The 325,244-nt window shown below is 37.8% G+C and carries 288 protein-coding genes, 1 pseudogene and 3 riboswitches (1 of these 292 cut by a window edge); of the genes and pseudogenes, 147 read left to right on the forward strand and 142 right to left on the reverse strand.

The genetic code is table 11. The annotated features are described in order from the left end of the window. Nucleotides 1-1,463: the 3' portion of a glycosyl hydrolase family 18 protein gene (locus H4J73_RS11780; protein WP_182182191.1), read on the forward strand. 1,153 nt of this gene lie to the left of the window's left edge; only the last 1,463 of its 2,616 coding nucleotides appear in the window; its start codon lies beyond the left edge, outside the window; its stop codon occupies nt 1,461-1,463. Between the two features lie 198 nt (nt 1,464-1,661). On the opposite strand, the gene H4J73_RS11785 is transcribed toward H4J73_RS11780, so the two are convergent. The 5 genes from H4J73_RS11785 to H4J73_RS11805 form a co-directional block, all read right to left on the reverse strand. After that, a complete protein-coding gene (locus tag H4J73_RS11785) occupies nt 1,662-2,795 on the reverse strand; it encodes a succinylglutamate desuccinylase/aspartoacylase family protein (RefSeq protein WP_182182192.1) in 1,134 nt (377 codons plus the stop codon). 42 nt (nt 2,796-2,837) lie between these two features. Further along, nucleotides 2,838-4,082 (reverse strand): PLP-dependent decarboxylase, encoded by a 1,245-nt coding sequence (locus tag H4J73_RS11790; RefSeq protein WP_182182193.1) that lies wholly within the window; start codon nt 4,080-4,082, stop codon nt 2,838-2,840. 26 nt (nt 4,083-4,108) lie between these two features. After that, nucleotides 4,109-4,858, reverse strand: coding sequence for a 2,3,4,5-tetrahydropyridine-2,6-dicarboxylate N-succinyltransferase (locus H4J73_RS11795; protein ID WP_182182194.1), 750 nt, complete (start codon nt 4,856-4,858; stop codon nt 4,109-4,111). 78 nt (nt 4,859-4,936) lie between these two features. Further along, nucleotides 4,937-5,290 (reverse strand): hypothetical protein, encoded by a 354-nt coding sequence (locus H4J73_RS11800; RefSeq protein ID WP_182223728.1) that lies wholly within the window; start codon nt 5,288-5,290, stop codon nt 4,937-4,939. Nucleotides 5,291-5,379: 89 nt separating this feature from the next. Beyond that, nucleotides 5,380-5,551: riboswitch (Lysine riboswitch) on the reverse strand. A 132-nt stretch (nt 5,552-5,683) separates the two neighbouring features. Next, complete coding sequence (locus H4J73_RS11805; RefSeq protein WP_182182196.1) at nt 5,684-6,925, reverse strand: DsbA family protein; 1,242 nt, start codon at nt 6,923-6,925, stop codon at nt 5,684-5,686. Nucleotides 6,926-7,146: 221 nt separating this feature from the next. On the opposite strand from H4J73_RS11805, the gene H4J73_RS11810 reads away from it, so the two are divergent. From H4J73_RS11810 to arcA, 3 genes are all read left to right on the forward strand, one after another. After that, the gene (locus H4J73_RS11810; RefSeq protein WP_259366667.1) at nt 7,147-8,181 is read left to right on the forward strand and encodes a methyltransferase; all 1,035 of its coding nucleotides are present in this window, start codon (nt 7,147-7,149) and stop codon (nt 8,179-8,181) included. A 76-nt stretch (nt 8,182-8,257) separates the two neighbouring features. Then, nucleotides 8,258-9,832, forward strand: a complete 1,575-nt coding sequence (locus H4J73_RS11815; RefSeq protein ID WP_259366666.1) for a sensor histidine kinase — start codon at nt 8,258-8,260, stop codon at nt 9,830-9,832. A gap of 209 nt (nt 9,833-10,041) precedes the next feature. Next, nucleotides 10,042-10,743, forward strand: a complete 702-nt coding sequence (gene arcA, locus H4J73_RS11820; protein WP_182182198.1) for a two-component system response regulator ArcA — start codon at nt 10,042-10,044, stop codon at nt 10,741-10,743. A gap of 73 nt (nt 10,744-10,816) precedes the next feature. On the opposite strand, the gene H4J73_RS11825 is transcribed toward arcA, so the two are convergent. Further along, complete coding sequence (locus tag H4J73_RS11825) at nt 10,817-11,164, reverse strand: Hpt domain-containing protein (protein WP_182182199.1); 348 nt, start codon at nt 11,162-11,164, stop codon at nt 10,817-10,819. A 295-nt stretch (nt 11,165-11,459) separates the two neighbouring features. On the opposite strand from H4J73_RS11825, the gene folE2 reads away from it, so the two are divergent. The 21 genes from folE2 to H4J73_RS11930 all read left to right on the forward strand — a co-directional run bounded on the left by folE2 (nt 11,460) and on the right by H4J73_RS11930 (nt 36,742). Further along, entirely contained in the window at nt 11,460-12,383 is a 924-nt protein-coding gene (folE2, locus tag H4J73_RS11830) for a GTP cyclohydrolase FolE2 (protein WP_182182200.1), read from the forward strand. A gap of 484 nt (nt 12,384-12,867) precedes the next feature. After that, a complete protein-coding gene (gene gltB / locus H4J73_RS11835; RefSeq protein ID WP_182182358.1) occupies nt 12,868-17,328 on the forward strand; it encodes a glutamate synthase large subunit in 4,461 nt (1,486 codons plus the stop codon). A 33-nt stretch (nt 17,329-17,361) separates the two neighbouring features. Beyond that, nucleotides 17,362-18,777, forward strand: a complete 1,416-nt coding sequence (locus tag H4J73_RS11840; RefSeq protein WP_182182201.1) for an FAD-dependent oxidoreductase — start codon at nt 17,362-17,364, stop codon at nt 18,775-18,777. A 233-nt stretch (nt 18,778-19,010) separates the two neighbouring features. Beyond that, nucleotides 19,011-19,766: an ABC transporter substrate-binding protein gene (locus tag H4J73_RS11845; protein ID WP_182223729.1), complete on the forward strand. Its 756-nt coding sequence runs from the start codon at nt 19,011-19,013 to the stop codon at nt 19,764-19,766. 118 nt (nt 19,767-19,884) lie between these two features. Next, the gene (locus H4J73_RS11850; protein ID WP_182182203.1) at nt 19,885-20,748 is read left to right on the forward strand and encodes a YicC/YloC family endoribonuclease; all 864 of its coding nucleotides are present in this window, start codon (nt 19,885-19,887) and stop codon (nt 20,746-20,748) included. A gap of 184 nt (nt 20,749-20,932) precedes the next feature. After that, nucleotides 20,933-22,144 (forward strand): site-specific integrase, encoded by a 1,212-nt coding sequence (locus H4J73_RS11855; protein ID WP_182223730.1) that lies wholly within the window; start codon nt 20,933-20,935, stop codon nt 22,142-22,144. Between the two features lie 158 nt (nt 22,145-22,302). Continuing rightward, on the forward strand, nt 22,303-23,046 hold the full coding sequence (locus H4J73_RS11860) for a hypothetical protein (protein ID WP_182223731.1): 744 nt from the start codon (nt 22,303-22,305) through the stop codon (nt 23,044-23,046). A gap of 99 nt (nt 23,047-23,145) precedes the next feature. Then, entirely contained in the window at nt 23,146-23,418 is a 273-nt protein-coding gene (locus H4J73_RS11865; RefSeq protein ID WP_182223732.1) for an AlpA family transcriptional regulator, read from the forward strand. Between the two features lie 2 nt (nt 23,419-23,420). Then, a complete protein-coding gene (locus H4J73_RS11870; RefSeq protein ID WP_182223733.1) occupies nt 23,421-24,368 on the forward strand; it encodes a toprim domain-containing protein in 948 nt (315 codons plus the stop codon). Next, nucleotides 24,356-25,867 carry a YfjI family protein gene (locus tag H4J73_RS11875; RefSeq protein WP_182223734.1) on the forward strand — a complete coding sequence of 504 codons (1,512 nt, stop codon included), beginning with the start codon at nt 24,356-24,358 and terminating at the stop codon, nt 25,865-25,867. Before H4J73_RS11870 ends, H4J73_RS11875 begins: the two co-directional genes overlap by 13 nt. Then, nucleotides 25,867-26,271: a hypothetical protein gene (locus tag H4J73_RS11880; RefSeq protein ID WP_182223735.1), complete on the forward strand. Its 405-nt coding sequence runs from the start codon at nt 25,867-25,869 to the stop codon at nt 26,269-26,271. The genes H4J73_RS11875 and H4J73_RS11880 overlap by 1 nt, the downstream gene beginning before the upstream one ends. 19 nt (nt 26,272-26,290) lie before the next feature. Beyond that, nucleotides 26,291-26,758 (forward strand): terminase small subunit, encoded by a 468-nt coding sequence (locus H4J73_RS11885; RefSeq protein ID WP_182223736.1) that lies wholly within the window; start codon nt 26,291-26,293, stop codon nt 26,756-26,758. A gap of 196 nt (nt 26,759-26,954) precedes the next feature. Next, on the forward strand, nt 26,955-27,704 hold the full coding sequence (locus tag H4J73_RS20570) for a PEP-CTERM sorting domain-containing protein (protein ID WP_259367940.1): 750 nt from the start codon (nt 26,955-26,957) through the stop codon (nt 27,702-27,704). Nucleotides 27,705-27,796: 92 nt separating this feature from the next. Next, nucleotides 27,797-28,222 (forward strand): hypothetical protein, encoded by a 426-nt coding sequence (locus tag H4J73_RS11895; protein WP_182223737.1) that lies wholly within the window; start codon nt 27,797-27,799, stop codon nt 28,220-28,222. A 223-nt stretch (nt 28,223-28,445) separates the two neighbouring features. Then, a complete protein-coding gene (hsdR, locus tag H4J73_RS11900; protein WP_220460675.1) occupies nt 28,446-30,890 on the forward strand; it encodes an EcoAI/FtnUII family type I restriction enzme subunit R in 2,445 nt (814 codons plus the stop codon). Between the two features lie 79 nt (nt 30,891-30,969). Further along, the gene (locus H4J73_RS11905) at nt 30,970-32,478 is read left to right on the forward strand and encodes a type I restriction-modification system subunit M (protein ID WP_182223739.1); all 1,509 of its coding nucleotides are present in this window, start codon (nt 30,970-30,972) and stop codon (nt 32,476-32,478) included. Between the two features lie 2 nt (nt 32,479-32,480). Then, complete coding sequence (locus tag H4J73_RS11910; protein WP_182223740.1) at nt 32,481-34,232, forward strand: restriction endonuclease subunit S; 1,752 nt, start codon at nt 32,481-32,483, stop codon at nt 34,230-34,232. An 81-nt stretch (nt 34,233-34,313) separates the two neighbouring features. After that, on the forward strand, nt 34,314-34,754 hold the full coding sequence (locus H4J73_RS11915) for a hypothetical protein (RefSeq protein ID WP_182223741.1): 441 nt from the start codon (nt 34,314-34,316) through the stop codon (nt 34,752-34,754). Between the two features lie 2 nt (nt 34,755-34,756). Then, on the forward strand, nt 34,757-35,308 hold the full coding sequence (locus tag H4J73_RS11920; protein ID WP_182223742.1) for a type II toxin-antitoxin system MqsA family antitoxin: 552 nt from the start codon (nt 34,757-34,759) through the stop codon (nt 35,306-35,308). Continuing rightward, a complete protein-coding gene (locus H4J73_RS11925; protein ID WP_182223743.1) occupies nt 35,305-35,799 on the forward strand; it encodes a preprotein translocase subunit SecB in 495 nt (164 codons plus the stop codon). Before H4J73_RS11920 ends, H4J73_RS11925 begins: the two co-directional genes overlap by 4 nt. 277 nt (nt 35,800-36,076) lie before the next feature. Further along, nucleotides 36,077-36,742: a YceH family protein gene (locus tag H4J73_RS11930; RefSeq protein WP_182182228.1), complete on the forward strand. Its 666-nt coding sequence runs from the start codon at nt 36,077-36,079 to the stop codon at nt 36,740-36,742. A gap of 52 nt (nt 36,743-36,794) precedes the next feature. Here the strand turns inward: H4J73_RS11930 and H4J73_RS11935 are convergent, their stop codons facing one another. The 4 genes from H4J73_RS11935 to H4J73_RS11950 form a co-directional block, all read right to left on the reverse strand. Further along, nucleotides 36,795-37,400, reverse strand: a complete 606-nt coding sequence (locus H4J73_RS11935) for an HAD family hydrolase (RefSeq protein ID WP_259366529.1) — start codon at nt 37,398-37,400, stop codon at nt 36,795-36,797. Nucleotides 37,401-37,616: 216 nt separating this feature from the next. Then, nucleotides 37,617-39,326, reverse strand: a complete 1,710-nt coding sequence (locus tag H4J73_RS11940) for a GMC family oxidoreductase (RefSeq protein ID WP_182182229.1) — start codon at nt 39,324-39,326, stop codon at nt 37,617-37,619. Then, the gene (locus H4J73_RS11945; protein WP_182182230.1) at nt 39,323-40,042 is read right to left on the reverse strand and encodes a gluconate 2-dehydrogenase subunit 3 family protein; all 720 of its coding nucleotides are present in this window, start codon (nt 40,040-40,042) and stop codon (nt 39,323-39,325) included. Before H4J73_RS11945 ends, H4J73_RS11940 begins: the two co-directional genes overlap by 4 nt. Further along, nucleotides 40,043-40,543 carry a thioredoxin family protein gene (locus H4J73_RS11950; RefSeq protein ID WP_182182231.1) on the reverse strand — a complete coding sequence of 167 codons (501 nt, stop codon included), beginning with the start codon at nt 40,541-40,543 and terminating at the stop codon, nt 40,043-40,045. Between the two features lie 153 nt (nt 40,544-40,696). Between H4J73_RS11950 and rph the strand changes: the two genes are divergently transcribed. Both rph and pyrE read left to right on the forward strand, forming a co-directional pair. Next, a complete protein-coding gene (gene rph / locus H4J73_RS11955) occupies nt 40,697-41,410 on the forward strand; it encodes a ribonuclease PH (protein WP_182182232.1) in 714 nt (237 codons plus the stop codon). A 27-nt stretch (nt 41,411-41,437) separates the two neighbouring features. Continuing rightward, nucleotides 41,438-42,091: an orotate phosphoribosyltransferase gene (gene pyrE, locus H4J73_RS11960; protein ID WP_182182233.1), complete on the forward strand. Its 654-nt coding sequence runs from the start codon at nt 41,438-41,440 to the stop codon at nt 42,089-42,091. A gap of 84 nt (nt 42,092-42,175) precedes the next feature. Here pyrE and H4J73_RS11965 read toward each other — a convergent pair whose 3' ends face one another. From H4J73_RS11965 to bioH, 3 genes are all read right to left on the reverse strand, one after another. After that, nucleotides 42,176-43,171 (reverse strand): putative metalloprotease CJM1_0395 family protein, encoded by a 996-nt coding sequence (locus H4J73_RS11965; RefSeq protein WP_182182234.1) that lies wholly within the window; start codon nt 43,169-43,171, stop codon nt 42,176-42,178. 3 nt (nt 43,172-43,174) lie between these two features. Next, the gene (locus tag H4J73_RS11970; RefSeq protein ID WP_182182235.1) at nt 43,175-43,489 is read right to left on the reverse strand and encodes a hypothetical protein; all 315 of its coding nucleotides are present in this window, start codon (nt 43,487-43,489) and stop codon (nt 43,175-43,177) included. A gap of 140 nt (nt 43,490-43,629) precedes the next feature. Further along, nucleotides 43,630-44,412, reverse strand: a complete 783-nt coding sequence (gene bioH / locus H4J73_RS11975; protein WP_182182236.1) for a pimeloyl-ACP methyl ester esterase BioH — start codon at nt 44,410-44,412, stop codon at nt 43,630-43,632. 103 nt (nt 44,413-44,515) lie between these two features. Between bioH and H4J73_RS11980 the strand changes: the two genes are divergently transcribed. After that, nucleotides 44,516-45,325 carry a ComF family protein gene (locus H4J73_RS11980; RefSeq protein ID WP_182182237.1) on the forward strand — a complete coding sequence of 270 codons (810 nt, stop codon included), beginning with the start codon at nt 44,516-44,518 and terminating at the stop codon, nt 45,323-45,325. A 7-nt stretch (nt 45,326-45,332) separates the two neighbouring features. Here the strand turns inward: H4J73_RS11980 and H4J73_RS11985 are convergent, their stop codons facing one another. Further along, nucleotides 45,333-47,909, reverse strand: coding sequence for a M14 family zinc carboxypeptidase (locus tag H4J73_RS11985; RefSeq protein WP_182223744.1), 2,577 nt, complete (start codon nt 47,907-47,909; stop codon nt 45,333-45,335). A 244-nt stretch (nt 47,910-48,153) separates the two neighbouring features. On the opposite strand from H4J73_RS11985, the gene nfuA reads away from it, so the two are divergent. Together nfuA and H4J73_RS11995 are read left to right on the forward strand one after the other, a co-directional pair. Beyond that, nucleotides 48,154-48,732, forward strand: a complete 579-nt coding sequence (gene nfuA, locus H4J73_RS11990; protein ID WP_070375496.1) for a Fe-S biogenesis protein NfuA — start codon at nt 48,154-48,156, stop codon at nt 48,730-48,732. A gap of 58 nt (nt 48,733-48,790) precedes the next feature. Continuing rightward, a complete protein-coding gene (locus tag H4J73_RS11995) occupies nt 48,791-49,084 on the forward strand; it encodes a hypothetical protein (protein WP_182182239.1) in 294 nt (97 codons plus the stop codon). Here the strand turns inward: H4J73_RS11995 and H4J73_RS12000 are convergent. Further along, the gene (locus tag H4J73_RS12000) at nt 49,034-50,401 is read right to left on the reverse strand and encodes an MATE family efflux transporter (RefSeq protein WP_259366528.1); all 1,368 of its coding nucleotides are present in this window, start codon (nt 50,399-50,401) and stop codon (nt 49,034-49,036) included. The genes H4J73_RS11995 and H4J73_RS12000 overlap by 51 nt on opposite strands. Before the next feature lie 93 nt (nt 50,402-50,494). Here H4J73_RS12000 and H4J73_RS12005 point away from each other — a divergent pair, with 93 nt between their 5' ends. Then, nucleotides 50,495-51,544, forward strand: a complete 1,050-nt coding sequence (locus H4J73_RS12005; protein ID WP_182182240.1) for a polysaccharide deacetylase family protein — start codon at nt 50,495-50,497, stop codon at nt 51,542-51,544. 62 nt (nt 51,545-51,606) lie between these two features. Here H4J73_RS12005 and H4J73_RS12010 read toward each other — a convergent pair whose 3' ends face one another. The 5 genes from H4J73_RS12010 to H4J73_RS12030 are packed head-to-tail and all read right to left on the reverse strand — an operon-like array spanning nt 51,607 to nt 55,536. After that, nucleotides 51,607-52,239 (reverse strand): SCO family protein, encoded by a 633-nt coding sequence (locus tag H4J73_RS12010; RefSeq protein ID WP_182182241.1) that lies wholly within the window; start codon nt 52,237-52,239, stop codon nt 51,607-51,609. 21 nt (nt 52,240-52,260) lie between these two features. Further along, the gene (cyoE, locus tag H4J73_RS12015; RefSeq protein ID WP_182182242.1) at nt 52,261-53,199 is read right to left on the reverse strand and encodes a heme o synthase; all 939 of its coding nucleotides are present in this window, start codon (nt 53,197-53,199) and stop codon (nt 52,261-52,263) included. A 9-nt stretch (nt 53,200-53,208) separates the two neighbouring features. Further along, entirely contained in the window at nt 53,209-54,216 is a 1,008-nt protein-coding gene (locus tag H4J73_RS12020; protein WP_182182243.1) for a heme A synthase, read from the reverse strand. 1 nt (nt 54,217) lies between these two features. Next, the gene (locus H4J73_RS12025; protein WP_182182244.1) at nt 54,218-54,778 is read right to left on the reverse strand and encodes a hypothetical protein; all 561 of its coding nucleotides are present in this window, start codon (nt 54,776-54,778) and stop codon (nt 54,218-54,220) included. Nucleotides 54,779-54,819: 41 nt separating this feature from the next. Then, nucleotides 54,820-55,536 carry an SURF1 family protein gene (locus H4J73_RS12030; RefSeq protein WP_182182245.1) on the reverse strand — a complete coding sequence of 239 codons (717 nt, stop codon included), beginning with the start codon at nt 55,534-55,536 and terminating at the stop codon, nt 54,820-54,822. Nucleotides 55,537-55,592: 56 nt separating this feature from the next. Between H4J73_RS12030 and H4J73_RS12035 the strand changes: the two genes are divergently transcribed. Beyond that, entirely contained in the window at nt 55,593-55,808 is a 216-nt protein-coding gene (locus H4J73_RS12035) for a DUF2909 domain-containing protein (RefSeq protein WP_070375487.1), read from the forward strand. Nucleotides 55,809-55,886: 78 nt separating this feature from the next. Here H4J73_RS12035 and H4J73_RS12040 read toward each other — a convergent pair whose 3' ends face one another. From H4J73_RS12040 to H4J73_RS12080, 10 genes are all read right to left on the reverse strand, one after another. Next, nucleotides 55,887-56,771, reverse strand: a complete 885-nt coding sequence (locus tag H4J73_RS12040; protein WP_182182246.1) for a cytochrome c oxidase subunit 3 — start codon at nt 56,769-56,771, stop codon at nt 55,887-55,889. Between the two features lie 52 nt (nt 56,772-56,823). Then, nucleotides 56,824-57,405, reverse strand: a complete 582-nt coding sequence (locus tag H4J73_RS12045; RefSeq protein WP_182182247.1) for a cytochrome c oxidase assembly protein — start codon at nt 57,403-57,405, stop codon at nt 56,824-56,826. A gap of 11 nt (nt 57,406-57,416) precedes the next feature. Then, nucleotides 57,417-59,009: a cytochrome c oxidase subunit I gene (gene ctaD / locus H4J73_RS12050; RefSeq protein WP_182182248.1), complete on the reverse strand. Its 1,593-nt coding sequence runs from the start codon at nt 59,007-59,009 to the stop codon at nt 57,417-57,419. 11 nt (nt 59,010-59,020) lie between these two features. Continuing rightward, on the reverse strand, nt 59,021-60,577 hold the full coding sequence (coxB, locus tag H4J73_RS12055; RefSeq protein ID WP_404851869.1) for a cytochrome c oxidase subunit II: 1,557 nt from the start codon (nt 60,575-60,577) through the stop codon (nt 59,021-59,023). Between the two features lie 570 nt (nt 60,578-61,147). Then, on the reverse strand, nt 61,148-61,783 hold the full coding sequence (lexA, locus tag H4J73_RS12060; protein ID WP_182175283.1) for a transcriptional repressor LexA: 636 nt from the start codon (nt 61,781-61,783) through the stop codon (nt 61,148-61,150). Between the two features lie 76 nt (nt 61,784-61,859). Then, entirely contained in the window at nt 61,860-62,678 is an 819-nt protein-coding gene (locus tag H4J73_RS12065; RefSeq protein WP_310649605.1) for an alpha/beta fold hydrolase, read from the reverse strand. Nucleotides 62,679-62,879: 201 nt separating this feature from the next. Further along, nucleotides 62,880-63,005 (reverse strand): hypothetical protein, encoded by a 126-nt coding sequence (locus H4J73_RS20575; RefSeq protein WP_259366527.1) that lies wholly within the window; start codon nt 63,003-63,005, stop codon nt 62,880-62,882. 31 nt (nt 63,006-63,036) lie between these two features. After that, a complete protein-coding gene (locus tag H4J73_RS12070) occupies nt 63,037-68,259 on the reverse strand; it encodes a DNA repair ATPase (RefSeq protein ID WP_182182249.1) in 5,223 nt (1,740 codons plus the stop codon). 73 nt (nt 68,260-68,332) lie between these two features. After that, nucleotides 68,333-70,315 (reverse strand): flotillin family protein, encoded by a 1,983-nt coding sequence (locus H4J73_RS12075; protein ID WP_220460676.1) that lies wholly within the window; start codon nt 70,313-70,315, stop codon nt 68,333-68,335. Nucleotides 70,316-70,386: 71 nt separating this feature from the next. Then, nucleotides 70,387-71,025, reverse strand: coding sequence for an OB-fold-containig protein (locus H4J73_RS12080; protein WP_182182250.1), 639 nt, complete (start codon nt 71,023-71,025; stop codon nt 70,387-70,389). Nucleotides 71,026-71,295: 270 nt separating this feature from the next. Between H4J73_RS12080 and H4J73_RS12085 the strand changes: the two genes are divergently transcribed. From H4J73_RS12085 to H4J73_RS12100, 4 genes are all read left to right on the forward strand, one after another. After that, nucleotides 71,296-71,844: a zf-TFIIB domain-containing protein gene (locus tag H4J73_RS12085; RefSeq protein WP_182182251.1), complete on the forward strand. Its 549-nt coding sequence runs from the start codon at nt 71,296-71,298 to the stop codon at nt 71,842-71,844. A gap of 21 nt (nt 71,845-71,865) precedes the next feature. Continuing rightward, nucleotides 71,866-72,288 carry a hypothetical protein gene (locus H4J73_RS12090; protein ID WP_182182252.1) on the forward strand — a complete coding sequence of 141 codons (423 nt, stop codon included), beginning with the start codon at nt 71,866-71,868 and terminating at the stop codon, nt 72,286-72,288. A 21-nt stretch (nt 72,289-72,309) separates the two neighbouring features. Then, a complete protein-coding gene (locus H4J73_RS12095; protein WP_182182253.1) occupies nt 72,310-72,840 on the forward strand; it encodes a DUF6942 family protein in 531 nt (176 codons plus the stop codon). Between the two features lie 120 nt (nt 72,841-72,960). Next, complete coding sequence (locus H4J73_RS12100; protein WP_220460677.1) at nt 72,961-75,960, forward strand: ATP-binding protein; 3,000 nt, start codon at nt 72,961-72,963, stop codon at nt 75,958-75,960. Nucleotides 75,961-75,977: 17 nt separating this feature from the next. Here H4J73_RS12100 and H4J73_RS12105 read toward each other — a convergent pair whose 3' ends face one another. The 3 genes from H4J73_RS12105 to H4J73_RS12115 all read right to left on the reverse strand — a co-directional run bounded on the left by H4J73_RS12105 (nt 75,978) and on the right by H4J73_RS12115 (nt 83,138). Continuing rightward, entirely contained in the window at nt 75,978-79,157 is a 3,180-nt protein-coding gene (locus H4J73_RS12105) for a two-component regulator propeller domain-containing protein (protein WP_182182254.1), read from the reverse strand. 100 nt (nt 79,158-79,257) lie between these two features. Next, entirely contained in the window at nt 79,258-80,994 is a 1,737-nt protein-coding gene (locus tag H4J73_RS12110) for a S8 family peptidase (protein WP_220460678.1), read from the reverse strand. Between the two features lie 293 nt (nt 80,995-81,287). After that, nucleotides 81,288-83,138, reverse strand: coding sequence for a S8 family serine peptidase (locus tag H4J73_RS12115; RefSeq protein WP_182182255.1), 1,851 nt, complete (start codon nt 83,136-83,138; stop codon nt 81,288-81,290). A 440-nt stretch (nt 83,139-83,578) separates the two neighbouring features. Here H4J73_RS12115 and H4J73_RS12120 point away from each other — a divergent pair, with 440 nt between their 5' ends. Beyond that, nucleotides 83,579-85,954 (forward strand): S8 family serine peptidase, encoded by a 2,376-nt coding sequence (locus H4J73_RS12120; protein WP_182223745.1) that lies wholly within the window; start codon nt 83,579-83,581, stop codon nt 85,952-85,954. 327 nt (nt 85,955-86,281) lie between these two features. Here H4J73_RS12120 and H4J73_RS12125 read toward each other — a convergent pair whose 3' ends face one another. Then, entirely contained in the window at nt 86,282-87,004 is a 723-nt protein-coding gene (locus H4J73_RS12125; protein ID WP_182223746.1) for a formyl transferase, read from the reverse strand. A gap of 40 nt (nt 87,005-87,044) precedes the next feature. Continuing rightward, the gene (locus H4J73_RS12130; protein WP_182223747.1) at nt 87,045-88,982 is read right to left on the reverse strand and encodes a S9 family peptidase; all 1,938 of its coding nucleotides are present in this window, start codon (nt 88,980-88,982) and stop codon (nt 87,045-87,047) included. Nucleotides 88,983-89,441: 459 nt separating this feature from the next. On the opposite strand from H4J73_RS12130, the gene H4J73_RS12135 reads away from it, so the two are divergent. Next, a complete protein-coding gene (locus tag H4J73_RS12135) occupies nt 89,442-89,630 on the forward strand; it encodes a DUF2892 domain-containing protein (protein ID WP_182182259.1) in 189 nt (62 codons plus the stop codon). Between the two features lie 251 nt (nt 89,631-89,881). On the opposite strand, the gene H4J73_RS12140 is transcribed toward H4J73_RS12135, so the two are convergent. Then, nucleotides 89,882-90,145 carry a hypothetical protein gene (locus tag H4J73_RS12140; RefSeq protein WP_182223748.1) on the reverse strand — a complete coding sequence of 88 codons (264 nt, stop codon included), beginning with the start codon at nt 90,143-90,145 and terminating at the stop codon, nt 89,882-89,884. A 372-nt stretch (nt 90,146-90,517) separates the two neighbouring features. Here H4J73_RS12140 and H4J73_RS12145 point away from each other — a divergent pair, with 372 nt between their 5' ends. From H4J73_RS12145 to H4J73_RS12165, 5 genes are all read left to right on the forward strand, one after another. After that, nucleotides 90,518-90,859, forward strand: a complete 342-nt coding sequence (locus tag H4J73_RS12145) for a hypothetical protein (protein WP_182182261.1) — start codon at nt 90,518-90,520, stop codon at nt 90,857-90,859. Nucleotides 90,860-90,879: 20 nt separating this feature from the next. After that, a complete protein-coding gene (locus H4J73_RS12150; protein ID WP_182182262.1) occupies nt 90,880-91,032 on the forward strand; it encodes a hypothetical protein in 153 nt (50 codons plus the stop codon). Between the two features lie 279 nt (nt 91,033-91,311). Continuing rightward, the gene (locus tag H4J73_RS12155; protein WP_182182263.1) at nt 91,312-91,683 is read left to right on the forward strand and encodes a VOC family protein; all 372 of its coding nucleotides are present in this window, start codon (nt 91,312-91,314) and stop codon (nt 91,681-91,683) included. A gap of 85 nt (nt 91,684-91,768) precedes the next feature. Beyond that, nucleotides 91,769-91,966 carry a CPXCG motif-containing cysteine-rich protein gene (locus tag H4J73_RS12160; RefSeq protein WP_182182264.1) on the forward strand — a complete coding sequence of 66 codons (198 nt, stop codon included), beginning with the start codon at nt 91,769-91,771 and terminating at the stop codon, nt 91,964-91,966. Between the two features lie 270 nt (nt 91,967-92,236). Further along, on the forward strand, nt 92,237-93,118 hold the full coding sequence (locus H4J73_RS12165; protein ID WP_182182265.1) for an MYG1 family protein: 882 nt from the start codon (nt 92,237-92,239) through the stop codon (nt 93,116-93,118). Nucleotides 93,119-93,200: 82 nt separating this feature from the next. Here the strand turns inward: H4J73_RS12165 and H4J73_RS12170 are convergent, their stop codons facing one another. Both H4J73_RS12170 and H4J73_RS12175 read right to left on the reverse strand, forming a co-directional pair. Beyond that, a complete protein-coding gene (locus H4J73_RS12170; RefSeq protein WP_182223749.1) occupies nt 93,201-94,382 on the reverse strand; it encodes a multidrug effflux MFS transporter in 1,182 nt (393 codons plus the stop codon). A gap of 282 nt (nt 94,383-94,664) precedes the next feature. After that, complete coding sequence (locus H4J73_RS12175; RefSeq protein ID WP_182223750.1) at nt 94,665-95,471, reverse strand: class I SAM-dependent methyltransferase; 807 nt, start codon at nt 95,469-95,471, stop codon at nt 94,665-94,667. Nucleotides 95,472-95,949: 478 nt separating this feature from the next. Here H4J73_RS12175 and H4J73_RS12180 point away from each other — a divergent pair, with 478 nt between their 5' ends. Both H4J73_RS12180 and H4J73_RS12185 read left to right on the forward strand, forming a co-directional pair. Further along, nucleotides 95,950-96,729: an ABC transporter substrate-binding protein gene (locus tag H4J73_RS12180; RefSeq protein WP_182223751.1), complete on the forward strand. Its 780-nt coding sequence runs from the start codon at nt 95,950-95,952 to the stop codon at nt 96,727-96,729. A gap of 355 nt (nt 96,730-97,084) precedes the next feature. Beyond that, nucleotides 97,085-98,101 carry a reverse transcriptase/maturase family protein gene (locus tag H4J73_RS12185; RefSeq protein WP_182178092.1) on the forward strand — a complete coding sequence of 339 codons (1,017 nt, stop codon included), beginning with the start codon at nt 97,085-97,087 and terminating at the stop codon, nt 98,099-98,101. On the opposite strand, the gene H4J73_RS12190 is transcribed toward H4J73_RS12185, so the two are convergent. Then, nucleotides 98,069-98,773: a PEP-CTERM sorting domain-containing protein gene (locus tag H4J73_RS12190; RefSeq protein ID WP_182178094.1), complete on the reverse strand. Its 705-nt coding sequence runs from the start codon at nt 98,771-98,773 to the stop codon at nt 98,069-98,071. The genes H4J73_RS12185 and H4J73_RS12190 overlap by 33 nt on opposite strands. 978 nt (nt 98,774-99,751) lie before the next feature. Between H4J73_RS12190 and H4J73_RS12195 the strand changes: the two genes are divergently transcribed. Further along, on the forward strand, nt 99,752-101,467 hold the full coding sequence (locus H4J73_RS12195; protein ID WP_182178096.1) for a DUF4153 domain-containing protein: 1,716 nt from the start codon (nt 99,752-99,754) through the stop codon (nt 101,465-101,467). Nucleotides 101,468-102,117: 650 nt separating this feature from the next. Here the strand turns inward: H4J73_RS12195 and H4J73_RS12200 are convergent. Next, a complete protein-coding gene (locus H4J73_RS12200; RefSeq protein ID WP_182223752.1) occupies nt 102,118-102,966 on the reverse strand; it encodes a LytTR family DNA-binding domain-containing protein in 849 nt (282 codons plus the stop codon). A 156-nt stretch (nt 102,967-103,122) separates the two neighbouring features. Between H4J73_RS12200 and H4J73_RS12205 the strand changes: the two genes are divergently transcribed. From H4J73_RS12205 to H4J73_RS12225, 5 genes are all read left to right on the forward strand, one after another. Beyond that, nucleotides 103,123-104,388, forward strand: a complete 1,266-nt coding sequence (locus H4J73_RS12205) for an acyltransferase family protein (protein WP_182223753.1) — start codon at nt 103,123-103,125, stop codon at nt 104,386-104,388. Between the two features lie 62 nt (nt 104,389-104,450). Further along, complete coding sequence (locus tag H4J73_RS12210) at nt 104,451-104,951, forward strand: RNA polymerase sigma factor (protein WP_182223754.1); 501 nt, start codon at nt 104,451-104,453, stop codon at nt 104,949-104,951. Further along, nucleotides 104,941-105,492 carry a hypothetical protein gene (locus H4J73_RS12215; protein WP_182182272.1) on the forward strand — a complete coding sequence of 184 codons (552 nt, stop codon included), beginning with the start codon at nt 104,941-104,943 and terminating at the stop codon, nt 105,490-105,492. The genes H4J73_RS12210 and H4J73_RS12215 overlap by 11 nt, the downstream gene beginning before the upstream one ends. Next, nucleotides 105,489-106,031 carry a DUF4252 domain-containing protein gene (locus H4J73_RS12220; RefSeq protein WP_182182273.1) on the forward strand — a complete coding sequence of 181 codons (543 nt, stop codon included), beginning with the start codon at nt 105,489-105,491 and terminating at the stop codon, nt 106,029-106,031. The genes H4J73_RS12215 and H4J73_RS12220 overlap by 4 nt, the downstream gene beginning before the upstream one ends. A gap of 10 nt (nt 106,032-106,041) precedes the next feature. Then, nucleotides 106,042-106,632 carry a DUF4252 domain-containing protein gene (locus tag H4J73_RS12225; protein ID WP_182182274.1) on the forward strand — a complete coding sequence of 197 codons (591 nt, stop codon included), beginning with the start codon at nt 106,042-106,044 and terminating at the stop codon, nt 106,630-106,632. Between the two features lie 71 nt (nt 106,633-106,703). Here H4J73_RS12225 and H4J73_RS12230 read toward each other — a convergent pair whose 3' ends face one another. From H4J73_RS12230 to H4J73_RS12250, 5 genes are all read right to left on the reverse strand, one after another. Next, nucleotides 106,704-108,209, reverse strand: coding sequence for a S10 family peptidase (locus tag H4J73_RS12230; RefSeq protein WP_404851872.1), 1,506 nt, complete (start codon nt 108,207-108,209; stop codon nt 106,704-106,706). A gap of 163 nt (nt 108,210-108,372) precedes the next feature. Next, a complete protein-coding gene (locus H4J73_RS12235; RefSeq protein WP_182223755.1) occupies nt 108,373-108,945 on the reverse strand; it encodes a HutD family protein in 573 nt (190 codons plus the stop codon). Further along, nucleotides 108,942-109,793 (reverse strand): S-formylglutathione hydrolase, encoded by an 852-nt coding sequence (fghA, locus tag H4J73_RS12240; RefSeq protein WP_310649607.1) that lies wholly within the window; start codon nt 109,791-109,793, stop codon nt 108,942-108,944. The genes H4J73_RS12235 and fghA overlap by 4 nt, the downstream gene beginning before the upstream one ends. A gap of 18 nt (nt 109,794-109,811) precedes the next feature. Next, entirely contained in the window at nt 109,812-110,960 is a 1,149-nt protein-coding gene (locus H4J73_RS12245) for an S-(hydroxymethyl)glutathione dehydrogenase/class III alcohol dehydrogenase (RefSeq protein ID WP_220460153.1), read from the reverse strand. A gap of 343 nt (nt 110,961-111,303) precedes the next feature. Beyond that, a complete protein-coding gene (locus H4J73_RS12250) occupies nt 111,304-112,245 on the reverse strand; it encodes a tetratricopeptide repeat protein (protein ID WP_182182278.1) in 942 nt (313 codons plus the stop codon). 154 nt (nt 112,246-112,399) lie between these two features. On the opposite strand from H4J73_RS12250, the gene H4J73_RS12255 reads away from it, so the two are divergent. Continuing rightward, entirely contained in the window at nt 112,400-112,960 is a 561-nt protein-coding gene (locus H4J73_RS12255) for an outer membrane beta-barrel protein (RefSeq protein WP_182182279.1), read from the forward strand. A gap of 82 nt (nt 112,961-113,042) precedes the next feature. Here the strand turns inward: H4J73_RS12255 and H4J73_RS12260 are convergent, their stop codons facing one another. Beyond that, the gene (locus H4J73_RS12260) at nt 113,043-114,719 is read right to left on the reverse strand and encodes a M1 family metallopeptidase (protein ID WP_220460154.1); all 1,677 of its coding nucleotides are present in this window, start codon (nt 114,717-114,719) and stop codon (nt 113,043-113,045) included. Between the two features lie 174 nt (nt 114,720-114,893). Beyond that, a riboswitch (TPP riboswitch) is annotated at nt 114,894-115,016 on the forward strand. A 105-nt stretch (nt 115,017-115,121) separates the two neighbouring features. Here H4J73_RS12260 and thiC point away from each other — a divergent pair. Genes thiC through thiE form a run of 5 tightly spaced genes read left to right on the forward strand, consistent with a single transcriptional unit; the run spans nt 115,122 to nt 120,860 of the window. Further along, complete coding sequence (gene thiC / locus H4J73_RS12265) at nt 115,122-117,083, forward strand: phosphomethylpyrimidine synthase ThiC (RefSeq protein WP_220460155.1); 1,962 nt, start codon at nt 115,122-115,124, stop codon at nt 117,081-117,083. A 6-nt stretch (nt 117,084-117,089) separates the two neighbouring features. Next, on the forward strand, nt 117,090-118,280 hold the full coding sequence (thiO, locus tag H4J73_RS12270) for a glycine oxidase ThiO (protein WP_182182280.1): 1,191 nt from the start codon (nt 117,090-117,092) through the stop codon (nt 118,278-118,280). Between the two features lie 21 nt (nt 118,281-118,301). Continuing rightward, nucleotides 118,302-118,514 (forward strand): sulfur carrier protein ThiS, encoded by a 213-nt coding sequence (gene thiS / locus H4J73_RS12275; RefSeq protein WP_182182281.1) that lies wholly within the window; start codon nt 118,302-118,304, stop codon nt 118,512-118,514. Between the two features lie 2 nt (nt 118,515-118,516). After that, nucleotides 118,517-119,326 (forward strand): thiazole synthase, encoded by an 810-nt coding sequence (locus tag H4J73_RS12280; RefSeq protein ID WP_182182368.1) that lies wholly within the window; start codon nt 118,517-118,519, stop codon nt 119,324-119,326. 4 nt (nt 119,327-119,330) lie between these two features. Then, nucleotides 119,331-120,860, forward strand: a complete 1,530-nt coding sequence (gene thiE, locus H4J73_RS12285) for a thiamine phosphate synthase (protein ID WP_259366526.1) — start codon at nt 119,331-119,333, stop codon at nt 120,858-120,860. 11 nt (nt 120,861-120,871) lie between these two features. Here thiE and H4J73_RS12290 read toward each other — a convergent pair whose 3' ends face one another. From H4J73_RS12290 to H4J73_RS12305, 4 genes are all read right to left on the reverse strand, one after another. Then, nucleotides 120,872-122,407 carry a DUF418 domain-containing protein gene (locus tag H4J73_RS12290; RefSeq protein WP_182182282.1) on the reverse strand — a complete coding sequence of 512 codons (1,536 nt, stop codon included), beginning with the start codon at nt 122,405-122,407 and terminating at the stop codon, nt 120,872-120,874. A gap of 217 nt (nt 122,408-122,624) precedes the next feature. Then, the gene (locus H4J73_RS12295) at nt 122,625-122,903 is read right to left on the reverse strand and encodes a paraquat-inducible protein A (RefSeq protein ID WP_182182283.1); all 279 of its coding nucleotides are present in this window, start codon (nt 122,901-122,903) and stop codon (nt 122,625-122,627) included. Nucleotides 122,904-123,248: 345 nt separating this feature from the next. Further along, nucleotides 123,249-123,872: a cytochrome c gene (locus H4J73_RS12300; protein WP_182182284.1), complete on the reverse strand. Its 624-nt coding sequence runs from the start codon at nt 123,870-123,872 to the stop codon at nt 123,249-123,251. A gap of 181 nt (nt 123,873-124,053) precedes the next feature. Next, nucleotides 124,054-125,289 (reverse strand): cytochrome c, encoded by a 1,236-nt coding sequence (locus H4J73_RS12305; RefSeq protein WP_182182285.1) that lies wholly within the window; start codon nt 125,287-125,289, stop codon nt 124,054-124,056. A 201-nt stretch (nt 125,290-125,490) separates the two neighbouring features. On the opposite strand from H4J73_RS12305, the gene yihA reads away from it, so the two are divergent. Together yihA and H4J73_RS12315 are read left to right on the forward strand one after the other, a co-directional pair. Further along, complete coding sequence (gene yihA, locus H4J73_RS12310; protein WP_182182286.1) at nt 125,491-126,132, forward strand: ribosome biogenesis GTP-binding protein YihA/YsxC; 642 nt, start codon at nt 125,491-125,493, stop codon at nt 126,130-126,132. A gap of 191 nt (nt 126,133-126,323) precedes the next feature. Continuing rightward, nucleotides 126,324-128,672, forward strand: coding sequence for a Tex family protein (locus H4J73_RS12315; RefSeq protein ID WP_182182287.1), 2,349 nt, complete (start codon nt 126,324-126,326; stop codon nt 128,670-128,672). Between the two features lie 344 nt (nt 128,673-129,016). Here the strand turns inward: H4J73_RS12315 and H4J73_RS12320 are convergent, their stop codons facing one another. Then, on the reverse strand, nt 129,017-130,063 hold the full coding sequence (locus H4J73_RS12320) for a DcaP family trimeric outer membrane transporter (RefSeq protein WP_182182288.1): 1,047 nt from the start codon (nt 130,061-130,063) through the stop codon (nt 129,017-129,019). Nucleotides 130,064-130,361: 298 nt separating this feature from the next. Here H4J73_RS12320 and H4J73_RS12325 point away from each other — a divergent pair, with 298 nt between their 5' ends. From H4J73_RS12325 to H4J73_RS12340, 4 genes are all read left to right on the forward strand, one after another. Then, on the forward strand, nt 130,362-132,653 hold the full coding sequence (locus tag H4J73_RS12325; RefSeq protein WP_182182289.1) for a DPP IV N-terminal domain-containing protein: 2,292 nt from the start codon (nt 130,362-130,364) through the stop codon (nt 132,651-132,653). A gap of 170 nt (nt 132,654-132,823) precedes the next feature. Beyond that, a complete protein-coding gene (locus H4J73_RS12330; RefSeq protein ID WP_182182290.1) occupies nt 132,824-133,138 on the forward strand; it encodes a TraR/DksA C4-type zinc finger protein in 315 nt (104 codons plus the stop codon). A 9-nt stretch (nt 133,139-133,147) separates the two neighbouring features. After that, entirely contained in the window at nt 133,148-133,399 is a 252-nt protein-coding gene (locus H4J73_RS12335) for a YdcH family protein (protein ID WP_182182291.1), read from the forward strand. Between the two features lie 116 nt (nt 133,400-133,515). After that, the gene (locus H4J73_RS12340) at nt 133,516-133,809 is read left to right on the forward strand and encodes a hypothetical protein (protein ID WP_182182292.1); all 294 of its coding nucleotides are present in this window, start codon (nt 133,516-133,518) and stop codon (nt 133,807-133,809) included. 143 nt (nt 133,810-133,952) lie between these two features. On the opposite strand, the gene H4J73_RS12345 is transcribed toward H4J73_RS12340, so the two are convergent. Together H4J73_RS12345 and H4J73_RS12350 are read right to left on the reverse strand one after the other, a co-directional pair. Further along, on the reverse strand, nt 133,953-134,654 hold the full coding sequence (locus tag H4J73_RS12345) for an exonuclease domain-containing protein (RefSeq protein ID WP_182182293.1): 702 nt from the start codon (nt 134,652-134,654) through the stop codon (nt 133,953-133,955). Between the two features lie 16 nt (nt 134,655-134,670). Then, nucleotides 134,671-136,548 carry a putative nucleotidyltransferase substrate binding domain-containing protein gene (locus H4J73_RS12350; protein WP_182182294.1) on the reverse strand — a complete coding sequence of 626 codons (1,878 nt, stop codon included), beginning with the start codon at nt 136,546-136,548 and terminating at the stop codon, nt 134,671-134,673. Between the two features lie 315 nt (nt 136,549-136,863). Here H4J73_RS12350 and H4J73_RS12355 point away from each other — a divergent pair, with 315 nt between their 5' ends. From H4J73_RS12355 to H4J73_RS12370, 4 genes are all read left to right on the forward strand, one after another. After that, on the forward strand, nt 136,864-137,115 hold the full coding sequence (locus H4J73_RS12355; protein ID WP_182182295.1) for a DUF4212 domain-containing protein: 252 nt from the start codon (nt 136,864-136,866) through the stop codon (nt 137,113-137,115). After that, on the forward strand, nt 137,115-138,854 hold the full coding sequence (locus tag H4J73_RS12360) for a sodium:solute symporter family protein (protein ID WP_182182296.1): 1,740 nt from the start codon (nt 137,115-137,117) through the stop codon (nt 138,852-138,854). The genes H4J73_RS12355 and H4J73_RS12360 overlap by 1 nt, the downstream gene beginning before the upstream one ends. Nucleotides 138,855-139,090: 236 nt before the next feature. Next, a complete protein-coding gene (locus H4J73_RS12365; protein ID WP_182182297.1) occupies nt 139,091-139,531 on the forward strand; it encodes a hypothetical protein in 441 nt (146 codons plus the stop codon). A 489-nt stretch (nt 139,532-140,020) separates the two neighbouring features. Further along, nucleotides 140,021-141,886, forward strand: a complete 1,866-nt coding sequence (locus tag H4J73_RS12370; protein WP_182182298.1) for an ATP-dependent endonuclease — start codon at nt 140,021-140,023, stop codon at nt 141,884-141,886. Nucleotides 141,887-142,210: 324 nt separating this feature from the next. Here H4J73_RS12370 and H4J73_RS12375 read toward each other — a convergent pair whose 3' ends face one another. After that, nucleotides 142,211-143,083 (reverse strand): carboxylate/amino acid/amine transporter, encoded by an 873-nt coding sequence (locus H4J73_RS12375; protein ID WP_182182299.1) that lies wholly within the window; start codon nt 143,081-143,083, stop codon nt 142,211-142,213. 265 nt (nt 143,084-143,348) lie between these two features. On the opposite strand from H4J73_RS12375, the gene H4J73_RS12380 reads away from it, so the two are divergent. Next, nucleotides 143,349-143,771 (forward strand): VOC family protein, encoded by a 423-nt coding sequence (locus H4J73_RS12380; RefSeq protein WP_182182300.1) that lies wholly within the window; start codon nt 143,349-143,351, stop codon nt 143,769-143,771. 96 nt (nt 143,772-143,867) lie between these two features. Here H4J73_RS12380 and H4J73_RS12385 read toward each other — a convergent pair whose 3' ends face one another. From H4J73_RS12385 to H4J73_RS12395, 3 genes are read right to left on the reverse strand one after another with little or no spacing between them, the layout of a single operon-like run. Then, the gene (locus H4J73_RS12385; protein WP_404851871.1) at nt 143,868-146,966 is read right to left on the reverse strand and encodes an efflux RND transporter permease subunit; all 3,099 of its coding nucleotides are present in this window, start codon (nt 146,964-146,966) and stop codon (nt 143,868-143,870) included. Continuing rightward, a complete protein-coding gene (locus tag H4J73_RS12390; RefSeq protein ID WP_182182301.1) occupies nt 146,966-148,072 on the reverse strand; it encodes an efflux RND transporter periplasmic adaptor subunit in 1,107 nt (368 codons plus the stop codon). The genes H4J73_RS12385 and H4J73_RS12390 overlap by 1 nt, the downstream gene beginning before the upstream one ends. Before the next feature lie 28 nt (nt 148,073-148,100). Next, the gene (locus H4J73_RS12395) at nt 148,101-148,823 is read right to left on the reverse strand and encodes a TetR/AcrR family transcriptional regulator (protein ID WP_182182302.1); all 723 of its coding nucleotides are present in this window, start codon (nt 148,821-148,823) and stop codon (nt 148,101-148,103) included. A gap of 186 nt (nt 148,824-149,009) precedes the next feature. On the opposite strand from H4J73_RS12395, the gene H4J73_RS12400 reads away from it, so the two are divergent. After that, nucleotides 149,010-152,447, forward strand: a complete 3,438-nt coding sequence (locus tag H4J73_RS12400) for a PAS-domain containing protein (protein WP_182182303.1) — start codon at nt 149,010-149,012, stop codon at nt 152,445-152,447. Between the two features lie 23 nt (nt 152,448-152,470). Here H4J73_RS12400 and H4J73_RS12405 read toward each other — a convergent pair whose 3' ends face one another. The 4 genes from H4J73_RS12405 to coaBC all read right to left on the reverse strand — a co-directional run bounded on the left by H4J73_RS12405 (nt 152,471) and on the right by coaBC (nt 156,708). Further along, a complete protein-coding gene (locus tag H4J73_RS12405; RefSeq protein WP_404851873.1) occupies nt 152,471-153,130 on the reverse strand; it encodes a response regulator in 660 nt (219 codons plus the stop codon). Nucleotides 153,131-153,323: 193 nt separating this feature from the next. Beyond that, nucleotides 153,324-154,796, reverse strand: a complete 1,473-nt coding sequence (locus H4J73_RS12410) for an aminoacyl-histidine dipeptidase (protein WP_182182305.1) — start codon at nt 154,794-154,796, stop codon at nt 153,324-153,326. Nucleotides 154,797-154,891: 95 nt separating this feature from the next. Further along, a complete protein-coding gene (slmA, locus tag H4J73_RS12415; protein ID WP_182182306.1) occupies nt 154,892-155,476 on the reverse strand; it encodes a nucleoid occlusion factor SlmA in 585 nt (194 codons plus the stop codon). 11 nt (nt 155,477-155,487) lie between these two features. Next, a complete protein-coding gene (gene coaBC / locus H4J73_RS12420) occupies nt 155,488-156,708 on the reverse strand; it encodes a bifunctional phosphopantothenoylcysteine decarboxylase/phosphopantothenate--cysteine ligase CoaBC (protein ID WP_182182307.1) in 1,221 nt (406 codons plus the stop codon). 84 nt (nt 156,709-156,792) lie between these two features. On the opposite strand from coaBC, the gene radC reads away from it, so the two are divergent. The 9 genes from radC (at nt 156,793) to mutM (ending at nt 161,941) form a co-directional block, all read left to right on the forward strand. Further along, entirely contained in the window at nt 156,793-157,464 is a 672-nt protein-coding gene (radC, locus tag H4J73_RS12425) for a DNA repair protein RadC (protein ID WP_182182308.1), read from the forward strand. Between the two features lie 26 nt (nt 157,465-157,490). Next, entirely contained in the window at nt 157,491-157,823 is a 333-nt protein-coding gene (locus tag H4J73_RS12430) for a PilZ domain-containing protein (protein WP_182182309.1), read from the forward strand. A gap of 65 nt (nt 157,824-157,888) precedes the next feature. Next, on the forward strand, nt 157,889-158,557 hold the full coding sequence (locus H4J73_RS12435; protein ID WP_182182310.1) for an AAA family ATPase: 669 nt from the start codon (nt 157,889-157,891) through the stop codon (nt 158,555-158,557). After that, nucleotides 158,544-158,924 (forward strand): hypothetical protein, encoded by a 381-nt coding sequence (locus H4J73_RS12440; protein WP_182182311.1) that lies wholly within the window; start codon nt 158,544-158,546, stop codon nt 158,922-158,924. The genes H4J73_RS12435 and H4J73_RS12440 overlap by 14 nt, the downstream gene beginning before the upstream one ends. Before the next feature lie 233 nt (nt 158,925-159,157). After that, nucleotides 159,158-159,394 (forward strand): 50S ribosomal protein L28, encoded by a 237-nt coding sequence (gene rpmB / locus H4J73_RS12445; protein ID WP_070375416.1) that lies wholly within the window; start codon nt 159,158-159,160, stop codon nt 159,392-159,394. Nucleotides 159,395-159,418: 24 nt separating this feature from the next. Next, a complete protein-coding gene (gene rpmG / locus H4J73_RS12450) occupies nt 159,419-159,574 on the forward strand; it encodes a 50S ribosomal protein L33 (protein WP_070375415.1) in 156 nt (51 codons plus the stop codon). 97 nt (nt 159,575-159,671) lie between these two features. Beyond that, entirely contained in the window at nt 159,672-160,154 is a 483-nt protein-coding gene (locus tag H4J73_RS12455) for a hypothetical protein (protein ID WP_182182312.1), read from the forward strand. A 35-nt stretch (nt 160,155-160,189) separates the two neighbouring features. Next, nucleotides 160,190-161,095: a RimK family alpha-L-glutamate ligase gene (locus tag H4J73_RS12460; RefSeq protein WP_259366525.1), complete on the forward strand. Its 906-nt coding sequence runs from the start codon at nt 160,190-160,192 to the stop codon at nt 161,093-161,095. 30 nt (nt 161,096-161,125) lie between these two features. Next, entirely contained in the window at nt 161,126-161,941 is an 816-nt protein-coding gene (mutM, locus tag H4J73_RS12465; RefSeq protein ID WP_182182313.1) for a bifunctional DNA-formamidopyrimidine glycosylase/DNA-(apurinic or apyrimidinic site) lyase, read from the forward strand. Between the two features lie 19 nt (nt 161,942-161,960). Here mutM and coaD read toward each other — a convergent pair whose 3' ends face one another. After that, nucleotides 161,961-162,434, reverse strand: a complete 474-nt coding sequence (gene coaD, locus H4J73_RS12470; protein ID WP_182182314.1) for a pantetheine-phosphate adenylyltransferase — start codon at nt 162,432-162,434, stop codon at nt 161,961-161,963. A 170-nt stretch (nt 162,435-162,604) separates the two neighbouring features. On the opposite strand from coaD, the gene H4J73_RS12475 reads away from it, so the two are divergent. Further along, nucleotides 162,605-163,261 (forward strand): TetR/AcrR family transcriptional regulator, encoded by a 657-nt coding sequence (locus H4J73_RS12475; RefSeq protein WP_182182315.1) that lies wholly within the window; start codon nt 162,605-162,607, stop codon nt 163,259-163,261. Nucleotides 163,262-163,334: 73 nt separating this feature from the next. Here the strand turns inward: H4J73_RS12475 and H4J73_RS12480 are convergent, their stop codons facing one another. Further along, on the reverse strand, nt 163,335-163,994 hold the full coding sequence (locus H4J73_RS12480; protein WP_182182316.1) for an AMP-binding protein: 660 nt from the start codon (nt 163,992-163,994) through the stop codon (nt 163,335-163,337). 766 nt (nt 163,995-164,760) lie between these two features. On the opposite strand from H4J73_RS12480, the gene H4J73_RS12485 reads away from it, so the two are divergent. Next, the gene (locus tag H4J73_RS12485; RefSeq protein WP_182182317.1) at nt 164,761-165,003 is read left to right on the forward strand and encodes a hypothetical protein; all 243 of its coding nucleotides are present in this window, start codon (nt 164,761-164,763) and stop codon (nt 165,001-165,003) included. A gap of 26 nt (nt 165,004-165,029) precedes the next feature. After that, nucleotides 165,030-169,208 carry a two-component regulator propeller domain-containing protein gene (locus H4J73_RS12490; RefSeq protein ID WP_182182318.1) on the forward strand — a complete coding sequence of 1,393 codons (4,179 nt, stop codon included), beginning with the start codon at nt 165,030-165,032 and terminating at the stop codon, nt 169,206-169,208. Between the two features lie 25 nt (nt 169,209-169,233). Here H4J73_RS12490 and H4J73_RS12495 read toward each other — a convergent pair whose 3' ends face one another. Next, nucleotides 169,234-170,004, reverse strand: a complete 771-nt coding sequence (locus tag H4J73_RS12495; RefSeq protein ID WP_220460156.1) for a 3-deoxy-D-manno-octulosonic acid kinase — start codon at nt 170,002-170,004, stop codon at nt 169,234-169,236. 52 nt (nt 170,005-170,056) lie between these two features. Here H4J73_RS12495 and H4J73_RS12500 point away from each other — a divergent pair, with 52 nt between their 5' ends. The 5 genes from H4J73_RS12500 to H4J73_RS12520 all read left to right on the forward strand — a co-directional run bounded on the left by H4J73_RS12500 (nt 170,057) and on the right by H4J73_RS12520 (nt 175,571). Further along, nucleotides 170,057-171,130 carry a glycosyltransferase family 9 protein gene (locus H4J73_RS12500; RefSeq protein ID WP_182182319.1) on the forward strand — a complete coding sequence of 358 codons (1,074 nt, stop codon included), beginning with the start codon at nt 170,057-170,059 and terminating at the stop codon, nt 171,128-171,130. 247 nt (nt 171,131-171,377) lie between these two features. Beyond that, nucleotides 171,378-173,471 (forward strand): TonB-dependent siderophore receptor, encoded by a 2,094-nt coding sequence (locus H4J73_RS12505; protein WP_182182320.1) that lies wholly within the window; start codon nt 171,378-171,380, stop codon nt 173,469-173,471. Between the two features lie 70 nt (nt 173,472-173,541). Then, a complete protein-coding gene (locus H4J73_RS12510) occupies nt 173,542-174,132 on the forward strand; it encodes a PepSY-associated TM helix domain-containing protein (protein WP_182182321.1) in 591 nt (196 codons plus the stop codon). A 54-nt stretch (nt 174,133-174,186) separates the two neighbouring features. After that, nucleotides 174,187-174,705 (forward strand): DUF2271 domain-containing protein, encoded by a 519-nt coding sequence (locus H4J73_RS12515; RefSeq protein ID WP_182182322.1) that lies wholly within the window; start codon nt 174,187-174,189, stop codon nt 174,703-174,705. A gap of 59 nt (nt 174,706-174,764) precedes the next feature. Next, on the forward strand, nt 174,765-175,571 hold the full coding sequence (locus H4J73_RS12520; RefSeq protein WP_182182323.1) for a DUF4198 domain-containing protein: 807 nt from the start codon (nt 174,765-174,767) through the stop codon (nt 175,569-175,571). A gap of 67 nt (nt 175,572-175,638) precedes the next feature. On the opposite strand, the gene waaA is transcribed toward H4J73_RS12520, so the two are convergent. Continuing rightward, on the reverse strand, nt 175,639-176,940 hold the full coding sequence (gene waaA, locus H4J73_RS12525) for a lipid IV(A) 3-deoxy-D-manno-octulosonic acid transferase (protein ID WP_182182324.1): 1,302 nt from the start codon (nt 176,938-176,940) through the stop codon (nt 175,639-175,641). 122 nt (nt 176,941-177,062) lie between these two features. Here waaA and H4J73_RS12530 point away from each other — a divergent pair, with 122 nt between their 5' ends. After that, a complete protein-coding gene (locus tag H4J73_RS12530) occupies nt 177,063-177,902 on the forward strand; it encodes a hypothetical protein (protein WP_182182325.1) in 840 nt (279 codons plus the stop codon). Between the two features lie 14 nt (nt 177,903-177,916). On the opposite strand, the gene H4J73_RS12535 is transcribed toward H4J73_RS12530, so the two are convergent. Beyond that, nucleotides 177,917-178,345 (reverse strand): Lrp/AsnC family transcriptional regulator, encoded by a 429-nt coding sequence (locus H4J73_RS12535; protein WP_182182326.1) that lies wholly within the window; start codon nt 178,343-178,345, stop codon nt 177,917-177,919. Between the two features lie 178 nt (nt 178,346-178,523). Between H4J73_RS12535 and H4J73_RS12540 the strand changes: the two genes are divergently transcribed. The 8 genes from H4J73_RS12540 to recG all read left to right on the forward strand — a co-directional run bounded on the left by H4J73_RS12540 (nt 178,524) and on the right by recG (nt 187,733). Further along, the gene (locus H4J73_RS12540; protein WP_182182327.1) at nt 178,524-179,735 is read left to right on the forward strand and encodes a glycine C-acetyltransferase; all 1,212 of its coding nucleotides are present in this window, start codon (nt 178,524-178,526) and stop codon (nt 179,733-179,735) included. Nucleotides 179,736-179,757: 22 nt separating this feature from the next. After that, the gene (gene tdh, locus H4J73_RS12545) at nt 179,758-180,786 is read left to right on the forward strand and encodes an L-threonine 3-dehydrogenase (protein ID WP_182182328.1); all 1,029 of its coding nucleotides are present in this window, start codon (nt 179,758-179,760) and stop codon (nt 180,784-180,786) included. A 177-nt stretch (nt 180,787-180,963) separates the two neighbouring features. Beyond that, on the forward strand, nt 180,964-181,593 hold the full coding sequence (gene gmk, locus H4J73_RS12550) for a guanylate kinase (RefSeq protein WP_310649609.1): 630 nt from the start codon (nt 180,964-180,966) through the stop codon (nt 181,591-181,593). A 107-nt stretch (nt 181,594-181,700) separates the two neighbouring features. Further along, nucleotides 181,701-181,985, forward strand: coding sequence for a DNA-directed RNA polymerase subunit omega (gene rpoZ, locus H4J73_RS12555; RefSeq protein ID WP_182182330.1), 285 nt, complete (start codon nt 181,701-181,703; stop codon nt 181,983-181,985). Between the two features lie 170 nt (nt 181,986-182,155). Beyond that, complete coding sequence (spoT, locus tag H4J73_RS12560) at nt 182,156-184,273, forward strand: bifunctional GTP diphosphokinase/guanosine-3',5'-bis pyrophosphate 3'-pyrophosphohydrolase (protein WP_182182331.1); 2,118 nt, start codon at nt 182,156-182,158, stop codon at nt 184,271-184,273. A 34-nt stretch (nt 184,274-184,307) separates the two neighbouring features. Continuing rightward, complete coding sequence (locus H4J73_RS12565) at nt 184,308-184,700, forward strand: RidA family protein (RefSeq protein WP_182182373.1); 393 nt, start codon at nt 184,308-184,310, stop codon at nt 184,698-184,700. A 170-nt stretch (nt 184,701-184,870) separates the two neighbouring features. After that, nucleotides 184,871-185,578, forward strand: coding sequence for a tRNA (guanosine(18)-2'-O)-methyltransferase TrmH (trmH, locus tag H4J73_RS12570; protein ID WP_182182332.1), 708 nt, complete (start codon nt 184,871-184,873; stop codon nt 185,576-185,578). Nucleotides 185,579-185,642: 64 nt separating this feature from the next. Beyond that, on the forward strand, nt 185,643-187,733 hold the full coding sequence (recG, locus tag H4J73_RS12575) for an ATP-dependent DNA helicase RecG (protein WP_182182333.1): 2,091 nt from the start codon (nt 185,643-185,645) through the stop codon (nt 187,731-187,733). 61 nt (nt 187,734-187,794) lie between these two features. Here recG and H4J73_RS12580 read toward each other — a convergent pair whose 3' ends face one another. Together H4J73_RS12580 and H4J73_RS12585 are read right to left on the reverse strand one after the other, a co-directional pair. Then, the gene (locus H4J73_RS12580) at nt 187,795-190,413 is read right to left on the reverse strand and encodes an immune inhibitor A domain-containing protein (protein WP_182223756.1); all 2,619 of its coding nucleotides are present in this window, start codon (nt 190,411-190,413) and stop codon (nt 187,795-187,797) included. Between the two features lie 22 nt (nt 190,414-190,435). Next, a complete protein-coding gene (locus tag H4J73_RS12585; protein WP_182182335.1) occupies nt 190,436-190,711 on the reverse strand; it encodes a hypothetical protein in 276 nt (91 codons plus the stop codon). Nucleotides 190,712-190,884: 173 nt separating this feature from the next. On the opposite strand from H4J73_RS12585, the gene ubiE reads away from it, so the two are divergent. From ubiE to ubiB, 3 genes are read left to right on the forward strand one after another with little or no spacing between them, the layout of a single operon-like run. Then, nucleotides 190,885-191,676 (forward strand): bifunctional demethylmenaquinone methyltransferase/2-methoxy-6-polyprenyl-1,4-benzoquinol methylase UbiE, encoded by a 792-nt coding sequence (gene ubiE / locus H4J73_RS12590; RefSeq protein WP_182182336.1) that lies wholly within the window; start codon nt 190,885-190,887, stop codon nt 191,674-191,676. A 2-nt stretch (nt 191,677-191,678) separates the two neighbouring features. After that, nucleotides 191,679-192,317: an SCP2 domain-containing protein gene (locus tag H4J73_RS12595; protein WP_182223757.1), complete on the forward strand. Its 639-nt coding sequence runs from the start codon at nt 191,679-191,681 to the stop codon at nt 192,315-192,317. A gap of 15 nt (nt 192,318-192,332) precedes the next feature. Next, nucleotides 192,333-193,898 carry a ubiquinone biosynthesis regulatory protein kinase UbiB gene (gene ubiB, locus H4J73_RS12600; protein WP_182182338.1) on the forward strand — a complete coding sequence of 522 codons (1,566 nt, stop codon included), beginning with the start codon at nt 192,333-192,335 and terminating at the stop codon, nt 193,896-193,898. 72 nt (nt 193,899-193,970) lie between these two features. Here ubiB and rep read toward each other — a convergent pair whose 3' ends face one another. After that, on the reverse strand, nt 193,971-195,989 hold the full coding sequence (gene rep / locus H4J73_RS12605) for a DNA helicase Rep (protein WP_182223758.1): 2,019 nt from the start codon (nt 195,987-195,989) through the stop codon (nt 193,971-193,973). A 137-nt stretch (nt 195,990-196,126) separates the two neighbouring features. Between rep and H4J73_RS12610 the strand changes: the two genes are divergently transcribed. Continuing rightward, on the forward strand, nt 196,127-196,375 hold the full coding sequence (locus tag H4J73_RS12610) for a ubiquinone biosynthesis accessory factor UbiK (RefSeq protein ID WP_182182340.1): 249 nt from the start codon (nt 196,127-196,129) through the stop codon (nt 196,373-196,375). 53 nt (nt 196,376-196,428) lie between these two features. Here H4J73_RS12610 and H4J73_RS12615 read toward each other — a convergent pair whose 3' ends face one another. The 7 genes from H4J73_RS12615 to ilvG all read right to left on the reverse strand — a co-directional run bounded on the left by H4J73_RS12615 (nt 196,429) and on the right by ilvG (nt 205,609). Continuing rightward, the gene (locus H4J73_RS12615; RefSeq protein ID WP_182182341.1) at nt 196,429-197,151 is read right to left on the reverse strand and encodes a helix-turn-helix domain-containing protein; all 723 of its coding nucleotides are present in this window, start codon (nt 197,149-197,151) and stop codon (nt 196,429-196,431) included. 224 nt (nt 197,152-197,375) lie between these two features. Beyond that, entirely contained in the window at nt 197,376-198,818 is a 1,443-nt protein-coding gene (locus H4J73_RS20580; RefSeq protein ID WP_259367942.1) for a DUF418 domain-containing protein, read from the reverse strand. Between the two features lie 137 nt (nt 198,819-198,955). Then, on the reverse strand, nt 198,956-200,527 hold the full coding sequence (ilvA, locus tag H4J73_RS12625) for a threonine ammonia-lyase, biosynthetic (RefSeq protein ID WP_182182342.1): 1,572 nt from the start codon (nt 200,525-200,527) through the stop codon (nt 198,956-198,958). Nucleotides 200,528-200,562: 35 nt separating this feature from the next. Beyond that, nucleotides 200,563-202,425 (reverse strand): dihydroxy-acid dehydratase, encoded by a 1,863-nt coding sequence (gene ilvD / locus H4J73_RS12630; RefSeq protein WP_182223759.1) that lies wholly within the window; start codon nt 202,423-202,425, stop codon nt 200,563-200,565. A gap of 230 nt (nt 202,426-202,655) precedes the next feature. Further along, nucleotides 202,656-203,582 (reverse strand): branched-chain amino acid transaminase, encoded by a 927-nt coding sequence (locus H4J73_RS12635; protein ID WP_182182344.1) that lies wholly within the window; start codon nt 203,580-203,582, stop codon nt 202,656-202,658. A 115-nt stretch (nt 203,583-203,697) separates the two neighbouring features. Next, a complete protein-coding gene (gene ilvM, locus H4J73_RS12640) occupies nt 203,698-203,943 on the reverse strand; it encodes an acetolactate synthase 2 small subunit (RefSeq protein ID WP_182182345.1) in 246 nt (81 codons plus the stop codon). A gap of 1 nt (nt 203,944) precedes the next feature. Next, nucleotides 203,945-205,609, reverse strand: a complete 1,665-nt coding sequence (gene ilvG / locus H4J73_RS12645) for an acetolactate synthase 2 catalytic subunit (protein WP_182223760.1) — start codon at nt 205,607-205,609, stop codon at nt 203,945-203,947. 501 nt (nt 205,610-206,110) lie between these two features. Here ilvG and H4J73_RS12650 point away from each other — a divergent pair. After that, the gene (locus H4J73_RS12650; RefSeq protein ID WP_182182347.1) at nt 206,111-207,634 is read left to right on the forward strand and encodes a YifB family Mg chelatase-like AAA ATPase; all 1,524 of its coding nucleotides are present in this window, start codon (nt 206,111-206,113) and stop codon (nt 207,632-207,634) included. Between the two features lie 399 nt (nt 207,635-208,033). Here the strand turns inward: H4J73_RS12650 and H4J73_RS12655 are convergent, their stop codons facing one another. Beyond that, nucleotides 208,034-208,231, reverse strand: a complete 198-nt coding sequence (locus H4J73_RS12655; protein ID WP_182182348.1) for a hypothetical protein — start codon at nt 208,229-208,231, stop codon at nt 208,034-208,036. Further along, nucleotides 208,222-208,449: a hypothetical protein gene (locus H4J73_RS12660; RefSeq protein ID WP_182182349.1), complete on the reverse strand. Its 228-nt coding sequence runs from the start codon at nt 208,447-208,449 to the stop codon at nt 208,222-208,224. The genes H4J73_RS12655 and H4J73_RS12660 overlap by 10 nt, the downstream gene beginning before the upstream one ends. A 340-nt stretch (nt 208,450-208,789) precedes the next feature. Between H4J73_RS12660 and H4J73_RS12665 the strand changes: the two genes are divergently transcribed. Beyond that, nucleotides 208,790-209,665 (forward strand): hypothetical protein, encoded by an 876-nt coding sequence (locus H4J73_RS12665; RefSeq protein WP_182178586.1) that lies wholly within the window; start codon nt 208,790-208,792, stop codon nt 209,663-209,665. Nucleotides 209,666-210,338: 673 nt separating this feature from the next. On the opposite strand, the gene ilvY is transcribed toward H4J73_RS12665, so the two are convergent. Then, entirely contained in the window at nt 210,339-211,220 is an 882-nt protein-coding gene (gene ilvY / locus H4J73_RS12670; RefSeq protein ID WP_182178588.1) for an HTH-type transcriptional activator IlvY, read from the reverse strand. A 203-nt stretch (nt 211,221-211,423) separates the two neighbouring features. Here ilvY and ilvC point away from each other — a divergent pair, with 203 nt between their 5' ends. Both ilvC and H4J73_RS12680 read left to right on the forward strand, forming a co-directional pair. Further along, nucleotides 211,424-212,908: a ketol-acid reductoisomerase gene (ilvC, locus tag H4J73_RS12675; protein ID WP_182223249.1), complete on the forward strand. Its 1,485-nt coding sequence runs from the start codon at nt 211,424-211,426 to the stop codon at nt 212,906-212,908. A gap of 125 nt (nt 212,909-213,033) precedes the next feature. Then, complete coding sequence (locus tag H4J73_RS12680; RefSeq protein WP_182178592.1) at nt 213,034-213,351, forward strand: pyrimidine/purine nucleoside phosphorylase; 318 nt, start codon at nt 213,034-213,036, stop codon at nt 213,349-213,351. Between the two features lie 116 nt (nt 213,352-213,467). On the opposite strand, the gene H4J73_RS12685 is transcribed toward H4J73_RS12680, so the two are convergent. Further along, complete coding sequence (locus tag H4J73_RS12685; RefSeq protein ID WP_182178594.1) at nt 213,468-213,926, reverse strand: hypothetical protein; 459 nt, start codon at nt 213,924-213,926, stop codon at nt 213,468-213,470. Between the two features lie 204 nt (nt 213,927-214,130). Between H4J73_RS12685 and H4J73_RS12690 the strand changes: the two genes are divergently transcribed. Next, nucleotides 214,131-214,526: a Fis family transcriptional regulator gene (locus H4J73_RS12690; protein WP_182178595.1), complete on the forward strand. Its 396-nt coding sequence runs from the start codon at nt 214,131-214,133 to the stop codon at nt 214,524-214,526. 104 nt (nt 214,527-214,630) lie between these two features. Here H4J73_RS12690 and proB read toward each other — a convergent pair whose 3' ends face one another. Next, nucleotides 214,631-215,728 (reverse strand): glutamate 5-kinase, encoded by a 1,098-nt coding sequence (proB, locus tag H4J73_RS12695; protein WP_182178597.1) that lies wholly within the window; start codon nt 215,726-215,728, stop codon nt 214,631-214,633. A 420-nt stretch (nt 215,729-216,148) separates the two neighbouring features. Between proB and H4J73_RS12700 the strand changes: the two genes are divergently transcribed. Then, complete coding sequence (locus H4J73_RS12700; protein WP_182178599.1) at nt 216,149-217,051, forward strand: acyltransferase; 903 nt, start codon at nt 216,149-216,151, stop codon at nt 217,049-217,051. Between the two features lie 26 nt (nt 217,052-217,077). Further along, nucleotides 217,078-218,322, forward strand: coding sequence for a mechanosensitive ion channel family protein (locus H4J73_RS12705; protein WP_182178601.1), 1,245 nt, complete (start codon nt 217,078-217,080; stop codon nt 218,320-218,322). 2 nt (nt 218,323-218,324) lie between these two features. Here the strand turns inward: H4J73_RS12705 and tesB are convergent, their stop codons facing one another. After that, complete coding sequence (gene tesB / locus H4J73_RS12710; protein ID WP_182178603.1) at nt 218,325-219,182, reverse strand: acyl-CoA thioesterase II; 858 nt, start codon at nt 219,180-219,182, stop codon at nt 218,325-218,327. 151 nt (nt 219,183-219,333) lie between these two features. Here tesB and H4J73_RS12715 point away from each other — a divergent pair, with 151 nt between their 5' ends. Further along, nucleotides 219,334-219,588, forward strand: a complete 255-nt coding sequence (locus tag H4J73_RS12715) for a hypothetical protein (protein ID WP_182178605.1) — start codon at nt 219,334-219,336, stop codon at nt 219,586-219,588. A 327-nt stretch (nt 219,589-219,915) separates the two neighbouring features. Here the strand turns inward: H4J73_RS12715 and H4J73_RS12720 are convergent, their stop codons facing one another. Further along, entirely contained in the window at nt 219,916-221,748 is a 1,833-nt protein-coding gene (locus H4J73_RS12720) for a lipopolysaccharide assembly protein LapB (RefSeq protein ID WP_182223250.1), read from the reverse strand. Between the two features lie 146 nt (nt 221,749-221,894). Further along, nucleotides 221,895-221,977, forward strand: a riboswitch (cyclic di-GMP riboswitch). Between the two features lie 191 nt (nt 221,978-222,168). Here H4J73_RS12720 and H4J73_RS12725 point away from each other — a divergent pair. Further along, nucleotides 222,169-223,170, forward strand: coding sequence for a GGDEF domain-containing protein (locus H4J73_RS12725; protein WP_182178609.1), 1,002 nt, complete (start codon nt 222,169-222,171; stop codon nt 223,168-223,170). A gap of 173 nt (nt 223,171-223,343) precedes the next feature. Beyond that, nucleotides 223,344-223,643, forward strand: a complete 300-nt coding sequence (locus tag H4J73_RS12730) for a cytochrome c (RefSeq protein WP_182178612.1) — start codon at nt 223,344-223,346, stop codon at nt 223,641-223,643. Between the two features lie 73 nt (nt 223,644-223,716). Here H4J73_RS12730 and recQ read toward each other — a convergent pair whose 3' ends face one another. After that, nucleotides 223,717-225,528: a DNA helicase RecQ gene (recQ, locus tag H4J73_RS12735; protein WP_182178614.1), complete on the reverse strand. Its 1,812-nt coding sequence runs from the start codon at nt 225,526-225,528 to the stop codon at nt 223,717-223,719. Nucleotides 225,529-225,692: 164 nt separating this feature from the next. Between recQ and H4J73_RS12740 the strand changes: the two genes are divergently transcribed. Both H4J73_RS12740 and rarD read left to right on the forward strand, forming a co-directional pair. After that, nucleotides 225,693-226,160, forward strand: a complete 468-nt coding sequence (locus H4J73_RS12740; protein ID WP_182178616.1) for a thioesterase family protein — start codon at nt 225,693-225,695, stop codon at nt 226,158-226,160. A gap of 157 nt (nt 226,161-226,317) precedes the next feature. Next, the gene (rarD, locus tag H4J73_RS12745; RefSeq protein ID WP_182178618.1) at nt 226,318-227,241 is read left to right on the forward strand and encodes an EamA family transporter RarD; all 924 of its coding nucleotides are present in this window, start codon (nt 226,318-226,320) and stop codon (nt 227,239-227,241) included. A gap of 424 nt (nt 227,242-227,665) precedes the next feature. Here the strand turns inward: rarD and H4J73_RS12750 are convergent, their stop codons facing one another. The 8 genes from H4J73_RS12750 to H4J73_RS12785 form a co-directional block, all read right to left on the reverse strand. Continuing rightward, entirely contained in the window at nt 227,666-229,570 is a 1,905-nt protein-coding gene (locus tag H4J73_RS12750) for a YfiR/HmsC family protein (protein WP_182178626.1), read from the reverse strand. 114 nt (nt 229,571-229,684) lie between these two features. Beyond that, nucleotides 229,685-230,938 carry a diguanylate cyclase gene (locus H4J73_RS12755; protein ID WP_182178628.1) on the reverse strand — a complete coding sequence of 418 codons (1,254 nt, stop codon included), beginning with the start codon at nt 230,936-230,938 and terminating at the stop codon, nt 229,685-229,687. A gap of 60 nt (nt 230,939-230,998) precedes the next feature. Next, complete coding sequence (uvrD, locus tag H4J73_RS12760) at nt 230,999-233,173, reverse strand: DNA helicase II (RefSeq protein ID WP_182223251.1); 2,175 nt, start codon at nt 233,171-233,173, stop codon at nt 230,999-231,001. A gap of 63 nt (nt 233,174-233,236) precedes the next feature. Then, nucleotides 233,237-233,995: an HAD-IA family hydrolase gene (locus H4J73_RS12765; protein ID WP_182178632.1), complete on the reverse strand. Its 759-nt coding sequence runs from the start codon at nt 233,993-233,995 to the stop codon at nt 233,237-233,239. An 8-nt stretch (nt 233,996-234,003) separates the two neighbouring features. Next, the gene (locus tag H4J73_RS12770; RefSeq protein WP_182178634.1) at nt 234,004-234,687 is read right to left on the reverse strand and encodes a DUF484 family protein; all 684 of its coding nucleotides are present in this window, start codon (nt 234,685-234,687) and stop codon (nt 234,004-234,006) included. A gap of 51 nt (nt 234,688-234,738) precedes the next feature. Then, nucleotides 234,739-235,569 (reverse strand): diaminopimelate epimerase, encoded by an 831-nt coding sequence (gene dapF / locus H4J73_RS12775; RefSeq protein WP_182178636.1) that lies wholly within the window; start codon nt 235,567-235,569, stop codon nt 234,739-234,741. Between the two features lie 26 nt (nt 235,570-235,595). Next, on the reverse strand, nt 235,596-236,846 hold the full coding sequence (lysA, locus tag H4J73_RS12780; protein WP_182223252.1) for a diaminopimelate decarboxylase: 1,251 nt from the start codon (nt 236,844-236,846) through the stop codon (nt 235,596-235,598). A gap of 2 nt (nt 236,847-236,848) precedes the next feature. After that, complete coding sequence (locus H4J73_RS12785; protein ID WP_182178639.1) at nt 236,849-237,043, reverse strand: LPS translocon maturation chaperone LptM; 195 nt, start codon at nt 237,041-237,043, stop codon at nt 236,849-236,851. An 81-nt stretch (nt 237,044-237,124) separates the two neighbouring features. Between H4J73_RS12785 and cyaY the strand changes: the two genes are divergently transcribed. From cyaY to H4J73_RS12815, 6 genes are read left to right on the forward strand one after another with little or no spacing between them, the layout of a single operon-like run. Continuing rightward, nucleotides 237,125-237,454, forward strand: a complete 330-nt coding sequence (gene cyaY / locus H4J73_RS12790) for an iron donor protein CyaY (RefSeq protein ID WP_182178641.1) — start codon at nt 237,125-237,127, stop codon at nt 237,452-237,454. Beyond that, nucleotides 237,451-238,389, forward strand: coding sequence for a hydroxymethylbilane synthase (hemC, locus tag H4J73_RS12795; RefSeq protein WP_182223253.1), 939 nt, complete (start codon nt 237,451-237,453; stop codon nt 238,387-238,389). Before cyaY ends, hemC begins: the two co-directional genes overlap by 4 nt. A gap of 10 nt (nt 238,390-238,399) precedes the next feature. Continuing rightward, nucleotides 238,400-239,134 (forward strand): uroporphyrinogen-III synthase, encoded by a 735-nt coding sequence (locus H4J73_RS12800; protein ID WP_182178645.1) that lies wholly within the window; start codon nt 238,400-238,402, stop codon nt 239,132-239,134. Further along, on the forward strand, nt 239,127-240,506 hold the full coding sequence (locus H4J73_RS12805) for a uroporphyrinogen-III C-methyltransferase (protein ID WP_182178647.1): 1,380 nt from the start codon (nt 239,127-239,129) through the stop codon (nt 240,504-240,506). Before H4J73_RS12800 ends, H4J73_RS12805 begins: the two co-directional genes overlap by 8 nt. Continuing rightward, nucleotides 240,506-241,756: a heme biosynthesis HemY N-terminal domain-containing protein gene (locus tag H4J73_RS12810; RefSeq protein WP_182178649.1), complete on the forward strand. Its 1,251-nt coding sequence runs from the start codon at nt 240,506-240,508 to the stop codon at nt 241,754-241,756. The genes H4J73_RS12805 and H4J73_RS12810 overlap by 1 nt, the downstream gene beginning before the upstream one ends. Further along, nucleotides 241,753-242,391, forward strand: coding sequence for a hypothetical protein (locus tag H4J73_RS12815; RefSeq protein WP_182178651.1), 639 nt, complete (start codon nt 241,753-241,755; stop codon nt 242,389-242,391). The genes H4J73_RS12810 and H4J73_RS12815 overlap by 4 nt, the downstream gene beginning before the upstream one ends. A 570-nt stretch (nt 242,392-242,961) precedes the next feature. On the opposite strand, the gene arfA is transcribed toward H4J73_RS12815, so the two are convergent. The 5 genes from arfA to trxA form a co-directional block, all read right to left on the reverse strand. After that, the gene (gene arfA, locus H4J73_RS12820; RefSeq protein ID WP_182178653.1) at nt 242,962-243,162 is read right to left on the reverse strand and encodes an alternative ribosome rescue factor ArfA; all 201 of its coding nucleotides are present in this window, start codon (nt 243,160-243,162) and stop codon (nt 242,962-242,964) included. Nucleotides 243,163-243,240: 78 nt separating this feature from the next. Further along, nucleotides 243,241-243,936 carry an NAD(P)H-flavin reductase gene (fre, locus tag H4J73_RS12825; protein WP_182178655.1) on the reverse strand — a complete coding sequence of 232 codons (696 nt, stop codon included), beginning with the start codon at nt 243,934-243,936 and terminating at the stop codon, nt 243,241-243,243. A 53-nt stretch (nt 243,937-243,989) separates the two neighbouring features. Further along, on the reverse strand, nt 243,990-245,492 hold the full coding sequence (gene ubiD / locus H4J73_RS12830; RefSeq protein WP_182178657.1) for a 4-hydroxy-3-polyprenylbenzoate decarboxylase: 1,503 nt from the start codon (nt 245,490-245,492) through the stop codon (nt 243,990-243,992). Between the two features lie 140 nt (nt 245,493-245,632). Then, nucleotides 245,633-246,892 carry a transcription termination factor Rho gene (gene rho, locus H4J73_RS12835; RefSeq protein ID WP_182178659.1) on the reverse strand — a complete coding sequence of 420 codons (1,260 nt, stop codon included), beginning with the start codon at nt 246,890-246,892 and terminating at the stop codon, nt 245,633-245,635. Nucleotides 246,893-247,103: 211 nt separating this feature from the next. Then, a complete protein-coding gene (gene trxA, locus H4J73_RS12840) occupies nt 247,104-247,430 on the reverse strand; it encodes a thioredoxin TrxA (RefSeq protein WP_182178661.1) in 327 nt (108 codons plus the stop codon). A 177-nt stretch (nt 247,431-247,607) separates the two neighbouring features. On the opposite strand from trxA, the gene rhlB reads away from it, so the two are divergent. Both rhlB and H4J73_RS12850 read left to right on the forward strand, forming a co-directional pair. After that, complete coding sequence (gene rhlB / locus H4J73_RS12845) at nt 247,608-248,870, forward strand: ATP-dependent RNA helicase RhlB (RefSeq protein WP_182178663.1); 1,263 nt, start codon at nt 247,608-247,610, stop codon at nt 248,868-248,870. Between the two features lie 6 nt (nt 248,871-248,876). After that, the gene (locus tag H4J73_RS12850) at nt 248,877-250,412 is read left to right on the forward strand and encodes a guanosine-5'-triphosphate,3'-diphosphate pyrophosphatase (protein ID WP_182178665.1); all 1,536 of its coding nucleotides are present in this window, start codon (nt 248,877-248,879) and stop codon (nt 250,410-250,412) included. Here H4J73_RS12850 and H4J73_RS12855 read toward each other — a convergent pair. The 7 genes from H4J73_RS12855 to tatA all read right to left on the reverse strand — a co-directional run bounded on the left by H4J73_RS12855 (nt 250,409) and on the right by tatA (nt 255,497). Continuing rightward, complete coding sequence (locus H4J73_RS12855; RefSeq protein ID WP_182178666.1) at nt 250,409-251,260, reverse strand: DMT family transporter; 852 nt, start codon at nt 251,258-251,260, stop codon at nt 250,409-250,411. The two genes, H4J73_RS12850 and H4J73_RS12855, sit on opposite strands and share 4 nt — an antisense overlap. Nucleotides 251,261-251,358: 98 nt before the next feature. Further along, entirely contained in the window at nt 251,359-252,378 is a 1,020-nt protein-coding gene (gene hemB / locus H4J73_RS12860) for a porphobilinogen synthase (protein ID WP_182223254.1), read from the reverse strand. A gap of 46 nt (nt 252,379-252,424) precedes the next feature. Beyond that, complete coding sequence (locus H4J73_RS12865) at nt 252,425-253,252, reverse strand: GGDEF domain-containing protein (RefSeq protein WP_182178670.1); 828 nt, start codon at nt 253,250-253,252, stop codon at nt 252,425-252,427. After that, nucleotides 253,249-254,040 carry a TatD family hydrolase gene (locus H4J73_RS12870; protein ID WP_182178672.1) on the reverse strand — a complete coding sequence of 264 codons (792 nt, stop codon included), beginning with the start codon at nt 254,038-254,040 and terminating at the stop codon, nt 253,249-253,251. The genes H4J73_RS12865 and H4J73_RS12870 overlap by 4 nt, the downstream gene beginning before the upstream one ends. Nucleotides 254,041-254,061: 21 nt before the next feature. Continuing rightward, nucleotides 254,062-254,802 (reverse strand): twin-arginine translocase subunit TatC, encoded by a 741-nt coding sequence (gene tatC, locus H4J73_RS12875; RefSeq protein ID WP_182178674.1) that lies wholly within the window; start codon nt 254,800-254,802, stop codon nt 254,062-254,064. A 5-nt stretch (nt 254,803-254,807) separates the two neighbouring features. After that, nucleotides 254,808-255,239, reverse strand: a complete 432-nt coding sequence (tatB, locus tag H4J73_RS12880; protein ID WP_182223255.1) for a Sec-independent protein translocase protein TatB — start codon at nt 255,237-255,239, stop codon at nt 254,808-254,810. Nucleotides 255,240-255,242: 3 nt separating this feature from the next. After that, nucleotides 255,243-255,497 carry a Sec-independent protein translocase subunit TatA gene (gene tatA / locus H4J73_RS12885; RefSeq protein ID WP_182178679.1) on the reverse strand — a complete coding sequence of 85 codons (255 nt, stop codon included), beginning with the start codon at nt 255,495-255,497 and terminating at the stop codon, nt 255,243-255,245. Between the two features lie 92 nt (nt 255,498-255,589). On the opposite strand from tatA, the gene H4J73_RS12890 reads away from it, so the two are divergent. After that, nucleotides 255,590-256,606, forward strand: coding sequence for a hypothetical protein (locus H4J73_RS12890; protein WP_182178681.1), 1,017 nt, complete (start codon nt 255,590-255,592; stop codon nt 256,604-256,606). An 18-nt stretch (nt 256,607-256,624) separates the two neighbouring features. Here H4J73_RS12890 and H4J73_RS12895 read toward each other — a convergent pair whose 3' ends face one another. Both H4J73_RS12895 and rpoH read right to left on the reverse strand, forming a co-directional pair. After that, nucleotides 256,625-259,255: an EAL domain-containing protein gene (locus H4J73_RS12895; RefSeq protein ID WP_182178682.1), complete on the reverse strand. Its 2,631-nt coding sequence runs from the start codon at nt 259,253-259,255 to the stop codon at nt 256,625-256,627. Between the two features lie 293 nt (nt 259,256-259,548). Then, a complete protein-coding gene (rpoH, locus tag H4J73_RS12900; protein WP_182178684.1) occupies nt 259,549-260,412 on the reverse strand; it encodes an RNA polymerase sigma factor RpoH in 864 nt (287 codons plus the stop codon). 300 nt (nt 260,413-260,712) lie between these two features. On the opposite strand from rpoH, the gene H4J73_RS12905 reads away from it, so the two are divergent. Then, nucleotides 260,713-261,930, forward strand: a complete 1,218-nt coding sequence (locus H4J73_RS12905; protein ID WP_259366754.1) for an EAL and HDOD domain-containing protein — start codon at nt 260,713-260,715, stop codon at nt 261,928-261,930. 19 nt (nt 261,931-261,949) lie between these two features. On the opposite strand, the gene ftsX is transcribed toward H4J73_RS12905, so the two are convergent. The 3 genes and pseudogenes from ftsX to ftsY form a co-directional block, all read right to left on the reverse strand. Continuing rightward, a complete protein-coding gene (gene ftsX, locus H4J73_RS12910) occupies nt 261,950-262,930 on the reverse strand; it encodes a permease-like cell division protein FtsX (RefSeq protein ID WP_310649606.1) in 981 nt (326 codons plus the stop codon). Then, a complete protein-coding gene (ftsE, locus tag H4J73_RS12915) occupies nt 262,920-263,618 on the reverse strand; it encodes a cell division ATP-binding protein FtsE (protein ID WP_182178685.1) in 699 nt (232 codons plus the stop codon). The genes ftsX and ftsE overlap by 11 nt, the downstream gene beginning before the upstream one ends. 72 nt (nt 263,619-263,690) lie before the next feature. Next, nucleotides 263,691-264,641, reverse strand: a pseudogene (ftsY, locus tag H4J73_RS12920) (signal recognition particle-docking protein FtsY); the annotation flags it as partial. Between the two features lie 289 nt (nt 264,642-264,930). Between ftsY and rsmD the strand changes: the two are divergent. Continuing rightward, nucleotides 264,931-265,515, forward strand: a complete 585-nt coding sequence (gene rsmD, locus H4J73_RS12925; RefSeq protein ID WP_182178687.1) for a 16S rRNA (guanine(966)-N(2))-methyltransferase RsmD — start codon at nt 264,931-264,933, stop codon at nt 265,513-265,515. Between the two features lie 61 nt (nt 265,516-265,576). Here rsmD and H4J73_RS12930 read toward each other — a convergent pair whose 3' ends face one another. From H4J73_RS12930 to H4J73_RS12940, 3 genes are all read right to left on the reverse strand, one after another. Then, complete coding sequence (locus H4J73_RS12930; RefSeq protein WP_259366755.1) at nt 265,577-267,145, reverse strand: serine hydrolase; 1,569 nt, start codon at nt 267,143-267,145, stop codon at nt 265,577-265,579. 135 nt (nt 267,146-267,280) lie between these two features. Continuing rightward, nucleotides 267,281-267,880, reverse strand: coding sequence for a YjaG family protein (locus H4J73_RS12935; protein ID WP_182178689.1), 600 nt, complete (start codon nt 267,878-267,880; stop codon nt 267,281-267,283). A gap of 114 nt (nt 267,881-267,994) precedes the next feature. Beyond that, nucleotides 267,995-268,759 (reverse strand): SapC family protein, encoded by a 765-nt coding sequence (locus H4J73_RS12940; RefSeq protein ID WP_182223257.1) that lies wholly within the window; start codon nt 268,757-268,759, stop codon nt 267,995-267,997. A gap of 238 nt (nt 268,760-268,997) precedes the next feature. Between H4J73_RS12940 and H4J73_RS12945 the strand changes: the two genes are divergently transcribed. Beyond that, nucleotides 268,998-269,318 carry a hypothetical protein gene (locus tag H4J73_RS12945; protein ID WP_182178693.1) on the forward strand — a complete coding sequence of 107 codons (321 nt, stop codon included), beginning with the start codon at nt 268,998-269,000 and terminating at the stop codon, nt 269,316-269,318. Between the two features lie 104 nt (nt 269,319-269,422). On the opposite strand, the gene glmS is transcribed toward H4J73_RS12945, so the two are convergent. From glmS to glmU, 3 genes are all read right to left on the reverse strand, one after another. Next, on the reverse strand, nt 269,423-271,255 hold the full coding sequence (gene glmS / locus H4J73_RS12950; RefSeq protein WP_182178695.1) for a glutamine--fructose-6-phosphate transaminase (isomerizing): 1,833 nt from the start codon (nt 271,253-271,255) through the stop codon (nt 269,423-269,425). 11 nt (nt 271,256-271,266) lie between these two features. Then, on the reverse strand, nt 271,267-272,028 hold the full coding sequence (locus H4J73_RS12955; RefSeq protein ID WP_182178697.1) for a DeoR/GlpR family DNA-binding transcription regulator: 762 nt from the start codon (nt 272,026-272,028) through the stop codon (nt 271,267-271,269). Between the two features lie 300 nt (nt 272,029-272,328). Further along, the gene (gene glmU, locus H4J73_RS12960) at nt 272,329-273,702 is read right to left on the reverse strand and encodes a bifunctional UDP-N-acetylglucosamine diphosphorylase/glucosamine-1-phosphate N-acetyltransferase GlmU (protein ID WP_182178699.1); all 1,374 of its coding nucleotides are present in this window, start codon (nt 273,700-273,702) and stop codon (nt 272,329-272,331) included. Nucleotides 273,703-274,068: 366 nt separating this feature from the next. On the opposite strand from glmU, the gene H4J73_RS12965 reads away from it, so the two are divergent. Further along, nucleotides 274,069-274,296: a hypothetical protein gene (locus H4J73_RS12965; protein ID WP_182178700.1), complete on the forward strand. Its 228-nt coding sequence runs from the start codon at nt 274,069-274,071 to the stop codon at nt 274,294-274,296. 77 nt (nt 274,297-274,373) lie between these two features. Here H4J73_RS12965 and H4J73_RS12970 read toward each other — a convergent pair whose 3' ends face one another. From H4J73_RS12970 to rpmH, 19 genes are all read right to left on the reverse strand, one after another. Further along, the gene (locus H4J73_RS12970) at nt 274,374-274,796 is read right to left on the reverse strand and encodes a F0F1 ATP synthase subunit epsilon (RefSeq protein WP_070375313.1); all 423 of its coding nucleotides are present in this window, start codon (nt 274,794-274,796) and stop codon (nt 274,374-274,376) included. 74 nt (nt 274,797-274,870) lie between these two features. After that, nucleotides 274,871-276,256, reverse strand: coding sequence for a F0F1 ATP synthase subunit beta (gene atpD, locus H4J73_RS12975; protein WP_182178702.1), 1,386 nt, complete (start codon nt 276,254-276,256; stop codon nt 274,871-274,873). Nucleotides 276,257-276,314: 58 nt separating this feature from the next. Then, nucleotides 276,315-277,175: a F0F1 ATP synthase subunit gamma gene (atpG, locus tag H4J73_RS12980; RefSeq protein ID WP_182175912.1), complete on the reverse strand. Its 861-nt coding sequence runs from the start codon at nt 277,173-277,175 to the stop codon at nt 276,315-276,317. A gap of 27 nt (nt 277,176-277,202) precedes the next feature. Beyond that, nucleotides 277,203-278,744 carry a F0F1 ATP synthase subunit alpha gene (gene atpA, locus H4J73_RS12985; protein WP_182178704.1) on the reverse strand — a complete coding sequence of 514 codons (1,542 nt, stop codon included), beginning with the start codon at nt 278,742-278,744 and terminating at the stop codon, nt 277,203-277,205. A 16-nt stretch (nt 278,745-278,760) separates the two neighbouring features. Continuing rightward, a complete protein-coding gene (gene atpH, locus H4J73_RS12990; protein WP_182178706.1) occupies nt 278,761-279,294 on the reverse strand; it encodes a F0F1 ATP synthase subunit delta in 534 nt (177 codons plus the stop codon). Between the two features lie 14 nt (nt 279,295-279,308). Further along, nucleotides 279,309-279,779: a F0F1 ATP synthase subunit B gene (gene atpF, locus H4J73_RS12995; protein ID WP_070375308.1), complete on the reverse strand. Its 471-nt coding sequence runs from the start codon at nt 279,777-279,779 to the stop codon at nt 279,309-279,311. Nucleotides 279,780-279,819: 40 nt separating this feature from the next. Continuing rightward, the gene (gene atpE, locus H4J73_RS13000) at nt 279,820-280,047 is read right to left on the reverse strand and encodes a F0F1 ATP synthase subunit C (protein WP_086745850.1); all 228 of its coding nucleotides are present in this window, start codon (nt 280,045-280,047) and stop codon (nt 279,820-279,822) included. Nucleotides 280,048-280,125: 78 nt separating this feature from the next. Then, nucleotides 280,126-280,980 (reverse strand): F0F1 ATP synthase subunit A, encoded by an 855-nt coding sequence (atpB, locus tag H4J73_RS13005; protein WP_182178708.1) that lies wholly within the window; start codon nt 280,978-280,980, stop codon nt 280,126-280,128. A gap of 47 nt (nt 280,981-281,027) precedes the next feature. After that, nucleotides 281,028-281,435 (reverse strand): ATP synthase subunit I, encoded by a 408-nt coding sequence (locus H4J73_RS13010; protein ID WP_259367839.1) that lies wholly within the window; start codon nt 281,433-281,435, stop codon nt 281,028-281,030. Between the two features lie 300 nt (nt 281,436-281,735). Then, a complete protein-coding gene (locus H4J73_RS13015) occupies nt 281,736-282,620 on the reverse strand; it encodes a ParB/RepB/Spo0J family partition protein (RefSeq protein WP_182178710.1) in 885 nt (294 codons plus the stop codon). Nucleotides 282,621-282,647: 27 nt separating this feature from the next. After that, nucleotides 282,648-283,445 (reverse strand): ParA family protein, encoded by a 798-nt coding sequence (locus tag H4J73_RS13020; protein WP_182178712.1) that lies wholly within the window; start codon nt 283,443-283,445, stop codon nt 282,648-282,650. A 21-nt stretch (nt 283,446-283,466) separates the two neighbouring features. Next, nucleotides 283,467-284,099 (reverse strand): 16S rRNA (guanine(527)-N(7))-methyltransferase RsmG, encoded by a 633-nt coding sequence (gene rsmG, locus H4J73_RS13025; protein ID WP_182178714.1) that lies wholly within the window; start codon nt 284,097-284,099, stop codon nt 283,467-283,469. 26 nt (nt 284,100-284,125) lie between these two features. Then, the gene (gene mnmG, locus H4J73_RS13030) at nt 284,126-286,015 is read right to left on the reverse strand and encodes a tRNA uridine-5-carboxymethylaminomethyl(34) synthesis enzyme MnmG (protein WP_182178716.1); all 1,890 of its coding nucleotides are present in this window, start codon (nt 286,013-286,015) and stop codon (nt 284,126-284,128) included. Nucleotides 286,016-286,451: 436 nt separating this feature from the next. Next, on the reverse strand, nt 286,452-286,895 hold the full coding sequence (locus H4J73_RS13035) for a flavodoxin domain-containing protein (RefSeq protein ID WP_182178718.1): 444 nt from the start codon (nt 286,893-286,895) through the stop codon (nt 286,452-286,454). 29 nt (nt 286,896-286,924) lie between these two features. Continuing rightward, nucleotides 286,925-288,301 (reverse strand): tRNA uridine-5-carboxymethylaminomethyl(34) synthesis GTPase MnmE, encoded by a 1,377-nt coding sequence (gene mnmE / locus H4J73_RS13040; protein WP_182178720.1) that lies wholly within the window; start codon nt 288,299-288,301, stop codon nt 286,925-286,927. A 104-nt stretch (nt 288,302-288,405) separates the two neighbouring features. Continuing rightward, a complete protein-coding gene (gene yidC, locus H4J73_RS13045; protein WP_182178722.1) occupies nt 288,406-290,052 on the reverse strand; it encodes a membrane protein insertase YidC in 1,647 nt (548 codons plus the stop codon). Between the two features lie 6 nt (nt 290,053-290,058). After that, nucleotides 290,059-290,307 (reverse strand): membrane protein insertion efficiency factor YidD, encoded by a 249-nt coding sequence (gene yidD / locus H4J73_RS13050; RefSeq protein WP_182178724.1) that lies wholly within the window; start codon nt 290,305-290,307, stop codon nt 290,059-290,061. Further along, nucleotides 290,274-290,630: a ribonuclease P protein component gene (rnpA, locus tag H4J73_RS13055; protein WP_182178726.1), complete on the reverse strand. Its 357-nt coding sequence runs from the start codon at nt 290,628-290,630 to the stop codon at nt 290,274-290,276. Before rnpA ends, yidD begins: the two co-directional genes overlap by 34 nt. Before the next feature lie 40 nt (nt 290,631-290,670). Then, nucleotides 290,671-290,805 (reverse strand): 50S ribosomal protein L34, encoded by a 135-nt coding sequence (gene rpmH, locus H4J73_RS13060; protein ID WP_070375296.1) that lies wholly within the window; start codon nt 290,803-290,805, stop codon nt 290,671-290,673. 478 nt (nt 290,806-291,283) lie between these two features. Between rpmH and dnaA the strand changes: the two genes are divergently transcribed. From dnaA to glyS, 6 genes are all read left to right on the forward strand, one after another. Next, entirely contained in the window at nt 291,284-292,639 is a 1,356-nt protein-coding gene (dnaA, locus tag H4J73_RS13065) for a chromosomal replication initiator protein DnaA (protein ID WP_182178728.1), read from the forward strand. Between the two features lie 43 nt (nt 292,640-292,682). Continuing rightward, nucleotides 292,683-293,786, forward strand: coding sequence for a DNA polymerase III subunit beta (gene dnaN, locus H4J73_RS13070; RefSeq protein ID WP_182178729.1), 1,104 nt, complete (start codon nt 292,683-292,685; stop codon nt 293,784-293,786). Next, the gene (gene recF / locus H4J73_RS13075) at nt 293,786-294,874 is read left to right on the forward strand and encodes a DNA replication/repair protein RecF (RefSeq protein WP_182178731.1); all 1,089 of its coding nucleotides are present in this window, start codon (nt 293,786-293,788) and stop codon (nt 294,872-294,874) included. Before dnaN ends, recF begins: the two co-directional genes overlap by 1 nt. Nucleotides 294,875-294,884: 10 nt before the next feature. Then, entirely contained in the window at nt 294,885-297,329 is a 2,445-nt protein-coding gene (gene gyrB, locus H4J73_RS13080) for a DNA topoisomerase (ATP-hydrolyzing) subunit B (RefSeq protein WP_182178733.1), read from the forward strand. A 209-nt stretch (nt 297,330-297,538) separates the two neighbouring features. After that, nucleotides 297,539-298,462, forward strand: coding sequence for a glycine--tRNA ligase subunit alpha (gene glyQ, locus H4J73_RS13085; protein ID WP_182178735.1), 924 nt, complete (start codon nt 297,539-297,541; stop codon nt 298,460-298,462). Further along, nucleotides 298,462-300,528 (forward strand): glycine--tRNA ligase subunit beta, encoded by a 2,067-nt coding sequence (gene glyS / locus H4J73_RS13090; RefSeq protein ID WP_182223258.1) that lies wholly within the window; start codon nt 298,462-298,464, stop codon nt 300,526-300,528. Before glyQ ends, glyS begins: the two co-directional genes overlap by 1 nt. A 62-nt stretch (nt 300,529-300,590) precedes the next feature. Here glyS and tusA read toward each other — a convergent pair whose 3' ends face one another. Continuing rightward, nucleotides 300,591-300,851, reverse strand: coding sequence for a sulfurtransferase TusA (tusA, locus tag H4J73_RS13095; RefSeq protein WP_182188787.1), 261 nt, complete (start codon nt 300,849-300,851; stop codon nt 300,591-300,593). Nucleotides 300,852-300,918: 67 nt separating this feature from the next. After that, nucleotides 300,919-301,758 (reverse strand): outer membrane beta-barrel protein, encoded by an 840-nt coding sequence (locus H4J73_RS13100; protein ID WP_182179714.1) that lies wholly within the window; start codon nt 301,756-301,758, stop codon nt 300,919-300,921. Between the two features lie 212 nt (nt 301,759-301,970). On the opposite strand from H4J73_RS13100, the gene H4J73_RS13105 reads away from it, so the two are divergent. The 5 genes from H4J73_RS13105 (at nt 301,971) to H4J73_RS13125 (ending at nt 307,844) form a co-directional block, all read left to right on the forward strand. Then, entirely contained in the window at nt 301,971-303,890 is a 1,920-nt protein-coding gene (locus tag H4J73_RS13105) for a transglycosylase SLT domain-containing protein (protein ID WP_182179712.1), read from the forward strand. 56 nt (nt 303,891-303,946) lie between these two features. Continuing rightward, entirely contained in the window at nt 303,947-305,266 is a 1,320-nt protein-coding gene (gene pepQ, locus H4J73_RS13110) for a Xaa-Pro dipeptidase (protein ID WP_182179710.1), read from the forward strand. A 12-nt stretch (nt 305,267-305,278) separates the two neighbouring features. Next, the gene (locus tag H4J73_RS13115) at nt 305,279-305,899 is read left to right on the forward strand and encodes a YigZ family protein (protein ID WP_220460038.1); all 621 of its coding nucleotides are present in this window, start codon (nt 305,279-305,281) and stop codon (nt 305,897-305,899) included. A 30-nt stretch (nt 305,900-305,929) separates the two neighbouring features. Then, the gene (locus tag H4J73_RS13120; RefSeq protein ID WP_182179708.1) at nt 305,930-306,286 is read left to right on the forward strand and encodes a 5-carboxymethyl-2-hydroxymuconate Delta-isomerase; all 357 of its coding nucleotides are present in this window, start codon (nt 305,930-305,932) and stop codon (nt 306,284-306,286) included. A 106-nt stretch (nt 306,287-306,392) separates the two neighbouring features. Beyond that, nucleotides 306,393-307,844, forward strand: a complete 1,452-nt coding sequence (locus H4J73_RS13125) for a TrkH family potassium uptake protein (protein WP_182179706.1) — start codon at nt 306,393-306,395, stop codon at nt 307,842-307,844. 76 nt (nt 307,845-307,920) lie between these two features. On the opposite strand, the gene trkA is transcribed toward H4J73_RS13125, so the two are convergent. Genes trkA through def form a run of 4 tightly spaced genes read right to left on the reverse strand, consistent with a single transcriptional unit; the run spans nt 307,921 to nt 312,193 of the window. Further along, on the reverse strand, nt 307,921-309,300 hold the full coding sequence (gene trkA, locus H4J73_RS13130) for a Trk system potassium transporter TrkA (protein WP_182179704.1): 1,380 nt from the start codon (nt 309,298-309,300) through the stop codon (nt 307,921-307,923). 23 nt (nt 309,301-309,323) lie between these two features. Further along, the gene (gene rsmB / locus H4J73_RS13135; RefSeq protein WP_182223259.1) at nt 309,324-310,655 is read right to left on the reverse strand and encodes a 16S rRNA (cytosine(967)-C(5))-methyltransferase RsmB; all 1,332 of its coding nucleotides are present in this window, start codon (nt 310,653-310,655) and stop codon (nt 309,324-309,326) included. Beyond that, complete coding sequence (gene fmt / locus H4J73_RS13140; protein WP_182179701.1) at nt 310,655-311,647, reverse strand: methionyl-tRNA formyltransferase; 993 nt, start codon at nt 311,645-311,647, stop codon at nt 310,655-310,657. The genes rsmB and fmt overlap by 1 nt, the downstream gene beginning before the upstream one ends. Before the next feature lie 36 nt (nt 311,648-311,683). Continuing rightward, a complete protein-coding gene (gene def / locus H4J73_RS13145) occupies nt 311,684-312,193 on the reverse strand; it encodes a peptide deformylase (protein ID WP_182179699.1) in 510 nt (169 codons plus the stop codon). Nucleotides 312,194-312,317: 124 nt separating this feature from the next. Between def and H4J73_RS13150 the strand changes: the two genes are divergently transcribed. The 9 genes from H4J73_RS13150 (at nt 312,318) to H4J73_RS13190 (ending at nt 320,128) form a co-directional block, all read left to right on the forward strand. Beyond that, nucleotides 312,318-313,415 carry a LysM peptidoglycan-binding domain-containing protein gene (locus H4J73_RS13150; protein ID WP_182179697.1) on the forward strand — a complete coding sequence of 366 codons (1,098 nt, stop codon included), beginning with the start codon at nt 312,318-312,320 and terminating at the stop codon, nt 313,413-313,415. 58 nt (nt 313,416-313,473) lie between these two features. Then, complete coding sequence (gene dprA, locus H4J73_RS13155; protein ID WP_310649612.1) at nt 313,474-314,631, forward strand: DNA-processing protein DprA; 1,158 nt, start codon at nt 313,474-313,476, stop codon at nt 314,629-314,631. 9 nt (nt 314,632-314,640) lie between these two features. Then, nucleotides 314,641-315,114 (forward strand): DUF494 family protein, encoded by a 474-nt coding sequence (locus H4J73_RS13160; RefSeq protein ID WP_182179695.1) that lies wholly within the window; start codon nt 314,641-314,643, stop codon nt 315,112-315,114. A 75-nt stretch (nt 315,115-315,189) separates the two neighbouring features. Continuing rightward, complete coding sequence (locus tag H4J73_RS13165; RefSeq protein WP_182179693.1) at nt 315,190-315,765, forward strand: topoisomerase DNA-binding C4 zinc finger domain-containing protein; 576 nt, start codon at nt 315,190-315,192, stop codon at nt 315,763-315,765. A gap of 38 nt (nt 315,766-315,803) precedes the next feature. After that, nucleotides 315,804-316,307, forward strand: coding sequence for a 5-(carboxyamino)imidazole ribonucleotide mutase (gene purE / locus H4J73_RS13170; protein WP_182179691.1), 504 nt, complete (start codon nt 315,804-315,806; stop codon nt 316,305-316,307). Between the two features lie 243 nt (nt 316,308-316,550). Then, the gene (locus H4J73_RS13175) at nt 316,551-318,176 is read left to right on the forward strand and encodes an acyl-CoA synthetase (protein ID WP_182179689.1); all 1,626 of its coding nucleotides are present in this window, start codon (nt 316,551-316,553) and stop codon (nt 318,174-318,176) included. Nucleotides 318,177-318,294: 118 nt separating this feature from the next. Then, nucleotides 318,295-318,843, forward strand: a complete 549-nt coding sequence (locus H4J73_RS13180; protein ID WP_182179687.1) for a Sua5/YciO/YrdC/YwlC family protein — start codon at nt 318,295-318,297, stop codon at nt 318,841-318,843. Beyond that, nucleotides 318,840-319,754 (forward strand): oxygen-dependent coproporphyrinogen oxidase, encoded by a 915-nt coding sequence (gene hemF, locus H4J73_RS13185; protein WP_182179685.1) that lies wholly within the window; start codon nt 318,840-318,842, stop codon nt 319,752-319,754. Before H4J73_RS13180 ends, hemF begins: the two co-directional genes overlap by 4 nt. A 2-nt stretch (nt 319,755-319,756) precedes the next feature. Next, complete coding sequence (locus tag H4J73_RS13190; protein WP_182179683.1) at nt 319,757-320,128, forward strand: diacylglycerol kinase; 372 nt, start codon at nt 319,757-319,759, stop codon at nt 320,126-320,128. 121 nt (nt 320,129-320,249) lie between these two features. Here the strand turns inward: H4J73_RS13190 and H4J73_RS13195 are convergent, their stop codons facing one another. After that, on the reverse strand, nt 320,250-322,097 hold the full coding sequence (locus H4J73_RS13195; RefSeq protein WP_182179681.1) for a DUF3413 domain-containing protein: 1,848 nt from the start codon (nt 322,095-322,097) through the stop codon (nt 320,250-320,252). Between the two features lie 178 nt (nt 322,098-322,275). On the opposite strand from H4J73_RS13195, the gene H4J73_RS13200 reads away from it, so the two are divergent. From H4J73_RS13200 to H4J73_RS13210, 3 genes are all read left to right on the forward strand, one after another. Next, complete coding sequence (locus tag H4J73_RS13200; protein WP_182179679.1) at nt 322,276-322,974, forward strand: OmpW family protein; 699 nt, start codon at nt 322,276-322,278, stop codon at nt 322,972-322,974. 133 nt (nt 322,975-323,107) lie between these two features. Then, nucleotides 323,108-323,914 carry a shikimate dehydrogenase gene (aroE, locus tag H4J73_RS13205; RefSeq protein ID WP_182223260.1) on the forward strand — a complete coding sequence of 269 codons (807 nt, stop codon included), beginning with the start codon at nt 323,108-323,110 and terminating at the stop codon, nt 323,912-323,914. Between the two features lie 2 nt (nt 323,915-323,916). Further along, a complete protein-coding gene (locus H4J73_RS13210) occupies nt 323,917-324,144 on the forward strand; it encodes a hypothetical protein (protein WP_182179675.1) in 228 nt (75 codons plus the stop codon). A 15-nt stretch (nt 324,145-324,159) separates the two neighbouring features. Here the strand turns inward: H4J73_RS13210 and H4J73_RS13215 are convergent, their stop codons facing one another. Continuing rightward, entirely contained in the window at nt 324,160-324,699 is a 540-nt protein-coding gene (locus tag H4J73_RS13215) for a gamma carbonic anhydrase family protein (protein ID WP_182223261.1), read from the reverse strand. Nucleotides 324,700-325,244: the final 545 nt, after the last annotated feature.

The following is a 325,244-nucleotide window of genomic DNA, read 5'->3' on the forward strand; positions in this document are numbered from 1 at the left end:
TCTTTGCAATGAGTTATGACTTTTTTGGTGGCTGGAGTAATGTAACGGGCCATCAAACCGGCATTTATTGTGGCGAGCATTTATCTGCAGGAGCATGTGACGGTTCAGGTGTAGACGATGCAGGCGAACCACGTAAAGGCCCTGCCTACACTACTGACCATGGTATTCAGCAATTATTAGCTCAAGGTGTGCCAGCCTCACAACTTGTTGTGGGTACGGCAATGTATGGTCGTGGCTGGGAAGGCGTTAAAGAAACGAATACCCAAGGTGGTAATCCCATGACGGCAGAAGGAACCGGCAAACTAACGGGAACTACAGCCAATGGAGTTTGGGAACCTGGCATCCAAGATTATAAAGGACTTAAAAAGGTGATGATTGGCGCATCTGGCGAAGGCATTAATGGTTTTGAAACCTTTTATGATGAACAAGCTGAGGCTGCTTATGTTTGGAATAAAACATCAGGTACGTTAGTCACTTATGACAGCCCTCGTTCTGTGAATGCTAAAGGACAATATGTACGGAGTTTAGGCTTAGCTGGACTATTTGCGTGGGAAATAGATGCCGATAATGGTGACATTCTTAACGCGATGCATGAGGGTTTAGCCGGAGGAACTCTGCCAAATAACAAACCTATTGTAAATCTAACGCCAACATATGCGATTAATGCTGGCGATGCGTTAGCCATTGAAGCAACAGCAACCGATAGTGATAACGACCCTTTATCGTACAGTTGGATTATTCCCCCTGTTTTAGCTGCTTCGGGTAGCAATACAAATACGGTAACTATTACCGCACCTAACGTTACGCAAAACACTGAGTATGTACTATCTCTCAGTGTTTCTGATGGTAAAGCAACTGTTACAAAATCAACGACAGTGACCGTACTAGCTGATGATATTCCTAATAATCCTCCTGTTATTGAAGCATTAGCTGATATTACCCTTGATGAAAACAAAAGCGCAGCGGTAAATGTTATTGCAACTGATGCTGATAACGACAATTTGACCTACAGCTGGTCTGTACCTGCGGGACTAACACAACAAGGCAATGGTGCTAATGTCACGCTTTTAGCCAATGATGTTACTCAGGATACTCAATATACCGTCACGGTTGACGTTTCTGATAGCAAATCAATAGCGAATAAAAGTTTCAAAGTAACCGTAAAAAACACCGACAGTGGCGGTGTTACAACATGGGATTCTAATACCATTTACAACACGGGTGACAAAGTTAAATACAACGGTGTCGAATACCGAGCTAAGTGGTGGACCAGAAATGACCAGCCTGATGATGTTGGACCATGGGAAGAAGTCATTCCTGATAACGGTCAAGTTCGTGATTGGAAAGCAACGACTATTTATAACGCAGGAGACCAAGTTATTTATAACAATAACAAATATCAAGCTCAATGGTGGACAAAAGGAAACACACCTGGTGCGGCCAATGTTTGGACAAAACTATAAAAAATAAAGTTTACGTTAAATGATAAAGCACTAATAGTTACACCTGTATAACGTAACTATTAGTGCCTACTGTTAGAAACTAGGCTGATCTTTCGATAAGTATATTGGTTCGACTAAGAGTACTGACATAGCAATTATAAAAATGAGATCTAGGTTCAAAGTACTTAATTCGTTATCAAATTCTACCAGCCATTATTTTTAAACTGTTAATTTAAAATACTCACTAAAAACTTTATATAACTCTGTGCCTTGGTTCACACTCGCTGAGGCAAAATGTAAGATTGGAATCACTTCTTTATCAAGTGAAATATAATGCAGCGGGTCTCCATCACCATAATTATCCATACGAAGAATTCTCGCAAGCGGCTCACCAGCAGCTAAAGGCTCGCCAAATTCAGCTAAATAATCGACCATTCCGCCCATTGGCGAATAAAAAGCGTTGTAGTCTTTTAAATAGCAGCCGTAACGCGTCATCGTTTTGGGCTGATATTCTGTCGTAATAATCACCCCTTTATACTGTAAATAATTCATGATGCTTTTGGCATCTTCTAACGCAACATCAAGATCTATCTGTTCTTGAGAGCCTAATTCAACGGTAAAGCTTTCTTTATTAATAGACGCTGAACTAATCGAAAATTCGATACCTAATTCAGCAAAAGCATCTTGTAATGACCACCATGGGCAGAATGTTGCTTCATCTAAGGCACCATCAAAGTCATTAGGAATTAATAATGTATGTGGAATATCAAAGTATTTGGCACTGTCTTGTGCATATTCAGGGCAGTATAAATGTTTACTTGAAATAGGGCCGGTATGTAAGTCTAAAACGTAGTCAGCTTGATGTGCTAAACGCTGTAATTGATAAGCAATGCGTTGTCCGGTCGTTAGCCCATAAATATTATGGTTAAGTTTTTCTTCAATACTTTCGATCATCAATTTTTTGAAATTAGCTTCAATAACTTGGTTTGATTTACCGATACACTCACGCACGAATGGTTTAATAATACTTTCATCAAAATGATACATTCTATTCCAATTCACACCCGTGATGGGATCAAACCTACCTAGTGTGTATTCGCCATTTTTATGGTTACACGCAACAGGGTTCGCATATGGTACTAACGTAATATCGCCGTTAATTTGAGTGTTATGTAATAATTCTAATAATTGAAAAATAACCGCATTGCCTTGCACTTCTGCGCCGTGCATATTCGCTTGAATATAGACACTGGGTGCATCACAATGCCCTTTTATGCGATAAACTGGAACGGTGAGCGCAGCGCCACTGGCCATTTCACCGACATGCATAACTTCTTTTTTTATTTCGTTCATAATTTTCACTTTATCTTAAGTCTTAAACTCATTGGTTTAACGCTACCGTAAATACCAATCAGCAGGTTGTGACGCTCTTATTTCAATTAACTTCCCTTGACTAAAAACATATTCCGCCGCGATATGATGACAAAGAAAGAACGGCATGCTTTCAGTAAAACCGTATGCTCCACAATAACCAAAAATAAGTGGATCGTGAACAGAGACGTCAGCAGGTAAAGCGTGTTTGCCCAGTTTGTCCATGCTCGTACATAACGGACCATGAATGTCGAACAACTGCTTTTCATGTGAAGACGTTCGGAGTAAATCTACCGGAAAAGGCTGTTCAGTAATTGCTGGGCGCAATAAATGATTAATGCCTGCCGCCAATACTAATTGCTCTTGGCCATAATTTACCTTTCTATCAACAACCGGTGCTACGTAATAACCACATTCAGCTACCGCAAAGCGTCCCAACTCTAACCATAACTCTTCAACACCTGCTTGTTGTTTTATTATAGCGAGATCAATCAATATTTGCGGCCAAGACAGCGTAGCGCCTTGCTGCAAATAATCGATGCCTAAACCTCCCCCTAAATCTAATATTTTCAGTGCCATACCAATATCATCAGCTAATTGCTTTAATGGCGGTACCATTTGTGACCACAATGAAAACATTTTTTCATTGCTGAGCATATTGCCCCATTGAAAAATATGAAGACCACAAATTTCAATATCAGGAAAATCAGTCACGCGAATACTTTGCCATTGCGCTACCGATAAACCGAAAGGCGTTAGGCTATTCCCCCCTAAAGGATTTTTGTCACCCTCTGGCCATTGCAACTGCACGCGCAGTAAAACTTGTGGCTTAACCTTACTTTCAATGGCCGCTTCATTTAACCAAATTAATTGATTCAAACTTTCAGCCACAAAAACATTAACACCTTGATCAATAAATGACGTTATTTGAGCTTTAGATTTTGCGGGGCCGGTATTTAAGATACGTTCAGGTGCAACTCCCTGTTTTAACACTTGGCTTAATTCGCCAGTGCTCGCCACATCAAAATTAAAACCAGCACCGTCTAAGGTTTGAATGATGGTAGATAACGGGTTCGCTTTTACCGCAAACCATAGTTTGATCACATCTTGGCGTTGCAGTTCTGCCAAATGAGCTTTTAGCGCATCCAGATGATAAACAAAGTAACCAGCCTGTTCGGCACTTTCAGGGTGTTGTTCTTTTAACGCAGCAATTAATTCAATCGCTGCGGGAGAATCAAAACAATGGGCACTATTCACTAATTCAGCCATGATATTCCTATTTTATCTGCTATTGCTTAACGTAAAATTGATTCAAGTTCTAACGATGCATTACTTTTTTCATCACGGTATTTAACGATTAATGCACAAGCCATATTCAACCCCTGTGATTTAGCCCATTCGCCGGAAACTGGTCGCGTACCCGGAACGACAACAGCTCGCTCAGGAATGTCAGCACCTTTTTCAAGCATGACCTGATTGACACAATCGTAAACAGGCACTGACGCTGAAAGTGAAACACCTGGCGCTAAAACTGCCCCTTTTTTCACGACTAGGCCTTCAACAATTACCACACCAGCACTTAAAAAAGCGCCGTCTTCAATGATCACAGGGCTAGCTCCGACAGGCTCTAAAACACCGCCAATTTGAACCGCAGCTGACACGTGTACATTTTTACCAATTTGAGCACACGAACCAATTAATGCATGGCTGTCAATCATAGTTCCGGTATCAACAAAAGCCCCCACATTAATATAAGCTGGTGGCATAATAATCACACCAGCTGCAACATGAGCACCCCGGCGAACTGATGAACCACCGGGCACTAATCGTACTTTATCATCAGTAGTAAATTCACGTGCAGGCAAGTTATGTTTATCAACAAAGCCTTTATAAACACCTTCAAAAGCAATATTTTCTCCCGCTTTAAATGCTGATAATATCGCTTCTTTTACCGCGACATTAGCCTGCCAGTGACCATGCTCGTCTTGATTTGCTGCTCGTACCGTACCTGCTTCTAACTGTATTAACGTTTCTTGCCAATTCATTTTGAATTACTCTTAATTAAATTTTTAAAGGGAATATTTAGCTTGATGCTTATGTTGTTGATTAATAATTTTTTAACGCTAACAGCGCATTAAGATCATTATCTTTGGTGGTATACCTTTTTTAATTGAGGTTGCCCTTGCGACTTGAAAAAGCTTGGCAAGTAAGTTTTTCTGATGTTGAAGTAACCCGTGGCTATTGCCAGCAAGTAAAGGTTGGAGGTATTCAAGCCTTGTATGTTGCCAAACGTTACATGCAAGTAGCAAAATGCTATTAGCAACATCAGACGGGCTAATGGCTATTTTTTTTAGGCGAGTAGGGGCGATTTCAACGCCATCAAGTAATGGCGTCATTAAAGCGGTCCATAACATAGAATGATGGAGTGTTGGGGTAGCGTTTAAGCTAATATTTTTTGAATGTTTTATTTGATTCATTTCTCTCGAACTCTGTTCGTTCGGAGAACTTTTAGGCGTTTGTAGCAGCCAAAATAATAATCACTTCATTGGTGAGCATTGGCTTTACAAAGGCCAGAAGCTCTCCACCAAATTGGTGACAATTGCTAGGATTCAACCCAAACAACCGATAAATAAATTATCAAAAATTCATTTACCTCGGCATTAATCCCCCTCATTATCAATCGTCAGAGTTTGATCTCTTTATGATAACTACCTGGTTAATGCTCCTCTTCTGACCCTTTATCATTCAGCCTTGCTTGTGTAAAAAACCAAGCAACGACGTTATTGAATTCAGGACAACAACATTAGAACATTTATTCTAATGTTGAGTCAACAGGCGTATAAATAGGTGTCATACTGATATATTATATCTTATGAGGCAATAATCGCTTGCTCTATTTGTGCCAAACGGTCCTGCCCCCAACAAGTCACATTTTGAAAACGAAAACATGGAGCGCCCCATAATCCCATACTGTCTATTGTGCTTTGGTTAAAGTCAGACCATTGTTGCCAATCATGTGCATTATTGTATGCTAATGCTTCATCATAATTTAATGCATGCTGTTGACACAAAGATTCGATCACCGATTTATGCGATAAGTCTAAGCCGTTAACATATATAGCGTTAAACGCAGACTTAATGAAAGCGAGATCTTTATTTTGTTGCTCTGCATAGGAAAAAATTTGAAAAGCATTAAAAATACCTTGCCCTAAAGGATCGGTGATTCCTGTAAAAGGAATATTAAGCTTCTTGGCTTCACGACTGGCGTCAAAAACAGCATAACGCTCTTTGTTTTCTGTAATCGTTAATCCGCGCATAACCAACGGTAATAAAGGCTTTATTTTTAACGGTATATTATAATGCTGACTTAACTTCTCTGCTTGTAATAACCCAATATAAGAATAAGGGCTTCGCAATGAAATAAAAACCTCTAGCGTATGGTTGCCAGCGTTATCTGTAATAATTTCTTTCGTTGACTGCTCGGCAAATACGAGTTTGTTTTTTTGATAAACAGCAGTACTGTTATCTTTTGCTAAGCCAAAATCAGCCAAACGTTTTTCTAAATGCTCAAGTCTATCGATACCAACAAACCATTGGCCTGCAATGAAAATCGAAGAAGGTAAATAATGACCTTTTTTAACCAAACGCATTAAATTTTTAATTTGATAATTAATTACCGGCGTAGAAGCGTGATAATAATAATCAAATTCATTAAACCACGTTTCCTGGAAAAGCTGCCATGCATTATCTAATGTTTTAGGTCGCAATTGCCACATTTGCTGACCAGTAAAGAGTGATTCTTGTGTAGGTTTTTGCGTTATTTTTTTGAGTTGATATTGATCAGCAATAAAGTTAGCGTCTTTAATCGCCCAAGTACGCATTAATTTTGGATCTATTGTCACCCCTGGCACACTTTCGTAAACTAAAAACAGTTTAAATTGAATATTAAAGCGTTGTTCTAACTCAGGCAGCACTTGAATAAGCATAAAGCTATAAGGGTCGTTAAGTGCTAAATAAACTTCGGCAACAGGCGTTTTTCTAAACCAGTTAGGTACAGTAAAATAACGAAGTTTTAACACCCATGCTCGCTTGTCACTGCGTATCAATCTCACTTTAAACCAAGTAAAAATTTTAGTAAAAATACTCCTCTCCCTCAATATTATATGGTGTTTTTCAAATTTATTATTGCCGTTTCTGACATGATTATAATATTCACGTAGAATGGCGACATTATAAACATATCTTGTCGTTAAGCGTATAAAATACCGTTAATTAATTTATCATTTAAACCGTATTATTATTAACGTCATAATCAAATCATTTGAGAATCACTTTGTTAGATAACATCAATCAATTACTGCTACGTAATACCGACTTACTGCCGGCAAAAGCCCCTTTATTTATTAATTTACCTGTTGACGATTTTTTTGAAGAATACCACTCACTTCACCCCAACGCGTTGATGACATGTTACAACACTAATTATCAATTTCATTTACAAGCTAAACAGCTGCAACTATCTCAAATGAACGCTGTATTTAGTGCCTGTTATCAAAGTGATATTGAACACGATTTAGTTATTGTTCAATTCCCTAAAAGTAAGGCGGAGTTAACCTTTACCCTAGCGATGATTGCAAGTGTCGTATCGAAAGATTGCTTAATATTAGTTATCGGCGAAAATAAAAGTGGCATTAAATCTTTAGAAAAACTAACTCGCGAACAGCTTGGAGATTGTGCAAAAATTGATGCTGCTCGCCATTGCTTATTATTTGCGGCCAATTTACTGGCGACACAAGAAACGTTTATTTTAGAAAACTGGTTAAAACCATACTCATTTACGATTAAAAATACCCTTATAGACGTGGTCGCATTACCGGGTGTATTCAGTCAAAACGGTCTTGATATCGGAACACAAGTTTTATTAGAAAATATACCTAAAAAGGTAACAGGTAAACTGCTCGATTTTGGATGTGGTGCCGGTGTTATCGCAAGTTACTTTGGCAAACTATTCCCCGGTATCGATTTACATTTACTTGATGTTAATGCGTTAGCTTTATATTCAGCCCAGGCAACCTTAAAATTAAATAATTTAACGGGTCACATTTTTCCATCAAACAGTCTATCTGAAGTTAAAGACAAGTACGACTTCGTTATTTCAAATCCTCCCTTTCATCAAGGGCTAAAAACAAATTATCAAGCAACTGAAACATTTCTATCAAAAATAAAACCTCATTTAAAGCCCAAAGGACAAGTAATTGTTGTTGCTAATAGTTTTTTACGTTATCAACCAATAATGGAAGAAGCGATTGGCAGAACACAAATTTTAGCTAAGCAAAAAGGTTTCTCGCTTTATCATTGTTCAATTTAATTGCTCAATATAAAATTTAAGTTACTATAAAAGTATGGAAAAAATGAAACACATTCACTCATTAAAGAGAAAACTGATGATTATGAACATCGGTTTCATTGTATTGTTTGTTACTCTTTCTTCTTTTATCATCGCTAATTTATTTATTGAAGATACAAAAAAAGACGCGGCAACTAACACAAAATATTGGGCTGAGCTTATCGCAAATGCTAACAGTACCAATCTTGTTAATAATGAAACCCAATTGATTAATCATTATTTGTCAATGCTCAAATCTGTCCCTTATATTAGCCACATTCATATTTATAAACTATCCCCTGAGCCTGAAGGCATAGTTTTTTTTGCGAACTATAATAAAAGTATGAGCTCTCCTATACTCAAAAAAACAGATAAAATAGTGGAGTTATCTTCCGCAAAGATAAGTGCTCATATTATAGAGCTTATGGTCCCGGTCACCCAGCAAGATAAAAAAGTTGGCTACGTTTATATACAAGTCAGTACTGACTATATTAAACGCATAAAAAACAATATGTTCTTACGCTATAGCGTCATTATTTTCATGCTTATTATCGTGACACTTTTATTGACAATAATACTTAACCGCTTTATCACTATTCCTATGTCAGATATGGCAAATAAGATACAAGATATTTCAAAACATAAAAGATTCAATTTACGTATTGGGCAAATGCCTTTTAAAGAACTTGATATTCTTGCACTCAATATAAACATTTTACTTAACAGAGCTGAGACACAATTAGCGAATTTATCAGATGCCAAACAGCTTACTTATCAACAAAATAAAGATCTTGAAGATAAAGTAAACAAACGCACCCAAGCCTTAAAAGATTCAAACCATGAATTGCTGTCTACATTAGAAAAACTGCACCAGTTTCAAGGGCAACTTGTTGAAAGTGAAAAAATGGCTTCATTAGGAGATATGGTTGCGGGTGTAGCGCATGAAGTAAATACCCCAATAGGTTTAGGTGTTACCGCTTCAACATTATTATCGGATCGCCTATTAGAAATCAAAAAAGCTTTTGATGATAAAACCTTAAAATCTAGTCAATTGAAAAAGTTTCTCATTGAGGGAGAAGAGAATACTGCCATTATTTATCGCAATTTAAAACGTGCAGCAACATTAATATCTAGTTTCAAAAAAGTTGCGGTTGACCAATCAAGTGAAGAAGCTCGTTCGTTTAACATCAAAAATTTGCTTGACGAAATTTTATTGACTTTAGCTCCACAAATTAAAAAATTACCTTTTATTATAAATGTCGACTGTCCAAGCGAACTTATGATTAAAAGTAAACCTGGTCCAATTAATCAAATTATTATTAATTTAATACAAAATTCTATTACCCATGGATTTGATCAACGAAAATATGGTTCGATATATATACAAGTCAGTATTGATAGCAATATGCTAACAATTAACTACCAAGATGACGGCAGAGGTATTGAGCCTTCTATAATGAATAAAATTTTTGAGCCCTTCACCACAACAAAACGGGGTTCTGGTGGCAGTGGTTTAGGTTTACACCTGGTTTATAATTTAGTGACACAGGCTTTAGGTGGAAAGATATCCTTTATTAGTGATGTTGAAAGTGGTGTCAATTTCAAAATAATTATCCCAATACAAGTCATGTAAAAAGACTAAAGGTAGTCATATAAATTATTGTTGAAAATGAAGAAACTCATAATCTTGATTGTTTTTTAGTTAGTGGTTCTATACCATACAATTAATTGTATAAATAATTAACAAAATCAGCATTAGTAACATAGCGTTAATATAATTCTCAGCTATAACTAACATACAGTAAACATTATTGCCAAATACATAAAGAGTGGAAAAAAAACATGCAAAAACCTCACATACTTATCGTAGAAGACGAAGATGTTACACGCTTTAACCTACGTAACTTATTTGAAGCCGAAGGCTATCAAGTCTCTGAGGCTACCGACGGTGAGAGCATGGATACTCAGCTACAAAAAAACACAATTAATCTAGTCATTATGGATATTAATCTTCCAGGTAAAAATGGTTTGTTATTGGCGAGGGAACTCACCAGCAACAATGAACTAGGTTTAATATTCCTAACTGGTCGTGACAGTGATATAGATAAGATACTGGGGTTAGAAATTGGTGCTGATGACTATTTAACGAAACCGTTTAATCCCCGTGAACTAACGATACGCGCGCGAAATATTCTTAATCGTATTGGTCAAACAAAGAATGAAGTTGAAAAAGCAGTGATCACTTTTAACGAATGGTCACTTGATGGCAATTCAAGAAAAATGACCGCTCCTGACGGACAGGTTTTAGCGATACCGCGTGGCGAGTATCGTGCATTACGCTTGTTAATTGAAAATACAGGCCAGATTGTCACTCGCCAGCAACTCATTAAAGAAATGACAGGTCGTGACCTTCGTTCAAATGATCGCACTGTTGATGTAACGATTAGACGCCTACGCAAACATTTTGAGTCAGTACCTGATGCGCCTGAATTAATTAACACCATTCACGGTGAAGGATATCGCTTTATTGGCTCTGTAGATTAAGCAATTAAATAATAAACAACTAAAAAGGGGAAGCAATAATTGCTTCCCCTTTTTAGTTGTTTAAGACAATAATTTACTTTGATGCTAACCATGTTTTAAAAGCGGTAATCGCTTGTTTATTAAGGTCAATTAACTCAGAAATATGTATTGACTTTTCTGACCATTGCCCTGAAATTTTTTCTACCGCAACAAGCTTCGCATGAGTGGCCAACAAACCAACACTGCCTGTAGCACCCTTCATTTTATGACATCGTGCTTGCCATAAATCTTGTGACTTTTTTTCAAAAGCATCAGTTATTTCTTCAATATAGGTCTTTGATTGCTGGATATATAAATCCAACATTTGTTGAAGGATATCTTGGCCTAAACTATCTAAATATCCCTCTAATAAATTAACATCTAACGGTTCGATATTATTCACAAATCCTACCTTTAATTATATTTATAGCGGCGTAATATCATTCATTGTAACAAGATGAACAGCGATGTCATTAAACAAATGTCTTTCATTTACATTGATTTAAAAATTCTTAACAAACAGAAAACCTCATGAATACACAGTCTTTCAGTAACTTATGTACCTAAGGTACTTAAAAAAGAACTGCCGCTATATCTGCAACCAAATATACGTTAGAATACGCGCCCTTAATAAGTTTGTTATGTACTGAAGTTTCAAAAAGCCCTTTACATAGCGTGTTAGAAACTCTGGAGTAGAAATGTCCACATTAATGCCTGATATCGCCAACCACACCACCGCTCAAACCGAAGGAACGCTCGATTGGGTTGGAATGAGTAATATAGAAATGCCCATAATGGTTGCTTCGCAAGGTGAGAATGAGCGGATGGTTTCTGCTTTTGTTGACGCGTTTGTAAACTTAAAAGAACCACAAGCAAAAGGCATTCATATGTCTCGTTTGTATTTGTTACTTGACGAACTTTCTACCAGTAATACTTTAGACTTTCAAAGCTTAGTTACTTTACTTGACGCTTTCATCAGCAGTCATAATGACCTGAGTGATAATGCAAAAGTACAGTTTCGTTTCGATTATCACCTAAGAAGAAAATCACTAATAAGTGGTAAACAAGGCTGGAAAGCATACCCTGTTACATTAACGGGCCGCTTAAATAAAGGAAAGCTTGATATTGAGCTTGCTGTTGATGTTAGATATTCGTCTACTTGTCCTTGCTCTGCAGCTCTTGCTCGACAATTAATTCAAAAAGCTTTTAAAGAAAAGTTTAACGATCAACAAGCTGATTTAGATGCTATTCACGAGTGGCTTGGAACGACCGAAGGGATTGTTGCCACACCTCATAGCCAACGTTCAGTGGCTGAATTAAAAGTTAAGCTAAATACCAATACTAATGAATTTCCGATTACCGCTTTAGTCGATATCATTGAAGACTGCTTAAAAACGCCTGTTCAAGCGGCAGTTAAACGAGAAGATGAGCAAGAATTTGCCCGTTTGAATGGTCAAAATTTAATGTTTTGTGAGGACGCCGCTCGCCGTTTACAGCACGCAATGAATAACACGCCTGAATATGACGACTTTTGGCTTCGCATTAATCACCTTGAATCTTTACATGCCCACGACGCGGTAAGTATTACGACAAAAGGTGTTGAAGGTGGCTACCAACCATAAGCCATTGTTTTTGAAAAAAATTGCAATATAACTTTAAAGCCAGTAATTAATGCTGGCTTTTTTATGTCTGATATTTAATCCTGTCGTTACGCCCCACACACACTACTGAATAAAAAATGAATAATATTCACCACGTAGTTTGCTCATATTTATTATTAACAAAAACAAAAATGTAATTAAATTACAACAAAGTAAACATAAATCATTCTCAACTCGCTTATAACAATTGAGATTAGCGCTTAAAATTCTACAAAAAGTCAATAAATTTAACATAATCACATAATATTGATTTAAAACATAGGTCTAGAGTCATGTAAAAAAACTACGAGCAAATACTCTATTTTGATTGACCTTTTAGCGATAAGTGTTTAATGTGAAAGGTTCCACTTAAGTGAAAACAGAGTATTTATGCAATTTTTGTATAACTTTATTCTTTCTTTATATTCTCTGTGCTTAAGTGGTTATTTCTTGAGGAGAAAATAACATCATGCTTTACGATCACAGCGTTCAGAAAGACAACTGCGGATTTGGCTTAATTGCTCACCAACAAGGTGAGGCCAGCCATAAACTTGTAAAAACGGCCATTCATGCCCTTGACCGTATGCAACATCGTGGTGGTATTGCTGCCGATGGTAAAACGGGCGACGGTTGTGGTTTGTTAATGCAAAAACCCGATACTTTCTTTCGAGCTATTGCTGAAGAGAACAACTGGAAGCTTGGCAGAAAATACGCTGTAGGAATGATTTTCCTCAATCCTGATCCGATTCAAGCGGCTTTAAGTAAAAAAATTCTTGAAGAAGAGTTAGCGCGTGAAACGCTGACCTTAATTGGTTGGCGCATAGTGCCAACTGATACCTCAATATTAGGTGAAACGGCAGTAAATAATATGCCACAAATAGAGCAGGTCTTTGTTGACGCTCCTCCTGGTTGGAGAAATCGAGATTTAGAGCGCCGTTTATATATGGCACGTCGTCGAGCAGAAAAACGTATTGATGATAGCGTTTTTTATGTGGCAAGTTTATCGTGTTTGGTCACTATCTATAAAGGCTTAATGATGCCTGTAGATTTACCGAATTTTTATTTAGATCTTGCTGATATCCGCATGCAAACCGCAATTTGTGTATTTCATCAACGCTTTTCAACCAACACATCACCCCAATGGTACTTAGCGCAACCTTTTCGTTACCTAGCACATAATGGTGAAATTAACACAATTAAAGGTAATCGCCAGTGGAGTCGAGCACGTACACACATATTCAAATCACCTTTATTACCTGACTTACAAGACGCTGCCCCGTTTGTTAACGAAAGTGGCTCTGATTCATCATCCTTAGATAACATGTTGGAATTATTCATTGCTGGTGGCATGGACTTATACCGTGGTATGCGTTTATTAATGCCCCCAGCTTGGCAAAATAGCCCGTTAATGGATGAAAATTTAAAAGCATTTTACGAATTTAACTCTATGCATATGGAACCATGGGATGGCCCTGCAGGTGTTGTGGTGACCAATGGTCGCCATGTTGCCTGTAATTTAGATAGAAATGGCTTACGCCCTGCTCGTTATGTTATTACTCGTGATGGCTTCATTACCTTAGCCTCTGAAGTTGGTATTTGGGATTACGGTGAAGATGAAGTGGTTGAAAAAGGGCGTGTTGGCCCCGGCGAAATGCTTGCTATTGATACTTACACTGGAAAAATATTTACCTCTAGCGATATTGATGAAGAATTAAAAGTTCGTCATCCTTACCGTGAATGGTTAGATAAAAACACACAACGCTTGATACCTTTTCATCAACTAGATGCTGAGCTCATTGGTAAGCGTGTTTTTGACGATCAAGCTATTTCGCAATACCATAAAATGTTCAATTACAGCTATGAAGAGATCCATCAGATTGTTAAAACATTAGCTGAAAATGGCATGGAAGCAACAGGTTCTATGGGTGACGATACTCCAATGGCTGTACTTTCAAGCCAGCCTCGCACAATTTTTGACTATTTCCGTCAACAGTTTGCACAGGTAACAAACCCGCCTATTGACCCATTACGTGAACGCTACGTTATGTCACTGGGTACCTGTATCGGCCGCGAGCATAATGTTTTTAACGAAACCACCGGTCATGCTAACCGCATCTTATTTGAAACCCCTATACTTATGTATACAGGTTTAAAGCAACTACGAAACCTTGACCCTGAACATTATCGCAGCGACACGCTGACATTAAATTACGATAAAGAAGAAGGTTTAGAAGCGGCAATTATTCGATTATGTGATGAAGCGGAGACATTGGTTCGTGATATGAACACCGTTATTTTGGTACTTTCAGATCGTCAAATTCATAAGGGTATGTTACCTATACCCGCCGCTATGGCAGTGGGTGCCGTGCAACAACGTTTAGTTGAAACACAACTGCGTTGTGACTCTAATATTATTGTTGAAACAGCAGCAGCAAGGGACTCTCATCATTTTGCAGTGCTGCTGGGACTTGGCGCAACTGCTGTTTACCCTTACCTTGCTTTTGAAACCATTGAACAATTAGTTGACCAAGGACAAATTGAGTTAACCGCTCGCCAAGCCGTAATGAACTATCGCGATGGCATCAATAAAGGCTTATTAAAAATATTATCTAAAATGGGCATTTCAACTATTGCCAGCTATCGTTGTGCGGGTTTATTTGAAGTGATTGGTTTGCATCAAAATATTATGCAGTTGTGTTTCCCTGATTTACCAAGTCGTATTCAGGGTGCTGATTTTTCAGATATAGAACAAGACAACATCAACCTTTCGCGCAAAGCCTTTTTAGCGCATCAGAAAGTCAATCACGGCGGGTTACTCAAATATGTACACGGGGGTGAATATCACGCTTTTAATCCTGATGTTGTGACCTACTTACAAAAAGCAGTTAAGTCAGGCGATTACGCTGATTATCGCCTGTTTGCTGATCACGTAAATAACCGCCCAGTAGCCACGTTACGTGACTTATTGGGTTTTAAAGAAGATGCCCAGTCAATTGATATCAGTAAGGTAGAACCTGAAACTGAAATGTTCAAACGCTTCGACAGTGCAGCTATGTCAATTGGTGCATTGAGCCCCGAAGCTCATGAAGCCTTGGCTATCGCCATGAACCGTTTAGGCGGTTATTCAAATTCTGGTGAAGGGGGTGAAGATGAACGTCGTTTTGGTACAGTAAAAAATTCACGTATTAAACAAATCGCTTCTGGTCGCTTTGGCGTCACACCACACTATTTAGTGAATGCTGATGTACTACAAATTAAAGTTGCACAAGGCGCAAAACCCGGTGAAGGTGGTCAATTACCCGGTGATAAAGTGTCACCCTTAATTGCTAAGTTACGCTTTTCAGTACCGGGTGTTACGCTAATTTCTCCACCTCCACATCACGACATCTATTCAATTGAAGATTTAGCTCAGCTTATTTTCGATTTGAAACAAGTAAACCCTAAAGCGGTTATTTCAGTGAAGCTCGTTTCAGGACCAGGTGTTGGAACAATTGCTTCTGGTGTTGCTAAAGCTTACGCTGATTTTATTACCATTTCAGGTTACGACGGTGGTACAGCTGCTAGCCCACTAAGTTCAGTAAAATATGCGGGTTGTCCTTGGGAGTTAGGTTTAGCTGAAGCCCATCAGTCATTAGTGACTAACGGTTTACGCCATAAAGTACGTTTACAGGTTGATGGCGGATTAAAAACCGGTATCGATATTGTTAAAGCAGCCATTTTAGGCGCAGAAAGCTTTGGCTTTGGTACTGCACCAATGGTGACACTGGGTTGTAAATTCCTCCGTATCTGCCATTTAAACAATTGTGCGACAGGTGTTGCGACGCAAGACGATGTATTGCGTGAAAAATTCTTCAAAGGTCTCCCTGAGCAAGTCATGAACTACTTTAAGTTTATTGCTCATGATGTTCGTGAAATTTTAGCGCGATTAGGGGTTGAAAGCTTAACCGCAGTAATTGGTCGAACCGACTTATTAGTGCAGCTTACGGGCTTAACAGCTAAGCAACAAAAATTAGACTTGTCACCCATTATTGCCCCGGTTGTTGCGGGTGCTGATACGGCTCTTTATCAAACAGAAAATAATAACCCGTTTGATAAGGGCGTTTTGAATAAAGAGATTCTGGCCACGTGTACTGATGCTGTATCACATCGTAAAGGTGGCGAATTCCGTTTTTCAATACAAAATACCGATCGCTCTGTGGGTGCTTCATTATCAGGTGAAATTGCTCGTCATCATGGCGACCAAGGTATGGCGTCTTCTCCAATTAAAATCCATCTTAATGGCACGGCAGGCCAAAGCTTTGGTGTCTGGAATGCTGGTGGCTTAGAAATGACCCTCACAGGTGATGCTAATGATTATGTTGGTAAAGGGATGACTGGCGGCAAGTTGACAATTAAACCACCAAAAGGTGTTGAGTATTTAAGTCATCAAACGATGATCATGGGTAATACTTGTTTATATGGCGCAACTGGCGGCAGACTTTATGGTTGTGGGCGTGCAGGTGAACGCTTTGCAGTGCGTAACTCAGGGGCTCATGCGGTAATTGAAGGTACTGGTGATCACGCTTGTGAATACATGACCGGCGGCATAGTAACTATTCTAGGTCAAGTTGGGGTAAACTTTGGTGCAGGAATGACCGGTGGTTTTGCTTATGTATTTGATGAGTCTGGCGATTTAGATGTTCGTTTAAATGGTGAGTCAATCGAGTTATTACCGATAAGCAACCTGACAATTCATCAAGAACATTTACGCGGTATTATTAACCAACATTTTGATGAAACCGGCAGTGCGCGTGCTCAAGAAATCTTAGCTGACTTTGATGCCTACGCACCGCGATTTAAATTAGTTAAACCTACGGCAACTGATGTTAAAACCTTATTAGGTCATCGTAGCCGTTCATCTGCTGAACTTCGCGTTCAAGCACAGTAGTCGTGTCGAGAATGCGAATTAAGGGAAAACAGTATGAGTAAAAATGTTTATCAATTTATCGATGTTAAGCGCATCGATCCGCCTAAAAAAGCAATTGAACAGCGTAAAATAAATTTTGTTGAAATATATCAGCCATTAAGTACTGACCAAAGTGCTGGCCAAGCAGACCGATGTTTAGATTGTGGTAACCCTTATTGTGAGTGGCAATGCCCTGTTCACAATTATATTCCACAATGGTTAGAGTTGGTTACCGAGGGGAAGATTTTTGAAGCTGCTGACTTGTGCCATCAAACGAATAGCTTACCCGAAATGTGTGGCCGTGTTTGCCCACAAGACAGACTCTGTGAATCGGCCTGTACGTTAGACGAAGATTTTGGCGCTGTTACTATCGGTAATATTGAAAAGTACATTACCGACACTGCATTTGCACAAGGGTGGAAACCTGATTTATCGAACGTAGTAAAAGTGAACAAACGTGTCGCAGTTATTGGTGCAGGCCCTGCTGGTTTATCTTGTGCTGACGTACTAACACGTAATGGTATCGACGCGGTTGTTTACGACAAACATGCCCAAATAGGTGGCTTGCTCACTTTTGGTATTCCCTCGTTCAAATTAGAAAAAGATGTTATTCAAACACGTCGTGAAATTTTTGAAGGTATGGGCATTGAATTTCGTTTAAATATCAACGTAGGTGTTGATGTAACCATTGAGTCATTGAGCGAAGACTACGACGCTGTATTTTTAGCACTTGGCACTTACACCGATATGACAGGTGGTTTCGAGCAAGAAGGTGCGGCAGGTGTTTACACTGCACTTGATTTCTTAGTTGGTAACACGCAAAACTTGATGAAAATTACTGAAAATGCCAAGCCATATGTCAGTTTTGAAAACAAAAAAGTGATTGTTCTCGGTGGGGGCGATACGGCAATGGATTGTGTACGTACCTCTATTCGTCAAAATGCTACCGAAGTCACGTGTGCCTATCGTCGTGACGAAGCCAACATGCCAGGTTCACCCCGTGAAGTTCAAAATGCGAAAGAAGAAGGCGTAAACTTTCAATTCAACTTACAACCTCTTGATATTGCTGTTGATAAAGATGGTAACGCTTGTGGTGTTAAATTTGTAAAAACTCAACTAGGTGCTGCAGATGCAAAAGGCAGAAGAAGCCCTGAACCGATAGCGGGTAGTGAATTTATAATGGAAGCTGACGCGGTAGTGATTGCTTTTGGTTTTTTACCCAGTCCACCACAGTGGATGAAAGATGCAGGGGTTGAAATAGATAAACGCGGACTCGTTTTAGCTGCAGATAATAGTGAATTTGCTTTACAAACCACTAAACAAAATATTTTTGCCGGTGGCGATATGGTACTAGGCTCAGATCTTGTGGTTACGGCTGTTGATCAAGGTCGAAAAGCAGCCATTGGTATTTTAGACTTCGTCCTCAGTTAAAAAATAGCTTAATTTCTTTTAAAAGCAGCTTAGGCTGCTTTTTTTATGTCTACATTTACACAAAATAATCACTCATTGAAATAAAGTGCGCTATTATTTAAAGGTAAAATAAAATATTATTCATTGTAGAGTGTTAACTTTTTTCAAAGATCTCCTTGATTATTTTGTGGTTAACCGTCTATAAAAAATGGAGTGTTGTTACCCAGTAAGGTCGCGATACTAAAAAATATATGATGCAATTTTATAAAAAATTTTTAACGATGATTACCGTCCTCCTTATCGCTTTATTAGTCACATTCGATGCTAAAGCCCAAGAAATCGATGTGGTTACTGAACTGCTAGAGCCTTATCAAATTGAAAAAGCAGATGGCAGCTTAGGTGGTTTTTCTACAGAGGTAGTTGAAGCTTTATTTAAAATAACAAAAGACCAGGCTAGCATTCAAATAATGCCTTGGGCTAGAGCATACGAAGTTGCGCTTTATCAACCAAATACTTTAATTTACTCTATTGCTCATACGCAAATGAGAAATAAAAAATTTCATTGGATCGGGGCACTAAAAAAAGAGCGATTATACTTTTGGGGATTAAAAAAGCATTACACAAAAACCGATTACCAAGTATCTGCCTTAAAGAACTTAAAGATCGCTGCCTCAAGAAATTCAAACTCCGCACAATATTTAATTGCTCAAGGTTTTTCAAATATATACCTGCTTGCTAACGAACGACAAAATATGGATATGTTGTTTATTGACCGAGTAGACCTAATTCTGGCGACAAAAATAACCATAGAAACCAGAGCTAAAAATCTTGGCTATAACTTTAATGAACTACAAAGGTTGAACGAAGTGGCTGCTTTAAATAACAGACTCAGTATTGCCTTTAGTCTTAATACCTCACCCGTATTGATAAAAAAATATAAAGCGGCATTTAAACAATTAGTCACCAGTGGCCAACTTGCAAAAATTAAAAAAAAGTGGAAGTTATATTAACTCTTTCACTTTGAGATAAATAAACCTCAATTATTATCCCTTTGAAAATAAAGTAGCTACCTGATCACGCGTTTGGCATAATTACTTTAATTTCTACATTAAGCAAACGGACAACAATATGATCCATAGTATGACGGCTTTTTCTCGCTTTGAAGTAAAGGGTGATTGGGGTAATGCAGTTTGGGAGATCCGCTCTGTAAACCAACGATTTTTGGAAACTTACTTCCGTTTACCCGAGCAATTTCGCAGTATTGAACCCACATTGCGTGAACGTTTTCGCAAACAGTTGAACCGTGGAAAGGTAGAGTGTAGCTTGCGCTTCAGTGCTAACCCGTCAGCAAAAAACAATTTATCACTTAATAAAGGCTTAGCTGAACAACTGCTTCAGCACGCAAGTTGGATCAACGAACAGACACTTAATAGTCAGTTAAACCCTTTAGAAATAATGCGCTGGCCCGGAGTTATGGAAGCTGAAGAAGCGGACATGACTATTATTCAAAAAGAGATTTTGGTGGGTTTTGAACAAGCGCTGAAAGACTTTATAGATGCACGCGCAAGTGAAGGAGAAAACTTAAAAGTACTAATAGAACAACGCCTTGAAGGTATTGTTGAGCAATCTGAAAAAGTTAAAGCGTTTATGCCAGAAATTATTGCATGGCAACGTAAGCGGATCACCGATAAGTTCACCGATGCGAAAATTGAGCTTGATTCAAGCAGAGTTGAGCAAGAACTCGTCTTACTTGCGCAAAAGATGGATGTTGATGAAGAAATTGATCGCCTCTTTAGTCATGTAAAAGAAACAAAGAGTATTCTTAAAAAAGGTGGCGCTCAAGGTCGTCGTCTAGATTTCATGATGCAAGAATTTAATCGTGAAGCTAATACTTTAGGATCTAAATCGATTAATGTTGATATCACCAACTCAGCCGTAGAATTAAAAGTACTTATTGAACAGATGCGTGAACAGATCGCGAATATAGAATAAGACCTAAGCAAGTCTAGTTAAAATCAAAACCCTTTACTTTTAAAGGGTTTTTTTATATCTTAAATCTGAGAAAGGCTGACTACTCCTAACTAAATCTGGTGGGTAAAGGTGGGTAATTCGGCGAGCTTTATCATTACACAAATAAACCAAGCATAAATACCCACCACTAAAGATAGAGATACTAATGGGTAAATTAACAGTAAAGGCGGTTGAAGCAAAAATTAAAGGCGTTCCTGGCAGATTTGCTGATGGTGATGGGTTATATCTTGTTGTGCCAAAATCAGGGAAACCATATTGGATGTTACGTTATACCGCCAACAGTAAGCGTAAAGAAATGACTTTAAGTAGGTGTGCTGATCTGTCACTAGCTGACGCTCGCGCTAAAGCTGCCGAAACAAGTTTTCAGCATCGTAATGGCTTAGATCCATTACTTGCTCGTAAGCGCGAAGCACAGATTTCCATAAAAACAGTTGATGACTTATTTGCTGATTGGTATCCAACTTTAGTTAAAAAATTAAAGTTCCCAACAATTCCTGAGCGAGTTTACCGTAAAGATATTGCTCCGCACATTGGGCAAGCATCGTTAAAGCAGATTTCTGCGAGAGACATAAGAACGGTCTTACAGGCCATAGTAAAATCTAATCGGCCTACTATTGCTAACGATGCTTTAATTTATTGTAAGCAACTGTTTAACCATGGTATTAAACTAGATGTTATTGACAATAATCCCGCGAGTGCTTTTTCTTATTCCGATGCCGGTGGAGAAGAAAAAAGTAAGAATAGATTTCTATCAAAAGACGAGTTGGTAAAATTCTTTCGAATTTGTAGAGAAAATAGTGATAGCTTTAGTAGAGAAAATTACCTAGCGTGTGCACTGCTGGTTACTTTGGGCGTAAGAAAAAGTGAATTAGCACAAGCACCGTGGCAAGAATTTGATTTAAGCGAAGCGACGTGGAAGCTGCCTAAAGAAAGAAGTAAGTCAGGTGTACCAATAACAATACCTTTGCCGACAGTTGCGGTTAAATGGCTTAAAGAGCTACAAGTAAGAGCGTTCGACTCAAAATATGTTTTTCCAAACAGAAGAAATAGTCAACACCCTTACATGGGTGCAGATACGCTTAACCGTGCTATTAGTAAATTATTTGGTCGCGAGCCGGGGAAGAAGAAGAAACCGCCAAATAAAATGGGTGATATGCCACATTTTACTGTCCACGACCTACGTAGAACATGCAGGAGCCTTTTAGCCGCCAATGGAGTATCAAGCCATGTTGCAGAGCGATGCTTAAACCACAAGTTAAAAGGTGTTGAAGGTGTTTACAATCAATATGACTATCTTGATGAGAGGCGTGAGGCGTTAGAAAATCTTTCATCAATAATCTCCCCTCTTGTTGATTAACACAATAGAATTATAGGTTTCACCACCTTTCAAATATGACTCTTGACATTTTATGTCTGAAGACGTATTTTAAAATTCTCGTTGTAGTTTCAACTAATTTTCATTTTAAAGGGTTTATGGCATTTGCTTAAACCTTTCGCCATAAATAATAAATTATTATGGTAATAGAAAAAGAATGGCACACTATAAATGAGTTATCTGAAAAATGGCTTTGCTCTGTTGATGATATACTCTACCTTGGGATTTCTGGTAAATTAAAGCTTAATTTCGACTGGGTAGTTTGTAAAATAGAGTCTGATACTCTTAACCTAAGTAATATATCAATCTTTGAATTTGTGACTGTTGATGATATTTATTATTGTCCCGGACGAAAAGCAAGCTTTGAGTCATTAATCCCCATACCGGAACCAGAGCATAAAAACGCCCCTCTATTACGCTTAGCAACATTAACAGAAGATCAGCTAGCTTTAATTAATAAAAATGGTAAAGCCTCTATTACTAGAGCCATGCTATCTATTCACGATTGCATAGACATTAATTTACCTCAAGGCGTTGAAACAATGATATATCCGAAAGTAAGTACAAAGGATATTGTTGTTAAATTAAGCGATATAATTGAGTTTGAAAATATCACGGTACGTAAAGTACCAGTAGAAGCATCAAAACCAGAGTCGTCTAAAGAGATAGAAAACCTAAGAAAGTTACTTGGCCTTGTACTTTTTGAACTAGCAAATAAAAGTGGTAATAGTTTAAAGCATATGGGAAAGCCTAGCGCTAAAGCCATTGCAGACCGTCTTGAATTAATTATACCAGAAGGGATGGACACTTCTGGTATAGGGAATGAGTCAAATCGAAAAAAAATATCCGCATGTTTAAAAATGCTTGAACCTGATAATTTCTAAGTGGCAATTACCACCTTTCTTTTGGCACTTACCCCACAAAATATCCCTTCCGTTTAACCTTCGTATCGTATCCAACAAAAGCTAAAAGGAGCCGATACGATGCAAACGAACATTCAACAAAAATCAATAACAATTCTCAGACTAATTGATGTAATGATCAGAACTGGTCTACCTAAATCATCCGTTTACGAGAAAGTAAAGAATCAAGAAATCACACCACCTATTGCCATTGGATTGCGAAGAGTCGGTTGGCCATCATTCGAAATCGATGCAATCAACAGAGCACTTATTGCCGGTTTAGATTCTACCGAAATAAAAAAATTAGTCGCTAAATTGACCGAACAACGCAAAAAAATTACGGGAGCATGTTAGTCATGGGCTACCTAAGCAGAGTTTCTAACAATGAAATTAAAGGCGTAGTGCTTGAATTCGCTAACGACTTTGGCCTAGATGTAGATCACATCATTCAAGATGGCACTTTACATCGTGTAAAAACCTATACACAACCAAAAAAGCGTAATGGCTGGTATATCTGCGATCCTATAGGTGACTTTTTAGTCATTGGTGATTGGCAGACGGGTTTGAAAAAAGTGTGGCAATACGAGCAACACAGTAAGAGATATAAAAATAAAATTCAGCTAGAGCAAGAAAGGCATGAACGTAGAATAGCTAAAGTTAAAATGTTAGCCAATGAACAGCAAGAGCAACGTGTCACTGCCCAAAAAGCTGCCAAGTTATATAACTCAAGCAAAGCAACCACATCCCACCCATATTTAAAGGCAAAAAGGGTAAATTCAATTGCAGGAATAAAGATAAAAAATGGCAGGCTTCTTATTCCGCTTTTAAATATACAAAGCATCAGTAACGATATTGAAAATATTCAATCAATTTACCCTAATGGTGAAAAACGGTTTATGAGAGGAGGCCGTGTAAAAGGGTTATGTTTTCCGGTAGGCGAACTAGATCCCGATTTAACAACACTATACATAGCTGAAGGTTTTTCTACGGCGGCAACTGTACATTGTATTACAAGTGATTTGGTTTTAGCGGCTATGAATGCGGGAAATCTGAAAGCCGTCGCTTTATTAGCAAGAAAGCGCTGGCCGTTAGCCAAGATTATTATCGCTGGTGATGATGATTGGTGCACACAAATGAAAACGGGCATTAATGTTGGTACTGATAAAGCAAAAGAAGCCGCTAGTTCTGTTGGGGGATTTACCTGCATCCCTCCTTTTACAGATAAACAACGTGAAGCGAACTTAACTGATTGGAACGATTATTTACTATCGAATGAGGGAGGGATGAAGCAATGGAAAATATAATAACTGCAAGTACTGTATCGCCAATAAAAACAATTCCATTACCTAATGGAAAACCTTATGTAATACCATTTGATTACAGCTTGTTACCTCTAGAACTTAAATCTTTTGTTCGTGATACCGCTGAAAGGCATCAATCGCCACCTGACTTCCTCGCTGTTGCTGCATTGGGCGCTTTGGCCGCAGTTTTAGGTAATAAAGTACATATTTGTCCTAAGCAGCATGATAATTGGAAGGTTACACCTAATCTTTGGGCTTTAATTATCGGCCCACCAAGCGCAATGAAAACGCCTTCGATCAAAGAGGCAGTAAAACCGTTAACCAACATTGAAAAAGGCTACCAAGAATTACATGCTGAGGAGCAATTAAAATTCAAAGTCGACTCCTCTGTTGCCAAAATATCGATAAAAGCCGCAGAAGCCCGAGCTTTTAACTTATTAAAAGGAAAAGAAGAAGATAAAAAAAGCCAAGCTGAAGAAATAATTGCTGAAGCCAATACAGACGAAGTAGAACCACCTACTTTAAAACGTATTGTAATTAATGATACGACTATTGAAAAACTAGGCGATTTACTTGCTCAAAACCGAAATGGTTTGTTGTTGGTACGCGATGAGATTTCTGGTTTGCTGTCTAAATTAGCAAAAGAAGAATATCAAACTGACCGTGCTTTTTACTTGGAATGCTTCGACGGCGATGCCACTTACAAAGTTGATAGGATTATGAGAGGCACGATCATAATAGAGAATTGTACGCTAAGTCTCATTGGTGGTATTCAACCATCAAAACTAGCTCCTCTTATACGTGGAGCAGCCAACGGAACGAGTGATGATGGTTTAATTCAACGACTTCAATTAGCTGTTTGGCCTGATCAAATAAAAAATTGGCAGTGGCGTGATAAAAAACCTGATGAGTCTGCATGGCAAGCGTATAAAGCATCCTTTACCAGTTTACATAACTACAATCCAGTAATTAAGGCACACCATTTTAGTGATGAAGCACAGCAATTATTTATTACTTGGATGGAAGAAATTCAGCGGAAAGCTCGTAACGATGAGACTTCAGCAATTATGTCTAGTTATTTAATGAAGCTACCTAAATCAATAACTGCTATCGCATTAATATTTCATATTATTAAAACAAATAAAGACAGTTCAACGGCCCAACCGAGCAATCAAGTTAGTGTTGAAGCAATAGCTATGGCACTTGACTGGGCCGACTACTTAATTAGTCATGCGAATCGAATTTATTCATGGGCTAATAATTTTTCCATTGAGATCGCAAAGCTCATTTATAAACGGCGTAAGAAATTACCTGTCCCATTTAAAGCTCGTGATATTACGAATACAGGCTGGAGCGGAGTTGGTAGCACTAAAGACATTTATGAAGCTCTTGAGTTGCTTGTTGACCACAACTATTTAACTGAGCAACAGTCTGTCATTGGGGCGAGTGGCGGCCGCCCTTCTAGGGTGTTTTATTGGAGTTCGGCAGTAGAAGATATGTAATGGGAAGGTGGCAAAATAAAGTAGAAAAGGTTCGCTTGTCACCACCACAAAACCTACTAAACACAGATGCACGCAGTTCTGTAGGTTTTGTGGTTACTTCAGATGAGCATTCTGTAAATTTTACAAACAACAGTGTAGAAGCAGAACATCACTACTTAGTAGATAGTATTGGTCTACCACTTCACCACTGTAACGAAGAGCCTCATGGTGATTCTACTTGGATAAAGCGTCGATTAAAAAGAGTTGCACAACATAGACAAGTATTACTAGCCGATGAATATGCCCGCCTGTATTTACTTACCTACACAGAAGAAGCTAACAACATAAAAAAAGAAAATAAGGCGAGAGCAACCGCCAACCTTTGGTTGCTTCAAGTCACAAAGCACATCAGCCAATATGATTAACACAAAAAAGAGGTAAACCATGCATGAACTAACCACTAAGCAAGATCGTTTTATTGAAGAGTATGTAACTGATTTCAATGCGAGCAGAGCAGCAATTAGCGCTGGTTATTCTGAAAAGACATCTCGTTCTATAGCTAGCGAACTATTAACCAAACCTGACATCCGTAACGCTATTAAAATGCATTTAGATAAACTATCCGCCGAAACTTTCATTAACCGTGAAATGATATTAACCGGTTTATTGAAAGAAGCGATGGACAGAGGCGAACGTAGCACTTCAGCCGCGCGTGTTAACGCATGGGACAAACTCGCGAAGGTTTCTGGGCTTTATCTTGATGTTCAGGTGACAACGACTGTTGATGATATTATCCGCGACATCACCGCTAATAATGCGGCGAACCGTAATGGCCTTTTGCCGAAGGATAATTGTTGGATGCCGCCGTTAGAAGTTGGCGAACAAGAAGAGTATTATACTCGGAGAAAATAAAAGTAATATTAGCCCCCCCATGGACCAAATTCAAAAACATGGCGGGGGGCATTTATATGATGGATGGCTACTTCGAACAATATATATGGCGCCCTTTTTCGTTAAATTTATATTATATATCAGGTGAGTATAGGTGGCCCGTGGTCAAGTTTTGTTATATTCTTCCTCTTCAACGAACAGGTTAAAGGAATAACAAATGATTTTTAAATACCTATGTATAGTGTTCAAGGTACTAATTCTAACAATTTGTAGTGTGGTAAGTATTGCAAATGCTGGTTTAATAACTCAAACAAGAGATTATGAGTTTAGAGATAGTTTTAGCACTATTCATAATGGAACTTCTAATTCACAAGTATTTTACTTTGATAGCTTTGATGAGAGTTTAGGCAATTTAATGTCTGTTAACCTCAGGATATTTTCCAGTTTTGAGCTGCAATTTGTTCTTTCAGTAGAAATGGAAAAAGCTGGTGGTGATGCGGTTTTAGCATACGATTATGATACGAATGTGGACTATGTTGGCAGTCAGTTATTGAATGCCCCAATGTACTCAGTGCACGATGCTCCATTTTGTTATACGGATTCCAATTTACTCTGTTTTACTAGTAGCGAATATTATGACAGCAAAAGACAGACCTGGGTTGAGCCTTCAATACCATTTGCAGAAGTAACTAATATTACACCGTTTGAAGTGTCTCTCTCATCACATATGACTTTTTACGATGCCCAAATTCAAGATGGACCGAATTGGCAAACAGACCGCATATCAAGTCTTAGCTATAACCATGAAAAATTAGTTGATTCTTACGCTACAGCAATAACTAAAGGCACAATAGGGTTAGAGTATCATTATGAGGCGACACTCACTACAGTATCAGAACCATCAACACTAGCCATCTTCGCATTAGGCATTATGGGCTTAGCTTCGCGACGCTTTAAAAAACAGTAATATATAGAGATTTAAACTGACGTTCATCATTAGTCATACATTTTGATTTGATAAATGTACGAACACTCGTTCTACTTAAGGATCATTCATTTATGGCCATCACCTACAATAATACAGACTTATTTAAGTTTGTTGGATTCCCTCTTGTAAACTTAAACTGGAGTTGGGGGGCTGTTAATCATGAGAAAAAGCAAGTTTTACTCAGGTGTTGGGATATCGAAATACAAAAAAAATCCGTATATATATTCGAAGAAACAGATGGTGACGAAAGGTTGGGGCAAAATGAACGAAGGAAGCAACTTAACTTTGTATTAAATGATGGTTATGAGTTGTTTATAGCGATAATTGATAAAGATAAGGTAAAAAGTACTGAAGCTAAGTGGGTGATAAAAAACACGCGGCAGTTTGTTATGTCTACTGATAAAATATGTATCGAAAACGGAAAGTTTTATACAAATATTATTGATAGAATTTCGTTAAGGGACTTTAAGAAGCAAACTGAAAGCCAATATGCCTAATCTTAGTTCTTATATTAAATAAACTATTCTGTAGCGCCATTGTGGTTAATATCCAAAATTTTTGATCTTAGCGTGCCATGGCGTTAACTGTTTTTACTTTATTTATCTTCTTACTCAAACACTTGATTTAACGCAGCTTTCATCTATTTCTATTGACAATAAGTTACAATTATCGCACCTTGTATACTGCATAATGGACAAGCAGTATCACCAAGGCATAATCATGGACAAAAAGAAGCTCACCGAAACCGACATAATCACCAAATATATCATGCCCGCAGTGCAAAGCGCTGGTTGGAATTTGATGAAACAAATACGCCAAGAAGTTAAATTACGCGATGGTAAAGTTATCGTTCGTGGTCAACTCGGTGTACGTAAAACCGTTAAGTCTGCTGACATTGTGCTTTACCATAAACCTAATATGCCTCTGGCTGTTATTGAAGCTAAAGCCAATAAACATGAAATAGGCAAGGGCATGCAGCAAGGGCTTGATTACGCTCGCCTGCTTGAAGTGCCCTTTATCTTTGCCTCAAACGGCGATGGCTTTATCTTCCATGATAAAACTAATCCTGCTCAACTTGAAACACGCATAGAGCTTTCAGACTTTCCAACACCTGAGCAACTTTGGCAGAAGTATTGCGCTTATCGCCGCTTTACAGCAGCACAGCTACCGCTAATTACACCAGACTATCACGATGATGGTAGTGGCAAAGCGCCGCGTTATTATCAGTTACAAGCCATTAATAAAACCATTGAAGCCGTATCTAACGGACAAAACCGTATCATACTAGTTATGGCTACAGGCACAGGTAAAACTTATACCGCCTTTCAAATTATTTGGCGCTTATGGAAGTCTCGCCAGAAAAAGCGCATTCTCTTTTTAGCCGACCGTAATATATTAGTCGATCAATCAAAAAATAATGACTTCTTACCCTTTGGCTCAGCTATGACCAAAGTGACCAAGCGAACAGTCGACCCAGCTTTTGAAATACACCTTGCACTTTACCAAGCATTAACTGGCCCAGAAGAAAGCCAAAAGGCTTACAAACAAGTCGATAAAGACTTCTTTGACCTTATCATTATTGACGAGTGCCATCGTGGCAGCGCAAGTGAAGACAGCGCATGGCGTGAAATACTAGAATACTTTAGCGCAGCGACTCAAGTTGGCTTAACCGCAACACCCAAAGAAACCGAAGAAGTATCGAACATCGACTACTTTGGCGAGCCGGTATACACCTATTCTCTCAAAGAAGGTATTGAAGATGGCTTCTTAGCCCCCTATAAAGTAGTCCGAGTTGATATTGATGTTGACTTACAAGGTTGGCGACCCACTAAAGGGCAAATTGATAAACAAGGTGAACTCATTGATGACCGTATTTATAACCAAAAAGATTTTGATCGCACCTTAGTCATCGACGAACGCACAACGCTGGTGGCACAAACCATTACCAGTTATTTAGAACGTACAGACCCTATGGCGAAAACCATCGTCTTTTGTAACGATATAGATCACGCTGACCGTATGCGCCGCGCCTTGGTTAACTTAAACCCTAAACAAGTGGCTAAAAACGAAAAGTACGTGATGAAAATCACCGGTGATGATGAAATAGGCAAAGCACAGTTAGACAATTTTATTAACCCCAAAAAAGCTTATCCGGTTATTGCCACTACCTCTGAATTAATGAGCACAGGTGTTGATGCTAAAACCTGTAAGCTCGTTGTGCTTGACCAAAACATTCAATCGATGACCAAGTTCAAGCAAATCATTGGGCGCGGCACTCGTATTGACGACAGATACAATAAACTTTGGTTTACCATTCTCGACTTCAAAAAAGCAACTGAACTGTTCGCCGATGAGAAGTTTGATGGCGAAGCCGTTAAAGTCATGGTGTCGAAACCAGAAGATATTATTGACGATGAAAACGACTCATTTATTGATGAACTTACAGGTGATGAGCAAGTAGACACAAGTGAAGGTGCTAATAATACAGTTACCGAACCAGAGCAAGACTACGATACTGGTGCTAACCAAGATGATGGAGAAATTGATGCAGACTGGGGCGAAGATGAAGACGAAAAACGCTTTATCAAATTCCAAGTATCAGGTGTTAAGGTTAAAAAGATGGCAGAGCGTGTCCAGTATTACGACACCGACGGCAAACTAGTGACCGAATCATTCAAAGACTACACCCGTAAAACCATACAAAAGCAATTTACCTCACTTGATGACTTTACCCGCAAGTGGAATGCAGCTGAGCGTAAACAAACCATTATTGACGAATTAGCCAATGAAGGCGTTATTTGGCAAGCACTAGAGGACGATATAAGCAAAGAACTCGACCCGTTTGACCTGATATGTCATATCGCTTTTGACCAGCCGCCATTAACGCGACAAGAGCGTGCTAACAATGTTAAAAAGCGTAACTACTTCACTAAATACTCAGAACAAGCACAAACAGTGCTTAATGCCTTACTCGATAAGTACGCTGACTCAGGTGTCACCGAGATAGAAAGTATACATGTGCTTAAAGTTCAACCGTTCGATCAAATGGGCAAGCCAATGGAGATAGCAAAGCAAGCCTTTGGCAACAGAAAAGGGTATGATCAAGCCATAACCGATTTAGAAACAGCGCTTTATCAACATAGTAAAATCGATAAAGCCAGTTAACCTTAAACAAACAATTTTTAATGCACCATGAGCCAATCATAGGTGCATTTTATTATCCGAAGTATAAGTCGAGTCCAATATGTCAGTCAGTTCAGTGATCAAGTCCATACAAGATATTATGCGTAAAGATGCCGGTGTAGACGGTGATGCCCAACGATTAGGGCAAATGTCTTGGTTACTTTTCCTTAAAATATTTGATGCCCAAGAAGAAGCATTAGAGTTTGAGCTTGAAGATTATCAAGAGCCCATACCAACGCAGTATTTATGGCGTAACTGGGCACAAGACAATGAAGGCATAACGGGTGACGAATTATTAGAATTTGTTAACGACCAACTCTTTACCGACCTTAAAAACTTAACCGCACCCATAAAGCTTAACCCACGTGGTTATGTTGTACGTGAAGCCTTTAGCGATGCTTTTAATTACATGAAAAACGGCACACTATTGCGCCAAGTGATCAACAAGCTTAATGAAATTGATTTTACCGACTCACAAGAGCGTCACCTGTTTGGTGATTTATACGAGCAAATATTAAAAGACTTACAAAGCGCCGGCAATGCTGGCGAGTTTTATACGCCACGCGCCGTTACCCGTTTTATGGTTAACCGTATTGATCCAAAGTTGGGCGAAAGCATAATGGACCCTGCCTGCGGTACGGGTGGCTTTTTAGCGTGTTCGTTTGACCATGTTAAGGACAACTATGTAAAAACTGCCGCTGATCACCAAATATTACAAAAGCAAATTCACGGCGTTGAGAAAAAACAATTACCGCACTTACTCTGTACTACCAATATGCTACTACACGGCATTGAAGTACCGGTACAAGTTAAACATGGCAATACGCTAAACAAACCGCTTTCAAGCTGGGATGAAGAATTAGACGTTATTGTTACCAATCCACCGTTTGGCGGCACGGAAGAAGACGGTATTGAAAAGAACTTCCCTACGGAAACCCGTACCCGAGAAACTGCAGATTTGTTTTTACAGTTAATTATTGAAGTGCTGGCGTCGCCAACTACAGCAAAACAGGGTGGCCGTGCGGCGGTAGTATTGCCCGACGGCACTTTATTTGGTGAAGGCGTTAAAACCAAGATTAAAAAGCTATTAACCGAAGAATGTAATTTACACACTATTGTACGTTTACCTAATGGCGTATTCGCTCCGTATACCAGCATTAAAACCAACATATTGTTCTTCACCAAAGGCAAGCCAACGACAAAAGTTTGGTACTACGAGCACCCATACCCAGCAGGCGTTAAAAACTACAACAAAACCAAACCTATGAAGTTTGAAGAGTTCCAAACCGAAATTGACTGGTGGGGTAACGAGGCCGACGGCTTTGCTTCGCGTGTTGAGAACGAACAAGTATGGCAGGTAAGCATTGAAGACATTATCGCCCGTAACTTCAATCTTGATATTAAAAACCCCCATGTTGGAGAAGTGATCAGTCATGATCAGCAAGAGTTGTTAAGCGACTACGCCAAGCAGCAGGATGATATTCAAGCATTGCGTGATCACCTTAAAGGTATTTTGTCTGCGGCACTTTCTGATCAAGAGCCTAATGAAAAATCTAGTGATGGTAAGTAATCATGACTGATGTTAATAAGCTAATTACAAATAATATTGATGTTTGGACTAGCGCGATTAAAAAGCGCAATGCCACTGGGCGTGGTAGCTCTAAAAAAATTGAATTAACTGGCGTTAAGAAACTGCGTGAATTGATTCTAGAATTGGCGGTGCGTGGTAAATTAGTGTCGCAAGATGCTAATGATGAACCTGCTAACATTTTACTTGAAAAAATCACCGAAGAAAAAGCCCAACTCATCGTTGATAAAAAGATCAAAAAACAAAAGCCACTACCAGCAATCACCGATGCAGAAAAACCGTTTGAACTACCGAATGGTTGGGAGTGGGCACGATTACCTAACACAGCATATTATTCACCAGGTAAAACACCCTCAACAAAAAACTCAGAATATTGGGGAGATGATGTTAATAATGATATTTCTTGGGTAAGTATTGCAGATATGCATCATTATCGTGTAGTTGAAAGTACAGCTAAGAGGGTTACTAAAAAGGCTGTTGAAGAAGCATTTAAAAGAGAACCTGTCAAAGCTGGTACTATTATCATGAGCTTTAAATTAACCGTCGGTAAAATATCGATGTTAGGCTTAGATGCTTATCATAATGAAGCGATAATTTCTGTTGTTCCATACTCTGGAGTGTCTAAAGAATATATTTATCGTTTTTTACCTAGTAGGGCTTTATCGGGTAATACTAAAAAAGCGATAATGGGTAATACCTTAAATTCAGAGTCATTAGCTTTAATTACTATTCCTATTCCACCACTAGCCGAACAACACCGCATCGTTGCCAAAGTTGATGAACTGATGGCCTTGTGTGATCAGTTAGAGCAGCAAACCGAGGAAAGCTTTAGTGCGCACCAAACCTTGGTGGAAGTGCTGCTAGCGGGGTTAACAAATTGTGACAGTGCAGATGACTTCCTAACAAGCTGGCAACGTATCGCCGAGCACTTCGACGTACTATTCACCACCGAACATAGCATAGAGCAACTTAAACAAACCATCTTACAGCTAGCGGTCATGGGCAAACTCGTGCCACAAAACCCAAGTGACGAACCAGCAAGCGTACTACTTGAAAAAATCGCAGAAGAAAAAGCCCAACTTATCGCTGATAAAAAGATCAAAAAACAAAAGCCATTACCAGCGATTACTGATGAAGAAAAGCCGTTTGAACTGCCGAGAGGTTGGGAGCTGTGTCGTTTGGGTCATTTGATTAACTTAGTTTCCGGTCAACATCTTAAGCCAAGCGAATATAGCGAAATAGAGTTAGAAAAGGGTGTGCCGTACATAACAGGACCTGCTGAATTTGGTGAAAAACACCCTCAATACTCAAAATATACTACCGAGCGTAGAGCACTCGCTAAAAGTGGCGATATATTAATTACATGTAAAGGTGCAGGCTTAGGTAAATTAAATAGAGCAAATAAAACAATCGCTATTAGCCGCCAGTTAATGGCAATTCAGCCAATTTTTGTAGAGATTGATTACATACATTTGCTTGTAAATTCTTCATATGATTACTTTCAGGATAGAGGCGTAGGAATTGCAATACCAGGAATGTCTCGAGAAGATGTTACAGAGCTTATTCTTCAACTTCCACCACTAGCCGAACAACACCGCATCGTCGCTAAAGTCGATGAACTGATGGCCTTGTGTGAACAACTCAAAACCCGCCTAAGCGATGCCCAAACCATACAGCTAAACCTCGCCGATGCGGTTGTTGAAAATGCACTAGATAATGAGATAAGCAATAAATGATAGTTGCGATTATTGTAATCTCTGTTGTTGACAAAAAAAGGATTGATAGTATGATGCAAAACAAAAAAGAAACTTACCATAATGGTAAGTAATCTAAATTTAAGTCTATACTCAGGTAGTCCACCACAAAATAGTGATGACGATTTAAAAATAAGTGATGGCCCTTTGTATTGCAAAGAGTCAATTATGAAAATACTTAATGACCTTGGTGCTGATTCCATTAATGTAGTGACTAGAAGAGCAAACAGTCATATTAGAAAGTACGACTTAGATATTGACGACGGTGTGCTTAAACTATTAAAACTTGCTCTTAATAGCGGCGACTATCTAAATTCTCAATGGTGCGAACATGGTAAAGGTAATACGTGGTCGGCTTGTGATGCATATTCTGTTATAGAAAGTAAATGGAATGAATACATGTATGACTACCTTGAAACAAAATGGTATATCAAGTTCGCAATTGGCAAAGCTGGTAAGTTAATTTTGATTGTGTCTTGTCATTCATCTGATGAGCAGGAGTAATTATGAAAAATATAAATCAATGTCCTTTATGTGAAGAAGGCACACTGCACGAGCAGGTTGAACAAGAAACTACGCTGTATAAAGGTAAAGAGATTACATCACCTTTGTTTTTCAATGAATGTGACTTTTGTGGTACTGAACAGGCTGATAAAGTTATTTCGCGTAAAAACAAACGTGCGCATATTGCAGCAAAAAAAGTAGCCGATGGTTTGCTGTGCGGCGAACAGGTGCGTGATTTAAGAGATCAATGGGGAGTCAACCAAAACGAAGCTGCAAGAATGTTTGGTGGCGGACCGGTAGCATTTTCTAAATATGAGAGTAATGATGTGGCTCAGGCTGAATCAATGGACAAATTACTCAGACTAGCTAAAGAGATGCCACAGGTACTTATGTCATTAGCTAAAAAGGCTAACGTTACACTAAGTAACCGTAACCCTAGTATTCTATGGGAAACAACGACAAATATAGTCGCAGCTAACAGCAGAACAGTTAAACATTTAAGAGCAGTAACTCCATTACCTGATCTTAACGATCAAGAAAGGAAATACGCATGACAAACAAAAATTTGCGAGAGGCTATCGATAACTTAGAAATAAGAGATGTCTACGTTAAAAGCTTAATAGCGAATAGTGCGGATGATTTTGAGCCTAAGTACTTTGAAAATTTTGACAGCTTGACTCAACAAAATAAACATCTAGTTTCAAAATCATCAATAATGGTCATTGATGGTTCAGAAACTGAGCCAGACAAAGTTTTTCGAGTTCATGTTGAATATGGTATGCGCTGGACTGAAGCTACCGAACAAGAAGGAGGAGGTGAACAAAAGGCAATTATTGAGGCTGAATTTGTCGTTGAGTACCTTATGAAGAAGGAATTACACAGTGATTGTTTAAACGCATTTGCCCTGAAGAATGCTAGCTTCCACGTTTGGCCTTATTGGCGAGAGCTCGTTAGTTCTCAGTGTGAGAGAATGCAAATGCCACGCATCATCATGCCGACGCTGCAATTAGCCAGCAATAGAAATGATCAGCACAAAGAAAAATAGAACCTGTGATTTTATTAACTAACCCCTAATTGGTGGGTAAATCGGTGGGTTAAACATCCACACCGACAAAAAAAAACACCAACCCTTTTATTTTCATGGCTTTTATTGAAAACAAACAATAAGCAGATCGCGAACATTGAATAGCCTTTAAAGCAACTTCATCATTTCAAAAGCCACTTAACGATGGCTTTTTTATCGGCAGTTAAATAGCTTAATATGGTAAAAGCAGAGCTTGCTTGATATAACTTCAGTAGAAACTTAATCAGAGAGCTTTAAAATGATCACTCTATCCGCCGACCAATGCCGTGTTATTGGCGTAATGCTTGAAAAAGAAACAACAACACCTGAGCAGTATCCACTCTCTTTAAACGCTATAACCATAGGCTGTAATCAAAAAAGTAACCGTGAACCAGTAACATCATTTTCTGAAAGTGATGTGCAAAACTTAGTCGATGAACTGGTTGAAATGAATCTATTAATGTTAGATCACAAAGCTTCTGCGCGAGTAAATAAATATTTTCATCGTTTCTGTGATACTGAGTTTGGTAATTTAAAGTTTACACCACAGCAAAGAGCCATTATTTGCGTGTTATTGCTAAGAGGCCCTCAAACCCCTGGAGAGTTAAGAACCCGTACAAATCGCTTGGCTGAATTTACAGATGTTAGTGAAATTGAAACGGCTTTACAGCAGTTACAAGACTTCAGTAATCAAACCTTAATTAAAAAGTTAGGACGAGAACCAGGGAAGCGAGAAGCCCGCTATGTTCATTTATTCTCAGGCACCAGTGAATTCGATTTAATGACTGTTAATACGGTGCAAACTGGTGAGTCTTCGCCTAATAACAAGTCATCACTTGCGCAAAGAGTTGTAACATTAGAAAAACAAGTGGCTGTGTTGAGCGAACAACTATCCCACTTAACAGATTTACTTGAAAATAAGTAATTATCGATTTAATACCCAAGCAGTACTAAAATATACAGGGCAGATAATTCCACTATACACGTTCAACCATAGATACATGCTTAATTGTCGCGCTTAATTCATTGAGATCACGCACAACAACATCTGCTAACTTCTGATAACTCGCTGTTTTACCATAATTGATAAGACAAGACATGGTGTTAGCATTTTTTGCTGCTTGCAGATCATATAAATAATCACCAACGTATAATAAGTTTTCAGGGGCTAACTGCCACAACTCGGCTAAATGTAATAATGCATCAGGTGCAGGTTTAGCTTTGTGATCTTCTCGGGTTAATAATATCTCAATATCAATATTATTATTTTCAATTTTTATAGTCGCTGCTTGACGACAATTTCGCGTAACAATAGCACATGGCAAAGACAATTCAGCCAATAAGGTTAAAATTTGCTCGGTGCCCGCCAGCTTTTTTGCCCCCACCGCATCGTTGATTTCATACTCAACTAATAGTTCATTAGCATCAACTTGTTGACTTCCGGGTAAGGCAGCAACAAAATCTAATAAATCAATATTTTTTGGACAACCTAAAGATGCTCTTATGCTGTCAAAATCTAAAGATGAAGATACCAAGGTATTGTCGAGATCAAATATAACCCCCATAAGTTTATGTGCTAACAATACTGTATTACTCCTATTTATCTGACACACTAATAAAGTAAAATTATAAGATTCACTGTGATTAGCAATTTATTATACCTGACAACTAATACGTGAAAATAGCGCATTCAGATCAAATTCATCGATTAGAAGTTGAAAAGCTCCTTACTAGTTAGCATCAAAAAACACACACGGTTATGGGCTAATGCCGGCCATATTTTTTCACTGCGCGTATCATTAAGTAACAGATGCTTGCCAACGTTCTTTAATATGCTCGGCTACGCGAAAGGCATTGGCATAAATAGTAAACGTATAGGGTACGCTACCGCCTGTTGGCATAAATGAACCATCCGTTACATATAAATTATCAACTTCATGAGCTTGACAGTATTTATTCAATACAGATGTCTTAGGGTCATGACCGAACCGGCAACCTCCAGCCATTAAGTTTGTTGGTGGGTAGCTGCTTACTGAGCTAGTCACATTTTTTGCCCCCATACTTGCAAGTAACTTCTCGCCCTTATCGGCTAAGTATTCTCCAACCACCATGTCATGTTGATGCGCGCCGATCCTTACCTTAGCAACCGCTTGCCCCCATTTATCGGTGACTTCCGTGTCTAAACTGACAAAACAATCGTCGGTAGGTAACCAGTCATTAAACACTTCAAAACGTAACGTTTTATAGGTGGTAAATTCTTCTTTTAAATTTTTCTGTAATTGTTCGCCCCACACTAACTCACTTTCGTCATTGAATTGTTGCCCTTGTGCACGGGCAATAGGGTTTTGATAGAAGAGAAAATCAATAGTGCCGCCTTTCGCTTTACCTTGCGAGTTCGCTCCAGAAAAACTTTTATCGTCAATTTGATACCAGTCTTGCAAGGCACGATTGATAAAAGGGCCTACTTGCTTTAATTGTGCTTGCTTTTCAGTTGTTAAATCAGCGAACAAAAAGTCTCCCTTCCCTGTACCTCCGCCACTAAACACTAAGTTCTTACCAACTTGTCCGCTATTGTTCGCTAAACCTTGTGGAAATTTCTTCCCTGTAGAAGCCAGTAATAAACGTGACGTTTCTACCGCTTGGCAAGCAACAACATAAATTTTTGCCGTTGCTTTTTTCTCGCGACCTTGTGAGTCGTAGTAATGAATAGCAGAAATTTCACCTTTGTCATCACTCGCTATATGATAAACCTTAGCATTCGCTTTAATAGTCAAGTTTCCAGTGGTCACTGCATGGTTTAGCAAAGCCGCTCGACCACTGCCTTTTGCGCCTGTTGAGCAGCCATAACTACTGCAATAACCTGAATATTCACAGCTTTTGCGGCCCATCGCAGGTGTTGATAATATTGCACGAGGTACGGGCATCGAATGATAGCCAATATTTTTTGCCGCTTTGTCTATCCACCCTGACACTTGATGGTCAACTAATGGCGGGTAAGGAAATACCGTTGAGCGTGGTTCTTGGTGAGGATGTGCAACAGTCCTCCCAGAAACGCCAACTTCCCGCTCTACTTGAGCATAAAAAGGTTCCAAATCATCATAACTAATAGGCCAGTCAACAATGTTAGCACCTTCAATTTCACCAAAAGTAGATTTTAATTTAAAATCTACTGGTTTTAAACGATGAAAATAGCCACTCATAAAGTTAGATGAACCACCCACAACATTTCCGTTCCAGAAGCTCCAACCCGATTCACTTGTTGGCTCGCCCTGCCAGTAACTTTCTCCGCTATCAGTTTCGTATTCTTCTTCGATAACGTGCTGTTCATCGATAAGTTTCGGATTATATGAATCACGTAAACTGATCGCTAATTCATCTTTGAAAAATTCTTTCTCTGTTAACCATGGCCCTTTTTCCAGTATTAATACCTTAGCGCCTGCTTTGGCTAATGTATAAGCAACAGGCGAAGCTCCGGCCCCACTACCAACTATGCAAATATCAAAACTCATGCCTTGTTACTTCCTTTAACTGTCGGCAACTTTTTATTTGCTAACAGATCTTTTGATTGAATAATGTTGCTATCACTGTTGTCGCTAACGACTGAACGTTTAGGTAATTCAAAGTAACGACCGCCTGCATTAGGTAATGGGAAGCCCGCTTGGTGTTCTAACCATTGCCAACCGATCCCTTTTGGATTGCCGCCATAAGTAGGTGGCGATAACATTGCTTCAAAAATATAACCCAGTAAGTTATTGAGCCAGTTTTCTCCCGCTCTCGAGCCGCTAATACCTCGTAACATAGTTTCTTTTTCGGCTTTGCCTAATTCAGTAAACGTTTTTTGTAATTGGTTTTGCGTGTAGCCATTTAACCAACCGACACCTTTAAAAATAAAGTCAATTTCATTTTTTTCAGTCGGTTGCTGATAGACAACATTATATAAATAAATAACGACTTGTAACTCTTTCGCACTTGGACCATTACTCGATTCTGGCAAGAGATGATCAAGCACAGCATTTAAGGTTAACCAAGGTTCTGCCTGCAAAGTTTCAAACAATTTTTCTTTTTCATTTTGACTAAATGCTAAAGCAGGAAGCGCAGATATTGCGGTGGCTCCAGCCGCTGATTTCAATAATTTACGGCGGGAAAACTTATGTGACAACCAAGTAGGTGTTTGATAGTTTTTATCAAAAAAACTGCTCACTTTATTTAATGCTGACTCTGACATTTATTTATCCTTTATCGCATTGCTTTGCCATTTATTCAGAAATGCTAACCACTGTTCTTTAGAATACTGTTCGCCATCGAGTAACTCAGCGGTATCTTTTGACAAGATCATTTTACCGCTACTCGTTGAAACATACATATGAGGATAACCTAAAACTGGGGGAAGAGACTTCATAAACCCTTCATTTTCATTACTATCGCTAACACTTACTTTTAATAGTACAAATTCACGATGAAGTTTTTGGTAAACATCCGGATTATTCTCTAAAAAATCATCCATCTTTTTACACCAGCCACACCAGTTGCCACCAATTTCAATCAGCACATTGCGTTGAGTTTCTTTAGCTAATGTTATTGCAGCATTCGCGTCTTTAAAAGGGTCACTTTTTTCATCATAGACTTTACTGTACTTAGGTAAGTCATTGGTACTGATGGCTGAAGCCGTTGTTATTAGTAAAAAAGAGAGACAAAAGCTCATGAGTAAACGAGAAGAAAATTTCATAAATAGACTCAATAAAAATAGGATCGTGTAAAACTCTTCTAATTAGACCTTAGTTAGATTAACTATATTTCAAATTGTTTTCACGTCATTATGTCAAATTTGGTGCTGAACGATTATAATACGCAACAATTATTTTATCACAGGTATATTAACATGCGTCCAAGCGGAAGAACTCCAGGTCAAATACGTCCTGTAACTATTACTCGTCAATTTACGACTCACGCTGAAGGTTCAGTATTGATTGAATTTGGCGACACAAAAGTTATTTGTACTGCCTCAGTAGAAGTCGGGGTACCGCGCTTTTTAAAAGGACAAGGTAAAGGTTGGATCACTGCAGAATACGGCATGTTACCTCGCTCTACTCATACTCGTATGCGCAGAGAAGCAGCTAACGGCAAGCAAAGTGGTCGTACCTTAGAAATTTCGCGTTTAATCGCTCGTGCATTGCGCGCTGCTGTTGATTTAAAAGCCCTAGGTGAAAATACTATTAGCGTTGATTGTGATGTTATACAAGCTGATGGCGGTACACGTACTGCTTCAATTACGGGTGCTTGTATCGCATTAGTTGATGCTTTGAACTATATGCGTGCTAAAGATATTATAAAAACTAATCCGTTAAAACATATGATAGCCGCTGTTTCTGTTGGTATTTATAAAGGTGAACCCGTTTCTGATCTTGATTACCCTGAAGATTCTGCCGCTGATACTGATATGAATGTCGTCATGACAGACACTGGCAAATTGATAGAAATTCAAGGAACGGCAGAGGAAGCCCCCTTTAGCTTCGATGAAATGCACAGCATGCTGGCATTAGCAAAAGACAGCATTAATGAGTTGTTTGACTTACAAAAGTTAGCACTTAACTAAATACTCTTATTTTAGGTGGGAATAAAGATGAAAAACTATCAACGTGAATTTATTGAATTTGCTCTAGCGAAACAAGTATTACGCTTTGGTGAATTCACTTTAAAGTCAGGCCGTACCAGCCCCTATTTTTTTAATGCCGGTTTATTTAACACGGGGAGAGATTTAGCACGCTTAGGTCGTTTCTACGCACAAGCACTTGCTGATTCAAACATCGCCTTTGATTTACTTTTTGGCCCCGCTTATAAAGGTATTCCCATTGCAACCACTACTGCCGTAGCATTAGCTGATCATCACGATATGGATATACCTTATTGCTTTAACCGTAAAGAGGCTAAAACTCATGGTGAAGGTGGTAGCCTTGTCGGTTCGCCCCTGCAAGGTAAAATAATGTTGGTTGACGACGTTATTACTGCAGGTACAGCGATTCGTGAATCAATGGAAATCATTAAAGCGCATGGTGCTGAATTATCCGGTGTATTGATCGCTCTTGACCGCCAAGAAAAAGGTCAAGGTGAATTATCTGCGATTCAAGAAGTCGAACGTGATTTTGACACACAAGTTATTGCAATTGTTACCTTAGCTGATGTTGTAACCTACCTTGAAGAGAACATTGCTTCGCAACCAGAGTTAGTGACAAGTTTAGCGAATATTAATCAATACCGTGAAAGTTACGGTATTTAGTTTTACAGATACAGATGAACAAAAAACGCCTCATTATTTAATTATAATGAGGCGTTTTTATTTGTATGTTAATAACTTAAAACGTTATGCAGTTAACTGGAAATGAAAGCTTGGTGCTTTTTCATAAGCTTGATTGATACCCAAATAAAAACTTTCGATCCGCAATGACCTTTCATCAACAGCAACATCGCGACTAGGTACTATTTGTTCTTGAGCGTCTAATGTGCGATTAACGAGTGTATCGAAATCAATGTCTTCTGATTTTTTATTTTCTTCTTTAGCAAAAACATCCTTTGTTTTAATTAATACATTTAAGTCTTTAGCTTTTGCGGGATCATCTAAACTAACTGCGGCAAGTTCTGACTGTGCTTGTAATATTATTTTTGATGCTGATGCGGCCACACGATTATCTTGAGTTGAAGGATTAGCTGGTGCTAAAGCCGCCGCATGTACTTTTTGCATTTTGGCAATAGTTGCACGGGGGTTACCATCTATTCTAGAAAGATCGACGGAAACTTCACCACCAACAGCATATTTTTTGCCATCAGGACCGGTTTCAAAACTGTATGAAGGAACGCCTGTTGATGCTCCACCAACAGAAGCATGCGCTAATTCATGAGAACGCACTTCTTGATCACGTAATTGAAGCTCATTTATCACTTTCTGCTCTGCAAGAGCTTCAGAACTATTAAGAGCGGGAGAGCCATTAACGTCAGGAGATTTTTCTGTTGATTGATTATCTTCGTTTTCTGTTTCAGCCACTAACTCGTTGGTTAAATACTTTTGCGCTGCTGATTGCTCGTCAGAAGAATCATTTTGACGTTCACCACCACTATTAATCGTTTTGGCTTTTAGTTCCGCTTGCTTACGGATGTTTTCAAAATTAACCGTTTCATTATTTTGTGCAGACGATCTGCCTCTTTCTTTATCAGATGCCACACCTTTCTCAGCGGCTGACTGATTTGAAGCCGCTGGCTTTGCAATAACTTCACGTATGTTATTTTCACGACGCAAGTTATCCGTTTGCAGATTGACTGCAGTAGGGATAGACAATGTATGTGTTTGCGGCGTGATATTCATAATTTAAACTCGAACGTCTAATAACGTACCTAACGTTTCATCGGCAGTCTGTATAACATTAGCAGATGCTTTAGCTTGAAACTCAGCAATTTTTAAATCGACACTCGCTTTGTTAAGGTCAGGTGCTTCTGCTGAACTGGCTTTTTTTTCTGTTGTATTAGCGTTTTCACTGCTATCAGTGTTATTTTCTTGCCCAATACCAAAGTCTTCAGGACTAACCGCTAAATTAGCCGCAATATCGGCAGAAGCTTGAGTTGCATCGCCTTGCGCTTTTTGAAAACCTTGTACACCACTTGTAAATGCTGATTGTATTTCCATAACAGACTCCTCTATATCAATAAACAGAATACCAATGAACAGATAATGAATAACTAAATTTCACTGTTGAATCTTGATATGCATTTGTTTAATTATCATACAAAACGACTAAAAAGTAAAGGAAGAAATTCTCTGTAAAATCAATCAAACAAAGGGTATAGCCAAGAAATTAATGTTTGATGAAATTCTTCAGGGTGCGAAATAAAAGGAGCATGCGACGCTTTTTCAAAAATAACAACATCACTTTTAGGTGCTAATGTGCTAATGAGTTCAATTGCTTTTCGTGGCACTAAACCATCAAGTTTGCCGTATAAACGCAGAAATGGCATTGATATTTTAATAAGTTCGTCGCGATGATCTACTGTTTTAAGTAATTTTAATGACTCATCTAACGTTATTTTTGTTGGCAGTGGAAATTGCATTACAAGCGTGCGTAGTAACTTAATATCATCGCGCAAATGTGGGCTGCCCATTGATTGAATTTTTAGAAAATTATTAATAGTCTTGGCTGTATCTTCCGCCAATTGGCTATGAAATAACGTTAGTACGTTAGGTTTAATTCCCAACCAGTTTTCTTGTTCAACAAAACACGGTGAGCTTGCAACAGTCACTAGCGCCTTCACTTTAGCCGGAAAATTTAATGCTATTTCACTTGCAACTAAGCCACCTAATGACCAACCGATATAGATGGCAGGTTTTGCAACAGCTTGCTGAATCAATGTAGCGGCTTGCGCTAATGTGTAAGGTGATAATGAATGCTCTACATTCATGCCAAAACCAGGTAAATCAACAGTGATCACTTCAAATTTTTTTTTTAATATTTCAACACTGGGTTGCCAGACCCCTGAGTTTACTCCCCAACCATGAATAAAAACGAGTGGGAGCCCACTTCCTTGGCTCGATATTTTTAAAGTTTCTGCCATGCTCATAGTCAATGGAGTTACCGTTAATTTTTAGTAAACAAAAGTTAGCGACAGTTTACTCAATGGATTTAATAAATGGAATTTAATAAATGGAATTTAATAAATGGAATTTAACCAAGAAAAATTTTTACGCGCAATAAAACAAAAATCACTGTGTTTTATTGCGAGATTTAAATCGATTAAAACACAATTAAGTTGTTGTGACTTATGTGGTGGAGAGTGCCAAAGCCAAGCGATTATTTGTGATTTTTGTTTAGCTGATTTACCACTGTTTGACTTAAAAAAATTACATGGAGATTTATTAACATGGCCAGAGGTCAATCGTTTATTGCCCAAAAGAATGTTCAATCAATTAATTACTGTTTCACCTTATCAATGGCCTATTGATTTATGGGTAAGACAGCTGAAATATCACGGGCGTTTTGAATTGGTTAATTTACTAGGCTCTTTGTTATTTAAACAATGGAAAAGTATGCTGGAGGATAAAAATGAAGTCGCTGAAGGTTTCATTCCTCCAACTGTATTATTATCTGTGCCCATTCATATTAAAAAGTGGCAAGACCGTGGTTTTAATCAAGCACATTTACTCGCGGAAAATTTTGCTCGTAAAGCTAAGATGGCATATTTTCCAAATGCCTTGAAACGGATAAATAATAACATAAGCCAAGCGGGCCAAACAGGCGTTACAAGGCGTAAAAATCTACGCCTTGCCTTCGAGCTTTCAAGCGATTATTTAGTCAATAATAATAAACGTCGCCATCTGCCTGAACACATTTTACTGCTTGATGATGTGGTAACAACGGGCTCTACCTGTAATGAAATTTGCCGTTTACTTAAAGCTCATGGTGTTCAAAAAATTACTGTGATAAGCCTTTGTCTATCATTACCTGCAAATAAAATTCAACCTCAATAAATTCTTATTAATAGGAAACGGGAGTACTAAATGCTTTTGCAAAAAATAAACTGTTCGCTATGATTTTTGCACTACCTAACCAATAGCCACGAAATGCCAGATTATCGGTACTGGCAATTACCCGTCCTTTTCCATAATTATGGGCAACAATAGCAGAAGTGTTGGCTACCCGATTCACCATATTTTTATCGGCATAACCACTGATTAAAGGCCGTGCACTATAATTAGCAACGGCAATAAAAGGTTTTGAACTATGCTGCATGATTAACGTACTATTGCGAAATAATGGCAAACGGCTGTCAGTATAACCATAAGCCAGCGGATGAGACGTATCGAGCCCTGATTCAAAAATAGCACCGGCGATGCGTTTGCGTCCAGCCAGTATTTCTTTATCTTGGTATTGTAAATTATCCATATCAAACAACTGATTAATTTCATCTTTAGCTACAAATTTCATCGTGAGTAATTCATATTCTGACAAAAATTTTGCGCCACGCTTCTGCGCATAAATAACGCCACCGTTCTTTATCCATGCACCTATTTTATCTGCATCATTTTCACTTAATGCATCATATTTTCCATCGACCATAATAATATGGCTATAAACACTTAAATCGATTTTTGATAATCGTTGTTGTTCAACCACAGTGACAGGTATTGATAACGTATCGTCAAGATAAAATAAGATTTCTGCACTTTCGTACTGTGAGACGCCCTTACCGCCAACCATTAAAAGTTTTACCGGTTCTAACAATTGAAACGAACCACTGCCTATATCTATCCCTTTAACCGTTAACCCCGTATGCAAACTATCAAGAGGAATATCTATTTTTTGACTACTTTGCTTAACAATATCACGCCAGTTTTTTTGTACTTGTATGCCAGCAGGAATAATAATACTGCCACGAGCATAATCTTTATTAGTTACCTTGGCGTTAATTTTTAATCTTGATGAAAAAGATTTTGTCGCAACTTTTGCCTTAATACCTTTATTAAGTAGTTCATTAAGTAATTTAGGTGCTAAAAAATGATGCCATTCAAATGCATAAGCATACGCCTTAGGTGCAACCGTACTTTTTTCGGCAATTTTTGCAGGGCTGTCCCAAGCATTATCTGCTAGTTTTAGTCCCCATGTACGGCCAACCCGATAGAAATCTATGTCCATTGCTAACGGCATTGTCCAGCCTGAAACATCATAAAAAGTATTATCTTCAAACTGGGTCTGTTGAGAAAAAAGGGCTTTAATGACTCGGTATTGGCGTTGCTCTAAGGGCAGATAAAAACTATGCTCTTTTGTATAAATAACGCCCGCCAAACGGAAATCTTCGGTGAGTGGATAGACCTTGATTTGATGTTGTTTTAATTTATCAAGCAATACATTTAAACGATAAGAGTCATGCGCCTCGTGTAATAAATAGCCACTGAAGTTTTCTTTATCTGCGAGCTCTTCTGACTCTTTATAAAAATTTTCACGATAATTAAATAATTTATCTTTATTTTTCCATGCTCCCTCAATAGTAGAAAGAGACGTTAACACGTGATTTTGAATACCAAACTCAAACGTTAACAAACCATTATCACTATTTTGTTGCATACCTCGACTACTTGCTTGTTCAAACAAAATACCTATACCACCGTTAATGTCAGGGTAAGTAGAACCTTTACCGTAATAAAAATCATCAAAGTTCTCTTGGCTATAATAAAGTCGGTTATCATTGTCTAGGGCTGCGGCATGGTAAGTCGCCAAAAGTTGTGTCAATTCAGTATTAGCGGTTGATGTTAACGGGTGAGTTCGCGTTGGAATACCTGGCTGAAAAAAATAACTGCCATTGGCGCCCATCTCATGAAAGTCACCTAATACATTTGGCTGATATTGATGAAAGTACGCTAATCTATTTTGACTTTCTTTTTGTGCCAACAGTAACCAGTCACGATTAAGATCAAAACCAAAGTGATTAGTACGGCCTGTGAGCCAACCTTGATGGTGTTCAATATGGTTTTGATCTGCATTGGGTGTACTACCACGGTGCATATTCACCCATTGTACAAATCTGTCCATGCCATCAGGATTAATACTAGGTTCAAGCACGATTAAGGTATTCTCTAACATGTTAATTATGTCGGTATTTTCACTCGCGGCTAAATGATACGCCACCACCATAGCGGCATTGGCTCCACTAATTTCGTCACCGTGCACACTGTACCCAAGCCAGATAACCAAAGGTAGTGTGGGATCTTCAGCGTCATTATCTTGTGATCTTTTCGCTAATATCTCATTCAAATTAGCTAAATTATTTTTAGAAGAAATCGTCAGTAATACTTGTTGGCGCAACTCTTGAGTTTGGCCAATACCTGTTAATTTTATCCGCTGTGAACTACTTGCTAATGCTTTCATATAGTTTAACAGTTGATCATGACGGGCATGTCGCTCACCAATACCGAAGCCTAATGTGCTTTCAGGTTTAGGAATCGCTTGGTTGTATGGGTGACCAGTGGGCAAGTAATCAGTGACTTTTGCCGCCTGACTCGATGAAGATAAAGCAAAAAAGCCAACCAAAACGGCTAAAAACAATCGTGGTAACATAAGTGATATCCTTGAATTCAATAGCGATAAAATACCAAAGTCTATAGAAACACACCAGAATAACTGTCTTTTTTTCTCACATTCTTACTTTAATTAACTGTAATTTCACTAGCGTATGAGTAGATAACAGCGTAAAATATTAATACCTGACTAAATTAGTCAGGTATTAATATTTTCAATCTCTACGGTCCGTGAGAAACTTTAGAGAAATTTTGGTAACAAGTGTAAGAGAGTAATAACCGTGATGATCAATATTTCCGAAACAGCACAATCGCATTTCGCTAAATTATTAGAACAACAAGCAGAGGGCACAAGTATCCGTGTATTTGTTGTTAATCCAGGTACTGCTAGTGCAGAGTGTGGCGTGTCTTACTGCCCAGCTGACGCGATAGAACCTGAAGATATTGAAATGAAATTCGAACACTTCTCTGCTTATATTGACGGTGACAGTAAGCTGTACTTAGAAGATGCTGAAATAGATTTCACCACAGATCAAATGGGTTCACAACTAACCTTAAAAGCGCCAAATGCTAAATTAAGAAAAGTAAATGACGATGCGCCATTATTCGAACGTGTTGACTACTTCTTAAAAGCAGAAGTTAATCCACAGTTAGCTGGCCATGGTGGTGAGTGTACGTTAATGGAAATTACTGACGACGGTTTCGCTATTCTACAATTTGGTGGTGGCTGTAATGGTTGTAGTCAAATTGATGTCACTGTAAAAGATGGTATCGAAAAACAACTTCTCGAAACAATGGCAGGTGAGATAAAAGGTGTTCGTGATATGACTGAACACGAACGTGGTGATCATTCTTACTATTAAGTTATTGGTTCGTTAACCCGACCACTATACTGACTGCTGAGTTATTCATTAATTTAAAATGATAACAATACTTGAAAAATTAGGCCAAGACCCGCAAAGAAGCTTAGTGCTTTTTACTCGCGGACTTGGTCTTTTTACTATTGGCGTTTGCTTAATTTTTATCGGTTACTATTACCATTATTATTGGCAAATCGCCGGCATTGTTTTTTTAGCTATTGGTCTGTTAACCTCTGCTTGGGGTTACAGTGGGATCTTTGCTAATCGTTTACTCAATATTTTTGATCGTCAGACAAATAAAAAATTAAAGGCTAATGGGTTGTTTTTCTATAACGCGATAATAGTGCCAAGCTAAACTTAATCCTCGAACTAGCAAAAACACACTAAATGCAGCCCATAACCCATGATTACCAAATCCTTGTAATAGCCACCACATTGGAAAAAAGCAACCAAAGGTCGCAATTATCATGCTATTTCGCATCACTTTGGCTCTCATTAGACCAACAAAAACACCATCAAATAAATAACACCAACAACCTAATACAGGTAAGATAATCATCCAATGTACATATTGTTCGGTCGAGAAAACAACCTCTGGAATATCGGTTAGTAAACCAATCAAGAAATCACCTGCTATGGCAAAGAGTGCACTATAAGTGAGCGCAAAGAGTCCCGTCCAAAATAAAGCGATTTTAACGACAAAATTACGCTGTTTAAGATTCTTTTGCCCTTGTGCTTTACCCACTAACACTTCTGCTGCATTGGCAATGCCGTCTAATCCAAATGAGATTAACAAAACAAAGTTCATTAAAATGGCATTAGTTGCAATAACATCATCCCCTAACCTAGCCCCTTGAAAAGTAATAAAGACAAAACAAATCTCTAAGCACAGTGTTCGAATAAGAATATCTCGATTAAGTTGAAAGTAATTGATCAGCGCTGACTTCTCAAATAAATGATCTCTGATATCTGTAAATTTTCCCACCATTTCTATTAATATACTTTTTAGGGGTTGTAGATTACCTGTTTGTTTCGCAAAAATAATATAAGCCAACCCTATAATAACACCTGAATATTCAGCGATTAACGTTGCTGACGCCACCCCTTGCACTTGCCAATCAAACACTAAGACAAACAATAGATCTAGCGACAAGTTAATTAAGTTAGTGACGATCAATATCCACATTACAGCCTTAGCTTTATGATTGCCCAACAACCATCCTAATATAACAAGATTTGATAACGCAGCAGGTAAACCCCAAATACGGATATCACAATATTGCTTAGCATAAAATTGTATTTGTTCAGATCCTCCGGCTAAACCCAAGCTTAGATCAAGATAAAAAGACTGTAACAAAATCAGTGCACCACCAATTAAGCAAGCCACTAACAAACCTCGTAGCAGAACCAATAAACTTTTTTGTGCGTTTTCTTCACCTAATGCCTGAGCGGTAAGACCTGTAGTCGACATACGTAAAAAACCACACAACCAAGTAACAAAGGTAATAATCATTGCCCCGACTGTACTGCCACCTAGGTAATAGGCTTGGTCTAAATGTCCTAAAACAGCAGTATCAACTAAGCCTAGAAGAGGTATGGTGATATTTGAAAAGATCATCGGTAAGGCGATGAGGAATAGCTGTTTATGGTGGTTGATAGTATTAACGTTCAAAAAAGTATTCCATATAAAAATTACCTGAAAATTTACTATAAAAAGAAAGCAAAACGCGCTATTTTTATGACTGACTAAACAAGGGCTTCACTCATGAAATTTTTATTACCTGCACTATTGCTATCTTGCTTACACTTTTCTAGCTTTGCTGCTGTAATTTTACAGTATCATCATGTTAGTGACAAAACACCGTCAAGTACCAGTATTTCCCCCCAACAATTTGAAATACATATGCAGTATTTAGCTGATAATAACTTCAACGTTATCGCGCTTTCAGATTTAATGAATTCTATCAAGAAACAGCAACCTATTACTGACAAAACAGTGGCAATAACATTTGATGATGCTTATCTTGATATTCTACTCAATGGTAAGCCCATTCTCGACAAATTTAATTATCCTTTTACTATTTTTATTAACCCAGCAATCGTTGAACGTGGTTCGAATAACTACCTTAGTTGGGCACAACTTAAGTTGATGGCTGACCAAGGGGTTATTATTGCCAACCATGGTATGGAACATGATTCTATGGCACGTATTAGTGCTGGGTTAACTGAACAACAGTGGTTACTTAAGCATACCGATCTTTTATTAACGGCTGAAAGTATTATTAAAGAGAAAACCGGCCAGAGCTGGCGTTATTATGCTTATCCCTACGGTGAATATACCCCCGCAGTACAAAAGTGGATAACGCAGAACAATTTTATTGCCTTTTCACAGCAGTCTGGGGCGGTTGGCCTAGCAACAGACTTAACCAGCGTACCCCGTTTTCCTGCATCAAAACCTTATGATAAAATTACCAGCCTACGTGATAAATTAAAATCTTTACCATTCACAATGACGTTAAGTGATGAAAATGCAAAAACAATTGTAGAATATAACCAATCAAAATCAGTGACGTTTGATGTTATTGTTGATGATTTTCTTCCAGCCCAGTTAAACTGTTATATTTCTGGTTTAGGCCGACAAGAAATAGAATGGCGAGAAGAAAACAGCTTCACCATTAATTATAGTGCCCCGCTACCCATAGGCCGTGTACGCTGTAATTGCACTGCACCAAGCATTAGTGAGCCAGGGCGTTATTATTGGTATTCAAAGCCTTGGTTTGTCTTAAAAGAAGGTATGGAGTGGTATCCGCTGTAACGAATACAATATCGTTAAGTAAGCTTGTCACACTGAAGTATGGTTATGGTGACAAGCTGCATTTATTCCGCTAACTTTACAATTTTTGCAAAATCACTGACTAATTTTTCACCATCAATCGTAGGTAATACGCCTAAAGCCTGTCTTGGCTTGAAAATAGCCGCTATATCTCCCTTTGGATTAATTAACACTAAAGAAGCACTGTGATCGACCAAGTAACCATTATTGTTGGCTTTAGGCTCGTTAATCGCGTACATCATGCCAAGGTTACGAGCAAACGGAAATAACACACCATGGTCAGCCGTAAGCGCAATAAACTCCTCATTAAAGTAAGCGATATACTGAGCTAATTTTTCTGGCGTATCTCGACTAGGATCAACCGAAACCAATAAAATTTGTGTATCTTCACTGATCGCTTTTAAATCGTCATAAACAAAGTTTAGTTCTTGTAATGTAGTCGGACAAACATCAGGGCAAGAAGTATACCCCAGAAATACCCAAGACCATTTATTGGCTAATTGTTCTTTGGTAAAGGCTTGGTTATGGTGATCGGTTAATTGAAACGGCTTAACTTCCCGAACCTGCTGATAATATAAAGCATGTTCGGGCTGTGGTAATACTGTCGCTTTTTGAAAGACAAAAAAACCTACCGCACCCGCGGCAATCGCAACAATGACATACAACAACTTGTTCATAAATAAGAGTATCCGTAAGTATTAGCTTATTGGTAATAAATAATGGTCAAGTAATAAAATAATAAACAACCCCATCAAATGAACAATTGAAAACTTAAACGTGTCCATGGCAGTATTTTCATTAGCATTAAACTTAAGTTTCCAAGCGTAAGCAAAAAACATCAGATTCAATGTTACCGCGCCAATTAAATATAACCAATTACTCATTCCCACTAAATAAGGTAACAAGCCAACAACAAAAAGTAATACGGTATAGAGTAAAATTTGTGTCTTAGTAAAGTTTACTCCGTGGGTCACCGGTAGCATTGGGATATTAACTTTTGCATATTCGTCTTTACGGTGTATTGCTAATGCCCAAAAATGAGGAGGTGTCCAAGTAAAAATCAATAACACTAATAGTAAAGCATTAGGGTGTATTTCGTTCGTCATTGCTGTCCAACCCAAAAGTGGAGGAATTGCACCTGCTAAGCCACCAATCGTGATATTTTGAGGTGTAGCACGTTTCAAATACATAGTATAAACAAAACTGTAACCCACCAAACCTGCAAAAGTAAGCCATGCCGTTAAGGGATTAACTAAGCTATACAAAATGGCAAAACCACTGACCGCTAAAAACATAGCAAACAAAGTCGCTTTTCTTGGCGTTAAACGTCCAGTAGCGACGGGGCGGTTATAAGTTCGCCCCATAATACTGTCAATTCGTTCATCAACGATGTGATTTATTGCCGCGGCGGCTGATGATAAAAATCCAATACCCACCATTGAAGGAATAAGCACTTGCCATGGAATGGTACCCGGTACAGAAAGACACATACCCACCAAAGCGGTTAACACTAAGAGTGCCACTACACGAGGTTTAGTGATTTCATAATAATCTCGCCAAATAGCGGTTTTAGTCTCTATAACTTCAGGTGTAGTCACTGGCCCGTTGGGACTTTGTGTTGATACTGATTCACTCATAAGTATTCCTTATAATTTCCGTCGTAAACTGTAGGTTAACGTGATCAAAGACAACATTAGACATGCTGCTACCACGTTATGACTCACCGCAACTGCTAACGGTAATGAGAACCAGATATTGCTAATACCCAATAATATTTGGCAAGTAAGAATAAACGCTAAGCTAATAGCTGCATTCTTAAAAAATGCAGATTGAGATTTTCGAAACACCATTAACGCTAACCAAAAAAGATAAAGCCCAACTACAATGGCTCCCAATCGATGAACAACATGAATCGTTACACGTGAAGCATGAGATAAATGACCAAATTCGTAACTGTCTTTTTCTGGTGGGATCAAATCAAATGAATCTTCGAAGGTCAGTTGCTCTTGCCAGCCTGACTGACAAATTGGTAATTCAGTACAAACCAAGGCAGCATAGTTTGACGATGTCCACCCACCTAGACCTATTTGAACGGTAAGTAAGACAATACCAATTAAGCCATATCTTCCATATTTTTTAATCGCAAAATCGCCCCCCTGCACTCGAAAGTCAGACAAACGTAAATATAATAAAAACAGTAAACTCAGCGTCGTAAAACCACCCAACAAATGCCCCATAACGACTATAGGCATAAGTTTCATGGTAACTGTCCACATACCTAAAGCCGCCTGAAAAATAACTACCACCAGTATTAATATCGGCAGTCTTAAGGGCGTACCTTGCTCACGTCTTTTATAAGACATAAACGCAATGGCTAAAATTAATAAACCTAGTGCCCCTGCAAAATAGCGATGGATCATTTCATTCCATGCTTTTTGCGCTTCAACTTTTCTTTCTGGGAATGCTTGCTCTGCTTTAATAATTTGTTCTGCGGTTGCTGGTACATCAATTAATCCATAACAACCTGGCCAATCTGGACAGCCTAAACCCGCATGCGTTAAGCGTGTATAAGCACCTAAGCTAACCACGATTAGTGCTAATAGAATACTAATTAAGACTAAAGTACGAACACGATGATTTACACGATTTTTCATCTTAACCCACCCTTGAATACTTAAGTAATTTCTTCATATCTGCTAAAATTTCTTTACCAAACATTGCTTGAGCATCATCATTTGTCGGTGGTTTATGAGATAAAACCACATTACCTAAAGGGTCAACAACTAAGACTTTTGTATCTGATAAAAAGTCATCAACTAGGCTTGGAGTAGGAATAATCACCCAACTGTTTTCAGTTAACCTTTGCGTTTGCTGAGGTGAGAGTGGATTAGGAGAAAGTGCGACGCGCTTTACTCTGGGCATTTCTCTACCCAAGGCTATGTAAGAGTTATTAACACTGAGTAACGTTTGTTCACAGTGATCATCACAATGCTGTGGCAAGCTATAAATAATTGACCAAGTTTTTTGTAAAGCGGTTTGACTCAAGCCTAACTTTTCCAAAGTCAGTTCATTCTCAACTAAAGTGCCCTTGTTCGTTACACCATAATCAAGCCAATTTTGAGTTAAGGCGAGTTTTGCTAACACAATAGGGAGGATAAAAGCGCCCAGCACCATGACCATACTACGACGAGATTTTTTCTGTGATACATCATTCATACACTTACACCTTATTATTTTTTTTATTAGTGATTTAACGCTTATTCACTATTTCTACCCAATTTAATTGACGCCCATATCATCAACAATAACCATGCTATCGCTAAACTAAACCATTGAAAGGCATAAGCACGATGTTTTTCAGGCGGCATAACAATTGGTTGCCAATTTTTTTCATAACCCACACTCTCTGTTTTATCTAAGTAGACGACAAAGGGCAAGAGTTGACGTGAAATTAATGTTGAAAATTTATCTAATTCTATCTGCTGAACACGCAATGGCCACTTACCTTTGACCAAGACTTGTTCCATTAACATTATGCCTTGCTCGATTTTGCGTACGTGACCTGATAATTGATACTTTCCAATAATAGCCTGAACATCGGGAATTTCTTGACGATTTATAGAACCTACTACCCAACCTAAATTAACTAAGACCGCCTGCTCGTCACTCTTAAACACTTGATAAACACGATAACCTAATTGTCCTTTATTCGTTTGGTTGTCTAATAAAAAAATAGTATTATTATCAAACTCCCCAAACATAGTGATCGGTAGATCATTAATTTCATTTTTTTCTGAAAGTACTTGAGAAAGAGACAAAGCTTGTGTTTGACTCAATTGTGTAATGGTTTCGATGCGTTGCTCTTTTTGTAAAGCACGATCACTTTGCCATAATCCGAGTTTTACTAATCCGGAAAAAACAAGTAGGGTAAATATCAACCAAGGTAGGCGAATGTTTGATATAAAATTTTTCAAACAATTAATTCCTTAAATATGCTTAAAGCGAACATAACAACATAGGAAATTTTTAAATGGCATTTGCGATAAAAATAATTATTATTGGCTGCTTAGTCTTCATGGTATTTAGCCTGTTTCAGGCACTTTTTGTCTTAAACAAAAATGACCCGAGTAAACCGTCAATGTCAAAATTTATTGGCCGACGCGTGATGATTTCAGCCTTCATTATTATACTTATGTTAGTCGCTATTTTAACAGGCGTTATTACGCCACACCCACGACCGTTCTAATCGACTCGCTTAAAAATAAAAGGTAGGTGAAGCTAGCTCCACCTACACTATTTTTTAAACTTTTATATAAGTAATTGTTTATACAATATAAACAAAAACAAACAGTATCACCCAAACCACATCAACAAAATGCCAATACCAGCTTGTCGCTTCAAAAGCAAAAGCATTGGTTGGGGTAAAGTGGCCTTTCAACACTCTTAAAAACACCACAATTAGCATGATGGTACCTAAGGTAACGTGCATACCATGAAAGCCGGTCAGTAAGTAGAAAGTTGAACCATAGATACCACTGGTTAAGTACAATTTCATTTCTTCTGAATAGCCGTGCATGTACTCGACAACTTGCAAGAATAAAAAGACAACACCTAACAATATGGTAAAACCTAACCATATTTTCAGCATTTTACGATTATCTTTTTCTAAGGCTGAGTGTGCTAAATGTGCAGTAATTGAAGAAGTTAATAACAAAATAGTATTAATTAATGGTAGGCCATACCAGCCCATTTGCGTTGTTTCGGTTCCATCTGGTGTGACTAATAACGGCCAACTTGCGACAAACTCAGGCCATAAAACAGCACCGGTCATGGCATTATTATCTGCACCGCCCAACCAAGGTACCGATAACGTGCGGGCATAAAATAAGGCACCAAAGAATGCTGCAAAAAACATCACTTCAGAAAAGATAAACCAGCTCATCCCTTGACGAAATGAGTTATCCATTTGATGGCTATACTTACCCGCCATCGATTCGTTTATAACATTACTGAACCAACCATAGAGCATGTATATAACTAAACAAACGCCGGCAAGCAATATATAACCGCCAATGCCACCTTCACCACTCTTTAACGTAGAAACATAGTTTCCGGCGCCAATAGCAATTAAAAACAGTGCCACTGCGCCAACAATTGGCCAATGACTTTGTGATGGTACGTAATAACTTTCATATTCTTTTGTTGTCATTATTATTCCCCTAAACAAATACTGTTACACGCTAAGTGAACAGTATAAATTGCTACGATTCCACTTTTCCGGTCACGTCATACAAAGTGTACGACAACGTTAGCGTTGAAATATCTTCAGGTAATTCTGGGTCAACATAAAACTGTAACGCCATCTCTACCTCTTCATTCGCTTGTAGCGGTTGCTGCGTAAAACAAAAACATTCAATTTTTTGAAAATACGCCGCCGCTAAACCGGGCGATACTGACGGAACTGCTTGGCCAATAATATCGCGGGTGGATTCATTTTTTGCATAAAATTTAACAAGTTTCATTTCACCGGGATGAACTTTTATTTCACGGACCATAGGTTCAAACTGCCAAGGTATACCTTGGGCGGTTCGACTAATAAACTGCACCGTTACAATTCTTTTTGTGTCAATCTGATCAACATTATAGACAGCGGCGGCAGTGGTTGACGTTTTTCCATTCAAACCAGTAATATCACAAAACACATCATATAAAGGGACAAGTGCAAAACCAAAAGCAAACATACCAAAAACAATCATAACCAGCTTTTTTATCACTTGATTGTTTTTTGTTATAGCAGCGCTATCTTTGTTATTTAAATTTTGCAATTCGTCACCTTTATTCATATTTTATTAACTTAATCAATTTTTGGTGGTGTTGAAAATGTATGGTACGGAGCAGGACTTGCAACAGTCCACTCTAAACCTTCAGCGCCATCCCAAGGCTTAGCCGCTGCTTTCTCTCCACCTCTAATACACTTAATGACTACCGCTAAGAATATTAGTTGCGAAAGGCCAAAGGCAAAACCACCAATACTGACCCACTTATTGAAATCAGCAAACTGCAACGCATAATCTGGGATACGACGAGGCATGCCCGCTAATCCTAAAAAGTGCATAGGGAAGAATAGTAAATTAACTGAAATCAGCGAACACCAAAAATGCCATTTAGCTAACGACTCGTTATACATATGACCTGTCCATTTTGGCAACCAGAAGTATGCACCCGCATAAATCGAGAATAATGAACCTGTGACCAACACATAATGAAAATGGGCAACAACAAAGTAGGTATCATGGTATTGGAAATCAACAGGTGTTAATGCCAACATCAAACCAGAGAATCCGCCTATAGTAAATAAGATGACAAATGCGATAGAAAATAGCATCGGTGTTTCAAAGCTCATTGAACCACGCCACATAGTTGCGACCCAGTTGAACACTTTAACACCCGTAGGTACGGCAATTAACATGGTGCAATACATGAAGAACAGTTCACCAAATAACGGCATACCTGTTGTGAACATATGATGTGCCCAGACAAGAAATGACAATAAGGCGATGGATGCCGTTGCATAAACCATTGAGCTGTAGCCGAATAATTTCTTACGAGCAAAAGCTGGAATAATAGTAGAGACAATACCAAAAGCTGGCAATATCATGATGTAAACTTCAGGATGCCCGAAGAACCAGAAAAGGTGCTGGAATAATACCGGGTCACCGCCACCTGCGGCATCAAAGAAACTTGTGCCAAAATACGTATCAGTTAACAACATGGTTACCACACCCGCGAGGACAGGCATTACGGCGATTAATAAATAGGCGGTAATAAAAAATGTCCAAACAAACAATGGCATTTTCATGTAAGTCATACCCGGCGCACGCATGTTCATAATGGTAACAACGATATTAATCGCGCCCATTATTGATGAGATACCCATAATATGAACAGCAAAAACAAAAAATGCCGTACTACCATTTGAATAGGTTGTAGAAAGTGGTGCGTAGAATGTCCAACCAAAGTTAGGCGCACCTGACTCCATAAAGAATGTAGACAAAAGAATCCCAAAAGCAAAAGGTAGAATCCAGAAGCTCCAATTATTCATACGTGGTAAAGCCATATCTGGAGCACCAATCATCATAGGTATCATCCAGTTTGCAAACCCCGTAAAGGCCGGCATAATTGCACCAAACACCATGATCAAACCATGTACAGTAGTTAGCTGATTGAAAAAATCAGGCTCCACTATTTGCAAACCGGGTTGGAATAACTCGGCTCGAATAACCATGGCTAAAGCACCGCCGGTTAATAGCATAATAAAAGCAAACCATAGATATAACGTACCTATATCTTTATGATTTGTCGTGTACAACCAACGTTTGATGCCTTTCATTTTATGGTCATCATGATGATCGTCGTGCGATTCTTGTTCTATAACGTCTGTAGTCATTTTATATCCCCCTACTTCGCACTAGCAGCATCAACGGCTGCAGGTTGTACTAAATCACCGGTGTTATTGCCCCAAGCATTACGCTCATAAGTAACAACAGCCGCTATTTCGGTTTTAGTTAACTGGCTACCAAAAGCAGCCATAGCAGGGTTTTTCTTACTGCCATTAATAACCATGTCTATATGCACAGCAATGTCACCCAGTGCAATTACACTATCTTTTAGTGCAGGAAATGCCGGAGGTAAACCCGCACCAGAAACTTGATGACAAGCAGCACAAGCTTTCATGTAAACTTGCTCACCCATAACCATCAATTCATCTTCGCTATACACTCTAGTGAGATCTTCTGCTGGGGCTTCTTCAACAACCACTTCAGCGACTTTTACCGGTGTTTCTGTGTCATTGCCTGAATCATTAGCAAAACTTTTAACATCAGCGGCTTGTACGGCATCGCCGGTATTGTTACCCCAAGCATTACGCTCATAGGTCACAACTGCAGCAATTTGCTTCATACTTAACTGCTTATCATAAGCTTGCATACCTGAACCCGCTTTACCATTGAGTACAATATCAATATGCGCAGCAATACTACCCGTAGCAACAGAGCTTCCTTTAAGTGCAGGAAATGCTGGAGGTAGACCAGCACCAGAAACTTGATGACAGGCAGCACAGTAGGCAACATAGGTAGTTTCACCCAAAGTCATCAGTTCATCCATTGATGCGGAAGCGTTAAGAGACGCTTTCTCAGCAGCAGCAGCTTGCGCATTAATTTCGTGTTGCTCATCGAGCCAAAGAGCATAATCAGCTTCAGACTTTACTTCGACAACAATAGGCATAAAACCGTGATCTTTACCACAAAGCTCAGCACACTGACCTCGGTATATCCCAGGCTCGTCAACTTTTGTCCATGCTTCATTAATAAATCCTGGGTTAGCATCTTGCTTTACTGCAAAAGCAGGTACCCACCAAGCATGAATAACATCGTCAGAAGTGATTAAAAATCGTACTTTCTTATTAACTGGAATGACAAGGTGTTTATCAACCTCGAGTAAATAATTTTCACCTTTGACTTTGTCGCCGGCATCAACACTAAGGTGTTTACCTTCTTGTGTTTCATACTGTGGTCTTGGCGTAGATAAAACGGAGTAGAACTCAATATCTTGATCAAAATATTTATAATGCCACTTCCACTGAGAACCTGTGATCTGAATGGTAACGTCAGAATCGTCGTTATTTTCCATTTCGATCAGTGTTTTCGTTGCTGGTACAGCCATAGCGATAAGAATGACAATGGGAATTGCTGTCCAGAGAATCTCTACTTTTGTACTTTCATGAAAATCTGCTGATTTAGCCCCTTTGGATTTTCGGTGGAAAACCATTGACCAAAACATAGCACCAAAAACAACCACACCGATTGCTACACATATATACATTGCGAGCATATGTAGATCGTAAACATCTCTACTTACTTCTGTTACACCCTTGGTCAGATTTAATTGCATATCTGCCCAAGCTGAACTGGAAAGAACACTCCCCAACAACAGCCAACCTAGGTTACGTCTTTTCACACGACATCTCCTTCACCCTATAAAAGTTTAAAACTTGATACCTAGGACAAAACACATCCTTTAGTACGGATTTTTATTATTTTCTTAGCAATTTTGTTATCAACCAGTTAGCGTCAACAACATCGTCTTATATTTATATTTGTACACATTCCAAACTAGAATTACTTAAAAGTTGATCTGGGTCAATTTAAAAATCGAGCTATTTTAAAATAAAAACCAATAAAAACAATAGAGTATCAACTCTAATACAGATAAAAGCCTAATAACAAAGGGCTGTAGCCGTAGTATTAAAAATAAACAGCTGAGTATAAATACGCATATTGCAAAAATTGATCTTGGTTGTTTTTTAATCAGAGAAAGATAAAGTTGTTTGAATGGGCTTTAGAATGAAAATTATTCTTAGTAAAGAGAAAGGTTTGCATGAAAAGAATACGAAAGGTTAGAAAAGCAAACTTTAGCCTATTTTATACACTAAAGTTTGCCGAGCAGTTTGACGTAATTAATACTATATTTGTTAGATAAATTGACTTAGTTACCACCAAGTTTATTGGATAGGATAGGTTAACTTAATTACATCCAGTCTGCCGAGCGAATAACGCCAACAGCCAACCCTTCAATATTAAACTCTTGATCAGACAAATCGACTTTTATAGGAGAGAAGTCATCATTTTCAGCATGTAAGTAAACGATGTTACCTTCTCGTTTATAACGTTTAACCGTAACATTTTCTTCGACACGAGCAACAATTACTTGGCCATTCTGTACATCGGTCGTTTGATGAACAGCTAACAAGTCACCATCAAGTATGCCGATATTTTTCATGCTTTCGCCATTAACTCTCAATAAGTAATCAGCGGCTGGGTGGAACAAATTACCATCAACTTTGTAATGATCTTCAACATGCTCTGCAGCTAAAATAGGTTCACCTGCAGCCACTCTGCCGATTAAAGGTAAACCGGCTTCTTCCATTAACTTCTCAGTCAAACGAATGCCGCGAGAAGTACCTGGCAACATTTCTATATAGCCTTTTTTAGCCAAAGCTTTTAAATGTTCCTCTGCTGCATTTGCTGATTTAAAGCCAAAAAACTTGGCTATTTCAGCACGTGTTGGTGGCATACCCGTATCGCTTATTTTGTCTTTGATCAGATCAAAAACTTGTTGTTGTCGGTTCGTTAGAGGGCGTAATTCGCTGATTTCATTTAGCATAGGGAGCCTGTAAATTTACACAGTTGTTACTGTGAGTATATACAGGTCGTTATTAAAGGCAAGCTTTCTGGGATAATTATTTTTGAAAACTACCTGATTTTAAATAATGAATAACTTGCTCAATCACTTTTTCATTTTTCATCATAAACGGATGGGTTGTTTCCATTTCAATGTGATCATTCATACCATCAAGTTTGGTACTAGCAACCGAAACTTTACCATCATCTTTATCAGGAATAAGTGTTGATAATATCCAATTAATACTTTGATTACCGGCAATAACACCCAAATCAAAATTAGCATTGCCAAGATTACTAGGGATACTAAATTCGCCGGTACCTAATTGCATACCCGCATCACCATTGATGAAACTAAAACCAGGTGTATTTTTTAGTTTATCAACAACTTCACTGCCTTTGTTTGGTGGACCCAGCATCACGACTTTATTTAAATTAGGTATTTTGTGCATACTTAAATATTGGCGAACTAATATACCGCCCATTGAATGGGTAACAAAGTTAACTTGACGACTTTCACAAATTAATAGCGCTTTAGAAATCACTTTTTCAGCCAACTCTTCTATCGAATAATCTCTAGAAGGGTAGTTGATATTTATCACAAAATAACCTTCTGTCAATAGTCGTTTTTCAATAGCTTTCATGGAGTTAGCCGAACGTGCAAGCCCATGCAGTAAAATTACACATTCACCATTAGCTAAAGAATCTGCTGGCTCTTCAAAAGAAGCTTGAATTTTATAGCCACGTTCAACCGAAGTATCTAGGCTGTCTTGTTCAATCATATTTTTTAAACGAATTTCTGCATCAGTAATTTTTTTACTAAATTGTTCTTTAAGTAGCGCTAGGTCTGACTTAAGTGCTGCAATTTTTTCATTCATAGCTGCGCTCCATCATTTTTTATGTTGAACGTTAATTATTGACGCTTTATTCATTTCTGAAAAGAAGCGAGATAATATTTTTTAAAACACAATTTTAGTATCATATTAAAAGGGCTAATAACTTTAAACATCTTCCATTAGCATGCAGTTATACGTTTATAGGGAGTATAACGTTATGTGTTCTCGGTTTGGCAATAAATATTAATTTCTGCGCAGTGCTTTACACTGAGGTAACTCCCAAAGACGCATCGCTAACAACAAACCAATATGTTGTGGTTTGTCTAAAGGTAACAAGGCATCTTCCTGGTTTATCTTTACTACTGGCAACTATTTTCTCGTTTAGCATAGCCGATGTTAGCTAGTACTCGTCCGCAGAAAGCTCATCGCTATTTTGTTTTCCTGAAGCGAGTTCTCGACTAATTTTTTGAATATGGGTCTCAGAACTTTTTACTGATTTTTCAGTAGTCAGGTTCAATGTTTTTAAAGTATCGATCATCGCCAAATCGACATTTTTATTACTTTGTAACGCGTTAACCAGCGGCGTTAAAAAAGACGCCATATTTTCACTAAATAACGCCAAAGTTTCAGCTAATGCTGAATCATCTGGTTTTTCAATATTCACTTGCAGTTTAAGACTGGCAAGCGTTTCATTCAAGCTATCTAACGCTGCAGATTTAGGCTCTAACAAAGCTTCTCCTATTTGATTGAGCCCTTTTTGCAATAACGATATTTGGCTAGCAACAGCCGCAATCGGGTTATCACTATCACCCAAGCTTTGATAACGAACAAAATCTGCCTTAATTTGTTGCCAACGCACTTTTTCTTCACTGGTTTGATTGTTGCGCAGCTCGGCTAATTTAAGTAAATTTTCTTCAGCGCCTATGGTGAGTGTTTGCGCTTCACCACGATAATGATCGGCGATAAGCTGCTCGACTTCCTCTTCGGTCATAACCGGTACTACTTTTTCCGCCATCTTATTCATATTGCGATAGCTTCCTTGTAACTTGAACGAAGGCTCAGTGCGGTACTTATCGTCTTGGGCGGCAGAGGCAATGTACTGTTGATTGGCTTTTAATACCGTCGCTTGAATTTTACGAATACGTTTAATAACCGCAACTATTTCATTGACCTCTGCTTGCGAGTAATTATGCTTTAGCTCAGTTGTGGCAACTTGTTGGCCATCGGCAATTTTAACCAAGTTATAGAGGTCGTCCATATCTCGGGTCGCTAGTGGTGCGATATAGCGATTACTGGTTAAGCTATTTTCAATAAAGCTTAAAGAGAACTCTTCTTCTCGACCACTTAAGGTATCACCTAAGTTATAAATATCGGCTCGGTTAGCCAACATATCAGGAATGCTAAATGCTTCTCCTGATTCGGTATAAGGATTACCAGCCATGACAACTGCAAATTTTTTGCCGCGCATATCATAGGTTTTACTGTCACCATTCCAAACACCCTCCACTTTTCTTGAGCCATCACATAAGGAAATAAACTTTTGTAAAAACTCAGGATTAGTATGCTGAATATCATCAAGGTACAACATAACATTGTTACCCATTTCGAAGGCTAAGTTAATCTTTTCAACTTCATTTTTAGCTGTTGAGTTGTTTGCCTGAGCGGGATCTAGTGACAACTGTTCGTGTCCTATCGACGGACAGTTTATTTTAACAAAGGTCATACCTAGCTTACTGGCAACGTATTCAATAAGCGTTGTTTTACCATAACCTGGGGGAGAAATAAGCAGTAATAATCCCATTAAATCAGAACGTTTATTATTACCAGCTGCGCCAATTTGTTTAGCTAAATTAATACCAATAATCGGGAAATAAACATCATTAATTAATTTATTACGTACAAACGAAGACAGCGCTCTTGGTTTAAACTCTTCTAAGCGTAAGCGTTTACGTTGTGCCGCTAATACCTTTTGCTTTTGAATATGAAAACCTTTGAATGCCGGTTCATGTTCATTTTTAAATTGGCGAAGTCGAGTGATAAATTCTTGATAATTTATCGCAATTTTTCTGTCCGATATTTGCCCATGCTGCCCCAATAAACCATCAACAACACCTTCGGTGTCAGCCAATGAAGTATAGAATTCACATTGCTCTTGCATCAGCATAAAAATTGCGGCTTCATCAATAATATCTTGATGGATATTCATACTCTGGTGCGAAGAAAAAGCCTGCAACCACGCCCAGTAAAGTTGATATTTTTGCTCTAGTGTCGAACAACCCAATAATGCGCCATTGAGTTGTTTTTCTAAGCTCTTATGCTTTAACTGACTCTCCAGTTGATTAGCTAACTCAACGCTACTTTCTTTAATAACAAATTTCTGTTCGGCTAAAGCTAACTCTTTTAATAGGTAGGTTGCTGACAATAACGTGTCACATTTCAGCCAAGGCTGACTTTCAATATAGCTATCTAATAGCGTAGCCAATTCTTTAATAAGCTGATGACGTAATTGACTATCACCAAAAGTTTCTTCCATGATATAGAGATTATGACTGCGCTGTAATAAATCTTTTCTACTGTTATCAGCTAATTCTGTGGTGAAAAAAAGTAGCGCGAGTCTTCTTTCCAAGACCGGATAAGCTAACAAGCCAATAGATTCTCTTAAAGCAAGTAATTGCTTTAGAATTAATGCCGCATCGGCATCATGCACGCCCTTATCATAACCTTCTTGATAACGTGGCTCAGCCGCTTTTCTAACCACCTCACCTAATTCATTGTTTTTTACCGCCGCTTTTAAACACTCAAGTTGCGCTTGGCCAGCAAATTCAGCCTCAAATAATAGTGTTGCCGCTAAATACTCTCCTCGGTAGACCTTGTCAGATTCAGAGACCAGCGCTTGCTGCCAGAGGTATTTAGTACCAACAAATAATTCAGCGGGTAGCGTTTCAAAGTATTCACTACCACTGATATGCAAGACCATGTCACCATCACGAGGTAATAAGGTCAGTTCTAATTTTTGACGATTCACTGAAAATTGGTGGTCGCCTATTTTAACTAAACTACCGTCAGCAGAGTAAATATCCGTTTTATCTCTCAGTGCTCTTATGCCTTGCTCTTTAGCATTTTTTAATTGAGCGTCAATGTCATCAGCTCTAACATTGTCATCAAGCTCTCTAAGCTGTGAAATTAGTTGCCTAAGCTTGGCAACCATAGGATCGCCAGCAAAATAGCTGTTTAATTTGTCTTGCTCACTAAACGATTGACTCCGTCTGATCACACCTTCAATAATGCGCTCGGCTGCCGTCATCAAATTCAAACAACGACGCTGCTGTGCATCCATCAGCTGCTGTTTATGTTGTTCAAAGTTATCGTATATTTCATCTCTTTTAGTGATGATTTCATTATAAAATTCATCATAATCACTAAACTGACTTTCTAAGTCTTCTAACTGAATTAGAATTTGAGAAAGTTGCTCATCACATGCTTGCGGTGAATCACTCGCATTTAAAGCACTGGTAACACTTTGGCTTAACAGTTTAAATCGAGCACCAAATTCTGCTCGTGCCTCTTCACTACCGACACTTTTAGCCACCAAATCAGCATTAGCTTTAACGCGGTTTATTTGACTAAAAACTGCTGAAATATCTTCCAGAATACGTGTTCTTTGTCGGCTATCTTCAATGTTTAGTGACAACATTGTGCGGTTAAGTAATTCTAATCCTTGCACAAGCTCTTCAATTTCGGTGCGAATCGGCTTTAATGAGCTAACCGATTCACTTTTTTCTATCGCCTTTTCTAATGCAACTATGGTCTTTTGATAAGGCGTTAAAGCATCGTCTTGTTGGAGAAAGTCAGCGGTTGCTTGGCTAAGTTCTTTCGTTAACGTATCTAAGTGAGCTTCCATGGCATTAATTGCGTCAACATCGATATAACGTAAGTCTTTATGAGAAATCAATTCACCTTTAAATTGAGCTAACGCCGATAAGCAATCAACGAATTGTGAGGCCTGCTCAAAACCCGAAATTTGAACTTGTGTTACTAGCTCGGCTAGCTTTTCTTTTGCTTGAATTAAGGCCCGATCAGAGTTTTCTTTAATGCTGGTGACTTTTTCAAATTCATCTATAACCAATTCAGAAGTGATCGCGATTTGCTTGATAAGATCATGCAGCAACCCCAGCTCTTTATCATTGAGCCAATGATATTTATCAAAAATTTGCTTAGACTCTTTCACTAAGTCATTAAAATGCTGCGCACTTGGTGTTTGCACCGAGATCAATTTAGCGACACTGTATAAATCAGAAATACCGCGGACCAGTTCAGGATTACCTATTTTGCCAAAGAAGCTATTATCAACCGGTTGATTACTAGCAAACTCTTCACTACAAAAAGGCGTTTGCCATATTTGCATGGCATGAACACGTGATGGCTCGGACTCGGCATTAAAAACCACGGCTCTGCCGTTGTTGTATAAACTTTGCCCATGACCATAAATAGGGTTTTGCAATGTTCTCGTAATTAAATTATAACCAAACAAAGCGTACTGCCCTTCATTTGGTTCATAAAATATATAGAGAAAGTCTTCACCGTTTGGCGACTTTACCACTCGGTGCAACTGTAAATCTTCGGCATTATCTTCAAAGCTTTTGTGTTCACCATTTTGCAAATAGTATCCACCAGGAAAAATAATACCGTGGTCTTCTGGTAACTGAATACAAGCATGAGCAATAGCATCTTGCCTGATCACTTGCTGAGTTTTAGCATTAAAAATCAAATGGCGAGTGTCAGTTTCACGATACGGCTTTATTTTCAATAAAATAAGCTCACCAACTCTGGCATAATGGATTTCAGCGTCATCTATAGACTGATGTTCATCTTCGACTGGCTCAGAATATATACCTTGACCTGCGGTGGTATTATTCTCAACTTTTAAAGTAATTGAGCCACCAATAGCTTCGACAAACAAAATGTCATATAAATTATAATGTGGGTGTTTACCTTGCTCTTGTTGCTCTCGAGATACTTTATGCCATTCAAAGTCAAAATTTTCTGGCTGCTTTATATCTCTTTCACCACGATTATCGATATAGCTAACTTGGTGATCGGCGTCGATACCCCAACGAAAGACTCTAATATCATCAAGGCGTTCACCAATTCGAAAGATGGCAAATACTTTACTGCCTTGTCGATAAACATGAGCTAGAAATGTTTTTTTGTAATAGGTGTATAACTCATCAAAATCACGGACAAACTCAGCATCGTCAAGAAAACTATCTTGTACCGGAAGATCAATAATCTCAATGTCATCTTTATCACCTTTTATTTGATGCAAACTAAAAACATCTGAGACGGTAATATTGCGCTTTAAACCGAGAAAGACGTTGTAGCCAAAAAGTAAGGTATCTCCGATGGCGGCAATATCTCTAGCAACACAATTATGCTCAGTTCTAACCCGCACACGAGCATCAACTTTCATCTCGGTGGAGCCAAACGTAACAATGCGCTTGTCATTTAGCTGCTTAATTTGTGCATTAAGATCACTGCCTAAGGCTGACAATCTGCGCTGAATAAGTTCATATGACCCCCCTTCCGCAACAGCCTGATTAGTGACGCTATCCTTATCTGACATATGAGACTCCATGAGCTAATGCACAGTTATCCTTGAATGAAACACTGTGCATTGCTTAATTAATACTTGATGACTATTTTTCGTCTGACGAGTTTTTGTTTGCTAAGTTTAACAAACTAGCCAATGCGCCTTTTTGAGTGTCGTCGGCATTATTTAATGTTGATAATAACTTAGACATATTGAAATTTTTCATGGTTTCACTCGTTTGTGCAGCACCAGCGAGCACCCCACCTAAATCGTCCATAATATTACGGTCGCCATTTAAGTGATCTTTAAACAAGGTTTTTACTGTTTCACTTTCATTAACTAAGCCATCGATAGACTTACCAACCGTGATAGAGTTCATAAACTGACGCAAGAACTCGCCATCGCCGCCCATAATATTAATATTGGCTTCACTTAATGCCGTTGCTAATACACCCGCTTGCTTCTCAGCTAACGCAACACTATTTTCTAGTTTCGCTAAGGTTAATTCACGCTCTTGATTTAAACGTAAACCAAAGGTTTCAAACTCTCTGGCTTGTTCAGACATAGCGTTAAGTACATCTTGTTTTTCACGTAAACCCGTCGCTTCTGCTAAGGCTTTTTCTTGTATACCTTTAGCTTCAGCGGTCAATTTAAGTTCGAGTGTTTTAGCTTCAGCCTCGCCTTGTCTTTCGTGTGCATCAGCTTGCGCCAAGGTGATTTGAGCCTCAGCAAGCCCTTGCGATGCAGCTTCTGCTTGATTACCCTCAGCCAATATCTTCTTCGACTCTGCCTGTTTACTCGCCGCTTTCAATTCAGCATCGGCAATGGTTTGCATTTTTCTTGCGATATGCTCAGCCGCTTGTTCTTGCGCTTTAGCTGATTCAATATCTTTAACCAATGCTTGCTCAGCCTCACCTTTGGCTTTGATAACCAATTCATCTTTTTGGCGGTTCGCTTCTGAAACCACACGTAAATCTTTAATAAGCTCTTCTTCTTCAGCGACGCCTTTTTCAACCATGATGCGTTCACGCTGCACTTCAGCAATATTTTTACGCTCTATTTCTAGGGCTTTTTCTTTATCGATTCGTAGTGTTTCAACTTCTTTTTCACGATCTATTTCTTCGACTTGACGGGCACGTTTCACTTTTTCTTCTTCGATAGCCACGGCTCTAAAACGATTTTGTTGCGCGATATCAGCTTCACGCTGCTTATTTTCTTCAGCTACAGCGACTGTCTGTTCAGTCGCTATTCTTGCCTGTTCAGACTTACAAAACTCTTCTTGCACAATTTTAGCTGTTTCCGCTTCTTCTCGAGCTTCTACAGTAGAAATTTCTCGCGTCTGTTTAGCTTGGGCATCGGCTAATTGGCGATCAAGTTCTAAACCTTTTTCTTTAGCATCAATATCTTGTCGTTTAATGCGTATTTCTTCTTGGCGTTTCAAGTCATTGGTTTCAACACTTTGTTGGGCGGTTAACTCGGTAATGCGCCTAATACCTTCAGCATCCATAATATTATTAGGATCTAAATCGTTAATCGATGTTTGTTCAAGAAAATCAATCGCGACATCTTCAAGTACGTAACCTGATAAATCTTGGCCAATAACTTCTTTAATCTTGTCACGAAAAATATCTCGTTGAGTAAAAAGATCAGTAAAGTTTAATTGTTTACCAACAGTTTTAAGTGCTTCAGAAAACTTCGCTTCAAAAAGTTCTTGTAGGGTTTCAGGGAAAGAAGAGCGCTCACAACCAACTTGTTTTGCCACACGTAGAATATCTTCTTTGGTTTCATTAACCCGGATATAAAAGGTAATAGTAATATCAGCACGAATGTTATCTTGGCAAATAAGCCCAGATTGCCCTTTTCGTTCTAACATCATTCGCTTAGTAGAAATATCCATAATTTCTTTTTTATGGATAATAGGAATAACCATACCGCCATTAGTACTTATTTCTGGTTCAGCGCCGAGCTTATTAATGATTAATGCCTGGCCCTGCTCTACTTTATGATAAAATTTAGCCATCATAATTAATAGTGAAAAGACTAAAAGTACGCCAATGCCAATCGCTAGATAAAGTGGTTCCATTACCATGTTTTTTTTCCTTTTATGTAAATGCAATGGTCACAACTGCTTGACCAAGTCTCTTATAATGTGATTATGATTTATTCGTCATACGGCGCGACAATATAGATATGCTTTTCTTTTAAATATTCTATCAGTAGCACATTGTCACCCTTTTTTAAGCGGTGTTCTGGGTCACAGCGTACATCAAGTAAAATTTCTGCGCCCTTATTATATATTCGTACTTGACCAAAGGTTTCACTAACCGTTTGCGTTGCAATCGTCGCACTTTTACCGACCAGCTGAATACTCTTAGAGGTTTCAACACTTTTAAACATTCCTTTTAAGGGGCGAATAACAATTGCAGTTAATGGCAGGGAAATTAGAAAGACAATAAAGCTACTAACAACGCCAAACAGATAATATAACCAACCATCAGGTAGCCAAGCTAGAATATATAATTGCAGGTAAAAGCTGATTAGCCAGCAAATAAGGATAATAATGCTAAAAACTAAGGTGAACGGCACCCCCGTTAAACCAAAAGTCAGCATAAAACCGGTCAGGCCGCCAACAGAAGTATCAAGTTCGGTGTCTACCTCTACGTCAAGGTCTGCATCTCCAGCTAATCCTAAATCGACCAGACCTAACATGCCAATAAGCCAATAAACAACCACGACACCTAGCAGTGTCGAATGTATTACGGTGGGAAATTTTGAAGCGACTTCTAGTAGCTGTTCCATTGTTTATCCTTAAAGCACATAGCGAACACCGGCTAATCATTGTGGTATTTATTCTTTATATGTACCATACACCCGTGACATAATATGTCAATAAATACAGTTTTATAAAATTCAAATAAAACAAATTAGCATATTGTTTACATAAAATCATAAAAATAAAAGCCTACAGTATCCTGATTTTATTCATTTTACTCGTGACTTATATCAATCAATGATTATATGATGGTTTACGTAAATTTTACAAAGATAACATTTAACAGGGACATAATAATGAAATGTACTAGTTGTAAGCAGGGTGAGTTAACCCCTAGTTTTATCGAAGGGCTTTTTAGAGCACATACTTGTTCGAATTGTGGTGGGCATTGGATCTTAATTGAAGATTATGTCGCTTGGAAAGAACGTAATCCACAGTTTTCTTTTGATAACAATATTCAATGTGAAGTTGTTGAAACGAAACAAGCCATGTTATGCCCAGTAACAGGCACTATTATGCGTAAATTTCGACTATCTGCCTCAACAAATCACCGTATTGACTACAGTGTCAATGTCGGTGGTGTTTGGTTAGATAAAGGTGAATGGGAATTACTCAAAAAAGAAAATTTAGCGGGCTCCTTAAATACGGTACTAACCGCACATTGGCAACGCAACATTCGTATTAATAGTACGAAAGAAAACTTTGCAGAAATATACCAAGATAAATTTGGTGAAGAAAATTATGCGAAAGTTAAAGCCCTCAGAGAGTGGCTATATCAGCAACCAAACAAAGCCGATTTAAGAGCTTATCTTCTTGCTGAAGAGCCCTACTCAGCTGAGAAATAACAAAGATAATAAGGAATACCCATGAAAGGAGCAGGTGGAACTTCGGGTGGCTTAAGTCACTTTTTTATTGGCATCATTATGATGTGTAGTGGTTTTTATATGCTACTAAATTCGATCACAGTAACATCTACTTTTGGCATGGGCGTTCGCCTGTATGCTTTTTCAACTATGGGTGGCAACTATAATGTAACTAGTGGCATGATAATGATCCCTTTCATATTTGGTGTTGGGCTTATTTTTTATAACAGTAAAAATATTTTAGGTTGGGTGTTAGCTATTGGCTCGATATCAGGATTAATCTTTGGGGTCATATCTTCAATAAGGTTTACCTTTAAGACCATGAGTTCTTTTGATTTAATCGTAATACTTATATTAGCCATCGGTGGGCTAGGTTTATTTTTACGTTCTTTAAAAACCTTAGATAATGCCTTACCTGATGAATAGACAGCAGTACTGTAATATCACGTGAGCAATATTGGTTTAGGTTGCTCAAACTTTAGCATCGCCGTTTATATTGGCAATAAACCGAGTATGCTTGAATATGAGCAATTATCTTGTCTATCGCCGCTAACCTTGGGCGAAATAGAGATGGTTAATCAAGCTTGCGGCAATGGTTGGCGGAAAGTTTTCAATGTTTATGCGAAGTTGCTTTACGCACTCGATAAAGAAAAATTCGCTTACTCAACGCTTGCGCCAACTTGGCAAAAATATCGAGAGCGATTTTTGCTGCAGCAAGGCTCTCAAACGGCTTTATTATTTTCTCCGCCTCAGTTATCAACCACTAAGCAAACTCTGCATATTATTTGTGGAAAAACTTACGCCAAACATTTGTTAGCGACAAATCAACTAAACGCCAGTTTCACTTGGCTAGATGAGCAATTTGCTATTGATAAAGCTAAAAATTTAATTGTCTGTCCCTATTTTGATTATCGGCAATTGTCGAATGCTAATATTAAAAAATTAGCCTATTTACTCAGCGATATAAATAGCCAGTGAAAGTTTTTCATTCATTTATATGGTGTTAAATTAATGTATACTATAGTAGTTAAAGGAGAAAATAATAAGCCTCATGATTAGGCAACATAACAAACATCACTTTAATATTGGATCACATCATTGCTATATTTTAATAAAAAAACACTTTTATTTATTACTATAATTTTAACCTTATTACCCTATACAACGATCACCAGCACGCTTGATATTTCCTCTGCTCTTTTGCTATCGCTTCCTACTATATTATTACAGGCTACCGCAGTATTCTTTGTTTTTTATAGCTATTTACAGACCAGATCACGTTCATTAAAATTGTTCTGGCAGTTTTTCTCTCTCGCTATTATCGTTGATTTTATTTCGGGTGTTATCTTTGCCGGTGACTACATAAACACCCCCCCGATCCTGCAAGATTTCTTCTCTTTGTTCAGTTACTTTTTTATCTTACTGGCTATAGAAACCAACCCGCATCTCAGCGAAACGCCACTCAACAAATACATTGCGGGTCGAGTGCCAGCACTATTTTTTACAGTCACTTGTTTTTGTTATTTCGTATTACTGCCAGAAGAGTTTTCAAAAGCGTTAGATCACAGGTTATTACCGTCATTATTATTTCATATCACTATTTCTGGCCTCATTTTTATCAGGCTAATGAGCTGTGTTATTTTTTGTCGTGAAAAGTTTTGGCACGCTATTTATTGGCCACTCGCCATTGCCTCATTAGCTTTGTTCGCTGATAACACTAATAGTTATTTTCTTCTTCAAGAGCAAGCCCTCTATAAAGACAATTATACGAACAACTTAATAGCGTTAATCCCTTACTGTGGTCTTATTTTTGCCGCAAGTGCATCATTAAACAATCAAAGACCGACTAAACCTATTTCAAAAGATACCTTTCCCGAATTTTACATTTTATTGCTGGTGAGTATTATTTTTAGCATTCATATCGTTGGTTTAGAAATTGGGGCGTACTACATTACAAATTCTTTCTGGCAGTCTTTTGTTATTGGTATTTGGGGCGTTATTGCTTTTATTTTAGTCATTCTTATTGCTTACAATAAAAGAAAAAACACGCTTGAATTCAAGGAAAACGCTTTCACTCAACAACAAGAACAAAAAGCCTTAATACAGACAAACCATAAATTACTCAGCTCAATTCTTAATAGTGAAGACAAAGCTATTGTCCGAGCCTCTAATAATGCTATTTTGACTACATCAACGGGCGGCGAAATATTATCGTCAAACCCTGCCGCGGTTCAATTGTTCCAAAGTTTAGAACATGAATTGAAAGGCAAGAATGTTAGTGCACTTTTTTCTGCAGAAGATACTATGCATTACTTTTTTGGCTTCAAAAGTAATGTATACGCCTTACAACGTAAAGATATTGGTATTTCAGTAGAGTGTGCAGCTCGACGTGCCGATGGTACTGAATTCCCAGTTCAGGTTGAATTGCAGTGGGCAGACCGCGAAGAACAACCCCTTATTGTTATTACCTTTATTAATTTAACTTCACGAAAGTTAGCTGAAAAGCAGATGTTAGATTTAAAAGATAAGTTTATTGCGAACATTTCCCATGAGTTTAGGACACCATTGACAATTATTAATGGCATTTTAGACCAATATCTACTCAAAGCTCACAGTAAAGAAGAGGGGCTGGAACTTACTACCGCCAAGCGTAATGGTTTGCGTTTAGTTCGTATGGTTGAACAACTATTAGAACTTTCACGCCTTACTGACAACCCTAAGCTTTCATTGTCTACTTATCGATTAAGCCAGTTAATGGCTATGCCAATTGATTCATTTTCACGCTTAGCTAAACAAAATGATTTACGCTTTGATACTGATATATCTGATGATCTTTGGCTAGAATGTGACGCTCAGGGTTTTGAAAAAATCATCTTCAACTTACTTGCTAATGCGATTAAATATACCCCTGCTGGCGGTAGCATCAAGATCAGTGCTTATGTTGATCAAGATAATGTTATTTTAGAGATTACAGATACCGGCATAGGTATTAATCAAGCATCACAAAGTAAAATCTTTGAACGCTTTCAAAGAGCTGATGATGAAAAAAACCATGCTGTTTTTGGTGTAGGTATTGGTTTATCTTTAGTTAATGAATTGGTAAAAGCGCATAACTGGCGTATCAATTTAGTCAGTGAATACAATAAAGGCAGTAAGTTTTCTCTATCTATCCCTTTAGCTACCGCTGTCGAAATAGAAACTCAAGTGCCAATGAGTGTATCTCAAAGTGAGGTATCATCATTGCTGTTAGAACAAAATAATAATAAAACTAAAACAAAAAATCATTTACATAATGTCGTGTTAGTTATTGAAGATAATCTCGATATGCAAAATCACATAAAACGTGTGGTTGAACAGCAACATCATTGTTTATTAGCAATGAGCGGCGAACAAGGACTGCTTATTGCCGAGGAATATATACCAGACCTTATCGTATGCGATATAATGCTAACGGGCATTGATGGCTTCGAAGTACTTAAACAATTAAAAGAAAATGAACTTACTTCTCATATTCCCGTTATTTTGCTTACCGCCCGTTCAGACTTAGATAGTCGCCTTCACGGCCTAAATTTACAAGCAGATGAGTATTTAAGTAAACCTTTCAACCAGCAGGAATTATTAATACGTATTGAAAATTTGATTGAAAATCGTAAATTACTCCAGCAGAACTATTTACATAAATTTCGTGACCATCAAAAAGAACAACAAAAAGAAAGTAGCGTAAAAAAAGTGTCGCAGTTAACTCCAAGCGAAAGTGCTATCTTATCCGTTGATGAAAAGTTTATAGAAAAGCTAGAAACCATTGTTGCTAAGATGTACTTGGAAACTGATTTAGGTATTCAAGATCTAGCCAGTAATATGGCGATGAGTGAACGCCAACTGCAGCGAAAAATGAAAGTAACACTGGGCACAACACCTAATAACTTCATTAAAGAGTTCCGTCTAGCAAAAGCACAGATATTGCTACAAAATGGTTCTAAAATTGGCAGAATAGCCTTAGATGTTGGTTTTTCTTCACAAACATATTTTGGTCGATGCTTTAAAGAGTCGTTTAACTGCACCCCAAAACAATATCAACAACAATTTATTAAAAGCTAACCAAAAAGCTACTCAGGCTAACCTTGCTTAACTTGGATGTTATGCTTAAGTGTCGCTAGATCAGCGCCTTGAATCACTGCTAAGTAGCTAAAGGGTTGTATCTTAGGTTCACATAAGCCAAGCCAAGCAATCGCTGGCTCTTCGCTTGTTAATGTTAAGCCAAGTTCAATCATCACGCTGACTTGATCCCACGATATTTCCATAGCTTGCTCTCTATTAAATGGATAAAAAGAATAAGCAATATTCATGGAAATTTTATCGTCGAATTGTTTTTCAAATTTACTTGCTAACCGCGCTGCTAACTCACCAGCATTGTTGTCTTTTTCATAACCAATAACAGCAAAGGTATCATCGGACCAACGAACAACTAGGTCATCGGTATTTCTGCTAAAGAGTAATAAATCAGTAATGTTAATCAGTTGGCTATTGCTAACATTATTCAGCTCATTGACCTGAACCATTAAGACGTATAAACGGGGTAAGGTGCCTCGATGTACTGGTAGAATATTCTGATGAATTTGATTCATCAACTGGCTAGTTTGCTCAATATAAATATCAAGATAGCGGCGACTTCGTACACCAGTGACCTTATCTACCGTTGCCGACTTTTCAAGTAGTATATTAGCATGTTCAAGTTCGCTATTTTGCGATTGTAATTTTTGCGTTTTCTCTTTGACCTGCTCTTTAAGGTAAGATTTTTGTTGTTGTTCAATCAATAGTTTGCGATTCAAAAAGCGCGAGTAGACTAATAACGTTGTCGCAATGGCTATTGCATATAACAAGTAAGCCCACCAAGTATTCCAAGGTGCTGGTTTAACTAAAATATCAAGTGATATCCCAGGTTTACTCCATACGTTGTCGTTATTTCCAGCAATAATTTGCAGTGTATAACTGCCTGCAGGTAAATTGGTATAAGTGGCTCGACGTGACTTCCCTGCAGCTATCCACTCCTCATCAAAGCCTAACAAGCGATACTTATAAAGGGTTGACTCGGGGTTTGCATAGTTTAAACCGACATATTCAAAGGAAATTAGCTGATCACTGTAATCAAATTCCAATTGGCTTAAGTTAGATAAATTACTGCCGAGAGGCATAGGTTCATTCAGCTTTAATATACTGGTTAATCGTACTTCTGGAACGGACAAGCTAGTATTAATTTTTTCTGGGTTAATAGTGCTCATGCCTTTGCCTGAACCAAAATACAATGTATTGTTTGCCCCTAAAAAAACAGCACTGTGATTATATTCAAGGTCTATTAAGCCATGAGTCAGGTCAAAGTGCTTAAACTCCGAATTATCTGGAGAGTATCGAGAAATGCCCTCACTTGTACTTAACCAGATATCTTCATGAATATCCTCAACTATTCCATAAACAGTAAGGCTTTTCATCCCATCTTTTGAACCTAAATGATTAAATGAGAAGTTCTCATTTTTCATGTCTTCGTAACTCAAAATATCGAGGCCTGTTCCCTGAGTTCCCACCCAAAGATTTTTATACTTGTCTAATAACATAAACAGAGTAATATCGTTTGAAAGACTTTTTGATACATGTTTGTCGTGCATAATATGAATGAAGGTTTCAGATTTAGGATCAAAACGATTTAAACCACCTCCATAGGTAGCAATCCATAAATACCCATTATGATCCTCTAAAATATGCAAAATATGGTTACTACTAATACTTTGCTTAGATGCACTGTCGTTTTTCGTAAACCGAGTAAAACCACCATCAGCATTTAACTTATTCAGCCCTTGTTGAAAAGTAGATACCCATATATTACCCTGCTGATCTTTAATAATATCGGTAATACTATTAGCGGAGATGGAACGAAAATCATTCACTTCATGTTGATATTTAATAATATTTTTTGACTTTAAATCGATTTTGAATAAACCAGATCCACGCGTGCCCACCCAAAGAGTATCACTGTCAGGGTCAGCTAATAAGGTCATAATCCTCAGGTCAGAAAAGTATTCATTTAAATCTAGCCTAGAAATTTCAATATTATTCACTGAGAATTGGTAGATTCCCCCACTATATGTACTAAAAAGAACCATACCGTTTTTAAACTGCGCAAAACTAGTTACGTTACTATTAATTATATTCTCGTTAGTCTGCGCACTATGTTGACTGAATGTCGCCATACGAGGATCCCAGCTATTGACGCCTGTTAGAGTACCTATCCAAATCATATTATTTTTGTCTTCAAACACTGATAATATAAAGTTACTGCTTAAGCTTCGCTGATTATTTCCTTCATGTGTATACCGTTTGAAATCATTTGTTAATTCGTTGTAAATCAACAGGCCTTTATCGGTTGCTATCCATAACTGATGATGGGAATCCTGATAAATCGTTTTAATTGTATTACTAGCGATAGTCGAAACGTCATTTTCATCATAAACATAATGAGTATATTGCCCGTTTTTCGTATCATATTTTATTAAGCCATTCTCAGCGGTTCCAATCCAAACATTTCCTAACGCATCTTGATGTAAGGAATTAACAAATTTACTAATATAAACACTTGTTCCTTTATCGCCAATCTTTACCGTTTGAATAAAATCGCCTTGTAAATTAAAGACAGATATACCGCCGCCATTCGTCGCTACCCAAACTTTATTATCTTTGGTTTCAATGATTTCGTGCACTGTATTGTGAGTTAAACTATTCGGATTACCGAGCTCTTGGAGTATGTGCTTTACTTCCCATTTCCCTTGGTGTTTCGACAAAATATTAATGCCACTTTCAGTGCCTATCCATAGCTTTCCTTCAGAATCTTCAAATAAGGTATTAATCACGTCATTGCTTAATGCAATATCTTTGGTTTCAGTCGTAATATGAAAAAAATCTTCAGACTGTTCTCGATATAAATTGAGTCCGCCGCCTGTGGTTCCAATCCAAAACTGTTGTTTTGAATCGATAAAAATTCGACTGATAGCGTCTGAGCTCAACGAATTAGCCCTATCATCATTATGATGAAAACTTAAAAATTGATAACCATCAAACCGATGCAATCCTTCATGGGATCCAAACCACATAAAACCATTATCATCTTGCGCAATAGTTCTAACAAACTGGTAGGACATCGGATTGTCGACACCAAAATTTTTAAATAATTTGACTTCTTTGGCAAAAATAGAAGAGCTAACGAAGAAAATGAAGAAAATGAAGAAGAAGATTAAGTAGTTTTTCATAAAGTTATTCACTTTAGGGGAGCTAGGCATTGCACTATAAAGTTAATAATAGAACAAAAGAACAAGCCACTGAATGATTACAGTGGCTGCTGTCAAAGAGCTATTGTTGTTCTACCCACTGATTTACACCGATGGTGGCGTGGTCAATTCCATCCAGGTTTACTTTCCAAAGCACTGCATCAGTTTCAAAATTGACTTTCCAAAGCACTGCATCTGACTCAAGGTTGACTTTCCAAAGCACAGCATCTGTTTCGAAATCAACTTTCCAAAGTACTGCATCAGTTGATGCTGTATTTTTCCAATATTGATTATCTGAGCCATAATTTACCTTCCACAATACCGCACTACCGTCTACTGTACCTTCATTGAGTTTCCAAACATAATCCTCTCCCAATCCTTCGATATAAAAATTACCGTCTGAGTTTATGTTGGCAGGCCCTGAATAGTGTTCATTACCCGCGATGTCTTGTGCAATATCTAATGCTTGATTCGCACATGCTGAAGCATTACTCGCTAATGCATCCGCCACATTAACCACGCCTGAACCTTGTTGAAACACGCTATAAGCAAGTTCACCGTTATTATCGAATGCGGTATGCGCACTGTCCATTAAGCGACACTTCACTTCGTCAGGAGTTAACGTTGGATCTTGTGTCAACATCAAAGCCACTACACCAGACACTACGCCAGCAGCTTGCGATGTGCCTGACATTTCAAAATATCGTCCGCCGTCATGAAATTCTGGATGTTCCTGAACTATTTGCGTATCAAAAGCCATTAAACCAGATAAATGACCGCCTGGCGCGACAATTTCTGGTTTAACAAATCCTTCGACTGTCGGGCCTGCCGCACTAAAACTAGCTACTTTGTCGTCAGCTGCATAATCAGCAGTGTAATTATCAGTCATTGCACCAACGGTAATTATATAAGGTACATTACCTGGAACGCCAATTGTCATAGGGTCAGGGCCACTGTTGCCGGCAGAAGCAACAACAACAATACCTGCTTGCCATGCTTTCATTACTGCTTGGTTTAACGGGTCTTCCCAATAGAATGAACGAACAGGACCACTGAACGACATGTTCAATACTCTTAAATTAATTTGGTCTTTAACTTGTAGGGCCCAATCAATGCCTCGAATAACATCGGCATAGGTTGCCTTGCCTTCGGCATCAAACGCTTTAATTCCAACTAAGGCAGCATTCGGCGCAACACCATAAACTTTACCGTAAACGTCATAGTCTGCATTGCCAGCAATACTGGCGACATGCGTACCGTGGCCACTTTCTTCATTACTATAATTGCTGATGTTGTTATTAATCGCATCATAAGTGCCCCAGAACTTATCTTTGCCGAATAAATCAGTCGATAAACCTAAACCAGAAGATGTTCCTTGTAACTGATCTAGGCCGGTATCTAAAAAGCCAATAGTTACACCATCACCAAAGTTGTAGGCCGAATGAGCAGCAGAGGCTTCAATCAAATCATTCACAACAGATTTTGGCTGCCACTTTCGCTTCCCCCAGGCTTTACCACCTGAGATTTCTACTTTATAATTTTCAGTAACCTGAATGTCTAACTGTGCATGCAACTGAGCTAACTGTTTAATATTAAGGGACACAGCAACAGCATTGATAATAGCTAATTGATGCGTTGGTTGAACGTTTAGCGTTGCTAATTCTGTTTGCAATAATTGATAGTTATTTGAAGAAATAATGTACGATTGCTTTTGTGCATCTACATTTTTATTAATTGTTGTATGGATCAGCCAAACAGTTACGCTGATAAGACCTAAAAGTGAGAGTGGTTTTATAATGTTTTTTACAGAAATATTCAAAATGTTTATCCCCTTTTCCCGTTACATCTTTTAAAAACGTCAGGGTAATTTAACTTTATGTTTGTAATTTATATTTAAACAATTGTACATTTAAACAATTTTTAATCATCAGTTACAAAATACACATTGACTGTGAACATAAACTAAACAAGACCCAACCTATAATAACTTGTGAGTATATCAATATAACTAAAAGCTATTAATAATTGCTAAAATAAAAATATCCAGCTCAAATAATGAACTGGATATCAACTAGTTAATGAGACTACTTCCTTGTACTAAAACGTATAAATCTAAAAATTAACGGTGGTTTCCGTAGAACAATTACTAGTTCCTTGATCACATACTTTATATGTAAACGAACCAGAAGTTCTAAAGCTGTCGGTATAAGCACCATCATTGGCCGTTGTTATTCTTAAAGAACCATTACGGATAATATCGACACTTGAAGTAACTGCACCTGACCAAGTTACGTCAACTTTATTTTTACCTTTAGCCTTGTATGCTGATGCGTCAGCAATAATATCGCCACCTTCTACTGGAGGAGGGGTAACAACGCCACCACCACAACCATTAGCAGTTAAGTAATCAGTAGCCGCTTTTGCTTTAACGATACCGTGACCAAAGTAGTCATCGTGACCTGCTGTGCCGTTATCTTCAGCTGTTGATTTTAGTGCATCACGAATTTCTGTACCCGTACAGCCGTTATGATTAGACCATACTAAAGCAGCCATACCAGATACTGCTGGTGTTGCCATTGAAGTACCACTCATGAAACCGTAATCGCTAGCTCCAATGTTAATCTCAGCAGAAGAAGCGGCTAATAATGCCAAACGGTCTTCATAAGCTGCGCCAATTGCAGGAATAGTTGTCGCGTTTGCATCACCTAATGTAGCGTATAACATGCCCGCTTCATTGTTAATGATCATTGCACCAACACCACCTGAGTTTTGACAGTTTTGTACTTTGTCGTGGAAAGAAATTACACCACGGTCAATTAGACAGATATTGCCATTTGCGCCTGAATTTGTTGATTCTGCAGTGCCCATGTAAAAAGTATTGCCAGAAGCTGAACCCGCGTTCTCCATAGAAGATGAAGCAAAAGCTACCCCATCAGCACTCATTGAAGCACTGGTCGCCATGCCTGCAGGGTAAGTCGATAATGTATCAACGCCGCCAGCGGTTACTTCAACACAAATAGTCTCGTCTGTTGTTGTTGTTGTTGTGCGATTTTTACCTTTACCTGTTGTCGTTGTCGACGTACAGCTCGGAAATTGCGAGAAATCAGCAATAGCATTATTGTTGTCATTAGCACCAATCATCATTACTGAAGAGTAACCTGCTGGGAATGAACGAACATTGTTACCATCGTTACCTGCAGCCGCTACAACTAAACCACCAGATTCTGTAAATGCTTTAAAGGCGTTTTCTTCAGTGCTGTTTGCACCACCGCCACCCAAACTCATGCTGATAATATTCGCGCCAGCGCCAGAACAAATGTTTGCTGCATAAGCTAAGTCAGAAGAATATCCCCAACCTGCTTCGTTAAATACTTTAACAATGTGCATATCAACGCCAGGTGCCATACCAACAACACCAAAACCGTTGTCTGCAGCACCAATGGTCCCAGCTACGTGAGTCCCGTGCGGGCCACCGTTTTCATCCCAGTTACCTGTGCCTGAATCATTAGTACCTGTAATGTTGTTCCAAATGAAATCTTGGTTAGAGCGATCTAAGCCTGAATCGATGACACATACCTTCATACCTGCGCCAGCATTAAAGTTAACTTGGTCAGCTTGAGATTGAACAACCGCATAAGGGGTAAGTTGAGTTGTCGCAGGGTTGCCTACGGTATCACTATATACAGAAAGTGGCACACGACGTTGATCTTCTTCGATCATTTGAATATGTGGGTTATTTAATAAACCTTTAACTTGGTTTAGGTCCTTACCGGCGAATGAAGCTGCGATAAAACCTTTGCCGTCAACTTTTAATTCGCCGCCTAATTTTTTAGCGAGTGCTTTAACAAGGCCTTTTTTACTGTCGTCTACTTTAATAATATATCGATCATCGGCAGCTTGTGCTGAAAATGCTGCGGTAACGGCTAAGGCAATAATTGATGTCGTAAATTTAGAAGCTTTCATATGTTCCACTCTCTCTTATCTATAGGGACGTTGTTTATATTATTTTTATGATCAACGTTATGTTTTATTTTATTGAGCAGTCCTTACTATCTTGATGATGACTTATTTATCTTTGTTAAATCAGTATCGTGCATCTTGCATAATTCGATAATATCAAGTCAGAAAATATTCCCTAGCAAAATAACGACAGCTTTTCGAACACGCACGACAAAATAAAAATAAAACGTATTATTTCATGCAGATAATGACAAAAACAAAAACAAACCTGTCGCTTTATTATGAAAAAAAGTCTGTGATTTGCTAGTTAAAATAGTGCAAACAAGCCATTATTTTTGCAGTGGGTTTTCACCTATTAAAGCAATACATAATAAAATACGTTGAAGGTAGCCTAGGCAAACGTTCAAATTAAACGTAAAAATAAACGATGGAGTTTATATCAGATGAGAAATAACAAACGCCTTGCACTCAGTGCAGTAGCCTTATCTATTCTAACCGTAACTAGTGCGGCAAGTTATGCGAGCCAAGCTAAAATTAATAAAGTAAATAAAAGCGGAATGGAATCTGCCCAATCAACAACATTAAGTTTTGCTGATTGGCGTGCACAACAAATGCTCGAAAAGCAGGATTTTACTGATCGTTTAATTGTTAAATATAAAAACAAGAAGAACGGAAAAGCAATTCCTCCAGGATTAGCCAAAAAAGCAGGCTTATCGTTAAAGCACGAAAAGATTTTGAAAAATGGTCATCACATTATTTCTTTTGGTAAAGAAAAGAACATTAAAGATGTGAAAACCATGATCAACCGCATGAAAAAAGATTCGTCAATTGAGTTCATTGAACCTGATTACAAACGCTTTTTAATGGCGCAAAATCAACCTTGGGGTATAGCACAAACACAATCAGACCAATTAACTGATAACGACGGCGCAAATATGACCGTGTGTATTATTGATTCTGGTTATGAACAGGCAAACCCTGATTTAAATGCTAACAATGCTTCAGGTACCAATAACTCAGGGACAGGGAATTGGTATCAAAACGGGGGGTCTCACGGCACTCATGTAGCCGGTACTATTGCTGGTGTTAATAACAGTGAAGGTGTTGTTGGTATTATGCCAAACACCAATGTAAATCTTCATATTGTTAAAGTATTTAATGAAGCTGGCTGGGGTTATGTTGGCGAGTTAAGTGATGCAGTTGATACTTGTGTAAATAATGGCGCAAAAGTTATTAACATGAGTTTAGGTGGTGCAGGTTCAAGTGTTACTGAGAAAAACGCATTACAATCTGCTGCGGATTCTGGCGTATTATTAGTTGCCGCTTCAGGTAACGATGGCAATACCACATTATCTTACCCTGCTTCTTATAATGCTGTTATGGCTGTTGGCGCACTTGATAGCAACAATCAACATGCTGAGTTTTCTCAATACACTAGCCAAGTTGAAATATCTGCGCCAGGTGAAGCTGTTTTATCAACCGTTGCTGGCGATGGTCGCTTAGGCTTTATTAACTTAGGTTCAACAACTTATGCTAATGATATTGTGCCACAAACTCATTACATTGAAAGTGGTGGTAGCTTCATCGTAAGTAATGTTGATAGCAGTGCAAACGGTGTATTAGCAAGTTGTACACTTTCAGGCAGTAGCTATAGCTGTAGTAATGTTGCTGGCAATATTTGTTTAGCAGAACGTAATGGCAACCAAAAAGGCAGTAATTACCCCGAAATAAACCCAGCTAAAGCTTGTGCTGATGCAGGTGCCTCTGGCGTTATTGTTTATAGTGACAGTACTCGTCCTGGCTTACAAAATCCATTCTTAGTTGATTCTACTAACGCTGTTTCAGTGCCTAGTGTTTCGGTTAGTCGTGCTCTAGGTCAACAGTTATTAACGCAGTTAGGTAGTGCAGCCACGTTAACGGTTAACGGCTCGCAAAACTATGCTTATTATAATGGTACTTCAATGGCAACACCTCATGTTGCCGGTGTTGCCGCAATAGTTTGGAGTAACAACATTGATTGTAACGCTGATGAAGTACGAAGCGCTTTAAAATCAACGGCTATTGATCTTGATGTTGCGGGTCGCGATGACAAGACAGGTTTTGGCTTAGTACAAGCTAAAGCAGCGTCTGATGCATTAGCCGCAACTTGTGGTGGAAGTGTAACACCACCACCGCCACCAACTGGTGATGATGTATTAAGTAATGGCACGACCAAAACTGGCTTAGCTTCAAGTGCTGAACTTAGCTTTACGATGGAAGTTCCAGCGGGTGCAACAGACCTAAACTTTACGATGGCTGGTGGAACTGGTGATGCTGATTTATACGTTAAATTTGGCTCGGCACCCACAAGTTCTAGCTATGATTGTCGTCCTTATGCAGGTGGTAACTCAGAAAGTTGTCCTATTAGTACAGCACAAGCGGGCACTTATTATGTGAAAATTGTTGCCTACTCAGCCTTCACTGATGTTAACTTAACCGGTAGCTTTACCGAACCAGCAACAGGTGGTGGAGCCACAGGTGGCAGTGCATCTTTAACGGATATTAGTGTCGCTCGTCAAGCATGGACTTATTACACCATTGACGTACCAGCTGGCATGGCAACAGTAGACTTCACGATGAGTGGTGGTTCTGGTGATGCTGATTTATATATTCGACGTGGCGCACAGCCAACGTCATCAACTTATGATTGTCGCCCTTACAAAGGTGGCAATAATGAAGCCTGTTCATTTACCAGCCCTGTAGCAGACACTTGGCATATCGGTATTTACGGCTATTCAGCTGCTAGTGGTGTAAGCTTGGATGTTGTTTATAATCCTTAGAACCTCATAAATTAGCGATTATATTAATGGTAAAAATTAAAGGGGGGGCATTATTATAATGCTCACCCCTTTTTATTTACAACAACAACCCAGTATAAAGTTGGTATATAACTCATAAACAACCAGCAATAATGAAGATGAAATTAATCGTTGGGTTTAATGGGTTCAACGGTTCAACGGTTCAACGGTTCAACGGTTCAACGGTTCAACGGTTCAACAATATATTAGTCAAACTAAAATTTATACTTACAGATAATATTGTTGTATAAATTCAATATACTCTTGCTCATCAATGATTTTAAAACCACTTTGTTCAAAGTCTAGACATTAATTTTTATTTGGAAAGGTAAAATAGCTAGCACTCTTTTCTTGTGGCTGAGAACAAAGTAACTCGTCATTTTCAAGTGTTTCAATAGCCGCTAATATATCGGTTGCACCTTGCTTATAAAGCTCAAGCACATGCCATAAATAAGCTTTCTCTCTATTAACTCGTGCGTTAGAAGTCTTGATTATTTGTCCTGCATCTATCGAACCATCGTCAATGGTGTGCAGTGTAGTACCTATTTTATTGTCGTTATTTTTCATTGCCCAAAACGTCGCCATCACGCCTTTATACTTAGGTAATATGCCAGAATGCAGATTAATAATGCCTTTGGTAGGAATATTAATAACCTTTTCTTTTAGAATGCCACCAAAGCGTATCGAAACAATAAGTGCGGGCGCCAACTCGTTCAAACCATTAATCATCTCAGGCGAATTAATTTGCTTGACATCTCGAATCGCTGAATTTAAAAAGACGCTAAAGCCATCAAAAGTTTTATAGGTATTGTTAGTACTTTTAATCTTAGGAATTAGCGGACTTAGCAGTTGGTTAAACAAGTCTTGCTCGAAAAACTTTAGCGTCTTTAATGGCGTTGGTATCACATTGCTTTTGCCTACTTTAGCTGATAACCACAGATGAACCTCATGGTGTTTACAGGCCTCTGGTAGCAGTTTATTCAGTGCAAAATTACTCGCTAAATCTTTATTAGCCAAAAATAAAATTTTCATAATTAAGCTCTTTTGCCTATTTTATATTAAGAATACATCATCACTTTGGGCTGACTAAATGTTGTTTCAAAAATTCGTCAATGGCTGTAAAAGCTTTGTGTCGATTACGCTGAATAGACAAATAGTGGTCGCCGTCTGCCAATTCAATATATTCAACTGGCTTATTTAAGTCTAATAGCTTCTGGTAAAATCTTTGGCTTTGACGAACATTAACCACGGTATCGCTGGCACCATGGAGTAATAACATAGGTATATTAATTCGCTTTGCCTGATAAAAGGGTGAACGGGCGATCAAGTTGTCAACATCTTTACCCATTTGGTGTTCTACAAATTTCTTATTCGTGTAGTAACGACTCTTAAAAACAATATTTCGAAGGTCGCTCACTCCGGCAAAACTGACGGCGCACCGAAATAAGTCAGGTGTTTTTACCGCTGCCATGGCCGCCGCATAACCACCATAACTTCCACCAACAATACAGATACGCTTTGGATCAGCAATTTTTTCTGTAACCAACCAGTTTGTGGCATCAGTTAAATCATCTTGCATAATCAAGCCCCAGTTTTTCATTTGGCTTTGAGAAAATTCATAACCGTAACCAGATGACCCACGAAAGTTAGGTCGAAATACTGCATATCCCCTATTAACAAAAAATGAGCTCCAATAATCAAAACCATTACTATCACGAGCTCCTGGACCACCGTGTGGAAATAATATAGTTGCGATTGGCCCTTCACTGCCAGTTGGTAAGCTAAGAAAACCCTCTATCGTTGTTCCATCCGCAGCTGTGTATTTAACAAGTTTATGCGCGGTTAAATTAGCACCTTTAAGTGCCGGATATTGAGTCATCAAACGATTTACTTTACCGGTTTTTCTATTGGCTAAATAATAAATACCTGGCGTGTAATCATTCTCAACATAGAAAATATAAACATATTCATCTTCACTAAAGTCAACAAGATAATTTGTTGTTTTAGGTCGCGCTGTATCTAACCTTTGTTGAAGGCTCTTACGACTTTCATCCCAATAAATATTACCACTTATATGGTGAATACCAATTACACTACGAGTTTTTTTTGAATAAATAAGTGCGCCATCAACATCATAATCTTTATCAGCAAAAACTAATTGATGAATATCAGTACTTAGGTCAACCTTATAAAGCGCTTTTTTATCATTATTGTATTGAGTGTAATAAAGAATATTAGGGTTTTTATCAAAACCAAGCGCAGTTACCGGGGCATCTTCCAAGCTGTTATATTGAAATAAAATCTGCCAGTTTTGGTTATCACCCTTACGGACAAATATTTTGGCTGCTCCTGTTTTATAGTTTAAAGCACGGCCTAACCTAACAAAGCCCTGCTGATCGGTCATCCATTGTCTAATTTTTAATTTATGGTTTTCTACTTTATTAGCCTTAGCAGTATTTATATTGAGTTTAAATACGCTAAGTAAATTTGCATTTTCAGCATCGAGAGCAATAAGTATATGCGTGGGGTCATCGCGTAATAAATCAATCACCTTATCTTCATGTTGAGAATAGTGTCGCCTACTATAAATCGTTGATGCATTGATTAATCTTCGTTGTTTTGTTTGTTCAGCGCCAACATCAATCGCTAACAACTGAGTATGATCAACTTTTTCTGTATTCATGTGTCTAGAGAATTTTGCCGCCAGTAATACGGTTTCATTATTGGCCCATTTGAACCACCTTATTTGATTAATCAGATTATCTGTCTGAAGTAAGGTCTTAAACTCACCGCTCTTTAAATCAATATAAATAAGGAGTGTTAAATCTGGATTTTCTACATTTTTCAGATAAGCAATTTTACTTCCATCTGGAGATAACGCTGGTGATTTAATACTTGGCAATCGACTAAATGCTTCAACGGGTAACTCTACCGCAACAACATTACTGATAAAAAATATAACCAAACAAAAAAAGAAAGTACTAGAACGATAAATGGCTTTAATATTCATTTATTATTGCCCAACAATTTGTTTTAAAGAAACTATTGGTAACGCTAAAGAAGGTAATGCCATTTTGTTCAGTGGGTAAAAGGTGAGTACCTGAAATTTTATATTTGCCATTTTTACATACAATCCTTTGGTTAAATTCCTGTCAATTACTGCACCCGTTATCGAAAAAACGAGACTTTATATTACGGGTGTGACTCAAATTAGCAGTGACATAAAAAGTCACTCACTGTGATTAATTGTTTCTCAATAAACTTGGTTATACATTTATCAAAATCATAGCAAGTTAAGCTTATTATTAGAGTATCTGTGTACTCTATATTTAAGAACTATCGATATCGTTTAATATAAATGTTAAATCACTATTAATAGAAGACCTGTCAATAAGCAATATTAGTATTTGCTAATTTAACAAAATCTAATATAACACTAATTTAACCATGCCAATCTCACGGAGTTACCATGACTAAGAACGATGCATTAAGACTAATAGCAGGCACAATGATACTTATTTCACTTATTTTAACCGTAACATTATCAATAAACTGGTTATGGTTTACTGCTTTTATTGCGGTCAACTTAATACAGTCATCATTTACTAAATGGTGCCCTATGATGGTTTTATTAGCAAAAATTGGCCTAAAAGATTAACCAAAGATTTTATTCTAGCAACAAAATCAGCGAATATTTTGAATATCCATATGAAGAAGTATTAAATGCAATGACTCCCTTTGGGCTTACTCATTAATGGTTTAGTTTAGTATACCAACAGCCAGAAATTTGTATCCTTCTATGGCGATTAGCTGATCGCCTATTTTATCTGCTGGTCAGTCTGTCTTAACCGTTAATATATCAATATTTTATACGATTAATGTTGTAGACAAAATTAATCGTATTACTATTTATAATCGAGTTATTTTTTCGTTTAGGTTGTAGTTTTTATCGGTAACGATAGCTTCCAATACCTCTATTCGACTTAATTGGTCACCCAGTGTTTTATTAACCGCTGCCGCGACTTCTGTCTCTAAATTAGCTTTTTCTAATGTCAACGCTTCGACTTCTAATGCTTTTATCTTCTTTTTATTGGTACTTAACACCAAAATAATTAAAAAACTCACTAAAAAAATCACAGCGATACTTAAAAATACCCACAGGTTTATATTCATGGCTAGGTTGTCTCATTATTTATTAAATAAAAAGCCTATCTTGCAAAGTTTATTCCTTATATATTTTATCATTATTTCAAGTACTTAAAAAATGATAATTTGAAAGTATGGCTATATTAGCTAAGCTTTAGCGAAGATTACTATTATTTCGCAGTATCCCTTTAGCGAAGATTACTATTATTTCGCAGTATCCCTTTGGCGATACATTTTAATCAGTTCACCTTATAACGATTAAGCTGTCTGCCATAGCACCACTAACTTAGCAGGATTAAAGCCCATTAAATATTTATAATTTCACCATGAGATTTATTCCCTCGACTAGCTATATTCTGCTATGTTTATTGTAAGATCACCGATTGAAAAGAAAGTAAAATGACTATAACTTGTAAAATAAAGTTATGCTTTGTTAATATCCTTCTTACCACATCATCGCCACTCATCGCTAATACCTACAAGGTAATTTCTTACGATCCTGCCAATCCTCCACACAATATCTCTACAGTAGGTCAACAAGGCAAGGCTACAATATCAGGCATATTTGCCGACATATTTCATCAAATAGGAGAAGTTACCGGCGATACTTTTATAATGGTTATAATACCTGCCGCTAGAGCTATGCTTGAATTTGACCTTGCCCGTGTTTATATTGAACCTGGAATTAACTCTACTTCGCGCAGTAATTCAAAAAATAGGTTTGTATTCCATTGCCTATGAAAATGTTGAGGAAGTGATTGTTGGCTAAACGCATTGACCAAATTTTTACCAGTAAATCCTTGATAGGATATATGAAAAGACATGTTCAAGCTTTAAGAGATATTGTTGTTGGAGACGTAGTAAGCTCTGTAGAAGTTATGATACGTCAACACCAAACAAAAGAGAACATTTAACAAGGTTAAATAAAGCGTTGTTACAAACGATAAACGTATTGAAAACATTATTGCTAAGTACAAATAAATATACTTACTTACGATGACCACACCAGTATGAGACTGACCTTAGGTGTAATAAAAGTTTCGCCTAAACGAGAATAGTAGTATATTTTTAGAATAATTAGCTTATGCTAGTTTAAAAATTAAAGACTTAAATCGCAACATCTACTAGTGGTTTACGAGCCTATTAAGGCCAACGCTGTACTTTACATAAATCAAAATAAAAGAGGAATATCTATGCTTAGCTATGCAACCATCGGTGTAACCGATTTAGACAAATCAGAAGCCTTTTATAATGAACTATTAGCCCCTATGGGTGCAAAAACACTAATAAAAATGGAGCGTATTATATTTATTGGTAAAAGTATGAAAGAACCCATGCTTGCTATTTGTACTCCCTATAACGAAGCACCTCAAAACTGTGGAAACGGTAATATGCTCGCTATTGCTCCCGGTTCTAAAGAACAATGTAATGAAATGTACCATAAAGCCATCGCTTTAGGTGCAACCTGCGACGGTGAACCAGGACAGCGTATTCCTGACGTGTTTTATGGCGCTTATTTTCGTGATTTAGATGGTAATAAAATCGTTTTTAATCACTTTGGTTAATCGTCACGACTCAAGCATAGCCTAGTGCGGTGCTTGAGTATGGCTTTGCATCGACATGCTTTATAAAAATAGGAAAACCTAAAAATTGCATCAATTAACAAAAAAACACATTGGGTGCCCTTACTGTGGCGAAACAATTAAAGTGCTCATCGATTCAGCCGACATAAATCAACAGTACATTGAAGATTGCCAAGTATGCTGTAAACCCATTAATTTTTTAGTTTCTGAAAGTATGGATGGTGACCTTGATGTTAACGTTTATAGTGAAGATGAAGCGTTTTAATAAATCCCTAGGCAGTCAATATAGCTAACGTATAGCTGTTAATTACATTATTTTTCGCCCTTCATCTTACCCCATTATATTATTACCCTTTACTGAGCTTTACGTCTTGATATTGTCGTTATTAAAAACCCGCTGTTGTTGTTCACTATCTTCGTATAGAATCCGCAGTATAATTTCTACTTATTAACGTCTTCCCTTATTGGCAAGTCTAAAAGAGTAAAATTAACTAGCTACACCTTCTTATTCCTTTCTAAAATGATATAAAAAAACATGAATGATATAACTATAGCAACTCACAACGGTAATTTTCATGCAGATGACGTCTTCAGCATCGCTGCACTAAAAAACATCTTTCCTTCTTTTAAACTCATACGCACCCGTAATTTAGAGCTTATCGGCCAGGCAGATATTGTGATTGATGTAGGTGGCGAATATAACGCAGATGACGGCCGTTTTGACCATCATCAACGTGGTGGAGCCGGTGAAAGAGAAAATGGTATTCCTTATTCTTCATTTGGTTTGATTTGGCAAAAATATGGTCTTGAAATATGCCAAGGTAATCAAGAAGTCGCTAACTCTGTTGATGCAGGTTTAGTATCAACAATTGATGCTATTGATTGTGGTTATGCTGAAGGTGTGACTAAAGGCATAAACCAAGGTATTAGCCTGAGCCAAACTATTTCAATGTTTAACCCTACTTGGCAAGAAGAAAGTCACTTTGACACTTGTTTTAATGAAGCTGTTGATTTTGCAGCACGTGTTCTAACACGATTTATAGCCTCTGCAAATGGCGGAATTAGTGCAAAAGAAATTGTCGCTAAAGCTATTGATGATGCAAAAGATCCAAGAGTGATTGTGTTAGAGAAATATACGCCATGGAAAAGAACAGTTCACGCTTTATCTGATCAAGCTTTATATATGATTTACCCTTCTCAATCTGGCCAATGGAGAATTCAAACTGTGCCTGTTGAACCGGGGTCATTTGAAGATAGAAAACCATTGCCTAAAGAATGGGCGGGCTTATCTGATGATGCACTTAAAGCAGTAACGGGCATTGATGATGCAATGTTTTGTCATAATGGTTTATTTATTGCGGGCGCAGAATCATTTGAAAGCACAATGGAAATGGCATCAATAGCACTTCAAGCATAATTAAATATCTATAAAACGTGAATATTCGAATATTCACATTTTCATTAATCCTGGTATTTTATCACCTAAAAAAATAATAAGTTTAATAATTATCTAGCATAATATGTCGTTTCACTTGTGGTAATTTCCATATCACATAGACCGGAATGATAGTTAGCATCAGTAAAGCCAACTGCTCAGCTTCATTTAGTGGCAACAATTGTAAGCAGTAAACAATAACCGCCGAACCACTCATTTGTATAAATCCTAATAGGGCTGAAGCTGAACCCGCTTTTTTACCAAAAGGCGCAAGCGCTTGTCCTGCACAAGCTCCCATAAGCAACGAAAAACCAAGTGAACTAATCATTATGGGTAGCATAAAAGCGACAGGCGTTTGCCAAGCTAACAAGGCTAACATTAACAAGCCAGCAAAGATCAGTAAAACCATACCAAAGCCTATTGTCACCCTTGCACCAAACTTTACTAGAATCTGAGGAGCCTGAAAACAAGCAACAATGTTAATCGCTGCGTTTACGCTAAACCAATACACAAAGCTCTGCTGATCTAAACCTAATGTCACCATTAACCATGCAGGAGAGCTACTCACATATGCAATAATAATTGCCATAGCTAACATAACAACCAAAGCATTAAACAAAAATACCGGGTGTTTCAATACAGGCATAAAGTGATCAATAGAAATAAGATTCTTATATTTTTCTGTGTGCTCAGGTCTTGTTTCTTTAAGGGTAAAGAATAAAATTAAACCTGCAAAAATAGCGTATCCCGCCATAAATTCAAAATTACTACGCCAACCAAAATACTCTGTTAATACATTGCCTAATAAGGGTGCAAGTGCTGGAATACAACATATAGCGCTATTTAAATAAGAGTACATAACACCACTCTCAATCGCATTATATTTATCACGCACACTGGCAAAAGCCGCCACAACGATTGCACAGGCACCAAAGCCTTGTATTAAACGACTCATAAGAAAAAGCGTTAAACTATCGGAATAAGCAGACATGATAGAAGCTAAGCCATAAATGATTACCCCGCCAATCGCGATAGGTCGACGCCCATACCGATCAGCCAGTGGACCACTGATTAGCTGGCCAAATCCCATGCTTAAAATAAATATCGTTATACTCCACTGCATTTGTGTCATAGGCACAAAAAATTCTTTCGCCATCATGGGCAAAGCGGGTAAAAATATATCTATCGCTAATGGGCTAAAAATAACCATTAAAATCAGTAGGGGTAAAAGTTGTTTATTTGTCATTTAAGCCTCAACAATGATGACTACGTATTATAGGATATTGGTCTTAGGAGCAGAAGCGAAGTATCAATTTATGTGAGATTATTTTCTGAGTGTGTCAAAAGCTTAGAGTTAATTCTTGAAAAGTTGTTGTTAGCTCGTATTATCGGGTAAAACACCATCATTGCTTCGAATTGATGTTAAACCGATGAGGTCAATAGCGAGCTAATTTTTTATCCGAATATTGAAGAACGAACAAACGCCAACGCTATATCGTTAACGTCTTAGATGCCGTTTAACCTTACCCTATTTTAGGTTTTTAAAACGTAATACAAACCTACTGGTATTACTATTAGGGATATCCCAGATTTTCTTAGATTTATCGTCACGGGTATTTTTTAAAATATCTAATTCACCATCGAAGACAAACCCAGCATCAGACATTTCACTTTTAACAATTTGAGGATCAATGCGGTGCAAAGTATTGCCAACATTGCTAGGTGCACCTTTTACTGCTTCATGATCTATTATACCTATAATACCGTTTGGCTTTAAAAACCTTCTAAAGTTAGATAATACTTTTTCAACGGCTATTTTTTCAGCTCCATCCATCACATAATAAAAGTCATGGTACCCCAAAATTAATAGTATTGTATCAATGCTATTTTCTTCTAACTCTAAGTTATTCAGAGAGATATCTATTCGTTTAGTATTCGCTAAACGCTCCCCGTTACCTAAACGTTCAGATAAACTTTTACCATAATATTTTAAAAAATGTTTATCATTATGGATAATAACTTTACCTTTAGAACCCACAACCCCAGAGAGTATTTCTGAGTAATAACCGCTACCTGCCAATACATCAAGAACAACAGTTTCAGGGGTAACATTAAAAAAAGTTAATATTTCTGTAGGCTTCCTATGCTCGTCTTTAAGATAATCAGGCTTCGTTCTTTTATCATCATTAAGTACAGCTTCAATTGTCTGCATAGACAGAATATTCGCCTTTGTTTCTGCTTTAATTCCTACGTTTAGATCAGTGTTATTTTCAAGAGCACTTGTATTCAAGCTAACAAACAGTAGATAAATAGATATCAGCATCCAATTCTTCATTATAATTAATCCCTTTATTTTTAATTGATTGATTTTTAGTCTACTAATTCTTTCGTATACTGTAAAGGCGTGATTATTTCAATGAAATAAGAGACCTGTAACATTATATTTTATATAGCAAAGTCTTAAAAGCACGTTTAAAATTATGATGATTTAAAGCGCTTCTCCACCGTTAATAATCGACTGTTAAATGGCAAGTGCTCTAACATTAAAGCCATTAGGATAAATGGCTTTAATGATTACTTAGTGGGCTAAGAAGATAAAGAAGAGCGTTTATTCGAGCTATTACTTAATAATGATTGTAGATAACTCTTCGCACTTACACTGAACAAACCGCCAAAAAAGATTAAGATTAATCTTTCTAAAGTAGCAGATAAAAGTGAGATAAAATATTTTTTGGTTTATCTGTTAATAAATAAATTTAAACCTATTATAGTGTGTATATCATATGAGGCGTAACTTCAGGATGTAGCAACTATTGATAGTTAATCTAAAAAAAATCATTAGCCCTTTAATATTATTACTCTCTTTTGTATGTTCATTATCTGAAGCGCAATATAATGACAACTCCCCTCATGTAAATATTGTGACAGAGCACTTACCTCCTTTTCAAATATCCACACCGACTGAAATACAGGGTTTCGCAACACAAATTATTGTTACAGCATTCTCAAATACGCCGTATTCGTATGATATTAAAGTCTTCCCATGGTCTCGCTCTTACAATATGGCACTTAAAAAAGAAAACACGTGTATATATTCAATGGCTAGAACCTCTGAGAGAGAAGATAAGTTTATTTGGGTACATACGATTGCTAAACGAAATGCTTCCCTTATTGCTTTAAAAAGTCAGAATTTGACTATCACTTCGCTAGATGATGCGAAAAAATATAATACAGCAGTGATTCGTGATGATGTAACACACCAATTTTTATTGAGTGAAGGGTTTCAAGAAGGAGTTAATTTATATGTACTTAATGATACTTTTTCTTTGTTTAAATTGTTATCTCTGCGCAAAGGTATACATTTTATCTTAGTGGATGCTAATACCGTTGAACCTCGCTCACAATATGACAAACTTGATCCTCATTCATTTGAAAACGTTTTCCAGATAAATGAACAACCATTAGATTATTATTTAGCATGTAATAAAAAAACATCGCCTGAAATAATTAAAACAATACGACAATCAATTACTGACATGAAAAAAAATGGGCAAATAGACAAAATAATAAACAAATGGCAATACTCACAATAAAAGTCAGTTATTAGGAAGCTACTCGTGTAATGTTGTTCTACAGCCATGTCCGCTCTAGATCAAAACATTCAAAAAAAATTCAGAATAAATCTCTAAATGCCAACTTCCGCATTGTGCGCAAACAGGAAGTTAGCAACTCGTTAACCCGTATGTCCGCTTCAAGCTCATTGCGGACGGTGGCGACTCGTATCTGAACATTCACTTTTGCCACAATCGAGACATTAAATTTAATACTAACAGGCATGTTTAAATGACTTCTTTCTACTTCAAAGTAGACCTTATCTAAAAAGAGAATTTACTCATAGAGGTAACAAGGGATTGCAAATTCTATAATGTTGGTTTATTACTATTTCTTATGATAAATGAGCTAACAAACGCCAAGCTATTGGATGAATCATTTAGTGGGTTATGTAAACAACGAAAACATTTTCCTGTGAATAGTGATGTGTGGCATTGTCGATTTCATTGGAAAAGTATTAAACCCAAATTAATACGTGATTTATCAACTAACCGTTTCACTTTTCAACCACTACAAAAGGTAACTAAAGCTTCAGGTGAAGTTATTCACTTGTGGACATCAATCGATAGTGTGGTATTGAAATTGTTATCATTGGTGTTATTACATTATTTACCGTCATCTAAGCTGTGTACACACTTAAAAGGGCATGGTGGTAGTAAACAAACAGTAACTTCAATACAAGCTGAAATACCGAATAATACCTTTGTATTTAGAACGGATGTTAAATCGTATTACGAATCGATAAATCACGAAATATTGTTAGACAAGTTATCGGTTTACATCAAAAATAAAATGGTAATGAACCTACTAGCGCAGTATCTAAAACGAAGTGTTGAATCTGGAGGTTTATTTAAAGATATCAAACAAGGTATTTCATCAGGGTGTCCGTTAAGCCCTCTGATATCGAGTTTTTACCTTTATGAGTTAGATAAAGAAATGGAAGGTAAACCCGTTTATTACCGACGATACATGGATGACATCATCGTATTATCACCATCAAGGTGGAAATTACGCAAAGCGATAAGAACAGTTAATCAACATTTTGAAAAACTAAAGTTAAAACAACATCCTGACAAAACAGACATAGGTAGGATTAGTAATGGATTTGACTTTTTAGGATATCAGTTTGGACAAGAAAAAATAACCGTGTCAAAAAGAACAGTACAAAATCACATTCGTCGAATATCGTGGCTTTATGAGCAAAAAAAGCACCTGCCGAATTGGCAGATGCTTCTTGATGATTATCGACAACATTGGGTTACATGGGCTTTATCCGGCATACCGTCGTCAATAATTAACTTAGATTCTGAATACGTAAATTTAAGATTGTTTCTTATATCGACGAGATGCTAAACCAATCATTCCTAATGCAAAAATAGCTAGTGTGGCAGGTTCATTTACCTCAACTACCGCGTTATCATATGTTAATGTTATCCTCTGGTTACTGACTGCGGTATCAAAACAACTCGCTCTTCGCGAATAGCCGGCACCACACCACACCTGATCTGTACCACCCGTTAATCCTATCTCCCAACTACCTAAAATTTCGATGGATCTACTTTCATAGAACTGTATACCCGCGCCGGATAGATCGCCGAATATCGTCTCATTGCTTGTTCTATAATTCCACACGTTGCTGTCTAAGTCTAACGCTCCTTTGCTGTGTATCTCGAAATCATTTGCGACATCCTGAAATGGGGTTCCGTCGTAATCGCCAACTGCATCTACACTAATAGCTCGTGACGCTGTTTTGTATCTGGCGCAAACATCCAGTGGCCCGCAATCTAATGTGTATCCGTCATATTCGTCGTTGAACGTGCTAAATGTAATGCTAACATCAAATGAATACTTCACCTCCACTAGTTTACCCAACGTGTCATCGAACATAACTGTGTTCGTCCCTGAACCCAAGTTTGTTTCGATTATGATTAATTCTGCGTGCGCCGTACTAGTAGTAACGACAATAATGCATGTAATCATGGCCGCGGCCCATCGTGACAAAATACTGTGTATTTTTAATTTCATCTAATATTCCTTTTTAACCCATTCCAAAAAATTTTGGAATGAGAAATGATAAAAGTGCTACAGTATCATTTTAAAATCAATGGAAGCACAGAACATACCAATATTAAAAAACCAGCTATTTCAGCATATTAATGAAAACACACACAACAACCATACCTTAACTGTAAAATATCCTGACACAACATAGCTCAATAACTAATTAAATTTATTGTATAACATTAACCCGTTTATATTTTGTTGGTTTTACCATAAAAATTGCATTAGATAACCGAATTGCACATAAAACCACGGACGATTCTTCGCAATACCCATACTTAACCTATGTAAAACAACCATTTCAGTAGGGTTCTTTATTAATAATCTAGTGGTACCCATTATTGTAATTCAACAGTACAACACCACTACAGACCAGTATATTCACACATTTAACCACCAAGCAACTGACTTGCAATCAGTTTGTCTGATTTATCATCAGTTGATATCATTATGAACTCAATTCATTGATTTTATAATGTAAGTTATCTATTTCTATATTCATGAAATTAGTTTAAAACAAGATGGTAAAATTCAATATATGCATACTAACGGAGTTTTATCCGTTGCTAGTGAATTCGAATGTTGATAACGCTAACTTTGATTTCTTATTCGATCAACGATTGCTTTTGTATCATAGTTAACATCGAAAGGTTGAACTCCACAGTCGGCTTTGAAGTTTGAAGCAGACCTTAGTAACTTCGACTTTGGTACTTCTGCAATGCGCACAAAGTGATCATTGCCAGCTTAACCGTGAACGACTGCTATGGTGGCGGAGTTGCCAGTCATGGAATAAATTATTGGTTAGGGGAATCTATGCCCTCTGAAATGCTCATAGTTGACCTAACCACTTGAAAAGCTTAATGTCTGCTATACAACTATCAGAAATTGAATACTAAAAACGACTAAAGCAAATAACTAACAATATTAAATAAGAATAAAAATATGGATAATCAATTACCAAAACCTTTAATCATCACTATATCCCTCATTCAAGGGATCTTATTAACTCTGTTGTACCAAAGTGTCGAACATAAAATATGGCCTTCTACAGAGCCTATTTGGTTAATATCGTTAGTTACTGTTTCAATTAGCTTCCCTTTACTCACACTATTATCAATTACAAAAACTAATAGCAAAGCGACAGTAAAATATTTATTACCTTTTACTTTATTATTATCTGTTTTAGGTGCTTATGTTGGCTATCAACAAGAACCAATAGAATTTGTTAACAATGGCAGTGTTATCGGTATATTTTGTTTTACTGCTCTTATAGCTGCTTTTAAAGCGTTAATGTATATCCAACAATATCTAAGTCATGAAGAAATTAGTTACAGCTCACTTTTTAAATTATCATGGCGAAATTTTATTATATTCGGTGAATGTTGGTTATTCGTTTTAATTTTTTGGGGAATCTTACATTTAGGGGCTGGATTATTTTCTGTTTTAGAAATTGAGTTCTTTAAAGAGTTATTAAGAAAAGATTGGTTTGTTATACCCGTATTAAATCTTGCTTTCGGTTTTGCCATTATAGTTTTTAGAAATATTATTTTCACGGTTGATAATATTTCTACAATTCTGCAAACATTAATTAAATTTCTTTTACCTGCATTAACCATCGTTTCATTAGGTTTTCTAGCAACATTACCTTTTACTGGTCTAGATACACTCTGGAAGACGGGTACAGGAAGCTTGTTGGTAATGTGGTTACAAGCATTAACATTGTTTTTCGTGAATGCCGTTTATCAAGATGCTTCCCATGAACGTCCATATCATAATATTTTACACAGACTAATTTTTATTGGAGTAGGTGTATTACCCATTTATAGCCTTATTTCATTTTATGGCCTCTGGCTTCGTATTGACCAATATGGATTAACAGTTGATCGTTGTTGGGCTGTTTTAATTTGTGTTTTACTTGCATGTTTTTCTTTCGGTTATTTAATTGGCATTATTAAAAAGCGGGATGCATGGTTAGAAACACTCAGTAAAGTTAATATATCTATGGGAATTGTTGTCCTTGTTTCTATGTTATTGGTTAATTCTCCACTATTAAACTTTCAAAGTATTTCAGCTTCAAGTCAATTATCACGATTGCATGATAGTGAGATAACATATGATGAATTTGATTATCAATATTTTGATAGATCTTTAGGACGACAAGGTTATATAGAGTTGCAAAAACTTAAGACCGAATTAAAAGATTCAGCTCCTGAAAAGATAGCTATTATTGATAGAATGTATGTAAACCATCAGAATATTGCTAAAGATGAATTAAGTCTTGAAGATTTTCTGCAATTTGTTAATTATTGGCCTAGTAAAAATGAGTTTCCAGAAAATTTAATTGAAGCTGTTTATAGCGAAGAAACTAAGAATGAATGGACTACATATCGCGGAAACAATTATTATTTCATTGCTAAAGATTTAAACGAAGATGGTGAGTTAGATTATATAGTTATTGAAGAAAATAATCATTCTACATCCGCTGACCTGTGGTTTTTGAAAGATGAGCAGTGGAAATCTAAATATATGCAAACGAGTAACCCTAATGATAATAGACTTATAAAAGATTATCTTTTAAATAATGAAGTTGAAGCCGTTAAGCCTAAATGGAAAAATTTAAAAGTAGGTGATCTAACGTTTAGAACCTCACTAGATTGAAAATAAATAGCCGTCATATGACGGTTTTCCCTTTATGCTGCATTTAAATTTATACATGTTTTAATGTCTTAAATTCACAAGTATGGAGGTGCATTGCACGGACTAACTTAAATTTCGGCTTAAATACTTCCGTTACTTATGTTTCGAAAGTGGCATTAATTAAAGTTAGTGACTGCTTGCTCTACTTTAGCTTTTGGTACTTTGAAGTCATGACGTGAACGACCGCTGTGGTGGCTAAGCGGACTATTTATGGTGATTAATTCACGACTAAATTAGGTCGGGTTTGTGGCAATAGTGAATATTGCATAAAACGTTTCAATCTCATTCAATGTTCAATAATCTCACTAGTGATGTCTATTCACAATATATTAAGTTTTCTCATGACCTGACGCGTTTCTCATTATTTGTGACGATCCACAAATAACCAACAATTGACCAATAATAATCTGAAAATACAAAAGTTGAGTAATTACTTTATTATTTACTTTACATTTATAGAGTCGTTACTCTATAATGTTTTTGTTCCCTTTTAGCGAACACCTGTTGTAATAATTTTATATTTTAGCTTCCCCAAGCTATCCGGCCGATGAACTAGTTTTCATCGGTTTTTTTATGCCTATAATTTGAGGGAAAATAAAGTGAGTTCTTTTTTACAATAATTTCGATTTAAATGCGTCTTTGTATCGCCTCGATAAATTCAATATTTTTCCATTATTTAGTTTTACTTCACTATCTCCACTACTCAGCGGTGTAATTGAATCAATATTATTTAAGTTAACGGCATATGAACGATGAATACGGCAAAATCCTTGCTCTTCAATTTGAGATATTAATTGAGTCAATGTTGTTCTTGTTGGGTATATTCTTCCTTTACTGTGTAAATTAACGTAATTTCCTGATGATTCTAGCCACTCAATATCTTCCACTTTAACGATGAATTCTTTACCTAGCTTTTTAACCAATAAACGGTCAAAACGTTGAGTGATATTTTCTTCTTCACCTACAGAAATTGGGCATGCTTCACCTTGAAGACGACTGAGAATAAATCCATAGCCCTTAATAACGATTAGAATGGAAATAAATCCCCATATGTCTTTACGGAGTTCATAAATAAACTCAATTAATATATTGCCAAAATCATAATTAAGCGATTGAGTCCAATATATTACCTCTCGTATCGTAACCATCACACTGACATGAACAATAGAAAATATAATGGAACTAATAAAATACATGCCCAGTGAAAATGTTACTTTCGACCAATTGAAAGGATGTTTTTTAAGGAGCCACACACACGCAGGCAACAATAAAATAGTCGCTATCGCACTGCTGAATTCCCAAACGAAAGGTTCCCATAATTGAAAACTTGGCACACCAGAACGATTAGCTTCCATGATCACTGAAGTTGCCAAAATAACACTATTAATAAAAAGGTAGCCAAAGATGCCTAATACTTCATAGCAAAATTTGTATTTTTGAAAGTGGTGTAATTTATTCATCTTTATAAAGTAGCACAACAAGCATTAAAGCAAAAACATTTCAGCCCTCTCAGCCACCGCTTATCCCTATGCATTGTTTATTAAGCCTTTTTGTCTTTTTATAAATAAAATCTCTGTCATTATCCCAATAACTTCTTCATTTATAAAGGTCAGAAAATGACGGTTCAATCGAATGATTTCTTAATAAAATATTTTATTCCTGTCCAACAAGGAATGCCTGAAAGACGTTACGATTTAGACTGGTTACGCATTCTTATTTTTGGCTTACTTATTTTTTATCACATTGGAATGTTGTATGTGGCGGATTGGGGCTTTCATTTCAAAAGTGTCTATCAGTCAGAAACACTAGCAAATTTTATGCTTATAGTTGAGCCTTGGCGCATGGCGTCTTTATGGATAATTTCGGGTATTGCCATTCGGTTTATTTTAGTCAAAGTGTCTTTGCTTCGTTATACCTTTGTTAGAAGCTTACGATTACTTTTACCCTTATTGTTTGGCGTTCTAGTGATTGTTCCACCACAACTCTATGTTGAAATGACGACAAATGGTGCGTTAGATATGTCGTATTGGCAATTCTATTTAGCTATGTTTACTGATAACAATACGCTTTTCGTAAATTATCAGCCAGGTATTTGGCCGCACTGGGACGTTAATCACTTATGGTATTTACGCTCATTGTGGGAATACTCGTTGGCGATAATATTGCTACTGCCGTTGTTAAATTCTTCACTTATCACAAATACTAGCAACTGGCTGTTTAAGCAACATCTTGGCGTTATCTTATTAATATTAAGCGTGCCGATATTTATAATTCAAATAACGTGGGAGCAAGACACTAATCGTTACCCATTGGGTTTCACTTTTTTACTTTATGGCTATTTAATTGGTTGGCATGCTCATTTTTGGCAACAGTTAACAATTAATTTAAAACCGTTACTGCTTACTTTTGCGTTTTTAATAATTGTCTTTATCAGTTTCTATAATACCGTTTGGTTAACGTTAAACGATTCGACTCCATCGTGGTTAATTATAATGGGCATGCTTATTTACAGTGTCGTGCGTGTTGCAGGAGTATTAACCGTATTGGCACTCGCTTATAGATATTTGAATAAAAAGTCACCCTCATTAAGCTATTTTAATGAGGCTGTGTATCCTTTTTATATTGTGCATCAAACCATTATTATTGTGCTTGCTTATAATTTAGCGCCTTTGGAGTTAGGGCCGATAATAGAGCCTTTAAGCGTTATTCTCCTTACCATTTTATTATGTTTTATTTGCTTTGAGATTATTCGGCGTTCCGATATTTTAAAACCACTATTTGGCGTTCGCATTAAGAAAAACCACAGTAAAACGATAAAAAATATGGGTTACATATTTGGATGTTTGCTTATTATTCCAATTGGATTAGAGATCATTTTTTAAACTAAATTAAAAATAAGATAATTAAATTGTAACCTTTCGCAAAGTCGTGCGTAATTATAACTATGAAAGGAAATAAATTTAATAAAATACTCGAACAGCATCAGCAGCGAATTTATTCGTTAGCTCTTTATATTTTACGCGACAAACACGAAGCGGAAGATATAACACAAGATGTTTTTACGCGTTTATGGAATAGCTTCGAACAAGTAGATATTGAAAAAATGTCGCCTTGGCTTTCAGCGGTAACTCGCAACGCTTGTATTGATAGATTACGTAAGCGTAAAGAATTCAGCCAAGTTGAAGAAGAGTATCAAGTCACTAAAACTCATGAAGAACCCGCAGGGAATTTACAACACCAACAATTAAGTCGTTGGTTAAGCCACGCAATTTCTTGTTTAAAAGAACCTTATAGCTCGTTGATTATGTTATGTGATGTACAGCAAAACAGCCAAAGTATTGCGGCTCAGTCACTTAACTTAACCACCAGCCAAGTAAAAGTCTATTTGCATCGTGCACGACGTGAATTGCGAAATAACTTAAAGGGGTATACCCATGAACAATAAAGAATCATGGCAGAAACCATTAGATAACTTTTTAGCGAACAATGACATTTCAGCTGACACTCGCGTGCTAGCAAGAGCATTGTCCGAGCACAGCGAATTAAATAGCGAACAACTCAGTAATCAACACATTGCTGAGTTAGAAAAAGCCTTACATATTGAACAACACTTAAATGACATAGGTTTACAGCCTTTATCAACAGATCTTAAAAACAAGTTACAAGGCATTGGCAAAACGAGAACAACCAGTAACGTTGTGTTTGGTTACTTTACACCTAGCTGGAAAAAACTCAGTGCACTAGCCGCAACCGTTACCGCTGTTGCTTTACTTAACACCAATATGCTAAGTGAGCCTAAAAATGAACAACCTTCACTCGCAGAAATACAGCATGCTCAGCAAGAGTTAGCCATCGCTTTAGAATATATTTCGTTTGCTAAAGAGGTATCAACAGAGCAAATAAAACAGGCATTAGACGAAAATATACAACAACCATTGAATCAGGGGTTATTTAAACCACTTAATCATTTTAAGGAAACATCATGAAAAAAATATTATCCGCCGTCATTTTCTTTAGTTCGTCATTGTTTATTAGCAGCTTAGCTTTTGCTAATGATATTACCCAAGAGCGTGGTTATGTCGATTTCGCCAGCCTCGATTCTGCTTATGGCGAACCTAAGGTGATGGTTAATTTAAATAAAACCATGCTGGGCTTTATTAGCAAAATTAATATGTCTGACCCAGAAGCGTCTGAGTTAATCAAGAAATTGAAAGCCGTGCGTGTACAAATCTACAATATGACAGACAACGACCAACCCGCATTAGACTTAATCGCTAAAGTCAGTAAAGACATTCAAAACAAAAATTGGCTCCCCATTGTTTCAGTGAACGAAAAAGGTGAAAAAGTACGAATATTCACTAAAATTACTGATGATATTATGGACGGCTTAATGGTGATGGTTGTGAATAACAGTGATTCACGAGAAGCAAGAGAAGCGGTATTTATTAATATTGTTGGCGAAATAGACCCGGCGCAAATTAATAAAGTAACCCAATCACTTAACATCGATATTGACTTAAAATAGCGAGTACCCCATGAAACTATCTACTATTTTATTAAGAAAGGTTACATTAATATTAGCCATTACCACCAGCTTATTATTAACGGGCTGTGGCATTACAGCAGGAAGCCTACATAGCCATGCGGGCTATGCAGATATTGAATCACCTTATTGGTGGCAAGCCGACAGCGAATTAAATTTGTCTTTAGGCCCCTTAGCTATCGGTACCGCTCGTTGGGTTATTGATGCCGATAAAGATCCTGAAATTGATGCTTTGCTCAATGACGTAGACGGTGTTCGTATTAGTGTTTATAAAGTTGAAGAAAATAGTCAGCTCTTTATAGAAAATTTTGATGAAACACAAGCCAATTTACGTGCAGATGGTTGGCAACCTATTGCTCGCGTTAAAGGCGATGAGCAAGGTGATTATTCACTTATGTTTATTAAGTCAAATGGGGAAGTGATTGATGGTTTAGTTGTACTGTTACTTTCAGAAGATGAAGCTCTTTTTGTCAATATTATTGGTAATATTCATCCGAACTCTTTTGAACCGATTATGGAGCAAGTTTATAAAAAAACCAACTCCACAGAGCCCTCTGAAGAAGTCGCAGTAGAAAAAATATAATAATAACGCTGCCGATTAGGTCATAGATTAAAACTTAATCGGCAGATATTACTACTTCACTGATTTACGATTTACTTTGGCGCAGCCGCATTATATTTAGCCGCTTGTTTAGTTTGAGGTAACGACGCTTTAATGAACTGACGAATATCATCATTAGACGCTTTTAAATCTTCATAGCGAAGGTACATCATGTGACCACTGCGGTAGCCTTTAAAAGATAAACGATCTTTCATTTTTCCACTTTGATCTAACTGCCACATCGTATACTTAGCATCAAAATAATTAGTCGCACCATCGTAGTAGCCTGATTGGATCATGACATTTAAATAAGGGTTCTGTGCCATCGCTAAACGCAAGTTCTTACCAGTATTATTATTGCTGCGATCCCAAGGATGTACATCACCAAACATATTATATTTAATGTCTGTTTTATAGTTTAATTCTTCACGTAAATAGTAATTAATGGCTGGCGTGAAACTGTGTAACCATGATGTTAGCTCTGCATTATAATCAGGTCGTGAACCCGTTACTTTTTCATCAATACCTAAATAGCGAGAATCTAAACGTCCTATTGTTTGCTCACGGTCACGTAATAATTCTTTCCAAAAATATGAAGCGCTAATATCTAAATTACTGCGTAATACTTCAGTGACCGAAAGCCCTGAGTAGTATGCCACTTTTTCTGCAATCGCCTGTTTTTCTTGTTGGCTAATAAAGCCACCTTTAGCAAGTGCGGGTATGTATTGATCGATAGTGAACTTTTCAACTTCTGGTAGAATATCCAGTAAATCTTTTTGTTGTAATTCACTCTTTAACGCTTTGTGATACCAAGCCGCCGCCGCAAAATAAGGTAGGCGATTTGCCGCTTTTACTGGACCGTCACGCTTAATACCAATATCAGTAGGTGACACCAAAATAACGCCATTTAAATACATCCACTGTCGTGATTGTAGCTCTAATGCTAAACCTGAGACCCGCGTTGTGCCATAACTTTCTCCGATTAAATATTTTGGTGAACGCCAGCGATCGTTTCGGGTCACAAAAGTATTTACCCAATCAGCTAAGTATTTAATGTCGGCATTAACACCAAAAAACATCGACTTTTGCTGGTCTTTTGAAGGCATCTTACCCTCTTTGTCAGGTAAAACTCTTGAATAGCCAGTATTTACCGGATTAACAAAAACAATGTCGGCAACATCTAAAATTGAATAGTCATTGGTCTTAACACCGTAAGGCTGCAATGGATATCCTTCGTTATCAACATTTAAAACACGTGGTCCGGTGTAGGCAACATGCATCCAAACTGATGCTGAACCTGGGCCACCGTTAAAAGAAATGAGTAAAGGTCGTGCGCTTTTATTCTTAATATCGCTGCGTTGGTAATAGGTATAGAATAAACTAGCGGTTGGGTTACCTTCACTGTCCCAAACAGGTTGAGTACCGGTAGTGGCGGTGTAGTCGAATTTTTTACCATTAACCTTGGTACTATGTTTTGTGGTTGAGCTTTCGTCGATAGCTAATTTTCGTGTATTGTCGCTCGTACTATCAGCATTAACTAACGGTGACAATATCAGCAATAAGGCCAATACGTTGACTAAATAGAGTGCTTTCACTTTAAGGTCCTGTGTAGTAGATTTTTATTAAGATACCTATACTGTAAAACAGAAAAGATGTTACCGCTGAAATAAAAGTTTAAATAGCCTTTTTCAGCGATAAACACCTGTTGTCACTAAATTTACCCTAGGTATTTAATGTTAAGTAAACCACGATCAGCTTTTGTCCTGTAATCGTCATTTCCCCTGTTTTAAGGGTATTCAATTTCAATAAATGCCCTGCCTTTATTATTGGGTGCTTTTGGTATGACGTTAACTGAAATGCACCCGACAAACTGTAAACAAAGCATAAATCTGCAGCTTTAAGTTCAACAGTTTGTTGAGCTAGCAAGGTTTCCACAACGGCCGAGCACTTTTCTTTATCTGTAATAATATTAAAGTCGGTAATTTCGCCTGCTGGTAAATTTCCAACGGTTCGACAACCCCCATCAAAATTGGCGATATCGAGGATATTATTCAGCTGATCAATTTTACGGTTATCGTGCTGTAAATTAATGCCATGACCTTCAATCAGAATAAGGTTACGCTGATAACCTGAAAAATCTGAAAAAACACCGTCTTCAACAACCGTTGCCATACTTAAGCGCCAGATGAAATCATCTAATTTACCCCCAGCGTTAATGGCTAATTCAATCGTTTCTCCTTGACCGTTTTTCCATGGAATAGTCTTGAATTGTTGTGGAGAAAGCACCGTGATCATTGCGAATCTTCCAGATGTTGTGCATGAAAACATAAGTGGTTTTCAATAAAGCTCGCAATAAAAAAGTAGCTATGGTCATAACCTTGATGCTGGTTAAGTATCAGTGGGTAGTTATTACTTAGCGCCGCTGAAATTAATGATTTGGGATGAAGTTGTTCTTTCAAAAAATCATCGTCTAAACCTTGGTCAACCAAGGCCGGTATATGGTGCGTACTTGCTTTCATTAAAAGACTAGCATCGTGTTGCTGCCATAACGTTTGATCACTGCCCAAATAAGCACTAAACGCTTTTTGTCCCCAAGCGCAATTTACTGGATTGGCAATAGGGCTAAAAGCGGATACTGAACAATATAAATCTGGGTTTTTAAGAGCGATGGTTAGTGCGCCATGCCCCCCCATTGAATGACCACTGATTGATTTTTTACTCGATACAGGGAAGTTTGCTTCAATTAATTTTGGTAATTCATCAACAATATAATCATACATTTGATAATGGCTAGACCACGGTTTTTCTGTTGCGTTGATATAAAACCCCGCACCTAGCCCTAAATCGTAAGCTTGATTTTCATCATCGGCAACATCATCGCCGCGCGGGCTGGTATCAGGACAAACAATGGCAATACCCAGTATTGATGCCATACGCTGGCCACCTGCTTTTTGTACAAAATTTTCATCTGTACAAGTGAGTCCTGAAAGCCAATACAAAACTGGCACCGGTGAACTCTTGCTCGCACATTCAGGTAAATAAATAGCAAAACGCATTTTACACTTCAAGCTTTCGGCATCATGTTGAAAGTGTGCTTGTACGCCAGCAAACATTTTATTACTGCTAATTTCTTCTAACATGATTTTCAACCTTTTAGGTGCTTATGAATGATTAAAATGAATAACACTACGAATACTCTTACCTTTGTGCATTAATTCAAAGGCTTCATTAATCTTTTCTAATGACATGGTATGGGTAATAAAATCGTTTAAAGCGAATTCACCTGCGAGATAACGTTCAACATACTCGGGTAACTCACTGCGACCTTTTACACCACCAAAGGCAGTACCACGCCATACCCGGCCGGTAACCAACTGAAATGGTCGAGTTGAAATTTCTTGTCCTGCGCCAGCAACACCAATAATAATAGATTCGCCCCAACCTTTATGACAACACTCTAAGGCTGAGCGCATAATATTAACATTACCGATACATTCAAAAGAATAGTCAACGCCGCCATCGGTTAATTCAACAATAACGTCTTGAATGGGTTTATCGTAATCTTTTGGGTTAATGCAATCAGTTGCGCCTAATTTTTTGGCTAATTCAAATTTACTTTCATTAATATCAATTGCAATAATACGGCTCGCTTTCGCCATAGTAGCGCCAATAACCGCTGAAAGCCCAATACCGCCTAAACCAAAAATAGCAACCGTATCGCCTACTTCTACTTTTGCAGTATTCATTACCGCGCCCATGCCTGTTGTAACGCCACAGCCTAATAAACACACTTCTTCAAGTGGCGCTTTGGGGTTAACTTTTGCTAAAGATATTTCAGGTAAAACGGTATATTCAGAAAACGTTGAGCACCCCATATAGTGAAAAATAACAGTGCCGTTTAATGAAAATCGAGAAGTACCGTCAGGCATTAAACCTTTACCTTGGGTCTCGCGAATTTTTTGACAAAGGTTTGTTTTACCTGATTTACAAAACTTACATTCGCCACATTCTGGCGTGTATAAAGGAATGACATGATCCCCAACCGCAACGCTAGTTACTCCCTCGCCTATTTGTTCAACAATTCCGCCACCTTCATGACCTAAAATTACGGGAAATATTCCTTCCGGGTCTTCGCCTGAAAGTGTAAAAGCATCGGTATGACAAACACCTGAAGCGATAATTTTAACCAGTACTTCACCTTTTTTAGGTAGCTCTACGTCGACTTCTTCAATGGTTAATGGCTGATTTGGCCCCCAAGCTATGGCGGCTTTAGATTTGATCGTGTTAGGTTTTTGCTTCGGTGCTGACATGTAAGTTGTCCTGACTGCTTTCTTTGCAACAATGATAATGGATAAATATCTGGAATAATAGCTTATTGAAATGTATAAAAGTCATTTTTTAAGCCTATTGATAGCTTGCCTTACAACCATGAAAAATTTAGCCATTACCAATAGTCGTTTATTCACCTTTTTGGCAAAAAAAAGTGGCCTCGCGTTCACATTTAAAGGGAAGTATGCGTCGTATTCAAGAAAGGAAAGGGGAATAAAAACGCGGGCGTTGACATACGATATCCGGGGATTTTATCCAGATGATGGTAACAATCTTTATTGTTCGGTCATTAACGTATAAAAATAGTGTTATCGGCTAAAGCATTTACAGTTGGCTTTTAAGCCCATTGAGCTTTAAAAGATAACGTGAGACGAGAAGCTTTTCATTAATAGCTAATAATAACTCTTCTGCTTGTTCTTTCTTCCCCATAATTAACTTTACTTCAGCTAAATATAATTGAGCATGAGCAGCCTTTATTACATCAATAGCTATTTCTGCATACTTGATAGCCGAGGCATAATTTGTTTCAGCTAGTGAATACTGCTGAGCTTCTTGCTGCACTTGTGCTAAATTAAAGTGTACAACCGCTATTTGCTGTTCATTACCATATTTATAGCTCCAAGGAACGGCGCTATTCCAGTGTTCTAAGGCTTCATCATTATACTCAAGTTTTTTCGCAACGTGCCCTAAATGACCGTATAGCTCCATCATAAAATATGGGTTATGACTATGTTGATATTTATCTTTCAAGGCGTTAAGTGACACGTAAGCTTCAGGTAATTCACCAATAAACATTTGTAAGTTAGCTATTTCTATTAACTTTATAGGAGAGGGGTATGCCCCATTCATTATCGCTAACTGTGCTTTCGCTTTATAAATATAGCGCTTACCTTCTTTTAGATCTCCGCGACCAAGAAGAGATTTTGCATAATACATATAAAGAGTAACCTGAAAAGGAGTAGGTAAATCTTCATCGTTTATTAGGCGTTTGGTTTCTTTATATAGCTCGTCACTGTGTTGTAAAATAAATAGCGATGTGAGTTTAAACTGCATTAAGCGAAGCCAAAGTCGACTTTTCTGTTGTACACTTTTTAATTCAAAATCAACTTGTTCAAGACATTCTGTGGGAGAGCGCTGACATAGCTTGTCCATGCTTTCACTTTTAATCGCATAAACCTTAGTGACGGGTAAGCTCAGTACCAACAATAATATTGCCGTACGTTTTATTAAATAGCGCTTATGGGGAATAGAAAATTGTTTTTTCATTGTTAAATATTGCCACGGATATTGTTAATTTCCAAGTACCTTAAGTGTTTATTAAAGATTATTGAACAAAAAATATCTTGGTGTTAAGCTCCACGCGAAAATTTAACTCTAGCTTAATCTAAGGTTAACCCAAATAAAAAATAAAGGATTTATAATGTTTAAATGCACAGCTCTTGCCCTCATCTTGTTATCCCTTTCTTTAACGGCTTCCGCTAATTGGCAAACAGGGGCAGGTTTTGCTAATTTTTCTGATAGCACTGACGGTGACGACCTTTCATTAAATATTATTTATGGTTCAGTTGCTTATAAAATTGAAAATTCAAGAAAAGATTACTTCTTTATGCCTGAATTTCGAATCGGGACCGGTCTTGGTGATGACACGCTAACAGAAACTTGGCGTTATCAAGATGGGTACACAGGACATTCTAGAGTGATCAGTAGTGATATAAAAGTCGAAATAGAACGTTTTATTGCGTTATCTCTTCGTGGTCAATACGGCTTCAGTAACGGAGCATACGTTTATGTTGCGCCTTCTTATGCAAATTTAAAAAGTAAAATAAGTTACGCTGGCGAATCAGATTCTGATGATTCATGGGAATTTGGTGTTGGCGCTGGTGTTGGTTATAACCTTAATAAAAAAATCAGTGTTGAAGCCTCATATGAAAATTATGATGAGACTGACTTACTTTCTGTTGGTTTCAAATACGCATTTTAATTAAGTTTACTCTTTAACACTGAAAAAGGAGAACTCAGCGTTCTCCTTTTTCAGTGTAAATATTAGATTAAAAATTATAAAACTAATTACCTAGAACATTGAGTGTCGAAATATAGAAATTAGCATCAACGGTAATACTTGGATTTTCCTCATCTATCTCAACAGCAGTCCAACGTGTTGTTGGCGACAACCAACGTGCTTTACCTGCAATAGTAACTCGAACTGGCATGTCAAAATCTTTAATAACATTACCCCAACGAATTTTCATCACTTTATCTTTAACAAAATACTCCAAGGTTGGAATACGAATATCACGTAAATATTGGTCAAAAACCTGACTAAAGTCTATGCCAGATTGCGTGCTGATGTAGCTTTCAATATCTTGAGTGGTCACTGTTTGATGATAAAAAACGTTGCCTAAACCACGTAATATTTCACGCCATTTTTTATCATCGTTGATTACTTGGCGAATGGTATGCAACATGTTGCCACCTTTATCATACATATCACCAGAGCCACCACGATTAGCATTATATTCACCGATAATTGGTGATTGATTACCAATGTTCAGCCGTTGACCACGAATATATTCAAAGGCTTGCGTTTGAGTAAAATGATATTCTAAAAAGAGGCTCTCTGAATAACTCGTAAAGCTCTCATGGATCCACATATCCGCCACATCTTTATTGGTAATATTATTGGCAAACCACTCGTGCCCTGATTCGTGCACAATAATAAAATCGAATAACAAGCCAGGGCCTGCACTGGAGCGATCACGCCCTAGATAGCCATTTTGATAACCATTGCCATAAGTCACTGAACTTTGGTGTTCCATACCTAAATAAGGGGCTTCTACCAATTTATAGCTGTCTTCATAAAATGGGTAAGGGCCGAACCAATGCTCAAAAGCTTCAATAGTGCGCTTGGCTTCTTTAAATTGCTTTTTAGCTTTGGCTAAATTTTCACGTAAAACATAATAGTCCATATCAAGCTGACCTTTTTCACCTTGATGCTTTTCACCAAAATGAACATAATCGCCAATATTAATATTTACGCCATAGTTATTTATTGGGTTAACAACCTGCCAATGATATATTTTTGTTTTCGCTGCTTTATTATGTTCTGTTTTGATTAACCGCCCGTTAGAAACATCCATTAAATGTTCAGGTACTTCAACACTGATTAGCACTCCATTATCAGGTTCGTCGCTAGGATGATCTTTATTTGGCCACCAAATGCTAGAGCCAATACCTTGATTCGATGTAGCAATAAAATCAAGGCCATTACTGTCTTTTTCCCAAGTAATACCGCCATCCCATGGGGCACGTTTTGCAGTAACGGGCTGTCCAGAGAAGTAAAGAGTTATCTTCTGCTCTGAGCCTATTTCTTGCTTACTGGCTGGGGTGATAAAATAAGAATAGCCATCTTGCTCTACTTCAAGCGCCTTACCATTTTGGTGCACTTTCTCAAGCTTCATTGGCGCTTGTAGCTCTATTTGTAAACGTTCACCTTGAGCTAACACCATATAAGTCATGGTGTTTTTACCTGAAAAAAGCTTAGTTTTAGGGTCAACTTTTACATTAAGATGATAATGCGTTAGATCCCACCAGATTCTTTCTGGTGTTATTGAACCACGTAATTGTTCTTGATGCGTTATCTTGCCACTTTCTTGTTGCCAATTACTCGCACTAACATGCCCAGCAAAAACCATAGCGCAAACTAAGCTGGCAAGTGAAGTCGTTATCCGTTTTTTTATCATTATTATTGTCCCAACTCTCTCTTGTATACAACATACTAGCATTGTGTAATATAAATGGTGAACCCTAAAAAGGGTAAGAACTATTAGCGGCTCACATCGTTATCTAAAAATTAATTATAACCAAATACAACATTAAGATTGCGTATTTTGAAACTAATACGATAGAATCACCACAATTACTTGTCGGAGTGCTGAGATTATTTCTAAAAGAAATATTCAAAGCTGAGATCGCGAAAGCGGGATCCGTAGAACCTGATCAGATTAATATCTGCGTAAGGGAACAAGGTAAAATATAGCGGTTAAAGCATTAATACCTAAACCGTTTTATTTTTTCCTCACTCTACACTTCGTCTTTTTTTTACTGCATTTATAACAAAATGTAACTTATTAAAAGGCAGCATAATGACCAAACCAGCTAACAAAATCACTCGCAGAGAACGTCGCGAGCAAGCTGAAGCTTTTTTAAAAAACGTTTCAGATCAGTCATTCCCTAATTCTAAAAAAGTCTATGTAAAAGGTAAAATTCACGATATCAAGGTGGGTATGCGTGAAATCACCTTGTCTGATACTTTATTGGCCGGTAATAAAGACCAGCCAACTTATGAAAAGAATGAACCACTTTGTGTATATGACACCTCTGGATTTTATACCGATGAAAACGTTGAGGTAAATGTTCACAAAGGTATTCCTCGCCTGCGTGAAAGCTGGATTGATAATCGTGGTGATGTTGAATTATTAACCGCAAACAGTTCTACCTATGCACAGCAACGTTTAACTGATGATGGTGTTGACGCTATTCGTTTTGAACATTTACCTAAAATGCGTGTAGCGAAAAAAGGTAAAAATGTTACTCAAATGCACTATGCTCGCCAAGGAATTATCACGCCAGAAATGGAATATATTGCAATACGTGAAAACTTGAAACGAGAAGAGGTAAAAGACAAAACATTGTTGTTACAGCATAAAGGTCAGTCTTTTGGTGCCAGTATTCCTGAACAAATCACCCCTGAATTTGTCCGCGAAGAAGTCGCGCGTGGCCGGGCAATTATCCCGGTAAACATCAACCATCCAGAATGTGAACCCATGATTATTGGCCGTAATTTTTTAATTAAAGTTAACGCGAATATCGGTAATTCTGCGGTCACCTCTTCTATTGAAGAAGAAGTAGAAAAATTGGTTTGGTCAACAAAATGGGGCGCAGACACCGTAATGGACTTATCAACGGGTAGAAATATTCATGAAACCCGTGAATGGATCATGCGTAACTCGCCCGTACCGATTGGCACTGTGCCTATTTATCAAGCGCTAGAAAAAGTAAGTGGTGTCGCTGAAGACTTAACTTGGGAAATCTTCCGCGATACCCTTATCGAACAGGCTGAGCAAGGTGTTGATTACTTTACTATTCATGCTGGCGTATTATTACGTTATGTACCCATGACGGCTAAACGCGTGACAGGTATTGTCTCGCGTGGTGGCTCAATTATGGCGAAATGGTGTTTAGCACACCACAAAGAAAATTTTCTCTATACCCATTTTGAAGATATCTGTGAAATTTTAAAGCAGTACGATGTTTCGTTTTCATTAGGTGATGGTTTACGCCCGGGTTCAGTCGCTGATGCTAACGATGAAGCACAATTTGCAGAATTACATACCTTAGGCGAATTAACCAAAATTGCTTGGCAGCACGATGTTCAAACCATTATTGAAGGCCCAGGTCATGTCCCTCTTCATCTGATTAAAGCGAACATGGAAGAACAACTTAAGCATTGTGGTGAAGCGCCTTTCTATACATTAGGACCATTAACCACTGATATTGCTCCCGGTTATGACCATATTACCTCAGGTATTGGCGCTGCTAATATTGGTTGGTACGGCTGCGCTATGCTTTGTTATGTAACGCCCAAAGAACATTTAGGCTTACCCAATAAAGAAGACGTAAAAGAAGGGTTAATGACCTATAAAATTGCTGCCCATGCCGGTGATTTAGCAAAAGGGCATCCGGGTGCACAAATACGTGATAACGCGATGAGCAAAGCACGCTTTGAGTTTCGCTGGTATGATCAATTCAACATTGGTTTAGACCCAGAAAGAGCTAAAGCTTACCATGATGAAACTTTGCCACAAGAGTCTGGCAAAGTGGCTCATTTTTGCTCAATGTGTGGCCCAAAATTCTGTTCAATGAAAATTTCTCAAGAAGTACGCGATTATGCCGCGGGTCTTGAAGCCAGCAATAAAATAGAAATACAGCTGCTTGACGAAGTCATTGTCTTAGATGCCACGCCAGAGAATATAGAACAAGGTATGGCAGAAAAGTCTGCTGAGTTTAAAGCCACCGGTAGTGAAATTTACCATCAGGCGAAGTAGTGAACGATGACTCTTTTTGATAAAAAAGTGCCGCCTCTTCAAACCTCCACCAATATTGTCGTTATTGGCGCGGGGTTAGTGGGTCGCTTAATCGCATTATCTTTGGTTAATAAAGGGCATGATGTGACCTTGATTGATAAAGATAACAAAGCTGGTCGCCAAAGTGCCGCTTATGCGGCAGCAGGCTTATTAACCCCCTTGGGTGAAGCCATGCATAGCGAGCCTAATATTGTTGAAATGGGTTTTGAGTCGTTAAAGCTTTGGCCTGAAATTTTGGCTGAATTAGACGCTTATACCTATTTTCAACAAGCGGGGGCGTTAATGGTTAGCCATGAGCAAGACCAAGGTGACTACCTTCGTTTTGTGCGTTATATCAAAAATAATTATCCACAACATCCACTACTACAGCTTAATCGCCAGCAGATAATTGAGCTTGAGCCAGAACTAGGACGTAGTTTTAATCAAGGCGTATTTTTACCTGAAGAAGGACAAATTGGTAATCGTAAATTGCTGATTGCCCTCCAACAACAGTTAGATAAAAGTCAGCTTACTTGGTTAGAAAATGCTCCTGTGGTTAAAGTTGATCAGGAAGCTTCTCACTGCTTAGTAACCTACCTTGATAGCGGTCAAGGGAGTGGAACAAAAAAGGTATTGGCTTGTGATTTGGCGATTGACTGCCGTGGTATTGGTGCTCGTAGTAACGAAAGCAATGCAGAGGCGGCACCCTTAAGAGATTTACGGGGTGTACGTGGTGAATTATTTCAGCTATTTGCGCCAGACGTTCACTTAACAAGACCTATTCGGTTGATGCACCCTCGATATCAATTATATATTGCCCCTAAAACCAAGGGGTTCTATGTGGTGGGGGCAACCGAAGTTGAAAGTGAAAACTGTGGACCTATGACCGTACGTTCTTCAATGGAACTGCTTAGCGCTGCTTACAGCGTTCATCCTGGTTTTGCCGAAGCGAGTATTCGTCAACAACTAAGCCAGCTAAGGCCTGCATTTAGTGATAACCAACCTAAAATATCTGTGCATCAACGCCTTATTCAAGTTAATGGCTTATTTCGTCACGGCTTCCTTATCGCACCCGTCGTGTTAAAACAGTTAATATTTGCGGTTGATCATGTTCTAGCAAAAAACAACATACAACAATCTCCTTATAATAAATGGTTACCCATAACTGAAGAACAATAAATAAAGAGTAAAGCGGCTAAAATGAAATTTTTTATAAACGGACAAGCGATTACGATAGCAACCGAAAGCGCTAATATAATAATCGCATTACAGCACTATTTAACGCCTGAGCAACACCAACAAAGCTTCGCGGTTGCGCTTAATGGTAACTTTATTGGCAAAACAGATTATCAGCATACTGATGTTAATCAGGGAGATAGTATTGATTTACTCTTTCCTATTCAGGGAGGTTAATGATGAAACTTTCACAAGAACTCATTATATACGGACAACCTGTTCAGAGCAGGTTATTGATCGGTAGTGCACTTTACCCTTCACCTGAGATCATGAAACAAGCCATTTTAGCCAGCGAGTCAAAGATTGTGACCCTTTCATTAAAACGGCAGAACCCCGCGGAACAATCGGGTGCAAAAATTTGGCAATATATTCAAGACATCGTAAAAGAAAGCCAAGGTTTTTTATTACCGAATACCGCGGGCTGTAAAACCGCAAAAGAAGCGGTAACATTAGCAAAAATGAGTCGAGAAATTTTTCAAACCGATTGGATTAAATTAGAGGTCATCGGTGACGACTATAATTTACAGCCAGATCCCATAGAGCTACTAACCGCAACTGAACAGCTCTTAAATGACGGATTTAAAGTGCTCCCTTATTGCACCGATGATTTAGTTATTTGCCAGCGATTATATGATTTAGGTTGTCAGGTGATCATGCCTTGGGCATCGCCAATAGGTACCGGTAAAGGCTTGATGAACCCGTATAATTTGGAAACAATCCGCTTGCGTTTACCCAACGCTACGCTCATTTTAGATGCCGGTATTGGTAAACCTTCTGATGCTTGTTTAGCCATGGAAATGGGCTACGACGGTGTATTGTTAAACTCTGCAGTCGCGTTAGCTGATAACCCTGTACTCATGGCAAAAGCCTTCGCACAAGCGGTTACTGCTGGTGAGCAAGGTTATATTGCGGGCATGATGCAGCAACGACAAACTGCTCATCCGAGTACGCCAACATTAGAAACGCCTTTTTGGCATCAACAAGGGTAATTTTATGTCGACAAGTATGAGCAAAAAACCAATCATCTGGACAATTTCAGGCAGCGATTGCTCAGGTGGCGCAGGTATTGCCGCCGATATAAAAACAGGTCATGCTTTAGGGGTTGAAGTTTGTCATTTGATCACCGCTAATACCGTACAAAACGCTGAACAATTATTATCAGTAAACCCCACTGAAATAAATATTCTTCAACAACAGGTTAATATACTCATTGATGACAAACCGCCCAGCGTTATTAAAATAGGTTTAATAGCCAATAGTGCACAAGTTAAGTGGCTTACAACTACCCTAGCTTTGATTAAAACTAAAGTGCCAACCTTACAAGTGGTATTTGACCCCGTTGGACAAGCCACTGTTGGCGGTGCTTTATCTACATTACAGCGTGAAGACTTAACCGATTTACTCATGCTTGTTGATGTGATCACCCCTAATATAAACGAAGCTCAACAATTGACAAATCAGACATCTTTTACCCCTGATATATTGACGAAAAAAATCGCTGAATTAGGTGTAAATAGCGTAATAATAAAGGGCGGACATACTGAGTCTTTAACCGGAATTAACCCAGAAATTAGTCGCGATTATTGCTTACATCATATTGAAGAGGTTCCAATACGTTATCAACTCACGTCAGCCAAAATAAATACCCATTACAGCCATGGCGGTGGCTGCTCTTTTGCCAGCGCCTTAGCGGCTTTTCTAGCACAAGGCTATTTGTTACGTGATGCTTTTACGTTAACCAAAGCTTTTATCAATCAAGGTTTTGCTCAATCAGTGATCAATGAAATCAATAAGCCAAATTATTATGGCGCATTTGAGCAAACGCATTGGCCAGATAACGCAATTAATTTCCCAACGGTTACTTCTGATTTAGCGCAAGTACATCAAGCGTTACCAGCTTTTCTTTCATTAAAACTACAAGAAAAAAACCTTGGACTTTATCCGGTTGTTAATTCTATTTATTGGCTAAAACGATTATTACCTTTGGGTTTAGAAATTATACAGCTGCGCTTAAAAGATAAAACGGGGCAAGAACTTGAACAGATTATTATTGAAGCGTTAGCACTGAGTAAACAATATAAAACACGTTTGTTTATCAATGATTACTGGCAACTAGCCATCAAGCATGGTGCTTACGGTGTACATATTGGGCAAGAAGACTTGCAAAACGCTGATTTAAAAGCCATTCAAAAAGCAGGCTTGCGTTTAGGTATTAGTACTCATGGTTGTTACGAGTTTTTATTAGCGCAACAGCTTAAACCGTCCTATTTGGCGATTGGTGCTATATTTTCAACAAAAACCAAGAATATGACCGGACAAATACAAGGGGTCGAAAACTTAAAGTATATACTACAATTAGCCACTAATATTCCCGTGGTGGCGATTGGTGGTATTAATCATCAACACGCAGAACAAGTTTGGCAAACAGGCGTTGGCGGTATTGCTGTCGTTACCGCAATTACTGAAAGTGAAAATGCTGAAATTGCAGTTAAACAATTTCAGCATTTTATGCCGTTTCGTTAATCCGTTTAAAGCTAAACAGATACCGATGTAGGTAGCGGTTTTTCTAATAATAACGGTTGACGCTTCATATAAGTAATAGAGCGCCATAGCCATTCTAGTGGGCCAAATCTAAAGAACTTCAACCAAAAGTGACAAAAGAGAACTTGAGCGAAAATAACTACAACAACAATCAACATTTGCTGTCCGCGCGCTATTTGGCCAAACATACCGCCGGCATAGCCATAAAAGATGCTGGTTAAAATAATGGAATGCGTGATGTAATTGGTTAATGCCATTTTTCCTAGTGGCGCTAACCAAGAAAAGCACTTTATAAACCAAGCTTTACTAGCGAGTTTTACAAACATGCCAATATAGCCTGCACATAAAACAAATTGCCCGTAGTAAAAAATCGTTTGTCCTCCCGCTTGAATTTCAATCGCTGTTTTTGTTACAGGGTGTATGCTAATAAAAGTTCCCACAATACTTAATAAAAGCCCAATACTTAAGCCACCCCAGCACATAACACTAAAGAAACTTTCATGTTGCTCAGGATTTTTCATTCTACCACTGGCCACTAACCAATAGCCGACCATAAAAAGGGGTAAGCAGACAAAAAAGGCAAACATAGGCGTGTTACCTAAAGCTTTGAGGGCGCTTTGTACTCGATATTTAGTGGCTTCAATGTAACTAGCTTCAGTAAAGGCAATGGTTTCTTTGGCTAAGCGTTTTTCACGTTTAAGCTTACTTTCGACGCGTTGCTGAGCTTTATAAGCAATAAGCTCTTCATCACTCATACTGTCTTCATCTACTTCTTTTTCTTCGATAACATCTTCTTTAATACTTTCTTCATTGACAATTTCTTCCGACGAGATAGCGTCCTCTTCAACAAGATTTTTATCATCTACCGTTATATCATTAGGTTTATCTTTTTCTTGTTGCATCAATAAATCGACCTGTTGATTAATCGATATTTTTTGTTGCCACTCTTCAGTAATTACCGTGTTGTCTCGTGTCACACCAAAGTAAAGAGCACCAAACATTGAAACCACTAGCGGCAGAAGCAATAGGGAGAAACCCACTTTTGCAAATGTTTCTGGTTTATTAAATCGCGCTAACTTTTTGGTGCGTAAAAGTAAAACAAACCCTAATAAAAACAAACCTCCTACTGCGTAGTCGTGAATAATATCCCCCCCCCATAGGAAGATGAGATGCGCTAATCCAAAGACGAATAATGCTAGCATTCTTCGAGTAAACCATACGCCAAACTTACGTTCTGCTGCTTGTGCTCTGATAAGCATAATGGCAAACCCCATCCCAAACAGTATAGAAAAAAGCTTGTAGAATTTACCTTCAACGAACACTTTAACTAACCAACTTGCCGCCCAATCAAATCCCGTTAAACTGTAATCGAAACTCATTAAGGCGCTAACGGGGCGATTAAACCATTCAATATTCATCATAATAATACCAATTAAGGCAAAACCACGAAGTAGGTCCATCACTTGAATGCGATCAGAGTTTATTAAAGGGGATAGCTGCTTATTTACAGGGGCGAGGTCATTTTCCATTGTGTTTTCACTTAATTATTATTATCAGTTAACATATTCAATTAATAGCATGAGTTATGCCAATTCGTTACCTATTGATCTGTAACGAATTGTGTGTGTCTTATGCAAATAATGATTAATAATTCTATAAAAATCATGCTTTAAGACCACATTTAGCGGATTCTCAAAAATAGAGAGCTGCTTCCTCCATTTATTGAGATAATTTAATTTTAGGCTGTCATGTCTGCCAATTTTCATCAACATTTGGAGCTAATTTGAATAATTGTCCTTGCTCTGCTGACTGAAAGATTTTGTTTACGCCGACCTCTGGTGTCGCAACAGTAATCATAAAAACAGCAAAAGCGAGCACATAATTTCGACTATTTATTAAAAAGGTAATGCAGTCGAGTAAAGAGGCATCTTTATAAAGGCCAGCAGCACCGAGACCAATAATAGGTAATAAAGTCGCAGGGAAAAAAGTAGCTACCGCAGCTGTACGATTAATCGTATAACGCATTTTGTCCTTCTAATAATAAAGGCATCGGCAATAATGAATCGCATTGATGACAGGCAATCATGTTGTTCACTACTGAATGATTTTTCACAAGAGAACTTGTTCCATTAAAAGACTTCTCCTTGCTTTAGAATCAATATATTACGACTAGCAGGGTCCATTTCAGTGTACGACATCAGTGAATTTTAGCCAATAAAAAAGCAGCTCAAGTTAGCTGCTTTATGTTCAGAATGAACGGTATGTCATGATTACATGGATGTGAAAGAGTGACAATGTTCAGGGTGAACGGTATGTCATGATCACGTAGATGTGAAAGAGTGACGATGTTCAGGATATTATTTTGATAAATTACTTTATCGTCGACATGTACTGCACTAAAGCGTCAATATCACTATCTTCTAATTTAACAGCAACATTACGCATCATAGCATTCCTGTCATTATGACGAGCACCAGAACGAAAGTTGTCAAGCTGAGATTTCAAGTACATAGCATGTTGCCCAGCAAGCGCAGGAAAACCAGCTTGTGACATGCCTTTTCCATCGGCGCCATGACAAGCGATACAAGCAGTAATGCCGCGTTCAGCATCACCACCAAAATATAATGCTTTACCCACTTCGCTTGTTTCACCGCCAGCAGACTTTAACGTTTGAGCACCATAATATGCACCTAAATCAAGCATGTCTTCGTTGCTCAACGCCATACTCATACCGCCCATAATAGCGTTAGCACGACCCTTTTTACCACCCGAGGTCATTCCTTCTTTAAACTCAGCTAATTGTTTGGCTAGATAGCTGGCGCTTTGCCCTGCAAGACTTGGGTACATTGGTACCATGCTATTACCATCGACACCGTGGCATGCTGCACACATTGCCGATTTTGCTTTACCCGCTTCAATATTGCCTTGAGCAGCATGGGAGATATTTAGTACACCTGTTCCTAATAAAACCAAGCTTAATAGTATTCTTTTCATCGATGAACTCTCTGTATGTGGCTAATTAACTGCAACTACAAATGTATGAATAAGGTGTTAACCTTAAGCATTGTAGTTTTAATATAAAGTAGTTTACACGAATTTTCTCATTGTTAAATGTTACAGGCATAAAAAAGCAGCTTATTAAGCTGCTTTTTTTCAATATTACCTTAGCACGACTTTATTTCAAAGAAGACATAAATTGCGCTAGTGCATCAATATCTTTTTGCTTCAAGCGTTTAGCTATGTTGCGCATCATACCATTACGGTCATTGTAACGTTCACCGGCTTTAAAACTGGTTAACTGAGCCGTTAAATATTCAACACTTTGGTTAGCAACCACTGGAAAACCGGCTTTTGCGATACCTTTACCAGAGACACCATGGCAAGCGATACAGGCGGTAATACCGCGTTCAGCATCACCACCAAAGTATAGTTTTCGCCCAAAAGCAGATTCCTTGCCATTACCTGGCGTAGGTTTTTGACTCGCAAAATAAGCACCTAGTTCAGCCATGTCTTGTTCAGAAAGCGCTGCAGCCATACCAGCCATAACCGCATTTTCTCGAGCACCTGATTTAAATTCTTTAAGTTGTTTTGCCGTGTACTCAGCATGTTGCCCCGCTAACTTAGGGTACATTGGCACGATACTGTTACCACCTACACCGTGACAAGCAGAACAAACCGCTGATTTTGCCTTACCCGCAATCGCTTCTTCAGTAATAACAGCAACCGTAGCAACACGTTTCGCTACAACATGAGCAACGGCTTTTGTATCAGCAAAATATGCCCCCATATCGGCGATATCTTCATCAGTCATTGCACCCGCAAATTGATTCATTGCATAATTAATACGAGTTTTGTCTTTAAAAGCATGTAACTGTGTTTCAATGTACTGCGCATGTTGGTTTGCTAAATTTGGGTTAATTAATACTTTACTATTACCCTCTTTACCATGACAACCAATACAGCTAGCAATGTTACGCGACGGGTCACCTAGTTCGTAAAGGCTTTTACCTGCGATCGCATTAGCAATATAAGCAACTGGGGCCACTTCGGCAACAGCAACAACTGAATTTGTTTCAGCGCCATCTGTTGAAGCGGTTGCACCACCTCTATCTAAACTTGAGAAATAAGCCGCTAAGTCGTCCATGTCTTGTTCAGATAAACCGGCAGACATCGACGCCATTGTAGCGTTAACACGTGCCCCACTTTTAAAAGCTTGTAGTTGAGTGGCAATATAATCAGCCTGTTGACCGGCTAAATTAGGATATGTTTCAACTATACTAATTCCATCAGCACCATGACAAGCTGCACACATAGCGGCTTTACTTTTACCTGCATCAGCGTTTCCGACTGCTGCGAATGCGACATTAATACTCGTTACGGCAAGAATTAACGAAAAAATAATTTTATTCATTGAATGGCTCTCTGCTCTGCTACTTTTATTAAGTATTCACTAAAAAACAAAAGGGTGGATATAAAAACTATTAATATTTTACACTAATATTGCCCCTGTGTAATAAGCACAGTAAAAATTAAGCTTAAAAAATGACACTTTTTACTGTTTCACGAGAAAAAAAAGATATAATGCTTTTTTTATTATCTATTGGACGCTATTTTGTCATCACCTGTTATTCATTTAAGTAAAGCCACTTTCACATTAAGTGCGCCGGATATTCGTCGCTTGCCTGAAGACAGCGGTATCGAAGTGGCCTTTGCCGGACGTTCAAACGCAGGTAAATCAAGCGCATTAAACACCTTAACAAATCAACGAGGTTTAGCTCGTGTCAGTAAAACTCCGGGTCGTACGCAGTTAATAAACATTTTTGAAGTCGCACCTAACAGACGCTTAGTTGATTTACCTGGGTATGGCTTCGCTAAAGTGCCGATTGAAATGAAAAAGAAATGGCAAAAGGCGTTAGGGGAATACCTAGAAAAACGTGATTGCTTAAAAGGTCTTGTTATTTTAATGGATATACGCCATCCATTAAAAGATTTGGATATGGATCTTATTCAATGGGCTGCTGACAGCGATTTGCCAATATTAGCGTTATTAACAAAATGCGATAAGCTTTCACAGGGCAAAAGAAGCTCGGAAGTGTTACAGGTAAAGAAAACGTTAGCACCATTAAATGCTGATATTACTGTACAAGCTTTTTCATCTTTAAAATATACCGGTTTAGAATCAGCAAACGACCTGATTTGTCAGTGGTTATCGACTGATTTATCCACCGACGTCTCCGAAAACGAAGTATTATAATATCCCATTTAAAGCCAAGTGAGCTCATTGAAGTTAACTTGGCTTAACGTCTTCATTAAAATAAAAAACAACAAGACACATTCGTTTTTCAAACACTCGTCTACACCAACTAAACATGCAAATTGATGCCAGTATCGAACCATGGCAATATAATGCTTTAAATTTACTCTTTCAAAAAGGCTCGTCAATTAATGGCTACCATTGCTGAACTCATCGCAACAGAACTTAACGTTAAAACCGCTCAAATAACTTCAGCAATTAGTTTGCTTGATGATGGTGCAACTGTACCTTTTATTGCCCGTTACCGAAAAGAGGTTACCCAAGGGTTAGACGATAATCATCTGCGCCATATTGACCAGCGTTTAAGCTATTTACGTGAACTTGAAGACCGTCGAAAAGTTATTATTACCAGCATTACGCAACAAGATAAATTAACGCCATCATTAGAAAAAGAATTACAACAAGCTGACAACAAAACCCGTTTAGAAGATTTATATTTACCCTTCAAACCCAAACGTCGCACTAAAGGTCACATAGCGATAGAGGGCGGTTTAGAACCCCTTGCCAATAATCTTTATAACAACTGGACATTAACACCAGAAGTTGAAGCAAAGGCTTTTATCAATGATAATGCTGGGTTTAGCGATGAAAAATCAGTACTTGAGGGCGCAATTTACATCCTCATCGAACGTTTTGCTCAAGATGCCAATTTATTACAGAAATTGCGTAAACATTTATTAAAACAAGCGCATTTATCAAGCGTTGTTGCCAAAGGAAAACAGCAAGAAGGGGCAAAGTATCGCGACTATTTCGAGCACTCAGAATTATTAAAAAATGTTCCTTCACATCGCGCTTTGGCGATGCTTCGTGGTCGTAATGAAAAAATTCTACAACTCAGCATTAATGTAGACCCAACTCAAGAAGATAGTCATTACTCAAGTGCAGAACAAATTATTTGTGAACACTATAATTTGCGCTTAACCGGACAAGCTGCCGCTGAATTTATGACTAAGGTCGTTCGTTGGGCATGGAAAATCAAATTAAGCCTGAGTTTAGAGACAGAGTTGCTGGGTAACTTGCGTGAACAAGCAGAAACTGGCGCAATAAAAGTTTTTGCCACTAATCTAAGTGATTTGTTAATGGCCGCTCCAGCTGGCGCGAAAACAACCTTAGGTTTAGACCCCGGTATGCGCACAGGTTGTAAAATTGCGATTGTTGATGCGACAGGTAAGTTATTACAAACCGCTACTATTTTCCCCCATGCACCACAAAATCATTGGGAGAAGTCATTACGAACGTTAGTAAGTTTATGTCAGCAGCACAAAGTACAATTACTGGCCATTGGTAATGGTACCGGCTCGCGTGAAAGTGACAAACTTGCGGCAGAGGTTATTCAAGCTTTAGAAAAAAATAAACCACAAAAAGTGATGGTCAGTGAAGCAGGTGCTTCTGTGTATTCTGCCTCAGAATTTGCAGCGAAAGAGTTTCCTGATTTAGATGTTTCTATTCGTGGCGCTGTTTCTATCGCACGACGATTACAAGACCCCTTAGCTGAATTAGTAAAAATTGACCCTAAAGCGATTGGGGTTGGTCAATATCAACATGACGTTAGTCAAAGCCAACTCAGTAAAACCCTCGACAATGTTATAGAAGATTGTGTAAATAATGTTGGCGTTGATTTAAACAGTGCTTCAGCGGCATTGTTAACTCGAGTTTCCGGTTTAAATAAAACCATGGCTGATAACGTAGTGGCCTACCGAGACGAGCATGGTCGCTTTAATGATCGAAAAGAACTCAAAAAAGTCGCGCGTTTGGGGCCGAAAGCCTTTGAACAAGCGGCAGGTTTTTTACGTATTGCGGGGGGTAAAAACCCACTCGACAATTCAGGGGTTCACCCTGAAAGCTATCCCGTGATTGAAAAAATCATCGCTCAACTTAAGAGTAATATTACTGATTTAATAGGCAACAGTGAGCAATTAAATCAAATTAATATCACAGATCTCAAAGATATCAATATTGGTGAGTTAACGTTTAAAGATATTGTTAGTGAACTAGAAAAACCCGGCCGTGACCCTCGCCCTGAGTTTAAAGCAGCACAATTTAAGGAAGGGGTGAATACGATTAACGACTTAACTGTCGGTATGATACTCGAAGGCGTGATTTCAAACGTTGCCAACTTTGGTGCTTTTGTCGATTTAGGTGTTCATCAAGATGGCTTAGTACATATCTCCTCACTCACTGATAAGTTTGTTAGCGACCCACGTGAAGTGGTTAAAGCAGGCGATATTGTTAAGGTAAAAGTGATGGAGGTTGATGCGGCAAGAAAACGTATTAGCTTATCAATGCGTTTAGATGAAACAGTTACCTCGAAGTCAGAGCAAAAAACTTCTGCCAATAAGCCTCATGACCGTTCACAGAATACCGTTGCAAAAAATACCAAACCCAATCAGCAACGAAGTGCAAAACCACAACCGAAGACGAATGACAATGCGGCAATGGGTAATGCCTTTGCCGATGCTTTTGCTAAGTTAAAAAAGTAAAAACAGTCTTGGCACTACGACATTGACTACATCGACGTAGGTACTAATGATTTATCTGAAACAAAATCATCACCGTTGACGTGCAAGGATGCACTAATGCCTTGAAATACAGGATATCTGAGAAAGGCCATCCTGAACATTCGTCGCTACTTGCCATCCATGGCACCACGACATACCGTTCATCCTGAACATTCGTCGCTACTTGCCATCCATGGCACCACGACATACCGTTCATCCTGAACATAAAAAAGGGGAAGCAAAAGCTTCCCCAAACAACCTCAGAATAGGAGGTCAACTAACGCAAGAACGTGTGAATTTCTTTTGTCTGTATGTCGATTTATGACCTATAAAACATATTTTGCTGAAAATTGTAGGTAATCGGAGTCAACATTTTTATCTTCCATTTCAAAGTTACCCACTTCAACACCAAATGATAATTGCTTGGTCACATTTTTGAATAAATTTACGCCCCAATGGGTACGGTCATAATCAGCGACATCTGTGGTTGTATTGCCATAAAATGCTGTGCTTCGTAACCCTTCAGACCAAAAGTGACGATAGGCAACACTAATTGACGTTGTTTCTTCAACTTCTTCACCAATTAAATCTTTTGAAGCCGTAACACCGACATAACGACCAACTTCACCACCATGAAATTGGAAGCGAAAATCATCTTTGCCAAAGGTATTTATACGGCCAGAAATACCATAGCCCAATGCTGACTCTTCGTTACCACCAACGGTTTGTAATTGCTTAGCTACTGCAGCAATAGCCACGTTACCCCAATCACCTTTGAAATTATAACGACCAATAATATCCGGCATTGAGTCGTTACCACTTACACCACCGTATGATTCTGGATTTTCAACAGAAACTTGAAAATTACCCATGGTGTAACGTACTTGTCCCTGACGAATAAATGCTGCTGCTACTAATGGTCCACCAAAATCAGCCGCTTCAGCGAGCGCGCTGGTATTGACAAAAGTTGACCATGTTTCACCAATTAATAGATTTTTGTATTTAATAAAAGCGTGACGAATACGTGGGTTTGATGAATTAGAAATAATTTCGTTGCCCCCCCCTCTAACCGCCTCACCGTAGAAATCCATTTCAATAAAACCGGTTAAATCACCATGTTGATATTTGGTATTAATACGCGATTCATTAACCGCAATACCAAAGTTCGAAATACTTTCGGTTAAGGCAGTACCACTACCATACCAATAATCTGTTGCTGCAACGGTGCCATCGGTGTAGCGTGCATCAGCTTTTATATAACCACCGAAAGTAATGGTATCGTTATTGTCTAATTTAATTTCGTAAGCCGCATTTGCACTGCCCGCCAACGCTAATAATCCTGTTGCTAATAGAAGCTTTTTCTTATTGAACATTTTGCTATCCCCGTTTATTGTGTATTAGCCTAGGAAAACTGCAGATACGATCCGTTGGCTACTTTTTATCGTTTTATTATTATTTTATTTTCATAACTTAAAACGTTAATGGGTATTTAGAAATTAGACATAAGTCTAAAGCGGATGTTTTTTATTGCTAATTTTGATTAATTCACCTTATAAAGTCGTATATTTAACGATAATCACACTCGAAACCATAAGGAAATGTTAGGCTGGCAATAGCATTACTTGTATTATTATCAGGTGAATAACTCATAATGAAAAAAGGTAAATTTAGATGAGAAAATCTCTTATTCTTGCCAGTGGCGTTGCGCTTATCTCTGCTCTGACGCCAACCGTTTTGTCAGCAAAACAGCTCAGCGTTAACGACTACAAAAAGGCAGAACAGCAACTAGCAAGCCATACCAGTAAGTTAGTAACCGGTACTGTTGATTATCCTTTATGGTCAGACAATGGTACGTTGGTTTACCGCAGTCATACAAAAGACGGTGACCAGTTTTTTAAAGTTAATACTAACAGCCAAAAAAAATCGCTTGCTTTCGATCATAAAAAGCTAGCTGACTCACTGGCCCGTGTTACAGAAACCGAAATAAATCACGATGAACTCCCTTTTTATCAAGTAGAATTCACCTCAGCAAGCAACATTAAACTCTCAGTAAAAGCGAAAAGTTACCAGTGTGATTTAGAGACTTACTTATGTAATCTTGATGAATTAGCACAAAAAAGTGATGAGAATGTATCGCCTGACGGCAAACAAGCGGTATTTATTCGTGCACATAATTTATGGTTGCGTGACTTAACAACAGATAAAGAAAGCCAGCTAACCACAGACGGCGTTAAAGATTTTGGTTACGCGACCAATAACGCAGGTTGGGTGCGTCGTGACTCACCCGTAGTGATTTGGGCACCTAATTCAAAAAAATTAACTACCTTTAAGCATGATGGTCGTAAAGTTGGCGACATGGGCATTGTTTCAACCGCTGTGGGTCATCCTGACATTGACGTATGGAAATACCCGCTCCCGGGTGACGAACATATTTTTGCTATTCATCGAGTCGTTATCGACATTGAGACTCAAAAAGTGACACCACTTGATATGGAACCCGATGCTCATCGCTCAACAATTACTGACCATGTCGCAGGACGTAATGGCGAGTTATTAGATATAGATTGGGCTGATGACAGCAACACGTTTGCTTTTGTTTCTTCAACGCGCGATCACAAAACTGCCACGTTAAAAATTGCTGATGCTAATACGGGTAAAATAAAAGTTGTTATGTCTGAAACGCAAAATAGCTTTTTTGAGTCAGGTGTTGACGGTATTAGTTGGAAATACCTAGAGAAAAGCAATGAAGCCATTTGGTTTTCACAGCGAAGTAATTGGGGACATTTATACCTTGTTGATTTAGCGACAGGTAAAATTAAACAACCGATTACCCAAGGCGATTGGACCGTTATTGAATTACTGCATGTTGACCAAAACACAGGTAAGCTAATTTTCACTGGCGCAGGTAAAGAAGGTGGCGATCCCTATTACCATTACCTCTATAGCGTAAACAAAGATGGTTCTGATTTAACCTTATTAACACCAGAGAAAAAACATCACCGTATTACGTTAAACAAAGCAGGAACACACTTCTTAGATCGCACCGCGACACCAACAATTGCTGAAACGAGTAGGGTTCGCGCAATTGATAATAAAAAAGAATTCACCATTGAAACTATGGATATCAGTAAGTTAAAAGATTCTGGTTGGAAAGCTCCCGTTGAATTTATTGTAAAAGACAGAAACGGTGAAAATGACATTTACGGTTTACTGTACAAACCAACAAATTTTGACGCGAGTAAGTCTTACCCTGTCGTTAACTATTTATATCCGGGTCCACAGGTAGGAAGTATCCGAGGTCGTCATTTCCGCAGTTCTCGTGGAGACAATCAATCAATTGCTGAATTAGGCTTTATTGTGATTGAAATTGACGCGTTAGGCACGCCGAGTCGCTCGAAAGCGTTTCATGACTTTTATTACGGCAACATGGGTGACAGTGGTATTCCTGATCAAGTGTCAGCTATTCAGCAGTTAGCTAAAAAACATAGCTGGATTGATGCAACGCGCGTGGGTATTTGGGGGCATTCAGGTGGTGGTTTTGCATCAACTCGTGCTTTATTAACTTTCCCAGATTTCTACAAAGTGGCGGTATCACAAGCCGGTAATCATGATAACCGTAACTATGCTGACGAATGGGGCGAGAAATACCATGGTCTTGAAGTAAAAAATGAAGATGGCACCAGCAACTACGATAGCCAAGCAAACCAGTTATCGGTTGAAAGCTTAAAGGGCAAGTTATTGATTGCTCACGGCACAACCGATACTAATGTTCCGCCTTACAATACCTTGATTGTGGTTGAAGCTTTGATCAAGGCTAACAAAGATTTCGATATGTTAATGCTGCCAAACCGTGGTCACGGTTTTGCGCGCGAACCTTATATGATGCGTAAACGTTGGGATTATTTCGTAGAACACTTAATGGGTGCAACGCCACCAAAAGAATTTGTTTTCTCTAAAAAATAAAAAAAGTTCGTAAATAATTCTTAAAAAAGACGCTTCAAGCGTCTTTTTTATTGCTTCGAAATATATTTATAATCATTTGCTTGTTCACGTTTGCATGAGCTAGATCAAGGAAATTAGCTAACATTTGCATAAAATGAAGTTATGGCCGTTAACATAAAAAGGAAAATGATATGAAAAATCAAGAAATACTCGCCTCTTTAACGGAGAAAAAATCTCAGTTGGAACATCGTATTAGTGCTATCGAAGCCGACTTTCACAAAGGCCGCTCGCCAGACTTTGCTGAACAAGCTACCGAAACAGAAAATGATGAAGTACTCGATAAAATTCATCACGAAGCGAAAGCTGAATTAAAGCATGTTATTGCCGCGTTAGATCGTTTAAAAAATGATAAATATGGTTTTTGTGCCAGCTGTGATACCGCGATTAACACGAAAAGGTTACACGTTTTACCTTACACAATCACTTGTATCAACTGCGCACAATAAGGAAGAAAAATGATAATAGAAAAACATGATTTACACCATGAATTCCCAGAGTTTACGGATGAAATACATAACCTTAAAATGAATGACGCACATTTTGATCGCTTATTCAAAGCCTACCATGAGCTAAATCAAGAGGTACGCCATATAGAACAAGGTGTTGAAAATACTTCTGACGAATATCTAGACCAACAAAAAAAGCAGCGCTTACATTTAAAAGATGAATTATTTGCAATCATCAAAAAAGAAAAAACCAGCACCTAACGAATAACACTAGACAAAGTTTAAAATCTATTTATTGTAGTTAATGCCTCTGGGTGCTTTTATTTTTCAAAAATAAACACCACGAGGCCTCTAACAACAAAAAAATAGGTGGTTTCATGGCTAGACTAAAACAGGCAAAAGTAGCATTACAAGAGTCATACGATTGTTTTAACCAAGCAGTAGAAAAGCAACTCCCCGCATTAGCACTGTCAAATACCGACTCTATTAAAAATTTACTCGATATCGTTATTCGCCGTGAATCGCTTTCTGTCGCTAAGAAAAGTAGCTTCCCTAATAAGCTTTCTGCCGATTTACGAAAAAAATTAGCTGACGTATTATTACTCATCGATAAAGTTGATATTGAAATAATCAAAGCGAATGCTAAATCGCCCTCAATCGATAAAGCATAAGCGGACACAAAATCTCATTTCAAATAAAAATAGGTCCATTTACACAGTGGTATTTTTTCAAATTTAATTTTTCGCTTAAAAATACCACTGCCACTTTGCACGAATGACTTACGCATCATTTTAACCAGCAAACTCAACAACAATTACAGCAATAAATCGTTGAGTTTAAGTGTACTATTAGGCATATTGCTCACTTGTACCATTAATAACTCAGCCGTTGCTATTGCGTCATTTAAAGCATTATGAGCAAAATGATTAGGCAAGCCATGCTGATAACGTAAAGCTGACAATCTTAAGTCTGAAGGGTCGTAAGCGACATCTTTTTTATCTAATTGCCGTTTCGCTATCATTAAGGTGTCTATCATAGGAAAAACCGGCGCTACGCCATAAAGTTCAAGGCATGCTTGTTGCAAAAACTGCCTTTCAATTCGTGCAAAATGCACTAACATCACTTTTCCAGCTAATGCGTTGAGCAACACTTCAACTACTTCTTTTAATGGCGCACCTTGTTCTTTTTGCTGATCGGTTATCTGATGAATAATCACGTTATCTGCTGAAAGCTCATCTTTGGTCTTTATTATTTGGTGATAACTGTCTTTTAACGATATCTGCTGCTGTTTTATCCCGATAAAGCCCACACTTAGTAATTTATCATTAATGGCGTGAAGGCCTGTGGTTTCAAAATCAACTGACAAGATATCAATATCACTTAAAGGTGTATTGGGGTCAGGAAATTCTATTGAAAGAAAGTCTTTTAATGCTCCTTTGGGGGCACGTGCCCAAGCACGTTTACGCTGCGCTTCATAGCCGAGTAACCTATAAAAAAAGGGGTGATTGCTGATCATACTTATACCCTTCTCTTTAAGACGTTGACTGACGACTGTCTTGCAATGCTTTAATCACTTTAAAAGCATCTTTTAAATGCTCACGTTCGAGTTTAGATAATTTCTTAGGAGACAAATAATTATTAGCCTCTTTGTTTACTTGCAATAAATTAGCTTGGTGCTCTAAACGTAAAATCCCCAAAAATTCATAAGCATCAATTAAATTAGCGGCTGACTCTCTAGAGATAGAAGGAGTTCCCGCTGCTTTTTGTAAGCGTTCAATGGTATTTACTGATGCAATGCCTTCGGCCAACGCGTAAATTCTTGCTAGATCAACAATCGGCGCAATACCGTTATGTTTAATGTCTAAGCTTGATTTATGGTCGCCATCCGAAATAAGAACAAAATCACGAAAAAAGCCCAGTGGAGGTCTTAACATCAAAGCATTTCTTGACATGTGTGCGAGAAACAAACTATTGCCACTCGTTTTTTTCAATAGCTTAACGCGTACGTCATTAAGCAAAGATTCATCACCGTGTACTGTTGTTAAATCAAAAAAAACACACCCGTTTAGCAACGCTTGTGGACGTGGCGTATTTACCCATTGTTCAAAGTATTTGTGCCATTTTTTTTGAGGCTGTCGCCATTTAGGGTTAGTTGCCATAATATCGCCAGGACATAACACAAAACCACACGCGGCAAGACCATCACAAACAAAAGAGGCTAAATTTTCAAACCATGCCTCATGTTCAGGCCTTAAATCGTCAGAAATAATCAAGGCATTATCTTGATCAGAATGAGCAAGTTGCTCTTGTCTCCCTTGAGAACCACAGGCTAACCACGCATAAGGCACGGGCGCTTTACCATTGATTTTTTCTGACATTTCAATAATTCGAATGGTAAATGCCATAGTTATCGCGCTAATGCTTTTACCAACATGATCAGCACTTGTACCAAGTTTAGCCATACGGATCTGTAATTTTGGCAACAACTTACTAATACGAATCAAATCATTAATAGTACCCGCTTTACGGATAATGCTGGTGATATTCACAGCATTATGACCTTCATTATTCATTAAGTCAGTGATAGTAACCATTGCCACTAATTCACCGTATTCTCCAGATTGGCTAAAACCAGTAATGGGTAAATGGTGAATGCGCTTACTGGTCATCAACATGAGCGCGTCATAGGCGCTACTTTGCTCGGGTAACGTTGCCATATCTATTGTCATGATTTCACTTACGGGGCGAGTAAAAGGTAAACCTTCCGCTACGCACCGTCGACGAATATCTTTGTCAGTAACTATGCCAACAGGTACACTTGCTGTATCTTTTTCAGGATTAATCACCACTAAACAAGAAACATCTTTTGCTGTCATTTCTATCGCCGCTTGTTGAATACTTTGTTCGCTATTAATGGTTAATACTGGCTTATGATAAAATTGGCTAATCGGGTTATTAATCAACGAAGAATTGATAATCGCCTCTTCATTTACCTTACTCATTTTGCCTTTTAAACGCTCTGCGGCTGTTTGCATAAAAAAGGCGTCTATTTGCGGATAATCAGTCACTAAAGATAACAATTTTTGATAGTTAAGACTGTACAGTAAAGTGTCTTCTTCGGTGTTTACATTCACTTCATTACGTTGCGCGGGGCGACAAAATACACTGCAAATTTCCCCTTCAGTATATTTCCCGACTAACTGGCCATTATGATCGGTATAAACCAATGCGCCTTTGCGTAATATATAAAGACGCGCCTCTTCAATACCTTTGGGTGGCAAGGGCTGTTTAGCCCTTACGTAACAAATATTAATTTCTTTGACCAGCTGTAAGGTCACCGTTGCTGGTAAGGTGTCGAAGGGTGGAATAGCTTGAATAAAAGCACTAATTTCGGCGAGTTCACTGTCCATATTGTTGCTGCCTTTAACGAAGAAAAACTTAGTAGATAGCTATTTTTAGTGCATTTAACCCTCTCGCGTCAACCATAAAACACAAGATCTAGACTAAAGTGTAATACCTCAACGCTAAAAACCTTGTTAGTGTCAATACTAGTTAAATTTCACTATGAATTTTGATCTGGGTTTTATCATTGGTCCGAATTAATAGTAAATCTAACGACTACCTTAATTGGTAAAACAGGTGATAAATCAAGCGTAAAAAAATAATAAACGCTTTACATAATAACTGGGTTAAACCCAGATAAGTTAAGTTGCTAGGAGAGGATAATGGAAGAGAAACAGTCATATTGGTCAGAAAATCTGCGCCTAATATTTATATGTCTTGTTATCTGGTTCGTGGTTTCATTTGGTTTCGGTTTGCTATTAGTTGAACCCTTAAATGAAATTCGTCTCGGTGGGTACAAACTTGGTTTCTGGTTTGCACAACAAGGTTCAATTTACACATTTGTCGGTTTAGTTTTTTGGTATACCAAAAAAATGAACGATCTTGATAAAAAATATAACGTCGAGGAATCATAATGGATGAGTTAAAACTCTATACATACATTGCGGTATTTGGTTCTTTCGCCGTTTACTTTGCTATTGCCTGGTGGGCACGTGCAGGTTCAACCAGTGACTTTTATGTTGCCGGTGGTGGTGTTACACCTCTGCAAAATGGTATGGCGATTGGTGCCGATTGGATGAGTGCAGCGTCATTTATTTCAATGGCGGGCATGATTTCTTTCCTAGGTTACGGTGGCTCAGTTTTCTTAATGGGTTGGACTGGTGGTTATGTACTACTGGCCATGTTACTTGCACCTTACATGCGTAAACACGGTAAATTCACCGTACCTGAATTCATTTTTGACCGTTACTACTCAAAAACCGCACGTGTTGTTGCCGTTGTTTGTTTAATCATCGCGTCTTTAACTTACATCATCGGTCAAATGAAAGGTGTTGGTGTTGCTTTCTCTCGCTTTTTAGAAGTTGAGTATGACAATGGTCTTTACATCGGTATGTTCGTTGTTTGGGTTTATGCCGTACTCGGTGGTATGAAAGGTATTACTTACACGCAAATCGCTCAGTACATAGTATTAATTTTTGCTTATACAATTCCAGCAGTCTTCATATCACTTCAGTTAACAGGTAACCCTATTCCACAGTTAGGTTTAGGTTCTACATTAGCCGACGGTAGTGGTGTTTACTTACTCGATAAGTTAGATCTTGTAGTGACTGAACTCGGCTTTAAAGAGTACACCACTGACAACATGGGTGGCACAGTAAATATGTTCGCTTATACCTTGTCACTGATGATAGGTACTGCAGGTTTGCCTCACGTTATTATGCGCTTTTTCACGGTACCATCAGTAAAAGCGGCACGTCAGTCAGCAGGCTACGCGTTAGTTTTCATCGCATTGTTGTACACAGTTGCTCCTGCAGTTGGCGCAATGGCACGTTTAAACCTAATGAATACTATAGAACCAGTAGCGGGTCAAAATTTAGATTATGCTGAGCGTCCTCAGTGGTTTAAAGATTGGGAAAAAACTGGCCTATTAAAGTATGAAGAAAAAAATGGCGATGGTAAAATTCAGTACACTGCAGATAAAGCAACCAATGAAATGGTTAAAGTTGACCGCGACATTATGGTATTGGCTAATCCTGCAATCGCTAACTTACCAAACTGGGTCATTGCTTTAGTTGCCGCAGGTGGTTTAGCTGCCGCGTTATCTACCGCAGCTGGCTTATTATTAGCGATATCGTCCTCTATTTCTCATGATTTAATGAAAGGTATATTAACACCTGACTTATCAGAGAAAAATGAGCTACTGGCCGGTCGTGTGGTGATGACAATATCAGTACTCGTTGCTGGCTGGCTGGGTTTAAATCCGCCTGGCTTTGCCGCAGGAACGGTGGCGCTAGCCTTTGGTTTGGCCGCATCGTCAATATTCCCAGCGTTAATGATGGGTATATTCGCTAAAAAAATGAGCGGTAAAGCAGCGGTTGCTGGTATGATTTCAGGTATCGGTGTCACTATGTTGTACGTATTCCAACATAAAGGCATTATGTTTATTCCTGGCACTTCATTCCTTGGTGATATGGGTCCAAACTGGTTCTTCGGAATTTCACCCAATGCTTTTGGTTCAGTAGGGGCAGCTGTTAACTTTGCAGTAGCTTTCGCTATGTTAAAAGTAACAGGTCCAGCGCCCGCTCATATCCAACAGATGGTTGAAAACTTCCGTACGCCACATGGTGGTGTTTCAGAAGCACATGATCACTAATTAGTCTAACAACGACTTATTGATTGATTAAACTAAAGCCCTATTTAACGTTTATAAATAGGGCTTTTTATTTTCTAATTACGATATACTCAATCAATCTAATCTGCCAAAGCAGACGTAATTCTTACCTCCGAACTGGCTAAGTAGCCGTCATCCTAAATTTATTTCAGGATCTCGATTTAAGATACTAAAATAAATTCAGCATGACGAAGTAACATACACTCATAGGAAATTTTATGAACAAACACACCAAAACAGCTATTATTGTTGCCCCTATTCTGACTATTTTAGGTTTTGCATTAGCTGATTTATGGGAAGAAAATAGCGCTAGCCAAGCGCGAGCCTTCGAATTAGTACCGTTTGGACATTGCGATGTGAGTAATCAAAAATGTATATTAAAAACTGGAGAATTTGAAGTTAATGTTATGGATGAGAAAGGAATAACAACGGTAAACTCTACATTTCCTATCGACACCGCGACTTTATTCCTGGTCGATAAAGCCAACCAAGCGACCCCTTTTCAGCTGGGAATGAAAGACTCTCCTTATTACTGGAAGCGCGAAACACCTCTCGGCAGTTTGATTGCCAATAAAGGCGAAAGCTACAAATTACGCTTAATCATTGAGATTAAGGGGGGTAAATATTTTTCTGAGTTTTATACCCAAACGATTAATTAAACCTCAAACATAGACAGCCTTCGTTCATTTATCAGTTAACGCTAACAAAGTGGTATTAGTGATCATAAGTACTTAATCACCTATTAGTGATTTGAGCCGCAGATGAATGTCTGTGACTACGTATAATGATTGATACTAGTCTCATTTACGGTTAATTATTTTTAAAGGGATACATCAAAGTTCGCTTTTCTGAAAAGACGATGTTTCAGTCATAATACTTGATATTCAATCAGCAATATTTAGGATCATTTTGTGCGCTAAGCGGAAGATAGCAACTCCTTAGCCCCAACTTCCCCTTCAAGACTCAAAGCTGCAGTTGGTAAGTTATCCCTAGACGCTAACTTTACCATTTTAAAGACTAAACTTATTAATTACTCTGTTGAACTATTGAAGTTAAGAAGACTTAAACTTTAATACAATATAGCTCAAGAGTAATAATTAGTTTAGTATAGGTAAAACAATAATTTACGCACAATACTGGAATTACGGATGATAATTGGGTTGCAAGTAAGGCATTTCAAAGCGTATAAGAATATTAAATACATTCCTATTGGTCATGAGCATAACTTCGTTGCTTATTCTGGTGAAAATGGAGCAGGTAAAAGTTCTATTCTTGAAGCTTTAGACACTTTTTTAAATAATAAAACGTGGCTTCTTACAAAAAACACTAATGCCACGGATTCGTATATTTGTCCTCTCTTTTTAATACCTAAAGATAAAGCACCTCGATTAACAAGTAATTTCGAAACCATAAGTAACTATTTTTGGGAATTGGAGCAGAAAGATAAAAGAGATCAGTTTTTTGAAATCCGAGACAAGCTAATTGAAAGTCATAGAGATACACATTTTTTAATTTTTGCTGGGGAAACAATAGAACACAAAATTTTATTTCCTTTTGGTGATTCCATTCAAAAAAGCCTATTGAAAGAATTAGAACCTAATTTCTCAGAAAAAAACTTTCTGAAAGAATTAAAAGACATTTATTCCTATGTATATATTCCAGTTGAGATAAATTCAGAAGACTTCACTAAAATTGAGACTGTAGAAATGCAGAAAATATTCAATAAAGAAGTTGTGAATGAAATTAAGAAATCGCTACGACCTAAAGATATCGAAAACATTAATACTCGACTTGATTCATTTGTAAATGAATTAGAAGGGAAGATGGAGGGTAATTATTATTATGATACTGGTGATACAGGTACTAAAAAACTAACTCAAACCTCACTAGTCGATACGATCCTTGAGATGTATTTCAAGAAAAGAGTATTGATGAAAGGTAGCAGGGATAAAGTTAAATTATCTAAAAAAATGAGTGAATTAAGTGCAGGAGAGAAAAGAGAATCTTTAATAAACTTGGTCTATGTTTTTTTAAAAGAAGAAAAAGAAAGAGATAAAATAATCATAATAGGTATAGATGAACCTGAAAATTCACTACATACAGCGATTTGTTATGAACAATTTGAAAAATTAAAAAAAGTATCAAAATTTGCACAGGTTTTATTAACTACACATTGGTATGGTTTCTTACCAATTGTTGATAGAGGGTTGGTGCATTTTATTAAAACAGAAATAAAAGAGAAAGATTCTGGTTCTGATGAAATTGTAGTTTTTGATCAGACAGTCGATTTATACAGATATCCCTATCAAACAAAAAAACTACCAAAAGATTTTTCTTTAAAAAGTACCAACGATTTGGTTCAATCAATTTTCCACTCATTAACGACAAGTAATCCATATAACTGGTTGATATGTGAAGGTTCAAGTGATCAGATATATCTAGATTATTTTTTGAGAAATATAAAAGAGGAATTAAATTTACAGATAATTCCTGTCGGTGGAGTTGAGCTAGTTAAAAAGTTCCATACGTATATATCTTTACCAATACATGAAATTATTGGCGCTAAAAACAACGGTCGAGTGTTTTGTTTAACTGATACAGATGCTAACTTAAGAAAAAATGGTGTAGTCCAATATAAAGATTTAAAACCCCACATAATATTAAAAAGACTTTCTGTTGGTGATAATCACGTTACTGAATTAATTAATTTTGAAGTCGAAGAAAGACAACAACCAATTGATATCGAAAAATCACTTAATCCTGAAGTTTTTTTAGAAACACTAATACAGCTTGAAGTTGATGGTAAATACTTAATAGATACAGACGGAATACAAAATATTAAAGGAAATACTACAACTGGTAATTTAAGAAATTGGGAAATAGAAAATTTCTTTTCTGATGAAAAAATGAAAGATGATTTTGCATTAAAATACATTTCAGTTATGGCAGAACGTTTTGATGATAAATATACTCCAACTTGGGTGAAAGAGATTATAGATTTTTTTTCCAAATAACCATCAAGATTCGTGCTAATGCAATTTTAGAGTGACCGCAATGGTTGGCTAAGCGGACTATTTATTAAGATAAATCCGTGTCTAAATTAGGACGGCTATGTGGCAAAAGTTAGCGTTCTGAGGTGGACTCAACAGGATCCTGTGCCACCATTTAGTTCATTCATTTACTTGTATTGCCATAACTTAAAAGTACTAAAATACCTATCGGCCATTGAATATCACTCGCTACAATCAATTGCTCTGACCCTTTGATTTTCTTACCTTTGCTGTCTGGTTAACATTGCCAACAGAAAATTGGTTTTTGTCATCCTTTAATATTGTAGGTTAGTCAACAGACAAGACTTTGTCCTTCGAAGGTATAGTGCTTATCTGATTAAGTAATAAAGCGGCCAAAATAATTCCACCACCAATACTTAACCTCAGTATGTCCGCCTCCCGGTTCCAAATCAGTACATTAACAACAATACCTGCTGGAATAAGTACATTATTCATTGCGGCTAACGCACCTACATTGACTAACGTCGCGCCTTTATTCCACCCAAAGTAGCCTAAGCCCGAAGCAACGATGCCTAAGTAAATGAGCACTCCCCATTGAATTGGTGTACTGGGTAACTTATCTGTATTGCCAAATAAAACATAACACACAGTAGCGACTAATAATGCGCCAATAAAAAACCACCCAAATACAGTTTTATGATCCACCTTACTGTTGCTCATTAAACGTTTGTAAGTCACTTGCCCTGTGGCAAAACACATATTGGCCGCTTGCACTAATAACAAGCCCATCAAAAAGTTACTATTAATACTTTCATAGCGAATAGCTAACGCACCACATACGGCAATAAGGGCTATAACAAAAAAACGAGGGTTAAAATGCTTTTCAAGCGCATCGTTTAGTAGCGTAATATAAATGGGGGTCATTACCGTAAATAATAATACTTCAGGCACAGATAAATATAAAAAGGAGTGATAGTAAAAACTATACATGGCGCCAAGTTGTATCGCGCCAATAAACATGAGCTTTATAGCTAAGGGCTTTGGTGTTTTTTTAAAACTTAAAAACGGTAAAAAAACTAAAGTAGCCAGCGCAATGCGCATCAAAACGCTAAACCACGCATCAACTTGACCGGCTAAATAAACCCCAATTAAACTAAATGAAAATGCCCAAAGCAGGGTCACTGCAAATAAATAGCCCATAAATATCATCGTTAATTAATTAATGGCGACAGTCTATCTCTTATAAAAAATAAAATCTCTCCATTGGGTTTTTATAATAATGACTTTATGCCATAACGCTAGCTAACTTACCTATCGTTAAATTAGCAGCTAGCAGCGTTACCATATTTCACTTTCCTTGAGATTCTCGACAGTAAGGGTAATAATATAAATGTATTACAAACAGCTTCCCTCAAGTTAACTTAAGGTTTTATAGTGCCGTCACTTTTAATAACCAAGGATCTTTATGCTACACATTGAACATATAAACTTAGTCGTACATGATATTCCAGAAACTCTTACTTTCTACCAAGCCGCCTTTCCTCATTGGAAAGTGAGAGCTAAAGGCACCGCTGAGTGGCACGGCGTGGCGCGCAATTGGCTACACTTTGGTGACGATTATCAATACCTAACGTTCAATGATGATGGCATAGAAGAAAATCGTGATTTAACGGGTCACCAAGTAGGTTTAGCGCATTTTGCCTTTGTAACCCCTAACTTGTCTGCAATGAAAAGTAGATTGGCTGAAGCAGGCTTTGCAGTGCATAAACAAGGGGCTGAAAATCCATATCGGGCTAACTTGTATTTTCTAGACCCTAATGGCTTTGAAGTAGAATTTGTCGAATATTCTAGCGATTTACCCGAACAGCGTAATAGTAGCGATGAGTAACTTAATACGCTAAAAGCGAAAGGGCATCACTTAACCATAAGTGATGCCCTTTTCTTTTGAAGTAAACGTTTAAAACAAAAGTCTTAACCGTTAAATTCAGATTACGGCGGTTGTGATGTCTTGTTTATGTTCCGCTAAAGCCTCTCTGCGCTCTGCAAATAACAGGTAAAAACTGGGTAGCACAAACAGTGTAAATATTGTACCTATAAACATACCAGCCACAAGAATAATACCAATACTATTTCGAGCTTCTGCTCCGGCTCCAGTCACCAACACTAGCGGAAAGTGACCTAAAATAGTCGCCGCAGTAGTCATGAGTATTGGACGCAAACGTGTCGTTGCCGCCTCGGTAACGGCCGCTAATTTATTAGCACCCGCTTCCTGCGCATGATTAGCAAATTCAACAATCAAAATACCATTTTTAGCAATCAAACCAATTAAGGTGATCAAGCCAATTTGTGAGTAAATATTAATGGTTGTTAGCTCCATATAAGGTATTACCAATGCTCCTGACAAGGCTAATGGCACACAACCTAACAACACCACAAGGGGATCCCTGAAGCTGTTAAATTGTACCGCTAAGACTAAAAACACGATCAGTAATGACACACCTAGCACCATCATTAAAGTACTACCTTCTTTGCGAAGCTGACGTGATTCACCTGCATAGTCGATACTGTAACCTGTAGGTAACATGTTTCTTGCGGCATTTTCTAATGTTGCTAGTGCTTGTTCTTTGTTAACACCTGGCGCAACGCCACCATAAACTTTAAATGAAGCTTGTTGAGCGAACGTTGATAATTCTCGTGGTACTGTTTTCCACTTTAAATCAGCAACGGCTGAAACAGGTATTAATTCCCCTGAAGGTATTTTAATGTTCAATGCTAGAATTTCTTCTGTTTTTCCGCGCACGTTATTATCGACCATAGGAATAACGCGATATGCTTTGCCGTTAGCATCAAAACGGTTAACGAAGTTACTTGATAGCAAAATACTCATTTGCTCACTAATATCAGCAACACTCATCCCAAGGTCAGCAATTTTTTGACGATCAAGTTGTAATTCAACTTGTGGTAAATCTATTTTTAAATCCGTGTCTGCAAAAAGAAAATTGCCACTCGCAAAGGCAGCACCTACTAATTGATCCGCATAGCTTTTCATTTCGGCATATGAAGCCGAAGATTTAACCACCATTTCAATCTCAAACTGTCCTGCCGTTGGCAGTGAACCTGGTAATATGGGTAACATATTTAAACCCGGAATTTGTGCCAATTTGCCATACATTTGAGGAACAAGTTCCTGTGATGAATAATCACGGTCGTCAGCACCCACTAGTTCTAAACCACCAAACCCACCTGAAGTAAACAGTAGTTGCCAAACTTTTAAACCGCCTTCAATGTCTTGCAGTGTTTCCACCACTGGATCCATTTGAGCAACGTTATAGGTCAATGAAGAATCAGGAGGTGACATAACAACAAACATGACCATTGCTTGATCTTCAACAGGCGCTAGCTCTTTCTTTGATTGCAAATAAAAAGGCACCGAGAGTAAAGACACTACCGCTGCAATCAAAAAAACTTGTCCCTGCCATTTGAAAATACGCTGTAATAATTCTCCATAGGCTAGCTGAATATTCTCAAAGAGTTGGTTCACTTTTTGCGTTAACCAACCTTCTTCCCCGCCTTTAGGCAGTATATGTGCGCTCATTACCGATGATAAAGTAATCGCGACAATACCTGAAATAATCACCGCAATTGCCAGTGTAAAAGCAAACTCTTTAAATAAAACACCCGTTAAGCCTGATAAAAAACCAATCGGAGCATATACCGCAGCCAAGGTTAAGGTCATTGAAATAATAGGAACGAGCAGCTGTCGTGAACTTTCTAAAGCCGCGTCAAATTTTGAATAGCCCTTGCGCATTAATCGGGCAACGTTTTCAACGACCACAATCGCATCATCAACAACTAAGCCAACCGATAGTACAATCGCTAATACCGTTAATAAGTTCAGTGAAAAACCCATAAATGACATTGCAGCTACCGCGCCAAGAATAGAAATAGGTATGGTTATTAAAGGTACCATTGCACTTCTAAATGACCCCATTAACAAGAGAACGACCAAACCCACTAAGACGACAGTTTCCATTAAGGTGATAAAAATTTCACTTAATGCATCACGCATATAAAGTGTGCCGTCAAAGGCAAAATCAATTGTCATACCTAAGGGTAGTGTCTGATTTAACTCAGCAATTTTTTTATATAGGTTGTCACCGATATCAATTTCATTGGCACCCGGTAATGGCCAAATTGAAATATAAACGGTGTCTTTATCATTGAGTCTTGCCGTGATGCTGGCATCTTCTGCGGCTATTTCTATACGAGCAATATCTGTTAAATGAATCGTTGCACCGTCACGATTTGCTACCACTAATTCTTCAAATTCACTTACTGATGTTAATTGGCTATTCGCAACAATATCAATACGCTGCCGACTATTTTCAGCATAGCCCATCGTTGCAATACTGTTATTGGTAGCTAAAGCTTGATACACATCTTTTGAACTTAAGTTAAAGGCCGTAAGCGCTTGTGTATTCAACCAAATGCGCATCGCTGGTGTTCTAGCACCTTCAATACCAACACGTTGTACACCTTCTATCGCGTTGAGCACCGGATTCACTTGTCGCGTTAAGTAATCGGTAACTTTAGATAAGTCATTGCCATTAGCATTAACATTTAAATAGAACACGGCAAAAGGACGATCGGCTCGGCTCACCGACACGATAGGGTCTTGCGAACCTGCGGGTAATTCATAACGAATTTGACTCAGTCGCGCGGTTAATTCAGCTAAAGCCAATGTACTGTTTTCATTTAAGTTAAGCCATGCTGTGACTTTACTGCTACCGGAAGTCGTTTTAGACTCAACATACTCAACCCCCGGAACTGTTGCGGCAGCGCGCTCTATAGGTTCAGTGACAAACCCTTGTACCACTTCAGCAGAGGCGCCAATATAATAGGTATCGATGACTAACGAAGCGCTTTCTATTTTTGGAAACTGTAAAACAGGTATTTTACTAATAGACCAAAGACCGGCTAAACAAATGATAATAGACAAAACTAAAGCGACCACAGGACGGCGGACAAAGATGTCCATGACTGAAGCTTTGCTACTCGACATTGGGCTTGAAGTTTTTTTCATTATAGCGCCCTAATTTTATCAGCCGTATTAGCCGACAAAGACTCAGCAACATACACTCTCATTTGTGGAAATAATTTGAAGGCACCTTTTGTGGCAATGAGTTGTCCTTCTTTAATACCTGATAGCACGAATACACGGTCATCATTTCGGTCTCCTAATATAACGCTCACTTTTTTAGCGCGGTAAGCTCCTTCGCCTTCAGCCTCTAGAATAAAGACATAACTGCCTAGAGGATCACGCGTAATAGCGACATCAGGAACTGAAATAACCAGGGCCTTCGCGGCAATGGGCGAGTAAACACTGACTAGGGTATTAGGTTTTAAGGCTAATAATGACGATTTCACTTGTGCTCGATATTTCAAGCTACGTGATACACGTTTAAGTTGTGGGTCGATAGCAATAATTGTGGCATCAAAAGATTTCAGCTGGTTCATGGGGTTGATTTTAACAACCGAGCCAACCACAAGCTCTTTGTAGACTTGTGGTAAGTAGAAATCAACCCAAGTAAATTCATTCACACCAATCAAAGTAAGTACCTGACTATTTTTATCTAAATATTGTCCTACTTCCAGATTATGAATAGCCACATTTGCATCAAAAGGAGCTCTCAGCTTTTTCTTATAGATAGTGCTTTCTAATATCGCTACATCTGACTTAGCCACTTCAAACGCGGCTTCAGCTTGATCGACAAGCTCGGCACTAATTTCGTTATTTTTCTTCAACTCAATATAGCGACGATAGGTTTTTTTAGTAAATGTTAGCTGTGCTTGTGCGGCGATTAACCGAGCGTCTTCATCACGGTGGTCAATTTCAACAAGTACTTGGCCTTTTTTAACTAAATGTCCTGACTTCGCATTGATTTTGGTAATTTGACCAGCAAATTCATTATTTAATGACAATGCTTTAAACGCTTGTACTTCGCCACTGACTTTCAGCATTTTTTGATAATCAACAAGCACAGCTTTAGTCGCATTTACTGTTGCTGAAGACTCTGGCATTTGCGCCCCTGAAGAAGATGCCTCTTGTAAAAATGTTTTATAAAAATACAAACCACTAATCACCGCGGCTAAAATTATAATAGTCATAATCCATTGACGGATTTTCATATACTTTCCTTTATTATTTATCATTTTGTTATCTAAGCTCTGATATAACGAGTTGCTGAGCTACTTTTTCAATATCTTGTTTACTGACTTTTTTTTGCCAATCGAAGGTATTAATAAAACGCTGTAAGTTAAGAATATGTACATTATCGGTTGATAAAGAAGCGATACTCTCTTGGATTTCATTTTCTTGGTTGGTGTTTCTACCATGATGAATCCTTACTGTTTGAAAATACCCTACATTTAAAGACCATGCTCCAATGCTTATTTGTTCCATAGCATTGATGCCAGATTGCAATTCTTTAGTATCTACTGCCGTTTGTAACAGTACCTGAAAAGAATCCTCACAGACTTTGCTACAGTTGATCATATAATCAAGCCAACGTTGCGAACATCGTTTCATAATGGCACGAGTGTTGACGATACTTTCTAGTTGATCATCAAAACTAAACATTTGTACTTTTGAAAAATCGAGTAAGCTCAAAGCAATAATTCGTTCAGGTGTCGTAAGCGAGAGTGCAAGCACTTGACTAAAAACCCGATACTTTTCTTGATACATTTTTGTTGCCAGAGCAATCAGTAAATCTTCTTTACATTGCACAAACTTATACACTGAGCCCATAGATAGGCCCGCAGATTTAGCAATTGATGACATAGAAAAGTCTAACAATGTACTTTTTTCTATCGCAGTAACTGCGGCAAACAAAATTAACTTTTCTTGTTCTTCAAGACTAAACCTTGGTGCTGGTGCCATGACAACCTCTTTTAACCCATCAATTCGAATGAAATTCGAATGCAATTATATAGTATTGATATTGAAGTGCAATACTCGACAATTAATCCGTTAAAAGTGTTTTATTCATTAACCACTAACTGTAGTATAAATAAGCGTAGAGGCTTGGTATTGTAGAGCGTATAAAAATAAAAATTGAGATGTATTATGTTCCCCAACTGGCAATTGTCTGTATTGAGTATTGGTTATATTGGCCTGCTTTTTCTTATTGCCTATTTAGGCAATAAATACCGACATAAAATCGTTCGAAAAAGTCAGGGCATTATTTATGCATTAACGTTAGGTGTGTACTGTACGTCATGGAGTTTCTTAGGGACCACCGGACAAGCGTCGACAAACTTTCTTTCCCATATTCCTATTTATTTAGGCCCTATATTATTATTTGCTTTTGCTTGGCCTTTTATTCAACGTATTGTTCGTGTCAGTTTAAAATTAAACTTAACCTCTCTTGCCGACTTACTCGCTTCTCGTTACGGAAAATCGCATAACTTAGCAATTATGGTCACAATTGTTGCTTTAGTCGGCACCATGCCCTATATCGCACTACAGTTAAAGGCGATTGTCTATTCTTTTCAACAACTTCAAGCAGAACAAACGTTAGTCACTTGGCGCTTTGGACTTATTTCAAGCTTAGTACTTGCCGGCTTCACCGTTATATTTGGTATTCGTCATATCGATGTTACAGAACGCCACCCTGGCGTTATGCTCGCCATTGCTTTTGAATCTTTAGTAAAACTTTTTGCCTTTCTTGCTGTGGGTATATTTGTCACTTTTTTCGTTTTCGACTCGCCCATGGATATTTGGTACAAATCAGGGGCAAATTTACAACTTGAACAACAGCTTAACTTCCCCAACATGATGTCAATGTTGGCAATGTTAGTGATTGTAATGGCGGCATTCTTGTCTTTACCTCGACAGTTTCAAGTGATGGTCGTTGAACTTAAAAACCCTAAAGATACCAAGCTTAGTCGAAAAGTATTCCCGCTCTATTTATTAGTTTTTGCTATTTTTGCTGCGCCACTTGGCATCGCAGGCCAAATGATCTTGGGTGATACTGTGCCCTCTGATGCCTATGTTTTGTTCTTACCTTGGCATCATCAACAAACCTGGCTAACCCTGTTTGCTTTTCTTGGCGCGATTTCTGCCGCGAGCTCTATGGTTATTATTTCTTCTATTGCGCTGAGTACCATGCTTAGTAATGAAATCGTTTTTCCCTATATTTTTCGTGCAAGCGAAACTAAAAACACCGACTTTGATGAGTTTCGAATTCGCTTACTCAACATTCGTAAAGCACTTGTTTTACTTGTTATTTTACTCGGTTATGGTGTTTTCTTAATGACCTCACCAGACACCCTTAGTTCGTTAGGTGAGATTGCTTTTGGTGCTTTTGCTCAATTAACGCCGGCACTGGTTGCTGCATTTTATTGGCGAAGAGCCAGTTTAACTGGCGTATATGCCGGTATCTTAATTGGCTTTTCGCTTTGGCTAATACTGAATTTTCTTCCACAGTTTGGTTTATATGAACAACCCTTTACTGGCGGATTATTGTCAGCCAATACCACCGCAAGCTTGCTCAGTTTGACCGTAAATATTATTGTAATGTGGGCATTGTCACAAATAAGTCGGCAAAGCGTACAAGAGCGTGTACAAGCGTCGCTATTTTTAGAGTGGCAAGTACCTAAATTGCTCAGTTCCCAGAAAAAACGTCATGTTGATGAACGCGATTTAGAAGTATTAGTTTCACGTTTTGTTGGTGAAGGAAAAGCAAAAATAAGCTTTAAGCAATTTCAACAAAGCATTGTCAAAAAAGAGGTTACACAAAGCGATTATAACCAACAGTTATTACTACATACTGAAAATACACTCGCCAGTGTTATGGGCGCGTCTTCAGCTTGCTTAGTCTTGTCTTCAGCCTTAGACGGTCGTGATATTGCCCTCGATGAAATTGCGGTATTAGTTGAAGATGCCTCAAGTCAGCAACGAACATTTAGTCAAAACTTATTACAAAGTGCAATTGAAAATGCGAGTGAAGGCATTTCCATTGTCGATAATGAACTTAAACTCGTCGCGTGGAACAATAAATATATTGACATGTTTTCTTACCCTAAGGAGTTGATTTATAAAGGGTGTCCAATAAAGCATCTTATTCGATACAATGCCTCACGCGGTTTGTGTGGTGAAGGCGAAATTAGTCGACAAGTGGAAAAACGTTTAGAGTATTTAAGAAACGGAAGCCCTCATAGCTCTGAACGCCAAAATCCAAATGGGCAAGTCATTAGAATTCAAGGTAACCCTTTACCTGGTGGTGGCTTCGTCATGTTATTTTCTGATGTTACCGCCTATAAAGATGCTGAACGAGTATTAAAAGATACTAATATTGATTTAGAAGCCATTATTGCCGAGCGCACCCAAAAATTAGAAAAAACCAATGAAGACTTAGATATTGCCAGAACAAAAGCTGAACAGGCACATATTAAGAAAAGTTTATATTTGAAAGCCTGTAGTCATGATTTAATGCAACCATTAGAGGCCGCTAGGTTGTTTACTTCAGCGCTGAGTAGCCAAGGGAGTTTAAGTGAAAATCAATTAAGACAAGTCAAAAACATCGATCATTCTTTAAAAGTTGCCAACGATTTACTGTCTGATTTAGGTGAAATAGCACGTATTGAAAGTGGTAATATTACCGCCCATTATACAATTTTTTCTGTGAATGATTTATTCAAAGATTTAGCACAAGAATTCTCAGCTTCCGCCGCTGAATATCACGTTGAATTTAGAGTCGCTTCTTGTAAAGCATGGATTACGTCTGATCGAAATTTATTACGTCGTATTTTACAAAACTTAATTGGTAATGCCTTTCGTTACGCCAGCCCAGGTAAAATTTTATTAGGGGCACGCATTGTGGGCAAGGACGTTAACATTCAAGTAGTAGATAGTGGTCCAGGTATTCCTCTTGAAAAACAAAAAATTGTTTTCGAGCAGTTTACCCAACTAGAAAATAGTACCCGTCATACGAGCAGAGGCTTGGGGCTTGGCCTTAACATTACCCAAAGTTTAGCCCAGTTATTAGAACACCCACTGTCGTTAAAATCTAAAGATCAGCAAGGTTGTAAATTCTCACTCGCTATTCCCAAAGCTCAGCGACAAGTTAAAATTAACATTGAACAGCCCATCGCTAAAATAGGGTTAAAAGATGTTACCGTTATGTGTATTGATAATGATCTTGATGTACTTAACGGTATGACTGAGCTATTAAGTGCTTGGCAGTGTAATGTGCTGTCAGCTAACTCTTTTGAGCAAGCAAAAAAAATATTTTCACTGCACGAAAATGAAGTTGAAATTTTATTAGTCGACTACCAACTCAATAATAACCAAGATGGCTTAATCTTGATAAAAGCCTTACGCGCCAGCAGTAATCATTATATTCCTGCGATATTAATTACAGCGACCACCGATAGTGATATTGAAGAAAAGACTCAGAAAGCTGACGTTGGTTTTATGAGGAAGCTTGTTAAGCCAGCAGCACTTCGCGCTATGATGAGCGCGATGTTGGCGAAGAAGTTAAAAGATAATTATGCTGAGTAGTGTCAATTAAAAACAAGCCAATTTTAATTATTGATATTCGGTTCAGAGACATTAAGTGGTGCAATAGCGATAACGGCTTGCGTTCTATTACGAACATTGAGTTTACGAAAAATAGCGGTTGCGTGAGCTTTTATTGTCGCTTCTGATACATTAAGGTCATATGCAATTTGCTTATTTAATAGACCTTGTGCGAACATCATTAAAATTCGATATTGTTGTTGGGTCAAACTTGCAACACGTTCAGCAATATTACTTTCACCATCACCTTTACTGGCCTGTTCAAAACTTTCTGGCACCCATACTTCACCCGCTAAAATCTGTTGAATAGCATAAATAATAGTGTCTACGGGCGTAGATTTTGGTACAAAACCTGCTGCACCATACTCCATAGCTTTACAAATGGTGTCATTATCTTCATGCGCAGAAATCATGACTACAGGTATTTGTGGAAAGTGATTACGTACGTGAATCAAAGTATTAAAACCATGCGCACCTGGAATATTCAAATCTAACAGCACTAAATCACTGTCAGTATTGGCTAACAATTGCTGATCAAGTTGTTCTATTGTTTGTGCTTCTAGCCACTGCGTTTTATTAAACTTAACATCGAGAGCCGCTAATAACGCCTGTCTAAATAAAGGGTGGTCGTCAGCAACTATTATTTTTTCTGGCTGGAACATAATGTTATACCTTAAAAGTTATTATTTTTAGTGTAACGGAACTCAAAAAAAATGTTACTAGACTTTAGGCTAACAAGTGATACCTTACGCGATAGTTCTGAGCTTTATTTAACAACGCTGTTGAATATCTTTAGGCACGATTAACATTATGCCCCTTAATAGATTCAACAACGTATCTAACTGCTCAAACGATAAACTACGCTTTTTTGGGAATATTCTTCAATACCGCAACCAGTAACTGCCAATAAAGCGCAACCGCAGCGACATTCACTTTTTCATCGGGTGAATGAGGAAACTTAATGGTCGGTCCAAACGAGACCATATCCCAGTTTGGATAAGCGGTTTTAAATAAGCCACACTCTAAACCGGCATGAATCACCATAATTTCAGGGACTTTATTAAACAGTGCTTGGTAGGTATCACGGACCGTTTTCATAATACGGGAACTCGTATCAGGCTTCCACCCGGGATAAGCGCCAGCAAACTCAACCTTTGCTCCTGCCAATGTAAAGACTGAATTCACCATAGACTCTGCCATTAAACGGCCATCGTCATGTAAACTACGAATGAGAGACATTGCCACAAATTTATGCCCTTTACAGCGAACAACGCCTAAATTAAGCGACGTTTCTACAATACCTTCAATATCATCACTCATGCGAACAACACCATTTGGACAGGCGTTAAGCGCATTTAAAATTAACGATTGTGTTTTACTATTCCAACACTGGTCGAAAATCTCTGGTGAAATAAGTAACATATCGATATCAGTTTCAATGCTACCTAATGTCGTACGCAATGTGGCTAAATAAGTGGCTACGCTTACTTTAAATGCTGCAACGTCCTTTGTTGTAATAACGAAACTGGCATCAGCTTCACGAGGAATAGCATTGCGTAAGCTACCACCGTTTAAATCAACTAAGCGCAGGTCGAACTTTTGGCTCGCTTCAAGTAAAAAGCGCACTAAAAGTTTATTTGCGTTAGCGCGACCTGTATCAATGTCGACCCCTGAATGCCCGCCTTTTAAACCAGAAAGAGACAAGGTAAATGAAGTAAAATCTTGTGCAACATCTTCAAAAACTAGTGTAAAGGTAGCTTCAGCGTCAATGCCACCCGCGCAACCCATATATATTTCGCCTTCTTGTTCAGAATCGGTATTAATTAAAATATCACCGTCTAACCAGCCCGCCTCTAAGCCAAAAGCACCGCTCATGCCAGCTTCTTCATCTATGGTCACTAAAACTTCTAAAGGCCCATGAACAATATCGTTACTTGCTAAAACCGCTAAAGCTGAGCATAAGCCAATGCCATTATCAGCACCTAATGTGGTGCCTTCTGCCGTTACCCATTGTCCGTCAGCTTCTTCAACGATATAAGGCTTTATAGCATCCGTTAAAAAGTCATGATCGGAATCCGCATTCTTTTGCGGTACCATATCCATATGTGCTTGAAGAATAACACCTTGGCAATTTTCCATGCCTAATGTTGCTGGCTTCTTAATGAAAATATTACCTACGGCATCTTCTTTTACCGCTAAACCTTGCTCTTTTGCCCAAGATTGGATCCAAGCTGATATCTTTTGCTCATGCTTTGAAGGGTGCGGAATGCTGCATACTTTTTCAAATAACTGCCATAAATTCGTTGGTTGAAGTTGTGATAAATTACTCACATTGTTTCCTTAATTTTATTTTAATACTTGTTAGTTTATCTACTTGCTGAAATCGGTATTGCTAAGAATCGCCTTATAGCCTTTTTGCGCGAATTTTATTTACCCGCCATTAAAAATTGCCATTGGTCATTGAAGTCTTCACTGGGTTTCTTGGTAAAACCTGAACGCACATACTGGCTAATTTTCCCTTCAACAAAGGCGCCTAATATATTGGCTAATGCTTGCTCTGAAATACTAAAGCCTTTACCTTCACGTAATTTTCGTTCACGTAAAACTTGTTTAAATTGTGTTTCTAACTTTTCAAAATATTGATTAACCCGTGCACGTAACCTTTCGTTTTCGCCCATTAGCGCATCCCCTGCTAGAATACGGCACATACCTGGGTTACGCTCAGAAAAAACCAACAAAACATGCAAAATATGATGACAACGCACCAACGCTTCTTTGTGATCACTGAGAATTAAATTTACCCTTGAAAAAGTTGATTCTTCAATAAAATCAATTAAGCCTTCGAACATACGTGCCTTAGAAGGGAAGTGACGATAAAGCGCAGCTTCTGATACGCCAACTTCTGCGGCAAGTTTCGCGGTCGTTATTCTCTGACCAGGACAAGTCTCTAGCATTTTGGCTAAACACTCTAAAATTTGTTGTTTGCGATTAGTTTTTTGCGCTACGGTCATAAATCGTTCTCTTATTTTTTTTCAATATAATGTTGCGAAATTAGTTGTACTAATTGCTCGGCAAGTATTTTTTTTGAAGCTAACGGTAACTCCGTTTTATTTTTACTGGAAAAAATCGTTAACGCATTATCATCACTGTTAAAACCTTGGCCTAAAAGTGCAACATTATTGGCGGCAATCATATCAAGATTTTTTCTTTTTAATTTATCTAACGCATAGTGTTCAACATCTTGTGTTTCTGCCGCAAAACCCACGGTAAAAGGTTTTGATGACAAAGCAGCGACATTCGCAATAATATCTGGATTTTTCACTAAATTAAGTTGCATTGCATCGGCTGATTTTTTAATTTTCTGTATAGCTACCTCACTAACACGGTAGTCAGCAACAGCCGCACAAGCGACAAAAACATCTGCTTTCTTTGCAAATTCAAGCGCTTGCTCGTGCATTTGCAACGCACTTTCTACAGCTATTTTCTCACAACCGTTTGGTACGGAAATATTTACTGGGCCTGAAATAATATGTACTTTTGCGCCAGCCAACTGAGCCGCTTGTGCGATCGCATAACCCATTTTTCCTGAACTGTGATTAGAGATATAACGCACAGGATCAATAGCTTCACGCGTTGGCCCTGCGGTAACGACCCATGTTTGACCTAATAGCTTTACCTGGGAAGCAATCAAAGGCTGCTGAAAAAATTCACACATATGTGTTACTAATTTATCAACGTCTAACATCCGCCCTAAACCAACATCACCACAAGCTTGTTCTCCAGCGCCTGGGCCGAAGACAACCACTTTTCGAGCAATAAGTTTACTCATATTTTCTTGGGTAACTTCAGCATGCCACATTTGTTGATTCATCGCGGGAGCAATCGCTATTGGGGCAGTCGTTGCTAAACATATTGTCGTTAATAAATCATTTGCCATGCCACAAGTAATACGCGCGATGGCGTCGGCAGTCGCTGGTGCGATTAAAACAAAATCGGCCCACTTTGCTAGTTCAATATGTCCCATGGCTAATTCAGCTTGGGTATCAAGTAGGCTATCTGAAACAGCATTTGCCGAAACAGCTTGAAGTGTTAATGGCGTAATAAAGGCTTTCGCCGCTGTGGTCATTACGACACGAACATCCGCGCCACGTTCTTTTAAACGGCGCACTAATTCTGGTGTTTTATAAGCAGCAATACCGCCAGTAATACCCAGAACTATTTTTTTCCCCTGTAAAATTTGCATAAACTGCTAGTCTTAATAACGATAAGTGGCGATAAGATACCATTAATTTGTTCATTTACAAATTGGCTTTGCAAGGATGCGGCGATGTTAAAAGATTGGTTAGAAAATGAAAAACCGAGGGAGAAGTTACTCTACAGAGGCCCCAGCAGTTTAAGTGACGCTGAATTATTAGCAATATTTTTACGTACGGGGGTAAAAGGTTGCCATGTTGTTGAGCTGGCTCAGCAGCTTTTAAAAAACTTTGGCAGTATTGCGGCCATTTATCGCGCGACAGAAAAAGAATTTTGTCAGCACCATGGTTTAGGTGTGGCTAAATACGTGCAGTTACAAGCTTGTTTAGAAATGTCGAAGCGATACCTTAGCGAGCAATTACAGCAAGGGACAGCATTAACCTCGTCACAAGCAACGCGAGATTATTTAACCAGTGAATTACGGGGAGAAAGCAGAGAGATTTTTGCGGTGATGTTTCTCAACAACCAACATCAGGTATTAACTTTTGAACGCTTGTTTTTTGGTACGATTGATGCGGCAGCTGTTTACCCCCGAATAGTGGTTGAACACGCCTTAAAGCAACAGGCCGCCGCTGTTATATTAGCGCACAATCATCCTTCTGGTATCGCCGAAGCAAGTATTGCTGATAAAAAAATTACCAAAAGGTTAGAGCAAGCGCTAAGCTTAATTGACATTCGAGTGCTCGACCACATCATTGTTGCTGGTAACCAATGTTACTCATTTGCTGAGCATGGTGAATTATAATAAACACGATAGGTTAGGAGAGTGAAATGAATGACGCTGAATTAGATCAAAGTATTGTAGACGATAGCGAACGACGACAAACTTTTCGTTTAGACATGGAAAAAGAGTTAGTTGATATTCTCTGGATAAATGACCAACAAAAATCGGTGCAACGAAAAATCACTTGTTTAGACTTTTCTCGTGGTGGTTTAAAGCTTGATTGCGACCATATTATTCCACTTCATACTAAAGTTACGGTGGTTTTTAAAGTGGCCAACCCCGATAGCCAGAATTTATATGGCACAGTGATCAGGTGTATCAAACAACCTAATGGTTATTTCGAGTTAGCGTTGCGCTTAGAAAATCAAACAGCAAAATAAAATAGTTGCACTATAATTAATTCTTGATGCTGATGTTACAACAAGAGGTAAGGACATTTTATATTATGATGATTCTAGTAGGTGGCGAAAAGGGGGGAAGTGGTAAAAGCTGTTTAGCACAGAATTTAGCTGTTTATTTTGCCCGTGATAAAAAAGCAATTGTACTGATGGTTGACTGTGATCCACAAAGAACAACGTCTGACTGGATACAAGCAAGAAACTCTGACCCTTCATTGCCAGCGATAAATTGTATTCAGCTCTACGGAAAGATCCGCAACGATTTGCTCAGTTTGGTACAGCATTATGATTACGTGATTGTTGATTGTGGTGGCCAAGATAACTTAGCACTACGTGCAGCAATGTCGGTTGCTGACCATGTCATTATTCCACTTCGCCCTAAACGCCGAGATTTAAAAACAGTGCCACACATGGAAGATATGCTCAGTACTTGTAAAATGGTTAATCCAAAAATGATCGCCTCTTTTGTCATCACTCAATGTCCATCACTACCCAATCAAGGCAAACGAATTTTAGAAGCCAAAGAGGTCTGTCATTCATATGGTATTAACGTATTAAACGCAGTAACCTTTAGCCGTAATGTCTATGATGATAGCGAAGAACAAGGATCGTCAGTACTAGAAATAGAGCCTCAGGGTAAAGCAGCAATAGAAATGACTGCAATAGCTGAAGAATTATTAGCAATGAAGCCGGACAACTCACATGAGTTTAACTGACCTAAAAAAAACCACAAAAGCAAAGGAAAAGAAAAGGGAGTTTACTGTTGATGAATTTATTGCTGACGCAGAAAATTATGCGTTAGGTCATCCCGAAATTCTGAACAACGACAACACCCAAAATGTTTCTATTGAGCAAGCCATTATTGCGGCAAAACAGCAATTGGCCAGTAAGAATACGAAACGTGAGAAACCATTTCGTCATGCGACTTTCACCCTTAGCGAACAGGCTATTCATCAACTACAAAATCTAGCAAAAGAAACCAAATTAGCTAAATCACATATTATTCGCATTCTAATTAACGAATTGTGTAATGAAGAACAACACAACAAACTCAAAAAATTGCTCGACTCTGGGATAAATTAACAACAATCTTTTATTTATCTGTTCAATTACTCCCCAATCTTCACATCATATTACTGGAATACCCTCATAAACTCTTGTAAAGCCACATAATATCAGGTTAACATAGTTTTTTTTTATAAAAGCTGGCTTTCATTTTTCAGTTTCACTATAATATGCCACCTTTTTCAGGATCTCGAGGCGACGGTCTTGGGGAATAATAGTTCGACCTGGAATTAATTTTTGGAGTACTCAGAATGTCTAAAGTTTGCCAAGTAACAGGCAAAGTGCCAATGGTTGGAAACAACCGTTCACATGCAAGAAACGCGACTCGTCGTCGTTTTTTACCAAACCTTCAATCTCACCGTTTTTGGGTTGAGAGTGAAAATCGTTTCGTTAAATTACGTTTAACTCCGAAAGGAATGCGTATTATCGATAAGAAAGGTATTGATGTAGTATTAACTGACATCCGTGCCCGTGGCGGAAAAGTTTAACAACTACTTTTAGAGGAAATTATTATGCGCGATAAAATTCGTTTAGTTTCTAGTGCCGGTACTGGTCATTTTTATACTACAGATAAGAATAAAAAGACTATGCCTGAAAAGATGGAGATCAAGAAATTTGATCCACGTATCCGTCAGCACGTTATGTACAAAGAAGCTAAAATTAAGTAATTTTAATTTAGTTTTGAAAAACCCAGCAATTGCTGGGTTTTTTATTGCCTAAAATTTAGTATCATCGTTACTCTTTTACTTACTGATGAATATTTTCATGAAACTTTCTCGTACTGGTTGGAATAACGTTATCATTTTTTCAGTGATGATTTTTATTCTTGTGATTAACGTAACCAATAAAAAATTATATCCATCAGATAACAAGCAAAGCAATGAACAAACATTGTTTGCCAAGCATACTGTCATTTTATCGTTAGCGATTAATCAGCAAGTAACCATTGAACGTATCGGACGAACTTGGCGAGCCACTCCCGTAAAGATTTCAGGACAAGCATTGGATCAAATGATGCTCTCCTGGCATGAAACACAGGGCATTGTTGTGACTGAACCACCCGCACTTGACCACCAAATGGCGTTAGTTGTTTCGGTTGAATTAGCCGGTGAGGCACACTCTCAATTACTTAACCTCTTTATTACTAATAATGAATTACTCGTTTTTAATCAGCAACAAAAAAAGTGGCTATCTTTTCCTCTGGCAATATTTTCTCAACTCATTCCCAATGAAATATTAGCAAGTTAAACGTTACGTCCTTCACTCTAACTATTAAGAAGACCATGCCAATGACTCATGATAAAATACAGCACTGCGCGATACTGACCATGAACAACCTTGACGATTTTGAGGCATACGACAACTTACTAGAGCAGCCACTCCTTGTCTTAGGCTGGCAAATGCACATGGTATCGTGGCATGATAAAAGCGTTAATTGGAATGATTATGCGGCCGTTATCATTCGCTCGCCATGGGATTACCAAGATGACGCTCCTGCTTTTTTAAACGTACTAAATAGTATTGAACAATCGAGTGCTCACCTTGAGAATAGCTTAATTACAGTTGCATGGAATATTGATAAAATATATTTACGTGAATTAGCCCGTAACGGTATCAATATTGTAAAAACATTATGGCGAAAAAACCTAACTCAACAACAGGTTGCCGAATACTTTACTGAACTCAATGTTGATCAATTAGTGATAAAGCCACGTATTAGTGCCAATGCAGATAATACTTTTTGGTTAACGAAAGACAATCACACCAAATTTTATTCACAACTTGAGAAAGCGTTTTCAGCAAGCGAATTTTTAGTACAACCTTTTATGGAAAGTGTTATTGATGAAGGTGAATTTTCACTGTTTTATTTTAATGGTCAGTACAGCCATGCTATTTTGAAAACACCAAAAGACCATGATTTTCGTGTTCAAGAAGAACATGGCGGACGTTTAGCTTCAATAACACCCGAAAAAAGTTTGATAAACCATGCTGAGCAATCCCTGAATGTCATAAAAGCACAAATAGGCATGCCACTCTACGCTCGTATGGATTTTGTTCGAAGCGAACAAGGCTTTGGGCTTATGGAAGCTGAGCTAATTGAGCCTTCATTATATTTTAATATGGATGAACATTCCGCAAACCGCTTTGCTCAAGCTTTTGTTAATCGTATGCAGTCTTTAACGCTGTAATTTTTAAATTAAACCCGATCCAGAGTTACTATGCCTGAATTACCTGAAGTAGAAGTTTGCCGACAAGGCATTAGTCCCCATATTTTAAAACAAACCGTCTCTAAGGTCGTGGTACGTAATGCTAAGTTACGTTGGCCTATCCCTGAAACGGTACAAACCATGATTGGTTATCGTGTACATGCGGTAGAACGACGTTCAAAATATTTGTTAATAAAATTTTCGCATGGCACTTTAGTTTTACATTTAGGCATGTCGGGAACCATTAGAGTTATTGATGACAATATGCCTGTCGCAAAGCATGATCACTTTGATTTAGTCTTCACGCACGGCAAAGCGTTACGGCTGAATGACCCTCGCCGCTTTGGCGCAGTACTCTGGTTTAAAGACAATATAGACGAACGAGGCTTATTAAGTAAATTAGGCCCTGAACCACTCACTGACGATTTTTGTTATGGTTATTTATTTAATAAAGCTAAAAATAGAAAAATGCCAATAAAAACCTTCTTAATGTCAAACCCTGTTGTCGTCGGTGTTGGCAATATTTATGCAAACGAAGCCTTGTTTAAAGCTGGGATTTTGCCAACCGCACTAGCAGGTACCATTTGTGAGTCACGTTTTGACCAACTCACTGATATCATCAAAACAGTGTTAACCGCCGCGATTGCTCAGGGGGGCACAACCTTAAAAGACTTTACCCAAGCCGATGGGCGTCCAGGGTATTTTGCGCAAGAACTATTAGTTTATGGTCGAGCAGGCAAGCAATGTAAAACTTGCCAAACAACATTAGAAGAGGTTAGACAGTCAAATCGCAGTTCAGTTTTTTGTCCAAACTGCCAAACTGATTAGTCATTGATTAAAATGGCGGTTAGCTCTTGTCTAAGGCCGCTTTTACAATAGGATGAACAAATTGGCTGACATCGCCATTATGCAAGGACACTTCTTTAACTAACGTTGAGGAAATAAAAGAATTTCCTTCTGAGGGGGTTAAAAAAACACTTTCCAATTCAGGGGCTAAACGTCTATTCATATTCGCTAATTGAAATTCATAATCAAAGTCAGATACTGCCCTCAAGCCACGGATCAGTACTTTGGCTTGCTTCTTCTGAGCAAAATCCACTAATAAACCACTAAAGCCAACGACAGTGATATTGGGTAGGTGACGGCTGACCTCCTCAATCATCGCAACGCGTTGGGCTAGGTCAAAACGAGGTTTTTTGCTTGGGCTTGCAGCAACCCCCACAATAACTTCAGAAAATAGCGCGCTCGCACGCTCAATTAAATCAGTATGACCGTTAGTCACGGGATCAAAGGTTCCTGGATAAATCGCTTTTATTGTCATGAGTTGTATCTTCTTTATAAACTTGAAAACATTGTAAAGGCTATTTTTAGTGAATGGAAACTAACAAAGGTGAATTTGTTAAAGTATTTACTCGAAAAGCCTTTCCGTCAGTTCAATTTTGATAGTATGATGGAAAATAATACAATGGCACATAAACAGAAGTAACTGACATGAAAACCCGTGATAAAATTATTCAAGCTAGCATTGAGCTTTTCAATGACCAAGGCGAGCGCAACGTTACAACGAACCACATTGCTGCGCATTTAAGTATTAGCCCAGGTAACTTGTATTATCACTTTCGTAATAAAGAAGACATTATTCTTTCTATCTACGAAGAATATGCGCGTAACCTACTGCTAGAAACCGTTCCTTTTGTTTCCCCTGATGTAAAACCACTCGATACCATTATTTTATACATGGACGCTGTTTTTCAAGCACTGATGAAATTTCGTTTCTTCTACAGTAATCTTCCTGTCTTGTTAGCCAAAAATCCTTTATTACATGAGAAGTATGTTGAGGTTCAATCATCAATCGCTTCGCGTGTCAGTGAAATGCTTTTGTCATTACGCACGACTAAAATGATGAAGTTCGCTGACGAAGACTTACCTGATATTGTCAGTATATTACGTTTAGTAAATACCTTTTGGTTAAGTTTTTATCAAACACAAAATAAGAACATTGAAATTACTGATGCCGTTTTTTACGAAGGTGTACTGAAGATACTTGTGATTATTCAACCCTACATCACAGAGTCTGCGATGCCTGAGTTTTTAGAAGCTCGTACCATGTACCGTAAACGTTGTTTAGAAGTCGCTGACGTTGCTTAACTAGGCTATAACGTTATAAAAGATATGACCCTTAGGCCATATCTTGATTTAAAAGTCGTATTACATTCTACTACTATGACCCAAGTGCTATTAGGTCCATCTCACTAAAGAAAGGTAGCCACCCGACAAAAACATCATCTGAACTTTCCGGCGACTTTATTGGTAACCGCTTCAAATTTTCGATAATATCACGGTGAGTTATAGTAACGTCTTCATTTATATTATTTGAATCAGAAAAATAGTTTAAAAAAGCAGGTGTCCTTGGTGCTATTTCAACAATGGCTTCAAGAGCCCCCAAAAGAGACACTGAATTTTCTGAGGTAAAAATACTGATTGATTTTAATATCCCTGTCTGTTCTTGACAGAAACTTCTAATCTGAGACACTTCTTTTAACGTTGTAAGCATCAAAACAGGTTGGCATTTATTGACAATCTCAAGTGTTTGTTTCGAATTATTTTGCGGTAAGGGTGCCGGTACGGCAATAACACCCGCCAAAAGACAACCATAAAATGCAACGACATAGTCAATATTTGGAGGGTAAAGCAATAAAACCTTATCACCCGTTTGTGTTTTACTTTTTAAAAAGTTAGCAACCGACAATGCTTCAGACCAAAACTCTCTGAAGGTTAATTCAGTCAGTGGCTCTGTTTTAGAAGGTAAAAAGCTAAAAGCAACTTCATCAGGTTTAGCGGCAACGTGGTGGTGTAAATATTCAATAATTGTATTTGGCATAGTGTAATCACTCTTTATAGGTTTACGTATTTACGTAAAAAAACATCGCTCATTTATTACTTAAAATATAATTACATTGTCTGTAAATGGCTACTATGACCCTGCCAATATTTTGCTGAATACTGCCAAACTTCATTATTCACTGACCACCTATAACACCGACACTTTAGAAAAAATTGGCGAACAAACACAAATAATAGGCTTAATATTGATAGCTCATTATTATAAATCTCATTATAGTTTTATCGTTTACATATTTTATTGTTAATAAATAGATAAATTATTGTGGCCCTCTCCAGAGGTTTTGGTAGAAATATTAAGTTTATATTTTATAACGCGATCCCTTAATCAACGTTATAAAATAACGCATGACTTAATATTTCTACCAATTTTTATTTGTCATCGACTTCTAGTCATTAGCTTGCTTATCGAATGCCTCTACAACACTGAGTATTTGATAGTAATGAGAAATATTAACATCATAAGACAGTAACGTTTACAGGTACCTTACTCACCTATCTAAAGATTTAGTCGTTACACGAGTGTTGATATTGATTTATTGTGTCAATCTTTACGCGATGCTAATATCTTTGCTAACCGATGATTAAATTATGGAATGTTAATAATAAGAATGTAGAGTGTTAACTATTACCTTTAACATAAGACGCTTATATTTAATATTTTGGGATCAGCCTGATCAAAAATCAGAAGTAACTTAACCCGGCACCTTATACAAAGACACGCCAATCACATTAGGATAATTACCATGAAAATAACTAAATGTTTATTAATCTCAACTTTTTTTATTAGCTCTGCAAGCTTTGCAAATACATCTACACAAGAGCAAGTGACACTACCCAGTATAATTGACGTTATTAGCTTTTGTAGTAGTGATAAAACGTGTACCAGCATACTTCCTGTTATTGAAGAACAGGAAGTAAATTATGATGTAAAATATGAAACGGAATCTCTGAATACTGACCCTACAGAAATCGATATCGATGAATAACAGACTATTTGGGTAGATCTAATATCATGTTAAAACGTTGTCTGATCTTGTTTATTATTTTGCAGTTTCACTGCGCTACTATATTAGCCAGTACATTACAAAAGACTTACAACGTCATTAATTTTACTACATCTAAAATTCGAGACCAACAAGACGTTAAAGCCATCACACAAGATTCAAATGGCTTTATTTGGTTTGCCTCTAATTCAGGTCTCTTTCGCTTCGATGGCTTAAATGTTAAAAAACACTCACTTCAAACTATTAATGATAAGGATCCACTCGAAGTAAAATCCTTATTGATCGATAGTAATAACAAGCTTTGGGTAGGCACGAATAAACGTTTATTGAAATACAATGAAAAGAGTGAAACATTCCATAAAGTCGAGTTAAATAGCGACGGTTATTCATTTTCCATACTTGTATTACTTGAAGACAATAAAAATAACATTTGGGTGGGTACAAGAGATAATGGCTTATTCAAAATAGAACAAAGTCCAACTAGTAATACTGTTTCTCATTTTCATAAAACAGCAAAAAATTCCTTGAAAATATCGAGCAATCAAATTCGAAGTTTGTATCAAGCTAACGATAATGAATTATGGTTTGGCACAAAAAATGGCCTAAGTAGTTATTCATTTGCAAACAAGCGAATAACTGACCATAAGATTAATATGCCGTCGAATCTTCAAAAAAAACTAACTGTATATAGCATAATCAAGCTAAAAGAGAATTTATTGCTTGGCAGTAATATTGGTTTGATTGAGTTCAATAGATACACTTCTACTGGTTCTTTATATTCAACTGATAAGTTACTTGCATCACTTGTTTTTACCGTGAAATACTCTCAAGACAATCATTTAATAGTCGGGAGTAAGATTAATGGATTAATGATAATTAATCCAAAAACAAAAGAAATAATAAAGCTCAACAATAGCCAAAATGAAAACTCTGAATTGAATTCAAATAGAGTTTATACCACTTTTTCTGACAGTACAGGGAATATTTGGCTAGGCACAAAAGTCGGTATTAATAAATTAACTTATAGTGATAGCTCCATTGATTTATATCGCGTTAAAGATAATAGCTCACAGTGTATTACGAGTAATGAAAATCATGCCGTATTTTTAGATTCACAGAATAATATGTGGTTAGGGGCAAAAGGAAAAGGCTTAAATTTAATTAATCAAACCAATAATACTTGCAAATTTTTTAATAAAGATAATATCAATTTACCCAATATAACTTTCCAACTGATTATGGATATAAAAGAAGATCTAGAAGGAAATATTTGGATTGCTAGCTTCAACGAAGGATTAATAAAATATAACCCACAAACAGAAAAATTCAGCCAATTAAGCTTTTCTGATACAAAAAAAACACAAATAATCCAACACGGGGAAATTCTAGATATTTTTATTGATAGAGACAATAACTTGTTACTCGGAATGATTGATCATGGCTTAGTAAAGTACAATCAATCACTTAACACTTTGGAATTACTTGGGGAAAGCATGGCTAAAAAGCTCCAACGTAATAAATTAACCGTAAAAAGTATCAAGCAAATAAATGATACTCTTTGGCTAGGAACCGCCTTTGCTGGATTGATTTCTTATAATGAAGCAACAGGTCAGATAAAATCATATTTATTAGACAATAAAAATTTACGCATCGTTACAACCGCTCTCGATAACCAACAAAATATTTGGCTAGGTACTAGAGATAATGGAATAATCAAATTTACACCAACAACAGGTGAGTATATTAATTATCAAGCCAAAGATAGCTTAGCTAATAATAATATATTTGATATCCAAGTTGATAATAACAATAATCTTTGGATAGGTACCTATAACGGCTTATCTATATTTAATCAAAACACATCATCCTTTACTAATTATTATGAAAAAGACGGTATGCAATCGAATGACTCTTCACTAGGGAGTTTCTTTGATGCAAAAACCGGTGATCTATGGCTAGGAGGAATGAACGGTATTAACCGTATTCATACGAATACATTACGTAAAAAGGACGATAGTTCGTCTTTATACTTAACAAGTTTAAAGATTAATGGAGAGAAAGTTTCCGTAAGTGACGATAAAAAAACAAGCCCATTAAAAGAAAATATTATAAGCGCACAGCAATTAACGTTAACCCATAAAGAAAACAATTTTGCCTTTAATTTTGCAAATATTAATTACCAAAATACTGACAAGCTCAGTTATCAATACCAGCTAGCAGGATATGACCATTGGAGTGAGGTTGCCCGTGAAAATCTCACCGCAAATTATACCAATATTCCTGCCGGTGAATACCAATTTCAAGTGCGTGTAACGAATAACAATGGACAATGGAATGGTGCCGAGACAAGTATTTCTATTCTTATTTTACCCCCTTGGTGGTTAACGACATTGGCATTAATCATTTACTCACTACTGATCATTATCTCTATCTATTTAGTTATTCATTTTCGCACCCGAGTGCTTAGAAATAAGACCAATGAATTAGAGCGCTCCGTTCAACGCCGTACCATAGAACTTGCTCAAGAAAAAGATAAAGTAGAGCGACTGCTTGAACAAAAAAATGAAGAGTTTGCCAACCTGTCTCATGAGTTTAGAACACCACTAACCCTTATTTTAGGAACAAGTTCACAGTTACTCACTGCCCGCATGGCTGATAATCAGCTCAATCGAATTGAAGTTATTAAAAGAAATGGGTATCGACTCCTTCGAATGGTTGATCAGCTTCTGAATATAGAAACTTTTCGCGTGAAAGCTATCTCACAAAAATCGCTACAAAATACCGGTAATATCATCAAGCAACTTGTTGATGCTTTTACAGATCTTGCTTTAGAAAAAGGCATTAAATTACAAATAATTAATATCGAGGATATTGACTTTGAATTGGTGGATGATGCACTTGAGAAAATCGTCGTAAATTTACTTTCAAATGCAATAAAATACACCCATAACGGTGGCAGTATTACTTTAGAAACCAAACGCACTCTAAATAATGAACTCTATATTCAAATTGTTGATACGGGTATCGGTATACCCCGCGATCAGCTCGACAGTGTTTTCGAAAAATATAACCGAGTACTCAGTAAAGAAAGTGAGCAAATAACAGGAGCTGGCATTGGGTTGGCTTTAATCAAAGAACTTATCATTAGCCACAGCGGAAGCATTACCTTAGCCAGCGAATTAGGAAGTGGCACTACAATAACAGTATTACTGCCAATAATTAACGAAGGTAAAGAAAAGCAGCAGAGCAATGCCATACTGAAAAATGTACAAATAGATAATATTGTTGCCATGGAATTAATGAGTTTAACCCAACAGACCGCACTTTCACCTATAAAAAACAGTGCTAACTTTTCTTCTACTGCGCAAGAGGAAAAAATAAAAATATTAATCATCGAAGATAACCATGATATGAATCAATATATAGTTGATTGTCTGGCTGATGATTATATTGTACTCAGTGCCTATGACGGTTTAGAAGGTGTAAATCTCGCCATTCAAGAAGTCCCTGACTTAATTATTAGCGATATTATGATGCCAAAACTTGATGGTTATCAAGCGACTCAGAAAATTAGAGCAAACCCCATAACTGATCACATTCCCATTATTTTACTTACGTCTCGACATGATTTAGAGAGTAAACTTAAAGGGTGGCATCATCAAGTGGATGAATATCTGACTAAACCTTTCAATCTCGAAGAATTAAGACTACGTATTGAAAGTTTACTGGCAATTAGGAATATACTTAAAAACAAAAAAAATCAAAAGGCAGCAAAGTCGCCTCATATAGAACAAAGCCTGTTAGATAAACTTATCGATGCTGCTTCGATTGAACAGATTAGTAAACAAGATATTTTTATAGAAAAATTGAATGAAGTATTAGAAAAAAAATACCCTGACACATCAACAACAGTTAACAGTGTAGCTAAAGCAATGGCGATGAGCGAGAGACAATTATTTAGGAAGCTTAAAAGTATTTTAGGTGCGACACCTACTGATTATTTAAGACGTTTTCGTTTAGAGAAAGCATGCTTATTATTAGCACAAGGACAAAGCGCAATAAATACTACTTTTGATACCGGTTTTTCATCTCAAAGTTATTTTAGTAAGTGTTTTAAAAGTGAATATGGTTGCACACCAAGCGATTTTCAAAAAAAATTATTCGTGAAAAACGAAGAAGGTTTATAGCTTCGACCCTAAGCTCACACCACCATTAACTGACGAGTAAATACCCATCGAGTAACATATTCCAATCTTCTTTTGTCCAATGAAAAGTAAGCAGTTTATTTTTTTCTTTTTCAAAAGAACGTAGTAATCTGGCGATATTTGCTTGTTGCCAAGCTGATGAAACAGCGCGTTGATCACCACGATCAAAATCAATCAGCCAAACTTCTTTATTTGCATCCAGTAAAATATTATGACTATTTAAATCATGATGATAAATTCCGGCATCATGAAAACGACGAATAACCTTACCGATTTCTCGCCAAACCTCTTCGGCTAATGCTTCTTTTGATAATATTGCGACTAAATCCTGGGCATGTTCAATACGTGACGATAATAAGTCAGCCTGATAAAAAAGCCCTTTTTTAGTCACTCGAAACGCAATCGGTTTTGGCGCCGGTAATGCCAACGACTGTAAAATATCTAAAAGTTGGTATTCCTGTGCAGCACGTGTATTTTTTTGTCCTATAAATAAATACTTATCGTTAATAATTTTACCGATTAAGCCACCACGATAATAATGACGTAGAACCCACTGTTGTTTTTCGGATAACTTTGAGCCTAACGAATTATATTCAATAAACCAAGTCGTACCACGGCCTTGAGCACTTCCCGTTATAGCCTTTTTATCTTGCCAATATTGACTATTTAACATTTCGGGAGAAAAATCATCTATCGCATTCGCGTTATAACGACAATAAACATTACCTTCTTGATAAGTTTTTTCTTGGTAGGGTTTTACAATTGCTGGCTTGTTCAAGATAATAGGCTCAATTCAAATACTTTATATGCTCTATTGTGGTGATTCCTTTATGCTGGGTCAATTAACAGCGCCAAAAAATTTATGTTTATTACGTTTATCCGCTATTGGAGACGTTTGTCATGCCGTAGCTATGGTGCAACAAATTCAACATTATTACCCAAAAACTAAAATCACTTGGGTAATAGGAAAAGTTGAAGCTAATTTATTGCAAGGGTTACCCAACGTGGAATTTGTCATTTTTGATAAAAAAGCGGGTTTTAAGGGATATCAAAATTTACGAGCCGAACTTGCGCATCAAAAGTTTGATGTGTTATTGCATATGCAAGTTGCTTTGCGTGCTAGCTTAGCCAGCTGGTGTATCAAAGCAAAAGTAAAAATAGGTTTCGACAGTAAACGTGCGAAAGAAGGTCAATGGCTGTTCACGAATCACCAGATAGCACCTCAACACCAGCCGCATGTACTTGATGGTTTTATGGGGTTTGCAAAAGCTATTGGTGTGCCTACCGAGAGTCCTCGTTGGGAAATGCCTATCGGTGACGAAAACGAACGTTGGGCAAGTGAGCTATTGTCTGTAGAGTCTAATAAACCCATTGCCGTTATTTCACCTGCTGCCAGTAAAGCAGAAAGAAACTGGCATGCAGAAGGCTATGCACAAACAGCTGACTATTTAACCCAGCTAGGTTTTCATGTGGTAATTTGTGGTGGGCCAACCACATTAGAACAATTATTAGCCACTGAAATTATCAGCTTCAGTAAATGCGATATTGTTAATTTAGTGGGCAAAACTAATTTAAAACAACTGCTTGCTGTTCTTAAACTTTCTCATTTAGTCATTGCACCTGATACTGGCCCAGCACATATGGCGGTGACTGTTGACACGCCTGTTATTGGCTTATATGCACACAGTAATCCTAATCGTACTGGCCCCTATTTATATCAAAACTATGTCGTCAGCTGCTATCAACATACGGTACAAGAGCAATACAAACAAAAACTTGAACATCTACCTTGGGGCATTCGCGCAAAGGGCAGTGACTTAATGAACAGTATTACTTTTACGCAGGTGAAAGAAAAGTTATTACTTCTCATTAACGATTATTACCCAGAATTTATCATTAAATAAATTCCCCTCCGAATCTACTCCAAATAAATAAAAATCCGACCTAAGGCCTACGTTATCTAAACGAGGCCTATCTTCGCTTGCTTCCATTTTTCACTCATGGCAAACGCTCATCAGACTAAGTTAACTCACTGGCATGACCATTATTAAAAAGAACAATAAAACCAACTTACTTATTGCAAATGATAATCATTACCATTAGTATTCGCACCAAGTAATTTATCTCTCTCTTTTTCTCTTAGGAATAACAATGAAGTATTCACCTGTGTGCTTAGCAATTATCGTTGGCTTAATGCCTTACTCATCCAATGCCAATGGAGTCTCTGGCAATAATACCGCCGTTGAGGTTATTGAAGTAAAAGGTAGTTATTTTAATAACTATAAAGTTGATGAAGCACATGGCGCAATGCGTACCAATATCTCCTTATTAGAAACATCTCAATCAGTCACTGTTATTCCAAACTCAGTGATAACAGAGCAACTCGCAACGACTTTAGGCGAAGTATTAACTAACGACGCAAGCTTAACCGCAGGCTCTAAGCAGCGTAATCGTGAAGTTTTTAATTTACGTGGTTTTGAACTAAGTTCATCAAATGGTTACCTTAGAGATGGTCACCAACATTGGTCACATTACCAACAACCCATTGAAATATTAGAAAACATTGAAGTAATAAAAGGCCCTTCGAGTATATTGTATGGTCAGTCTGGCCCTGGAGGCTTAGTTAATATGGTGACCAAAAAACCAACAGCAAAAACGTTGTTTAATCTGGGTATAGATGTTGACCAAGAGGGGGCTACTCGATTTTCACTAGATGCTGGGGGTTCATTAACTGATGATAAATCCTTACGCTACAGAGGTGTACTCGTTAAGCAAGAGGCTAAATATCAACGTAACTATCAAAATAATGAACAGCGCCAGCGCGATCGTTTTTTAGGCGCTTTAGTGATCGATTATGATATTTCAGACAATGCTATGGTACGCGTCCATTATGACCGAACAGATGATGAAGCTGGATTAGATACTGGTGCTTGGTTAGACGAAAAGGGTAATATCATCGGGAATGAAAAAACCATTCGTGATATGTCTTGGGCATTTACTGATATTACCGTCGAAAATATTGGTGTTGATTTCAACTATGCATTGTCTGATCAATGGCAGGTTAACTTAGGTTACAACGAACAAAATTTTGAACGCCAACGTTTTGAATCATCTCCGAAGAAGCCATCAATTTTCACAGAAGTTGATACGTATACTTCAAAGCCCTATGACCGATTTGACGATTGGCAATTTAAAACTGCTTTTATTGATTTTACCAGTGAATTCACTCTTTCAGATGTTAAACATCAATTATTAATTGGCGCTAATTCTTTAGACTATTACTACGGACAACTAAAAGTAAATGGCGAATCGATTAACTACTCGGCCAACCAAGTAGAACCTGCTCGACCTGATATCAGCTACAAAACTGACGACTCGTTATACTCTAGTGCATATGATTATTACGGTGTTTATATACAAGACTTAATCACTTTAAATGACCAGTGGCAAGTATCGGTAGGAGGGCGTTACGACAAGCAAAGTAAAAAGAATGCTAACAATGAATCATTATTACCTAAAGCAGGGTTTTTATTTCATCCCGATGAAAAAACAACGTTTTACGCCAGTTACTCAGAAGGATTTGAACCGCAAAGAAGCGAAAAATTAGAAAATGATCGTGATATCAACAATGGTATGAAGCTCGATGCGATGACCTCTAAGCAAATGGAAATAGGTGCAAAATGGCAACTTTTTAATGAACGATTACTGTTAACAGCAGCCCTTTTTGATATAACCAAAACAGGAAAATTAATCACTGAAGCAATCAACGACAATCGAAATTTTGATACTCGAACAGAACAAGCGGGCGAGCAACGCCATAAAGGTTTTGAAGTGGCTGCACAGGGTGCAGTAAACGATAAAATTTTTGTGATGGCATCGGTGATGAAGTTAGACGCACAATACGATAAAGATGAAAATTATCAAGGAAAAACCCCTGTTGATGCTCCTCAGTGGTCAGCTTCAATCTGGTCTCGTTATGAATTTAATGACCAGCTTGCTGTAAATATTGGCGCCTTTTACGAAGGTGAACGTTTTGCAGATAGCAATAACACGATAACAAAAGACGCTTATACACGCATTGATGTCGGTGCAACTTATAAAACGGTTATTAGTAATAAAGCCGTTAACTTCCGCCTGAATATCCAAAACTTACTTGATACTGACTATCTTGGTGGTGGTGGCGTATCGAATGTAACCGCTGGAGACGGCACAAGTTTTCGTTTAGCGACACAAATTTCATTCTAAACTAACGAAGGCAGGAGTAACAAAAATCAATTTGTTGCTTCTGCAAAGACAAAATAAGCTATTGTTATTTATGCAAATCAATAAAAATACTTTACGTTTTTCTCGCCTTATACATATTTATGTTTCGATGGCATTACTGACTTTACTGCTCTTTTTTTCAGTGACGGGGATTACCTTAAATCATCCCGAGTGGTTTAGTGAAAATAAAGCAAGTATTGAAGAAAAAGAAATCATGATTGATTTAGCCCTTATTGAAAATCCTCCTTTATCCCTTCAGCAAATTGTCAATATTTCTGAAGTGATAGAACAAAAGTTATCAATATCGTTAAGTCATTCTGTTATCGAAAGTAGCAAAAACGAACTATTTTACAGCATTAAAAAAGCAGGGAAAAATACAGCGATTTCTCTCGACTTAGTCAGCGGCGAATTATTTTTTGAATATACCAACTATGGTTGGTGGGCGCTGATGAATGATTTACATAAAGGAAGAAACACCACTGTTTTTTGGGGATGGATCATTGATATAACCAGTGTGCTGTGCATTTTTTTTGCACTAAGCGGTTTTATTTTAGCCATGCCTCAAAAACGGTTTAATCGAACATTATCAGTGAGTTTAGCTGTTACCGTAGCGATAATTTTTACTTCTGTATTGTGGGCTTAACCCCTTAAAAACAATCTACGTCACCCTCTTTGGTGACTACACAAAGGAACTTACATGAATATAAAAACTGTTAGATTATTACTTATTGTCTTAACCTTTATAAATTTTACCGTTTTTGCAAACCCGAGTAACTCAACGCCAGCAGAATTAAACATTGAGCTTAATTTAAAGCAGCAGCTTGGTGAATATCACCCTCCCTATGTCGCTAGCTGGATTGAAAATTCACAAGGAAATCCGGTACGTACATTATTGCTTTGGCGAGAAAAAGCTAAATGGTTAAAAGATATTCGTCGGTGGTGGCGAAAAGTCGGTAAGAAAGATGCTGAATTTGTTGACGGCATAACCTCTGCTACTCGCGCCGCAGGAAAGTACCCTCTCAATTTTCTTGCACAAGATGATAGAAATACAACACTCAAAAAAGGACAGTACACTTTATTCATTGAGGTGGTTAGAGAAAACGGCGGCCGCTCTATTATCCGCCAGCCCTTTACCTTAAATGGAGAAAAAGAAACCTTTACGTTAGCGGCCACCCATGAAACGGATGAAATGTCATTTTCAGTGTCGCCTCGATAATTTAACTGGCTTTATATTAGTCAGCCCTCTACCACACACAGATTTAGGAATATTAAAAAATGAATTTAAAAAAAATTATCGCGCTAACAATTGCTTGTGCAATCAGTACGCAAACGTTCGCTCATTCTCGTTGGGTTTTACCGACACATTTTAATTTGTCTGCCGAGCAAGGCGAATGGATCATGGTAGACATTACTGCATCAAATGAAACCTTTAATGTTGATAAAGCTATGGGCGCAGATTTAGTAAGAATTATCACACCTGATGGAAAATCATCAAGACCCTCATCAACATATAAGGGCCATCGTAAAAGTGTTGCTGATTACTTTCTAGCAGAGTCTGGTACATATAAAATCACCAATAATAGTCATCCATCTTACATGACTTCTTACACGATGAATGGCGACCGTAAAAGGTTATCCGCTAATAAAGCAGAGTTAAGCGGGCAATTGCCTAACGAAGCGAAGGAGATAAAAACCACTTACCGTTACTCGAGAATTGAAAGCTATGTCACGATGAACACCCCAAGTGATAACTTTAAAACAGATGGTCAATTATTAGAATTGATCCCCGTAACTCATCCGTCAGACATTGCTGAAAATGAAAAGGTAACCTTTAAGTTTTTGTTTAATGGTAAAGCGCAGAAAGATGTTTCTGTAGAAATTACTGCCGACGGTGCCCGTTACCGCAATAACCCGCAAACATTAACATTGGTGTCTAATGAAAAAGGTGAAATTAACTTCATGCCAAAAGCAGCTGGGCGATATTTATTAATTGCTGAGCACCAAGAAAATACACCAAAATCGCCTTTAGCAGACCAACAAATGGGCAGTGTGTTTTTAACGTTTGAAGCTCAACTTAATTAAAGATGATTTATACCGATTCACCCTCAAAACATCGGTTTTAGTACCTATAAGTAGAATCGGTAATTCACTAAAGTAACGTCAATAATTGTTTCAAGGTGCGAGCACTTGCACCTTGGTTCTGTGTTACCACGCGGTAGGCATTATCCCCTAGTGTTTGCTGCGTTTTTTCTGACGACAAAATAGCGGCTACCTCTTTAGACAAATCATGCGCGACCGTTACAGTTGTTGCATCATCTTGCCTAGCCAGTTGAATAATACCTTGCTCCACAGCGAGTTGATGCATAACCTCAACAAAATTACTCATATTAGCGCCAACCACAATCGGCTTTTTAAATAACGCCGGCTCAAGTGGATTATGTCCGCCAACGTCTGAAAAGCTCCCACCCATAGTAACAACACTCGCTAATGCACACGTCGGTAACAACTCTCCTAGCGTATCAAGTAGCCAAATTTGTTTATCGCTTGTAACCTTGTCTTTGCTACTTCTTCGCACTAAAGCATAACCTTGCTCTTGGCATAATGTTGCCACGTCATTAGAGCGCTCTGGATGACGAGGAACAAGAATTAAGAGGAGTTGTGGAAAGTTTTTTACTAGCAATGCGAAAGCATTTAATGCAATAGTTTCATCGCCTTTATGCGTACTAGCAACCACCCAAATCAATCGGTCGTCTTCAACAAAGCCAGCTAGCTCTTGCTGTTTATCTTTTACCGTTTGGTTAACACTAATATCGAATTTTACATTGCCTGATACCTTACAGCGGGAGACGTCAGCTCCTAATGCGATAAAATTGTCATAGTTTACTTGGCTTTGACACAGAACTTTATCAAAACGATTAATCGTCGGTGTGATTAACCAAGCAAGCTTACAATAACTGTTCATTGACTTTTGCGATAAACGACCATTAATCAGTAAGAGCTTGATACCTTGTTCGCGACTTTGCGCAATTAAATTGGGCCACAGTTCAGTTTCCATAAAAACCATAGCCTGTGGTTTCAATTTATTCAAAAATGCCGCAACACAGAAAGTACTATCAAGGGGTAAATAACAATGTTGCACACGATCACCAAAAAGCTTTATAACTTGTTCAGAGCCGGTTGGGGTAAAGGTAGTTAAGGTTATGACACTTTTAGGTTTTTTTTCAAGTAACTGAGTAATGAAACTCTTCAGCGCCATAACTTCACCGACACTCGCCGCATGAACAATAATTCCTCCAGCCTTGAATTCCCGAGGTAAAAAACCAAAACGTTCACTTATTCTCTGTCGGTAAGCTTTCTGTTTGATTGAACGCAATAACAACAACACCCAAATAACGGGTAGTAAACAAAGAAAAACAACTCGGTATAACATTAAGGAAATTTGATAACGCACAGAAAAAGCTCTTTAGTAGTTTATGAATTCAGTATAGCGATTAAAGCAAACAATAAAAATACCCAAAACCGATGGAGTTTGTTATCGTCTGTATTCTATAAGATAAAGGGAATAAAATAGTCGTGTTTAAAATGGATGGTATTTTCTACAACAAGTTGTTATGCAGTCGTTTAATCACTGTTGTTAGTCTTTTATTTGTTGTGCCCTTTTTATCTGCGCAAGAGTCCTCTCAGCCCACAAATAATCTTTCTACTTCAACGTCCACAACAAAAAAAACGGCGGCACAACAAATAAAATTCACTGCTGATGACGATTTTCTATTATCGGGGGATTATTATCTTGGTGATATGCTTGGTCCTGGTGTATTGCTACTCCATGACTGTTCCCACAGCAGTAAAAGCTATGTAACACTCGGTGAGTTATTAGCAAAAAAAGGAGTAAACGCCCTTGCTATTGACTTTAGAGGCTATGGTGATAGTGAATCAACGGCGTTTTCTCACAAGACGATAAAACACCAAGTAAAAAATATTGTTAGTTATCAAGCTGAAGTTGCAATGCTCACCTCGTATTGGGAAAAAGATGTACTTTTTGCCTATAACTATTTGCGCAGTCAAATAGGCAACGACCAACCTATCTCAATTGTAGCAAGTGGTTGTTCAGTAAGTGAAGCCGTTCGGTTAGCTGAAAAAATGCGTATCCACAGCTTTGTTATTCTTTCACCAATAATGAGCCATATGGAAAAGGAGCATTATAAAAATTTAATTGATATTCCTGCTTACTTCGTTAGCTCAGCACATCATGCCGATAGTTTTTTAACCGCCCAGGAATTATTTTCGTGGAATGGTGACAGCAGCTCTACAACGCAAGTTTTTAAAGGCGTTAACCAAGGACACAATTTATTACGGCGTAATAAATTTTTACCACAAAACCTTGCTGCATGGCTTAACGAAACAATGAAATAAGTTATTCATAGGTTTTATTTTTCAAAAACAGTATCGAGAATAATCGAAGAATTTGTCCGTTCAATCCCTTCTAAAGAACAAACCATATTAAGAATTTCATTTAATTTCTCTAATGTTTGTGCCTGAATAGTCGCTAATAAATCATACTCACCGCTAATAGAATATATGTGGCTGATATTATGAATTTTTCTTAATGCGATACAAATATTACGTCTTAGATTAGGATTTACTTTTAGTGAGACATTAGCCGAAATTAATTTATTACTATACTCACTCCCCAAGACAATACTATACGCTTTAATAACACCACTATTTTCTAGCTTGGTTAAGCGGTTTTGTATCGCTGTACGTGAAACGCCTGTCGCTCTCGCAATGTCGGAAACACTTGCTCGGGCATTACATCTTAATATAGAAAGCAGTTCTTCATCTTTTTCTGTGATCATGTTAAATACTCAACAACATCGTTAAAAACCAATTAGACACCAATAATAGTCAATTTAACAGCATGACATGTCATTTTATCTAATGAAATAAGCATTAATTTAACTAGTGTCACTTTCTTAAAAGTTGGTCTAGGATAATAATACTATTATTATTCAAACCTATTAATAAGGAATTTTTGTGAGCGACTCTTCAAACAACGTAAGTTTTTACGCGCATTTAAATGATCAAATTGAACAAGTTAAAGAAGACGGCCTATATAAAGCCGAGCGTGTTATTACTACCGCACAACAACCCAACATTGCCGTGACAACTGGTGAAGCTGTTGTAAACTTCTGTGCTAATAATTACTTAGGTTTAGCCAATCACCCTGAGCTCATTGCTGCCGCAAAAGCAGGCTTAGACGAGCATGGTTTTGGTATGGCATCAGTACGCTTTATTTGTGGTACCCAAGATATTCACAAAACACTAGAAGCAAAATTAAGTACCTTTTTAGGTATGGAAGATACCATTCTTTATTCTTCGTGTTTTGATGCTAATGCCGGTTTATTTGAAACCTTATTAAGTGCTGAAGATGCCATTATCAGTGATTCATTAAACCATGCCTCAATTATTGATGGTGTGCGTTTATGTAAAGCCAAACGTTATCGTTATGCCAATAATGATGCGAGCGATTTAGAGCAACAACTCATTGCTGCTGATGCTGCTGGCGCACGTTTTAAATTAATTGCCACCGATGGCGTGTTTTCTATGGACGGTGTTATCGCTAACCTAAAAGCGGTTTGTGATTTAGCTGATAAGTACAACGCTTTAGTGATGGTTGATGATTCACACGCGGTAGGTTTTGTCGGCGAAGAAGGTCGCGGTAGCCACGAATACTGTGAAGTCATGGGCCGTGTTGATATTATTACCGGTACATTAGGCAAAGCGATGGGCGGCGCATCAGGCGGCTACACTTCAGGTAAAAAAGAAACGATTGAATGGTTGCGACAACGTTCACGCCCTTACTTATTCTCTAACTCGTTAGCCCCCGCCATTGTTAATGCTTCAATTACCGTGATTGACTTGTTAGCTAAGGGTGGCAAGTTACGCAAAACATTAAAAGATAACGCCCATTATTTCCGTACGAATATGGAAGCGGCAGGCTTTACCTGTGCCGGTGCCGATCACGCAATCATCCCCGTGATGTTAGGCGATGCAAAAGTAGCCAGCGAAATGGCGAGTCGCCTATTAGCAGAGGGTATTTATGTCATTGGCTTTTCATTCCCGGTAGTACCCAAAGGCCAGGCACGTATTCGTACTCAAATTTCAGCAGCTCATACCAAAGAACAACTTGATAAAGCCATTTCAGCCTTTATTCGTATCGGCAAAGCAATGAACATTATTGGCTAAGGTTACTCTTTAAGGAAACACGATGAAAGCATTAGCAAAGTTAAAAGCGGAACCCGGCATTTGGATGACTGACAGTGAAAAACCACAATTGGGTCACAATGATTTATTAATTAAAATTAAAAAAACCGCTATTTGTGGCACCGATATTCATATTTACAACTGGGACGAATGGGCACAAAAAACCATTCCCGTTCCCATGGTTGTTGGGCATGAATATGCGGGCGAAGTCGTGGGTATTGGTCAAGAAGTTAAAGGTTTTACTTTAGGTGACCGGGTGTCTGGTGAAGGGCATATTACTTGTGGCCATTGTCGAAACTGTCGTGGTGGTCGTACGCATTTATGCCGCAATACTGTTGGCGTAGGTGTTAACCGGACAGGTTCGTTTGCTGAGTATTTAGTGATACCCGCTTACAATGCGTTTAAGTTACCTGATGAAATTTCTGATGATTTAGCCGCAATATTTGACCCCTTTGGCAATGCTGTTCATACCGCTTTATCTTTTGACTTAGTGGGTGAGGACGTTCTTATTACTGGCGCAGGTCCTATTGGTATTATGGCCGCAGCAGTCGCTAAGCATGTGGGTGCGCGCCATGTTGTTATTACCGACATTAATGAATATCGCTTAGACTTAGCCCGTAAAATGGGCGCTACGCGTGCTGTAAATGTAAGTACAGAAAACTTAACAGATGTGATGACCGAATTGGGTATGAGTGAAGGTTTTGATGTCGGTATGGAAATGTCAGGGGTCCCTATGGCCTTTACTGCAATGTTAGAAAACATGAATAACGGTGGCAAAATAGCCATGCTCGGTATTCCAGGTCAAGATATGGCTATTGATTGGAGTCAGGTCATTTTTAAAGGTTTGACGATTAAGGGTATTTATGGCCGTGAAATGTTTGAAACGTGGTACAAAATGGCGAGTTTAATTCAATCAGGTTTAGACTTATCACCTATTATCACTCACCATTTTGATATTGATGATTTTCAAAATGGCTTTGATACCATGCGTTCAGGCCTTTCTGGTAAAGTTATCTTAAACTGGGAAAGCTAGTTTTTCTGATAAAAATCAATAGGTAAACCCCGACGTTAAGCCAGCTCAATAAAGCTGGCTTTTTTAATTCTCATATCCTATATATCCCCCCAGAACACTGCAACTTTAGGGGTGAAATACCTTATCAATTCGTTATAATGTACATTATTTATGTGTTTACCTCTTTTAAAAGGCAATATTGTGACAACTCCCGGTAATTTATTTATTCTTTCTGCACCTAGTGGCGCAGGAAAATCTAGTTTAATTAAAGCCTTATTATCTCAAGAATCGGCCAGACCGATGCAAGTGTCGGTTTCTCACACCACACGAGCGCCTCGTCCGGGTGAAAATAATGGCGAACATTACCATTTTATTAGTGTTGACCAATTTCAAAAGCAGATTAAACAAAATGAATTTTATGAGTATGCTGAAGTTTTTGGTAACTATTACGGTACCTCAGCATCTGCGATAGATAAGCAACTTGCTCAAGGTATTGATGTTTTTCTTGATATCGACTGGCAAGGTGCCAAGCAAGTACGGATAAAACAACCCAGTGTTACCACGATTTTTATTAGCCCGCCCTCAAAAGTAGAGCTTGAAAATCGCCTTAAGAATCGTGGTCAAGACAGCGATGCCACCATTAAGTCTCGAATGGCACAAGCAAAAGCAGAGTGCTCACACTATACTGAGTTCGACTACATTATTGTTAATAACGACTTCACTCAAGCATTGAGTGAATTAACCACCATCGTTAACAACCAACGTCTAAGGTGTCAGCAACAAGCAATAACGCATCAATCGATGTTTGAAGAATTATTAAAGGACTAACATTACTGTGTCATTATTGCCCCTAAAATAGAACTATATCTTGCTTAATCGGCTGTAGCCCAGTAAACTACGGCACTATTTTATAAATTTTAAGTTGGAGTAACCAAATGGCTCGCGTAACTGTTGAAGGTGCTGTAGAAAAAGTAGGCAATCGTTTTGATTTGGTGTTAATCGCATCTCGTCGTGCTCGTCAAATTGCCACAGGCGGTAAAGAGCCTTTAGTGGATCCAGAAAATGACAAGCCAACCGTTATCGCTTTACGTGAAATTGAAGCCGGTTTAATCACAACTGAAGTAATGAACAGTAGCGATCGTCATGAACAAGTTCAGCAAGATTCTGCAGAGCTAGCCGCTGTAGCAGCCATTGTTGGTGGCGCTCAACCACAGCTATAAAATCTTTTGTCGCCTTATAGCGACAAGATGTAAACTAAACGCGTAATCATGACTAATGATACGCGTTTTTTATTGTCAGTATTTAACGAATAACGTATTGTGTAATGCTGACTCAAAGCATTGACTGGCGGTAATATTTCCGTTCAGCTTAATTATCAAGGATTTAATGCGTGTACCTTTTTGAACCATTAAAAGAACTTGTTTCAAGCTATCTTTCTAAAGTACAAATTGACTTATTAAAACAAGCTTACCTCGTTGCGCGTGAAGCGCATGAAGGGCAAATGCGTTCAAGCGGTGAACCTTATATCACTCATCCGGTAGCGGTTGCTTTGAATTTAGCAAGAATGCACTTGGACCACGAAACCTTAATGGCAGCATTACTCCATGATGTTATTGAAGATACGCCAGTAACTAAAGACGAGTTAGCCGAATTATTTGGCTATACCGTTGCGGAATTAGTTGAAGGCGTGAGTAAGCTTGATAAATTAAAGTTTGATAATAAAGAAGAAATGCAAGCAGAAAACTTCCGTAAAATGATACTTGCCATGGTGCAAGACATTCGCGTAATTCTTATTAAGCTTGCCGACCGCACACATAACATGCGTACACTTGAATCTTTACGCCCAGATAAACGTCGACGTATTGCCCGTGAAACATTAGAAATTTATGCACCTATTGCCAACCGCTTGGGTATTCACGATATTAAAAGTGAATTAGAAGTTTTAGGTTTTGAGGCCCTTTACCCGATGCGTGCACGTGCGTTAAAGTCGGCGGTAAAAAAAGCCCGTGGTAATCGCAAAGAAATTATTAATAACATTCAACAAGAAATCACTGCTCGCCTTAAAGAAAGTGGTATTGATGCGCAAGTTATTGGTCGAGAAAAACACCTTTACTCCATCTACAGAAAGATGCTCAACAAAGAATTAATGTTTAACGAAGTCATGGACATATACGCTTTTCGTGTCATCGTAGAAAATAAAATTGATAATTGTTACCGAACACTTGGCGCCGTGCACAACTTATTTAAACCGATTGAAAGCCGCTTTAAAGATTATATCGCTATTCCAAAAACCAACGGTTATCAATCGCTGCACACTTCGCTGATTGGCCCACATGGTATCCCTGTTGAAATTCAAATTCGTACGCAAGATATGGATCAAATGGCAGACAAAGGGGTTGCAGCTCACTGGTTGTATAAACAAGACGGCGATAAGAGTGGCACCACAGCTCAAATGAAAGCGCGTCGTTGGATGCAAAGTTTATTAGAACTACAACAAAGTGCCGGTAGTTCCTTTGAATTTATTGAAAATGTAAAGTCAGACTTATTTCCTGAAGAAATTTATGTCTTTACGCCAGACGGACGCATCATTGAATTACCCATGGGCGCAACTGCAGTCGATTTTGCTTATGCCGTTCATACTGATGTCGGTAATTCATGTGTCGGTGTTAAGGTTGATCGTAAGCCTTATCCATTAAGTAGAGCTATTGATTCAGGGCAAACCATTGAGGTTATTACTTCTTCTGCCGCTCGACCTAATGCAACGTGGTTAAATTTTGTTGTAACAGCTAAAGCACGCTTACAAATTCGTACTTATCTGCGTTCACAAGAACAAACAGAATCTTATGGTTTAGGGCGTCGTTTGTTGAGTCATGCTTTAGGTAAAGTTAAGATTGAAGATATTGATCAAACAAAAATTGATCAAGTTGTGAAGGAAACAGGTAATACCAATCTTGATGGCCTACTCGTCAATATAGGCTTAGGTAATGCGTTAAGCATCGGTATTGCAAGGCGATTAACCGATGAGTTTACTATAGACAGTGCTGAAAGTGGCTTCGCCGATCCGAACAGCAAAACAAAAATGCCAATAAAAGGCACTGAAGGTATGTTGGTAAGCTATGGTAAATGTTGCCGTCCTATTCCTGGGGATACCATTCTTGCTTACTTAAGCCCTGGCAAAGGTTTGATGGTCCATCAGCAAGGCTGTAGAAACATTAAAGGTCATGAACAAGGTAGCTTATTTCCAGTGAAGTGGGACAGCGACATTAACCGAGACTTCATTGCAAAATTACGTATTGAAATAATGAATCATCAAGGTGCATTAGCGGCTTTAACCAATGTTGTCGCTAAGTGTGAATCAAACGTTCATACATTAAATTCTGGTGAAAAAGACTCAGGTCTCTATGCCATTGACATGGAAATAACCTGTCGTAACCGAGTGCATCTAGCCGATATTATTCGAAAAATAAAAGTAATGATTGATGTTCAGCGTGTAGTTCGTAACAAATAGTCAATCATATTTAACAAATTACCTAGTAGGAAGTATTATGAAAACAATTATCAGTACAGATAACGCACCCAGTGCAATCGGCACATACAGCCAAGCAGTAAAAGTTAATAATACTGTTTATCTTTCCGGTCAAATCCCACTCGTTCCTGCAACAATGGCGGTTGTGTCTGATGACTTTACCGAGCAAACTCACCAAGTATTCAAAAACCTTGTGGCCGTATGTGAAGCCACTGGTGGTAATATTAACGATATGGTTAAAGTGAATATTTTCATGATGGACTTAGCTAACTTTGCAACCGTTAACGAGGTAATGAGTCAGTACTTTCAAAAACCTTACCCTGCCCGTGCTGCGGTGCAAGTTTCTCGTTTGCCAAAAGACGTATTAATTGAAATTGATGGCGTGATGGAATTACCTAACGTAGGTTAATTCAAGCGTTAAACGTTAAAGTATATTACCCCTTAAATATAAGTGTTACACATAACAGTTAAATTTTAGGGGAAGCCGTCAAATAAATTTAAACAATGAGCTTATGTTTTATAAGTGACTTGTTTAAATTTATTTAGACAATGAACCATAAAGTTTAAATGTGAAGTGTAATGACACCTGAAAGATTAGAAAGAATAAATAAGATGCTCGATAAACGCCAACCAGATTTAACGGTTTGCATGGAAGGAGTACATAAATCACATAACCTTGCCGCCGTTGTTCGCACCGCTGACGCCATTGGCGTTAGTGATGTGCATGCGATATGGAAAAGTGATGAAATGGAAGTCCGTGGTGGCAGTGCGGCGGGTAGTCAAAACTGGATAGATGTTCACAACTACAGTAAAACGAGCGACGCAATTGACGCATTAAAAAAGCAAGGCATGCAAGTTTTAGTCACCAACCTTTCTGATAACGCTGTTGATTTTCGTGAAATCGATTACACCAAGCCAACGGCTATTATTTTAGGCCAAGAAAAATTTGGTGCTTCAGATATTGCGCTTGAAATGGCAGACCAACATATTGTCATACCGATGGTAGGCATGGTGCAGTCGTTAAATGTTTCCGTCGCCTGTTCTGTTGTATTATATGAAGCACAACGCCAGCGTCAATTAGCCGGAATGTATAACGCTCCCCGTATAGATGAAAGCCGTCGTCAACGTTTCTTATTCGAAGGTGGACATCCTATTTTCGCCGAAGCCTGTAAACGCAAGGGATTATCTTACCCAATAATTGATGAAGAAGGACAAATCATTGCCTCTGAACGATGGTGGGAACAGATGCAAATGACCCAAGCGGCATGGAAAGCACTCGATAACTAACCCTAGTGTTGCTGAACTTTTAAACCTAAATTTTTAGGTCAATGATAGAAAAGGACTAAAATCCGTGTCAACAGGGCTAGCAAAGCTTGCACAAATAGCCATCACCAGTTTAAAGGGTGTTGGACCAAGCATGGCTGAAAAGCTTGAAAAAGTCGGCTTGCATTCGCTTCAAGATTTACTTTTTCATTTACCCAATCGTTATGAAGACCGGACGCGTGTTACCGCAATACGAGACTGTTTTCCTGGTGTTTTCACTAATATTATTGGTGAAATCACCGGTAGCCAAATCATTAATGGCAAGGGACGTATGTTACTGGTTACCGTTCAAGATGCTTCAGGAACCGTAAACTTACGTTTTTTTCGCTTTAGCGCTGCACAAAAAAATAGCTTAGCATTGGGGCTGAACATTCGCTGTTATGGTGAAATTAAACGTGGCGCTCGTGGTTTTGAAATAATTCATCCTGAGTATAAATCCCTTGATGAGGACCAAGCTTTAACCGAGGTAGAAGAAACACTAACCCCCGTTTACCCAACGACTGAAGGCTTACGGCAAATAACTTTACGTAACTTAACCGAGCAAGCGTTAATTAAATTAGAACGAGGCCAAGTTGAAGAGTTATTACCCGATGAGTTTAATTTGCAAAATTATTCTCTCGCGCAAGCTTTGGCGCTTATTCATCGTCCGCCCCCTGAAACTTCAGTAATACAGTTGGAAGAGGGTAAGCATCCCGCACAGTTACGATTAATAAAAGAAGAATTATTGGCGCATAATTTAAGTATGCTGAAATTACGCCAGTCTAGTGATGCTCATCGATCAATCTCTTTAATCGATGATAAAGTACTCAGTGATAAGTTTTTAGCCTCATTACCTTTTTCACCCACCAATGCTCAAGTAAGAGTGGTACAAGAAATTCGTCAGGACCTGATAAAAACTCAGCCAATGATGCGCTTAGTACAAGGTGATGTAGGTTCAGGAAAAACCTTAGTCGCGGCACTTGCGGCACTCACCGCTATCAGTAAAGGCTTTCAGGTTGCTTTAATGGCGCCAACAGAAATATTAGCAGAACAACATGCCCTTAATTTTAAAAACTGGTTTGAACCGCTTGATATCAGCGTCGGCTGGCTAGCTGGAAAAACGAAGGCAAAAGCAAGACGTAGCGCACTAGAGCATATCGAAAATGGTAATATGCAGATGATTGTTGGTACCCATGCTTTATTTCAAGATAAAGTTATCTTTCATAATTTAACACTGATTATTATTGATGAACAACATCGCTTTGGTGTACATCAGCGTTTATCACTGCGCGAGAAAGGCGCGTTTGACGGTAATTATCCGCATCAATTGATTATGACAGCAACGCCAATCCCTCGCACATTAGCCATGACTGCCTATGCCGATTTAGACACCTCTATTATTGATGAACTTCCCCCAGGAAGAACCCCGATAAATACCATCGCCTTACCTGACACACGCCGTGAAGATGTCGTTGAACGCATTCGAAAAGGCTGTGTAGAAGACAATCGACAAGCTTATTGGGTGTGTACGTTAATTGAAGAGTCTGAAGTATTACAATGCCAAGCAGCAGAAGATACGGCGGTGTATTTACAAGAGCAACTGACAGAATTAAAAATTGGTTTGATACACGGAAGAATGAAAGCCGCTGAAAAACAGTCAGTAATGGAAACGTTTAAAAAAGGTGAACTAGACTTATTGGTGGCAACAACCGTTATTGAGGTCGGTGTTGATGTCCCCAATTCCAGCTTAATGGTCATTGAGAACCCTGAGCGCTTAGGTTTAGCGCAACTCCATCAGCTAAGAGGCCGGGTTGGTCGAGGCAAAGTCGCTTCACATTGTGTCTTAATGTATAAAAGCCCGCTTTCAAAAACAGCAACCAAACGCTTAGCGGTATTGCGTGAAAGTAATGATGGCTTTGTTATTGCACAAAAAGACTTAGAAATACGAGGTCCAGGTGAATTTTTAGGGACCAAGCAAACGGGTCTCGCTGATTTGAAAATAGCAGATTTGCTCAGAGATGCGCATTTAATTCCAGAAGTACAGCAACATGCTTATCTTATTTGGAAGAAGCACCCACAAAATGCCCAAGCAATTATTCAGCGTTGGATGGGCGATCGCGAATACTTTACCAATGCTTAGGCTTCCTTATATAACATTCAGATTTGAAGCTTAAGCAAAGGCTAAGATTGAGCTCAGCGTATTACTTTCTAACGATTCTTAAAAAACATAAAGCCAATAATAAACCAACCCCCATTGAGCCACCGCCACCTGAACTCTTCACTTTTGACGGAGCCACTACCACTGGCGCAGCACTCACAGTAACACTACGTGCGGCTTTAATACTAAGCCCCGTACTATCTGTTAGTGTTAATTCAACATTATAATTTCCAGCCTGAGTATAAAGGTGACTTGGGTTTTGTATATTACTACTACTGCTATCACCAAAATCCCAAGCATAGGTATATTGTGAATTGCCGCCTACTGGGGTTGAGGTAAAGTTCACCGCTAAATCATTCGCTGAATGAGTGAATGATACGCTTAAATCAGAAGGCTCGGTGGAACTTGAAAGTGTTACCGTTGCAGAGGTACTATCAGAGCTTTGCAAATCGACCTGCATACTAAAATCAAGTTTGGGTAAAATCAAACCAGACTCAGGTTGTTCCGGTGAAGAATAATCATCGGAGTCTTTAAATAAACTTGTCGCTACACTGTGGCTGTCACCGCTAAATGGCTGTTGATCATACAAGCTAAAAGCAGCATCATGGAGCTGATACGCTGAATTTCGGACACTACCATTTACAGCTTTAACAAGATTTTGGTCGGCATCAACAACGCCTATAAATAACTTGCCCGCATGTTCATCAACTTTGTTATCAGCAATATTATCATTACGATACCAAAGTAAAACACCCGCATCATAACCGATGTTTTTTAAACGACTATCAACGCTCGTATGGCTGCGTAATTGAATATAATAATGATGAGGTAAACCAGCAACTTTATCAGATAATCGCCTAAAGCCATTCAATGTTGCTTGGTTTTCAGTTTCGCCATCAATGATAATAAGCTCACTTCCCCCATTGGTTACTTTTATTTCATCGGTCACAAAACCATAACCACCTTCTGCTTGGTCAGTCACATAATTCATTTTAATCGTGACACGTTGACCTACAAAGCTAGAGAGGTCAAAAGTTAAGCCGACCCATTTTAAGTCGCCTTCTGCACCAACAATACTGGCAGATTCTCCACTGAGATACTCTCCTAGCAAGGGGTAGTAAGGATTGCTGTCTTTAGTATGATTTCCTTTTATCGCTGTATTGTTGACGAGCACCTGCACGTAGTCATAATCTTGTTCAATTTCCCAACGAGCTTTCATCGATAATGTCGAAGTACCGGCAGGTAAATCGACAGAAAATGACAGACTGTTTTCTAACATATTGCCTTTATCAGAATAAAATTGGTATGCACCGGCATAAGCCACCGGAAAGTCTAATGCTAAAGGAGGTAAATTCACCTTGATTTGGTTAATTGCGTTATGATCAACCGTGCTCACCAAGGAGATACTTTCATTATTTAACGTAGCGAAATTGACTTCACGTTGGTTAATCCAATTACCTTGATAGCGCTCTTGTAAATAATCTCTCGCTAAAGGGCTAAAAGCAGAGGGACGAGTTCCTGCAGGAGTACCTAACCAAGTACCTGAAGCCATGACTGACCACTCTGAAACAGGTGCGCCGATATCACTACTGTCAATATCGTATTCATCAAGCAAACCTAAATCATGTCCAAATTCATGAACAACAACACCGGGAGCGGCATCAATAGGGTTAATTGTATAACCAAAAGCTTTAATATCTGAACCGAGAATAGTTGCCGGTTGTGTTCCTGCTTCATTGAGCACAAAACTACGATGTGACCAAATAGCATCTTCTGCTAAATCTCCGCCACCTGCCTCTTCACCAATACTGGCATGAAAAAGCATAATATGATCAATAATACCATCAGGCTCATTAACATTGCCGTCACCATCAAAATCAAACAAATCCGTTTTATCGTAATCCGACAAGTCAACCCCATTAGCAACAAGCTGCGTTACCGCTTCAACAACAAGTTCCTTAACATTTTGATCATTGTCGGTTTCTTCATCATTGCCACCATAGTAGCTGGCATCGTTTACCGCGGTTACCCAGCCGTTAACGCCACCGGTAAAGAAGAATTTTTGACCTGATTCATGTTGGTAATATTGGAAAGCTGATTCAATATTTTGCCCTGAAGGACCATCAAAACCTGTTGTAGAGAACAAAAGCTCATTGTAATGTGCAGCAGAATAATTTGAATAAAACATATCAGTATCATTAGGAGTTAAGCCATTTTCATCATGTTTGAGATCATTGAAGTCGATCAGTATTGCTAAAATATTAACGGTCGTTTCAATGTCAGCATCCGCCGTTCTTTGTAATAAATGATGTGCTAATTGAGTTTTTTTCAACTCGTTATTAAAACTCATACTTTCGCGAAATTCACGACTATTAAAACTTTCCGCCGCAGAGACTTTCTTTGATAATGCCAACGGCAATACGTTAGGCTTGAATGACTTTTTAGTCAGATAGTCAGTCAATGCTTGTTTTTTCTGCTCATCCGTTGCATTAATCGACAACTCACCTCTTTTTTCTAACCAATAAAGAATGCGCTCTTTATTGATAACGCCTGCATCTGCTGGCGCACTTTTAGAAAAAGCTTTAACTTTATCAACACTTTCTGCTTGTAAAGGTAAATGATTGATTAGCAAAAACAAACCTAATACGTATGCTATTTTCATGAGTTTTCCTACGTGTGAGTTCTTATTTCTGACAGTTTTTAAAGGCCGCATTTTTCTTACGAATATACGCATTGACTTGGCGCTGTATTTCTTCTTTAGATAATGAAGCGTCAATGATGCCATTGCTAACTAACATTTCCTTTAGCTTTTGGACATTCTTAAGTGGCGGAGTCGTTGATTGCTGACAAATGATTTTACGGTTAACGACTTTTTCACTGCTGTTTTCAGCGACTAATGTTACTGCGGTTTGCTGGCACCCCTGTAGTAAAACAATAACTACCAATAAATAAAACTTCATAACATCGCTACCTGTAACAATAATGTTAACTATAATACCGCATATTAATTAACGGATAAAGTTTAACCAGCACAGTCGATTTAATAAAAAACACCGCCACTTGATTTCAAGTGTTAATAATTGCTAAAAAATGCGGTAAACTATCGATAATTTTAGTGATAAGTGAATGTTAGATGACTGCTCAACAAGATAATCATCAGGAAAATAGTTCAGATTCTTCAAGTGACAACACCACACATTTTGGCTTTCAAACGGTAGATAAAAACGAGAAAGAGTCAAAAGTTGCCAGTGTATTTCATTCTGTTGCCGCACAATATGATGTAATGAATGATTTAATGTCTTTTGGCATTCATCGTTTATGGAAGCGCTTCACTATTGATGCAAGTGGTGTACGTCCAGGCAACAAAGTGCTTGATTTAGCTGGCGGTACTGGCGATTTGACCGCAAAATTTTCACAACTTGTTGGCCGCGAAGGTAAGGTAATTCTTGCTGATATTAATAGCTCGATGCTAAATGTTGGTCGAGATAAGTTACGCGATAAAGGTTTAGTACAAAATATTGAATATGTACAAGCTAACGCACAATACTTACCCTTTGAAGATAATACCTTTGATATTGTCACTATCGCCTTCGGTTTACGTAACGTTACTGATAAAGACATGGCTCTGCGCTCTATTTACCGTGTATTAAAACCAGGTGGGCGCTTATTAGTGCTAGAGTTTTCCAAGCCAGAGCACGAATTAATCAGTAAAGCTTACGACTTTTATTCTTTTAACATTCTTCCTAAAATGGGTGAGTTAGTCGCTAAAGATGGTGACAGCTATCAATATTTAGCAGAATCGATTCGTATGCACCCTGACCAAGATACATTAAAAGATATGATGGATTCGGCGGGTTTTGAACAAACCAGTTTCAAAAACCTAACGGGTGGCGTTGTTGCTCTGCACAAAGGTTATAAATTTTAATTGTGATAAAAATTAGCCCTCAGTTAATGCCTCAGCAAATACTCTGTTCAGCACTAGAGTTTGCAATTAACCAAACACTGTTACTCAGTGTTAAGGGGGCGAGTGTCTTACAACCTTTAGAACAAAAAACATTAACCCTTTCATTAAAAGAATTAGGTTTCCCTTTAAGTTTTTCTATTAATGACAATAAGGTTCTAGTAACCCGCTTAATCGAGCGCAGCAACTGTACAATAAAAACCAGTATAAAAACCTTACTTGAACTCAAAAAAGAACAACAGATTACCGAACTGATCAAACAAGAGAAACTCGATGTTCATGGAGACATCAAAGTTGCTCAGGTGTTTGCGAGTATCGCACAATCACTCGAAATTGATTGGCAAACAGAAATAGCCAAACATATCGGTGATATTCCAACATATAAGCTCTCTCAGATAAGTAAAAATTTAACGAAAAAATTTAATTTTGCCACTCAACAAATACAAGCTGACGCTAGCGAATGGTTAGTGCATGAAAAGCGCTTAGTGGTTACTTCAAGTCAAATACAGTCTTTTAGCCAAAAAGTTGCCGATGTATCTAAACAAGCAGATACTTTATCTGAACGTATTCAGCGACTTGCTAAAAAAGCCAGTACGCCAACCTAATTTTCAAGGAACATTGTGAGCAGTTTACGACTTTATCGCATCATTAAAACATTTCTTCAATTTGGTCTTGATGAACTTATCCCCAGCCATATGCTACCTTGGTATGCGAAACTTATGCGTTTTAGCTTGTTTTGGTTACGTAATAAACACAAAAATAAGCCTTCGGCCTTGCGTCTTCGCTTAGCGATTGAATCTTTAGGCCCGGTATTTGTAAAGTTTGGTCAGATGCTTTCAACCCGTCGGGATTTGCTCCCCGATGACTTTGCGAAGGAACTTGCCTTACTACAGGACCAAGTACCCGCCTTTGATGGCGAGTTAGCCAAAGCGATTGTTCTAGACGCGATTGGTGAAGAGACCTTTAATCAACATTTTAGCCATTTTGATACCCAACCACTCGCTTCAGCGTCAATTGCACAAGTACATACGGCAACATTAATACAAGACGGACAGCCTATTGAAGTCGTGCTTAAGGTGTTGCGCCCAAATATTACCGAAACAATTGTAGCTGACGTAAAAGTGATGTCTCTCTTTGCAGGTATTGTTGCCAAATTTTTACCCGATGGTAAACGCCTGCGTCCAAAAGAAGTCGTTAAAGAATACCGTAAAACGATTATTGACGAGCTTGACCTGAACCGTGAAGCGGCTAATGCCACTTTACTCAACCATAACTTCTCTCAAGGTCATGCTAGCGATAGCGTATTATATGTGCCCAAGGTTTATAGTGAGTTCAGTCATATTAACGTAATGGTGATGGAACGTATTTATGGTGTTGGCGTAGGAGAGATAGAAACATTACAACAGCTTGGCGTAGATATGAAATTACTTGCTGAACGTGGTGTTGAAGTGTTTTTTACGCAAGTATTTCGTGACAGTTTTTTTCATGCAGATATGCATCCTGGAAATGTCTTCGTTGATGCGACGAACCCGGGAGATCCGACATGGATAGCCATAGACTTTGGAATTTGTGGAACATTAAATCGTGAAGACAAACGCTATTTAGCTGAAAATTTTGTCGCCTTTTTTAATAGAGATTACCGTAAAGTAGCAGAACTACATGTCGATTCTGGCTGGGTACCCAGCAGTACCAGTGTTGATGAATTCGAATTTGCTATTCGCACCGTTTGTGAACCAATATTTAATAAGCCATTAGCTGAAATATCTTTCGGACAAGTATTAGTGAGTTTATTTAACACCGCACGACGATTCAATATGGAAGTGCAACCTCAATTGGTTTTATTACAGAAAACCTTACTCTATATTGAAGGCTTAGGCCGACAACTATACCCTCAGCTCGATTTATGGCAAACCGCCAAACCTTTCTTAGAAAATTGGGTAAAAGAGCAAATGGGTGTGAAAGCAGTGTTCAAAAAAATAAAAGACAACTTGCCTTTTTGGAATGAAAAGCTGCCTGAGATGCCCGACCTGCTTTATGATTATTTGAAAACAACGCAAGTAACACGTGAAAAGCAAATGCACTTATTTACTGAATTAAAAACTCAACAACACAAAAACCATAAAGTCGTTATTGGTACGTTACTCTTTAGTACCTTGTGTATTTGTGCGGCCATTATATTTCATTAAGACTAAAAGACGGCTTTTAGTCTTACGCTAGCTAAATTCATTAGTATATTTAGCTAGCGTAAAAAAAAACATTTACTTATTTTTCTTCAGCATATCCCGCAAATTCGCTACACCCATTTTGGTGATTTTGTCTTTGTGTTCTTGGCTCTTTTTAGTTTCTGTTAGCTCCCAGCTTAAATCGTCTTGCGGGAGTTCATGCAAGAATCGACTCGCTTCAGTGCGAGAAACTTCACCATATTGTCGACGTTCACGGGCATAAGTGAATATTAATTCTCGTTGTGCTCGCGTAATACCCACATAAGCTAAGCGGCGCTCTTCTTCAACGTTTCCTTCATCCATACTGGTTTGATGAGGTAATAAACCTTCTTCCATACCAATCAAAAATACGTAGGGAAATTCTAGCCCTTTCGAAGCATGCAGTGTCATCAGTTGTACTTGGTCGGCATCATCTTCATCTTCGCCACGCTCCATCATTTCGCGTAACGTTAAACGAATAACAATCTCAGGTAACAACATCGGGTCATTTTCATCATCACCTTCTAGCATTTGGGTCACCCAGCTAAAAAGTGTTGTGACGTTTTTCATGCGCATTTCTGCGGCTTTGGGGCTAGGGGATGTATCGTACAACCAATCTTCATAATTTATTTCACGGATCATCGCGCGCAAAACCGCAGGGGTGTCGCCTCGTTCAGCGTGATCACCCGTTTCAACTAACCAGCGAGTAAAGCGTTGTACGTGCACTAAACCTCGGCCCGTTAAATGCTGCTCAAGCCCTAATTCAAAGCTAGCGGCAAACATGCTTATTTGCCGCATATTGGCGTAATTACCCAGTTTTTCTAACGTAGTTGGTCCAATTTCTCTGCGTGGTACGTTTACTATTCTTAAAAAAGCATTATCGTCATCTGGGTTCACAAGTACGCGTAAGAACGCCATCATGTCTTTAATTTCACTGCGAGAAAAAAAAGACGTTCCGCCACTAATCTTATATGGAATACGATTGAGCATCAGTGACTTTTCTAATAAGCGTGACTGATGATTACCCCGATATAAAATCGCATAGTTTTTGAATTTACTTTTATTTAAGAACTTATGGCCAATAAGCTCTCCAACAACACGCTCAATTTCATGCTCTTCATTTTTAGCCTGAATAACACGTAGCTCTACACCGTAAGCGAGCTGACTAAATAATGCCTTGTCATAAACATGAGGATTGTTGGCTATTAAGGTATTAGCACATTTTAAAATGCGGCCACTAGAGCGATAATTTTGCTCTAATTTAATGAGTTTAAGTTGTGGAAAGTCTTCTCCGAGTAACACTAAGTTTTGCGGCTTAGCGCCACGCCAAGAATATATAGATTGGTCATCGTCACCAACCACTGTTAAGAGGCCTTGTTCTCCGGCAATTAATTTAACTAATTCATATTGGCTAGCGTTGGTATCTTGATATTCATCGACCAACAGATATTTAATTTTTTTCTGCCAGCGGGCACGCACTTCTGGAAAGTTTTTTAATAAGAGGGTTGGCGCTAAAATCAAGTCGTCAAAATCAAGCGCATTATAAGCTTTCATGTGTTTTTGATAGAGCTGGTAGAATTCAGCAAACATCGTGGTGTCTGCATCACCAGCCATTTTTAGTGCCGCGTCAGGCAATAACAAATCATTTTTCCAATTGGAAATCATACTTTGTAATTTGCTGAGTAAGTCTTTGTCGCCATCAAGCTGTTCGTTAGTGAGTTCTTTCAATAAAGACAATGAGTCTTGATCATCAAATAAAGTAAAACCTGGTTTATAACCTAAAGTTTTAATTTCTTTACGAATGATATCAAGGCCCATGGAATGAAAAGTAGAAACCGTGAGACCACGCGTTAAGCTTTTATCCATCATCTTTACCACACGCTCTTTCATTTCTCGGGCGGCTTTGTTGGTAAACGTTACCGCAGCAATGTTACGTGCTTTGTAATCACATTTTTGAATAAGATAAGCAATTTTCTGACAAATAACCCCTGTTTTACCGCTACCCGCACCCGCAAGTACTAAGCACGGGCCAGTAACATATTTTACCGCTTCATTTTGTCCGGGGTTAAGTTTCATCGTATTTCTACTTTAGTTTGTCTGTTTTCTGGGCGCTGATTTTACCCTGTTTGCTCTAAACCGTATAGTGAAATAGCCCTTGGTAAAATCATTAAATGTATTACAATAAGCGCATTGATGAACTATGGATAAAAATAATGTTTAACGCTAAAAAGATTGAAGAAATCGCCCAACAAGTTGCTGATGCTATTCCACCTAAATTCAAAGACATTGCTAACGATATAGAAGAGAAAACCAAAGTAGTTTTACAACGTAAATTATCACAGCTTGACGTAGTGTCGCGTGAAGAGTTTGATGTGCAAACACAAGTATTATTAAAAACGCGTCAGAAACTGGCTGAATTAGAAAATAAGCTTGCTGAAATTGAAGCTAAATTAGCTGAATAACTCGGTTGATTACGATAAGTTATTGTCACAATAACTTATCGCTTAATTCAATATTACAAAGAAGCTGTTTTATATAAGCGCCTTTCTATAATAAAGCCCATAATGCCCATTATAAAGAAAAACACGCCCACGATTCTCAACCTTGCATTTACGGGGTTAGCAATCAATTGACTACTTCTGCGACTATATAGTCGTAAACCTTGGGGTAAGTTCTCTACAAATTCTTCTCCTAAAAATTGAGTAGAAAATATATACTTTACATCCCGACGTTGAGTCATCTCAATCTTCTTTTGGTTATGGATATTAATACTGGCTTTTCGTGGAATTAACTTTTCCCAGTCATCAAATATATCTTTTGGCTCACCTGCCAACACAATCCCTTCTGAGTAGTATTTAAACTGTAACTCAGGAAACAGTATTTTACTTTGCCCTGCGTAAAATAAAGTAATAGCAAATACAATCAGCGCACTACATATATAAAGATACCGTCGTTGATTTAATATTTTTGATTGTTGTTGCTGCTTTAACCAATGTTCAATATCAGGGATTTGACTTAATTGAGTCACTAAGTCGTTTTTGTCAAAATCAGCGATAAACTGAGATAATGATAACTCAAAAGCGGCTAACAACTTTCTAAAGGTATCGTTGGAGGGTATTGATTTATCATTTTCTAACTTGGATAAATATGATTGTTCTATCCCAGCGATACTGGCTAAATCAGGTTGACTCATTGCTTTTGCATTTCTTAATTTTTTTAATTGTTCACCAAGCGTCATTTGCTTTTCCTTTTTAAATAATTATATTGAAATGCCGTCGACAGCAGAACTATTCTTGGTTATTCCTGCAATAATATAAAGGTGAATATTTAAGAATACCGTTGAATATAGTGGTGTTTTTTAAGTTTACTTAATAAGTATAACAATTTTTACCTTTAAAAATAAAAAAGCAGCCAACGGCTGCTTGTTATTTTTACGCATAAACGCGGGTAAATTTACAGCACTTATAACTTCATTGTCTGCATTCTTTTATAAGTTAAACTACGCCATAACCATTCCATTGGCCCGAAACGGTAGCGATTTAACCACCATTTAGACAAGAATATTTGAGCAACAATAATCGCTAAAACAATCAGCATTTGTGGTGCTCTTGATATTTCTCCATATTGACCGCCTGCATAACCATAAAAGATACTGGTTAAAATAACAGAGTGCATCAAGTAATTGGTCAGTGCCATTTGACCCATAGGTGAAAATGCTAAAAAGAATTTTTGCCACTTTTGTTTGTTTAACGCACAAATAACCAAACCTAAATATCCAGCCGACAACAAGTATTGACCCATATAAAAAAGTATTTGCCCTACCCCCTGCAGTATCCCCGAGATCCCTGCCGCAGGGTGCTGTATAATTAAAATACTCGCAATATTTAGTGGAATACCTATACCAAGACCGACACGAGCCAACAGTTTAAAAAAGGTATGGTGCTCTTGGTGTTTGGTTATTTTTTCTGTCACCACCAGCCAAAAACCTAAAATAAATATTGGCATTAAAACAACCAACGACATAATAGGTGTGAACATCAACATAAAGCCAGCAAAACTAAAGCGATATTTTGTTGCCTCCCAGTAAGTGCCTTTCATGAAGGCTGCGTCTTCTTCAGCGATATCGGCGAGTAACTCTTTACGCTGCTCTAACGTATCTGCAATCGTTATTTCTCTTATTTCTTCATCTGAAGGCATAACAAATAAAGTTTCTGCTGATATAGAGTCTAGATCATCAGTGATCTTATTCGTTGGTGTAATAACCTCAACATTGTTTTCTAGTTGTTGCTCAACAACTGTAAAAATATCAAGTTCGTTTTGCCACATTTCTTGATACTTAGGCTCACTAAAAACCATCCCAAAGATAGAGGCGCCGACACTGACAATAAAAATAGGTATCGCGAACCACATTAGTGCTAATTTAAGATAAGCTTTTGGGTCTTCTGTTTTCTTGTAAGAAACCCATGCTAATAAAAGTAAGCCTGCAATAGCGTAGTCATGTAAAATATCGCCACCCCATACGAAAATCATATGAGCTAGTCCGATAATTAACAGCACAACCATACGACGAATAAACCAAGCACCAAAAGGCCTACCGACTTCTTTGGCACGTAAGAGCATAACCGCAAAGCCCATTCCAAAGATAAGGGCAAATAATTTATAAAATTTACCTTCAACAAAACAACGGATTAACCAACCAACCGCATGGTCAATACCCGTTAATGTTGTGTCGTGGGCACCTAAAGAAATAATTGCACGGTTAAACCATTCAATATTCATCAATAAAATACCGACCAGGGCTAGCCCGCGTAAAATATCTAAGGCATCGACACGTTTATGTTTATCTAAGGGTTGCAACTGAGGAGTGGGTATTACTGATTCATCTTCTTGGCTTACTTGCATCATGAATTGTCCATATAATTTTTATGGAGATAGAATAAACTAATTTTTATGCAATTGAAAAGTATAAAATGTAAAAGGCCACTTCAATTAAAGTGGCTTTAGTACTTGATCAGTAAAGGTTATTTAAATAATTTGTCGACTTAACTTAAAAACGCTTGATAAGCTTTATTTTCGGTTTCTTCTTGCCATTCATAACCTAAATCTTTGAGATGATTAAAAAAGGCGAGCTGATCATCATTTTTGACTTCAAAACCGGCTAATACTTGACCAAAAGCCGCACCATGATTACGGTAATGAAATAAAGTAATATTCCAATGCTCACCTAAGGTATCTAAAAATTTTTCCAATGCGCCTGGGTATTCAGGAAACTGAAAACGAAAAATACGCTCTGGGATTGGTGAAGAATTTTGGCCGCCAATCATATAACGGACATGAAGTTTAGCTAATTCGTTATCAGTAAGGTCTGTTGCTCGATAATTTTTTTCAGTTAACTGTGAAAGTAAGTGCTCTCTGTCTTCTTCGCCACTGGTTCTAACACCAACGAAAATATTAGCATTTTTATGACTACCATCAGCTTTTGTTGCATAACGGTAATTAAATTCAGTGATCACTCGTCCGTCTAGTGCATGACAGAATGTTCTAAAACTACCTTTCTTTTCTGGAATTTTTACGGCAAGCACCGCTTCTTTTTGCTCACCTAATTCACATCGCTCTGAGATATATCGTAACGTATGAAAGTTCATATTAGCGCCAGACAGAATGGCAGCTAATGCTTCATTTCCAACACTCGTCTTACAATACTTCTGTAAACCTGCCAATGAAAGTGCGCCGGCAGGTTCAGAAATCACCCGCGTTTGTTCAAATATATCTTTGATAGAGCTACAAATTTCATCCGTTGTAACAGTGATCACATCATCACAATAATGCTTAATGACATTAAAGGTGTTCTCTCCAATTCTCTTTACGGCAACCCCGTCAGCAAAAAGTCCCACTTGTTCTAAGTCGACAGGTTTACCCGCTGCCATAGCGGCTTTTAAGCAAGCAGAATCTTCTGCTTCAACACCGATCACTTTTATATTGGGTCGTAGCTGCTTTAAATAAACCGACATACCTGCCAGTAAACCACCGCCACCGACTGGAATAAAAACAACGTCAACTTTTGGGTGCTGCTGTAAAATTTCTTTGGCAACCGTGCCTTGTCCAGCGATAATATCAACATCGTCAAAAGGAGGAACTATTGTTTTATTTTCATCACGAGCAAAAGCGAACGAGGCTACTTGCGCTTCATTAAAGCTTTTACCCACTAAACGTACTTCGGCGCCAAAACGTCGAACATTATCAACTTTGATATCGGGTGTTGTTATCGGCATAACAATCGTGGCTTTAATACCGAGCTTATTTGCAGCAAGTGCCAAGCCCTGAGCATGATTACCAGCAGAAGCAGCAATAACCCCATGAATACACTGCTCTTCTGTTAAATTAACAAGTTTATTATAAGCACCGCGTATCTTAAAAGAATGAACAGGTTGCTGGTCTTCACGTTTAAGAAAAATTTGATTACCTAAACGTGATGACAACTTAGTGAGCGGCGTTAACTCACTTTCAATCGCAACATCATAGACAGGCGCCAAGAGGATTCTTCGCAAATAATCGAGTGCTTGTTCTTGCGTTGCTTTTGCAAGCACTAAAGCTTGCTGTTCAGCTTCAGTCATTATATATTTTCCAAAAGGTCATCAAGAAATTCACCTTACGCTCCAACTAAGCCATCAAGTAAGTCACGATTACGTACGGCGCCTTTATCGGCACTTGTAGCCAACATCGCATAGTTTTTCAGCGCATAGCTAATTGGGCGTACACGGTTAAATGGTTTCCAAGCATCTTTACCTTTGGCGTCCATATTAGCGCGACGCTCAGCTAATATTGCTTCGCTGACATTTACTGTAATCTCACGATTAGGGATATCAATATGAATAATGTCACCTTGCTCTACTAAGGCAATCGTACCGCCACTGCCCGCTTCAGGAGAAACATGACCAATAGATAACCCAGAAGTACCACCAGAGAAACGGCCATCGGTTAACAACGCACATTCTTTACCTAAACCCATTGATTTTAAGTAAGTGGTTGGGTAAAGCATTTCTTGCATGCCTGGACCGCCTTTAGGGCCCTCGTAACGAATGACAACCACTTCACCAGCAACAACCTTGCCCGCCAAGATACCAGAAACCGCATCATCTTGGCTTTCAAAAACATGAGCTGGGCCCGTAAAGACTAAATTATCATCGGATACACCAGCCGTTTTAACAACACAACCATCAGGGGCAATATTACCGGCTAATACCGCTAAACCGCCTTCCAATGAATACGCGTGCTCAAGTGAACGTATACAACCGTTTTCACGATCGTCATCAACACTATCCCAACGACAATCTTGGCTAAATGCTTTAACCGTGCGGATACCCGCTGGTCCCGCACGGAAAAAGTCAATAACACTTTGGTCTTTCGTTAACGTGATGTCATATTTTTCTAACATTTCATCAAGTGTTAAACCGAGCACGTTTTTGATATTCATGGTTAATAAGTTGGCGCGTGCTAACTCACCTAAAATAGCAATGACACCACCAGCGCGATGCACATCTTCCATATGGTATTTAGGGGTAGAAGGCGCAACTTTACATAACTGCGGCACAATTCTAGATAAGCGGTCCATGTCTTTCATAGTAAAATCGATATTAGCTTCTTGCGCTGCGGCGATTAAATGCAGCACCGTATTCGTTGAACCACCCATCGCAATATCTAAACAGGTGGCATTTTCGAACGCCGCTTTGTTAGCGATATTACGTGGTAAGGCTGATTCGTCGTTTTCTTGATAATAGCGCTTGGTTAATTTTACAATTTCTTTACCTGCATTTAAAAATAATTGCTCACGGTCAGCATGGGTTGCAAGCATTGAACCGTTACCCGGTTGTGCTAAACCTAACGCTTCTGCTAAACAATTCATTGAATTAGCGGTAAACATACCTGAACATGAACCACAAGTAGGACAAGCGGAACGTTCAACTTGATCACTTTGTGCATCAGAGACTTTGGGATCAGCGCCTTGTATCATTGCGTCAACAAGATCAAGTTTGATAATTTGGTTTGATAATTTAGTTTTTCCAGCTTCCATTGGGCCACCGGAAACAAAAATCACAGGAATATTTAAGCGCATAGCGGCCATTAACATACCCGGTGTGATTTTGTCACAGTTAGAAATACAAACCATGGCATCAGCACAATGTGCATTGACCATGTATTCAACTGAGTCGGCTATTAAGTCGCGTGATGGCAAACTGTAAAGCATGCCGCTGTGTCCCATAGCAATACCGTCATCAACCGCAATAGTATTAAATTCTTTAGCAACGCCACCTGCCTCTTCGATAGCGCCAGCAACAAGTTGCCCCATATCTTTTAAATGCACATGACCTGGTACAAATTGGGTAAATGAATTAACAACGGCAATAATCGGTTTACCAAAATCATTATCCGTCATTCCTGTCGCGCGCCACAAAGCACGAGCACCAGCCATATTACGGCCTTGAGTAGAAGTTGCAGATCTTAATTTAGGCATGATAGTTACATTCCAATGAATAATATTGATGAATATTTGTGAAAGTTTTATTTTGAAAGCGACTTAATCAGTAAGCTTTTAAAATAAAACCTCAGAGGTTTTATTTATAGTTTTCTGTGGTAACTCAACTCTGCGTCATTTAGCACTTTAACAAGAAAAGAACACGGAGCTTATAAGTGAGTATTAAGATGCCGATAAAGTCTATATAACAAAGAGTTAAGTTATTGCAACTATTTAACAGGATCTAACCAGTTGTCAGGTACTTCTGTAGTTCCGTTAAAAATACCAAAAAATGCTTCTTGAATAGCTTTAGTAATAGGTCCACGAGAACCATTACCTACCAGCATACCGTCCACTGATTTTACCGGTACAACTTCCGTTGCTGTGCCACACATAAAGAACTCATCAACTAAGTACAATGACTCACGAGAAATAGGCTCTTCACGAACTTCATAGCCAAGCTGCTCGGCAAGAAAAAACACGGTATCGCGCGTTAGACCTTGTAAAATAGAAGCTGTTCCAGGAGGGGTATAAAGAATACCTTTGCGGATCAAAAATAAATTTTGTCCTGCTCCTTCACTAACCATATTATTGATATCAAGTGCGACGCCTTCAGCATAACCATGACGAGCAGCTTCGGCTGAAATCAATTGTGATGAAAGGTAATTACCACCAGCCTTTGCTGCTGTTGGCATCGTATTCGGTGCTAATCGATTCCAACTTGACACCCCAACTTCTACGCCATTTTCAATAGCGTCAGCGCCTAAATAAGCTTCCCAACTAAATGCAGCAATCATAACATCCGCTTTTGCATCAATAGGTGGACGTAAACCCATACCAATATCGCCTAAAAAGGCCAATGGACGTAAATAAGCTGAAGCTAAACCATTTTTAGCGACAGCATCTTTACAAGCTTGAACAATTTCTTCTTGGGTAAAAGGGATATTCATGCGATAAATTTTAGCTGAATCGAATAAACGTTTAATATGTTCTTCTAGACGAAAAATACACGTACCTTTGTGAGTATCGTATGCGCGAATACCTTCAAATACTGAAGAACCGTAATGCAACGCGTGACTCATTACATGTACGGTAGCGTTTTGCCACGGCATGAGTTCACCATTAAACCAAATGAGTTCTGCATTTACTTTAGCCATTTTTTTTCCTAATTTATAATACTTTTAACGAGTTAGCTGTAGTTTAATCACCCAACTAACTCTGAATTTTTATGGGTGCTTGTCGCGCAATGATTATAACTGGTTATGAACAATATTACTGCGTGGTATTTTTGTCTACCTTAACGTCTTTGATATCAATCAGTTTATTAATTTGATCAACCAAAAGTGAAATAGGTCGCTCACTGCGTACCATCAATTCTATCGTACCAATATTAGTCCCTGTATTAACTTTCGCTTTAATACCTTCGATTAGAAAACCGCGGTAGCGAGCAACTTGTAAAATACGTTCTAAAACCACTTGCTTATCATCAGCCTTTATACGTAATTGATAATGATTCATCTTAAGTACTCTCCATCATTTTATCATTGGCTGTATTAGGGGGTACTAGCGGCCAAACATTGTCTGCTGCATCTATTTTAACTTGTAAAAGGTAAGGGCCGTCATGTTCAAGCATCTCTTCTATTGCTGCAGAAACCTCTTCTTTACGACTCACCTGTTTAGCTTTGATATCAAAAGCATTAGCGAGCATGACAAAGTCTGGGTTGTCAGAAAGATCGGTTTCACTTAAGCGCCCTTGAAAAAATAAATCTTGCCATTGGCGGACCATACCTAGCTTGGCATTATCTATTAGCACAATTTTTACTGGTAACTGAAAACGCTTAATTGTCGCTAATTCCTGAATATTCATCATGATGGAACCATCACCAGAAACAGTAATAATGCAATCTGTTGGACGACTCACTTGTGCACCGATCGCTGCTGGTAAACCAAAGCCCATAGTGCCCATACCAGCACTGGTTAGAAAGTTACTCGGATGATCAAATGACATATGCTGTGCCGCCCACATTTGATGTTGACCAACATCAGTGGTAACGCAGGTATTTTGGGGCATTTTTTCACTGATTTCTTTAAGGACGGCTGGCGCAAAAATAGTCTGACCAGGATGATTGTAATCCCAACCAAAATCAGCTTTCATTTGTTGACATTTTTGTTGCCAACTTTTGATTTCTAAAGGAATAGCTAAGGCGGGCAAATTTGTTTTTAAATCACCTAAAATAGCAGAGTCAGCCGCTCGGCGTTTATTAATTTCAGCGGTATCAATATCAAAATGAATAACTTTTGCATTGGGCGCAAATTCACTTAACTTCCCCGTAACCCGGTCATCAAAACGTGCGCCAACAACCACTAATAAATCACTTCCTTGAACCGCTAAATTTGCCGCTTTTGTGCCGTGCATGCCGAGCATGCCTAAGTAGTTTTCGTTGTCTGGTGAAATAGAACCTAAGCCTTTTAATGTTGAAACGCTCGGTATATGAGTAATATCAATAAAACCGCGCAATTCATCAACAGCATTTGCCATGCCGACGCCACCACCCACATATAAAACAGGTTGTTTAGCATGACAAAGCATAGCAATTGCAGAACCAACATTAGCAGGTGGTAAGTTAACTTTATTTTTCAACGTTGATACAACACTGCCTTGGCTAACTACATGTGCCATCTGAATATCTTTAGGAATATCAACAAGAACAGGTCCCTGCCTGCCTTCAAGTGCTATAGCAAAAGCTTGGTGCAATACTTTTTCGAGATCATTAATATCTGTCACCTGAAAGGAATGCTTGGTACAGGCTAATGACAAACCAAAAATATCAATTTCTTGAAAAGCATCAGAGCCCATCACCGAGGTAGCAACTTGTCCGGTTATGGCAACAATCGGAATAGAATCAGCAAGCGCATCAGCAAGGCCGGTAATGAGGTTAGTCGCACCAGGACCAGAAGTCGCAAAACAAACCCCTACTTTGCCGGCGGCTCTTGCATAACCTACCGCTGAGAATGCGGCACCTTGTTCATGACGACACAAAAAGTGTTGGATATCACTATCGGTAAGTGCATCATAAATTGGCATTATAGCGCCACCAGGATAACCAAAAACATGCTCAACACCATGCTGCTGAAGTACGTCAAAAAGTAAAGAACCGCCTGTTTGTTTCTTTTCACTTGTCATCTTTTTTTTAACCCCACCCAACTGAATATATTTTGCATAACTGTTAGTTTGAGCTTTCTCCCTTATGCTAAATTTTTATGATTTATTGATACAAAATATTGATTTAAACGCTGCACGCTATTATTCAAATATTTATCTATAAAAAAACCCCCGTTCCTTTCGGAGCGAGGGTTTGTTTTTTGCTTAAATTTTTCTTAGCTCAACAAACAACCCCGCGATGATTTAATAATCACCACGACGAGAATGCTAATAATCACTGAGCTAAATATTTGCATGTTTATTCAATTACCTTGATTTTTTATAAAAAAAAATGAAAATTTTTTAAATGTGTTGGCTGTTTCACTGCCTATTTAAATTAGTACCATAGCTCTAATATCAAGTGCAAGTTTTTTTATTAGCCTTTTTAAATTTAAATAAAAAATTTAGTTATATGCTCTGTTGGCGCTTTGAATAAAGTCTGCCTAAACTAACGTTATAGGATTGTTAATAAAATGGAATTTTATGAGTCTCGCTTGTATTTACAGTAGAGCCCGAGTTGGCCTTGAATCTCCCCTTGTTAGCGTTGAAGTACATTTAGCGAATGGACTGCCTGCTTTTAATATTGTTGGTTTACCAGAAACTTCAGTACGTGAATCAAAAGATCGCGTTCGCAGTGCAATCATCAATTGTGGTTATGAGTTTCCAGCGAAGCGTATTACCATAAACCTTGCGCCAGCTGACTTACCAAAAGAAGGTGGCCGCTTCGACTTACCCATTGCCCTAGGTATTTTAGTCGCTAGTGATCAATTACCTAAGGCAAATTTAAACCAATATGAATTTGCTGGTGAACTTGCACTTTCTGGTGAGCTACGCGAAATTTTGGGTGAAATTCCTATGGCAATGGCTTGTGCTGAAAGTAAAAGAACCTTAGTTATTCCTAAGCAAAATGCTGAACAAGCCAGCTGGGTTAAACAAGCCAATATTTTATCTATAGAGCATTTAAACCAGTTATATCCACACTTTTTAAAGCAAAGCCCTCTACCTTTGGTTACCACAAAAGAAGTCGAACATTATCATCTGCCAACCAGTAAAGACATTGCTGATGTTATTGGACAGCCTTTAGCAAAAAGAGCCTTAGAAATTGCTGCTTGTGGTGCCCACAATCTTCTGTTTATTGGTCCACCCGGTACAGGAAAAACCATGCTAGCGTGTCGTCTACCTGGAATTTTACCCCCCATGAGTGAAAGTGAAGCATTAGAAGCCGCTGCTATTGCCTCCATTAGCCATCAAAAAATAAACCATAAATCTTGGTTAACTCGACCTTTTCGTGCCCCACACCATACCGCATCGTCAGCAGCACTTGTTGGCGGAGGCAGTCAACCGCAGGCAGGAGAGATTTCTTTAGCACATAACGGCGTTTTATTTCTTGATGAGTTACCAGAGTTTGAACGTAAAGTGCTCGATGTTTTACGTGAACCGATGGAGTCAGGCGAGGTCACTATTTCACGTGCGATGTACAAGCAAACTTTTCCAGCCAAGTTTCAGTTAGTGGCCGCGATGAATCCTAGCCCTACCGGATTTTACAATGATAATCGTAGTACTCCCGAGCAAGTTTTACGTTATTTAAATCGTTTATCCGGCCCTTTTCTTGACCGCATTGATATTCAAATTGAAGTCACCCGTTTACCAAAAGGTATGTGGGCAAAAAATGACCATCACAATGAAAGTTCTGCACAAATTCAAGAAAGGGTTGCGCTCTGCAGAGAATTACAATTACACCGACAGGGAAAAGCGAATGCTCATTTAAGCAGTGCTGAAACACGTGTATTTTGTAAACTTAGTGCTATTGAACATGAACTCTTAGAGCTCGCCGTTGAAAAACTAGGTTTGTCTACCCGCGCCCACCACAAAATATTGAAGATAGCGCGCACCTTGGCAGACATGAATGGCATTGAGGATATACAGCATGAACATATCATCGAAGCTTTGTCTTATCGAGCCATGGACCGACTGCTGAGGCACTTAACCGATGCTGTTTCTCTTTAATCAAACATTACACTCAATAATTTTCAAGCACTCTTCTGATAATTACTCAGCAATAGACCGACTACTGAGACAACTTCCGATACTGATGCGACTTGTCTTTAACTAAACATTACACTCAATAATTTTCAAGCACTCTTCTGATAATTACTCAGTGATAGAGCGACTACTGAGACAACTTTCAATACCGATGCTATTTCTCTTTAACTAAACATTACACTCAATAATTTTCAAGCATTCTTCTGATAATTACTCAGTGATGGAGCAACTACTGAGACAACTTTCAATACCGATACTGTTTCTCTTTAACCAAACATCCACTCAATAATATTCAAGCATTGTTCTGATAATTACTCAGCAATGGACCGACTACTGATACAACTTTTGATACTGATGCTACCGTTATTTAATCGCTTCAAAAAAGGCTTTCACTAAGGTTTTTTCTCTACTTTGGTTTAAACAACAAATCACCAAATCAAAAGGCGCTATGTCACCAATGTCTTTTAAATATTGAACACGATCTTTTACAGAGCTATTCGCAACAACCACTTTAAGGGCAATACCCATCCCACAGCCTAAAGCAACCATACTCACCAACACATCATGCCCTGAAACTGTGGCATAAATGTTTGATTTTCCTTATTGCTTTTTTCGATACCAATATTCCAAGCGCGTACGTGCTGCATCGAGTTCGGGTAAATGATTGGAATTTTAGACCAAACAATAATGTCTTCTTGAAGTTGTTGATGAACCCTACAGGCCATGTTTGGCGCTATCGCAGCTAAAGGTACATTAGCAATGTACTGAAAATAAAACATACATGACAGACTTTATGGTTTTATACCCATGACAAAATCAACTGCTTGCTGTTGAACTTGATCAAAAGCATGAGCCGCATTCCCAGTTATTAATACTATTTCAACTAAAGGATGTTGATTTCGAAAACTTTACAACAATGAGGCAAATGGCTGTAAGCCGCTGTAACAGAGCAATAGAGCAATAGAGCAATAAATGTAAAGTTTACCTTGTAATTCCGCTCACCGCTAACTTATTTAACAAAAAATATACATCTCATTGACAAGATTTAAAAAGTCTACCAGAATGATTCGTGTTCAAAAAAGCACTAAAGTTAATCAATACATACTAAGGAAATAATAAATGTATAAAAAAGCACTAACCGTATTAACATCCGCGCTTGTCATATCAAGTTCACTATCTTTTGAGGTCAAAGCAATCGACAACAGTTTTGAACCACCAACAAGCTGTTCCTATGGAAGAGACAGAACAAGTTGGACTCTCGGAGAAACTCGTGTTGAATTTGATTTCAGGTACAACGAAAGTGACGAGCAAGAGCAAGATAGAGAAGCCGAAGAAAAAGAGGAGCTATTGAGGAAAATAGTGAAGATACTCGAAGTTTCTATCGACTCACTAGACTACATAAGAATTGAATCACCTAACTATGTTCTCCAAGGACGCGAGTTCAGGGCTAAGGGCAACCTTTTTGACAGATTTGCATACACTAGATTTCACAATTCGGAGGAAGGATATGTAGGCAAAGATAAATCAAACTGGGACGGTAATTCATATTTAAATATGAAATTCACCGACACGCACGGCTTGGGGGTAGTTTGGATCACTCGGGGAGATCAGTCGGAATGCTCTATGGAGCCAGTTTACGTTCAAAAAGTACCTACAATTAGAACAGCTAGCGCAGATGCGGGATATGGGCGTATAGACGTTGATTTATCTTACTTTGTAGATCACTACTCAAAAGCAAGTATAGAGTCAAATACTGACGTGAGAATTATGGTTACTACAAGGAGCGATGGATTTGGCACAACTGAATCTAAATCTTTTGATTTTTCACAACTTGATGGAAATGCTTCAGTATCTGTTTATCCCTCAACTGGCGGTGGCCCATACTCGGTCAGAGTTCAAGTATTTGATGGTACTTACGCAAAAAGTGAACAATTGGGTTCAGTGTTTGTGCCCGGTAAATCGACGCCGCCTTGTCCAAACTGTAACTTATTGTAAAAACTTAGTTCTATAAATATTAATATAATGGAGTCAGAGTACACTATCACTTAAAAAGTACTCTGACCCTTTTCTATTATGCCACAAAGGCAATATCATCACGCTTTGTATGGACAACCGACAATATTGGCTTGCACCATAAAACGGGCTGTTTTATGAAGTCCTATTACATGACCAAGCCGATTGAGTTCAGCTTATATCCAACGCTTTCCATAACTATTACGAAATTTATATGAGATGCTTGTAATCATCGTGAGCAAATTTATATCGGTTAAATTTGGTGGAACTAACTTCGAGTAATAACTACTCACACTCAAGTTAAAAGCTTCACATAACTCGGTCACACTATATTTTATATGTACTTTCTTTATATCTTTTATTAATTCACGTTTTGATTGTCGCGAATGAAGAAAGCGGTGGCCTTTTTTAATATTTCGTTATCCCTTTGTGCTCGTTTTAGTTGTTTTTCCAGGGATTGAATACGTTGCTGATCTGGTGTTAATGCCACTATATCTTCAGGCGTATGACCTGACTATTCTAATTATATTTCTTCTTCAACCATTAATTTTACATATTCAAGTTTCTGCGAAGGACTGATTGTTATTTTTTGCTTACTAGTCATTTTGATACCTTAAGTTTTACTTATTTTAAGCTATCAACCTATACAGTTTCATTAGACCATTACAGCTTCAAAAAAGGCTTTCACTAAGGTTTGTTCTCGACTTTGATTTAAACAACAAATGCCTAGGTCGAACGGTTCAATCTCACCCACATTTTGTAAATATTGCACCCGATCTTTTACTGGGCTATTTTCAACCACAACTTTTGGTGCCATGCCGACACCACAACCTAAAGCAACCATGCTAACAAGCGCTTCATGACCTGAAACGGTTGCATAAATATTGGGTTTACCTTGTTGTTTTTTCCGATACCAAAGCTCAAAACGCTTACGCGCTGCTCCATGTTCAGCTAAAATGATCGGTACTTCTGACCAAGTGATAGTCTCATCTTGTAATTGTTGTTGAACCCGACAAGCCATTGTTGGTGCAATAACAGCGAGTGGTACATTAGCAATATGCTGAAAATAAAACATTCTTGATAAAACCTCTGGTTTGACCCCAAAAGCAAAATCAACTGCTTGTTGCTGTACTTGGTCAAAGGCATCAGCCGCATCACCAGTCGTTAATACTATTTCAACTAACGGATGCTGCTGACGAAAACGCTCCAGTAAAGGCGGTAAATGGCTATAAGCCGCGGTAACAGAACAATAGATATGGAGTTTGCCCTGTAATTCAGCCTGCTTTTGATCAAGCGATAATTGCAATAGTTGCCATTGTTCAAGTTGCTGTTCAGCATATTTATGAAACAATACACCCGCCTCTGTTAGTGCTACAGAGCGATTATCACGATGTAACAGCAAACAACCCAACTGATCTTCGAACCTCTGAATAATTCGACTTAACGTAGAAGTACTGACATGGTGCGCTTCAGCGGTTTTCCCAAAGTGGAGGCTATGGGTTAAATGCACAAACATTTTTAACGATTTAAGATCCATTATTTACTCTTATTATTCAATAGCGACTTATTTTCCCAACCAATTATTGCAATTTACGCAACACAACCTTGCGAATATATCATTTTAAGCAACATTAATCTTGCGCTATGATGATTCCATTGTCGAAATAATCGATAACCCTATTTAATTTATCACATCGCCAGCATAACGCTGAGTCGATTTGAGACAGAGAGGACAACCCTATGAGCAATTATTTTAACACTTTAAGTTTACGCGAAAAATTAGGCCAATTAGGCAAATGTCGTTTTATGCAGCGTGAAGAATTCAGCGATGGCTGTAATTTTATTAAAGACTGGAATATTGTCATTGTCGGTTGTGGTGCTCAAGGGTTAAACCAAGGGTTAAATATGCGTGATTCAGGGTTAAATATCTCTTACGCATTACGTGAAGCCGCTATTTCGTCAAAACGTCAATCTTGGCAGTGGGCGACCGAAAACGGCTTTACCGTGGGTACTTACGCTGAATTGATTCCACAAGCTGATTTAGTCTTGAATTTAACACCTGATAAACAACATACTTCTGCTGTTACAGCTGTTATGCCACACATGAAGCAAGGTTCAACTTTAGCTTACTCTCATGGTTTCAACATTGTTGAAGAAGGTATGCAAATTCGTTCAGACATTACTGTAGTCATGGTTGCACCTAAATGTCCCGGTACTGAAGTACGTGAAGAATACAAACGTGGTTTTGGTGTGCCTACTTTGATTGCGGTTCATCCTGAAAACGACCCCCAAGGTAACGGTCTAGCGATTGCTAAGGCTTATGCATCAGCTACTGGTGGCGATCGTGCCGGTGTACTTGAGTCGTCATTTATTGCTGAAGTTAAGTCTGATTTAATGGGTGAACAAACAATTTTATGTGGCATGTTACAAACGGCAGCGGTACTTGGTCATAAGCAGTTAGTTGCCCAAGGTATAGATGCTGCATATGCACGTAAGTTATTACAATACGGCATTGAAACAACGACTGAAGGTTTAAAGCATGGCGGCATCACCAATATGATGGACCGCTTATCAAACCCAGCAAAAATAAAAGCGTTTGATATGTCCGAAGAGTTAAAAGTCATCTTGCGTCCGTTATTTGAAAAACATATGGACGACATTATTGAAGGTCGCTTCTCTACCACTATGATGGAAGATTGGGCGAACGATGATGAAAATTTATTAAAATGGCGTGAAGAAACCGCAGAGTCATCTTTTGAAAAATCAGCTGATTGCGACATTGAAATTACCGAACAAGAATACTACGACAAAGGCATATTTGTGGTTGCTATGGTAAAAGCCGGTGTTGAACTAGCCTTTGAAGCGATGGTTGCTGCGGGTATCATTGCGGAGTCAGCGTATTACGAGTCATTACACGAAACACCGTTAATTGCTAACTGTATTGCCCGTAACAAATTGTACGAAATGAACGTAGTTATTTCAGATACCGCTGAATACGGTAATTACTTATTTACCCATGCTGCACAACCTTTACTTAGGGATTTCGCCAGCAAATTGTCACTTGAAGAATTGGGTGAAGGCTTAAAAGAAACCTCAAATGGCGTTGATAACGTGCGCTTAATTGAAGTTAACGAAGCGATTCGCAGCCATGTTGTTGAAAGCGTAGGTAAAAAATTACGTGGTTATATGACAGATATGAAGCGCATTGTAGAATCAAATCAATAAGTAAGATAATAATAGCTTTGTAGTACACTAAAGGTAAACACTTAGGCCAGATAATCTGTTGATATTATCTGGCCGATAAGTGCTAAGCTGCAACGCTTTATTTTATACTAAAGAGGAAAATCATCATGACAGAATTAAAGAATGTGACACTCACCAAGGCCGCTAATGTTTATTTTGACGGCAATGTAACCAGCAGAAAAGTAACGCTCGAAGATGGCTCAGTGGTAACCTTAGGCATTATGATGCCCGGTGAGTATACCTTTGCTACCGCAGAAAAAGAATTAATGGAAATTATCGCTGGCGAAGTTGAAATATTATTGCCTAATAAAACCCAGTGGCAAAGTATTTCTGCAGGTGGGCATTTTTATGTTGACGCTGATGCTAAATTTGACATTAAAGTAAAAAGTTTAGCTGATTACTGCTGTTCTTATATCGCACAATAAATACATTTCAGCACTCTTTGCTATCCATAGCACTGTGACATACCATTCGTCCTGAATATAAAAGACATACATCGAGTATGTCTTCTTATATTATATGTGCTGTTGGTTAGGCCTCGTTAATCAGAAATGCGGGCTTTCTGTAATTTTTGTGATGCCTCTAGTGCTGATAAATCTTCTTTTTTAACAATCGTTACTTCACCAATTTTAAAATCAACATTAGGTAAGAATCGTCCTAAATAAACGGTATTCCCGGGTAAAACAACAAATTCTAGCATGTCATGCTTTGACTGTTTTTGTCCACTTACATACTTTCTCACAACACCTTTAACGGCATTACTTTCATTATTATTGGTTAAATAATGAAAACGATATGATTTCTCTATATCTGAAAACTTTTTATTTTTATAAACATTTTCCATTTTATCAGTCGAGGTCCACCTCTGTGTAGGTTGATAATACTGAGTCGATGACTCAATTGGACTGAGTTTTTTTGATAATGCTAACTGACTAACTACATCTCCTGCAAAAGCTCCCTGACTCATCGCAAGGCAAGCTAATAGAATATATTTTTTCATAAATCCCTCTATACTGTTAATTTAATGAAACATAATAAAGAAAATAGATTAAAATTTGACCTTTGTCAAAAACATAATATTGCTCGTTCACTTGTTTACAACACGTGAGAAGTATTTCTTACCATTAATAACGTTCTGATTTACTATCAATATTCACCGTTTAATGAAAAAATTACAGATAATAATCATGGCTGAAATATAAAAATGAAACTTAATAAAACCACGCAAAAGATTGACAATAATGTTTGTAAAGCACTCACCATAGCCTGCGAAGAATTCACTACTGAGGTTGACGGATTTTGTTGGTTAACACACCGCGCTAATTACACTAATTTTCCAGCGAGTTTAATCGTGACCTGTGTTTTTGATATCGATGCAGAAGTGATCACAGCCAAAGCGCAAAAAGTTGATGACCGCTTGCGAGATGTTATTCAGCAACAGCTACTCAAAGTCGGTATTGTCTTAAAGAACGTTCGTCACAATGTACATTTAGATAGTGAAGAGTCTTGCTTACGCGAACATAGCGGCCAATGGCCTGAACGGCTAAAACTGAGAGTAGATAAACAAAAACCGACAAAAAGTAGTCATTTTCGTCGATAAATGATTTATTCGTTGATACCTTATCGGGTGTTCACCCTGCTTATATTTGCCCATACCTAACATTGTAAGCGTATCGACTAAGAGCAGTAAAGGTGGTGAGCGGCTTATAAAATAACTAAATCATCACGATGAATTATCACTTTACTGGGGCAACACCCCAGTAGCGCTATTATCTCGTCACTATTACTGCCCATAATACGGAGTAAATCTTGTTTACTGTATTGGCATATACCTTTAGCAATGACTTGTTGTGTATTCGCATTGATAATATCAACGGATTCACCTGCGACAAAATTTCCAACCACCTGATTAACGCCTGACGGTAATACAGACGCCCCCTTATTAATAACCGCATTTACCGCACCAGCATCAAGCTTTACTTGCCCACTGCTTTTTAAAATGTACTTTAACCAGTGTTTGCGTGCTTTGTTTGCCGCTTGTTTAGCCTTAAAGTACGTGCCAGGATTTTCACCTTTAAGTAATTTTTCAAAGATGTCACTACGACTACCGTTTAAAATATAAGTATCGATACCATTTTCAACTGCTTTTTCAGCCGCTTGTATTTTTGTTTTCATACCACCCGTCGCAATAACATTTTGGGTTGTCCCAGCCATTGCATAAATCTCAGCAGTAATTTCGTTAATTTCAGGGATCAATTTTGCCTTGGGGTTATCACGAGGATCTTGATCATAAACACCATCGATATCACTTAAGATAAATAAGCAATCGGCCTCGCTCACTAATGCCACTAAAGCAGCTAAATTATCGTTATCCCCTACTTTTAATTCATCTGTTGCGACGGTGTCATTTTCATTAACAATAGGTATGACACCATTCTCTAATAAGATACGCAGGGTATTTTTAATATTGATGTAGCGTTGGCGGTCTTTTAAATCACCGTGCGTAATGAGTAACTGGCTACAAGGTACATCAAAAAAACGCTGCCAGTTGGCCATCATTTTCATTTGACCGACAGATGCCATCGCTTGTTTTGTGGGAATAGAGGGGATAGGAGAGCCATGCTTAATCAGCTGCCTTCCGGCAGCAACACTGCCTGATGAGACAAGAATAATTTCTTTACCTGCCTGTTGGCACTCTGTTATAAAGCGTGCAATAGCGAGTAAATACTTACCACTACAACCTTTATTCTCTGGTGAAACTAAAGCACTACCTACTTTAATTACCGCACGATTAAAATTCATTGTTTTGCCCCTAGAATCCAACCACTAGCATGCCTTGATATACGCCTAATTTGCAATCAACTTTTTGCCATAATATAGAAGAGTTTGTTCATTTCAGGCTATTGCCTTGTGATATTGAATTAATTCGCTGTTTATCTCCTTTAAAGCTTACAATATGGCGAGTTACTTATCTTGAAATAAAAAAATGGTGCTTTTTACCTCATTTTAAAATGTCACCAATATACACCTATAATGGCATTCTCTAGTGATTGAGTAGATGAGTTTCTCTTAAGTTTTACTCGTTTCAACAACTTGATGATTAATTGTTTTCAAACAGTCATTAGTCACTATTAATTTATTTCACTGTTTTTGCTGAAAATAACTTCAATTCAGCTTATGATCGGTTATATATTAAATTTTGGTTTATTGGGCAAATATTCTATGTTGAATTTTTTACCTCGACTGCTTATTCACATTCTTTCACTCACTCTTTACACCATAAATACGATTTGTTGGTTAATTCCCATTATTGTATTTTCATTTTGTAAGGCAGTTATTCCCCTAAAATTTGCTCAAAAAGCATTCAGTTATTTATTAGATCAAATGGCAAGTAATTGGGTCGCCGTAAATACGTTAATTCAAAAGCTGTTTAATAAAACAGAAATCAAGGTAACTGGTTTAGAAAAGCTCACCATGAAAGAATGGTATTTAGTGATTTGTAATCATCAAAGTTGGGTTGATATTGTTATTTTGCAGCGAATAATGCATAAAAAAATTCCTTTTTTAAAGTTTTTCTTAAAAAAAGAACTTATCTTTGTACCTTTTTTAGGTTTGGCTTGGTGGGCACTCGACTTTCCATTTATGAAACGCTATAGCCAATCATTTATTAAAAAAAATCCGCATTTAAAAGGTAAAGACGTTGAAACTACTCGTAAAGCTTGTGCTAAGTTCAAGCATAAGCCAGTAAGTATCATGAACTTTATTGAAGGGACACGCTTCACTAATGAAAAGCACGATAAGCAGAATTCTCCTTTTCAAAACTTACTAAAACCTAAAGCGGGTGGTATCGGTTTTGTGTTGGAAGCCATGGGTGGCAACCTCCATAAAATAGTTAATATTACGATTCATTACCCTGAGGGCATCCCTACATTTAGTGACTTTTTAGCGGGTAGAATTAGACAGGTCAATGTTAATGTTGAAGTTTCTAAAATTGGTGATGAACTAATTGGCGACTATGTTTGCGATCGTGCTTTTAAAATTAAATTTCAAAAGTGGGTTAATCAGCTCTGGCTTGATAAGGATAAAAAACTTATCGAGTTTAATCGCAGCAACCATTCTAAATAACATTAACCGGTAGAAAGGAAGTTAAAATGAGTGAGCACATTAATATATGGTTAAATAACCAAGGTATTGAACAAGCCTATTTAACAATGAGCACAATAATTGTTGGATGCTTGCTGATTTTTATCATATCAGCATTAGGGTATTATCTCGCCAAACATCAAGTACTTGTACTTGTGCACAAAATTGTCAGTAGAACAAAAAACACATGGGATGATCTTTTATTAGAGCATAATGTATTTTCTCGCTTCGCTTTTTTAATTCCTTTGTTATTACTACTATTTTTAACGCCTATCTTTCTTCCTAAACATGCATTGCTTGGCACCGTTGTAGTGGTTTTTGTAAAAATAGCCTTAAGCTTTCAAATTGCCCGTTCTATTAGTGCTGTTTTAAACGTCATTAGAAGCCTATATCAAAATACCGCACGTGACCGTTACTTGCCATTAAGCTCAACGATTCAAGTAATAAAATTACTTGTTTATTTAGTTGCCACTATTTTAGCCGTTTCATTTGTATTAGATAAGTCACCTCTTTATTTACTCAGTGGCTTAGGAGCATTAACGGCTGTTTTATTATTAGTGTTTCAAGACACCATTAAAGGTTTAGTCGCTAGTATTCAAATTTCAGCTAACAAAATGGTTGCTCCTGGTGATTGGATTGAAATTCCTAATTATGGGGCTGATGGCGATGTCATTGATATTGGTTTAAATACGGTTAAAGTGAAAAATTTTGATAATACGGTCACAACTGTTCCTACGTACGCCTTAATAAACGGCTCGTTTAAGAATTGGCGAGGCATGCTCAATTCAGGCGGTAGAAGAATTAAGCGTAGCATTATTATAGATATCAATAGTGTTTTGTTCTATCAAAATGAACAACTTGAAAAGCTTAAAACAATTAGTTTATTAAAAGATTATTTGCAGCAAAAGTCTGATGATATAGCGATAAGTTTAAAAACAGAAAATTTATCTGGTGATAATGTTAATAGCCGACAATTAACCAATGTTGGTACATTTCGCGCTTATATTACCGCCTACTTATCTGCACATGACAAAATACATCATGAAATGACATGTATGGTCCGACAGTTAGCGGCGACAGAGTCAGGCTTACCGCTGGAAATTTATTGTTTCAGTAATGATCAAAATTGGATAAATTATGAAGCTATACAAGCCGATATTTTTGATCATTTATTTGCCATGGCACCGATATTCAGCTTACGTGTATTTCAACATCCTACCGGTTATGACTGGCAAAAAAATAAGATCTGTTAACTCTAGCGCTGGCGAACTACACCTTCTTGCATCGTCGAGGCAACAAGCTGTCCTTGGCGATTAAATATTTGTCCTTTCACCAAACCACGCCCCCCACTTGCCGACGGACTGTCCATGACATAAAGCAACCAATCATCAAAACGAAATGGGCGATGAAACCACATGGCATGATCAATAGTGGCAATTTGTAAATTTGGCTGCCAATGACTCAAGCCGTGTGGGAATAAGGATGTAGGTAAAAAAAGGAAATCAGAAGTATAAGCCAACATATAAGTGTGGATACGTAAATCATCAGACAGTTTACCGTTTGCTTTTATCCACATTTCAGATTTCGCTTCAGTTTTTTCTGGTTTAAGCCAGTTATAAGACTTAACTGGACGCATTTCTATTGGTTTTTCAGCTAAAAATTTGCCTCTGATTTCTTCTGGTATTTTATCTTGGTTATCAAAAATAAAATCAGTATAGGAAGGTAACTCTTCAGGTGAGGGTACATCTGGCATAAGATCTTGATGTTCAATACCTTCTTCATGTTGTTGAAAAGAGGCGGTCATGTAAAAAATATCTTTACCGTTTTGAATAGCCTTAACGCGGCGGGTGCTAAAGCTTTTACCATCACGGATATTCTCTACCTCATAAACAACCGGTTTACTCGCATCACCAGGACGTAAAAAATAAGAATGAAGTGAATGGACATTACGCGCAGAATCTACTGTTTCTTGTGCGGCTGAGACGGCTTGACCCATGACTTGTCCGCCAAATAGCACTCGAAAACCTAAATCTTGACTTTGACCACGATAAATTCCTTCTTCGATCACCTCTAATTGTAGTAACGAAGATAGATCATCCAACACTTGACTCATAATATTTAGCACTCACTGATAGAAAATTTCGACTATAACATATTTGTAATTGATATCTTTAGCGGCATTTTAAAATTGTTGAAAATTCATACGCTGCAAGGTAGTATCTATTTATATTGATATAACCGTCTAAAAATACGAAGAGATTGTAATGGAAGCGTTATTAGAAAGAGAAGTGTTATTAGAGAGAAGACAATATACTCCTGAAGAAGCATCTTTATGGGACAGACTATCACTCGCACAGAAATTTGCCGCAAGTAGCATGACACAGTTTGGTTACGACTTATCTTTTATCAGAAATAGTCATAGCGGTAGTTTGGCTATATTACAATGCAATGATAAAACAGCCACAATTAATGGTGAAGGTGAAGTAAATTCAACACCAAGCATTACTATTCGTCCTTAAAAATAAGCGATCGTATTTTCGATTATTTTCAAAAGTTAGGTGTTTGAGATAAATGCCTTAATTAAAATTTTTCCTTTATATTACCAAGTAATCGGGCTTCAATTAAAGAAATAAAGCTACAAAATGATTACTTGATCACATATGCTTGATGCTCGCATCTTGTTTAGACATATAAAAGACTCATTTATTAAAGCTTTCATCGCCGCCACTTTCATAACACTTTTTAACGATAGGTTGCAGCTTATCCTTTCCTTTTAAACACTCAAAGCACTGTAATAGATAATACAAATATCATATAAAACCTATAAATATAGCAACAATATTCTCTTACGCTTTAGTGGTTTCACTTAAACGTGACAAAAAGATATAAGGATCAATATCTTGAGCTGTTGGCAAGCCGTAAGCGTAACCAATTTTCACTGAATAATCTCCCAAATTGGCGAAGAATCTCATCTTAATTGCCTCAGCTAGACCATGTAATTTAGCGGCTATTTCACTTTCTGTTTGATGGGGCCCTAAGAGTAAATATTCGCCGTCGTTAATAATGCCCGCCTCATCAAACTCACCTTTTGACTCATTAAGTAAAGTCGCTAATGTTTTCGAAACCTCAAGCATAATTTTGTCATTAAAGTGAAAGGATAACTCTTGCCAATTGATCACTGACAAATAACCAACTGCGAGTGGGTAATCATATTTTCTCGCCATCTTGTAGTTTAGCTGATAGCTTCTTTTGGTTTGAGAGGGAGTGACTAAATAAAATATTGGTTGTTCAACTTCATCATAGACCTGTTTCAAGCGTAATGTTCTTTGTCTTAACCAAAAAGAAGCAAACGTAATTAGCAAGAGTAAAACCATAAAAATTAACAGATATATTATCTCTTTTTGGGCGATATACTTGGCACTGAACTCATTGTGTAAGTTACTTTCTTCAGTCAAATTGAGAATTAATTTTAGACTTTTTTCATTGGCACTCAACATGTGAGGAGCATTAAGCACTAATGATGGCTCAGCCTTTTTTTGAAACTGTTGAAGAAGCTCAAGATAATTTTTGTGCAGTTCTAAGGCACTTTTATAATCGCCATTTTGCTGGTACATATCACTGAGTAAAAGTAACAATTTACTCTGTTTTACTGATAACTTTACATTTTTAGCCATTAATTCAGCTAATTGAAGATAATGTTGATATAAAGCATTGTTGCCTAAATAATTTGCGGTCTCAGCCAATAAAATTAGTGAAGTTAAATAAGGTTTATTTAAACTTTTTTCATTAAATGTGGTGCTTGCCGATAACAGCCAGCTGTGTGAATCTTGAAACTCTCTTTGCTTAAGTAATACCTCTGCCAAGCCTAATTCAGCATAGGCAACCAGAATTGGGGCATTTTTATTTTCACTATTTTTTTGCGCTTCCCAATATGCATTATAGGCATCATCAAGTAAATTTAACTGAAAATAAGCACGCGCTAAATGTAGGTAAGTTTGATCAATATTTGCTAGTTTATCTAAATCAAATTTTAGCGTTAATAATTTATTTTGCATAGTAAGTGAAGTTTGATAATCCCCTAAATAATAATGCGCTGTTGCCAATATTTCTAACAAGTAAAGATGATCCCTATATTGAGGATTCGCTGATATTAACACCTCTACTTGTTTAAGATCATTCGTCGCTAAATCATTTTGACTTTGCAAAGCATAGCTAACCGCTCGATAACTGAGTGCAACCAATCGATATTTCAAAACATCAGAGGACTCTGCCATTAAAATTACACGTGTTGCGAAATCTTGTGTTTGTGCATAGTTTTCCTGTAAATAATAACCATGCGCAACTTTAAGGAGTAAATTGAATTTTATCGAATTATTAAGTCCTTGCAAAGAGAGCCCGTCTTGCGCAAATTGCAAAGCATCAGCATCTTCGCCTTTATTATTAGCAACATCGGCCAGTAAAATAAAGATTTTACCACGGGTTTGCGTCGTATAATTCTCTCGGGATTCAAGAATATTGATTGATAGGGTAATTATTTCTTCATACGGAAGATTGTCAGATTCTTGTAAAAAATACCGTTCGGTATCTTTAATGTTTTGTTCAATATTGAGAGTATCACTAGCAAAGCAAAATGAATTAACCATAAAACAGCAAAGAATCACCAGCAATTTATAAAACATTATTAGCTAAAATCCTTTATTTAATTAGTAGTTATCTACTGTAAATTTATATTTTATTTATAAGTTTAAGTGAAAGTTCAACGAATATTCATAATAAAGGTTTACAAGCATAGTTCAACGCTTATAATGAAATACGAGTTTCTAAAACTCGAAAAGGGCAAATCTAGTGAAAGCTAGAGACGCAAAGTTACCGGTCTAAGGGGAAACCTAAGATAGCGGAACTGCCAAATTTAGATATAGTGGGGGCTTGTCTATTCTTTGAACAGTTTGCTTTCGGTATACTTTGCGTGCCTTCCTACCCTTTTCTCCCACTAGACACTTAATAACAAGTGTTAATAAAAAATATATGGCACTTTACTTGTTTTTATTAGAAAATAGACTAACGAAATTTTACTTGGGTGCTTATATTGAGATGGAACGATGAAATATCATGATTCCATAATACAAGCTGAACAAAAAATGAATATGGCCGTAAAAGAATTACAGCGGTGGTGTTTACCTGTCAGCCCAATTAATTACGCAGTAAGCTACGAGTATATTAATAAAAAAAATATTCCACTTAATAAAACCATCGAAAATCAACTTACCTTAGGTAAGAAACTCGATAATTTCTTTATTGAAGAAAACTACCGTCAATACATTTTAGGTCAGAGTAACTTCAGAGACGAAATTATTGATGAACTTGAAGAAGTTGTTACTCATGTCGAGAAAAATAACCAAAAATCATCTTTAAATATTGATACACTTATTACCAACCTAGATAATAATATAGATCACTTACAATCTTCTGATAAAGAAACAGCAATTTCTGCAGCAAATAGCATACGCCATGCATCTCAAGCATTTAAACTAAATCAACAAAAATTTGCTGAGCATATTTCATTGACCTGTGAAAAGACACGGGCATTACAAGTTGAATTGAAAAAAGCACGTAAAGAGATTTATATGGATCCCCTGACAGGACTTTATAATCGTAAAGCTATGTCTAAACATTTAGATTTATGGTTAACACAAGATCCAAACCGACAGGTTGCGGCGATTTTAGTCAATGTGAATCAACTATCGGAAATTAATACACAATTTGGTCATTTAATTAGCGATGTTCTCCTATCAAAAATAGCCAGTAAAGTTAATAGCTATGTTGATGACAGCGGTTTACCTATTCGTTCTGGCGGAGATGAGTTTTTAATACTCTTACCTGACGTTGATAAAGCAAGCGCAAGAGAAATTGCTGATAAAATATCACAAGGTGTTGAGAAGCTTCGCTTTGTTAGCAGCAAATCTGGCGTTAGATTACCTAAAATGACTTTATCGATTGGCGTGGAAATATTTAATATCGCTGAAAATGCAAACAATATTTTAAAAAAAGCTCGACGCTTGCTCCCTGATTATCCCCTAGACAATAACGTATTAAGTTTTTAATAATTTACGAATAAGTCGATTCAGACTTTAGCTAATAAAAGTTTATTCTGGTTTATAAATCAAAGAATTATACTTTGCGATTACTTAGCTTAAGAAAGTCAACGACAGCCAACCTCTTTTCTCATATACTCAAGCAAGTATAAAAATCCTAACGACTAAGAGAGAAATAAGTTATGAAAAAAATTACTTTAGCTGTTGCCGCTACTTTAATGATGGCATCTCCTGTTTTTGCTGGTGATGTTGCTGCTGGTAAAGCAAAAACTGGTATGTGTGCCGCTTGTCATGGCGTTGCAGGTATCTCTGCAGTTCCAATGTACCCAAATCTTGCTGGACAAAAAGAAGCTTATACGGCGAGCCAATTAAAGGCCTTTAAAGCTGGCACACGTAAAAATGCCATAATGGGACCTATGGCTATGGGTTTAAGTGATGAAGATATCGCAAATATTGCGGCTTATTACGCTAGTTTAAAGTAAACTCCCTAATTATTGTTGAACTTCGTTCATCAATAATTCATATTAAAAAACGCTCAATTGAGCGTTTTTTGTTTTAAGCACTATGCTGTTGAATAACTTGTAAAAACTCATGGCCATAACGGGCAAGTTTAGTATCACCAATACCATTAATATTTAGCATTTGCTGTGATGTTTTTGGCTTTTCACGCGCAAGCTCTGATAACGTTGCATCGTTAAAGACAATGAATGGCGCAATATCCTCGGCATCTGCAATCGTTTTACGCAAACTTCTTAATTTAACAAATAACACACGGTCATAACGTTTATCAGTTTTATCTTGTTGCCAGTAGCTCGCTTTTTGTAACCTCGGCGAAGCTAACATTAAGGGTTCCTCACCTTTTAACACCGAACGCGATGCTTGTGTTAAAAATAATGCAGATTGTTGGGATATATCTTGTTGTAAAAACCCTAAATGAATCAATTGCCTAATAATTGCAAACCAATACCCAGGTGTTTTGCTTTTACCAATCGCAAAAGTTGATACTTTTTCATGTTCTAGCTGTCTAACCTTTTCGGTTAATTCTCCTCTGAGTACTTGTACAACGTGTTCAATGTCACCCTGTTGCTGAATACGAAAAACACAAGACAGTACTTTTTGCGCGGCTTCCGTGGCGTCAAATTGAGTCGGAGGATCTAAGCAAATATCACAATTACCACATTTTTTTGTGGTGAATTCTGCAAAGTAATTGAGTACAACTTGTCGACGACAGGTTTGCGCTTCGATAAAGCCTTTCAACGCTTGAAAACGCTGCTGCTCGACATTGACCCTTTCTTCATTATCACCATCGGCTATATACTTAGTAATGCGTTCAACATCTTTTTCATCATACAAAAATAACGCTTCTGCCGCTAAACCATCTCGCCCAGCACGGCCAATTTCTTGATAATATGACTCTAATGTTCTCGGTGGTTCAAAGTGGATCACAAAGCGAATGTTTGATTTATTGATACCTAATCCAAAAGCTACGGTGGCAATAACCACTTGAATATTATCTTTGGCAAAACCATCTTGGACAATATTGCGCATGTCTGTTTCCATGCCAGCATGATAAGCAGAACAATTTATACCTGCACTTGCTAACATTTTAGATAACTTTTCTACTTGCCAACGGCTACTACAATAAACAATACCGCAATCATCGCCGCGCTTTTGAATGTAACGTAAGACCTGATGATCTCCTTTATATTTATCGGCCAGCGTAAAACGAATGTTAGGCCTGTCGAAGCTATCAAGGTGAATGTAAGGGTCATTTAATGCAAGCTGGAGTAAGATATCTCTGCGGGTAGTAACATCAGCAGTCGCTGTTAATGCCATAACAGGTACCGATGGAAAACGTTGTTTTATTGTATGGAGTTGCGTGTACGCTGGGCGAAAGTCATGTCCCCATTGCGAAATACAATGCGCTTCATCAATCGCGAACAAGCTTATCTGCATATTCGCTAAGCCTTGCATAAAATAATAATTTTTTAACCGTTCCGGTGCAATGTATAACAGCTTAATTTCACCAAGAGATAAGCGCTGTAAAATATCATTTATTGTTTCTTGATCTAAACTCGAGTTCACAAAAGCAGCTGAAATACCTTGTCGAGTTAAACCATCAACTTGGTCTTTCATTAAAGCAATTAGGGGTGAAACGACAATCGTTATTCCTGGTAATAAAACAGCAGGCAGCTGATAACACATTGATTTTCCACCACCTGTTGGCATAAGCACTAAACTATCTCGCCCCTGAAATAGTTGCTGAATAATTTCTAATTGCCCGCTTCGAAACGTTTGATATCCGAAATTATGCTTTAACGCATCTTCAAGCTGAGATTGTGAAACTGTAGGGAGAGCTTTTTGCAACGGAATAAGCTTTATTTAAATATAATTATTGTTATTTTACCCCAGCCACAAAAAAGTCGAGAGCACTATTTTAGTATTTCTTGAATGCTTAGAAAGATAAGTGCTAAGCTCAAATAAAGTCATCAGACCAGTTACACTAAACAACTGATTTAATTAGGATCATTATGACGAATAATTTACAACAAAAACAATTAATTAAACAACTTACACATTTTTGGTCAAACAATCTTCCCTTCAATACACTATTGGGGCTTCAGATCAGTAAGTTTGATTGTAATACTTCGGAAATTCGTTTTTTATGGCAAGATAAATTAATGGGTAACCCATTACAAAAAACGCTACATGGCGGTGTAACTGCATCAGCCCTAGATTTTGCTGGTGGTGTTGTCGTTGCCGCAAATATGATTGAGCAGCTTGAGCACAAAACACCCGCAGCTATCCAGCAAAGTTTAAGTTGCTTAGGCACAATAGATCTTCGAACCGACTATTTGCGACCCGGGCGCGGTGAGGCGTTTATTGCAACAGCTCATATCATTCGAAGTGGGAATAAAGTCGCCGTTGCTCGAATGGAATTACATAATGAAAAAGGTGACCACATTGCTTTTGGTACAGGAACTTACTTAGTGGGTTAAATCTCTCCCAAATCAAAGTTCAAGGGACTTGAGGTAGTTTTTATTAACCATGTTCTTAATAAAAGTGGCTTGAGTATAGTGCAAGTAAACAGCTGAATTTAAAATCATTGTGCTATAATTTGACTCCTTATTTTTAATGCTAAAATTTACTTAAACAATGACTGTAACCGATAACAAAGACCGTAATGGTGTGATTAACGCGATTAGTGCTTATCTGCTTTGGGGTTTAGCACCCATTTATTTCAAATTAATTTCTATGATTAGCTCTGATGAAATTATGGTTCATCGTATTATTTGGTCAAGCCTGCTGTTATTTTTAATTGTTATCATCAGTAAGAGATCTCGCGTACTACTCGACACGCTCAAACAACCAAAGTTATTGATGAAACTTGCCTTATCGGCTTCTTTTTTATTAGTAAATTGGTTTTTATTTATTTGGGCAATAAATAATGATCATCTACTTGATGCCAGTTTAGGTTATTTTATTAACCCTTTATTTAATGTTGCTCTCGGCGTGATATTTTTAGGGGAGCGTTTACGAAAAATGCAAAAGTTTGCCGTTATGCTTGCGTTATGTGGGGTCTTAATTCAACTGGTTGCGTTAGGTTCATTACCCGTTATTTCATTAGCACTGGCGGGAACATTTGGTATTTACGGTTTGTTGCGTAAAAAAATGCACCTGGATTCTTTTGTTGGTTTATTAATTGAATCAAGCCTGATGTTGCCACTAGCACTTATTTATTGGTGGCTGTTTGTTGATAGTAGCACGGCTAATATGCTTGAAAACAGCCTGAATTTAAACATGTTATTAATCGCTGCGGGTATTGTTACCACAGCCCCTTTACTGTGCTTTACCGCGGCTGCAAAAAGATTAACATTATCAACACTGGGATTTTTTCAATACATCGGCCCCAGTATTATGTTTTTTTTAGCGACTTTTTATTATCAAGAAGCATTACAACCCGCTAAATTATTTACCTTTGCAGCCATTTGGTTAGCGCTCGTTATTTATAGTTTTGACTCGTTAAGATCAAGAAATGAAAAACGTCAATTAGCGTTAAATGACCAGCTAAAAAACTAACTATGTGTAGGGTGATAACAACTGTACTGTAGAAAATATTCAAAGGTGATAGTGCTGCCTTCAAAGATATCGTCTATGGTCAACTCAGAGCTAAGCCTTCAGTTTCATTGGCAGGGTAATGTGAAAATTTGAACCGTGTTCAAGTTTACTGTCTATTTTTATGTTGCCTTGAAGTTTTTGACAAACAATAATAATAAAAACAATATTCAAAGGTGCTAGTGCTGCCTTCAAAGATATCGTCTATGGTCAACTCAGAGCTAAGCCTTCAGTTTCATTGGCAGGGTAATATGAAAATTTGAACCGTGTTCAAGTTTACTGTCTATTTTTATGTTGCCTTGAAGTTTTTGACAAACAATAATAATATAAACACTATTCAAAGGTGCTAGTGCTGCCTTCAAAGATATCGCCTATGGTCAACTCAGAGCTAAGCCTTCAGTTTCATTGGCAGGGTAATATGAAAATTTGAACCGTGTTCAAGTTTACTGTCTATTTTTATGTTACCTTGAAGTTTTTGACAAACAATATTATAAACAATATTCATACCTAAACCCGTACCACCTGAATTTCTTTTAGTGGTGAAAAAAGGTTCGAAAATATTATCTAAAACATGTTGGTTCATACCATGACCATTATCTTTAAATAGAACCACGACCTTATTATCTTCTGTTTTTGATAGGTTAATCGCAATATTTCCCAATTCCTTGCTTTCAAAAGCATGCTTTAATGCATTGGTCACTAAATTGGTGAGTACCTGTGCTAAAGCACCAGGGATAGTGGTGATTATCAATTCACTTTCACCGCTGTACTGATAACTCACCCTAAAGCGTTTCATCTCTGCTGATAACGTCGACATAACTTCTTCAATGTAACTCACTAAATCTATCTCTCGTTCTTCGCCAACCATTTGATCGGCTGCCACTTGCTTAAAATTATTCAATAATTCAATAACGCGCTCTAAAGCATTAGTATTTAAGTTTGAAGATTTTTCCATACCATTGAAGTAACTTTCCATTGCGGTACGTGTTAAATTGCCAGTTTCAAAATTTGCTCGTATTTTTTGAGTACTTTCTAAAGCAGAACTTGTCGATGTTACTGCGATACCAAGCGGGGTATTTATTTCATGCGCTACTCCAGCCGTTAACGTGCCCAACGACGCCATCTTTTCAGATTGAACTAATTGCTGCTGCATATTCTGTAAGTTTTCGAGCGTGCGACTTAACGTGCGTGTTGTCTGTCTGTTTTTAACAAAAAGTAAAACGACTAGACCTGAAATCAACACCAATAATGTTATAAAAAACGCCATTAAAATAAGATAAAACCGTTGTTTGTCTATACGTTCTTCGCGTTCTACCAACTCTTCATTTTTCTGACTTAACTGTACACTTTGGTCGCTTATTTGTTGCTGCTGCTGCTGTAATATATTTCTATTAGTAGCTATTTTTTCAGCCATAATAACATTCTCTTGCTCCTTACTATGCACAGAGCTTTGTTGATTTTCTAAATTAGCTTTAGCTACTTTTAATTGTGTTGCGACTTGTTTAAGCTGCAACTCTTTACTTTTTATAGATCCTTGCTGTTGTTCAATATCTTTTTTTAAGACGTTAAGTTCTTGTTGACGCTGACCGGCAACTTTTTCTTGCAACGTTAAGTTCTTATTTAAAGTTTTTAATTTTATTTTTACTGAAGATATTTGATTTCGCTGGTCAGTAAGCTTCTCGTTCAGCTTAATTTCTCGTCTTCTAATTACTTGTAATGCCAATTCTGTTTCGCGATACAAGGTTGCAACGTCAAGTTCAGTTCCCCCTAGCAGTAGTAATTCTGCTGACATAACCAAACCTTCAAAAACAATATTGGATTTATTGACTTCAAAGCTGATGGCCGAATTTTCAGGATTATCCACCAAGTTAATCATGACACTATGTTTATCAGTACTATTATCAGTGATCAATAGTGTATTACTGCTTCTAAGGATTGAAGCGATGCTGGCAATTTCTGTATTTTGATTTGCAGCAGAAAAAAACAAATCTGTTTTTTTCCCTTCTTGAATATTTTTAATGGTAATGACTTTGATGGTTTTATTTTTTATTACCCGTTTAGAAAGGGTTTTATTAAGCTGTTCAGCAAAGTTATCATCACCATAGATGCCGATTATAAATTGATCTTTTTCGTTTTCATTTAGCCAAGTTACATTTTTAACAAAATTATAAATGTAAACGGCTTTTACTTGTTCGCTATCAAGTTGTTGAGCAAAAATTGAAGTCGAGGTACAAATAAAAAAACAAAATAACACCGGCAAATATTTGCTCATGAGTATTATTTTCTTCTTCATTTAATGCACCTTATTGTTGATTTAATGAGTTACCTTACTTTTTTTGTAAAAAAAACCCCTAAAATTCATTAGGGCTTTGAGGTTATTTAACAAACAATAACCTCATGGAATTAACTAGTCATCAACACCAAAAATGCTAAGTTGATTACGGCCATTTTCTTTAGCATTATAAAGAGCACTTTCCGCTTGATTAAGTTGTTTAGCAAACGTCTCTGTACTATTACAAACTAAGCCTATACTGATGTTAAAGGCAATATGGTGCTCTTCAAAAGTTAGCTGGGAAACAGAAATATCTCGACGAAGATCGTCTAATTTAGTATAAAAGTGATCCTCATCGGCACCGTACATTAAGACAGCAAACTCTTCACCACCTAAGCGGGCCAGCAAACCTGATCCCAGATGTTTACGCATATATAATGCCAGTACTTTTAAAACATGATCGCCAGCATCATTTCCGTAGTTATCATTGATTTTTTTGAAAAAATCAATGTCGAGCATAGCAACACAATAAGGCATATCTCTTTTAATATATTGAGGCACCAGTTGTTCTGCTTTAGAGAAAAAAGCCCGTCTGTTAGGTAAGTCGGTCAAATAGTCTACATTTGCTGCTTTTTGGATTTGTTCAATATTGTTTAAATTTTCAATATTTTGGGTTATTCGACAGTAAAATTCTTCTGGGCAAAAAGGTTTACGTAAAAAGTCATCAGCACCATTTTTAATAAAGCGTGCCGAATGCATACCGTTGTCTGCTCCAGAGATACCGATAATAGCGAGTTGATCACGACTATAAATTTTACGGATTTCATTGGTTAATTCGATACCGTCCATTATAGGCATTTCCAGATCGGTGATCACCAATTTAATGTCTTTGTGCTGCTTTAAGCGTTCTAGCGCTTGTACACCATCATTGGCTAAATAAACATTAAAGTTGCGGCGTTTTAAGAGCTGAGAAACATAATTTCGTGCCGCTAAAGAATCATCAACAACAAGAATACCTGTGCTGCTGTTCGTTATTTGCCAATGTAAAATACGTTTTAAATAAAGGAAAGCTTGGCTATTCTCTTTAGGGATATAGTCAACAACGGGCTGAGCAAGTATTTGCTGTCGAGTAGTTTCATCCATTTTTCCTGTCATCACCACACTGGGAATACCATGTGAGAGTACACATGCTATTGCCTCGCCATTAGGAGCATCAGGTAAAGCGTAATCAATTGTTGCAGCAAAAAAATCATTATTACCTTGTAAAATATTTTCCACTTCGGCAAGCGTGGTCGCAACAGTGACTTGGTAATTTAATGCCTCGCCAATTTGCCTAATAACACGAGCAATAGGCTTACTGTCTTCTACTACGAGTAATTGCATTGACATATATTTTTTAACCTTCTTATTATAATGACATCAACTGAAAATAATCACTTTCATCTGACATCAAACGGTAGCTTGTAAATTAGCATAAGCGACAACGAGCCATTTACTGCCTAAATCAGTAAAATTAACTTGAATACGGCTTTGGGCTCCTGAACCTTCATAATTCAAGACCACACCCTCACCAAATTTAGCATGAACAACAGATTGTCCTAGGCTAAAGCCTGTATTTTCAAATGTTTCCAGTGTAAATGTAGATGAAAACTTCCCTTTAGTTGAAGGGCGAGTTACTTGATTTTGTAACCTTATTTCCTCTGTGCATTCAGGGGGTAATTCGCGTAAAAAACGACTGGCTTTATGAAACTTTTCTTGTCCATAGAGTCGACGACTTTCAGCATGACACAAGTATAGCTTATTCATCGCACGTGTCATGCCTACATAGCATAAACGGCGCTCTTCTTCTAAGCGTCCTATTTCTTCTACTGATTTTTGTGAAGGAAACATACCCTCCTCCAAACCAGCAATAAACACTAATGGAAATTCTAGCCCTTTCGCTGAATGCATAGTCATCAATTGCACAGCAGGTTCATAGTCATCAGCTTGCGACTCGCCAGCTTCGAGAGCTGCATGTGTTAAAAATGATGTTAACTTGGTTTGTTCTTCTATTAATTCAGGATCAGCTTCAAACGTTTGGCAAGCGGTAACGAGCTCATTTAAGTTTTCTATTCTTGCTTCAGCACGTTCACCTTTTTCAGCTTGGTACATCGCTTTCAAACCACTGTGTTGAATAACGTAGTTGGCTTGCTGGTCGAGATCTAAATGACTAGAGTCATCTTCAAGCTGGTCAATAACACTGATAAAATTCTGAATTACTTTAGCGCTGCGACCTTTTAATTCATCATTTTTGAGCATGAATTGACAGGCTTCCCATAGAGTCATTTCTAGGCTGCGCGCTGCATCACGAATTAATGAAAGGCTGGTGTTGCCTATACCACGGGTTGGTGTATTAATAATACGCTCAAAAGCAGCATCGTCATCACGGTTATTCAGTAAACGTAAATAAGCAAGGGCATCTTTAATTTCTAAGCGTTCAAAGAAGCGTTGCCCACCATAAATTCGATAAGGTAAACGACTCTGTAACAGCGCTTCCTCGAGTAAGCGAGACTGTGCATTACTACGATATAAAATCGCAACATCATCTAAGCTGCCTTCCTGACGCCAGTCAGTAATACGGCCGGCAATAAAGCGGGCTTCATCAATTTCATTGAATGCGGTGTAAATTGATATTTTTTCACCAGCCTCATCTTCTGTCCACAATTTTTTCCCTAAACGGTTATTATTATTAGCAATAAGTTTATTGGCCGCATTTAGAATATTCGCTGTGGAACGGTAGTTCTGCTCTAAACGTATTGTTTGTGTATTATCGAATTCATTGAGAAAGCGCTGAATATTTTCAATTTTAGCTCCACGCCAGCCGTAGATTGATTGGTCGTCATCGCCAACAATCATCACCTTGCTTGACGCATTGCCTAAAATATTTAACCACGCGTATTGAATCGCATTGGTATCTTGAAACTCGTCAACTAAGATATGCTTAAAGCGTTGCTGATAATGGGCAAGCAGTACGGGATTATTTAGCCAAAGTTCATGCGCACGAAGTAATAATTCAGCAAAATCAACTAAACCCGCACGGTCACACGCTTCTTGATATCCTTGATAAACTTTTACAAACGTTTGTTCGGTCGGATCGTCATACACTTCAATGTGTTGTGGGCGAATACCTTCATCTTTTTTTCCGTTGATATACCACTGCATTTGCTTAGGCGGCCAACGTTTTTCGTCAATCCCTAACGAGCGCACGATACGTTTGACTAAACGCAATTGATCATCAGAATCGAGTACTTGAAAATTTTGTGGTAATTTAGCTTCCTGAAAATGCATACGAAGTAAACGGTGTGCTAAGCCATGGAACGTACCTACCCACATGCCATGAACATTGCCTTCAACGGTTTTTTCAACCCGTACCCGCATTTCTGCAGCCGCTTTATTCGTAAAGGTAACCGCTAAAATACTATGAGAAGAAGCATTTTCAACTTGCATTAACCAAGCAATACGCTGGACTAAAACTCGAGTTTTACCACTACCTGCGCCGGCTAATACCAACATATTTTGTAGTGGCGCGGCAACAACATCGCGTTGTTTTTCATTGAGTGACTCAAGTAGTTCAGAAACGTCCATAACGGAAAAATAACCTTAGAAAAGTGGAAAATTTATATTGAAAGCAAAGTATAGGCAAAATTATCACAAGTGGCGTAGTTCGCTAATATCAGCTAGCTCAATATTAGGTAAAACCGTCAGTGGTTGTCCAACATCATAGCAAGAAATCCATGCTGTTTGGCAACCCGCATTGATCGCACCTTGAATATCAGAGCGACCACAATCACCGACATGTAATAATTGTGCTGGTTTAATTAATAGTTTTTCACAAGCCTCATCAAACATATCAGCGTAAGGTTTTTGTCGAAGTTGTTTATTTTTATTTAAAGACGTCGTTGATAAATCCCCCGCATGAAAACGATATTGAAAGTAATGCGAAATACCTATTTTATCCATATCAACGTTGCCATTACTGATCGCCACCAAAGGATACTTTTTCTGTAAACCTGTTAATAATTGATGAACGCCACTAGGAACAACAAAATCACTGCGTTGTAGCACAAAATAATCTAATGCTTTTTGTGCTGCCTGTTTAGCGGCATCTTCAGTCAACCCTAGCGCTTTCATACCCAGTATATAAGTAACAAAGCGCATATCACCGACATGATGAACTAATTGAGGATTCTCTTTGAGTGCTTGTTGACGAAAAGGAGACCAAAAAAGATAATCAAACACAGTGTTTTGTGCACAATATATATTTGCTTTCGCTGACAAAAAAAATGTCGAAAAATAAGCAACCATTTTTGCATCGGTTGCCATCATGACTGGATAATTACTATACAAGGTATCATCAAGGTCAAAACTGATGGCTTGAAAAGGCGCTAAGCGACGATAAAATTTCATCTACTGTGTTATTTATACAGTTGTTGAAAAAGAAGTTTTGCCACAAGTTTTCTAAATTGGCTGAGTAATAATGTGTCCATACGCGGATCAAAATGGTCTGCATCAGCACTGCTTATCGCTATAAATCCAAGACTATCATTGAGGTGATTTAACTTAATTAAGACAACAGAACCTTCTTGGTGTTGTGAAAAAATAAGTTCTTGCTCACTTTTTTGTAAGCGGCCAAAATAATAGTCATCTTTGGATAAGCGGTTATGCATCACCCCAGCACAATCATTTTTAGCAATACTGGCATGGTCAACAACCGTATTTTCTTTTAACCATACTTTTAAACCTGATAACGATAATAATTCTGTTGTTGCTTGATACAAACAATCCAGTAATTCGTTTGCCGAACTGCAATCTAATAAACGTAAATACAAATCACTGTATAAGGCAAAAAGCTGTTCATTTTGATTAGCAATCGCCATTAATTGGGTAATTTCTTCTTCTAGACTATGAATTTTTTGACGCTGCTGGCTTTGCTGTCTTTGCACTAATGAAACTGTACCGCGGTTAATGTCAGATAAGCGTAAGCTGTTGATCAGCTCAGGATTACGATTAAAGAATTCAGGGTTGTCGTGTAAGTAATCAACAATGAGATCATCTGTTAAGCTTACTTCATCTAACTGTATTGGGTTTGAGTCGTTCAAATTAATTCTCTACTTCTTGGGTTGTTGTCACGTAAGCTAATTTTATGCTAATTACAAATTTAATTGTCCATCAAAAACATGTACCGCAGGACCCGTCATTTTCACCGAATTCCCAGGGCCTTTCCAATAGACTTTTAACTTGCCACCCGGTAATTCTACCGTAACATCTCGACCTAATTTATTTTGTGTTTGGCCAATAACTACCGCTGCACAAGCACCACTACCACAGGCTAACGTTTCAGCCGTGCCTCGCTCATAAACGCGTAGTTTAATATAATCAGGGGAAACAATTTCCATAAAGCCAACATTAACTTGTTGAGGGAATCGTTCATGGTTTGATAACGCTTTACCCAATGTAGTCACAGGTGCCTCAACAACAGAATCAACCGTCAATACACAATGCGGGTTACCTAAAGAAACAACGCCACATAAAACTGTTTCTTCGTCGCTACGCAAAATATAAGTTCCTTCTACTTTTTGAGCAGTAAAAGGAATTTGGCTGGGTTCAAATTTAGGGGTTGGCATGTTTACTGAAACATTACCGTCGCGCTCAACAAATAGGGTCATTTTACCTGATTGTGTTGATACCTTAATTTTATTTTTATTCGTTAATCCTTTTAAACGCACAAATTTAGCAAAACAACGTGCACCATTACCACACTGGCCAACTTCACTACCATCCGCATTAAAAATACGATAATGAAAATCTAAATCGGGGTCGTATGGCGGCTCAACCACTAAGACTTGGTCAAAGCCAACACCAAAATTTCGGTCGGCTAAATGCTTTATTTGTTCATTCGACAAATAAACATTTTGTGTAACATTGTCTAGTACTAAAAAGTCATTACCTAAACCATGCATTTTTGAAAAATTAACTAACATTTACTACCCATATTAAATTTTTATACTTATTGTGGCAACAAAGACTCGCCTTGCCACAATTGCTCTGTTGTTTCACGAGCACGGATCAAATGATTTTCTTCGCCATCGACCATAATCTCTGCCGCTTTTGGTCGACTATTATAGTTTGAGCTCATCGAAAAACCATAAGCACCTGATGAACGAATCGCTAATAAATCGCCTGCCACAATACTTAATTCACGAGCTTTACCAAGAAAATCACCGGTTTCACAAATAGGACCAACAATATCGTATGTTTGTTTTTCAACAATGTTGTTTTGCTCAACCTCAATAATAGCTTGCCAGGCCTGATAAAGTGATGGACGAATTAAATCATTCATCGCAGCATCAACAATAGCAAAATATCGGTCCTGATTAGTTTTTAGCAATTCAACTTCAGTGACCAATATGCCTGCATTAGCCATAATGGCACGACCGGGTTCATAAATCAGCGTAATATCACGATCGGCTAATTTCTCTGCAATCGCTTTCGCATATTCGTTTGGGTGTGGTGGCGTTTCGTCGTTATAACAAACCCCTAAACCTCCACCTACATCAATATGCGATAAAATAATATTTTTTTCTACAAGGCGATCAACAAGCGCTAAAACACGGTCAAGCGCATCTAAAAAAGGTTGTACTTCAGTTAACTGCGAACCAATGTGGCAATCAATTCCCTTTACAGCAATATTTGATAATCCGCTAGCGTGTTGATACAACTCAAAAGCGTCATCAATACTAATACCAAATTTATTTTCTTTTAGGCCTGTCGATATATAGGGATGGGTACCTGCATCAACATCAGGGTTAACTCTTAAAGAAATGGGAGCAATGAGCTTCATTCGCTCTGCTACCTGCTGAATACGCGAGAGCTCTGCGGCTGACTCAACATTGAAGCAGTAAATGCCCTTTTCTAAAGCAAAAGCAATCTCATTTGATTTTTTACCAACACCTGAAAATACAACTTTACCGGCATCGCCCCCCGCTTGTAGCACTCGAGCAAGTTCACCTTGGGATACAATATCAAAACCGCTGCCTAAACGTGCCATTACATTCAACACAGCAATATTGCTATTGGCTTTCACTGCATAGCAAACTATGTGGGGTTTATCACCAGCGGCTTGGTCAAAGGCATGCCAATGACGTTCAATCGTCGCACGCGAATATATATATAACGGCGTACCATGTTGTTTAGCAAGCTTAGTTACGGCACAATCTTCAGCATAAAGTGAAGTGTTTTTGTAATTGAAAAAATCCACGGTTAGTTTTCCTGCAATAATCCTGCTGATGAATTTTGTTTCTGCTCAGTTTTAGCGTTGTTAGTTTTTTCTTGCACAGATTTTTGCGTTAGTGGACCTTTAATTCCACATCCACTTAAAAGCACTGATATAATAAAAAACGCTAAAATAATTGAATTTTGTTTACGCATACTTGATTTATTCGATTTTTTTCTCATGATAGACGTTTTATAATCTCATGACCAACAAATAGCTAGCAAAGATGAATAAATTTCATTGCGCTAGAAAAGGAAGCATTAATGAACGACAGCCAATACAATTTACTTGCCGATGAAATTATTCTTCTAATAGAGGAGGCCGTTGAAGATTGTGGTACCGACATTGATTATGAAGGGGTTGGCGGCATGCTAACGCTTACCTTTAAAAATAACAGTAAAGTCATCATTAACAAACAAGCACCCTTGCATGAAATATGGGTGGCAACTAAATTTAATGGCCATCATTTTCAGTTTGAGAATAGCCAATGGACAGATAAACGTGGTGGTGGCGAGCTTTGGCAATTTTTATCAAAAGCCATTAGCATTCAGGCTGATACCGAAATAACCATTAGCGCAGGATACTTTGAATGAGCACTACAACTGTACGCATTGCCACACGTAAGAGCGCACTCGCTTTATGGCAAGCAGAATATGTAAAAACACAATTAGAGCATTTTCATCCCGGTATTACTGTTGAACTTGTTCCTATGACCACCAAAGGTGATATTATTTTAGATACCCCTTTAGCTAAAGTAGGTGGCAAAGGACTGTTTGTTAAGGAACTTGAAGTTGCCATATTAGAAGGTCGCGCCGACATCGCGGTGCACTCGATGAAAGATGTACCCGTAGAATTCCCAGAAGGCTTAGGGTTAGAAGTTATTTGTCCGCGTGAAGATCCCCGTGATGCATTTGTATCGAACACTATAAAAAGCTTAGCTGAACTGCCACAAGGTGCTGTTGTGGGTACCTCAAGTTTACGTCGTCAATGTCAAATTAAAGCCCTGCGCCCAGATTTAGACATTCGCGATTTGCGCGGTAACGTAAATACCCGTTTGAAAAAACTGGATAGCGGTGAGTATGACGCAATTATTCTTGCGGCTGCTGGCTTAATACGTTTAGAGATGCCTGAGCGAATTCAAGAGTTCATTGCACCCGAAGTTATGCTTCCTGCCAATGGACAAGGCGCTGTTGGCATTGAGTGTAGAACGAACGATTCAACACTTAAAGCTTTGCTCGCACCATTAGGTTGTGAAACCACCCGTATTCGGGTGTTAGCCGAACGCGCAATGAACCGCGCTTTAGAAGGTGGTTGTCAGGTGCCAATTGGTAGTTACGCGATTATTAAGGAAAATGGCGAAATATATTTACGTGGCTTAGTTGGCGCAACCGACGGTAGTGAAATATTAACCAGTGAAATTAGTGGCTCAATTGATAATGCAGAAAAAATAGGCAATACACTAGCTGATCAATTACTTGAAAAAGGCGCTGATAAAATATTGCGTCAGGTATATGCTGAACAGAAGTAATATACAGGTTTTGATTACACGCCCTGAAAAATCAGGGCGTGCTTTAGCACAACAGCTAAAAAGTATCGGCATAAAAAGTTGGTGCCAACCATTTTTTGATTATCAAACGCTTGCTAGCAAAACGACTATTCAAAAACTCATTGAACAATATCCACATGCCACGCTTATTTTCGTGAGCGTAGCTGCAGTAGAGTTTGCGCATCGCACTTTTGACTTATCTTATTGGCAACAAAAAACTATTATTGCGGTAGGTAATGCGACAAAGGCAGCCTTAAAACGCTTTGGTGTTAACGCTATATCTCCTGATTATCATACCAGTGAGGGTTTGTTAACGCTTGATGAACTCGATAAAAAAAACATCAATGGTCAAAATGTTATTATTATTCGTGGTGACGGTGGACGAGAACATCTCGCCCAGGAACTGAGTATGCGCGGAGCAAACGTTCATTATTTAGAAAGTTATAAAAAAATTTGGCTTGCGTTAACACAAGACCCCGTTGAACAATGGAAAAACCAGCAGATTAATTGTATTGTGATTACCAGTAACGCTTTACTAGAAAGCATAATACACTTAATAAACAATTCAGACAGTGACTGGAAGAACAGCTGTTTATGGATTGTAGCGAGTGTACGTATTGCAGAACGAGCAAAGCAATTAGGCTTACTCAACATTGTTAATGCAAATGGTGCTAATGACCAAGCTATTCTTAGCGCTATCAATTTACATGGAAAAAATAATGACTGATAAAAAACAAGATGAGTCAAAAACGTCAGAAGAAAAAAAGTCTGAGCAAGGTTTTTCAACCTCTATTTCACTCCCCCCTACACCTGAAAAATCTCCGAGTGATGAGAAGCAACAATCTGTAACGAATAAAAATAAAGCGCCAGCCAACGAGAAAAAATCAACAATGAAATCGCCTGAAAAAGTGTCTACTCCTTTACCAAAGAAAAATTCTACTACAAATATACAAAAATTATCTAAGACCGCTGTGCTTTCCTTAATCATAGCATTAGCGGCAAGTGCTGGTGTCGGTGGTTTATATTATTGGGGTATGCAAAAACAAGCGGGTATCAAAGAAAATGTGTTGAAACAAACCCAGCAAATCTTGGCCAATAGCGAGCAAAAAACACAGCAAAACTTAGCCGGTATTGAACAGAAATTTAAGCAATTACTCGATCAACAACAAGCAGAATTCTCCAATCGCTTCACCAAGGATATCGCAAAAATAAGTGCCGACAGCCAAGTTAAAATGACTCAACTTGAAAAGACTGTTGAACGGTTATCACAAAATCAGCCGAGTGATTGGTTGTTACACGAAGCAGAATACCTTATTCGTATTGCCACGCGCACTATCTGGCTTCAGCATGATACAAGCGCAGCGATTGGTTTGTTGCAAGATGCGGATATGCGTTTAAAAGAACTCGACGACCCTTCTTTATTACCTATTCGTCAATTGATTCGTGAAGACATTGCACAATTAAAATTAATGCCGACTATAGATAACGAAGATACCGTTTTGACCTTAATGGCGATGAATAAGCAGCTTAAAAACTTACCGGTTAAATCTGAACGCATACCAAAAGATTTTGTAACACGAGTCGAATTGAATTTGTCAGAAGATATCGTGGACTGGAAAGTAAATTTAGATAAAACATGGCAATATTTTGCAGATAGTTTTTTCAAGATAAGCGATAGAAGTGGGACAAAGGAAGCCATTTTGTCACCGCAATTCCAACAAAATTTGCGTGAAAACCTGAGCCTAAAGTTACAATTAGTACAATGGTCAGCCAGTGAAGGCAAACAAAAAATATATAATCAAACCTTAAACGATGTAAAGCTCTGGTTGGAGCAATATTTTGACATGGATGAGATAGAAAATATAAATTTCTCTAAAGGTATTGAACAGCTAAAAAGTGAAATCGTAACTTTCGACTTCCCATCAACTCTTTCATCTCTCAAGGCACTTCGACAAGTGATGGCTGATAAACCTTTAAAGCCTATTATTGATAAATTGAACCAAGAAAATAATATTTTAGAACCTGAAGATAGAACACCTGAAGTCAAACTTGATCCTAAGCTAAAAGATCAGCGTAAAAGTTCAAGTGAGGCCGTATAATGAAACGAATAATATTATGGATCTTCTTAATGTTAACTTTTTTTGTTGTTATGGCTTTAAGCCCGGCAATAAGCGAAAAAGGTTACATTTTAATTTCTATGGGCGATAAAATTATAGAATTAACGATTGTTAGTGCTTGTATTATGTTAACGCTCTTATTTATTTCTCTCATCTTTCTACTCAAAATATTTGGTACTATTTCTCGTTTTAGTTTTAACACCTGGAACAAAATTGCTTTTGCTAATCGTCGCCGTGCCTTAAAAGATTTCAATCGCGGTATTGCTGCTTTTATTCTTGATGATCACCAGCAAGCTGAACATTTGTTAGCTAAAGCTGCTGAACCATCGATGTTTACTCGTACTGCTTATTTAATGGCGGCCGCGGCGTCATCAAAACAATCATTACGCTCGAACACTACTCATTATTTAAGCTTATTAGCACAAGAAGATCACACGGTTAAAACCTCAGGCTTAGAATCAATATTAGTGACGATTAAATTGTTGATGCTACAAGAAGATTTTACACAAGCACGCACCATTATTGATGAGCACCATAAACACATTGGGCATGACGCACGTTTATTAAGTTTAGAAATTGAATTAAGTTTGCATGAACAACGTTTTAATTATGTTATTGAGCAGTTGGTTTCAGCCCGAAAACAAAAAACCATTACTGATGAAAAAATAGCACAATGGGAAGTTATTGCCTTTTATGGTGCTTTTAGTGACACAATACGCCAAGAAAGCAACGACTCGCTTGCACAAATGTGGCAAAAGCTCGCACGTAAATTAAAACAACGTGAGTCAATACTATTGGCTTATTGCCAAGTATTAGCTGAGCATAAAATAACTGAACCACTCAACAAAATATTATTACCGGTTATTAAAAAGGGCGTAGATGATGCGTTTTTACAAAAAATTCGTCAGTTACCTATTTCTGCTACTGATGAGTTAATGAGTGCCGTACAAAAACACTTACACCATGATCCCCATAGTGGAAAATGGTTGAGCTGCTTAGCCAATTTAGCGGCTAAAGCTCAGCAACTTCCCATGGCAGAAAAAGCCTTTAATAGCTTAGTGAATCTGGAAGATAAGCAATACGACAGCATTGATTTACTGACTTTTTCTCACGTATTAGAACTACAGGGTGAATATAAAAAAGCCAACCAAGTATTGAACAAGATAGTCGCTCAAGCAGACAACCTCAACAATAATGCCCTAGCTATAAATAATGGAAATCAAGAAAAATGAATTTAACAATCGACTTTAAAAAACCTGAGATTGCAGGTGCTTTTGATTGGCAGCTTTGCCAAGAAATTAATGTAAAAAATGACAATGGCGACATTATCGCTAAAGCTGAAATTGAACTGATAACAATCAATAAGCACCGTGACGCTTTAGGCACTTATACGTTATTAGCGAATGAAGATACTGATTGGGAAATTCCATTAAACCTTTATTTTAAAGGCCAAAACCTTACACAAGATTTATGTGACCAACTCAGCATTATTTATGACACTAAAAAAGCTAAAACACATATATTACTTGAAGCGATCAGTGTTCTTCCCCAATACCGAAAACAAGCAGTAGGCCAATACTTACTTAAAGAGATTGTTAAGCACCATGAGAAAGCGCAATCTATTACGGTATTAAGCATGCCAATGCACCAATTTCTTGATGCGGATGAATGTGAAGATGAAATCATTAAAAATTATTATCAAGCTGTTGATTTACCAAATATAAAAGTATCATCAGATGAACTAGTCAACTTTTTTACGCATAGCGGTTTTATTGAATTTGATGTCGACGAAAGCCTACTAGAAGAGCCGTTGCCCTATAAAATATTTGTCGCTAGTCCAAAGAGTATATTAAACACTCTTAATTAAAGGTTTTTTATATTAATCATTCTATATTAAAGCATAAGAGAGGTACGTTATATTTCATATACACGGTGAATGGAAAATTGAAGTTCATGAAAACATTGTTGTCCAGTGGTTTTCTAGTTGCTGGAATGAAGAAGCTGCAATTGCATATGTTAAAGAATTTCAAGCTAAGACGACCCCTTTAAAAGGACATAACTGGGCTATTATTTCTTTATTTGAAGACTGGGAACTAGGTGTTCCTGAAATAGATAAACATATTGAAGCACATTGTAAATGGTTTAAGGCTAATGGTTGTATCAAAGATTGTCATATTTATACCCCAAGTGCCGCCAAAGAAATGCAACTGGAAAGGCTAATACCTCACACCGACGCATTTTATGAACGGCAAGTGTTTACTCATACTGAAGACGCAGTCAGTTGGTTGGCGAGTCACGGTTTTTTTATTGACCCTTTAGATGTAAAAAAAATAGCGAAGAAATAATCGTTATTTCTTCGCTATTGTTCGTCTCAGGTTTACCCTTTAGCTGAACTGCCAGTAAATTTTAAAAGCCTTATTTAATCAATGCTAACGTACTAAGCATTGATTAAATAAGGTTCTCTACCTTGATGTTTGCTGCTACGTTTGAATGACCCTTTACCTTTTTTAGCCTGCACCACCTGCAGTTTATAAACTTTAGAGGTAACAATAGCAGCAAAGAAGTTATCTTTAATCTGACCTCGCCCTATATCTGTCGCCATATTTTTCAATACTTGACCTTCGGTATTTTTACTCATTAATTTTACTCTTAAATAATAAAAGCCATCATAGTGATAGCTTTTTTGGGTTTATTTACGTGAACATGTTATTTTACATTAAATGTAGGCGAAAGCATCAGCAAACATATGTTCAACTAAAGCGCCTTTCGCTAAAAAGTCAGTGCGAACCGCTCCCACCATGTCAAAACGACCTGCTAGGTAAATATCATAATCGCCTAAATTATGAATATCCTGCATCACAACGTGGTGAACCATACCAACTTGCCCTTGCCAATTGTCATCTGGATTCTCTACAACCGGATGAAAAGCACCATTTTCTAAACTTGAAATGATTTTAGCTGTTTTTTCAAGCTCATAACAAGCACTTTGATCACGTAAGCCCCAATATACCACAACTTTTCGTGATGACTTTTGCGCAGCTAAAAGTTCATACATTGATTTTATATAAGAGAACCCTGTGCCTCCGGCCAATAATAATAGCGGACGTTCACTTTCGCTGCGAAGTTGTGCATTACCTAGAGGCATTTCAATGGTTACTGTATTGTTTGCTTTGATATGCTCAATAACTTGCATTGGATAACTGTCAGCGCCAGAAGCACCGATTTGTAATTCAATTAATGCGGCATCAGGCGCACTAGCAATAGAGAACGGACGTTTATCATCGTCACTCAACACAAAATTCAAATATTGTCCTGCTTGAAAATCGACTTGCTCACTTGGCTTTAATAGCGCCTTATAAACAAACTCTGTCAGTGATGTTAATGACTCTACCTGACACGTAATTTTATTCATTTATTTAAACCTTTCATTTTTTAGTTCTTGAAACTTGTTCAAGATAGCCATTATTAATTTTTTTCATTGGAGGTTGGAAAAATATTGAGTTCATCCCAAATATTATCAACGTCAGTTTTAATTTTTTCAGTCATCACAATAGGCTCACCCCATTCCCGATTTGTTTCACCAGGCCATTTGTTTGTTGCATCCAGTCCCATTTTTGAGCCTAAGCCAGAAACTGGAGATGCAAAATCTAGGTAGTCGATTGGCGTGTTTTCAATTAATACCGTATCACGACTTGGATCCATTCGTGTAGTCATTGCCCAAATTACATCTTTCCAATCACGCGCATTAATATCATCATCACAAACAATAACAAACTTAGTATACATAAATTGACGTAAGAATGACCAAACGCCCATCATTACCCGTTTTGCATGACCCGCATATTGCTTTTTAATCGTGACAATGGCTAAGCGATATGAGCAACCCTCTGGTGGTAAATAAAAATCTTGAATTTCAGGAAATTGTTTTTGCAAAATAGGAACAAAAACTTCGTTCAATGCCACGCCTAGAATTGCAGGTTCATCAGGCGGACGTCCCGTGTAAGTACTGTGATAAATAGGATCTTTGCGATGTGTAATATGCGTTACCGTCATTACTGGGAAGTTATCAACTTCGTTATAATAGCCAGTGTGATCCCCATATGGTCCTTCTGGAGCCACTTCTGTGGGGTCTAAATAGCCCTCTAAAATAATCTCAGCCGTCGCTGGTACTTCTAAATCGTTGCTAATACATTTGGCTACTTCGGTTTTTGCACCACGTAATAAACCCGCAAAAGCATACTCTGACAAGGTATCAGGCACAGGCGTTACCGCGCCTAATATAGTGGCGGGATCAGCCCCTAAAGCAACAGATATAGGATATTTTTCACCGGGGTTTGTTTGTTTAAATTCTTGAAAATCTAATGCACCACCACGATGTGATAACCAACGCATAATGATTTTATTTTTACTGATTAATTGCTGACGATAAATACCTAAATTTTGACGTTCTTTATGAGGACCACGTGTAACCGTTAAACCCCAAGTAATTAATGGTGCCACATCTCCTGGCCAACATTTTTGAATAGGTAATTTTGTTAAATCTACGTCATCACCCGAAATGACCTCTTGTTGGCACAACGGTTTTTTAATCATTTTTACCGGCATGTTAAGGACTTGCTTATAGACCGGAATTTTACTAATTGCATCACGAAAACCTTTAGGGGGCTCAGGCTCTTTTAACATCGCAAGTAGTTTACCCACGTCACGCAGCGCATGCACATCTGGCTGCCCCATGGCAAGTGCGACACGATCAGGTGTACCGAACAAATTAGTTAAAACAGGCATACCATGTGGTACACCGTTTTTATCAACAGGATTTTCAAATAATAATGCTGGACCTTCAGCACGTAGAGTACGATCGCTAATTTCGGTCATGGTTAAATCAGTAGAAATAGGTTGAGAAATACGTTTGAGCTGGCCTACTTTTTCTAGCTGTTTTATAAAGTCTCTTAAGTCACTATATTTCATAAACTTTAATCACTTACCCGCTTAATAATTTGGCTTGATTTTCTAATAAAAAACGCCAGAAGTTATTGCTAACGCTGGCGTTTATGTACAAGATGTACGATATATCGCCATCACACGTATGTGAATGAGCGACCAATAAACTATTTACGTTTCATAGAATCAAAAAATTCGTTATTGGTTTTAGTCATTGCTAATTTATCGATAAGAAACTCAATAGCACCAACTTCATCCATTTCATGAACAATTTTACGTAAAATCCACATTTTCTGTAATTCTGCAGGCTTAGTGATCAATTCTTCGCGACGCGTACCACTGCGGTTAATGTTGATAGCAGGGAAAACACGTTTTTCAGACACTTTACGAGAAAGGTGTAATTCCATGTTACCGGTACCTTTAAATTCTTCGTAAATAACTTCGTCCATCTTAGAACCTGTTTCTACTAGCGCGGTTGCGATAATCGTTAAGCTGCCACCGTGTTCAATATTACGTGCTGCACCAAAAAAACGTTTTGGACGATGTAAAGCATTAGCATCAACACCACCCGTTAGGATCTTACCTGATGATGGAATAACAGTATTATAAGCTCGAGCTAAACGTGTAATTGAATCAAGTAAAATAACAACATCTTTTTTATGTTCTACTAAACGTTTCGCCTTCTCAATAACCATTTCAGCTACTTGTACATGACGATTAGCGGGTTCGTCAAAGGTTGATGCAATAACTTCACCTTTTACCAAGCGCTGCATCTCTGTTACTTCTTCAGGACGCTCATCAATAAGTAATACCATTAACTCGGCATCAGGATGGTTATGAGCAATACTTTGCGCAATATTTTGTAATAATAACGTTTTACCTGCCTTTGGTGGAGCAACAATTAAACCACGTTGCCCTTTACCAATGGGAGAAGCTAAATCTAAAACACGTGCGGTAATATCTTCAGTTGAACCATTACCACGTTCCATGATCAAACGCTCATCAGGATGAATAGGGGTTAAATTTTCAAATAATATTTTATTGCGAACATTTTCAGGCTTGTCAAAATTAACTTCAGCAACTTTTAATAAGGCAAAGTAACGCTCACCTTTTTTAGGTGGGCGGATTTTTCCATGAATAGTATCACCGGTACGCATACTAAAACGGCGAATTTGACTCGGTGAAACATAGATATCATCAGGCCCTGCCAAATACGAAGAATCTGAAGAACGTAAAAAACCAAAGCCGTCTTGTAAAATTTCTAAAACACCGCCACCGAAAATGTCATTATCACCTTCTGCATGGGCATTTAATATAGCAAAAATAATGTCTTGTTTACGGTTTCGGCCTAAATTATCAAGCTTCATGGATGTGGCAAGCTCAACAAGTTCGCTTATTGGTTTTTCTTTAAGTTCGATCAGGTTCATAGTGGGGTTCTTTAACTATTTATGTTGAAGTGAGTTTGCCTGTTGGCATCATTGAAATTGGAGTTTGGTTTGAAATGTAGTTCATTAGAAAGCTAAATTTAGCACTAAATTTTAATCAGGTAAAGGATCAAAATTTGATCTGTTAGCTTTCTTCTTAATTATTAACGTAAATATACAAAAAAGGTTCGTAAATACGAACCTTTTATCTAAATTATAAATTGTTATCAATAAACTCTTTTAATTGAGTTTTAGATAATGCGCCAACTTTAGTATCAGCAACAACACCATCTTTAAATAATAACAACGTAGGAATACCACGAATACCGTATTTAGGTGGTGTTGCAGAGTTTTGGTCAATATTTAATTTACCAACCGTTACTTGACCAGCATATTCTTCTGCTATGTCATTCAATAAAGGTGCAATCATTTTACAAGGACCACACCACTCAGCCCAAAAGTCTACTAATATAAGGCCTGAGGCGGTAATTACGTCAGTATCGAAACTGTCATCTGTTAACTGAACAATTTTATCGCTCATGTGTATCTCCGTTAAAGTGTGGCATTTTGCCAATTGCTGACGATTATAACGCCATCATAATGAATTACCAACTTTGATCTTATAACTGTTAGCTATTTATAACATTAATTTATTATTTATGAATACATTTGCTCGATACCGTTTTTTATTAACTATATAACCTGTTAAGCTGTGCGCATGAATAAAACACACTTAACTGAAACTAAGTTCTCAGAACTTAACCTCGACACAAAAGTTGTCGCCGGTCTTGACGCCATGGGCTTTGAGTATTGCACTTCGATACAAGAGCAATCGTTGCCCATTTTATTGAAAGGTACTGATATTGCAGGCCAAGCACAAACAGGCGAAGGTAAAACAATCGCCTTTTTAGCTGCAACCTTTCATCACTTATTACAAAAACCAGATCCTAAGCATAATCAACCCCGTGCTTTGATCATGGCACCAACGCGTGAATTAGCTGTACAAATTCATCGTGATGCGAAAGAGATGGCAAAAAGCACCGGATTACGTTTAGGCGTAGTTTATGGTGGTGAAGGCTATGAAAGCCAACGTTTAGAGCTTGAAGCTGGCGTTGACATTCTAATTGGTACCTGTGGTCGTTTACTTGATTACATGAAGCAAGGCATTTATAACCTTAATAACATTGAAGTTGTTGTGCTTGATGAAGCCGATCGTATGTTTGATTTAGGTTTTATTAAAGACATACGATATATGTTTAATCGCATGCCTGCTGCAACAGCACGTTTAAGTATGTTGTTCTCAGCGACTTTATCTTTTCGTGTTAAAGAACTCGCATTTGAACACATGAATGAGCCAGAAAGTGTTGAAATTGCACCAGAACAAAAAACAAACACCCGTATTTCTGAAGAATTATTTTATCCTTCCAATGAAGATAAAATGGCATTATTGCAAACATTAATTGAAGAAGAATGGCCTGAAAAAGCAATCATCTTTGCCAATACCAAACATGTTTGTGAAAAGGTCTATTCACATTTAGAAATAGACAAAATCCGTGTTGGTTTATTAACTGGCGATGTGCCACAAAAGAAACGTTTAAAAATTCTTGAGCAATTCAGTGCTGGAGAATTAGACATTCTTGTTGCCACTGATGTTGCTGCTCGTGGTTTACATATTCCTAGTGTTAGTCATGTCTTTAATTATGATTTACCTGATGATTGTGAAGATTATGTACACCGTATAGGCCGAACTGGCCGCGCAGGCGCAACTGGACACGCTATTAGTTTTGCGTGTGAAGGTTATGTTTTTAACTTGCCTCCTATCGAAACTTATATTGAACATGCCTTACCAGTAAGTAAATATAATCCAGATGCTTTATTAACTGACTTTCCTACCCCTAAGCCTCGTCCTCGTCGCCATAAGCCTCAAAATGGTGGGCAAAATCGTGGCAGATCCGGTGGTAACAACCAGCGTCGGTACTAGCATAAAATGACGGTCACCCATACTGAGATTTCAACGCCTCTTTATGCGGTGATCGACTTAGGTTCAAACAGCTTTCATATGCTGATCACCCGACAACTGGCCAACAGTATTCAGGTAGTCGACAAAGTTAAGCGGAAAGTACGTTTAGCCTCCGGTTTAAATTCACATAATCAACTTAGCGAAACCGCTATTGCCCGTGGGCTTGAATGCTTAAGTTTCTTTGCTGAACGCCTACAAGATATTCCCCAAGAAAATATTCGTATCGTTGCTACAGCAACATTACGTCTTGCTGCAAATCGCGATAATTTTTTATCACAAGCGAATAAAATCTTAGGCCATAAAATAAACTTACTCAGTGGCAAACAAGAAGCTGAGAATATTTATTTAGGTGTCGCACATACCAGCTTTGGTGCTAAACAACGCTTTGTTATTGATATTGGTGGAGCAAGCACTGAACTTATTTTAGGTGACGGTTTTATTACCAAACAAGTTGAAAGCTTAAATATCGGTTGTGTCACCTTTAATAACCGCTACTTCTCTGATGATAGGTTATCTACTAAAAATTTTTCACACGCTATTTCTGCTGCAAAAAAAACGATTGCACCTTTCATTGCACGTTTTAAAAACACGGGCTGGAAGTTAGTATTAAGTGGCTCAGGTACGATGCAAGCGCTTACTGAAATTCAACAGCACAGCCATAAAACAACCGGAATTGACTTACTTTTTTTACAAACGATTCAACAACAATTAATTGAATGTAAAACGATGAGTAAGATTAAAATTGATGGGCTTACCCGGGATCGCTCCCCTGTAATAGCCAGTGGTGTCGCTATATTAATAGCACTTGTTGAAAGTTTTTCCATTGAAAAAATTCAACTATCAAGTGGCGCGCTTCGTGAAGGTCTTCTTTATAGCATGCTCCCTGAAAATACTGACGTTGATATCAGGCAAAACACCATTAATTCTCTTACTGAGAAATTTCATATTGATAGCCAACACGCCAAACGCATAAACAAACTAGCGACAAGCTTGTTTCACACCTATAAAGTTTTTTGGGAATTAGACGAGAATAACAGTTTAGCTATATTAAATGCAGCAGGTGACTTGCATGAGATTGGGTTGTTATTAGCCTTTAAACAGCACCAACAACATGGTGCCTATATATTAAAAAATGCTGATTTACCCGGTTTTGATCAAGTTGAACGGCAGTTATTAGTCGCCTTAGTCTTGTTGCATAAAGGTGAGATTGATCTTGAACTGCTGAGGAGTCAAACAGGGGGGAGCTTTCAACAAGCGAGCTATCTTTTGGTGATATTACGCTTAGCCATTATTCTTTGTCGACGCCGTAAAGATGATGCATTACCCGAGTATCAGACAACTATTATTAAAAATAAAGAGGGTGAAATTATTAATTTATGTTTGCCAACAACATGGCTTGCACAACATCCACTTATTGCTGACGAACTTCTACAAGAAAGCGTTCATTTAAAACAGGTGAACGTATCACTGAATATATTTTGTGAAACACTCGATAAGTCTTAACGATTAGTTCTAGTTGCCCAAACATTAGTAAGAATTACTATTCCTCCGCCAATGACCATCATTAACGTTATTTTTTCTTCTAAAAGATAATACGCTGCTATTGAACCATATATAGGCTCTAAACTTACCGCAATACTTGCTGTTTGCGCTTTAACAACTTTTAATGAATGATTAAATAATGTGTGAGCAACAGCGGTAAAAACGACGCCTAAAATAATTAAAACAGATAACTGCTGAAAGGATATAGTGATCGGATACAAAAACATTAAGGGTAATAAGCAGATTGTTGCCGAGCCATTCTGATAAAACGCAACTTTTTTAGCCGATATTTTAGCAACAAATTTTCGGTTCAATAATGTTAGCAGTGCAAAGCTAAGTGCGGATGCCATTCCCCATATAACGCCATTAATATCGCCAACACTTAAGTGACCCAATGGTAAAATAAATAAGATACCGACAATAGTCAATAAGGCTTGTATTAGCGCCTGATAATGGAATTTTTCCTTGAAAAACAACGGTTCTAAAAAACTAACAAAAACAGGGAAGCTTGCAAAAGTGATCAGACCTATTGCAACACTTGAGACTTGAATAGCATAAAAAAAACTCCCCCAATGAAAAGCGAGCACTAAACCGGTAAAGGCGAGCGGAAGCAATAGTGAGTTTTCTACTTTTAATGACTGCTTTTTAATGAATAAAACAAAAAGGGCAATAGCCGCTGCAGCAAAGACCGCACGACCGAAAACAATATGACTGGCAGGCATATTAAGCCATTTGGCAAAAAGACCCGATATAGCAAAAAGAAAGACCGCGCTATGAAGTGAAAATAATGACTGTTTGTAGCTGGGCATTAATACTCGATTTTATAAAAATAAGTCGACTTATTCTATCAGCTAAAGGACTTAGCCATTAGAACAAGTCGTTTGCCTATATATTTTTACTCAAAAATTTATTGCTCTTTCAACCAGTAAGCCACTTTCTTGGCAAAATAAGTTAAAATACCATCCGCACCTGCGCGTTTAAAGGCTAATAATCCTTCCATGACACAAGGTTTTTCAGCTAACCAGCCATTTTGAATAGCGGCCATATGCATGGCATATTCACCACTGACTTGATAAGCATATGTTGGTACTTGAAAGGTATCTTTTACACGGCGGACAATATCCAAATAAGGCATGCCCGGTTTTACCATGACCATATCAGCACCTTCGGCAATATCTTGAGCCACTCCATGTAAAGCTTCGTCGCTGTTTGCAGGGTCCATTTGATATGAATACTTGTTGCCCCCTTGAATATTACTGGCAGAGCCAACAGCATCACGAAAAGGACCATAATAGTTAGAGGCATATTTCGCTGAATAAGCCAAAATACGCGTATTTACAAAACCTTTATTTTCTAACTCTTCACGAATAGCACCTACACGGCCGTCCATCATATCTGAAGGAGCAACAACATCTGCACCCGCTTGTGCATGTGATAATGCCTGTTTCACTAAAATTTCTTTAGTCATGTCATTTAATACATAACCTTCATCTTTACCCTTTTTACCAAGAATACCGTCTTGGCCATGAGTCGTGAATGGGTCAAGAGCAACATCGGTTATTACCCCTAATTCAGGAAAATTAGCTTTTAAAGCACGAACAGTGCGTTGAGCTAATCCCTCAGGGTTATAAGATTCTTCAGCCATCAATGACTTTTTATTAGCAGGGGTGACAGGGAAAATAGCAATAGCTGGTATACCTAAATCAACGAGCTCTTGTGCCTCTTCCAATAATAAATCAATGCTTTTACGTTCAACGCCTGGCATAGAGTCAATGGTTTCTCGCTGATTTTCACCCTCAAGTACAAAAACTGGATAAATAAGATCGTTAACCGTTAATTGGTTTTCTGACATTAAACGACGCGAAAAGTCATCGCGGCGCATTCGACGCATTCGACGGGCGGGAAATTGTCCAAAGGCATTACTCATAGCCATATTCCTAAATAGTTAAATAAGTGTGTAGGTTAGCAAAAATTTACGTTGTACTTATTTCTGCAAAATCTTGTTGCTTTACTTGATTGCGACCATTATTTTTAGCTTGATACAAGGCCTTATCAGCCGCTGTAAATAAGTGCTCTAGTTGTACATTTTTTTGTTGTAAATAGGTGCTAATACCACAACTAATGGTTAACTTTATGATGGTGTTATTGTAGTTGATTTGACAATTAGCAATACTTTCTCTTAATTCCTCAGCAAACGCTAGCGCACCTTTACTATCGGTTTCGGGTAATATTAAGCAAAACTCTTCACCACCATAACGACAGCTAATATCTGCACTGCGTCGTAAACATTGTTTAATACAAGTAGAAACAGCTACTAAACATTCATCACCCGCTAAATGACCATATTTATCATTTACTTTTTTGAAATGATCTACATCAATAACGACTAAACTTAACGGGGTTAAATTACGGCGACTTCGTCGATATTCAGCAAGAATTTTTTGATCGTAAAAGCGGCGATTATATAAACCCGTTAGGTCATCTAGGGTATTTTTTTCTTGAAGTTCTTTATTCATTTCTTCAAGCTCTTGCAACGCTATATTGAGTTCTAACGTACGTTCTTGTACTTTACTTTCTAATTCGTGATGTTCTTCCGCAGGCTGATTTTCAGTACTGTCGATATCATGATTTGTAACTTGCTTGTGCTGTTGGAGGTTTAGCGACAACGTGATAAATGTCAGTATAAATATCGATAAGGCTATCCATGAGAATTGCAACACGACGTTTATCAAAGCTAACACAGCAGATAAAAAGGGGATAATAAAAAGAGGTGTTATTAAGCGATTCAGTCGTATAGTCATTTTGGCTCGCCTAAGTTGAAAACTTTTCGAGCATTTTCACTGCTGGCCTTAATAACCTCGTCGATACTGCATTGGTACAATTGAGCAACTTTTTCTATGACATGAGGTAAGTAACTTGGTTCATTTCGGCTACTTTTTGGTTTAGGTCTAATGGTTCTAGGCGTCAAATATGGCGCATCTGTTTCAATCATTAAACGACTGAGAGGGATCGATGGAATAAGCGCTTGTAATGACTTTCCACGACGTTCGTCACATACCCAACCAGTAATGCCTATATACATACCTGCCGATAAACATCGATTTAATTCATCACCATTGCCAGTAAAACAATGAGAGACCATGGCAGGAACAGAGTCTAGATAAGGTGAGAGTAATTGAAACCATGCAGAAAAAGCATCGCGCTGATGAAGAAAAAGCGGAAGTTGAAGCTCTGCTGCTAAAGCAACTTGCTCAGCAAATACTTTTTCTTGTTGCTTGGGAGCAGAAAAATTACGGTTAAAGTCTAAGCCACATTCACCAATCGCTTTTACGGCTTTATTTTTCGCTAAGGCCCTAATTTCTTCTAGGTAGGTGTCACTAACATTGTCAGCATCGTGTGGGTGAACGCCGGCTGTAGAATAAAGATAATCAGGATACTGTTCAGATAATAACGCCGCTTTATGGCTTTCAAAAATATTTGTTCCTGTTACCAACATAGCCTTAATTCCCGCAGACTTAGCGCGCACAATTAAGGCATCACGGTCTTTGTCAAAACGCGCATTTGTTAAATTAACGCCAATATCTATCATTAGCTATCCAATTTCATCAAACTAAGTTTCTTCTGAGTCGTTTTTTTTCTGATATATCGCAGCTATGAATACGCCTAATTCAAACAATAACAACATAGGTACTGCTAACAAAGTTTGCGAAATAATATCGGGTGGTGTTAATAACATACCGACCACAAAAGCACCAACAACCACATAGGGTCTTTTTGCCCTTAGGCTGTCAGGATCCGTAAAACCCGTCCAACACAATAGAATAATAACAATGGGTATTTCAAAAACAATGCCAAAAGCAAAAAATAATTTTAGAACAAAATCTAGATAACTGGTAATGTCGGTAGCAATATTTACCCCTTCTGGTGCTACAGAGGTAAAAAATGCAAATATTATCGGAAAAACAACATAATACACAAAAGCAATTCCACCATAAAATAATAAAGTACTGCCAAACATCAGCGGGATAACTAAGCGTTTTTCATTCTTATATAGTCCGGGGGCAATGAAAGCCCAAATTTGATAAAGAATAAAAGGCATAGCAATAAAAATAGACAGTACCATGGTCAATTTAAAAGGCGCGAAGAACGATGAAGCAACATCTGTTGCAATCATTTGCCCACCTTCTGGTAAAGTTTCCATTAAGGGTTTGGAAACATATTCATAAATTTCATTAGCGAAATAGAACAAACCTAAAAAAACAACCAATACTCCCACTACAACGTTCAATAATCGGCTGCGTAATTCGAGTAAATGATCAAATAAAGTGTAGCTACTTGCTGAAGAGTTCATGCGTATTACTTTTTATTTGCTAATGAAGATAAAGATGAAAGGTTAGCAGTGACTTCTGTCTCTTTTGTCACCTGATCATTCTTTTCGATGTTTTCTGGCACAGTATTTTCTGGAGAACTATTTTCAGATTCTTTATTTTTATCAAGTTGATAAGGACGATTAACCATTTCAGCGGCTTCTTGTAACGTTTTTAAAGACTCTGCAATTTCAGGCGATAAGTTTTTCATATCTGCTTGTTCTGCTTTTTTTAAATTAGCATGCAGCTCTTGAATACGTAATTCTTCAGTAAGCTCAGTTTTTACGCTTTCACTGAACTTACGTACACCACTTATCCAACCTCGTACGGTTCTAATAGCAACGGGTAAACGTTCCGGCCCTAAAACGATTAAACCAATTATCACTATCAATGAAAGTTCCCAAAAACCAATATCAAACATAAATTACGCCTGATCTTTTTCTTTTGTCGTCATTTTCTCATCAGCTTTTTTAATGTTCTCGTCAGCCATGGTAGACTTATCAACAATGTTTTCTGCGGTTTCTTCTTCTTTTTTAGCGGTACTATCAGTCATCGCATTTTTAAAACCTTTCACGGCTGAACCTAAGTCACCACCCAAATTACGTAATTTTTTTGTGCCGAATAACAAAACAATAATAACCGCAACAATTAATAATTGCCAAATACCCATATTTCCCATGATAAACCCCTATTATTTATAATGGATTCATTATAAAGTTTTAATATGAAAAATCATCCTTTGATAGATAAAATAATGCGATAGGACAAACTTTGCAGAAAAAGCACCTTGTTTACCTGAGTTGCTTCTTGTTGATCAGCGTTACATTCATTACTTTTCAGAGTAATGCTGCACAAGATCAAAACATGGACAGTGAAAGACAAATAGAAAAACCTTCCAGACAGCCAAAAAGGCCTGTTATAAAAACACTTGAGCAAGAACATTGGAGTCAAGAAGTACACGACACTATCGCTAACTCAGTTTATCAATCAGCGACTTGGTTCGATAGTTTTTTTACCGATATTGATAGCCAACAAATTGAACCTAAAGCAACAGCGAAAATACGTTTTGGTTGGATACCCAAAGCACGTAATTTAGCTGAATTCGATTCTCGCTTTAGATTAAAAGTAAAATTACCACATTTTAAAGACAAGATGAGTTTGATCCTTTCAGATGAAGATGATGTTGAAGAGAGTCAACTACCACTAGATGGAATAGGTACTCGTCCTGAAATCAATGATGAAAGCTTCGCTGCAGCACTGCGTTATGTTGTTGAAAAAGAGAGTGACAGCTTAATAGACACTCGGATCGGTATTTCTGGTGGAGATATTTTTGCAAAAGTACGCCAACGCCACTTATATACATTCAATGAAAAGCATGGTGTTAAAGTCGAGCCTTCAACCTATTATTTCTTAGATGATGGTCTAGGCGCAAAATTATTTCTTGAATATAATTACCAGCATGATGAAAAGTCTCAGTATAGAATAAATTACACTATTCGTGGTTCTCAATCGTTTAGCGGTATTCGTTGGAAGCATGGCTTTTATTATTTAAATCAATTAGATAAAAATACAGCTTCAGTCACTGGCTTGCAAGTTGAAGGGGAGCGCAATGGTGAATATGGATTTTTCACTGATAAATATACGTTAAGTTATCGCTATCGATTTAATGCTTTACAAAAATGGTTATATTTCGAAGTCGAACCATTTTTAGAGTGGTCAAAAGATGACAGCTACACCACAACAACAGGTATAGCACTTCGCATAGAAGGTTTTTTCAGTAAAAAATAACTCATCATTGACAAAAAGCTAAGCACTGGCTTTAACTATAACTTCACTTTCATTGATTATTCGTGGCATTTTTATTGGGCGACTTATATGATAGCCTTGACCAAACTCACAACCAACGTTCTGCAATTTTTTCAACATTTCTTCTGACTCTATACCTTCTGCGACTAAGTGATAACCAAAGTTGCTACCTAAATCATGCAGCGCCTTCACCAAAGACAAATTTTTATCGTTGGTATTAAGTGTGCGAACAAAACTTCGGTCTAATTTGATAAACTCAAAAGGATAGTTATGTAAGAAGTTTAACGACGACGCCCCTGCACCGTAATCATCTAGCGCGAGTTTCACACCAAAATCTTTTAACCGACGTAAATTTTTCAGCGCTAGTTCACTCTGCTGAGCAAAAGCTGATTCATTAAATTCGAGAATTAATCGATGAGGTTCAATGTTAGTGTCTTTAATTTGATTGATCAATTTATTAAGCTGGTTAGCTTGTATCAAATGACGTCCAGACAAATTAATACCGATAAAAGCATTATAATAGTCTTTACTTTGTTGCCAACTTTTCAATTGCTCACTGACTTCTTTAATTACCCAAGCATCAATATCTAATATCATGCCTGTTTCTTCAGCCATGTATAAAAAATCACTTGGCGTTAATATCCCTTTAGTAGGGTGCTGCCAACGTAATAACGCTTCAAAACCAATCGTATTAGTCAGTGATAAATTTGAAATTTGTTGGTAGTGAAGTTCAAACTGACCTTTGGTAATAGCAACACGTAATTCTTGTTCTAACGTCATACTCGCAATAAGTTGTTCTCGCATGCTTTCATCAAAAAAGACATAACGACCACGTCCTAAATTTTTAGCTTGATACATGGCAGCATCAGCATCACGTAAAATCTCATGAGAATCTTTATAATGACTACTACATTGTGCAATACCTATACTCGCGTTAGAGTAAAGTGTATGGCCACCTAAACTAAAAGGTTTAGCTATTGCTGTGATAATACGAGAAGCAACTTCTTCAATATCTTCTTGTAACTGCAAAGAGTCAAGTAAGATAACAAACTCATCGCCACCTAAACGCGCTAAAATATCATTATCTCTTACACAATCCTGTAACCGAAGCGCAATTTCGATAAGGAATTTATCTCCTGCATGATGTCCGAGTGTATCGTTGATCATTTTAAAACGATCTAAATCAATAAATAATACGGCAAAACGTTGATCAGGGTGACGTTTTAAATGTCGGAGTGAATAGCTCAACCTGTCTGAAAACATAGCTCTATTTGGTAGTTTAGTAAGCCCATCATGATGGGCCTCATAATAGAGTTGCGCTTCTGCTTTTCTTCTTTCGTCGATTTGCATGCGTAAATTTAGATTACTTGCCTGTAGTTCTTGTGTGCGTTGATTAACTGTTTTTTCTAATACTTCATTATTTATTTTAATTTCAGCTTGAGAGCGTTTACGTAAAATGGCTGTATCTACATGTTGGCTAATAAAACGCATTAGCTTTAAATCACTCCGTTGATAAGCTTGCGAGTCGTGATAATGCTGAATAGCTAAAATACCAAAGATTTTTCCATCAGCCATTAAAGGTGCGGCAAGCCATGCTTGTGGCATTTTATTTTTAGGATAATCTAGTGTCAGGAGCTCGCTCCTTATTTCACCTTGTTCGGATAAATAGAAGACTTCGCCTTCTGAAATTAACGTTGGAGAAACCGCCTTTATCGCTAATTCTGTCAAACCAAAACCTAACATTCTAGGGAGAGGGGAAGACACTCTTTCATCATCATAGTATGGAAAAGTAACGATTGAATGCTCTTCATTGTCGCTATCATCTAACAGGGCAATATATAAATTTTTTGCAGGAAGTAATGTATTGATTTCTTTATGTATTGCGCGATAAAAGCAGTCTATATCTTGTGAGTTAGCCGTTATTTCTGAAATTGATAACAATGCTTTGTGCATTTTTACTACTTTTTTACGTTCTGTAATTTCAAGTTGTAACTGCTTGTTGGCTTCTGTTAATTTATGTGTTCTTTGGATAATACTTTCTTCTAATAGTTCACGACTACGGACACGATCAATAGCGGTAACCAAGTGAATCGCAATAAATTCAAGTAACTGACAATCGCGTACATCAAAATAAAGTTTGTCATCATAACTTTGCAAAGCAAGAACACCAATAACCTGATTACCCCGTCTAAGTGGTACTCCTAACCAATCGACACACGATGAACCATACAAAAAAATATCACCTGACTTCTCCAGTGCTATACGTTCTTTGGCAGAACAATGCATTGACTTTTCATTATTAAAAACGATACCTGTTAAGCACTTTCGCCAATCAGTCACTTTTAAATGATCAAGTAAGCGCATTTCTTCAGGCTTATGGCAATGCGCAAGTTCTAGATTATGATCTGTATTAAGGAGGGTAATATGAAAACTATCAGTCGTTAGTAAAGTTTTAATGACCGATTTAAGCTCAGCGTAAAAGGCTGCCATATCGGTAACGGTGCTTGCCAATTCAGACAATTGCAACAAACCCGACTGCATAACTTTAACCTGACGATACTTTTTAAGTAAGGACCTTAATTTAGGAAGCTGACGTAATGCCAGAACATCTGCCTTTGCCTTCGATTCCATCTAGGCGATTCCATATCTAGTTATTAGTATTATTTTTAGGCTGTTAGTCTACCAAATTAATATCACTTGGCTAGTAACTTTATTTGAATTATTAATATCAATTTGGTATGTGCATGTTTTTTATACACATTAAGTCATAATTAAGACTATTATTATCAATGATAATATAGTTAAAACAGTCATATTGACCAGTACAAGCCATATATAACTTCTTAATAAATAAGGTTATTGAAAATTCAGCCATAAAAAAACCGACTTTCGTCGGTCTTTTATGCAATGTTGTATAACAAAGACTAAGCGGCCATAGACCCTTTAAGCTTGTTAAGGGCATTTTTTTCTAATTGTCTTACACGCTCTGCTGAAATATGGTATTTATTTGCTAAATCTTGCAAAGTGGTTTTATCTTCAGTTAACCAGCGAGTTCTTATAATATCTTGGCTACGCTCATCCAGAATGACTAAAGCATTAGATAAACGCTTGTTAGCATGAGCCGAGTGATTTTCGTCTTCAACCTGAACAGCGAGGTCTGACTGATGATCTTCAAGGTACAATGCTGGCGAATAACCACCACCCGCTGAGTTATCGACATCGTCAGATGACAACTCAAAAGCCTGATCTTGGTTACTCATTCTAGATTCCATCTCTAAAACATCTTTAGGTGTAACACCGAGTGTTTCTGCAACATTATTAATTTCGTCATTACTAAACCAACCTAAACGTTTTTTATTTTTACGAAGATTAAAAAACAGCTTACGTTGTGCCTTAGTCGTTGCTACTTTGACAATGCGCCAATTGCGTAGAACAAATTCATGAATTTCGGCTTTTATCCAGTGAACAGCAAACGATACTAAACGAACACCAACCTCTGGGTTAAAACGTTTGACCGCTTTCATCAAGCCAACATTACCTTCTTGTATCAAATCAGCTTGAGGTAAACCATAACCTGCGTAACCTTTAGCAACATGAATAACAAAACGCAAATGCGACATAATAAGCTCTTGTGCCGCTTGCAAATCATTTTCTGAATATAAACGAGTGGCGAGTTCATTCTCACGCTGCGCAGTAAGCATTGGTATGCTATAAGCAGACTGCATGTAAGATTCAATACTACCGCTACGTGGAACCGTTAGCGCCATTGATTGTATCGGTTTACTCATTTTAAAAACCTCTCTTTATCGCTCTTTAATTACTCTTAAAAAATTCTTAACTTTCTAGCTCGCTATAATAGCATACATCGACCGTGTAGGCGAGCAACGCACCACACATTACCTTACAACACAAGACGAAACAACTCAGTCAAACAAATTTATCTGCTTTTTTTGTGTATATTTGTTAATATAAAAGACAATACAAACATTAACAGTTACAAAACAGTAACTTAACCTATAGTTAACAAGAGTATGAACATTACGTTAAGTATTTAATTAGCTTCAAAACAAACTTAAGAAGGTTATAATTTGTACTCCTATGTCGCTCGTCAGCCAATCTTGGATCTTGCACAGAATATCGTTGCGTATGAGTTGCTGTTTCGCGACGGAAAAAGTAACAGTTTTCCTGATATCGATCCAAATCAGGCAACATCTAATATACTAACCAACAACCATTTAGCTTTAGGTTTAGAGCAAGTAACCGCTAACCTACCTGCTTATATTAACTTTCATGCAGATACATTAATTTTTAATTTCCCAAGCTTTCTCGATCCCAAAAATGTTGTATTAGAGATTTTAGAAGATGTGCCCATTACCCCTGAGCTTTTATCCGCCTGTAAATTACTTTATGAAAAAGGCTATAAATTAGCTTTAGACGATTTTGATTTTGATGAAAAGTGGGAGGCCTTTTACCCTTTTATTGATATAATTAAAATTGATGTACTACAGTTTTCTATTTTAGAGATTAATAAACTTGTTAGAAAAATCAGTGAACTAGACGTAACGTTATTAGCTGAAAAAGTAGAAACATCACAACAATTTGAAAAATTAAAAATGCTTGGTTTTACGCTTTTTCAAGGTTACTTTTTTGCCAAGCCAGAAATGCTAAAACAACGAAAAATAACCACTGCAAAACAAAACATTCTTGAGCTAATTAGCCAAGCAAGCCAAATTGATTTAAATATTAACAAAATAAGTGAAATTTTTGCTGTTGACCCCGGCTTAACCTATAAACTCTTACGTTTTATCAATAGTCCTACCTACGGAAGTAGCCAAGAAATAACATCGTTAAAACATGCTCTCGCTTATATTGGTCAAGTGGAGTTGAAAAAGTTTATTGCCTTGTTGGCTTTATCTGACTTGAGTTCAGATAAAAACCCAGAAATTATGCGTCTATCTTTAGCAAGAGCTAAGTTCTGTGAAAAAATCGCACTTTGTCGCTTTGAAAGTGAAAACCCACCTAAAGCTTTTTTAACCGGTATATTATCGTTAATTGATAGTATTTTAGATCATGAATTAGAGTATGTACTAGGTGTTTTACCTATCCATGAAGGTATAAAAGCAGCATTAAGAAACGAGCAAGGTGATCTCGGTAATTATCTGTCACTCGTTAAGCATATTGAGCAAGGTTTGTGGCAAGAAAGTGAAAAAATTGCCAATAAACTAGAAGTAGACTCTAACATTTGTTTTGAAGCCTATATTAAATCACTTTGTTGGGCAGACGAAATGTTAGCTTGTGCCACTTAAAAATCGTGGTTAGCTTTTATTAATCTGCTGTCGGTTCTATTGCTCGAATGTGTTTGCGCACTGAAATATAACTTCCTGATAAGCCAAGGACAACGGCAAAAGATATCAGTGTTATCGCCTCTGAAAAATTTAAACCACTAATAATAAAGTTACTGTGATATAAGTCAGTTAACTCAGAGAGTGCACCTGATAAATATCGCGCTAATACAGCAACACAAAACCATGTAACCACACCGCCTAAAATTCCATACCAGGCACCGGCATATAGAAAAGGTCGCTGGATAAAGCTATCTGTTGCGCCTACAAGCTTCATAACTGCAATAGCATCTTTTTGACTTAAAATAGCTAAACGTATGGTATTACCAATAATAAGAACTACTGATAAACACAGTAATGCGCCAATACCCACAACAATATCTTCAATTAATTTTGCGATAGCCTCTAGTCGAGAGAGCCATTCAAGATCTAATTTACCTTGCTGAACTTCTCGCTCTTTTTCTAATTTTAATAACAACTCACCTGCAGCTTGGGTTTGACTTGCTCGATTTGTTGGTGTGACGAGGAGTGTAGCCGGGAGAGGGTTTTTATCTAAATATTCTAACGCCTGCCCAAAGCCAGAGAGTGCTTTAAACTCTTTTAACGCTTGTTTGGCAGAGATATAGGTTACCTTAGAAACCTCAGGGTAAAGTTCAATTCGATGTATTAAGTTTTGTGCTGATTTATCTGTCACTGATAACTTTAAAAATAAGCTGATTTCTGAAGCGGTATCCCACTGTTCACTAATCGCTTTAGCATTTTTAACAAATAAATGTAATGTGGCAGGCAAAGTCAAACTTATACCTAAAACTAAAACAGTCATTATCGAAGTGAAGGGAGTGCGCCATAAATCACCTAAACTACCTACCGCTTGTTGTATGTGCCGAATGAATCGTGCTGTTATCTTTGCTGATAAAGGCTGTTTCTGTGAAGGCTGACCAAAGCGAGAAGGTTCATTCATCATTTTCATTCCTAACTTGTAAACCTTCTATAATACCATCGGTGATCATGGAGCCTTGTTTAAGTGTTAGCGTTCGGTACTTCATTCGAGCAATAAGCCCAAGATCATGCGTAGCAATAAGCACCGTAACGCCAAAATCATTAAACTCTTCAAATAAGCGAATAATATCTAATGAAAGTTTAGGATCTAAATTCCCAGTAGGTTCATCGGCAAGAAGAATTAAAGGTTTATTCACTAAAGCTCGTGCAATTCCAACCCTTTGCTGCTCTCCACCTGAAAGCATATTAGGAAAACAACGTAATTTGTCACTCAAATGTACTTTGTCTAAAGCAGCTTCAACTCTTTTTCGCGTTTCTTTATGACTGTAGCCTTCAATAACTAAAGGTAAAGCTACATTATCAAAAATAGTTCTATCCATTAACAGATTATGATTTTGAAAAATCATTCCTATTTTACGTCGTGCATAGGGGATATCTTTATACTTGATATTCGATATTTCACTACCATTAATTTGGATTTTACCGTTTGTTGGTTTTTCCATTAAGCTCATAAGCTTTAAAAGCGTGCTTTTTCCTGCACCTGAGTGTCCTGTTAAAAATGCCATCTCACCCGAAGACAATTCAAAGCTGACATTTTTAAGAGCTAAAAATCCACCTGGGTAGGTTTTACTGACATTGTTAAAGCGGATCATAAAATAGTTACACTCTTACTTTTGTTATTATTCTTAATAGTTTGATCGGACATCAAAACCATACCGTAAATGTTATGTTTCTTGAGTGAACAAGGCGTCAATAAAATCATTACCATTAAACGGACGTAAATCATCAATACCTTCACCGACACCTAAATAGCGAATAGGTATGGCATTTTTATCCGCAACAGCAAAAACAACACCACCTTTAGCTGTTCCATCAAGCTTGGTTATTGTTAAACCCGTTAAACCAACCGCTTCATTAAATAATTTAGTTTGACTCAATGCGTTTTGCCCTGTGCCTGCATCAAGAGTCAACATCACTTCATGGGGGGCTTTATCATCAATTTTTTTCATGACACGCACCACTTTCTTTAATTCGTCCATTAAGTGACTCTTGTTCTGTAATCTACCGGCAGTATCAGCAATCAGTACATCGACACCACGAGCCTTAGCTGCACTAATAGCATCAAAGATAACAGAAGCGCTGTCTGCACCCGTATGCTGAGCAATGACTGGAATATCATTACGCTCTCCCCATACTTGCAATTGTTCAACAGCTGCCGCTCTAAAAGTGTCGCCTGCCGCTAGCATTACTGATTTACCTTCAGCTTGAAATTTTTTCGCTAGCTTACCAATAGTCGTCGTTTTACCCACACCATTGACACCAACCATTAAAATAACATAAGGACCAGCATCATTATCAAGCACTAACGGCACACTAACGGGTTCAATAATTTTCTTCAATTCTTCTTTTAGTAAGTCGTATAACGCTTCAGCATTTTTAAGCTGTTTACGTGATGCACTTTCTGTTAACGATTTAATAATTTTGGTGGTGGTTTCAATGCCAACATCCGCCAGTAACAAGTGAGTTTCGAGTTCTTCAAATAACTCGTCATCAATCTTTTTACCACTGAATAAGCTAAATATTCCACCACCGATATTTTGTCGGGTTTTAGTGAGACCTTGTTTTAAACGAGTGAAAAAACCCGTTTTAACTGGCTCTGGCTCTGGCTCTGGCTCTGCAAGTATATTTTCAGGACCAACCTCACCGATAGCAAGACTTTCATCTTGATTTTTATCAATTATTTTTTCAGAAATATCACGTATTTCTTCTGAATTTTTAATTGCATCAGTAACTTCTTCTTGCTGACGCCCCAAACCTAACCAGGAAAACATACCTTTTTTCTTCGACATAACAATAAATTCTTCTCTGACCATCATTTTGATGGCAATAGTTCACTAAACAAGGATAAAATCATCGCTATAGTAGCACCTAAAAACAATACAAAAAACAAAAGCTGAGTAAGATATGAACAAACAACGTAAACAATCAGCAAAACCAAACAATAAGGGCAGTATTCGCATTATTGCCGGTTTACATCGAGGTAGAAAGCTTCCTGTTTTAGTGGCTAAAGGTTTAAGACCAACGACTGATAGAGTAAAAGAAACTGTATTTAATTGGTTGATGCCCTTTATTCAAGACAGCACCTGTTTAGATTGCTTCGCAGGATCTGGTGGTCTAGGTTTTGAGGCATTATCTAGGGGAGCGAGCCATGTTAACTTTGTCGAATTGAACAAATTTGCCGTTCAACAATTAAAAGAAAATCAGCAGTTACTAAAAGCAAATAATATTTCAGTTATGCAAAGTGACGCCTTAAGTTTTATTCGGCACAATACGCAAAAATTTGATGTGGTTTTTTTAGATCCTCCTTTTCGAAAAAACTTTATTGAGCAAACAGCTACTTTACTCAACGAAAAAAGTTTGGCTGCCAATGCATTGATTTATATAGAAATGGAGAGTGAACATAATAATCAAAAACTGCCATTAAATTGGAAATTATTGAAAGAGAAAATAGCAGGACAAGTTATTTATCGCTTATATCAAAAAATGTAAGATCACATCCGCAGGTGAGAGTTTATGGGTAACAATAACTCTCATCTGTGGATGTCCTATGTTACTTTTTAGGTCTAAGCGTTAAATCATGAAAATCAAAGCTAAAATCAGTGGCACGAGATACCGCTTTCATCGTTACATAATTAATTGAACCGTCGGTATTCAAATTAAAATTAACAAAAGCATCTGCTTCTAATGTTCTATCCCCCCAACGTACAATAAAAGTATTATGTTGATAATGCTCTAACGTTCCCTGTAATGCGGGTGTATTACCGAACTGCATTGTTAAAGCGTTATTGGCATAGTTAATGACTATGTCGCCATACCAGTTATCCGTATAAGTTTGCGCATAGGCTTTTAAAGGTAGGGAGTGTCGTGAATTTTTATCAATATTGCTCGCTGCTTCAACTAAACGATTTACCTCTGCTGTTTTACGTTTCTGATTCATATCATCATAGAATTTCACCCAGTCTTTTGCTGGCAATTCTAAATATTCATTTAAAATTTGATGGTAAATAGCGTTAAAAGCGTATCCTGATTGTTGATTAGTTAGAATAACCATTGCTAAATTTTCTTCTGGTACTAGTACAACTTTAGACACCATGCCTAAGATGCCACCACTATGATGAACAAGTTTCACGCCGTGGTAGTCATTTAAAAACCAGCCTAAACCATAACCAGAAAAATGTGTTTTATCATTTTCTGTGGCGGCTTTAGATACTGGTAAGATTGTGTGCATTTGCCACATATTGTGACTTTGACGCTCACTAAAAATATTTTCATCCTCGCCATAAGCCCCTTCATTTAACTGAGCTTTAAGCCATAAAGACATATCGTTAACACTTGAAGCAACAGAGCCCGCAGAAGAGAATTGCTCTAAGAAATCGCCACCAACAACGTTTAACTTATCATCTAACGGTACGTGTGCACGTGCTACGTTATTATTTTCTTTTGAAATCAATGAAAATTTTGCTTTGGTATTTTTCATACCAAGTGGTTGAAAAATAGTATCTTTGATGTTTTCTTGCCAACTTTTCCTGGTAATTTTGGCAATGATTTCACCTGCTATAACATACATTAAATTATCGTAGGCAAATTCGCTTCGGAAACTTGAAACCTCAGGTAAATGTTTTAAACCTTTAATAATGTCTTTATTCGTTAACGTGGTGCCCGGCCAAATCATAAGATCGCCCGCACCTAAACCTAAACCACTATTGTGTGACAACAAATCCAAAATAGTGAATTGACGTGTAACATAAGCGTCTGGCATTTGGAATTCAGGAATAATATCAATAACTTTTGATTGCCATGTCAATTTACCTTGATCAACCAAGTTTGCGAGTAAGGCTGCTGTCATCGCTTTTGTATTTGATGCAATACCAAACAAGGTATCACCATTCACCTTGTTATTCGTACCGTATTCGGTTAAACCAAACCCTTTACTCATAACAACTTTATTATTTTTGACAATAGCAACCGCTATACCAGGTACTTGAAAAGTCTCCATCGCTTTGTTGATTGATTTTTCAATGTTTTGTTTTTTTTGTTCAAGCATGCTCGATGAAGTAGCAAAAGCTAACGAGACAAATAAATAGGCTGTTGCCATTAAACCAACGTGGAGTACTTTCATATTTTCATCCTTATTTTATTATATTAATGATATCCAGCAAATTAACTAAATATAGATGTTCGGGCTCGTATTTACTAAAATCTACTTTTAGCACGATAGCTAACTAATAAAGAAAATACTTCTGCCCTGACAGGGCTAACTAATTTCCAGTCCTAAATTTGACAAACCTTCTTCAAGTACCATCGTTTTAATTTTAATACATGTTTCTTTATTTTCTGGGGAATCTTTTAAGGCGTAATAAAGCTCATTTTGAGTATCGAACTCCCACTCCATTAATGGGTGTTGCTCAATTTCTTTGTCCGTAATCTCACTGTCATCCTTTTGATCTCGTTGGTCAGCAATAATCAACTCAACATAATAATTCACACTATTTTCGGATAATCGTGAAACAATTTCGGCTCCTTGAACATCTTTATCTTGCATAGCCTGTAAAAGTGACATGGTCGCCATAGTCGCATCAATAGCAGGAAATACACCAAAAAAATCAAATTCCTCGGGGTCCGGTATTTGCGGTTCAAGCTTACTTATTTGTGCATCATAATTAATTTTACAACGATTATTTTTATCAAGCCATTGCCAGATAAGCGCTAATTGATTACGTAATACAGAGAATTCACCAAACTCTGCATGTTCAGCAAACATTTGGTAATTAGGGATCATTCGTTCTAATAAGGCAGCAGAAAAGGCAATTTGTTGCCATTGACTTAAATGAGAAAAAGGAAGTTGAATAGCCACATGTACTCTCAATAGTGAAATTTAAAAAGATATTATATACGAGAATATAACATTCAGTTTATTTAGATATAAAAAAAGAGCCTTCCGGCTCTCTTTTCTAAAACAACAAAGTAATTATGCTTCAGCAGTTTCTTTAGCAAAATGTACTTGGATACCCGCTACTTTTTGCTCATTATCAGACAAGTTACGTAATTGTGCTAATTTATTAATTTGACCAATAGAACCTAGCATTGCATGAATAGGAATGAATATTCCGCGTTTATGAAAGTCTAAAACTTTATCATCGCTAAGATCTTGAAGTTTTTTCTCATCAATACCAAATAAACCAACAAGTTTTTTGTTTTCACCCGTACTGAAATTAACATGAAGTTCTAATTCTTGTAATAAGTCATTTTCAGCTAACTCTTCCATGAATTTTTCAGTCATTGTTTCGTTTTCATATAAACGACCTAGCGAATTCTGAACACTTTTATAAAACTCAGTGTCATTGCCTTCAGCATCAAATAAAGCATTTTCTTTATCTTCGCCTACATATTCATTCTCTACATCGATATACGTTGTTAATGTTTTTTCTTTATCTGGGTCAACACCTAAACCAAATGGCATCATTGAAACACCTTGAGGTAAATAAGTTCCATTCCAGCGTTCATCTTTATAATATAAATTTTCACCCGCTTCTAGACCTAGCATTACGATGCTGCGGTAACGAGCCGCTTCTGGTTGCTTAACTAAAAAAATAGGAAAACTATTAGCTGCTTTTGAATATTCTCTAGCGGTAATAGGCGCAATATGTTGATTTGCTATATGTTCTAAGCCACGTTTAGTAGCAACTTTTAAATTTTTATGTAGATCTTTTCTTACAGGAACGACGTTAGCCATAATAATATAATTCTCTTTAATACATGCGCTTTTCATTTAAAAAAATTAGCGCTTTTATAATGTTATAAATAGTTATGGTGACGCTGAAGCGAGCTTTCAATGGTAACTAAAAAAATAATGCTAATTTTGTCAAATTTCTTAATAGCTTATTAATCTACATGATATATCAGCTATACTTTTACAAATAATATCAATTAGCTAATACTTCCCTTATATTTTAATGAAAATAATGAAAATAATGAAAAATTTACTCATCAGCCTGTTTCTAAGTCTATTTATATTGTTAGTCACGAATATTGTCCAAGCAAAACCGAAAACAAAAACTTTTTATGGTCGTAGTTTAGACGGCTTTGCCCAAGTAAAAATAAAAAACAACACCACTGAAAGTCTTGCATGTTATGTTGCTATTGACGGCTTTAAAATAAAATTTCGCTTACTCGCTCTTCGGGAATCACAATGGTACGCCACCAATGATAAACGTTTTGAATATCGTAATTTCAGTACTTGGTGTGATTACTTAACTTTGTACCCTGAATATTTGAGATATAAAACTTTTTAGTTTTATTGATAACTATTTATTAAGACTAAATATAAAAAACGCCACTAAGGGTAGTGGCGTTCATAAATATCAGACTGTGTAAAAATTGTTTACGTTAAACCTAACTATTCAACCGTAACTGATTTTGCTAGATTACGCGGCTGATCAACATCAGTACCTTTTATAATGGCAACATAATATGAAAGTAATTGTAGTGGTAAGGTATACACAATAGGGGCAATTAAATCATCACATACTGGCACATTAATCACTTTCATTGTTTCATCACTAGCAAAATTTGCTTCACTATCGGCAAATACATACATTAAGCCACCGCGCGCACGAACTTCTTCTACATTTGATTTAAGTTTTTCGATTAAATCATTTTTTGGTGCAACCACTATCACCGGCATATCAGCATCGATTAGCGCTAATGGTCCATGTTTTAGTTCACCTGCGGCATAGGCTTCAGCATGAATGTACGAGATTTCTTTTAACTTCAGTGCACCTTCCATTGCAATAGGGTATTGATCCCCTCGGCCTAAGAATAGGGCGTTGTGTTTATCAGCAAAATCTTCTGCTAACTCTTCAATTGAGCTTGCAAGTGCTAAGACTTCTTCTAACTTGCTCGGTAGAGACATTAGCGATTGTGCTATTTCGTTTTGAAGTTGCTCACTCATACCATGATGCTTACCGATAGCTAAGGTCATCATCAATAAGCCAACTAATTGTGTGGTAAAGGCTTTGGTTGAAGCAACACCGATTTCAACACCTGCTTTGGTCATGAAGGCTAAGTCAGATTCACGCACCAGAGATGAACCCGCAACATTACAAATCACTAAGCTTGCTTTATAACCTAACTCTTTCGCTAAACGTAAAGCCGCTAATGTATCTGCAGTTTCACCTGATTGAGAAATAGTTACAATCATGGCATTCTTTGGCACATGTGATTTACGGTATCGAAATTCACTGGCAATTTCGATATTACAAGAAACACCCGCTAATGACTCTAACCAATATCGTGCCACCATGCCTGAATGATAACTGGTACCACAAGCAATAATTTGTACATGTTCGATACTTTTAAATATCTCATCAGCGCCTTCACCGAAAGTGTTCATATCAAGCACATTGCCTGATAAGCGACCTTCTAAAGTATTACGAATAGCGGTGGGTTGTTCGTACGTTTCTTTTAACATGTAGTGACGGTATTCACCTTTATCACCACTTTCTTGACTGATATCTTGTTCTTTTGCTTCTCGCTCTACTGGAGCACCATTGAGATCGAATACATTGACTTCAAAACGTGTTACTTCAGCAACATCACCTTCTTCAAGAAACGAGAATTTACGAGTCACCGGTAAAAGAGCCATCATATCTGAAGCAATAAAATTTTCACCAACACCATAGCCAATAACCAAAGGACTACCAGAGCGAGCAACAATTACGCGGCTTTTATCTGCTGTATCAAGCACAACGGTTCCATAAGCGCCATCAAGTTGTTTCACTGTTTTTTGTACGGCTTCAAGCAAGGTTGCAGATGTTTTAAGTTCGAGATGCACTAAATGAGCAATAACTTCGGTATCTGTTTCTGAAACAAATTCGTAGCCCATTCCTTGCAGTCGAGCTCTAAGTTCTTGATGATTTTCAATGATACCATTATGTACCACTGCAATATTATCACTAGAAATATGTGGGTGAGCGTTTACTTCGCTTGGTGCGCCATGAGTAGCCCAGCGAGTATGAGCGATGCCTGTTCCACCAGATAAAGGAGATAACGCTAAAGCGTCAGCTAACTCTTGTACCTTTCCTAAGCGACGTACTCTATTTAATTGATTATTATCATCAATAATAGCAACACCTGCAGAGTCATAACCGCGATATTCTAAGCGTTTTAACCCTTCTACTAATATATCTGCTACATCACGTTGTGCTACAGCACCTACGATCCCACACATAAGTTCTTCCTTTATTTTGCAATAAGTAAATTAACGTCTTGTTCTAATAATTTGGCTTTTAATTCATCAGACAAATCTGCATCAGTGATCAGTATGTCTATATTTTTCCATGGAATTTCGACGTTAGGTATTTTTCGATTAATTTTTTCTGATTCTACAAGTACGATAACTTCACGAGAAACATCGGCCATAACTCGGCTTAGTCCTAGTAGCTCATTAAAGGTGGTAGTACCACGTTCTATATCAATGCCATCAGCACCGATAAAGAGTTGATCAAAGTCATATGATCTAAGAACACTCTCTGCTACCTGTCCTTGAAAAGATTCTGAGTGTGTATCCCAAGTACCACCGGTCATCAATAATGTCGGTTCATTTTCAAGTGCATGCAGATCAGAAGCTATTGCTAAAGAGTTGGTCATAACAATCAACCCTTGTTTGCTATTAAGTTCTTTAACTAAGGCTGAAGTTGTACTACCGCTGTCGATAATTATACGGTTATGATCCCGAATCAATGTCGCCGCTTTGCTCGCAATTGAAACCTTTCGTTTCGAAACTTTTTCTGATTTATGCTCAATAATATCTCGAGGTAAAGGCACAGCTCCACCGTAACGTCTAAGCAATAAACCGCTATTTTCTAGGGCTGCTAAATCCTTTCTAATAGTAACTTCTGAAGTTGCAAATTTTTTTGCAAGGCTATCAACACTTACTTCTCCATGCTCATTAAGCTCAGAGATAATACTGTGGCGACGCTGTTGGGTATTTCTTTTTGACATACGATTAGGGTTATCTTTTGTTTCGACACTTATCTTACATAATAAGTTTCGTTTAGTAACTTAAGCTATTAGAACAAAAGTATACATTTATGGCAATAATTATTTATTTTTGTGGTAAAAATGAAGTTTTTGCTATCTTTTTATTCAGTCAATATAACTGCTGATCGTTTTTGCTATATTCCATGACAACTTTAATTTACTTATTTATTTGATTACAACGAAGATTCATATTCAATTTATAATAGATAAAAAGCAAAAAGAGGCACGATAAGCGCCTCTTTCTTTTGATAACGTAAGAGTCTACGTTTGTTTTGTTGGTCTTTTCCACGTTGGTATATTGCGTTGTTTACCTCTAGCTACCGCTAATTCGTCAGCTTCTACATCTTTGGCAATAACCGAACCTGCGCCAACTGTCGCGTTAACCCCAATAAATACAGGAGCGACTAAGGAGCTATTTGAGCCGATAAAGGCACCATCATCAATTTGGGTTTGAAACTTATTAACACCATCGTAATTACAAGTAATGGTTCCAGCGCCAATATTAACATTTTGGCCTATTGTGGTATCACCTAAGTAAGTTAAGTGACCCGCTTTACTGCCTTCTCCTAATGTTGTTTTTTTCATTTCAACAAAATTACCCACGTGTGAATTTCGATCCATTGTCGTCCCAGGACGAAGTCTAGCAAACGGTCCTACTGAGCAATCATCGCCAACAACAGCTTTTTCTATAATACTATTAGGTTTAACAATGGTATTTTCACCAATTGTGCAGTCTTTTAAAATACAGTTTGCACCTACTTGAACACCATTAGCTAAAATAACCTCTCCTTCAAAAATACAATTAATATCTATGTGCACTTCTTGACCGATAACAATTTTTCCACGAATATCAATGCGGTTTGGGTCTCGTAAACTTGCACCCGCTATCATTAACGCTTCAGCTTCACGTAACTGAAAGGCTCTTTCTAAAGAGGCTAACTGTACACGATTATTAGCGCCTTCTACTTCAACTTCTGTTTCAGGGTGAGCGGTCGCGATAGGTTTTCCTTCTTTATGACAAGCGGCAATAATATCAGTTAGGTAATACTCACCTTGTGCATTATCACTTGACAGGTTTGCAAGCCAGCGTTTTAAATCACCACCATTGGCTAAGAGAATCCCCGTATTAGCCTCTGTAATTAATAACTGTTCTGGCGACGCATCCTTTTGTTCAATAATACCTACGACAGAGTTTTCTTTACGAACAATGCGGCCATATCCATTTGGATTAGCTAAGTTCACCGTTAACAGCCCCATACCACTCTCTGGCTTAGCCGCTAATAGGTTTTGTAACGTGCTCACTTTGGTTAGTGGCACATCACCATATAGTACCAATACATTTTCATCATCCTTAATAAAAGGAGAGGCCATATCTACAGCATGCCCGGTACCTAACTGCTCTTTTTGCTCAATAAAAGTTAAATCATCACTTTTACTATTATCAGTTATTGTTGCTTTTAATACTTCACCACCGAAACCATAAACAATATAAATATTTTCAGCATTAAGCTGGCGTGCTGCATCAATGACATGGCTAACCATTGGCTTATCAGCAATTGCGTGAAGTACTTTAGGGAGTGATGACCGCATGCGAGTACCTTTACCCGCGGCAAGAACGACAACTGAAAGAGACATAGTATATCCGTTATATATGGTTTTTCTTAGTTAAGTGTAAATATTGTAACCTTGTTTTATCACATTAACTATAGGTATTGACCTAAATACCTTTTTGTTTAAGTCGCCTAACACACTGATAATTTTTCTTTTTAAAGTTAGCGCCTATAGCGATAATGAGCTAAAAACGAATAATCGTGACTTGTAAATTAACATATTGTATTTATCGCCATCTTACATAATAAATAAATTTACACTTTATTTACAAAAAGATATATTTATATTTACATAACGAATAAATATATATAAGTTAAGTAAGCGTTAACTCAGGCAAATAAATTATTTATATTTGTCTTTTTTACATTAACTTATAAGAAAGGAATTAAAATGAAAGTATCTAAATTGATTATAGCAGCCGCGGCTACAATTTTTACAGCAACAACCTTTGCAGCTTATTCGCCTAGTCATTATGTTGAACGTGTTTATTTTCAATCAGCGAATAGTAATTCAATAGTAGGCGAGTCAACCCGATTTTGTAGTGGCACTTATTACAATACTGGTTCTACTACTCTTTATTTTTCTGAATTAAGAATTGCTTGTGATAATAAATTTTAATTGTAATTTTTAGTCATAAAAAAAGCGACCAATGGTCGCTTTTTTAATCACTAAAACTTAGTGTTATGCCTATTACATTAGACTTTCTTATTAGACGCTTGTATTACGCGTAATTGCGCAGTTACTCGCGCTAATTCAGCCGCGACTTCAGCAAAGCCAACATCTCCGCCATGGGCGTTCATGTGTTTTTCTGCACGTTGCTTAGCTTCTAATACTTCTTTTTCATCCAAATCGTCTGCACGTATCGCTATATCAGCTAATACGGTTACGTTATTTGGTTGAACTTCTAACATGCCGCCAGAAAGATATATAACATCTACTGAACCACCATATTTAACAATACGAGCCATACCAGGTTTTAGCGAGGTCAATAAAGGTGCGTGACCAGGCATAATACCTAGTTCACCTTCTGAACCTGTGATCTGTAATGATTCAATACGTCCAGAGAATAGATTCTCTTCTGCACTTACTACATTTAGATTTACCGTCATTGCTGACATTTTGACCTCCTAAAGTAGGCGGTTAGATCGTTAATAAGTCGATGACTTACGTTAACCTAACACGCCCAAACAAATTACATGTTTTTAGCTTTTTCAATTGCTTCATCAATAGAACCAACCATATAAAAAGCTTGCTCAGGTAAATCATCGTATTCACCTGCAAGTAAGCCTTTAAAACCACTAATCGTGTTTTTAAGTGATACATACTTACCAGGAGAACCGGTGAATACTTCAGCAACAAAGAACGGTTGAGATAAAAAGCGTTGAATCTTACGTGCACGATTCACAGCTAATTTGTCTTCTTCAGATAATTCATCCATACCTAAGATGGCGATAATATCTTTAAGTTCTTTGTAACGTTGTAATGTTGATTGAACACCACGGGCTGTTTCATAATGCTCAGCGCCAACAACTAATGGATCAAGTTGACGAGAAGTAGAATCTAGTGGGTCAATTGCAGGATAAATACCTTGCGAAGCGATATCACGACTCAATACAACCGTTGCATCTAAGTGAGCAAAAGTAGTAGCTGGAGAGGGATCAGTCAAATCATCTGCTGGTACGTATACCGCTTGGATTGAAGTGATTGAACCTTTCTTAGTTGAAGTAATGCGCTCTTGAAGTACACCCATTTCTTCAGCAAGTGTTGGTTGATAACCAACTGCTGATGGCATACGACCAAGAAGTGCAGATACTTCAGTACCGGCCAAAGTATAACGGTAAATGTTATCAACAAAGAATAATACGTCACGACCTTCGTCACGGAATTTCTCAGCCATTGTTAAACCTGTAAAGGCAACACGTAGACGGTTTCCTGGAGGCTCGTTCATTTGACCGTAAACAAGTGATACTTTATCAAGTACATTTGAATCGTTCATTTCATGATAGAAATCGTTCCCTTCACGAGTACGCTCACCTACACCAGCAAATACTGAGTAGCCGCTATGCTCAATCGCGATGTTACGAATAAGTTCCATCATGTTAACGGTTTTACCAACACCAGCGCCACCGAACAATCCTACTTTACCACCCTTGGCGAATGGGCAAACTAAATCGATTACTTTTATGCCAGTTTCAAGTAGTTCATTTGACATCGCTTGGTCAGCATAAGCTGGCGCTTGACGGTGAATCGACCACTTTTCTTCTTCGCCGATTGGGCCAGCTTCATCGATAGGCTCACCCAATACGTTCATGATGCGACCCAAAGTTGCAGTACCTACTGGAACTTGGATATTCTCACCTGTGTTTTCTACATTCAGACCACGACGTAAACCGTCAGATGAACCCATGGCGATAGTACGAACTACGCCACCACCAAGTTGCTGTTGTACTTCAAGTACTAAGCCACTAAGGTTACCTTCAGTTATTTTTAACGCGTCATATACCTGAGGTACAGCATTTTGTGGAAATTCTACATCCACAACTGCGCCAATGATTTGGACGACTTTACCTGTACTCATGTTTAATCCTCTAATCTTGTGCTCTTATTTACTAATAAAATAAACAAAGAACTTTTGTTTATACCGCTGCTGCACCAGCACAGATCTCACCCAATTCTTGAGTAATACTTGCTTGACGCGCTTTGTTATATACCAATTGTAAATCATCAATTAAGTCACCCGCATTATCTGTTGCAGCTTTCATTGCAACCATACGAGCAGCTTGTTCACAGGCGAGATTTTCAACCACACCTTGATATACTTGCGATTCCGTATAACGAACGAGCAGTTTTTCAAGTAAAACTTGAGCATCAGGTTCGTATAAATAATCCCAGCTATGCTTAAATGCGTCATCATCTGACTTAGGCAAAGGTAAAAGTTGATCGATTGTTGGATTTTGCGTCATAGTATTAACAAATTTGTTATATACAATGAACAATCTATCTATCTCACCACTATCATAGGCATTCAACATGACCTTAACACTACCAATTAAATCAGTTAGTGAAGGATTGTCACCTAATCCAGACTTCTGTGACACTATTTTAGCACCAATATTGTTAAAAAATGACGTAGCTTTAGAACCCACTATGGCAAATTCAACATCGGCGCCCGCTGTTTGGTGTGTACCCGCATCGACAAGTACTTTTTTAAATAAATTGATATTTAAACCACCACACAAACCACGGTCTGTTGAGACAACGATATAACCTACACGCTTGACTTCACGTTCAACCATATATGGATGACGAAATTCTAAATTACCAAGTGCGACGCGACCGATCACATCTCGCATATTTTCAGCGTATGGACGAGATGCAGCCATGTTATCTTGCGCTTTGCGCATTTTACTAGCTGCAACCATTTCCATTGCGCTGGTGATCTTCTGTGTGTTTTTTACACTTCCAATCTTTGATTTAATCTCTTTACCACCAGCCATGACTATTCTCCAAAAAGGTTAACTAGATTACCAAGTTTGAGTAGCTTTAAAAGCTTCAATTGCTTTAGCTAAAGCAGACTCGATATCTTTGTTATAGTCGCCTTTTTCATTGATAGTAGCCATCAACTTAGCGTGATCATTGTTTACATAAGTGCGTAATGCATCTTCAAAATCAACCACTTTAGCGATTTCAACATCGTTCAAGTAACCTTTTTCTGCGGCAAATAACGATACGGCTGTTTCAGCAACTGACAATGGACTGTATTGCTTTTGCTTCATCAATTCAGTAACACGTTGTCCATGCTCTAATTGAGCACGAGTCGCGTCATCTAAATCTGATGCAAATTGAGCAAATGCAGCTAATTCAGCATATTGTGCTAAGGCTAAACGTATACCACCACCTAATTTCTTGATGATCTTAGTTTGCGCAGCACCACCAACACGAGAAACAGAAATACCGGCGTTAACAGCAGGACGAATACCTGAGTTAAATAGGTTAGACTCTAAGAAAATCTGACCATCAGTAATTGATATTACGTTAGTTGGTACGAAAGCCGATACATCACCCGCTTGCGTTTCAATGATAGGTAAAGCTGTTAATGAACCCGTTTTACCTTTAACTGCACCGTTGGTGAACTTTTCTACGTATGCTTCATTTACACGAGCAGCACGTTCAAGTAAACGACTATGAAGATAGAAAACGTCACCTGGGTAAGCTTCACGACCTGGTGGACGACGTAAAAGTAATGAAATTTGACGGTAAGCAACAGCTTGCTTAGACAAATCATCATATACGATTAATGCATCTTCACCACGATCTCGGAAGTATTCACCCATAGTACAGCCAGAATATGCTGACAAGTACTGTAGTGCAGCAGCTTCAGAAGCACCCGCAACAACAACGATAGTATTGTCTAACGCGCCGTGTTCTTCTAAAGAACGTACTAAGTTAGCAACTGTAGAAGCCTTTTGGCCTATTGCTACGTATACACACTTAATACCAGTATCTTTTTGGTTAATAATGGCATCTAAAGCGATGGCAGACTTACCAATTTGACGGTCACCAATGATAAGTTCACGTTGGCCACGGCCAATTGGAATCATTGAATCAATTGATTTGATACCTGTTTGTACAGGTTGATCAACAGATTTACGTTCGATAACACCTGGTGCTAAAACTTCAACAGGAGAAAAACCATCATTTTCAATAGGTCCTTTACCGTCAATAGGCTCACCCAAGGTGTTAACCACTCGACCTAATAAACCACGACCTACTGGTACTTCTAAAATACGACCAGTACTTTTAACTTTTACGCCTTCAGCTAAGTCAGCGTATGGACCCATAACTACCGCACCGACCGAATCACGGTCAAGGTTTAACGCGATAGCAAAACGGCTACCAGGAAGTTCGATCATTTCACCTTGCATTACATCAGCAAGGCCATGTATACGAATAATACCATCAGTTACAGAAACGATAGTACCTTCGTTGCGAGCTTCGCTGACAACGTCAAACTGTTCAATACGATTTTTGATCAGTTCGGCGATTTCAGTGGAATTCAGTTGCATGCTCTTTTCCCTTATTCTAGGATTGTAAAATTGTTGCTAAACGGCTCAATTTACCTTGTATAGAGCCATCAATTACCATGTCATCAGCTTTAATAATTAAACCTGAAATAATAGTCGCATCGACAATACAATTAAGCTTTACTTTTCGAGCCAAACGCTTTACAAGCGCGGCGCTAAGTGTTGTTTTTTGCTCTGCTGTAATTTCTACAGCTGAGGTTACATCCACAGTAACTTCTTGCTCAAATTCAGCTTTAAGTGCTAAAAATTGCGTCAAAACATGTGGTAGCACCAACAAGCGTTCGTTTTCTGCCATTATTTTCAAGAAATTTTGGCCTTGACTGTCTATTTGCTCGCCACAAACACTTAAAAAAAGTGCTTGTGCCTGCTCGACTGAAGCACCACCAGAAAGAACCCCTTTAATGGTTTCATCTTTGGCAACTTCAGCAGCAAAGGTTAGCTGTAATAACCAGCTATCAATAGCCTTTGCTTCAACAGCAAAATCGAACGCTGCTTTAGCGTAAGGACGAGCGACAGTTGTCAATTCAGACATAGCTCTATTCCCTCTTAAAGTTCAGCGACGAATTTATCTAAGATGTCACTATGTGTGGCGGCATCAATAGAACGTTCAAGAATCTTCTCGGCACCGGCGACAGCAAGAATAGCAAATTGTTTGCGCAATTCTTCTTTAACACGGTTACGTTCAGTTTCGATTTCTGTGTGACCTGTAGCTAAGATTTTTTCTTTCTCAGCTTGAGCTTTTACTGCAGCTTCTTCAACTATTTGCGTTTCACGTTTTTTCGCTGCTTCAATAATTTCGGCAGCTTGTGACTTAGCTTCTCTAAGTTGAGCAGTAGCTTTTTCTTGAGCAAGCTCAAGATCATTTGCAGCACGGTCTGAAGCAGCAAGTCCATCAGCGATCTTTTTCTGGCGAGCTTCAATAGCATCGTTCAATGGTGGCCATACATATTTCATGCAGAACCAAACAAAAACAACGAATGCTATTAATTCACCAATTAGAGTGGCGTTTAAATTCACAACCGCTCCTCCTTAATAGTAAGCTGTTCAAATAATGAAATTAAAGTACAAACAATAATACCATCGCGATACCAACACCGATCATAGCAACGGCATCGATTAAACCCGCTAAAATAAACATTTTCACTTGTAGTGAAGGGGCTAGTTCTGGTTGGCGTGCACACGCTTCCAAGAATTTACCACCCATGTTACCAAAGCCAATTGCAGTACCAATAGCACCAAAACCGATTAGTAAAGCAACTGCGATAAACTTAATCGCTTCAGGCATTGTTAATATTTGTTCCATTTTTTTCTCCAAAGTTTTAATTGTAAAGTTAAAGTTAAAGTTAAAGTTAAAGGTTAAAAATTAATGATTATCAGAACTCGCCATACTTAAGTAAACGATTGTTAGCATCATAAAGACAAATGCTTGCAATACGATGACTAATATATGGAATACAGCCCAGACAAAGTGCAATGGAAGCTGCATCAAACCAACAGCGCCAATTAAGATGAATATTAACTCACCTGCATATAAGTTACCAAATAGACGTAGTGCTAATGAAAATGGCTTTGCAACAAGAGCAATGGTTTCAAGTAATAAATTACAAGGGATCAAAAACACCATAGCTAATTTGTTTTTGGTGTTGAACGGGTGCAAGGTCAATTCTTTAACAAATCCGCCAAGACCTTTTATTTTTACTGAATAAAAAATCATCAATAAAAACACGCCGAGTGCTAGTGCAGCTGTTAAATTAATATCTGTTGTTGGTACAACTTTCATATAGACATCGTGACTATCCATACCAAAAGCAGTTTCACCAACAAAACCAGCAAATGCAGGTAAGAAATCAACAGGAATTAAGTCCATTAAGTTCATTAAAAAGACCCAAACAAATATCGTTAAGGCTAATGGTGCAATTAATGTACTTTTTCCTTGGAAGGTTTTATTAACGTTGTCACCGACAAACTCGACAACCATTTCAATAAAACATTGAAATTTATCAGGAACACCTACGGTAGCTCCTTTAGCAGCTCTGCGAAAAGTCCACAAAAACAACATACCTAGGCCAATTGACCATGCTAGTGTATCTATATGCCATGTCCAAAACCCACTGTCACTACATGCTTTATTAAATGCTAAACCAGTATCGGTTGTACACATTTTTGCATTAGTTAAATGGTGTTGGATATGGCTTGATAAGGTGACTTCTTCTGCCATTTTATTATCCCAAAAGTTAAAGTTTATAAATCTTTATCGCCAGTGAATTAACGTTCTGTTAAAAAAACCGGCAGTAGTAATGTTAAAAACACTACTACACAATATGTGCTTAAAAATATTAAGGGTGAAATCACTAAAAACTTAAATACTAGCGCGAATAATAACGCGGTATATAACATTTTTAATTTTACGCCACTATAAAAAGATTCCATAACCTTTCTTGAAGCGCTTGCACCTGCATACTTAAATGCTTTATAAGCGAAAATAATATTAGGAACTATCACCACTGCACCGCCTAAAAGTAAAGAGTAAGCGTATAGTAGTCCCCAATTGAAATATGTAATTACAGCGCATATGACGACCAATATAGTCATTATACTGATTTGTCTCGACGCTAATTTTCGACCAGGCGTAGTTAATAAATTTTGATAACCTTTCGCCACTGCTGTCTCCAACGCAATTCTTCGTAGTCATAGTGTTTTTTAAAGTTAATACTTTAACTTTAAAAAAGCCGTCGCAAGTATACTTAATTACAGCACTAATGCAACAAAATAGGGCGTTCATTGCTGACAATACATACAAAATGTGACACTAAATTTAGAAAGGTTTACTCGAAAATGAAAACTTGACCTTTGAAAGACAGAAATAAAGATGAAATAGCTAAATTAATCTTATTTTTCATAGTCGATTATTAGGGCGTAAACACATTTTGGATTATCACCGCTTAGCTACCTTAAATATAATATGTACGTAAACTAATAAGAATTGAAGCGAGAAACAATGCCATCAAGTTCAGACAGATCGCTGTAGGAGATAATTAACTTACCTTTACCTTTCTTATTGTGAGCAATAGTGACTTGAGAGCCAAGTTTCTCTGATAAATTTTGTTCTAAACTTTTAGTATCTGGGTCTTTGATTTTATCTTCAACCACCTTTTCTGGTGTTTGTATTTTTTTAATCAGTGCTTCTGTTTCACGTACGGTAAGATCTTTAGCGACCACTATTCTTGCTGTATTACTTTGTATGTCATCGCCTAATGCTAATAAAGCGCGAGCATGGCCCATTTCAATATCGCCATGTTCAAGCAAAGTTTTGACATCATCATTTAAATTATTTAAGCGTAATAAATTAGAAACTGTTGTTCTGGATTTCCCTACCGCATTCGCCACTTCTTGATGTGTTAGTTCGAACTCGGTTAATAGCCGTTCCAATGCAATAGCTTCTTCCATAGCATTAAGGTCTTCACGTTGAATGTTTTCAATCAAGGCAATAGCAATAGCGGCTTCGTCGGGTACATTTTTAATTAAACAAGGTACTCTGTCTAATTTAGCTAACTGTGCGGCACGCCATCGACGTTCACCAGCAATTATCTCATAATTATTTTCACCAATATTACGAACAACAATTGGCTGTATTATTCCTTGAGAAAGAATAGAGTTGGATAAATCTTCTAAGGCTTCTGCTGACATATCTTTACGGGGTTGATATTTACCTTGCTGCAATTGCTCTATCGGTAAATATTGTAATTCACTCTGTTTAGTTGAAGATAAATTACTTTCAGCCGCATCATCTGTTTCTTTATTTGATGTTAATAATGCGTCAAGGCCACGACCTAGGCCTCTACGTTTTGCTGGACTCATAATTTTCCTTCGGAGTTAACGAAATAGTTAATCAATTTTTTTTTCGAGAGTTTGTTTTTTTTGTTCTGCTTTGCGTAATATTTCACCGGCAAGTGCTAAATAAGCTTTAGCACCGGTTGATGACTTGTCATAATACATCACTGGCGACCCAAAACTTGGTGCCTCGGCTAATCGAACATTACGTGGGATAACGGTACGGTAGACTTTATCACCAAAATGGCGTTTTAATTGTTCTGACACATCATTAGCTAACCGGTTACGAGGATCATACATCGTCCGTAAAATTCCTTCTATATGCAAGTCAGCATTGACTACAGACGTTAGTTGGGAAACAGTATCCATTAGTGCCGTTAAACCCTCTAATGCATAATACTCACATTGCATAGGGACTAAAACAGAATTAGCCGCTGTCATTGCATTAACGGTTAGCATATTTAAAGAAGGAGGGCAGTCGATTATAATAAAATCGTACTTATCTCGTATTGGCGCTAAAGCATTTTTTAAACGTTGTTCACGAGAATATACTTGCATTAATTTAATTTCAGCAGCGGTAACATCAGTATTAGCAGCAATTAAATCATATAAACCTGATGTTTCTCGGCAAACCACTTCATCGAATGGCTTTTGGTCAACGAGTAATTCATAGCAGGTTGCATGCACTTCATACTTGTCAACACCACTGCCCATCGTAGCATTGCCTTGGGGGTCTAAATCGATTAGCAATATTTTTCGTTTTGTTGCTGCTAATGAGGCAGCTAAATTAACAGAGGTTGTTGTTTTACCAACACCACCTTTTTGGTTAGCAACCGCAATGATTTTTCCCACAATAACCTCGAAAGTAATTTATTATATTATTATTTTTTTTAGTTCAATAACATGCCGTTCACCCTGCAAATTAGGCACGATTATTTCGCTACTGTCTACAAACTTTATATGTTCTGGCAATTGTTCTATTTCTTCGCGGGGAAATTGACCTTTTAGTGCATAAAATCGCCCAGTTTCATCCGCAATGAGATGTTGACACCAATTGACCATATCTTCAAGTGATGCAAAAGCTCGACTCAAGACCCCATCAAATAGTGCTTCAGGTTGATATTTTTCAACTCTCGATAAGACGGGTGTTACATTTTTAAGTTTTAGTTGAAAAACAACTTGACGTAAAAAAGTGATTCTTTTTCCTAAACTGTCTAATAGAACAAAGTTTTTTTCGGGGTATAAAATAGCTAATGGGATGCCTGGTAATCCTGGTCCTGTACCCACATCAATGAATGATTGGCCTTTTAATACTTTGCCAACCATTAAGCTGTCCATAATATGTTTTACCAACATATCACTGGTGTCACGAACCGACGTTAAGTTATAAGCCTTGTTCCATTTATTTAATAACTCAACATATTGAATTAATAAGTCTATTTGTGCTTCATCGAGTGTTAATTCGCTTTTATCTATTAACGAGGTCAGTTCAGTTTTAAGTGTCATTTATTTTTTCGCGTTTTAATTTTTAATTAAGCTATTTTACGTAACAAGCCATGTTTTTTAAGATATACCAATAACAAAGATATTGCCGCTGGGGTAATACCAGAAATACGCGATGCCTTACCAATAGTTTCTGGACGTGAATCACTTAATTTTGCAACAACTTCATTCGATAAACCTGATATTTGAGTAAAATCAAAATCAAGTGGGATCAACGTATTTTCATGACGTTTCTTTTTCGATATTTCGTCAAGTTGTCGATCAATATAACCCGCATATTTAATTTGAATTTCAACTTGTTCTGCCGCTTGCTTATTTGTAACAGCTGGACCCATACCTTCAATTTTCATTAAATCGTCGTAACGAACTTCAGGTCGGCGAATAAGATCTTCTAAACTATTTTCTCGACTTATATCAGCTTTCAGTAGTAAATTTATTTGATCTACTGCTTGATGATCTTTTTGGATCCATGTCGACTTCAATCGTTGACGTTCAAGTTCAACCATTTCAATTTTTTCATTAAATGATCTCCAACGATTTTCATCGACGAGCCCAAGGTTATAACCTTTTTCAGTTAAGCGAATATCAGCATTGTCTTCACGCAATAATAAACGATATTCTGCACGCGAAGTAAACATACGATAAGGTTCTTTAGTGCCTAAGGTCGCTAAGTCATCGACCAATACTCCCATGTAAGCTTGGTCTCGACCTAAAATTAGTTCTTCTTTCCCCTGCACACGAGCCGCCGCATTGGTGGCGGCTAATAGACCTTGTGCGCCTGCTTCTTCATAGCCTGTAGTGCCATTTATCTGGCCTGCAAAATATAAGTTTTCTACAAATTTGCTTTCAAGTGTTTGCTTTAAATCACGAGGATCGAAATAGTCATATTCAATGGCATAACCTGGCCGGGTGATATGTGCATCTTCAAAACCTTTAATTGATCGCACTAAGGCCATTTGTACATCAAAAGGTAAACTGGTTGAAATGCCATTAGGATAAATTTCATGTGTAGTTAAACCTTCAGGTTCAACAAAAATTTGATGTGAATCTTTATCAGCAAAACGGGTGATTTTATCTTCTATCGAAGGGCAATATCTCGGGCCAACACCCTCGATTACGCCAGTGTACATAGGAGATCTATCTAGGCCATCTCTGATAATGTCATGAGTTTTGATGTTAGTATGTGTGATGTAACAAGGTACTTGTGCGGGATGATCGTCTCGCGATCCCATAAATGAAAATACCGGCCGAGGATCATCACCTGGTTGTTGTTCCATTTTAGAAAAATCTAAGGTTCTTGCATCTAGGCGAGGTGGTGTACCAGTTTTTAAACGATCCATACGAAATGGCATATCACGTAAGTTTTTGGCTAAGTTTTCACTTGAAGGATCACCGGCTCTACCACCTTGATAATTATTTAAGCCAATATGAATCTGACCTGCTAAAAATGTTCCAACCGTTAAAACTACCGACTTTGCTTTAAATTTAAGGCCCATTTGTGTTGAAACACCAACAATTTTGTTGTTTTCTAGAATAAGATCATCACATGGTTGTTGGAAAATAGTGAGATTTTTTTGATTTTCTAAATAGTTTCTCACATAAGATCTATACAATATTCTGTCAGCCTGTGCTCTTGTTGCACGTACTGCAGGGCCTTTACTTGCATTCAACGTTCTAAATTGAATCGCTGCATGGTCTGTAGCGGTTGCCATTAATCCACCTAAAGCATCAATTTCTTTAACTAAATGCCCTTTGCCAATACCGCCAATAGCTGGATTACATGACATTTGACCTAAGGTGTCGATGTTATGCGTTAACAATAATGTTTTACAACCCATGCGTGCTGCTGCAAGACATGCTTCTGTTCCGGCATGACCACCACCGACTACGATTACGTCATAAGATTCTTGATACCACATAGATTTTAGACCTTGGTTAAACGTTAAAATATTTTTTAATGAATATTTGCTATTCAAAAATTAGGGAACGTATTTTAGCGCTTTTTTTCGGTGAGGGGAATGATCAAATCACTAAAAAGATCTGAGTGCGATCCTTCTTATAATATATAAGATCTTTAAAGAGATCTTATTATTATTACTTATTAGTAAAGCGATTTTCTGTTGATAAGTACTTTTTCTTTATATATAACAGTTTATTGGTACGATCATAACACTGTGATCAAACTTTGATCAAAGGGCTTTAAACCTATGATCAAAAGGGCTAGTTATCCACAAGCAAAATAAATAATAATTCTATACACTGAATAATAATAAGAAATTAATAGGTTTTACCCAGACTTATCCACAACACATTATTTATATGCATAGTTTTGTTGATAACTTATGAGTAAGATCTTTATAAAAGATCTTTATTTTTTTCTATCCACTGTTGAGCAAGATCCTCTGGATCTATTTCTTCTCTCATATCTAAGGTTTTAATTGGTAGTATTTCAACCCAACCCATTGATATTAGTAGGTTATTTAAATCAAAACCCGCTTTGCAAAAAGTATCATAATTTGAATCGCCTATTGCTATGATCATAAATTTACTTGGGGATAGATCTATAGCACTATTTCTAAGATCTTCAACAAATTTCTGAATGTTGTCAGGGAAGTCTCCTGCGCCATGTGTTGACGTACAAATTAGCCAAGTGTGATTATCGCTTGTTATTTGAGCTAACTCAGGCTGCAAATGAAGAGTCGTTTGATGATTTAGTGCTAATAAAGTCTCTTCACATGCCTCTGCAACATACTCAGTTCCTCCTAACATACTACCAACAATGATTTGAAATGAGCTCATTTTGTTCCTTTACTTTTATATATTAAGCGTTATTTTCCGATACAAAAAGACGAAAATATCTCAGTTAATAGATCGTCATTGGTGAACTCACCGGTTATTTTATTGAGTTCGATTTGACATAAACGTAATTCTTCAGCAAGAATCTCCCCCGCAACATAAGATTCAAGTTGGTCTAAACCGACAATTAAATGGTGATGTGCTTGCTCTAGCGCGGCTAAGTGTCGTCTTCTTGCCATAAATCCGCCTTCAGTACTTCCTTGGTAACCCATAATGCTTTTTAAGTGTTCTTTAAGCTCTGTTATGCCTTCGCCATTTTTCGCTGATAATGTAATGGTGGGCAGTGCATTCACTTCTGAATATCCCGTACTCATTTCGTTAATATCCGCTTTGTTTTTAATAATACTTAAACCAATATCTTTAGGTAATTGAGCAAAGAACTCTGGCCATAATTTTTGAGGATCTTCGCTATTATGATCAGTCGCATCAACCATCAATAGTACTCTGTCGGCTTGATTTATTTCTTTCCATGCGCGTTCAATGCCTATTTGTTCAACTTGATCGTTACTTTCACGTAAACCTGCAGTATCTATAATATGTAATGGCATACCATCGATGTGTATTTGCTCTGTAAGCACATCACGAGTCGTTCCAGCAATATCTGTAACAATTGCCGCCTCTCTTCCACTTAAAGCATTTAACAAGCTTGATTTACCCGCATTAGGACGTCCTGCTATAACGACGCGCATACCTTCACGAATAATACTGCCTTGATGGGCTTGGCTCTGGACTTTTTCTACTTGCGTGATTATTTTTTTAAGATCCCCCACCACTTTTGCATCAGCGAGAAAATCTATTTCTTCTTCTGGAAAATCTATAGCAGCCTCGACATACATCCTTAGATAAATTGTACTTTCAACGAGTTCATTGACTAATTTTGAGAAATCACCCTGTAATGAATGCAACGCGCATCGAGCTGCTTGTTCAGAACTAGAGTTGATTAAATCTGCAATAGCCTCTGCTTGCGTGAGATCTAATTTGTCATTAATAAATGCCTGCTCACTAAATTCACCGGGTTTTGCCATACGTACTTTAGGTAGTGCTAAAATTTCTTTTAACAGCATATCTAATATTACGGGGCCGCCATGTCCTTGTAGTTCAAGTACATCTTCTCCTGTAAAAGAATGTGGGGCTTTAAAATATAAGGCAATTCCTTGATCTAAGGCGTTTTGGTTAGCATCATTAAAAGGTAAATATTCTGCTTTTCTAATTTCAGGTATTCTTCCTAATATAGCCTGAGCAACATTTTTAACTTCTGGACCTGATATTCTGATAATGCCAACTCCGCCACGACCTGGTGCTGTGGCTTGTGCTGCAATGGTTTCTTTTTGATATAAAACTTCAGTCATAATTATTTCCTAGGAGAGAGCGAGGCTATTATAAACATTTATTGAGCAGAAATAAAAAAGGCGACCTATATTAGGTCGCCTTTAACAATTTTACGCTTTAATAATTAATCTTTAGCTTTTACTTTGGCCAATTTAGCTTTTTCTATGCCACTGAAAATAATTTTCATTTGTACAATTGAAATCATGTTACTGACAAACCAATAAAGTACTAGACCTGATGGGAACCAAGCCATGAATACAGAAAATGCTACGGGCATATATTGCATAATTTTCTGTTGCATCGGATCTTGTATCGTCATCGGTTGCATTTTTTGCATAACGAACATACTGACACCCATAAACACCGGTAATATAAAATAAGGGTCCATAGTAGAAAGATCTTCTATCCAGAAAAAGAATGGTGCGTGACGTAATTCAACACTTTCTAAAAATACCCAATACAATGCTAAGAATATTGGCATTTGAATGATCATTGGTAAACAACCACCAGCGGGGTTCACTTTTTCTTTCTTGTACATTTCCATGGTAGCTTGTGACATTTTCTGACGGTCATCACCAAAGCGTTCTTTTAACTGTGCCATTTTAGGCGCAAGTTCACGCATCTTAGCCATTGAGGTGTATTGTGCTTTTGTTAATGGATACATAGCACCCTTAACGACTAAGGTAATTACAATAATCGCAATACCCCAGTTAGTAACCAAAGACTGAATTTGAAGTAATAACCAAAATAGTGGCTTACTGATCATAAATAAAAAGCCGTAATCTATGGTCAACCCTAAGTTTGGCGCTATCTCATCAAGCTTATATTGATCCTTAGGACCAACATAAAAAATAGCTGACGTTGTCGCTTGGCTATTTGGTTGAATTGTCACCGATGGTGACTTAAACCCAATTACAGCTTCATTGTTAGCAGAATAACTTGAATAAATATTGTTATCGGCAGTTAGACTCGGTACCCATGCGGAAACAAAATAATGTTCAAGCATTGCAACCCACCCACCAGCAGTCGTTACATTTAATCTTTTTTCTTCAATGTCACCAAAATCGTATTTTTCATAGCGATCTTCCGTTGTCGAATAGGCAGCACCACGATACGTAGGCATTAACGAACTACCACTCTCTACTACAGTAGACTGTTTTAGTTGTCCGTACATTTGAACGGTAGCAGCGGTAGTTGCTGTGTTGTTTATAATATATTCAACATCTACGCTATAGTCTGACTTTGTAAATGTAAAACGCTTTGTTACGTTCAAGCCATTTTCAGCTGTATATTGTAAATCAACGACTAACGGTGTATTACCTGTTTGTGTGTATGATTTACTGCTTGTTTGATAAACCGGACGGCCAGGTATTACTTGATCTAAACCTTGTGCGCCAATCAGTCCACTTTGTGCAACATATTTACGGTTACCATTTTGCATTACGGTAAACGGTATGCCGTTGCCTTGTTCTGTATCGAAGTCTTTTAATCTTGCTTCAACAATATCGCCACCACGTGTAGCAATTTTAACAATAAGTACATCAGTATCTATACTAATTACTTGTTCGCTTGCTTTAACCATTGTTGATATTGGCATTGCTGAACTTGATGACTGAGGAATAGAATCAGCATCACTAGTGTTCACTTGATTTGTTGTTTGTGTCATTGCGGGCTGAGCGACTACAGGTGCATTATCTTTTTGATATTCTGTGAACAGCAAATAAGTAACAACCATAAGCGCAATAAAAAGAAAACTGCGTTGAGATTCCATAATTTATTATTTCTCTTTTTTTGATGGTGGCACGGGATCTAATCCACCCGCGTTTAATGGATGGCATTTTAGTATACGTTTGCCCGCTAACCAACAACCTTTTATCACACCGAAGCGATTAATTGCCTCAATAGCATAAAAAGAGCAAGTTGGATGAAATCGGCAGTTACTGCCAAGTAGTGGGCTAAGCCAGCGCTGGTAAGCTTTAACTAAAGCTATTGCTAGCTGTTGTGGCGTTGAATTACTTTTCGCCATATTTTTTCTAATTGTTTTTTAATTTCTGCGTTTTCTAACTTATCTGTGCCTGATTTCACCATAACGACGATATCGATATTGGGTAATTCATGTTGATTGAGTCGAAAACTTTCTCTAATTTGACGTTTAATACGATTTCGCTGAACAGCTAATTTAACGCGTTTTTTAGCAATAGCTAAGCCTAAACGATTACGTTCATCTAAATTTGGACTAACAAGAATAGTTATGTGGCTAGAGCCGAAACGAAGAGGTTTAGAAAATACAGATTGAAAGTGACCGGGAGTCAACAAGCGTGACTCCCGATTAAATTCATAATTAACCATGATGGTTAAAATATCTCTTTATTAAAGATTAAAAAAGAGATTATGCGCTAAGGCTTTTACGGCCTTTAGCACGGCGACGTGAAATTACTGCACGACCGTTTTTTGTAGCCATACGAGCACGGAAACCGTGGTTGCGTTTACGCTTTAATACACTAGGTTGAAATGTTCTTTTCATTACGCTAATCCGTCTGTTGTTGTTGCCCTGGCAAACAGCCGTATTGAGCACACTGGTTCTAAAAAAAGAGGCCGAATTTTATAGTTTGTAGCAACTGTTGTCAATGCTTATAGTCATCTATTTTAAAAAGATCCTAATAGATCTTTGTGATCTATTATTTATATCCACAGTTTTGTAACATTATTTTGAATTACATCCAAAAGACGTTAAGTAATTACTGCTAATAGCTAAATAATATGTAAATAAAATTTTAGCAGTAAATTAGTCTAAAAATACCGTTTTTATTGCTTTTGCGGAGTCTTTTTTATTTTATTTTCATTAAAAGGGCAACTATTTAAAAGTCAATATTGATGTTGTGGATAACTATGGTGATAATAGACCAATTATAAAAATACCACATTTACCTACGCTTGCTTTATTTGTCGTTTTTACGAGAGGCTAATGTAACAGCACGTCGTGTAATATCAGGAGCATTTGGTTGGATCATTCACTTTGGCAGCGATGCCTTTCAGTTCTACAAGAAGAGTTGCCTGCGCAGCAATTCAGTATGTGGATACGTCCGTTACAATGTGTTGTCGCTGACAATATCATGACATTATATGCACCTAATCGTTTTGTACTTGATTGGGTTCGTGACAAATATGTTAGTCGTATAAATGAATTGGTTACTTTGCAAGAAAGTACTAATCCTCCTCTCCTTAGATTTGATGTTGGTAGTATTCCAAATCAAAGTAGCTCACAAAATATTATCAATACTATTCCACAACTTGTAAGTGCTAATAAAAAAAGGGAAGAGCCGCAAAGTAATTTACCTAAAACTACTAATGTTAGGGTCAAATACACTTTTGATAATTTTGTTGAAGGTAAATCAAACCAATTAGCACGCGCTGCTGCCTCACAAGTTGCCGATAATCCTGGTTCTGCCTATAACCCTCTATTTATTTATGGCGGAACGGGTTTAGGTAAAACCCATTTATTACATGCGGTCGGTAACGGTATTTTATTAAATAAGCCCAATGCTAAAATTGCTTATATGCATTCAGAGCGATTTGTTCAAGATATGGTTCGCGCATTACAAAATAATGCGATGGAAAAATTTAAACATTATTATCGTAGTGTTGATGCTTTACTCATCGATGATATTCAATTTTTTGCAGGTAAAGACAGAACGCAAGAAGAATTTTTTCATACTTTCAATGCTTTGCTTGAAGGTAATCAGCAAATTATTTTAACCAGTGATCGTTATCCAAAAGAAGTTGATGTTGAAGATAGGCTTAAATCTCGCTTTGGTTGGGGATTAACTATTGCAATAGAGCCTCCCGAACTAGAAACGCGTGTTGCCATTCTTAAACGTAAAGCGCAAGAAAGTCATATTAACTTGGCTGATGAAGTTGCCTTTTTTATTGCGAAACGTCTTCGGTCTAATGTTCGTGAGCTCGAAGGGGCATTGAATAGAGTTATCGCCAATGCTAACTTTACTGGTAGACCTATTACGATAGATTTTGTGCGTGAAGCATTACGAGATTTACTTGCCTTACAAGACAAATTAGTTACTATCGATAATATTCAACGAACCGTTGCAGAATATTATAAAATTAAAGTTGCCGATTTACTTTCAAAACGTAGAAATAGATCTGTGGCTAGACCTAGGCAAATTGCAATGGCATTATCTAAGGAGCTAACTAACCATAGTTTGCCAGAAATAGGTGATGCATACGGTGGGCGTGATCATACAACCGTCCTCCATGCATGTCGTAAGGTTAAGGCGTTACGCGAAGAGTCGCATGACATCAAGGAAGATTATTCTAATTTAACTAGAACACTTTCATCATAGCTTTCGTTATAATAATAAGTACACAAAAAAGATAGGTAGATAAATGAAGTTTTCATTAAATAGGGAATTATTACTGAAACCACTTTTATTGGTTTCTGGTGCCGTTGAACGTAAAAGTACATTACCTATTCTTGGTAATATTCTTTTAAATATAAGTGGGCAGTCACTTACGTTAACAGCCACTGATTTAGAACTTGAAATGGTATCTAGTACCCAAATAGATAACCAGGGTGAAGATGGTAAAATTACTATCCCCGCCAGAAAGCTTCTTGATATTTGTAAGAGTTTACCTGACGATTCAATTTTATCTTTTGAATCTACTAATGAAGCTATTACTATTAGCACCGGAAGAAGTAAATATTCATTATCAACATTACCCGCTGTAGATTTTCCCAATATTGAAGAATGGAAAGGCGATGTCGAATTTCAGCTTTTTAAATCTGACTTACTTCGTTTAATTGAAAGTACACATTTTTCTATGGCTAATCAAGATGTTAGGTATTATCTTAATGGGATGTCAATTGAAACTGAAGGTAATGAAATCCGTTCTGTTGCCACTGATGGGCATCGTCTTGCGATATGTAAAATATCGTCTAATGAATTAACGCTACCATCAAGACAAGTTATTGTTCCCCGTAAAGGTATTTTAGAGATTATTCGCTTACTTGATCCTGTTGAAGAAAATGTGCAAGTATTTCTTGGCTCTAATCATATTCGTATTATCGATAGTGAATTCTCTTTTACCAGTAAATTAGTTGACGGTCGCTTTCCTGATTACCGTCGAGTACTTCCACGCAACGGTGATAAAGTATTAAATACCAGTAAAGACAATTTACGCCAACTTCTATCGCGTGCTTCTATTTTATCAAATGATAAATTCAGAGGTGTACGTTTGAATTTTTCCAAGCATGAGCTAAAAATAACCGCTAATAATCCTGAGCAAGAGCAAGCTGAAGAAGTATTAGAAATTGACTTTCCTTATGATGAAGTTGAAATCGGTTTTAATGTTAATTACGTTCTTGATGTTTTGAATGCCATTAAAGAGCCAGAAGTTAAATTTACTTTGGCTGATGCAAATAGTAGTGTAGTTATTGAAGGTGCTGAAAGTAATGAAGCTATTTATGTTGTTATGCCAATGCGTTTGTAATGAGTATAGCAAAACTTACCGTTTTTGATTTTAGAAATTTAGCTTCAGATCCTATTGAATTAAATGACAATATTAATTTTATTATCGGCGACAATGGCAGTGGAAAAAGTAGCTTATTAGAAGCTATTTTTTATCTAGGGCATGGTAAGTCCTTTAGGACATCGCAAGTTGAAAATTTAGTTACCCATAGCAAAAAAAAGTTTATTGTTAGTGCTAAAGACAATAAGGGGTTGCAGCTAGGTGTTGCAAAAGATTTTGATACCGGTCTCACCGAAATTAAAATTGCGGGTGAGAAATATCGTCAGCTTTCTCAACTGGCAATAAATGTTGCAGTACAAGTGATTACACCCGAAAGTTTTAAGCTGTTTTTTGGTGGACCTAAACAAAGACGACGTTTCATAGATTTAGGATTGTTTCACGTGAAACAGTCATTTTCAGATTGCTGGAAAGAGTTCTCTCGAATATTGAAACACAGGAATGCTTGTTTACGTAATAAAGCTGATAGTGATACGCTAAGTTATTGGACTCATGTGTTTTGTGAGTCATCAGTTAGAGTCGCAAAATTACGTGATGAGTACATTAAAGAACTATCTGAGGAACTTCAACCTTGGTTAGAATTAATGCTACCTACTTTGGCCGATGACATATCGATATCGTACACTCAAGGGTGGAACAGTAAAAAGTCGTTAAATGATGTGTTATCACAAAATAGTGAAAGAGAAAGGAAGTGTGGCTTCAGTCTATACGGCGCACAAAAGTTCGATGTTAAATTTTTAACGGGTAATGTGGTTATAGACAACCAATTATCTCGTGGTCAACAAAAGTTGTTTTTACTGGCGTTAACTTTTGCGCAAGCAAAGCTAATAGAGAAAGTTAAACGAGTAAAACCAATTTTATTAATTGACGATGTAGGTGCAGAACTAGATTTAAATTCTAGAACTTTACTAAGCAACGCAATTAATAAACTAGACTGCCAAGTTATTATCACGGCAATTGATAAAATCGCAGTAGAACCCTTGGTTCCTACTGATAATAATTATAAGATGTTTCACGTGAAACATGGACAAATCTCAGCAATAGGTAAATAGGCTATACGCTATGACAGTAGAAAATGAATACGGCTCAGACAGTATTAAAGTTCTAAAAGGACTTGACGCTGTACGTAAAAGACCAGGAATGTACATTGGTGACACGGATGATGGCAGTGGTTTGCATCATATGGTGTTTGAAGTATTAGATAACTCTATCGATGAAGCGTTAGCGGGTCATTGTACTGAAATTGTTGTTAAAATACATATAGACGGCTCTGTATCTGTTAGAGATGATGGCCGTGGTATTCCAACTGACATACATCCTGAAGAAGGTATTTCTGCTGCTGAAGTTATCATGACAGTACTCCATGCTGGTGGTAAATTTGGTGGTGAAGACTCCGGCTATAAAGTTTCTGGTGGTCTTCATGGCGTTGGTATTTCAGTGGTAAATGCTTTAAGTAGCAAGCTAAAACTGAATATTCGACGAGCAGGTAAATTATTTGAGCAAACATATCACGAAGGTGTCGCTGAAGCTCCTCTAGCTGAGGTCGGTGTAAGTGATAAAACAGGTACTGAAGTACGTTTCTGGCCAAGTGAAAATACCTTTACAGATGTCTTATTTCACTATGACTTATTAGTTAAACGTATCCGTGAGTTATCTTTCTTAAATTCTGGTATTTCAATTCGCTTAATCGATGAGCGTGAGAAAGGCAAAGAAGACCATTTCAAATTTGATGGTGGTATCCAAGCATTCGTTGATTACTTAAATACCAATAAAACACCGGTAAATGAAGATATATTCTATTTCGATTTAGCGCGTGAAGATGGCATTATTGTAGAAGTTGCGATGCAGTGGAATGATGGTTTCCAAGAAAGTATTCACTGTTTTACTAACAATATTCCTCAGCGTGATGGTGGTACTCACTTAAGTGGTTTCCGTACTGCTTTAACACGTACGCTTAATAGTTATATGGTAAAAGAAGGTCTTAATAAAACGAAGAAAGGCGGTAGTACAGAAACAAGTGCCTCTGGTGATGATGCTCGCGAAGGTTTAACGGCGGTAATATCAGTTAAAGTACCTGACCCTAAATTCTCATCACAAACTAAAGACAAGCTCGTTTCATCGGAAGTTAAAACGGCTGTTGAACAAGCTATGGGCGAAAAGCTAGGTGAATATCTATTAGAAAAACCAGCTGTTGCTCGTACTATTATTATGAAGATTGTCGATGCGGCAAGAGCGCGTGAAGCTGCTCGTAAAGCCCGTGAAATGACACGCCGTAAAGGTGCGTTAGATATCGCCGGTTTACCTGGTAAATTAGCAGATTGTCAGGAAAAAGATCCTGCGTTATCTGAACTATATATTGTGGAAGGAGACTCTGCTGGTGGTTCAGCCAAGCAGGGACGAAATCGTCGTAACCAAGCAATATTACCCCTAAAAGGTAAAATTCTTAACGTTGAAAAAGCACGTTTTGATAAAATGATATCATCACAAGAAGTAGGCACGTTAATCACTGCTCTAGGTTGTGGTATCGGACGTGATGAATACAACCCTGAAAAATTACGTTACCACAGTATCATCATCATGACCGATGCTGATGTCGATGGATCACACATACGTACTTTGTTATTGACATTCTTTTATCGTCAAATGCCAGAAATAATGGAACGTGGCCATATTTTTATTGCTCAACCACCACTTTATAAAGTGAAGAAAGGCAAGCAAGAGCGCTATATTAAAGATGATGATGGTTTAACAGAATACCTAACAACGTTAGCATTAGATAATGCAGAAATTTATGTAAATGAATCTGCACCTGCTATTTCAGGTATTTCGCTAGAACAACTCGTGAGACAGTATCGTAAAACACATGACATCATTAAACGTGTATCTCGTCAAATTCCTGCTGATATATTAGAGAAAATGATTTACAGCAAAGAAATTCTTAAGACAGATTTTAACGATAAAGTATTAGTTGAAGCTTGGGTCGCTGATTTAGTTTCACAATTGGACAACCAAGATGGTAATGGTTCTATCTATTCTGCTGATATAAAGCATGATCAAGAAAGAAACATCTATTATCCTAGCTTTAATGTTCGACAGCACGGTATTGACCATATCTATGATTGTGGTTACGAATTTATTCATTCAAAAGAATTCGAAACTATCTTTGGTTTAAATACGGCAATTAATGGCTTAATCGAAGAAGGTGGTTATGTTAAACGTGGTGAAAAAATTAAAACTGTCACTACATTTGAAGAAGCTCTTACTTGGTTAATGGCTGAATCTAAACGTGGACAATACATACAGCGTTATAAAGGATTGGGTGAAATGAATCCAAGCCAGTTGTGGGAAACTACAATGGATCCTGAAACGCGTCGTATGTTACAAGTTACCATTGAAGATGCTATTGCTGCAGATTTATTGTTTACGACACTCATGGGTGATCATGTTGAGCCACGTAGAAACTTCATTGAAGCAAACGCATTAAATGTAGCAAACTTAGATATATAGTTAAACTCGCTATTTTAAAATAATAAATGCCCGGACATCAAATCCGGGCATTTTAACATTCTGCAACACGGTAATAGATAAAGTAATTAATTACTGAGTAAAAACTCAAAGTTTGTTAACTTGTTACTAGGCGAATAATAAAGCAATCGGTATACTTAATATCATTAGCCGTTATCGGTAAACTCACACGAATAATGAATCGGAAAATTATGAGTACGTTCAATATAAAAACATTTCAAGGATTAATCTTTCAGTTACAAGACTACTGGTCGCGTCAAGGTTGTGTCATCGTTCAACCCCTTGATCTCGAAGTAGGTGCTGGTACCTTTCATCCCATGACCTTTCTACGCTCTATTGGCCCTGAACCAATGAGTAGTGCTTTTGTTCAGCCTTGTCGTCGTCCTACAGATGGTCGTTACGGTGAAAACCCAAATCGTTTACAACACTATTACCAATTCCAAGTGATGTTAAAACCTTCGCCAAAAAATATCCAAGAGTTGTACCTTACTTCTTTAAAAGAGTTAGGCATTGATCCTCTCGTACATGATATTCGCTTTGTCGAAGATAACTGGGAATCACCAACGTTGGGCGCCTGGGGGCTAGGTTGGGAAATTTGGTTAAATGGCATGGAAGTGTCACAATTTACTTACTTTCAACAAGTAGGTGGCTTAGAGTGCACACCAGTAACCGGTGAAATAACCTACGGCCTTGAACGTTTAGCGATGTATATTCAAAATGTTGACAGCATCTATGATCTTGTGTGGGCCGATGGTCCTATGGGTAAAGTACTGTATGGTGATGTATTTCATCAAAATGAAGTTGAACAATCAACTTACAACTTTGAGTATGCAGACGTAGATGCATTGTTTAACACTTTTGATCAATGTGAAAAAGATAGCCAAAAGTTAATTGAAGCTGGCTTAGCACTACCTGCTTATGAACAAGTTATGAAAGCATCTCACGCGTTTAACTTATTAGACGCTCGTCATGCTATTTCTGTGACTGAACGTCAACGTTATATACTTAGAGTTAGAACATTATCAAAAGCTTGTGCAAAGGCTTATTATGATAAACGTGAAGAATTAGGTTTTCCTCTTTGTAAGAATAATAATACCTCTGAGGAGAAGTCATAATGAATACTGAAACATTATTGATAGAACTAGGTACTGAAGAGTTACCGCCAAAGTCATTAAAAAATCTTGCGGTAACCTTTTATCAGCAAATAAAAGATCAATTAGACAGCGCAGATCTAGCCTATGAAGAGATAAAATGGTTTGCTACACCTCGTCGTTTAGCTGTTAAAGTAAGTAAGCTCGTTGAAAAACAAGCAGATAAAGAAATTGAAAAACGTGGACCAGCTGTTGATGTTGCTTTCGATGCTGAAGGTAATGCAAGTAAAGCAGCACAAGGTTGGGCACGTTCAAATGGTATCAGTGTTGAAGAAGCACAACGTTTGAAAACGGATAAAGGTGAATGGTTACTCCACCGCGCTACTCAACCAGGTAAAACAGTAGCAGCTTTAATTCCAGCAATGATAAATGTAGCTGTAAGTAAACTACCTATTCCTAAGCCTATGCGCTGGGGAAGCACCCGAACACAATTTATTCGACCTGTTCATACGTTAACAATAATGTTTGGTGATAAAGTTATTAATGGTAAAACGTTAGAGGTAAACTCGAGTAATTTAGTGACAGGGCACCGCTTTCATCACGAAGGGTTCGTGTCTTTAGCGCATGCTGATGAATACGAAGATAAGTTAACAGCAGCGTTTGTACAAGTTGATTATGAACAGAGACAAAAATTAATTTTGGCAGAAATTAATAAAGCGGCAGACCAATTAAATGGTGTAGCGCTAATTGACGCAGACTTATTAGAAGAAGTTACTGGATTAGTCGAGTGGCCTGTTATACTCATTGGTAGTTTCGATGAAGCCTTTTTAAATGTTCCTGCTGAACCGCTTATCTACTCAATGAAAGATCATCAAAAATACTTTCCAGTGAATGACAAAAATGGACAATTATTAAATAAGTTTATTTTTGTATCAAATATAGAAAGTAAAGATCCAAGCCAAGTGATTAAAGGCAATGAAAAAGTTATTCGTCCACGTTTGGCTGATGCTGAGTTTTTCTTTAAAACAGATAAGAGTAAAACGTTAGAATCACGCTTAGAAAGCTTATCATCGGTATTGTTTCAAAAACAATTAGGTACGTTAAAAGAGAAGTCAGAACGCATTGCTTCATTAAGCGGTCATATTGCTGGTCAAATAGGTGAAAACTCAGCACAGGCGACACGTGCTGGCTTATTAAGTAAAACCGATCTAATGTCTGAAATGGTGTTAGAGTTTCCTCAAGTACAAGGTACTATGGGGAAGTATTATGCTCAAAATGATGGTGAATCACCTGAGGTTGCTCAAGCATTAGAAGACCAATACCGTCCCCGATACTCGGGTGATACCTTACCTGAAGGCAATATTGGTTGTGCCGTAGCTATAGCAGATAAAGTCGATAGTTTGGTTGGCATATTTGGTATAAATCAGCCACCGAAAGGTGATAAAGACCCCTTTGCTTTACGTCGAGCGGCAATCGGTTTAATTCGAATTATTATAGAAAAACAATTATCATTAGATATCAGTGAGTTAATTAACGAAAGTGTTGTTTTATACGGCGACAAGCTTGCCAATGAAAACGTTAATATACAAGTGACTGATTTTGTTTTAGGTCGTTTTAGGGCCTATTACCAGGAGCAAGGCATCTCAGTTGATGTTATTCAGGCTGTTTTGGCCAATGCACCTACGGCGCCATTAGATTTTGAAAAACGTATTAAAGCGGTAAGTCACTTTAAATCTTTAGAGCAAGCGGCGACACTGGCTGCAGCTAATAAGCGTGTTGGTAATATTTTAGCTAAATTCAAAGGTGAACTTTATCCTGAGTTTAAAGCTGACTTAGCGAGCGAAGCTGAAGAAAAAGCTTTAGCTAAAGCTTTCGATGAAGTTAAGGTGACTATAGCGCCAATGATGTTAGCTAAAGATTATCAAGCAGCATTAACAGAGCTTGCCTGTTTAAAAGCGCCAATTGATAACTTTTTCGATAACGTAATGGTTATGGCTGATGATGAAGCGGTTAAAACAAATCGTTTAACGCTATTGAATGAAATAAGAAATAGTTTCTTTGCTATCGCTGATGTTGCACTTTTACAATAGATAAGATTTAGCATCAATAGCGAGTGATTGTTCATAAAAAATAAAAATAAAAAGGGAAAGCGTTATGCTTTCCCTTTTTTGATCAAATAAAGGAAAGGTTTTTGGTTCGTTTGTTGGGCAATAAGTTCGTGGTCCATAAAGCGACAAAAACTCGGGATATCTCGGGCTGTTGAAGGGTCATCCGCTTCTATTAATAAGGTTTCTTGGTCAGCCATTTTTCGTATAGATTTTCGAACCATCATGACAGGTTCTGGGCAACGTAACCCTATAGCATTAAGAACATGGTCGGCATTTTTGAAAATATCTTCAGAGCTAGAATTCATAGTGAGTAAATGTGAGGGTTATAAAGTGAGTAATTTTAGCAAAAAAAATTAAAACTGGATATCAGCGCTAAAATTTATTTATAAAACCGTTGATATCATAATGATGCTTTAAATAAATTAAGTATTCCTCTGCGCTTTTTCTATCTGAAAAAGGCTGACTTAGTATACGAAAAAGACCTTTATGTAATTTGGTGGTTAGAGCTAACGCATGGGCTGCTTGCAAAATCGAGGACTTTTGATCAGCGTTCTTCTGTTGTTGATAAGCACCAATTTGCACAGACCACAGAGTACGAGGTTTAACCGTGGTATTTATCTTTAAGTCATTAAGAGCAAGTGGAGGTAAATTTTTAACGTCTTTAACCGATCGTTTGGTCGCGACTTTTTTGAAAGAAATATCAGCAGGGTGTTGCCCAAATAGCCAATTAACTGACATAAATAGGGAATGGTTAGTACCAAGGTTATCTTGATGAAATTGACTCGTTTGACCTAAAGTCACTGATAATTGATTGGTCAGCTTATAATTAGCTGATATTTGAAAGTAAGGTGCTAAAGCATTAGTTTCAATAAGTATATGATTAGATGAAGCGGTAACTAGATTCAGGCCAAAGCCAAATTTTAAAGATAAGTCCTGGTTACGTTGCTTAAGAAAATTAATGCCTAAAGATAAGCTTCCGAAATCACCTGAGAGGGTGTTCTTATCATCGAAGACTTTTAAGTCTCCGCTTTCACTATACTTTGCTTCAAATTCAAAATTTTCTAAAAATTTATACTGATAAAATACACCATAACCTAAATGAGCATCTTGATCAGCATGATAACTCATTTGTGATGCAAGCGAATGTTCAGCTGCAAAAGTTTGAGCAGTATTTAAAAACAAACAACAGAATAAAAGAGAAACTAGGCGCATAATAATTACAATAATAAGAAACGTTTAAATATTATCAATAACAACAGTCAAATGTAACCAAAATTAAATATCTGATGGTTATTACAATCAACAACAAGAGAATACTAATTTCACTTGCTTTGTTAAGCAATGCGTGAAAAATTAAGAGGGATTGGTAAATAGAGTAAACAGCACAAGTAAGTAGTAAGTTTTCATATTAAGTAAGGTAACCTATGTCTCGTTTGACTTCACCCGTATTGATGTTTTTCTCGGTTTTTCTCTGCAATATTATTAGTACATCTACATATGCGGATCAATCAGCCGTGCGTGAAATATTTCAACAAGCTGAGAAGCATGTTTGGCAACCTAACTCTTCTCGTTATCAAACCTTGTATCAGCAATTGCATTATTACCCACTGCAGCCATATTTAGATCAACAACAACTCATGCATGGTATGACAATGGGTGATACAAAAGCAATTAGTCTATTTCTGGAAAAATATCGAGGTTCACCTCTTGATTGGCCGCTCCGTAAAAAATGGCTGGAGTATTTGGCGGAGCGTAATAATTCATTATTATTTCAAAGCTTTTATGTGCCTACATCGAATGTTGAATTAACCTGTCAGTATTACCATTATCAATTAAAATCGGGTGTACCAGACTCTCAAATATTACCTAAAATCACATCATTATGGATAGTAGGGAAGTCGCAGCCTAAAGTATGTGACCCATTATTCACTCGTTGGCAAAATGCAGGTTATAGAACAGAAGAGGCTATTTGGCAGCGAATATCTCTGGCTGCAGATGGTGGTAAACATACTTTAATTCCTTACCTAACGAAACTAATGCCCGAAAAAGAAAAGTATTTAGGTACATTGTGGCATAAAGTTCGCCGTGATCCTGCCTATATTAGCAATATGAATCGTTTCCCCCATAAGTCGGTTAAAGAAGCTTCTATTGCCGCTTACGGATTAAAACGTTTGATTTGGCGTGACCCTGAAAAAGCATTGAACACGTATAGTAAAGCGATAGAAGTTTTGCCATTTTCAGAATCACAACAACAGCAAATAGTGTTAAAATTCGCTATTGCTTTAGCCAGTAAAAACCACAAAGATTCAGGAGAATGGTTAGAAAAAGTCGATAAAAATCTTCAGTCTACTAATATTGTACAATGGCGAATGGCTGATTTGCTTAGAGAACAAGATTGGCCAGAAATTAAAAATGACTTAAAAGCATTACCCAAAACGCTTCACAAAAGTAATCAATGGCTATATTGGTACGGGCGAAGCTTACTTGAAACAGGTGACACTGTTTTAGGCCATGAAGTCTTAGGCGGATTAGCGAAGAAACGTCATTATTACGGATTCCTTGCCGCAAGTGCCCTACAGCAAAGTGTAAACCTACAAAACAGTCCTATAGAGATAACGGCACCTGAAAAGTTAGCCTTACTAAAAAACCCAGCAGCAAAAAGAGCCTTTGAATTTTTTCATATTGGGCGGTTTTATGATGCCCGTCGCGAATGGAATTATTGGCTAACACAGTTGAGCGATCGGGAAAAGCTTGCAGCATCAAAAATTGCTTATGAAGAAAAGTGGTTTGACAGAGCTATTTTTACTTTAGCTAATGTTGGCTACTTAGATGATGTTGATTTACGTTTTCCGTTGGCTTTTGAAGATGAAATTATTGATTCAGCAGGGAGGTATCAAATAAACCCAGCTTGGACATTTGCTATTGCTAGAAGAGAGAGTTCATTTATGTCAGATGCTAACTCGCCTGCTGGTGCAAAGGGCTTAATGCAGGTTATGCCAGCAACAGCTAAACATTTACAAAAGCGCAAAGTGACAAACAAGCGGTTAATGAACGCGAAAGCTAATATTAAACTCGGTACAAAATATTTAAAACGATTACTCGACCGCCATGATGGTAATCAAGTATTAGCAACTGCAGCTTATAATGCGGGTCCATACCGTGTAAGAAGTTGGTTAAAAGACTTGAAGCCTATGCCAGCCGATATTTGGATTGAAACTATTCCTTATAAAGAAACACGTGAATATGTGAAGAGTGTTATGGCTTATCAAGAAATTTATCAAATAAAAGTGGGGCAGGAAACATCACTTTTTGATCAAATATTCAAGATGAGTATTGCGCAGTAAATTAATATTTTATGATAGTGTGATATGATATTGGAAAATTTTCAGAGGTGCGATCAATGATCAAACTAGCAACGCTTTACCCAGCCCATGTTACCGAGCTTCAACAACGTTCTAAAGCGGCATTAAAACGTGAGAACCTTCAAGGTTTAGTGATTCATTCAGGCCAAGAAATTAAAGTATTTCTTGATGATTATGGTTACCCCTTTAAAGTAAATCCTCATTTTAAAGCTTGGTTACCATTAGTGGATATCCCAAATTGCTGGTTGATTGTTAACGGTGAAAATAAACCTACGCTTATTTATTATCAACCTGTTGATTTTTGGCATAAAGTCACACCTTTAGCTGATAATTACTGGAATGATTTTTTTGATATTAAAGTGCTTACTAAAGCGACTGATGTCGAGAAATTACTACCTTATGATAAAACAGATTTTGCCTATATTGGCGAACACATTGAAGTAGCAACAGCGCTGGGATTTAAAAACATAAACCCTGAGCCATTACTCAATTATATGCATTATCACCGCGCTTATAAAACACAATATGAACAAGAGTGTTTACGTAAGTCGAACGCTATTGCTGTTACAGGCCATAAAGCGGCAAGAAGTGCTTTCTTACAAGGCTCGTCGGAATTTGATATTCAGCAAGCTTATTTAAAAGCAACAAATCATACTAGTGACGAAACACCTTATGGCAATATTGTTGCACTTAACACGAACACCTCAATTTTACATTACACGGCTTTAGACCGCGGTGTACCACAAGCACATCGTTCTTTTTTAATTGATGCAGGGGCCAGCTTTAATGGTTACGCCTCTGATATAACGCGTACTTATTCATTTAAACGTGACAAGTTTGCTGAATTAATTGCTCGCATGAACAAATTAATGCTCAATGCTGTTGATGGCTTAAAACCTGGGAAAAGCTATGTAGATCTACATATTGAAACCTATCGTGATATTGGTAACGTACTTCATGAATTTGGCTTTATTAATGTTGATGTCGATACCGCCGTTGAAACGGGTATTATTTCAACGTTTTTTCCACATGGTTTAGGTCATCATCTAGGTCTACAAACTCATGATGTTGGCGGTTTTATGGCCGATGAACGTGGTACACACGCTAATACACCAGAACAACATCCATTCTTACGTACGTCACGTATTATTGAAACTAATCAAGTGTTCACTATAGAGCCTGGTCTATATTTTATTGAATCATTATTGGCCGATCTTAAAGCCTCAAAAAATGGCAATATGATTAATTGGGAAAAAATAGAAGCTATGCGTCCATTTGGCGGTATTCGTATTGAAGACAATGTTATTGTTCATCAGTTACATAACGAAAATATGACCCGTGAATTAGAGTTGAAGTAAACTTTAATACTAATGGCTATTGCTAAACCTTATAAAATTGCGGCTAATGATATTGTTGATGAAACAATCGTTAGCCGCAGTCGTTTTATTTGCTATATTTCTCCCTGCACCAGTCATGAAGAAGCAAAAAACCAGTTAAAAAAATGCCAAAAATATCATCCTCAAGCAAGTCATCATTGCTATGCTTTTCTTACTGGCCGACCAGATGACAGTCAAGGCTATGGCTTTTCTGATGACGGCGAACCCGCTGGTACTGCAGGCCGACCCATGTTATCGGTATTACAGGGGAGTGATGTAGGTGAACTGTGTGCAATTGTTGTACGTTATTTTGGAGGGACAAAATTAGGTACTGGTGGATTACAACGTGCTTATGGGGGAAGTATTCGTCAAGCGCTATCATTACTGCGCACAAGCATCAAAGTTCCTATGGTAGAACAGTGGTTAATTTGTGATTACCACCAAATAAACGATGTGTTGTATTTAGTTGAACAAGCAAAAGGTGAAATTATCAAACAAGACTTTACTGCACAAATAGCATTAGTTATTGCCTTACCTGAGGCACAATTAATTAACGTTAAGCAGAAACTACAAACGCTTTCTTCAGGACTGTTGACTCTTAAGTCTATTCGCTAATCAGAAAGCTCAGCTAACAAGGACAGCACGATGCCACATTGTATTATCGAATATTCACAAGAACTGGCTCAAGAACTAGATATTAAAGCACTGATGTCGTGTGTTTTTCTAGCCGCGACTCAATCGGCACTATTCTCTAAGGGTGATATTAAAGTAAGAGCTATTTCCTATAAAGATTTCTATGCTGAAATAGAGAATGAAGCTAACAACAAACAACGATTTATGCATGTGTGCTGTAAAATTTTATCTGGTCGTCATTTAGAACAAAGACAAAAACTCTCTGAGCTGGTGTTAAGTCAGCTAAATACGTTTGCAATTAAATCAGTGTCAATTAGTGTTGAAATAGTTGATATGGAACGTGAATCATATAACAAACGCGTTAGCTAAATAAATTAAGACGAAATACGCGATTTAAAGTCGCAGTGTTGATCTTTATGCTTTATCATCAAAAAACATGTAGTCGATGACTTTACTGAATAATAAAAATTAACTCGTGCAAATAAAAAATATCATTCGAATTCTTGGCTTGCTGGTCGCTCTATTGAGTGTGACCATGCTACCACCCGCTTTAATTGCACTACTCTACCGTGATGGTGGTGGTGTATCTTTTCTTACTGCATTCCTGTTTTGTTTAATTGCAGGTTTACTTGCTTGGTATCCTTTTAAAAATGAAAAAAGTGATTTACGGGCACGTGAAGGCTTTCTTATCGTTGTTTTATTCTGGGTGGTACTTGCTAGTTTCTCTGCTGTTCCGCTCTTACTCTTAGATAACCCGAATTTATCTGTTGCTGATGCTTTTTTTGAATCATTTTCTGGCCTAACCACTACAGGGGCTACCATTTTAAAAGAAATTGATGGACTACCACATGCAGTGCTTTGGTATCGCCAGCAATTACAATGGCTTGGCGGTATGGGGATAATTGTTTTAGCGGTTGCAGTTTTACCCATGTTAGGTATTGGTGGTATGCAGCTTTATCGTGCTGAAACACCTGGACCGGTAAAAGATTCAAAGATGACACCGCGGATTGCCGATACCGCAAAACATTTATGGTATATCTATTTATTTTTAACGATTGCTTGTGCGATTAGTTATTGGGGAGCAGGTATGTCTGCTTTTGATGCTATTTGTCATGCTTTCTCGACGATTGCTATTGGTGGCTATTCAACACATACCGATAGTATGGGGTACTTTAATAGTCCCGCTATTAATTTTGTATGTGTCTTTTTCTTGCTTATTGCAGGTGTGAATTTCGCACTACATTTTGCGGTATTACACAGTCGCTCATTAAAAAATTATTTTTTCGATCCTGAGTTTAAAGTCTTCATTGCTATTCAGTTTGTTTTAACCTTGATCTGTTTAATTGTTCTGTTAGCAACCGGTACCTATGAAGATGGTTTTGAAGCATTCGACCAAGCCTTATTTCAGTCTGTTTCTATTAGCACTACCGCGGGTTTTGCTACAACAAGTTTTGCCGATTGGCCAACATTGCTACCCATCTTATTAATCTTTGCCAGTTTTATTGGTGGCTGTGCAGGTAGTACGGGGGGGGGGATGAAAGTGGTGCGAGTGGTACTTTTATATCTGCAAGGTTTGCGAGAGTTAAACCGTTTAGTTCATCCTAAAGCGGTCTTCACCATAAAATTAGGCCGCAAAGCCTTACCTGATCGTGTTGTTGAGGCGATATGGGGGTTTTTCTCAGCTTATGCCGCTGTCTTTATTATTTGTATGTTGTTACTGCTTGCTACGGGTATGGACGACATCACTGCTTTTACTGCGGTTGCTGCTTGTTTAAATAACTTAGGCCCTGGTTTAGGCGCTGTAGCCGCAAATTTTGCTGAGATCACCGACTTCAGTAAATGGGTATTAATTGTCGCGATGCTTTTTGGTCGTTTAGAGATATTTACTTTACTGGTACTCTTTACCCCAGGCTTTTGGCGCTCTTAGTCATCTATGATTTTTCATCTTTAATAACCAAAAAAGCCAGATATTTCTGGTTTTTTACATTCAATACTACCTCACTCTAATAAAAAGTCAGTGCATCGACATGGAAAAGTTTTTCAACATCATAGATGTAGCGTTTATTGACTAAGAATAAAATAACATGGTCTTCTGACATTATTTTTGTATCTGAGTGAGCAATTAATACTTCATCTTGTCTAACAATAGCGCCAATGGTTGTCCCTGGAGGCAATTTAATGGCTTGAATTGTTTTTCCGACTACTTTTGATGATTTTTCGTCACCTTTAGCAATAATCTCAATAGCTTCAGCAGCACCACCACGTAAGCTGTATACATTATCAATACTACCACGGCGAACATGTGTTAATAGTGCAGAGATAGTGGCATGTTGTGGAGATACGGCAATATCAATCTCACTGCCATGCACTAAATCTATGTAAGCACTGCGTTGAATCAGAACCATCGCTTTACGAACGCCTAAGCGCTTTGCTAATAACGATGACATAATATTCGCTTCATCATCATTGGTGACCGCAATAAATACGTCGAATTGGTCTATGTGTTCTTCAAGTAACAATTCTTGGTCAGAAGAATCACCAATAAAAACTAAAGTATCATTGAGTTCTGAAGCTAAGTATTCAGCGCGCTTTGGCGAACGTTCGATAAGCTTAACTTGATGATTTTTTTCTAAAATTTTAGCTAGCCCAGCACCAATATTACCACCGCCAGCGATCATGATTCTTTTATAAGATGCTTCGAGTTTTTGCAGTTCATTCATCACTGCCCGAATATGAATGGTTGCAGCAATAAAAAATACTTCATCATCGGCTTCAATAACCGTAGTACCAAGCGGTCGAATAGGTTTACCATTACGATAAATAGCGGCAACACGTGTATCAACATTAGGAATATGTTCACGTAAAGTTGAAAGGGCATGGCCTACCAGTAACCCTCCATAATAAGCTTTTACGGCAACCAAGCTCACTTTTCCTTGCGCAAACTCTAAAACTTGTAATGCGCCAGGATAATCAATTAACCGGGCAATATCACGGGTAACTAATTGTTCTGGAGCTATAACATGATCGACAGGAATGTTTTTAGATTGAAAAAGTTCTTTTTGGTAGCGCAATATTTGTGATGAGCGAATACGCGCTATTTTATTCGCGGTATTAAATAACGAATAACAAATCTGGCAGGCGAGCATATTGGTTGCGTCATCGCTACTTACCGCTATGACTAACTCAGCATCTTCAGCGCCTGCTTGTTTTAATATATCAGGATGAGAGCCATTACCAACAACAACTTGCAAGTCCATTTTATCTTGTAATTCATGCAAGGTTTCTGCATTGGTATCAATAATAGTGATGTCGTTACGTTCACCAACCAGGTTTTCTGCTAATGTTCCGCCTACTTGACCTGCACCAATAATAATTATTTTCATAAGTTAACTTTAATTTTCAGTCTTTACAGAGGGAATGTGGAAAGATCAACAGACCCTATTACTTTTTCTAATTTAGCGTAGTAAAAACCGTCCATTGATTGTTCATTTGGCAGTATTTGCCAGCCAATGTCAGTTTTTTCATTTGTTATCTGTACTAATCTAGCATTGTTGTTATCAGATAAAAACTTTTCGATTTGCTGAGTATTTTCTTCAGGCAAAACACTACACGTTGCGTAAAGCAAAATGCCACCGGGTTTAAGCAAAGACCAAATGTTTTCTAATATTTTTTGCTGTAATACCGTAAGCTTTTCAATGTCATCTGCTTTTCTTAACCATTTAATATCAGGGTGGCGGCGAATGACCCCCGTACCTGAACATGGAGCGTCAAGAAGAATACGGTCGAAAAGCTGTCCATCCCACCATTCTTTTGAAGCAGCATCAGCGGTAATAACCTGAGCTGATAAGTTAAGACGTGATAAGTTTTCCTCTACTCTGAGCAAACGGTTTTCTTCAATGTCAATTGCCGTCATTTTTGCTAAATCGGGTGTTAACTCAATAATATGGCAAGTTTTTCCACCAGGGGCCGCACAGCAATCAAGCACAATATCATCTGCTTGGGTATTAAGTAAGATGGCGGCTTGTTGGGCCGCGCCATCTTGAACAGAAACCCAGCCCTCAATAAAACCAGGTAGTTTGTTAACATCAATTGCGTTAACAAGTTTAATCGCCGATGATTTCTCATCAACGAGCTCTACTGGAATATCTTCTTGGTTTAATAAGGCTAAATATTCAGTAACATCATGATGCTGTTGATTAACTCTTAGCCACATAGGAGGGCGTTCTAAATTCGCGGTAAGAATTTCTTGCCATTGCTCAGGATAAGCACTTTGCAGTTTTTTGATGAACCAACTAGGGTGTGAATACTTTATTGGGTCAGGTAAGTTTGCTGCTATTTCAGCCGCACCTTCTTTAGCTAAGTTACGTTGAATATTACGTAAGACACCATTAATTAAACCTCTTAAAAAATCACACTTTAACGGTTTAGTTGCTGCTACCGTTTCACTAACTGCAGCGTGATCAGGAATACGGGTATGTTTTACCTGATAAATACCGACTAAAATTAAAAAGTGACCAACACGTTGTTTACCCTTTAACGGCTTATCCATGAGTTGGCGCAAGTCATACTCAAGTGCGGGTAAGTAGCGTAAAACACCGTAACAAAGTTCCTGTAACAAGCCTTTATCTTTACCTTCTACTTTTGCTTGAGCTTTGGGTAGCTCATCGCTAAGACTTCTGCCTTTATCTACAACAGCAAAACAACACCTTGCCGCCAGGGCTCTAATATTAGTCGCCATTATTTTTCACTCAAATTGTTTGACGTTAAGTTATTGATATTGCTATTTTCAGCAAACCATAGTGCCTTGCCATTTAAGATATCATGTATTGGCAATGGCTTTTTACCGGGTAATTGTAATGACTCTAAGCAAAGAGAACCTGAAGTGGTAGCAACAGTAACGCCATTCTTATTCGCTGAAATTATTGTGCCGGGCATATAATCGTGAGTTTCATTAGAATAACTTGCTTGCCAAATCCTAATACGGTGCTCAGCTTTTTTTTCATCAGTAAAGGTAAATTGTGCAACAGGCCATGGAATATAAGCACGGATCTTACGATGAAGTTCTTCTGCAGATAATTGCCAATTTAGTTCTGCTTCACTTTTATCAAGTTTTGCGGCATAAGTAGATAAGCTATTATCTTGAGGAACAGCGTTATGCTTATTTTCTGCCATTAAATCAAGTGAGCCCAGTAAAGCAGCAGGGCCAATATTGGCTAATTTATCATAGAGAGAAGCGCTAGTATCTTGTTGAGTAATTTCACAGGTTGCTTTTGCTATCATGTCACCGGTATCTAAACCTTTATCCATTTGCATAATAGTCACACCCGTTTCTTTATCGCCCGCTTCTAATGAGCGTTGAATAGGTGCAGCGCCACGCCATTTCGGTAATATAGAACCATGCACATTAACACAGCCTAAACGCGGCGCTTCTAAGATAACCGTCGGTAATAACAAGCCGTAAGCCACTACAACCATAATGTCAGCATTATAGTGGGTCAGCTTTTCTTGATCGCCAGCCTCTTTAAAATTAATGGGTTGCTCAACAACAATATCATGCGCTAATGCGAGTTCCTTAGTAGCACAAGCTGTTAATTTTTTACCACGTCCTGCACGTTTGTCAGGAGGACAGTAAACAGCAACGACTTCATGATGAGAGTTAATAAGTGCCGCTAGATGTTGTGCAGCAAAATCTGGCGTACCAGCAAAAATAATTTTAAGAGCTTTTGACAAGGTTTTATTCCGAATTCTATTAATAAAAAATAATGATTAACTATTGGCTAAACGTGCTTCTTTTTCTAATTTTGCTTTTATCCGCTGGCGTTTCAATGGAGATAAATAATCAACAAATAGTTTACCGTCTAAATGATCTAATTCATGTTGAATGCAAACAGCCAGTAATTCAGTTGCGTTTAAGGTGAACGCGGTACCATCAAGATCGAGTGCTTTAACAGTCACTTCGGTATAGCGGTCAACTTTCGCGTAACAACCCGGTACAGACAAACAGCCTTCTTCATTGATTTCTGTGCTATCGCTATGACTAATGATTTCTGGATTAATCAAGACATAAGCCTGATCTTTATCTTCAGTCACGTTAATAACAACAATACGTTGGTGCACATTAACCTGTGTGGCAGCTAAGCCAACCCCGTTTTCGTCATACATGGTATCGAACATGTCGCTGACAATTTGTTTCACATCACTGTTAATTGTTTCAACAGGTACAGCTTTGGTGCGCAAGCGCTCGTCTGGGAATCTAAGTACGTTTAAAATAGTCATAAATCTTCAAAAAATTCGCGAAAGTTCGCATTGAGTGTTATGTTTCAATTTTAGCCATTAAATATAATTAATAATAGTGGTTTAAGCTAAAAGCTTCATATATCTGTTTAATAGGTGAACTATCATGCTAATACGCAGTTTATTGTTAACACTTAGTTTGTCTTTTTCAGTATTTGTTAGTGCTGATGAGTTAACATTAAATACCAATGCTCCAAAATCTTATATCGTGAAAAAAGGAGACACTTTGTGGGATATTTCGGGAATATTCCTCAAACAGCCTTGGCTATGGCCAAAGCTGTGGCGATTAAACCCTGACATCAATAATCCGCATTTGATATATCCCGGTGAAGAGTTACGGTTAGTTTTTGATGAACAAGGTAAACCGATGTTAGTTCGTGGTAAGCCTGAACTTAAATGGTCGCCTCTTGCTCGCGTACAACTAAAAGATCAGTCTGCTATTTCTAGTTTACCTTTAGAGGTTATTGCGCCTTATATTAAGTACAACAGTATTTTATCTGAAGCTGAAATTGAAAAACTCCCTTATATTTTAGGCAGCGATGAAGGATATAACTCGAGTGTTGATGGTTTTAACCTTTATATTAATGGCGAGTTAGCGCTAGGAAAAGGCTATGCTATATATCAAAAAGAGGAAGCGATATACGATCCCGAAACTGAAGCGCTTTTAGGCTACAATATTCGTGTCGTTGGAACGGGAAAAGTATTACGTTCAGGAGATATCGATAATAAGGTCCCAGCTACCTTGTACGTCGACGGAGCTAAACAAGAAATACGCTCTGGCGATTTCATTATGCCCGTTAATGAAAATCAGCAATATCCTTCTTTTTTTACTTTAAAACCCGCTAATAAGTCATTACGAGGGCTCATTTTAAATAGTGCAAGTGGTGTACGTGAATTTGGAAAACTAGCTGTAGTCATGATTAACCGTGGTGCTGAACATGCTATTGAACAGGGAGATGTTGTCTCGGTAAAGCGAACCAGCCCTGGTGTTGTTGAAACAAGCAATGGCCCAGCGTATAGCCAAGATACATCCCGTTGGAATCGTATAGCAAACGTTGATGATTCTGATTATAAGATGCCAGAAGAAGTGGTGGGTGAAATGATGATTTTTAAAGTGTATCAGCAAGTTAGTTTAGCGTTGGTATTACGTTCAAGTAAACCGCTTAGGTTACAAGATACGGTTACTTCGCCAATGGTTAATTAGCCGTTAAAGAAAAGCCATCATAACGGATAAAAAAGCAACTGTACTTAAGGAGAAGGCAGTGCCGATAACAAAAAATACAGATGTTACCGTTCAACCACGCGATGAACATCACAATAAAAGCGCTAGTCATTATTGGCTGGCGCTTAAACTCATCCCACGTCTCGCTAGCCATAAAAAGTTAACCCTCGTTGAACGCTTTGGGGTAGAAAAGCTTTTCTATCCCTCACAAGAACTATCATCATTAAGCCTGACTCAAAAGCAAGTTGCAGCGATTAGATCGCCTGACTGGCCAAGGATTGCTAACATTATTAATGCGTCTAAACGGTGTGGTAGCATAATAATTCCTTTTACTGACATTCGATACCCTTCAACGCTAAAGCAAATTTATGATCCGCCACTGCTTTTATTTGTACAAGGGAACATTACCTTACTAAATCAACAGCAAATCGCAATGGTGGGGAGTCGAAATGCTAGTATTAACGGTCGAGATAATGCTTTCGAATTTGCTCAGCAGTTAGTTAACGCAGGCTTAGTTATTACCAGTGGTTTAGCGCTAGGTATTGATGGTGCCGCTCATAAAGGTACTCTAGCCGCAAAGGGTAAAACCATTGCGGTTGTTGCTACAGGGTTAGATCAGGTCTACCCAACGAGACATCGGTTATTAGCAAAAAATATTCTAGAGAATGATGGTGCCATTATCAGTGAGTTTTTACCGGGTACTCCCCCTAAACCAGGCTATTTTCCTAAACGTAATCGAATAATTAGTGGTATGAGTATAGGTGTATTGGTGGTTGAAGCTACGATTAGAAGTGGCTCCTTAGTCACTGCTCGTTGTGCTATTGAACAAAATCGTGAAGTTTTTGCTGTGCCCAGCACCATTAATAACCCACAAGCTAAGGGGTGTCATTGGCTCATCAAACAAGGTGCTAAACTTGTCGACGATATTGCCGATATAGTAGATGAAATAGACCTGTTGCCAGAAAGTGGTCTAAACTTAATGATAAATATAACGAAAGGACAATCGTTTGAAAAAAGTGAAAAACAACACTTGTTTAACGATGCATTGTTAGCTAGTGTGGGTTATGAAATCACGCCCGTAGATATTGTGGTTTCCCGAAGTAAATTACCTATAAATGAAGTATTAACTCGGTTAACAATGTTAGAGCTTAAAGGTCTGGTTGCTATGGTTCCAGGTGGTTATCTAAGAGTAAAATGAGGGCTAATTATGTTTGATATCCTGATGTATCTTTTTGAAAATTATATACATAGTGAAGCCGAAATAATGGTGGATCAAGAGTCACTAACTGATGAACTTACCCGAGCAGGTTTTCATCAAGACGAAATATATAAGGCGTTAAGTTGGCTAGAGAAACTAGCTGCATTGCAAGACACTGATGCTTACCCATACTTAACACGAGTAGGGCGTCGTTCAGTTCGTGTTTATACCGATGATGAAATGCAACTACTTGACGTAGAATGCCGAGGTTTTCTGTTATTCCTAGAACAAGTCAATGTCCTTGATTTTACGACGCGGGAAATGGTTATTGACCGAGTAATGGAATTAGACACGAAGTTCTTCTCGATTGACGACTTAAAGTGGGTTGTACTTATGGTCTTGTTTAATGTGCCAGGTAAGGAAAATGCTTATTCACAAATGGAAGACCTCATTTTTGATGAGCAAGAAGGTCCATTACACTAAGTATCAATCGTAATGTTCGCTTACACCTTACTAATCATGGCATAATGATATTAACAATATTCTAGTGAATGCATTATGCCTAATTCCGATAAACCTTTATTTTCACAACATGAACACGCGTTAGAAAAAGCGTATGAGGTATGTCCTGAGTGTGGCAGTGAAATTGTTATAAAGAATAGTAAGTCCGGAAAATTCTTTGGTTGCGCTTCCTATCCTACTTGTGATTTTACCCGTCCTATTGTTGAACATGAACGTCTTGAAGATCAAATTTTGGCAGGTACTCAATGCCCAGAGTGTCAACATGAACTTGCGGTGAAACAAGGCCGATATGGTATGTTTATCGGTTGTTCTAATTATCCCCAGTGTCATCATATTGAAGATACTAGTGGTCAAGAAGATGCTGGTGTAGCCTGCCCACAGTGTCAGAAAAAGGGCAAGCAAGCTGAATTAATCGAGCGTACCAATCGCTACGGCAAAACATTTTATTCCTGTGAACAATACCCCAAATGCAAGTATGTTGTGAACTATCCTCCGGTTGCAGAAAAATGTCCGGAGTGTCAGTGGTCTATTTTAGTCAGGCGAAAAATGGCAAGTGGTAACGTTTTAGTCTGCCCAGAAAAGAAATGTACCTATAAGCGTAAAGAGATATAATGCGCGCAATTATTTAACTAAACTTCTGGAGAGAGAAAATGTCATCAACTTTTGTTGCAATATTAATGGGCTCAGATTCTGACTTACCTGTTATGCAAGCTACTATCAGCGTTTTAAAAACATTTGGTATTGAGCACGAAGTCCGTGTTCGCTCAGCACATAGAACACCTGATGCTGCCAAGGCTTATGTAAAAGATGCGGAAGAACGCGGTTGTAAAGTTTTTATCTGTGCTGCTGGCTTAGCGGCTCATTTAGCTGGTGCTGTTGCTGGAATGACAACTCGTCCAGTTATTGGTGTGCCAATTGACAACGGACCATTACAGGGGCACGACGCATTACTGTCAACGGTCATGATGCCGGGCGGCATTCCGGTTGCTACGGTTGCTATTGGTAAAGCTGGCGCTAAAAATGCGGGTTACTTAGCCGCACAAATTTTAGGTGTTGCTGACCAATCAATTGCAGAAAAAGTAAAAGAAGAGCGTGCCGCTAATGTGATTGCTTTACTTGCTAAAGATGAAGCGATGCAGGCAAAGTTAGGCTAAATTTTAATTTTTACTTTTTACTTGTAAAAGCCAGCGACATGCTGGTTTTTTTATACCTAAAATTCACTATCGTATTTGTGTCTACAGGTCGCTATGAGTAAATGCAGGCAATGTTGATACAACCCCATTAGACCAAAGGATGATTTTTAAACCCAATAATAGGCGTAAACTATTCTTCATTGTGTGTAAAAAATTAAGTGGCATATATAGCTACCTGCACTGTTATTATAATGAGGAACATCGATGAACAATATATATAGCCAAGGCTTAGACAAAGTTGCTGCTAATAGCCAACCTTTAACTCCTATTAACTTTTTAAACAGAACGGCCGATGTTCACCCTGAGCGTGTTGCCATTATTCACGGTAAGCAAAAAATTACTTATCGTGAATATCGTCAAAATGTTCGACGTTTAGCATCTGCTTTAATGCAGCGCGGCGTTAAGCCGGGTAATACTGTTGCCATTATGGCAGCTAATATTCCCGCCTTTTTAGATGCTCATTATGGTGTACCGCTAACAGGTGCTGTATTACATTCGATAAATATTCGTTTAGATGCTGAATGTATTGCCTTCCTTTTTGATCATGGCGAATGCGATGTGCTTTTAACTGATACCGCATTTTCAAGTGTCGTAAAAAAAGCTTTAACACTATGTTCAAGAAAGCCTTTGATTATTGATATTGACGATGTAATGAGTGAGGGGGGTGAACGCTTGGGTTGTATTGAATATCAAGACTTACTTGCTGAAGGTAATGAAAATTTTATCGGTAATTTAATCCATGATGAATGGCAGGCGCTGGCGCTAAATTACACCTCAGGAACGACGGGTAACCCAAAAGGTGTGGTGTATTCTCATCGAGGTGCTTATTTAAACGCTGTTGGTAATAACATGATATGGCCATTAGGTAATAACGCCATTTACCTTTGGACATTACCTATGTTTCATTGCAATGGTTGGTGTTTCCCGTGGACCGTTGTTGCTATGGGTGGCACCCAAGTATGCTTAAGGCAAGTGGAAGTTGGGGCCATTATTGAAAGTTTAATCGAGCATAAGGTCAGTCACTTTTGTGGTGCACCGATTGTCTTGAATATGATTTTAAATGCAGACAAAGCACTATTAGCAGAAATACCCCGTGGTATTAATATAATGACAGCAGGTGCACCACCACCACCGTCAGTTATCAAAGGTATGGAAACGATGGGTTTTGATATTACTCAAGGCTATGGTTTAACCGAAGTGTATGGCCCTTGTGTCGTGAGTGAGTGGAAAGATGGGTGGAATGATAAGAGTGACGATGAACGAGCTGCGTTAAAAGCACGTCAAGGTGTGCGTTATCCAACGCAAGAAGAAGTCGATGTTTTAGACCCCAACACTATGCAGCCTGTGCTCTGTAATGCCGAAACCATTGGTGAAATAATGTTTCGTGGTAATACCATGATGAAAGGCTATTTAAAAAATTATAAAGCCACCAATGAGGCATTTAAACATGGTTGGTTTCATTCAGGGGATTTAGCCGTTAAGCATCCCGACGGTTATATTGAGATACGAGATCGTTCGAAAGATATCATTATTTCAGGGGGAGAAAATATATCCTCTGTTGAAATAGAGAGTGTGTTATATCAACACCCTGATATTTTAGAGGCTGCGGTGGTTGCTAAAAAAGATGATAAATGGGGAGAAACCCCTTGTGCCTTCGTGACTTTAAAGCGCGGGAGAAACGTTTCAGAGGAAGATATTATTAACTTCTGCCGAGAGCATATGGCTACATTTAAAGCGCCTAAAAGCATTGTATTTAGCGATTTACCAAAAACCTCTACAGGTAAAGTGCAGAAGTTTGTTTTACGCGAAAAAGTGAAAAACCTTTCCTAAACGCTCAGGTGTTTAATTCCACAGATATAATTTTATTTACTTGGAATTAAACACTTATTTTATCTCTTAGATAAAGGCCGTATAATCGTTATATCACTCCTTTATTTCATTTTTATCTATGATGACTTCTGCCGAAGAAGCTTATTGCCAAGGTGGCATTATTGCTTACCCAACCGAAGCCGTATTTGGTTTAGGTTGCGATCCTGACAATTTACAAGCGATTGAAAAACTACTTAGCATTAAAAAACGCTCACCAGAGAAGGGCTTAATTTTACTTGCCGCTAACTATTCTCAATTATTGCCCTATATTGACGACAGCAAAATACCGCAAGATAAGCGCTATAGCATACTCTCTCGTTGGCCTGACGGTATTACGCAGTTAGTCCCCAAAAACATTCAAACGAATATGTTACTGACTGGATGTTTTTCTACCATAGCGGTGCGATTAACGAGCCAACCTGATGTTGTCGGGTTATGTAATCGGCTAAATAAACCTATTGTCTCCACAAGTGCTAACTTATCAGGAGAGCAACCAGCAAGAACTTGGCAAGAGGTTGAACAAAAACTATCAGATGAAATTGATTTCATCATAAAAGGGAATACGTTAGGTTATACTCAACCTTCAAAAATAATTGATGCACTGACCGGAGAGATCATTCGCGTATGAGCCAAGTAAGTATAGAAACAGTCATTGAATTTTTAAAATCATTGCAAGACAACATTTGTTCAGCATTAGAAACTGCTGATGGCAGCGGGCAATTTATTGAAGACAACTGGGTGCGCGCTGAAGGTGGTGGTGGTCGCACGAGAGTATTAACTGATGGAAGCATTATCGAACAAGGTGGTGTTAATTTCTCTGAAGTTTCAGGTGATAAATTACCCCCCTCAGCAAGTGCTCATCGTCCTGAATTGGCCGGGAGAACCTGGCGAGCTTGTGGTGTTTCATTAGTTATTCACCCTAAAAATCCTCATATCCCAACATCACACGCCAACGTACGTTTTTTTATTGCTGAAAAAGAAGGTGAAGAGCCCGTTTGGTGGTTTGGTGGCGGTTTTGATTTAACGCCTTTTTATCCAGTCAAAGAAGATGTTGTTCATTGGCACCAAACCGCAAAATCACTTTGTCAGCCTTTTGGTGAAGATGTTTATAATGAGCATAAAAAGTGGTGTGATGAATATTTCTATTTAAAACATAGAGATGAAACACGTGGTGTTGGTGGCTTATTTTTTGATGATTTGAATCAATGGGATTTTGACACCTGTTTAAACTACATTAAAGCGGTTGGCCAGGGGTTTATTGATGCTTATGTTCCTATTATTGAAAAAAGAAAGCTTAATGAGTTTTCAGAGCAACAACGCCAATTTCAGTTATATCGTCGTGGTCGTTATGTTGAATTTAATTTGGTCTTTGACCGCGGCACTCTATTTGGTTTGCAATCAGGTGGTCGCACAGAATCAATATTAATGTCGATGCCACCACTTGCGCGTTGGGAATATAACTATCAACCTGACCCGACAAGCAAAGAAGCTGAGCTAGCATCTTATCTAGTGCCACAAAACTGGTTAGTAGAGTCATAGATATGAAAAAAAATAAGCCTCTTGGATTTTTCTCCCGATTAGCTCCTGCAACAAAAAATAGTTGGGCTGGTTTTAAAGCGGCGTACAAATATGAAATGGCATTTCGTCAAGAGGTGCTCTTATTTATTACGACCACACCGTTGGCCATTTGGCTGGCTAATGGTTTTATCGAGTTCGTTTTACTGATGTCGGGTATTGTTATTATTTTTATCGCCGAGTTACTCAACTCAGCGATAGAAACTGTTGTCGACCGTATAGGCGTTGAGCGCCATGAACTGAGTGGCAGAGCAAAAGATCTTGGCTCTGCGGCTGTGTTTGTCGCATTGTGTTATTTTGCTTTGGTTTGGCTTTATAAAATATATACTCTACTCTGATAAAGAGTATACGAAACATAAACCACACAAATATAAAGCGAGAGCAAATGCCTCTCGCTTTTTTATGTTCAGGATGAACGGTATAACGCGGTGCTATGGATGGCAAAGAGCGTATATGCAACTACTTTTGATAAAACCGTGACATTTCTAATAATGCTTCTTGAACATAGTTAATGTTAATTATAGCCTGCTTATCTTCTTGGTATTTATCATCAAAAATAGTGAAATTTCCTAATCTATCAAGTTCGTAAAGGTGCTTTTCCGATTTAATTGCGTAATATCCACCTCGACCTAAAAATAGCCAAGGTAAAGCGGCTTCTTGCTTGAACAAAGATACTCCACTACTGTAATCACTTGCCTGATTAGTTACCCCTAATGCTTCTGACATCAGTGTTGGCACAATATTTAAATGGCTTGTTTGATAATTAATTACAGCTGGCGTTTTGTTTGGCCAATGAATAATAAGGGGTACTGCAGTCTGGTATTTTGAATAATTACTATTGTGACCCCAATAACCTAACTTGCTATCATTAAACTCTTCACCGTGGTCACTAGTAATAATAACAATAGTGTTGTCTAGTTTCCCTGTTAATGAGTCAAGTACTTCACCAACTTTACCATCAATATAATGCAATGAATTTTTATACAGATTAATAAAAGGTTCCGCGTCGTAATTATCATTTAAGGCAAGAAAATTTACTTCATCTAGGCTCGGTTTAAAAAGCTTTTTATAATCATCAGGCAAAGAAAAGCCATGAGCTGAATCGAAAAATAATAAGCTAAAACTGGGTTTTTTTTGTGAATTATTACTTGACCAATCTAAGTAGTCTTTCGTTAATTTTTCATCGCGTTGCCAAGGTTTATTACCTTCTGATGTGAGCCTTAAAGAAGGAATATTAGAAAAAAGGGTTTGATCAAATTCAGGTAACGTTAATTTAGCACTGGCAAAAATTTGAGCTTGATAACCTTGATTAATTAACGTTTCCATCAGTACTGGGCTTTGTTGTTCTTTTAAAACACTATCCCAATAACTACCCGGTATGCCATACATTAACGAGAACATGCCATGGCGAGTATTGTTACTACCACTGTAGTGGTTTAAGTACTGCAAAGATTTTTCCTTAAAAGCAAATATGTTAGGAGTCAATGTCTGTGAAACCATATTTGCCCGCCATGAATCAATAACAATCATAATAATATTAAACTTTGATTCTGTTTCTGTTACTGCAATTTCAGCGAGAGGATAATCCAGATTACTTTTGACTTTATTATGCTTGAGCAGTGACTGCGTTTTATGTGCTTTAACATCAAGTAAACCATACTTCGCCATCAAAGATTTAGCCGTTGTAGGGTAAGCTAAAGGAAGTAATTTACTTTGCTTGGTAATGTCTCTGTTATAGGTTCCATCCCCCCAAATGTGAATGATATGGCTAGATAAAATACATAAGGGAATTAAATAAAGAAATGCTTTGTGGGTTTTTTTATCCTTGTCTATATACCAAGTTACGGCTTTTACAATACAGTACTGTCCTATTAAAACGACAGTGATTAAGCCAAGTATAATGAGCCACATTGACATTGGAAATGAAATTATCTCACTACCCCCAGCAATAAATAACTCTATGACCATCGCATTGATATGAAATCGATATAATTGATAAATAAAGGTATCAGCGAGTAATGCTGTTAATCCGATGCAACTTAAAAGTAGCGCACTATAAATGACAAGTTGTTTTTTATTCGTAATCTTTGCCAACAGGTATAGAGGTAGGCTAGCTATAAAAGACAATAGACCTAATTGGCCAATACCTTGGGTTAGACCAAATAAAATACCAATAAAGCTGTCGGGTATCGTTTGGCTTTGATAAAAACGTGATCCTATGAGTAAAGCGACAACAATATTACAAAGGGTATATAGCGTGAGCCAATTATAGAGGTAAGTTCTATATGCAGTTTTTTGAGAGAACAATATGTTAAAAGATCCTTATTTTATCTAGGGACACAGCATAACATAGCTTTTTAAAATCAGTCTAGTGATGGGAAAAGTTAAAACAAAGCGATTTAATTGCGCTAGGTCAAGTTTTTATTTTTAGGTATCTATAAAATCGGCGTCATTAAATATCACAAGATAAATAGGGACTACTCTCATGAAAAAAAGTTTACTCACATTAGCTGTTTTATCCTCTCTTTTTATAACTGCAATGGCTGCAGATTATAAAGCCGGAGATTTTGTTGTACGTGGTGGTGCTACCATGGTTAACCCAGACAGCGACAAATCAGGTGTTTATGTTGAAGCACTCGGTGGTAATACACCGTTATCTGTGACGGTTGATGACAATACTCAACTGGGTTTAAATTTTGTTTATTTTTACGATAACAATTGGGCTATAGAAGTTTTAGCGGCGACACCATTTACTCATGATATCACCATTCATGATCCTCAAAGTATTTCTGGTGGACTATTTGGCGCAAATGTTGACGGCGCAACTTTAGCTGAAGTAACTCAGTTACCGCCAACAATTAGTGCACTATATTACTTTGATAATGCTTCAAGTGTTAAGCCTTACGTTGGTGTTGGTGTTAACTACACAATATTTTTTGATGAAGACTTCAAAAGTACGCCTGAAAATCTAGGATTTAACGATTTAGAACTCGATGGTTCATTTGGCTTTTCATTACAAGTTGGCGCAGATTACCTGATCAATGATAAATGGCATATAAATGCTTCTGCTCGTTATATTGATATTAATACCGACGCTACCTTCCAAATTGGTGACATTAAAGGCTCGGCATCAGTAGACGTTGATCCGATGGTTTATTCAATCATGTTAGGTTACAAGTTTTAACATTACCCATAGCGATAATACTCAATAACCTTACTAAGGCAGTCACTTTTTATATAAAAGTTACTGCCTTTTTTATATTCATCATGGCTTTATTACGATAATCTTAAGTATGATTTCTTACTCAGTGCCTCATATGGATCAATATCGCGTTTTTGGTAACCCTATTAAACAATCACGTTCACCGATTATTCATCAATCTTTTGCTCAACAAACTCAACAGCAACTTAACTATCAAAGTGAATATGTCGCATTAGATCAATTTGAAAAAACGATAAATGCTTTTATGAAAAGTGGTGCTAAAGGTGCAAACATTACCTCACCGTTTAAAGAGCAAGCTATGGCATTATGTGATCATCTAACCGAACGTGCTGAACTTGCCGGCGCGGTGAATACGTTATCTTTTGCTAATGGAAAGATATTTGGAGATAACACTGATGGGGAAGGGCTTGTACAAGACTTGCTTAACCATAATGTTTCATTAAAGAATAGTCGCATATTATTACTGGGCGCTGGTGGGGCCGCTAAAGGCGTAGTTCTACCGTTATTAGCACAAGCACCACGGGTCATTGTTATAGCGAACAGAACCGTGAGTAAAGCAGAAGCACTCATTAAAAAGTTTAAAAACGATACACTTTTTGCTGCAGGGTTTGATACGCTAGGTAAAGCAAAGTTTGATCTTATTATCAATGCAACCTCAGCAAGCCTAACCGGGACAATTCCACCTATACCAACAGAACTTGTCACCAATACTCATTGCTACGATATGGTGTATGGAAAAGAACTGACCCCCTTTTTAGCTTGGGCGAAAGTAAATGGCGCAACTAAAGTTATTGACGGTTTAGGCATGTTGGTAGGGCAAGCGGCAGAAAGCTTCAGGATTTGGCGAAACGTATTACCTGAAGCAGCGCCAGTATTAAATAAACTTAGAAAAGAAGGTTAAAGATGAATCAGCAAATAATCTTCAACGATGATATATCCTTTGATGATAGTGAAAAAGGCTGGGTATTTACAGGATTGCTGTCAGGAGAACGTATTAGTATCCTCATTAAATGTAAAAAGCATGATGAACTTACTGATGAGTTGAAATTTAACTTAGAAGAAATTATTGAAGAATGGCTCGAAGATAATGAGCCATTGTCTGGTAGTAGAATAGAAGTAGTCTACACGTAGAAAGTCTATTAACGACTACTGAGCAATATACTCATTTTTAAGCTCAACATAATTGCGAGCCGATTGACTGAGAAATGCTTGTTCACTCTCTTTTAACAACCTCATTTTTTTCACAGGATTACCGACATACAAGTAACCACTCTCTAATGTTTTATGAGGAGGAACTAACGAGCCGGCGCCAATAAAAACATCATCCTCAATAACAGCACCATCCATAACAATGGCCCCCATACCCACGAGTATTCGATTACCTAATATGCAACCATGTAGCATACACTTATGACCAACAGTAACATCTTCGCCGATGATTAAAGGATTACCGTTAGGGTTCGCCGCACTTTTACGGGTTACATGTAATACTGTTCCGTCTTGGATGTTCGTTCTATCCCCAATACTAATTGTATTAACATCACCTCTCGCTGCAACTAAAGGCCAAATGCTTACATCGTTGCCTATCGTTATATCACCAACAAGTATCGAAGACTCATCAACATAGACATTTTGCCCCAATTTAGGCGATATTTTATTATACATACGAAATTTAGTTTTATTCATAATAACCATTAGGTAGTGAACTATTCATTTATCTTAGCAAATAAGTACAAAAGGGTGAGAAAATATAACTTATTAAAGGTATTAATTTAAATAAGCAGTAGTCAGTATAATTATGCGTCTAGGATTACATGGTTAATAAATAGTATATTTGTTCGAATAAACCTCAATAAAAATAGGGCTTGTATGTTAATCGAACGAATGAGAACTTAATTCAAAGTTATGACAAAAAAGGGTTGACGCCCAGCGAGAAATGTCTAGAATGCGCTCCAGTTCCAAGGGGTAACCCAAAGGGCTGTTTTGATAAGTTAACTTCTCTTTATAAGAGCTAAATGGTTAACTTAACGTTTTAAAATGAAATCTGAATTAACTTCAAATTAAATTAAATAAAACGTTGACATCGAAACTGAGGAGCGTATCATGCGCATCTCGCTTCAGGCAAGGCCTGCAGCAATGGAGCAACGCTCCAAAGGTATAAACGAATGGGTTTTATATCTAACTCTTTACTTTGAGTAAATGAGTTTTTCTTTAACAATTAGTTATCATGC

It is taken from the genome of Colwellia sp. MB3u-41, from assembly GCF_014076845.1.
In the GTDB taxonomy this organism is placed as follows: domain Bacteria; phylum Pseudomonadota; class Gammaproteobacteria; order Enterobacterales; family Alteromonadaceae; genus Colwellia_A.

Excerpts from the sequence above, each read along its gene's own strand:
- H4J73_RS11930 (WP_182182228.1), top strand. The coding sequence starts at position 36,077 with ATGATCACTCTATCCGCCGACCAATGCCGTGTTATTGGCGTAATGCTT.
- ctaD (WP_182182248.1), bottom strand. The coding sequence starts at position 59,009 with ATGACTACAGACGTTATAGAACAAGAATCGCACGACGATCATCATGAT.
- H4J73_RS12580 (WP_182223756.1), bottom strand. The coding sequence starts at position 190,413 with ATGAAAATAGCATACGTATTAGGTTTGTTTTTGCTAATCAATCATTTA.
- ftsX (WP_310649606.1), bottom strand. The coding sequence starts at position 262,930 with ATGATGAATGAACCTTCTCGCTTTGGTCAGCCTTCACAGAAACAGCCT.
- rho (WP_182178659.1), bottom strand. The coding sequence starts at position 246,892 with ATGAACCTGATCGAACTTAAAGAAAAACCAATAAGCGAACTTGTTGAG.
- H4J73_RS13120 (WP_182179708.1), top strand. The coding sequence starts at position 305,930 with ATGCCACATTGTATTATCGAATATTCACAAGAACTGGCTCAAGAACTA.
- H4J73_RS12235 (WP_182223755.1), bottom strand. The coding sequence starts at position 108,945 with ATGATCACGGTGCTTTCTCCACAACAATTCAAGACTATTCCATGGAAA.
- H4J73_RS11870 (WP_182223733.1), top strand. The coding sequence starts at position 23,421 with ATGGGCTACCTAAGCAGAGTTTCTAACAATGAAATTAAAGGCGTAGTG.
- mnmE (WP_182178720.1), bottom strand. The coding sequence starts at position 288,301 with ATGACTGAAGTTTTATATCAAAAAGAAACCATTGCAGCACAAGCCACA.
- H4J73_RS12650 (WP_182182347.1), top strand. The coding sequence starts at position 206,111 with ATGAGTCTCGCTTGTATTTACAGTAGAGCCCGAGTTGGCCTTGAATCT.
- H4J73_RS12080 (WP_182182250.1), bottom strand. The coding sequence starts at position 71,025 with ATGGAACAGCTACTAGAAGTCGCTTCAAAATTTCCCACCGTAATACAT.
- H4J73_RS12375 (WP_182182299.1), bottom strand. The coding sequence starts at position 143,083 with ATGGGCTATTTATTTGCAGTGACCCTGCTTTGGGCATTTTCATTTAGT.
- ubiE (WP_182182336.1), top strand. The coding sequence starts at position 190,885 with ATGACTGCTCAACAAGATAATCATCAGGAAAATAGTTCAGATTCTTCA.
- H4J73_RS13165 (WP_182179693.1), top strand. The coding sequence starts at position 315,190 with ATGCCTAATTCCGATAAACCTTTATTTTCACAACATGAACACGCGTTA.
- H4J73_RS12260 (WP_220460154.1), bottom strand. The coding sequence starts at position 114,719 with ATGATAAAAAAACGGATAACGACTTCACTTGCCAGCTTAGTTTGCGCT.
- H4J73_RS12065 (WP_310649605.1), bottom strand. The coding sequence starts at position 62,678 with ATGAATGAAAAAATTGCAGCACTTAAGTCAGACCTAGCGCTACTTAAA.
- lexA (WP_182175283.1), bottom strand. The coding sequence starts at position 61,783 with ATGCTAAATGAAATCAGCGAATTACGCCCTCTAACGAACCGACAACAA.
- H4J73_RS11860 (WP_182223731.1), top strand. The coding sequence starts at position 22,303 with ATGGTAATAGAAAAAGAATGGCACACTATAAATGAGTTATCTGAAAAA.
- H4J73_RS12385 (WP_404851871.1), bottom strand. The coding sequence starts at position 146,966 with ATGAAAAAAACTTCAAGCCCAATGTCGAGTAGCAAAGCTTCAGTCATG.
- H4J73_RS12635 (WP_182182344.1), bottom strand. The coding sequence starts at position 203,582 with ATGGCTAAAGTAAATGCAGAACTCATTTGGTTTAATGGTGAACTCATG.
- H4J73_RS12505 (WP_182182320.1), top strand. The coding sequence starts at position 171,378 with ATGAAGTATTCACCTGTGTGCTTAGCAATTATCGTTGGCTTAATGCCT.
- tatC (WP_182178674.1), bottom strand. The coding sequence starts at position 254,802 with ATGAACTCTTCAGCAAGTAGCTACACTTTATTTGATCATTTACTCGAA.
- H4J73_RS13105 (WP_182179712.1), top strand. The coding sequence starts at position 301,971 with ATGTCTCGTTTGACTTCACCCGTATTGATGTTTTTCTCGGTTTTTCTC.
- H4J73_RS12330 (WP_182182290.1), top strand. The coding sequence starts at position 132,824 with ATGAAAAATCAAGAAATACTCGCCTCTTTAACGGAGAAAAAATCTCAG.
- slmA (WP_182182306.1), bottom strand. The coding sequence starts at position 155,476 with ATGACCGTAGCGCAAAAAACTAATCGCAAACAACAAATTTTAGAGTGT.
- atpG (WP_182175912.1), bottom strand. The coding sequence starts at position 277,175 with ATGGCTGGTGGTAAAGAGATTAAATCAAAGATTGGAAGTGTAAAAAAC.
- tatB (WP_182223255.1), bottom strand. The coding sequence starts at position 255,239 with ATGTTTGATATTGGTTTTTGGGAACTTTCATTGATAGTGATAATTGGT.
- H4J73_RS12315 (WP_182182287.1), top strand. The coding sequence starts at position 126,324 with ATGGCTACCATTGCTGAACTCATCGCAACAGAACTTAACGTTAAAACC.
- H4J73_RS13015 (WP_182178710.1), bottom strand. The coding sequence starts at position 282,620 with ATGAGTCCAGCAAAACGTAGAGGCCTAGGTCGTGGCCTTGACGCATTA.
- H4J73_RS12215 (WP_182182272.1), top strand. The coding sequence starts at position 104,941 with ATGAACAATAAAGAATCATGGCAGAAACCATTAGATAACTTTTTAGCG.
- H4J73_RS11995 (WP_182182239.1), top strand. The coding sequence starts at position 48,791 with ATGATAACAATACTTGAAAAATTAGGCCAAGACCCGCAAAGAAGCTTA.
- H4J73_RS12930 (WP_259366755.1), bottom strand. The coding sequence starts at position 267,145 with ATGAAAGTACTCCACGTTGGTTTAATGGCAACAGCCTATTTATTTGTC.
- H4J73_RS12085 (WP_182182251.1), top strand. The coding sequence starts at position 71,296 with ATGAAATGTACTAGTTGTAAGCAGGGTGAGTTAACCCCTAGTTTTATC.
- H4J73_RS12130 (WP_182223747.1), bottom strand. The coding sequence starts at position 88,982 with ATGAATATTAAAGCCATTTATCGTTCTAGTACTTTCTTTTTTTGTTTG.
- H4J73_RS12115 (WP_182182255.1), bottom strand. The coding sequence starts at position 83,138 with ATGAAAGCTTCTAAATTTACGACATCAATTATTGCCTTAGCCGTTACC.
- thiC (WP_220460155.1), top strand. The coding sequence starts at position 115,122 with ATGACCAAACCAGCTAACAAAATCACTCGCAGAGAACGTCGCGAGCAA.
- ubiD (WP_182178657.1), bottom strand. The coding sequence starts at position 245,492 with ATGAAATATAGTGACTTAAGAGACTTTATAAAACAGCTAGAAAAAGTA.
- H4J73_RS12690 (WP_182178595.1), top strand. The coding sequence starts at position 214,131 with ATGAAACTTAATAAAACCACGCAAAAGATTGACAATAATGTTTGTAAA.
- H4J73_RS12945 (WP_182178693.1), top strand. The coding sequence starts at position 268,998 with ATGAAAAATTTACTCATCAGCCTGTTTCTAAGTCTATTTATATTGTTA.
- H4J73_RS12255 (WP_182182279.1), top strand. The coding sequence starts at position 112,400 with ATGTTTAAATGCACAGCTCTTGCCCTCATCTTGTTATCCCTTTCTTTA.
- ftsE (WP_182178685.1), bottom strand. The coding sequence starts at position 263,618 with ATGATCCGCTTTAACAATGTCAGTAAAACCTACCCAGGTGGATTTTTA.
- atpE (WP_086745850.1), bottom strand. The coding sequence starts at position 280,047 with ATGCCTGAAGCGATTAAGTTTATCGCAGTTGCTTTACTAATCGGTTTT.
- yidD (WP_182178724.1), bottom strand. The coding sequence starts at position 290,307 with ATGGCGAAAAGTAATTCAACGCCACAACAGCTAGCAATAGCTTTAGTT.
- H4J73_RS11985 (WP_182223744.1), bottom strand. The coding sequence starts at position 47,909 with ATGTTACCACGATTGTTTTTAGCCGTTTTGGTTGGCTTTTTTGCTTTA.
- H4J73_RS12700 (WP_182178599.1), top strand. The coding sequence starts at position 216,149 with ATGTTGAATTTTTTACCTCGACTGCTTATTCACATTCTTTCACTCACT.
- H4J73_RS12340 (WP_182182292.1), top strand. The coding sequence starts at position 133,516 with ATGGCTAGACTAAAACAGGCAAAAGTAGCATTACAAGAGTCATACGAT.
- arcA (WP_182182198.1), top strand. The coding sequence starts at position 10,042 with ATGCAAAAACCTCACATACTTATCGTAGAAGACGAAGATGTTACACGC.
- H4J73_RS11895 (WP_182223737.1), top strand. The coding sequence starts at position 27,797 with ATGGCCATCACCTACAATAATACAGACTTATTTAAGTTTGTTGGATTC.
- H4J73_RS11940 (WP_182182229.1), bottom strand. The coding sequence starts at position 39,326 with ATGAGTTTTGATATTTGCATAGTTGGTAGTGGGGCCGGAGCTTCGCCT.
- H4J73_RS12205 (WP_182223753.1), top strand. The coding sequence starts at position 103,123 with ATGACGGTTCAATCGAATGATTTCTTAATAAAATATTTTATTCCTGTC.
- thiS (WP_182182281.1), top strand. The coding sequence starts at position 118,302 with ATGAAATTTTTTATAAACGGACAAGCGATTACGATAGCAACCGAAAGC.
- H4J73_RS12355 (WP_182182295.1), top strand. The coding sequence starts at position 136,864 with ATGGAAGAGAAACAGTCATATTGGTCAGAAAATCTGCGCCTAATATTT.
- arfA (WP_182178653.1), bottom strand. The coding sequence starts at position 243,162 with ATGAGTAAAAATACCGAAGGTCAAGTATTGAAAAATATGGCGACAGAT.
- H4J73_RS12325 (WP_182182289.1), top strand. The coding sequence starts at position 130,362 with ATGAGAAAATCTCTTATTCTTGCCAGTGGCGTTGCGCTTATCTCTGCT.
- H4J73_RS12455 (WP_182182312.1), top strand. The coding sequence starts at position 159,672 with ATGAAACTTTCTCGTACTGGTTGGAATAACGTTATCATTTTTTCAGTG.
- thiO (WP_182182280.1), top strand. The coding sequence starts at position 117,090 with ATGACTCTTTTTGATAAAAAAGTGCCGCCTCTTCAAACCTCCACCAAT.
- H4J73_RS12785 (WP_182178639.1), bottom strand. The coding sequence starts at position 237,043 with ATGAGAAAAAAATCGAATAAATCAAGTATGCGTAAACAAAATTCAATT.
- H4J73_RS11880 (WP_182223735.1), top strand. The coding sequence starts at position 25,867 with ATGGGAAGGTGGCAAAATAAAGTAGAAAAGGTTCGCTTGTCACCACCA.
- H4J73_RS12715 (WP_182178605.1), top strand. The coding sequence starts at position 219,334 with ATGGAAGCGTTATTAGAAAGAGAAGTGTTATTAGAGAGAAGACAATAT.
- H4J73_RS12430 (WP_182182309.1), top strand. The coding sequence starts at position 157,491 with ATGAATGACGCTGAATTAGATCAAAGTATTGTAGACGATAGCGAACGA.
- H4J73_RS13115 (WP_220460038.1), top strand. The coding sequence starts at position 305,279 with ATGGCTATTGCTAAACCTTATAAAATTGCGGCTAATGATATTGTTGAT.
- rarD (WP_182178618.1), top strand. The coding sequence starts at position 226,318 with ATGACTGTAACCGATAACAAAGACCGTAATGGTGTGATTAACGCGATT.
- H4J73_RS12365 (WP_182182297.1), top strand. The coding sequence starts at position 139,091 with ATGAACAAACACACCAAAACAGCTATTATTGTTGCCCCTATTCTGACT.
- H4J73_RS12390 (WP_182182301.1), bottom strand. The coding sequence starts at position 148,072 with ATGAAAATCCGTCAATGGATTATGACTATTATAATTTTAGCCGCGGTG.
- hemF (WP_182179685.1), top strand. The coding sequence starts at position 318,840 with ATGAGCCAAGTAAGTATAGAAACAGTCATTGAATTTTTAAAATCATTG.
- rep (WP_182223758.1), bottom strand. The coding sequence starts at position 195,989 with ATGAAACTTAACCCCGGACAAAATGAAGCGGTAAAATATGTTACTGGC.
- rpoH (WP_182178684.1), bottom strand. The coding sequence starts at position 260,412 with ATGAGTAAACCGATACAATCAATGGCGCTAACGGTTCCACGTAGCGGT.
- H4J73_RS12615 (WP_182182341.1), bottom strand. The coding sequence starts at position 197,151 with ATGACGCTTGGTGAACAATTAAAAAAATTAAGAAATGCAAAAGCAATG.
- ilvY (WP_182178588.1), bottom strand. The coding sequence starts at position 211,220 with ATGGATCTTAAATCGTTAAAAATGTTTGTGCATTTAACCCATAGCCTC.
- H4J73_RS12220 (WP_182182273.1), top strand. The coding sequence starts at position 105,489 with ATGAAAAAAATATTATCCGCCGTCATTTTCTTTAGTTCGTCATTGTTT.
- H4J73_RS11970 (WP_182182235.1), bottom strand. The coding sequence starts at position 43,489 with ATGGAAATACAATCAGCATTTACAAGTGGTGTACAAGGTTTTCAAAAA.
- H4J73_RS12730 (WP_182178612.1), top strand. The coding sequence starts at position 223,344 with ATGAAAAAAATTACTTTAGCTGTTGCCGCTACTTTAATGATGGCATCT.
- H4J73_RS12155 (WP_182182263.1), top strand. The coding sequence starts at position 91,312 with ATGCTTAGCTATGCAACCATCGGTGTAACCGATTTAGACAAATCAGAA.
- glyQ (WP_182178735.1), top strand. The coding sequence starts at position 297,539 with ATGAGTACGTTCAATATAAAAACATTTCAAGGATTAATCTTTCAGTTA.
- H4J73_RS12105 (WP_182182254.1), bottom strand. The coding sequence starts at position 79,157 with ATGAAAAACTACTTAATCTTCTTCTTCATTTTCTTCATTTTCTTCGTT.
- rsmG (WP_182178714.1), bottom strand. The coding sequence starts at position 284,099 with ATGACACTTAAAACTGAACTGACCTCGTTAATAGATAAAAGCGAATTA.
- H4J73_RS12360 (WP_182182296.1), top strand. The coding sequence starts at position 137,115 with ATGGATGAGTTAAAACTCTATACATACATTGCGGTATTTGGTTCTTTC.
- H4J73_RS20570 (WP_259367940.1), top strand. The coding sequence starts at position 26,955 with ATGATTTTTAAATACCTATGTATAGTGTTCAAGGTACTAATTCTAACA.
- H4J73_RS12025 (WP_182182244.1), bottom strand. The coding sequence starts at position 54,778 with ATGAATGATGTATCACAGAAAAAATCTCGTCGTAGTATGGTCATGGTG.
- H4J73_RS12755 (WP_182178628.1), bottom strand. The coding sequence starts at position 230,938 with ATGTCAATGCAATTACTCGTAGTAGAAGACAGTAAGCCTATTGCTCGT.
- H4J73_RS12305 (WP_182182285.1), bottom strand. The coding sequence starts at position 125,289 with ATGAATAAAATTATTTTTTCGTTAATTCTTGCCGTAACGAGTATTAAT.
- H4J73_RS12175 (WP_182223750.1), bottom strand. The coding sequence starts at position 95,471 with ATGAAGAATTGGATGCTGATATCTATTTATCTACTGTTTGTTAGCTTG.
- rpmG (WP_070375415.1), top strand. The coding sequence starts at position 159,419 with ATGCGCGATAAAATTCGTTTAGTTTCTAGTGCCGGTACTGGTCATTTT.
- H4J73_RS12490 (WP_182182318.1), top strand. The coding sequence starts at position 165,030 with ATGTTAAAACGTTGTCTGATCTTGTTTATTATTTTGCAGTTTCACTGC.
- H4J73_RS11785 (WP_182182192.1), bottom strand. The coding sequence starts at position 2,795 with ATGAACGAAATAAAAAAAGAAGTTATGCATGTCGGTGAAATGGCCAGT.
- H4J73_RS12480 (WP_182182316.1), bottom strand. The coding sequence starts at position 163,994 with ATGCCAAATACAATTATTGAATATTTACACCACCACGTTGCCGCTAAA.
- H4J73_RS11855 (WP_182223730.1), top strand. The coding sequence starts at position 20,933 with ATGGGTAAATTAACAGTAAAGGCGGTTGAAGCAAAAATTAAAGGCGTT.
- H4J73_RS12145 (WP_182182261.1), top strand. The coding sequence starts at position 90,518 with ATGACTATAACTTGTAAAATAAAGTTATGCTTTGTTAATATCCTTCTT.
- atpD (WP_182178702.1), bottom strand. The coding sequence starts at position 276,256 with ATGAGTACAGGTAAAGTCGTCCAAATCATTGGCGCAGTTGTGGATGTA.
- H4J73_RS11915 (WP_182223741.1), top strand. The coding sequence starts at position 34,314 with ATGGTAAGTAATCTAAATTTAAGTCTATACTCAGGTAGTCCACCACAA.
- H4J73_RS11795 (WP_182182194.1), bottom strand. The coding sequence starts at position 4,858 with ATGAATTGGCAAGAAACGTTAATACAGTTAGAAGCAGGTACGGTACGA.
- hemB (WP_182223254.1), bottom strand. The coding sequence starts at position 252,378 with ATGAGTAATGCCTTTGGACAATTTCCCGCCCGTCGAATGCGTCGAATG.
- yidC (WP_182178722.1), bottom strand. The coding sequence starts at position 290,052 with ATGGAATCTCAACGCAGTTTTCTTTTTATTGCGCTTATGGTTGTTACT.
- H4J73_RS12685 (WP_182178594.1), bottom strand. The coding sequence starts at position 213,926 with ATGAAAAAATATATTCTATTAGCTTGCCTTGCGATGAGTCAGGGAGCT.
- H4J73_RS12865 (WP_182178670.1), bottom strand. The coding sequence starts at position 253,252 with ATGACTATACGACTGAATCGCTTAATAACACCTCTTTTTATTATCCCC.
- H4J73_RS13215 (WP_182223261.1), bottom strand. The coding sequence starts at position 324,699 with ATGAATAAAACTAAATTTCGTATGTATAATAAAATATCGCCTAAATTG.
- H4J73_RS12245 (WP_220460153.1), bottom strand. The coding sequence starts at position 110,960 with ATGTCAGCACCGAAGCAAAAACCTAACACGATCAAATCTAAAGCCGCC.
- atpB (WP_182178708.1), bottom strand. The coding sequence starts at position 280,980 with ATGGCAGAAGAAGTCACCTTATCAAGCCATATCCAACACCATTTAACT.
- H4J73_RS12815 (WP_182178651.1), top strand. The coding sequence starts at position 241,753 with ATGAATTTAACAATCGACTTTAAAAAACCTGAGATTGCAGGTGCTTTT.
- H4J73_RS12535 (WP_182182326.1), bottom strand. The coding sequence starts at position 178,345 with ATGATCACAGAAAAAGATGAAGAACTGCTTTCTATATTAAGATGTAAT.
- atpH (WP_182178706.1), bottom strand. The coding sequence starts at position 279,294 with ATGTCTGAATTGACAACTGTCGCTCGTCCTTACGCTAAAGCAGCGTTC.
- H4J73_RS12610 (WP_182182340.1), top strand. The coding sequence starts at position 196,127 with ATGTTTAACGCTAAAAAGATTGAAGAAATCGCCCAACAAGTTGCTGAT.
- H4J73_RS12805 (WP_182178647.1), top strand. The coding sequence starts at position 239,127 with ATGACTGATAAAAAACAAGATGAGTCAAAAACGTCAGAAGAAAAAAAG.
- H4J73_RS11850 (WP_182182203.1), top strand. The coding sequence starts at position 19,885 with ATGATCCATAGTATGACGGCTTTTTCTCGCTTTGAAGTAAAGGGTGAT.
- H4J73_RS12005 (WP_182182240.1), top strand. The coding sequence starts at position 50,495 with ATGAAATTTTTATTACCTGCACTATTGCTATCTTGCTTACACTTTTCT.
- H4J73_RS12705 (WP_182178601.1), top strand. The coding sequence starts at position 217,078 with ATGAGTGAGCACATTAATATATGGTTAAATAACCAAGGTATTGAACAA.
- H4J73_RS20580 (WP_259367942.1), bottom strand. The coding sequence starts at position 198,818 with ATGATGCAAGTAAGCCAAGAAGATGAATCAGTAATACCCACTCCTCAG.
- H4J73_RS11885 (WP_182223736.1), top strand. The coding sequence starts at position 26,291 with ATGCATGAACTAACCACTAAGCAAGATCGTTTTATTGAAGAGTATGTA.
- H4J73_RS12680 (WP_182178592.1), top strand. The coding sequence starts at position 213,034 with ATGACAGAATTAAAGAATGTGACACTCACCAAGGCCGCTAATGTTTAT.
- H4J73_RS12070 (WP_182182249.1), bottom strand. The coding sequence starts at position 68,259 with ATGTCAGATAAGGATAGCGTCACTAATCAGGCTGTTGCGGAAGGGGGG.
- trmH (WP_182182332.1), top strand. The coding sequence starts at position 184,871 with ATGACACCTGAAAGATTAGAAAGAATAAATAAGATGCTCGATAAACGC.
- H4J73_RS12090 (WP_182182252.1), top strand. The coding sequence starts at position 71,866 with ATGAAAGGAGCAGGTGGAACTTCGGGTGGCTTAAGTCACTTTTTTATT.
- mnmG (WP_182178716.1), bottom strand. The coding sequence starts at position 286,015 with ATGTGGTATCAAGAATCTTATGACGTAATCGTAGTCGGTGGTGGTCAT.
- H4J73_RS13100 (WP_182179714.1), bottom strand. The coding sequence starts at position 301,758 with ATGCGCCTAGTTTCTCTTTTATTCTGTTGTTTGTTTTTAAATACTGCT.
- tusA (WP_182188787.1), bottom strand. The coding sequence starts at position 300,851 with ATGAATTCTAGCTCTGAAGATATTTTCAAAAATGCCGACCATGTTCTT.
- mutM (WP_182182313.1), top strand. The coding sequence starts at position 161,126 with ATGCCTGAATTACCTGAAGTAGAAGTTTGCCGACAAGGCATTAGTCCC.
- H4J73_RS11840 (WP_182182201.1), top strand. The coding sequence starts at position 17,362 with ATGAGTAAAAATGTTTATCAATTTATCGATGTTAAGCGCATCGATCCG.
- H4J73_RS12135 (WP_182182259.1), top strand. The coding sequence starts at position 89,442 with ATGACTAAGAACGATGCATTAAGACTAATAGCAGGCACAATGATACTT.
- ilvG (WP_182223760.1), bottom strand. The coding sequence starts at position 205,609 with ATGACAAGTGAAAAGAAACAAACAGGCGGTTCTTTACTTTTTGACGTA.
- H4J73_RS12335 (WP_182182291.1), top strand. The coding sequence starts at position 133,148 with ATGATAATAGAAAAACATGATTTACACCATGAATTCCCAGAGTTTACG.
- H4J73_RS11865 (WP_182223732.1), top strand. The coding sequence starts at position 23,146 with ATGCAAACGAACATTCAACAAAAATCAATAACAATTCTCAGACTAATT.
- H4J73_RS12940 (WP_182223257.1), bottom strand. The coding sequence starts at position 268,759 with ATGGCTAACGTCGTTCCTGTAAGAAAAGATCTACATAAAAATTTAAAA.
- H4J73_RS13190 (WP_182179683.1), top strand. The coding sequence starts at position 319,757 with ATGAAAAAAAATAAGCCTCTTGGATTTTTCTCCCGATTAGCTCCTGCA.
- H4J73_RS12010 (WP_182182241.1), bottom strand. The coding sequence starts at position 52,239 with ATGAACAAGTTGTTGTATGTCATTGTTGCGATTGCCGCGGGTGCGGTA.
- H4J73_RS12035 (WP_070375487.1), top strand. The coding sequence starts at position 55,593 with ATGGCATTTGCGATAAAAATAATTATTATTGGCTGCTTAGTCTTCATG.
- cyaY (WP_182178641.1), top strand. The coding sequence starts at position 237,125 with ATGAACGACAGCCAATACAATTTACTTGCCGATGAAATTATTCTTCTA.
- H4J73_RS11790 (WP_182182193.1), bottom strand. The coding sequence starts at position 4,082 with ATGGCTGAATTAGTGAATAGTGCCCATTGTTTTGATTCTCCCGCAGCG.
- H4J73_RS12120 (WP_182223745.1), top strand. The coding sequence starts at position 83,579 with ATGAGAAATAACAAACGCCTTGCACTCAGTGCAGTAGCCTTATCTATT.
- H4J73_RS12290 (WP_182182282.1), bottom strand. The coding sequence starts at position 122,407 with ATGGAAAATGACCTCGCCCCTGTAAATAAGCAGCTATCCCCTTTAATA.
- uvrD (WP_182223251.1), bottom strand. The coding sequence starts at position 233,173 with ATGGACGTTTCTGAACTACTTGAGTCACTCAATGAAAAACAACGCGAT.
- atpA (WP_182178704.1), bottom strand. The coding sequence starts at position 278,744 with ATGCAACTGAATTCCACTGAAATCGCCGAACTGATCAAAAATCGTATT.
- H4J73_RS12300 (WP_182182284.1), bottom strand. The coding sequence starts at position 123,872 with ATGAAAAGAATACTATTAAGCTTGGTTTTATTAGGAACAGGTGTACTA.
- trkA (WP_182179704.1), bottom strand. The coding sequence starts at position 309,300 with ATGAAAATAATTATTATTGGTGCAGGTCAAGTAGGCGGAACATTAGCA.
- thiE (WP_259366526.1), top strand. The coding sequence starts at position 119,331 with ATGTCGACAAGTATGAGCAAAAAACCAATCATCTGGACAATTTCAGGC.
- coaBC (WP_182182307.1), bottom strand. The coding sequence starts at position 156,708 with ATGCAAATTTTACAGGGGAAAAAAATAGTTCTGGGTATTACTGGCGGT.
- recF (WP_182178731.1), top strand. The coding sequence starts at position 293,786 with ATGAGTATAGCAAAACTTACCGTTTTTGATTTTAGAAATTTAGCTTCA.
- H4J73_RS11980 (WP_182182237.1), top strand. The coding sequence starts at position 44,516 with ATGGAATTTAACCAAGAAAAATTTTTACGCGCAATAAAACAAAAATCA.
- H4J73_RS11965 (WP_182182234.1), bottom strand. The coding sequence starts at position 43,171 with ATGAATATCACGCCGCAAACACATACATTGTCTATCCCTACTGCAGTC.
- rpoZ (WP_182182330.1), top strand. The coding sequence starts at position 181,701 with ATGGCTCGCGTAACTGTTGAAGGTGCTGTAGAAAAAGTAGGCAATCGT.
- H4J73_RS12855 (WP_182178666.1), bottom strand. The coding sequence starts at position 251,260 with ATGCCCAGCTACAAACAGTCATTATTTTCACTTCATAGCGCGGTCTTT.
- H4J73_RS12210 (WP_182223754.1), top strand. The coding sequence starts at position 104,451 with ATGAAAGGAAATAAATTTAATAAAATACTCGAACAGCATCAGCAGCGA.
- H4J73_RS12870 (WP_182178672.1), bottom strand. The coding sequence starts at position 254,040 with ATGATAGATATTGGCGTTAATTTAACAAATGCGCGTTTTGACAAAGAC.
- H4J73_RS12500 (WP_182182319.1), top strand. The coding sequence starts at position 170,057 with ATGCTGGGTCAATTAACAGCGCCAAAAAATTTATGTTTATTACGTTTA.
- H4J73_RS12370 (WP_182182298.1), top strand. The coding sequence starts at position 140,021 with ATGATAATTGGGTTGCAAGTAAGGCATTTCAAAGCGTATAAGAATATT.
- H4J73_RS13200 (WP_182179679.1), top strand. The coding sequence starts at position 322,276 with ATGAAAAAAAGTTTACTCACATTAGCTGTTTTATCCTCTCTTTTTATA.
- H4J73_RS12170 (WP_182223749.1), bottom strand. The coding sequence starts at position 94,382 with ATGACAAATAAACAACTTTTACCCCTACTGATTTTAATGGTTATTTTT.
- ilvD (WP_182223759.1), bottom strand. The coding sequence starts at position 202,425 with ATGCCTAAATTAAGATCTGCAACTTCTACTCAAGGCCGTAATATGGCT.
- H4J73_RS12510 (WP_182182321.1), top strand. The coding sequence starts at position 173,542 with ATGCAAATCAATAAAAATACTTTACGTTTTTCTCGCCTTATACATATT.
- H4J73_RS12295 (WP_182182283.1), bottom strand. The coding sequence starts at position 122,903 with ATGCGTTATACGATTAATCGTACAGCTGCGGTAGCTACTTTTTTCCCT.
- H4J73_RS12440 (WP_182182311.1), top strand. The coding sequence starts at position 158,544 with ATGAGTTTAACTGACCTAAAAAAAACCACAAAAGCAAAGGAAAAGAAA.
- tesB (WP_182178603.1), bottom strand. The coding sequence starts at position 219,182 with ATGAGTCAAGTGTTGGATGATCTATCTTCGTTACTACAATTAGAGGTG.
- H4J73_RS12810 (WP_182178649.1), top strand. The coding sequence starts at position 240,506 with ATGAAACGAATAATATTATGGATCTTCTTAATGTTAACTTTTTTTGTT.
- aroE (WP_182223260.1), top strand. The coding sequence starts at position 323,108 with ATGGATCAATATCGCGTTTTTGGTAACCCTATTAAACAATCACGTTCA.
- H4J73_RS12195 (WP_182178096.1), top strand. The coding sequence starts at position 99,752 with ATGGATAATCAATTACCAAAACCTTTAATCATCACTATATCCCTCATT.
- rnpA (WP_182178726.1), bottom strand. The coding sequence starts at position 290,630 with ATGGTTAATTATGAATTTAATCGGGAGTCACGCTTGTTGACTCCCGGT.
- rsmB (WP_182223259.1), bottom strand. The coding sequence starts at position 310,655 with ATGGCGACTAATATTAGAGCCCTGGCGGCAAGGTGTTGTTTTGCTGTT.
- H4J73_RS11875 (WP_182223734.1), top strand. The coding sequence starts at position 24,356 with ATGGAAAATATAATAACTGCAAGTACTGTATCGCCAATAAAAACAATT.
- H4J73_RS12720 (WP_182223250.1), bottom strand. The coding sequence starts at position 221,748 with ATGTTTTATAAATTGCTGGTGATTCTTTGCTGTTTTATGGTTAATTCA.
- rhlB (WP_182178663.1), top strand. The coding sequence starts at position 247,608 with ATGAATAAAACACACTTAACTGAAACTAAGTTCTCAGAACTTAACCTC.
- H4J73_RS12515 (WP_182182322.1), top strand. The coding sequence starts at position 174,187 with ATGAATATAAAAACTGTTAGATTATTACTTATTGTCTTAACCTTTATA.
- cyoE (WP_182182242.1), bottom strand. The coding sequence starts at position 53,199 with ATGAGTGAATCAGTATCAACACAAAGTCCCAACGGGCCAGTGACTACA.
- H4J73_RS12725 (WP_182178609.1), top strand. The coding sequence starts at position 222,169 with ATGAAATATCATGATTCCATAATACAAGCTGAACAAAAAATGAATATG.
- H4J73_RS12395 (WP_182182302.1), bottom strand. The coding sequence starts at position 148,823 with ATGGCACCAGCACCAAGGTTTAGTCTTGAAGAACAAGAAAAGTTAATT.
- tatA (WP_182178679.1), bottom strand. The coding sequence starts at position 255,497 with ATGGGAAATATGGGTATTTGGCAATTATTAATTGTTGCGGTTATTATT.
- H4J73_RS12225 (WP_182182274.1), top strand. The coding sequence starts at position 106,042 with ATGAAACTATCTACTATTTTATTAAGAAAGGTTACATTAATATTAGCC.
- trxA (WP_182178661.1), bottom strand. The coding sequence starts at position 247,430 with ATGAGCGATAAAATTGTTCAGTTAACAGATGACAGTTTCGATACTGAC.
- glyS (WP_182223258.1), top strand. The coding sequence starts at position 298,462 with ATGAATACTGAAACATTATTGATAGAACTAGGTACTGAAGAGTTACCG.
- H4J73_RS11845 (WP_182223729.1), top strand. The coding sequence starts at position 19,011 with ATGCAATTTTATAAAAAATTTTTAACGATGATTACCGTCCTCCTTATC.
- H4J73_RS12955 (WP_182178697.1), bottom strand. The coding sequence starts at position 272,028 with ATGTCAAAAAGAAATACCCAACAGCGTCGCCACAGTATTATCTCTGAG.
- H4J73_RS11945 (WP_182182230.1), bottom strand. The coding sequence starts at position 40,042 with ATGTCAGAGTCAGCATTAAATAAAGTGAGCAGTTTTTTTGATAAAAAC.
- H4J73_RS12020 (WP_182182243.1), bottom strand. The coding sequence starts at position 54,216 with ATGAAAAATCGTGTAAATCATCGTGTTCGTACTTTAGTCTTAATTAGT.
- H4J73_RS12190 (WP_182178094.1), bottom strand. The coding sequence starts at position 98,773 with ATGAAATTAAAAATACACAGTATTTTGTCACGATGGGCCGCGGCCATG.
- H4J73_RS12250 (WP_182182278.1), bottom strand. The coding sequence starts at position 112,245 with ATGAAAAAACAATTTTCTATTCCCCATAAGCGCTATTTAATAAAACGT.
- H4J73_RS12765 (WP_182178632.1), bottom strand. The coding sequence starts at position 233,995 with ATGAAATTTTATCGTCGCTTAGCGCCTTTTCAAGCCATCAGTTTTGAC.
- H4J73_RS13150 (WP_182179697.1), top strand. The coding sequence starts at position 312,318 with ATGCTAATACGCAGTTTATTGTTAACACTTAGTTTGTCTTTTTCAGTA.
- H4J73_RS12750 (WP_182178626.1), bottom strand. The coding sequence starts at position 229,570 with ATGAAGAAGAAAATAATACTCATGAGCAAATATTTGCCGGTGTTATTT.
- H4J73_RS12485 (WP_182182317.1), top strand. The coding sequence starts at position 164,761 with ATGAAAATAACTAAATGTTTATTAATCTCAACTTTTTTTATTAGCTCT.
- tdh (WP_182182328.1), top strand. The coding sequence starts at position 179,758 with ATGAAAGCATTAGCAAAGTTAAAAGCGGAACCCGGCATTTGGATGACT.
- H4J73_RS11950 (WP_182182231.1), bottom strand. The coding sequence starts at position 40,543 with ATGAAATTTTCTTCTCGTTTACTCATGAGCTTTTGTCTCTCTTTTTTA.
- hsdR (WP_220460675.1), top strand. The coding sequence starts at position 28,446 with ATGGACAAAAAGAAGCTCACCGAAACCGACATAATCACCAAATATATC.
- H4J73_RS12040 (WP_182182246.1), bottom strand. The coding sequence starts at position 56,771 with ATGACAACAAAAGAATATGAAAGTTATTACGTACCATCACAAAGTCAT.
- H4J73_RS12320 (WP_182182288.1), bottom strand. The coding sequence starts at position 130,063 with ATGTTCAATAAGAAAAAGCTTCTATTAGCAACAGGATTATTAGCGTTG.
- H4J73_RS12350 (WP_182182294.1), bottom strand. The coding sequence starts at position 136,548 with ATGGACAGTGAACTCGCCGAAATTAGTGCTTTTATTCAAGCTATTCCA.
- H4J73_RS12045 (WP_182182247.1), bottom strand. The coding sequence starts at position 57,405 with ATGAATAAAGGTGACGAATTGCAAAATTTAAATAACAAAGATAGCGCT.
- purE (WP_182179691.1), top strand. The coding sequence starts at position 315,804 with ATGTCATCAACTTTTGTTGCAATATTAATGGGCTCAGATTCTGACTTA.
- ilvC (WP_182223249.1), top strand. The coding sequence starts at position 211,424 with ATGAGCAATTATTTTAACACTTTAAGTTTACGCGAAAAATTAGGCCAA.
- rpmH (WP_070375296.1), bottom strand. The coding sequence starts at position 290,805 with ATGAAAAGAACATTTCAACCTAGTGTATTAAAGCGTAAACGCAACCAC.
- H4J73_RS12970 (WP_070375313.1), bottom strand. The coding sequence starts at position 274,796 with ATGTCAGCAATGACGGTAAATCTAAATGTAGTAAGTGCAGAAGAGAAT.
- def (WP_182179699.1), bottom strand. The coding sequence starts at position 312,193 with ATGACTATTTTAAACGTACTTAGATTCCCAGACGAGCGCTTGCGCACC.
- glmU (WP_182178699.1), bottom strand. The coding sequence starts at position 273,702 with ATGTCTCTTTCAGTTGTCGTTCTTGCCGCGGGTAAAGGTACTCGCATG.
- H4J73_RS11905 (WP_182223739.1), top strand. The coding sequence starts at position 30,970 with ATGTCAGTCAGTTCAGTGATCAAGTCCATACAAGATATTATGCGTAAA.
- rpmB (WP_070375416.1), top strand. The coding sequence starts at position 159,158 with ATGTCTAAAGTTTGCCAAGTAACAGGCAAAGTGCCAATGGTTGGAAAC.
- hemC (WP_182223253.1), top strand. The coding sequence starts at position 237,451 with ATGAGCACTACAACTGTACGCATTGCCACACGTAAGAGCGCACTCGCT.
- H4J73_RS12585 (WP_182182335.1), bottom strand. The coding sequence starts at position 190,711 with ATGAAGTTTTATTTATTGGTAGTTATTGTTTTACTACAGGGGTGCCAG.
- rph (WP_182182232.1), top strand. The coding sequence starts at position 40,697 with ATGCGTCCAAGCGGAAGAACTCCAGGTCAAATACGTCCTGTAACTATT.
- bioH (WP_182182236.1), bottom strand. The coding sequence starts at position 44,412 with ATGGCAGAAACTTTAAAAATATCGAGCCAAGGAAGTGGGCTCCCACTC.
- nfuA (WP_070375496.1), top strand. The coding sequence starts at position 48,154 with ATGATCAATATTTCCGAAACAGCACAATCGCATTTCGCTAAATTATTA.
- H4J73_RS11925 (WP_182223743.1), top strand. The coding sequence starts at position 35,305 with ATGACAAACAAAAATTTGCGAGAGGCTATCGATAACTTAGAAATAAGA.
- H4J73_RS12185 (WP_182178092.1), top strand. The coding sequence starts at position 97,085 with ATGATAAATGAGCTAACAAACGCCAAGCTATTGGATGAATCATTTAGT.
- H4J73_RS12075 (WP_220460676.1), bottom strand. The coding sequence starts at position 70,315 with ATGGTAATGGAACCACTTTATCTAGCGATTGGCATTGGCGTACTTTTA.
- H4J73_RS12345 (WP_182182293.1), bottom strand. The coding sequence starts at position 134,654 with ATGATCAGCAATCACCCCTTTTTTTATAGGTTACTCGGCTATGAAGCG.
- pepQ (WP_182179710.1), top strand. The coding sequence starts at position 303,947 with ATGATCAAACTAGCAACGCTTTACCCAGCCCATGTTACCGAGCTTCAA.
- rsmD (WP_182178687.1), top strand. The coding sequence starts at position 264,931 with ATGAACAAACAACGTAAACAATCAGCAAAACCAAACAATAAGGGCAGT.
- H4J73_RS12665 (WP_182178586.1), top strand. The coding sequence starts at position 208,790 with ATGTATAAAAAAGCACTAACCGTATTAACATCCGCGCTTGTCATATCA.
- H4J73_RS13160 (WP_182179695.1), top strand. The coding sequence starts at position 314,641 with ATGTTTGATATCCTGATGTATCTTTTTGAAAATTATATACATAGTGAA.
- H4J73_RS12740 (WP_182178616.1), top strand. The coding sequence starts at position 225,693 with ATGACGAATAATTTACAACAAAAACAATTAATTAAACAACTTACACAT.
- H4J73_RS11815 (WP_259366666.1), top strand. The coding sequence starts at position 8,258 with ATGATTATGAACATCGGTTTCATTGTATTGTTTGTTACTCTTTCTTCT.
- H4J73_RS12460 (WP_259366525.1), top strand. The coding sequence starts at position 160,190 with ATGCCAATGACTCATGATAAAATACAGCACTGCGCGATACTGACCATG.
- glmS (WP_182178695.1), bottom strand. The coding sequence starts at position 271,255 with ATGTGTGGGATCGTAGGTGCTGTAGCACAACGTGATGTAGCAGATATA.
- H4J73_RS12125 (WP_182223746.1), bottom strand. The coding sequence starts at position 87,004 with ATGAAAATTTTATTTTTGGCTAATAAAGATTTAGCGAGTAATTTTGCA.
- H4J73_RS11910 (WP_182223740.1), top strand. The coding sequence starts at position 32,481 with ATGACTGATGTTAATAAGCTAATTACAAATAATATTGATGTTTGGACT.
- ilvA (WP_182182342.1), bottom strand. The coding sequence starts at position 200,527 with ATGACTGAAGCTGAACAGCAAGCTTTAGTGCTTGCAAAAGCAACGCAA.
- H4J73_RS11800 (WP_182223728.1), bottom strand. The coding sequence starts at position 5,290 with ATGAATCAAATAAAACATTCAAAAAATATTAGCTTAAACGCTACCCCA.
- H4J73_RS12280 (WP_182182368.1), top strand. The coding sequence starts at position 118,517 with ATGAAACTTTCACAAGAACTCATTATATACGGACAACCTGTTCAGAGC.
- H4J73_RS12400 (WP_182182303.1), top strand. The coding sequence starts at position 149,010 with ATGTTCCCCAACTGGCAATTGTCTGTATTGAGTATTGGTTATATTGGC.
- H4J73_RS12165 (WP_182182265.1), top strand. The coding sequence starts at position 92,237 with ATGAATGATATAACTATAGCAACTCACAACGGTAATTTTCATGCAGAT.
- radC (WP_182182308.1), top strand. The coding sequence starts at position 156,793 with ATGTTAAAAGATTGGTTAGAAAATGAAAAACCGAGGGAGAAGTTACTC.
- H4J73_RS13175 (WP_182179689.1), top strand. The coding sequence starts at position 316,551 with ATGAACAATATATATAGCCAAGGCTTAGACAAAGTTGCTGCTAATAGC.
- H4J73_RS13180 (WP_182179687.1), top strand. The coding sequence starts at position 318,295 with ATGATGACTTCTGCCGAAGAAGCTTATTGCCAAGGTGGCATTATTGCT.
- pyrE (WP_182182233.1), top strand. The coding sequence starts at position 41,438 with ATGAAAAACTATCAACGTGAATTTATTGAATTTGCTCTAGCGAAACAA.
- H4J73_RS12380 (WP_182182300.1), top strand. The coding sequence starts at position 143,349 with ATGCTACACATTGAACATATAAACTTAGTCGTACATGATATTCCAGAA.
- H4J73_RS13210 (WP_182179675.1), top strand. The coding sequence starts at position 323,917 with ATGAATCAGCAAATAATCTTCAACGATGATATATCCTTTGATGATAGT.
- fre (WP_182178655.1), bottom strand. The coding sequence starts at position 243,936 with ATGAATAAAATTACGTGTCAGGTAGAGTCATTAACATCACTGACAGAG.
- coaD (WP_182182314.1), bottom strand. The coding sequence starts at position 162,434 with ATGACAATAAAAGCGATTTATCCAGGAACCTTTGATCCCGTGACTAAC.
- H4J73_RS12965 (WP_182178700.1), top strand. The coding sequence starts at position 274,069 with ATGAAAGTATCTAAATTGATTATAGCAGCCGCGGCTACAATTTTTACA.
- proB (WP_182178597.1), bottom strand. The coding sequence starts at position 215,728 with ATGAATTTTAATCGTGCGGTAATTAAAGTAGGTAGTGCTTTAGTTTCA.
- H4J73_RS12520 (WP_182182323.1), top strand. The coding sequence starts at position 174,765 with ATGAATTTAAAAAAAATTATCGCGCTAACAATTGCTTGTGCAATCAGT.
- H4J73_RS12200 (WP_182223752.1), bottom strand. The coding sequence starts at position 102,966 with ATGAATAAATTACACCACTTTCAAAAATACAAATTTTGCTATGAAGTA.
- ilvM (WP_182182345.1), bottom strand. The coding sequence starts at position 203,943 with ATGAATCATTATCAATTACGTATAAAGGCTGATGATAAGCAAGTGGTT.
- H4J73_RS12660 (WP_182182349.1), bottom strand. The coding sequence starts at position 208,449 with ATGTTTTATTTTCAGTACATTGCTAATGTACCTTTAGCTGCGATAGCG.
- H4J73_RS12435 (WP_182182310.1), top strand. The coding sequence starts at position 157,889 with ATGATGATTCTAGTAGGTGGCGAAAAGGGGGGAAGTGGTAAAAGCTGT.
- H4J73_RS13035 (WP_182178718.1), bottom strand. The coding sequence starts at position 286,895 with ATGAGCTCATTTCAAATCATTGTTGGTAGTATGTTAGGAGGAACTGAG.
- dnaN (WP_182178729.1), top strand. The coding sequence starts at position 292,683 with ATGAAGTTTTCATTAAATAGGGAATTATTACTGAAACCACTTTTATTG.
- H4J73_RS12140 (WP_182223748.1), bottom strand. The coding sequence starts at position 90,145 with ATGAATATAAACCTGTGGGTATTTTTAAGTATCGCTGTGATTTTTTTA.
- dapF (WP_182178636.1), bottom strand. The coding sequence starts at position 235,569 with ATGTTAGTTAATTTTTCAAAAATGCATGGTTTAGGTAATGACTTTTTA.
- H4J73_RS12475 (WP_182182315.1), top strand. The coding sequence starts at position 162,605 with ATGAAAACCCGTGATAAAATTATTCAAGCTAGCATTGAGCTTTTCAAT.
- H4J73_RS12895 (WP_182178682.1), bottom strand. The coding sequence starts at position 259,255 with ATGGAATCGAAGGCAAAGGCAGATGTTCTGGCATTACGTCAGCTTCCT.
- H4J73_RS11920 (WP_182223742.1), top strand. The coding sequence starts at position 34,757 with ATGAAAAATATAAATCAATGTCCTTTATGTGAAGAAGGCACACTGCAC.
- H4J73_RS12850 (WP_182178665.1), top strand. The coding sequence starts at position 248,877 with ATGACGGTCACCCATACTGAGATTTCAACGCCTCTTTATGCGGTGATC.
- gyrB (WP_182178733.1), top strand. The coding sequence starts at position 294,885 with ATGACAGTAGAAAATGAATACGGCTCAGACAGTATTAAAGTTCTAAAA.
- folE2 (WP_182182200.1), top strand. The coding sequence starts at position 11,460 with ATGTCCACATTAATGCCTGATATCGCCAACCACACCACCGCTCAAACC.